The following is a 458520-nucleotide window of genomic DNA, read 5'->3' on the forward strand; positions in this document are numbered from 1 at the left end:
GATCCTCGCCGCCGCGCCCGACACCTTGGCGGCCCAGGACACCGACGCCTGGTGGCGCGAGCGTCGCCTGCTCGCGCGCAAGCTGCTCGACCAGGGGAAGTTCAAGACTGCTTATGATGTGGTGCGCACCGCCGCGGTGCCTGATAAGGAAGTCTACCGCATCGACTACCACTTCATGTGCGGCTGGATCGCGCTGCGCTATCTCGACGATCCCAAGACGGCGATGGTGCACTTCGCCGCGATCGACGAAGGTTCGGTCAATCCGATCGCGCTGTCGCGGGCCCATTACTGGCGCGGCCGCGCCGCCGAGGCCATGGGCGCGACGGCCGATGCGCGCATGAGCTATCGGGCGGCGGCGCGCTATCAGACGGCCTATTACGGCCAGCTCGCCCGCGCAAAGCTCGGCCTCGACCGGATCGAGCTGCGTCCGCCCTCGCCTGTGCTGGCCTCGGCCGATACGCAGCCAACGGACGAGCGCGTGCGCGCGGCCGACATGCTCTACGCCATCGGCGAGCGCGACGTGGCGTTCTACTACGCCGAGGATTTTGCCCAGGAGAGCACCGACGTCGTGGCGCTCGAAGCGCTCGCCGAGCTTGCCGGCCGGCGCAACGATGCGCGCGTGATGCTGGAGGTCGGCAAATCGGCGCTGGCGCGCGGGTTCGCGCTCGACCACTACGCCTTCCCGACCATCGGCATCCCCGAGCACAAGCAGGTCGCGCCCGCGATCGAGACCAGCGTGATCTATTCGGTGGCGCGCACCGAGAGCTCGTTCAATCAGCGCGACAAGTCGCCGGCCAATGCCGTCGGATTGATGCAGGTGACGCCGGAAGCCGGCCGCGACACCGCCAAACGGTTCGGCCTCACCTATGACTGGGACAGGATGGTCTCCGATCCCGTCTACAACACGCAGATGGGCGCGGCCGAGCTCAGCGCGCTTCTGTCGGAATATCGCGGCAACCAGATCATGGCCTTTGCCGGCTACAATGCCGGCCGCGGCCGGGTGCGCGAATGGGTGCAGGCGCGCGGCGATCCCAGGGATCCCAATGTCGATCCGGTCGACTGGGTCGAGCGCATTCCGCTGTCGGAGACCCGCAACTACGTCCAGCGCGTGATGGAGAACGTGCAGGTCTACCGCGCAAGGTTCGAGGGCAGCGGCTTGGTCGCCGGCAAGAGCGACCAGCGCGTGGTTACGCACGAGGCCGGTGTAACGGCACCCGCGGCTGCCGCAGCACCCGCTCCCTAGTCGGCGCCGCCGGGGCTGGACGCACCGCCTGCAAGGATAGGGTGCTGCGGCTTCCACGCGAGTGCAGCCGCGCAGCTAGGTGTCACCTCCTCCCATCGTGATCAGATCGCGACCGTCCAAATATGCGCCGGTCAAGGCTCTCGCGAAGGTCCAGGCGTTGATCGTGCAGCTCCAGCACCAGACGGCACTCAGGACCGCCAACGTCTCGATCATGTTGCCGGCTGTGAGCTCGACGTTGCCGGCAGACGGCTCGGTCCGCCGAGGCACCGACCATTGCATCAACAACGTGACGAGCTCGTCGCGCCGGTAGCAATCGTAGTCACAGTAACGGCGCTGCGTCCGCGCATGCCGGACATAGCTGGAGCGGAGCGACCGCGAGCATGTGCTGCACGTGGCCGCGTGCAACGGGGGCTCGTGATTGACCACCACGAACTTCATGACGCCGCTCTCACGCCATCTTTCGCGAGCGCTTCGCAGAACAGCGCATAGCACTGATGGTCGCAGTAAGGCAGCCGGGTCGCGATCTCGCGGAGATAGCCGCCGCTGATCGGCTCGCGGCACTGCATGCACCAGGTCTGCCGGAACGGGGTCCGGCCGTTCACGAGGACGAACGCAAATCTCATGTGGCACCTCCCAAAGCAAAGCAGTAAACGCTGTCGAGCGGAGACAGTGCGGGTGGTGGAGCGCAAAGATGGTTTCGGCCGTCCGGATTATCCCTGTTTCGCTCCACCTTTTGCGGTGGGACCAGAATGTATCTCCCGTCCTCCCGGCGCCGGGCATAGATCTGACCGTCGACGTATTTGATGTCGGTCGGATAACAGTCGGCGCTGTTGCAACAACTGAGGCTCGGATTGTCCGGCATGTGCCAGGTCGAGTAGAATTTTTCGTGCAGCGCCTGGTCCTGGGGCGGGTGCTGGCGATGAGCGGCGCCGTGTTCCGTCTCCTGTGCCTGGACCGCCGCAATGGAGCCGAGGAGAGCCATCGAGCACAAGAGCTTGCATGGGCGGTTCAACGCACGGGCTCCCGGATCAGACCTTCGGAACGACGTCAGCTCTCCAATTCAGCCTTAGGCGACCTGAGCCTGGAACAACCACCGGCGGTCACGTTCGCGGCGTGTGCGGAAGCGATCGACGCACTTCTTGGAGCAGAGCGCGGTACGCCACGAATAGTGGCGGATCAGGCCGAACTTGCCGCCGCACACCGCACAGCCGTTGACCGAAGAGCAGCGCTCGAACTCCGATGGGCGACGCGCAGGAATTACCGATGTATCGCACATTGTTCTCTCCCTCTGTTGCTCTCTCGCTTTTGTCAGTTCGACCTCGCATGGGTCGTAAATTGCCGCGATCGCAGCTGCCTCTCGAGAAATGAACGGCCTCGTGCCCGGTCGCTGCAGGTCGGTGAGAGGCTTCGGCCCCGTAGGTCTGAGCCCGCTACCCGTACGACCGCTGCGATTGGTGGTCGACATTCCCGATGGTCACGAGGCTAGTCCGCCCGGCACGAAGCGCTCAATTGTACGGAAGTAAATCGCCGACATGACTAGGATTGGAGAAGCTATACCTAGGTTTGTCCCGTACTTGCCCGGATGGACTCTCGCACCGCTTTCAACGAGACGGCGCACGGCCCGCGGGCTGCAGCGTCACCGCGAAAAATCTGCCCGGCGCGGCATGCTTGATGCGCCGCAATGGACAAGGTGGTGAGCAGTCCACTCCAACGACCGTCGCGACCGCCCGTCCGACTTTGGCTGGAATTGCTCCTTCGGCGGCAACGTGCTCTACTTGCGTTCACGCAGAGAGCGCCGGGAGCGTCTGCGATGAAGCCGGGCCGGGCAGTAGCGTTCGGGAAGTCAGCCGCGCAATACCTCGTCGGCTGTGTCAGGCACACTGTTACTGCCAAGCCGCGCGTTGAGCCCGGTGACGCCGGTCTGTTGGAAGCGGTCAAGCAGTGGCAGCAAGTCTTCGAGCACAACCCGGTCATGTACTTCATGGTCGACCCGGCCGGAACTGTCATGAACGTGAACACGTTTGGCGCCGCGCAGCTGGGCTATACGCCCGCGGAGTTGATCGGCCGATCGGTGCTGGATGTCTTCTTCGAGGAAGATCGCGCTACTGTCCGCGCGTGCATCGCGCTGTGCCTTGAGACTGTTGATCAGTCACACACCTGGGAAATCCGGAAGGTTCGCAAGGACGGTTCGGTGCTATGGGTGCGCGAGAACGCCAAGACCATGCTGCGGGCGAATGGCGGGCCAATCGTGCTGGTCGCCTGCGAGAACATCACCGAGCGCAAGGAAGCGGAGAATGCGCTGCGACAGAGCGAGGCTTATCTCGCCCAGGCGCAGGAATTGAGCCACACCGGCAGTTTCGGCTGGAAGGCCGCAACCCGCGAGATCACCTGGTCCAAGGAGACCTACCGCATCTTTCAATGCGACGAGGGAACCAAGCCAAAGATCTCGTTCATGCTCGCGCGGATCCATCCGGACGACCGGCTCGCAGTGCAACAGACTACGGCTCGGGCCGCCCGAGAGGGAAAGGATTACGATCACGAATACCGGCTCGTGATGCCCGACGGCTCCATCAAGTACGTCCGGGCGGTGGCTCGGGCCACGCGAGATGCGAGCGGTCAATTGGAATTCGTCGGATCGGTGACCGACATCACGGCGACCAAAGAGGCTGAGCGCCGCCTTCGTGACAGCGAGCAGCGCTTTCGCGATTACGCCGAAACCGCCTCCGACTGGTTCTGGGAAACGGGGCCGGACCATCGGGTTACTCGGATATCGGAACACTCCGATACAAACACCGCCCCCGCCGGCCTGATTGGATTGACGCGTTGGGACATCGCTCCGGACGCAGATCTCGAACCCGAAAAATGGCGACAACATCGGGCGGCGCTCGATGCCCATATCCCGTTCCGCGACTTGGTATATCGCAGCAAAGACCGCAACGGTCAGCCGATCTACGTCCGGACCAGCGGCAAGCCGTTCTTCGACGCCGACGGCACTTTCCTGGGCTATCGTGGCGTCTGCACCGACGTGACCGCGGCCATCCGGGCCGATCAGGCCGAAGACGCACTGCGCAAGGCCCAGGCCGAGCTCGCCCATGTCACACGCGTCACGACACTGGGTGAGCTGACCGCGTCCATTGCCCACGAAATCAATCAGCCGCTCGCCGCCGTGATTGCAAACGCCGACGCCTGCCTCGCCTGGCTGCAGCGCAGTCCACCCGACCTCAAGGCGGCCCGCCGCTCCGTGGAGTGGATCATCGAGGATGGCAAGCGTGCCAGCGACGTGATCCGTCACGTTCGGGCGCTCGCCAAGCGTTCCGATATCGAGATGGCGCCGCTCGACGCCGGCGCGGTCGTGCGCGAGGCTGTGGCGCTCGTTCAGCGCGAGATGGCCAGCCACGCCGTGTCGGTTCGCATGGAGCTGTCGTCGACACTGCCCAGGATCTTTGGCGATCGAATTCAATTGCAGCAGGTCCTGATCAACCTGATCAAGAACGGGATCGAGGCCATGGAAGGCATCGATGACCGCCCGCGCGAGCTGGCGATCCGTTCAGCGACCGACGACAATGGCGCGGTGCTGGTGAGCGTATCCGACTGCGGCGCCGGCATCGACGAACAGGCGATGGACCGCCTGTTCATGCCGTTCTTCACCACGAAGTCCAGCGGCATGGGCATGGGCCTGTCGATCTGCCGCTCGATCATCGAGGCCCATGGCGGGCGACTTTCCGCCATGCCGAACCAGGAGCACGGAGCGACTTTTCAGATCACCCTGCCGCTGCATCGCGAGGACGCATCGTGACCGAGCGCGCGCAATCTTCGCCGCCCGGGGAGGATGGCGATCAGCCGATCGTCTTCATCGTCGACGACGACGCGTCCATGCGCCGCGCGCTCACCAACCTGTTCGAATCGGTGGGCCTCAAGGTCGAAGCATTCGGCTCTGCGCCGCAACTCCTGCAGGCCAAGCCGCCAGACGTCCCCAGTTGCCTCGTGCTCGACATCCGCCTGCCGGGAGTTAGCGGTCTCGACCTGCAGGCCGATCTTGCCAAGGCAAATATCCACACGCCGATCATCTTCATCACCGGCCATGGTGATATTCCGATGACCGTTCGTGCCATGAAGAGCGGCGCGATCGACTTCCTCACCAAGCCGGTTCGCGACCAGGACATTCTGGACGCGGTCCAGGCCGCGATCGAGCGAGACCGCAAGCGACGCGACCTCAACAGGACGGTCTCGACCGTCAGATCGCGCTTCGAGTCATTGTCCTCGCGGGAAAGAGACGTATTGTCGCTGGTGACGTCCGGCCTGATGAACAAGCAAGTGGCCGCCCAGCTCGGTTTGGCGGAAATCACCGTCAAAATTTACCGCGGCCAGATCATGCGGAAAATGGGCGCGAAATCGCTGGCCGACCTGGTGAGAATGAGCGAGGCGCTCGGGATTCGGCCAAACAAATCCGACATACAAACCTAAGTATGAGTTTCCAATGGTGTCTGGCGGGCCCACCCTGAATGTGGCCGCAGCGACGGCAAGCGTATTCCCGGGAAAGGAGCAGACGTCTTGTCAGTCCCCTCGGTCATTTCAGTGCTTGATGATGACCCCTACGTGCGGGCCGCGATCAACAATCTGCTGAAGTCACGCGGTTACAACGTACACACATTCGCTTCCGCCCACGAATTTCTGGCTTCGGCCGACTCGCACGGCACCTCGTGCGTGATTGCGGACGTGCAGATGCCGGTGACGAGTGGAATCGATCTGCTGACGCAGATGCGCGCGCAGGGATCCGCGACGCCCTTCATCCTGATCACGGCGTTCCCGGACGAGAGCGTACGTGTGCGTGCACACAAAGCCGGGGCAACCTGCTTTCTCGACAAGCCGTTCAACGCGTCGGATCTGATGAAATGCCTGGAGGTGGCGCTGGCAGCAGGCGACGAATCCACGCAATGATCGCCTGGCCGTCAGCGCCGAGTTTGGATGACCTGACGACGCGCGCCTCAATCCACCTTGATATTCGCCGCCTTGATCATCGGCCACCATTTTGCGATCTCGGCCTGCTGGCGAGTGCCAAGTGCTTCGGGCGTGAGCTGATCCTTCGGTGTCATCTCCAGGCCCTGGTTTTCGAGCTGCTTCCTCACCGCGGGATCGTTCAGCGCCTCCACGGCCGCGGCGTTGAGCTTGACCACGATCTCTTTCGGCGTCCCCTTCGGCACCCACATGCCGGACCACAGCGTCATGGTGAAGCCTTTGAGGCCCGCCTCCGCCGCGGTCGGGATCTCCGGTGCCGAGGCCAGGCGCTTGTCGTCTGTGATGGCGTAGGCGCGGATGGTGCCGGCGCGGACCTGGTTGATGGAGTTGGAGGTCTGGTCGACGATGATATCGATCTGGCCGGCGATAAGGTCGTTCAGCGCGGGCGCAGTACCGCGATACGGCACGTATTGCAGCTTGATGCCGGAGACGCTCTCGAAATAAACCCCGGCGATGTGGCTGCCGGAGCCTGCACCGGCGGTGCCGGCAGTCGGCGGCGACGGTCGTGATTTCAGCCAGTCCAACAGCTCCTTCAGCGAGGTCGCGGGCACCGCGTTCTTGCTGACCACGATCATCGGATTGCTCGGCAGCAGCACCACCGGCTCGAGGTCGGCGACGAGGTCGTATTTGAGCTTGTAGACGGCACCGTTGGCCACATGGGTGCCGAGGTGGCCGAAGGAGATGGTGTAGCCGTCCGGCGGCGATTGCACGGCGCGGCCGACGCCGATCGAGCCGCCCGCGCCCGTGACGTTCTCGATCACCACCGGCTGCCCCAACGTCACCCGCATCCGCTCGGCAAGCACCCGCGCCATGGCATCCGAAGGCCCACCGGCCGCGAAGGGCACGATGATGGTGATGGGACGGGAGGGATAGTCATCGGCGCGCGCGGCACCGGTCACAGCGAGAACAGCAATCAGTGCAGCCCAGACGGCCTTCTTCATTGTCTTCTCCCCAGCGATGTCGTTTTGTTTTTCTTCCCCTCGCCCCGCTTGCGGGGCGAGGTCGAAGCGAAGCAATTCGGATGAGGGGGTTCAGATCTCACGAAGATCTCATTCGCGGAGACAGGCCCCTCACCCCAACCCTCCCAGCGCGAGCGAAACTCGTCGCGCCCCCGTGAGAACGGGGAGAGGAAGAGGCAAGTCAGAACTGCGAGTAATCGATCGGCTTGTGGCGATCGAGCGTGCGGGTGACCGGCGGCAGCGGATATTTCAGACCGGTGGCACAGTTGAACAGCATCACGCGGTCGGTCTTGCTGACGCGACCATCGGCAAGGCTCTCCTTGTAAGCGGCATAGGTGGCCGCGCCCTCGGGGCACAGCAAAAGCCCCTCCTCGCGAGCAACCTCGCTCAGCGCCGACGAGATCTTGTCGTCGTCGACTGCGATGGCAAAGCCTTTGCTCTCGCGGACTGCACGCAGGATCAGGAAATCGCCGATCGCCTGCGGCACGCGGATGCCCGACGCAATGGTGTGGGCGTCCTCCCAGCGCGTCGCATGCTCGGTGCCGGCCTCGAAAGCCCGCACCATCGGCGCGCAGCCGGAGGCCTGCACCGCGACCATGCGCGGGCGCTTTGAGCCGATGAAGCCGATCTTCTCGAGCTCGTCGAAGGCCTTCCACATGCCGATCAAGCCGGTGCCGCCGCCGGTTGGATAGAAGATCACGTCGGGCACGTCCCAGCCGAGCTGCTCGGCGAGCTCGAGGCCCATCGTCTTCTTGCCCTCGATGCGGTATGGCTCCTTCAGCGTCGAGGTGTCGAACCAGCCGACCTTGGCCTTGCCCTCGCCGACGATCTTGCCGCAATCGTCGATATAGCCATTGACGCGGTAGACGGTCGCGCCCTGCAGCTCGATCTCGCTGACATTCACTTCGGGCGTATCGGCCGGGCAGAAGATCGTCGTCTTGATGCCGCAGCTCGTCGCATAGGCCGCCAGCGCCGCACCGGCATTGCCGTTGGTCGGCATCGCCATGTGCTTGATGCCGAGCGCCTTGCCCATCGACACCGCCATCACCAGGCCACGCGCCTTGAACGAGCCGGTCGGCAGCCGTCCCTCGTCCTTCACGATGATCTCGCCGCCACCGAGTTTTGCGCCGAGCTTGGGCAACCGGATCAAGGGCGTCGTGACTTCGCCGAGCGAGACGATGTCCTTGCATTTGCGCACCGGCAGCAGCTCGCGGTAGCGCCACATGTCGCCGGGCCGCTGGGCAAGCGCGTCTTTCGTCAGCGCCTTCTTCACGCCGGCGAGGTCGTAGCGCACGAGCAGCGGCTTGCCGGCCTTGGAGAGGTTGTGGACCTGGTCGGCCGCGTAATGATCGCCTTCCATCGCGCATTCGAGATGGGTGACGAAGGTCGGGCGTTCGATGGTGAGGTTGTCGTTGTCGTGCATGGGTGGTTTCCTTCTTATTCTGCAAACAGCTCTCTTCGCTCGCAACGACGGCGGTGGCGCTCGGTCAAATATTCAACACCCGTCCGTACGCATCCAGCACGGCTTCCTTCATCATCTCCGACAGGGTCGGATGCGGGAACACCGTGTGCATCAGCTCTTCTTCCGTCGTCTCCAGGTTCATGGCGACCACGTAGCCCTGGATCAGCTCGGTGACCTCGGCGCCGACCATGTGGGCGCCGAGCAGCTGGCCGGTCTTCTTGTCGAAGATCACCTTGACGAGGCCCTGGTCCTCGCCGAGCGCGATCGCCTTGCCATTGCCGACGAAGGGGAAGCGGCCGACGCGGATCTCGCGGCCACTCTCCTTCGCCTTGGCTTCGGTGAGGCCCACGGAGGCCACCTGCGGATGACAATAGGTGCAGCCCGGGATCATGTTCTTGTCCATGGGGTGCGGATGCAGGCCCTTGATCGCCTCGACGCAGATCACGCCCTCATGCTCGGCCTTGTGGGCCAGCATCGGGGGACCTGCGACGTCGCCGATGGCGTAGATGCCTGGGACGTTGGTCTTGCCGTAGCCGTCGATCACGATGCAGCCGCGGTCGGTCTTCACACCGAGCTTTTCGAGGCCGAGATTCTCGATGTTGCCGACGACGCCGACGGCCGAAATCACCCGCTCGAACTCGGTGGTGACGGGCTTGCCCTTACCGTCGTCGATCGTGGCGACGACGCTGTCGGCCTTCTTCTCGAGTTTTGTGACTTTGGTCGAGGACATGATTTTCATGCCCATCTTCTCAAAGCGTTTCCGCGCGAGCCCTGCGATCTCCGCGTCCTCCACGGGCAGGATCTGCGGCAGTACCTCGACCACAGTGACGTCAGAGCCCAACGTGTGGAAGAAGGACGCGAACTCGATGCCGATGGCGCCGGAGCCGACGACCAGCAGCGACTTCGGAATCCGATCCGGTACCATCGCCTCGAAATAGGTCCAGACCAGCTTCTTGTCGGGCTCGAGCCCCGGCAGAACGCGCGGCCGCGCCCCGGTCGCGACGATGATGTGTTTTGCCTGATAGGTCCCCTCGCCCAGAGCGCCCTTCGGGCCCTCGACGTCGGACTTCTTCACGGTGACCTTGCCGGGTGCGTCGATCGAGGCGGCGCCCCAGATCACGCTGACCTTGTTCTTCTTCATCAGGAAGCCGACGCCGTCGTTCAGCCGCTTGGAGACGCCGCGCGAGCGCTGCACCACGGCCTTCGGATCGAACGAGACCTTCTCCGCCGAGAGGCCGTAATCCTTGGCGTGCTGCATGTTGTGATAGATCTCGGCCGAACGCAGCAGCGCCTTGGTCGGGATGCAGCCCCAATTCAGGCAGATGCCGCCGAGATAGGATTTTTCGACGATTGCCGTCTTGAGGCCGAGCTGCGCGGCGCGGATCGCGGTGACATAGCCGCCGGGACCGGAGCCGATGATGATGACGTCGAAGGATGTATCGGCCATGTCGGCTCCCGTTCAACTCAAGAGGTCGTTGCACCGCCGGAGCGGCGTTTTGAAATGATCGACCTGACCAGCCATTCGATGACGCAGATCGAGATCAGGATCGCAAGACCGATGAAGACGATCGGCTGGGCAATGCTGCGCGAGAGCAGCTCGCCGCTGAAGAAGGCGTCGCGCAGAACGCCGGTGCCGAGCGGGCTGACGAGGATGATGATCGACAGCAGCATCGATATCCAGGGCCAGCGCGTCGTCATGCGGCGGCTCTAGACCATCATCATCACGGGGTTTTCGATCAGCTGCTTGAACGCACCGATCAGCTCGGCGCCGAGCGCGCCGTCGATGGCGCGGTGATCGCAGGACAAGGTCACGCTCATCATGTTCGCGATCTCGATCTTGCCCCCGCGCACCACGGGGCGCTCCTCGCTGGTGCCGACCGCAAGGATCGTCGCATGCGGCGGATTGATCACGGCCGTGAAGTGGCTGATGCCGTACATGCCGAGGTTGGAGACGGCGGTGGTGCCGCCCTGGTATTCCTCGGGCTTCAATTTGCGGGAACGCGCGCGCGCGGCAAAGTCCTTCATCTCGTTGGAGATGGTCGACAGCGTCTTGGTCTCGGCCTTGCGGATGATCGGCGTGATCAGGCCGCCGGGCATCGCCACCGCGACGCCGACGTCGGAATGATGGTGCTTGACCATGCCGCTTTCGGTCCAGCTCACATTGCAGTTCGGGATCTTCTGCAGCGCGACCGCCATTGCCTTGATGACGAAATCGTTGACCGAGATCTTGTAGAGCGGCTTCTTCTCCTTGTCCTTGGGAGCAGCCGCATTGATCTCCTCGCGCGCGGTGAGCAGCTTGCCGATGTCGCAGTCGATTGTGAGATAGAAGTGCGGGACGTTCTGGATCGACGCGGTCAAACGTTGGGCAATCGTCCGGCGCATGCCGTCATGCGGCACGATGTCGTAAGAGCCTGGCTCGAACAGCGACAGGATCTGCTTGTCCGACATGGTCGGCGCGATCGCGGGCGCACCCGACGGCGCCGCGGCGGGTGCCTTGAGGCCCTTGCCGGACTTGGCCTGCTCGACGTCGCGCGCGACCACGCGGCCGTGCGGGCCGGTACCGGTGACCATCGCCACGTCGATGCCGGCTTCCTTGGCGAGACGCCGCGCCAGCGGCGATGAGAACACGCGGCCGCCATGGCCATTGCCCTGCACGGCGGCAGCTGCAGCCTGCGGGGTCGGTGCGGCGGCCGGTGCCGGCGCCGCCTTCGGTGCGGCCGGAGCAGGTGCCGGCGCCGGCGCCGCAGCAGGTGCTTCAGCGGCCTTGGGAGGTGCAGCCGAGGCGGTCGGCTTCGCAGCGCCCGCGGCCTTCACATCCTCGCCTTCGCCGGCAAGCACCGCGATCACGTCGTTGACCGGGACGTCCTGCGTGCCTTCGGGCACCAGGATCTTGGCGATCGTGCCCTCGTCGATCGCCTCGACCTCCATGGTCGCCTTGTCGGTCTCGATCTCGGCGATGACGTCACCGGATTTGACCTTGTCGCCCTCCTTCTTCAGCCACTTGGCGAGGTTGCCCTTCTCCATCGTCGGCGAGAGAGCGGGCATCAGGATGTTGATGGGCATGCTGACCTCAAGAAGAACTTTGCAAAACGTCGTTTCCGACAGCGGAGACGAACAGACCAGGTTTAGTTGCCGATGTCGCCCTGCCACAGGCGCTCATTGGCTGGGATGGAACGCCAATTCTTCATCATGGTGATGGAGCGGTCGTCGGCAAGATCGATCCAGGGGATGCCGAACTTGTCGAGGATGTCCTTGGAGCCGGGGAAGGTGACGGATTCGCCGATCACCACCAGCCTGACCTTGAACAGCGCCAGCGCGCCGGCGCACATCGAGCATGGCGACAGCGTGGTGTACATGACGGTATCGTGGAATTTGATCGCACCGGCCTCGCGCAGGCAGCTCATCTCGCCGTGCAGGATCACGTTGTTCTCCTGAACACGGTTGTTGTGGCCGCGGGCGATGATCTTGTTGTCGCGCGTCAGCACCGCGCCGATCGGCAGGCCGCCTTGCGCGATCGAGGCCTCCGCTTCGCGGATCGCCTCCAGCATGAAATCGTAATGATAGGATTCGATCGCCACGGTCAGTGCCCCTTGCCGCGCGGCGTCGTGGTGCCGGTGTCGGTGGGACGCTCGATCTCCGCCTGGAACATGTCGAGGATCCGATTCAGCGCGTCCTCCTCGGTGTATTCACTCTCGCGCGCATAGGCGCGCGCGGCGTGGCGGGCAAGATCGACCAGCAGGAGGCCCCACATGTCGGGCTCCTCGAAGGCGCGTTGGAACGCCATCGACAGCCCGCCGTCCAGCACGAACACGCGCAGGATCTCGACCGCGTCTTCGCGGGTCATGACGTCCGGCGGCAGTGGCTGCTCCCTGGGGCCCGCCATGGTCTACCTATAGCAGACGGCTTTGGCGGCCTCGACGACTTCCGCCGCCGAGGGCAGCGCGAGCTTCTCCAGGTTCGCGGCATAGGGCATCGGCACGTCCTTGCCGGCGACGCGCGCGACCGGCGCATCCAGATAATCGAAGGCGTTCTCCATGATGCGCGCGGCGATCTCGGCGCCGACGCCGCTTTGCGCCCAGCCTTCTTCCACGGTGACGGCGCGGCCGGTCTTCTTCACCGAGTTGATGATGGTCTCGGTGTCCATCGGACGGAGCGTGCGCAGGTCGATCACCTCGGCCTCGATGCCGTCCTTGGCAAGCTCGTCGGCGGCCTTCAGCGCATAGGTCATGCCGTTCGACCAGGAAATGATGGTGACGTGGCTGCCCGAACGCACGATGCGCGCCTTGCCGATCGGGATCACGTAATCGTCGAGCTTGGGCACTTCGCCGGTGTGACCGTAGAGCACCTCGTTCTCGAGGAAGATCACCGGGTTGGGATCGCGGATCGCAGCCTTGAGCAGACCCTTGGCATCGGCGGCCGAATATGGCGCGATCACCTTCAGGCCCGGAATATGCGAGTACCAGGCCGAGTAGTCCTGACTGTGCTGCGCGGCGACGCGCGCGGCGGCACCGTTGGGCCCGCGGAACACGATCGAGCAGCCCATCTGGCCGCCGGACATGTACAGCGTCTTGGCCGCGGAGTTGATGATCTGGTCGATCGCCTGCATGGCGAAGTTGAAGGTCATGAACTCGACGATCGGCTTGAGGCCCGTCATCGCGGCACCGACGCCGACACCGGCAAAACCGTGCTCGGTGATCGGCGTGTCGATCACGCGCCTGGCGCCGAACTCCTGGAGCAATCCCTGGGTGACTTTATAGGCGCCCTGATATTCGGCGACCTCTTCGCCCATCACGAACACATCGGGATCGCGGCGCATCTCCTCGGCCATGGCGTCGCGCAGCGCTTCGCGGATCGTCTGCGTCACCATCTCGGTGCCGGCAGGCACTTCCGGATCGGGCTCGGCGACGGCCTGCGGTGCAGACGGCGCAGCCTTGGGCTGCGGCACTTCGGCCTTGGCCGCCGCAGGCGGCGCCGACTCGGCAGCCTTCTCCTGCTTGGCGGGGGCCGGCGCCTTGGCAAGATCAGCTGCGCTCTCACCGTCGGCGAGGATGGTCGCGATCGGCGTGTTCACCGCGACGTCGGCGGTGCCCTCGGGGATCAGGATCTTGCCGAGCGTGCCCTCATCGGTCGCCTCGACCTCCATCGTCGCCTTGTCGGTCTCGATCTCGGCGATGACGTCGCCGGACTTGATCGTCTCGCCCTCTTTCTTCAGCCATTTGGCGAGGTTGCCCTTCTCCATCGTGGGCGACAACGCGGGCATCAGCACTTGAATTGGCATATCTTCTCCAAAAGAAAGCTTGCGCGCGTTCAGCGGTAAACGTCGGTCCAGAGCTCGGCGGCGTCCGGCTCGGGATCATGCTGGGCGAAATCGGCAGAGGCGTTGACGATGTCGCGCACCTCGGCGTCGATCGCCTTCAGGTCCTGCTCGCTGACCTTGGCCGCCAACAGGCGGTTGCGCACCTGCTCGATCGGATCCTGGTCGTGGCGGACCTTCTCGACCTCCTCGCGCGTGCGATATTTTGCAGGATCGGACATCGAGTGGCCGCGATAACGGTAGGTCTGCATCTCCAGGATGTAGGGCCCCTTGCCGGCGCGGCACCAGGCCGCCGCCTCCTCGCCCGCGGCCTTGACGGCGCGGACGTCCATGCCGTCGACCTGCTTGCCGGGGATGTTGAAGGAGACGCCGCGCTTGGAGAAATCCTGCTGCGCCGAGGCGCGCGAGACCGAGGTGCCCATGGCGTAGCGGTTGTTCTCGATGACGTAGATCACCGGCAGCTTCCAGAGCTCCGCCATATTGAAGCTCTCATAGACCTGGCCCTGGTTGGCCGCGCCGTCGCCGAAATAGGTGACGCTGACATTGCCGTTGCCGCGATAGTGATTGGCGAAGGCGAGACCGGTGCCGAGCGAGACCTGGGCGCCGACGATGCCATGGCCGCCGTAAAAGTGCTTCTCCTTGCTGAACATGTGCATGGAGCCGCCCTTGCCCTTGGAATAGCCGCCGCGGCGGCCCGTGAGCTCGGCCATGACGCCGTTGGCGTCCATGCCGGTGGCGAGCATGTGGCCGTGATCGCGATAGCCGGTGATGACCTGATCGCCCTCTTTCAGGGCCATCTGCATGCCGACCACCACGGCTTCCTGGCCGATATAGAGGTGGCAGAAGCCGCCGATCGCGCCCATACCGTAGAGCTGGCCGGCCTTTTCCTCAAACCGCCGGATCAGGAGCATGTCGCGGAGCGCCTTGAGCTCCTGCTCCCTGGTGAATTCCGGTGGCGAACCGCCGTCGGACTTGTCCTGTGAAGTGCTTGCGGCGGCTTTCTTGGGTGCGGCCATAGGAATTCCGGGTCAGAGAAAACTTTCGCCCTCTCTAACCCAAGTCAAACGCCCTTGGAAAGCACCGCGGCGGCATCGCACGACTTTCATTATGCCGCACTGCAACGTGATCGAAATAATGGAAAATCTTTGGCGCTGATCGGGCAACAAATCTATGCGCGCCAGGGTGCGCGTGCGGATTCGCCTCGATAGCGTCATGGCCGGGCTCGTCCCGGCCATCCACGCCTTGTCCCGCGGCACGAAGGACGTGGACGCCCGGGACAAGCCCGGGCACGACGGCCTCATGCGTGCGGCATTCCCGATCAGAAGAAGCCGAGCTTCTTCGGGCTGTAGCTGACCAGGAGGTTCTTGGTCTGCTGGTAGTGGTCGAGCATCATCTTGTGGGTCTCGCGCCCGACGCCCGACTGCTTGTAGCCGCCGAAGGCCGCATGCGCGGGATAGGCATGGTAGCAGTTGGTCCACACGCGACCCGCCTGGATCTCCCGGCCGAAGCGGTAGCAGCGATTGGCATCGCGGCTCCAGACGCCGGCTCCTAAGCCGTAGAGCGTGTCATTGGCGATCGCGAGTGCCTCCTCATCGGTCTTGAAGGTCGTGACCGAAACCACGGGACCAAAGATCTCCTCCTGGAAGATGCGCATCTTGTTGTGGCCCTCGAACACGGTCGGCTGAACGTAGAAGCCGCCGGCGAGATCGCCGCCGAGCTGGGTGCGTCCGCCACCGGCGAGCACCTTGGCGCCCTCCTGCTTGCCGATGTCGATATAGGAGAGGATCTTGGATAGCTGCTCGCTAGACGCCTGGGCGCCGATCATGGTGGTGGCATCGCGCGGATCGCCCTGCTTGATCGCGGCGACGCGCTTCAGCGCCCGCTCCATGAAGCGGTCATAGATGTCGGCGTGGACCAGCGCCCGGCTGGGACAGGTGCAGACCTCGCCCTGGTTCAGCGCGAACATGACGAAGCCTTCGATCGCCTTGTCGAAGAAGTCGTCGTCTTCCGCCGTGACGTCCTTGAAGAAGATGTTCGGCGATTTGCCGCCGAGCTCCAGCGTGACCGGAATGAGGTTCTGGCTGGCGTATTGCATGATCAGCCGGCCCGTCGTGGTCTCGCCGGTGAACGCGATCTTGGCGATGCGCGGGCTGGACGCCAGCGGCTTGCCGGCCTCGAGGCCAAAACCGTTGACGATGTTGAGCACGCCAGGCGGCAGCAGGTCGGCGATGATCTCGGCCCAGACCATGATCGAGGCCGGGGTCTGCTCGGCGGGCTTGAGCACGACGCAATTGCCGGCAGCGAGCGCCGGCGCGAGCTTCCAGCAGGCCATCAGCAGCGGGAAGTTCCAGGGAATGATCTGGCCGACCACGCCGAGCGGCTCGTGGAAATGATAGGCGATGGTGTCGTGGTCGATCTCGCCGATCGAGCCTTCCTGGGCGCGCACGACGCCCGCGAAATAGCGGAAATGATCGATCGCGAGCGGCAGGTCGGCGGCGCGGGTCTCGCGGATCGGCTTGCCGTTGTCCCAGGTCTCGGCGATGGCGAGACGCTCGAGATTGTCCTCCATCCGGTCGGCGATCTTGTTCAGGATCGCGGCGCGCTCGGCGACGCTGGTGCGGCCCCAGGCGGCCTTGGCGGCATGCGCCGCATCGAGCGCCGCCTCGACGTCCTGCGCGTCGGAGCGCGCGATCTTGCAAACGACCTGGCCGGTCAGCGGCGAGGCGTTGTCGAAATACTTGCCCGAGATCGGCGCGACGAATTTACCGCCGATGAAATTGTCGTAGCGTTCGGCAAAGGGAACTTTGGTGACGCCGAGGAATTCCACCTTGTTCATTGATCACTCCCGATGTTTGCTGTTTGCGCTTGTCGTCGCGTGACCCGCGACTTGCGCCGACGATGATGCGGGAGGCGTTTTCTGTCAGCCCGGGCGGACGCGATCGCGGAGCGGACCTGTCGCAGTTCTGCGACAGTGATGGGCTAGGCATCACCATCGTGTCCCGGACGCGCTGCGCTGCGTCCGGGACACGAGACCTGCGTTTCGAGCAACCGGCTCAACACCGCAATGGCGGCTGAGAAGCAGCGGCTCAGTGGTTCAGCTCGAACCGCTTCAGCTTCCGGTGCAATGTGGCGCGGCTGACGCCGAGAGCCTTGGCGGCTGCCGAGACATTGCCGCCGGCGCGGAGCAGTGCACGCTGCAACACCGCGCGCTGGCCGCCGGCAAGGTGATCGTGCGCGGTATCGCCGCCGAGCAGGTCGGCGGCAGGCATCGGCTGCAAGGCCCGGCCGGGGGCAATTCCGAGCGCCACCCGGGCGGAGCGGGTCGCGCCGATCACGAGATCGTCCGCATCGACCGCAACGAGACCGCCGCAACTTCCGTCCGCAGCTTGCGTCAGCACGATGCGGGCATGGGCAAAGGCCTTTCGAAACAGATCGGCCTCGATACGCTTGGCCGCCTCGCCTGCCGCGAGCGCGATCAGGCTGGCGAAGGCGTCGGTGCGGTCGGCGCGGCAGGAGGACACGTCGAGCACGCCTGCGAGTGCCGCCTCATGGTCGTAGATCGGAACGGCGGTGCAGCTCAGAAGCGTATTGCGGGCAAAGAAATGCTGGTCGCGATCGATCGTCAGCGGACGCTGCTCGACGAGGCAGGTGCCGATGCCATTGGTGCCCTCGTGCTCCTCGCTCCAGAGCGCACGGGTCCACAGCCCCCAAGATTGAAACGTCGCGTCGTCCGCCACCGTGCCGCGGCGATCGACCGGCACGCCATCGCGGTCGGCGAGCAGCACGCAGCAGCCCGCGGCGCCGACCGCCTGATAAAGCCGGTCCATCGCGCCTTGCGCGGCGGCCAGAAGCGGCGCGATGCGCTCGCGCGCCTGGCGCAGCTCGGCTTCGGTCAGCCGCATCGGCGCGGTGCGGCCGCCCGGATCAAGATGATGCAATCTGGAGGAACGGCACCACGAGGCCACGAGCGCGGACCGAGCCGCCTGGCCAGACGCGATGGCGGCCTCGACGCGGGCCGCGTGATGCCGGGGCATTGACCCATTCATCACTGTTTCCTCCGGATGGCAGTCTAGAACGTGCCGGTGCTGCCCGGTTGATCCGCGTCAACTTCGGCAGACGCCACAAAAGCCATGTGCCAGCGACCGTGCTGCCGTCAAGGCGTCCGCCCGGTTCCGGGCTTACGACCTTCGCAGGAGCAAAGAGCACGGGATCGGTTCAGCGGCTTTTCGGTGGCGGTTTCGAAAGCCGCGGATACGCTAAAGCATGATCCGGAAAAGTGCGAAGCGGTTTTCCGGAAAGATCATGCGTAAACAACAAGCTAAAGCGCGATGACGATTCATCCAAATCTCGTCGCGCTTTAGTTCGCCGGGATCATCCGAACGAGATCGCGCGGATTGACATAGTCGAGCTGGAAGCGTGCCCGCTCGTCCAGCATGTCCGGGTCGATCTTCTCGGACCGCAGCAGCGACACCCGCTGCTCGCTCCTGGCGCGCTCACGCTTGAGCTGGGCCAGCTCGCTGGTCAGTGCGATGATCTCCTGATCGAGCTCCTGGCGGGCGTTGAGGCCGTATTTGCCGGTATAGGCGTTGACGCCGAAATAGCCGACGATCGCCGCCGCCATCGCATAGAGGGCAAGACCGGTCAGGATCGATTTCAGGCGGGCGCGGGAGACCATCCCGGGAAGATGGGACAGGTTGGTTAAGGGAGTGCTAATTGCCCCAAGAACGTGGACGGCCGGGACAAGCCCGGCCGTGACGGAGAGAGTGAGTGCTCAGCCCTGATTCTTCGCCACATGCGCGGCGAAAGCATCGATGTACTGCTGCAGCACGGTCTTGAGGGAATCCTTGGTCAGGTTGCCGTCCGCATCGAAGGCGTCGCCGACGCCGTTGAGATAGATTTCCGGCTGCTGGAGAACCGGACCGGAGATGCCCGGCAGGATGTTCTGCAGATGCTTGGCCGCGCTGACGCCGCCGAGTGGCCCCGGCGAGTTGGAGATGATGCCGACCGGCTTGCCGAGCAAGGAGCTCTTGCCATAGGGCCGCGAGGCGACGTCGATGGCGTTCTTGAGAGCGCCCGGGATCGAGCGGTTGTACTCGGGTGTGACGAACAGGACGCCGTTCGACTTCTGGAGCTTCTCGCGGAATGCGAGCCAGTCCGCGGGCGGCGCGCCCTCGAGGTCCTGGTTGAAGAACGAGATGCCCGCCGGCGTGATCACCTCGAGCTTGAGCGAGCCAGGCGCGAGCTTGGCGAGCGCATTGGCGATCTTGAGCGAGAAACCGTCCTTGCGCAGGCTGCCGGCGATCGTGACGATGTTGTAGGCCATTGAGTGTCCTTGAGAGCTTGAGCGGGAATGCCGCGAAAGCACTTAAATCATCAGGGCCAATAGATGCAAGTGCATGAACTGGCTTGATTTGGAAACGCTGTGTTTCTGGAAATTGGTCCCCATTCCGGCGGAAGCGATCCGAAGCAATCGGGCCGCCAAGCGGCGGCCCGACCTTTCGCACCAGGGTTCAACCGCGGTCAGATCGTCGGATTCCACGCCGACGGGATCAGGCGATATTTGGCGCCGTCCTTCTCGACATGGCCGACCGATGGGAAGGTGAAGTGGAAGCCGATCACGGTGGCCTTCTCCGCCGCCGCCATGTCGTAGAACTTGTGGCGCGTCGCCTGCGCCAGCGCGGGATCGGTGTCGAACATCACGTGCCAGTCCGGATTGCGCAGGAAGAATTCCGGGATGTTGGTGACGTCGGACTGAATCAGCACCTTGGCATCGCCAGATGCGACCGCGAAGGAGGTGTGGCCGGGCGTGTGACCCGGCGTCGCGATCGAGGTGATGCCGGGCGCGACCTCCTTGCCCCACTCGTACTTGGTGACCTTGGATTCAAGGCCGGCAAAGGTCTTCTTCACGTTGGCGAAGTAGTTCTTCATCATCGGATTGGACTCGGCCTTGGCGGCGTTGTCCTCGCTGGTCCAGAACTCCCAGTCCTTGCCCGGCACCATGATCTCCGCATTCGGGAAGGCCAGCCCGCCGTCGGCCAAACGGATGCCGTTGGTGTGGTCAGGGTGCAGATGCGACAGCAGCACGATATCGACGTTCTTGGGGTCGACACCGGCGGCCTGCAGGTTTTGCAGCGTGCGGCCGACCGCACCCTTGCTCGGCTCGAGATTGGCGACGCCGTTGCCGGTATCGATCAGCACCAACTTGGAGCCGGTGTTGACGAGCTGCGGGTTGAACGGCACCGTGACCATGCCCTTCGGCATGTAGGCCGCCTCGCCGGCTGCTGCGGCTTCTTCCTTCGGCACGTTGACGACGAACTTGTCCGGCATCGGGAAGGTGCGCGCGCCATCGTTGATCGAAGTGCATTCGAAGCTGCCAACCTTGTAGCGGTAGAAGCCCGGGGCCTGCGTGCCGGCTTGCGGCACTGCGGCATTGGCAACGGTTGGGCGAAGCCCGGTCACGGCAGCCGCACCCATGGCGGCGGCGCCTGCGAGCAGGTGACGACGATTGAGATCGGTCATGGAAATGTCCCTTCTGAGCGCCTAGCGGTTTTCCGCTTCAAATGGCGGCGGAATAATCTCCCGCTTCGCTCAGAAGGCAAGACTTTCCTTCGGTGACGTGCCGTCGCACGTCACCATTATTTGTTTGGGTTGATGAGGAATTTTTCGCCGGTGGCGCGTTTGGCGTACACCGCGACGTTGGCGAGATCGAGCGCCTCGGCAAGCGAAACCACCTTGGTGTAGTGGCTGGCGAACGTGGTCTTCAGCTCGGACGCCACGCGCTGGCGCAGGCGGCCCACCTCGGCCGGACCGATCTTCTGAAGAAACGGCGTGAGCAGCCAGCCGCCCACGCCCCAGCTCAGCCCGAACGAGCGGCTCAGCTCCGTCGGGCGCGTGTCGAGGCTGCCATAGATGTAGACCTGCTTGTACACGTTGGAGCCGTATCGGCTGTATTCCTTCGCAGTCTTGTTGGCTGCAATTTCCATCGCGGTCAGGATCTGGCCCGCCAGCTTGCCGCCGCCGATGGCATCGAAGGCGATGGTGGCGCCGGTCTCGACAAGTGCATTGGTGAGATCGTCCATGAAACCAGGCGCGCTGGAATCCACGACATATTTGGCGCCGATCTTATGCAGGATGTCGGCCTGCTCCTTGCTCCTGACGATGTTGACGAGGCCGATGCCGTCCTTGATGCAGATCTTGTTGAGCATCTGGCCGAGATTGGAGGCGGCGGCCGTGTGCACGAGCGCCTTGTGGTTCTCCCGCCGCATCGTCTCGGTCATGCCGAGCGCAGTCAGCGGATTGACGAACCAGGACGCACCGTCCACGGCCGTGGTGCCCGCCGGCAGCTCCATGACATCGCGGACCTTGAGCACGCGATATTGCGTGTACATCGCACCGCCGATCATCGACACCGTCTTGCCCATCAGCGCTTTCGCGGCATCGGACGATCCGGTCTGGATCACCGTACCGGCGCCCTCGTTGCCGACCGGCAATGACTGATCGAACCTGGCCGCCATCATCCGCATCCCCGCCTCCGGCATCTTGGCGGTGATGACCGGCATCTCCTTCGTGCCGGAGGCCTGGGCGGCCGACATGTCGGCCGGCCCGATCAGAAGTCCGAGATCTGAGGGGTTGATCGGGGAGGCTTCGACGCGAACCACGACCTCATCGTCGGCCGGCTCCGGCGTCGGGACATTCACGAGAGACAATTCCAGCTCGCCACTCTTTTTGAGCAGCGAACGCAACTGCAGTCCGGTCTTGCCGTCGCTCATGTCGATCCTCTCCCTGTCCGTGTTGAAGCGCCGGCTTATGCCAGCGCCTTCAGTGCCGCCTTGCCGCCGTAGAGCGCCTGCTTGCCGAGCTGCTGCTCGATGCGCAGGAGCTGGTTGTATTTGGCGGTGCGGTCAGCGCGCGCAAGGGAGCCGGTCTTGATCTGACCGCAATTGGTGGCGACTGCGAGGTCGGCGATGGTGGAATCCTCGGTCTCGCCGGAGCGGTGCGACATCACCGAGGTGTAGCCGGCCTTGTGCGCCATTTCGACGGCGGCCAGCGTCTCGGTCAGCGTGCCGATCTGGTTGACCTTGATCAGGATCGAGTTGGCGCGCCCGGCCCTGATGCCTTCGGCGAGGCGCTTGACGTTGGTGACGAACAGGTCGTCGCCGACCAGCTGGCACTTCTTGCCGATGAGGTCGGTAAGCTCCTTCCAGCCGTCCATATCGTCTTCCGACATGCCGTCCTCGATGGTCACGATCGGATAGCGCGCGACCAAGTCTGCAAGATACTTCGCCTGCTCCGAGATCGAACGGGTCTTGCCCTCGCCTTCATAGGCATACTTGCCGTCCTTGAAGAACTCGGTCGAGGCGCAGTCGAGGCCGAGCACGATGTCGGAGCCCGCCTTGAAGCCGGCCTTGCCGATCGCGTTCATGACGAAGTCGAGCGCGGCGTCGGCCGACGGCAGGTTCGGGGCAAAGCCGCCCTCGTCGCCGACATTGGTGTTGTGGCCGGCCTTCTTCAATTCGGACTTCAGCGTGTGGAACACCTCCGCGCCGTAACGCAGGCCTTCGGCGAAAGAGGATGCGCCGACCGGAAGGATCATGAACTCCTGGAAGTCGATCGGATTGTCGGCATGCACGCCGCCATTGATGATGTTCATCATCGGCACCGGCAGGAGGCGCGCCGAGGTGCCGCCGACATAACGGTAGAGCGGCATGTCGAGCGAGTTCGCGGCCGCCTTGGCGCAGGCGAGCGAGACGCCGAGGATGGCGTTGGCGCCCAGCCGGCTCTTGTTCGGCGTGCCGTCGAGGTCGATCATGATCTGGTCGATCTGGGCCTGCTGCTCGACATCGAGGCCACTCAGGGCCTCGAAGATCTCCCCGTTGACGGCGCCGACCGCCTTGGTCACGCCCTTGCCGAGATAGCGGGCCTTGTCGCCGTCGCGCAGTTCCACCGCCTCGTGCGCGCCGGTGGTGGATTGCCCGGCTCAGAATTCGCGGCAATTGTCTCGACGGTGATGGTCATCCGCCAGTCCGTTCTGCGGTTAAGTCGCGGTTACCGCGGTCTTGCGAGGCTCTGCTTCGTAATCATCGACCGCCGGTGACCTCTGTTTGGCCGCGGTTTGTGACGGCTCCAGCCTATCGTTTTGTCTGATTCGCGTCGTATCGTCGAAGCGATCAGGAGTGCGCACCGGATCATGTCACCCGAAGTTCGCGGCAGTCACCGCCCTGGTTGGTTTTACAGGCCCGTTCCGGGCCGTCTGTCTGTTTAAAAACTCAGTGCGATCGCCCAACCCAACATTTGGTTTGTTCCCGGCCGGGTATCGGCGAAACCAGTCACGCGAGATGGCCAGTTTCGGGCGGTCAGCCCTCAGCGGACGCCGCGCATGTCGCCATCGAAGCTGGCGATACCTGGTTCTGGCGGCCAATGCTGATCGCGGTCAGCCAGCCGATCAAGGTGCGTATCTTTCGCCTCCCACGGAAGATTCGCGTCACCAATCTTCAGCGTCATTCGGCGGGATAGCCCTGGTTACCAGTTGATTGAGCTCTACCGGCGGCTTATGAAATCGAGGATGGCATTCAAAGCGCCAAAGGGATCGTTCTGGCGCCACTGGCGGCCGCCAAGGCGGTATCGTTTTGCCTCGTGCTGCAGCCGGCGCTCGCCTCTTCAGAGATCGATCTGCCCGGGCTGGCTGGCGCAGCGTCGTCCGTCTGCAGCGCCGATCAGGCGACTCCACGGCGTCAGTCGGATCAGGAGCTTGGATCGATTGGCAGTGGAACCGGCGGGCTCGCCGCCATTGCGATCCGCCAGCCAGCTCGTGCAGAGGCAGCAAGCTGGCGTGACGCTGCTAACACTCGCTGCGGCGCTAAAGAACGAGTTGCCTGGCGGGTTTCGCAACTGCAAAGCCGGCGCTGGTCCACTTTCCCCGAAAGTTGGCGATCTTGCCGGCGACATTCGCTGTCATTACGCCAATGGTTTGATCCGGCGGCACCTGAACTACCAGATTCGGCGCGTTGCGCATCATTGCTGATCAGGTTGATTACGCCAGTTGGCGCTGCTGATGCGTCCTCCGCTCATAAAGATGGCAGTGTGGCGTCTCAATCAGTGCGGTCAGGTGTTACCACAAGGGCCCAATCCATTGTATTTGTCCGCAAAGAATTTGATTTCGATGCCGGATATTTGCGGTTCTCATCTGCCGGTGACCGACAGTTCGCGCATCAGTGATCGACTTCTGCGCCGGAAGGCGCAGCGCCTCAGATGAAATCATCTCAGCTCTATCGCGGCTTTGCCGTCTGCGGCGCCTTTACACGGAACACCACGCTGATGATCGGCGGCACCATCGCCTCGGGGTCAAAGCAGAACAGCTGCGCGCTCAGCGTCTTCGATATCCGTGGCGGCATCAAATCGGCATCCAGCAAGATAATACGCGAACATGTCGATTTCCGGCGGCGTCTTTTCTATCTTGGGCGAGAATCGCACCGTCGGGTGGATCGATCGTCATCGCCGCCCGGCTTTACCAGCTACGCGATCTCCAGAAGGCGCTTCGCGCACCGTGCTTCAGCCTCACCGTCACGGTGCCTGGCTGGCCTGCTCGCTGGGCCGGGCCCAGAGCGTTGGACCGGATCGCCCGTGCTGCCGCATCCAGGGGCGGGCATCCATGCACCGGCGCGTCTGGCGGTTGCGGCGCCTTTGCTTCAGCAGCCGACCTGGGCGAAATTGGCACCACCGCCGATCACTGCATCGCGAGCGAGTTCATCTTCACCGGCGTGTCGCGGTGGAAACCACGGCGGTGTTTGACCGGCCGCAAGAAAGGCCGATGGCGATCGCGTTACGGCGCGAAACATCAATGGGCTCGCTGGCGAAATTCGGGCAGCCAGCGCGATGAAGCCTCCTCGGTGGTTAACACGCTTTACAACGTGATGCTGGCGGCAACCGACCCAGGCGTTCGCGATCGCCTGGCGATCATCTTGCTCTGCCGGTGCTGCAGCGGCGCGGCGGCGCCATCGGCGTTGAGATGCGGGCGCTGTTCCGACCAGCGGTGACGTTACCGGCGATCAGGCAGTCTGGCCGACTCTGAACGCCAGACAGGGCGATGAAACAGAACAAGCCTGGCGGCGTGTCCGGTGAACTGCCAATGTGATTATGACGTTGGATTCGTGAAAGTCGGTGCGATGGCAAAACGCCCCGAATAAGCGTCTGGCGGTTCATCGTTGGCGCCGTGATGACCACCGCTGTGCGATCGAAGCGCGACCTTCTGCCCAACACCAACTGCGGCGCTGGCACCAGCGAAATCGTGGTCGATGAGCCAAGGCGCCCAGCGTTCGATCACCTTCTGCGTGCCGCTGGCCTGATCGCGGCTGGCGTTTCGGCCCAGCCGGCGGTCGCTGCCGCTGCCTGGTGGAAGTGACCGCCACCGGAAAGCTGCCTCCAGGCCAGTGCCACGAGGGTGCGGGTGGCGGTATGCTCAGGCTGACCCGAGGCGCCAAGTCGTAGCCAGAGCAAGCCAGCAAAGGCGCTGAAATCATCAGCCGCGTCTTGCACCGGGCGCGGTCGGCGGCGGCGCGATGATCGACAGATCGTGGAAGAGGTGGCGAAAGCCGACCTGCAGCCAGTGGCGGCGTTCGGTAACCATGCGTCCTCCAACGACGTCCATTGCGCCGGATCGAGCGCGCCGGGCGCCCGCGCTTCAAGCCGCCCTGAGATGGCGCGGTGTCAGCGAAGCCGGGATCGGTGGCTGCCCTCGCCTTCTTCGTACTGCATCGCGCGGGATTCCCCCGGCGCGTCGGGCGCCTTCAGCCTGGCGTCAGGTCCTCAGTTGCGCGGCGCTTTGTTAAGGTCGTTAAGCGCGTGTGATCTGGTCAGGTCGATCGTTGAAAACCTGGCGGCGCCAGCCACTGACGCCGCTGCTCGCCGAGGCCCACGGTAAAACCGCTATGGTGCGGATCCACCACCAGCTGCTGCGCGATGAGTGCGAATGCTGCCGCAATGATCGGGCCGCTACAAAGGCGTCAGATGCGGTTCAGGTGCCCTTACATGCGGATTTTGCTGGTCGAGGATGAAGCGGAAATGGCCGGCGCGCTGGCTTCGGCGCTGAAGCGCTATGACATGGTGGTGGATCATGCTCCGACGCTCGCCGAGGCGGAGGAAGCCATTTCCGCCGACGTCCATGCCGCCGTCCTGCTCGACCGCCAGCTTCCTGACGGCGATGGCCTCGCCTTGATCCCCAAGCTCCGCGCGCGTGCCGACGGCGTGCCCATCATCGTCCTGACTGCGCGCGGGGAGCTCGCCGACCGCATCGCCGGCCTCGACGGCGGCGCCGATGACTATCTGGCAAAACCGTTTGCAGTCGAGGAGCTGCTGGCGCGGCTGCGTGCAGTGCTGCGGCGGCCTGCGGGCCTCTCCCCCGAAATCATCCGTGCCGGCCGCCTCGCGTTCGATGTCGGCCATCGCGAAGCCAGCATCGACGGCGAGCCGTTCGAGTTGCCCCGCCGCGAGCTCCTGGTGCTCGAAGCGTTACTTCGCCGCATGGGCCGGACCGTGCTGCGCTCGGCGCTGGAAGAGGCGGTCTACAATTTCGACGACGAGATCCAGTCCAACGCACTCGACACGCATGTCTCGCGGCTGCGGCGAAAGCTCGCGGAAGCCGACGCGGGTATCGAGATCCACGGCATTCGCGGCGTCGGCTATCTCCTCAAGAAGTTGCCATGAGCAAACACGACGATCCCTATTGCCTACGCTCGCGGCTGAGCTGGCGCCTGCTCTCGCTTCAGGCGGTCATCCTCGTCGCGCTGCTTGCAGTCGTTCTCACCGGTCTTTGCGCCTCCGGCTTCGTGCTGGCGCCGCGCGATGAGGACCGCGTCATCGATGTCGTCCAGCGTGCGCTCACGCGCGATGCGCAAGGTGGATTGGCCTTGCGGCCAACGGCCGAACTGCAGCAGTTGCGCAGCGAGACACCCGACCTCTGGTTCCTGGTACGCGACCGGGAGGGACGCTCCCTCACCGAAGGCGCCGTGCCGGCCGAATTCGCCGCGATCGGCGGAGGTCTCGACCGGATCAGCCAGGCGCGGCTCGGTTGGCAGTTGTTCGAGGACGATCCGCGCAAGCCGGCGGCGCGCATGAAGCGGGTCGACACTGATGCGGGCAACGTGCAGGTCATCACGGCGACACAAGGACGCCTGACCGGCGCCAAGGCGCTGTTCATGACGTCCCTTGCGTTCCTCGGCATCGCCCTGCCCGGCCTGCTCCTGATGGGAACGGCGACGTTCATCGCGACGCCGATGATCGTGCGGCGCGCCTTCGGAGGACTCGATATCGCGGCGGACGAGGCGCGGCGCATCGACATCCACCAACGCGGCGCGCGGCTCCCGGTGGAGCGGATTCCGCTCGAAGTCGTGCCCCTCGTGACCGCGATCAACGACGCGCTGGCCCGGCTCGACCAGGGCTATGCCCGCCACAAGCGCTTCGTCGCGGACGCCGCACATGAGCTGCGCACGCCGATCGCAATCCTGAACACGCGCCTGGAGTCACTTGCCCCTGGGCCGGACAAGAATCGCCTGCTGGAGGATGCGGCGCGGCTGGCGACTCTTGCCGAGCAATTGCTCGATATCCAGCGGCTCGACCGCTGCGGCCATCCCTTCACGCGCGTCAATCTGGTTGCCGTTGCGCAAAGCGTCGCCGCCGACCTAGCGCCGCTGGCGATTGCCGCCGGCTACGAGCTGGCGCTCGATGCGCCCTCGACACCGGTCGAGACGATCGGCGATGCGGCGGCCCTGGAGCGCGCACTGACCAATCTCGTGCAGAATGCGATCCAGCACGGTCCTCGCCGCGGCACGATCGGGATTCGCGTCGGCAGGCCCGCAAATATCGAGGTCACCGATGAAGGCGCCGGCATTCCCGCCGATCAGCGCGAGCAGATCTTCGAGCCGTTCTATCGGCTCGCGCCGCTCGATCGCGGTGCCGGCCTCGGCCTCAACATGGTGCGCGAGATCGTGCAGCTGCATGGCGGCCACGTTTCGGTGCCGGACGGAGCGGAGGGCGGCGCCTGTTTCCGGATGACGTTGCCGCCGGTCCGACAGAGTTGATTCAATCCGCATGCGCCTCTAGCGGCGCAATGCTGTCGCAATGCGCCTCCGCAACACTGCATCCGTCTCACCTGTGATCTCAGCAGGTGCAAACCAAGATGCCGGAGTGCGCATGCCCAACGATTTCCTTTCCTTCTTCCTGTCCTGGATGTCGTCCCCGCGTCGGGTCGGCGCTGTCGCACCATCGAGTGCGGCGCTCGCCGATCTCATCACGCGCGAGATCAGCGCATCGACGGGGCCGATTCTCGAGCTTGGGCCCGGCACCGGCGCCTTCACCTACAAGCTGCTCAAACGCGGCGTGCGGCCGCAGGATCTCACGCTGGTCGAATACGGCTCCGACTTCATGAAGCTCCTGCAACTGCGCTTTCCCGGCGCACGCGTGCTGTGGATGGACGCGGCGCGGCTGACGACCGACCGCCTCTATGACGGCGCCCCCGTCGGCGCGGTCGTGAGCGGCCTGCCGCTGCTCAACATGAGCAGGCGCAAGGTCATCTCGATCCTCAGCGGCGCGTTCAGCTATGTCCGCCCCGGCGGCGCCTTCTACCAGTTCACCTATGGCATGAGCTGCCCGGTACCGCGGCCCGTGCTCGACCGGCTGGGCCTGCGCGCAAGGCTGGTGGATCGCGCCTTGCTGAACGTGCCGCCCGCGGCCGTCTACAGGCTGACGCGGCGACCACAGATGAAGCTGATCACGGGATCGGTTGCGCCTGAACCGTCAGCGCGGGCCCCGTTGGGGCCGATGCATCACGCGCGCGACTATTCCGCCGCGCGCTGAGCCGTCAGACCAGCCGCGACTGCACCACCGCCGCCTGAATGAACGAGGCGAACAGCGGATGCGGCTCGAAGGGGCGCGACTTCAGCTCGGGATGGAACTGGACCCCGATGAACCAGGGATGATCCTCGTACTCGACGATTTCAGGCAGCACGCCGTCGGGCGACAGGCCCGAGAATTTCAGCCCGTGCTGCTCGAGGCGATCCTTGTAGGCGGTGTTGACTTCGTAGCGATGGCGGTGACGCTCGGAGATCTCGGTCGCGCCGCCATAGACCTGCGAGACGCGGCTGCCGCGGTTGAGCGTTGCCGGATAGGCGCCGAGGCGCATCGTGCCGCCGAGGTCGCCGGCCTGCGAGCGCTTCTCGAGCTCGTTGCCGCGCAGCCATTCCGTCATCAGACCGACCAAGGGTTCCTTGGTCGGGCCGAACTCGGTGGAGTTGGCGTCCTCGATGCCGACGAGGTTTCGCGCAGCCTCGATCACCGCCATCTGCATGCCGAAGCAGATGCCGAAATACGGCACGTCGCGCTCACGCGCGAACTGCGCCGCCTTGATCTTGCCTTCGGCGCCGCGCTGACCGAAACCGCCGGGCACCAGGATGCCGTTGACGTGCTCGAGGAACGGCGCCGGATCTTCCTTTTCGAAGATCTCGCTCTCGATCCAGTCGAGGTTGACCTTCACCTTGTTGGCGATGCCGCCATGCGAGAGCGCCTCGATCAGCGACTTATACGCATCCTTCATGCCGGTGTATTTGCCGACGATGGCGATGGTGACGTTGCCCTCGGGGTTGCGGATGCGCTCGTTGATCTCTTGCCAGCTGCGCAGCTCCGGCGGAATCCGCGAGGCGATGCCGAAGGCGGCGAGCACTTCATCGTCGAGGCCCGCATTGTGATAGGCCTCGGGCACCGCATAGATGTTGTCGACGTCGCGCGCCTCGATCACGGCGCTTTCGCGCACGTTGCAGAACAGCCCGAGCTTGCGCCGTTCTTCCTTCGGGATCGCGCGATCGGTGCGGCAGAGCAGGATGTCCGGCTGGATGCCGATCGAGCGCAGCTCCTTGACCGAGTGCTGTGTCGGCTTGGTCTTCAATTCGCCGGCGCTCGGAATGTAGGGCAGCAGCGTCAGATGGATGTAGACGGCGTGATCGCGCGGCAGCTCGTTCTTGAGCTGGCGGATCGCCTCGAAGAACGGCAGGCCCTCGATGTCACCGACGGTGCCGCCGATCTCCACCAGCACGAAGTCGTAGCCGTCATTGCCGTCGAGGACGAATTCCTTGATCGCGTTGGTGACGTGCGGAACCACCTGGATGGTCGCGCCGAGATAATCGCCGCGGCGCTCCTTGGTGATGATGTCCTGGTAGATGCGCCCGGTGGTGATGTTGTCGGCCTTGGTCGCCGGCCGGCCGGTGAAGCGCTCGTAGTGACCGAGATCGAGGTCGGTCTCCGCGCCGTCGTCGGTCACGAACACTTCGCCGTGCTGATACGGCGACATCGTTCCGGGATCGAGGTTGAGATAGGGGTCGAGCTTGCGGAGGCGAACCTTGTAGCCCCGGGCCTGCAACAGAGCACCCAGTGCCGCCGAAGCCAGACCCTTGCCGAGCGAGGAAACCACGCCGCCGGTGATGAATATGTACCGCGCCATGGGACTTAACCTCTAATCCCTCGAATTCGATTCGCCAAAGCGATTCGTATTCCGCCCCAAAGATTTTGCGGGCCTGTGGGTGAGCCAAAACTAAGAGTGGTGACAGTGCCTTGATGGGGATTTTTGATGCAGGACGGTAGCGGCCGCCCTGCATGGCCCCCCTGCTTTATTGCGAGCGCGGTACCTGCGGGCCGCTCGGGGCCGGGGCCTGCTGCTGCTCGTCGGCCTTCTTGAGCGAATCCAGGATGCCGCCCGAGGTTGGCGGCGCGACCGGCGAACCACCGGTTGGCTGGGTCTGCGCCGGCTGGCCGATGATCGACGACGGCTTGCGGTCGTAGCCCGCATACCAGGACAGGAACAGGCTGGTGAGGAAGAACCCGACGGCCAGGATCGCGGTGGTCCGCGTCAGAAGGTTCGCCGTGCCGCGGCTCGACATGAAGCCCGCGCCGCCGCCCATGCCGAGGCCGCCGCCTTCCGACTTCTGGAGCAGCACGGCACCGATCATGACAGCGACGATCATGAGGTGAATGACGATGACAACGGTCTGCATGATATCCTTCCGTCACAAGCGGGCGGCGCCTGACGGCGGCCGATCGCGCTTCGGGGGTTTTCCTGAAGTTGCGCGGTGTTACACGATCGGGAGGGGTATTGCCACCCCCGATCGGGTCGGGATCAACGCATTGGATTAGCTAGGGACAGCCTTTGGCGATCGCAAGGAAATCGGCCGCCTTCAGGCTGGCGCCACCGACCAGCGCGCCGTTGACGTTTTTCACCGCCATCAGCTCGGCCGCATTCGAGGGCTTGACCGAGCCGCCATAGAGGATTCGCATCTTCGCTCCCTCGGCTTTGAACCGGGAGATCAGGAGTTCCCGGATAAAGCCATGAATCTGCTCGACATCCTTGGCTGTGGGGGTCAGCCCGGTGCCGATCGCCCAGACCGGCTCATAGGCCACGACCAGATTGGCTGCGGTCGAGCTGTCAGGCAGAGAACCGTCAAGCTGGCCGCGCACGATGTCCAGGGTCTGGCCGGCGTCCCGCTGGCCTTGCGTCTCGCCGATGCAGACGATCGCCGTCGCCCCGGCGCGCCAGGCGGCCTCGGCCTTCTGCCGGATCAGCGCATCCCCCTCGCCGTGGTCGGCGCGGCGCTCGGAATGGCCGACGATGATGGCGGTTGCGCCCGCATCCACCAGCATTTCGGCGGCAACATCGCCGGTATGGGCACCTGAGGCCTTGGGGTGGCAATCCTGCGCTCCCACCGCGACCTTCCTGCCACGTGCCCTCTCGGCGAACGCCGCAACGAGGGTCCCCGGCGGGCAAACCAACAAGTCGGCCTTGCCGGCCACGTCTGCCGCACCGTCGAGCATGGCGTCGAATTCGGCAGCCTGGGCCTTCAGGCCGTTCATTTTCCAATTGCCGGCGATCAGCGGTCGGATGGCGTCGGTCATGTCAATGTCCAGCAAAATGAGGTTTGTGCATGCGCTAGCAGAGCTGTCGCGGCAGTTCCAGACCTAGAGGCCTTTAACCGCAGGTCTCAAGGGGGACCCGTGGCAAGGTTGCGGGGGGAAAGCCGCCACTTTATGATGATCTATCAATTTGGTGACGCGCTTTTGCGGAATCTGCATTAAGACGCGCTCCCGTTCCCTCCTGACCAGACAAGTTGGACCAAATGCTCCGAGGAATGCGCAAGGCCTCATCGAACTGGCTCGGCAAGACCATTATGGCCGTGGTGATGGGCGTGTTGATCATCAGTTTCGGCATTTGGGGCATCGCCGACATCTTCCGCGGCTTCGGGCAGTCCACGGTCGCCAAGATCGGCCACACCGAGATTTCGCTGAACGAGTTCCGGCAGATCTACACCGACCGCCTGCAGCAGATCAGCCGCCAGTTCGGCCGTCCGCTGACGCCGGACCAGGCGCGGGCCTTCGGCCTCGACCGCCAGGTCCTCCAGCAGACCATCGCGGAAGCCGCCCTCGACGAAGAGGCGCGCCGGCTCGGGCTCGGCCAGTCCGATGACCAGATCCGCCAAGTCATCATGAACGATCCCAACTTCAAGGGCGTCGGCGGCAACTTCGATGCGAACCGCTTCCAGGCCGTGATCCGCAATTTTGGCTACACCGAACCGCGTTATGTCGCCGAGCAGCGCAAGGTGTCGCTTCGCCGCCAGATCACCGGCACGATCGGCGCGGGCATCGAGCCGCCGAAGGCAATGATCGACGTCCTGACGCGGTACCAGAACGAGCAGCGTACCATTGAATTCGTCAAGCTCGACGCTGCACAGGCAGGCACCATCGAGGCGCCCTCGCCCGAAGCCCTGGCCACCTATTTCGAGGATCACAAGGTCCAGTTCCGCGCGCCCGAATACCGCAAGATCGCCTTCGTCGTGATCTCACCGGAAGAGATCGGCAAGTGGACCGAGGTTTCCGACGAGGACGCCAAGAAGGTATTCGAGCAGCGCAAGGACCGGCTTGGCACGCCGGAGAAGCGACAGATCCAGCAGATCGTGTTTCCGAACGTTGCCGAAGCGCAAGCCGCACGCGAGCGCCTCGTCGGCGGGACGTCGTTCGAGGATCTCGGCAAGGAACGCGGGCTGAGCGCCTCCGACGTCGACCTTGGCCTCGTCACCAAGTCTTCGCTCGACCCCGCGGTTGGCGATGCCGCCTTCACGCTTCCGGCCGGTGAGATCAGCCAACCGATCCAGGGCGCTCTCGGCACGTCCATCGTCAGGGTCGACAAGATCGAGCCGGGCAAGGAGGCGGACTACGCCAGCCTCGCCGGCGACATCAAGCGCGAGATCGCGACCGAGCGCGCGCGCGTCAAGGTCGCCGATCTCCGCGACAAGATGGAAGACGAGCGCGGCGGCGGCGCCAGCGTGATCGACGCGGCACAGAAGCTCGGCCTCACCGCCGTGACCATCGACGCCGTCGACCGCTCCGGCCGCGCCCCGAACGGCCAACCGGTCGCCAACATCCCGCAGGGTCTCGACGTGGTGTCGCAGGCCTTCAACACCGATGTCGGCGTCGACAACGACCCGATCTCCTTCAAGGGCGGCTATGTCTGGTACGACGTGCTCGCCATCATGCCCTCGCGCGACCGCAATCTCGACGAGGTCCGCGACCAGGTCGAGGCACGCTGGCGCCAGGACCAGATCGCGACCAAGCTGAAGGCCAAGGCGACCGAGATGGTGCAGAAGCTCGAAGCGGGCGGCAAGCTCGCGGATGAAGCGGCAGCGGCCGGCGCCAAGGTCGAGACCGCGACCGGCTTCAAGCGCGACGATACGCCCGCCGGCGTGCCCGCCACCATCGTGTCGGCCGCGTTCCGTGCCGCCAAGGACGGCGTCGGACAGACGCCCGTGAGCGGCGGCAGCGAGGTGATCGTCTTCCGCGTCACCGACATCGTCGACCCCGCGGTCGACTTTGCCTCCGATGCTGTCAAGAAGCTGAAGGAGAGCCTCGACCGGGCCCAGACCGAGGAGCAGGTCGCATCCTACGTCAACAAGCTTGAAACCGACATCGGGACCACCATTAATCAGGCCGCCTTCGCGCAGGTGACCGGCGCGAACCAGTGAGTTGAAAGCACGCGATGGACGACCTGAAATCTATCATTGGAAAAGTGGCGACCGGCGCCAGCCTGTCGCGTGACGAAGCCGCTTCCGCCTTCGATGCCATGATGAGTGGCGAGGCTACGCCCTCGCAGATGGGCGGCCTCTTGATGGCGCTGCGGGTGCGCGGCGAGACCGTGGACGAGATCACCGGCGCTGTTGCGGCGATGCGCTCCAAGATGCTGACCGTGACGGCGCCGTCCGACGCCGTCGACATCGTCGGCACCGGCGGCGACGGCTCCGGCTCGGTCAACGTCTCGACCTGCGCCGCCTTCATCGTCTCGGGCGCCGGCGTGCCGGTGGCCAAGCACGGCAACCGCGCGCTGTCCTCGCGCTCGGGCGCCGCCGACGTGCTGGCATCGCTTGGGGTGAAGATCGATCTCAAGCCGGAGCAGGTCGGACGCTGCGTGCGCGAATGCGGCATCGGCTTCATGTTCGCCCCCGCCCACCATCCCGCCATGAAGAACGTCGGCCCGACCCGGGTCGAGCTCGCGACCCGCACGATCTTCAACCTGCTTGGGCCCCTGTCCAACCCGGCCGGCGTGAAGCGACAGATGGTCGGCGTGTTTTCAAGGCAATGGGTGCAGCCGCTGGCGCAGGTGCTCAAGAACCTCGGCTCGGAATCCGCCTGGGTGGTGCACGGCTCCGACGGTCTGGACGAGATCACCCTCACCGGCCCGACCTTCGTCTCCGCGCTCCACAATGGCGAGATCCGGAATTTCGAGGTGACGCCGGAGGAAGCCGGGCTCTCGCGTTGCGAGGCCGGTGCGCTCAGGGGCGGCGACGCCGACGCCAATGCGATCGCATTGCAAAGCGTGCTCGACGGCAAGCCGAGCCCCTATCGCGACGTGGCGCTGATCAACGCCGCCGCCGCACTGGTCGTGGCCGGCCGCGCCAAGGACCTCAAGGAAGGCATCGCGATCGGCGCCGCCTCCATCGACAGCGGCGCGGCCAACGCGAAGCTGAAGCACCTGGTCACGGTCTCCAACGGCTGAATTGCGCATGTCCGACATCCTGACCAAGATCGAGACCTACAAGCGCGAGGAGATCGCGGCAGCGAAGCGGACGCGTCCGCTCTCCGCCGTGGAGGCGCAAGCCAAGGCCGCCTCCGCGCCGCGTGGTTTCCTGCGAGCGATCAAGAGCAAGCATGCCGATGGCGACTATGCGTTGATCGCCGAGATCAAGAAGGCCTCGCCCTCCAAGGGTCTCATTCGCGCCGATTTCGACCCGCCGGCACTCGCAAAAGCCTATGAGGCGGGTGGCGCAGCCTGCCTTTCGGTGCTGACCGACACGCCGTCGTTCCAGGGCCATCTCGACTTCATGGTGGCGGCGCGCGCGGCAACGTCACTGCCGGTGCTGCGCAAGGATTTCATGTTCGATACCTATCAGGTGGTCGAGGCGCGCGCGCACGGCGCCGACTGCATCCTGATCATCATGGCGGCGCTCGATGATGCCGCTGCCAGGGATATCGAAGATGCTGCCATCGCCTATGGCATGGACGTGCTGATCGAGATCCACGACCGCGCCGAGCTCGACCGGGCGCTGAAGCTGCGGTCGCCGATGATCGGCGTCAACAACCGCAATCTGCGCACCTTCGAGACCACGCTCGCGACCAGCGAGGCCCTGGCGCCGCTCATCCCCGGCGACCGGCTGATGGTCGGCGAGAGCGGCATCTTCACGCCCGAAGATCTCGCCCGGCTCGAGCGCGTCGGCATGTCGACCTTCCTGGTCGGCGAGAGCCTGATGCGGCAGGCCGACGTCACCGCGGCGACGCGCGCGCTGCTCGCGCGCGAGACGACGGCGCGCGCGACGGGCACGCGCTGACATGGCGCGCAAGCCAGCCAAGAAGCCAGGCACGACGAGGACGGCCAAATCCAACGCCGGTCCCGCGCTCACCCATATCGGCGCCTCCGGCGAGGCGCGGATGGTCGACGTCTCGGACAAGCCCGCGACCGAGCGGCTTGCGGTCGCGGAAGGCCGCGTCGTCATGACCAAGGCAACGCTCGACCTGATCGTTTCCGGCAATGCCAAGAAGGGTGACGTGCTCGGCACCGCGCGCATCGCCGGCATCATGGCCGCCAAGCGCACTTCCGAGCTGATCCCGCTCTGCCATCCCCTCGCGCTGTCGAAGGTGACGGTCGACATCGAGCCGGACGCAAAACTGCCGGGCTGCCTCGTTCGCGCCAGCGTGAAGGTCACGGGCCCGACCGGCGTCGAGATGGAGGCCCTGACCGCAGTCTCGGTTGCCTGCCTGACCATCTACGACATGATCAAGGCGGTCGAACGCGGCGTGCACATAGAAGGCATCCATCTCGTCGAGAAGCTCGGCGGCAAGTCGGGCCATTATCGCGTCTGATCGCAGGCGGCAAGCGCATCCTCGCGCGCTGCCGACAGCAGCGCGCCGCGCCCGGCGCGTGCCGCCACCCGCAATGGAAACGGCGCGAGCGCGTCATTGAGCGCGCACGTGAGATGGTTAAGCACCGGTTGCGTTGCGACGACCGGCAGGGATCGAGACCACGGCACACTCGGGGAATTGCTGCATCTCGCCGTGCCGCGCATCGTTTGCATGTGCGCGCGCCTTCATCCTGCGTTAACCACGCTTCCTAACTTTACCTCCACGCCGTTCCCGTAAACCAACGGATGTGCCCGGGCTCAAGAATTGATCCTGGCGTGTGTACGACAGCGATCGAGATCATGACCAAATTCCGCAACCGCCTCGTCGACCAGGCCGTGCTCACGCGCAGCGGGCCGATCCGCTGGCTGGTGGTGGGCGGGATCTTCCTGATCGCCGCGATCGCCGTTGGCGCAACGCTGATGGCACAGAACTTCCGCGAGCGCGCGCTGCGCAACTCCGGCCGCGAGCTGGAAAACACGGTGCTGCTGCTCGCTCACCATTTCGACCAGCAATTGCAGGATTTCGCGGTCATCCAGAAGGACTTCGTCGACCACGTCCGCACGACCGGAATCACGACCGCGGAAGACTTTCGCAAGCGCCTCTCGGGCGAGGACGTCCACCGGATGCTGCGGTCGAAGATCGAGGCGCTGCCCTATATCGGCGGTGTCAACATCATCGATGCCGAAGGCAATCTGATCAATTCGTCGACGGCATGGCCGGTTCCCGGGGTCAAGATGGCCGACCGCGCCTATTTTCGCTCCTTCAAGTATGATCCCAATGCGCCTGATGTCCTGATCGAGCCGTTGCATAGCCGCATCTCCGGCGCATGGACCATTCTGGTGGCCCGGAAGATCGTCGGGCCAAGCGGCGAGTTCCTCGGTATCGTCGGGCGCGGAATCGAGCCCGCCAACTTCGAAAAATTCTTCGCCTCCGTCGTGCTCGGCGAAGGCGCGACGATCTCGATGCTGCATCGGGACGGCACGCTGCTCGCCCGTTATCCCCATTCCAGCGAATTGATGGGGCGGAATTTCAAAAGCGGCGCGTTCGAGCTCCAGAGGGTGTTCGGGCTCGATCACTTCGCCGGCCGTTTCGTAAGCCCTGTCGACGGAGAGGACCGGCTGATCTCCTCGCGCGCCCTGCCCCATTTCCCGATCCTGATGATGGCCACCACGACGCGCGCGGCGGCCCTGACGGACTGGCGCGAGCAGATCGGCATCCTGATCTCGGTTGCCGCCTCGTCAGCGCTCGCCATCGCAGGCCTGCTGATCGCGATCGTTCGCAAGCTGCTGGAGCAGCACCGCCTTTCGCGCGAGCGGCTCACGCTGGAAAAGCAGCGGCTCGACCGCGCCGTCAACAACATGACCCAAGGCCTGTTGCTGTTCGACGCCGAGCAGCGGCTCGTGGTCTGTAACCAGCGCTACATCGAGATGTATGGATTGTCGGCCGAGATCGTAAAGCCCGGCTCCAGCTTCCACGACACCATCGCCCATTGCAAGGCAACCGGCTCGTTCGCGGGCGACGTCGACGCTTACGTCGCGCTCGTGCTGAAGGACATCCATGTCCGTAATTCAATGGTGATCGACACTTCCGACGGCCGCTCGATCCACATCCTCAACGAACCGCTCGCTGATGGCGGCTGGGTCGCGACCCATGAAGACATCACCGAGCGCCGCCGCATCGAGGAGCGCATCACCCACCTCGCTCATTATGACGCGCTGACGGACCTGCCCAACCGCGCCATGTTTCACGAGCATCTGCGCCATCAGCTGGCTGCGGTCGGCGACGGCGAACAGATCGCGGTGCACTACATCGATATCGACGAATTCAAGAGCGTCAACGACGCGCTCGGCCATCTCGTCGGCGACGAGCTATTGAAATCGGTCGCGGCGAACCTTCGCCGCTGTGCCGGCCCGGCGGACTTCGTGGCGCGACTCGGCGGCGACGAATTCGCCATAGTACAGAGCGCGGCGACGTCGCTGGACCAGGTCAACGAGCTCGTCGCGCGGGTCTTCGAAGCCATCCGCACGCCGTTCGACTGCATGGGCCATCATCTCACCACCGACGCCAGCATCGGCATTGCGCTCGCGCCGGAACACGGAACAATGCTGGACCAGATCCTCAAGAACGCAGACATGGCGATGTACGCGGCCAAGTCGACCGGGCGGCGTACCTTCCGCTTCTTCGAGCCGGACATGGACGCCAAGGTTCGCGAGCGGCGCCAGCTCGAGAGCGACCTGCGCCACGCCATTGCCCAAGGGGGGCGCGAAGGCGGACTCGAGGTGTATTACCAGCCCTGCCTCGGCCTCAAGGACGACCGCATCACCGGCTGCGAAGCGCTGGTGCGCTGGCGCCATCCCGAGCGCGGCATGATCTCGCCGGCCGAATTCATCCCGATCGCCGAGGACACCGGCCTGATCAACGAGATCGGCGAATGGGTGCTGGCGACCGCGTGCCGGGACGCGGCGGGTTGGCCCGACGACATCCGCCTCGCCGTCAACGTCTCGCCGGTGCAGTTCAAGAGCGGCACGCTGGCGCTGAAGATCATGGCCGCGCTCGCCGCGTCGAACCTGCCGGCGAGCCGGCTCGAGCTCGAGATCACCGAGGCGGTCCTGATCCGCGACGACGATGCCGCGCTCGCGATCCTGCACCAGCTTCGTGCCATCGGCGTGCGCATCGCGCTCGACGATTTCGGCACCGGCTACTCATCCCTGAGCTATCTGCACCGCTTCCCCTTCGACAAGATCAAGATCGACCGCTGCTTCGTCGACGACATCGCCCGCCCCGACGGCTCCGCCAGCATCGTCCAGGCCGTCGTCAATCTGGCGGCTGCCCGCCGCATGACCACCACGGCCGAGGGTGTCGAGACCGAGGAGCAGCGGCGCCTGCTTCGCACGCTCGGCTGCGCCGAGATGCAGGGCTATCTGTTCAGCGCCGCCAAGCCGGCCGACAAGATGCTGGAGCTATTCGCGCTGCATCGCAGCCGGCTCGCGCGACGCGAAGGCAGCGAGGGTCGCCGCCGCGAGGCCGGTTAGGTGTTCGAGACCGCGTCCCCAAACGAATTCGCCCGGAAGCGGTGATCCACTCCCGGGCGATCCATATCTGGAGGTCGTCGGATTTAATTCGGAACCGCAGCCTTCGTCGCGCGCTTGGCGGCGACCGCATTCGCGGTGACGCCGTGCAGGAAGTCATAGGCCGCGTGCAGCGCCTTGTCGTCCTTCTCTTCCGGCGGGACATAGGACTGCGATCCAGTCTGCTCGGTGCCGTCGGCGGCCTGCAAATGCCCGCGCATCTGGGATTCAGCCATGGTGTCCATCCGGCCCTTCAGCTCGGGCGGCACGTCCTGGAGGATCTCGATGTCGGGCGCGATGCCCTGGGCCTGGATCGAACGGCCCGACGGCGTGTAGTAGCGCGCCGTGGTCAGCGCCAGCGCGCCATTGCCGGCGCCGAGCGGAATGATGGTCTGCACCGAGCCCTTGCCGAACGAGCGCGTGCCGATCAGCGTCGCGCGCTTGTGGTCGTGAAGCGCGCCAGACACGATCTCCGAGGCCGAGGCCGAGCCGCCATTGATCAGCACCACGAGCGGCTTGCCCTTGGTGAGATCGCCGCCATGCGCGGTGAAGCGCTGGGTCTCTTCCGGATTGCGGCCGCGGGTCGACACGACCTCCCCACGCTGCAGGAAGGCGCTCGACACCGACACGGCCTGGTCGAGCAGCCCGCCCGGATTGTTGCGCAGATCAAGCACGTAGCCGACGAGCTTCTCCTGGGCGACCTGCTTGGAGATCGAGGCGATCGCCTTCTTCAGGCCGTCGGTGGTCTGTTCGTTGAACGAGGTGACGCGGATATAGCCGATGTCGCCGTTCTCGACGTGGAAGCGCACGGGGCGCACATGGATGATCTCGCGCGTGATTGCGACGTCGAGCGGGGCGTCCGCGCCCTTGCGCACGATGGTGAGCTTGGTCTTGGTGTCGACCGGTCCCTTCATCTTGTTGACCGCCTGCTCGAGCGTCATACCCAGCACGGCCTCGCCGTCGATCTTGCTGATGAGGTCGCCGGACATGATGCCGGCCTTCGAGGCCGGCGTATCGTCGATCGGCGAGACGACCTTGACGAGGCCGTCCTCCATCGTGACCTCGATGCCGAGGCCGCCGAACTCGCCGGAGGTGGTCTCCTGCATCTCGGTCCAGGCCTTGGCGTTCATGTAGCGTGAATGCGGATCGAGCGAGGTCACCATGCCGGTGATCGCACCCTCGATCAGCTTGGCATTGTCGGGCTTCTCGACATAGCTGGCCTTGACGCGCTCGAACACCGCGCCGAACAGATTGAGCTGGGAGTAGGCATCATCCGCGCTCGCCGCCGCCCGTGCCGCCCATACTCCGCTGTGCGGGCTGGCTACCAGAAGGGTCAGACACGCTCCAGTGAGCGCGCCCAGGGGGAACAGCAGGGTTTTCCGCATGGATGGGCTAGCCTTTTGCTTGGCGGTTCTCTTGGGGCTGGGGGGCGCCATGCAAATGGCGATCCAGCCCGCTTCTCACAATACCATTCCGGTTTCTTCAAGGCCGGATGCCGCGCTAGCGGCCGCGCCGAAGAAATCCCTTCGCCTTGGCCTAAACTTTTGGCAACGTTCCGAAACTGTTTCGCGCAAAGCGGAAACCGGTCGGCCGCCCGCGCCTCACAGCTATGCGATTTTAGGATGGTTTTGGAGGGCCGGACGCGATAGGCGATGGCGACAAGACTTCAAATTCTCGGGAGGACAACAATGAATGAAGCGCCCCGCATCCGGCCGGAACGGAACGTCGAACTCGGCGCCAGCAACGAGCCGTTCCAGAACCTGCACGAGTTCATCCGGAAGGCGCGCGCCAACCTCAACCAGAATGCCTGGGACTACATCGTCGGAGCGGCCGAGACCGAGACCACGATGCGGCGCAACCGCATGGCGCTTGACGAGATCGCCTTCCGGCCACGCGTGTTGCGCGACGTCCGCAAGGTCGATGGTTCCGTCGAGCAGCTCGGCCGCAGGATGCGCCTGCCGGTGGTGCTCGCCCCGGTCGGCGCGCTCGAGATCTTCGATCCGGATGGCGCGGCAAGCGTCGCGCGCGCCGCCGGCACCTTCGGCGCGGCGCACATGCTGAGCTCGGTGTCCGAGCCCGGCCTGGAGAAGACCGCCGAGGCTGCGCCCGACGCGCTGCGGCTCTATCAGCTCTATGTCCGCGGCGACGATGCCTTCGTCGCCGATGTCGTCAGCCGGGCCGAAAAGAACGCTTATGCCGCCTTCTGCCTGACCGTCGACACCGCGCATTACAGCCGTCGCGAACGTGACATCGCCAAGCGCTATGTGCGCGAGAGCCGCCTGCGCGCCACCGGAGGCGATTTCCAGAAGGGCTTGGAGTGGCGGACCGTCAAGATGATCAAGGACAAGTTCAAGATCCCTCTGATCCTGAAGGGCATCGCCACCGCCGAGGACGCGCAGATCGCGCTCGAGCACGGTGTCGAATGGATCTACGTCTCGAACCATGGCGGCCGCCAGCTCGACCACGGCCGTGGCGCCATGCATGTGCTGCCGGAGATCGTCGATGCCGTGAAGGGCCGCGCCAAGATCATGGTCGACGGCGGCTTTTGCCGCGGCACCGACATCGTCAAGGCAATCGCGGCGGGCGCGGACCTCGTCGGCATCGGCCGGCTGCAGTGCTGGGCGCTGGCGGCCGCCGGCGAAGGCGGCGTCGCGCGAATGCTGGAGCTGCTGGAGGACGAGGCGCTGCGCTGCCTTGGCCTCTTGGGCGCCACCTCATTCGCCGAGATCGATAAATCCTGCCTGCATCCGGCGACCGCCACCAACGCACCCGGCGTGTTCAGCGCGTTCCCGCTGTTCGACCATGAGCCCTATCGCTACTGAGTTGCCGATATTGAAGTGAAAAGGACGCAATGACATCACTCTCTCCCGGCAGCGCCGATGCGCTGCTGTTCGACCTCGGGCGCGTGGTGCTCGACATCGACTTCTCCAAGGCGATCGCCTGCTGGGCGGGACATGCGGGCTGCCGGCCCGAGGCCATCGTCGCGCGCTATGTGCGTGACGAGGCCTACCGGCTGCACGAGATGGGCAAGATCAGCGACGCGGACTATTTCGCCTCGCTGCGTGCCTCGCTCGGAATCGGCATCTCGGACGCGCAGTTCCTGGAAGGCTGGAACGCGATCTTCGCCGGTGAGATGCCAGATATCGCCGAGCTGCTGCCGCGCGCGGCGAAGCAGATGCCGCTCTACGCCTTCTCCAACACCAATCGGCCGCATGTGGACTATTTCTCGAAAGAATACGCCGGCCTGCTCGGCCATTTCCGCGAGCTGTATTTGTCGTCCAGCATCGGACTGCGCAAACCGGACGCGGAGGCTTTCGATCACGTCGTGGCGGCGATCGGGGTGCCGGCGGATCGCATTGTCTTTTTCGACGACCTCGCCGAGAACGTCGAGGGAGCGCGGGCGCGCGGCTTGAAGACCGTGCATGTCACCTCGCCGCGTGACGTCGGAAACGCATTGAAAGCGCTGGGTATCTGAGCCGCGGGAGGCCCGGTTCGTGCTCAGTTCCCGAAACTAAATTGCACGCGATGAGGAACCCAATCACTTTGTGCATTTTTATACAGAGTTCCGGGAACGGAATACCACCCATCGGACTCATGAGTCCGTTGGGACTTCTACATTGGACTGATCGACGTGCTGGGCAAGACCTATCTCACCAAGCAAGCCTCGCTCCTGCTCGAATTCGCCAGAACCACCTCGGATTCTGACCTCTCCGCCAAGCTGATCAGCAAGGCCGCCGACCTGAAATCCCAGGCCGATCCGCTGCCCGACAAGGATCAAGGTCCCAGGGCGCCCGACGTCGCGGACGTCAGTCCGGACGATCCGACGGAGCGTTGACCGATGCTGGCCGTGGCGCTCGTCCTTCTCGTGCTCGCCATGGCCGTCCTCGTGCCGGTCTGCCTCGCCTTCCGGATCATGCCGCGGCGGACTTGAGCCACCTTAGGCATCCGAGTGCTCGCGTTCCCGTGCGGGATGCTGAATCGTGAGAATGACGATTTCGCCAGCCTTTTCGTCCAGCCGGTTGAAGCGATTCAAGGATCGCAACGCGCCTTACGGGCTGTGCTCCCTAACATAATCGGCAATGCTAATCAGATCGTGGGTCGCGCGTTCCGTGAACCTGCGCCTCTTCGCTCGAAGCGGCGGAACGGGGCTTCGACGTCAGGATCAAAGCCAATATCGAACACGCAATCTCGTCCTGGCTATCCGCAGGAAGCCGCCGCACGGCTTGAAGTGCCTTTTCGAGCAGTTTTGTCATCGACAGCCAGTGCGGAAAGGAAGTGTGGCTTTTCGCCGGGTTGAGGAGGTCTTTTGCTTCAGCCCCTCCGCTCGGCTAGAACTTTGCCGACCGAGTCCTTCGATTTGTTCGATTTGTTGCGGGAGTTCGCCGTGGCCCTGATGCCGGTATCCGACGCGCTTGCCGCCGTGCTCGCAGGCACAGAGCCGCTGGCCGAGGAGACGGTCGCCCTCGACGCCGCCTACCATCGCGTGCTCGCGCGGGACGTCGCGGCGCGGCGCACGCAGCCGCCGGAAGCGATGTCGGCGATGGACGGCTATGCCGTGCGCGCGGCAGACGCGGCAACGATCGATTCCAGACTGGCGGTGATCGGCGAAGCCGCAGCGGGCCGTCCGTTCGCGGGAACGGTCGGCGTCGGCGAAGCGGTGCGGATCTTTACCGGCGGCGTTATTCCCGACGGCGCCGATGCGGTCGTGATCCAGGAGGACACGGTCGCCGACGGCAAGCACATCATGATCAAGGAAGCCGCGATTCCCGGACGGCACATTCGTCCCGCCGGCGTCGACTTCCGCGAGGGCGACGTGCTGCTGCGCAAAGGAACCCGTCTCACCGAGCGCGATCTCGCGCTCGCCGCTGCGATGAATCATCCGCAGCTCGCCGTCTGCCGCCGTCCGAGGGTCGCGATCCTTGCCACCGGCGATGAGCTGGTGATGCCGGGCACCGCGCCCGGTCGCGGCCAGATCGTCTATTCCAATGGCTATGCCCTGCACGCGCTCGCCCGCAGCGAGGGCGCCGAGACCATCGATCTCGGCGTTGCCGCCGACACGCTGGAGGCCACTTCCGCCGGCATCCGCCGCGCTCGCGAGAGCGGCGCCGACATCCTGATCACGACCGGTGGCGCATCGGTCGGTGATCACGATCTGGTTCAGCAGGCGCTGAAGGGCGAAGGCATCTCGATGGCGTTCTGGAAGATCGCGATTCGGCCCGGCAAGCCGATGATGCACGGACGGCTCGGCGCCATGCGCGTGATCGGCCTGCCCGGCAATCCCGTGTCATCATACGTGTGCGCCTTCCTGTTCATGGTGCCGCTGATTCGCGCCCTGTCAGGCCGTTCGGTGATTCATCATCGCCGCGAATGCGCCGTGCTGGGCCGCGATCTCGGGGCCAATGACCAGCGCGAGGATTATCTGCGTGCGCGACTGGAACTGCGCGGCGACGGCACGCTCGTCGCCCTTCCCGTCCGCCATCAGGACTCCTCTCTGCTTGCGAATCTCGCTGCGGCACAGGTACTTCTCGTACGCGCGCCGTTCGCGCCGAAGGCCGAGGCCGGCACGCCTTGCGAGGTGCTGCGGCTCCCCGTCTGAGCTGCACGGAACACGCATTCCGCGAGATTTGCCCCGTTCACCGTAAATTAAGCAGTTGCGGAACACATATCGAACATATAGTGTCCGTTCATGATTTGTTTCGAGGATGTAGCGGCTTATCGCTGAATTCATCGTCTCGGAATCGAACGACATCAACCGGGGGACTTTGGTCGAGATGTTGACGCGCAAACAATACGAGCTTCTGCGGTTCATCAGCGAACGTCTGAAGGAAAGCGGCGTGCCGCCGTCTTTCGACGAGATGAAGGATGCGCTCGACCTGCGCTCGAAGTCAGGCATTCATCGCCTGATCACTGCGCTCGAGGAGCGCGGCTTCATCCGCCGCCTGCCCAACCGCGCCCGCGCCATCGAGGTGATCAAGCTGCCCGAACTCCAGGCCGCTGCCGGCAATCGCCGCGGCTTCACGCCGAGCGTCATCGAGGGCAATCTCGGCAAGGTGCGCGCGAGCTCCAGCCCGCCTGTTGACGAGGGCGAGCGTCCCGTCGCGGTGCCCGTGATGGGCCGCATCGCGGCCGGCACGCCGATCGAGGCGTTGCAGACCCGCAGCCACACCATCAGCGTACCGCCCGACATGCTCGGCGCGGGCGAGCACTACGCTCTCGAAGTGCGCGGCGATTCGATGGTCGAGGCCGGCATCCTCGATGGCGACATGGCGCTGATCCAGCGCAACGAGAGCGCCGATACCGGCGACATCGTGGTGGCGCTGATCGATGACGAGGAGGCCACGCTCAAGCGCTTCCGCCGCCGCGGCGCCTCGATCGCACTCGAGCCAGCCAATGCCGCCTACGAGGTCCGCATTCTTCCGCCAAACCGCGTGAAGATTCAGGGCAAGCTGATCGGGCTCTACCGGAAGTACTGAGCGGTCTGCGGTCGTTGGACACCTCTTGGAGCGGATCATTTTCCGCTCTGGCTGGATGGTCTTTCCGGTTCTGCTCAGACTATCCGGTCCTTTTTCCGGTGCGAGATCCTCGGCACGCCGCACGAAGCAACATCGCTTCGCGGCCACAGCTTCGAGGAGACGCCACCCGCCAGATGTTTCATGGACAATCATTGCAGCGCTGATCGCAGCATCAGCGTCGCAGGCCATTGCCACACAGTCGCACCGCCATGTGCGCAAGCAATCGAGCCAGTACGAATTCGCGACGCGCGGAATGTGATGCGCAGCTCTCCGCAATCGAGCCGGCAATAAGCGAGCCGGTCAGCACCCGCGGGGCGCTGACATTGGCGCCGTTCGAATGCACAGGCGTCGGCTTTGTTCCTATCGAATCCGGGAAAGATAATGTGATCGCGGCTCGCGAAGCCCAGCCGCAGATTTGCCCACAACCGAGCAGAACGTTGTATGCTTCACCCTGATAGAGGCCTGCGCCTCCAAGAGAGGTGCGGCTTGCTATCTTCGCATGAGGAGCACCCGATGTGTGACTATAGCCTGCATGCCGTCGCGACGCGCCCTGCCGAAGTCGGCGAGACGATCGTCACGACAACCTTCCGCGGCACCTCGACACGCGGCTTCGCCTCTGAAGCCGATCTCTCCGTCGCGGTCTGCCTGCTGCCGGGAACGGAGCTCGCTTTCGCCGACAACGTTCGTTACGACAACCGCTGGATCTGGACGCGCACCGTCAACTCCCGCGTCGGCAAGTTCGGCAAGATCGATCCGCACATTCCCGATCGCCATCATGACGCGATCGAATTTCCCGACGGCAAGTACGTGCTGGTGACGCAGCTCGTCGAAGGCCAGCGCGCGACCGTGCTGCAACTGCCGGTGACCCAGCCGGTTGGCGAGCGCGAGCACAAGCCGCAGATCGTCGCCGAGACGAGGTCCACGATCACACGCCTGCCGATCGGCTGATCGTCGGCGCGCCCCCGGCCGATTTGTCGAGGGCCAGAACTTGAAATGCCATCGCCGGCTGAGGCCGGCGAGATGGTATGGTTTGCGTCCTGCAGAATCCCGCGCCTCCTCCGCATCGATCCTCAATCGTCAGCCTGCAAGTCGGCCTCCGATGGCGTTGCGTCCCGATTGCGGGGCACGGCCGTCTTCGGCGCAAGGCTGCCGTCGAAATCCCCCTCGCCGGCGCCGGCCGGCAGCCAAGGGCGGCTTGCGCCTCTCGCCCTCACCACCTGCACCGAGAAACCCTCTCCGTTTTGCGTCAGAGCCAGCGCGCCCTGACTGGCAAGGCGCGACCGATCGACCACCATCGCTGCGCAATCGGGCGGCGCGGGCCGCGCCGTCACCACCAACGCAGCGCGGCTGCAATCATCAGCCAGCGCGTCGATGCGCAGAGAAAGCGCGACCAGCCGCCCGTCCGCAAGCGGCGCCACGCAGCCGGACTCGTCACATGACACACCGCTCGCCAACGAGGCGTTGGCGGCATCGCGCGGATCGGCATCGGCGGCTAACCATTCCCTCAGCAGAAAGCCATCCTTGCTCGCGCGGATCACATGCAAACGCCCGTCGCCGCCCCGGACCGCGACGCTCGCGCCATCCCCGGCAATCAGGATATCGGGCTGCCGCACCGACAGTCCCCAGAGGATCGCTACCAGCAGCACCAGGGCGCCGGACAAGCGCAAGGGCGTGCGCAACAGGCCCATCACGATGATCCCGAGGCTGGCCGCGATCAACGGCGCGATTCCGAACGCCGGAATGCGGCCAACTGCGCCCGGTAGGGCCGCCACCCAGCGCGAGACCGCGACCATCCAGTCAATGCCGATCCCCATCAGCCACCAGAACACGCCGTCGAGGCCGAAGGGCGCCGCGAGCAACCCTAAAAGCCCCGCCGGCATCACCAGCGCCGAGACCACCGGCATCGCGCCGAGATTGGCGAGCACGCCGTATGGCGTCACGCGATGGAAGTGGAAAGCGGCATAGGGCGTGGTCGCAAGCCCCGCGATCAACGAAGCCAGCAACAGCATCGCGATCTCGCGGCCGCCCCACAGCGCGATGCGCGCTGTCGTCGAATGATCGGGCGATGCAAGCAGGTTCGGCATGCCGATCTGCACCAGCGCCACCAGCCCGAGCGTCGCGACGAAGGACATCTGGAAGCTGGGATGCACCAGCGCTTCGGGCGCGACCGCGAGCACGATCAGCGCGGCCACAGCGAGGGTTCGGAAGGTGATGGCGCGGCGATCGACCATCACGGCGATCAACACCACCGCGGTCATGAAGAACGATCTCTGTGTCGCGACCTCCGCGCCTGACAGCAGCAGGTAGAACGCTGCCGCCGCCAGCGCAGCGGCCGCCGACCATTTCTTGATGGCGAAGCCGGCCGCCAGTCCCGGGATCAGCGCCAGCAGCGCGCGCACTGCGAAGAAGACGACGCCGGCGACGACCGCCATGTGATAGCCGGAGATCGACAGCACATGGCCGAGCCCCGAGATGAACATGGCGTCGTTGACGGGCGTGCTGATCGCATCGCGCCGTCCCGTGAGCAGCGCGGTCGCAATCGCGCGGTTGTCGCCTTCGAGCGTTGAGCGGATGCGCGCGTCGATCGCATCGCGCAGGCCCTGCATGAAGGCGGCGTAGCGCAGCCGCAAGCCGCCGGCATCCGGCGGCACCGAAGCCGTGATCGCGCCCATCACGAAACCGGAGGCACCAATGCCCTGGAAGAACATATCGCGCGAGAAATCATAGCTGCCAGGTCGCACCGGCGAGATCGGCGGCAACAGCCGCGCCTTCAATTGCACGAAGCTGCCGACTTCAGGCGCCGTGCCCTTGCGCACCGAGAGGCGGACGCGCTCGAGCTTCACGTCGCTGCGTTGCGCCTCCATCGCGCTGACACGCAGTACGAAGCGATCGGTGCGCTCGCGGATGTCGCGTGCTTCCACAAAGCCCGACAGCGACACCGAATAGAGCGGCTTGGCCAAAACGATGTGGGCGATGCGCGCCGTCTTCCAGGTCGCCGTGGCAAAGCCGGCGGCGACCGCCGCGATCACGATCGCGGGCGCAAACAACCGGCTCCGCCGCAGCAGCACGGCGCCAAGCGCGAGAACGGCCGCGGTCGCGACGACCACCCACGGCACCGGCTCATGATCTGCGGCGAAATAAAGCGCGATGCCGCCGCCGAAGGCGACCGGCACCCACGGCAACAGCCGACCAGGCCCGGCCTCGGCGCGGGCCCATTCGCGCAACGTTGCGACGCTAGCCGGCCAGACGCCAAAGCCCGCCGGCGCAAAGCCGCCAGCCGGTGCGGCGCGGCCGACCGGCCACGTCCCCGCAACTCCCTGGGAGCGTACTGGCCGCCCCGGCTCCGCCGTTCCCCTGCACCTTACGATACGCGACGGGTGCGGAGGCTACCGGAACGTGCGGCTGCGCGAATAGCGGTACAGATCAGGAACGAAGTCGGGCGGGCCCTACTTTTCCTCTTCCATGGTCACGGCCACCGACGCCTTGGCGGACAGCCGGACCTTATTGCCTTCGACATCGGCAACGAGCCCCTTGTCGATGAAGTGATGGTGCCCCTTGTGGCTGCCTTCCCCACTGTCCTTCCTAGTCAGCTTGATGCGATTGCCCTCGACGCGGTCGACCGTGCCGACATGGACGCCGTCGGCGCCGATCACTTCCATATGCTCTGCGATGTTCTGCATGGCGGGATCCTCGTTGGACCCACACAACGCCTGAGAGGCCTTTCCGTTCGTTCGTGACAAAATCGCCGAGCGCGGTTGGCGACCCCGTTCCATCTCAGGACTTGCAGGACTTGGGCAGCCCCGGTTCGGTCGATTGAGCCGAAAGTCTCATAAGACGCCAGCCCCGGCGGGACTACACTGCGTCTCCGCCTCCCCGGCAATACGGGCAGGTTGTGATAGCTCGCGGTAACGAAGCGACCGCTGGAGCTCTTTCTCGGGTGGCTCAAGCCTCCCTGAGATTTGGCGCTGCCGACGCAACTCGCAATTCTCGCCTGTGGCGTCGCGCACCAAGCGTAGCGCGCGAGCGAAGGACGCTGAAAAGCGCCGAGAGTAGCGTTTGAATTTGACAGGAGCAGCACATGGCAATTCAAGTACCGAACGATTTTCGCCGCGTGATTGTTGCTGCGTCGGTGGGAAACGTCATCGAATGGTATGATTTCTATATCTTCGGCAGCCTGGCCGCAGTTCTGTCGGTCAAGTTCTTCGAGCAGTCCCACCCGGTTGCAGCCCTCCTCAGCACGATCGCGCTGTTCACTGCAGGATTCCTGATCCGTCCGTTGGGAGCTTTCCTCTTTGGATGGATGGGCGACCGCGTCGGGCGAAAATATACGTTCCTCATCACGCTGAGCGGAATGGGACTGGGTACGGGAGCAATCGGGTTGATCCCGACCTACCAGTCCATCGGTCTGACGGCGGCGTTCCTTTTGTTCGGTCTGCGCATGATTCAGGGTCTGTGCTTGGGCGGCGAATATGGCGGCGCCATCACCTATGTCGCAGAGCATGTTCCGGACGACAAGCGCGGCTACTACACCGGCTGGCTGCAGACCTCTCCGACTCTCGGCATCGTCGTGTCCCTGGCCGTGATCATCCTGACACGGACCTGGTTCGGCAATCAGGCGTTCGACGAATGGGCGTGGCGCGTTCCGTTCCTGGTGTCCTTCCTGCTTGTGGCCATCGCAATCTACATTCGGCTCCAGCTCCAGGAGACGCCGATCTTCCAGGAAATCAGGGCCCGCGGCCAGATGACGACGAATCCGTGGAGGGAGGCCTTCCTCAGTTCGAACATCAAATTCATCGGGATCGCAATCGTGGTCCTGATCGGGCAAGGGGTGGTCTGGTACAGCGGTCAGTTCTGGGCGCTGTACTTCCTTCAGCAGGTCTCGAAGCTGGATCCGCTGACCTCCGCCTATATCGTGGGAGCCGCGCTGCTGATTGCCACACCGAGCCTGATTTTCTTCGGCTGGCTGTCGGATCAGATCGGCCGCAAGCCGGTAATCCTGGGCGGCATGCTGCTGGCCGCAATCACGTACTATCCGCTGTATCTATGGCTGGGAGCAGTCACGCAGCCCGGCAACGTCAACTATCCGACCGCGATCTTCATCATCTTCATCCTCGTTTGCTACGTTGGGATGGTCTATGGGCCGGTCGGCGCGTTCCTGGCGGAATTCTTTCCGGGCAGGATCCGGTATACGTCGGTATCGGTGCCATACCACATCGGCAACGGCTGGGGTGGTGGATTGGTGCCGTTCATCACGTCGGCGGCATTCGCGGCGACCGGGAGCATCGGCTACGCGTTGATCTACCCGATCGCGGTCCCCGCGGTATGCTTCCTGCTCGCGCTGTTCCTGATGCCGGAGACGCGCAAGATCAGCATCTGGCAGCCGATCGAGCCCAGAACCGCATCGTGACGGAATGGTCTTGTGCAGGTCTAGGTGCAGGATCCGCACGGCCTGCACAATGGCCGCATCGGCCTTTCAGCGCGACGACGGCCATTGGAATCCCCGTCGCGCCAAGGCGTTGTCCCTGGCGTGCTCAAATCGAGCCTCGCCTCCGGCCGCCAGCCGATAGCGGTCGGCGGCGAGTTTGGCCGATTGCTCTTTGTCAGCCGGCCGGGTGATGCCAGCGATCGTGCCACCAGGCGCTGAAGTCACGATCGGTCATCAGCTCCCAGCCACTGAGCAAGATCACCAGCAGGCCCGACAATACGCTGCTCGCCGTGGCTGCTACCTGGTCATAGCCAATGGTCCAAGGCACCAGCACCAGCGCCAGTCCCAGCAGCATTTCGCCCCACTCTTCCAGGTAGGACGGGATGACAAAGGCCTCTACGGCAAACAGCATGACGCCGAGCCCAAGCGCGATGGTGATCCAGACAGCCGCCCCGGATAAACCAAGGATAGGGGACGACAGGACCAGCCATACGCCCACCAACAGGCTGGCAGCGTCTTGCCAATGTTGGATGCGCATAATGCTCACCTCCCCTCTCCTACTTATCTGGGGACGCACCGATGAAAAAATCATCCGTCCGGCCTGCATTGTGTGGCCGCGAGGGCGGTCCGGGAGCCGGCGCCAAGCCCGGCCGCGCATCCAGGAGAGGGCCCTTGCGAGTGCGGCGCACCCGGATGCAGACTGACGACGCTAGACAGGTGTCAATGTCGACCGTTCCCGGCGCAGCGGAAGGTCGCGCCCGGAGCAGAGGGAGATGACGCCATGCGAGAAATGGAAATTCACGACTATGCGCGGCAGTTGCTGGAAGCCCATGGCCCCAAGGCCATTGCGGAAGCCGCTCAAAACGCCATCGAACTCGAGCAGAAGGGCGAGCTCGAATTGGCAAGAACCTGGCGGCACATCGAAGATGCGATGAAGCTGATGCGCGGGCCACACCAAAGCTGACAGTCGGCGCAAAGCTTGCCTGACTGCGGCGACAACGCCGAACGTGGACCACAGTCCGTCGCGAGCCGCCAGGTTGCGGCCGAACGGCTACGCGATCTCGGGACGCTGACCTGGGAGCGAAGCCATGGTTGCAAAATGTACGACAGCCGAAGACCTCGTGAAGGCGATCACGGACGAGAACGTCCAGATGATCGATTTGCGGTTCACCGATCTGCCGGGGATGTGGCAACATTTTTCCGTACCGCCGAGCGCGGTGAATGCCGATGCACTCAACGAGGGCCTTGGATTCGATGGCTCATCGATCCGCGGCTTCCAGGAGATCCAGGAAAGCGACATGCTCGTCGTCCCGGATCCGACGACCGCCTTCGTCGACCCCTATAGTCCGGCCAAGACGCTGGTTCTCATCTGCAACATCCGCGACCCCGTGACCGGCCAATCCTATAGCCGGGACGCCCGCTACATCGCCCAGAAGGCCGAAACCTACCTCAAGGGTACCGGGCTTGCCGATACGAGCTATTTCGGCCCGGAGGCCGAGTTCTTCGTCTTCGACGAGGTCCGCTACGGACAGGGCATCAACTTCGCCATGCACGCAATCGACTCCAGCGAAGGCAGCTGGAACACCGCCACGGATGAAGGACCGAATCTCGGCCACAAGCCGCGCCCGAAAGAGGGATACTTTCCCGTTCCTCCGACCGACAGCATGCAGGCGCTACGCACCGAAATGGTGCTGACGATGGAATCTCTGGGGATCCAGATCGAAGCCCATCACCATGAGGTCGCGACCGGCGGCCAGAACGAGATCGACATGCGCTTCACCACGCTGACCCGCATGGCCGACAATTTGATGATCTACAAATACGTGGTCAAGAACACCGCGCATCAGCATGGCAAGACCGCGACATTCATGCCGAAGCCGCTGTTCGAGGACAACGCTTCGGGCATGCACGTTCACCAGTCGCTCTGGAAGGGCGAGACCAACTTGTTCTACGACAAGGGCGACTACGCCGAGCTGAGCCAGCTCGCGCGCTACTATATCGGCGGGCTTTTGAGCCACGCCTGGGCGTTGTGCGGGCTCTGCGCCCCCACCACGAACTCCTACCGGCGCCTGGTGCCGGGTTATGAAGCTCCGATCAATCTCGTCTACTCCCAGCGCAATCGCTCCGCCTGCTGCCGGATTCCGATGTATTCGCCGAATCCGCGCGCAAAGCGCGTCGAATTTCGTTCACCCGATCCGTCCTGCAATCCCTACCTGGCCTTCGCTGCAATGCTGATGGCCGGCCTCGACGGTATCGACAGGCGGATTGACCCTGGCAGCCCGATCGACAAGAATCTCTACGACCTCCCGACTGCCGAGGCGAAGGAGGTGAAGTCCACGCCGGGATCTCTGGACCAGGCGCTCGACGCGCTCGAGCGCGATCACGCATTCATGCTACGCGGGGATGTCTTCACCGCCGACGTGATCGAAACCTGGCTCGATTACAAGCGCAAGAAGGAGATCGACCCGATCCGGCTGCGACCGCATCCTTACGAGTTCCATCTGTATTACGATATCTAGTTTAGGGCATTCTTTCGCTTACCTCTCGTACCAACCGACGAGGGTCGCTTCCGCGATCACGTGCTTGCGCGCCTCTCGCTCGACGTCGCCGCAGGATGCATTGGCCTTTACCGGCAGGCCCTCCGTCGAGAGGGCAAGCAGTCGGAAATGATAGTGATGAGGCCCATGGCCGTGCGGTGGACACGGGCCGCCATAACCCGCCTTCCGAAAATCATTGACGGCTTGCTTCATTCTGGCGTTCTGTGCGGCGTTGATCGCAAATTGCGTGACCTCCGGCGGAATGTCGTACACTGCCCAATGATGCCATTTGCCGGCGGGCGCATCGGGATCATCGCAGAGCAGGACAAGACTCCGCGCCCCCTCCGGCGCGTCGCTCCATTGCAGAGGTGGCGAAAGATTTTCGCCATCACAGGTAAACCGTCGCGGAATTGCGGCACCATCGGCGAAGGCGCTTGAAACGAGTTTCATGGCTCTCTCCTCGATCCGATAGATGTATTCTAGCTCGATCCTGCCCGGTGCGAAATCCATCGCCGTCCCCTAAGATGAGGAGAGATGCATTTGGGACTGTTGCAGCAGAATTGTTGTCATGCGACCGCTTTTCCATCCTAGCCTGGTCAACGGTCGCTACGGCGATCCTACGGTCTATGTCGAAACGCTGTTCGAGAAGCGAAGTCTGCTGTTCGACATTGGAGAGATTGCTTCACTGGCGCCGCGGAAGATCCGACGCGTCGACCAGGTCTTTGTCTCGCATGCGCATATCGATCATTTCGTTGGCTTCGACCATCTGCTGCGTTTGCTCGTCGGGCACGAGAAATCGGTACAGCTGTTCGGTCCGGCCGGCTTAGCCGAGCACGTCTTTCACAAGCTTCAGGCCTATCGCTGGAACCTGGTCGAAAACTATTCCTGCGATCTTGTTTTCGACGTCAGCGAACTTGGAGCGGAAAATTCCACCTTCACCACCCGGTTCCGGCTGAGGAAAGGCTTCGCAGCAGAGCCATCCGTCTCTGGCAACACCATTGCGGGCGTACTCTGCGATGAACCGACCCATCGCGTGTCAGCCGCGATCCTTGAGCATGGCACGCCCTGCCTCGCCTTTGCGCTGCAGGAGGCGGCCCATGTCAACGTATGGAAGAACAGGCTGTCGGAGCGTGGACTACCCGTCGGTCCCTGGTTGCTGTCGCTAAAGAAGGCCGTCGTCGAGCGTCGCGCGGACGATCATTTGATCCGTATCGAAGAAGCGAACAAGTCGGATCGCCTCGTGCCACTCTCAAGCCTGCGCGATCTCGTGACGGTCACTGCCGGCCAGAAAATCGCCTATGTGACCGATGTTGCCGACACGCCGGCCAATCGCACCGCCATCGTGGCGCTGGTTCAGAATGCAGACATCCTCTTCATCGAGGCGGCGTTTGCGGACGCGGACGCCGCAATAGCGAAGGAGCGGGCTCATCTTACCACCACGGCTGCCGGAGAAGTCGCACGGGAAGCCAAGGTCCGCCGCGTCGAGCCTTTTCACTTCTCTCCGCGCTATGCGGGAGAGCAGGAACGGATGCTGGCCGAGGTGATGGCAGCGTTCGAGGCGTCTCCCTGAGACTCGGAGAGGTTGCGCCGATGTTGACCCAGATCTATGAAATCTCTACCCCCGAAGAGGCGTCCGCACTTTCAGTCATTGGCGTCGACCATGTCGGCGTGCTCGTCGGAGAAGGCCAATTTCCACGCGAACTGCCGATCTCAACGGCTTCCAAGATCGGCGCGGCAATTGTACCGCCATCGAAATTCTCGGCACTGTTTCTGACCTGCGATCTCGCCTTGATTGCGTCGTGGGCGCGCGAGCTCAACCCCGCGATCGTCCATTTGGGAGCCAGCGCCGAACTGCTTTCCCCGCAAGATGTTGCTTCCCTCAAGCGCATGTTGCCCGGGATCGTCGTGATGAGAAGCATACCGGTGTTCTCCGAGGAAAGCGTCGCAATTGCCGAGAGCTACGATGGCATCGCAGACTTTCTGCTGCTCGACAGCTATCGGTGCACGGACAGGCAGATCGGCGCGCTCGGCGTGACGCATGATTGGAACATCAGTCGCCGCATCGTGGATGTCGTCCGTGTACCGGTCGTCCTCGCAGGCGGCCTCGGACCGGACAATGTCGCAGGAGCGATCCGAACGGTCCGTCCTGCCGGCGTCGACTCCAAGACGAAAACGGACCAGGACGGTTCGCATGCGAAGGACCTGGAGCGAGTCCGCCGGTTCCACCAGGCGGCTCGGGCAGCGGCTGACAATCGCTTTCCGTCGGCCTAACATGAATTGTGTAGCTCTCTCCCGGAGCGCGGCCATGGAACTCACCGTCGTACCCATCGTCAAGCCGGAGGCGGCCAACTTCATCTTCGGTCAGTCGCATTTCATCAAGACCGTGGAAGATCTCCACGAGGCGCTCGTTGGCACGGTTCCGGGCATCCGATTCGGGCTGGCCTTCTGCGAGGCCTCCGGCAAGCGGCTGGTGCGCTGGTCGGGCAATGACGAAGCGGCCCTCACCCACGCCCGCAACAACGCATTGGCCATTGGCGCCGGCCACACTTTTCTGATCTTCCTGGGCGACGGCTTCTTTCCGGTCAACGTCCTAGCTGCCGTGCGCTCGGTGCCGGAGGTCTGCCGCATCTACTGCGCGACGGCCAACCCCACGCAGGTGATCGTCGCACAAACGGAGCTCGGCCGTGGCGTGCTCGGCGTAGTGGATGGCGCCTCACCGCTGGGTATCGAGACCGACGCCGACATTGCGTGGCGGAAGGACCTCCTGAGGAAGATCGGCTACAAGCTGTAGCGACCGGAGCCGTTGCATCGAGCTTTGCGAAGCCGGCGCACCATTTCGCGATGATGGCGGAAACGATGGCGTCGGCGTCGCTTGCTCAGGTCAGCCCTCAATCTTTCGCGACTTCCTTCGCGAACGTGTCGCGCAGGCCGATGGTGCGCGAGAACACCGGCTTGCCCGGCGTCGAGTCCTTGTCGCGCACGAAATAGCCCTGGCGCTCGAACTGCACCGGCTCGGTCGAATTGCTCTCCGCAACGCAAGCCTCGATCCGCGCATCGGACAGGATCTCCAGCGAATTCGGATTGAGATCGGCTGCGAAATTCGAGGCGTCCGGGCTCGGATTGGAGAACAGCTGGTTGTAGATGCGGATCTCCGCCGGCTTCGACGTCGCCGCCGCCAGCCAGTGCATGGTCGCCTTGACCTTGCGGCCGTCGGGCGCGTTGCCGCCCTTGGTCGCGGGATCATAGGTGCAGCGCAGCTCCACCACTTCGCCCTTGTCGTTCTTGATCACGCCGGTGCACTTGACGAAGTAGGCATAGCGCAGCCGCACCTCGTTGCCCGGCGACAAGCGGAAGAACTTCTTCGGCGGGTTCTCCATGAAGTCGTCCTGCTCGATATAGAGCTCGCGGCCGAACGTGATCTTGCGCGTGCCGACCGACGGATCGTCGGGATGGTTGATCGCCTCGAGCTCCTCGGTCTGCCCTTCCGGATAGTTCTCGATCACGACCTTCAGCGGCCTCAAGACCGCCATGCGGCGCTGCGCCGTGCGGTTCAGCTCCTCGCGGATGCAGAACTCCAGCATGCCGACGTCGACCACGCTGTTGGCTTTGGCGACGCCGATGCGCTTGACGAACTCGCGCAAGGCGGCCGGCGGCACGCCGCGGCGGCGCATTCCCGCGATGGTCGGCATGCGCGGATCGTCCCAGCCCGCGACATGGGCGTCGCGGACAAGCTGGGTCAGCACGCGCTTGGACAGCAGCGTGTAGGTCAGGTTCAGCCGCGCGAATTCGTACTGGTGCGGCTTGGACGGTACCGGCAGCTTCTCGATGAACCAGTCGTAGAGCGGCCGGTGGTCCTCGAACTCCAACGTGCAGATCGAATGCGTGATGCCTTCGATGGCGTCCGACTGGCCGTGGGCGTAGTCGTAGCTCGGATAGATGCACCAGGCGTTGCCGGTGCGCGGGTGGTGCGCATGCAGGATGCGATACAGCACGGGATCGCGCAGATTGATGTTGCCCGCTTCCATATCGATCTTGGCCCGCAGCACACGCGCCCCGTTGGGGAATTCGCCGGCCTTCATCCGCCGGAACAGGTCGAGGTTCTCCTCCACGCTGCGGTCCCGGAACGGCGAGTTCTTGCCCGGCTCGGTCAGCGTGCCGCGCGAGAGGCGGATCTCCTCCTGGGTCTGGTCGTCGACATAGGCGAGCCCGTCGCGGATCAGCTGCTCCGCCCATTCGTACAGACGGTCGAAATAGTCCGAGGCGAAGAACAGGTTCTTGCCCCAGTCATAACCGAGCCAGCGCACGTCGGCCTGGATGGAATCGATATATTCCTGCTCTTCCTTGACCGGGTTGGTATCATCGAAACGCAAATGGCAGCGGCCCGGAAACTCCTGGGCGATGCCGAAGTTGAGTGCGATCGACTTGGCGTGGCCGATATGCAAGTAGCCGTTCGGCTCCGGCGGGAACCGGGTCACGATCTCCTGGTACTTGCCCTGATCGAGATCGGCCTGGATGATGTCACGAATGAAATCGCGCCCAACCTCAGCTGCCACCGGTTCTGTCATTACGAAAATCCTGTAGGGAAATCAGCGGTCCTTCTGCCAAATTCGCGTGGCCGCGCCAAGAGCTTAAGCAAGGCCTGCCAGGTCCGCGTCGGGCTTTAGTTATGTCCCGTTCCTGCTATACACCACCGCCTCCAATGCATAGGCCTTGCCAAGAATGTCCGATTCCGTCGTCACGCGCTTTGCTCCCTCCCCGACCGGCTTTCTCCATATCGGGGGCGCCCGCACGGCGCTGTTCAACTGGCTCTATGCCAAGAAGCACGGCGGCAAGATGCTGCTCCGGATCGAGGATACCGACCGGGAGCGCTCCACGGAGGCTGCGATCGGCGCCATCCTCGACGGGTTGAGGTGGCTCGAGCTCGGCTGGGACGGCGAGGTGATCTACCAGTACAGCCGCGCCGCCCGCCACCGCGAGGTCGCCGAGCAGCTGCTGGCCGACGGTAAGGCCTATCGCTGCTACGCCACGGCCGAGGAGCTCGCCGCCATGCGCGAGAAGGCGCGCGCGGAAGGCCGCACCCGCCTCTATGATGGCATGTGGCGCGACCGGGATCCCGCGACGGCGCCAAGCGACGTGAAGCCCACCATCCGCCTGCGCGCGCCGCAGACCGGCGAGACCGTGATCGAGGACCAGGTCCAGGGCCGCGTGGTCTGGCAGAACGAGAACCTCGACGATCTCGTCCTGCTGCGCGGCGATGGCAACCCGACCTATATGCTCGCGGTGGTCGTCGACGACCACGACATGGGCGTTACCCACGTGATCCGCGGCGACGACCATCTGATCAACGCCGCGCGCCAGAAGCAGATCTACGATGCGATGGGCTGGGCACTGCCGAGCATGTCCCACATCCCCCTGATCCACGGCCCGGACGGCTCGAAACTGTCGAAGCGGCATGGCGCGCTCGGCGTCGATGCCTACCGCGCCATGGGATACCTGCCTGCGGCGCTGCGCAACTACCTGGTCCGGCTCGGCTGGAGCCATGGCGACCAGGAGATCTTCTCGACCGAGGAGATGATCGCGGCGTTCGACCTCGCCAGCGTCGGCCGGGCCGCCGCCCGCTTCGACTTCGCCAAGCTGGAAAGCCTCAACGGCCACTACATCCGCCACACCGACGATCAATCGCTCGTGAAGATGTTCGAGGACGTGCTCGACCATGTGCCCGGACGGAGCGAGCTCAAGGCCAAGTTAAACGACACCACGCGTTCGCAGCTCCTCAAGGCCATGCCGGCCCTGAAGGAGCGCGCCAAGACGCTGATCGAGCTGATCGACGGCGCCCATTTCATCTTTGCCGACCGGCCGCTGGCGCTCGATCCCAAGGCGGAAGCATTGCTGACGCCCGAAAATCGCAAGCTGATCGGCCAGCTTCATTCCGCGCTGGAGAAGGTCGAGACGTGGAGCGGTACGGCAACTGAAGCCGCGCTGCGCGCCTTTGCCGAGGAAAATAGTCTCAAACTCGGCGCGGTCGCCCAGCCGCTCAGGGCGGCGCTCACCGGACGGACGACGTCGCCTGGTATATTTGAGGTTTTGGACGTCCTGGGGCGCCAGGAGAGCCTCGGCCGGCTTAAGGATCAGTCTACGACGTAAGTCGACCATGCGTGCGGCGATCTTGCAGCGCACATAGCAATAATATACCCATCTCCCCCGTACATTCTGGAACATCCGGCCTGCCCCCATGCTCTCCCTGGGGGCCTCCGGCTCCGGCCCGTTTCACCACACATCGGGGACCTCTGATGGACGCAAAACCAAGCCCAAAGACCGCGACGCTGACGGTCGGAAACAAGAATTACGATCTCCCGATCCTCAGCGGTAGCGTCGGGCCTGACGTCATCGATATCGGCAAGCTCTACGGCCAATCCGGCCTGTTCACCTACGATCCGGGCTTCACCTCGACCGCGAGCTGCCAGTCCAAGATCACCTATATCGACGGTGATGCGGGCGTGCTGGAATACCGCGGCTACCCGATCGAGCAGCTCGCCGAGCACGGCGACTTCCTGGAGACCTGCTATCTCCTGCTCTACGGGGATCTGCCGACCGCCGCGCAGAAGAAGGATTTCGACTATCGCGTGATCCATCACACGATGGTGCACGAGCAGATGGCCCGCTTCTTCCAGGGCTTCCGCCGCGACGCCCATCCGATGGCGATCATGGTGGCGGCCGTCGGCGCGCTGGCCGCGTTCTATCACGACTCGACCGACATCAACGATCCCAAGCAGCGCATGGTCGCCTCCATGCGCATGATCGCCAAGATCCCGACGCTGGCCGCGATGGCCTACAAGTATACCGTCGGCCAGCCCTTCGTTTATCCGAAGAACTCGCTGCGCTTTGCCGAGAACTTCCTGAACATGTGCTTCGCGGTGCCCTGCGAGGATTACAAGGTCAGCCCGGTTCTCGCCGACGCGCTGGAGAAGATCTTCATCCTGCACGCCGACCACGAGCAGAACGCCTCGACCTCGACGGTGCGCATCGCCGGCTCCTCGGGCGCCAACCCGTTCGCCTGCATCGCAGCCGGCATCGCCTGCCTGTGGGGCCCGGCGCATGGCGGCGCCAACGAAGCCGCGCTCAACATGCTCTACGAGATCGGCACGGTCGATAAGATCCCCGAGTTCATCGCCAAGGTGAAGGACAAGAACTCGGAAGTCCGCCTCATGGGCTTCGGTCACCGCGTCTACAAGAACTACGATCCGCGCGCCAAGATCATGCAGAAGATGTGTCACGCCGTGCTCAAGGAGACCGGCCATGGCGACGATCCGATGCTGAAGGTGGCGATGGAGCTCGAGAAGATCGCGCTCAGCGACCAGTACTTCATCGATCGCAAGCTCTACCCGAACGTCGACTTCTATTCGGGCATCACGCTGAAGGCGATGGGCTTCCCGGTCTCGATGTTCACCGTGCTGTTCGCGGTCGCCCGCACCGTCGGCTGGATCAGCCAGTGGAGCGAGATGATCGAGGATCCGCATCAGAAGATCGGCCGTCCGCGCCAGCTCTACACCGGCGTCGCCAAGCGCGATTACGTTCCGATCGACAAGCGCTAACAATCGGCCATAACGGCTTCGAAGCGGCGTCATCGAAAGATGGCGCCGTTTTCGTTTGCGGGACCCGTCGATGGTAAAGCGCAGCTGCCCAACCTCACGATTTCCTCGGCAGCTGACGCGGCAACCATGCTGCCGCGCACAACAACAAGTCGGCGCACCGCGCCGGCCACCGCTTGACAGCCGAAGCGCTCCGCGCGCAAATTCTTACACTAAGTAAGAATGACGACAGGGATGGAAATGCCGGAGCAGCCGCGAAGTCGGCGGGAGACGCGCGCTGCCATTTTGACTCATCTGCTTCAGTCGGGCGGCTCGTTTCGTCCGCCTCTGGCCAAGGCCGTGCGCCTGTCGGAAGCGAGCCTGTCGCGCATCCTGTTCGACCTGAAGGCCGAAGGCCTGATCGAGGAAGTGCGGCGCCCTGCTCCTTACGTCGGCGGCCCGACGGGCCTCGTGTCACTCGACGGTGCGGTGGCGCTCGCAGCCGTCGAGCTGAGCGCTCAATGGCTCAGCGTCGGCGTCGGCGGTCTCGCCGGCGAATTGCACTACACGGAGCGTCTGCCACTGCCGAAGGTACCCACGGTCGAAACGGTCGGCCGCGTGTTCGGCGAGGCGATGACATTGCTGCGCGACTGGACACGCCGCCGCCACATCACGCTCTCACAAATCGGCGTCTCCATTCCGGGCCTTGGCCGGCTCACCGTATCCGGCAACCCGATCATCCCCTGCCATGTCGCGCGTCTCAGTGGCATGATCGGCGAGATGTTTGCCGGGGTGCCGCTGGAATTCACCAATTCGGTGGTGGCGCACGCCATCTTTCACCGCTGCCGCACGCAGAACTATCCGTTCAGCGACACGCATCTGTTCGTCCTCGTCAGCCACGGCGTTGCCGGCGCCTGGATGGATGATCCGGCCGAGGCCGATGCCCTGCAACCGATCGAACTCGGCCACATGGTGTTCGGGCCTGAGGGACCGCGCTGCCGCTGCGGCCATCACGGCTGCGTCGAGGCCTATACCTCGCTTCCCGCTCTGGCCGCGCTCCTCGGCATCTCCGAGGCTGAATTGCTCCAGCACGGCAGCGAATGGGTGCACACGATCCCGCTCTCGGCGCGCGTGCGCCAGGAGTTGCGGCGACGCTTGTTCCGGCTTGGCCTTGCGGTCGGCAACACGCTGAACGTCAAGCCATGCGGCGGCGTCGCGATCAGCGGCTGGCCGTCGCTTCTGTCCGAAGAGGATCGGAAGGCGGTGGTCGATGGGATCGACGCCTGCCTGCTGGGCGGACGCAAACTGGCGCGGCTATCCCTCGCCTTCGTGCCGCCCTCGACGGGCAACGATCCGCAAGCCGCACTGGCTTTCGCCGCCTTTTGTCTGGCCAGCCGCGGCGGCATGCCGGCGGCATCGACGGAGGCGGCCTGACATGCGCTGAACCTGCACGTCCCATATGTGCCGAGACTTCACACCGGGAGGAATTGCAATGCCGATCACAACAACAAGGCGCCGTCTGCTCGCTGGATCCGTCGCCACACTCGCCCTGCCGGCATTTGCCCGCGCGCAAGGCGCGGTCAAGCCGCGCCTGACCGCGATCTCGCAATGGTCCGCGGGCAGCGACGGAGCGGCGATCACGGCGCTGGGCAAGAAATTCGAGGAGAAAGGCGGCGTTTGGCAGCACTCGCCCGTCCCCGGCTTCACCACCGAGATGATGAACAAGCTGCGCGCGCAGATCATGGCCGGCGATCCGCCGGCCTGCTCGCAGCTCAAGGGTCCGGAGATTGCGGCCTGGTCGAAGATTGCTCCGACCGTCGATCTCGACGGCGTCGTCGCTGCCGCCGGTTACGAAAAGGTCGTCGCTCCCGATCTTGCGCGATTGCACAAGCCGGCGGGCAAATGGATTGCATTGCCGTTGCAGATCTACAGCACCAACATGCTGTTCCTGTCCAAACGCGCGATGGACAAGGCCAAGGCCGACAAGATCCCCGTCACCTGGGCCGACTTCAATGACCTCGCCGAAAAGATGAAAGCGGGCGGTGTCCCCTATCCCATTGCCAACGGTGGGACCCGCCCCGACGACGGGCAGAAATTCGAGGCCGCGCTCGCGGGCATCAGTCCCACCGCATACCGCGCAGCCATCATGAATCTCGACACGAAAGCTCTCGAGGGACCCGAGATCAAGGCTGCGTTCGCGCAGGTGCGCAAGATCTCCGACTGGATGGACCCCAACGTCGGCGCCCAACATTTTTCGACCAACCTGAAGCGCTTCGTCGACGGCGACATGGGCATGATGATCATGGGCGGCTGGGCGCAGGGCGTGTTGCGCAATGCCGGCTTCAAGTTCGAGGACTTCATGATTGCACCGGGCCCCAGCGACAACAGCAAGCCGGTCTTCCTGTTGAATGCCGATGCTTTCATCTTCTGGCAGCGCAAGGAGCCGGACCTGCAAGCCGGCCAGATGCTGATGGCCCAGCTCGTCATGGATCCGGCGATCCAGACGATGTATTCGCAGATCACCGGATCGATCCCCGTGCGCACCGATGTTGACCTTTCCGGCGAAGGCTGGTCAGAAGGTCAACGGCGGACCGCAGCAGCTCTAAAGGACGCGATCGCCAGCAATCAGGCGGTCCTGAGCCTTGCGCACAACATGGCGCAGGAAAACGGCATGACCGCGGCGATGATCGACGTGATCACGGAGTACGTGAAGAACAAGACGATCAAGCCGGAGCAAGCGGTCACCCGCCTCGCCGAGGCCGTCGAGGGCGCACGTTGACCGATGCCGTCCTGACAAGACCGGGGCGGTCGGCGGCTACCGAATTGGTGCGCCGGCTGCCCGAATATCTCTTGATCTGGGTGCCGCTGCTGCTGTCCGCGGCGCACCTCGTGTCGTTCGCGCTGTGGACGATCTGGATATCGTTCACGCCATCCACTCTGGTCCCGGTCGCGGGCTGGGTCGGCTTGCGCAACTACACGGCGGTCACGGCATCGCGGAACTGGCAGATCGCCTTCGACAATTTGCTGCTGTTTGGCAGCGCTTTCGTGCTGCTGAGCGCAGCGACCGGGCTCATCCTTGCGATCCTGCTCGATCAGCGCATTCGCGGCGAGAACCTGCTGCGCTCCATCTTCCTGTATCCCCTTGCCGTGTCTTTCGTGGTCACGGGCACGGTCTGGAGCTGGCTGCTCAATCCTGGCCTCGGGATCCAGAAGCTGGTCCACGACCTCGGCTGGACCTCCTTCAAGTTCGACTGGCTGATCGACCGCGACATGGCCATCTGGACCATTGTCATTGCTGCGATCTGGCAGTCGTCGGGCTTCGCCATGGCGCTCTTCCTTGCCGGCCTGCGGTCCGTCGACGCCGACATCATCAAGGCCGCTCAGATCGACGGTGCAGGCCCGGTCCGAATCTACCGGCGCATCATTCTGCCGTCGCTCTGGCCGATCACCGTCACCGTCGTCGTGATCCAGTTGCAGTTCGCGATTTCGACGTTCGATCTCGTACGCGCGCTCACCAACGGTGGACCGGGAATCGCGACGCAGCTGCCGGCCCTCGTCGTCTACGACCTCATGTTCCAGCGCAGCCTGCTCGGCCGCGGCGCGGCGGCGGCGGTGCTCATGCTGCTCATTCTTCTCACGGTGCTGTTGCCCTATGCGGCGTGGCGATATGTTCAGCGACGGCGGGCCGCCCATGCGTGATCGCAGCTTCGCACCGAGCCGGATCTTGATCTATCTCGCCGTTTCGCTGGTCGCCGCGGCCTGGCTCGCGCCGCTGGTCGTTGTGGTGCTGAACTCGCTCCGTAGCAACGAGGAGATCGCGCAGGCCTCGATGATCGGTTGGCCGCGGCAATGGGCCTGGAGCAATTACGCCGCAGCCTGGAGCGGCTTCTGCGTCGCCGAGACCTGCGCCGGCATCCGGCCGTACATGCTGAACTCCGCGCTCGTCACGATCCCTGCGACGATTTTCTCGACCATGCTCGGTGCGATCGCCGGCTACGCCGTGTCGCTCTGGCGCTTTCGCGGCGACAACTGGATCTACGGCATCGTGACCCTTGGCCTGTTCCTTCCCCAGCAGATGCGCCTCTTGCCCTGGACCATCGTGCTGCGGGACATCGGTCTCATCAACACGCTGACGGGTCTCGTGCTGATTCACACGATCCAGGGACTCTCCTTCACCACGCTGTTCTGCCGAAACTACTATGTCGCCATTCCCCATGAATTGATTAGGGCCGCGCGCATCGACGGGGCGGGCTTCTTTCGTATCTTCTGGCGCATCATCCTGCCGCTCTCGGGTCCCATCCTGATCGTCACGGTGATCTGGCAGTTCACGCATATCTGGAACGAGTTCCTCTATGGCGTGACATTCACGACGGGCCAGCAGCAGCCCGTCACGGCGGCTCTGATCGCACTATCGGCCGCAGTCGCGGACATCCCGCAGCATGGCGTGCAGAGCGCCGCGGTGATCATCGCGGCGCTGCCCACTTTGTTGATCTATCTCCTCGGCGGCAAGTACTTCGTCCGCGGCCTGACTGCCGGGGCCGTGAAATGATGAGGCCATCATGGCAGCACTGAGCATTCGCGCCCTATCCAAGCGTTACGCCAATCTGGAGGTGCTGAAGGGCATCGATCTCGACATCGAGAGCGGCGAGTTCACCGTACTGGTCGGGCCGTCCGGCTGCGGCAAGTCCACGCTGCTCAACATGGTCGCCGGGCTCGATCGTCCGAGCGCGGGGACGATCGAAATCGGTGGGCGCATCGTCAACGACGTCGCGCCGAAAGACCGCGACATCGCGATGGTGTTTCAGTCCTACGCGCTCTATCCCTCGATGACGGTGCGCCAGAACATCACCTTCGGCATGGAATGCCGGCACGTGCCCAAGGCGGAGCAAGAGAAAGCGGTCGCGAATGTCGCAAAGCTGCTCCAGATCGAGCCGCTGCTCGGCCGCAAGCCGGCGCAATTGTCCGGCGGCCAGCGCCAGCGCGTGGCGATGGGGCGCGCGCTGGTGCGCAATCCCCTGCTCTTCCTGTTCGACGAGCCGCTCTCCAATCTCGACGCCAAGCTGCGCGTCGAGATGCGGATGGAGATCAAGCGCCTGCATCAGCGCATCGGCGCCACCATCGTCTATGTCACCCACGACCAGATCGAGGCGATGACGATGGCGACGCGGATCGCCGTGATGCATCAGGGCAGCGTGCAACAGTTTGCCGACCCCGATACCGTGTACCGCTACCCCGCCAATCTGTTCGTGGCGCGCTTCATGGGCTCGCCGCCGATGAACACCATGCCGGCGCGGCTCGAGGCCGCCAGTGACGGGGCGGTGGTCGTGATCGGCGCGGGACGGCCCGACGAGGTTCGTCTGCGCCTCAGGGGATACGACGCCGCAGCCTCCTTTGTCGGGCGCGAGGTGGTGTTCGGGATCAGACCGGAATGCATTGCCGAGGCCAGCCGCACCTTTTCCAGCGATGCGCCTGTCCGCGTCGACGCGCCGGTGGAGTTGGTCGAGCCGACCGGTGCCGAGACGATGGTGTTGCTGCGGCTCGGGGGCGAGCCTGCGATGGCGCGGATCTCGCCGGATATCCGTCCCGCGCCCGGCACGACCGCCGCCTTCGCGCTCGACACCCGCCGCATTTGCCTGTTCGACCCCGAGACGGAGCGACTGATCGCATGACGAAGACGACCTATTCAGGCCTTGCGGGCCGCGTGGTGTTGATTACCGGAGGAGCCAGTGGCATCGGCGCCGCCTTCGTCCGGGCCTTTGCGGCCCAGGGGGCCCGGGTCGCCTTCTTCGACATCGATACGGACGCCGGCGGAACGCTGGTGCGGGAAGTAGCGGCCTCGTCCGGGACCGCCCCGCTGTTCGTGTCCTGCGATCTCCTCGACATCGATGCCTTGCGCTCCGCGATGGCAGAGGCCCACCGTTCGCTCGGCGATGCCGCCGTTCTCGTCAACAACGCCGCCAACGATCAACGCCAGATTCTCGCCGAGGTGACGCCGGCCGAGTTCGATTGGATGATCGGTGTCAATCTCAAGCACGTCTTCTTTGCCGCACAGGCAGTGGTGCCGCAGATGCGGGCGCGCGGCGGCGGCTCCATCATCAACATGTCGTCGATCGCCTGGATGCGCGGCGCGCCGGCGCTGCCGGTCTATGCCGCGGCGAAAGCGGCGATCGTCGGCTTCACCAACTCGCTGGCGCGGTCGGTCGGCCCCGACCGCATTCGCGTCAACGCGATAGCGCCGGGCATGGTGATCACCGAGCGCCAGCGCCGGCTGTGGTATCCGGACGAGCAGGTCATCGCCGGGATGCGTGCGCGCCAGGCCGTTCCCGACGCGGTGACGCCCGATGACATCGCCAACATGGCACTGTTCCTCGCCTCAGACGAAAGCCGGCGCATCACCAGCCAGTGTTTCCGGGTCGACGCGGGCCTCGGCTAAAGCATGATCCGGAAAAGTGCGAAGCGGTTTTCCGGAAAGTTCATGCGTAAACAACAAGTTAAAGCGCGATGACGATTCATCCAAATCTCATCGCGCTACAGGGCGCGTACCCAACATCGACTCGGGTCCGCTTTTTCGATGGAGCACTAAACAGTCGGCAGGGGGCGCGTCACCTTCGTAGTTGCGAAACGTGGCTCGGAATGGATGATCGTCCATCTGCACCGGTCTCCCTTGCCCACAACGTAGCGCTTAAGGTCTCAACAAGTTAGCGGCTGATGCATGCGATATGAGTACACGTGCTAGCTCGCCCGACGTCCTTTGCGCATCGTCGCGAGCACGATGTCGGCGGCGAGCATGCTCGGCGATTTGTTGCCGGTTGACATGATCTGATCGAGCTTGGCGAATGCCTCGACCTGCTCACGGCGGAGCGGCGAATCCGTCAGCAGCGCAGAGAGCGCCGGCGCCAGCTTCTCCGGCGTGCACTCCTCCTGCAGGAACTCCGGGATGACATCCCTGCCGATCACGAGATTGGCAAGGATCACCGAGGAGACGCGGATCGCGCGGCGCAGGATGAAGGCCTCGATGGCGCCGACGCGATAGGCCGTCACCATCGGAATGCCCGACAATGCGAGCTCGAGCGTCACCGTGCCGGATTTGGCCAGCGCAGCATGCGCGATGCGGAAGGCCGCACGCCTCTCGCTCTCGCCGATCACGATGTGAGGCTTGACCGGCCAATGCGCTATGCCTTCGCGGATGGTGGTTTCGAGATGCGGCATGGTCGGCAGCATCGGCTCGAACGCGCAGCCCTTAGCCTGCAACCGGCCCAGCGTTGCGCCGAACACGTCGAGATGATGCCGGATCTCGCTGCGGCGGCTGCCGGGCAGCACCAGCAGCACCGGGGGCTCACTGTTGCGGCGCTTCTGCTCCTCCGCGTTCGGCCGCAGCGAGCCCAATTGCTCGATCAGGGGATGGCCGACATAGCTGCATGGCGGTCCGCCGAGCTTGCGGTATTCCTCGGGCTCGAACGGCAGCAGGCCGAGCACGTGATCGACATAGCCGAGCATGGTCCGTGCCCGTCCCGGCCGCCATGCCCAGAGCTGCGGCGAGACGTAATCGACGATGGGAATCGCCGGACTGCGCGACCGCACGCGCCGGGCGACGCGGTGGGTGAAGTCCGGGCTGTCGATGATGACGAGCGCGTCGGGCGCAGCCTCGGTCACGGCGTCAGCCGTGTTACGGATCAGCCGCAGGATCTTCGGCAATTGCTGCACCACCGCGGCAAAGCCGACGATCGACAGCTCCTCGATCGGAAACAGCGATTCGAGGCCCTCGCGCGCCATGGTGCGGCCGCCGACGCCGACGAACTGCACGCCATCGCCGAGGCGCTGGCGCAGCACCTTCATCAAGGCGCTGCCGAGCCTGTCGCCGGATTCCTCCGTCGCGATCAGGAAGATCTTGCGCTTGGGATCGCGGTCCAGCATCACGCGGGCAGGCCGATGACGAAGAGATATTTCGCGTCGGCAAGCGCGATCATCGCCTGCGGCTCGGCGGCGATGGTGTTGCCGGCGATGACGGCGATGCCGGCAAGGCCGGCGGCCGCGACGCCCTCGATCGTGCGCGGGCCGATCGTCGGCAGGTCGAAGCGCAGATCCTGGCCGCTCTTCGGCGCCTTCACCAGCACGCCGCGTCCCGTGGCGGCGCGGATGCGCCCCTCCTCGCGCAGGCGCGCCACGCGCGCAAGCAGTGCGTCGGTGCCCTCGATGTCCTCGACCGCGACCACATGACCGTCGATCACGACCGCTGCCTGGCCGATGTCGAACGGACCGAGTGCGGTCAGCACTGCCCGGCCGCGTTCGATGTCACTCTTGCTGGTGCCGCTCGGCCAGGTGCGGCTGATGCAGCCCTCGGGCATCAGCAGATCCGGCGCGACATCCTTGATGCCGACCATGCGGAAGCCGTCCTGCTCGAGGATTCGGCCGACACCCGACAGCAGATGATCGTCGCCGCCGCGGAACGCGCGGATGACATTGCCGAGCAGGCGCAGCGTCTTGACGTCGAAACGGATCTCGGACAGCGAGGGCCGCACCAAGGTGCCGATGAAGATCAGGTCGCGGCAGCCTTCCTGGCGGAACAGCCGCATCGCGCGGCCGAGCTGGCCGACCGATATCCAGCGGTGGCGGAACTGCTCAACCCGCGCCGGATCGCAGGCCCCGCGTAGCGGAAACAGCACCGGCGTGATGCCGCGCGCCGCAAGCGACTCGGCGACCGCGAACGGCATGGCGCCACCGCCGGCGACGATACCGACCGGTGACGAAACTTGCGAAGCCGCCGATGTCGTGCCCGCGGCCATCACAGGATCACTTTGCGATGGCGGGAAGACAGAGCGGGCGCTTGCCCTTGCCGATGAAGTCGAGAATTTCGGCGATCGCGGAGTCTTCGCCCGCGAGCGGCCGCACTGCCTCCAGCCGCTCGGCGAAGGTGCCGGGCCCGTGGAAGAGCTTCTGATAGAACGCGCGCACGGTCGCGAGCCGCTGCTTGGTGAATTTGCGGCGCTTCATGCCGATCAAATTGAGGCTCTCCAGCACCGCATATTGGCCGTTGACCAGTCCATACGGGATGACGTCGTCGCGCACGCCGCACACGCCTCCGACCATGACATAGGGGCCGATGCGCGTGAACTGATGCACGGCGGACAGGCCGCCGATGTAAACGGCGTCGCCGATCTCGCAGTGGCCGCCGAGCGTCGCCGACGTCGCGAAGATCACGTTGTCGCCGACCATGCAGTCATGGCCGACATGGCTGTTGTTCATGAAATAGCCGCCGCTGCCGACGCGGGTCAGCCCTCCACCCTTGATCGTGCCGACATTCATCGTCGCACCTTCCCGGATGGTGCAGCCCGAACCGATCTCGAGCCGGGTCGGCTCGCCCTTGTAACTGAGATCCTGCGGGGCGCCGCCGAGCACTGCGAATGGCGAGATCACGCAGTCATTGCCGAGCGAGGTGTGGCCGATGACGGTGACATGTCCGATCAGCTTGCAGTTCGCGCCGATCACGACGTTCGGGCCGATGATGCAATAGGGTCCGATCTCGGTACCCTCGCCGATCACGGCGCCGTCCGCGACCCGTGCGGTGGGATCAATCTTGCTCATCAAGCCAATCTTACTCGTCAAGAAGGTCTGGTTATGTATTGAAGTCGCTTGGTTTTCGGGTGGTTAGCGCGACTATGCCCGATCTGTCCAGTGACGTATCATCTCGTCCTGTTTCAAGTGCTGGATGAGGCGGCCCTCCCGCCCCCCTCAACACGTTCAGGCGGAGCTTCAACGATCGTGGTCAGGGCCTTCGTCCTTCTGCTCGCGCAGCTCGCGGGCACACCGATCGTGTCCGAGACGGTCGAGACCGACGAACACCGCCTCGTCGATCTCCAGACATTCGAATGCCGGGACATCACCCGCAGCACGGTGCTTCAGCGGGTCTGTTACGATCGCGCGCAGCAGGACCTGATCGTCGCGAGCCACGGCGCCTATGACCGCTATTGCGGCGTGACGGCCGAGACGGTCGAGCGCCTCCTCGGCGCGCCGTCGATGGGCCAGTTCTTCAACCGGAATATCAAGCGCGAGACGACCGCCGGGCGCTACGCGTGCCGGACGCGCGAGCCGGCCCGGAAGGGTTGAGGCCGCTCAATCCGTCAGCATGGCGCCGACATCGGCCTCCGCGACGATCTGGCCGTTGACCTTGGCGTCGCCGTGAAACCACCACATGGCCTTGCGGCGCCCGAGCGAGCGCATGTGATACTCGATGGTGTCGCCGGGCAGCACCGGCTTGCGGAACTTGCACTTGTCGATGGTGAGGAAATAGACCGCGCGCGGCTTCTCCGTGCCTTCGACCGACTTGATGCCGATCACGCCGGCGGTCTGCGCCATCGCCTCGATCATCATGACGCCGGGATAGACCGGGCGCTCGGGGAAATGTCCCTGGAAGGCCGGCTCGTTGAAGGTGACGTTCTTGATGCCGATGCCGCTGTAATCGGCGCGGATGTTGATCACGCGGTCGATCAGCAGCATCGGAAAACGGTGCGGCAGGGTCTGGAGGATCGCGTTGATATCCACCAGCTCGAACTTAACAGGTGATTCCGCCGTCATTCCCGTCCCTCGTCCTTCGGATCGGCCTTGCTGTCGCGTACCAGGCGCTCCACCGCGATGATCTCCTTGAACCATTGTTTGGTCGGCTTGGCGAAATGTCCGCCCCAGCGACCGCCTGGCGGGATGTCGTCCTTGACGGCGCTCATGGCGGTCACCTGAGCCCCATCGCCGATCTTGAGGTGATTGTTGATGCCAACCTTCGCTCCGAGCGCCACGTTGTCGCCGATGGTCAGGCTGCCGGCGAGGCCGATCTGGGCCGCCAGCAGGCAGTGCCGACCGATCGTCACATTGTGGCCGATCTGGACCTGGTTGTCGATTTTGGTCCCCTCGCCGATCACGGTGTCGCGCAAGGACCCCCGGTCGATCGTGGTGTTGGCCCCGACCTCAACGTCGTTCTGGATCAGCACCCGCCCGGTCTGCGGTACCTTCAGATGGCCCTCGGGGCCGAAGAAGATGAAGCCGTAGCCGTCCTGGCCGATGGAGCAGCCGGGATGGATCAGCACGTTGTTGCCGATCAGGGCGCACTGGATCGCCGTGCGGGCGCCGACATTGCAGTCCCGGCCGATCTTCACGCCGGGGCCGATCACCGCTCCGACGCCGATCACGGTGCCGCTGCCGATCTCGACGTCCGGGCCGATCACGGCCAGCGGATCGACGATCACCCCGTCCTCGAGCCGGGCCGAGGGGTCGATGATTGCCGAGGGTGCGATGCCGTCATTGCCGACCCAGGACTGCGGCCGCAGCGCGTCGCCGTGCCACTCCCGAGCGATCCTGACGAAGGCGCGGAATGGCTGCGCCACCCGCAGCACGGCCACATGCGCGGGCACCTCGGCCTCGAAGCGCGGGCTGACCAGACAGGCGCCCGCCTTGGTCGCCCTGAGTTGATCGGCATATTTGAGGTTGTCGAAGAATGCCAGATGCATCGGGCCCGCCTCGTCAAGCGAAGCTAGGCCCGTGATGATGTGGCCGCCCCTCTCGGGGTCGACCAGCTGCGCCTTGGTCAGCGTGGCAATCTCGGCCAATACTGTGGCAGGCGGCTTTGTGAAGAAGGTCGGCTGCGCCATTCCACCCGTCGCGGTCCGGCTTCGGCATGAAGCGGTCAGGCCGCATCATGCCTCATGTCTTGGATTGGCACGATCCCTTTCGGAAACCGGCTCCGGTGATCCGGATCGTGCCGTGCTGATCGAACTAGAACGTGGTGCCGCCGCCGAACCGGAACTCTTGCACGCGGTCGTATTTCCCCTTGGTGATCGGCACGGCGTAGTCGAAGCGCAGCGGACCGAACGGGGACTGCCAGATCAGGCCGACACCCACCGACGAGCGAACCACCTTGCTGTCGTCATAGACGAGGCCGGTACAGGTCCCCGCGCTCGACGGATTGACGGTCGACGGGATACAGCCCGGCACATTGACCTCGTTGGTCGCCGTCCAGCTCGTCGGTCCCTTGTAGTCGTAGAGGCCGCCGGCGTCGGCATAGACCGCGCCCTTCAGACCCACTTCCTTCGGCAGGAACCAGAACGGCATCTGCAGTTCGAGCGAAGCGCCCCAGTATTTGGTGCCGCCAAGCGCGTCCTGCGTACCGAACGGGTTCAGGTCGCGCGGGCCGATGCCGTTCGGGGCAAAGCCGCGGACGAGGTTCGGGCCCATCTGGAAGTGGTCGAGCATGCGCAGATCGCTGCCGATCTTGTTCAGCATGCCGCTCTGCAGGCGGACGAGACCGACGATATCGGACACCAGCGGAGTGTAGTACTTCGCGTCGATGACCGACTTCAGGTAGGAGACGTCGCCGCCGACGCCGGCGAAATCCTGCCGGAAGTCGATGAGCAGACCGTCGGTCGGGTTCTTGTTGTTGTCCAGCGTGTTGTAGGTCAGCGTGTAGCCGAGCGCCGAGGTCAGCGCCTTGCCGGCGGCAAGCTCCTTGCGCACCGGCAGCGAGGCTTCGCCGTCGCTGTAGCAGCCGAGGCCATTGGTCGAGGCCAGGCTGATACCGTTGGCATTGGCAAACGCAGGGCTCGGGTTGAACGCAGCCGAACCGACTACGTTGTTACAGTTCGCCAGGTAGAACGGCAGCGTGATTTCCTGCTGGTAGATCGAATAGCGCACCTGGAGCGCCAGATCTTCACGCAAGGAGAAACCGAGGCGCGGCGAGAAGCCGAGCGTCTTGGTGCCGTAGGAGATGTAGCTGTTGGACAGCTGCTGGCGCTGATAGAGGTCGAGGCCGAGCGCGACGCGGTAGTCGAGCAGATACGGTTCGACGAAGGACAGCGAGTAGCCGCGGGCGTACTGGCCATAGGTCACCGACGCCTTGGCGAACAGGCCGCGGCCGAGCAGATTGCGCTCGGAGACCGAGACTTCGGCCAGCGCGCCGTCGGTGGTGGAGTAACCGCCCGAGATCGAGAAGTCGCCGGTCGATTTCTCTTCCATGTCGACGATCAGGATGACGCGGTCGCTCGACGAGCCCGGCTCGGTCGTGATCTTCACGCTCTTGAAATAGTCGAGGTTCTTCAGGCGCCGCTCGGCACGGTCGACCAGCGCGCGGTTGTAGGCGTCACCTTCCGAGATGTCGAACTCGCGGCGGATCACGTAGTCGCGTGTGCGGGTGTTGCCGCGCAGGTTGATGCGCTCAATATAGGTACGCGGGCCCTCGTCGATGTTGAAAACGACGGACACCGTGTGCGCTTCGAAGTTGCGGTCGCCGCCGGGCCGGACCACGGCGAAGGCGTAGCCGCGGCGCGACGCCTCGATCTGCATCTCCTCGACCGACTTCTCGACCGATTCGACGTTGTAGAGCGAGCCGACATTGACGCGCGAATAGGCGCGCATCGAGGAGGGATCGAAGTTCGGGATGCTGGAGCGGAAGTCGACTGCGCCGACGCGGTATTGCGCGCCTTCCTCGATCTTGAAGGTGACGTTGAAGCCCTTCTTCTCCGGATCGTATTCGGTAAGCGCGGCTACCACCTGGACGTCGGCGAAACCGTTCTTGAGGTAGAAGCGGCGGATCAGGTCGCGGTCGGCCTCGACACGATCGGGGTCATAGATGTCGCCACTGGCAAGGAAGCTCAAAAGATTCGATTCGCGCGTCTTGATGACGTCGCGCAGACGGTAAGACGAGAAGGCGTTGTTGCCGACGAACTCGATCGACTTGACGCCGGTCTTGGCGCCCTCCTCGATCGTGAAGATCAGGTCGACGCGGTTGTTCGGCTGCTCGATGATCTCGGGCGTGACGCGCACGTCATAGCGGCCGGAGCGGCGATAAATTTCGGCGATTCGCAGCGTGTCGGACTGCACCATGGCGCGGGAGAAGGTGCCGCGCGCCTTGGACTGGACCTCAGCGGTGAGCTGCTCGTCCTTGATCTTCTTATTGCCTTCGAAGGCGATGCGGCCGATCACCGGGTTTTCCACCACGGAGACGATGAGCTGGCCGCCGGAACCGCGGTTGATCCTGACGTCCTGGAACAGGCCGGTCTCGATCAACGCCTTGAGGCCGTCGTCGATGGCGGCTTGATCCAGCCGGCCGCCCGGACCGGGCTTGAAATAGGAGCGGATCGTCTCCACCTCGACCCGGCGATTTCCCTCGACGGTAATCGACTGAACGGTCTGAGCGAGCGCAGACGAAGACACCAAAACAGCCCCAACCGGGGCAACCACCGGCGCGCCGAACAAGATCAGGGTTGCGAGCAAGCCCCCCCGGAGTCGCAGTCCAAACTTCATTGCGCAACGCGCCCTTATCATTCCGAGCCAGACCCAACCCCAACGCCGGTCCGGAGATTCCCCAACTTCAGGCCGCTTGTAGCCAATTTCGCCGACGCCGCAAACGGCCGAAAGCGCCGCAATTTCAATTTCATTCCAAGACGTTGCTCAACAGCAACGCCACAAAAAAGCCTCTATCAGGATGCGGCCATCCGCAGGATGTCGTTGTAGGTCGCAAATACCATCAGCATCAGCACCAAGCCGAGCCCGATTCGGAACCCCATTTCCTGAGTCCGCTCGGACAAGGGCCGCCCCCGGACCACTTCGGCCGCGTAGAACATAAGGTGGCCGCCATCGAGCAGCGGGATCGGGAACAGGTTCAACAGGCCGATCGACACCGACAGCACCGCACAGAGATTGATCACGAACTGGAACCCGGCGCTGGCCGCCTGCCCCGACATTTTCGCGATGCCCAGGACGCCGCTGACCTCGTTCGGATTGCCTTGTCCGACGAACAGCGACCCCAGGAACTTGAAGGTGCTGGTAATGATGAACCAGACCTGCTCGCCGCCGATCTTGAGCGCTTCACCGACGCCGACCGGTGCGGTCGAGGCCTCCCCGGCCTGCGATTTGTGCTCGACGCCGAGCACGCCGAGACGGTGGCTGTTGCCGAACGGATCCTTGCGCTCGAGCAGCGCCGGGGTCGCGGTCAGCGAGACGATGGCGCCGTCCCGCTTCACCTGGAATCTAAGCGCCGAACCGGCGTTCATCGCAACGATTCGCTGCATGTCGGCAAAGCTCTCGATCGGCTTGCCGTCGATCTGGACGACGACGTCACCGACCTTGAAGCCGGCCGCTGCTGCCGCCCCCTCGGCAACGACGCCGTCGACACGCGCGATCGTGCTCGGCTTGCCGTAATAGAGCGCCATGCCGGCGAAGATCAGCGCACCCAGGATGAAATTGGCGATCGGTCCTGCCGCGACGATGGCCGCACGCGGGCCGACCTTCTTGTGGTGGAAGCTGCCGGCACGCTCCTCAGCCGTCATGGCCGCGAGCGTCTCGGCCGACGGGGTCGAGGCCTCGCTCTCGTCGCCGAAGAACTTGACGTAGCCGCCGAGCGGGATGGCCGAGATCTTCCAGCGGGTGCCATGGCGGTCGTTGAAACCAACCAGCTCAGGGCCGAACCCGAGCGAAAAGGTCAATACGCGCACGCCTGCCCAGCGCGCGACCAGGAAATGGCCGAGCTCGTGAAAGAACACGACGATGGTCAGGACGAACAGGAAGGGAACCGCGTAGCCGAGGAGCCCATGGCTCAACGTATTGAAACTATGGACGAAAAAGTCGATCATCGAATTCCCTCACCCAGCGCCTTAAGGCCCTGGTCGCGAACCAACTAGGATGCCTTTAAGGCAATTTGAGGCAATAGGGCGGCAGCCCTATTTCGAGCAACATGGTCAACGGAGATTGCATCGTCGGCGGACGTCAGGGGCGCCTGATTCCCGCCCTTGATCCAATCGTCAAGGGTCGCCTCGACCAGCCGGGCAATCGCACCGAACCGGATCTTGCCGGCGATGAAGGCGGCGACCGCGACCTCGTTGGCGGCGTTGTAAACCGTGGTCGCCCCCTTCCCGGTTCGGAGCGAATCGTAAGCCAGCCGTAGTCCGGGGAACCGCTCGAAGTCCGGCGCTTCGAAAGTCAGCTGACCGATCTTGGCAAGGTCGAGCTTGGCCGCCGGCCCCTTGATGCGATCAGGCCAGCCGAGGCAATGCGCGATCGGCGTGCGCATGTCGGGCGCGCCGAGCTGGGCGACCACCGAGCAGTCGGAAAACTCGACCATGCCGTGGATGATCGACTGCGGATGAACGAGAACGTCGATCTCGTCCGGCGAGAGCGCAAACAGATAGGATGCCTCGATCACCTCGAGGCCCTTGTTCATCATCGAGGCGGAATCGATCGTTATCTTCTGGCCCATGCTCCAGTTCGGATGCTTCAGGGCCTGATCGAGCGTCGCCTGCTCGATGTCGGCAGGCTTCCAGGTCCGGAACGGGCCGCCGGAGGCCGTGATGATGACACGGACGAGCTCGTCACGGTTACCTGAGCTCAGCGCCTGGAACAGCGCGTTGTGCTCGGAATCGGCGGGCAGGATGCAGGCACCCGCTTTCGCCGCGCGCTGCATGAAGAAATCGCCGGCGCAAACGAGGCATTCCTTGTTGGCGAGCGCGACATGGGCGCCGCGGTCGACCGCCGCCAGCGCCGGCTTCAGTCCGGCAGCGCCGCTCACGGCCGCCATCACCCAATCGGCCGGACGCGCGCCGGCCTCGATCACCGCGCTTTCGCCGGCGCCGCATTCGGTGCCGGTGCCGGCCAGTGCGGCCTTGAGCTCGGCGAGCTTGGAGGTGTCGGCGATCGCCACAAAGCGCGCGGAGAATTCCCTGGCGAGCTTGGCCAGCGCTGCGACATTGCCGTTCGCCGTCAGCGCTTCGACGCGGTAGCGCTCGGGCGAGGCGCGCAACAGATCCATCGTGCTGTCGCCAATCGAGCCGGTGGCGCCGAGGACCGTGACGCTGCGGACGTCGGACGCAGCAAGCCTGTTGTTACGCAATGGGACCGCGCTCATATCCTCACCAAACCATAAGACCGCTTCCGGCGCTATGCACACCATGGCGGACGAAGCCGATAATCCATGCCGCCAGGATGGCGGCGACAAAACCGTCCAGACGGTCCAGAAGCCCGCCATGACCGGGAATTAAGTGACTGGAATCCTTGACCCCGAAGCGCCGCTTCACGGCGGATTCGAAGAGATCGCCGAGCTGCGAAACCACCGACAGGACGGCGCTGACGAGCAGCAGTGGAACCGCCTTTCCGATCCCGCAGGCGGCAAATCCGGCCGCAACCACAAGGCTCGCCGCAAAGCCGCCGAGCGCTCCGGCCCAGGTCTTTTTCGGACTGACGCGCGGCCACAGCTTCGGCCCGCCGATGCTGCGGCCGGCGAAATAGCCGCCAATATCGGTCGCCCACACCACGAGCAGCACGAACATCAGTGCGGAGAAGCCGTTGACGAGATCCTTCCGCACCAGGATCGAGGCCAGCAGCGCCGCCGATGCATAGGCAAATCCAGTCGCCGCCCAGACGAACTTGCCTCGCGCAATCAGCATCACGATCGCACCGCCGATGCAGCCCGTGATGATGGCGGTCTTCAGCGCACCGAAGGTCACGCAGAATCCCATGGTGGCGATGACGATGGTCCCCGCCCCCGTCAGCGCAACCGAGCTCGCGCCCACCACCGTCAGCCATTCCGCGAACAGCCCGATCGACACCAGGGTGACGAGCAGCGCCCAAAGCCAGCCGCCGGCGTAGGCGAGCGCAACGGCAAGCGGCGCCAGCACCAGTGCTGCGAGGACTCGCAGCACGAGATTGCTCGGGGCGGGCTGAGAGCCCGCCGGTGCGGCGTCGGGTTCGCTCACGAGGCGGTCTTTGCGACCAAGCCGCCGAAACGGCGCTCGCGCCTGGCAAATTCGGCGATCGCGCTCTCGAGTGCCGCCTTGTCGAAGTCGGGCCAGTGGATCGGCACGAACACGAGCTCGCTATAGGCGGCCTGCCACATCAGGAAATTGGACAGGCGCTGCTCGCCGCTGGTGCGGATGATGAGATCGGGGTCGGGAATGTCGGGCGCGTCGAGATGCGCCCCCAGTGTCTCGGCGTCGATCGTGGCAGGATCCCGTCTGCCTTCCGCGACCTCGCGGGCGAGCTTCTGCGCCGCTTTCGCGATCTCCTGCCGCGAGCCGTAGTTGAAGGCGACGACGAGCGTCAGGCGCGTGTTGTCGCGCGTCAGCTCCTCGGCCTCGTTGAGCAGCGCGCAGATATCGCTTTCGAGCCCCTCGCGCTCGCCGATGATGCGAACCTTGACGCCGTCGCGATGCAGGCTCGCCAGATCGTTGCGGATGAAGCGCCGCAGCAGACCGAACAGATCGCCTATCTCGCTCGCCGGGCGCGACCAGTTCTCCGAAGAGAACGAGAAGATGGTGAGATAGCGAATGCCGAGTTCGTGCGAGGCGCGCACCACGCGGCGCAGCGCGTCCACACCGCGGCGATGCCCTTCCGCACGGGGCAAGCCGCGCGCGGCCGCCCAGCGCCCGTTGCCATCCATGATGATGGCGACATGCGCAGGCGCTTCGGACCTATCGGGTCCTTCCGTTGCGGGCGCGGCGGCGTTGGACATGAAGGCGATGCCTTAAACGGTGAGGATTTCTTTTTCCTTGGCGGCCAGCAACTGGTCGATCTCGGAAATGGTGCCGTCGGTCGCCTTCTGCACCTCGTCGGCGTGACGCTTCTGATCGTCCTCCGACATCTCGTGATTCTTCTCGAGCTTCTTGAGCACGTCGAGACCGTCGCGGCGGACATGGCGCGCGGCGACCTTGGCGGCTTCGGCATATTTGTGCGCGACCTTCACCAGCTCCTTGCGCCGCTCCTCGTTGAGCTCGGGAATGCGCAGGCGCAGCACCTGCCCCTCGGTCGCCGGCGACAGGCCGAGATTGGAATCGACGATCGCCTTCTCCACTGCCTTGACCATCGACTTGTCCCAGACCTGCACCGAGATCAGCCGGGGCTCCGGCACACTGACCGTGGCGAGCTGATTGAGTGGCATGTGACTGCCATAAGCCTCGACCTGCACCGGATCGAGCATCGAGGCGGAGGCGCGGCCGGTGCGCAGGCCGCCGAGCTCGTGCTTGAGGGACTGGACGGCGCCTTGCATGCGGCGCTTCACTTCGTTGAGGTCGAAATTACCCGTGGCCATCACGTTTCTCCTTCAAAATCCCGGCGACCGCTCCGCGCCCTTCCCTCGGGGGGCGCCAGACGAGCCGTCAGCCGGCGACGATGGTTCCGTGGCCGACGCCACGCAGAATCGCGCCGATCGAGCCCGGCTCCGCGATCGAGAATACGATGATAGGCAGCGATGTCTCGCGGGCAAGCGCGAAGGCGGTCGCATCCATCACCTTGTAACCACCCGCGATCGCCTGCGAATGCGTCAGGCGGTCGAACCGCGTCGCGGCCGGATCCTTCTTCGGGTCGGCCGAGTAGACCCCGTCGACATTGGTCGCCTTCAGAACCGCCTGTGCGCCGATCTCGGCGGCCCGCAGCACCGCGGTCGTGTCGGTGGTGAAGAACGGATTGCCCGTCCCGCCGCCAAGCAGCACGATCCGGCCTTCGGCGAGGTATTTGTGTGCCGCAGTGCGGGTGAACAGCTCGGAAATCTCGGGCATGACGAAGGCCGACAGCGTCCGTGCCGGCGTGCCCTTGCGCTCGATCGCCGCTTCCAGCGCGAGGCAGTTCATGATGGTGGCGAGCATGCCCATGGTGTCGCCGGTCGTGCGCGACACCCCGCGGGAGGAGACCTCGACGCCACGGACCATGTTGCCGCCGCCGATCACGACCGCAACCTCGGTCCCGAGATTACGGGCCGCGATCAGATCGTCCGCAACCCGGTCGACTGTCGGCTGATCGATGCCAAAGCCTTGCTGCCCCGCGAGATATTCGCCGGACAGCTTGATCACGACGCGACGATAGACCGGATCAGTCATGAGCACTTTCCTTCTCCGGGCGCCGCTTCCGGCGGCACGCCGGAAGGAGGTGTTCCGGCGCTTACTTCTTGCCGCTGGCAGCGGCGACCTCGGCCGCGAAGTCGCTTTCCTGCTTCTCGATTCCCTCGCCGAGAGCATAGCGCACAAAGCCGGCGATCTTCACAGGCCCGCCGACTTTGCCTTCAGCCTCCTTCACCGCCTGCGCCACCGACTTGCCGGTGTCGTGGATGAAGGCCTGCTCGAGCAGGCAGACTTCCTTGTAGTAGGTCTTGAGGCCGGACTCGACGATCTTCTCGATCACGTTCTCGGGCTTGCCCTGCTGACGGTATTTGTCGGCGAGCACGTCCTTCTCGCGCTTGACCACGGCCGGATCGAGGCCCGACGGATCGAGCGCCAGCGGGTTGGCCGCCGCGACATGCATCGCGATCTGACGGCCGAGCGCGGCGAGCTCCTCGGCCTTGCCCGGCGATTCCAGCGCCACGATCACGCCCATCTTGCCGGCGCCTTCGACGACGGCCCCGTGGACGTAGTGAGAAACCAGGCCCTGGCTCACCTCGAGCTGGGCGGCGCGGCGCAGCGTCATGTTCTCGCCGATGGTGGCGATCGCATCATTGATCGCGGTTTCGATCGTGACGTCGCCGACCTTGGCGGCCTTGATCTTCTCGACATCGGCACCGACGTCGAACGCGACCTGGGCGATCATCTTGACCAGGCCCTGGAACTGGCCGTTGCGCGCGACGAAGTCGGTCTCGGAGTTGACCTCGACCACGACGCCCTTGGTGCCCTTGGTGAGTGCGCCGATCAGGCCCTCGGCCGCGACGCGGCCGGACTTCTTGGCGGCCTTGGACAGACCTTTCTTGCGCAGCCAGTCCTGCGCCGCTTCCATGTCGCCGTTGGTCTCCGTGAGCGCGGCTTTGCAGTCCATCATGCCTGCGCCGGTCGACTCGCGCAGGTCCTTGACCATCGCAGCTGTGATCGTTGCCATCGTTGAAAATCCTTTGTGCCTGGCGGTTTGCCGCAGCGCGGCATCGAAGCGCCCCGCCGCGGTCCATCTCAGGGATTCGCGTCAACTGAAATGGTGGCCGGATCCTATCCGGCCAACCCATCGCTCTTTTTGACTATTCCGCTTCCGCGGTCAGCGCCTTGGCCTTGGCCACCCAGGCATCCGCACGGCTCGGCAGACCGACTTCTTCGCCGATCGTGAGCGCGGTGTCGTGGTCGAGCTCGGCGAGCTGCCAGTAGTGGAAGATGCCGAGATCGTTGAACTTCTTCTCGATCGCACCCGACACGCCCGGGAGCTTCTTGAGGTCGTCGGCGGTGCCACGCGGACCCGCAAGGCCCTGGAAGCCGCTCGACGAGGGCGCCGGAAGCTCTTCGGCGACCGGCTCAGCCGAAGCGCCGACGTCGATGCCCGAATCACCCTGGGCGCGCGAGATGCCGTCGATCGCCGCACGCGCAACGAGATCGCAGTACAGCGAAATGGCGCGGCCGGCGTCGTCATTGCCGGGGACCACATAGGTGATGCCCTTGGGGTCCGAATTGGTGTCGACGATCGCGGCGACCGGGATGTTGAGCCGCTGGGCTTCCTGGATCGCGATGTCTTCCTTGTTGGTGTCGATCACGAAGATCAGGTCGGGCAGACCGCCCATGTCCTTGATGCCGCCGAGCGAGCGGTCGAGCTTGTCGCGCTCGCGCTGCAGCGTCAGGCGCTCCTTCTTCGTGTAGGAATTGGCTTCTCCGCTCGAGAGCACGTCGTCGAGGTGACGCAGGCGCTTGATCGAGGCCGAGATCGTCTTCCAGTTGGTCAGCGTGCCGCCGAGCCAGCGCGAATTGACGAAATACTGCGCGCAGCGCTTGGCCGCGTCCGCAACACCGTCCTGCGCCTGGCGCTTGGTGCCGACGAACAGGATGCGGCCGCCCTTGGCCACCGTGTCGCTGACGGCCTGGAGAGCCTGGTGCAGCATCGGCACGGTCTGAGCGAGGTCGACGATGTGGATGTTGTTGCGGGTGCCGAAAATGAACGGAGCCATTTTCGGATTCCAGCGGTGGGCCTGGTGGCCGAAGTGCACGCCAGCTTCGAGCAGCTGACGCATGGTGAAGTCGGGTAGCGCCATCGTTCTAATTCTCCGGTTGGTTCCTCCGGAAACGTGTGAGCAAAACGGAGCGTTCTCGCCCCGGCTGCCACCGGACGGCCTTGTGAGCCATGTTTCCGTGTGAGATGGCGCGCTATATAGCGCCATTTCGGCCAGAAGCAAGGAAATAAGGGCCTTTCGGGGGCGGGTCTCGCCCGCCGAACGCCTGGTCCGTCAACCGCGCGCCGTATCCTAGCATTTCGGCTGGTTCGGCGGGCACTTCTTTGCCGCCGGCGGCGGGGCCGCTGGCCGCGGCGGTGGGGCTGCCGGACGCGGCGGCGGCGGTGCCACAGCCATCCGGGGCGGCGGCGGAGGCGCCGGCCGGGCTGCCGGTGGCGGAGGCGCGGGCCGCGCCATTGGTGGAGGCGCCGGGCGGGCCACCGGCGGGGGCGCAGGCCGTGCGACCGCCACCGGCGGAGCGTTCCGCGTCGGCGGAGGCGATGCGACACGCGGCGGAGGCGGCGGCGCCGCGCGCAGCGCTGCTGCCGGCGGCGGAGGCGTTGGTCGTGCCACGGCCTGCGGCCGCGGCGGTGCAGCAGGCCGGGCGGCCTGCGCCGGAGCAGGCGGTGGCTGATTCGGCGACCTGATCTGCTCGCGCGCGGCCGAAGGCGACGGCGCGCCCGGCCGACCGGCGGCGGCCGAGGACGGGTTGGTCGCCGGCGGCAAGCCGGCCGGCTCGCGCGTCGCGGACTTGGCGCGCTCGGCAGGACCGGTCCCGGGCGGGGTCTGTGCCACTGGCGGCTTCGGCGGCTGGCCGGGCGCAGCGGTCGCGGGAGCGGCCGCCGTTGGCGCACCAGGATGCCCCGGTAGCGTCGTGGCGGGCGCCGCGGCCGTTGGCGCCCCCGGATGCGTCGGCAGCGTCGTGCCGGGTGCGGTTGCCGTCGGCGGCATGGGCCTGCCGCCGGGCAGAGGTCCTGCCCCGGCCGGAGGTGCTGGCGGACCACCACGCGCGCCGGGAACCGGCAGCGTGTTGGCCTGAGGCAACTTGGTCTGTGGCGCGGGCGATGGCGCCGCAGTGGGCGCGACATTCGCCGGTGTCCCGGGAGGTGTCACGGGCCTCGCGGTCGGCTGGATCGTTGCGCTCGGCGGCAGTGGCGCCTTTCCCTGCTGGATCAAGGCGGCGCGCTGCACGACGGCCTGCGGGACAGCGGGACCTGCCGGCGTGGCACGGCCGGCGACGGCCGGTGCCAGGCTCGTCGGCCCGGCCGCGGCGCCCGCAGGCGGCGCGGGCGGCTGGTTGATCACGGTGTTGATGACCGTGGTGTTGTGGATGTTATTGAAGATGATGTTGTTCGGCGGCGGCGCGACATAGACCGGCGGACTATAGAACGCCGGGATCGGCACGAACACCGGCTGCGGCAGCACGAACAGGCCGACCACGGGCAGCGGCGGCGGCAGCACGACGAAATCGGGCGGCGGCGGCGGACAGAAATAGACCGGCGGCGGCGGCGGCGGCACGAAGTCGAACACGGGATCGCTGAAATACAGCACCGGACGATCGACATAGACCACCTCCTCCGGAGGCGGTGGCGGCACGTCGTAGTCGATCATCGCAAAGGTCGGCGGCGGCTCGGCCGGCGCGGTGAGGATCGCCAGGCGTCGGCGCGCATCGGCCGCATGCGGGCCGCGCGGATAGCGGCGCATATACGACCAATAGGCCTCCGGCGTGTCGGTCCGATAGGTCCGTCGCCATGTGATGGCTTCGCGGCGTGCGGCGACGATCGCCATCACGCGCTTGGCGAGCGGATCGCCGGGATAGGCCACGAGAAACTCCTCATAGGCCGCCAGGGTGTCGCGCTCGAGCGCGGCGGCATAGGCATCCTGCACGCCGAGATCGCGGATCGGCTTGCTCCGGATTGCGGCGACCTGGTCGGGCGCAGCCTCCGGCGGCGGCGCATCGGGTCCGCGCTCGAAGAAAGAGAATTGCGCCGATATTTTCTGCTCATTCCAGGGCACCTGCGCGCCCTTGGAGGCCTCGTTGACGCGCAGGCGAACGCGGTCGAACACCTCGGGCAGCGGCAGGCCGCCGGTGCGGATCATCTCGGCGAGCGACTGTGCATAGATTCCGTACGGCCCCTTCTCCTCCGGCGCCACCGTGCCGGGCGCGGCGTTGAAGGCGATCAGCATGTTCGCCTCGGGCTCGACCAGCGCCAGACCGCTCGCGATCGGCTGACCGCCTTCGATAAAGGGCTGCGCGCGGGCCGCGTCGAGCACCACGATATTGGCCTTGAGCGGAATGGACGCGAGCTGGCGCGCATAGTCACTGATGCGCATGGCCTCGGTCGGTATGTCGGTGTCGCGGGTGATGTTGGAATCGACCGGGATGAAATAGTTCTCGCCGGCCAGCTGCACGCCGTAGCCGGCGAGATAGATCATCGCGACGGTGCCCGGTCCCGAAGCCTGGGCCTTCTGAATGAAATCGCGCATGCTCTTGCGCAGCGTGTCGCCGTCGAGATCGCGCGCGCCGACCACATCGAAGCCGGCCGCCTGCAGCGTCTGCGCGATCAGGCCGGCATCATTGGCCGTCGTCGCCAGTGGCGACTTGGCATAGGCGCCGTTGCCGACCACGAGTGCAATGCGCTTTTCCGGCTGCTGCGCGCGCGCCTGATCCGGCGCGGCGGCGGCAAGAGCCACGATCGGCAGCAGAAGGCAGATGAAGGCTCTGAGTGTCCCACGCATGGCTTGCTTGCCCGCTTTTGTTGTTGAGGTGCCACCACGCATGAGGCGCGCAGCCGGCTGAACGGCGGTTGAACGAAAAGCTCGGATTGAGGCGCTGGCGTGGCCGCGCCGCCGCGGGCGTCAGCTCCAGGTCAGCCTCATGTCAGCTCGAAAGGGCGGCCCAGGCTCAGCCCTGGGCAAGCAACTCGACGGTCCCCGTGCTCAGCCGATAGATACCGCCGACCACCTTGAGCTTACCCTGCTCGGCCGCTGCGTTGAGGATCGGAGCAGCCGATCTCAGCTTGGCGACGTTGTCGATGACGTTCTGACGAATGGCGTTGTCGAGCGCGTTCCCGCTTTGCTGGGCCGCGGTCTTCACCGCCGGCGCAATCGCGGCGGCGAGCGTGGGGATGTGCCCCGGCAGCGGCTTGTCGTCCTTCAACGCCTTGATGGTCGCATCGACGGCACCGCAACTGTCATGGCCGAGCACCAGGATCAGGGGCGTGCCGAGCACGGCGACGGCGTACTCCATGCTGGCAACGGTCTCATCGCCGGCAAAATTTCCGGCGACGCGGCACACGAACAGGTCTCCGCGTCCACTATCGAAGGCATATTCGGGCGCGATGCGTGAATCGGCGCAGCTCAAAACCGCTGCGTAAGGATTCTGACCGCCGACCAACGCCTCGCGCTCGTGGCTGAAGTCGTGGCGGCGCGACACGCCCGACACGTAGCGCGCATTGCCTTCCATCAGCCGCTTCAGCGCCGCATCGGGCGACAGCACGTTCTGCGGCTTCGGCGGCGCCTTTGCCTCCTTGGCCAAAGCGGCCCCGCCGAACGCCGCCGCTCCGAGCGCCGAAGCAGCAAGGAGCATCATGGAGCGCCGCGAAGGAGCGAGCGATTGCTGTAGATTTTGGGAGCATTTATCGCACATGGCTGTTGTCCTCCCTGACGACCCGCCGAACGCGATTGTCCGGCACACAACTCATAGCTGCGCCGGACAGGCTTCGATACCACACGGGGGCTTGATAGTTAAGCGTTGGTTTGCGGCGGAGCTGACAACGTCAGAGCTGCTGCACGTCCACCACGCCCGCCACCGCCTTGATCGCGCCGGCGATCTGCGGCGAAACCTTGAAGCGGCCGGGCAGCTTCATCTCCACCTCGGTCTCGAGGTCGAGCATCATCACCAGCGAGACCTCGCCGTCGCCATTCGAGCGCGGTGCGATGCCGGGACTGCCGACCTTCGGCGCGGCGCCGTTCGAAGCGGCCATGTCGGGGCCGGCGAGACGCTTGGCGATGGAGTCCAGCGGCTTGGTGTCGCGCAGGAAGATGCGCAGACCCTTCTGCGTCTTGGCGGCGGCGGCGTCGAGCGGCTCGGCATGCAGCACGCGGGCGCGGACGTCCTCGCCCTGAAGCTCGGCACCGAGCTGCAGCAGCACGGCCGCGCCCGGCTCCAGCACGTCGCGATATTGCGCGAGCCCTTCCGAGAACAGCACGGCCTCGAAATGGCCGGTCGGATCGGACAGGCCCATGATGCCCATCTTGTTGCCGGTCTTGGTGCGCCGCTCCATGCGCGAGACCACGGTGGCGGCGACCTTGCCGGCGGTGGCCCCCGTCTTCACCGCTCGCGAGAACTCGGCCCAGCTCTGCACCCGCAGCCGCTTCAGCACGGTGGCATAATCGTCGAGCGGGTGTCCCGACAGGAAGAAGCCGACCGCGTCGTATTCGCGGCGGAGTTTTTCGGCCGGCAACCACGGCTCGACCTGCGGCAGCATGATGGTCGGCGCGTCCGCCGACATGCCGAACATGTCGTTCTGGCCGATGGTCGCAGCTTCATGCGCCCGCTGGCACGCGGCGAGGATCGCATCCGCACCGGCGAAGACGCGCGCCCGGTTCGGCTCCAGCGCGTCGAAGGCGCCGGCGGCGGCGAGACTTTCGATGATGCGCTTGTTGATCGCGCGCGGCGAGACCCGCGCGGCGAAATCGGCGAGCGAGGTGAACAGGCCGCCTCTGGTGCGCTCCGCGATGATCTGATCGATCGCCTGAATGCCGACGCCCTTGAGCGCGGCGAGCGCGTAGTAGATCGTGTTCTCGCCGACCTCGAAGGTCGCGCCCGAGCGGTTGATGTTCGGCGGCTCGACCTTGATGCCGAGGCGCTGCGCCTCGGAGCGGAATTCGGAGAGCTTGTCGGTGTTGTTGAGATCGAGCGTCATCGACGCTGCGATGAACTCCACCGGATAATGCGCCTTCATATAGGCGGTGTGATAGGACACCAGCGCGTAAGCCGCCGCGTGGCTCTTGTTGAAGCCGTAGTCGGCGAACTTCGCCAACAGCTCGAAGATGGTCTCGGCCTGCCCCTTCGGCACGCCGTTCTTCACCGCGCCCGCGACGAAGATGTCGCGCTGCTTGTCCATCTCGGCGCGGATCTTCTTGCCCATGGCACGGCGAAGCAGATCGGCGTCGCCGAGCGAATAGCCCGACATCACCTGCGCGATCTGCATCACCTGTTCCTGGTAGATGATGACGCCGAAGGTCTCCTTCAGGATGGGCTCCAGCAGGGGGTGCAGATATTCCGGCTCCTCGTCGCCGTGCTTGCGCGCGCAATAGGTCGGGATGTTCGCCATCGGACCCGGGCGATACAGCGCGACCAGCGCGATGATGTCCTCGAAACGGTCGGGGCGCATGTCGATCAGCGCCCGCCGCATGCCCTGACTTTCAACCTGGAACACGCCGACCACGTCGCCGCGCGCCAGCATCTGGTAGCTCTCGGCATCGTCGATCGGCAGCGTGGCGAGATCGACGTGGATGCCGCGCGGCTTGAGCAGCTTGCAGGCGACGTCGAGCACGGTCAGCGTCTTGAGGCCGAGGAAGTCGAACTTCACCAGGCCCGCCGGCTCGACCCATTTCATGTTGAACTGGGTCACCGGCATATCGGATTTGGGATCGCGGTAGAGCGGCACGAGCTCGCTCAAGGGGCGATCGCCAATCACGATGCCGGCGGCATGCGTCGAGGCGTGGCGCGTCAGGCCTTCCAGGCGCTGGGCGATGTCGAAGGCGCGCGCCACAATCGGGTCTTCGTCGCGGAACGCCTGGAGCTTCGGCTCGCTCTCGATCGCCGCAGCCAGCGTCACCGGCGCGGCCGGATTCTGCGGCACCAGCTTGGTCAGCTTGTCGACCTGGCCGTAGGGCATCTGCAGCACGCGGCCGACGTCGCGCAGCACGCCGCGCGCCTGCAGCGTACCGAAGGTGATGATCTGCGCGACCTGGTCGCGGCCGTAGCGCTCCTGGACGTATTTGATCACCTCGCCGCGGCGGTCCTGGCAGAAGTCGATGTCGAAGTCCGGCATCGAGACGCGCTCGGGATTGAGGAAGCGCTCGAACAGCAGGCCGAACTTGATCGGATCGAGGTCGGTGATGGTCAGCGCCCAGGCGACCAGCGAACCGGCGCCGGAGCCGCGGCCCGGCCCGACCGGAATGCCCTGCGACTTCGCCCATTTGATGAAGTCGGACACGATCAGGAAGTAGCCCGCGTATTTCATGCGGGTGATGACGTCGAGCTCGAAGGCGAGCCGCTTGGCATAGGTCTCTTCCGTCGTGCCCTGCGACAGGCCGTGGACCCGCAGGCGCTTGGCGAGCCCCTCCTCCGCCTGGCGCTTCAATTCGGCCGCCTCCAGCGCGGCCGCATCCGAGCTCGACGCGGCGCCGACCGTGAAGAACGGCAATATCGGCTTGCGCGTCAGGGGGCGGAACGAGCAGCGCTCGGCGATCTCCACCGTCGAGCTGAGTGCCTCCGGAATGTCGGCGAACAGCACCGCCATCTCGGCGCGCGTCTTGAAGCGGTGATCCGGCGTGAGCTGCTCGCGCTCGGTCTCGGCGATCAGCCGCCCGCCGGCGATGCACAGCAGCGCATCATGCGCTTCGTAATCGTCGGTCGCCGCGAAATACGGCTCGTTGGTCGCAACCAGCGGCAGCCCCTTGGCGTAGGCGATGTCGATCAAGCCGCCTTCGACGCGCCGCTCCTTTTCGGTGTTGTGGCGCTGCAACTCGATGTAGAGGCGGTCGCCGAACAGGCCGGCCAGACGCTCGCAGCGCGCCGCGGCGAGCTCGCCAAGACCACCGGCGAGCGCCAACGAGATCGGCCCGTCCGGTCCGCCCGTCAGTGCGATCAGCCCCTCGGTTTCGCCCTCGAGCCAGTCGAATTTGATGAACGGAGCATGGCTGTCCGGTGATTCCAGGAACGCGCGCGAGTTCAGCCGCATCAGGCTGCGATAGCCGCGCTCCTGCGCCGCCAGCAACACCACGCGCGACGGCCCGATCGCATTGCGCGCATTGGGATCCTGATCGCCGAAATCGATCGCCAGCTCGCAGCCGACGATCGGCTGAATGCCGGAGCCCGCCATCTTGTCGGAGAACTCCAGCGCACCGAACAGATTGTCGGTATCGGTCAGCGCCAGCGCGGGCTGATGGTCTTTCTTCGCAAGCTCGGCAAGTTTGGCGATCTTGATCGAGCCCTTGAGCAGCGAATAGGCCGAGTGAACGTGAAGGTGAACAAATCCGGCGCTCGGCATGGTCGCGTGACGGCCTCTTGCAGATGGGATAGAGCGGTCGCCGGCGCCCTAGGGCATCATCCACCCGTCCGGCCGACTCGCTTCACAATGGTGGGGTGTCGCGCCGCGAGAGTCCACGCAGGAGCGACCGCTTCGCCCCGTCATCCGGCTTTTCCCCAACATGCCGGAAGCTCAGCGAATCAGAGCTGCGGAATCACCTGCGCCCAGATCGCGATCATCCCGACGAACAGCGTGATGGACGCCAGTGCGGCGGCTTCTTCGACGAAAACCCTGAACATGGCCTGCTCCCTTGTTGGAACGTATGAAGAACATTGTTCTCAGTTTGTTCTAAGGAGTCAAGTGATCCGGGACGTCCCCAGGCTGGATGGTTAACTCGTTGAATGCAAATAACAAAAAGCCCCGGCCGAAGCCGGGGCTTTCGTCAGCCGCTCGCGTGGAGCGTTCTGTCTTAGTAGCGAGCCACCATCGGGCCGCCGAACTTGTAGTTCAGGCGGACGAGGCCCATGTCGACGTCCTGACGGATGCGCTCGGTGCCGGCGAAACCGGCGAAGGTGACGTCCTTGTCGGACAGGAAGATGTGGTTGTACTCGACGCCAACCGACCAGTTCGGCGCAAAGCCGTACTCGAGACCGGCACCGACCGTGCCGCCCCAGCGGGTGTTGCTGGTCGACGCGAGCAATCCGCCGCCGAGGTTAAAGATCTCGTACTTGTCGCTGACCACGGCCGCACCGCCCTTCACATAGATGAGGACGTTGTTCCAGGCATAACCGACCTGGCCGGTGATGAGGCCGAACGCATCCATCTTCGTGCGGTTGCGGGTGGCGAACAGCGCGCTGAGATTATCGCCGGAGAAGTCGGCCCAGTTGCCCTGGCCTTCCACGCCGAACACCCACTGGCCCGACTGCCAGCGATAGCCGATCTGGCCACCAACCGTGCCGCCGGTCGCATCGTGCGAACCTTCACGACCGACGCCCACGAAGTCCCAGGTCACGTGCGACGAACCGCCACCACCGTTGATGCCGATGTAGAAGCCGCTCCAGTCGTAAACAGCAGCGATCGCCGCCGGCGGAGCTTTGGTGTACGGCCGCGCCGCGAGGTCAGCAGCCAGTGCCGGCGCGGCCGCGCTGAGCGCGACGAGGCTGACAGCAGCAAGCAACAAACTCTTCTTCATTTGATTCCCGTTCCAGTTTCTTCAAAGGCCCCCGGGCCGTGACCGTCGTCATAACAGCGATCGACGGAATTGCTGTAACCGCTACGCAACAGTTCGATCGAAAGGACCTTGCTCATTAACGAATGTTTACCGTCACGTGCACGGAAACCCTTTGAAACCAGGGTTTTCACGAGTTCCAATGTCGACTACACGACATACACTGCATGCGTGCGTAACGACGTCGCGCGCACGTTCGCGTGATTGGAGAATCGAAATGCGCAGTCGAGTTCCTCACCCCATTGTCGCCACACTTTCGCTCGCATTGATCACATTTGCACTCGCATCAATTGCAAGCACGCCCGCACGCGCATTCGGCAAGAACCATCCGTTCTGCCTCACTGGTGATGAATGGCCGGGACTGAGCAATTGCAGGTTCGACACCTACCCGCAGTGTCAGGCGAGCGCGTCCGGTCGCGCGCTGACCTGCATCGCCAATCCGTATTTCGTCGGACAAAGCGACGACCCATACGCGTATCAAAATCGCCCGCGCGCGCGGACGCCGGGCTATTTCCTGCCGCGCTGAGATGCGACGCGCCGTACTGATGCTCGCCCTCACCGGCATGCTCCCGGCAAGCGGGTCTGCGCACGCGCAGACCTATGATCCGAGCTATCCGGTCTGCATGCAGATCTACGGCCCCGTCGGCTATTTCGACTGCCGCTACGGCTCACTTGCGCAGTGCCGATATCTCGCCGTTGGGCGCTCAGCGAGTTGCGTCGTGAACCCGTACTTCTCAAAGAAGAAACCAACGCCCTCTCGCCGCGAGCGCACGGCCGTTGACACCGGATGATCGGAACAGTTCGGCTGCAACCAGGCATCCTGTGGCGTAGCGGCTGCGTCTCCTCAGCTTTGCCAGGGCGTGTTGCGGATGCGCGTGCATGCGTTCGGTTTGCGGAAGCTCGGATCGTGATCCTCGATGTAATCGAAATTGACGGTGCCGAACGTCGTCTGCGGCTTCTTCAGCGCCGAGCAGGTCTGCACCTTCAAGAACTCGTTCTTGAAATCGCCGCGCGGAAACGCGGATATCACCTCGTCGCGCTGCTCCGGCGTGTACTCGTCAAATCCAACGCCCACGACATCCACCAGGACGCCTGCGTTTGTGAGCGCGATCTCCGGTTTCATATATTGCGGAATGCCGGGCGTGGTGTGCAGCGCGATTGCTTCCCACACCAGGTCGGCCTGCGGCTCGGCAATGCCGCGCGCCCGCAGAAAGTCGCGCGCGGCGTCGGCACCGTCGACCTCAAACCGCTTGGTCTCGGTGTGGTAGTGATCGACCAGGCCGAGATCGTGAAACAGCGCCGCGACATAGAGCAGCTCGGAATCGAACTTCAGCTTCTGACGCAGTCCCTTGATCGCGCCGAACACGTAGACGCGAACCGAATGGTTGAACAACATCTCGTCCTCGTAACTGCGCACCAGCTCGGCGGCCTCGCGCGCCAATTGGCTGTCGGGAATCTTGACGCCGGAAATCACGCTCGTCATCTTCAGGCTCCTGCTTTCTGTTTCGGCTGATGCCCTTCGCGGTCAGGCTGCATGCTCGAGCGCAGCCTGTGGCGACTTTCGGAAGCTGATCGACATGCGATTGTACGCATTCATCAGGCTGATCGCGATCGTGAGATCGACCAGCTCGCGCTCGCTGAAGACCTTGCGGGCGGCTTGATAGGCTACATCCGGAACGTTGGTCTCGGCGACACGGGTAACAGTCTCGGCCCACGCAAGGGCGGCGCGCTCGCGCGCGTCGAAGAGATTGCCGGCCTCGGCCCATGCCTGGACCAGCGCGAGCTTTTCGATCTTCACGCCGCTCTTCAGCAAGTCGCGCGTGTGCATGTCGAGGCAATAGGCGCAGTTGTTGATCTGCGACACGCGGAGATAGACCAGGGCGACCAGCGTCGCGGGAAGGCCACTCTGCATGACGTAGCCGTAGACGCCGCCCAGTGCCTTCGCGCCTGATGGTGCGATGTGGTTGTAGTTGAGACGTTCACTCATCTGCTTGCTCCTTGATGATCGGAAGGGATGAACGCTCCCCGTTGCCCCCTTTAGGTGCCCCTGCCATGGTCCATAAAGAAGCACCAAGAACGCACAAAAATCGTGTACCATGCAGGCATGACCAAGCCACTGCGTCTGAAGCTCGATCGATCTGCGAAGACGCCGCTGGCCGAGCAGATCCACAGGGGGATCAGGACCGCCATCGAGAGCGGCGTGCTCGCCGCGGGCGCGCGCCTGCCCTCCTGGCAGGATCTGGCCGCCCAGCTCGGCGTCGCGCGCGGCACCGTACGCGTCGCGTACGAAAAGCTCTCATCCGCCCAACTGATCGTCGCGGCCCGCGCCACTGGAACGCATGTCGCGGACCGGCCGTCCTTGCCGGTGCGGCGGGACAAGGCCCCGGCCCCCGGCTCGTTCATGGAGATGTATCAGGAGCTCACGGCCGGGCCGGCGATCTTCCAGATGGGCGTGCCTGCGCAGGAGGCCCTTCCTGCGACGCTGCTGGCGCGGATGCGCGCGCAGGCGGTGCGCGCCGAGGTGAGCGCGCCGGCGATCTACCCTGACCCACGCGGCGAACTGGCGTTGCGGCGCGAGATCGCGGCCAATCTTGCGTTGGCGCGCGGCATCGAATGCGCGCCCTCCCAGATCATCATTACCGGCGGTTTCAGCGGCGGGCTCGGCCTGGCGCTCCGCGTCCTCGGGCTCGAGCAGAAGAAGGCCTGGTTGGAGGAGCCGGGCTTTCCCTTCACCCGGCGCGGTCTCGGGCTTGCGCGATTATCGATCGCGCCGATCCCGGTTGACGCCGACGGTATCGACGTCGATTACGGCCTGAAGCATGCTCCCGATGCGGCGCTGGTCCTCGTGACACCAGGACAGCAGGCGCCGTTCGGATCGACATTGTCGCTCGCGCGGCGCTCCCGCCTGCTCGACTGGGCTGCGCAAAGCAAGGCGTGGGTGATCGAGGATGACTATCTGAGCGAGCTGCAGCTCAGGGGCCGGGCGACGCCGGCGCTGGCATCGCTCGACCGCGCCGGCCGCGTCATTCACATCGGCTCTTTCAGCAAGACCGTGACGCCTGCCCTCCGTCTGGGCTTTGTCGTTGCACCGGCCGCCCTGGCGTCGCGATTTGCCGAAGTTGCGGCGTGCCTCGCGCCGGCGCCTGGACCCGCGGTGCAGCTCGCGATGGCCGATTTCATCAGTGATGGCCATTATCTCCGGCATCTTCGGCGCACGAAGCGGGTCTACGCAGCGCAAGGCGATGCATTGCTGAAATACCTCCGCCCGCGCACTGCAAATGTTGCGATTGCCGGATTGGCGGCGGTCCTGCGGTTGCCGGAGGGAGCGCCCGATCTGGCCATCGCCAGGGAAGCCGCACCGCTTGGGCTGGCGCCCACGCCGCTATCTCTCTGGTATGCGTCGAAGGGATCAGCGCGCCCGGGACTGTTGCTCGGGGTCGCAACGTCTCCGCTCAAGAGGATCGAGGCGTCCTGCGATCGGCTCCTTGAGATCGTCGATCGTCTGGCATGAGCAGGCCGACCTCGGTGGCCTTACCGGCCGGCGTGACGATCAAAGGTCCGTTTCGCGTGGCGATCACGGTGTGCTCGTATTGGACGGTCGGCGTCGCCGGGCGGCTGTCGAGCGTCCACGGATCGTCATCATCCTGCGCCCACTCGGCGCCCATGGAGCGTGTTCAATGCACCTGGATTGAGCTACATGAAACCGGGATTGCGCGGGAGGTAGCTGCCCCAATCTCCGAACTGTCGATTGGACATCAGCAGCATCGGGAAGGTCAAACGCATCCCGTTGTCAATCGCCGCCTTGAGAGCCGGCTCGCTCGCGCCCGGCACGAAGGCCGAAATGGTTGACACATCGCTCCGCGCTGCGAACGACAGCGCAGCCGCAAATGCGGGGCCGACGAGATCTGGCCGGCGGACTGCAAGCGGGCCAATGTGTCCATCCGAGATATAGACATACCCCACGCATTCACGACCGGCGTGAATGGTGAACCCGCTCGTCGTGCTGTCGTTCAGGAGATATCGATGATGCTTCTCTCTGGAAATGCCGAGAGCACTGGCGTCAATGGACGCCAGCTCATCGAACCCGGTCGTCTTGGCGGCGAGAGATTCAAGACGGAGCCGCGGCTCGGCCAACCGCTGCGCCAGGCGGTCACGAGGCACACTGACCATGTAGATCGGAAAGCGCGGGAACAGTCCGTGCCGGATGTAGAGGCCTTGAGACACGTTATTGAACGTGAAGGTGATTAGCGCCTTGATGGATGCTCCGCGCATCTCTGCGTGCGCGAACGTCCGACCGATGAGTTGATCGCCAATGCCGGCGCCCTGGCGATCAGGGGCCACGAACAGCTGCGCCAGAAACCAAAGCCCGCCGCAAACCCAACTCCACGCGAAGCCGACAATTTGTCCGTCGTCATCGGCGACCCATAAACCTTCCGCATCATCGGCGAGCGAGAAGGCCTGAAAACTCGGCGGACGAGAGGATGCCATCTTTCCAAAGCCCCGCCGCTCAGTCAGTTCATTGATGCTGGCGACCACGATCTCGTCGGCTCTCACCAAGTCGTCCATGCGAGCGGGTCGGCACACGATGGCCATTTCTGGAGTCCTTCCCTGGATCAGCGCGGCCCGGCCAACGTCAAGACCGGGGCCGGAGCGTAGCGCCTTGTACGGACATCCTGAACGGGATGAGAACGACGAGATCCTCAGCCGCCAATCAGGCCAGCGGCCGGATGTTCTGGTTCATGCGGAAGAAGTTCGTCGGATCGTACTTCGCCTTGATCCGCTGCAGACGCCGGTAGTTCGGTCCATAGGCGGCAGCGACAGGATCGCCCGTCTCGTCATCATCGAGATAATTGACATAGCGGCCGGAGGCAAAGAAGGGCCGCATGCTTTCGTAGGTCTCGCGCGCCCAGGAGATGCAGCGGCTTGTCTCGCCGGGCTGCGTCCACTGCGCGAGGATCAGGAAGTTGTAGCCCTCCTGCCGATGCGGAAATGCGGTATCCCCCGCAGCGATGCGAACCGCCGCGCCGTGGATGTGTTCGAGCAGGAACTGCCCCATGGGAGTCGGGCAGCGCGCGAAACATTCGATCATGGTCGAAATCGCATCGTCGCTCAGCTCGCTGAGGAAGTTTGATTTCCAATAGTTGAAAGCGCCTTTCGGATAATTGGCGTCGAGCATGCGGTTGAGCTCGCAATAGGGCATCGGCCCGACTGCATCCAGGATTGGTGCCCCGAACTGCTTCAGCGGTCGCATCGCTGCTTCGGCATCCGCCACCGAACCGCAATGGCTGGTGACCAGGGCGGCAACCTCCGTGCCCGATCCGTCGGGCGCATGGGTCAGGGATGCGAACAGCATATGCTCGTCCGTGAGCGAGCGCGTACTGGCCCGGAAGAATTCCAGCACGTCACGGGAGCGCGCGATGGGGTGGATGATCGGACCGCCCGTGATGATCGGCCCGACCCTATGGAGATCATATTCGAGACTGGTGGCGATCCCGAAGTTTCCGCCGCCGCCGCGGACGGCCCAGAACAGATCGGGCTCCTCTTGCTTGCTGGCCCGCAAAACCTTGCCGTCGGCGGTGACGAGCTCGACGGCGCGCAGATTGTCCAGTGCCAGGCCGTACTTGCCCATCAACCAGCCCAGTCCTCCGCCGAGGGTCAAGCCGGCGATGCCGGTGGTCGAGACCACGCCGCCGGTGACCGCAAGGCCGCGGAGTTGCGTTTCGCGATTGAGCTCGCCCCAGGTGACCCCGCCCTGCGCCCATACGGTCTTGCCGACGGCGTCGACCCGGATGCCCTTCATGGGCGAGAGGTCGATCATGATCCCGCCGTCGATGGTTGCGCGCCCTGCCACATTATGACCGCCCCCGCGAACCGCGACTTGAAGACCAAGCTTGGTTGAAAGTGCCACGGCATCCACGACATCGGCGACGCTGCGGCACCTGGCAATCAATGCTGGGCGCTTGTCGACCAGCCCGTTGTGGACCTTTCGCGCCTCCTCGTAGCCCTCGTCCCCTGGCTCGAGGAGCTGTCCTCCGAAGGAGGCGTTGAGATCGGCGGCAGCGCTGGCGACGGATGCGATGGGTGACATGACACGGTCTCCTCAGCTTGACCGCCGTATCCTCAATCGTGGGCTGTCTCGGCGCAAATCCGAAGAATTCAGGTGACGATGAATTGATTTCACCTAGACTGGTGGCATGCACAAGCTGCCGCCGCTGATCGAGCTCCGCGCCTTTGAAGCTGCCGCACGGCATCTGAGCTTCAAGAAGGCGGCGGCAGAACTCGGTGTGACGCCGACGGCGATCAGCCACCAGATCGGGTTGCTCGAGCAGTATTGCGGTCGGGCTCTGTTCCGGCGCAGACCACGGCCTCTTTCGTTGACCGAGGCCGGGGCGCGGCTCTTCCCCGCCATTCGCGGCGGCCTCGAGGGGTTTGCCGCGGCCATTGCGGCCGTCAAGCAGGAACGAGACCAGCAGCCTCTCCGGGTGACGACGACCAACGCTTTCGCCAGCCGCTGGCTCGTGCCCCGCCTGCCCCTGTGGCGGAAGCTGCATCCCGACGTGCCGCTGGAAGTCATCGGCACGGATTCAGTGCTCGATCTGCAGGCCGGAGATGGCGATGTCGCCATTCGCTATGCGACCAGCCGGGCACGGCCGACAGACGGAATCGTCGATGATCTCTTCAGCGATACGTTCTGGCCGGTTTGCAGTCCCAGCTTGCTTGCAACGGAGCGCCTGAAGAGACCGATCGATCTTGCTAACCACGTTCTGATCCACTCCTATTGGTCGCCCGCCGATCGCGAGCCGCCCACGTGGCAGAGATGGCTCGCCGCGGCTCAGCGCAGGTGGCGAGAAGTGCCCCAATTCAAGGACATGCAGCATTTGAGCTTCCGGGAGGAACTGCACGCCATCGAGGCGGTGATCGCCGGACAGGGAGTCGGGATTTTCAGTGACGTGCTCGTGGCACACGACCTCGCAGCTGGGACGCTCGTGAAGGCCTTCAAGTTGAGCTTGCCTGGCTACAGCTTCCATGTGGTCAGTAAGCCAAGCCATCCGCGCGCACGGACCATCCGGGCTTTTTCGCAGTGGTTGCGGTCAGGTCCTTGATCGGCCTCTCAGTACTCCCGAGATGTCCACTCCTGATCAAGCGTTGCGATCCAAACCACCGCAACGTTTCCGCTTGCCGCTCGAAATCAGACGCGCCGGCCACTACGACTCTACGCGCTGCACCCGATGGTCGCAGGCGAGCTACAGATAACGGATGATGTGACTGACGAACCTACTCCGAAACTCCATCGTTTCGCAAAGCGCTCCGGCGAGCGAGGTCCGTCTCCCCTGCCCTGCTCACGAACGCGTGGCCGGTCGCAGCTGCGTCATGGCGACGCCTGATATCGCGAGCAGCCCCCCGACAAGCAACTTCGGCGTCATATGTTCGCCGAGAAACAACACGCTCGATGTCAAGGCGAACACCGGAAGCAGAAGTCCGAATGGCGCGACGCGGCCTATGGAGCAACGGGCAATCAGCCAGAACCAGAGGCCGAACCCGACAATCCCTCCGATGAAGATCGTGTAGGCCAGCGCCAGCCAACCACGGTCATCCGCGGCGACGAGGCTCGTGAGCTGTCCATGTTCAAGGAGCAACGACATCACCAGAACCTGAGGCACCGCAAGCAGCGACGACCACCCCATCAACATCAGCGGTTCAAAAGGGCCATAGCGTTTGATCAAGACATTGGACACCGCAAACGCGAACGCGGCTCCGACCACAAGCAGCAGCGGAAGGGTATTTGCGGACAAGCCGGGTCCCGCGGCCAGCACCGCCACACCGGCGAATGCGATCACGACGCCGGCGGATGTGGCGAGCGACGGCTTTTCCGACAGCAGCGGCCAGGCCAACAGGACGGTGAAAGGCGGGGCGAGTTGGTATGCGACGGCCGACAGGCTTCCCGAGCCGAGCCCAAGGCCAACATAGAAGAGACCGAAATTCAGTCCGCCCAGGAAAAGCGAAATGGCTGCGACGGGACCGAACTGTTGTCGCGCAGGCTGCCCAACGAATGGAACAAGCAGCAGCGCGATGGCCAGAAAGCGCAGCGCGAGGAAGAAGAGCGGCGGAAACTCCGTCACGCCGACCTTGATGACCACGAACTGATAGCCCCAGAGCAACGGAACGGCCACGGCGCAGACGATCTGGATGGCCGACATGGCGCCGTTCTTTTCAAGACTACTCGGTCCAGATATAGGCCTGCGAGCAGCGGAAACGTCCATGGTCTGCCTACCTGATAAAGCGATCGAGCAAAGCGTCGACGGTGGCTTGCGAAATCATCCGTGCCGGAGCCGTTTTACCGACCACCCGCATGCCCTCGACGAAACAGACGATAATGCGGGCGGCACTCGCAGGCTCGACGCCATCGGCCAATCTGCCCGCTGCCTTCGCACGGGACAGGGCATCGACCAAGCGAGCCTCCATGGCTCTGAAAAAGCTCCCGATGCGACGGTCGACCTCGGCATCACGGCCGGCCAGTTCCATGGCTGTGGCGACCAGCAGGCATCCGCGCCGGCCATTGGCCCCGCTGTTGCGCTCGACGTAACCGGCGAAATAGGCCCGCAAGCCGTCGACCGGCTCTCTCTCAGGGGCAAATTCGACGTCCATGCGATCGATGGCATCGGCAATGTAACGATCAAGTGCACGCAGAAAGAGCGAATGCTTGTCGCCGAAGGCGGCGTAAAGGCTGCCGCGCGAGAGCTTGGTCGCTCGAAGAAGGTCCGGGAGCGCCGTGGCGTGATAGCCGCGCGACCAGAACACATTCATCGCGCGTTCGACAGCAGCTTCGGTGTCGAACGTTCGGGGACGGCCACGGGGAATCTGCACGGGAGACTGGCTGCGCATATGTAGATATATAGACCGAATGGTCTTAAATTGGCAAGAGCCCCTTTCGCCGCGGGCGGTACGGCTCCGCGTTCAAATGCTGACGCGAGTTCCCGCGCGCGATCACACCGGCGTATAGATCACGAGCCTCAGCGCGGCGTCGTCGTTGGCCTGAAAACTCGTGTGCTCGAAATGCAGCACGCCCTTGGTCGGATGGGTGATGGTCTTGCGGCCCGACAAGGTGCCGTGCACCTCGTGGGCGCCCCACCATTTGACGAATTCGGGACTACCTTCGCGCAAGCGCGTCAGCAATTCCGCAAAGGCGGGATCGCCGGCCCAGACATCGTGGGTGGCGCGAAACATCGCGACCATGCGCCTTGCGACATCGGCCCAGCCCGCGCCGTAGGATTTTCGCGTCTGCTTGTTGGTCATCATCAACAGCAGCGTGTTGCGATCGTCCTCCGGCAGCCGGCCGAATGCAAAGATCTCTTCTGCGGCTTCATTCCAGGCCAGCACGTCCCAGCGCCGTCCGGTGATGTAGGCCGGATGCGGCAGGCTCTCGACCAGGCGCAGAATGGGCGGCGGCACCACCTCGCGGGTGAACGGACGCCTGTCGCCGTCGCGCGCGAGATCCTTGAGGTGCGCATGCTCGGTCTTGCTGAGCCGCAGCGCGCGGGCCAGCGCATCGATGGTGGTGACCGACGGGCTGACGGTACGGCCCTGTTCGAGGCGGATGTACCAGTCGACCCCAATGCCGGCGAGCTGCGCGACCTCCTCGCGCCGCAGGCCTGTAGTGCGCCGGCGGCGCCCCGCCGGAAGGCCCACGGTCTTCGGCGACAGCTTTTCGCGGCGGGACCTGAGGAAATCGCCGAATTCGACGCGGCGTGGGTCGGCCATCGATGTCGCTCCCGCAATGGAGGGCCCTGGGAATACTAGGATAATACCAGGCCTTCCTGGCCTCTCCAAGGCGGTGCATATCGGCTTCACCCGACTTTGAGGTGAACATCATGAAAGCTGCCGTGCTCAAATCCTTCGGCTCGCCATTGGTGATCGAAGATGTCCCCGAACCGGTGCTCGGCACCGGCGAGGTCATCGTCGATGTCGTCGCCACGCGCGTGCTCTCCTACATGAACGAGGTCTTCAGCGGGGAGCGCAATTACGCACTCGACTTGCCGGTCATCCCGGGCCCCGGCGGCATTGGCCGGGTGCGCGCGATCGGCCCGGACGCGACCAAGCTGGCGACCGGCGACTGGGTGTTCTGTGATCCGACGGTGCGCTCGCGCGATGACGCCGTTGCGCCCGATATCGCCCTGCAAGGGCTGACGGCCGCCGGGCCCGGCGGCATGTCTCTGCAAAAGCACTTTCGCCACGGCTCCTTCGCCGAGCAGATGCGCCTGCCGACCGAGAACGTCAAACGGCTCGGCGCGATCACGCCTGAGGAGGCGACGCGTTGGTGCCCACTGGGCACGCTGCTGGTGCCCTATGGCGGCTTCCTCGCTGCGAACCTTCGTCCTGGCGAGACCGTGCTGGTGAACGGCGCCACCGGCAATTTCGGCAGCGCGGCCGTCTCGGTCGCGCTCGCGATGGGCGCCGCCTGCGTGGTCACGCCTGGCCGCAACGAAAAGATCCTCGCCGACCTGGTCCGCCGCTTCGGCAGCCGCGTGAAGCCGGTCAGGCTCACCGGCAATGAGGACGACGACCGCGAGCGCATGAAGCGCGCTGCATCAGGCCCGATCGACTGCGTGTTCGACATCATGCCGCCCTCGGTGAGCCCGACCGTCGTGCGGGCCGCGGTCATGACGGTGCGCGCATATGGCCGCGTCGTGCTGATGGGCGGCGTCGGCATGGCGGGCGGCGCCGGCCTCGAGCTGCCCTACCCCTGGATCATGCGCAACTGCATCAGCATCCACGGCGTCTGGATGTATCCGCCGGATGCGGCGAGCCGCCTGATCGCGCTGGTGCGCGCCGGGCTGCTGCGGCTCGACGAGTACGAGACCACCGCCTTCGACCTCGAGCATGCCAACGAGGCGGTAGCGCATGCCGCGGCGAATGGCGGACCGTTCAAATTGACCGTGATCCGGCCTTGAGCCCTGAGGCGGCGGCAGAGCGCCGTCGCCGTTTTTTTCGTCAGTCCCGTCAAGCACTTGGCTACTGTGCATGGGGTTGTTTTCGCAGTTTTGAGTTCGACTCGAGCAGCGCGGCGTCGGGAACTCACCGCTCCCTTGGGAGAGGTCGGCGCGTTCGTCCCGCGCGCCGGGTGAGGGTTTACGGTCTTTCGTTGGGCAGTCCCCCTCATCCGATTGGCTGACGCAAATCGACCTCTCCCCGCTGGGGAGAGGTGAACCGAGCCTGCGGCTGACTTGCTTAATCGAGCTCGACCACTTTGCCGTGCGACAGCGAGACGCGCCGGTCCATGCGGCCGGCGAGCTCCATGTTGTGGGTCGCGATCAGCATCGACACCTGGGTCGCCTTGACCAGCTGCATCAGGGCCTGGAACACGTGCTCGGCCGTACCTGGGTCGAGATTGCCGGTCGGCTCGTCCGCAAACAACACGCGTGGCGCGTTGGCGACCGCACGTGCGATCGCGACACGCTGCTGCTCGCCGCCGGACAGCTCGGCCGGGCGATGGGTGATGCGATCGCCAAGGCCGAGATAGCCCAGGATCTCCTTGGCGCGCTTGACGCTCTCGGACTTCTTCAGGCCGCGGATCATCTGCGGCAGCATCACATTCTCGAGCGCCGAGAACTCCGGCAACAGCCGGTGCGACTGGTAGACGAAGCCGATATCGGTGCGGCGGAGCTGCGTGCGCTCGATGTCGGGCAGCTGCGAGGTCGGCGCGCCCGAGACATAGACCTCGCCGGAGTCGGGCGCTTCCAACAGCCCCGCGATGTGCAGCAGCGTCGACTTGCCGGAGCCCGAGGGCGCCACCAGCGCGACCGACTGGCCGGCCCACAGCGCCAGCTTGGCACCGTCGAGGATCGTTAGCGGCACCTCACCCTGCAAGTACTGCCGCTTGATCTCATGGAGATAAATGACCGGTACATCCTCGGCCCCCTGCTGCTGCTCCATCAGCCCCTCACTCATACCGGAGCGCTTCGACGGGATCGAGCCGCGCGGCGCGCCACGACGGATAGAGCGTCGCCAGGAACGACAGCGTCAGCGCCATGACGACAACCGCCGTAGTCTCGCCGATGTCGATCTCTGCGGGCAATTTCGACAGGAAGTAGAGTTCCGGCGAGAACAGCTCGGTGCTGGTCAGCCAGGACAGGAATTGCCTGATCGATTCGATGTTGAGACAGATCACGAGGCCAACGCAGAAGCCGACCAGCGTGCCGACCACGCCGATCGAAGCGCCCGTGATCAGGAAGATCCGCATGATCGATCCTTGCGAGGCGCCCATCGTGCGCAGGATCGCGATATCGCTGCCCTTGTCCTTCACCAGCATGATCAGGCCCGACACGATGTTCAGCGCCGCGACCAGCACGATCATGGTCAGGATCAGGAACATGACGTTGCGCTCGACCTGGAGCGCATTGAAGAAGGTCGAGTTGCGCTGCCGCCAATCGACCAGGAACACCGGCCGGCCCGCAGCCTCCGTCACCGCTTTGCGGAAGGCGTCGATCTTGTCGGGATTGGTGGTGAACACCTCGATGGAGGTCACGTCGTTGCTGCGGTTGAAATAGGCCTGCGCCTCGGCCAGCGGCATGAACACGAAGCCGAGATCGTATTCGGACATGCCGATCTCGAACACGGCGACGATCTTGTACGGCTTGATCCGCGGCGTCGTGCCCATCGGCGTCACCGCGCCCTTCGGCGCCACCAGCGTGATGCTGTCGCCGGCATGCAGCGATAGCTGGTCGGCGAGGCGGCGGCCGATCGCGACGCCCTGCCCGTCGTCGAAGCCTTCGAGCGAGCCCTGCTTGATGTTCTTGGCGATCGAGGTGAGGTTGTTGAGATCGTCGGACCGGATGCCTCGCACCAGAACGCCCGAGGCGTTCCATGGCGATGACGCCAGCGCCTGACCATCCACGACGGGGGCCGCGAGGCGGATGCCCTCGACCTGACTGATGCGCTCGGCGACGTCCTTCCAGTCGGTCAGCGGCGATTCCAGCGGCTGAACGAGGATGTGGCCGTTGAGCCCCAGGATCTTGTCCAGCAGCTCTTTGCGGAAGCCGTTCATCACGGCCATGACGATGATCAGCGTCGCGACGCCCAGCATGATGCCGAGAAAGGAGAACCCGGCGATGACCGAGATGAATCCCTCCTTGCGGCGCGCCCGCAGATAGCGCGCCGACAGCATCCACTCGAATGGCGCAAAAGGCGCGGTTTGCACGGTCTCGGTCATGGTCTCATCCATCGCTCGATAATCCCATGATTCGGGGTCAATTGTGGCCGGATTGGCGGCCGCGATATCGGGCGATGAACAATATTCAGCCGACCAGCCGGGCGACCGCGTCCGCCGGCGACATGGTCTCGCGGGCACCATCGCTGCGCCGCTTGATCTCGACCTTGCCGTCGGCGAGGCCCTTCGGCCCGATCATGATCTGCCAGGGGATTCCGATCAGGTCCGCGGCGGCGAACTTGGCGCCCGCGCGCTGGTCGGTGTCGTCGTAGAGCACGTCGACGCCCTTGGCCGTGAGCTCGGCATAAAGCTTCTCGCAGGCCGCATCGACGGCCGCATCGCCCTGCTTGAGGTTGAGGATCGACGCGCGGAACGGTGCCACCGCCTCCGGCCATTTGATGCCGGCATCGTCGTGGCAGGCCTCGATGATGGCACCGACCAGGCGCGAGACGCCGACACCATAGGAGCCGCCGTGGATCGGCACGTCGACGCCGTCCGGGCCCGCCACCAGCGCCTTCATCGGCTCGGAGTATTTCGTGCCGAAATAGAAGATCTGACCGACCTCGATGCCGCGGGTGTTGACCCGTTTATCCACCGGCACTTCCCGCTCGAAGCGCGCGGCGTCGTGGACGTCCTCAGTCGCCGCATAGAGCGAGGTCCACTGCTTGATGATCGGCGTCAGATCGCGGTCATAATCGACGTCTTCGCCCGGCACCGGCAGGTCCAGCACGTCGCGATTGATGAAGACGCCGGATTCACCTGTCTCTGCCAGCACAATGAACTCGTGGCTGAGATCCCCCCCGATCGGTCCGGTCTCGGCGCGCATCGGAATCGCCTTCAGTCCCATCCGCGCGAAGGTGCGCAAATAGGCGACGAACATCTTGTTGTAGGCGACGCGTGCCGCGGCCTCGTTGAGGTCGAAGGAATAGGCGTCCTTCATCAGGAACTCGCGGCCGCGCATCACGCCGAAGCGCGGGCGCTGCTCGTCGCGGAATTTCCATTGGATATGATAGAGATTCAGCGGCAGGTTCTTGTAGGACTTCACATAGGCGCGGAAGATCTCGGTGATCATTTCCTCATTGGTCGGCCCGTACAGCAGCTCGCGCTTGTGCCGGTCGGCAATGCGCAGCATCTCCGGTCCATAGGCATCATAGCGACCGCTCTCGCGCCAGAGGTCGGCGAGCTGGAGTGTCGGCATCAAAACCTCGATCGCGCCGGACCGGTCCTGCTCCTCGCGCACGATCTGCTCGATCTTCTTGAGCACGCGGAAGCCGAGCGGCAGCCAGGCATAGATGCCGGCGGCCTCCTGCCGGATCATGCCGGCGCGCAGCATCAGGCGATGCGAGACGATCTCCGCCTCTTTCGGATTTTCCTTCAGAATGGGCAGAAAGAAACGCGACAACCGCATGGTAATACTCTGGGAATCAGTGATCGGCTGCAGTGAAACCGGATTGGGAGCAAAAACACAAGACCGGGAATGAGGAAAAGCCGCTAACGCGGCGAAATTCCTTGTCATTTTTCCGTCGACTTCAGGTTCAGCTCGAAGTTCAGCATGCGCCGCAAACTCGGCAAGCTTAGGGCGGCGCCAGCTCGAGCTCGTCCTCCAGCGTGATCTTCTCGAAATCAGTCACAAGCGCATCGATCCGCACGCGCCAGCGTCCGGCGAAAGGAAGCTCTACCTTGCGGACATGCCAGTAGTGGTCCGGCCCGAGCGAGGCACCCTGCTCCATCGGCTCGATGCCGCGCTCGGGCAGGCTCAGAGTGAGTGTCACCTCCTTGGCCTCCAGCAGCGTGCCCCCGCCGGTCATGAGCTGGAGCACGAAATCGTCGATCCCCGCCTTGCCGGGCGAGACCAGCACCTGGAACATCGCCTTGTCGGTATGGATGTGGATCGCCAAGGGCGTCTCGGGAACAAGGGTCCGAGGCGGCGGCGTGAAGCGCCAGCCGGCGACGAGGGCGAAGATGGCAACAGCGATCGCGCCTTCGAACACGATCGAGCGCTTGAGGGCGGCTGCGCGCCCTCTCTCCAGCGCCGGGGTGAAACAGAAGCGGTTGAGCGCTGCGAGTGTGACCAGCAGGAGCACCAGTGCGAGCTTGGCGAGAAGAACGAGACCGTACCAGGTCTCGATCAGCGCCGCGGGCTTTTCGAGCTGGACGATCGCGAGCGCAAGGCCGCTCAATGCGAGGAGGCCGACCATCGGCACGGCGATCCGGGAGAAGCGGTTCACGATCGGCAAGGCCTTGTCCGGCGACATCGACACAAGCGCTGCGAGCGGCGCCAGCGCGCCGATCCAGAACGCGACGCCGACGCCGTGGAGGAAGATCGCCGGACGCATCAACATTTCCGGCGGCGCGGTTGCGGCGTGTCCGGTCATCGCGAGCGACAAGCCGACGCCGATGAATGCGAGGATCGCAAGTGAGCGCGCATAACCGGCGTTGCGCAGGGCCATCAATGCAAACAGCATCGCGGCGATCGCCACCAGCATGGCCGGACCCGCGCTGGTCGCGAACGCGACCTTCCAGGGAGCAGTCGTCGCAACCGCCGGGAGCGGCAATCCGAGCAGATCGAGGCCCAGCGCACCGAGTGAAATGAGGGCGCTCGGCACACCAATGGCGAGCGCGACGCCCGGCGCGACCATGCCCGTGAGCGACCGCGCCATCCATTGCACAAAGAGCGCGCCGCCGACGCCGACGAAAAGCCCGAGATAGAGGCCGATCCGCGTCAGCCAGATCAGAACCTTCAGGCCGGCATCCGCGCTCGCGGGCGGCTGCGTCGCCGTCGGCGTACCGATCGAGAAGATCACGGAGCCCGCGACCGGATGACCGTCCTGCGAAATGACGCGATAGCTGACCACCGCCGTGCCCTGCGGCAGGTCCGGCGGCATCGCGATCGAGATCGCCTCACCCGATGCGCTGACGCGCGCATCGTCCCGCGCCCTGCCCGCGCCGTCGATCAGCCGGATTGCACCTGGCGTAACCGTTTCGTTGAAACGCAGCTCCAGGGCCTTTGGTGCGCTCGCAAGAATGCTGCCGCTTGCGGGCGTCACCGAGATCAGCGCCGCATGGGCCGATGCGCCGGTCGCAAAACCGGCAACGAGGAGCAGCGTCGTGAGCGCGGCGAGCAGGCGCATCAGGGTTTTGGCATGAGCTTCACACCCGGGGCCGGCGACTTGCTCTCATGCGAATGCGGTGCGCCCTCCGCTGGGATTTCGATCCAGCGGCTAATGCCGGATTCGCATTCCTGCACGACGGGGAAATACAGGATCGTGTTCGGCTTGAGCACGTCGGTCAGCATCGTCTGCATGACGAACTCGTCATAGTACCTGTCCGGCAGCTTCCCGCCGGACCATGTCACCTCCTTGACGCCGGAGGAGAGCTTGCTGCCGTGAAAATCGTACTCGCTGGCATATTTGCCCTCGAGCACATCGACAGTCCAGCCAGCCTTCGGCATCGGCTTCACCGCGATCACCCCTTCCGGGATCTGCACGCGGAGCTTCACGGTGGGCGAGCCCGCGCAGCCATGCGGCACGGCGAATACGGCCTTGTAGTACGAGCCGACGGCCGCCTGCTTCGTCTCGAGCGTGACGTGCGCCGCCGCCGGCGATGCGGCGAGCGTGGCAGCGAGGATCAGACAGGATCTCTTCGACATGTTCGGCCTCTTCGAGAAGATCACTTGATCAGGATCGGCGATTCAACGTTGACATGATCGGCCTTCGAGATCGATATCCCGAGGCCCAGCATCCAGCGTCCGGGCGTCAATTGCGCGACCTTCGCGTGCCAGCCGTCCTCGCTATCGCGAGACGCCTGCACGGGTGCGAGCTTCCTGCCTGTCTGCGTATGCACCAGCGTCACCGACACGGCTTCGGCCGAGAGCGGCGTCTCGTCCGTGGTTTCGAGCTGGATGACGATCTCGACCGGGCCAGCTCGGCCCGGCGATACCGTGACATTGGCCATCGCCTTCTCGGTGTGGAGATGTGTGAAGAAGCTGTCGTCGTCGGTCGCCGCTGCAAGCGGCGTGGCGGCTACCGAGAGCAACGCAACCATCGCGAGCGCAAGGCCCGTAAAATTCCGGCGAGTGGTCATGGGAGACTTGATCCTCTGCATCACATCTTCATTCCGGAATGATCAGGCATCTTCTTCATTTCCATGTGACCGGAATGTCCGCCGTCGCCGGGGGCCTGAGCGCCGACGCCCTGCACGTCGAGGGACACCGCGACCTTGCCGGCCTTTTCGAACTGAAGCGTCACCGGCACCTTGTCGCCCTGCTTGAGCGGGCCTTTCAGCTCCTGGAGCATCAAGTGACTGCCGCCGGGAGCAAGCTTCACGGTCTTGCCGGCGTCGATGACAAGCCCTTTGTCGAGCGGACGCATCTTCATCACACCATTGTCCATCGCCATCTCGTGGACCTCGGCCTTGCCGGCGATATCCGCGGAAACGCTGACCAGCCTGTCGGGCGCCGTTCCCTTGTTCTCGATGATCAGATAGCCGCCGGCCACCTTGGCGCCGCCCGGCGTTGCCCGGCTCCAGGCCTGCGAAATGACGAGATCGCCGGCCTTGACGTCGTCGGCCGATGCAACGGCACAACCAGTGAGCAGCAGCGAAATTGTGAGAAGAGCAAGCTTCGTTTTCTTCATGGCGATTCCCTTGTTCATAGTCATTCGGACTCTCCTGATCGCCTCCCGCAGGGCGGATTCGGCGGCAAGTGATGTGCAAGCCTCACCATCGATACCTCATTCCGACGTACACTGCCCTCCCAGTACCCGGCTCGAACAAGGGCGACGTTGCCGTCGCTCGATCAATGATGCTCGCGCTGGCAATGTAGGTCTTGTTGGTGAGATTGCGCCCCTCGATGTAGCCGGACAGCGGGCCGCCATTATCGAACCCTGCCTTCACGCCGAGCAGCGCGTAGGGCTCCGTCGTCAGCGTGTTCATGCTGTCGACGAAATACGCCTGGGGTACCCATTCGACATTGGGACCGAAGTAGAGACCGGTCGGGTGCTTGTAGAGCAGCTCCGCGCGCAAATAGTGGGTCGGGGCTCCCGGCAATTTGTTGTTTCCAAAGGTCGGATCGTTGTCGAAACGGAAGTCATTGAACGTATAGGCGACGTTGAGCCAAATCTTGTCCGGCGCAGATCCGCTCACGAAGATCTCGCGGAAGATTGCGGCCCCCGCCCCCGCCTCGACGCCCTGATGAATGGAGCGGTCTGCGTTGGTCACATTGCAATTGCCGAAGGCGCTGTAGAGGCATAGGAGCTCGTCGCGAATGTTGGCGCGATAGGCGGCGAGCTCCCACGCATAGTCCGGCCGCCTCATGCGCGTTCCGATTTCGTAGGTGGTCGCGATCTGGGGACGGATGCTGGTGAACGGAATCGTCGGAATGCCGGGACCGTTCGCGCTCTCACCGAAGCTCGGCACCTCGGCGCTCCGCGACACATTGGCGAAGGCCTGCCAGCCTGGATCGATTTGCCACAGCAGCCCGCCCTTGGGTGACCATAGATTGAAGCGCGTTGCCCCTGATTGATCTCCATCGCTCAGGAAGCGATCCTGCCGATTGCGGGTTGCGTACAGAAACTGCGTGCCGCCGACGACCGCGACGTTCGGAAGGAAGTAGAAGCTGTCCTCGATATAGACGGAGGCATTTTCCGAGCGATCGATCGACGACGACAGCAGTGCGCCCTTTTGCCCGGCGATGTTGGCGAATTGCTGGTTGTCGATGCTGCCGTTCAATACGTTGACACCAGCGACCAGTCTGTTGCGGAAGCCTCCGATCGTGCGCTCGTCTGTGACCTTCACAAAGCCGCCGTAGTCCTTGTAACGGTAGTCCAGCCACTGGAAAATCGGATGCATCAGATGGCGGTCGACCCCGAAAGCGCCAAATTCAACTTTGGTGTCATCGAACCGCACCGCCGTCTTGTTCGCCAGCCTGACGGTCTCGATGTTGCGCTGCTGATCCATTGCAACGTTTGCCGGCGCGGCAGCCTCCGGATTGGTCAGGGCAGACGTCCTAGTCACAGTACCAGGAATCCGTTGCCGCACCTCATTGGCGTTGAGGTAAAACCGCGTCTCAACGTCCGGGGAGAACTGATAGCCGACATTGCCGCTCAAGCGGTTGCTCGACCCGAAGCTGTGATCGCGAAACCCGTCCGCGGACTGCGTCGAAGCGGTCACGAAACCATCCCAAGGCCCGTTCACGCCTCCTGTGTTCGCCTGAAGGCGCTTGAAGCCAAACCCTCCGACATCGAGCGACACGCCATTCGGCAACGCGTCGCGGCCCGTCGGCGTCACGAAATTGATGGCACCTCCGAGCGAGTTCGCGCCGAACTGGAGCGCGTTCCCGCCTTTGTAGACTTCGACGTATTTGTAGGCCGTCGGATCAATCTCCTGGAAATCGCCATAGCCGTCCGCAGTGTTGATCGGAATGCCGTCCATGTAGAGCTGCACGCCGCGCAGATGGAAATTGCGCGACAGGCCCGAGCCGCGAATCGAAAGACGCGTGTCGTCGCCCCATTTGGGCTGGGCGAACACGCCGGGCACGTAGTCCAGAATGTCCTTGATTGTGTTCGAGGGGGTCGAATTGCGGTAGGCGTCGGCCGATACGAGCGCCACACTGCCCGGCGTCTGGTTGATTTCCGCGAGCGCTTGTTGCGCGGTCAGCACGGTCAGGGCGCCTGGAATGCCCGTCCCCTGAGCGCTCGCGGTCGGCTGCGGAGTCGTGCGCAGGTCCCGCGCAACACGCTCAGGCCGCACTGCATCGCGCTTTGGACGCGGCACTGACACGCGCTTTTCAGAAGGCGCTTCAACCGTCACCGGGGGAAGTTCCGGCCGATTCAGCTGCGCCCGCACAGCCTGTGGAAACGCCAGAATGGATGCGGAGGCAAGTAGAATCGCGCGCGCACGCGCGCTCTGCAAAGAACGAAAACAAGGCATGAGCCAATTCCTGATACCGGCGCACCAGCCGGTCTGTTGCAAGATGCCCGTCGTGCGCCAACAAGCGCACCGGGGCAAAGTTCGTCAGTACGTCAGGAAATTCGAGGCGGTGCGCGGGCCTGGCCGCTCGAGCCCTCATGAAGGGCGACGGCGGGGACCTCAGCGGGACGCCACACCACCCGGCCAGCGTCGCGGGCGGGAATGGCGAGCGCAACCTGCGGCGGCGAATCCAGCGAGGCGCCGGCATGCGCCAGGCAGCACAGCGCACAAGCGCCGACATGCGCGGTCGGCGTGCCCGACTGATCATTCAGACCGCCCTGCTCGCCTACACTGTGGCAGATGACGGCTGCGGACAACGGATCGGACACGGCCTCGCCCGTCGCCCAGCAGGCGGCAATCGGCGCCAGCACCTGCATCACCAGGGCGAGCAGGACCAAGGGCAAGTATTTTTGTAGCCGTGCGCGCATCCGCCGAAACCGTTCGCTCGACCGGCAACTAAACACTGCGGCCGGGGCCGAGTCGAGGTCAGTTCCGCCGCCTTCTTGGCCCAGCGCAGCTTTCTCGAAAGCTGTGGTCGGCGTGTGCCACCGCCGTCGGTCCGGCATTTGAGGCAGGGAGACCCCCCCCGCCTGTCCACAAATTTCTTATATTTGTCATATGGTTATATGGCTAAAAGCTCGATCATTTCGTCAGCTGCTCGAATTTTGAACATTCGTTGCTGAAAATGATGACAAGTGAGAAAAGTTGATCTAGCATCCTCTTGCTCAGGCGCTGACCGTGAGGTCGAGGCCTGGTGGTCCAAGTCTCGGGAGGAGCCCCTGGCGCGCAAAACGCAGCGTCGCCCCGTCAATCAAGAGCAAATCTTAGAATCGGGGATAATAGGGTCGACACAATTTTTGAGCGGGGCCAGGGCCCCGCTCTTTTTTTGCGTGCACGGCCGATGAACGCTTCTTCCGACCACATCGAGCAGTCATCGTAGCCGAGCATTGCGCGCGCGGGGCATTGCGCTCGCGCAGGGATCGACGCGCGCGCGATGCTCGACCTCGCGGTGACGCGCAGCGGACACTCCCGGCTGATGCGACGCCTGTCTCGCGGTTGATTGCAGATTGAGTGCCAACAACTCTTGTGAGAGACTTTCGGACATCGGTCGCGCAAGCAATGACGCGCCGACGACAAAATATATATGGGAGCGAGCGATGTCCGGGACGAAAGATTTCTCGACGACGAGGCGCGATCTTCTACAGGCGGCCGCGACCGCCGGCGCCGGGGCTGCCCTCTTCGGCAGCATGGGCATAAACCCCGCACTTGCGGCCGAAGTCGGACGCAGCGAAAAACCGCTGAAGGCGGCCTTCTCCAACGCGGGCCTCCAGGCCACCTGGTGCGCGCAAGGAAAGCAGGCGGCGGAATTCTGGGGCAAGCTGTTCAACGTCGAAGTGACCTGGTTCGACGGCCAGCTCGATGCGGTCAAGCAGCGCGCCGCGATCGACAACATGGCCTCGCAGAAATGGGACTTCGTCGCGATCCAGGCCTTCGGCATCGGCACCCTGACCCAGCCGGTTCAGAAGATGATCGACGCCGGCACGCCCGTGATCGACATGGACACGCTGATCGCGCCTCTCGATCAGATCAACGTCCACTCCTTCCTCGCTCCCGACAACGAGTTCATGGGCGCCTCGGTAACCCAGGCGCTGTGCAACGCGATGGGCGGCAAGGGCAAGATCATCATGACCCAGGGCGCGCTCGGACATACCGGCGCGCAAGGAAGAGCCAAGGGCTTCAACTCCGTCGTGAAGCAATTTCCGAACATCGAGGTGCTCGACACGCAGCCGGCCGACTGGGACGTCTCCAAGACGGCGCGTCTGTGGGAAACGTACCTGACGAAATATCCGCAGATCGACGCGGCGTTCTTCCACAATGACGACATGGCGCTTGCGGCGGCCAACATCATGAAGGCGCGCGGTCGCACCAACATCCTGATCGGCGGCGTCGACGCCATGCCGCCGGCGATCCAGGCGGTGAGCGAAGGCCGCATGTTCGCGACCGTCCGCAATCCCTCCTGCCGCATCCATGGCGGCGCCATCATTGCAGGCGTATCGGCCGTGGTCGGCGGCGAGAAGAGCGGACAGGGAATCCCGAAGAACGTCGTCACCGACGGCCCGGTCGTGACCAAGGCCAACGCCGCCGGGATGCAGTGGATGCAGGATCACTTCCTGATCTGAGTCTCCAGATCTGAACTTTCATGACTGCGGGACAACAGCCTATCCTGGAACTCGAGGGCATCACGAAGAGCTTCGGCGGCGTCGAAGCGCTTCGTGGTGTCGACTTCGCGCTTTATCCCGGCGAGATCCACGGTCTCGTCGGCGAGAACGGCGCCGGAAAAAGCACGCTGATGAAGATCATCGCCGGCGTGCACACCGAGTTCTCCGGCCGCTTCCTGGTCGACGGCCAGGAGATGCATTTCCGCTCGGCGCGGGATGCGCACGCCGCCGGCATCGCCATGGTGCATCAGGAGCTCAGCGTTGCGCCCGACCTCACGGTCGCGGAGAACGTCTTCCTCGGCAACCAGCCGACCAACGCGCTCGGCCTCGTGCAGTGGCGGCGGATGGCGCGCGAGGCGGGCGAGCAGCTCGCCCGCTTCGGCATCGACGTCGACCCGATGGCGCGGCTCGGCGACCTCCCGATCGGACTGCAGCAACTGATCGAGATCGCCCGCGTGCTGTTCTCCGGCGCCCGCATCGTCATCCTGGACGAGCCGACCTCTGCCCTCTCCCCGCCCGAGGTCGAGCGGCTCTTCGCAACGCTCCGGCGGCTGCGCGAGGAAGGCACTGCAATCGTCTTCATCTCGCATTTCATCGAGGACATCCTGCGCGTGTCCGACACGGTGACCGTGTTCCGCAACGGGCGGAAGGTGGCGGAGACCGCGAGCGCTGCGACCAGCAAGGGCGCGCTGATCGAGGCCATGATCGGCCGCGGCGGCGAGGTGCTCGAGCATAGCTACACTGACGATCTGATGCTGCCGCAGCCGAGCGACAGCAAGGTCGTTCTTAGGGTCGACCAGCTATCGCTGTCCCGCAGCCTTCAGGACGTCTCGTTCGAGGCTCGCGCCGGCGAGGTGCTCGGCATCTACGGCTTCATGGGGTGCGGCCAGCAGGAGCTGTCGCGCATCCTGTTCGGCAAGCTGAGGCCGGACAGCGGCACCCTCGCCGTCGAGGGCGCGCCAACGACCTTCGCCAGCACGGCGGCGGCGCGGCGCGCCGGCGTGGCGCTGGTGCCGGAGAGCCGGCGCGACATGCTGTTTCACCAGGAGCCGGTCTACAAGAACATCTCGATCAGCATTCTCGACCGCATCTCGTCCCTGCTGCTCAAGCCGGCGCAGGAGCGCGACATCGCCAAGCGCCAGGTCGATCAGCTGCAGATCCGGCCGCCCGTGGTCGGCCTCGATCTCGGCATGCTCTCGGGCGGCAACCAGCAGAAGGTCGCGCTGGCGAAATGGCTCACCTACCCACCAAAGCTCCTGGTGCTGTGCGAGCCGACCCGCGGCATGGATGTCGGCGCCAAGAACGACGTCATCAACATCGTTCGCGACCTCCGCGCCAGGGGGCTCGCGATCATCGTGCTGTCGACCGAGCCGGAAACGGTGCTGTCGCTGGCCGACCGCATCCTCGTGCTCAAGCGCGGCGCCTTGGTGCGGGAATTCAGGAACGAGCCGGTCAGCAAGGACCGCCTGCTGGAGGCGGCGTGACGGAGACGCACAATGGCGAGCAGTGAGACGGCTTTTGCGGGAGCTCATCGGGCGCGGGGCCTTGCGCCCTTCCTTCGCTCGCAGATGCGCAACATCGCGCCGTTCCTGACGCTGATCTTCCTCTCCGCCTTCTTCGCCTTCGCCAGCCCCTCCTTCGCGACGCTCGACAATCTCGGCAATATCCTGACGCAGGTGTCGGTCACGGGCATCATCGCCGTCGGCCTCACCTTCGTGATCCTGTGCGCCGAGATCGACCTGTCGATCGCCAGCATCGCCAACGTCACCGGCATTGCGGTCGCCTACTTCACGCTGCAGGAATCCTACGTCAACATCGCCAACATCCCCCTGCCCGGCGCGGTCGCGATCATCCTGTCGATCCTGCTCTGCGCCCTGCTCGGCCTCGTCAATGCGCTGGGGCTGACCGTGATCGGCATCCCCTCCTTCATCATGACGCTGGCGATGATGCAGATCGCCGCCGGCATCTCCGCGCTCTTGGTGCGCGGCCAGATCGCCTACAAGGTGCCGAGCCTGATCACGACGCTCGGTTCGGGCTCGATCGGCGGCATCCCCTGGATCGTCATCGTCGCCGCCATCATGCTGCTCGGCGGCCATCTGGTGCTGACCTACACGCGCTTCGGCCGGTACGTTTACATGGTCGGGGGCAATCGCGAAGCGGCGGAATATTCGGGTCTCAACGTCAAGCTGATCCTCGGTGCGGTCATGGTGATCTCGGCGGTGTGCGCAGGGATCGGCGGCATGCTGGGCGTTGCCCATTTCGGCAGCGCGCAACAGAACGAGTTCGACACCTACCTGCTCGACTCCATCGCCGCCGTCGTCGTCGGCGGCACCAGCCTGTTCGGCGGCCGCGGCGGCATCGGCAACACCATCGTCGGGCTGTTCGTGCTCGGCGTCCTCAACAACGGCCTCGACCACGTCAACATCGACAGCTTCCTGAAAATCCTGATCCGCGGCCTGATCCTCTTGGCCGCGCTGGTCATCAATGTCTACGCGCAGCGCTTGAGGGAGAAAGCGGCGGAGTAGACGGCCGCAAAAACAAAAACTGCGAAAACAACCCCATGCACAGTAGCCGGGGCCAGCGAAATCAATGACTTGCCGGCGGCATCGTAAACTTACGATTTGGCGAAGTCGATTTGACTCGTCGGGCAAAACAGGGGCATGATGTCATCATCGGCAGCCGGCTTCGAAAGGCCGGTGCATCCCCCGTCATTGCGAGCAGAACGGCGATCAGGGATCTACCTAAGGCGCGATGAAATGAGGCTCGATCGCAACGACAGAGGTGCGCTCCCTCTCCCGCTTGCGGGAGAGGGTTGGGGAGAGGGCTGCTTCCGCAATGGGACAATCCCCAAGAGGAGAAAGCCCTCACCCGGCGCTTTGCGCCGACCTCTCCCGCAAGCGAGAGAGGTTGCACCGAGCCCGTGGCAAACGGCTCGACCTAAAGCCATTCCGCTCTATCGCGGGTCAGCGGGTGCGGTCTAACTCCCAGCCTCGCCCTCCGGCGACAACCGCGAAAACCGGAAATTGCAGTGGCTGGCGCCGCCCGCCAGCGTCTGGGTCCGTTCCAGGCGGATGCCTCGCGTGGCGTAGGCGACGAAGTCGAGGCCGCAGATGGTCGGCAGGATCTCTTTGTCGCCGCGGCGCGCCGCGAGCTTGCAGAAGCCGCAGGCCTTGTAGTCGATGCCGAACTCGAAGCTGTCTTTTGGACCCGGCTCGACGAAATCATAGACGAAGTCTTCCGGAAACTCCGCTTGGTGGGCTTTTGTTACGCTTCTTGCCGCCTGCTCGCGCATCAAGGCCTGGTTCTCCCGTGACATGAATTGACGCCCCGCGGCGAGACGCTCGGCTTCGGGTTTCATCAGCAGCTGCGCCTTGTAGGTTTCCCGCTCGATCTCGCCGATCACGGGCACCGGCACGCCGTGGCGACGGAGCACCCGACTGATGGCCATGAAGCCGGTCAGGCGCATGAAGAAGTCACTCATGCGGCTTGCCGCGCCGCCGACATAGGGCATCTGGGTGAGGACGATCTCGAATTCGTCCATCACCTCCTGCCTGAATGCGGCGATATCGGAGACATGCGTGCGCTCGCGGAGCATCGCTTCGGCAAGGTCTAGTCGCTCGCGCAGGCGGCTTCCATGGCTTGCCGGTGCGTCTGGTAGAACGGATGGATCTCAGCCATCGGACACCCGATATGATTGGCTCATTTGCAACTTCGACGGCGCCGCCTCATTCCGCGGCGATCGCCTCGATCTCCAGCAGCCACTTGCCGTCGACGGTCTCGACGACCACGACGGTCAGTGCCGGCTGGTGCTCCCCGAGCATGGCGCGGCGAATGGCGCGGTTGGTAACGACCTGACTGCGATCCGTCAGGAACGTCGTGACCTTGACCAGGTGCTCGACGCCGAGACCTGCCGCGGCGAGCACCTCCCTGACGTTGCGCCAGGCCTGCTCGCATTGCGCCTCGAAGCCGTCGGGCACGGTGCCGTCGGACTTTTCAGGCACCTGGCCGCTGATGAACAGCAGGCGGCGATGCTGCTTCAGCTCGAGGCCCATGCTGTAGCCGCCGGCGGGCGGGTGAACCGTTGCGGGATTGTAGCTGACGATGTGAGCTGGCGACATGGCGTTTCTCCGGATTTGCGGGTCAAGGCTATCCGGCGGCATCACCCTTGTGCAAAGCATCATTGCTGCGGTTCAGCGCAAGGAAATCTATTGCAAGCCCGCGGCCTATCGGTGTCAAAGTGCCGTTGCGATGACCTACGCCCTTCCCCCGCTCAACGCGCTCCGCGCCTTCGAGGCCGCCGCGCGCCATCTCAGCTTCAAGCTGGCCGCGCACGAACTGCACGTCACGCCTGCGGCCGTGGGGCAGCAGGTGAAAGCGCTGGAGGCGCGCCTCGGCGTGCAGCTGTTCGAGCGACTGCACAAGCAGCTCATCCTCACCGAGGCCGGCCAGGCCTATCTGCCCGGAATCTCCGAAGGCTTTCGCCACATCGCCGAGGCGACCTCGCAGTTGAAACCAGCAGGTGCGGTGCTGCTGCAAGTGGGGGTCCACGGCAGTTACGACCTGCGTCGCCTCGAGCTTGCGGCGTTTCGCAGCGCACATGCGGAGATCGGTTTGCGCGTGCTGCAGCCTGCTGGCCTGCACGAGCTCGTCGAGGGGAAGGTCGACGTGCTGATCACCCGCGGGGTGAGCCACCATCCGGGCTATCGCTGCGAACGGATCAATGAAGGATCGGGTCCGGGTGATTGGCTGGTTGCGCCAGAAGGGACCGCGGACTGTCCGGAGATCGTGAGTTTTCGGGCATGGCTGCGCGCCCTGCCCGCGGCGAAGCCGCTCGCAAATCGCCGCCCGCGTCTGGTCGGCGGCGTCGGGAGTTGACGGGGCCAAAGGTTACGGGCCGAGGCCCAGGGCTAGCGTTCAACTCAGCGCATCCGTACCCGTACAAAGAAAAATCGCGATCACCGTCTGGGGCGCGTCCTCATGAACCCGCGCCGCACCTGGAACGCGAATGAGGTCCGCTGTGCTCCCGATAGCCGCGCAGAAGCCGGCCTCACCCGACGTCAGAGTTGGGGCCAGTAGCGGACTCCTGTATTGCGGCAATAGCGTCCGATCCGATCACCTCACCGACGCTGACAAACAGTGCCGGTGCGGCGATTGGGCGTTCGCAGACGCTTATTTTACCTACTCCTTCTTTCGCGCGTGCTCGTCAAATACGCTCAACACGGCGAGAGTCATGGCCTCAATCCCGGTCTCGATTGTTGGTCTCGGTACTGGCGCGAACAAAGGCGAGTGATTGGGCGGGAGCTGCGGGCCTTCGCCCTCGCGGGCGGCGGCCACGCGCTCCGGCTCGTAGACGCCGATTCTGAAGAACATCGAGGGCACGCCAGAGCTGATGAACTCCGAATAATCCTCGCTAGGCGTGACGGGCGGCACGAGCTTGAGCTTATCGCCGAACGCCGCTCTCAGCACCTTCTCCGCGGTGCCAAGCACGCCCGGATCGTTGATCACGGCCTTGGGGCCCTCGGTGATCCTGATCACCGGTTCAGGCGCATTCGACATGGCGGCGATCGCCTTTGCGGTCCGCACGATACCCTCAAGCATCTTGGCGCGCACCTCCGGCTTGAAGCTCCTGATCGTGCCCAGCAGCACCACATCCTCCGGAATGATGTTTGCTCCAGTGCCGCCGTGGATCGAGCCCATGCTGACAACGCCAAATTCGGTCGGGTCCTTTTCGCGGCTGATCACACTCTGAACGTCGACGACGAAGCGTGCGGCCATCATCACCGGGTCGATCGTTGCCTGCGGCACCGCTCCGTGACCGCCGCGGCCGCGGAAGCTGATATAGAGTCCGTCCGAACTCGAGGAGCCTACCCCCACGTTATAGAGTACGCTGCCATAGGCGAACCCGCCATTCGCGTGCAAAGCAAAGCCGAAATCGGGCTTTGGAAATCGCGTGAACAGACCGTCTATCAACATCGCCCTGGCCCCCGCACCGATCTCTTCTGCCGGTTGGGCTACGAACATCAGCGTACCGCGCCAGCGATCTTTCAAGCCGATCAGCGTTTTGGCCGTCCCCACCCAGCTCGCCATGTGAATGTCATGGCCGCAACTGTGGGCCACGAAGGTTTCACGCCCTTGCCAGGTCGTCTTGTCGTGGCTGGCGTAAGCAAGCCCGGTCTTCTCCTCTATTGGCAGCGCATCGAGTTCGGTGCGCACCATGATTGTGGGACCTTCGCCATTCCCGTAGATCGCAACCAGCCCGGTTTTGCCGACGTGCTCCGTCACCTGGAAGTCCAGAGCCCGCATTTCGGCAGCTAACTTGGCTGCCGTCTTCTCCTCCTGAAACGCGATTTCGGGATGGGCGTGAATGTCTTTGTAGAGCGCCTCGAGTTTTGGATACTCTCTCTCGAGTGATCTCGCGATAGCACCCTTCAGCCCGACGACGTCAAGTTCGGCATGGGCCGGAAGCGGCAGCCAATTGCACAGCCCAGCGGACGCTAGTAGTGTTGTGAGAAGTCTAATCATAGCAAATCGCTCCAACTTTGAAGCCAAGTAGTCAGCCTAGAGGGCTTAGGATCGATGTCGCTGTCTCTCGCCACATGTCCGTGCCGGCGTAGGGACTGGTTCCTACAGTTTCGCCCCGACCGACGCATCAGGTCATACTGCCGGGCAGGAAGCAGCGGACGTGCGGATGGCCATCGATGTAGTGCTTCCACACCATCGTCCGTCCAGCGAGGTTGGGTTGCTTGATGAGAGCGCCGTCCGGCACCAAGACCCATTCGCCATCGATGCGAACGCGAAATTGCCCATGATCAGACTCCCAGTCCGGCTCCGAGACCACGTAGGCGTCGGAATCCTCGCAGCACTTCCCGAATTCGCTCTGCAGACTCTCGAACCAAGGCTTGAGCGGGGAATTCGCATAGCGCCCGTCATCTCGCGCAAGCGTCGCAGTCGTGAACAGCTGCAGTAGGGAGACCGTGATTGCCATCCGATTCATCGTTCTCATCGGCGCCTCGGTCATCCTGGAGCATCTCTATCGAACGAGGCCGCTGGCGTCGTCGGGAGGGACCGCACGAACACGAAGCGGGAGCCCACTGGTATTTCCGCATCGGCGCGACCATCCTGGCCGATGAGAATGAGGCCCGCTCCCCCATTCGCGACGGTCAGAATGGTTTCATGACCTGTCGATGTCCGGATTGGTTTCATGCCGACGATGAGGAACTCACCGACGGGCTGGTCCAGATATTGGAGCCTAAGCTGCGGAGCGATTTCAGGCGGAGCAAGCTCGAAGCCCAGTTGCTGCGCGCGTTCGTAGATTTGCCGCAACGAAGCGGTCTCACACTTGAAGCCCAGTTCCGCCGCTGACACCGTCAGAAGCGCTACCACATTTCTGACGGCACTAACTGAAAATGCCGGCAGGGCAACAACCGCCGCAGCCGATTCACCGACGCCGCAACCAATCCCAGCCAGCGCGGTGAGAAGAGCACTCACATCCGGGAAAGTCCCGATGGTTATCGTTTTCCATCGAGCAACGTCCGAAACGGAGGTAACTGTACTCCGTGGAACAGTGGGCATTGTCTTATGTGTCAACTGCAACAGCAACTCATCACGCGCCGAGCATTGGGCGTTGGCGTACTTCGCGGATGCGGGAATGCACACGGTACAGAGAACGAGCCTCGCCACGAACACCCAAGCTACCGAGCGATTTGAATTCGCGGCAATTCCTTCCCCGGCGACGTGGTCGGTTTCGCCGCTCGTCGCGTCCATTGACGCAACCGTTCCCATCATGATGACCTCCCTCGATGCGAGATCGGCATGCCGTGCGTACCGCTCTGCCGCACACCAGGATGCCCCGAGGTCAGACGAAGCGCTTTACAAGCGACTTACATTCTTCTTACGGTCTGCTTACATCGCAAGTCCGCTAGCGGGGCGGTGACCTACCTTGGGGGAGACGGTTTGCTTTACTCTTTTTCGGACTTCACGCTGGAAACGGACCGGCGGGAGCTGCGGCGGGGAGCCGAGCCGATTTCTGTTACGCCACAGGTGTTTGATCTTCTGAACTATCTGATCCGCAACAGGGAGCGTGTGGTCAGCAAGGACGACCTTGTCCGCGAGGTCTGGGGAGGCCGCATCGTCTCGGATGCTGCGCTGACCACCCGCCTGAATGGCGCCCGGAGCGCAATCGGCGACACCGGTGATAAACAGCATTTTATCAAAACATTCCCGCGCAAGGGTTTCCGCTTCGTGGGTGCAGTGCAGGAAGCCAGGAGGCCCCCAAATGAGACGGCGGGCCCAATCAGGCCAACCGGCGACACGCCGCCGCAACTATCTATCGTCGTGCTGCCATTCACGAACCTGAGCGGTGATCGCGAGCAGGACTATTTCGCGGATGGTGTTACCGAGAGTTTGAGCACGGACTTGTCGCGCATCAGTGGTTCATTTGTGATCGCACAGAACAGCGCCATCTCCTACAAGGGTAGAGCGGTCGATGTACGACAAGTCGGCCGCGAATTAAACATTCGCTACGTGCTCGAAGGCTCAGTGCAACGCAGCGGCAAGCGGCTTCGGGTAAGCGTGCAGTTGATTGATGCCGAAAATGGCAACCACCTGTGGGCAGAGCGCTTCGACAAGCCCGTCGCCGACCTCTTTGACATGCAGGACGAAATCGTATCGAGGCTCGCCAATACATTGGGTGCCCAGCTCATCCAGGCTGAGGCACGGCGATCGGAGCGTTCACTGCATCCCGATGCGAGGGATTTGTACTTCCAGGGTCGGGCCTGGCTCATGAAGGGGTTCAGCCCTGAATGCGTAGCGCAAGCGAGGAGCTTCTTCGAACGCTCTCTGGACGTTGATCCCGGCAACGTCGAAGCGATGATCGGCCTAGCAAATGTTGATACGGCGATTGGCTCCAGCTTTGCGACGGATGATGGGCCTGCGCGGTTTGCAGCGGCCGAGGCGATGGCGATTAAGGCATTGTCGATCAGCCCAAACTATACGCCGGCCCACTTGGCTTGGGGTTGGGTCCAGATCTTCACAAGCCGGGCCGCCCAAGGCATGCGTCAATTCGAGCATGCATTGGCGCTGGATTCGAATAAAGCCACCGCTCATGCTGCTCTTGGTTTTGCCAAATTCTATATGGGGCGCGCTGCCGAGACCGAAGGTCATATACTCGAGGCTCTACGTCTCTCCCCTCGCGACGTTGAAGTCTACCTGTGGAGGTGTTATGTGGGCGCGGCCAAGCTACAGCTTGCTTCGGACGTCGAAGCCGTCAGTTGGCTACGACGAAGTACTGAGGCGAACCGCAACTTTCCTCTCGCTCATTTGTTGCTCGCCGCTGCCTTGAGCCTAAGTGGTGCGCTCGATGAGGCGCGAACTGCTGCAAGAACGGGACTTGAGCTCAACTCAGGTTTCACCATCCGTCGCTTTTTGCTCGCTGCTCAACAAAGCGATAATCCAGCTTACCTTGCTGGGTTCGAGCGCGTCTGTGAAGGCTTGCGCCTCGCTGGCGTGCCCGAAGGGTGAGGAGCGCTTCGCAAGACGCGTCCCCCTGCATGAGAGCCCAGATAACCGGGTAGGTGCTGGGCTGGCTGGAAATCGCAAGAATAAGCTGCCGGTGAGGAAAATGTAAGCCGCCGGTCAAGCGCGCCTGCCGATATCGCGGCACCCTCGTGCCCGTGGTCAAACACCATGGGATGAGAGACCGCAATGAGCACGACTCACAGCACGACGTGGCTGGAACAGGCTTTCACATCGACCCGGGGTGTCTCCGGCTTCATCTGGAAATATTGGAATGTCTTTCGGGAGCGCCGCGAACGCAAGAAATTGCGCGCCGCGATGTCCGATTTAAGCGATAGTGAGCTGGCGGATATCGGCACTACGCGCGGCGAAATCGACTACTTCGCCTCGCGAGGCCTGCGATTCGGCGAATGGCTGCGATACCTTCCGACGGCGGACGGCCAGATTGGCCCCATCGATTTGCGCTAAGGATCAAAACGCGAAGACCTCAGGTTGAGCAATCTGGTCCGCACGGGCGCAATTAGCGGACCTTCGCCAGGCGCCGACTTCGTGCGGTAATGCTCCGACTGCACACAAGATGTTGTGCGTGCGCCGCAGAAGCTGACACCTTCGCCTTTTATGAATACACGCCCCTAGTGTAACAGACGCGCCTTCCTCCTTCGGCGCATCAGCCCTCGGCCGGGACGAACGCCGCCTGCCCCGCAATCTCCTCGCTGCGCCAGCACCTCACCGCGTGCCCATCCGCCCGCGTCTCCAGCGACGGCCCCGGCTCGCTCCGGCACGCCGCCTCCGCATATCGGCACCGCGGGCTGAAGGCACATCCGTTCGGCGGGTTGAGCGGGTTGGGCAGGTCGCCGCCCGTCGTCACCAGCGGCGCATGGCGCAAGGGATCGGGGATCGCGGCGATCAGGGCTTGCGTGTAGGGGTGCGCGGGACGTTCGAAGATCTCGCGCCAATGGCCGTTCTCGACGATGCGGCCGAGATACATCACGGCGACGCGGTCGCTCATGTGCTCGACGACGCCGAGATCATGGCTGATCATGATGTAGGACAGGCCGAGCGTGTCCTTCAATTCCAAGAGCAGATTGATGATCTGGGCTCGGATCGAGACATCGAGGGCCGAGACCGGCTCGTCGCAGATGACGATCTTGGGATTGAGGACCAGGGCGCGGGCAATGCCGATGCGCTGGCGCTGGCCGCCGGAGAATTCATGCGGGTAGCGGTCCGCCTGCTCGGGGCGCAAGCCGACGTGCCGCAGCATCGTTGCGACGCGGTCCTCGATCTCGCTTTTCGCGGTCACGCCGTGCACGCGCAGGGGATCTTCGAGCGTGCGACGAACGGTCTGGCGCGGATTGAGCGAGGCGTAGGGATCCTGGAAGACGATCTGGACGGTGCGGGCGAGCGCCTTGCGGTCGCCGGATTGCCTGTTGGTCACGACCTGCCCGTCCAACACGATGCGACCGCGCGTCGGCGTCAGCAGACCGAGGATCGAGAGCGCGACCGTCGACTTGCCGGATCCGGACTCGCCGACGAGGCCGAGGCATTCGCCGCGCTTCAATTCGAGATCGACACCGTCAACCGCACGCAGCAGCCGCCGGCCGCGGCCCAGCAGGCCACCTCCCAGCGGGAAATGAACCGCGAGATCCTCGATGGTGAGAATGAGATCGTCGTCCCGCCTGGCTTCGCCCAGCATGTTCTGCGGCTCATGCATGGTGATGACACCTGACCAAGCCGCCTGCCTCCAGCAAATCAGTCTTGGGCGCGGCTGTCCGACAAATATCGGTCGCCTGCGCACAACGGGGATTGAACCGGCAGCCATCCGGGAAATTCGTGATCGCCGGGACGACGCCCGCGATCTCCTTGAGCCTGCTGCGGCCGAGCGCGGCGCGGCTGCCCAGCCGCGGCAGGGAGTCGACGAGGCCCTGCGTGTAGGGATGGGAGGGCGCGCGGAAGATATCCGCCGAGCTGCGCTCCTCGACGATGCGGCCGGCATACATCACGGCGACGCGGCGGCAGACATTGGCGACGAGGCCGAGATCGTGGCTGATCATCAGGATCGCCGTTCCCCTCTCGGCGCATAGGTTTCGCATCAGCTCGATGATCTCGGCCTGCACGGTAACGTCGAGCGCGGTGGTCGGTTCGTCGGCGATCAGGAGGTCCGGACCGCAGGCGAGTGCGATGGCGATCATCACGCGCTGGCGCATGCCGCCCGAAAGCTGATGCGGGTAATCCTTCACGCGCCGCTCCGGCGCGGGGACGCGGACGCTCGCGAGCGACTCGACCGCCAGCTGGTTGGCTTCCCGCCAGCTCTTGCCCTTGTGCAGCACGAACATCTCGGCGATCTGCCGTCCGACCGGCGAGACCGGGTTCAGCGCCGTCATCGGTTCCTGAAAGATCATGGCGATGCGATTGCCGCGCAGCTGCCGCTGCCTGGCGGCTGAGAGGTTCTGGATCTCCCGCCCCTCGAACCGGATGGCGCCACCGCCGATCGACAGCGGCGACCGCAGCAGGCCGATCAAGGCGAGCGCCGTGATGCTCTTGCCGCAGCCGGATTCGCCGACAAGGCCGAATGTCTCGCCCCGATCGATCCGGAACGAAATGCCTTCGGCCGCCGCAACGCGCCTCGATCCATCATCGAGATCGATGCGGAGATCCTCGACCTCGATCAGCGGCGCCCCTGTCATGTTCGCCGGCTCCGCGATTGGGGATCGAGGATGTCGCGCAGGCCATCGCCGAGCAGGTTGAGGCCGAGCACGGTCAGGAAGATGGCAAGGCCGGGAAAAACCGAGAGCCACGGCGCCGTCGTGATCTGGTCGCGGGCCTCGGACAACATGCTGCCCCAGCTCGGAAAGGGCGGACGGACGCCGAGCCCCAGGAACGACAATGCGGCTTCGGAGAGAACGGCGCTGCCCATGCCGAGCGTGCCGATCACGACGATCGGCCCTAACATGTTCGGCAAGAGCTGCGTGATCATGATGCGCAGATCGCCATAACCGAGCACGGTTGCGGCCTGAACGTAGCCCTGGTTCCGCAGCGACAGCGCCGATGCGCGTGCGAGCCGGCAGGTGAAGGACCAGTTGGTCAGCCCGAGCGCGATCAAGAGGCTGGTCAGACCGGGACCGAGGACCGCCATGATGGCGAGCGCAAAGATCAACGAGGGGATCGCGAGCATGAAATTGGTCAGGGCGTTGACGACATCGTCCCACCAGCCGCCAAAATAGCCGGCGCTCAGACCAAGCCCCACGCCGATGACGCTGTTGATGAGCTGCGAGACGATGCCGACCGTCAGCGAGATGCGGGCGCCGTAGACGACGCGGGAATAGATGTCGCGGCCCTGTCCGTCGGTCCCGAACCACCAGGTCCAGCTCGGAGGCTCCTCCGCATTCAAGAGGTTGGCATCCATGACGGGGTCCGTATGCGCCAGCCAGGGCGCGAGCAAGCCCACCAGGATCGCAAGCGCGAATAACGCGCCGCCGATGACGAGATTGGCGCGGAGCTTCATGCGTATCTGATCCTGGGATCGATCACGCCGTAGAGCACGTCGATCAAGAGATTGATCGCGAGAAAGAACAGCACCACCACGAGAATGGAACCCTGGACGGCGGGAATGTCGCGCTGCAGGACGCTGTCCACGAGCAGCGAGCCGATCCCCGGCCAGGAGAACAGCTTCTCGACCACGACCGCCTGCCCCATCAGCGCGCCGAACTGCAGGCCCATGGTCGTGAGAATGAGGACGAGCGCATTGCGCATCACGTGCCATTTCACGACCCTGGTTTCGCTCATGCCCTTCGAGCGCGCCGTGCGGACGAAGTCCGCGGTCATGATCTCGAGGACCGCGGCGCGCGTTGTCCGCGCCAGCAGCGCCATCGGCGAGACGCCGAGCGTCACGGCCGGCAGGATCAGATATTTGAGGCCGCCATCGCCATAGCCGAAACTCGGCAGCCAGCCGAGCCTCAACGCGAACAGGTACATCAAGAGCAGTCCGAGCCAGAACTTGGCCAATGACAGGCCTGATACCGCCAGGACCATCGAGACGGTGTCGACGAGGCTGCCCGGCCGCAACGCCGCGACGAAGCCGAGCGGGACGCCGAGCAGAACCGCAAATGCCATGGAGGCGAAGATCAGCTGCAGCGTCGGCCATGCCCGCTTGGCGATCATGGTCGTCACCGGCTCGCGGGTCCGGAACGACGCCCCCAAATCACCGGTCGCGAGCCTCGCGACATAGGCGCCGAAGCGCATGTAGACGGGCTGGTCGAGGCCGAGCTGCTTCTTCATGCGCAGCTCGACCTGCGGGTCGCTGTCGTCGCTCATGGACGAGGCGATGCTGCCTGGAACGACGCTGAACAGCACGAACACCAGCAGCACGACGGCGAGCACGGTCGGAATGGTCTGCAGCAGGCGACGGATCAGGAACGAGAGCATCGGCACTTTTCCTCGCTCCCTCCATTGTCTGTCACGATGGGGGGAGCGCGCGTGTCACTTCGCGGGCGAGGTCTCGTCGACCCAGAGCTCCTCCACGTTCTGGTGGGTCAGCTCCGTCGGGTTCTGCTGAATTCCGTGGAGCCATGGCTGCACGGCCATGACCGCCTTGTTGTAGTTGAAGAACCAGACCGGCGCCTCGTCGTAGAGCAGTGCATTGGCCTTTTGCAGCAGCTGGGTGCGCTTCGCAGCGTCATCGGCCTGCCCGGCCTCGTCGAGGATCTTGTCGAATTCGGCATTCTTGAAGTTCATGTAGTTGCAGGCCGGTTGCGGCGTCGACGAGTGGAAGCATTTGAGTGCGGCCAGCGGATCCGGGCCGCTCTGCTGGGAATAGATGAAGGCCTGGTAGTCGCCGGTGCGAACCACCTCCGCCAGCACCGCGGTCTCGACCTGCTTGACCTTGGCCTTGATGCCGACCTTGTCCAGCATTGGAATGACGGCCGAGACGATCGGCAGGCCCCAGCTTTCGTTCTGGCTGGTGGTCCATTCGAACTCGAAGCCGGATGCGTAGCCGGCCTCGGTGAGCAGCTGCTTGGCCTTGGCGGGATCATAGGGATACGGCTTCATGGACTTGTCGTAGGCCGGCGAGGTCAGCGGCAGCCAGCTGGTGGCGCGGTAGGCCTTGCCTTTGACCAGCTTGTTGATGATCAAGTCGGTATCGATCGCGTAGTTGATCGCCTGCCGGACGCGTTTGTCGGCAAACGGTTTGAAGGCGGTGTTCATCCCCATGTAGCGCGTGAAGACCTCCGCGACATCGACGATGGTACCCTTGAGGTTGGCGTCGGACTGGTAGGCGACGTACTGCGCCGGTCCCAGCACCGAGGTGTCGATCTCCTTGTTGCGGAAGGCGACATCGCGCGCGGCGGCCTCGGCCATGATCGACACGATGACCTTGTCGGCATAGGGCTTGCCGGGCTTGTAGAAGCGGTCCCAGCGCTCCAGGACGATGCGCGATCCCGGCACGTGCTCGACGAATTTGAAAGGCCCGAGACCGATCGGCTTCTGGATGAAGCTCTCCTTGGCGCCTTCGTCGGCCGGATAGATCGAGGTCAGCGCGGTGAAGAAATAAAAGCCGGGATCGACCTTGTCGGTCAGCTTCATCTCGATGGTGAAGTCGTCGATCTTCTTCAGGCCGGAGATTTCCTTGGCCTGGCCCTTCTCCACCGCGGCCGCGCCCTCGATCACGCGGACAAAGCGAGCGCCGGGATAGGCCTTGCTGCCGTCCATGATGCGGTTATAGGACCAGATGACGTCGTCGGCGGTCATCTTTCGGCCATTGTGGAAGTAGGCATCGTCGCGCAGCTTGAAGGTGTGCACGAGACCTCCGCCCGAGACCACATCCTCCTTGGCGAGTTCCAGGACCGGCTTTCCTTGCGCGGAATCCCAGATGTAGAGCGACCGGTGCAGCGCCTTGGCGTAGATCTCGTCCTGGGCGCGTTGCGTGGTGTGAATGTCGAGACTTGTGAAGCTCGAGCCATAGGGCGCGGTCATCCGGATGGTTCCGCCCTTGCGCGGCGTCTCGGCCTCCGCCGTGGCAGCGAGCGCCAGCCCCATCCCCGCGACGACCGCAATCATCCTGAACATCATGTGTCCCCCAACAGCGCAGGCGTATTCCGACAAGAGATTTGATCATTCGTCGCCCGTCGAAAGCAAGCTTCGATTTGATGGCAACCGATGCCGGTTTCCGAGGCAGTCCTTCGACCGAGACCCTTCGGGAGACCGGTTGCATGCCCCAAGCCGATTTGACGCGGTGCGTCATTGAACGGCCGGGATCGGTGAACATTTTTCGTGATCAACGCGACCAAGCCCAGGATCGTCATCTGAGCCCCAAGGATCGCGAAAAAAATGAATCGCCGAGCACTAAAGCGCGATGAAATGAGGCTCGATCGCTGCAACGACGGAGGGACTGGGCGCCGGCTTTATTGACGTTCCCGCGACGATCTCTCACCTCGTCATTGCGAGCGCAGCGAAGCAAATCCAGTCTGGCTCCGCGGAAAGATTCTGGATGCTTCGCTGCGCTCGCAATGACGGAGCGTGGGGCGGCTCCGGCTCCTCACCATGCGGCTCTCTCAGCCGGACAGCTCCGGCATCCAGTTCCGCAGTTTCCGCGCGGCGCCCGTCACGTCGGTGACCGTCCGAAATGCCCCCGTCTCCACCATCATCGTGCGCGCCAGCCGCACGGCGCGTGCCTCGGTGGTCGCCCGCATGCGCAAGTCCTCGATCAGCTCGAAATCGATGTTGTGGGCGAGGCCGAAGATGCGGCGGATGATCTTGGCTGCGGCGAAGCCGACCGTATCGGCGAACAGGCGCTGCATGTAGGCCTGCCGCTCGGCCTCCAGGCGCGCGGTGCCCTTCTCGCCGCCGAAGAGTGACACCGGATAGGCGTCACCGGCCGCGCTGCCGCGCCAGAGATCGAGGAATTTGCCGGCGAACCCGGTCCACACGTTTTCGACCGTCTCCAACCCCCAGGCCTCGAATGCGGCCCGATCGCCCGGCGCGCCCTCGTGGCCGGCGGAGGCGAAATAGGCCATCAAGAGGTTGGCAAGCACGGCGCCCACGTCGAACCCCATCGGACCGTAGAATGCGAATTCAGGGTCGATCACCCGCGTCTGGCTGTCCGTGACCATGATCGAGCCCGTGTGGAGGTCGCCATGAATCAGCGCCTCGGGGCTCGCCATGAATTTCAACTTCAGCCGGGAGATCGCGATGTGCAGGTCCATGTCGTCGCGCAGATCGGCGGCGACGCCGTCGAGATATGGCACCGTCCAGCGGTTCTGTTCGGCGATGCGGTAGGGATCGGTGAAGATCAGATCCTCCGTGATCTTGCAGAGTGCGTGGTTGCCGGCGAAGGCGGCTATGCCCTGCTTCTTCTCCGCCGCGGAGAGCGCGAGGTCGGAGGTGAAGAACAAGGTGCGCGCCATGAAGGTGGTGATGTCGTCCGCGAAGCGCGGATATTTGGTTCCCGCGACCAGGCCCCTGCGCATGATGATGTGGGGCTCGAGCAGCTCCATCACCGTCAGCGCCAGCTTTTCGTTGTGATGCAGCAGGGCCGGCACCAGGCCGGGTGCGAGCTCGGCCTGCCGCGACAGAGCGAGATATTCGTAATGGGTCCGCGACAGCGGCAGCGGCCAACTCTCGCCGACGAGGCGAACGTAAGGCAGCGCCTGCTTCACGGCGATGCCGCCACGGGCACCCTTGACGATGAAGACGAGGTTGAGATTGCCGTCGCCGACCTCGGTGATCGCCCAGGATGCGGGATCGCCGCCAAGCCGCACCTTCAGGTCCGGAAGGCCCGCGAGATAATCCCGCAAGGCCGCCTCATGCAGAATCCGATAGTCCCCTGCCCGGTCCCCGGTCATGACGATCCTACCCCATTTGTGTAGGCCGGATCGTTACTCCCGCTCCAGGAAGCTCGAGCCGATCTCGGCCTTTCTTTTGATCGGATCGTAATCACAATAAACGAGGTCCGCCACCAGCGTGTAGCTGGCGCTGACGGTGTATTTGTCTGTTTTGACCGAGTTCAGGCCGATCACCGAGGTGCTCTTGCCCCCGTTCCATTTGAACGGGGTCGAGCTCTTGGCCTGCTCGCAGGCCAGCACGGCCTCGTTGAAGACATAGCCCTCGACGAACGCCTTCAGGGTGCGCACCTGCACCGCCATCTTCCATTCGACATAGCCAACGGCACCAAGACCGGCGACGATCAGCACCAGAAGCGCGACGACGATCCTCTGAAAAGTCATTCGTTACCCCCTCAATTGTGTTTCAATATGCAAACTATCTCCGGCATCGTTGCGAGCGAAGCCAAGCAATCCAGAGTCTTTCCGCGGAGGGATACTGGATTGCTTCGCTTCGCTCGCAACTCGACAGCAATGACGAGCTTGGTCGATATCCTTCGTCTCTTACGCTCTAAAACGGCATTCCCATCAATTTCGACAGGCGCTCGATCGAGAGATAGCCGGCATGATAGGCCGCTACGCCGAGGCCGTAGATCACCGCCGAGATGATCGTGGTCCAGATCAGCTTGCGCCCCATCCGCGTCAGGATCGGCGCGCCGGGATCGGTGCCGGGGGCGCCGACGCCGTCCTCGTGCTGGCTGCGCACGCCGAACGGCAGCGTCAGGAACAGCGCGATCCACCAGATGACGAAGTAGATCGCAAGCGCGGTCGAGATCTGGATGGCCATGGCGCGGCCTTATGCCTGCTCGATCTCGACCAGGGCGCCGGAGAAATCCTTCGGGTGCAGGAACAGCACCGGCTTGCCGTGGGCACCGATCTTCGGCACGCCGTCCCCGAGCACCCTTGCGCCCTCCCTCACCAGCGTGTCGCGCGAGGCGATGATGTCGACGACCTCGTAGCAGACATGATGGATGCCGCCGTCGGGATTGCGCTCGATGAATTTTGCGATCGGCGAGGATTCACCGAGCGGCTCGATGAACTCGATCTTGGTGTTGGGCAGGGTCGCGAACACGGTGGTGACGCCATGCTCGGGCAGCGGCACGGCCTCGGAGATCTGGGCGCCGAATGCCGCACCGTAGATCTTGGCGGCCTTGACTGCGTCCTTGGTCGCGATCGCGACGTGGTTGAGGCGACCCAGCATGGTTCTCTCCCGTTAGACTGTCAGTACATGGACCAGACAGGGGGGCTTTTTGCCCCAATGTTCGTTGATCACAGCCCGGACCGCGCGTCGCACCGGCTCGGCCAGCGCGTCCGGATCGCGGCGGCGCGCCTTCGGCAGCCCCTCGATCGTGGACATCACGGCTTCGAAGACAAGGTCGTCGAAGAGTTCGCCGGCCCGGTTCTTCTCGGGGATGCCGACGAGATCGACCTCGGGCTCGTCGGCGAGCTCGCCCTGCGCGGTCATGGCGATGGCGACGAAGGCGCAGCCGGAGAACGCCATGCGGCGGCGCTCGATCACGGCACGGGACTTGGAGTCCTCCAGGATCGTGCCGTCCTTGTAGAGGCGGCCCGAGGGCACCTCGCCGACGATGCCGGGATCGCCGGGGCCGAGCTTGACGAGATCGCCATTGCGGCAGACCAGCACGCGCGGCACGCCGGCGGCGCGGGCGAGCTTTGCGTGCTCGTGCAGATGCAGCGCCTCGCCGTGGACGGGGATGAGGAGCTGCGGTTTCACCCAGGAGATCAGGTCGCGCAGCTCGTCGCGGCGCGGGTGGCCGGAGACGTGGACCAGGGCGTCGCGGTCGGTGATGATTTCGATGCCCTGGAGCACCAGATTGTTGATGATCGAGCCGACGGCCTTCTCGTTGCCGGGAATGGTGCGCGATGAGAAGATGACGCTGTCGCCGCGGTTCAGGGTGATTTCAGGATGATCGTCGTTGGCGATGCGCGCCAGCGCCGCGCGCGGCTCGCCCTGGCTGCCGGTGCACAGCGCCAGCACCTTGTCCTGGGGCAGGTGACCGTAGACCTCGGGCGAGCGGAAGTTCTGCACGCCCTCGAGATAGCCGGTCTCTCGCGCGACCTGCACCACGCGCTCCATGGCGCGGCCGACCACCACGACCTCGCGGTCGGCGGCCCTCGCGGCGTCGGCGACGGCTTTGACGCGGGCGACGTTGGAGGCGAAGGTCGTGACCGCGACGCGGCCCTTGGCCGCCTTCACGAGGTCGATGATGGTTTTGGCGACCTCGGCTTCCGAGGGCGAGCGGCCGTCGCGCACCGCGTTGGTGGAATCGCCGATCAAGGCGAGCACGCCCTGCTCGCCCAATTCGCGCAGCCGCTTCTCGTCGGTCGGGGGCCCCAGCGTCGGAGTCGGGTCGATCTTCCAGTCGCCGGTGTGCAGCACGATGCCGGCTTCGGTGTGGATCGCAAGCGCGTGGGCTTCCGGAATCGAGTGCGCGACCGGGATGAACTCGACGTTGAACGGGCCGACATCGACGCGGCCGCCCGATGGCACCACCGTGACCGGGATCTCGGGCGCATTGCGCTCGGCGGCGCATTTGGCCTCGAACAGCGCGGCGCTGAATTTCGTCGCGTAGATCGGGCATTTCAGCTTGGGCCAGAGGTCGATGATGGCGCCGAAATGATCCTCATGGGCGTGGGTCAGCACCAGGCCCATCAGGTTCTTGCGCTCCTTCTCCAGGAAGCTGATGTCGGGCATGATCAGGTCGATGCCGGGCAGATGCTCCTCGTCGCCGAAGGAGACGCCGAGATCGACCGCGAGCCAGGCGCGCTGGTGACGGTTGCCGAGGCCGTAGATCGACAGGTTCATGCCGATCTCGCCGACGCCGCCGAGCGGCGCAAACACCAGTTCGTCGGGCCTTGCCATCACGCAGCTCCCACGGAGGCGACGGGGCCGAAGAACACCTCGCCCGCGGCCACCGGCACAAGGCGGCCCTCGGCGGTGCGGACGATCAGGCAGCCGGTGTCGTCGATCGTGTCAAATATGCCTTCCAGCGTCATCGCTCCCGTGTGGATCGCGACCTTCTCGCCGAGGCCGGCCGCGCGGTCCAGCCACAGTTTACGGATATCGGCGAAACCGCGGCCATTGTCCCAGATGCCACGGAACTCGACCCAGGCGTCCGACAAGGCCGTAAACAGCTCCTCCGCGCTGATTTGGACGCCGAGCGTAGCCAGCGACACTGCGGGCGTCGGCGTCCCTTCGGGCGCAGCGACGACGTTGGTGCCGATGCCGACGACGACGGCCAGGCGGTCGCCGATGGCCTCCGCCTCGAGGCCGATGCCGACGAGCTTCTTGCCATTGGCGAGCACGTCATTCGGCCATTTCAGGGCGTAGCGGGGACGGTCAGGACCAAGCCGCAGCGCGGCCTCGAGGCTGACCTTCTCGAGGGCGGCCTCCTCTGCCAGCCCTGCGGCAAACCCGATGGTGGCGGCAACCGCTGGCGCGATGTCCAGGACTTCGAGGACGCTGGCGGCGAGATTGCCCTTCGGGGCGATCCAGGCGCGCTGGCGGCGGCCGCGGCCGGCGGTCTGCTCCGAGGTGACGAACCACATCGGACCGCGTTCGCCGGCCCGCGCGTGCTCGATGGCCTCGGTGTTGGTCGAGCCGGTCCGTTCGAACGCCGCGAGCTTGTAGCCCGCGGCCTGTGCGCGAGGACCGAGCGCGAACGCCATCCTAGAACAGCGACTTTGCCGCGGCGGAGGCGACGCTCACCACGGGACCTGCGAACAGCGCAAACAGGATGTTGAACACGCCCGCGACCGCCAGCACCGTCTTCACCTCGATGCGCACCGGGTCGACCTGGCCGGCCGGCTCGTCGAAGTACATCGTCTTGACGATGGCGAGATAGTAGTAGGCGCCGACCACGCTGGTCAGCACGCCGATCACAGCGAGCGTGAACAGGTTCGCCTTGATGGCGGCGACGAAAACGTACCATTTGGCGAAGAAGCCGGCGAGCGGCGGAATGCCGGCGAGCGAGAACAGCAGCATCGCGAACATGAAGGCGAGCAGCGGGTTGGTGCGCGAGAGGCCAGCGAAATCGCTGATCTGCTCGACGGCCTGGCCGTTACGCTTCATGGCGAGGATAATCGAGAACGAGCCGAGCGTCATCGCGACATAGATCACGATGTACATCAGGACGCCCTGCGCGCCCTCGACCGTGCCCGAGGCCAGGCCGACCAGGGCGAAGCCCATATGGCCGATCGAGGAATAGGCCATCAGGCGCTTGATGTTGCTCTGGCCGATCGCAGCGAAGGAGCCGAGCGCCATCGACGCAATCGACACGAACACCAGGATCTGCTGCCACTGCGAGACGATGCCGGGGAATGCGGTCAGCGTGACGCGGGTGAAGACGGCGAGCGCGGCCACCTTCGGCGCCGAAGCGAAGAAGGCGGTGACCGGCGTCGGCGCGCCCTCGTAGACATCAGGCGTCCACATGTGGAACGGCACGGCCGAGACCTTGAAGCAGAGGCCGACGAGCAGGAAAACGAGGCCGAAGATCAGGCCGATATTCGAGACCGTCGCGGCCGCGGCGATGCCGGTGAAGCTGACGGTACCGGTGAAACCATAGACCAGCGAGGCGCCGTAGAGCAGCATGCCCGAGGACAGCGCGCCCAGCACGAAGTACTTCAGGCCGGCTTCGGTCGACTTGGCGTTGTCGCGGTTCGAGGCGGCCACGACGTAGAGCGCCAGCGACATCAATTCGAGGCCGAGATAGAGCGAGATCAGATCGCCGGCCGAGATCAGCACCATCATGCCGAGCGTCGAGAGCAGCACCAGGATCGAATACTCGAAGATGCGGCGCGACGGGTCGGACAGGAACTCGGTCGACAGGATCAGCGTCACGGCCGAGCCGATCACGGCCAGGATCTTCATGAAGCGGGCGAAGTCGTCGACGATGAAGCTGCCGCCGAAGGTCACCTGCTTGCCCGCAGGCTGCATGTAGACGAGCGCGCCGACCACGATCAGCAGCACCACTGCCAGCGAGGTGACCGTCCTGGTCGTCCCCTGCCCGCGATAGGCCCCGAGCATCAGAAGCGCCATGGCGCCGACCGCGAGCACGAGCTCGGGCAGCGCGGGCGCCAGTTGATAACCTGCAGTCGAAAAGCTCATGGCGATATCCTGACCTGCCCGATCACTGGAGCAGTGCGGCGGCCTTCACGGCCGTCACGGCGGTGTTGTAATTGTTGACGAGTTGCTGGACCGAGGCGGCCGACATGTCGAGCACCGGCTTCGGCCAGACGCCGAACAGGATCGTCAGCGCGATCATCGGAAACAGCGTCAGGCACTCCCGCAAGGTGAGATCCTTCATGCTCATCAGCGACGGCTTGACCAGCGCTCCGAACACGACCTTGCGGTAGAGCCACAGCGCGTACGCCGCCGAAAGGATCACGCCTGATGTGGCGAAGAACGCGGTCGGGATCGAGACCTTGAAGGTGCCGAGCAGCGTCATGAACTCGCCGACGAAGCCGCTCGTGCCAGGCAGACCGACATTGGCCATGGTGAAGACCATGAAGGTCATCGCGTAGAGCGGCATCCGGTTGACGAGGCCGCCATAGGCCGCGATCTGGCGGGTGTGCAGGCGGTCGTAGACGACGCCGACGCAGAGGAACAGCGCGCCGGAGACGATGCCGTGCGAGATCATCTGGAACACGCCGCCGGCGACGCCCTGCATGGTGCCGGCGAAGATGCCCATGGTGACGAAGCCCATATGCGCGACCGACGAGTACGCGATCAGCTTCTTCATGTCCTCCTGCATCAAGGCCACCAGCGAGGTGTAGATGATGGCGATGACCGAGAGCGTGAAGATCAGCGGCGCGAAGTCGTGCGAGGCCAGCGGGAACATCGGCAGCGAGAAGCGCAGGAAGCCGTAGCCGCCCATCTTCAACAGGATCGCGGCGAGGACCACCGAGCCCGCGGTCGGCGCCTCGACATGGGCGTCGGGCAGCCAGGTGTGCACCGGCCACATCGGCATCTTCACCGCAAACGAGGCGAAGAAGGCGAGCCAAGCCCAGGTCTGCAGGGACCGCGGTACGGCGGTGTGCATCAGGGTCGGGATGTCGGTGGTGCCGCCGTTCCAGTACAGCGCCATGATGGCGAGCAACATCAGCACCGAGCCGAGCAGCGTGTAGAGGAAGAACTTGAACGACGCATAGACCCGGCGCGGACCGCCCCAGACGCCGATGATCAGGAACATCGGGATCAGGCCGCCCTCGAAGAACAGGTAGAACAGCACGAGGTCGAGCGCCGAGAAGGTGCCGACCATCAGCGTCTCCAGGATCAGGAACGCCATCATGTATTCGCGGACGCGGCTCGTGATCGCCTTCCAGCTCGCGATGATGCAGAACGGCATCACCGCGGTGGTGAGGATCACGAGCGGCAGCGAGATGCCGTCGACGCCCATATGGTAGGTGATGCCGGTGGCGAGCCAGTTCGCCTTCTCGACGAACTGGAAGTCGGGGTTTGCGGGATCGAAGCGCATGACCAGGATCACCGACACTGCGAAGGTGATCAGCGTGGTCCAGAGCGCGATCCAGCGCGAATTGCGCCTGCTAGCCTCGTCATCGCCGCGGCTCAGATAGACGATCAGCGCGCCGACCAGCGGCAGGAACGTGGTGACCGAAAGAATGGGCCAGGTTGTCATTTACTGGCCTCCAAAGCCGAACATGAACCAGGTGATCAGGCCGGCCGCGCCGATCAGCATGGCGAATGCGTAGTGATAGAGATAGCCGGTCTGGATCTTCACGACGTTGCGGGTGACGTCGAGCACGCGAGCGGAGACGCCGTCGGGTCCGAAGCCGTCGATGATGAAGCCGTCGCCCTTCTTCCAGAGCTGATAGCCGATCCACTTCGCCGGACGGACGAAGATGAAGTCGTAGAGCTCGTCGAAGTACCATTTGTTGAGCAGGAACTGGTACAGCATCGGCTGCGTCTTCGCGAGCTCGACCGGCAGGTAGGGCCGGCGGATGTAGAACAGGTACGAGACGAGGAAGCCCAGCACCATCATCACCGTCGGCAGGAAGGCGATGGTCTCGGGGATGTGGTGCATCTCCTCGATGATGTGCGGGTTCATCTTCACGGACTCGCGGAAGAACTCCTCGATGCCGTGACCGGCGAACAGCTCCTTGAACGGAAGCCCTGCCACGAACGAGCCGACCGCGAGCGCGCCGATCGGGATCAGCATCCAGATCGGAGCCTCATGCGCGGCCTCGTAGTGATGCTCGTCGTGCGGCTCGCCGTGGAACGTCTTGAAGATCAGGCGCCAGGAGTAGAACGAGGTCAGGCCGGCGGCGATGACCGTCATCAGGAACCCATACACCGCGAACGGATTGTGCGAGGCGTAGGCGGACTCGATGATCGCGTCCTTGGAGAAATAACCGGCGGTGAGCGGGAAACCGGTCAGCGCCAAGGTGCCGACCACCATCACCACATAGGTGTAGGGGATCTTCTTCCAGAGGCCGCCCATGTTGCGGATGTCCTGCTCGTGGTGCATCGCGTAGATCACCGAGCCGGAGCCTAGGAACAGCAGCGCCTTGAAGAAGGCGTGCGTGAACAGGTGGAACATGCCGACCGAATAGGCCCCTGCCCCCATCGCGACGAACATGTAGCCGAGCTGCGAACAGGTCGAGTAGGCGACGATGCGCTTGATGTCGTTCTGGACCAGGCCGATCGTGGCCGCGAAGAACGCCGTGGTGGCGCCGAAGAACATCACGACGGCCTGCGCATTCGGGGCGAGCTCGAACAGCGGCGACAGCCGCGCAACCATGAACACGCCGGCGGTGACCATCGTCGCCGCGTGGATCAGCGCCGAGACCGGGGTCGGGCCTTCCATCGCGTCCGGCAGCCAGGTGTGCAGCAGGAACTGCGCCGACTTGCCCATCGCACCCATGAACAGGAGGAGACAGGTAAGGGTCAGCGCGTCGGCGTGCCAGCCGAGGAAGTTGATGGTCTTGCCGGTGAGGCTGGGCGCGGCATGGAAGATGGTCTCGAAATCGGTCGAGCCGGCCAGCATGAAAATCGCGAATATGCCGAGCGCGAAGCCGAAATCGCCGACGCGGTTGACCACGAAGGCCTTGATGGCGGCGGCGTTCGCCGAGGGCCTCTGGTACCAGAATCCGATCAGCAGATAGCTGGCGAGACCCACGCCTTCCCAGCCGAAGAACAGCTGCACGAGATTGTCAGCCGTCACCAGCATCAGCATGGCGAAGGTGAACAGCGAGAGATAGCCGAAGAAGCGCGGCCGGTTCGGGTCCTCATCCATGTAACCGATGGAATAGAGGTGCACGAGCGAAGACACGGTCGTCACCACCACCAGCATCACGGCGGTCAGCGTGTCGACCCGCAGGGCCCACCAGACCTGGAGGTCGCCCGAGAAGATCCAGGGCAGAATCTGGATGCGGGCGTCATGATGCATGAAGCCGACATCGACCAGGGTCATCCAGGACAGTGCGGCCGAGACGAACAGGAGCGCCGTGGTGATCAGCTCGGCACCGCGCGAGCCGGCCGCCGGCGGCTCGTGGTCGTGATGGCCCGGCTCGTCGTGGGTCTCGTGAACGACGCTCCCCTCCTCCTTGATGGAGGCAGCGGAGACGTGGCCGTTATTCGCACCATTACCGTGCGCCTCGTCGTGATGCTCGACGGTGTCGCCTGAGGGATTACGCCCATGCGCGCCCACAAGCGCGATCAGGCCGGCCAGAATGGCGCCCAGCAGAGGCAGGAAAACGATTGCCTGAACCATTTGAGAGCTCAGCCCTTCATCAGATTGACGTCCTCAACCGCGATCGAGCCGCGGTTGCGGAAATAGACCACCAGGATGGCGAGACCGATCGCGGCTTCGGCGGCCGCAACGGTCAACACCAGCAGCGCGAAGACCTGGCCGACGATGTCGCCGAGGAAGGTCGAGAACGCCACGAAATTGATGTTGACCGAGAGCAGGATCAGCTCGATCGACATCAGGATGACGATGATGTTCTTGCGGTTCAGGAAGATGCCGAGGATCCCGAGCGTGAACAGGATCGCGCCGACCGCCAGATAGTGTCCGAGCCCGATCGTCATTTCACCCACTCCGCAGCATCGGCGTCCGAGAGCCCCTGCCCCGACGCTACCTTGCGCATCGCCATCGCCATGTCGGGCGTGCGCGCGTTCTGAACGTTGATGTCCTGCCGCTTGACCTTCGCCTTATGCCGAAGCGTCAGCACGATCGCACCGATCATCGCAACGAGCAGCACCATGCCGGCGAGCTGGAAGTAGTGGATGTACTTCGTATAGAGCACGAGACCGAGCGCCTCGGTGTTCGAGACATTCGTGGGGATCGCCGCCGTGATCGTCTTGGAGACGCCGGGGTTGATGACCCAGAAGCCGACCGTGAGCAGCAGCTCGAACAGGAAGATGCCGCCGATCACGAGGCCGACCGGCAGATACTCGATGAAGCCCTCGCGCAGCTCGAGGAAGTCGACGTCGAGCATCATGATCACGAACAGGAACAGCACCGCGACCGCGCCGACATAGACGACGATCAGCATCATGCCGAGGAACTCGGCACCCATCAGCACGAACAGGCCGGAGGCGTTGACGAAGGCCAGGATCAGGTACAGCACGGAGTGCACGGGATTGCGCGAGACAATCACCATCACGGCCGAAGCGACGCAGACGCCGGCGAAGAGATAGAAGAACAGCGCGGGAAGGATCATGCCCTCACCTCACCGGTACGGCGCGTCGAGCTCGATCGCTTTCGCGATCTCGCGTTCCCAGCGGTCGCCGTTGGCGAGCAGCTTGGCCTTGTCATAATAGAGCTCCTCGCGGGTCTCGGTCGCGAACTCGAAGTTCGGGCCTTCGACGATGGCGTCGACCGGACAGGCCTCCTGGCAGAGGCCGCAATAGATGCACTTCACCATGTCGATGTCGTAGCGCACGGTACGGCGGGTACCGTCGTTGCGGCGCGGGCCGGCCTCGATGGTGATGGCCTGCGCCGGGCAGATCGCCTCGCACAGCTTGCAGGCGATGCAGCGCTCTTCGCCGTTCGGATAGCGGCGCAGCGCGTGCTCGCCGCGGAACCGCGGCGAGATCGGGTTCTTCTCGAACGGATAGTTGATGGTCGGCTTCGGCTGGAAGAAGTAGCGCATGGCGAGGAAGAACGCCGAGACGAATTCCGACAGCAGAAGCGAGCGTGCAGTGGCGTTGACGTTGATACCCATGACGGCCCTCACTTCGGCGCGATGCCGGCGAAATGCAGCACGCCGGCCACCACGACCACCATCACCAGCGACAGCGGCAGGAACACCTTCCAGCCGAGGCGCATCAGTTGGTCGTAGCGGTAGCGCGGCACGATCGCCTTCGCCATCGCGAACAGGAAGAACATGAAGAACAGCTTCAGCGAGAACCAGATGATCCCCGGCACCCAGTTGAAGGGCGGCAGATCGACCGGCGGCAGCCAGCCTCCGAGGAACAGGATCGTCGCCAACGCGCACATCGTGACGATCGCGACATACTCGCCGAGCATGAACAAGAGGTACGGCGTCGAGCCGTATTCGACCATGAAGCCGGCGACGAGCTCGGATTCGGCTTCCACGAGATCGAACGGCGGACGGTTGGTTTCCGCCAGTGCCGAGACGTAGAACACCACGAACATCGGGAACAGCGGCCAGACGTACCAGTTCAGGATGGTGAGCTGCGGCAGCCCGATCAGGCTGGCAAGACCGCGCGCATGCTGGGCCTCGACCACGGCCGTGAGGTTCAGCGTGCCGGCGCAGAGCAGCACCGTGATGATGACGAAGCCGATCGAGACTTCATACGACACCATCTGCGCCGCCGAGCGCAGCGCGGCCAGGAACGGGTATTTCGAATTCGACGACCAGCCGGCCATGATGATGCCGTAGATCGACAGCGACGAGATCGCGAAGATGAAGAGGATGCCGACATTGATGTCGGAGATCACCCAGCCGAGATTGGTCGGAATCACCGCCCAGGCCGCGAGCGCGAGCACGCACGACACCAGCGGCGCCAGCAGGAACACGCCCTTGTTGGCGCCCGCCGGAATGATCGGCTCCTTGAGCACGAACTTCAGGAGGTCGGCGAAGGACTGCAGCAGGCCCCAGGGGCCGACCACGTTCGGGCCGCGGCGGATCTGCACCGCCGCCCAGATCTTGCGGTCGGCGAGCAGGATGTAGGCGATCGCGACCAAGAGGACGACGAGCACCAATACGCTCTGCGCGACCATGATGATCAGCGGCCAGAGGAAGCCGGTCCAGAATGCGCTTTCGAAGAATTCCATCAGATCACGCTCACTCCGCTGCGGTCAGCATTTGCCCGGAGGCGAGGCGCGAGCATTCCGCCATCACGGCGGACGCACGCGCGATTGGGTTGGTCAGGTAGAAGTCCTCGACCAGGGGCTTGAACGGCGCCTTTTCCGGCGAGCCGCCCTTCCCTGCAACCTTCTTGATCTGGTCGGCGGAGCCGGCCTCGATCTGCCCGAGACGGATCAGATGCGGCACGGCCTTGAAGATCGCCTGGCGCAGCGCCGAAAGCGAGTCGTAGCCGAGCTTCTTGCCGAGCGCCTCCGACAGCGCGCGGATGATCGCCCAGTCCTCGCGGGCTTCGCCTGGCGGGAATGCGGCGCGGCCGGTCATCTGCACCCGGCCTTCGGTGTTGACGTAGATCGCTGACTTCTCGGTGTAGGCCGCTGCCGGCAGGATCACGTCGGCGCGATGCGCGCCGCGGTCGCCGTGAGTGCCGATATAGACGACGAAGGTGCCGTCAGGCGCCTTGATCTCGTCGGCCCCGAGCAGGAACAGCAAGTCCAGCGTGCCGAAAGTCGTCATCTGCGCGGCGTTCAGCCCACCCGCCGCGGCGGAGAAGCCGATATCGAGCGCACCGACGCGCGAGGCAGTTTCGTGCAGCACGCCAAAGCCGTTCCAGCCGTCCTTCACCGCCCCGACGTCGATCGCGAGCTTGGCGCTAGCGGCAAGAATGGCCGCGCCATCGTGACGGGCGGCCGCGCCTGCGCCGACCAGGATGATCGGATGCCTGGCGTTCTTCAGCACGTCCACGAAGGAGTGCTTGCCGGCCGCGAGCTCGCCGAGCGTCTCGGTGCCTGCACCGAGATGGTCATAATCATAGGTCAGGTCGGCCTTGGCGCCGATCACGCCGACCTTGAAGCCGCCGGCACGCCAGCGCTTGCGGATGCGGGCGTTGAACACGGCCGCCTCCTTGCGCGGATTGGCGCCGATGATGAGCAGCGCATCGGCCTGCTCGACGCCCGCAAGCGTCGGATTGAAGATGTAGGAGCCGCGGCCGAGCGCGGGATCGAAGGCGTCGCCGCCCTGCACCGCCAGATTGCTCGAGCCGTACTTGGCGAGCAGATCCTTCAGCGCGAACATCTCCTCGACGCCAGCGAGATCGCCGGCGATCGCGCCGATCCGCTTGCCGTCGGTGCGCGCCGCCTTGGCGGCGATGGCGGCGAAGGCCTCGGGCCAGCTCGTTGCACGCAGCTTGCCGGCTTCGCGGATATAGGGACGGTCGAGGCGCTGGGTGCGCAGGCCGTCGACGATGTGACGGGTCTTGTCGGAGATCCATTCCTCGTTCACGGCCTCGTTGATGCGCGGCAGGATGCGCATCACCTCACGGCCGCGGGTATCGACGCGGATCGCCGATCCGAGCCCGTCCATGACGTCGATCGACTGGGTCTTGCCGAGCTCCCAGGGACGCGCCGCGAACGCATAGGGCTTCGAGGTCAGCGCGCCGACCGGACAGATGTCGACGAGATTGCCCTGCAGTTCCGAGGTCAGCGCGTGCTCGAGATAGGTCGTGATCTCCATGTCCTCGCCGCGGCCGGTGGCGCCCATCTCGGGCGCGCCGGCGACTTCCGCCGAGAAGCGGACGCAGCGCGTGCACTGGATGCAGCGGTTCATCGAGGTCTTGACCAGCGCGCCGAGATATTTGTCCTCGACCGCGCGCTTGTTCTCGGCGAAGCGGCTGGTGTCGACACCATAGCCCATGGCCTGGTCCTGCAGGTCGCACTCGCCGCCCTGGTCGCAAATCGGGCAATCCAAGGGATGGTTGATGAGAAGGAATTCCATCACGCCTTCGCGCGCCTTCTTCACCATCGGCGAACGCGTGGAAATCTCCGGCGGCTCGCCCTTGGGGCCAGGACGACAGTCGCGCACGCCCCAGGCGCAGCTCGCAACCGGCTTCGGGCCGCCCTTCACCTCGACTAGGCACATCCGGCAATTGCCGGCGATCGAGAGCCGCTCGTGATAGCAGAAGCGCGGAATCTCGGCGCCGGCCGCCTCGCACGCCTGAAGCAGCGTGTACTCCGGCGGGACGTCGATCTCTTTGCCGTCGATGATGAGCTTGGTCATTCTTCTTACTCCGCCGCGACCATGTTCACGGGATCGCGGACGCCGATATCGTCGACATCGGCCTTATGCGAATACTGGTCGATGCGCGCCTCGATCTCGTGACGGAAGTGCGCGATCAGGCCCTGGATCGGCCAGGCCGCAGCATCGCCGAGCGCGCAGATGGTGTGGCCTTCGACCTGTTTCGTCACTTCAAGCAGCATGTCGATCTCGCGCTTATGGGCGCGGCCTTCGGCCATGCGGGTCAACACGCGCCACATCCAGCCGGTGCCTTCGCGGCACGGGGTGCACTGGCCGCAGCTCTCATGCTTGTAGAAGTACGAAATGCGGGCGATGGCGCGGATCAGATCAGTCGACTTGTCCATCACGATCACGGCCGCAGTGCCGAGACCCGAGCGCAGCTTGCTCAAGCTGTCAAAATCCATCGGCGTGTCGATGATCTGCTCGGCCGGCACCATGCGCACGGACGAGCCGCCGGGGATCACGGCCTTGAGGTTGTCCCAGCCGCCGCGGATGCCGCCGCAATGCTTATCAATCAGCTCACGGAACGGAATGCCCATGGCTTCTTCGACGTTGCAGGGCCGCTCGACATGGCCGGAGATGCAGAACAGTTTCGTGCCGACATTGTTCGGACGGCCGATGCCGGCGAACCAGGCCGCGCCGCGACGCAGGATGTCGGGCGCGACCGCGATCGACTCGACGTTGTTGACGGTGGTCGGGCAGCCGAACAGACCGACGTTTGCCGGGAACGGCGGCTTCAGCCGCGGCTGGCCCTTCTTGCCCTCGAGGCTTTCGAGCAGCGCGGTCTCTTCGCCGCAGATGTAGGCGCCGGCGCCGTGGGCGACATAGAGATCGAATGGCCAGCCGTTGACGTTGTCCTTGCCGATCAGCTTGGCCTCGTAGGCCTGGTCGATCGCGGCCTGGAGGCGCTCACGCTCGCGGATGAACTCGCCGCGGACGTAGATGTAGCAGGCATGCGCGTTCATCGCGAAGCTCGCGATCAGGCAGCCCTCGACCAGCAGATGCGGATCGTGCCGCATGATCTCGCGATCCTTGCAGGTGCCGGGCTCGGACTCGTCGGCGTTGACGACCAGATAGCTCGGTCTTCCGTCGGTCGATTCCTTCGGCATGAAGGACCATTTCAGACCGGTCGGGAAGCCGGCGCCGCCACGACCGCGCAGACCCGACGCCTTCATCTCGTTGATGATCCAGTCGCGGCCCTTGTCGATGATATTCTTGGTGCCATCCCAGGCGCCGCGGCGCCGCGCACCCTCGAGCCCCCAATCGTGGAGGCCGTAGAGGTTCTTGAAGATGCGGTCCTTGTCCTCGAGCATATCAGTGCTTTCCGATCAACGATTGGACTGCTTGTAGGCAAGTCCGGCGGCGCAGACGGCGAAGGTCAGCGCCCAGAGCAGACTGGATTCCAGCGACGCGTTCAGGCTGAGACGCTGCAGCAGGAAAATGAACGTGGCCGCCACCGCGGCATGCATCGCGATGAAGCCCCATCTTTTCATGGCCCCGCTCCCCTGCACTGAAGGCGACGAAAGATCACGCATCAGGTGACCTCCTTCAGCGTGGTCGGTCCGGTGATCGGCGCCGAGAACTGGCGGCCGTTCTGGGGACCGGGCTTGGGCGGATTGCCCGAAGCAAAGCCGTCGAGCACCTTGCCGAAGCTTTCCTTGGTCAGGTCCTCATAGGTGTCCTTGCCGATCAGCACCATCGGCGCGTTCACGCAAGCGCCCAGGCACTCCACCTCTTCCCAGCTGAAATTGCCGTCCTTGGAGAGATGGAAGGGCTCGTGATGGATGCGGTGCTCGCAGACGTGGATCAGGTCCTCGGCGCCGCGCAGGCGGCAGGGCGTGGTGCCGCAGACCTGGACATGGGCTTTCTTGCCCACGGGAGCGAGCTGGAACATCGTGTAGAAGGTCGCGACCTCCAGCACGCGAATATAGGGCATGTCGAGCATGTCGGCGATGACACGGATCGCGGCTTCCGAGACCCAGCCGTTATTCTGTTCCTGCGCGCGCCAGAGGATGGCGATGACGGCGGAAGCCTGGCGTCCGGGCGGATACTTCGCGATCTGCTGCCTGGCGAATGCGAGGTTCTCCTCCGTGAACGCAAAGCTCGCGGGCTGGACTTCCTTCGGTGCTAATCGGCGAACGGACATAGATTCAATCTCTCACTGCATGCGGCGCGCGGTCTTCGCATTCATGGCCTCGATCCTGTCCTGCCAGAATGCGCTTGCGGTGCCGAAAACGTTGTAGCCGACGTGGGTCGAGACCTTGATGCGGTCGAGGATCGACAGCTCGGTCACGGTCTCCATCCGGTTGCTGCGCGGATCGAACACGATCAGCTTCAGCGGGGTCTGTTCGAGGATGAAGCGCGACACGGCGTGAGAGCGGTCGCTGCCGTGCTCCTCGCACATGATGACGCTGTCGGCCTGCAGCAGCCGGACGCCGCCCTTGATCGCCTCGATCTCGACGCCTTCGACGTCCAGCTTGATCAGGTACTTGCCGGTGGCCGCGACCTTGCCGTCGCCGATCAGATCGTCGAGCGCAATGACCGGCACTTCCTCACCGCCCACCGACGGATCGCCGACGATGCTGAAGGCCTCGTGCTTGGTGCCGGAGAGCCGCGCGGTGCCGCGGGCCGCGCCGATCGCGCATTTCATGGTCTCGAAGCGGCCACCGTTGACGCGGGCGTTGTTGGCGAGCTTCGGATAGTTCTGGCCCGACGGCTCGATCGCGATCGCCTTGTGCGCACCGAACGGCTTGCTCGACACCAGCACCGACCAATAGCCGTAATTGGCGCCGCAATCGAGCAGCGTGTAGTCGACGTCGATGGAGTCGGCGAACAGCAGCTCGAGCTCGTCCTCATAATTGTACGAGCGGTTGAGCAGCTTGCTCCAGTAGCCGTCCCCATAGGGGAATTCGAACACCGCGTCGGGGTTGAGCCTGATCGCGATGTTGCGCTCCGGCAGCGTCTTGCGCAGCAGGTTCGCGCAGGCGATGTAGCCCATGTGCGAGAAGTGCGAGGAGATCTTCGATCCCGTCACCAGCGCCAAGGCAGCCGTCCGCTCCCACAGGTTGGCCCCTTCAAGGGCCCCCGAGGCACGGTCAAACTGGATTGGCGCCTGCGCCATCACCGATCGACCTCTCCGAACACGATGTCGAGCGAGCCGAGGATCGCCGAGACGTCGGCAAGCAGATGGCCGCGGCAGATGTGATCCATCGCCTGGAGATGGGCGAAGCCCGGCGCGCGGATCTTGCACTTGTAGGGCTTGTTGGTGCCGTCGGCGACGAGATAGACGCCGAACTCGCCCTTGGGCGCCTCGACCGCGGCATAGACCTCGCCGGCCGGCACGTGGACGCCTTCGGTGTAGAGCTTGAAGTGGTGGATCAAGGCTTCCATCGAGCGCTTCATCTCGCCACGGCGCGGCGGGGCGACCTTGTTATCGGCGACGACGACGGGGCCCTTGCCGTCCGGCGCGTTCAGTTTCTGGATGCACTGCTTCATGATGCGCACGGCCTGGCGCATCTCTTCCATGCGGATCAGATAGCGGTCGTAGCAGTCGCCGTTCTTGCCGATCGGGATGTCGAAATCCATCTCGGCGTAGCACTCATAGGGCTGCGACTTGCGCAGATCCCAGGCCGCGCCCGAGCCGCGCACCATGACGCCCGAGAATCCCCACTCCCAGGCCTCCTTGAGCGGCACCACGCCGATGTCGACGTTGCGCTGCTTGAAGATGCGGTTGGCGGTGAGCAGCCGGTCGAGGTCGTCCACGACCTTCAGGAACGGATCGCACCAGGCCTCGATGTCGTCGATCAGTTTCTGCGGCAGGTCCTGATGCACGCCGCCGATACGGAAATAAGCAGCGTGCATGCGGCTGCCCGAGGCGCGCTCGTAGAACACCATCAGCTTCTCGCGCTCTTCGAAGCCCCACAGCGGCGGGGTCAGCGCGCCGACGTCCATCGCCTGTGTAGTGACGTTGAGCAGATGCGACAGGATGCGGCCGATCTCGCAATAGAGCACGCGGATCAGCTGGCCGCGGCGCGGCACCTCGATGCCCAGCAGCTTTTCGGCGGCGAGGCAGAAGGCGTGCTCCTGGTTCATCGGCGCGACGTAGTCGAGCCGGTCGAAATAAGGGATCGCCTGCAAGTACGTCTTTTGCTCGATCAGCTTCTCGGTGCCGCGATGAAGCAGTCCGATATGCGGATCGACGCGCTCGACCACCTCACCGTCGAGTTCCAGCACCAGGCGCAGCACGCCGTGCGCCGCCGGATGCTGCGGCCCGAAGTTGATGGTGAAGTTGCGGAGATTCTGCGGTTGCTCGTTCATGATCAGCTCTTCGGCCCCGCTTTTTCATCCCCCGGCAGCGGATAGTCCGCCCCCTCCCACGGCGAGAGGAAATCGAACTTGCGGAATTCGTGGTTGAGCCGGACGGGCTCGTAGACCACCCGCTTCTCCTGGTCGTCGTAGCGGACCTCGACGAAGCCGGTGAGCGGGAAATCCTTGCGCAGCGGATGGCCCTCGAAGCCGTAGTCCGTGAGGATGCGGCGCATGTCGGGATGGCCGACGAAGAACACGCCGTAGAGATCGTAGGCCTCGCGCTCGAACCAGTCGGCGCCGGGGAAGACGTCGATCAGCGACGGCACCTGCGTGGTCTCGTCGGCCTGAGCCTTGAGCCGGATCCGCGCGTTCAACGTCGGCGACAGGAAGTGGTAGATCACGTCGAAGCGCTTCTCGCGATCCGGGTAGTCCACCGCCGTGATGTCGGTGATGTTGACGAAACGGCAGTTCGGATCATCGCGGAGGTACTTGACCACCTCGACGATCTTGCTGGCCTCGACATCCACGGTCAGCTGGTTGAAGGCCACCGAGTGACCGGTCGCGGCGCCCGGAAGCGCGCTAACGATCGTCTGCCCCAGGGCGTCGAGCTTGGCGTCGTCCATGACGTAAAACCTTAGCGTTCGATGGTGCCGGTGCGCCGGATCTTCTTCTGCAGCAGCAGCACGCCATAGAGCAGCGCTTCCGCCGTGGGCGGGCAGCCCGGCACGTAGATGTCGATCGGCACGATGCGGTCGCAGCCGCGCACGACCGAGTAGGAATAGTGGTAGTAGCCGCCGCCATTGGCGCAGGAGCCCATCGAGATGACGTAGCGCGGCTCCGGCATCTGGTCGTAGACCTTGCGCAGCGCAGGCGCCATCTTGTTGGTCAGGGTTCCCGCGACGATCATCACGTCGGACTGGCGCGGCGAGGCACGCGGGGCGAAGCCGAAGCGCTCGACATCGTAGCGCGGCATCGACACCTGCATCATCTCGACGGCGCAGCAGGCGAGACCGAAGGTCATCCACATCAGGGAGCCGGTGCGCGCCCAGGTGATGAGATCGTCGGTCGCGGCCACGAAGAAGCCCTTGTCGGACAGCTCGGAATTGACCTCGAGGAAGAATGGATCATTGGCCCCGACCGGCTTTCCGGTCGACGGATCCAGGATGCCCTTCGGGGCCGGCGCGATGACCGGACCGGTGGACGATGCGGGGTTCAATCCCATTCCAGTGCTCCCTTCTTCCATTCATAGGCGAACCCGACCGTCAGCACGGCGAGGAACACCACCATGGACCAGAAGCCGGTCGCGCCAAGCTTGCCGAACGCCACAGCCCAGGGAAACAGGAACGCCACCTCGAGGTCGAAGATGATGAAGAGGATGGCGACCAGATAGAAGCGGACGTCGAACTTCATGCGGGCGTCGTCGAAGGCGTTGAAACCGCACTCATAGGCCGAGAGCTTTTCCGGGTCCGGCTGCTGGAACGCCACGATGAAGGGCGCGATCAGCAGCACGAGACCGATGAGGCCCGCAACGCCTATAAAGACCACGAGTGGAAGATAGTTCTGAAGAATGCCGCTCATTGACGAGCCCTTTTTCCCGCAGCCTCGGGAGAGCCACGGATTCGTCCGATTTGGAATTATTCTGAGCCTTAGCGCAGTGCACCAATGGGCGCAAGACACGCTCGTTTCAGGCCCTTTGCCGCTCCCAGCGCGGCGAAAATCCCGGAATCACCCCGCGGCTGGTATGGAGCAGATCGCCGGCCCCAGCAAGAGCGGTGACGGTTTCGCTGGCCCGCAGTTCCGAGATTGCGGCGCAGGGGTCAAGGCAGCTATCGCCCGCGCTTTGACCGACCAAATGTACACTTTTTCTGACGACACGTGCAGCCCAGGCAACAGCCGGCCGCCGCCGCCTTGACATATTTTGCCGAGGGTCCTTTTTCCAGGGGGTCCCCCCGAGCGGTGCAGCCAAGGAGCCATTGAGGGCGCTGCCGCGATCGGGACAGATGCAACATAGGACACCTATCCACAGCTGCGGACGATCAGAGAGCCATGCGCCACGAAAGGGCCGGGGCTCGTCTGGCGAATGCGTCGGCGGTCAGCTCCGGACCTGACCACGAGCGCGGCAGCGGCGACTTGCTGGTCGCTCGCGCCGCGCTCGGATGAGCTCCGGGCCGGGGGCATGGCCCGTGAGCTCATCGTGACGCCAGATCAGCTGTCTCCAGGCGGAGCCGAAGGACGTTCACGACCCGTCGGTCCAAGTCCCACAGCCTGCCGCCAAGGCCCCGCCCTCGCCTGTCCTCACCATTTGTAGGAGACGCTCGCGGTGACGCGCCGACGGTCGCCATAGAAGCAGGACGTCGGGAACGAACAGCTCGCGACGTAGATCTTGTCGGTCACGTTGATCACGTTGATGGCCGTGCGCCAGTTCTGCCATTCGTAATGAAGGGCGAGATCGCCAAGCACCACCGCGGGAACCTCGAGCGTGTTGGCGGGGTCGGCCCAGGAGGAGCCGACGTAACGGACGCCGCCGCCAAAACCGAATCCTTCGAGCGGACCTACCTTGAAGGTGTAGTCGGCCCACGCCGAGACCAGAAGCTGAGGCGTGTTGGTCGGCGTCTTGCCGACCAGCGACGGATCGAGATCCCTGCTGTTGAAGAGGTGATAGGCGGTGAAGGCGCCGATCAGCTTGAGTTCCTTCGTGGCATTGGCCACCGCTTCGAGCTCGATGCCGCGAGAGGTCACCTCGCCGGTCTGGTTCAGCAAGATCGGCGTGCCCGCGGTCGTCGCCACGTTCTGACGCTTCAGGTCGAACACCGAAGCCGTGAAGTAACCGTCGAACCCCCTCGGCGCGACCTTCACGCCGATCTCGGCCTGTTGTCCGGTCTCCGGCAGGAACAGCTGGTTGCTGGCGTTGAGACCGATGACCGGGTTGTAGCTCGTCGCATAGGAGACGTAGGGCGCGATGCCGTTCTCGAAATTGTAGATCAGCCCGGCTCGCCCGCTGAACTTGCTGTCGTCGCGGCTTGCGACCGTGGCTCCGGTGTCGCGGGCCGCCTGCGTCGTCTCCACCCAGTCGTTGCGACCACTCACCACCAGTGTGAAGTTGCCGAGCTTCATCTGATCCTGGAGATAAGTGCCCGCCTGCTTCTGCGTGATGAGGAAGTTGCGGAACAGCGCGCCCGTGAGCGGAATGTCGAGACCGTAGACGGGATTGAAGACGTTGATCGAAGGGACGGTGCCGAAATTGAAGTTCTGGTAGTCGTCGATCTGATAGCCCCTGAGATCCACTCCGAACAGCATCGTGTGCCGCACCGGTCCCGTGTTGAAGCGATACTCCAGCTGGTTGTCGAGATTGGCCTGGTTCGCGGTGTCCTTTGCGTACCAATTGTAGCGGCCCATCACGGCCGTATTGATGTTCTCCCAACCGTTGCCGATGTAGCCGCGATAAGTCAGGTCGATATGCGCAAACCGCGCGTTCTGCCGAAAGGTGAGGTCGTCAGTGAGATTGCGCTCGAACCGATAGCCGAGCATCTCCTGCTCGCGCGTGAACTTGTCGACACTGGGATCGCCGACGAAGAAGCTGGTCGGAATCTTGCCGAACGGCGCATCGGTCACCGTGCCCTGGTACGGGAGGAAGTTGATGCCGCGGGTGTCCGTCTTCGACGCCGATGCGAGAACCGTGAAGGTTGTGTCGGCATCGGGCTTCCAGGTGAATGACGGTGCGATGAAGTAGTTGTTGTCCGGCGTGAAGGCGACCTGCGTGCCACCGTTCCTGACCTCGCCGACGACGCGGTAGAACAGCTTGCCATCTTGGGGCTGGGTTGCGATCGGCCCGCCGACGTCGAAGCCGACATAGGCGTTGCCGAAATTGTTGACGCCGGTCTCGATGTAGCGGATCGGTTCGGCCGGCGGCATCTTGCTGATGACGTTGACGATGCCGCTCGGGCTCGAACCACCATAGAGCACGGCGGAAGGACCGCGCAGCACCTCGACGCGCTCCATGTTGGATGGTGGCAGACGCCAGCTCGCATAGGAGGTGTAGAACAACTGCATACCGTCGAGGAACAGTCCGACGTCGTCGGACTTGAAGCCGCGGATCAACCACCAATCGTTGCGGGTGTCCGCACCGAAGGTCCCTGCCCGAACGCCGGCGGTGTAGCGCAGCACCTCGTCGAGCTTGTTCGGCTTCTGGCCACGGATCTGCTCGGCGCCGATCACCGAGACCGATTGCGGTGTCTCGATGATCGGCGTGTTGGTCTTGGTGCCGGACGAGCTGCGACCCGCGACATAACCGTTCACCGGGCCAAGCGGTGTCTCGACGAAGCCGAGATTGCGCTGCGGCTGGGGCTTGCTCCTGTCGGCGGTCTGCACCGACGATCGCGTCGCACGGCGCTGTGGGGTCGCAGCAGCACGTCTCCGGGTTTCCGGCGCGGTGACGGTCACCGACGGCAGATTCTGCGCGCCGCTCGGCGCCGAAGACTGTGCGAGCGATGCCTGCGGCATCAAGATCCAAGCGGATGCGGTCGCCAACACGGCCGACCGCAGCATTCCAAGACTGTTCAACGCGCCACCCCAAAGCTGCATGTTCGATGCATCATGCCGCCTGTCCCGGAACGGCATGCGCTTGCGGCGACTTATGTGAGGGCGCGCGATTTCCCTAATTGAAAGCTTCTTAGAAAGTCTCTTAGAAGTGCTTCAATAGTTCCGCGTGCCGCAGCGAGATCAGCGCAAATTCTTCTCGGCCTCGAGCATCTCGGCGGCGATCGCCGTGAGCTGATCGACCTGCCGCAGCAGTGCATGCAGTTCGGCTTCGCTCAGATGCTCCAGCAGACGGCGGTTGCGCTCCTGCGCGCCAACGACGATCGCATCATGCGCAGCGAGACCCGTCGCGGTGAGCGAGATCAGCACCTCGCGGCTGTCCTTCGGATTGGCCGCTTTTGCGATCAGCTTGCGCGACAGCAGATTTGCGAGTGCACGGCTGATCTGTCCCTTGTCCTGGCCGACGGCTTCGGCGAGCCGCGCCACACTCATCGGCGGCCGCCGTCCGAGCGAGGCGACGAGACCGAACTCGACCGAGTTCAATCCAGTCAGCCGCCTGTAGCGCAGGATGGCGCCGCGTTTGAGCAAATTGGCAAGCACCATCAGCCGCGACGACAGCATCGCGGTGATCGGCGCCGCCGGCTCGCTCTCGTCCGTTTTCGATGACGTCGACCCGCCCCTGCTCTCGGTCTGGCCCATGATTCCACCTCTGCCAAGAAAGCCGGGGCGTGCCAAGCCCGGGCCGCTGCGGGCGCAACTAAGCCGCGGCGAGGACCACTCGAAATTGTGGGCCGCGCGCCCACCTCGGCCTCGCCCGTGGTGGTGGGCAGGGTCAACGTCATTCTAAAGGTGTTGTGGCGCGCCGTGCGCTTCCCCGCTCCGGGCCGCGGTCACGACCACGCACTCGGCGCCCTGCTGTTCATCTCGGCCGCCCGCGCGATCCGGGATGGCATCGGCCGGGCGCCCGCCTGACGCCGCTTCCGGCCAACCCCGGCGAAACCAAGCGGGCGCATTAAAGCGCGATGAGATATGAATCGTCATCGCGCTTTAGGTTGTTGTTTACGCATGATCTTTCCGGAAAACCGCTTCGCACTTTTCCGGATCATGCTTTAATGAAACCATTTTGCGGAACCCGCGAAACCATCCGGAAACAGATGGTCCTTAGAAGAAGAGCCATAGACGGCGGTAAAGCCCGTCGGGAGGCTCAGATGAACCACTCTATTCACTCCGCTGATCGTGCGACCCACCTGAAGATCGTGGTGGTGGCGCTGGTGGCCGGCATCGTCGTGGCCGGCTTCGGGATCGCAGCCCGCACTCATGCCGATTACAGCCAGACCGCCCAGTCGACCCATGCGATCAAGGCCGGCAAGCCGGTGGTGGTAACGAGCGCCGGGACGTCGGAGATTCGCTGATACGGCCTCTTCCGAGCCGGCCAATGGCCGCCCCCGGGGGCGGCCTTTTTCGTTTTCCAGAGCAATGCTTAGCCGGGACGCTCTGGGGAAGCGCAACGTCCTTGACTTCACCATGTCCCCCCTTTAAGTCCCCCCTCATTCCGCGCGCGTCCAGCGAACCACGCGGGAGTAGCTCAGTTGGTTAGAGCGCCGGCCTGTCACGCCGGAGGTCGCGGGTTCGAGCCCCGTCTCTCGCGCCATTCAATGGCGGAAGATCAATCACTTAGATCTGGCCGATACGGACCTTTCGACACTCGAGTGTCAGGATGGCCGGCGCCCTGACACTTTTGGTCCGGCTTCGTTCGTACCGGTGCGAATCCGCCGCGGAGCGCTCGCGCGCCGAAAATCACACACGGCCCAAGCCGCTGATGCCCAACAGTCCGCGGCCCCTTTGTTCTCGCTGCGTACACGTGCGACAAGAGGGCCGTGACACCGGGCCCCAAGATCAGCCTCGACGAAAGCCGCAATTCACGTGCAGCAAATGCGGTCACCGCGGCGCCGAAGTCCGGCCGGATTTTCAGCCGCCACGCATGGGCACGGGCTGACGCCACCGGTCTAATCGTCCCAAGTGAGCTTCTGGCAATCGGCGCACTTGTAGATGCGCACAGGCTTGTCATTGCGGGTATTAAGGAGACGTTCCACCCGGCTCAAGCGGCCGTTGCAGTGCGGGCAGGTGCGGAATTGGTCTTCCCCTGTCCCCCGGGGATGAGGCGATGAAGAACCGATGCGAAGCATGGTGATGCTCGTCAGCGAACTCAGGAAGCAAGCTAAAGCAAATCTGCTTCGGATGTTCCGATACCGCGCCGAGCAGGACCGATCGCAGGGAACGAAGGTCACGGGATCAGATTAAGAGTCTCGCCGGCTCGCCGCTTGAGCTGGTGGAGCGGCCCCGGCCTACCCCCACACCACGCCCCGAAGCCGGGGCCGACTCTCCGCCGAAGCGACAGTTTCGGAGTATGCGTATGCGTTCCTCGCCGTCGATTGTGCCGGCCGATCGTCTCGACCGCGACATCTACCTGGTGCTCGAGGATTTCGGCGCATGCGCCGGCAGCGCCTGGCGCGAGACCGACGAGGGCGGCACGGATCTCGAGACCGTGCTGCAGGACCTCATCTCCGGCCAATACGCCTACCCGGTCAGGATCGTCTGCTTCAATGCCGTCGAGGGCTGGTCACGGGATGCGACCCCCGACGTCGCCGACGCGCTAGCCGAGCGCGTCGCCAACACGGACGCCGAGATCAGGCCAGCGCTGCAGGACTTCATCAAAGCCAACGCGAGACGGCGCCTTGACGTGCAGCTCGCGCTGCCCCTGCGCGGCGTCGGCTGATGGCAACCGAAGGCAAGCCTCTCGGCTGGACTGCCCCGGAGAAAGCCAGCTCGCGCGGACGCTGAACAGCCAAATCGGGCGCTCGTTCGCGACAGCGTCGGCACTCATGAACCGCACGAGATCGCGAAGGCAGCTGCGCGAGTTATTGGGACCTGCTTTGCAAGCACTGGGAACCGAGGAGCGGGAGCAAAGTTGGTCTTGCGGATCACGCCTCGAAAACGTGATGCCGACACAAGGCCTCAGCTCGGTGTCAGCCCCGGAGCTGAGGCATTTTGTTGCCTGTGTACATTTTTGTACAAAGCTGCGGAACGCAGTCCGGGTTTCTGACTCATCCCACGGGGCCTTCGATGGGATGAAAACGTGCCGCGTTACACCTCCTTCGCCCGAGAGGCCGCAGCAACGCTGCTGCGAATGGCAAAAACAACAAAGGACCCGCAGGTTGCGTCGGGATTGATCCAGCGGGCGGCCGATCTAAAGGACCGCACTGGGGAGCTTGCCCCTGGTGAAATCGATGCGATGGCGGAAGAACCGCGAAAGCCTCTTACAAGGAACTAAGGCCGCCTCCACGGGCGGCCTCGATCGTCTCTGATCGTCCTTGCCCGCCTAATCGCGGTCGTGATGGTGATGGTGATGGTGTTCGTGGTGCTCGTGCCGGACGCCTCCACCTCCGGAATGCGCAATAGCGTTTGACGTGAGGGAGGTCGAAAGCAGCATAGTTATGGTTGGCGGAGTGACCGCCGCGAACTTTCCGCAAGTCTTCAGAAACTCACGCCGGTCGTCGTCTTCAGCGGGCATAGCGGCCAATCCTCGGGCGATCCAATATTAAACTAGCACGAATTAAATAAATTTAAATACGTTAATAGGTTCCAATTTTTTTCGGTGAAGCTACGGTTCCATGGTATGGTCCCTCGTAGGCGTGCTGAAGGGCGAGACATGGGGATCTACCTACATTTGCAAACCCACGGTATGGCACCGAGAGAAATTGCTTGTATTACAAAGGCTTACGAGCAAACCTTGCGTGCTCTATGTGTTAAAGATCGCGACGATCCCCTCACGGAACTGGTGGCGAAAACAATCATAAAGATCGCCCAAACAGGGCTCAAAGACCCTGCACAGATTTCAGCGCAGGCGATCACGCAACTCGAATTGCGGTAGGCGATCCCGACCGCTTGAAACTGAAACATTCCCGAGATCAGGAGGTTGGTTATTGGGCTTCGGGGCTTCGCAACATGCGAGGCGCGCCATGACCCCTCTCCCGGTGGGCGATGTGTTCCTCACGGTCGCAATCATGGCCGTGACGTTCGTGGTCGAGATCGGCCTTTTCATCCTGATCGGAATGTTCTGAATGGACGCCCATCCCGCTCAGGATAGCGGGTGCCGGATGCCTTAGTTTCGGCTCAAATATTTCAAGATCCCCCGCAACCATCGCCCTCGTTCGGCGTCATGCTTGATTGCGGAGACTTCGCGATGGACGACGACGGCGAGGAACAGCAAGAGCTTGAAGATCAGATCATGCGCTACCGCATGATGGAGCGCGACGTCACCGATCCGCTCGCGCTCGGGCTCCTGCACGACATCGTCGCGGAATTAGAAGCTGCGCTGCAAGCTTCAAACGAGTAGCCGAATTATCAGAAAGACGGTATTGGCCTCAGTAAGAGGCGCGCTTAAGTACCGCCGCGCCGTATAGGAACCCCCGATTATCAAGTGGTGTTGCGTCTCTATGCCTAGAGAGATCGCAATAGCGCTCTGGTCACTTGCCGTTGCCTGCGTGGTGGCGTTCAGTGTGGCCGCAATCGTTTCTCCTCACTAGTCGCCCAAAAGGCCGTCGGTGTCGGCGGCCTCTTTCCGCGCTTGATCCGATCCTCGTCGCCCTCATCGGCATCGCGACCCGCTTCGGTTCAAAATGACAAACCGCTGAAATTCCTCAGACAACAATCCCTCCCCGCCGAAGATCCGTTCGGCGGGTATGGAACGGCACAACTTCTAGGCACTCAAGTGGCTATTGCACGTAGTCCACGTAATCTGCCCGGCCGGTGGGTTCGCCGGGAACTCTCGGCATAGTCAGCCCGCGCCCGAATCGTCTACGCCTGAAAGGACTTAGAGGGACCCCCGCATTCTCGGCTTTTCCAGGGGTTCCCCCGTCAGTGGATAACCCGAGGAGGCCATTCATGGCTAAGAAGGATTCCGCGAAGAAGGATTCGGCGAAGAAGGCAGCCGCTCCCGCCACGATCACGCTCAAGCACCTCGCCGCCGATATTGCGGAGCGCCAGGACCTGTCAAAAAAGCACGCCGAGGCCGTTCTGACCGACATGGTCGACCTGATCGCCAAGCACCTCAAGAAAGGCGACCGTGTCCGTATCGTGGGCCTTGGCATCCTCCAGGTCCGCAAGCGCGCCGCCCGCACCGGCCGCAATCCTGCCACCGGCGAGGCGATTCACATCAAGGCCAGCAGGAAGGTCGCGTTCCGCCCGGTAAAGGAACTGAAAGAGGCGATCTAGCACTTACGATTCATTAGGCCTGACCGGATCTCGTTCTCGCCGCATCATGATCCGCTTTTCTGATATACCGCCTGCTTCCCAAGACCTGCTCCCCAAGACCCGGCGGTTTGACCAGAAATGTCCTCCCTCTCCTTTTCGCATACCGTGACCGAGCGCTTCCTGCGGTACGTCACCATCGATACCCAGTCCGATCCGGAATCCCCCAGCTCGCCCTCGACCGAGAAGCAGAAGAATCTCGGCCGCGTGCTCGCCGCCGAACTGAAGGCGATGGGCGTGGAGGACGCGCATCTCGACGATTTTGGCTATGTCTACGGCACCATCCCGGCCAACACCGAAAAGAAGGTGCCGGTGATCTGCTTCTGCTCGCACATGGACACCTCGCCCGATGTCACCGGCAAGGACGTCAAGCCGCAGGTCGTGAAGAACTATCGCGGCGGCGATATCGTGCTGCCGGGCGACACCAGCCAGGTGATCCGCTTCGCCGAGCACCCCGCGCTGAAGAGCCAGATCGGCAACGACATCATCACCACCGACGGCACCACGCTACTGGGGGCCGACAACAAGGCCGGCGTCGCCGAGATCATGGATGCCGCGCATTTCTTCCTCACCAACCCCGACGTGAAGCACGGCACCATCAAGATCCTGTTCACGCCGGACGAGGAGATCGGCCGCGGCGTCGACAATGTCGACCTGAAGAAGCTGGGCGCCGATTTCGGTTACACCATGGACGGCGAGAGCGCCGGCTGCGTCGAGGACGAGACGTTCTCGGCCGACGGCGCCACCATCACCATCAATGGCGTCAGCGCCCATCCCGGCTATGCCAAGGGCAAGATGGAGCACGCAATCAAGATCGCCGCCGCCATCATCGAGCGCCTGCCGAAGGAAGGCTGCTCGCCGGAGACGACCTCGGGCAAGCAGGGCTTTCTACATCCGATCGGCATCGAGGGCGCGCTGGAGCAGGCGACCCTCTCCTTCATCGTCCGCGACTTCACCGAGGAAGGGCTGAAGGAGAAGGAGGTCCTGCTCGAGACCATCGTCAAGGACGTGATGAAGGACTATCCGCGCTCGACCTACAAGTTCGAGGTGCGCGAGCAGTATCGCAACATGAAGCAGGTGATCGATCGTCACCCGCACGTTCTCGAATACGCCATCGAAGCCATCCGCCGTGCCGGTCTGCGCCCGATGCGCACCGCGATCCGCGGCGGCACCGACGGCTCGCGCCTGTCCTTCATGGGCCTGCCCTGCCCCAACATCTTCGCCGGCGAGCACGCGTTTCATTCGCGGCTCGAATGGGTGAGCCGGCAGGACATGGAAAAGGCCGTGCAGACGATCGTGCATCTGGCCATGATCTGGGAGGAACGGGCCTAGGTCTCATACCGACCAGGCCCGGCCACCGCGCGCGGCCGAGCGAACGATGGCCTCCCACTGCGCCCATCCCGACAACGCGCCGGTGCGGCCGAGCCTAGGAACCGGCCGATGCGCCGGCGGTTACCGCCCGTCCGCCTCGGAATGCCCCGATAGAGCGCCGCTGTGACGCCATGGCCCGACCAGGCGGGGTCGCCGACCTCACCGGAGGAGCACGCGCGTGCAGCACTCGAGCAGACGATGGGCATCCGTGACCTCGCGCAGTTCACGCCGCAGTAAGCGGCGGCTCCCCAGCCCGGCAGGATCAGGGCTATGAAAAAAGTTTCCGCGCACGCCTCGCCCGCTTTCACTTTCGTGCTGACAATGGGCGTGGTCAATCTGTTCGGCGACGTCACTTACGAGGGCGGCGCGAGCATCAATGGTCCCTTCATGGCTTCGCTCGGCGCCAGCGCGGCGGCCGTCAGCATCACAGCCGGTGCGGGTGAGTTTCTCGGCTATTCGCTGCGGCTCGGTGCTGGTTATCTCGCAGACCGCACCGGTCGCTATTGGCTCATCACTTTCGCTGGTTACGTCATCAACCTGTTTGCCGTCCCAGCCATGGCGCTTGCCTGGAATTGGCAGACGGCAGCCGCATTCATTCTAGCTGAGAGAATTGGACGCGCGTTGCGCAAGCCGACGGTCGAGGCGATGCTCTCCTACACGACGGGCGAGCTCGGCAAGGGATGGGTCTACGCCGTCAACACCGCGCTGGACGAGATCGGGGCCACCCTTGGCCCGCTTCTGATCGCCCTGGTCCTGCTCCTGAAAGGAGATTATCGGACCGGTTATGCGCTTCTGCTGATATCCGCCGTATCCGCGCTCCTCGCGCTGGCCGTCGCACGCGTGAATTTCCCATTGCCGTCGCGGCTCGAGCAAGGCCAAACGGCGCCGGCGCGAAGCTTCGCTCGTCCGTACTGGCTGTACATGCTGGCGGGCGCCTTGTTTGCCGCCGGCCTCATGAGCTTCGAGCTGATCTCGTACCATCTGTCAAAATCGAAGATCGCATCCGAGCAGTGGATTCCGGTCTTGCTGGCGGCCTCGACGGCGTTCGGCGTGCTCGCAAGTCTCGCCCTGGGCAGGCTCTACGATCACCTCGGTCTCCCCGTGGTGATCGGCGCGGTGTGCCTCTCCGCCCCGTTCTCACCGCTCGTGTTCCTCGGCGACTTTCAACTGGTGCTCGTCGGCATGCTGTTGTGGGGCGTCGGCTACGCGACGCAAGACACCCTGCTCAAGGCGCTCGTCGCCGAGGTGCTTCCCGAGGGAAAGCGCAACCTGGCGTTCGGCCTGTACTATGCAGGTTATGGGGTTGGGTGGCTGGCCGGAAGCATCGTCACCGGCCTGCTGTACGACCGCTCGATGACGGCGCTGATCGTGTTTTCGATTGCGATGCAGCTATTGGCCTGGCGCGGCGAACGCAAGCGCCACCACCCACCCTGTGATAGCCGGGGAAGTCGGTCGCCTCCACGAACGAGAGCGGCCGACACGATCTTGTGCGAGCGATCCTACGGCACCGGCATCGCGCGCGGATTGCGATGGAAGCGGTTGGCGCTCGCCATCCAGTTCGGCAATGGCTCTCCATCCCGATGCCGTCCACCGGCGACGGCGGCAGCCCATGCCACCGCGGCGCCGACCAGGGTCGCGGCTGCGACCGAGAACGCAACGATGATCGAGTTGCGCCTGGCACGGTTGATGGCCGTCTTTGACTCTGCGATCAGGGTGTCGACCCGCCGTTCGGCGTCAGGTGCCGCAAGGCCCGTCACAGCCGCGACCTGTTGCACGAGGTAGGTCCGGTCGTCCGTGCTGACACCGCTGTGGCTGGACGACGTCATCAGGATCCGTCCCGCTTCCGCGCGCCCTTCCCTCAGATCGGTGTTCGGCGGGCGGCGCGGCGCGCGGAACAGCTTGTCGAGCTCATAGCTCAACAGCGGCTCGGCCGCGGACGTGTTGCTCGCCGAGCTGCGCATCGGCGAACGATCGATCGCAGCAGCGCCAAGAAGAGCCAGCAGAGCTGCGCCCAGGAGCACAGCGAGAGCCCAGGACGTCAGGCCATGCAAGCCGTCGCGCCGCTCGTCATCGTCCTCGATCTTGGCCGGCGCCGGCGCCGGTCGCGTTGTCCGGCCGGCGATATAACCGCCGAAGCCGAAGCTGATGATGGCCTGGATGATCAGATACAGCCCCGAGAGCAGCGCCAGCGCTGCCGAGGCATCGCGCCATGTCGGCGAAGCCGAACTGACGCCAAGGCCGATGGCAACACCAAAGCTCACCAGGATGAACGACATTGCGCCCGCCGCAAGCGCGCCTGCGAACACGGAACTCCACTGTATGGTTCGAGGAGCCTCGCCCGCCATGCCGCCTTCCATGACCTCTTCCCGCATGAGAGTTTCAACCGTCATTGCGGTGCTCTCAGCGCAAGCCGAAGAACGACAGGATCGCCATGATGACGACGATCAAGCCGATCAGATAAATCAGTCCGTCCATTGTCCGTCCTCCTCAGTCTCTCCTGCTCGCTAATCGCGAGGTATGAGGAACGTTCCAAATTGGACGGATCGCCTGGAACGAACGTGGAAGATGCGGGTTATCCGCTCAAGTCCCAAGGATAGAGAATGTGAGCACATGAGGCCTCAGCCGGTTCGTCCGGCTGGGGCCTTTCCGCGTTGCGGCCAGCTTTGCCTGTCCCTGTCCCATGTTAACGACGCAAGGGCCAGGATCATTGATGATGCGACGGGGCGGAACCTCCAGGTCGGGAGAGGCGCGTGGATCGCAGAACGGCATGCCTGCATCAGGCGAATGCATTTCGGGAGAAGGCCCTCGCCGATCCCGAGCACCACGACCAATGGATTGACGAAGCCATCAAATGGCTGGAACAGGCGATGGAAGCGAGCTGTCACGCCGTCATCACCATGGAGGCTGACGACGGCAGCGACGCTCCGGAGCCGGCCCCCACGGTCGGAGCCATGGCCCCGCATCGGCGCGTCATTATCCGCCAGTGATAGGCGCTGGCGACGTATCCACCGGTGCGGCAATTGTTCCAAGGACGTAACAATGTTGCGGGTCGACACTGTTCCCGCGCCCATGCTAGGCCGAGCACAGACCGCAACCAGAGTGACGTCGTGCTCGCAAACCGCCAGCCCTCGGGATCCTGCCGCTCGCGCAACTGGCGCGGGCTGCTGTCCGTGCTGATCGCGGTGGTCTACCTGCTCGCGAGCACGCTGCACGGCTCGCACGACATCGACGTGACCACGCCCGGCGGCGGCTCGGAGATCGCTACGGTCCTTGATGGCCCCCCGGGCCACGGCGACCCTAAGGTCATCGGCAGCCATCACTGCCATGGCTGCTTCTCACTGACGGTGACGCAGCCGGCGCCATTGACTGCATCGGTCACGCTCGCGTCCGCAGCGAGCCCGCAACGTGCACCCAGGCTCGCCGGAATTGTCCTGGATACCGACTCCCCGCCTCCCAAACATACTGCCTGAACGGATTGGTCGGGCGGCCCGCGCCCGTTAGGTTCATCCTTCACAGGTCGGTTTCATGTTTCGCAGGGGAATGGCTGCGCGCCTCGCGTGCGCGGCGGCGTGTCTGATTGCCGAAGTGGCGCTAGCTCCGTCTCACGCCCAGACTTTGACGATGCGCAGCGCGTTGTCGCGCGCGCTGGCGGCGAGCCCGCGGCTGACGGCGGCGGAGCGCGACGTCGGCATCGCCACGGGCCAGCGCATCCAGGCGGGCGCGCTGCTCAATCCGGAACTGTCCTACGAACAGGACGATTCATTCGGCTCCGGCAAATATCGCGGGACGCGATCGGCGGAGACCACGCTGCAGATCAGCCAGGCCTTCGAGCTGTTCGGCAAGCGCGACGCGCGGATTGCAGCCGGGGCGGCTGGGGTCGAGGTCGCGGCGATCCAGCGCAAGGCCGTCAGGCTGGAGGTGCTGTCGGAGACCGCGATCGCCTTCCTCAGCGTGCTCGGCGCACAGCGGCGCATCCAGATCCTCGACGAGCAGATCGCGGCGATCGACCGCCTGACGCCGCTGCTCCGCCGCCGCGTCGAGGCCGGCGCCTCCTCACCGGCCGAGACCGGCCGCGCCGAGGTCGCCTCGGCGCTGGTGAAGGCCGACCGCGAGCGCTTCAAGGCGACGCTGGCGAGTGCCCGGCGCGAGCTCGCGGTGCTGATGGGCGATCCCGCCGCGAAATTCGGCGAAGTCTCCGGCCGGCTCGACACCACGGGCAAGCCGCCGACCTTCCAGTCGGTGGTCGCCGCCATCGATGCCAATCCGCAACTGGTGCGCTGGACCGCCGTTTACGCGCAGCGCAATGCCGAGCTGCTGCTGGCGCGGCTCAAGCCCTATCCAGACGTGCGGATCGCCGCCGGCTGGCGCCATTTCAACGAGACCAATGACGATGCCGTGCGCCTCACTCTCTCGGTGCCGATCCCCGTCTTCGACCAGAACCAGGGCAATATCCTTTCGGCGCAGGAGAGCCTCGCCAAGACGCGCGCCGAGCGCGAGACCAACCGCAACGCGCTGGTCGTGATCGCCGGGCGCGCCTACGACTCGCTGCAGGGCTCACTGCGCGAGCTCGCGGTGCTGCGCGAGATCGCGATCCCGAAGGCCGTCGAAGCGTCCGAGGCGATCTCGCAGGGCTACGGACAGGGCCGCTTCACTCTGCTCGAGGTGCTCGATGCCCAGGCGAGCGTCACCCAGGCGCGGCTGCGCGAGCAGGAGGCGCTGCAGAATTTCCATGCCGGGGTCGCGACCATCGAAGGCCTCGTCGGCAACCCCTTCACGCTGGCGCGGGAGAGCGCACGATGAGGACCTCCTCCACCATTCTCATCGCCATCGTTGCCGCAGCGCTCGGCGCCTACGGCTATTCCCGGCTCGCCCCGGCCAAGCTCGCACACACCGAGCATACCGAGCATTCCGAACAGAAGAAGCCGAACGACCATGTCGAGCAGGACGAGCACGGCGCCGACCGCATCCGCATCTCCGACGTCAAGCTGGCAGCCGCCGGCGTGAGCCTGGCGGAGGCCGCAAGCGCCACACTGACCGACACGCTGTCCTTCAATGGCATCCTGCGCGCCAATCAGGAAACGGTGGTGCAGGTGACGCCGCGCTTTCCGGGCGTCGTCAAATCCATCCTGAAGCGCATCGGCGAGAAGGTCGGCAAGGACGATCTGCTCGCCGCGATCGAGAGCAACCAGAGCCTCACCGTCTACGAGCTCAAGGCGCCGATCGCCGGCACCATCATCGAGCGGCAGATCTCGCTCGGCGAATACGCCTCCGAGCAGAAACCGGCCTTCGTGGTCGCCGATCTCTCGACCATCTGGGTCGATCTGTCGATCTACCGGCAGGACCTCAGGCGCGTCCGCATCAACGACGAGGTGCTGATCGATCCCGACGACGGCCGCGGCGAGATCAAGGGCACCATCTCCTACATGGCGCCGATCGGTTCGAGCGAGACCCAGACCGCGCTAGCGCGGGTGGTGCTGGCCAACGCCGACGGCCGGCTTCGTCCCGGCCTGTTCGTCACGGCGCGGCTGATCCTCGCCGCGCGCAATGTCGCGGTTGCCGTGCGCCGAAGCGCGATCCAGACGCTGGAGAACAAGACCATCGTGTTCGTCCGCGAGGATGGCGACAAGATCGAGGCGCGCCCGGTGGAGCTTGGCGACTCCGATCCGAAATTCGTGGAGATCCGCGCGGGCCTTTCGGCCGGCGAGCGCTACGTCGCCGAGAACAGTTTTGTGGTCAAGGCGGAGATGGGCAAGGGAGACGCCGATCATGATTGACGCCCTCCTCGCCTTCTCGGTCCGCCAGCGCTGGCTCGTGGTCCTGCTCGCCCTCGCGGCCGGTGCCCTTGGCGCCTGGAATTTCACGCGCCTGCCGATCGATGCCGTGCCTGACGTGACCAACGTCCAGGTCCAGATCAACACGCACGCGCCGGGGCTGTCGCCGCTCGAGGCCGAGCAGCGCATCACCTTTCCGCTCGAGACTGCAATGGGCGGCTTGCCCAGGCTCGACTACACCCGCTCGATCTCGCGCTACGGCCTGAGCCAGGTCACCGTCGTGTTCCAGGACGGCACCGACATCTATTTCGCGCGCCAGCTCGTGAACGAGCGCATCCAGCAGGCGAAGGACCAATTGCCTGCAGGCACGGAGGTCGCGATGGGGCCGATCTCGACCGGGCTCGGTGAGATCTACGTCTACTCGGTCGAGGCAAAGGCCGGCGCAAAGTCGCCGGCGGGTGCCGAGTTCACGCCGACGGAGCTGCGCACCATCCAGGACTGGATCATCAAGCCGCAGCTGCGCACCATTCCCGGCGTGATCGAGGTCAACTCGATCGGCGGCTATGAGCGGCAGTTCCATGTGCTGCCGATTCCGGGTCAGCTGATGGGCTACAAGCTCGGCTTCCGCGACATCATGACCGCGCTGGCCGCCAACAATGCCAATGTCGGCGCCGGCTATATCGAGCGCAACGGCGAGCAGTATCTCGTCCGCGCTCCCGGCCAGGTCGCCAATATCGAGGACATCAGGGGCATCGTGATCGGCTCGCGCGGCGGCGTGCCGGTGCGCATCCGCGATGTCGCCGAGGTCAGCGAAGGCAAGGACCTGCGCACCGGTGCTGCGACGGCGAACGGCGGCGAGACGGTGCTCGGCACCGCCATGCTGCTGATCGGCGAGAACAGCCGCACCGTGGCCCAGCGCGTGAAGGCCAGGCTCGCGGAGATCGCCAAATCGCTCCCCGACGGCGTGATCGCGCGCGCCGTCTACGACCGCACGCATCTGGTGGAAGCCACCATCCAGACCGTCGAGAAGAACCTCGGCGAGGGTGCGGCGCTGGTGATCGCGGTGCTGTTCCTGATCCTCGGCAACATCCGCGCCGCGCTGATCACGGCCTGCGTCATCCCCCTCTCCATGCTGTTCACGATCACGGGCATGGTCGAGAGCAAGGTCAGCGCCAATCTGATGAGTCTGGGCGCGATCGATTTCGGCATCATCGTCGACGGCGCGGTCATCATCGTCGAGAACTGCCTGCGGCTGCTTGCCGCCGAGCAGCACCGCCGCGGCCGGCTGCTGACGCTGGACGAACGCCTCCAGACCATCCGCATGGGAAGCGGCGAGGTGATCAAGCCGAGCCTGTTCGGCACGCTCATCATCGCCGTGGTCTATCTTCCGGTCCTCACCCTGTCCGGGACCGAGGGCAAGATGTTCACGCCGATGGCGCTGACCGTGCTGATGGCGCTTGCGGGCGCGGCGCTGCTGTCGGTCACTTTCGTCCCCGCCGCGGTTGCGATTGTCGTCACCGGCAAGGTCGCGGAGACGGAGAACGTCTTCATGCGGGCCGCCAAGCGGCTCTATCTGCCCCTGCTCGACCGCGCGATCCGTTATCGCGGCAGTGTCGCGCTCGGCGCCCTGCTGATCGTCGCCGGCAGCATCATCGTCGCAACGCGCATGGGCGGCGAGTTCATTCCAAGCCTCGATGAAGGCGACATCACCATCGAGACCATCCGGATTCCCGGCACCAGCCTGACCCAGAGTGTCGACATGCAGCTCCGCCTGGAAAAGGCGATCAAGCAGGTGCCGGAGGTCGCGACCATCTTCTCCAAGATCGGCACCGCCGAGATCGCCAACGACCCGATGCCGCCGAATGTCGCCGACACCTATGTCACGCTGAAGCCGCGCGAGGAATGGCCCGACCCGGCCAAGCCGAAGGACGAGGTGGTGGCCGAGCTCGAACGCGCCGCCAACACCTTGCCCGGTAGCGCCTATGGCATGACCCAGCCGATCCAGATGCGCTTCAACGAGCTCATCGCCGGCATCCGCAGCGACGTCGGCGTCAAGATCTTCGGCGACGATCTCGACGTGCTCGCCGGCATCGCCCAGCAGGTCAACGGCGTGGTTCGCGGCATCGAGGGCGCCGCCGACATCAAGACCGAGCAGATCGCCGGCCTGCCGATCCTCACCGTCAAGCTCGACCGCCAGGCGCTGTCGCGCTACGGCCTCAGCCTCAGCGAGGTGCAAAACCTCGTCGAGATCGCGATCGGCGGCAAGCCGGTCGGCAAGCTGTTCGAGGGCGATCGGCGCTTCGACATCGTGGTGCGGCTGCCGGAAAGCCTGCGGGCCGATCCCGATACGATCAAGTCGCTGCCGATCCCGCTGCCGCCAGGCGAGGATATCGCGGCCGTCACGAAAACCGCCTGGCCGGGGGCATCCGGGACGACGCCACGCTACGTGCCGCTCTCCTCCGTTGCGGCAATCGAGATCGCGCCGGGCCCCAACCAGATCAGCCGCGAGAACGGCAAGCGCCGCGTCGTGGTGATGGCCAATGTCCGCGGGCGCGATCTGCGCTCTTTCGTTGCCGAGGCGCAAGCCGCCGTCGCCGAGAAGGTCAAGCTGCCGCCGGGTTACTTCATCGGCTGGGGCGGACAGTTCGAGCAGCTGGTGTCCGCCACCAAACGGCTGACGATCGTGGTGCCGGTGGCGCTGCTTCTGGTGTTCCTGCTGCTGTTCATGGGCATGGGATCGGCGGCGGATGCGGCGCTGGTGTTCTCCGGCGTGCCGCTGGCGCTGACCGGTGGTGTCGCGGCGCTGCTGCTGCGCGACATTCCCCTGTCCATCAGCGCCGGCGTCGGCTTCATCGCGCTATCGGGCGTTGCCGTGCTCAACGGGCTCGTCATCATCGCCTTCATCGAGCGGCTGCGCAGCGAGGGGCGATCCGTCGTGGATGCCGTACGCGAGGGCGCGCTGACGCGGCTGCGTCCGGTGCTGATGACGGCCCTCGTCGCCTCGCTCGGTTTCGTGCCGATGGCGCTCGCCACCGGCGCCGGCGCCGAGGTGCAGCGGCCGCTTGCGACCGTCGTGATCGGCGGCATCATCTCCTCCACGGTGCTCACGCTCTTGGTGCTGCCGGCGCTCTACGTCCTCTTCCGTCGTGACGTGACGCCCGAAGCGCCTACAATGGCGCCTGATTTGACGGCATCCGCGGAGCGCTAGAGGTGGCTGGCCACGATCATCACGGGCATCACCATCATGACCATGCCGGGCATGGCCATGATCGTGGTCACAGCCACGGCCATGTCCATGCCCCCGCCAATTTCGGCAAGGCGTTCGCGATCGGCATCTCGCTCAACACAGCACTGGTCGTGGCCGAAGCGACCTACGGCTATCTCGGCAACTCCACCGCCCTGCTGGCCGACGCCGGCCATAACCTTTCCGACGTGCTCGGCCTGGTGGTGGCCTGGGGCGCCTCGATTGCAGCACGCCGCGCTCCGAGCGGCCGCTTCACTTATGGCCTGCGCGCCTCCACCATCCTCGCGGCGCTTGCCAATGCGGTGTTCCTGCTGGTCGCAACCGGCGCGATCGGCTGGGAGGCGATCCTGCGCCTGCGCCAGCCGGAGCCGGTTGCCGGCGTGACGGTGATGGTGGTCGCCGGCATCGGCATCCTCATCAACGGTTTTAGCGCCATGCTGTTCGCGCGCGGGCGCAAGGACGACATCAACATCGAAGGCGCGTACCTGCACATGGCCGCAGACGCCGCGGTCTCGCTCGGCGTGGTCGTCTCGGCGGCACTGATCGTCTGGACGGGTTGGCTTTGGCTCGATCCCGTCACCAGCCTCGTGATCTGCGCCACCATCCTCTGGAGCACGACGAGCCTCTTGCGCGGCTCGATCGACATGTCCATGGCGGCGGCGCCAAGAGCCATCGACGTGGCGGCAATCAGGGCGTTCCTGCTGGCGCGGCCGGGCGTCTCAGGGATCCACGATCTCCACGTCTGGCCGATCTCGACCACCGAGACGGCGCTGACCTGCCACCTCGTCATGCCCGCCGGCACGGACGACGCATTCCTGATGCAGACGGCGCAACTCCTCAAGTCATCCTTCCGCATCGGCCACACCACGCTTCAGGTCGAGACGCATCCCGACAATGGCTGCGCGCTCGCGCCGGATGATATGGTGTGAGGAACCATCCACGTCGTCATTGCGAGCGCAGCGAAGCAAATCCAGGCTGCCGCCGCGGGAAGATCCAGGATTGCTTCGTCGCCAGCGCAAATTGCTTCGCAATCTTGTCGCGGGCTCCTCGCAATGACGGGTGTGGAGAAAACGGGCCTACGCAGCCCTCGCCGTCACGATCCAGATCGCGCCTTGCAGCACCACGCTTTGCCCCTTCAGGAATGGCGCGAGCGTTTCGCGGATCGAGGCTTTGGCCGCTTCATAGGTCTCGGCCGGATGGCCCTGCAGCGCGCGGCTGGCCGGACCGATCTGCAGCGAGCCGTCGACGGCGGCATCGAGACCGCCGCCGATCGCAATGTCCATCGCGAGATCATGCGGCTCCATTGCCACATCCGCGAAGCCTGCACCCTTCAGGATGCGCGTCACGCGCTCCTCTGACGCAAAGGCGAACGGGCCCGGCTCCTCCGGCCCGACCGGCGGCATCTTCGGCACATGCTTGTAGACCGCCATCAGCGGCGCCATCATCCAGGGATTTTCCTTCGGCTCGCGCCAGCAGACGAAAGCAAGCCGCCCTGTCGGCCTCAGCGCGCGACGCAAATTGATGAAGGACGCAATAGGGTCGGCAAAGAACATTACGCCGAAGCGCGATGCCAGCAGATCGAAGCTCGCCGGCTCGAACGGATGCACCGTCGCATCCGCCAGCACGAACTCGAGCGGCAGGCCCTTTGGCGCAAGAGCCCGCGCCTGCGACAGCATCGGCTCGGACACGTCGAGGCCGAGCGCGAAGCCGTCAGGCGCCACTACCTTCGCGAATGCCACCGTCGTCGCACCGGAGCCGCAGCCGACGTCGATGACACGCTCGCCCGGCTTCGGCTTGGCGCGGTCGATCAGTACATCGGCAATCGGCCCGAGCAGCTTCTCCTGCACCACGTGGCGATCGGCCCAGCGCTGCCCGCTCGGGCCGTTCCAATAGGCGATCTGGTCGGCGTTCTGCTCGTGTCCGCTCGGCTGTTCCATCAGGTCTTTGATCCCTAGCATTGTCGATCCGCCCGTCCCGCAATTACGGGGGATCACCTGGTCGGATCCCCGCCCGGATCGTAGCGCAATTTTCTGCAAGGACCACACAGCCGCTGCTGTCGAGAATTGGCCGCGCTTCCGGCAGGAAGTGCTCGCATTGTGGTCGCATAGCTTTCACCGAATGGCCCCATCAGAAGCAGACGACAACCAGATTTCGTGGATAGCATTTTCAGGTTGCTCACCTTGGAAAGGCATGACCATGCGCAGCATCATGGGCCCCCTCATCATCGCAACCCTCTCCTTCGGGACGCCGACCTTCGTGCAGGCGCAAGGAACATCGTCGCAACCGGGAACAGAATCATCGCCCGCTCAGAGCACCGTCATCCGTCAGATCCAGGTCATCGACATCAAGGACCTGCAACCAGCCGTGCGCTCGAAGGTCGATGAAATCGTCGCACAGACAAGCGATGACGATATTCAGTCGCTCCGGAAAACGATTGATGCAACACCCCAGGCGGCGTCCGCGCTGAAGGCGAAGGGGCTGACTTCGTCGCAGGTCGTTGCGATCAACATTGCCGAAGGTGTCCTGACACTATTTACCAAGACGGCCTGACATTTCCATCGGGAATGACGACGCGCCACTGTGGGGCACGTGACCGCTCCACGGAGCCGTTGGCATGTCCGACCGAGGTTTGCAGCCTTTCGAACGAACCAGCCAGCCGCGACCGAATGGACGCTTGCGCTGATGCCATGCTCCAATTGGTCGCCCGGCATGGCAGCCTGCTTGGCCCCGCAAAGCGAAGACTGGTGGGCGGTCACGGATTCGAACCGCGGACCCTCTCGGTGTAAACGAGGACCCGAGCACAGAAAGCGCTGAAAAAGCAGTAGTTTTGCCACTTCGGAGATCAGAACGATGACCGAACGTGCGCGGAACGAAGCGCGATTTACTATTGAAGCGCTATTGACCGCGAAGACGCGCCTTGCGGCGCCGCTCGCCGATTCAGATTCGCCTCAGGGCAACGGCGTCACCACATAAAGCATAGGCGTTCGCAGCGCCCTCATCGCAGCACCTTCCCACAAACCAAGGAGACCAAGCTCATGATCCGAAAACATCGAATGAAACATAGACTGAAAAGGAAAATAGCAAATGCCACCGCCCAATGTGAAAGGGCGCGGTCACGCCAATGACCACGCCCTTCTAAATTCGCTCTCGCCAGTAAATTCGCTCTCGCCAGAGCATTCACGTCCACAACACCCGACACTTAAGGCCAGCCCTCAGAAATCGCAAGAGGCAGCACAAGCACCAGCCGCAAAAAGTGCGGAGGTGGTGCTGCGATGACAGCGACGCAGAAGCTTCCGCGCCGCTCGCGCACCAAGAAGACCGCCGAGGTCGACGTCACCAAGATAACCAAGCTGATCCGCCTGCTCGCCAGCGACAGGGACGGCGAGGTGCTGGCCACTGTCAGCGCGCTCAAGCGCGCGCTGGCCGCCGTCGGCAAAGACCTCCACGATCTCGCCAATGCCACCGAAACCGGCTTCAAGCCGCCGGCACCACCACCGCACCGCCAAGTGACATGGGGGCCGCCACCACCGCGTCCTGATAATTGGCAGTCAATGGCTTGGTTCGCTTTCCATCGTCGTTTCGACCTGTGCACGGAGGATCGCGGCTTTATCGAAGACTGCTTGCTTGGCACCACCTTCCGGGAAACCGACGACCAGGTCATGACCTGGCATCTGGAGAGATTGCGGAGAATCGTCGCAATCATCCAGGCGAGGTGACCCGCCATGACTATCACCTCAACCCTGCCGGCGCGCATAAGGATGCGCGATGATCCGTGCCGACGCAATCGATCTCACGAGTATCGATCTGGCGCGGTTCGGCATCGTGGCCATCAGCGTCATGAGCAACAACCGTGTCATCCGACACTGGCACGCAAGCCCGTGAGCGCGGCGCCTGAAGCGCCCGCGCGTGCGCACCGGCTCTCAACAGCCTGATCTCTCGAGGAAATACGCGCTTCGGCGCGCGGCGCCGTGGGATTGATGGATCTCCCCCCCGCGGTTGCATCCCCGACCACGGAGACCGGAGTCGTGGAGACAAGGGCGGCGCCTGCGGCGGGCTCTGCCGGGTAGTAATCTCACGAGCGGTGACAAAACGGGACGAATGGGACAAAACCGGGACATGCCCCAGCATGTCCCGAATGTCCCAACCGATGGAGCCTCAACGTGGGTGACGTCGGTTGGGGGGACCGACCGGTGCGATAACATCCCACCACGCAATGGCAATAATTTCAGCTCGTATCGTCTCGAATGTTTTAGTTGAGAGCCGGCGGAAGGTCGCGCCATTTGACCGATCAGAGGGTACGCAGGTAACGGATGATGGCTTGGCGCTCCTTTGCGCTGACTTCACCCGCGAAGTCCATCTTCGTTCCGGGACAAAAGGTGTTTGGTCCTGCAAGGTATTGGTCGAGGCGCTGTTCGGTCCATACGCCTCCCAGCCGGCGCAAACTTAACGAATAATCAGGATAGCTCTCGACCGACGCGACTTGACGGCCGACGATGCCGATCAGATCTGGTCCGATCCGGTTCCCATTGATCAGGTTCGACTGATGGCAGCTGCCACACTTCTCGGCAAAAAGAGCCTCACCTGTAGCGCGCTCCTGCGGACGAAGCGAGATCAACCTCCGATCATCCGTCCATAGTATGAGGCTGCCATCATGGCCCTCGATGAGGTCGCGAATGCGACTTCCGATCGCGATCGGTTCGAGGTATTTGATTTGACCATCGCGTACGCGTGCGCGAAACAGTGTCGTCGCTTTAAGCGAGGCGATCAAAAGATCGCCCTGCCACTGCGAAAACAATCCGCGCTCCACCGCGACCAGGTTAGAAACTCCGATCGAGGGGACCCAAGAAAAGACGGGAGCCTCATAGCCCTCCTGCTCCCCTTCAGGCTCGTTGAGGGGCCATGAGAACGACCCATAATCCGTTCCATAGGTAACATATGGCCAGCCGTAATTTGCGCCCTTGACTAGCCGATTGAGTTCGTCGCCGCCTTGCGGACCATGCTCCGTCGCCCATATCGTCCCAGACCGATCGACGTAGAGGCCCTGCGGATTCCTGTGACCCGACGTGAAAAGTGTGGAGCGGCCATCAGCGATGTTGATGGCCACCGTTTTACCATACGAAGCTGTCGGGTCCTGCGCATAAGCATGAACCGAGGCAAGCCCGTCAAAACCGAAATCACCTATGGCCAACAGTAGCGCTTCCGCATTGAGGAGGGCCAGCCGGCCTCCACCAAAATAACCGACAAACGGAATGCCGCGCCGGCGGTGTTCGCCACGCACTGGCAGACAGGGTGTGGTTTCGTAGAGAGTTCTCCATACGAGACCAGCTTCGCCGCGGAAAATTGCGGCGCGGTTCGACTCAAGCACTGAGACCCGCTCGGTCCAACATTCTTGAGCGACGTTCCAATAAGCGTGCGAGACGAAGATGCGGGTGCTGGCTCCAACCTCCTGAACTAGTAAGCCATACGTTCGGAACCATTCGGTATTGAGAACCTCATTCCCGGTCTCCCGTCTTTGGGCCTCTTCTGCCACCCACTTGGAGCCATCGGTCCAGGGACGTCCGGCAGCAGCGGAGAACGCCGCGCCGTTGATGGGCACCCGGTACGGGAGCGTCTCAATGGTCGGCTGGCCACTTTCCCAGTTAAAGACGTGAAGATGACCGTCTCCAGTCAAGAGGAGATAACGATCGCCAATCCGGGCCAGCGCGCCCCCGTGCACCGCGGATTTCGGGAGAACTGTCGGATAAATATGAACATCCAGATTATAGAACTCGGTTTTGATCAACGTCGACGTGTCCGACACCTCGGTAAATCGCGTCGCGAACGAAGTGGTTGCTGCCACGGCCACGACCCCGCCAAGGAAGGGAGCCAACCAGAGACCCGACCTTCCGACCAAGTACGGCGCCGGAACAAGCAGTAAAGCTGACATGAAGACGCCAAGCGTAATGGCGCGGGAATAATCGGTTTTGGTGAGCAAAAATCCCAGGAATATTGCACCGAAAATAGCCATGGTTGAAACGATGGCCCATCCCAAACCCCATCCACGCAATGAATGGCGGAGCGGGATAGTACAAGCGGCGCTTAGGACAAAGGCCGCGACTAAAGCGCCAAAAGGGTGCGTTTGGGTCGCGGGCAGCCGCCACAATGCGACGCCGAAATTCAAGTGCGGAAACACCAAAAGCACAGCGGTCGAAAGGGCGTACCACAACAACAGATAGCGCCATGACGGTCGTTCGCGCTTACTGTACGTTACTTTGCGGACCCCAAATGCCAATTCCATAGTACTCCTGAGTAATCATTTTGGCGTCGCAAGCACCTCACCACCGCCACTGGAGGAGGTTTGAAGATGCCAAGACAAATTAAATCCGACACCCATTTAATTTTCAATAGATAATTACATTTAATATCGATGGTATTATAGTATGCTTGGGCGTGCCCCTTCAGCCTTCCGATCTCCCACCAAGACGAGCTATCGTCTCGCCGGCCTCGGAAAATCGTCGCGCGAGGCCACAGGCGGCATGTGCCAAGCAAAGCCTTGCGGTCTCCTGATCCTCCTGGTCGGCGAGGAATTCGGGCAGCGAGCCCGCATCGCCCTCCTGCTCCACTGGCGCCGCATCGGGATCGACGAGACGCAGCGGCTCCGGCAACCAGCCCGAGCCATCCAGAAGGCGCTCGGCCTCCTTGGCCATGTCGGCCTTCTTCAGATGGTCGATCAGTTGCGCCGACGACTCGCCCTTGGCTTCTCGCACCGCCTCCAGAATTCGGGGTTTGGTGATCCGGCCGAGATAGTTATCGACGGTTGGTCGCCAGCCAGCCTGAACCATGTCGAGTCCGATCGCGCGCGCCAGCACATCAGCCTGGTCGAGACGGCTGCGGACACCGTGAGCGGAGATGCGCCCCTGATTGTAGCGATTGGCCGGCTCATAGACCGCGTTGACGGCAAATGATGCACAGTGGGCGAACAATGATGCCTGTGCACTACCATCAAGATCCGTCAGCGCATCCCAGAGATCGTTCTCGCTTTTGGGCAACCGCGCCTTCCAGGACTCATGTCGCGCCTCGACAGCTTTGGCCGAGACGCTTTCCCTCAGCCCCGGAGCTTGAGCTGGAAAGTTCGGCGTGCGAAGGCTGATCTCAAGACAGCTTCCGGACGATGCGAACCGGTAAAAGGCTGTCAGCACGAAGTTATGCAGCACCGCCTGAAACGCGACCGCAGGATTTTCTGCCAGCGTATCCCGCAATGCCAGCGTACGATGCGCTGTCAGCTCGGTGATGAGACGGTCCGGCAGAGGCTTGGCCACGTCCTCATTATCCTCTTCGGCATCAGGAGCGCCACCTGCGACTGAGATGATCGTACGCTGGACCGACGTGCTAGGCTCCTGCCCTTCGGTCAACGATGCATCGGCGCCCTGCCCGACATCAGACACAGGAGTGGCCGCCGGCGCCAACGCATACAGCGCCTCCCGCGCCGGATACGGCAGCTACACCACGCCCAGCGGCCGCACCGGCACCTTCTACAGTCCGACGGCAGCGGCCATCGCTCAAAGCAATGCGGCGGCGCAGAATGAAGCAATGATTTCTGCCACTATCGAGACAGGCCACCGCAACATGGCCGTGCTCGAGCAGGCTGTGATCAAGGACAATACGCTTCTGCCCGGCGAATGGTACGGAGGCCAACTGCACCTTGCGCCGCCGACCGATCAGGGCGGAGCTCAAAAGAGCTCCACAATAGTGATCACCGTTGGGCCTGACCGCCATGTCATATTGACATCGTTCAGGGGCCGCCGGGAGTTTAGCTGATGCGACGTTACTCGCCGAAAGCTACGCCGATCTGACCGTCCTTTCGCCAAACAATATGGCAGCGCCAAGAAGTGCCATCCGAGGCTATCGCGAGCACGAAGCTGTCAGGAATCGCTCCGCTTCCGCGGCGCTCTCCAGCTGCGCCGCCGTCCGGAGATAAGTGCGAGCGATGATGGTCAGTGTTTGGCGACGGGCCGCCGTTACCGCGAGTTCAGCCAGTTGTTCTGCCTCGGCAGCCTTGTCGCGGTATCGCTTTGCTTCAGCAATGCATTGATCCGATCGTCCTGCCGAAGCAAGTTCGCCGGTTATTAGGCATACACGACCCCGGCCTTCGGAGGTGGTAATTGCGCTGCTAGTAAGTGAGGTCGAAAGCAAGGCTGTGATCTTCGGAGGTGTTACGCAGGCGAACCTGCCGCAGGATCTTAAAAACTCGCGCCGATCATCTTCTTCTGGAGAGGACATTGCGGCTCCTATGATTTTTTCGAAATGTTTTTTAGTTGATTAGAGAGTTAAGCAGTTCAAACAAGAAATGTAACTATATCCTGTGTCGTATCGGAGACCCGCCGCCGCGGGCAGTGAAATCTTGACGAGGTCCGGTGCTGGTCAATCGCGTTGGTTCTGCGCGATCAGGCCCGCGTCCGGCTTACCCCTCATTGCCGACATCAAGACGCCCGAGCGAATGGCAAGAAGAATCTTCACCCTGCAGGATTGGTCGGAGCAGCCATGTGTTCGGCCTTTTCGCGCGGTACACGTGACCGCTGGCCATAATGCCCTCCGCGGATCAGGTCCCGGTCGAACGCACGCATTCGAGATGCCATGGCCCATGTGGGTTGTCCTGATCGCCGGATCGACCGGCACTGCATTACGTGCTGTTCGTCCTTCCCAACCGTTACGTCACGCCGGATATGCTCGACGCGATCTCGTTTAGGCCGCCAGCGCGGCCGGCTCCTGGTAGCGTTCGTTCCTCGCCATCATCGCCCAAGCCATCCTGGCGAGCTTGTTGGCAAGCGCGATGGCCGCGATCTTGGTGGGCCGCCGGGCCAACAAGCGCGTGAGCCATGGCCGATGATCGGTGCCATGGATCTTGGCGTAGCGGATCACAGGGAGCGCGCCAGCCGTGAACAGGCTACGCAAATAGCGATCGCCCTGCTTGCTGATGCTGCCAAGCTTGTCTTTGCCCCCGCTCGAGCTCTGCTTTGGCACGAGACCAACCCAGGCCGAGAAATCCCGTCCGGATCGGAAGGCTTTAGCATCGGCAATGCTGGCGACCAGCGCTGTTGCCAGCGCCGGACCGACGCCAGGGATCGCGTCCAGCCGCTTGCTCGTCGTGTTTGATCGATGCCAGGCGATGATGCGGCGGTCGAACTCCAGGATCTGAGCCTTCAGCGCGCGCAATTGACCGCCAAGAGCAGCAAGGCACATCCGGGCGACCTCCGGGACTCGGTCTTCGGCTTTATCGGCGACGACTTCCAGCAGTTGCTCGACGCCTCGCCGCCCAACAGGTGCGACAATCCCGAACTCGGCAAGATAGGCGCGGATCGAGTTGATGATCGCGGTCTGCTGGCGGATGAAGAGGTGGCGCGCTCGGTGAAGCATCAGACAGCTCTGTCGCTCGACTGTCTTGGTTGGCACGAACCGCATGTTGGGCCTCGTCACCGCTTCACAGATCGCCTCCGCGTCCGTAGCGTCGTTCTTCTGCCGCTTGACGTAGGGCTTCACATAGGCCCGAGGCATCAATCGCACCGTATGCCCCAACGCCTGCAGTTCACGGGACCAATGGTGCGATGATGCGCAAGCTTCGATCCCCACCAGGCATGGCGGCAAATTCTGGAAAAACGCCAAGACGTGGCGGTGCCTCAACTGACGGCGTACGACCACCTGGCCGGCTGCATCAACGCCGTGCACTTGGAAGACCGACTTCGCAATATCAAGGCCAATCGTCGAAATTGACTGCATAGGCTGCTCCTCCGAATCGTGGGAGCCTCAAAACGGCACCCACTCCTTCTCTCGTGCCGGTGGAGGAGCCGTCCACAGCATCAAGAGCAGAAGTCGAGCCCAGCTCCTCAATTGGCCGATCTAGACCAAGAGCGAATTTCCCAAGCTACGCCGGCCCTTGCCTATTCCACCACGCAATCCGCCTCGACCTCGACGAGCCAATCGGGATCAATGAAGCCAGACACCTGAACAAACGTGCATGCTGGTCGAATGTCACGAAAGAACTCACCATGCGCGCGAGCAGCATCGCGCCAACGGCCGATATTCGTTAGCATGATCCGCGTCCGAATGATGTTCGCCATTGTCGCGCCCGCTTCAGTGACAGCCTTGTCAATGATTTCAAGACAGCGGAACGTTTGCGCATGAACATCGCCTAGTGCCGCAGTGCCACCCGTCGCTAAGATCGGCGCAGTCCCAGAAACGGCGACGAATTGACCGACTCGTACCGCGCGGCTGAAGCCGATCTCAGGCTCAAGATACGATCCCGACGAAATGTGTTTTCTTACCAAGCCGGCCTCCATTAGACTGAAGAGCATACAGTAGGCGTTCTCATCGATGTCGCAGTCTGGTCACGAACGATGGCCCATCCTAGCCGAAGCAGTCTCGGCGATGGGCCCAAGCAGACATACTACGGGCCAATCAGCGACGGCGGTCGCGGAAACTAGCGGGATTTGGGTCCACCCTGATAGCGCCAGGAGGATTCACCGGCCATCGGAGGGGTTGCGGACTGATACACCAACGTTCCGCGATCATAGGCGAACGCCGAATATGGACTGCGCTGCGGGACGGTGGTTCTGGCTTGCGCGGTTTGCTTGGCCTCGTCTGGCCAATAGCTTCTGTCGGAAATCGTCGAACCCGCCTGGGCGCTGGCGGAGAACGCCGCCAGAAGCGTGATTGCGAGAAGGCTTTTCGTCAACATAGTCCCGGCTCCATCATCTTTGCTGAAACGCATGCGTTGCGCTTCTAATGAGGAGTTCGGAGCCAATCGTCCGGCGGTTACAAGCTCACGCCGACGTGAGAGGCACCGATCCGTTAGTTACCAGCGCAGGAGCCGCGGCCCCAGGATTGCGCCCGCGAGCGTGCACAGCACGATCGTGCCGCCATACCAGAGCGCGACGAAGGGCAGCGAGTCGTCGGTGCAGTGAAGCGCATAGCCGATCGCACTCACACCACCTGCGACAAGCCCGCTGAACGCGCCTGTGCGCACCAGGTTGGTCGGAGCCGCCTGCCGCACCGCCCAGATAACGACCGCAAACGGAACGACGGCGATGAACTACACCGCAATAATTGAGGATCCTCCTCGCTCCGGCCTCTGGTCGACTGGCTGGACTACAACGGATACACGGTCGTGACCAAGGCCACGAAGGAGTTTGTCGACTCCTCCGGACGTCGCAAGGCGAAGGGCAACATGGATATCGAGCTCGCGGTCGACGCAATGAGCCTTGCCGAGCAAATCGACGAAATGGTGCTGTTTTCCGGGGACGGCAACTTCCGCTCTCTGGTCGAGGCGGTGCAGCGCCGCGCCGTGCGGGTGACCGTGGTCTCGACCATTTCCAGTCAGCCGCCGATGATGGCCGACGAACTTCGGCGACAAGCCGATCTCTTCATCGACCTTATGGAGTTGCGATCAAAAGTCGGCAGGGACCTCTCGGAGCGGCCACCCTCGCGTGAGCGCGCCGTCCCGCGAACCGCATGACCCCTGTCGGAACTCGTGACGCAGGACGCGAGCCCATGACGACAGCTTTTGGATGGGTCGCCGACTCACTGTTTGGGGGCCGGCTGGCTCGCTTTCGGGGGCAGGACGACAGCACCACGATGATCGTTGGTGGGCGCTCTTTGCCGATCGCCATCACCTTTCATTCGCCCATCGAACAAGAACGGCCGCGTTCCATTTGCGCCTGCAGGGGGGCGAGTTTGCGCTTGTCCGGACTCGGCGTCTTGCGCCTTGGCTGCAGTCGACGCCAGCACTAATACGTCATATGGCTCCTCTTGCAGTGCGAGACCAACGTGCGCCGATACGACTTTGCCTGCATCACCGTTGGGGAAAAACTGGTCTTAAGAGTGGCGGCTACCTGCTCCGACTTCCGGTTCTGGCTATATTGTTGCGGGTAAATCACGCAGCCATCGTGGCCTGGCCATGGAGCTCCATCTCCGGGTGCACGGTTCGTGGCTATCCCAGGACATACCCGGAGCACATTAGTGGATATCGCCATTCTTCAATTCCATGTCGGCTCGATTCGTCTGACGTGAGCTGATTGCAACCAGAGAGCGTCTTCGCGGACGCTGCACTGACCGGGTAATCGGCCATCGCTGGCGCAACGCACTGCTCGACGAAGATTTTTTCACCGTGGCTCGTGCCGACCCAGCCAGACGTGAACTGGAAGCATCAGCGACAGGGAAAATCCGGCGCCAAGGTGGATCCAGCTCGTCCAAGGCCGAACTGCGTCCGATCCGAGATAATAGAGCCCGAACGCGGTCACGATGAGCACGGCGTTAAATGCCGCCATCACCAATCCTGAAACACGGTTCTTGCGGGTCCGCCATGCCCGCAAAACGTGTACGGGAATCAGCGCTCCCAGAAGTAGCAGCGCCAGCATCGCGACACCGCCGTGCACCATCAGCATGGTGGCTGCGAACTGCTGCCAGATTTCGGCACCGGCGACATCCTTCTGCCAGTCGGCCACGAGCCAGCCAGCACCAGTTGCGAACAGGATCGCGACAACAGCGTAAATTGAATAGCGAAACGGTGGTCTAAGCTGCAAGATGCACCGCGTGATGCCACTCGGAGGTGATCTGAACGTCGCCGAGGGCGGAGATCAGTAAAGCGCTTGCCCTGTAATGCTCCAACAGCTCGCCGGCATCAGTGCCCGCGAGCATCACAATCTTTGTCAAGGCGTCCGCCACCATACAAGAGGGTGCACGAACCGTGACGCCATCGATCGAATCGACCAGCCGATCGGTCGAGGGGTCGATGACCGCCGGCCCGCGGGTCTCGGTTTCCCCGAACAAATCGACCCGCCGCGCGGTCGACGCCAGCGCTTCATCGGCGACATCGATACGGCAGATTGATCGGCTTGGATTGCGAGGATTCCGGATGTGGACCGTGCGCGGGTCCGGTCCGAATGCCCGGAGGTCGCCCCCGGCATTCACCAAGCCGCTCGCTATATCAAAGCAGCGCAGCGCGTCCGTCGCGCGGTCAACGGCAAAGCCCTTCGCAATTCCACCAAGATCGATGCTCACGTCGGCAGACCGAAAGCGGACCGCTTGCTCCGGAAGCAGCTCGATCGCATCGACGAATCGTGCCTTTCGCGAGATCGACGGACCGCTTCGCACCGAAGGCAGCAATCCCATCACCACCGGTGCAACGGTGACGTCAAAAGCGCCGCGAGACCGGCGATTCATCTCAAGTGCCGTTTCAAGCACCTCAAAAGTCCAGGTATGCACTCTCGTAGGCCGGATGCTGGCTTCCCGGTTGAGGCGGCTGACGTCACTCTCCGGCTCATGAAAGCTCATCAGCCGATGCACCATGGCGACGGCATCGAATGCGGCGCTGATGGCAGCATCCATCTCGGTTCGAGAGGTGGCCGCGACCTCGATCTCAACAAAAGTGCCGAGAAGCGGTCTGGCCCGGCGGATGTTATCTGACGCGACTGCCATAGGCCCCCAAAATCCTCTTCACGCCTTCCGTGACATGGGTCGATGAGAGCGTTGCGCCCGCGATATTCCTGATATCGCCATTGATCTTCAGTGCACTGGCGCTGGTCTTGCCGACAAATTGCGCCAGCCAGCTCGGGCTCCTGATTTCACCGCCATAGGATTCGCGATATTCGAGGATTTCCACCTTGTGGACAGCACCACTCGGTGTCAGAGCCACCGCATAATCAATGAAGAGATGTTTTCCGACGACCCGATCGAACACGAAGAAGCCGACAGCCTTGCCCCCCGCCTCGGCCTTCCAGACGCGTCCTGTCTGGACCTCGGAGAAGTGCGTTGCCGACGGGAATGCTTCCTTCTGAGCCTCCTCAATCGAGAGGTACCGAACGGCATAGGCGGGAGAAGCGCTCGACACGATCGCCGCGGCCGGCAGGGAATAGCGAACCCATGTCATGACTCGCGGGTCTCCTGTCTGTCGCTGTTCGCACAAGGCGTAACCTGAACATCAATCATTAGAAGAAGAATCCGACACCACCAAGGAACGAATCGGAAAGTGCGCCGGTAACGCTCTTGTCGATCACCCGCTGATACGTTGCCTTCAGCACGACCTTCGGGGACGGAAACACGGCAAAACCGGCTGTGTGATACTGCCGCTGCCCCTGACCGGTCGGCAGATTGTCATCGGTCCCGGCGAAGCCGCTGGTCTGGAGGTTCTGATACGTGTAGCGGTAGAACGGCACTGCCTCCCACTCGCTGTTGAGGACAGTCCCCAGCGGGACATGATAGGCAATCTCGCCGGAGTAACCGTACATCGACTTGCCGACATTGTTGGTCGGATCCGAGTCCTTGTTGGCGCGCAGATTTTCCGGCCGCCCGAACTGGGCGCGGACATATTCACCGCGAAGCTCGAGACCCGTGTTGGGCACCCTGTAGCGGAATTCTGCGTCGAACATCGTTAGGCTCGACCTCCCTAGGAAGTTGCCGAAATCGTCATGCGCGCCGCGCGGCGTTGTGTTCGGCGAGTAGTAGGCGCTGACACTGCCGGCGAAGCCAGGCCAAAATGTCGGCGTGAAATCAAGCCGGCCAGAGACGGCCGTAGCGTTGTTCAATTGCTGGAAGTCGCCCAGCGGCGGCCGGGAGAATCCAAGACCATTCACGCCGTCGATGCCTGCGGCGTCTGGCGTGCCGGGGAGAGGCACCGTCTTGGCTTCCGTCCGATTGTCGAAGGAGTCGCCAAAATCCTCATTGCTGGTGCTGACCATCACCTGATATTTGAGGTCCTCGGTGATAGTCCCGTAGACGCTGGTGGATGGGACCTTCCAGGTCGACGGAATGATGCCGTTGTAGAGCTCGGGCCGGTTAACGCTGTAGAACTGCGTGGGTTCGTGATGTTGATTGATGTAGCCGATCGGCACGAGGTCAACGCCTGGCGAACGCCAGTTGAATTGGTCGATGATTTTGAAGTCGACCCAGATTTGCTCGATCTCGGCAGTACCGTGCAGCTTGTCATCGTTGTCAAACCCTGCACCCGCGTGCTCGAATTCGATTTCCGCGTTGAAGATGATGTTCGGCGTGATCGCATAGGTGGGCAGGAGGACGAATCGGTGCGCGTCAAAACCCTTCTGCCACTGGCCGCCGGCAGCCGGGTTTTGCACGGCGCCAAATTTGATCTCGCCGTATGCTCCGACACTGAGACCCGGCACCGGAGAATCTGCCAGACCCAGAATGGGCTTGTCCGGCGAGGGCGGCAAAGGCGGCAGAGTAGCAAAGTCCTTCGATTTCGAAGTGCCGGGCTTCTCGGACGACTGTGGGTCAGGCATGGCTTGCGCATTCTTCTCGGCGGATGACGCGGCAGCGTTAGCTTTTCTGACCGAGGTAGATTTTGCGGCCGGCGTCTCGCCTGCATTGAGCACCGTGCGATCCTGCTTCTGCTTCAACTCGGCCTCGAGCTGCTGGATGCGCTGCTCCATCTTGTCCAGCTTCTTCAGCAAAGCGTCGTTCGCATCGCCGCCCGCTGCCAAGGCGCCACGGCAGCTCATGATCGATAGCGCAGTCGCCGCAAGCAGCACGGATCGCCGGGCGTAACGACGGTATTGGAATTTTGCTGAAGCCAACCCCGTGCAGCGTTTCATCGACATACAGGCCCCCAATCTGCGGAAGCAAAAATCCGCGTCATATGGGCGCACCTAACACCGTCTAAAAAGACTTTTGGGAGAATTTGGCAATCGATGTGCGGCTGCCGAGCTAGAATAGCTCTATTTTAGAATTAGAATAAGAATAAAGCTGAATGGTAAATCCTCCAGCATAGATTGTGCGTTGCTGCCTTCGGGCCGCCGCTTGAAGATGTTCCTCCATGATCCGCCGTATACGCTCAGTAGATGACGCTCTCGATGCGCCGCTGCAGTTGCAGATGTGCGTCCGAATAATGGTCCTTTAGGGCCGGATCGCGCGGGTGCGCGTCGATTAACGATACCTGCGGGTCGACCCCCGAGAAGTGACGCGGTGGCCGACGTAAAGCGCCTCTTCGATGCTGTGCGTGACCATGACCATGCCGGTCTTCTTCCATAGATCATGAAGAAGCTGCTGCATCCGGCGACGGAGACTCACGTTAAGGGGGACGTGAATATCACTTTCAATCCCATAAAGACCGCAAAGATTATCGTGGACACGGTTGTAGAAGCCAACGCACCGTGGTCGGCAATTATTCGCAGAGGGCAACACTTGCGGCTGATCGACAGCCATGGGCACAAGTGGTCAATACTCTTGACGAGCACCATGGCGCTGGCCGCGCAGAACGTTAGGGACGATCCTGGGCAGACCTGGTTTCACATCGACCCACGCACTTGCGAGATGCTCGGACGCCTCGATAGCAGCCGACGGTCCTATCGCTGGCTGTTCAATGCGCAGCACAGCCTCATTTTCCCCTGCTGCTGCGCTATCGCCCTGCGTGGGACGCAATCGTATGGCTGTTGTCACTGCTGGGAATGATCGTGTCACAATCTTCGCCAGCCAATGACTATGCCGCTGATTGAGGCGTTAGCCCGAAGTCCTCTTCGTGACACGGCTTTGGTGCGCGCGCGACGATGCGCCGAAGATCACCGTCAAACCCCGATCCTGCTGTCGCCTCGATGGTGCCGCTGTGCACGTTGCCGCCGCCAATAGCTTCAAAGCGGATCGATTTCGCGCCTTTGCAACGCGTCGATGAATTCGGGTAGGTGGGTCGGGAGCTTAACCGCGAGGCTGCGCACGCCTACCTCGCCAGGAAACGCAGATGACCGGTACAAGCAAGTCCCGCGACGCGAGGCGTCAGGCACCGCAGAAGGTGCGAGCCTCGGAGCCGCCGCTAGCGTTTCACTGTGCCACTTCATGCTTTGCGGGCTGTGCGATGCTTTGTGGCCGCGCGAATACGCTCACTTACCCTTACCCTTACCCTTATCGTTACCATGCTGGCCGCCCTTGCGCTCACCCTTGTGGGCGCCCTTGTGGCCGCCAGCACCGGGCCCGCTCCCAGACTTGTCGCCCTTGGCGAGGATCACATTTGGCTCCGAGAAGCCTTGGTCGCCACTTCCTGCGGTGCCGCCGGGAGCGATTTGACCTGGCATGATGGCAACGCCAGCAGCTCCCAATTTAGAGTCTCCAACTGGCGCCCGTCCGGCCGTAAACGCCATTACTGTCGTTGGCGCACAAAAAATGATCGTCAGTACCAAAATCGTTCTTCGCATGGCACCCTCCTCTGGAAAACTGATGGGAAACTCCGAATTCACCCCTAAGTTCCCGACACTCAAGGCTCGCACATGATCGCGCCGATCTCCACGCCGACCCCCTTATCTGCGGGCCTCCCGAGGCAGAGGTTGCCCGGTCCAGGCGAGACGGTCTCGCTAAGCCCGAGAGCAGACTTGATCATTGAGGATGCCAGCAATGGGTCCAAAGGCGGCAGTCGTCCCTGCCCTGCTCCAGTCCCTTATGGGCAATCGCGATTCGAGATTTTGGTCGGTTCTGCCGCCCGGTCCGCTGGGCGCGTCTGCACCGACGACTGTTCCCAAATGTGCTGGGAGCTCTTATACGCCGGTTGCGACAACGGTAGGTCGTTGACATGATTGGAAGTCTGTCGCGCGCCATGGAAACTACCCTCATACTGCCTCAGATGACAGTGTTACCGAAGCGTTCCTGAATTGGACGCCGGGAGTCCGAGCAAGCCGCTCGCGAACGCCCTCCAGAGCGCCGTAGCGAGCGGCTTGCGGTGATTCGGCGAAGCAACCTGTTGGGATTAGATACCGAGCACGAAGCTTGGACCGATAGTGTGGTTTCTGTGCAGCTGGCCTTTGATCGCCAATTCTTCACCAATTGCTGCACCGTACGCCGCTGATGGCCGCTGAACCGACCGGGCGCATGCGCTTGCACGGGAGAGAAGATCGACCGCGGACAAGTGCGGAGGCGCGGTGAGCCATTCCTCGATGATGGGAATGTAGGGGTCGAGCATCGATGGCCGACGTGGCACAGGCTTGCGCCGCACATAGCGACGCCGATGAATGCCCCGCTCCTCACTCTATTTCCAACGCTCGCCGAGCTCCGGGCAAAGGCCGCCAAGTCGCTTTGCACCGGCGCGACAGTCATCGCTGGCTTTCCAGCCCGCTGATCAACGCGCTTGCCCAGCTCATTTTGAGCGTCCCGCATCTATGCCAGCAATGCCACCGGATCAAGCATCCGGTAAATCTAACGCAGCCTACGTTTGAACGCCATTGAGATCCGGGTCGACCAATGCTGTTTCGTACGGCGTAGCGGGAGGAAGATAGCGCTTAATCACCTTGGCACCTTCGCGGTGCTTTTCGTTCAGCTTAAACGAGGGCTGGAAGAAATTGACGTGCAGCCGTGCCGCGTCAAACAGACGAGCTAATGAGCGAGCGCCATCAATGCCTTCAAAGCGCCGTAGCCCACCACGCGGCGAACGATAGCACCGTTCTTCTGGTTCAACGGACGCTTGATCGTTCTTCTTGTAGGCCCTGGAACGGGTGACTTCGACACGTGAGAGCGGAAACGACACGACCATGTCGTTCATGAAGGCGCTGTCGTTGTCAAAATCGAGGCCGCAAACGGGCCAGGGAAATTGTTCTGCGCGCGCTCGAGAGCCTCGACCACAAGAGCTGCTTCACTCACGACGAGCGGAAAGCATTCGGCTGCCGAAACAGCCTGTCGTCGGAGGGGCGCGGTTCTCTGCTTTTTGTGGCGACATTGACTCGGACGGGATCGGCGTGTCCCCGTGACGATAGCTATTTGGCTGACGAACGATTGCCCGATGGACTTCCGTCAAACCGCCATCCGGAACTGCCGCCGCATTGCCTCACTAAAAATACTACGGGACAACTTCCCTGTCGTGTCTGGGCGGAGCTGCCGAATCAGTTCGGCGGCGGCTATCGCAGGGAAGATCAGCATGCGCGCGAAGCGCGAGATCACATCAGCGCTGGCGAGCGTTATCGGGCGAGCGGGCGGCTCGACAAGGCACGGATTCTGGACGAGCTGTGCGCCCTTGCGGGATGGCGTCGCAAGCACGCGATCCGAGCACTGTCAGTGGACGGGGCATCGGGATCGGCTGTGCCGCGGCGGCGGGGCCGGACGTACGGAGCTTCCATTCGCATGGCACTGATTGTGCTATGGACGCCTCTGATCGGCTCTGCCGTAAGCGGCTCGTCGCGATGATCCCGTTCTTGCTTTCGGCTCTTGCACGCCACGGCCGATTGAAGCTTTCTGCCGCAGAGCGGTCGGAAGGTGAGCGCGGCGACGAACGATCGCCTGCTGAGCGACGCAAAGATCGCAGCAGCCGGAGGACGCCGACGGCGGCCTCCAGTGCCGTACGGCGGCAAGTCCCGGTGCGTACATTCAATGAGTGGGAATCACCTCGGCCGGGGTACTGCGAAGCGGATCTGGTTGCGCAACGGCGGCATGTCCGTATCCGGCGCCTTCATTCAGACGAAAACAATCGTGGATATCGCAACGGGGTGGGTGTCCAGACCACGCTATTTCGCGTGCGCGCATTTCTCCGACATTCCTGCTACCATCCATCAGATCTGCGCCGGCGCGCCGTGGAGGAAGAGAACTGTGCCGTGGAGGAAGAGAACTGTCATGGGACTTCCTCGAACGCTTCGGCCGTCGCCCGCCATGCCCGTTCTCCATCGGCTCTGGGTTCCATCAGTGCAGGCTATCGGCAATTGTGCGAGCTGCTATGGACGCCGAGGTGGTGGAACCAATTACGGTACCGGGCTTTGCTGCCCAGGCATCAGGGGGACGGACGAATGGACGCAAGTTCGACATTCCGTTCTATATGGAGCGCGGCGGCGTGGATCGCGGCTGGCTCGGTAGCGAGCCTTTTCGCATTAAGTTTGGCCGTGAACGGCGCGACAGAAGATTCCCGATTGCTGGCCGACGCACAGCAGGCATTTAAGCCGTTGCCTAGGGACATGGCGACGCCGGAGTTCCCGGCCGCGCCCGAGCGCGTCGAACTGGGTCGTATGCTCTTCTTCGACTCCCGTGTTTCGGTAGATGGCACGGCGAGCTGCGTTCGCTGTCACGAGCCGTATCTTTATGGGACCGATGGGCTGAAGAGACCTCACGGCGCGCGCGACGCGATCAACCCGCGCAATGCGCCAACCGTACTTAACGCTGCCCTGCAGTTTAACGCACATTGGCGCGGCGATCGGAAAAGCGTCGAGGACCAGGCAACACAAGCGTTGATTGGTCCGACAAGTTTCGGCAATCCCGACTATGACTCCGCGATGAGAAACATAAAGGCGATTCCCGGCTATTCGGAGATGTTCGCCAAGGCATTCCCGGGCGAGCAGGATCCCGTGACGCCGGAGAATTGGGGCAAGGCAATCGGCAGCTACGAGCGCACGCTGGCTACTCCCTCTCGCTTCGATCAGTATCTTTCTGGCGACGCTCAGGCTCTCTCAAGCGCCGAACAGCGCGGGTTGAGAACGTTCCTGGAGACTGGCTGCGCAGCCTGTCACAACGGCCCGGGCGTCGGGGGCAGCATGTTCCAGAAATTTGGGGTTGTGGAAGATTATTGGAAGGAAACCGGAAGCACCGAGATCGACAAGGGCCGCTTCGACGTCACCCATGATGACGCTGACATGTACGTGTTCAAAGTGCCCAGCCTGCGCAATGTTGCAATGACTCCGCCTTATTTCCACGACGGAGCGATCAACACCCTGCCAGAAGCCGTGGGTATTATGGCCAAGGTGCAGCTGGGAAAGGATCTTGCTCTGCAAGATGTTGCGGACATAGTAGCATTTCTGGGAAGCCTCACCGGCCAGTTACCGGATAGTTTTCGCGAAGTGCCTGTGCTGCCCGCTAGCGCTTTCGAAGCGCGGCATCAAACGACCGGACAGAGACGGTGAGCACTGAGCGCGCGAACGCTTGGCTCGATCCGCCAGGCCACCCCCGCGAGAGTAAGCCGTGATTCGAACGATTTTGAGCATGCTGATTTTGATCAGCTGCGTCGGGAGCGCAGCCTGTCAACCTCAGCATAGCAAAGGGTCGAGCGATGCAATTCGCGGCGAGGGTCCGGTTCGGAGCGCTTGTGAGGCTGAGATCGAGAAGTTCTGCCGTGGCGAAGAGCGAGCTGGCCGCTGTCTGCGGGACCAAGACCTGAGTTGTCAGAAGGGTGCAAGGCCGCATTGGCCAGGCGGGGGTCGCAGTCGCGTGACACCAATTAGTCGAAACCATTCCTCAGGTCTTCGGACCGTCCCTATCACCACGCTCAGGTTTCCGCCTGCGCCCAATGCCACGTCCGTGGCGAGGCGCTGTTTCCCTCCCGGCCGACGCAGCGTCCCCCTCGCCCGTCTGCTCGCTGGGCGATCGTTGCCCCATTTCGTTGCCCTGTGGCCGTTCGGCAGGTTCGCTGGAAGCTTTCGAGGTCGGGTCGGCAACAACACGCAGGACGATCACCGAAACAAAACCGCTGAGCACGCCCGCGATCAGATTCGGCACCAGCTTGACGGCGGGAAAGAGGTAAATCTCTGCCCGCGCACCGAGCAGCAGTACGACGACAAATTCGGTCGCGGTGCGGGCGATGGCCGCGAAGAAGCCAAGCACGCAATAGCCGAGCGCCCACGGTGGCCATCGCCGCACCATCGGCTCGCCGATGTCAATGACGAGCCCAGGTGCGACGTGCTTGAATATTTCCAGAACGCCGAACCGCCCGTCGCCCTGAAGGAAACCGATAACGCCCATAATCGAACCCGCCGCAGTCGCACCCCACCGGGACTGCGTCAGGCGCGCGGCAAGAACATACAGCGGAAACAAGAGAAACGTCTTGTGCCCCGACGCGAACGGTAGACCCGGCAGGATCTTGAGCATCTTGAGTGACGCCATGCACAGGGCGAGTCCCGCAATGACGGCGACATCATGAGCAAATTGACGCTCAACCCGCGGATGGACATCGGAAACGTCATGGGTTTCCGCAAGCGCAATGTTCTGTCGGATGATGTCGGCAAACGCGCCAATATCGCCTCGCAAGACCTGCCGCAAAAATGCAAAAACTCCGGGCCTGGATGTGCGGCCGCGTGCGCCGCCCCGCCCGCGCCCGGTGCCGTGCGTGCCTTCGAGCAGAGCGAGAGTCCGGTCGAGCGCCACTACGAACAGGGGCGGTAATCCGAATGCATGCAGGCCATCAATCAGGTCACGGCCGCTCCCTGTCAGGCGCACGACGGCCGATGCCAACAGGATAGTCACGATCTGCAGACACATGAGCACCGCCTTCTCAAGCCCGCTCATGTTGATCGTAAGTGGCCAGCCAATCCACGGAACGGGCCATTCCGTCAGCACCTCGTTTGCAGAAGGGCTCTCGGGCGGCAGCAGGGCATACATGCCAATCAGGAAGACGAACAGCCACTTAAGCCGCCAGGCCATGCGTGTGACATCTCGCAGGCCAACTCGGCAGGCCAGGAGAATGATGGCCTGGATTCCCGCAAGGCCGGGAATGACAAACCAGCGCGCCGGCGCGGTCAGCGAGAGCGCCGGCACAGCGAACGCAACAACTGTCACCGCGAGAAGGTACAAGACCTTCAACACGGCGGTTCTGACAGGGTTGTCGCGCTGTATCTCGGTCACGCCGGACCACCCCTCTGCCGATCCCGCGATGTCGATCGACGACCGGCTGGATCACGCTTGATCGGGATCGCTCTCATGTACGTCTCGTTACTCATCACTCGGCCGGGATGTCTTCCGCTGCACCCGCCTCGGTGTGGGGGCGGGACGTCCGGTGTTCAAAGCTACGCCTTTCGATATGGGGCCGCAGGCGGTCGAGTGCCAAGTACACAACGGGCGTCGTGAACAACGTCAGCACCTGGCTCACCAGTAGCCCACCAATAATTGAGATGCCGAGCGGCTGCCGAAGTCCGGAGCCGACTCCCAGCCCGACCGCCAGCGGCACCGCCCCAAGAATGGCCGCGATGGTCGTCATCAGGATGGGACGAAATCTCAGACTACACGCCTCGAAAATCGCCTGCTCCGGCGAACGGGCGTGTTCGCGCTCAGCCACGAGCGCATAATCGATCAACATGATCGCGTTCTTCTTGACGATGCCAATGAGCAGAATGATTCCGATCACGCCGATCAGATCGAGCGGACGCCCAACCGCCCAGAGCGCCAGGATGGCGCCGCTCCCGGCTGACGGGAGCGTCGACAGGATCGTCACGGGATGGATGGTGCTCTCGTAGAGAATACCGAGCATCACATACACGGCGAAAAGCGCCAAGGCGATCAGCACGGGCTGCGTGGCGAGCGAGTCTGTGAACGCTCGTGCATTGCCTTGAAAGCTGCCGTGGATATGGCTTGGCGGGGCGACTTCGCGCATCACGCGTTTGACGATCTCTGTACCTCGCTGGATCGGTAGGCCGGGCCGCATCGAGAACGTGAGCGTCACGGCCGGAGCTTGCCCTTGATGGGCGACGGCGCTCATTTGGACGCCGTGCTCGATTCGCACGACATTCCCCAGCGGGACCTGCTTACCGCCAGGCCCTGCGACATACAGCTTCGCTAACGAAGACGGGTCTTCCTGCAGCTCCGGTGTGGCCTCAAGGACGACGTGATAGGTATAATGGGGAGCATAGATTGAGGATACAAGACGCTGGCCGAAGGCATCATAGAGAGTCTGGTCGATGTCGTTCGGGGCCACCTGGAGCCGTGCAGCCGAGTCGCGGTCGATGACGAGCATCGTCTGCAACGCGCCTACCTCGAGATCGGTCGTTACGTCGCGAAGATCAGGGAAATCTTTCAGACGCTCCACAAGGCGCCCCGCCCATGTCTCCAATTCAGCCATATCCGGTCCCGTGATGGTGTACTGATATTGTGCCTTTGAGATCCGGCCGCCGACGCGCAACTCCTGCACGGGCACCATATAGAGTGCAACTCCCTGCACCTCGCGCGTCGCTCGGCGCAGGCGTGCGATCACCAGGTCCGTGTCGAGGCCGCGCTCGGCAAGTGGCTTCAAGGCGATAAAGATACGAGCCTGGTTCGAAGTGGTGCCTGATTGACCGGTGTAGCTCCCCACCCTCGCGACAGCCGGATCATTGAGAAGGACACTCATTAGGGCCTGTACCCTCCGCGTCATGGCCTGAAACGAAACGGTCATCGGTGCTTCAGCGATAGCGACAATGGCGCCCGTGTCTTGTTGGGGGAAAAATCCCTTTGGCACCTCGATCCAAAGAACAACGGTGGCGAGGATAGTTGCTCCCATGACGACGAGAGTGGCGTCGCGATGTCGTAGGACGACCCCGAGGGCTGTTTCGTATGCGGCGAGCAGCTTCTCAAAAACGAGCTCAAGCGGAGGTTTCCCCGCTCTATTGCGCGCCTGACCGAGGTAAGCGCCCATGACCGGAATCAATGTCAGGGAAACCACAGCGGAAACCGCAATGGCCAGCGCCAACGTGACGGCAAATTCGCGGAGCAGCCGCCCGATCATCCCCCCCATAAACAAGAGCGGGATCAAGGCGGCGATCAGGGACACACTGATCGAAATTACCGTGAAACTGATCTGGCGCGCAGCTTGGCGTGCCGCCTGCAGCGGCGACTCGCGGCCTCCCATCCGGCGGCTTATCGCCTCAATGACCACGATGGCATCGTCGACAATGAAGCCCGTCGCAACCGTGAGCGCCATCAGGGACAGATTGTCGATGCTGTAACCGAGCAGGTGCATCACGCTGAAGGTGCCGGCGATCGACAGCGGGATGGTAATTGCTGCGGCCAGGGTAGCCCAGAGCCGCCGCAAGAATAGGAATACCGTAGCCGCGATAAGCCCGAGGCTGATCAGGAGGCAGAGCTCTATTTCATGCACGCTGGCGCGGATTGTCTCCGTTCGATCGTTCATCACCGAGAGATCAACAGCCGGCGGGAGCCATGCGTGCAGCGTGGGAAGAAGAGCGCGGATGCGATCCACGGTCTCGATCACGTTGGCGTTGGCCTCCTTGAAGACGAAGACCAGCACGGCGGGCTGATTGTTGAACCACCCCGAGGTGCGGACGTTCTCGACACTGTCGACGACTGAAGCGACGGCATCGAGTCGGATCGGCGTGCCGTGGCGGGTGGCGACGATCACGGACCTGTATTCGTCGGCCCAGCGCATTTGGTCGTTGACGCGAATGACGTAAGAGCCGTCCGTTGCGTCGATACGTCCCTTGGGTCCCGTTGCGTTGATGGCATTCAAGGCGGCCCGTACATCCTCAAGACCGAGTCCCATCGAGGCAATCGCAGCCGGGTTGACCTGCACGCGCACCGCAGGCTTCTCGGAGCCGTTAACCGTGACTTGACCGACGCCCTCTACCTGCGAGAGCTGTTGCGCCAGAATCGTTTCTGCCGCCTCGTAGACCACGCCAGACGGAACCGAGCTGGATGTCAGTGCCAAGATCAGGACCGGCGCTGCCGATGGATTATTCTTGCGCCAGGTTGGTGGGTGCGACATGCCCGCGGGAAGATCGGGTGCTGCCGAGTTGATGGCGGCTTGCACGTCTCGAGCCGCCGCGTTGATCGGGCGACTAAGCTCGAACTGGGCGACGACAGTGGTGATGCCGAGAAGACTCGTGCTGGTGAGCTCAGTAATACCTGCGATCTGTCCGATCCGCCGCTCCAGCGGCGCGGCGACGGCGGTGGCTATCGTTTGCGGCTCGGCCCCCGGAAGCTCCGCCGTTACCATGATGGTCGGATAGTCCACCTGCGGCAGTGATGCCACAGGCAGAAATCGAGACGCCAGTGCACCGCTCAGCAGCAGTGCCAGCATCAGCAGGCTGACGCCGACAGGTCGCCGCAGGCACGTTTCCAGATAGCCCACCATCAACTCCGATCGGTTTGGCTCGTGCTACCTCATTCCGCAGCCCCCAGACTCATTCGCAAGCGATGGCGAAGCAGCGCCCGGACTTGATCGAGCGCAACGTAGATGACCGGAGTCGTGTAGAGGGTCAGGAATTGGCTGAGCAACAAACCACCGATGATCGCAATGCCGAGTGGGCGGCGCAGCTCTGATCCTGGACCGGTTCCGATCGCGAGAGGAATGGATCCAAGAAGGGCCGCCATCGTCGTCATCATGATCGGACGGAAGCGCTTGAGCGAGGCCTCGAAGATCGCCTGCTCCGGGCGCAGCCCACGCGTTCGCTCCGCATCCAAAGCGAAATCGATCATGATGATCGCGTTTTTCTTAACGATCCCGATGAGGAGGATGATAGCGATCACCGCGATCAGCGACAGGTCGTTTCCCGTGATCATGAGCGCAATCAAGGCGCCGATTCCCGCGGAAGGTAAGGTCGACAGGATCGTAATCGGGTGGATGGTGCTTTCGTAGAGCACGCCGAGGACAATGTAGACGGCGAATACAGAAGCGAGGATGAGCCAAACCTCGCTTACGAGCGACGCCCGGAACTCGGCGGCCTCACCGGTGAACGAGCCGATGACGGAATTGGGCATGCCAATCACCGCCTCGGCTTCACGCAAAGTCTGCACTGCCCGTCCGAGTGAGACACCCGGCGCCGGATCGAAGGAGAGCGTGACGGATGAAAAAAGGCCCTGATGTGTAATCGCAAGTGGGGCGTTACCAAGACTCACCGTGGCGAAGCTTTCGAGTGGAACTTGCGCGCCCTGGCTCGATGGCACGTAAAGGCGTCCCAGGTCGGCCGGGTCGAGCTGGAAGTCCGGCGCCACCTCTAATACGACATGATACTGGTTCTGCTGCGTATAGATCGTCGAGACCTGACGCTGGCCAAAGGCATCGTAAAGCGTATCGTCTATCGTCTGCGGAAGCACTCCAAGGCGTCCAGCCTTGTCGCGATCAATGACTACGTCGGCGGCGAGGCCGCCCGTCTGCTGGTCGCTCGCGACGTTGTGAAGCAAGGGAGTCGAGCGAAGTTTTTCAAGCAGCCGCCCTGCCCACTCGGTCAATTCCACGGGGTTCGCGTCGACCATGATGTATTGGTACTGCGTCCGACTGGTGCGCGTGCCAATCTGAATTTCGGGTGCGGGCTGGAGGTAGACCGAAAGGCCTTGCACCTCGACCATGGCGGTACGGAGCCGCGCTGCGATTTCAGCGGCCGTGTCGGTCCGCTGGTCGCGGCGCTTGAGCACGATGGTCATACGCCCGCTGTTCGACGTCGAGTTAACAAGTCCGACGCCCACGAATGAATCGACGCCGCCGACGTCTCGATCGCGACGGGCGATCTCAGCAGCCCTCGCTTGCAGCCGCACCATCTTCTGAAATGAAATTCCGGGCTCCGCATCGGTCGTGGCAACGATGACGCCTGTGTCCTGGACAGGCAAAAAGCCCTTAGGGACCAGCACGTACAGCACGACGGTTGCGACCAAGGTCGCCAATGCGACCGCGAGAGTGGTCGCTTTTTGCCGCATCACCCACGCGAGGCTCCGTTCGTAGAGGACCAGACTCGTCGCGAATGCCCGCTCCGAGGCGCGCAAAAATGCGTTGCTGCGCTGCTCCTGCTCTCGACGCAGGAGGTGACCGCACATCATTGGGGTCAGCGTCAGCGACACGACGGCCGACACAACGATGGTCACCGACAGCGTCAGCGAAAATTCCCGAAACAGCCGGCCGACGATTCCCTGCATAAAGAGGAGCGGGATGAACACCGCAATGATCGAGACCGTCAGGGACATGATGGTGAACCCAATCTGACGTGCGCCCTCATAGGCGGCTTCCAGCGGCGCCTCTCCAGCCTCGATATGGCGCACGATGTTCTCAATCATGACGATCGCGTCATCAACCAGGAAACCGGTCGCGACGGTGAGCGCCATGAGGGAGAGGTTGTCGAGGTTGAACCCCGCCAAGTACATGACGCCGAACGTGCCGATGATCGAAAGCGGGATGGCGACGCTCGGGATGACCGTCGCCCAGAAGCGGCGCAGAAACAAGAAAATCGCGAGCACGACCAACCCGACCGTGAGCATCAGCGTGAATCCGACATCAGCAATGCTGGCCCGGATGGTCTCCGTGCGATCGCTCAGGATCGTCAACCGAACCTCTTGCGGCAGGGCCGCTTGCAGCCGCGGTAGAAGTTCGTGAATCCGGTCAACCGTTTGGATGGTGTTGCTTCCAGGCTGGCGCTGAATGTCAAGGATGACGGCTGGTCGACCCTTGAACCAAGCACCGACTTTCGCGTTCTCGGCCCCGTAAACCGCGCTACCAACGTCGCCGACGCGCACAGGAGCTCCGTTTCGGTACGCAAGGATCACGTTTGTATAGGCCTCAGGTGCCAGGACTTGGTCATTAGCCCCTATCATGAATGATTGGTGGGGGCCGTCGAAGCTGCCCTTGGGCTGATCGACATTCGTGCGGCCCAAGACTGTGCGGACCTGTTCTAGGCTTAGACCATATCCCGCGAGCTGGGCCGGGTTGACTTGGATCCGTACCGCAGGTTTCTGCCCGCCCTGGATCATCACCGCCCCGACACCGGTCACCTCGCTCAGCTTCTGCGCCAGCACCGTATCGGCAAGATCCTGGACCTTCGTGATCGGTTGCGTGTCGGACGTAAGGGCCAGAATGAGGATCGGCTGGTCCGCCGGATTCACCTTTTTGTACACCGGCGGGTATGGAAGGCCGGTTGGCAGCGAAGCTGCTGCGGCGTTGATCGCCGCCTGTACATCCTGCCCGATCGAGTCAATGTCCCGGTCAAGGACGAATTGCATAGTGATCACGCTGATCCCAAACGAACTTGTCGACGTCATCAGCGACAGACCTGCGATCTGTCCCAACTGCTGCTCGAGCGGCGTCGTGACCAGCGATGCAGTTGTGTCCGGGCCCGCCCCGGGAAGCTGTGTCGAGACTTGGACCGTAGGAAAGTCGATCTCGGGCAACGAGGAGATCGGAAGCAATCGAAATCCAAGCGCCCCGGCAACAAGGATCGCGACACTTATCAGTGAGGTCGCGACCGGACGGGCGATGAAGGGCGCGGACACGCTCATGGCGGCCGCCGATGCTGCCCATTCGGCGCTACTTCTGACGGACGCGTTGGCGACGTGACCTGTGGGACAGAGGTGCCGCCTTGGGCGTCAGCCGTCGCCTCAGTCGGAAGCACACTCGCGCCTGGCCGCAGCTGTTCCTGGCTGGTGATAACGACCTTCTGGCCGGGATCGAGGCCGGATTCGACAAGTGCCGCATTGCCATCGATCTGGCCTACTCGGATCGGCCGCATCTCGACCCGGTTTTCGGGATCGACCACATAAACAAACGTGCCGCTTGAATTACGCTGGACGGCCGCTGTCGGCACGACGGTGCCCTCCTTGACAGTATCGAGCCTTACACGAACGTTGACGAACTGCCCCGGCCAAAGTTTGCGCTGGGTATTGGCAAATGTGGCCTTGAGCCTGATCGTGCCGGTCTGAGGATCGATGCGATTATCGAGAACCGCAAGGACCCCCTCTTCCCACAATTTCTTCCCGTCTGCGTCAAGCGCCGCCACCGCGATTTTCCCTTTGGCGAGCGCACGATTCACTGTCTCGAGATGCTGTTGGGGGAGAGAAAAGGCAACAGAGATCGGCTCCAATTGCGTGATAATGACGATTCCACTCGACTCCCGCGCGCGAACGAAATTCCCCGCATCAACGAGCCGCACTCCTGTGCGCCCGGAAATCGGCGCCCGGATGCTGGTGTATTCGAGCTCCAACGCGGCGGCGTCGATGTTCGCCTGATCCGTCTGCAGGGCCGCTTCCAGCTGTCGGACCAGCGTCCGCTGGGTGTCTACAGTCTGCTGCGTCGCAAACTGGCCTAACTTCACGGCGCGATCGAGATCGAGCTTCGCGTTGGCCAGTTGAGCCTCGTCCTTCGCCTTTATGCCTTGGACTTGGCTAAGCTTGGCCTCGTAGGGACGGGGGTCGATCTGGGCCAGCAAATCGCCGGCCTTTACCTCCTGACCTTCGGTGAATTCAACTTTCTGGAGGAGACCGTCGACCCTCGCTCTCACGGTAACAGTATTGAAAGCTTCAACGGTGCCAATGCCGTCAACATTTACCGGCACATCCTGACGGACCACTGGAGCCGTGACGACGTCGACCGGCCCACTAAGGCGACGCCTGCCGCGGCCGCCACCGCCTCCTCCGCCGCCACCTCCACCGCCGCCACGATAGGCACTTGCGACATCCGCATCGTCGCGAGCACGGGTAGCCCCGGCCTGGTCATATGCGTACCACGCGACCGCGGCGACCATGATCAAAAGAACGCCCCCGGCACGGATTGCGTTCAACATGGAGGATCATCCACTTCCGCATAATGTAGGCCTGCTTGGGGGAATTGGCAAAAAAATCGCGATAGGAGCCTGAAGAACCTCCCAAGCGTTATCCCTAGTGATTTTTGAAAGGTTCCGTTTCCATCGAGGAGGTCTCTTATGCGTCGAGCACCCATCATCCTCGCCTCAGGCGTCTTCTTTCTCTGGCTCTGCTTCGGCGGTACCGCGACCGCGTTCAGCCCAGCTCAGCTTGCGCAGCCAGAGGGCTTGCTCACCCAGGCGCAGTACGATCCCGGTTGGCGATGGCGCTACCCTGGCTGGCGTTGGCGGCACGCCTACGCTCGTTCTTACGTTCATCCCGGGTGGCAGCGTTATCCCGGATGGCGATGGCGTCATCCCGGTTGGCGTTGGGGCTATTGACCTAGGGAGGCAGCAGGAACTCATCTGCGGTCTTGCGGCTGAAGCGTTTTGTCCGCCTGCGTTTCTTGGCGAACGGACGGGGTGACGGCCATGTAGAAGGTGCCAGCCACCATTATTGACGCGACCATGCTGGCAAGCGCCTTTTTGGCGGCTGTCGCGTCCGGTGCAAGTGGCAGAAGGGCCGACCAGAGCAGGAGTGACACCGCATAGGCAACGCCAGCAAAAGCAGCGTGTCTCGCAAAAAACTGAAGGCTGGGTTCAAGACCTTCAGTTGAAAATAAAGCGAACGCCGCATAGAGCAGGACGCAGGTGGTCAGCAGCGATAGAGCCTGCAGCGCAAAGCGCCGAACGAAGCTGGTACCTGCTACCCCGAACATCGTCAGGGAGAACCAATGGAACTCTTCGGCCAGAATGACGAAGAGTACGGCCGCCCCACCAATGCGGACCGGGTCCGGTGTTTGGCGAATAGAGGTTTGAATGGCGGCCACCAGGGCTGATCCTGCGGCCCAAGCCATGAAAGCGATAAGCAACAGCGTCGCCGCGATTGCCCAGCCCAGCGAAGAGCCCTTCGCTGGCTTTGCCGCGTTTCCTGGTCCAAAGCCTGCCCCCTGAATTGAAGGACCACTCTCCGCTTTCGGACCGGTGCTTCGGAATCGAGCTTCACTCACTTCGTTGACCTGCTTCGCTTCGTCAAAAATGTCCAAGTCCGACACTGGCCGCCAGCACTGCTTTTCACGGTCCAGGAATAACGACCGCGGTTCGACGGCGCCGGATCGTATGGCCACGATCCAGTCTGACAAATCTGACATGTTCCGCTCGACACCGTCCGCGCCGATCACTCGATAGGCGGTGTTCGCCGGTAGCTCGGGATGGGCACCTGAGCTCATCGAAGCCTGGCCCATTTGTTGTTTCCCCGAATCAATTCGGGAACCTCTTGCGTCTGCAACGTTTGGCTTAGGCAAAAGTTACTCAGGAACGCTGTCGCAACACGAGAACACTCCGGCTGGAGGGTCCGTGCCTAACACCCATGTCAGAATGCCTGAACATGCACGGCAGCAAGCCGTCTCGCCGGCGTCCAAACGTTCGGGCAAGAGGATCCAAAGCGCCTTTTCACTTTTGCTTTGCGCGACCCTGCTCGCCCTTATCTATACGAGCAGTGCGCGACCGGCTCAGGCCCAGCATGCGGATGTGCTCGTCTTCGCCGCGGCCAGCCTGAAAACCGCCCTCGATGAGATCAACGCTCAATGGCACGAGCGTACGGGCAAACAAGCCGCAATCTCCTACGCTGCGAGCTCGTCGCTCGCCAAGCAGATCGAGCTGGGCGCGCCAGCCGATGTCTTCATCTCCGCAGACGAGGATTGGATGAACTACCTCGCCGAACGCAAGCTGCTCAAGCCGGAAACGCGTTCGGATCTCGTCGGCAACCGCCTCGTGCTTATCTCGTCAAAGGGCGCCGATCTCCATGTCAATATCGCGCCCGGGTTTCCCTTATTGTCGCTTCTCGGACAGGGACGCCTCGCAATGGCCAACACGGACGCGGTCCCAGCCGGAAGATACGGCCGGGCGGCGCTACAGGCGCTCGGCGTCTGGGAGTCGGTCAAGGGCCGCATCGCCCAAGCCGAAAACGTCCGCGCCGCGCTGCTGATGGTCTCTCGGGGCGAAGCCCCGCTCGGCATCGTCTATGAATCCGATGCAGCATCGGACCCAAACGTATCGCGCTTGGGAACCTTCCCGGAGAACACGCACCCGCGCATCGCCTATCCAATTGCGGTTACAGCGAGTTCAAAGAAACCGGCCGCCGGGGCCTTCGTCGATATGCTCAAGACGCCGGAGGCGCGCATTGTATTTGAGAAGCAAGGATTCACGTCTCCCAACTGAGGCCAGCCATGTTCACGCTAACGCCCGAGGAGCAAGCCGCCGTCGAACTAAGCATACGGGTTTCTATTTGGGCGACGGTGACGAGCCTGCCGCCAGGACTTGTCGTAGCAATGCTGCTGTCTCGGGGAAACTTCTGGGGCAAGTCGATCTTGAACGGAATTGTGTTTCTGCCCCTTGTCCTTCCTCCCGTGGTCACAGGCTACATCCTGCTTCTCTTGTTTGGGCGACGAGGACCGCTCGGTGCCTTCCTCGCGGACCACCTCGGAATAGTGTTTGCTTTCCGGTGGACCGGCGCAGCGCTTGCTTGCGCGGTCATGGGGTTCCCACTGCTGGTACGCGCGTTGCAGCTGTCCATCGACGCGATTGATCGCGGGCTTGAGGACGCGGCCGGAACGCTCGGCGCCAATCCCGTCTGGGTCTTCGTGACTGTGACCTTGCCGCTCATTTTGCCAGGTATCATCGCTGGCACAATTCTTTCATTCGCACGCGCCATGGGAGAATTCGGCGCGACGATCACCTTCGTTTCAAATATCCCGGGCGAAACCCAGACGCTACCTTCGGCCATCTACACGTTCACACAGGTCCCGGGTGGCGACATTGCCGCATTCCGCCTCACAGTGATTGCGATTGTGGTATCGATGTCCGCTTTGCTCATCTCAGATGCAATCGGCTACTTCGTCGGGCGGCGCATCGGAGTGGAGGGATGATCCAAGTCGACGTTCAGCACCGTCTCGGCTCGTTCGAGCTCAAGGCCCAATTCACGAGTGAGGGGCGGGTTACGGCACTCTTTGGTCAGTCCGGATCCGGCAAGACATCGCTGGTAAACATCATTGGTGGCCTCATCCGACCTGACCGCGCCTTCATCTCGTTGGACGGCGACGTCATCGTCGACACCAAGAACAAGGCGTTTGTGCCAAAGCATCGCCGCCGGATCGGCTATGTTTTCCAAGAGGGGCGGCTGTTCCCACACCTTACCGTGCGCCAGAACCTCCTATATGGCTGGTGGTTCACGCCCGCAGCCAAACGGGTGGACAAGCTTACGCCAATCGTGGAGCTGCTCGGGATCGGCCATTTACTCGATCGTCGTCCTGGCTCGCTTTCCGGCGGCGAGAAACAGCGGGTGGCGATAGGGCGGGCGTTGCTGGCCACACCGCGGCTCCTGCTGATGGACGAGCCGCTCGCTTCACTCGATGAAGCGCGCAAGGCCGAGATTCTTCCCTACCTGGAGCGACTCTACGACGAGACCAAAGTCCCCATTATCTATGTCAGCCATTCGGTGCCGGAAGTTGCGCGTCTGGCGAGTACCATGGTGGTGATGGCGGATGGTCTCGTCTTAGCGAGCGGACCGACCTCGGATATCATGGCGCGCCTGGATCTCGTCTCGTTCACCAACCTTGTGGAGGCGGGAGCTGTCCTCGAAGCAGAGATCCTCGAGCATGACGCGCAATTTGACCTCACCCAATTGGGCCTCGGCGGCGGCCGGCTCTGGGTTCCGCGACTCAACGAACGCACTCCCGGCACCAAGATCCGGGTTCATATCCGCGCTCGCGACGTAATGATCAGCACGCGCCGCCCTGAAGGACTGAGCGCGCTGAACGTATTGCGAGGGGTGGTTGCGGAGCTCGGTCCACAGCGCGGGCCCATCCGGGATCTGCGTCTTGATTGTGGTGGGCAGGCGATCCTCGCCCGCCTGACGCAGCGGTCGGTCGAAACGCTTGCTCTTGCACAGGGTACGCCGGTTTATGCGGTGATCAAGACTGTGGGGTTCGATAGGCAGACGCTGGGGGCCGCGTTTCCGCGGGCCAATGGTGCCGACACGACAGCCATTCCAATTTGAGGGCCGGAACCACTAACCTTCAGGGGGGTTGTTGCGTTCAGCGGAATTGGGATTGCCGGCTGAACGAGCCAACATGGGAGGATGGCCCAATGCCGTGGTGCTTTCAGAAGGCCGCGGCGCTCGTGCTGGTCTTCGTGACGATAGCCCTTGCAGCCGTACCAGCCATTGCACAGGTCCGCGCCACACTGAAAGGCCACGCTCTCGCGCTTGCGTCCATCGACTATTCGCCTGATGGGCGATATGTCGCGACGGGCAGCTACGACAAGACGGCGAAGATTTGGGATGCAAAGACGGGCGCCGAGGTCGCCACGCTCAGCGGGCACGAGGCGATAGTCGAGGCAGTCCGTTTTTCACCCGACGGCAAAATTCTGGCGACAGGCAGTTACGACAGCACGGTAAAGCTTTGGGACTGGGCTTCCGGGCGCGAACTGGCCACGTTCAGGGGCCACACAAACATGATCCGGTCCCTTGCGTTCGCACCCGATGGGAAAACCGTTGCTTCCGGGAGCCACGATAACCTGATCAAACTGTGGAACGTGGCCACCGGAGAGGCGCGGGCTACGCTTCGGCACAATGGCGCGGTCCGCTCATTAGCATTCAGCCATGACAGCAAGATTCTTGCTTCGGGCAGCAACGACTACACCGCCAAGCTGTGGGATGTCGCCACCGGGCAGGAGCTCGCAACGCTCGAAGGCCACGAGCATGGTGTCCGCGGCATTGCCTTCTCGCCTGATGACAAGACGCTTGTCACCGGCAGCATGGACACGACCGTGCGGCTTTGGGACGTCGCGCTGCGCAAACAGAAGGCGGTACTTGAGGGCTCGACAAGCGAGGTTCTGTGCGTCGCGTTTTCACCAGACGGGAAGCTGGTGGCTGCCGGAAGCGTAGACAACTCCCTGCGAATCTGGGACGCCGCAACTGGCGAGGACCTGGTTGTACGATGGAGCGGGGTCGGAGACCGTGTCCGCGGCGTGGCTTTCTCGCCGGATGGCAAGAGGCTCGCAACGGCGGCCATGGATCATCTCGCAAACATTTGGGATGTCGATCAATTGTTGAGATCAGGCATCGAACCCGCCCCCGAGGAGATCGGGCCAACGGGAGAGGAACGGGCATCGCTGAAAGGACACAAGTCGTTCGTGACCGCAGTGGCTTTCACGCCCGACCATCGGATCCTTGCGTCCGCAAGCCACGACAAGACCGTCAAACTGTGGGATGTCGCGACGGGAAGCGAGCTCCGGACCCTTAGAGGCCACAGCGGCGCAGTTGTCACGCTTGCGATCTCGCCTGACGGCAAGATTCTCATGTCCGGATCCTACGACCGGACAGCCAAGCTATGGGAGCTGCCGTCTGGAAAGGAGGTCGCCACGCTCACCGGTCACACGAATATCATCCGCGCTGTGGCTTACGCGCCGGACGGAAAGACCGCGGTCTCCGGAGGGTACGACGAAACCGTCAAGCTCTGGGATGTCAGCAGCCATCGAGAGATCGCCACCCTCACCGGCCACACCGGCGGCGTGAAGGCGTTGGCATACTCCCCGGACAGCCGGATGGTCGCGTCAGGCAGCATCGACGGTACCATAAAGCTTTGGGACGTCTCCTCGGCAAAGGAGCTGGCCACTATCGACGTGCATACTGGGCCGGTCCATTCAGTAACGTTCTCTCCGGATGGCAAGCTACTGGCCTCCGCGGGTGCTAGTCGGGACGTACAGGTTTTCGAAGTAGAGACCCGCAAAGAGTTGGAGCCATTCAAAGGCCACACGGCCTGGGTCCGCTTCTGCGCGTTCTCGCCGGACGGGAGAATGCTCGCATCCGCGGGCCTCGATAACACGGTGCGCCTCTGGGATGTCGCGACCCGCAGGCAAACGGCGGGGCTCAAGGGACATCTTAGGCGCATCCACTTTGTCACGTTCTCGCATGACGGATCGACCGTGGCCACCGCCGCCATGGACGGTACCGTCAAACTCTGGGACACGCCGAGAAAGGAGCCGCCACTCGACGGATCCCGCCTGGCAGCACCAGGACGGTGATCACGAAAAGGCGGCATCGCGACTGGAGACGCCAACATGGAAAACGAATCTTTGGATCGACTGACCTCTGCTCTTGTGGGTGGCAGCGCCACGGACGAAGCGGAGATGGCGCGGCTCGATCGGCAGCCGGTGATCCAGATTTTGCCGGACGCAAACGTCATTAAGATTGGCGGACAAAGCTTCATCGATCGTGGTCGTGAGGCCGTATTTCCGCTGATAGACGAAATCGTCGAAAATCTTCCCAAGCACAAGATGATCATCGGCACTGGAGCCGGCACCCGGGCCCGCCACGCCTACAGCGTTGGGCTCGACCTGGGCATGCCGACCGGAGTGCTGAGCGTGCTCGGGTTCTTCGTGAGTATCCAGAACGCAAAGATGATCCACTATCTCCTCGCGAAACATGGAATTCCATCCATCGAGCCGGCTCAGTTCGCCCAGATGCCACTCTACCTCGCCGAGCGCCAGGCTTGCGTTTGCGTCGGTATGCCCCCGTATGCCTATTGGCAGCCTAACCCGGAGATCGGTCGCATTCCACCGCACCGGACAGACACCGGGTGTTACCTCATCAGCGAGACCCTGGGCACCCGCTCCATGATCTACGTCAAGGACGAAGAAGGCCTCTATACAGCAGACCCAAAAAAAGATCCGAAGGCCAAGTTCATTCCGAGGATTACAGTCGACGAACTCATTGAGCTTGATCTGGCCGACGTGGTCCTGGAGCGGCCCGTGTTCCAACTCATGAAGAATGCCAAAAACCGCCGCTCGGTTCAGGTCATCAACGGGCTGAAGCCTGGCAATCTGACTCGCGCGCTGAACGGCGAGCCTGTTGGAACAGTAATCACCGCTTGAAGCGAGGCAGGACCATGTCTGAACAAATCCATGAAGCCCGAGAACTACCGCTCGACAAGCGCCGTCACGTCCAATCAATGCTCATGCGTGAGAGCCTGCTCGACAAACAGGTTATGTCGTCGACCGAAACCCCGGTCGTGCCGATGCTGCCATTCTGCCACGTCATCAAGATTGGCGGACGCTCCATCATCGACCAAGGGAAGAAAGCCGTCTACCCGCTAGTCGACGCTCTTGCCAAAATACTCGAAAACTTCAAACTGGTGATCGGCACCGGTGGCGGCGTGCGCAGCCGCCATGTGACGTCGATCGGCATGGATCTCGGCCTGCCGACTGGCGTGCTGGCTCAGCTTCGGATCATCGACGCGCTCGGAAATGCGCACCTGCTTGGCACATTGCTGGCGCCATACGGCGTCGTCGCCATTCCACCCGAAATTCTCGGGCATATGCTGCCCTTTTTCATCAGATCGGCGCCAGGCGTGATCTGCAATGGAGATCCCCCGTTCTCAATATGGGAGCAGACACCCCGCTTCGGGCGCATCCCGCCGCATCGGACCGACGCCGGCACTTTCCTGTTAGCCGAATGCTACGGCTGCGCAACCCACACCCTGGTCAAGGACGTGGACGGGCTTTACAACGCCGATCCAAAGCTCAACTCAGATGCCAAGTTGATCAGCGAGATCACGGTCTCTGAACTCAGAGCGCTCAACCTGCCGACGCTGCCCTTTGACCGCGTCCTGATCGATCTCCTCGCCAACGCTCGCCAACTCAAGAAATTCCAGATCATCAACGGGCTCAAGCCCGCGCTGCTAGAGCGAGCGCTGCTCGGTGAACATGTAGGGACACTCGTCCGCAAGGACTGATCAAGCCCAGTGTCCGCAAGCAGAAGCGGCCACCCTCGCGCAAAGCTCCGAATCGGGCTCGAGCAAAAATGAGCCTCACCAAGTTAGTTGCCGGGCATCTGGCAGTGAGACGATAGAAGGCGGGCGTTCCAGATGGCAGCTTCGAGACCAGCGCCGTAGGCAGGCTAATTTAAGGCCCAGAAAGCCAACGGAATGGGCTGTCGATCAATCGTGACCGATGCCCGAGCGCTTGCGAGCAAGCGTCGCACCTTCTCCATTGCGAACCCCTTCATTTTTGTTTTTCACAACCACTCCGTGATTCGCCCAAGTCAAAGCTTCGCAGATCGAAATGAAGAGTCCGGTGTTTGACCGGTTTGATGGTGAGCGTCATCCAGGGACCACGCACTGAGGGCTGATCTGGTCGGCTAAGAATATCTCGCGGAATGGTTTGTCGCGGGGTCGCAATGTCCAAGGATAGTCGTAAGGATAGCGATACGGATAGGCATACGTCTATCCTTGAAGACGGCGCCGACACGCTGCAGCGCATCGAGATCATCACGGGGACGGGCCGGCGTCGGCGCTGGTCGACCGACGCGAAGGCGGCGATTGTTGCGGAGAGTTTTGCGCCGGGGACGAGCGTGTCCGCGGTGGCGCGGCGGCACGATATCAGTCCAAGCCTGTTGTTTCTCTGGCGTCGCCAGGCAACGCAGGCGCAAGTCGCGGAGCGCGGGGACAGAGGCATGCTACCTGGCTTTGTGCCGGCCGCGATCATCGGCTGCGGGAGCAAATTGCCGAGTGGGGAGCAGGCGGCGATCGAGATCGAGGTCGGCGCGGTTCGGATCCGTGTCAGGGGGACAATCGACCGGCGGGCACTGTGCGAGGTGCTGGCGGCAGTCGGGGCGATTGGTCGATGATCGGGCTTCGATCTGGGTTGTCGATCTGGATTGCGACGCAGCCGGTCGATTTCCGCCGCGGCATGGACTCATTGGCGATGCTGGTGAGCGAGGCCTTTGGAGCCGATCCGTTCGACGGCGGACTTTATGTCTTCCGCTCCAAGCGCCGAGATCGCGTGAAGATCCTGACCTGGGATGGGAGCGGCCTTGTCCTTTACTACAAAAGAATCGAGGGACAGTTCACCTGGCCGCCGATCAAGGGAGGCGTCATGCCGCTATCTCATGCTCAGCTCTCGGTGCTGCTCGATGGCTCGGACTGGAAGCGTCTGCCGATGCGAGTTGTGGATCAGCCACTACGAGCTGGTTGATCCTTATTAAGAGTCGTTCGTCACTCATGCGGAGTTGTTGTAGAATCACTCTGCATGAGTGATTTGCCTTTCGATCCAGCATTGCTCCGTCAAACCGTGATAGTGCTATCGTCACGGCTTGCGGCGTTGTCGGCGGAATGCAGCTCGCTTTCGGCCGAGCGTGATGCGGCAATCGCCCAACGCGACGCTGCGATCCAGGAGAACGACAAGCTCCTGATGATCCTGTCCCAGTACAAGCGCACGATCTTCGGTCCCCGCTCCGAGACACTGGATCTCGGACAGCTGTCTCTCTTCACCATCACGGCACAGGGGTTCGTGCCGCCGCCAACGACGACGTGACCGGAGGCAGGCTGCCCGACGGAGCGGAGGACCGTGGAAAGCGACCGGCGCGACGCAACCGTGGGAAGCTTCCGGAGCATTTGCCGCGCATCGATGTCGTGATCGATATGGAGAGCCAGATCTGCCCCTGCTGCGGCGAGCAGCTGCACAAGATCGGGGAGACCGTCAAGGAAGCCTTCGACGTCATTCCGATGCAGTACCGGGTCAAGCGCATTGTGCGCCCGCGGTACGGCTGCCGGGGATGCCGCCAGGGTGTCCTGCAGGCACCCGCGCCGGCCCAGGCGATCGACGGTGGGATGGTGACGGAAGCGTTGCTGGCCCACATCGCGGTGATGAAATACGGGTACCAGCTGCCGCTGTATCGCCAGGAACAGATGTTTGCCGCCCAAGGCATCACGCTCGACCGGCAAACGCTGGCCTCGTGGATGGGCCGCGCCGCCTGGTGGCTGAAGCCGCTTCACACGTTGTTGCGCGACACAGTGATGTCCTACCCGCGGCTGTTTGCCGACGAGACGCCGCTGCCAGTTCTCGATCCCGGCCGTGGCCGGACCAAAGTCTGCCAGTTCTGGGCGATCGCCACCGATGACCGTCCGTGGGGTGGCCCGGCGCCGCCGGCGGTGGTCTACATGTTTGCCGAGGATCGCAAGGCGATCCGCGCCAAGCAGCTGTTCGGGGACTACCACGGCATCCTGCAGGTCGACGGCTATGCCGCCTACAAGGGCCTGATCAAGAACGGCGGCCATCTGGTGCAGCTCGCGTTCTGCTTTGCGCATGCGCGGCGGAAGTTCTGGGACGTTCACGTCGCGACGAAGTCGCCGATTGCCGCGGAAGCGCTGCAACGGATCGCGATGTTCTACGCCATTGAGGATCGCATCCGCGGTCTGCCAGCGGCGCATCGGGCTGCGGTGCGGCAAACCAACACCAAGCCGCTGATCGAGGACTTCAAACCCTGGCTCGAAGCGCGACTGCTGGAAGTCTCGAAGAGGTCCGGTCTGGGCAAAGCCATCCGCTACACCCTCAACCATTGGGACGGCCTGACGCGCTTCATCGATGACGGACGCATCGAAATAGACAGCAATACGGTCGAGCGCAGCATCAAGCCGATAGGCCTGGGAAAGAAGAACTACTTGTTCGCCGGCAATGAAGGCGGCGCCGAGACATGGGCCATTCTCGCCTCGCTCATCAACTCGGCAAAGCTGCAAGACATCGACCCGCGGCACTATCTGACCGATGTTCTCGAGCGCATCGTCTCTGGACGCACCAAGATCAATCAGCTGAACACGCTGCTGCCGTGGAATTGGAAGGCCGAACGCGACGGTTCGGAGGCAAAGCTCGCCGCTTGATCAGTTCGACGGCAAGCCGTCAGGAACTTCCTGCGCATCGCTGGCGTCGTCGTAGATCTCTTCGCGGATCACGCGCAGCGTCACCTCGTGCAGATACACTTGCAGCGCACCCTCCAGCTCGGTGAACTCCGGCAGCAGGACTCGATCGACGAAGCCTCGTGATGCACGGACCATCACCGTGTTGCGTCGCTGCCGGTGATAACGAAACGGCCGCAGCCCATATCGGCGGCAAAGCGCCAGAAAAAGATGCCGAGACCATTGGTCGGGAAGTGAGAATTGCTGTTCGATCGGTGGATCGTGGCGAGCGAGTTCCTCGACCCTAGCTCGCACCCGCTGCAGCGCGGCTTCCGCCGCAAGGCGCTCACCAGCAGTTCCGGCACCTGCGAACAAGGCCTCGATCTTCCGAAGCTTCTCGCGCAGCTGCGACTCGCTGGTCATTCTGATCTCGTTACCCGCTCCGAACCAGGGTCACCCCATCACCGCGCGCCGGCGGCGTCAATCATCCCGACCGCGCTATCCAAAGCATTCCGCGCAAGTCAAGCCCGGGCACCGGTGATACTATCGTGACGCTCACGTTTGATGACAGCGCAATCGACTTTCTTTTTGAGTGCATCGGCTCGAAACATAGTTGGATGATGGTTAGCTTGTGATTACTCCGGGCCGTACGTTTGATCCCGATTTATTTTGGCCCGGTGCGTTGCACTAGGAAGACCGCCCTATGGGCGGTGTTTTTCTGCCTGCCTGGCGACAAGCCAGCAAGCAGGTCCCGTCGGGACCTAAACCGAACGATCTATGAAGTGAAATACGACGGCTAAAGCGGCTGGCAATCCGTGCCGCTGCAGACACGGCACGGCATGGCAAGCGCATTCTCTATTTTATGAGCCGAGCCACGTCGCGCCTATAGATAGGCGGCAGAATTGGTTCCCACGAACCAGAAAGGGCTACTTACCTATTTCTACTGCACTCGTGGCCAAGGGTAGGCTTGTTCTGAGGAGGCTTTGCGGTGCTGGACGAGCCCCAATGGAAATAGCCAGCCATCTATCGAACTCGGATGGACCGGCGGACGTCCCAAGCACACGTCGAACTCTATTCACGCCGGGACAACTAAGGATTGGGAACCGGGTCGGATTTCACCTTGCGTTCATCGCGTTCAACCGCGCCGGGAAGATCAAGGCACTTAGCTGTGGATCTTCATACTGCGGAGGCTTCAATTCATCTTCTCGCGGAGGTCGTTCGCGTACTCCTCGATGATCCGGCGCGCCTCCTCCAAGCGCGTTGGCTTGGTCTCAGGCGAGTCCGGTTCGGAGGGCTTATCCATGCCGGAGGCTTGGAGCTAGAGCGCCGGTCGCCATTGAGCTAGATCAACGTACTTACCGTTCCAGCTCCCTCAATATGCGGTCGCGGTCATCGATGTGAAGGCTCTGCGTATCTCTCATGGTGGCCAGCACGGCCCTCGCGCCTCTAGTATCGTGGTTGTGCCGATCCAGGTCCGCGATCAGCGCTTCCTGCTTGGCAAGAAGGGTCACGCCTTGCGCAATATGGCGTTCCGCAAGCTAAGTGCTCAAGGATAATGGCGCGGTCCATGCCTCAGCCACGACCACCCACTGTTTCATCGAGATCCTTGGCAGACGCCTTTTTCGAAAACACCCGAACTGCGTTCGAGGCAGATCGTGTCGTGCGCGACATCCGCCCTCGAGGGCGCCGGGCACCCGTGCTCCGTATTCACATCATGCGAGGGCTGGTCGCGCAGTTGCACAGCAATTGCACGAGGAGCATGCGGACGGGAGCGGCCCGAATGGACTACCGTCAATGAATCTGCCGGCGCTCTGGATTCGTCCCCGAGCGGAAAGGGCCGCCCAAGACGGCCCCTTCGTTGTTCAGTTACAAGGGCGCACTGCCGAAGCTGAAGCCTATGCTCGGCCCGCCGCCGTAATAGCCGTACCCCAGGTCGTAGTAGCCGGAGCCAGCTTAGTATCCGTAGCTCCGGCTCACGGCAAAACCGTCGTCGCCCCCGTAGTAGCGTTGGACATAGCGCGGACCGCGGGTCCGGAAGCAGCGGCTGTACTCATTGCAGACTAGGCCGATCTCGTCATGTCCGAGCTTGACGAGTTCGTCGACCAGCCGGGTGACAAGCTACACTCACTGTTAAGCTAGAATTCTCCGGCAAGGGTCACGCGAACCGCAGGGCTCAGCCGCATGGATATGGCGGTCAGCGACACCGTCGATCGGCTCGCCAGGCAAGCGTGAGAGGTAAAAGTATTCGATCTGATTGGTCTGTGCGTTGAAGAGATTGAGAACGTCAACTTGAAGCCTTAAGCCGTTGTCGAAGCGGTAGCCGACTCGCGCGTTAAAGATCAAAGCGGCACGCGGTCGAGAGGCGTCACCGTCATTGGGATCGACCGTGATGGTAGCCCCGCGAATATCATTGCTGTGCAATCCATAGCCTGCGTTGCCGTAGAATTCCGTTTTGAACCAGGGACCAAGCACAATACCGGTCTTTGGGCTCGTCACGGCAGCCTGAGTATTACCTGAATTTTCTGGCGCATCGCTTAAAACGTGACCTGCGAAAAAGTCCTCGCGGAGGCCAACTGTGGTTCGCAGCCAATTGGTCCACCTGGTCGTCGAGTCAGTCCAGATGCCAAACATTGCCTTCTTGGACGCGGTCCTCGCGGAGTCGAAAGCAGTGCACGCTGCTCAGTCTTGAAAAGACCGACGTGAATGTCGTCATAGCGGTTTTGGATCCCGGTAAACTTTCCAGGCGCTCTCCCTGCCATTCTTCAAGACGACATCGTCGACCATCTTTACGCTCCCGGCGACCGATCCTATCGCTGGCAACTCAACACGGTCCGCAAAGTTTCCGGTTTTTCCCTTTCTGGCGAAGTCAGCGGAAGAGCACGCGCGTTCAGCACGCTTTGGCTCGGGCCCGTTCGCGTGCCGCGCGGCGGCGCTGCAGGCGCTGGCTTCGGCCGGAGCGCCTTGCGGCAAGAAGCGAAGATGCTTCGGCTGATGCCAGAGGCCCCGCTGCTGCGACAGCGCTCTCCGTGCGCATCTCGGCAGGCCTTGCTTCCATGAATTCGAGCACGGCACGCCCCTTCTCAGTGATGCGCCATCCGCCATTCATACGCTCGACCAAACCTTGCGAAAAGATGTCGAGCTCGGGCACGCCAGCGGCGAGACGCTTGGTCCGCTCGGCCCAGTCGCGCCCGCTCGTGGCCAGAAATGCCATATCGCGCTTGAGGTCCGCCATGACGGCGAATCCATCGGGATAGCTCACCAGGATCTTGAGCACAGTGACCTGGAAGTGCACCCCTCGCCTTGCTCCGCCTATCGCCACATCGTCGGAGTGCCGTGGAGGGCCTCGCGTTAAACCTGCTTCAGCCTCTCGGGCGAGGCGTCGCCGTCGGTAGCCGCTTCCAGAATCCTTGACGCCAAATGGGTGCGCGCCCCGGTTTCGAAGCGCGACAGCTCTTCGCACACCTCATCGAATACGGCGCGCAAGAGCGCGGTCGGGGTCTGTTGCGGTCCAAGCTCGATGCTCTCGAGTGAAACTGCCCCGCGCCGAGCACCCATTGCCCGCTCGCCCGCCGGGGCCAGCGGCGCCACCGGCACTGGTGGGAGCAGCCCACCCGAAGTCAACGAAGGCTGCCTCCAAGGCGCAGCCATTTCCTTTGCCGCCACGCTCCAGCATTCACCACCATCCGCCAGCAAATGGATCTGCCCGCTCGAAGGCGAGACGCCGGTCGGGTGTCCTTTTCTGCAGCTTGGCCGAGCGCTTCGGATGCGGGCGGGCCGCTGCGGAGGCTCGCAGAGACGCCTCTTTCTTCATCTGAGCGGCCGGCGCTACAGGCATTTGCGGCCATGGCTTCTCGCACTTGCTGCCGGGGTTCTTCAGGCGAATCGGCCTGCGTAATTGTCGGCAAATCGGCGCGCGGACGGGTGTCGAACACGATCTTCTCCGGAAGCGTTCGCGCCGCGGCGATCCGAATGATGGTCCTGTCGAGATCGGACGGGCCCGCGCGCTGGACGGGAGCCGGCAGGTACCGATCCGCAACGAAGAGCACCGCCAGCAGTAGCCCGCCGACGAAGACGAAATAACGGATGATCGGCATGACGGCCGCTCTCAAATGAGAAGTCAGTTATCGGCAGGGGCCGGGTTGGGGTGGCGGGCCGCTGCGATCAGCGACCCGCCAGGGAGGCTTAGTCGATCTCCTGGACGACCGTGCGGGTCGACGGATCGACCAGCATCACGCGCTCGCCCGAGTAGACATAGCGGTACTTGGTGAGCGAAGGACCCCAGTCGGCAGGCACCGCCTCTACTTCGACTTCGCGGGGCACGGGCTGACCGACCACGATCTTCTCGCGGGTCTGCACCGGCCGCACTTTGTGCTCGGTAATGTAGGTGCGGATCTTCGTGCGATATTCCGGCTCGATCTGGACGGCGGCCGCGTAACCAGTGCCGGTGGTGGTGACGACCGTCGACTGCGCCATCGCGCCCGTCGAGATCAGCGCAGCCATGCCGTCGTCAGTAGAAGCTTGTCCATGTTGTTCTCCTCGCCGCCAGATGCGGCATGCGAGAACCCGGGAATGATGGCAAGGTTCCGGAACGCGGCAGGATAATTGCCTGATTTCCCGAATCCTAAAGGCGAGAGCGCCGACACGCGCAGCGCGCGGGAAGTTGTCTCGGGTCAAGGACTGGTCGAGCCTAAGCGAAGTCTGCCAAGCACTCGGTGCGCGTTATGGCTTCTGCAACACGGTCGAGAGCGACGAGCCGTCGTTCAAGATCGAGAAGACCTCCCGCGAGGACAGATGCGCGGCGGCTTCCTCGAACGTCTCGCTCACATCCGCCCTGGCACGGCCGATCGCTAGGTTGACGTCGACCGTATCGGGCCGGGCGGCGCGAGGAGGCGGCAGCTGGGCGACGTGAAAGGCCAGCAGCTTGGGGTCTTCGCGAAGCTCCACCAGGGCGGGTTTGATGCCGACCTCCGCCGCCGCACTCAATTCGTTGGCCCGGCGCAGGACCGAAGGCGGCTCTCGGTCTTCTGGGGTGGCAAACAGTTTGCCGGGAGCGGGCCTAGCGGTCAGCGCACCGATAGGGACAGCGAACAGCAGGCCAACGATGACCGGCGACATCCAGAGCAGAAGGGGCAGAGAAACGGCGTAGGCGCTTGCGGCCATCGCAACGCCGCACAAGGTCGGAATGCCGTATTTCCGATATAGTTCCCCGCGCTCCACCGTGCCGTCGTCCCGCCTTTGCGTCTGCCAGCCGGCATCGCGGCCCGCCAGAATCTCGACGACCGCGATCGACTGAAAGATCATCATCACCGGCGCCATCAATGCCGAGACTACGATCTCCGCGAGAACGCCGGCCGAGGCACGCAATGCGCCGCCGAATTGGCGTCGCTCCGAGCGCCTCGTCCAAACAAGGAAGAGGCTGAGCAGCTTCGGCAACAGCAGCAGTCCCATCGTGGCGACGAACACCCAAATGGCCAGCACGGGATCCTGGGCAGGCCAGGTCGGAAACAACGAGAAACCCTTCGGAAAGTACTCCGGGCGCACGAAGCGGGCCTGCAGCGAGATCAGCATCCCCAGCAGCAGGAAGAGCAGCCAAAGCGGCGCCGTCAGATAGGCCCCTATGCCCACTATGAAATGCAAGCGCGACACCCAGTGGATCCCCCGCGCCGGCACCACGGCGAGGTGCTGAAGATTGCCTTGACACCAACGACGGTCGCGCGCCGCGAAGTCAAGCAGCGAGGGTGGCACCTCTTCGTAGCTTCCGCCGAGCGTCGGCAGCATGTAGATGCCCCACCCGGCCCGCCGCATCAGCGCGGCCTCGACGAAATCGTGGCTGAGGATGTGCCCCCCGAACGGCTTGCGCCCCCGAAGCTGCGGCAGCGCCGCCGCTTCCGCGAACGCCTTCACCCGGATGATTGCATTGTGGCCCCAGTAGTTGCCTTCGGACCCGTGCCACCAGGCCACGCCGGCGGCAATCAGCGGTCCGTACAGGCGGCCCGCGAATTGCTGGACGCGGCTGAACAGAGTTCGCGCATTGACGATCATGGGGAGCGTCTGGACGAGGCCGGCGGTCGGATTGGTTTCGAGGGCATGGACCAATTGGACGATGGTCTGTCCGCTCATGAGACTGTCGGCGTCGAGCACGATCATGAACTCGTAGACGGCGCCGAACCGCGTGATCCACTCCGAGATATTGCCGGCTTTCCGGGCCGTGTTGTCGGCTCGATGACGATAGTACAGCCGTGGCGTTCCAATAGCCTGTCGCAAGGCGAGGAGCGCCTTTTCTTCGGCGACCCAGATGTCCGGATCGGTGCTATCGCTCAAGACGTACCAGTCGAACAGCTCCCCGTGAGAGGTCGCGTCCAAGGACTCGATAATCGCGCGAAGCCGCGCCGTCAATCGATGCGGGTCTTCGTTGTAGGTGGGAAGCAGCATTGCGGTGCGGTTCGCGATCAGAGGCGACTCCGCCTCTGCCGCGAAGGCGACCTGACGATGGGCCAGCAGCACGAAGAAGCCGGCAAGCGAGGAGGCGAACGAAAATGCCACCCAAGCGAGCAGGACCAGGAAGAGCGCCAGCACCATGGCTTCGAGAACCGTGACGCCGCCGACCTCCAGCACGCGATACATCTCGTACCCGCCGGCGCCCGTGAGCACCGCTGTCGAGAGCAGGATGACGCCGCGCCGCCAAGCCATCGTGGGTGCGACCGGCGCAGGAACGCGATCGGGTACCCGGCTCTTTCCGAGGTCGCCGGGAGCCATCGGAAGGGGCGACTCGCCCGGCAGAAGGCGTTGCGTCGCGATATCGCCGGCGACCGGCCGCGGAGCTGCGCTCAGGGTGCCCATCGGTAGACCCAGACTTCCGACAAGGGCTTGTCGCCTTCGGTCAGAAACGCCCGCAGTTCGATCGGTTCGCCTTTCACCTGGCATTGGAAGCTGAGCCGCCAGCCACCGGTGTAGGGATTGGGCTGCGTGACGATATTCTTCACCTCGGACTTCTCGGCAGTCACCACGCCTTTAACACCGGCAGGATCGATGCCCTTGAGGTTATCGCCGACCACATCTAGGACGAAGAGGCGGGCGTCCTCGCCTCGCGCCCCTATCCCGCTTCGCGTGAAGCGGGCCAGCGAATGCGGTTTCGGGCTATCGGGTCCCCAGTGCAGCCGATAGGTGTAGTTGTGTTCGCCCTTGGCGTGCAGCGGGTTTTTGGGCCGCCAGAATGCGGCTATGTTGTCGTGGACCTCCTCCTTGGTCGGAATCTCGAACAGCACGACCCCGCCCTCTCCCCAATCCCCGATCGGCTCCATCCAGAGGCTTGGGCGTTTTTCGAAGCTGGATTCGATATCCTGGTAGGCGAAGAAGTTTCTCTCCCGCTGCATCAGGCCGAACCCGCGGGGATTGAGATCCTGAAACGTGCTGATCTGGAGGTCACGGGGGTTGCTCAGAGGCCGCCAGAGGCTTTCGCCCTTGCCGTTGAAGATCGCGAGGCCGTCGGAATCGTGGACGGAGGGGCGGAAATCGTCGATGTCGTTGCGGTCGTTCGGGCCGTAGAGGAACATGCTGGTCATGGGCGCGAGACCGGCCCGCTGCATTTCGACCCGCGGGTAGACCGACATCTCGACGTCGAAGACCGTGGTTTCGCCCGGCCGCACGGTGAAGCGGTAGCTCGCGGCGCAACTTTTGCTGTCGAGCAGAGCATGGATGACCATCGAGGTCGCAGCCGGCGCCGGCCGCTCGAGCCAGAACGCTTTGAACAGCGGAAATTCTTCGCCCTTGGCTTCGCCAGTATCGATCGAAAGTCCGCGCGCGGAGAGCCCGTACGTCTGCCCCTTGGCCACGGCTCGGAAATAACTCGCCCCGAGGAAGACGCAGACCTCATCGTAATAGTCCGGACGGTTCATTGGCGCGTGGATGCGGAAGCCTGCGAACCCAAGATCGACTTCCTCGAACGCCGGGACTTTCTCGCCGAAAGAAAAGTCCGCCTTGCGGTACTTGATTTCGATGGCCTTTCCGCCCGCAACCTCGAAGATGTTCACTCTGTTCTTGTAGAAGAAACCGCGATGGAAGAACTGCGCTTCGAACGGAAGATTCTTGCCACGCCAGAGCGCGCGTTCAGGCAAGAACCGGATCGAACGGTACTGATCGTAGTCGAGGTCCTTCAACCCGCCCGGCAGCTTTTCATCCGGCGCCTCGAACGGCTTGCTCGCGATCATACGGGCCAAGTCCCTCACCGTGGAAGGCCCGAACGAGGTATCGGACGCAGTGGCGAAACAGCTGCGCGAAGCGAGCAGCAGCGCCGGCAGCAACGCCGATCCCTGAACAAGCTGGCGTCGGTTCACGTGCTCTCCTACTCGCTACTGCTGCCGCCATGCAACGGCCACCGCGCCCGCGAGTTCCACTGGATGGCTATCGCTGGCGCAGAGCGCGCGCAAAGGCCCGATCAGCCGCAAAACGGACGGAATTCGGAGAGCCGCGAGCTTCGCTCGTCGCGGCCGCTCTGATGACCTAACGGGCGAGACGATTCTCGACGCGCTTGCGGGAATTGCCGACCTTCCTGACAGCCTTCTTCACCGCCGAGGAGCGCCCGGTCTTCTTTGGTACATAGCGGAGTTCGTACTCCTGCCCTTTCGCGACCAGGCGCGATCCTGCTTGCGTCCGCGCGCGGTCTCATTCTTCGTAGCGGCCATCGGCTCCTCTTTCCGCTTCAGTTGCACCTCGACCAATCTTCGACTCGCCGGACGGGTTCCGACGAGGAGATGATCCGCCGGATGTTGGAGGCCTGCGGGGCAGCAGGCCGGTTGTGCGGCGAGGAGTGCAACAAGCACGCGGAGATGCACGAACATCGCCGTATCTGCGCCGGAGCGTGCCAGTGATGCATGAGCGCCGGTGAAGACGCCGGAGGCGCTATGGCGCACTGAAGGGCTTGCTGACCGCAGCTTTTCCCTTCGGACGAATGGTCAAACGGCGAATCAAAGCGGGCAAAAGGCGTAGACCTCCCGCTTTGCTGGCACCACGGAGCTGGTGCACCGGGATGTAGCCCTTGGCAACCCATCTTCATCGGCAAAAACGATCCGTGGATCGCAATTTTCGGAAGAGTGTGTGGCCGGGATCAGTGTGTCCGGCGTGCCCCCGCGGACGACGAGAGCGGGAGTCGCCGAAGAGAGGCAGATCTCAGACGACAGCTAACGCGGATGCGCCCGCACTCGGACAAGCAAGCCGCGATCCAGCCGTTCGTACGAAGTTTCGCCTTCCGCTGTTGGGCGAGCAGCTGAACGATCCGCGATCCCAATCCGCTTGGGTCCGCTCCCTCGCGGAGGCCGACGCCGTTGTCGGAGACCGACAACTCGATGCCACTTCCGCTCCAGAACGCCACCACGATGTGGCCCGGTCTGTCACAAGGAAAGGCGTACTTCAGCGAGTTCGTGACCAACTCGTTCGTGATCATACCGATCGCGAGTGCATGGTTGTTCGGCAGGTAGACGTCTTCGCAGACCACCTGGAAAGCGATCGGTCCGGACGGAGCCAGGGATTGGAAGACCTTCTCGACGACGTCGTTCACGAAATAGCGCATGTTGACCGATCGAGAATCCTGCCTAGGCGAGAGGTGGTCGTAAACCTCTGCCATCACCTGCAACCGGCGCGCAGTGGCTTCCAGCGCGGCCGCGACTTCCGGCCCGCCGTGCCTTGCCTCCAGCCGGATCATTCCGCCAAGGATCGTGAGGTTGTTCTTAGTCCGGTGCGCCATCTCCTGCAGCAGCACGGCCTTGTCTTGTCCGCCAGCATGACACGCCGCAGTTCAGCGCGCTGGAATTCGGCGACGGTCGCCGTACCGGCTGCAGTAATCGCGAAGAGAGCGTTGGTCGCAAAACAGTCGATGCCGTTGCTGTTGCTGGCGGCATAGCTGAGATAGGCGCCAACGGCGACGGCGATGATCGCTGCGAAAATTCCGGAGCCTCGGTCGAAGATCAGGCCCGACAGAAACACGCCCGGGAGCAGTAGGAAATATCCGGGCGCGCCGGTCTGCATCTGCAACGCTATCTGCAGTACGGCGCAGGCCAGCATGATGCTCGCTGAGATGCCGTATCGAACGGGACTCGGAAGCCAATGCTCTAGAACGAGCGGGTAAAGCCTGTTCATGGATTGAAAAACCGCCTGCCGTGGATAGCCGTTCCTTGCCTGCTGCACCAATTCTACGCAGCGGGCAGCTTGTCCTGCGAGTCCATCGGAACCGTATCCCACGTCAAGGGGTTATTCCAGCGCTGCCCGCGACCGGCCTAGAGTGCCGGGCCAGTTTTGCCGGTAATAGCCAGTGCCAAGTCGTTTTGCCCGATGAGACATTGCACGACCAATTCGGGAGCTTGCGCGCAATGTCAGTGTTGGGCAGGCCGGCGAGAGGCGGGAGCACCAGGTTGTGAAATGGATGCTTGTCGTTCTGGTCGGCGGCGTCACGCCCGTGAATACGGAGCTGGTCTTCGACAAGTTCGTCGACTGCCTCGCTGCCGAGGAGCAGATGCGAAAGCATTATGCAGACGCCTTCGACGCGTGGGATCGATGGGCCGCGGCGAACTTCGAGCGACGGGCCGCTTGGCCCCCGAGACCTCCATCCCGCCAAACTTGGCGTTCCATTTGTAGATGCTGGCATCGCTGACGCCGTGCTTCCGGCACAGATCGGCAACCGACACGCCAGCCTCGTGCTCCTTAAAAATCCCGATGATCTGCTCTTCCGTAAAGCGGTTGCGCTTCATGCTCTGGTCCTCATATGGGCCAGAGCGAACTTCAATCTGGATTAAGTCCAGGGGGCAAGGTCAGCGGGCACTGGCTTTGCGCGCCTCCTCCAAGACCGATGATCCGCAGCGGCGACAGGGATACTGCGCGTACTCGACGTCAGCCCGCCGACGTTTGACCATCAAATCGTGGTGCAGCTAAAATCTAAAGCTTGCATCAGGTCGCACTGATAGTGTGATCCCGTGTGTTCGCTAACCCAACCCAGGCCAGCGGAAGTGCTACAGCACAGAGAGCTGCCATCGGAAAGAAGGCGGCTCCGGGATGCGAGGCATACAGAATGCCGGATAAAAAGGTCAGCGCCACAGTTACCAAACCTGAGCCAAATGCGTAGAAGGCCTGCGCGGTTGCGGCGGCGCTTCTCGGGATCAGATTACCCATTATGCGCATGCACGCGAGATGAAGCAAAGCGAAGGTCACCCCGTGTAGCGGCTGTATCAGCGCAAGCACCAGCGCGGAGGTCGTCAGGCCGGCAACACACCAACGCACGATTCCGGCTCCGGCCGCCAAAACAGCTGCACCGCGGGGGCCCCAACGATCGAGGAATGCCGGACCGATGAGCAAGAACACGAACACTTCCGCAATAACCGCTTCTGACCACAGAAAGCTGATCACCGCAGGGCTTATGCCAGCTTCGGTCCACCGTATCACAGCAAATGCATCGTGCATTGCGTGGCTGCCATAGACCAAAGCTGATACCAGGATTACGGTTCGAAACGGCGGGATCGCAAGTAGTGAACCGACCTCAGGGACGGAAGACCTAGCCGCACGGTGACGTGCGGCCCAATCGGCCACACCAGGTAGCAATGCTGTAGCGCCAGCGGCCGCGATCAGAAGCCCCGCGTTCATCCAGATGATGGCTGAGAAATCGGCGGAGCTAATGAACTGGCCGACTCCGAGGGTCCCCAATATGAAAGCTGCCGAGGCGGAGCCTCTTATCCAGCCGTACTCGAACTGCCTTCCCGCTACCCGAGGCTTAGCCACGTTCACCGATAGCGCATCGGCGATTGACGTCGTGGGAGCAAGAGCAGCGGCCTGAGCTAGCGCGATAAGAAGCAACACGAGGAACGTATGGGCCCAGATCAATGCGGCCGCGGCCGCGGCGGCCAAGGCAGCACAGCTTGCGAGCAGGAAACGCAACGTTCCTATGAAATCGGCAAGAAACGCAACCGAGGGTCCAGAGGCGAGCCGCATGAGCATGGCGGCAGCCAGCAGCATTCCGATCTGCTCGGGGGCCAGGCCTTTCGTTTCAAAAAACTTTGGCCAGAAAGGAGATGCGACGCCGAACGCTGCGTACAGGGCGACGTAGAGGAGAATATAGGCGACTGGTCCAGTAATGCGCACTGGCTTGTGGCCTTGAGATGAGTTTGGCAGGACCTTTTGTGGCACTGCCCTATGAGGTCTTGCCCCACCGGCCGCCAGCCAAATTGAACGGGTGTTGGACCGCCCGGATCGGGTCAGATCGTGGCCTCCTGACGTCGGCGGCCTTCTGTTCGCGAACTAACAATCGTCGTCGAAGTTTATACTGGCGCCGAGTTCCAGCGAAGTGTGAAATATCGCATGCCGACCAACTCCTGTTGCAGTCGCCGTTCAGCCGGTGAGGAGGAGCGGTGCTACCTCGAATCGCTGATCCGGGAGGATTTCGAGCGATGCCATCCCGGTGACACACTGGAAGATCTCAAAAGGCGGGCCGCTTTTTCAAGGGAAGACAAGGGACTGCTGCGGGATTGGATGGCAATAGCTGTTAGACGCGCAGCCGATGACTCGGGCCATAACCATTGATGTGGGTGCTACCCGGGAGCTATTCGATGGCGGCCACGAGGTTAGTCCGATCAGGAAAGACGCAGGCACAGAGGCCGCTGCCAGAAACGCTTTGGCAAGCCACGCTGGATATCGTTCGACAGCTGATCATGATCTCTGTCCTTAGCCTTTCTCGATAGTGATCTGCGACTCAGCCGCCAGACCGGCCAGCGAATCTGCGATTGTTCGGCGCAACGCATCATCTGGAGTATCGGTCGCCTTCCAGACAATAATCCGTGGCGCCTCGCTCCGTCGTGACCAGACCAAGCTGTATTTACGTATGAGGCCGCCCGCTTCTATCGTCTCAAGCGCCTCCGAAAGCGCGTCGTGGAGCTTCAGCTCATAACAAACCTCTTGCCGAGACAGCCGACAGTTGCGGGGGACGGCAATCGTGGTGGTGTCAATGAGCGACAAGGAGTTTTCGCGGCTCAATATTTTGATGGAGGTACAAGCCGGGCGATTGCGGGTGTCAGAGGCCGCCACGGTACTTCAGTTGCAACGGCGACAGGTGTTCCGGCTGCTCCGTTCGCTACGCGAGCATGGAGCGGCAAGCTTAGCCTCCAAGCGTCGTGGCAAGCCCAGCAACAACCGGCTGCCGGCGCCGGTGCGCGAGCTGACGATGTCGCTGGTGAAGGCGCGTTATGCGGATTTCGGTCCGACATTGGCCGTGGAGAAGCTGCGGGAGGTCCATGACTGCCGGGTGTCGCGCGAAACGCTGCGTCAGTGGGTGATTGAAGAAGGCCTGTGGATTGATCGCAAGCGCCGCCTGCCCTCCGTACATCAGCCACGACATCGGCGCGAGCGAACTGGCGAACTGATTCAGGTTGATGGCTCGCGACATTACTGGTTTGAGAACCGCGGCCCGGAATGTTCGCTGATTGCCTACATTGATGACGGTGCCAGTCGGATCATGCACGCTGCGTTCGTGCCGTCGGAATCAACGCTGGACTATCTGCGTGAGACCCGGACGTACGTGGAGCGCCATGGCCGTCCGATCGCCTTTTATTCGGACAAGCATGCCATCTTCCGCGTTAACAACCGCGAGGCCGAAGGCGGTGACGGCATGACGCAATTCGGCCGCGCGCTGCACGAGCTCAACATCGACATCATCTGCGCGAACAGCCCGCAGGCCAAGGGCCGCGTTGAGCGATCGTTTGGGACGCTGCAGGACCGACTGGTCAAAGAACTGCGCTTGGCGGGAATCGCGACGATTGAGCTCGGTAACGAGTTTCTACCGGGGTTTCTGGCGAGCTACAATGCCCGCTTCGGCAAGGTTGCGAAGTCGGACCAGGACGCACATCGCCCGGCTGCCGATCTGACGCCGCTCAGCGACGTGTTTGCCTGGAAGGAGGAACGCACGGTAACCGGCAATTTGACGGTGCAGTACGACAAGATCCTATTCATGTTGGAAGAGAACGAGATCACGCGGGCGCTCGCGCGTCAGCGCGTTACCATTGTCGATTACCCGGACGGCCGGCTGGCGATCCGGCATCGTGGGCGCGACTTGCCGTACCGCACGTTCGACAAGTTGCGGAAGGTCGATCAGGCGGCAATCGTTGAGAACAAGCGGCTGGGTGAAGTGCTGGCGTATATCGCCGAACAGCAGCAACTGCGCGATGAAAGTCGCACTCAGAAAGCGCCCCGGCGCCGTGGCCAGGCTGCTCGGCACATGTTCAAGGCAACATAGTCCCTGCCCTAAGCGTGACGCTGCGCCGAACCATCGGCTTGCCCTTGATGCGGCCACCCTGGAGCATGGTGAACGTGCAACTCCGCCCGTCCTTACCGAGCCGGAAGTGCCGGTTGCCGGTGTAGTTCTTGTCGCTGCGGATCGTCATTGGCCGCAGCCTGGCACGCTTCCAATCCTTGGGTTCGAGCAGGCCTTTCCCCCTGCGTTCCAGGTCCTTCCGACCGTCAAACACCATCCTCCCATCAGGGACCCGCTTGTGCAGGTCCATTCCCTCGAGCGTGGCACAGTGCAGCGCCCAGGCGTCGAGCACACCGCCAGCGAAACGCGACTTCACCAGATCGCGCAGCGGCTTTTGCTTGACGGGGGCGCCGGACGCATCGGCGGCGTTCGCATAGGCCGTCCGCACCGCCGCCGAATAGACGCGGCGGCAATCATCCAGAAAGGCTTGGTCTTCGGCGGAGCACCGATATGGCAGTGAAACGGTCTGCATGCTCTCAGACCGCCCGGCGCGACGGAAAGAGTCAACGCGGTCACGTCACGAGACCCGGGAAAACTCAAGGATTCGTTTGCCGGTCAGGACGTCCGCCGGTGCCTTTGAGCATATCAGGGGCGCACCGGCATTTACGATAATCAGAACCAATCTTGCCGATCCACACGATTTGCCGGTTACGCTGTTTTTTCTCAGCCCATCATGTCGAGGGTCATCTGGCCGCCTTCGTTAACGGGCTTGGGCTCGGAAACCGGCCAATTGTGCAACGGCGTTCCACAATTGGAACTTCAGCCCCGCTTGTAGTCATCCGTAAACCACCGACGTTGACGTCCTTCCATTCGACACCTCCTGGCTCTTCGAGCCTACTACAGGTGTCCATCAATTTGGAGGAAGTTCACGGTTCCACTTGTCGTGCGCGGGCACTTACCTCCGCGCTACCCCTTCAGAAGCCGCAACGCAGCTTCGGATGCCGCCGTAACATAACGGCGGTCGCGATGGACTAGCAGCATTACTATAGCCCCTTCAGACAGGAGTATCAGCTCGCGCGCACGGGCTTCGGGGGCAGGAACCTTTGCCCGCTTGAGAACCTCGCCGAGTTTATTCTCGAGCAGAGCCTTATGGCGGCGTGCAATGACGCGCGCCTGGTGACCAGGAAGATCTGCAAGCTCGATGACAAACCGCGTAAAGCCGGTTCCGGCAAAATCCGGTCGCGCTGACCACACAGCAATGTCGTCGAACATCCTTTGAATAATCTCTTCGGGAGTGCCCGAGAGATGATCGCCAAATGTCTTGAAAGCGGCCAGAGCAAGCTGGTGTTGGGCTTCGAGTACCGCGCCAAGGAGATCGTCCTTGCTTCTGAAGTGATAGTAGAGTGTGCGCTTCGTAACGCGAGCTGCAGCCACAATCTCATCAAGACTAACGCGGGTATAGCCCCGGCGACGAAACTGCACATATGCAGCATCGAGAATGGTTTGCCGTGTCTGTGTTGCTGAGCGCGGCATTCGTTTGCTCCCGCAATGTATACTGGTAAGTGAATTTACAGCATCTCCACAGTCGCGAACAATGCCGCCCCATAAGGATCGAGGAGGCGGTCATGCTTGATAGGCCAACAAAGCAGCAAAACCCCGGGGCGGTCAGCGCGGCACTAGCTGAACTTACTGCGTTGTTCGGCAATCGGCTCGTCACGTCGCTCGCGGTGCGTGAGCAGCATGCCAATATCACGACCTGGCACCCCGTAGCGCCGCCCGATGCTGTGGTGTTTCCCCAAAACACGCATGACGTTCAGCAGATCGTGCGCATATGCGCTGGGCATCGTGTACCGGTCATCCCGTTCGGCACAGGGACGTCGCTGGAAGGCCACACCAATGCGCCGTTCGGCGGAGTCTCAATCGACTTGAAGGACATGAACCGCATCCTTGAGGTACACCCCGCGGATTTCGACTGCGTCGTTGAGCCTGGAGTAACCCGCAAGCGCCTAAATGACGAGTTGCGCGATCGAGGATTGTTCTTTTCGGTGGACCCGGGCGCCGACGCTTCGCTAGGCGGCATGGCCTCGACAGGCGCATCGGGAACAACCACGGTGCGCTACGGTACGATGAAGGACAATGTTGTGTCCTTGAAGGTCGTCTTGCCAAACGGCGAGCTGATGAGCACCGCGCGCCGCGCACGGAAGACTTCTGCAGGTTATGATTTGACAAACTTGATGGTGGGCGCGGAAGGCACGCTCGGGATCATCACAGAACTCACACTCAAGCTGCATGGCATTCCTGAGGCAATATCTGCTGCCGTCTGCCGCTTTCCGTCCGTTGATGCAGCCTGCCGAGCCGCAATCACAGCGATACAGTCGGGCATTCCGATGGCTCGGGTCGAACTACTGGATGAGATGCAGGTGCGTGTATGTAATGCATACTCGAAACTAAACCTTCCAGAGCAGCCGATGCTCTTTCTTGAGTTCCACGGCTCCGAAGCAGGAGTTGCCGAACAGGCGACGCGGTTCGGCGAGTTGGCTAGCGAGTTCGGGAGTGCCGGCTTCGAATGGACGAGGGGGACGGAGGATCGCACTCGGCTCTGGCAGGCGCGCCACGACATGTTCTGGGCGATAGCGTCGTATCGCGCTGGTGCGAAGGTCGTCGTCACCGACGTATGCGTGCCGATCTCGCAACTTGCGGAATGCGTCGCTGCCGCGAGGAAGGAGATTGAGTGTGCCGGATTGATCGCGCCGATCGTCGGCCACGTGGGTGACGGGAATTTTCATGCCAGCCTAATGGTGATGATGGATGACTCAGGCGAAGTCGCCCGCGCCAAGGCTTTCATCGAGCGGCTGGCATCGCTTGCAATCGCCGCGGACGGGACCTGTACCGGCGAACACGGGATCGGCGAGGGCAAGAAGCATTTCCTCCTACCCGAGTATGGGGAAGCCGCGGTCGAGGTAATGCGAACGCTCAAGCACGCGCTCGATCCAGACGACATCATGAATCCCGGAAAGGTCGTTTAAGGCAGGTGTAAAGGGCTCAGTATGCAATTTTGCGAACCGAATTTGCAATCTTTCGACGGCCCGGCCCGCTTTTCACTACCCTAGCCTCGAATGCGGGATCCGAGAATACGGGGCATAAGCCAGGGAGGTGAGCAATGAATGCCGCATCCGATCAGGTTATGGATCTCATATTTGGCCGCTGGCGGAGCCAGACTCTCTCCGCCGGCACGGAACTCGGCATATTCGATCACCTTGATAAACGAGGGGCGAAGACGGCGCACGTGTTGGCCGCCGAGTTGGGCGTCGATCCCGACCTGCTCTACCGCCTGCTCAGGGCGCAGGCGACCATCGGCCTCCTTGAAGAGGATAGCTCACGGGGGTTTGTACTCACCGATAAGGGCGAGCTCCTGCGCTCGGATCACCCCCAATCCCTGAAGCCCATGGCGCGGCTTGAGGAGGGCCCGCAGCACTACGCGCTTTGGAAACACCTCCCCGCCATGGTGAGGGACGGCAAGCAGAATGCATTCATCCGCGAGTTTGGTTGCATGGCGTTTGATTATGCGCGAAAGAACCAGGACTACGCCGAGCGCTTCAAACAGGCGATGACCAGCTACTCGGCGGTGCAGTCCTCCCTGGTTCTGGAGGCTTTGCGTGGCTACGACTTCTCCGGCATCCGCACCTTCTGCGATGTGGCAGGAGGTTATGGACATCTCATGTGCGCGTTGCTCCTGGCCAATCCCGGCCTTCGCGGAACCGTTCTTGATCTGCCCGAAGTGGTGGAGGACGTCCACGAGCTATGGGCGACGAAGCTCGAGCTCCAGCAATGATGCCAGTATGTGGCCGGCGACATGTTCGAAGCCGTGCCCAAGGCCGACGCCTACAGCCTCAAGATGATACTTCACGACTGGAACGATGCGGAGTGCATCAATCTCCTGTCCAACATCCGGAAGGCGGCGACCGCTCCGGCGCGAGTGTTCGTGGTCGAGCACGTCGTGCCCGAACATGACGTGCCGCATTTTTCCAAGCTCTTTGACATTCACATGATGTGCTGGGGCTCCGGCCAGGAGAGGACAGAAGCACAATATTTGTCCCTGTTGGAGCGAGCCGGTTGGACGCCGGCCGGCTCGTATTACCCCGCCAATCGCCAGATGGGAGTCATCACCGGCCTTTGAGAATGAGCCTGCTGCGGAGGATGAGATGAAAATCGAGGGGCGTTGTCACTGCGGATACATTACCTACGAGGCCGACATCGATCCGGACAAGATCCTGGATCTGCCATTGCACCGACTGCCAAGCGTTATCTGTGTTCTCTTTGGCGCACGGCGCTTTCTGGATTGGCTCCGCCATCGCCATCCTGGCCAAGACCTCGAGGCGTTGACGGCAGAGCATGTCCTTGCCGCTGTCGAGTATCGGCTGTCGCTCTCGGCGACCTCAGGCACTCGCACGGCGGCGATCTCTCACATCCGAACGTTTCTCCGCTTTCTGCATTGGGGTGGCCACCACGAGCAGGATCTGGCTCCCGTGGTTCCAAGAACGCCATATTGGCGAATGGCCCATTTACCGCCCCGGCTTTCGTGGGATGATGTTCGCCGCGCCATCGATGCGATCGGCAAGGCGACGCCGATCGACCTTCGCGATCGAGCTGTCCTGTTGTTGCTCGCCACCACAGGCATTCGCAACGGCGAGCTACGCGCTCTTCAGATCAGGGATATCGACTGGCGAGCTGGCGAGGTTTTTGTCCGGCGCACCAAGGGCAAGCGTGACCGAGTGGCCCCGCTCATCGAGGAGACCGGCGCCGCGCTCGCCGACTACATCCTGCGGGCTCGATCGAAGGTCGATAGTCAGCATCTGTTCCTGTCCTTCACGCCGCCCGTGGGACCATTCAAGTACGTGTCGTCTGTTTCGAGGATCGTGCGGAAGCGGTTGCAGCATGGTGGGATCGAGCTCGGTCGCGTCGGAGGCGCACATCTCCTGCGCCACAGTCTAGCTACCCAGCTCGTGGGGCGACGAAGGCCGATCAACGAGGTCGCCAATCTTCTAGGGCACCGGAGCATCAACACAACGGCGCTGTACGTGAATGTCGCGGCCTCGCAGCTCGCTGAGGTCGCACTCCCCTTTCCGGGGCGGCGCCGCATGACCGCCTTCGCCGCATTCCTCGACGACAAGGTCGAGCGCTACATCGAGCTGCGCCGCTCCCTCGGCTACGCCTTCAACAAGCAAGCCGGCACGCTGCGGGCTTTCGTTCGCTACGTCGAGCGATCTCAGCTGGGTGCGCCCGCCACCCGGACGATGGCGCTGGACTTCGTCCTGTCGTTCGGTGGCGCCGCCGACAGCCGCGCGGTCCGTCACGGCGTGCTCCGCCGATTCTACGAGTACCTGGTCGTCTACGACCCCCAGACCGAGGACTTGGAGCGCAAAGCTTTCCCGCGGTCCAGGGCGATTCCGCCGCCGCGCATCCTAAGTGAGGCTGAGCTGACGTCGCTTATCGACGCATGCAGCTTCATTTCGCCGGGGAACCCTCTCAGGGCCGCACGATGGCGACGCTAATCGGATTGTTGGCCAGCACAGGATTACGATCGGGCGAAGTGGTCAGCCTTGTTCGCGGCGACGTCGATCTGACCAGCCGGGTCGTCCTCGTCCGTAAAACCAAGTTCCGTAAAGACCTCCTGATTCCTGTTCACCCAACGACCCAGGCAGCCCTTCGTCGATACGCCCGTGAGCGCGACACCGTGTTTCCCAGGCCCAAAGGGGAGGCCTTCTTCCTCAGCTCGCGAGACTGCCGTCTGTCGGCGACCGGCCTGCAAAGCAACTTCGCTAAGGCCTGCAAGCTCGCGGGTCTTGACAATGGCAAGCCGAACGCACTGCGTGAAAGCTACGCGGGCGTGGCCCATGAGCATCAATGGAATGCGATCAAGAATCTACCCTTCGAGAGTGTGTGAGGGGTGCGCGAGCCCGCGGCTGCGCCAAGGTAAGAGAATTGGAATGAGGCGTGACGTCTTTCTTGACTATATTCGCGCGATGGCCGCGCTATTTGTTTTCTTCGCCCACAAAGGAGACAAATTGCCGGGCGGATCGATTGGCGTAAGCATATTGTTTGTCTGAGTGGCTATCTCATAACAAGAATTTTGATCGACCTCCCAGATCTATCGATCGCCAACATCGCCAGGTTCATCTTCCGAAGATGGATGCGGATATGGCCGCTAATGTGACCATTCTCATTTCTTGGATGACAGAGAGATGGCTCGAGCGTCCGGGGATCAGACTGTCAAAGGCCATTGCTGCGTTCAAGGAACGCGCATGACGTTCTAGCCTGGACGCGGGCGCTCGCTCACACCTCGATCTCTCTAGGCTTTCGCCCCGCTACGGGTTCGGAGTTCGGCGCTGGCATCAAGTTCGCCACCGAAAAGGCTGGGTTGAACGGCACAAAAGCGGGACCTTCGTGCGAATGCTGGCGCCCAGGGAAAACTCGCTGGCTTCTCCTAGCTGACGCCACCGCCTCGCTTCCGAGCATGTTGCTCGAGCTGCTGCTTCAGCAACTGCTGAAGTGGGCTCCAACAAATTTCGCATAGGTCGCGGCTTCGTCCGGCATGACCTGCCGATCCCCATCGGCCCCAATTGATACTGATATGAGCCCAACCAACATGATTGTCCGCTTCCCGCAGGCAACAATCGCAGACGAACGTCGTCTCGGTGCTCATCATCCAACCTCCGGTTCGCTTAGCCGAATAACACAGGCCGGCAACCGACGTTCCCGCAGAGGCAAGTGGGTCAATGCTCGCATCAGCGGTGCCGGACGGCGGTTTCTGCCTCACCGATACCCTTCCCCGTAGTTGCCCCGGCATGATCTGAGCCCTCGGCGTGGTTACCGTGGCCGGCATCATGTCCTCGCCGGTCAACGCCGACCCGCCAATCCTGATCTGCTCACGTTGCCGGCGCCCGATGACGTTCTTGGCGACGCTCCCGGCCATCATCGACCTGCCCCGAGTGCACGCCTTCCAGTGCCGCCCTTGTCAGCGGGTGGAGACGATCCACCTGCCTGCGTGAGGCGTTCGGCGCACTCGCTTTCCACACCCACGACTTGCGGTAGCTCGGCGCCGTTCCACCATACCCGGAATCGATAATTTGACTCCCGCAGCACCGCCATCCTTGGCGGGATGCCTCGCCTGACCGGACGCATCACCCGTACCCATCCCGAAGGCCGCCCGCTGAAGATCACCTTTCGGCGAGATGCGTGAGATGGGCGTGCGCGGGGTCCTAGTCTATTGCGCAGATTACCGGTGCAGCCACAGCTTGGCACTCAATGCTGACTGTTGGCCGGATGGCATGCGGCTGTCAGATCTCGAGCCCCGGTTTGTGTGCGTGGCATGCGGAAGGCGCGGCGCCGATGTTCGGCCGGATTTCAAGAGCGGCACGCCGCCCCTCTCGTTGGCTCGGGCGGCTCCGAGCCGCACATGCCTGCCGCTACCAGGGCAGGTACAGCATGACGAATAGGCCAAGACCACCTAGGACGAATGCCCAGGCAACCGGGCTGATCACTGTCCGGATTTCCATGATGCCCCGAACGCCCTTGAGTCCCATCATTCGTCTTAAAGCGACAAAATTAGGCAGGCTTTGGGCCGAACTCCCGAAGACAGACCGCATGCGCTGCCTGGTGCCAGCGTGCACTGGCGGGCGGCCCGTTACTGCCTTAGCTGGAGCTGCTCCATTCCATCCTCGATTACTCGGAGGTCCTCAAGTAGCGCATCTCGAGACTCAGCCGGGTTGATGCTAGATGTGGAGATCGTGTCCCGTGGCGTGGTGTAGCTGAGTGCGGGTCACCACGTTCGCCGGCATGGGCCGGATCGGTCAGCTGGCGATTGCCGGGAAGCTGACGGCGGGATCATCGCCCAACGGGGCGATGGTTTCCAGTGTCATGTAGCGGCCGCGTTGAACCGTCCACTCGTCGTTCTGTTCGAGCAGGATGGCACCGATCAGGCGAGTGATGGCGTCCTCATTCGGGAAGATGCCAACCACTTCGGTTCGGCGCTTGATCTCGCCGTTGACCCGTTCGAGCGGATTGGTCGAGTGCAGCTTGGCGCGGTGCGCGGCCGGGAAGCTCATATAGGCCAGCACGTCGGTCTCGGCCTCGTCGAGGAAGGCGGCGAGCTTCGGCAGCTTGGGGCGGAGCTGGTCGGCGATGCGCCGCCATTGCGCCCGTGCTGCCTCGGCGTCGTCCTGGGCAAAGGCGGTGGCGATGAAGGCGGAGACGACGCGCCGGCCGCTCTTGCCGGCATGCGCCAGCGCGTTGCGCATGAAGTGCACGCGGCAGCGTTGCCAAGAGGCGTTGAGCACCTTGCTGACGGTCGCCTTGATGCCCTCATGGGCGTCGGAGACGACGAGCTTGACGCCGCGCAGGCCCCGCCGCGCCAGCTTGCGCAGGAACGCCGTCCAGAACGTCTCGGCCTCTGACGGACCGATATCCATGCCGAGCACCTCGCGGCGGCCATCGCTGTTGACTCCCACCGCGATGATCACCGCGACCGAGACGATGCGCCCGTTCTGGCGCACCTTCACGTAGGTCGCGTCGATCCACAGATAGGGCCAGTCGCCCTCGATCGGGCGGTTGAGGAAGGCCTTCACCTTGTCGTCGATCTCGCCGCACAGCCGCGACACCTGGCTCTTGGAGATCCCGCTCATGCCCATCGCCTGCACCAGATCGTCGACCGAGCGGGTGGAGACGCCCTGCACGTAGGCCTCCTGCACCACGGCGGTGAGCGCCTTCTCGGCCATCCGCCGCGGCTCGAGGAAGCCCGGGAAGTAGGAGCCTTTGCGCAGCTTGGGAATGCGCAGCTCGACGGTGCCGGCGCGGGTCTCCCAGCTCCGGTCGCGGTAGCCGTTGCGCTGGACCTGCCGTTCCTGGCTCTTCTCGCCGTACGCGGCCCCGGTCAGGCCCTCGACCTCCAGCTCCATCAGCCGGTGGGCGGCAAAGCCGATCATCTCGCGCAAGAGATCTGCATCGGGGGTCTTCTCTACGAGCGTGCGCAGGTTCATCATGTCGTCGGTCATCGGTGGTTCCTCGAATCAGGTTGGCTGTCGCAATCCAAACCTTACCGACGAATCATCGGTGACCACCCGCAAAGCCGCTCGCTCGCTACGGCGCTATTGAGGGCGCGCTTCGCGAGCGGCTTTGCTAATCAGCTACACCACTCCTCGGGACACGACCGATGTGGACTGTAGCTGTTCGAGCAACTGGCGCCGAAGATCTCGCATATTCTCCAGGGCTTGCCGGTTCTTCAGACGTACATAAGCCGAAACGATCGTTTGAATGCTTGTTGCCAATGAGTAGCTCCAAAAAGAAAATTCTAAAATAGGTTGCATCGTAACCCGTGCAGGAGATCACCCGCAAGCCGCTATCACAACGTGAAGCTCTCGGCCGACCAGGTCGACAAGTGGCCTGATGAGCTCCGGATATCTCAGCTCGAGCCGCGGTTCATCTGCCGCGCATGTGGCAACCGCGGAGCTGAGGTCAGGCCGGATTTCGCGAGCGACAGACCGCCGCAATTCGCGATGTCCAACGCCAGTTAGCGCTGCGTAGATTTCCCCGATGAAGGCCCGCAGGGGCGCCATGCGCAGGGGGGCAGCGAATAGATGATGGGCATCTTCGAAGCCAGAATCGCGCTAAGGCTAGTTCATGAAACTCACCGCCGAACGTCCTTTCGCCGACCCGGAAGCTGCTGCGCGCAAGCTGGTCGAGATCGCGAATAGCATCGAGCCCGTCCAGGACGGCCGCATCTATATCGAGAAGATCAATGCGCCGTTTCTCTACTCGTTGAAGGCCAGCGGTGCGGAGTTCGTCGCCGGGATCAAACGCGCGGTTGAGCGCGGCTGGCTCGAACTGCACGAGAGCGGCACCTATGTGGAGCTCATCAAGAGAAGGGGCCGCGGACTGAGGCGGCCTTATCGCAGGTTGGCTACTAGAAAGCCGAGGCTCGTAATGAGCGTCGCCATGCTCAGCGTAACAGTGACAAGGGCTTGTTCCGCCCGTTTTTCCAGCTCGCGGTCCATCCCTGCCAACGCCGCTCACCACATTCGGTTCACCCGGTGTTCATGAAAATGGCGGCGAGAGACAAGCACTTACGGACCAAGCTGTTCGACGGCTAGGGCGGCGATCTCTCGCGAGAGCTGGGGCCATATTCGGAGGCCTCGGCTTCATCCTATTGCCGGGAGCTGAGGCCTTTTGTGTGCATTTTTATACAAACCCGGGAACCGACTCCGAGCTGTTGCGTCATCCCGACTGGGTAAGTTGGGAATGCCAAGATCGTGTCGCGCTTCAACTATTTCGCTCGAGAGGCTGCAGCGACGCTGCTGCGGATGGCCAGGACGACAAAGGACCCGGCGGTTGCGTCTGGCTTAATTCAGCGCGCAGCCGATCTAAAGGACCGCACCGGAGAGCTTCCCCCTGTTGACATCGACGCACCAACAGCAGAACCGAATAAGCCTCTGAAAAAGAACAAGAACTAAGGCCGCCTGGAAGGGCGGCCTAATTGTCTCGGAAGCCATGCCGCCTAGTCGCGGTCGTGATGGTGATGGTGTTCGTGATGCTCGTGCCGGACGCCTCCACCTCCGGAGTGCGCAATCGCGTTTGAGGTGAGGGAGGTCGACAGCAGCATGGTCATTGCCGGGGGCGTGACTGCGGCAAATTTTCCGCAGGTCTTCAAGAACTCACGCCGGTCTTCATCTTCGGAGAGCATAGCGTCCATCCTCGCTGTTAGGTAGCACAGATTTAAATACTACGAATTAAATAAATTAAAAGAAGTAAATAGGTTCCAGTGAATGTCAAAAAGGCTGCCGTAGCTCAATTTGCGGGCCCAAAAAACGACGGCCCCAGCGTGGCGGCGGCTGGGGCCGTTCGAGCGCTCCGGCTCGCAGGGGGGCTTGCGGCCGGAGCACATCGATAAGCTGTTCGCTTGCCGCTTGTTCCTGATTGGGAAAAGCGCCCGCAGCACCTATTTCCCAAACATGCGTATGGCGTACGAGCTCTGGCTGGCGACCGCCGGCAAGCAGGTCCCGGACGGGCCGGACTGGATCCACGAGGTGAAGCATGACGGCTACCGGATGCTGGTCATTCGGGAGGACAAGCGCGTGCGCCTCCTCTCTCGTAACGGCACCGACTGGACGAAGCGCTATCCCTGGATTGCTGAGGCCGCGCTGAGGAACCGGCAGAAGGACTTTGTGATCGATGGCGAGGCCGTGATCCTCGGTGTGGACGGCATCAGCGACTTCAACGCGCTGCACAGCCGGCAACACGACCACGAGGTGCAGCTATATGCCTTCGATATCCTCGCGATGGGCGGCGATGATTTGCGGTCCCTCCCCCTCCACATGCGCAAAGCAAATCTGCAGCAGCTATTGGCGCGCCGGCCGGACGGAATCAGTGTGGCGCCGTTCGAGCGCGGCGAGATCGGCCCCGACCTGTTTCGGGCAGCCTGCCGAATGGGACTTGAAGGTCTGGTCTCCAAGCATCGCGATCGGCCGTACCGCGGGGGTCGGCAAAAGCACTGGATCAAGGTGAAGAACCGGACCCACCCAGCAATCGGACGGGAGTTATGAACTGAGGCGGCCTTAAGCAAAGCGGGCCCGGTGTGCCTAGGAGGCCGGGCCCATAGCCTCAGCAACGGCTGCACCGTCGTTCGGCTATCAGCCCCTTAAGTGCCAGAGAAGACATTCGTTCCTTCTGGAAATTTAGGACACTTCTGGACGGCACAGAATAAACGACCGCAGGAGCCGCTCTGGAACAGCCCCTGCGGCCGGTGCCGCGACGTTCCGCACGATCGGCAGGGCACGCCAATTTGCTAGCACAGAGGCCCGCCAGCGTGAACCGGCGGGCCTCGGTTTCACCGCCTCAGCCGACGGACGTGGAGCGCCAGCCGCTCGCGGTTGGGCTTCCTGTGCGATCGCCGCCGGCGCTTCATGCCGGACGCTCCTCGCCGTGCCAGAGGCTGTAGTAGCGCTTCTTAAATCGTTCGAGCATCACCGCCGTCTGACGAACGGCGAACATCAGGTGCTCGTCAGTCTCGTCCGGCATCATTTGCACAGCGATCTCGCTCATGCAGAGGCAATCGCAGATATCGCTCTCCAAATCGCGAAAGGCCTCGGCATTGCGCTCGTTTTCATCATCTGCCGAGGCGGGCGGGAATGCGATGATATTGCTCATGCGCCTCTCCGGACGATCGTCTCAATCGCCGCAGCCATAGTTGCCCGCAACTGATAGTGCCAGCCATCCGGCCCGATCGTGTTGGTGTCGGGCCATTCACAACCCTCATCCTCAATCAGGTTGGCAAGGCCGAGCACTGAGACCACACCGGCCAGCGTCGTGGGCTGTGTCGTCGCAAGCTTCCAGCCGATTTCGTTGGTGGCGTGGTAAGCTGCCTCGCACCGCTCGGCTGCCTCCCACGCCTCCTCTGACCTGATGCCGTATCTTTGCTCGGCGACGTCCTTTGCCTCGATCGCCCACGAGTAAAGAACGTCCGCTTGGCGCTTCGCTCTAATCAACCCAAAAGCCGGATCATCGGATTCGATCGGTTCAGCGTCGCTGATGCCGGCAGAAGTGGACAGCACCACCTCGTCAGCGAGATTGGTCATTGACCGGTCATTTCTCGGCATCTCAGCGGCGATGCCGGGGGCGGAAACCTGGGTCGCGCCGATGATCGGAAGTGAAACGATGGAATTCATGACGAAGCTCCTGCGGGTTGTTGAGATCGGCTCTTTGCTGGCCAATGGGGAACGATTTAGGAAGCGAACCACGACCAAATCGTCCTTCCCAGCCACGCCAATGCAGCCGTGATAAAGCCGCAATCAGACTGCCCCAACTGGATGTACGGCGGGCGGCGCCGATTGATCGCAGATAGAGGAATGCGCCCAGCAGCTTGCCGTAGTTTCTCCTGAAGTCTCCATTGAGCTTTGCAATCTTTGACAGCTCGGATGCCTCGATTCCGTCGGCCATTTGCGCTGATCCTCGTTATTAGAGCGTGGGCCGCCAATTGCCGGATGTCTCTGCCAAAGGTGCTTGGCAGGGCATTGGCAGCCGCTGGATCAGGCGGCGGTCTCACGCCGCGGGCTCTTGGCCTGGTTACAGGAGCTGAGACGGTTACCTTGGCTACGGCCAACCTGCCTCCGTACACGCCGTCCGTGTCCCTTTCTGGCGGCCAAATTCAGTTTGGTTGGGGGCTCAATAATGCCAACTGGGGCCCTGGTACCAGCCAAACCGTGACATCGATCGCGAATGTCGGCTCAGGCAACACCCTTACGATTACAACAAGCAATGGCTTCACGCTGCCAACTGTCAATGTCGGCGCACAGGGCGGCACGAGCACGCCTTTTGGGATCATGCAGCCGTCAGCGTTCGTCAACTTCATGATCAAACTGTAGCGGAGTACAGCAATGTCAAACTTCTGGGAGAATGACCCTGTTGCATTGCCCGCTTCCGCGAACTTCTGGCACAAAGATCCGGTGACGGATCCAGCTCTGCTTGCCCAGTTGAACGATAGCAAGCCTCTGTCATGCGGAAGACGGTCTGCAATTCAATTTCTTTAGCCGACCGAAGCTCTTGTCACGCACGTCCACTGCCTCTCCCCGGCCGCCTATCCACCGCAGCCTCTGGCCCCTGCGGCGTCTATCTCGGAGGCTTTAATCCCCGCGAGGCGAGCCATTTTGCGATATCCGTGCAAGTCTGGGCGTCATCGGCTTTGGCCTGCCGGATCCCACGCGCATTTCGCAAAAACAGCAGTCCTGCCGCTCGACCAGCCAGACGAGCGATCTGCAGCAGCCGTGCATTCATCCTCACCGTTGCCCCGCCCCGTCGCAATACATTCCCCCCTCAGACCCTGGAGGAAGAAAGTAGGCTCGGAATGAAACGGTATCATCATTGCTCTTGATGTAGAGTACGTGCGCCAGCTCTCAGTAGCATTCGAAAGCGATGTGAAGCATCAAGCGAATAGAATTTGCGGTTAAGCGAACGCACAGCAAATGAGACCCCCTGAAACTCGAAATGAGTGCGCTTGCCTGCACCCTTCGCGATGAGCAACAAAAAACGGCTCCAGTTGTGGGACTGGAGCCGTCACCTTCCTTAACAGTGCGTGTTTCGGCAATTCCCGGACAGCGATTTCGGTAATTCGCGGACAGCGATTTCAGTAACTCCGGGACAGGGATTCCGCTAAATCGCGGACAGATGCGGGAGGTTGGTTTTCGGGAGCGCCGTTCAGGCAATGTTCTCTCTCAAGCTGAGTTTGAGAGGGGCAATGCCGAGACGGAAGCAAGCGAAACGAACCACTGTGAAGGACCTACGATCGATCCTGAGGCTGACGTACGAGCAGGGCCTGTCGGTGCGGGCAATCTCGGAACGGCTGCAGATCAGCAAGACCTCGGTTGCCACCTACCTGCTGCGGGCGCGCGAAGCGGGCTTGAGCTGGCCGCTGCCGCCGATTTGCGAGAGCGAGGCGGCGTTACAGCGGGCCTTGTTCCGGCGGGTCGGGCGACCGCCGCAGGACTTGAGCGAGCCTGAGTGGCCACGGGTGGCGCAGGAACTCAAGCGCAAGGGCGTGACGCTGACGCTGCTTTGGCAGGAATACCGGACGGCTCATCCCGACGGCTACGGTTACACTTGGTTCTGCGAGAAGTTTGACGCCTATCGGCGGCGGGCGAACCCAACCTTCCGCCACCGCCACGCGGCGGGTGCGGTGATGCAGACCGACTATGCCGGCCCGACGGTGGAGGTGACCGATCCGCAAACCGGCGAGATCCGTCAGGCGCAGATATTTGTCGCGGTGCTCGGGGCCTCGTCGCTGACCTTCGCTATGGCGAGCTTCGGTCAGCGACTGCCAGATTGGATCGAAGGCCAGACCCGGGCGCTGTCGTACTTCGGCGGAGTCCCCAAGGCGATCGTCTGCGACAATCTGAAGGCCGGGGTCGTCAAGGCGTTGTGGTTCGAGCCGACGCTCAACCAAACCTTTGCCGCCATGGCCGAGCACTACGACACGACGATTTTGCCGACCCGCAGCCGCAAGCCGCGCGACAAGGGCAAGGTTGAAGGCGCGGTGCTAATTGTTGAGCGCTGGATTCTGGCACGGCTGCGCCATCGGCGGTTCTTCAACCTGACCGATCTCAATGCCGCGATCGGCGGTTTGCTGGAGGAGCTGAACGATCGGCCGATGCGCCATATCGGCAAATCCCGCCGGCAGCTGTTCGAGGAGATCGAGCGCGAGGCGCTGGCGCGGCTGCCGAGCGAACCGTTCGAATACGCCGAGTGGAAAACGGCGAAGGTCCATCCCGATTATCACGTCGAAGTCGAGAAGACCTTTTACTCGGTGCCGCACCGACTGATCGGCCGTCGGGTGGACGTCCGGCTCACGTATCGAGCCGTCGAGATCTTCCAGGATCACACGCGTGTCGCCAGCCATGTGCGCCGCTCTCAGCGCAGCGGCCATGTCACCGTGAACGAGCACATGCCCAAAGCCCATCAGCGTTACGCCAATATGACACCGGCGAGTTTGATCAAGATGGCAGCGCGGGTCGGCGTCAACGCCGCCACCCTGGTCGAGCGGATGATGCGTGAGCGCCCGCATCCCGAGCAGGGTTATCGCTCCGCCATGGGGATCATCGCCCTGGCGCGGCGCTACGAGCGCAATCGGCTGGAAGCGGCCTGTGAGAGGGCGCTCGCCATCAACGCGATCAATTACTCCTCCGTGAGCGCCATCCTCAAATCCGGGCTGGACCGCGCGAGCCCTGCCGCCGAGCCCATCAAAGCCACGCCCTCCCACGCCAACATCCGTGGCGGCGCCTATTATCAATGAAGGAAAGGAAGATCGTGATGCTGACCCACCCGACCCTCGACCAGATGCAGGCCCTCGGCCTTGCCGGAATGGCGGCCGCCTATCGGCAATTGGCCGAACAGGACAATGCCGCCGATCTCAGCCGCGACGAGTGGCTCGGCCTGATGCTTGATCGCGAAGCCGCCATGCGCGCCGACCGGCGCCTGACCAATCGCCTGGCCGCAGCCAAGCTGCGCTTCGTCGACGCCTGTATCGAAGACGTCGACTTCGCGTCCCGCCGCGGCCTTGACCGGCGCAACACCCTGCAGCTGGCGCAAGGCGCCTGGCTGAAAGCCCATGAGAACTTCATCATCACCGGCCTGACCGGGACTGGCAAGACTTGGCTGGCGTGTGCCTTCGGACGCCAGGCGGCCAGGCTCGATCATTCCGTCCTTTATTTGCGGATGCCGCGCCTGTTCGAAGACCTCGCCATGGCCCGTCTCGATGGTCGCTTCCCGCGCCTCATCGATAAGCTCGCACGTGTCCAGTTACTCATCCTCGACGACTGGGGCACCCACACCCTCAACGACCAGCAGCGCCTCGATCTCCTCGAAATCTTCGAAGAGCGCTACAGGCGCAAATCGACCTTGATTACCGCCCAGCTGCCCGTTGCCCAATGGCACGATATGATCGGCGAGCCGATGGCTTCATGATGCCTCCTTCTTCGAACGCTTGGTGCGTCGTACCCGATTGCGAAGCTGACTGATCTGTTCGTCGGAAAGCTCGATCTGCCATGGCTGACCTTTGGCTAACTGATGACCTGCCAGCAATCCGCGCGCGAGATAATCGAACACCGTCTGTGGGGTTACTCCAAGCTCGGCCGCCGCGCCCTGAATCGAGAAGCTCCCGTCGGGCCAGCGCATCGGGTTCTTGTCCATGCCGTTGATTTTGACGGTGGGAATGCCCCAGCGGGTGCGTAACACCCAGACGTTCTCGCCTTTGAAGGCGCAGCCTCGGGCCGCGACGAAGCCTTCCTGATTGAGTATCGCCGCGATCTCGCCATCCATTTTGTGTTCAGCATTCAACTCGAGGATCCGTCGCCGCAACCGATCAATGTCGATGTAATCGCGGTAGGTGTGAACGCGCCGTTGTACGTGATGCTCGCTGGTTGCGCCGGTCTGCCAGACGATCTTGAGCCACACTTGACCTCGGGTCCGCTTCTGATCAAGAACGACTTCGCGGATGACAAATCGCAGAATGCGCTTGCGATCGGCTGCCGACGTGGTGGCCGTATTCCAAATCCGCGGCAGGTTCTCGCCGAGCGCTTGTAGCCCAGCGCGTTCCGCCGGGCCAATCAGAAGCGGCTCTTGTGCGCACCAACGCGCATGCTGCTGCTCGACCGCCTCGACGACACGCAGCTTCTCTTCCCAAGCCCGCTCAAGTGAGCGCGCCACAAGACGGTTCTCGGGTTCTACGGCGTCATACTGACGCCGAGCGCGCTCGGCCTCGTAGCGGGCGCGCTCCACGCGAAGCGCCCACTGGCGCTCGAGCTGACGGCTCTCCTGCTCCAGTTGGCCCGCCGCCGCGAGTGCGATCTCAATCTGATCCGGCACCAGGGCATCGAGGACCACCCGCTCGACCAGCGCGTCAACCGCCAAGGCCCGGACTTCCTGACACAGTGCACTGCCTTGCTGGTCCCGATCCGAGCGGCAGCAATAGACCGGATAGTCGGCATTCGGGCCCGTGTAGCGCATGCTCATGCGCCGTCCGCAACGGCCGCAGATCGCAATTCCTTGTAACAGGGCTACCCCCTTGCGCGGTACGCCAGAATGTCCTGCCTCATAGCGGAAGACGTTATCTGCCAGTCGCCCCTGGTTGGCCATGAACTCCTCCCAGCTGATATAGCCTGGGTGAGCGGCGTGGAGGCAAACCGCCCAATCCCCGATCGCCACCTTGACCGTTCCCGTCAGCGATCCCGGCCGGCATCGGCTCGGATCCTTTTGCCGGCGGCCATAAACATACGCCCCAGCATAGGCCGGATTTTGAAGGACGCTAAGGACGCGTGCACTATCTGGCGCACGCCAGACGATCTCGTGTGGAGATGGTCCAAGCAGCGGTCGAACCGGCAAGGACAATCCGTTCCTGTCCAAGTAACGCATCACACGGCGAGCGCTCTGCAGTTCCCGGAATTTGGCGAACACGAGATGAAGACGGGCCCGCACCTCCTCATCGGGATTGAGAACAATTGTGCCCGCTCGATCATAGGCGAGCCCGGCTGGCAGCGGCAGCCGCAGCTCGCCCCGCGCCGCCTTCTGGCGTTCCCCTTGGTGAAGGCGCATCCGAAGCTGATGCAACTCCGCCTCGCTCATGATGCCGGACAAGCCCAACAGCAGGCGGTCGTGGTAGGCGCGCGGATCGTAAAGCCGCTCGCCATCCGCAATGAGCACGCCGAACACCGAGCACAGTTCGAGAAGCTGATGCCAGTCCCGGTTATTGCGGGCCAAGCGAGAAGCGTCGAGGCTTACCACAAGACCGGCGTTGCCAAGGCCGATCTCGGCAATGAGCTTCTGGAAACCATGACGATCCACGCCGCCAGCACCGGATTTGCCCAGATCCTCGTCAATGACCTGGACGCGCTCCGGGGCCAACCCAGACCGATGGCACGATCGACGAGGCGGTACTGCAGCTCCGTGCTCTCCTGGTGCTGGCGCACCTGGTTCACGGATGACTGCCGCACGTAGACATAGGCCAACTTGGCTCGGTGCGCAGTCGTGAGCCGCTCGTCAGCGACGTTCAAGCTGATCAGCACGACCCAGTCCCCTTCCGGGCGTGCCGGGAACCGCTTGCATTCGCCGCAGCAGCGTGGCGAGGATTTGAGCGATCTGGGTTTGCGTCGCGGTCGACAGATTCGGCCACAGGCGCGGAATGTCGGCCGTCGGATGGCCGGGTGGATTTGCCAACGTCGGCAGGGGTCGATACGCAACGCGACCTGGAAGCGGTCGGTGGGTCATCGCGAATCACCTTCTCGTCGAGAAGGCTCAGACTCGCGCTCAAATGTTGCATCAATGGGATCAGCGTACGTGCACTGATGCGCGGCAGATCGGCCGCATCCGGGCGGGAAGTGATCGGCGTCTCGGCAAGATCCGTCGACGCGATCCGAACCGCCCGCGGCCGGCCGTCCGGCAGCGCGACAACGACGTAGGCGGGACCGCGCCCCGACCGCTCCTTCAGCACCTCAAGCCGGTGCCCAAACAGAAAATGATGCGGGTCCGTGATCGTGACGTGAGACACGACCCGCTCAAGAATAGGGGTACTCTGACGTGTTCGGCGAGCCAACCATCGCAGATGCTATCCTCGACCGGATCATCCACAACTCCCACCGTATCGCCCTCGAAGGCGACAGCATGCGAAGGAAAAAAGCTGCACGCCCCTTGACCGACGTCGAAAACAGCGAAACGAATACCAACTGACTTCAACAACCAGGCAACCAAAAGCCAGCGCCGCTACGCTGTCCGCGATTTAGCGAAACTGCTGTCCGTCAGTTAGCGAAACTGCTGTCCCGTTTTTGCGAAATGCGCACTTAACAGCGCTTCCGACATTGGGGGGCTTGAGTTTCGGAAGAGCACCTTCATTCTGCGATGCGTTTTTGGATCTCATCAATGCTTTGCACTCATCCAGACAAAAAGTGACGATTGCGCTGTCATTCAAAGCTGTCAAACACCGGACTATCGCCCGTCATTTTATTCTGAGAGACTTTCAATCCGAGACAAACAAACGGCTTGCGAAGAACAAGCCGAAGGAGGTTCGCAGTGGAGAAGGTGCGACGCTTGCGCGCGATGGGTTCGCTGTGCCGTCAAAAGGCCGCGTACAATAGCATGAACAAAGGAACCTCCTCGCGGACGCGGAATGCTGGGAGCACTTGGCTGAGCTTGAGCTGTCGTCCCACTTCCGGGAATGCAACGTCGGTAGCTCGACCAGCTCGCTTGATCTGGGCCAGGTGAGAAAACCATTTCGAAGCAGCGGAATTGCTCGCAGGGGAGCTGCGGACGCAACGCCTCACCGTGGCACGGAGGTCGCACGCGAAACCCGCCCGCCCCGATTCCGTTCAACTCCCGACGGGAGCTATTTACTCAATCCGCGTCGTCATCATCGCCGGCACGTAGTCGGCCGTTCCGCGAGTTGACGGCAACATTCGCGGTTTGGCCATCTTTCGAGCCAATCGCCTCGAAGTACCATCCGTCGCGGACGATCTGCACATTCGACCAGCCGTCCGACTGCAGCTTTTGACGGATCTGATCCTCGGTCACCGGCTTATCTCCCGCGATAAAGATCGCACCCCTGCCCTCCGGTTCGGCGGTAACCATGGCGACACCCACGAGGCCCAGCAACAGCGCGCCGCTGCCTGCCAGAATCCATTTCCTGTTCATCGTCCATCTCCTCTTCTGACGAATCTCCCCGTTGTCATCCTTTCAGTTGCTGCCGGCGGTGACGGTGTAATCCGCGAAATACATGTGGCTGTCGGCCTTTGACCAGAGCCCGATCCGGCCAGAGACCGGTTGGGTCAGCATGTGCTCCAGATAGAGTTTGCCGTCGAGATAGCCTTCCACCTTCGTGCCTTTGACGCGGACCTTGAGGTCATGCCACTGCCGCGTCGCGGTCGGTATATTGCGTACCCATTTGACGGAAGAGCGCTTGCCGTGCTCGAACTTCCACAGCACGATGTTATTCTCCAGACAGTTCGCGCGGACTGTCAGGTAGTCCCCGTTTGGCTTGAGATTGAATAGGATGCCGGCGCCCTGGTCGATGCGACCGGACAACCCTTCAAAGCGCACCGAAATCTCGCCATCGCTGAAATTTTCGATTTTTGGCGCAACCGCGTAGGGATAGTAGGCGTAGGCCTGCACGCGATCGAGAAACTCAGCGTAGCGTTCACCGTAGAGAGCCCGTGCCTTGTCGGCGATACCTGCCGACGATTGCCCCTCCTTCCACTGCCGGCCATCGACAGTGAGCACCTTCTTGCCGCCGTCCTCCTCGATCCTCCAGAAGCCCACCACTGGCACCAGCGACTTTGGTTCCCCACCGACGGTTTCATTCGAGAGGTCAATCTTGATTGGCTCCGCGGCTAAACAGGGCAATGCCGGCACCGCAAAGCCGATTGCCGCGAGGATGATCATTCCGAGTTTCTTGCAGGATCTCATGGCTTAGCTCCTGGATGAACGAGAGGACCTTTGTCTGGAGGGGGCCGGCGAATCCATCGCCAAACGAGCACGATCAGGAGCGGCAATCCGCCGAAGAACCACAGCAGCACCGCGTCTGCACTAACGACCAGGGGATAACCGGGGTACTCTTCGCCGACGCTAGGCGCTGGCGGCTGCGTGCCCGCGAGCGCATATAGTAGCGGCAGTATCTCCCGAGGGCTGGTGGAGCGGCTCACGTCGGTTCGATCACCGTAGGCATATTCGATCTGGCCATAGGTGTCTGATGGATTGACAACGTTTGACCGCTCGCTCGCGAGTACGACGGTGACATCTGGCATGATGCGCTCGAACTTCGCGAGAACGCTCCGTCGAAGATCGATATAGCGGGGGTCCTCAGCCGCGAGATTGACCCTGATGACCAACGGAAGCCGAAGCGTCGCGAGCAAACGTTCGTCTGTACGCGAGAAGGAGTTGCGACGATCCTCGCTGAGATCCACGGACGCCCTGATCTGCGTCGCAACACCGAGTCCCGCCGCGATCACCAGCACGCAGGAGACAGAACGGACGATTTTCGCTCGCACGGGAGTACCAGGCGGAAGCCAGACGATTGTCAGCGCCGCGAGCCCACCAATGACGGCCGTTATGCCGACCACGAGGCCGGCCGAGAGAAGCCCCTGCTCGAACGGACGCAGCGTCTGGGTTAACGACATCTGCGCAAGCCAGGCCGACAGGCCTGAGCGGCCCGCGAGCGTGAAGTCCAGAACCCATGATCCGATCGTGACAGCAAGCGCGATGATAGCGGCAGTGGCCGAATTGTCGGAGACGACCGCGGCGAGCAACCCAATGGCGCCGACCAGAACACCGTAAAGCAAATGACCGAGCAAAAGGTTCAGCGTCTCCGGTGCAGCCAAATGGCCACCCAATATTGCCCACACGGCCAGTGCGGAAAGCGCAGGAATGCTCACCATGAGCCAGGCTGCCAGCACAGCGCAGAATTTTGCTGCAATCAGCGTCGAAGGCCGGTACGGCAATTGGACCAGCAGGCGCAAAGCGCCACTTTCCTTCTCCTGGCCCAGCACGCGGATCGCCACGAAAGGAAATAACAATGTCACCGCCACATAGAATGAGCCGAACGCCGGAACCAGAATGGCATCGAGCGGTGACAGGCTCCGCGCCAGGACTGGCGACTGCAGGGCGGCGGCACTTGATTCGCTGAAGAGCGAGACTGCCTGGACGAAGCTGTATCCGACGAGGGGGCAGACCAGCAGCAACATCGTCCAAAGCGCTCGCCCGGCCGCGATCTCGCGGAGCTCCTTTGCGAGCAGTGGACCGATCGGTGCGGTCGATCGTGCGTATGCCTTACGTGAGCGCAAGGAAGATATCCTCCAGTGAGCCGTTCGGCAGTCCCGTCTGCGCACGCAATTCGGCAAGTCCTCCTGATCCACGTACCCGCCCTGCCGACAGCAGAATAAAGCGATCACAAACCCGTTCGGCGTCCGGCAACTGATGAATTGAGAGGATCAGCGTGCGTCCGCACGCCGTCTGGTGACGCAAAAGACCCATGACGTCGCGCGTCTGCCGCAAATCAAATCCATCAAATGGCTCGTCCATCAGCAACAGGTCATGCGGCGCAAGCAGCCCGATGGTCAGGATGAGGCGTCGGGCATAACCTTTTGACAGGGCGTGCACGCGCTTTCGAAGCACCGGCTGCAACCCGAGCGCGTCGATGGTCGACCTGATCTCTGCGTCTGACCGTCGAAAGACGTTGCCGACAAACGACACGACCTGCAGGGCCGACTGGTCTTGGTACGGACGGACGCCATCAGGCAGGTAGAACAGAACGTCGCGCCGGCGGCCTGCGGGCAGTGGCTCTCCGTGCCAAAAGACGTCGCCTGAATTCACCGGGAGAAGTCCGGCAACGGCTTCCAGCAACGTCGTCTTGCCGGCGCCATTTGGACCGATGATGCCGAGGATTTCGCCCGCGACAGCAGAGAACGACAGCCCCTCGATGGCAGTGCCGTCGTTTCCGTATCGCTTAGTCAGGTTTCTTACGCGCAGCAAAGGCACCGGACGATCTGACGAAGACCTGTCGTTGACGGTTGACATGCTGCGTCCTTCACACAAATCCGGACGCGATGCTTGGGCATGTCGCCTCATGGGGAGATCGCCATCCCCAGGTCCGCGACTTTGCCAAAGCGGGATTGTCTGTCAATTAGGAACCGGCAGAAGCGAGACTCGCGATCTTGGCCGCGTATTCACTTCAGCTTGATCAAGTTCCGGCGTTCAGGCTTCAGTAGCGGCAATCTGACGGCCGATGGCACTCCGTCCTAAAGCTAGCCCGCTACGCATGGTCAGCGGTTCTCGTCACGTTCAGGATGTGCGCGCCAGTCACGACCTACGGTTTGATGGTCCTTGTCCGGCTTGCCAGCGGATTCCTCGTGCTGGGTCGGAGTTCGGTTGGCATCTTCTTCGGCCTTCCAATCGCGCTCGATCTGCACTCTCTCACCACGTGCCCGCTCCTGGCCGCGAGATTGGTCCGATTGTTGCGGCGTACGGTCCGGCTGCACCGGAACCGATTGTGCCTGCTTATCGGTCTTGGATGATCCAGACTCCTCGGCAGATGCGGGAGCCAATGCAAAGGACAACGATATTGCCATTGCTACTGCAAGAACACGCATGATCTCTCTTCCTCCGTTCGATGGAGGTCTAACGGCTTGCTTGGTTTTCGGTTCGGAGGGTTAGCGCGACCGACACGTCCCAGCAATGCTGTGCACCATAACCCGTGCAACCGTTGGCCTGTCGACCTCGGCCCCATTGCGACTTCGCGCTCCGCGCTCACAACGGGTTCATCGCGCCCGAGATCTCTGGTCCGCATGCTGAAACTGGGCTTGTCATCTCTCCAAGGGTCGGCACGTCCCGATCTGAAAAAAAGAGCCATCTGGCAAACTGACGAAACACCGCAAAGGTACCCCTATTGAGCGTTCGCAAAACGCCTTCCTGACGCGAAATGACGGCGTGGCTATTTACCTCCGGCGCAGAGCACTCCCGTTGATGCGATTCTCGCAACACGCAAAGTCCATCGAATTATCAGTGATGAGACACCCTGCTGATCGGCGCGACTGGAGTGGCTAATTCCGGATTGACACATTGCTCTATTCGCCGACGGATGTTTGCCTAGGCGAGCGGCGCCTCGGTCCATCTGGACGAGGGACGCGCGACGGCCTCCGATCACCGGAATCCGGCGCCAGCGTGTTGAGCTGTCGGAGGTCCGCTACGGCTTCAGCAAGAAGCCATTCGCGGAAGGTCGCGATCTTCGGAAGGGCCGCCGTCGCCTCCGGACACACCCAATAGGTCTTGGACAGAGGCAATGACTCAGGGACCGGCAGCACCAGCCGGCCATTGATCAGATCCCATGCTGACAGCGTCGTGCGTGCCAGCGCAATCCCCTGCCCGTTGATCGCCGCGTCGGTCACCATGCTCGCCGCGGTTCAGCACCGGACCGTGAATGACGCCTGCATCCCCACGGCGATATTCCCCTCAATAAAAAAGAGAGGTCCCCCTGCTTCAATCGGCTGACCGTGCTGGTGTTCACGCCCTGGGCTTGGCCGATGACCGACAACCTGAGCGGACCGGCCAGGGATGCTAGGAACAAATTGCGTATTCCGACGAAGTCGGCCGTGGATTCCGAGCGAAGCCGGCGGCCTGTTCCGATTTGAAGCCGGCCAGGGATTCCGATGATCCCGGCCGCCTGCCGAGCGGGCTGACGCCGGGAACGCCAGCGCGCTCCTCGACGCTGAGTGCCAGTCGTAACGACGTGTGTTACGATCACGACGCACCCTAATCTAGAGTTCCGATCGTAACATGCGATGTTACGCGACGTTACGATCCGTCCTAAGTGCTTGTTGTTAAGCCGTAACATCTGTTACGCGCCTATGTTACGAAACATGGTCACGGCATAGGTGCAACCTCGTAACGTAACACGCCCCCTTCTTAGAGGGGGCGTATGTTACGGCTGCAACGCCCCGGGCCTATTCGGTGATCTTTTCGAGGGCCTTCTGGCCCTTGGTGGTGAGGCTGTAGCCGTCGCGCTCCTTCTTCCTGAGGAGCCCGTCGCCCACCATCGCCTGCAGCTTGCGCGAGACCCTGACCTTGTTCGGCCGGCCGTCGTGCATCTTCCAGCCCATTGCAAGCGCCATGATCGCCAGCGACGAGTCCGGCTTGCTGGCAATGATCCGCAGAAGGTCTTCTTCATGCGATCGGCTGACTGCGGCCATCTCTTCCTTGGCCGTCTCGCTCAGCGGCTCGGCGATCACGGTCGGGATCATGCGCCCCTTGCTGTCGACGAGGTCTTGATGCGTCACGGTCCTCAGCATGAACGAGACCTCGTTGAACTCGGGACCGCGAAACTTGCCCTGCCAGTGCACAGAGGCCGCGCTGTCGTCCTTGCGCCCGATCAGGTTGCCGTCGACTTCGGCGAGGAAGGCGCCGCCCCCCCGGGGCTCAAGTTTGTCATCGGTGGCGTTCTTGGGGGGGTGGCAGGCGACCAAGCCGCACGGACCGCCTGGCATCTCACAAAGACTTCGGAGTCGTCGGGCATGGGCAGCCGCCTGCGCATTACTATTCTCATCCTCGCCCTCGAAATAAGCCGCGCTGGTGTCGACCACGATCAACGCAAAGTCGCCGAGTTGCTCCATCTCTTGCCGGATGCGCGCCTGCATCTTCGAGATCTTGAACGTGCCGGCGATGAAGTAGACCTCGATGTCCTGGGGTTCGAAACCCATCCCCACCGCCATGACGATCCGGCGCATTCGGATATCGTCGGGGTTCTCGCCGGCAAAGTACAGGACCTTGCCCTTCTCGACATTGTGCTGGCCGAGCGGCTTGCCGAGCGCGACATGCGCGGCGAGGCGCAGCATGATCGCGGTCTTGCCGGTCCCGGTCTTGGCGGTGAATGAGTAGCAGAAGCGCCGTTGCAAGATCCCATCGAGCAGATAGTCGGGCGGGATGAAGCCCTGCACGAATGCCGCGCTGGATGCGATCCGCGCCTTGGACTGTGGGAAGCCATACGTGAATTCAAGCGACGAGGTGTCGTGAAGGACATTTCGGTCGCGGCGGGCAAGCTTGTCTCCATGAGTTCCGTCCACCAGGAGATACCTTGGGCAGGACACGCCAACTATGCGGCCTCCAAAGGCGGCGTCATGCAGATGATGAGAAGCGTAGCCCAGGAGGTGGCTCCGCTCGCCATCCGCGTCAACGGGATCGCGCCGGGCGCCATTCGCACCCCGATCAATCGGCCGGCCTGGGAGACCAAAGAAGCCTACGAAAGCCTGATGACCCTCGTCCCGTATAAGCGCATAGGCGAGCCCGACGATATTGCCCAGGCGGTGACCTGGCTGGTGTCGGATGCCGCCGACTACGTCACAGGCGCGACCCTGTTCATTGACGGCGGCATGATGCTCTTCCCAGGCTTCGCAACCGGCGGCTAGCGCGCCGACAAATAACGTAGCTCCGGTCACGAGCAGCCATCAGCTCTCGCGTTCCCGCCGAAACGATCAACTACCAAGGAACGAATCAGCGTGAACACGTTGAGTCCGCATGTGTGCCGTGGCGTTGCGTCAGTCTCGTTCGGGAGTATCGCGGGTCGCCGGCGCCCGCAAAACCGCTATTCCAGGTTACATCGAGCCGTGCGATCCCACGCTGCGCGAGAATCCGCCCGGCGGTGAGGGCTGGGTCTACGAAATTAAGGCCGACAGATATCGCGCTCAACTCCATCTCCATGCTGGCGACGTCACAGACTATTCGCGCACGGGGCTCGACTGGACTGAGCAGTTTTCCTCGATTGCAGCTGCAGCCCATAGACTCAAGGCGAAGAGCGCGATCATCGACGGCGAGGCCATCGTCTACGGCAGCGGCGGGCTGCCCGATTTCCAGCAGCTTCGACGCCAGCTCGGGCCCAAGCGCAGCGCGCGTGTGCGCTACCACGCGTTCGACCTCCTCTACCTTGACGGTTACGATCTTCGTGACGCCGCGTATGAGGATCGCAAGCGCCTGCTGCAAGAGCTTCTGAAGGGAGCACCGGAGACATTCATCTACGTCGAGGCTCTTGAGGCCGATGGAGACGAGATCTTCGCTAAGGGCTGCAAGTTCGGCCTGGAAGGTCTCGTCGCCAAACGGCTTGGACGGCCCTACCGCTCAGGCCGGCAGGAGACCTGGATCAAGCTGAAGTGCAAGAAGAGCGAGACCTTCCCGATCGTCGCCTTCGTCGAAAAACTGGGAGCCCGTCCGCGCAAGATCGCCTCGCTCTACGTGGGCCGCCGGGAGAACGGCAGGCTCGTCTACGCCGGTAAGGTCCGGACCGGGTACACGGAGACGAGCGCGCGCGAACTGCGCGAGCGGCTGGATCCGCTAATCCGACGGACATCGCCGCTCGATGTCCGTATCAAGAAGCCGAAGGCGACCTGGGTTGAACCGACGGTGGATATCGAGGTGGAGTATGGCGCGCTGACAGACGACGGCCTGCTCCGCGAAGTAGTCTTCAAAGGGTTTCGGGACGATCTGGCATTGCGGAAGGTGAAAGCCCCCCGGCTGGTGCCATCCTCCGTCGGACGGCCAAAGCTCGACGTGCCCAGAGAAAACATCCTCCAGCTTCTGCCCGACGCGCCCGTCCCCCCCCCAAGGAAGAACTCGCAGATTACTGGAAACGTGTATGGAAGAAGGCGCTGCCGCATCTCGGCCACCGTCCGCTCAAGCTGGTGCGGCACGTGCACGGCACGACCTATTACCACAAGGGGCCGCTTCCGAAGGAGATTCCGGGGCCGTGCATCAGCTTCACATCCAGAAGCGCGAGGGTGGCGAAGGCACGCGCCTCTGGGTCGATAGCCTAGATGGCTTTCTTGGACTGGTTCACATCGGAGCCGCCGAGCTGCACCCGTGGAATTCAACCGTAGAGGACTTCGAGCACGCAGATCGCATCGTGATCGACCTCGATCCCGGCGAGGGCGTCGAATGGAATGCCGTGGCTGAAGCGGCGCTTGAGCTACGCACGCTAATGAGACGCGAAGGGCTCGACACCTGGCCCAAGCTGACCGGTGGCAAAGGAGTTCACCTGATGGCGCCGCTTGAGGCGCCGATGCTGCACGACCAGGCGCATCGGGTCGCGCGAGGGCTTTGCTCTGAGTTCGCGGCACGCGATCCCGGCCGCTACATCCTTTCGGCGCAGGCAAAGCGCAGCAACCGGATCTTCCTAGATTATCTCCGCAACGGACGTGGCACCACCGCGATCGGCACCTATTCGCCGCGGACGCGAAGGATTTCCGATTGCTGCACCCGTAACCCTGGACGCTTATCGAGAAAGTAATCAGGCCGGACGCGTTCACAATCGACAGTCCGTTCCGGGCGAAGAGGAGATCCACATGACGGACGCATTTGACCACTGGATTGAATGGGGCAAAAAGCCCGCCAGGTGAAAAACCCGGCCTTCCGTCCGACATCTACGCCAGCCTGATGTCTATGCCTAAGGAGGACCGCACCGACCGACGGAAGGTCAACGCCGCGGTTGCGCATCAGGCCGAGCTGCGTCGGAACGGCAGGACGGCGTGGCTCTACCTCAATGACTACGATCACGGAACACAGCGGAAGGCTGGCGACGTGGAATGGGCGAAGGTGTTCGCCTCTGAGGACGACGCCACTAAATGGCTCGACCAGCACGACCCTGAGGGCGTTGCGTGGGAGTACGAGATCGAAGGCGGGCAGCGGCAAACGTCAGTTTGGATCTATCTCGCTGATGAGAGCTCCAGGGCAATTGGCGACTCCTCCTGGGCCAAGCTGTTCGCGTCAAAGCAGGCTGCAGAGAAATGGCTTAATCAGACCGCTCGCAACGGCAAGATCTGGGAATACCCGATCGAGGAGTGACGCATGAGCAGTTCCTCGATAGCTCATCTCGTTTGCCGCAGCTCCTGCGCGCGACCGCACACGGGTGGCCGCCTGTATACTGCAGCAGGTTCAAATCGTGGAGGCGCAACCACCGATACCGACATTCGGTTCAAGTTGCGATCTGACTGAGGGATGCCCTGCGTCCCGAACGCAGTGAGCATCTTCTAAGCTATTGATCTTTCTTGCTGTAGCAAGCGTTACCGCCACGTTTTGTTCACGGCCGTTTCACCCAATTCGTTGCGGTGTTCTCGTGCCAGTGCGCTGACGCACGATGCTGCGGCCTTTTCCCATGGACCGACGACGGTCACAGGTCCTTTTCGGCGAGTTCGCGAAACTCGTCAGGAACCGACCGAAAGATGCCTAGCGCCACCGAGCCATAGCCAATGGCATCCGATCCAAAACGATCGCGGATCTTATCGACGGCACGGTCGGCTGCCCAACGCGCCATGCCTATTTTGCTGCCGGGGCGACGGGGTTCATCGTGAAGCCCAAGCGGAAAGTCTAGCTGTAGATCCCAGTCCTCCTCGAGATGCGACACGGAGATCGCGAGGAGCGAAATAGTCCTCTCGTCAGGGTGATCTGCGAGGACGGCGCGCACCAGGTCAATCGCGAGTTCGGCAAGGATCACAGTTGTCGAGATCGGAACGTCTAGCGTCACCGAGCGCGAGGCGGAGTTCAGATTGGCGAAGCGAACACGGACCGTCACGGTACGACCCGGCCTCGCCTTGGCCCGAAGCCGGGTGCCGATTCGATCGGCAAGGTGAAGCAGAGTCGGTCGAAAAAATTGCTCGTTGGCGGGCTTCCTGCCGATCGCCGATTGCGCCCCTACCGAGCGGGCTCGGCGGTGCGCCTTAACTTCCCGTGGATCACGATTCCACGCCAAGGCCGCAAGTTTCTCCCCCGCAGCGGGACCGAGCACCTGCTCGAGCGACCATCCAGGTGTTGTCGCCAACTGCCCGATCGTCAGCACGCGGATCTCGGCCAGCCACGCCTTCGTGGCCGGGCCCACTCCCCACATCAGTTCGACGGGTAAATGGTGAAGGAACTGCAGCTCGGTGTCCGGATCGACAACCACAAGACCATCGGGCTTGGCCACTTGCGACGCAATCTTTGCAAGATGTTTGGTGCGAGCCACGCCGACCGAAATCGGAAGGCCGAGCTCAGCCCGCACGCGTCGGCGGATTGTCCTCGCAATTTCGTCGGGTGGGCCGAAGAGATGGGTACAGCCAGCAACGTCGGCGAAGGCCTCGTCGATGGAAATCCGCTCCACGAGCGGTGTGAAATCGCCGATCACTTTGATGGCGGCATCGCCCAGCCGTTGGTATTCCTTGAAATGCCCGCTCACAAAAATGAGTTGCGGGCAGAGCTCGCGCGCTCGCCATCCCGGCATCCCTCCGCGGACGCCGAAGGCCTTGGCTTCGTAGGAAGCGGCAAGCACAACGCCACCACCGACGGCGACGGGTTTGCCGCGCAATGAGGGATCAAGCAGCTGCTCTACCGAAGCATAGAAGGCATCGAGATCCGCGTGAAGGATCGTGGCTGTCGTTGCCATTCGACCGTTCGCCTGCAATGTTCGAGGAAACTCTCGCCTAGAACATAATGAGAACACGAACGGCGAGTGTCAAGCCGATCAGTAGATTGATCGGTTTGACGGGAGGTATCGCGCCATCGCCCCCAGTAAACGCTTCGCCGACGGCAATTCTTGGACCCCGAAGGCAACAGAGACGGCGCGCATTTTGGATCGCAAAATCCTGGATGCAGGACCGCGCCGACCCGCTCGCGCGTGAACGTGCGTTCGATATCGCTCGTCGGGATCCTCCGCCGGGCGTCTCTCCAGCGAGAGCCACGGATGCGATCGCCGAGGTGCTCGATGGCAACGGCGAGACCTTCCGGGAGTGTTCACAACAGGTCAACTGGGTCCAGCGATGCTCGGCTCAAGCCAGGCGATGCCATCGCTGCGCTTGCCAGGCAAGCCGGGAACCGGCCGGCGAGGACCTACGTTAGAACCCACAATCAGAGGAGTCTTGACGATGGCAGCAGGCGACCTCTCCCCACCTAAAATCGTCTCGCGCGAAGAATGGCTTTCCGCACGCAAGGCATTGTTCGTCGAAGAGAAGGAAATTACGCACAAGCTTGACGAGCTTAGAAAAAAGCGCCGCGAGTTGCCATGGGTAAAGATTGAGAAGCCCTACGTCTTCGAGGGGCCGGATGGCAAGTGCACCCTTGCGGATCTGTTTCAAGGTCGCAGCCAACTTGCCGTCTATCACTTCATGCTGACCCCGGGCTCCGATCACGTCTGCAAAGGGTGCTCATTCGTCGCCGATCATTTCGACGCCGCGCGCAAGCACTTCGATGATGCCGACCTGTCATTTGTCGTGATTTCGCGCGCGCCAATCGAACGAATCGAGCAAGTGAAACGCGCGTTGGGCTGGACCTTTCCGTGGGTCTCATCCTATGGCAGCGACTTCAACTATGATTTCGGCGTGTCATTCAAGAGGGAGGACCTGGCCGCGGGCACAGCCAAGTTCAATTATGATACGATCCCGCTCAAGAGCAGCGAAGATATGATGGGCGCCAGCATCTTTGCCAAAAACGAGACTGGCGAGATCTTCCACACCTACTCAGCCTATTCCCGTGGCATTGAAAATCTGATGGGTGCCTTCATGTGGCTCGATCTCACGCCCAAGGGCCGCCATCAATTCGATGACGGCCACAGCCGGCTTAGTGACGACGGCCGGGACGTTCGTACAATCGGGCGACCTGGCGGCGCGGGGCTTGGCTGTCATTGACAGTTTTTGGCGACGTCACTGGATAGGAGAATTTACGGAGTTGTCCCGTCTGAGGCGTACAAATCCCGCAGAATTTCCGATCCATGTTTGATTTCCGGCTGCCGCCGTCGACTCCTGGAACGGACCAAAACCATCGACGTTACTTTTCGCGATCAGGCATCGGGAGATGGGCGATGCAACTTACGCGGAGGGGCGCATTGGGCTTGGCTCTGGCGGCGTCGTCCGCGGCGGCGCTGCGTGCGGGGGCAGCAGCTGAGGTCAGCGACGATCGGGCCTTGTGACGCTTGATGAGCGCCGTCAGCAGGTACGGTGCCAGGGTGTTTACCGAAAGCGTTGAGGCATGGCCGTCCGGCGTCGCGCCTCGGCTCCGTTCCGTGTAGACGCCGGCGTTGTGGATGACCGCATCCATGCGGCCGATCGCGTTGATTTGATCCGCGATGCCTCGGACCTCGGCGGTGCTGCGGAGGTCGCTCACGACGATCGCGTCGGCTCGCGCCGCGAGCTCGCCGATGCTCGCGGCGCGGTCCGCCGACCGGGCATGCAGCACCACTCGGTGGCCGCCACCGAGAAGCGACTCGGCCGCCGCGCGGCCCAGTCCGTCGGTGGTGCCGGTGATGAAGACATACGCTATTCGATGCTCCTCGCGACCGAGACGTCAACTCCGGCCGAAAGCGTCGCCGGAGCTACTCGCCCTCCGTGGCGGGTTCGTTTGACTCGAGCCACGTCAGCGCGGTCTCGATCTTGGCGAGCAGCGCTTCGATCTCCTTGCGCTCATTCGGTCCAGGATCGCTCGCCAGTTGCTCCAGGAGCTGCTCCTTCTGCGCAAGCAGCTTTGCGACGCTCGACATCGCGCCTCCCCACGTTCTGCGATGGATTTAAGGAACGGAATTGGTGCGCACGCCAGGCTCGCGCCAGCGCGGCTTGCCTCAGAAGATGCCGAGGAGAGCGAACACCCGCGACCTCGCCCAGGAAATCCAAAGTCATGACCGCGACCGCGAGAAACACATCACCTATCGGCATTAGGGGCATGGGCAAGGCCTCGCGTGTCCTGCGCCCCTGTCGTGAACACATGAAGCCATGAAAAAGTTTCGGTTCCGGCCGCCGAGTTCCGGATATAGGGTTAAGCAGGGCAGGCCCTTCAACCGGGGCAGAACATGCGAGTCCTTGAACTGTCATGCTGGTGCGTGACCGCGGCCGGTTTTGGTCGTGATGGTCGCGGTCCTGGCGCTGCTCTGAACTCTGCTCCAGTCGTCGGGCCGCCGTCAGACGGGCCCCGTCCCCGCATTCAGAAGCTGGAGACGGCGGTGACCAGTTGCGCCGCCACCCCTCCTCGACTCTATCGCTCGATGCTCGGCGATCGCGCGAGCGATTTGACTATCTGCAGCGTGTCGGTATTTGACAGGCTTCGAGTGTGCCGAAACTCAAAGGAGAGTTCGTCCTCCTCCCCTGTTGAATTGAGATGAACCCCTCGTATTTGGAAACCGGCGGTGACGAGCATTTTGCGAATTGTCATCCTCGCTCGGACCGTCGCTGGTCGTGACCATCATGTGTGTTGCGCCATGCGGGGGCGGGTGCACAGCGCCCTGCCCTTGTCGGACAGCAGCCGCTCGATCACCGGTTTGGGTTCGATTCCATTGAAAAGTACGGCAGTAATCCGGTGTATTGGCGCCAGCGCCGATGTTGCGGCCAGGCGAAGTGATAGGACATTACTGGGACCTGGTTGGCCGCTACATCCACACCGCCCTCGCTTCTCTCCTCGCAACGACGGTCTAGACATCGCTAATGTCCAAAGCCACCTCGCGCAACGCACGCGCTCGCGGTCGCCGGCGTTGCCTTCGCCGTTCTCACCGACGACTACGATCCCCACACCGAGAGCATCGGACTGCAGACTCGGCGAGGATCCTGCGCGTATTGAAGACGCTGAAGGCGGTGGTTGACAGGAAGCCGGTCCGAGTCATCGTCCCCCGACCAGGAATTCTCGATCAAGAAGCTCGCCGCTGCCGGCGGTGGCAAGTCGGCGCAGATGAAGCCGCCTGAGGCGGAATGCGTTGCCGGCTTCGAGATCGGCGGGATCAGCCCTTTCGGGCAGCGAAACCTCGTGCGCACCGTGGTCGAGCAGAGCGCGCTTGGGCAGGAGCAGGTCTATATCAATGGCGGTCAACGCGGCTTGCGGTTGCGGCTCAACCAGCCGATGCGCGACGTTCTGAAGGCAGTCGTGGCTGGCGTGGTCGCCTGAGCAGGTCGGGGTCGTCAGTGGGACGATTGCGCCGCACAAAAATGTCAGGCCTTGCGCAGCTTATTTTTATTCGCCCGCTCGCGTGTATTGAGACCTGCACAGCCGCATTAGACTATGGTAGGATGCTACATCCGCTGAAAAAAGCGCGTCGAAAACAGGGAGGACGACATGCGGGCGACTGCGTTAAAAGTCCTTGGCTCGCTGGCCGCAGGACTTTTTTTTATGTCGGCTGCCGCGCTGGCCGCTGAACCGCCAAAGGAGATGAAGCTCTACGTCTTCTCTTCGGGGGCGCTCAATCTCGACAAGTCGATCATTCAGAACGGCAGTAGCGGCAAGGTCCAGATCCCCGTCGGCTTCTTCCTGATCCGCCATCCCAAGGGCGACGTCCTGTTCGATTGCGGCAACAACGACCGCATCATCAAGGACCCCGATTATTGGGGCCCGTTCGTCAAGGCGCTTGATCCGGGCCGTTCGCCCGATATCGCCATCGACGCGCAGCTCGCCAAGATCAACGTGAAGCCGTCCGACATCAAATATGTCATCCTCGGCCATTTCCACGTCGATCACGCCGGCAACATCGGCAAGTTCCTGGATTCGACCTTCGTGTTCCAGCGCGACGAGATCAGGAATGCATTCTGGCCGGCGCCGGGCTATGCCACCTTTTTCATCTCCGACGACTTCAACATGCTGCGTAACAGCGTCGGCGGCGGCATGCCAGCCAAGTACAAGACCATCGAGCTCGAGGGTGATCTCGACCTGTTCGGCGACAACAGCGTCTTCATCCACCGGACCGTATCGCACACGCCGGGAAGCCAGATCCTGGTGGTGCGCCTGCCAAAGACGGGCACGGTCGTGCTGACCAGCGACGCCGTCTATCTCCAGGAGAATCTGGACAAGAACATCCTGCCGAGCATCGGCAGCGTCTATGATCCCGTCGGCATGCTCGATGCCTACGCCTGGGTGAAGCGGGTTCGCGACACCGAGGGCGCAGACATCATCTATGCCCACGACCCCGATGTGTTCAAGGCGCACAAGCACTCGCCTGAATTCTACGAGTGATTGGTCGCTGCCGCCGCACGCGCCGTCATCCCGGGCCTTCGCGCCCGGGATTTTGCGCGGTAGGCTTGGGCGGTGTTCGCTAGAGGGGTGTGTAGAGTCTCCATGCTTCGGGCTGTCTCTCCGGTCGTTCTCGCCGAGCGCGTGACAAAGTGGTACGGTCCGCGGCGTGCCGTCGCCGACGTCTCCTTTGCGATCGCGCCGGGCGAGATCGTCGGACTGCTCGGGCCGAATGGCTCCGGCAAGAGCACGATCTTCCGCATGCTTACGGGCTATCTGGTGCCGACCTCGGGACGCCTCGAGGTCGCCGGTCACGACGTGGTGGAAGATTCCCTCGGCGTACGTCGCGTCATCAGCTATGTGCCGGAAGACGCGCCGCTCTACGACCACATGCGGGTCGGCGAGTTCCTGCATTTCATGGCCGGTCTCAAGGGATTGCATGGACCGAAGGCGCGGGCGGCGGTCGACGAGGCCACCGAGCGGCTCGATCTTGCGCGCGTCATGAAGCTGACGACGGGCAAACTGTCGCGCGGCTTCCGCCAGCGCGTCTCGATCGCACAGGCGCTTTTGGGCGATCCAAGAGTTCTGGTGCTGGACGAGCCGACCAGCGGGCTCGATCCGCACCAGGTAATCGCCGTGCGCGACCTGATCCAGTCGCTGGCCGGACGCCACACCGTGCTGCTGGCCTCGCACGTCCTGCCCGAGATCGAGAAGATCGCCTCGCGCGTGATGATCCTGCTCGACGGCGTGCTGTTGACGTCTGACGCACTCAAGCATGTCGCGCAGGACCTGACGTTGCGCCTGTCGGTGGACGCGGCCGAGGATGTCGTGCGTGATGCGACGAAGACAGTTGCCGGCGTGCGCGAGGTCGTCGCAGACGGTGTGGGACGCTTCCTCGTCAGGGCGGAGCGACGTCGCTCGCTTGCGGCCGACCTGGTCTCTGCGCTGGTCGCAGCGCAAATCCAGGTGCGCGAGCTGACCGAAGCGCGTCCCGATCTCGAACGGGTGTTTCTCGATCTCACCCGGCGACCGGAGGTGGCCGCATGAGAAGCTTTGCGGTGCTGCTGGGTAAGGAAACGACGGCGCTGTTCTCCTCGCCGATCGCCTATGTGCTGATGACGGTGTTCCTGCTGATCATGGGCTACAGCTTCACGCTCACGCTGTTCCTCAGCCATCAGCCCAGCATGGTGCACATCTTCTTCCAGATGTTCGTGCTGTTCATGCTGACCGCGCCGCTGGTCACGATGCGGCTGTTCGCCGAGGAACGCAAGCTGAAGACACTGGAGGTTCTCCTGACCGCCCCGGTCTCCGAGTTTGCGATCGTGCTGGCGAAGTTCCTGGCCGCGATGAGCCTGATCATCGTCATGCTCATGCTGTCCGGGGCCTACGCGGCCGCGCTCGCCTGGTTCGGCGATCCTGATTTCGGGCCGATCTATAGTGGCTATTTCGGCCTCTTACTGTTCGGATCGGCGCTGGTCGGCACAGGGCTATTGACCTCGGCAGTGACGGCCAACCAGGTGATCGCGGCGCTGATCTCGCTCAGCATGTTTCTCCTGCTCTGGATCATCGACAATTTCGGTTGGCTTCTGCCGAGCCCCGCGGACACGCTCGTGGTGAACCTGTCGCTCTCGGTGCATTTCCGTCCCTTTGCCGTCGGCTCGATCTATCTGTCCGATGTGGGTTTCTTCCTCAGCGTCACCCTGCTGATGCTGCTGTTGACGGTCCGCGCCCTGGCACGGCGATGAGAGGCGCAAGGCGATGAGCGGATCGGCCAGATCGAACATCGCGCTCCTCATCCCGGCAGCCGGCGCCATCGTCTGCGGAGCGCTCGGCTTCGCCGGGCTCGGCGAGACGGCATCGAACAGCCTCCTGTTCGCCGCCTGCTTTCTCGCCCTGCTCGCGCTATTCATGCTGGCGATTCGGCTTCCCCTGCGCCGCGGGGGCTCGCGCGGGTCGGGCTGGCTCGCGAACGCATCGATCGTTGTCGCCGCGGTGGCGGCCGTGATCGGCGCCAATGTTGCACTCTACCGCCACGACGTGCATTTCGACGTTAGCCGGGAAGCGCGCAATACGCCGCCGCAACAGCTCACCGACGTGATCGCACAATTGCGAACGCCGCTCGCGCTGACCTATTTCTACAATACGAGCGATGCCAACGCGATCGCTCTCCGTGACCTCGTTCAGGCCGCCGCGCGCAACCATCCGCTGCTCGCGTTCCGCGCCATTGATCCCGACAAGGAGCCGGGCCTTGCCCGCGATCTCGGCGTGCGGGCCTACAATACGGCGGTGCTGCAAGCCGAGGACCGCAAGGTCCTGGTCGAAAACGTCATCGATCCCGCTCGCATCGGCTATGCGGCATTGCGCGTGCTGCGCAAGCGCGTGGAGACCGTCTGCTTCGTCACCGGCCACGGCGAGACGTTCCGGCCGCTGCCCTCGCATTTTCATTTCAGCCATGTCGAGACCCTGAAGGGCCACGAGACGCCCGGCGCTAGCGACGTGCTGGAAACGGCGCCCGAAGCGCTAGACCGGTTGCTGCTGGCCCTGAACCAGATCGGCTTTGAGATGCGCGAGCTGGTCACAGCGGCGGGGTCCAGCATTCCGCCCGACTGCTCGGTCGTTGCCGATATCGGCCCGCGTACGGCTTTCACCGCTGACGAGGCGACGCTGCTCGGCGACTATGTCAAAGGCGGGGGCAGGCTTCTGCTGCTGATCGATCCGCTATCGCAGGTCGAGGGTGATTTCGAGCGGCTGCTCCTCAAGCCAGTGGGATTATCGAGCGAGGCTGCGATCGTCATCGATCCCCTCAATCATTTCCGCACCGATGCGGACAAGATCGCCGTGCCCTATTATGCGCCGCATCCGATCACGAAGCGTCTTGCGCTCACCGTGTTTCCGCAGGCGCGGCCGATTGCGGTGGCGCAGCCGCCGTCCGGGATCAGCCTTATCGTGCTGGCCGCGAGCAGCCAGGACAGTTATTTGCGTCCGCCCAAAGCGGTCGTAGCAAGGGACGAGGAAGCGCCGAACGCACGGCGGAGCGCGCAGCCGCTCGCGGTTGCGCTCGAAGGAAGCTGGCCGGGCGCAGCGCCGGGCAAGCACTTCCGTCTTATCGTGGCCGGCACCAGCAAGGTCGCGAGCAACGAATATTTCCCCTACGTCTCCAATGGCGAGCTGTCGCTGGCCATGCTGCGTTGGCTCGCCGAGGATGACGCGATGCCGAGCGTCGCACCGCAGACGCTCAAGCTGCCGGAGATCGTGTTGACCAGCACTCAGATGCGCGACACTTTCATCGTGCTGGAGGTGCTGCTGCCGCTGAGCACCGCGCTGTTCGGCGTTGCGATGTGGTGGAGGCGACGTTGACGGACGAGGTGGCCACGCGCGGGATGACCCGATGGCTGACGCCACTGCTCGCTATGTGCCTGGCGGCGCTGTTGGGTATCCTGATCGCCAGCGGACAATGGCCGGAGCTGCGCAGCAAGGTCGCATTCGCACCGAAGGGTCTCGCGATCATCGCGCCCGGCGACGCGCGGCGGCTGGAGATCCGTTCGGACAGCGGCAGCAGTGTCGTCCTGCTTCGCAAGGGTGGTGCGTGGACGATCGAGGGGGTGGATGGCGCCGTGCCGTCCGAACTTCGATCGCATCTCGAAACGGCGCTGCGGCTTGTCACCGTCAGCGAGCCCGCGCGCGAACTCTCAGCCACGGAACTCACGGCGGCGAGCTTCGCCGCATTCGGCCTTGATCCACCCGCAACTGTTGCCGTGATCGAGACGGCCGATGGCTCGACGACGTCCGTGAACGTGGGCACGCTCAATCCGGCGAGCACCTCTCATTATGTCCGGATCGCCGGACGTCCCGCGGTCTATCTGATGCCGCGCCACGTCGGCGAGGAGTGGCGGGTCACGCTCGACATGGCGCGCCGCCTACGTGGCCCGACCGGGCCGGACGCGGCAAGCCGCGGCAAGAGCCTGTTGCTGCCGGTATCGATGGCGCAGGTCTGGGCGCTCGAGATCGTCTTTGCCGGCAAGCTCACTCGCTTCGAACGCGACGCCGCCGGAAACTGGTTCCGCCATCTCGGCCAGCACAATCATGCCGCCGGCAACGTCGTGCACGTCGCCGATCCCGAACAGGCGCGCATTATCGACGCGGCGCTGCGCGCGTTCGATGCTGCCGCGGTCGAGACCCGCGTCGGACCGGCCGGTCCGTCGCAGCTCGCCCGCTACGGGCTCAACCTGCCGAGCCTGATCCTGCTGGCCTTTGCGCGCGATGCGGCTGCGCCGCTGGCGAGGCTAGAGTTCGGCGCGTCCGCTGACAGTCTCGACCGCTACGCTCGTCTCGCGCCCGATGGCGCGGTGGTCACCGTGGCCGAGTTCGAGATGCGCCGCTTGACGGAGCTGCTCCGCGCGGTCGGAGCGGGATCGTGAGCTTGCTCCGCCTCCTGCTGCTCGGCGTGGTCCTGCTCAGCTTCGGCGAGCCGGCGTGCGCGCATCAGGTCAATCTCTCCACGGCGCGCGTGGCGCTGGCCGCCGACGGCAGCGTGACTGTCGAGGTTGCGCTCAAGGGCAGCGACGTCGACCGGCTCGTCGGCACGAAGATCTATGACGTAAAGGAAGACGCCGTCGATCAGGGCGCGGTCGATGCAGCCGCCGCATTGATCCTTTCCTATCTGCAGACGCATCTCGCCGTGACTGGCGCCGACGGCACGGCCTGCACCGCCGGAACAGCGGCGCTTCTGGCCGACGGCGACGGCGTCATCTATCGCAACAGCTTTGTCTGCGCAGGCGTCGCCGGCGACATCGTCTATCGCTCCACAGCGCTGACCGAGAAGGATCCGAACGCGCGCCAGGTGGTGCTGGTCGCGCAGGGCAAGTCCGAGGCGCAGGCGCTGCTCGATGCCGGCAATACCACCGTCACGCTCTCGGCCCCGGCGCCGCCGCTGGGGTCGACGATGCAGCGCTATCTTCTCACCGGCGTCGAGCACATCTTCCTCGGCTATGATCACATCGCATTCCTGATCGCTGTCGTGCTGTGGGCGCGCCGACTCATTCCGGTGATCAAGATCGTCACGGCCTTCACCATCGCCCATTCGATCACGCTGTCGCTGGCGGCGCTGGAGCTCGTTGTGATCCCGAGCCGCGTCGCGGAGCCAGCGATCGCGGCCTCGATTATGTTCGTCGCCGTTGAGAACTTCTTCTCGCGCGACATAGACAGGCGCTGGCGCGTGGCCTTCCTGTTCGGGCTGATCCATGGCCTCGGCTTTGCTGGCGCGCTTCATGAAGTCGGCCTGCCGAAGAATGCGATCGTGCCGGCGCTTGCCGCCTTCAATATCGGCGTCGAAATCGGCCAGGTCGCGATCGTCGCGATCGTACTCCCGGTGCTCGGCCTGTTCGACCGGCTGATCACGACTGACCGCGCCAAGCCAATGAGGGCGACTGGGCTGGTCTATGCAGTTTCCGCGGTAATCAGCCTGCTCGGCGGCTACTGGCTTTTCGTGCGCATGGTCGAGGCCTGAGGCCTCGCGGATTCATCGTCCCGAGTATTCTGGCGATTGGTGCCCGGCGGCAGCACGGCAGGGAGGCGGGCCCAGCGGATTTGAGCTCGCCCGCGAGGGCGCGGAGACAGCGGGACCAGAAGCCGAGCATCCTGGATCAAGCAGCGTAGTGTTCATGCCGTCCTCGTGTGATCCGCAACATATGCCCGCCCATCAGGTCGAGCACGTCAGAATTAGGTCTGTTTCATCCTGTCAATCGTAGACTCGGGCACCCCTGCGAAATTGTTCGCCAGCAAATAGTTTGGGCTCGACCGCACCCAGCGGTCGAGGTCGATCTCCTCGAACTTGCCATTATCCCACGTCTGTACGCATGCGGGAGAAGGCCGCCCAATTTCCCTGCATGGTCGGATCATCGACCACATATCGACCTTGGTGCTCGAGATATCGAACCGCGCCAACAGCGGTCGTGTCCCGAGGAGTGGTGTAGCTGATTAGCAAAGCCGCTCGCGAAGCGCGCCCTCAATAGCGCCGTAGCGAGCGAGCGGCTTTGCGGGTGGTCACCGATGATCGTCGGTAAGGTTTGGATTGCGACAGCCAACCTGATTCGAGGAACCACCGATGACCGACGACATGATGAACCTGCGCACGCTCGTAGAGAAGACCCCCGATGCAGATCTCTTGCGCGAGATGATCGGCTTTGCCGCCCACCGGCTGATGGAGCTGGAGGTCGAGGGCCTGACCGGGGCCGCGTACGGCGAGAAGAGCCAGGAACGGCAGGTCCAGCGCAACGGCTACCGCGACCGGAGCTGGGAGACCCGCGCCGGCACCGTCGAGCTGCGCATTCCCAAGCTGCGCAAAGGCTCCTACTTCCCGGGCTTCCTCGAGCCGCGGCGGATGGCCGAGAAGGCGCTCACCGCCGTGGTGCAGGAGGCCTACGTGCAGGGCGTCTCCACCCGCTCGGTCGACGATCTGGTGCAGGCGATGGGCATGAGCGGGATCTCCAAGAGCCAGGTGTCGCGGCTGTGCGGCGAGATCGACGACAAGGTGAAGGCCTTCCTCAACCGCCCGATCGAGGGCGACTGGCCCTATCTGTGGATCGACGCGACCTACGTGAAGGTGCGCCAGAACGGGCGCATCGTCTCGGTCGCGGTGATCATCGCGGTGGGAGTCAACAGCGATGGCCGCCGCGAGGTGCTCGGCATGGATATCGGTCCGTCAGAGGCCGAGACGTTCTGGACGGCGTTCCTGCGCAAGCTGGCGCGGCGGGGCCTGCGCGGCGTCAAGCTCGTCGTCTCCGACGCCCATGAGGGCATCAAGGCGACCGTCAGCAAGGTGCTCAACGCCTCTTGGCAACGCTGCCGCGTGCACTTCATGCGCAACGCGCTGGCGCATGCCGGCAAGAGCGGCCGGCGCGTCGTCTCCGCCTTCATCGCCACCGCCTTTGCCCAGGACGACGCCGAGGCAGCACGGGCGCAATGGCGGCGCATCGCCGACCAGCTCCGCCCCAAGCTGCCGAAGCTCGCCGCCTTCCTCGACGAGGCCGAGACCGACGTGCTGGCCTATATGAGCTTCCCGGCCGCGCACCGCGCCAAGCTGCACTCGACCAATCCGCTCGAACGGGTCAACGGCGAGATCAAGCGCCGAACCGAAGTGGTTGGCATCTTCCCGAATGAGGACGCCATCACTCGCCTGATCGGTGCCATCCTGCTCGAACAGAACGACGAGTGGACGGTTCAACGCGGCCGCTACATGACACTGGAAACCATCGCCCCGTTGGGCGATGATCCCGCCGTCAGCTTCCCGGCAATCGCCAGCTGACCGATCCGGCCCATGCCGGCGAACGTGGTGACCCGCACTCAGCTACACCACGCCACGGGACACGATCCCAACAGCGGCCGTACCGTCGCTGTTGGCCCATACCGCGAGGCATCCTGTGTGACGGAGCGTGAACGTCAGACAATCCCCAACCAAACAGCAAACGAGACGCCGACGTCAGCGGAGGCGATTCACTTCGTCAACAAGTCATCCCAAAGCGTTGGTGGCTCGGGAGCTCACCAAGGACCATACGGATATCCGTAATATGCAGGCGCATAGCCGCCATACCCGGGCACGGCATAGGCACCGCAATTGTAATATTCCCCGTAACCGGGCTCAGGGCAGCCACGATCATAATACCATGGCGCATACCCACCGTAGTATCCGTAGCCAGGTCCCCACGCGTATGCGGACGAAGCGAGACCACCGATCACGGCTCCCGCAATTAGTCCGCCGGCCAGAGCGGGGCCAAATCCGCCGCGCCAGCCGCCGCCGTGCCAACCCCTCGTGCGAATCCACCATGGAAACCGGGGCCATGAAAACCACTGCCGCCGAACCCGCCGCGTGCAGAAGCCCCCGTCGGCGCGAGGGCGATGGCGGCGAACAAGATAAGAGCTTTTCTGATCATCGAAACCTCCCTGAGTTCAGGGGACACTTCAACGTAAACGCCATGAAAGAACACCTCCGCGGGTTTTCCGGTAGGTTTGCCGGTTACTGCCGTGGACCAGGGAAGGGCACCACGTCGCCGTCCGCCGCCCGGATCACTTCCTTGGCCATCCGCATCGGGTCGAACCCAAGATTTGCGACCGCCTCGGCCACGCCCTGCCGCTCCAGCTCGGCGACGATCGCCTCAGCCACCTTCATCAGTCTGAGCCACTGCCGGCAATGCCAACGCTTGTTCGAAGCAAAACAGCTCACGACTTGCCCAATCTGCCGAAGCACCGACCTGGAAACGATCGACGATCTCGTGGAATCAGCGCTTCAGCAGGCGCTGGATCGGAAGGGAGGAGATCACATTCATTCGCGATCCCGCGCGTCGATCGGCATTTGCCGGGATGGGGCCATTGCGCGCCCTCCTGCGATACTGAACGAGGGCGGCAATTTGCGCGGCCGTTACGGCTGGCCGGGAACAATTTTCGACTGTTTGCGTTCTGTGGACGCCTCACCTGCCTGCGGACGCCTGCAAGGGTCCAGCAACGCAGGGGCGGCAAGCTCGTACCCATCTTGCTCTTGGAGGATATGGATATGGGACACATTGCAACGCTTTTCCGGCGATCCAACCTGGTCCTCATCCGCTTGGTCCGCACAGTCCGTGGTGCCGACACGGGCCGTTATTTCGCGCAAGCGAAAGCCGATTTGACGAAGTCGCTCTCGAAGTTGCACAGCAAGCTCAGATCCCTTGCGAGCAAGCTGGCCGCTAAAACGACCGCCAGCTCTTCATAAGCTTCGCGCGTGCAATTCGGAAAGAATGGAGCGATCGTCATGTCGGCTATCGCAACCCTGCCGTCTGTCTCCGCAGAGGGGGGCCTCTCTCGCTACCTTGTCGAAATACGGAAATTTCCGCTGCTGACAGCCGCCGAGGAGGCCGCCTGTGCCAAGCGGTGGCGGGATCACGGAGACCGAGAGGCCGCCTACCGTCTGGTCACCAGCCATCTCAGGCTGGCCGCGAAGATCGCCATGCAATATCGCCGCTACGGTCTTCCCATCGCTGACCTCGTTTCAGAAGCCAACTTTGGCTTGATGCAGGCGGTCAAGCGGTTCGACCCGGCCTTGGGCTTCCGGTTGACCACGTATGCGGTCTGGTGGATCAAGGCGTCGGTCCAGGAATATATCCTGCGGTCATGGTCATTGGTGAAAATGGGCACCACGGCTGCCCAGAAAAAACTCTTCTTCAAGCTCGGCCGCCTCAAGAACAGGATCGCAGCCGGTGATGAAGCCGATCTCCGCCCGGACCAGGTCAGCTATATCGCCGAAGAGCTCAAGGTGAGCCCACCGGAAGTGGTCGAGATGAACCAGCGCATCCGCGGGGATGCTTCGCTCAACCTGACGATCAGTGAAGACGAGACGACGGAAGAATGGCAGGACCGACTCCTCGACCCTTCGCCCGATCCGGAGAGTGCCCTGACGAATGCTGACGAGTCTCGGCGTCGGCAGGCTGCGCTGTCAGAGGCACTCAATGCGCTGTCTGCGCGGGAACGCACAATCCTCGAAGCACGATATCTCGCCGATGAGCCGAAGACGCTCGACGACCTCGCGCAACAATTTCGCGTCTCGCGGGAGCGCATCCGCCAGATCGAGCAGCGCGCTTTCGAGCGGGTCAAGCGCGCGGTCCGTGCTCGGATTGCCGATGGTGCTGCTCCGGATCTCGCCGATGCCCAATCCAGGGGTGCACAACTCGCGGCCGGAGGCCAGCCCTTGAAAATCACAGCTGTCAAACTCAGTTGATTTAGCGGCTGGGCCTCTCCAGCCACAGCAGCTAGCACCGGGAGGTGGGAAGAAGGCGTCAGGAGGTTGCGTCCGCTGCACGATCGCGTGCTAGTTAAGTGTTGAGGCCGACGAGAAGTCGCATGGCGGGATCATCACTCCCGACACCGCGAGAAAGAAACCGCAACAGGACGAAGTAGTCGCGGCCGGTCCGGGCGGCCGGGGGTCAATCCGGAAAGCTCACGCCGATCGATATCAAAGTCGGTGATCGCTTCTCTTTGGCAACTGGTCCGGATCGGACATGACGCTCGACGGGACAGAGTAGCTGATCATGATGTCTTGGGCGTGCTGACAGGTGGCGGAAGGGCAAGGAAGGCTGCCTGATCACGGTGAGGAATAGGATTCTTCGGGAGGAAGGAACGATGAGCGCAAAGGAGGTTCGATTTTCGAGTGACGCCCGCGAGAAAATGCTCCACGGCGTCGATGTTCTCGCCAATGCCGTCAAGGTGACACTAGGACCGAAGGGCCGCAACGTCGTGCTTGAAAAGAGCTTCGGCGCCCCCCGGATCACCAAGGACGGGGTGACGGTAGCCAAGGAGATTGAGCTCGAAGACAAGTTCGAGAACATGGGAGCTCAGATGGTTCGCGAGGTCGCATCAAGGACTTCGGACCAGGCGGGCGACGGCACGACGACCGCCACCGTGCTCGCGCACGCGATTGTGCGCGAAGGCGCGAAGGCCGTTGCCGCCGGCATGAACCCCATGGATCTCAAGCGGGGAATTGATCTTGCCGTCGACGCGGTCGTTGAGGAGCTGAAGAAGAACTCGAAGAAGCTCTCCTCCAACGAGGAGATCGCCCAGGTCGCCACCATCTCTGCCAATGGCGACAAGGAGATCGGCCGCTTTTTGGCCGATGCGATGAAAAAGGTCGGAAACGAAGGCGTCATCACCGCCGAAGAAGCCAAATCGCTCGAGACCGAACTCGAGGTCGTCGAGGGGATGCAGTTCGATCGTGGCTATATCTCTCCGTATTTCGTGACCAATACCGAGAAAATGCGGGTCGAGCTCGACGATCCTTACATTTTGATTCACGAAAAGAAGCTCTCGGGTCTCCAGCCCATGCTGCCTTTGCTAGAGGCAGTGGTTCAAAGCGGCAAGCCCCTGCTGATCATCGCCGAAGATGTGGAAGGCGAGGCCCTGGCGACGCTGGTCGTCAACAGGCTGCGCGCCGGATTGAAGATTGCTGCAGTCAAGGCGCCAGGTTTTGGTGACCGTCGCAAGGCTATGCTGCAGGACATCGCGGTCCTTACCGCCGGCAATTTCATCAGCGAAGACCTTGGCACCAAGCTTGAGAAGGTTACGCTTCAAATGCTCGGACGTGCCAAGAAGGTCATGATCGACAAGGACAATACGACGATCGTGAGTGGCGCCGGCAAAAAATCCGAGATTGAAGCACGGGTCAAGCAGATCAAGACCGAGATTGAAGATACCACCTCCGACTATGACCGCGAGAAGCTACAGGAGCGCCTGGCGAAGCTCGCCGGAGGCGTCGCTGTGATCCGGGTGGGCGGCGCGACCGAAGTCGAGGTCAAGGAGCGCAAGGATCGCGTCGACGACGCCATGCATGCAACGCGCGCGGCGGTCGAAGAAGGTATCCTCCCCGGCGGCGGGGTTGCGCTACTGCGCGCGACCTCTGCGCTGTCGAAGCTGAAGCCGGCCAACGAGGATCAGCGGCATGGCGTAGAAACGGTGAAACGGGCAATCACCTGGCCTGCGCGGCAGATTGCGGAGAATGCGGGCGAAGAGGCATCGCTCGTGCTCGGCAAAGTCCTCGAGAACAAGGAGTATGCCTTCGGCTTCGATGCGCAGACCGGAGAGTACGGCAACCTGTTCGCGAAAGGGATCATCGATCCGACCAAGGTCGTCAGGTCGGCGCTGCAGGACGCCGCATCCATCGCAGCTCTGTTGATCACGACCGAGGCGATGGTCGCTGATGCTCCCAAGAAAAAGGATGGGGCCGGCCACGGCGCATCCGCCAGCGCCGGCGAAATGGCCCTTTAGAGGAAACAGCATGCCGATAAGGGCGCTTGTCCAGGAGAGAACACCGCGCACCTTCTTTCTCCCAGGTGGTCTTACGCCCATTTGCTAGTGGATTCGTAAGTGCAGCTGGAAGTCGAATGCTTTATTTTCAACGCCAAGGTTCCTGCCTCGAACGCACGGCTTCTGGTGGCCGCGAGCTCATGACCGCTTGAATGCTGGATCATCCAGCGCTCTTCCGAACGCGGCAAGCATTGCCGCCGCGTCGTGGTCTCCGCGATCATCAAGAACGTGGTGAAGCAGCTCAGCACGCTCCCGGAATGCGGGCAGAAGCGCCGAATCGCGTTCGCACAGAACTCCTGCAATGCAGAGAGCGAGGGCTTCCGTCCCCATTTTGACCTGAGCCAATGAGTCTGCAGTCATATCTCATTCCTCCCGATGGATTTGCCTGGGCGAGAGGCCGCAAGCGGCCTTACGGCCGGTGCAAGTGCGAAAGTCCGCTATTGGTACCAAAATTTTCTCCTAGCAGTTCAGCGATAGCACTTGCCTCTTGAAAGTGCCAAAGACCAACCCAGATCAAAGTACAGAGGGGCGACCGTGATGCCTTCCTCGCCCCGCCAACAAATACTGTGGGGTTCAAACATGATCATGGGATTTGCTGATCCGTTCGACACGCTACTCAACCTTCAACGCTCCCTTGACGCGACCCTGGCCAACGACTGGCTCCAAGATTTGACTGCCAGCCGCGGCCCCTTCCCGCCAATCAACATTTTTCAGCAGGGCGACGACATCCTGGCCATCGTCGAACTGGCGGGTATTAAGAAGGATGACCTGCAAATTCAGGCCAAGGAAAACTCGATACGCATCTTCGGCAGAAAAACGGTCGAATACCCCGGGGAAGTGAGCCTGCACCGGCAGGAACGCGTCTCTGGCGAGTTCGATCGGACGATGTCATTCCCGGTGCAAATCGAGCCGGATGGAATCAAGGCCGAGTATCGGGATGGCATCTTGGCGCTATTCCTTCCGCGTGCGGAAAGTGACAAGCCGCGCACCATCAAGATCGCTTGAACCGCAATGACCAATGACCATCCCTCACTCGCCCAAATCTGCAGCAAGGCGTTCTAGGAGGCACAACATGGCTTCGAAACGGGAACTACAGCTGGCACAAAAGCGCGAGCTGGAGAAGAAGGAAGAGACCACTGTCCCGGCCCGCATATTCGTGCCGAATGCTGACATTTACGAGACGAAGGACGGGCTCAACGTAGTCCTCGAAATGCCCGGAGTCGAAAAGAACAGTGTCGACATCCGGGTCGAGGATGGTGTGCTCAAGGTCGATGGGAAGCTTGACTTCTCCAAGTACCAGGGCCTGCAGCCCCTCTATACCGAGTACAATGTCGGCCACTTTTCAAGGAGCTTCCGCCTTTCAAACAAGATCGACCAAGGCAAGATCGCTGCTGATCTCCAGGACGGCGTGCTCTCGCTCATGCTGCCGTTCGCCGAGAAAGCCAAGCCGCGCTCTATTCAGGTGAATTGAGAGCAAGCCATGGAGCGGCCGCGCGCCGGTGCCTTCCAGCGGCGCGCGGCAGGTGCTGACCATCATCCCTCGAGCCGCCGCGTCGGTCGACCTCGAACTCGTGATCGCCGTCGATGTCTCCTATTCCATGGATCTGGACGAACTTGCCGTGCAGCGCGAAGGTTACGCGCAGGCGATCGTCTCGAAAGAGTTTCTTCAGACGATGAAGAATGGTCCGACCAGCAAGGTGGCCGTGACCTATTTCGAGTGGTCGGCATCGAGCGACCAGAGGATCATCATTCCCTGGCGGGTGATCGACGGCCCGGAATCGGCCGATGCGGTTGCCGACGAAATCATGAAGGCGCCCGTTCGCCGCGGCTCGCGCACCTCGATCTCCGGGGCGATCGCATTCGCGATGCCGCTGTTCGATGAAAATCCCTATCACGGATTGCGGTGGGTCATCGACATTTCCGGCGATGGTCCGAACAATAATGGCGAGCCGGTCGCCGGCGTGCGTGAATCGGCGCTGGCGAAGGGTATTACCATCAACGGCCTGCCGATCATGGTGAAGGAGCCGTCTCAATCGAGCATGGATATCGAGAATCTCGATTGGTATTACGAGGACTGCGTGATCGGTGGACCGGGCTCCTTCGTCGTATCGATCAAGGACCGCGACAAGTTCAAGGAGGCGATCCGGGCCAAGCTCGTGCTTGAGGTGGCGGGCCGGACGCCGGAGCATCGGCTCGTACCGGTCGCGGAGAAAGAGCCGCGGGTGCCCTGCAATATCGGCGAGAAGATGTGGCAGGAGCGCTGGGGACGGTGAAGCCCGCTGAACATCGATCAGAGACTCGACTGCGGAGTTGTCGATGCGGCAGACCCTTGGTCGAGAGCACATGGTGTTGCTAAGGTCGGTAGCCCGTCTCATCCATCGACGGGTGCGTCGCCGAGCGCTCTCCTGCCAATCCGGGATTTTTTTCGACGGTTGACTTCCGCTGTTGTGCCCGCGGGCGAAGTCGCAGGATGTCCGCTGTCACGTTGGCTAACGGATGACGAGGGGACCTGTTCTGCTCAATTTGAGTTTTTCCGCTCGTGACCCTGGGTGCGTGAAAACGACGAGTCAGATGGAGTGGCCCTTCGCGACATATTGCACCGCCACCAGACCTCGGTCGCGAACGGGGCATACCGGAAGTCGACGGACAGCCGAGTGTTGCAGATGGCGACGCTCGTGACCCAGAGGCGACCTGCAAGGGCCAGAGCCATCGGGCCAACGGCACTGCGGCGAAATCGCCCGAGGGTGTGATGCCGAAGGCTGGCACTCCTTTGGGCGCGAGGGCTGTTTGAGACGAAGTTGAACGTCGAGACATCAGTGACCATCATCGAATGAGAATTCCGGCTGCCGCGGCGCATGCCACACGGCTAGACGCGCTCGTCCTTCATCGTTGCCCTCCAGTTGCTTTCGCAGCGATGCGATAGATTGTTTCTGTCAGGGTCGAGGGACAAGCTGTAAGTGATCAGCTGTCCTTTTGCCGAGTTGATCCGAGGTCGAAATAAGTCGTCAAAGATCCCATGTGCACCCGCGGACGCAGCGTTACGCCGTGCCGCCAAACCAACAATCGTGATCCGGCCAACACAATGCCCAGGCTCGATATGTCTGTGCTGGAATCGGCACGGCGCACGATGGCCAAAGCGCACGAAGTCGTGGTACCCCCGCGCGATGCCCGAGCATTTCGCGTGTCACGCGGCCAATTCTTCCGGATCCAGGTCGGTGACCTCAAATCTTTGGAATCCGGACGATCTCTCCGAGCGCTTCTTCAGCGGCAAGACGGGAGCCCTTCACGGAACCCACGTCGGCACTGGCGACCGATTATGGAGCACCAGCCTTTCTCTTAGACTGACCATTAGTCATGACACGCTGAGCTGGTACGGCCGGGATTCGGACGGCGCCCGCATCCACGACGTCATCGGCACGCGCTGTGATCGTATACGAATCTCTTACTGAGTGGCACTGGCTACGATTTTTGGTGGCAGCACCAAGGGCAGTCGCATCGGCGATGTCGCCTTGTCCGTTGCTCCGCCAGTTTTTGCGCCGGGAGCCCTGATCATTTCGGCGACTGCAATTCGACATTGTAGTGCGCGTAGATCCGCGCGAGGGTGCCGTCGGCGAGCAATGTTTCAAGGGCTCCATTGAGCCCCTGCGTGAGCTTCTCGTCTGGGCTGACCATTCCAACAGCGACATTCCAGTTCAAGTCGGGATCGTCTTCGAAAGCAGGAATGCGGCGCACGTGCGCATCGGGATGAACTTGGTTGAACCAACCAATTGCGGCGGGTGTAACCGCCGCGGCGTCGATCTCGTTCTTGGCAAGCGCGTCCATGATTTCATCCTCGAAGACAAACGGTGAGGTCTGCACGCCTCGCTTGCTGAGTGTCATGGAGGCGATCGAGCCGACCTGTACCCCGACACGCTGGCCTGGCCTCAAATCTGCGAGTGACGCTGCCCCGGAGGCGGCGCGCACGGCCAACGCGACCCCGCTGCGCTGATAGGGCCGCGACATGCGCAATCCCACCTCCGCCAGCGCCGCCGGGTGCGCGATCGCATCCATGACGATGTCGCAGTCCGCGCGGCGGTACTGCAAGCTGTTGACCACCCAGTTCTGCTCCAGCGCGACCTTCAACTGCTTCGCCAACTCCCGGGCGATCTCGACCTGGAATCCGGGGTCGACATCGCGCTTGCTGGCAAACGGCAACGCATTGGGGTGTGCGCAAAGCGTGAGCGCGCCGCGTGTACGAATCGCCTCCAGCGAGCGCGCGCCGGCATCGGTGGCTCCGAGCAGGATCAAAAGACTTGCGAAAACGGCCTGGCGCATCTCCGGCCTCATTCCTCCAGACCTCGGATGTAGGCCAGGATCGCCATGATCTGGCTCTCCGAAAAGGCGCCTCCGAAGGCGGGCATGGCACCGGGCTTGCCCTTCTTGATCCGCTCCACGATAAAATCGTCGCTGCGCGCCGTGCCCGCGAGCTTCGGCCCTTTGCCGGCGGCGCGGCCGCCGTTTTCGTGGCAGAAGCCGCACGAGGTCGCGAACATCGTCCCGCCCTCGATATCGGTTTCGCGGGCCGATTGATCCTGCTTGGGAGCCTGGCTCTCCTGCGCGTAGAGGCCGGTGGGCAATGACAACGCAATGCCGGCGATGAGAAGAATCGACTTCAACATTGGCATCTGGACCGCAGAGGCAGGGGCGACTGCGCCCCGCCTCTCCCCCACCATTCTTATTGCTTCAGCGTGAAGACAACGAGCGCACCGGCGTCCTTCGGCATGCTCGTAAAGGGTTCGCCGAAAAGGGCCGGGAACTCGTCCGCCACCATGCCGCCCCAACCGGCCGGCACTGCGATGTATTGCTTGCCGCCGGCGCTGTAGCTGATGATGCCGCCATTGTGACCGACGCCATTGAAATGAGACCACAGTTCCTGTCCGGTCTCCGCATTGTAGGCGCGCAGCACACCACGCGAGTCAGGTACGAACACCAGATTGCCCGCTGTCGCAAGCACGCTCGCCAGCGGAGGCTCGTCGAAATTGACCTCCCATTTCTTCGCACCAGTCACGGGATCACGTGCATCAAGATGACCGCGCGCCGCTCCGTCTGGCGGCGGAACGAGCTTGAAATTCGCGCCGATATTGAGCTGCGCCATCGGCTCGGTGATTGGCGTGGTCTTTATCACGTCCACATCCATGCACCATTCCTGCGCGAGCTTATACCACAGGCCTGTCTTCGGGCTGTAGGCGCCAGAGTTCCAGCTGACGCCGCCGGCGATCGCCGGACAGAGCGGCTCGCTCGCTTTCCCGAGAGACAGATCGCGCCGGCCGATCAGTTCGCCGGTTTTCGAATCGATATCCTTGACGAAGTTGATATTCTTCGCGATCCGCCACACGTTCTGCACCTTCCCATTGGCGCGGTCGTAGACGAACACAAAGCCACCCTTGTTGGGATGCACGACGAGCTTGCGACCGTCGCGGTCGATCATCACGAACTCACCGACCGCAGAGTCGAAGTCCCACGCATCGTGTGGCAGCTCCTGGTGGTAGAACTTCAGCTTGCCGGTATCAGGATCAAGCGCGATGACCGAGGTAGTATAGAGGTTGGTGCCTGGCCGCGGTCCGCTGTTCTTCCAGTCCGTGCCAGACCAGTCGTAAAGCGGTGCAGGATTGGCCGTTCCCCACCAGATGGTGTTGGTTTCAGGATCGTAGGTGCCGGGCATCCATGCGCCACCCCCGCCGGTGCGCCAAGATTCATTGCCCCAGGTGGCCTTGGCGTCTTCGGTGCCGGCGACGGTGAAGAATTCCCATTTCTTCTTGCCCGTCTTGATATCGACTCCGAACAGCGGACCGCGCGAGGTCCATTCGCCGCCCTGGCTGCCGATGATGACGGTGTCCTTCACCACCAGCGGCGCGCCCGTGAAGCCGACCGTGAGCTTCTTTGAGTCGACCAGGCGTGTGTTCCACACCTCCTTGCCAGTTTTCATGTCGAGCGCAATGAGATGCCCGTCGACGGTGCCGACGAAAACCTTGCCGTCGCCAAGCGCGACGCCGCGATTGTATGGTGAGTGCGTCTGCATCGCGACGAGTTCCTCGTCGAGCTGCGGGAAGTGCGACCAGATCATCTTCCCAGTTGCGCCGTCCAGCGCGTAGACGCGACTATAGGAACCCGAATAATACAGCACGCCATCGGCTGCGAGCGGCATCGACTGCAGACCGCGCGTGGAGCGCCCGGGCATATGGATCCAGGCGACTTCAAGGTTTTGAACGTTACCAGCATTGATCTGATCGAGTCCGCTGTAGTGATACGATTTGTAGCCGCCGTGATAGGTCAACCAATCGTTTGGATCCTGCTCGGCCGCCTCGATGCGAGCGGCATTGATCTCTGACGGCGCGATCGCCCAAGCTGGTGATGCAGCAGCCATCGCGGCAAGTGCGGCAACACAGGTAAGGCGCCTGGTACTGACTGTCATTGTTGTCCCTCCCTTATCGTATCGCGGGAACTACATCCAATATGCAGTCTGCTGCGGCCTTTGCCGAAGCGGCCTCATCCGTGCAGCTCGACTCCTGACCTCGGCGAGGGGTGCAGACACCAGTCGGTGATCGCCGCGACCGAATGCATTGCGTTCAGCAGCGCCGTAGCATCACAATGAATTCAACGCTTAAAGTAGTACAAGCGCAAGCGATGTCTTTTTGGCAGCCAGACTGTCCCAAAAGCCATCACCTTTGAGCCGAATGTGTGCGAGGCGCTGCTTCGGAGATGCGCCAACCGGGCGAAGATCGTCGCTCTGTGGCTGATGTTTTTGCCAACGTCTACGCCGAATGGATCGAACTCCTTGCCGGCCGGGGGGCGGAGCGCATGCTGCTCGACGGTGAGCCTGTCGTGCCTGCCGACGATCTGCGGCAGGCGCGCGAACTGGCCCTGCTGTTCTGCAAGAGCGAGGAAGCAATTGATAGTTTTCTCGCGCACTGCGATTTCGTCGCGCGTGACCTGTTGATGCCCTATGGCGATGTCGTGATCGTGCTTTCCACAGCGCTGTGCATCAAGCGCACGCTGGACGGCGCCGAGATCGAGAAAATCATCTCGCACTTCGAGGCGCACAAGTCGTTTGCGGCCGAACGCAGGCGGCGCGCGGACCGGCGCAAGTGCGAGTTGGCAGCCGAGCGCTTTCGAGCGGATCGCGATCACCGTCATGCCGCAACCTTGTCACAGTCTGCACCAGATCGGATGCAGTAATCGGCGACATCTAGATCGAAGGCCGGCGGATGTACCAGTGCCTGATGATCTTGAAGGGCCCCCACGAGCATAGCGTCGGGGCCCTTGCTACATTCATTCGCGCGCAAATGTCGGCCCTCCGACGTGTAGCCGAATTCCCCGAGCAGTCGTTCGCAAAAGGTCTGTGTGTGCTGGCGAGCGAATTCGGGCAACTGTCGGCAGGGCGCGCTCGAGCAGAGGCCATCTAATTTTGGAACTCGGTCCTTCTGGGGGTTGTTTGATCATCCCATCGATGGGAGGAAACCATGACAACTCTACTGTCCATTCCCCACAAGCAGATCCTCGATCGCCGCAACATCATCAAGGGTGCTGCAGCTCTCGCTACAACCGCCGTGAGCGTGAAGGCGGCCTCCGCGGCGACCGCGCCGCCGCTCGGCCAAACGGGTGCTCCAACAACGGCGAGCGAGCCGTTGCCCTTGGGGCCCCTGCCCGGCGGCCGCTATCCGGACTCCCATCTGGAGTCTGCCAAGAAGGGGCCACCATCGTTCGGGCCTCCCGATTTCCCGGCCTTCGCCGGCACTATGGCGGTTGAGCGCGTCGCAACCGGGTTCCGCTGGGCCGAGGGCCCGGTCTACTTCGCGGCCGGGCGTTACGTGCTCTTCAGCGACATTCCCAACAACCGCATCATGCGGTTTTGTGAAGATGACGGTCACGTCAGCGTGTACCGCCAGCCGTCGATGAATTCGAACGGCAATACCATCGATCGCGAAGGACGCCTGATCAGTTGCGAACACAGCGGGCGACGGGTCACACGGACCGAACTCGACGGCTCGATCACCATTATCGCCGACAAGTACAACGGCAAGAGATTGAACTCGCCGAACGATGCCGTTGTCACCTCCGACGGTGCGATCTGGTTCACTGATCCGATCTACGGCATCGGCGGCTATTACGAGGGCATCAAGGCCGAGCCGGAGCAGGAAAAGCACAACGTCTACCGCGTCGATCCGAAGTCGGGCGATATCAAAGTTGTGGTCGATGACTTCGTTGAGCCAAACGGCATTGCGCTCTCGCCCGACGAGAAGAAGCTCTATGTCATCGACACCGGCTTCACCGACGGGCCCAACAATCCGTCGCAGATCCGCTCGTTCGACTTGGATGTGAGCGCCGGGAAGGTGTCGAACAGCAAGGTATTTGCCGACATGCCGAAGCCCAGCATTACGGATGGCGTGCGCACTGACACCGATGGCCGAGTTTGGCTTTCCGTCGGCTGGGGCGACCCGAATGAGGACGGCGTGCGTTGCTATACTCCCGCCGGCGAACTGCTGGGCAAGATCCACATCCCGGAAACAGTCGCCAATCTGTGTTTCGGCGGTCAGCAACGAAACCGGCTATACATCTGCGGCTCGACGTCGCTCTATGCCGTCTACACCAGTGTGCAGGGCTCAATGAAGCCGTAAGGCCAGCGATAATCCAGCCAATCTTAGAAAGAGAGCCGCTCCCGCCGGGGCGGCTCTTAGGTTTTGCGGAGGTCTCGCGCCGGTCAGATTCCAGTCGTCACCATTCTGGCGGACGTGACGCCAATTAGTCGCTCGTTTTCTTTTTTTCTTAACGGCCGCTCCATTTTGCTTTGGCATTAGTTTTGCGAAGGGGAATTGTAAAGGACAAACGTCGACCTTGATGACGGCTCGTTCATGTAGTCCAGATAGCGGGCTTTCAGGCGAAGCCGCTGCGTTGGTGCTGCCGTCATCGTCTTCGGCATTGAACCGAATCGAGTTGGGCGGACGATGGTGTGGCCGGTCCACACAAGCCCGATGGGCGGTCCCGTCGGGCTGTGGGCAAGCCAACGGCGCGGCGTTTCATTGGCGAGCCTTAATGCCAATAGGGCGTATGGAGTCGTCGCGCGAGTTAAGGCGGCGTCCAGTCTCTGGTTCGAAAGACATTTTAGCAGGAGCAATTGCATGACGACCGAACGACCTAGCCTTCCGCCATACGCCGGGTCGATCCGATCTTTGACTTAATCGATCGTCACCGCGAGTTGTCGGCGCACTATGATGCAGCTGTGTCTATTTCGGCGAAGCTAGGGGACGGTACCGAATTTTATGCGCCGACGAAATCAGCAGCGAACAGAGTCAGGCTCTCGCGCTGCATGCGAACGTGCTCCTGCATTCAAAGCCGACCATGATCGCGGGCGTCATCGATTTGAGCCGCTATGTCGCCAGCTTGACCGCGTGGGAGGTGTCTGAGGATGAGGACTGGCATCAATGCTTTTTGGGGGCGCTGGCGGACTCGATCAACGAGATCAGGATGGCGCAGTTGCCCGCGAGATGAGCGGCGCGACCAACGACGGACGCGGGGCTTCGGTCCCGCGTCATAGCTCGCGCTCCATCGCCGGATGGCTGCGGTTCTTCACCTTAATGCTGATTGAACGAACCCGCTACGCGGGAGTGGGGGCAAGCCTGCTGAACTGAGGTGTCCTGTCTGAGAGGATGTTGGTCTTCGCACCACCCCTCTCAAGACAGGAGACCCAGATGGCTACGATGAGCCCTCTTCGGCAGCGCATGATCGAGGACATGACGGTCCGCAATCTGTCGCCGTCGACTCAACAATCCTATATCTATGCGATCGCAAAGTTTAGCCGCCATTTTAGCTACGCCCCGGACCGGTTGAGTTTCGAGCAGGTCCGCGCCTACCAACTGCATCTCATCGGTCAAAAGCGTTCGTGGTCCCACATCAATCAGGTGGCCTGCGCGCTGCGGTTCTTCTACGGCGTCACACTCGGGCAGACGGAGGCATTCGAGCGGATCATCGGTGGCCAGAAGCCCGACAAGCTCCCGCTCGTGCTTAGTGCCGAAGAGATCGAGCGCTTCCTGGACGCGGTTACAGGGGTGCGCAATCGCGTCGTGCTGGCGACGGCTTATGCGGCTGGCTTACGGGTTAGTGAAGTCGTCCGCCTGAAGGTGAGCTCGATCGACAGCAAGCGAATGTTGATCCACATCGAGAACGGCAAGGGCGGCAGGGATCGTTACGCGATGCTTTCTCCGCGACTGCTGGAGATTCTACGTACGTACTGGATGCGAGCCCGGCCGGGACTGTGGCTATTTCCAGGCCAAGACCCAAGTGAACATGTCAGCGTCCGCTGCGTCCAGGCGGCCTGCCGCGCCGCCCGCCGCCGCGCTCGGCTTGCCAAGCCGATTACTGTCCATACGCTCCGGCACTCGTTTGCGACCCATCTCCTGGAAAGCGGGATCGACATTCGCATCATTCAAGTTCTGCTCGGACATGCCGACCTGGGATCGACCGCGCGCTACGCTCAGGTTGCGACCAATCTGCTCGCCCGCACGACCAGCCCATTCGATGGACTCTCCGTTAGGGTGATCCCACCCAACTGAGCTGCGCATATGCGCCCCGTGCTCGAGGTGGCGGACATCCTCCGCCGCCACGGCGGCGCGTTCCGTGCCGCGCAGGGGCCTCGGCTGTCCTCCGATCAGCGCCGTGTGATGGCGGCCATCGAGGCGTGTCGCACAGCGACGCTCGGCGGCCACGTCGAGCGGTGCGACGACTGCGGCCTGGTCCGCGTCGCCTATAACAGCTGTCGCGATCGGCACTGTCCAAAGTGCCAAGCGCTCGCGCGCGCCCAATGGCTCGCCGAGCGCCAGGCCGACCTGCTGCCGGTCCCCTATTTCCATGTCGTCTTCACCGTGCCGGCGCCGGTGGCCGCCATCGCGCTGCAGAACAAGACGGTGGTCTACGACATCCTGCTCAAGGCAGCAGCCGAGACGATCCGTCTCATCAGCGCCGACCCGAAGCATCTCGGTGCCGAGACCGGGATGATCGCCATTCTCCATACCTGGGGCCAGACCCTAACGCATCATCCGCATGCCCATTGCCTCGTGCCAGGCGGCGGGATCGCCCCTGATGGAAGCTGGGTTCATTGTCGCCCCGGCTTCTTCCTTCCCGTTCGCGTCCTGTCACGATTGTATCGTCGGCTGTTCCTGGAGCGCCTGCAGGCGGCGTTCAATGGCACCAAGCTCCAGTTCTTCGGCCATCTCGCGCACCTCGTCGAGCCAGCGGCATTCGCCCGCCATCTAAACGCCCTCCGCAAAGTCGAGTGGGTCGTCTACGCCAAGCGTCCCTTCGGCGGACCAGAACAGGTTCTGGCCTATCTCGGGCGCTACACCCATCGCGTTGCGATCGCCAACGGCCGGCTCCTTACCTGTGACGAGGGCCACGTCCGCTTCCGGTGGAAGGATTATCGCGCTGGCAACAAATCCAAAGTGATGACGCTCGACACTGAGGAGTTCCTTCGTCGCTTTCTGCTCCACATATTGCCGAAGGGGTTTCGCCGCATCCGTCATTTTGGTTTCCTGGCGAACGCCTGCCGCGCCGCCAAACTCGCGCGCATCCGAGCGGCGCTTGAGGCGCCGCAGCCACCTCCGCCTGCCGAAGCTGTCAACTATCGTGAGCGCTGCGCCATCCTGCTTGGTCACCGCCTCGACTTATGCCCCATCTGCGGAGGCCGCATGGTCGAGATTGGGCCTGTGCCGCGTGCGCCAGCGCAGCGACGCGCAGCACCTCGCTGCGACACATCATGACCGACGACCTCGATTTGTTCGCTCCCACTGCACATGCTGCCCTGCCGACGTTCTCCGTCGGAACGATCAAGCACGCTCACAACGCCCGGCGAACGGGCGATAGTCAGCCGCCTGGGCTTGACGCGCCGTTCGACGCTATCGACGGCGGCATCCTTTGCTGCCAACATCAGCGACAATCTGCGGCCACAATCGCTCGCGGGCCCGACATCGGGTCAATCGCGCCTACCGGCGCCTAGATCGAGCCCCCATAGGTCCGCGCTCACAAGACGCGGCTTCGTTCAATCCAGCTTCAAATAGGTCCCGCGCTGGACTTGCGGCGAGATCTGCGACGCGGGACCTATTTGAACCCTCCAGTATTCCGGGCGAAATCGACCACCATTCCGAAATGAAATCGCCCACCATTCCGATTTGAAATCGCCCGCCGTTCCGAGATGAAATCGCCCACTATTCCGGGATGAAATCGCCCGGGGCGAAGCGGCCTCTTCTGGCTCTGATAGGTCCCCTCCTTTCGGCTTTTGGAAGGAGTGGATCGGATGCCGATGGGGAGGCTTGCGATGCGCCATGTGCGCGAGGTGATGAGACTGAAGGCGGCGGGGCTTTCGATCCGGGAGATCGGGCGGCGGGTCGGGGCCGTGCCCTCGACGGTGCGGCTGACGATCCGGCGGTTCGAAGCGGCAGGGCTGAGCTGGCCGCTTGCAGACGAGGTCGCGGATACGGTTCTGGAGGAGCGGCTGTTTGCAGGCGCCGGAGCCAAACCAGGCCAGAGGCGACGCGCGGAGCCGGACTGGGCGGCCATTCACCGCGAGCTCAAGCGCAAGCATGTGACGCTGTCGATCCTCTGGGAGGAATACATCGCCAGCGAGCCGCATGGCTACGCTATAGCCGCTTCTGTGAGCTCTTCAGGGCCTGGGAAAGCCGTCTGTCGGTGACGATGCGCCAATCCCATGCCGCCGGCGACAAGCTGTTCGTGGACTATGCGGGCGACGGCGTGCCGGTGGTCGACCGACTGACCGGCGAGATCCGCAACGCGCAGATCTTTGTCGCAGTGCTGGGCGCCTCGGGCTTCACCTACGCGCAGGCGACCTGGACGCAAGGACTGGCCGACTGGATCAGCGGTCATGTCGGCGCGTTCGAGGCGATCGGCGGCGTGCCGGCGCTGGTCGTACCCGACAATACCAAGACCGCCGTGATCAAGGCGTAGCTGCGGTTGATCTGCGGATCGTAGAAGCACTACGCCGAGATGGCGGCGCATTACGGCACGGCCATTCTGCCGGCGCGACCGCGTCGTCCGCGCGACAAGGCCAAGGTCGAGCAGGCGGTGCTGGTGATCGAACGCTGGCTGATCGGTGGCTTGCGCCACCGCATCTTCCACAGCCTTGCCGAGCTCAATGCAGCGATCGGCGCGATGTTGCACAGGCTCAATGACGAGCGCCCGATCCGCCGGCTCGGCGTGACGCGCCGGCAATTGTTCGACGAGATCGATCGACCGGCGCTGAAGGCCTTGCCGGCGGCCTCTTACCGAGCATGCGACCCTTATCGGCGCCGATGCTGCTAGCCAGATGGTCGATATCATGATTAGGACCGTCATCGGCGAGAAGCACCGTATCGAGCAGATGACCGCAGGCAGAGCATGAGGGAGCAGGTTCCATGAGCAATGCGCCGACGCCGCGCGCAGTGATCTCGGCGGCTGGCATAAAAATGTTCCCCCTTTGAAGTATGTTTGGTGCGCGATTGAAACGCGCACTGCCGCTCGTTGGTTGGAGGGTAATCGAAACTGCTCTCGGAGATCCCCCGTGACCGACGCGGATATGCTCGTCGTGGCCGGATTGGCCGGCTTAGCATGGTGGTCATATGTCTTCCTGCCCCTGGTCTTCTATTTCTAGACCTTGAGGACAGTTTGCTTGATGGATGTCGTGGATCGGCCGGCCACCGCCCCTAGATCAGCGACCAGGGGCCCGCCGGTTCACGCTGGCGGGCCTGCCTCGCAGTCTCAAAGCAAACCGCGTCCCAACGTCGACGCGCCTTGCTTTCTCGTGAAATGCGCGATGCCTCTCCGCGCAGCTGGTCTAGTTGGCTTCCGACGGCTCGTACAATCAGGCAATTCGTCTTCGCCATGGAAAACTCCCTCGGGAATAATGCCAAAAAAGAAACAGTGGACACGATCTCGGTTCCTAAGGATGGTGGCGCTCAAAGAGTGCGCCAATATAGCGAGGCGTCAGGTCCCTTGGCGGCCGGGGGCCAGGTTGAGGGCCAGGGACCGAAGGCGCGGGCCTTCAACTTCGCCCTGTTTTGTGCGTTACCCTTGCACCATGGCCGTAACAGACGCAGAACTCTTCCGTAATGAAGCCAAGGATTGCCTCAACTTGGCGGAGAAGGCGACTAGCACGCTAGACAAGGAAGACTGGCAGCGCCTGGCCGCCGAGTGGCTTAAGCTCGCACAGGAAGCCGAGAGCCGTGGGGGTCGATGGTTTCGCACCTGAAATGTACTGCATCATGAAGTGTCACCAGCCCCATCACGCGCGAGATGATCAGTTTTCGATGTGCTTCACCGTCGAGATCGGCCATCGACCTTCGTGTCCAGCGATCGAGATGCGGAGTCCATGCTCGTCGTCGAGGAAAACGCCGTCAATCGTGCCAGCCTTGCCGTCGGTCAAAACGGCGCCCCTGCCGACCAGTTCCTTCTCGGCAGCGTGCAGTTCTCGCAGGATGTTCATGGCTCGCTTGTCGCCAGTGCTTGATGCGCTCATGCACGCAAACCTGCAGGCGCCAAAGAAGTTTCCCTCGCGTAGAATGCACTAAAGTGGTGCATGTATCTGCATACCCTTTTTCGTTGACCGTGACGTGAGGCGGTGGAATGCTTTGATCGCCGCTCGTGCAGCGGCGCGGCTTTCGCAGGGCCGACCTTCCCAAGGAGACCAACGACTTGTTTACCCGCGTCCGGCCAGCGCGCGGGAAGCAAAACGCTGGCCGTCTTTTTGATGGAAGGAAATTGCGATGCGTTCCACTTCAAAATCAGATCGTCGCGCGAAGCGCACCACCCACATCGCTACGCCTGCCCACGAGGTCGACGAAGCGACGGTACCGAGCTTCGAATTTCGCGATGGCGCGGTTATCTGCACCATGAGACTCGCGACCGCGAAGTCGCGCAGTACTCGATGTCGCTTGCCATGCTGATGAAGACGATGGCCGCAGCGACCGAACTGACGAACGCAAACCTCACCAAGGCGCTGGACGCCATGATGATGGACGCCGAGCGCGTCGCCGCGGCGCGTTGACCGCCTGGCCCGCCGGTTTGCCCGGCGGGCTCAGTCGTTGGAGACGAACCGGTCTTCGAGAAGGCCCGCCGCTTGCAATTCGTCCTGCCACCGATCGGCCGCCTCGTTGAAGACTTCCAGCGCTGCCAATTTCTTGTCGCCGTCATGGATGATCAGATGCTGCTTATGCCAGCCGAGGGGTTGGCCGGCTCGCATGAGCCCCGCTTGAGACTGGTTGATCCAGACTTCCTCAACTGCGATCAAGTTTCTGAAGCATATGAGCAGGCGTTGAGAGCGCAAACACCTGTTTCGGCGGCTGAGCCGGTTCTCTGATTCGTTACTCCTCAGCCAAAACCTTCTCGATTGCCTTGATCACTGCCGGAGCCTGGCTCCTGGTGATGACGATCACCGTATCCTCGTCCTCATCCCAGCGATGCTGACGCCGGATCACCACGTCGCCCCTGGGATTTGAATAGACCGCGATCGCGTCTTGGTGTTGCACCACTACGGCCCCATCATCGTCGTTCCAGCTGAAGTTCACACCGTCATCTTCCATGCCTATTCTCCGTCGAATCGTTCGAGCGGCGATCGTGCCATGCGGACCACCGCACGGGCGCGCGAAAACCGTGTTTATCCGACGTATTCACAACCGCGCGTCGGCCAGCCGTGGGTCGCCACGCGCTGGTCGCGCCGAACACGAAGAGGCCGCCCTAGCGGGCGGCCTCTTTTTCATTACCCGTCGAGGCGCGATGCCTGGTCCGGCCGCGTCACGAGTTGGGAAATGGCCTCGACCAAATGATCCGGTTCGACTGGTTTCCGCAGCAGGGCGCTATAGGGCACCGCTCGATCCTGAAATTCGTTCGCGTGACTTCCGGTGAGATACACAACCGGCAAGTCCGGGTCGATCTGTCTCGCTCTGGTCGCAACTTCCCATCCGGTCATTCTTCCGCGCAGGCCGATGTCCGCGACGAGTGCGCGGTACGCGGCCGCGTTTCCCTTAAGGAGCGTGACCGCCTCCTCGCCTGAAGCGGTGATCGCAGTCTCAAAGCCGCTCTCGCCGAGGACGTCTTCCAGGACGCCCTGCAGCTGCTGATCGTCCTCGACAACCAGGATGACAATCTTGCCTTCTGAAGCCACCCAACGCACTCCTGCTCGACTACATGATGCCGAACCTGGGCAATTAGTTCCCCAGAAAATGCACACGCGCGCTGATCGCGCCAACATCACACAGTACAGGCCCGCCGCTCTGGCGGGCCTTGCGCATTTGTGGGGGGAAACAGGAAACAGCAATCCACCATAATCGAAATGTGAGGTCGCAAACCTTGTAACCAGGCCGAAAACTGCTAAGTCTCGCAGAGCTGCGGATCCGCCATCAGATTTGATGAAAGGTCGTCGAATGAGCCAAGGTACTTGGCGCGTCCGACCGAGCGAGATCGCGCGCACAATCCGGTCCGTTCGGTCTTCCGGTCTCCCGGTCCGCAATATCGAAATCACACCCGACGGCACCGTGCGCATCTTTGTCGGCGACCACGACAAGGTGGTGGTTGGCGATGAGCAGCGCGAGGCGGCGCGCTCATGACGGACGCGCTTGCATTCTCGGACTACTTGCCGGAGGCGGACGTGTTAGCCCGCTGGCCCATGCTAACAGCCAAGGAGCTGCGGCGGGCGCGCAAGAACTCGTTGATCGAGTTCTACGCGTTCCGCGATGGACCTTGCTATACGGCCAGCCAGGTGCAGAACTACGTCGACCGAACCTATTTGAGGAAAGCGCAATGCGCCGCCGATCAGATCCAGCCGTTGGAGCAGCCGGCATCACCGACACCGAGCGTTTCGAGCTTGACGGCTGGTACCTCGATCGTCCCCATCCAGAACGTGGCAACATCATCTATGCCTGCAGGTATGACCCCGGAGCTGGCATCGTCCGCCGCCGCTCTCTTAGGACAGCGGATTGGGAAGAGGCCAAAGTTGCGCTCGCCGCGCTCATCCTCGCAGCGCCGGCAACCAAAGGGGCCGCCGTCCCTGGCCCTGATCAAGTCCTCACCGTCGCAGCCTTAACCAACTATCTCGACGGTCACGCGCAGACCATCCGCTCCACGCCGGATGCCGAGCGCGCCTGCGAGCTCGCGAAGCAATATCTCGAGCACGTCAAGGAGCCGCTCGCCACGGTGTCATTCTGGACACCGGCTCGGCAACTCGGCTTCGCGAAGTGGATACGGGAGACCCTCAAACATACCCCGGCCTCGATCGAGCGCCGCCTCGACGTGCTCTCCGCCGCTTTTCATGAGATGACCGAAGTCAAACTGCGCAAGGACACGTTTGGGCAGGACGTGGAGACCGCGCTAATGACGCATGCGCCGAAGTTCGTCTACAAGCGCGCCCGCATCGCCGAGGAGCTGAAGATCCCACCCTCGAAGCCGCGGCACTCAACGCACAGTCTAGAGGAGGTTGCGGACGTTCTCGACGCTCTCAGGCATGAGCATCTGTTCCGCTACGCGATCATTGCGCTCAACACCTGGGCCCGCCCCGAGGCGATCTTTGACTTCAACCCGACATTCCAGCGCGATCATGGCCTGATCAATCTCAACCCGCCGAACCGGTTGCAGACCAACAAACGAAGAGCAACCATCGTCGAAACCCAGTGCCTCGGTGGTTGGCTCGATCACTGGGCCAGGGCGGACGCGCAGGCGCGTAACGCGGCCCTGCAAGCCGGCGTGAACCCGGCGCCGGACGCCTTGCTGGTGTTCCAGGGCGAGCGGGTCATGAGCCTCAAGAAGGGCTTCCGCACGGCCGTAGAGGCCGCCGGCGTCACGAAGTTCACTCCGGGTTCATTCCGCCACTTCATGGCGACCACGATCCGCCGCACTTGCCGTGGCGTGTCCCGGGAGCAGCGCTCGATCTGGATGGGGCATGCCGTCCGCGAGGGCTCGCGCACCACCGACAACTATGAGGCCTTTGACCCCGAGTACCTCGCCGATGTCGCGTTGGCGATCGACTTCGTCATGCAACAGCTGCAGACGCACTGCCAACGCAGGCTATTTTCTATTGAAGTTCGATTGAATCAGCGAGATCTCGCCAGGATCGGCGCCAAGAAGGAAAAGAAAACGCCGTATAATCAGGGATTTAGTGGTGGGCGGTCACGGATTCGAACCGCGGACCCTCTCGGTGTAAACGAGATGCTCTAACCAGCTGAGCTAACCGCCCCCGGCCGCCTCTTTAGCCTCACAGGCCCCGGACGGGCAAGCGCGGAACTTCATTTCCTGGACCTCAATCCTGCGGCCGCCCCGGCAACAGCGGCACGGCGTCGATCCACACCGCCGCCGACTGGCACCATATCTGCCTGGAGGGCCGTAATCGGTCGCGCTGGCGGATGCTGCCCCAGCGGATGCCCCAATCGTCGGCCTGGTCGCCCTCGCCGCTGGTGAACAGCGGGGAACCGCAGTCGGCACAGAAGTGCTGAAAGCGCATCCGGCCGTTGTCGCCGCGCTTGCCGTAGAGCTTTGGCGTGCCGGCGGTCAGGCGGACATCGGACTTGGCGCAGATCGCGGTCACCCGGAACGGCGAGCCGGTCAACGTCTGGCAGTCGGTGCAGTGGCAGACCGAAACCGCCTCTGGGTCGATCTCGGCCTCGTAGGTGATCTTGCCGCAATGGCATTGCCCGTCGACCTGCATTGCCTCCTCTCCTCGCCACAAACAAAAACGGCGCCCGGAGGCGCCGTTTTATCATCTATCAATGAGCCTTAGTGAGCGGTCAGACCGCCGGCGGCTTCGTCGCCGTCCGGCTTCACCGTCACCTTGGTGTCCTCTTCCCAGACGATCGGCACCGGCTTCTTCACCAGCGCTTTCGCGACGACGTCGTCGAGGCGGGAGACCGGGATGATCTCCATGCCGCCCTTGATCGCATCGGAAATCTCCGTGAGATCCTTGGCGTTGTCCTCGGGGATCAGCACCGTCTTGATGCCGCCGCGGGCCGCAGCCAGCAGCTTCTCCTTGAGGCCACCGATCGGCAGCACGCGACCGCGCAGCGTGATCTCGCCGGTCATCGCGACATCGTGGCGGACCGGGATGCCGGTCATGACCGAGATGATCGCGGTGGCCATCGCCACGCCCGCGGACGGACCGTCCTTCGGCGTCGCGCCTTCCGGCACGTGCACGTGGATGTCGCGCCGGTCGAACAGCGGCGGCTCGACGCCATAGTTGATCGCGCGCGAGCGGACATAGGACGCCGCCGCCGAGATCGATTCCTTCATGACGTCGCGCAAGTTTCCGGTGACCGTCATCTTGCCCTTGCCCGGCATCATGACGCCCTCGATCGTCAGCAACTCGCCGCCGACATCGGTCCAGGCAAGGCCAGTGACGATGCCGACCTGCGGCTCGCTCTCGATCTCGCCGAAGCGGTACTTCGGCACGCCGAGCAGCTCTTCCAGAGTCTTCTCGGTGACCTTGACCGCCTTCTTCTTGGAGATCATCAGCTCCTTCACCGCCTTGCGGGCGAGTGTCGAGAGCTCACGCTCCAGGTTGCGCACGCCCGCTTCGCGGGTGTAGCGGCGGATCAGAAGCAGCAGCGCGTCGTCGTCGATCGAGAACTCTTTGGAGTCCAGGCCGTGCTTGGACACCGCGTTGGGGATCAGATGCTTGCGCGCGATCTCGACCTTCTCGTTCTCGGTGTAGCCCGCGATCCGGATGATCTCCATGCGGTCCATCAGCGGGCCCGGAATATTGAGCGTATTCGCGGTCGTGATGAACATCACGTTGGACAGATCGTAGTCGACCTCGAGATAGTGGTCGTTGAACGTTCCGTTCTGCTCGGGATCGAGGACCTCGAGCAGAGCCGACGACGGATCGCCGCGGAAATCGGCGCCCATCTTGTCGATCTCGTCCAGCAGAAACAGCGGATTGGACGACTTCGCCTTGCGCATCGACTGGATGATCTTGCCGGGCATCGAGCCGATATAGGTGCGGCGGTGACCGCGGATCTCGGCTTCATCGCGCACGCCGCCGAGCGAGACGCGCACGAATTCGCGCCCCGTCGCCTTCGCGATCGACTTGCCGAGCGAGGTCTTGCCGACGCCGGGAGGTCCGACGAGGCACAGGATCGGCCCGGTCAGCTTGTTGGCGCGCGACTGCACCGCGAGATACTCGACGATGCGTTCCTTGACCTTCTCGAGCCCGTAGTGATCGGAGTCCAGGATGGCTTGCGCCTGCTCCAGATCCTTCTTCACCTTGGACTTCTTGTTCCACGGGATCGACAAGAGCCAATCCAGATAGTTGCGCACGACGGTCGCTTCCGCTGACATCGGCGACATCTGGCGCAGCTTCTTCAATTCATGCTGCGCCTTCTCGCGCGCTTCCTTGGAGAGCTTGGTCTTGGAGATCTTCTCTTCGAGATCGGCGAGCTCGTCGCGACCATCGTCGTCGCCGAGTTCCTTCTGGATCGCCTTCATCTGCTCGTTGAGATAGTACTCGCGCTGGGTCTTCTCCATCTGGCGCTTGACGCGCGAGCGGATGCGCTTCTCGACCTGCAGCACCGAGATCTCGCTCTCCATCAGGCCCAGCACCTTCTCCAGGCGCGTGGTGACGGACAGCGTCTCCAGGATGCCCTGGCGATCCGCGATCTTCACGGCGAGATGCGAGGCAACCGTGTCGGCGAGCTTGGCGAAATCGGTGATCGCCTGCACGACGCCGACGACCTCGGCCGAGATCTTCTTGTTGAGCTTCACATAGCTCTCGAAATCGGAGACGACCGAGCGCGCCAGCGCCTCCGCCTCGACCGACTTCGCATCGGTATCGGCGAGCGCAACGGCAGTCGCCTCGTAATAGTCGGCGCGATCGGTGTATTTGGACACGCGCGCACGCTCGAGCCCCTCGACCAGCACCTTCACGGTGCCGTCGGGAAGCTTCAAGAGCTGGAGCACGCTGGCGAGCGTCCCGGTCTCGTAAATGGCATCGGGCGCCGGATCATCGTCGGACGCGTTCTTCTGCGTCGCGAGCATGATCAGCGCGTCGTTCTTCATCACCTCTTCGAGCGCGCGGATCGACTTCTCGCGGCCGACGAAAAGCGGAACGATCATGTGCGGGAAGACGACGATGTCGCGCAGCGGCAGCACCGGATAGGCGTGCGCTTCGCCATGGACGATGGTTGGCCGGGGTTTGGGATTAGTCATGGCCTTTTCCTTTTGCTTTGCCCCCTTGCACGCAGCCCGCTGATCATGCGCAACCACCACAAGGTGCCGAGGTGATCCGCAAGACCGGTCGGTCCTTTTGCGAGTTGGACCGGCTTGTCGGATCGGAACTGAGGCGAATCTTGAAGAGAATTTTCGCTCGCCGCCAACATTAGGTGGCTATCGACCCGGGGGGTGTCAAGTCACTGAAAAACGCGCGCCATCAGGCGCTTACGCACGCACTAAGCGACGCACCACCGACTGCGGAAATACCAGTTCCGCAGCCCACCTCGGGGAGACAATTGGAGCGTTCCAGCGCCGCCAGATCAGGCGCTGGCGTTCTCGACGGCGCGATCGGATCGATCGGCGTAGATGTAGAGCGGACGCGCCGTTCCTTCCACCACTTCGCGGGAAATCACGACTTCTTCCACACCTTCCAGACCCGGCAGGTCGAACATGGTCTCGAGCAGGATCGCCTCGAGGATCGAACGCAGGCCCCGCGCGCCGGTCTTGCGCTCGATCGCCTTGCGGGCGACCGCGCCAAGCGCCTCGTCGGCGAAGGTCAGCTCGATGTTCTCCATCTCGAACAGCCGCTGGTACTGTTTCACCAGCGCGTTCTTCGGCTCCGTGAGGATCTTCTTCAGCGAGGTCTCATCGAGATCCTCGAGCGTCGCCACGACCGGCAGACGGCCGACGAACTCGGGGATGAGGCCGTACTTCAGGAGGTCCTCAGGCTCGACGTGACGGAAGATTTCACCGGTACGGCGATCCTCCGGCGCAAGCACCTGGGCGCCGAAGCCGATCGAGGTCGACCGTCCGCGTGCCGAGATGATCTTCTCGAGGCCGGCGAAAGCGCCGCCGCAGATGAACAGGATATTGGTGGTATCCACCTGCAGGAACTCCTGCTGCGGATGCTTGCGGCCGCCCTGCGGCGGAACCGAAGCCACGGTACCTTCCATGATCTTCAGCAGCGCCTGCTGCACGCCCTCACCCGACACGTCACGCGTGATCGAGGGGTTGTCGGACTTGCGGCTGATCTTGTCGATTTCGTCGATGTAGACGATGCCGCGCTGGGCGCGCTCGACATTGTAGTCGGCGGCCTGGAGCAGCTTCAGGATGATGTTCTCGACGTCCTCGCCGACATAGCCGGCTTCGGTCAGCGTCGTCGCATCTGCCATCGTGAACGGCACGTCCAGGATGCGGGCGAGCGTCTGCGCGAGCAGCGTCTTGCCCGAGCCGGTCGGACCGATCAGCAGAATGTTCGACTTCGCGAGCTCGACGTCGTTGTGCTTGGTCTGGTGGTTGAGGCGCTTGTAGTGGTTGTGCACCGCGACCGAGAGGACCTTCTTCGCATGGCTCTGGCCGATCACGTAATCGTCCAGCACCTTGCAGATTTCCTTCGGCGTCGGAATGCCGTCGCGCGACTTGACCAGCGAGGACTTGTTCTCCTCGCGGATGATGTCCATGCAGAGCTCGACGCACTCGTCGCAGATGAAGACCGTGGGACCCGCGATCAGTTTGCGGACTTCGTGCTGGCTCTTGCCGCAGAACGAGCAATATAGCGTGTTCTTGGAGTCGCTCGTGCCGACCTTACTCATTCATGTCTCCGTCCGCGGTTCGATCCCGTTCCGCTCGATCGCTCCATTCCGACACGACGGCCGGTATGAAGCTTAAGTAGAGCAAATTCCGTACCAAAAAAGACCCTACGCATTACATCCAGTGCGAATCACGGTCACTCGATTCCCCGCGATCATAGCCGATCAATCGTAGCCAACCATGCTGTCACCCGACTATCAAGAATTCGCTAATCGGGGGTCGCCGGCTACCCGTGACAATACCGTGATTTCCGGACTTGGCACGGGCCAAAGTGATCGAAAATCACCCCGGCGTTGCGGGATTGCCACGAAAAACAAGCACGAAAGCGGAACTTCCCGCTTGTCGCAGCGCGCAAAACCGCGTTTTGCGACGCGCACCCGCCGACCCCCGGGATCGCCGTGACGCCCCAGTAATGCTACGGGGCTTTCGCCGGCGCGGGCTCCTCGGCGCGCTTGTCGATGACCTTGTCGACGAGACCGAACTCCTTGGCGTCATTCGCGGTGAGGAATTTGTCGCGTTCCAGCGCATCCTCGATCGACTTGTAGGTCTGGCCAGTGTGCTTCACGTAGATCTCGTTGAGCCGCTTCTTCAGGTTCAGGATTTCCTGAGCATGCAGCATGATGTCGGTGGCCTGCCCCTGGAAGCCGCCGGAGGGCTGGTGCACCATGATGCGCGCGTTCGGCAGCGAGAAGCGCATGTCCTTCTCGCCGGCGGCGAGCAGCAGCGAGCCCATCGAGGCCGCCTGCCCCGTGCACAGCGTCGAGACCGGCGGGCGGATGAACTGCATGGTGTCGTAGATCGCAAGGCCCGATGTCACCACGCCGCCCGGCGAGTTGATGTACATCGAGATTTCCTTCTTCGGATTTTCCGCCTCGAGGAACAGGAGCTGCGCGACGATCAGCGTCGACATGCCGTCCTCGACCGGGCCGGTCACGAAGATGATGCGCTCCTTCAACAGGCGCGAGAAAATGTCGTAGGCGCGCTCGCCACGGTTGGTCTGCTCGACCACCATGGGCACGAGGTTCATGTAAGTTTCAACCGGATCGCGCATGAGTCACCTAGGGTTTTCGGAGACGGACATCGCCGGGCCTGGCTGCCAGTTTGGCTGGATGCGCCGGAGGGGCGGATGGACGTCCCGTGATGCAGGAACTTGATAGAGGTAGAACGCGTAGCGACAGATATAGCCCAATTCGCGCCTGACAAGTGCGGAGCGCATTAAGGCTTAATCCGTGAGGCAGTTGAAGCTGATTCGTAGAATGAGGCCCAGCCGGCCATCTGGCTAGCTGGGCCTCTTTCCTGATCATCCTTAACAGAGGACTGTCCCGGAGCTCCTTTCCGATGGAATCGGAAAGGGGTTCTAGCTTCTATTTTCGACGCGTTTTCTTCGCGCGAAGCGGTATCCACTTCGCTCGAAAACGCTGTGGAGCCTTCAGGCCGCGGTCTTTTCCGCATCGTCGTCCTTGTAGAGGTCCTCGCGCGAGACCTTCTTCTCGGTCACGTTGGCGAGCTCGAGGATGAAATCGACGACCTTGTCCTCGTAGATCGGCGCACGAAGCTGGGCCAGCGCCTGGGCGTTGTTGCGGTAATAGTCCCAGACCTCCTTCTCGCGGCCGGGCATCGAGCGCGCGCGCTCGATCACGGCGCGGCCGACTTCGTCGTCGGTCACGGTGATCTTGTTCTTCTCGCCGATCTCGGAGAGCACGAGGCCAAGCCGCACGCGGCGATCGGCGATCTTGCGGTACTCTTCCTTCGCCTTGTCCTCGGTGGTGTCCTCGTCGGCAAAGGTCTTGCCGGCGGAATCCATCTCGGCCTTGACCGAATTCCACATCAGATTGAACTCCTCGTCGACGAGCGAGGGCGGCGCCTCGAAGCGATGCGCCTCGTCGAGGCGGTCGAGCAGCGCGCGCTTGACGCGCTGGCGAGTCGCGGTGGCGAACTCGGCGGTCAGGCGCTCGCGCGCGGCTTCCTTGAGCTTGTCCAGCGATTCCAGGCCGAGCGACTTGGCGAACTCGTCGTCGATCGCAAGGTCCTGCGGCGCCTCGATCAGGGTCGCAGTGGTCTCGAACTCGGCGGGCTGGCCGACCAACTTGTCGTTCATGTAGTTCTTGGGGAACGACACCTTCAGCGTGCGGGTCTCATTGGCGCCGATGCCGATGAGCTGCTCCTCGAAGCCCGGGATGAAGGTGTTGGAGCCGATCACGACCTGGATGCCCTCGCCGGTGCCGCCCTCGAAGACTTCGCCGTTGATGCTGCCCTTGAAGTTGATGGTGACGCGATCTCCGGAGGCGGCCTTGGCGCCCTCACCCTTGTCGGCATAGGTGCGGTTGGAATCGGCAATGCGCTTGATCGCCTCGTCGACGTCGGCGTCGGAGACATCGGCAACGGGCTTCTCGACCTGGAAGGTCTTGAAGTCGGCGAGCGCGATCGCCGGCACCACCTCGATCGCAACCGTGTAGGTCAGATCGGTCTTGCCGCTCAGCAGCTCCTCGACGTCCTTCTGCTCCGTCGGCATGGTGATCTTCGGCTCGGTCGCGAGACGGAAGCCGCGCTCGGAGAACAGCTGTGTGTTGGTGTCGCGGATGGTCTGGTCGATGGTCTCGGCCATGACCGAGCGGCCGTAGACCTTCTTCAGGTGCGAGACCGGCACCTTGCCCGGACGAAAGCCGTTGATGCGGACCTTGTCCTTGAGGTCGACGAGCTTGGCACCGGCCTTGGCATCGAGATCAGACGCGGGAACGCTGATCTTGAACTCGTGCTTCAAACCTTCCGAGAGGGTTTCTGTGACCTGCATGGCGTCCAATCTTCTTTTCGTTCGGCCCCGGCACGTCGCGCGTCGGGACGCTGTCATTAATCGATCCGGCGCGAGGCAAACGCCTCCACGCCGGTGGTTCATCGGACCGGCTTCAAGGCGGACGATCATCCGCGCGGAAGCAGGTCTCGTAATCCGTGCAAACGCGATAAGCGCTTGGTGCGGGCGGAGGGACTCGAACCCCCACAACTTTCGTCACTGGAACCTAAATCCAGCGCGTCTACCAGTTCCGCCACGCCCGCGTGAATTTGCATCAAGACCGGCCGCGATGCCGCGGGCGGCCGGGCTTATAGCATGTGCCTGACTGTTCGCAGCAAAAAAATGGCCTGATGGAGGCAGGCTTCAAGTAGGCACGATGGCTGGACTTATCCAGCGCGGCGTGGTCGGGATCACGCCATGACAACGCGGATTTTTGCCCCACATCGGCGCCAGGTGTTGGCAGGTCTCGGAGCCTCGGCAGCCGGGCTGATCGGCGGCGGCGCGGGCCCATCCGTGACGACCCAGCTCGCGCTTCAGGCGAGGCCGGCAACGCTCGCTCTGAAACCCGATCAGCCGGCTACACCGATCTGGGAGCTGGCCGCGGTAAGTCATCTCAGGGACGTTCGTCTCAAGCGCGGCGACCGCTGCGAGGTGGTGTTTCGGAACGACCTGCCTGTACCACTTGCGCCGGTCTGGTACGGCCTCAATGGCGCGACCGCGACCGACCCGCTGCGGGGGCGTGCGCCCGCCGCGCCAGATACGGCCGAAACATCAATCATTTCAATACCAAGCGCGGGAACCCTGCTGGCTGACTTCCGTCTCTTCGAGGGCGGCCTGAAGCAGCCGGCGCGCCCGCTCCCGATCATCGCGACCGAGACCAACCGGGTCGCCGTGGACCGCGACGAAATCCTGCTGATCGAGGAATGGCGCCTGCGGCCGGATGGCACCGCGGTCCCGCCAGGCCAGGAGCCAAAGGACACGACACCGCTTTATACCGTCAATGGCCGAACTTCATTCGATCTCTCAGCTTCGGCCGGCGAGCGGCTTCGGCTGCGCTTCATCAACGGCTCCCAACGTACTGTTCTGGCAATCAAATTGGAGAGCCACGAGGTCCGCGTGATGGCCCTGGATGGACAACCAGCCGAGCCGTTCCCCGCGCGCAACGGCGCGGTGGTGCTGGCCCCGGGCGCGCGAGCCGACGCGTTCGTGGATACGGTCACATCGGCCCCATTCCTGCTCCATGACGGCAAGGAGGTGCGCCGGGTCGGAAGCCTCGCCATCACTGGGAGGCTGGAGCGCGCACCGCTGTTGCCGCCGCAACCGCTCCCTTCGAACGACCTCCCCGAAAAGCTCGATCTGAGAGGCGCCCTGCGGTTCGATGTCGCGCTCGGTGCGCCGGACGCCGGTTGGACACGGCCCGCGAACTTCTCCACCGCCTCTGCCCCCGCCTTCCGCGCCAAGACCGGTCGCACCGTCGTGCTGGCCCTCAAGAACCCTGCCCCGACCAGCACCGTGTTCCACCTGCACGGCCACCCCTTCCGCCTGCTCGACAAGCTCGACGACGGCTGGAAGCCCTACTGGCTCGACACGCTCGCGATCGAGGCCGGCCAGACCCAGCGCATCGCCTTCGCGGCGACCTCACCCGGGCGCTGGCTGCTCGAATCCGTGGCGACCGATTGGGCAGCGCCGCGCTTGGTGCGCTGGTATGGGGTGGAGTGAGCGGTCAGTATTCGATGCCCAGCGCATCATAGATCCGCCGGTGCACGGCCGGCAGCGTCTCGGTGAGGTCCTCCGCGATCAGGCCCGGCCCGGCTTCGCTTGCCGCTTCGCCATGCATCCAGACGCCGATGCTCGCGGCCTCGAACGCCGGCACGCCTTGGGCCAACAGGCCTGCGATAATGCCGGACAGCACGTCGCCGGCACCGGCCGTGGCGAGCCAGGGCGGCGCGTTGGCGGCGATGGCGGCGCGGCCATCGGGGGCCGCGACGGTTGTGTCCGGGCCCTTCAGGAGCACGACCGCGCCGGAGCGCTCGGCGGCGGTGCGGACGCGCTCGAGCTTGGAACGGCCGGGATGCTTGTTGCTGAGATCGGAGAACAGGCGCGGAAACTCGCCTTCGTGCGGGGTCAGCACCACTGCACTGTCCCCCGACGACTTGATCCACTCGAACAGGCGCTCGGGTTTCGCCGCAAAGCTCGTCAGCGCATCGGCGTCGAGCACCAGATGCCGCTGCGCCGACAATCCGGTGTGGACCATGTCGCAGGTGCGTTCGCCGACGCCGGCGCCGGGGCCGATCATGCAGGTGGTGTAGCGCTTGTCACCGAGCAGCTCGCCGAACTCGACCGCGGTGTCGACGGGGCGGACCATCACCGCCGTCAGCGCGCTGGCATTGATCGCGAGCGCATCGCGTGGGGTCGCCAGAGTCACAAGGCCGGCGCCAGCGCGCAGGGCGCCGCGCGCGGCGAGCCTTGCCGCCCCCGTCGCGGCGGCATCGCCGGAGACCGCCAGCACATGGCCGCGCGCGTATTTGTGGCCGTCGATACGCGGCACCGGAAAGGCGGCACCCCAGACTTGCGGATCGTTCTCGAAGATCTGTGGCCGGATCTCGTCCAGTACCTCGGCGCCGATGCCGATATCGGCGAGCCGCACGCGGCCGCAATGCATGCGGCCGGGCAGCAGCAGATGCGCCGGCTTCTTGCGGAAGAAGGTGACGGTCTCGGTGGCGTTCACCGCCACGCCCATCACTGCCGCGCTGGTGCCGTTGATGCCGCTCGGCAGGTCGACTGCGAGCACCGGGGCACCGTTGCCGTTGATCGCCTCGATCATTTCACGCGCCTCGCCGTCCACGCCGCGGCTGAGGCCGGCGCCGAACAGCGCATCGATGATCAGCGCCGGCCTTCCGATCGCCTGTGGATTGAATGGCAGTACCGGATGCTTCCAGCCCCGCGCGGCGGAGGCCGCATCGCCCTGGAGCTGGTCGCGCTCGCACATCAGGATCACCGAGACCTCGCGCCCCTGGGCGGCGAGTTCGGCGGCTGCGACGAAACCGTCGCCGCCATTGTTGCCGGGACCGGCGACGATCAGGATCGGCCCCTCCTCCACCAGCGCATGGGCGGCCTCGGCGACCGCCTGGCCCGCGCTCAGCATCAGCTTGAAACCGGGCGTGCCGGCCGCAATGGCGAGCTGGTCGGCCCGCTGCATCTCGGCGTTGGTCAAAACTTCCATGCCACTTCCTAGTACAAACGCCTCTTCAACAGGCATCCTCCTTGCCGATCCGACGGCAGGGACGTCGACTTGCACATATATTGAACCGTTTGCCTATTTCGTAGTCTTCGGTATTTTGTGCAGGTCGGCGCCTCATCCAGAGATGCTCGTTAAAAGACTGATAACGCTCCAATAACCAGGGCATTTGCAACTTGGCATAGACCCTGCTTTCGAGGAAGCCGCTTCGGTTTGTCGTGCTCACTGGCATCTTACAGGGGGTGACCGGCCGTTGTTGCCGGACTGGTCAGGGATCCCGGCATAGAGAAGACAAGATCGTGCGTTGAGAAATGCGCATCCTGACGAAGACGTTGCTATTTGATCGAAAGGCCGGGAGTCGCGCAGTGAAGAAAATTGAAGCCATCATCAAGCCATTCAAGCTCGACGAGGTGAAGGAAGCGCTTCAGGAAGTCGGCCTCCAGGGCATCACCGTCACCGAAGCCAAGGGCTTTGGCCGGCAGAAGGGTCACGCCGAACTTTACCGCGGCGCAGAATACATCGTCGACTTCCTGCCGAAGGTCAAAATCGAGATCGTGATCGGCGACGATCTGGTCGAGCGCGCCATCGATGCGATCCGCCGTGCCGCGCAGACCGGCCGCATCGGCGACGGCAAGATTTTCGTCTCCAACATCGAAGAGGCGATCCGCATCCGAACCGGCGAATCCGGGCTGGACGCTATCTGAGCCGGGTGCTATCCCGCATTTTGCGTCACTCCGACAAGAAATAAGGCTGCTTCGGCGGCCCGATTTCGTTTGTGCGGTCGCGCGCGAACTCGCCAAAAGCGAGAATAATCTCGCTCACCTGGAAACCGACCCGCAGAGCCATAAGGGGTATGCATGAAGACCGCCAAAGACGTCCTGAAATCGATCAAGGACAACGACGTCAAATACGTCGACCTGCGCTTCACCGATCCGCGCGGCAAGTGGCAGCACGTCACGTTCGACGTCAGCATGATCGATGAAGACATCTTCGCCGAAGGCACGATGTTCGACGGCTCCTCGATCGCCGGCTGGAAGGCGATCAACGAGTCCGACATGTGCCTGATGCCCGATCCGGTGACCGCGACGATCGATCCGTTCTTCGCCGAGACGACCATGGTCATCACCTGCGACGTGCTCGAGCCGACCACCGGCGAGCCTTACAACCGCGATCCCCGCGGCATCGCCAAGAAGGCGGAGGCGATGGTGAAGTCGATGGGCGTGGGCGACACCGTGTTCGTCGGCCCGGAAGCCGAGTTCTTCGTGTTTGATGACGTGCGCTTCTCCGCCACCCCCTACAACACCGGTTTCCGTCTCGACTCCTCGGAGCTGCCGACCAACTCCGACACCGAATATGAAGGCGGCAATCTCGGCCACCGCGTCCGCACCAAGGGCGGCTATTTCCCGGTTCCGCCGCAGGACTCCGTGCAGGACATGCGCTCGGAAATGCTCGGGGCCATGGCCAAGATGGGCGTCAAGGTCGAGAAGCATCACCACGAGGTCGCTTCCGCCCAGCACGAGCTCGGCATGAAGTTCGACACGCTGACGCTGATGGCCGACCACATCCAGATCTACAAGTATTGCATCCACCAGGTCGCGCACATCTACGGCAAGACCGCGACCTTCATGCCGAAGCCGGTCTACGGCGACAACGGCTCGGGCATGCACGTGCACCAGTCGATCTGGAAGGATGGCAAGCCGGTGTTCGCCGGCAACAAATACGCTGACCTGTCGGAGACCTGCCTCCACTATATCGGCGGCATCATCAAGCACGCCAAGGCGATCAACGCCTTCACCAACCCCTCGACCAACTCCTACAAGCGTCTGGTCCCGGGCTATGAGGCGCCCGTGCTGCTCGCCTACTCGGCGCGCAACCGCTCGGCCTCCTGCCGCATCCCCTACACCGCCTCGCCGAAGGCCAAGCGTGTCGAGGTGCGCTTCCCCGATCCGCTCGCCAACCCCTATCTCGGCTTCGCCGCGATGCTGATGGCCGGCCTCGACGGCATCAAGAACAAGATCGATCCGGGCCCGGCAATGGACAAGGATCTCTACGACTTGCCGAAGGAAGAGCTGAAGCAGATCCCGACGGTGTGCGGCTCGCTTCGCGAGGCGCTCGAGAACCTCGACAAGGACCGCGCCTTCCTGAAGGCCGGCGGCGTGTTCGACGACGACTTCATCGACGCCTATATCGAGCTGAAGATGACCGAAGTCGAGCGCTTCGAGATGACCCCGCATCCGGTCGAGTTCGACATGTACTATTCGGGGTAAATCGCCCGAACCGGACAAGAGATGCAAAAGGCGCTTCCGAAAGGGGCGCCTTTTCGTTTGCGCCGTTGGGCCTGCAGGCTGGGTTGGCCCCACTGGCGTAACCCACCATGCTTCAGCAAATGTGCGACGAAGTTGGTGGGTTACGCCCAGCAACCATTTGGACGAAGCTGGGTCGTCCGCGGCGCTACCCCCTACGGGTTGTTGGGCCGCGGCATGAGATGGTCGAGCAAGCCGGCCGGCAGCGGAAACACGACGGTCGACGACCGTTCACCGGCGATGTCGTGCAGAGCCGCGAAATAGCGCAGCTGCATGGCCTGAGGCTCCTGCGCGAGGATGCGGCCGGCTTCGACGAGCTTTTCGGCGGCTTGCTCCTCGCCCATCGCATTGATCACCTTGGCCCGCCGCAAGCGCTCCGCCTCTGCCTGTTTGGCAATCGCGCGAACCATGGTTTCGTTGATATCGACGTCCTTGATCTCGATGCCGGTGACCTTGATGCCCCAGACGTCAGTCTGTTTGTCGAGGATCTCCTGGATGTCGGCGTTCAGCCTGTCGCGTTCGGCAAGCATCTCGTCGAGCTCGTGCTTGCCGAGCACCGAACGCAACGTGGTCTGGGCGAGCTGGCTGGTCGCGGCCATGTAATCGCCGACCTTGATGATGGCGCGCTCGGGGTCGACGATTCGAAAGTACAATACGGCGTTGACCTTGACCGACACGTTGTCCCGCGAAATCACGTCCTGCGGCGGAACGACCTGCACCATCACCCTGAGATCGACCTTGACGAGTTGCTGCACGATCGGGACGAGGATGATGAGGCCGGGCCCCTTCACCCCGGTGAAGCGGCCGAGCGTGAAGACGACGCCGCGCTCGTATTCGCGCAGGATTCGAATGGCCTGGGATAGAAATATGACGACCAGCAGCGCGAGCGCCGCATAGGTCAAATATTCCAGCATCATGATGTACCTCCCTCGCCTCTTGGGGCGGACGTGCGCCGTATCAGCAGCGTCAGGTCGATGACGTTGGCGATTTCGACGATGTCTCCAGGCTTGAACGTTTCGGCGCCGCGCGCGCGCCAGCGCTCACCATGGGCGAACACATGACCTTCGTCCCCGTTCCAGTCGAGAATCTCGGCAGGCAAGCCTCGCATGGCCTGCGCACCGACCCGTGCAGGAGCTTTGCGGACACGCCGAAGCGAACCAAGCACGACCAGAGCAACGCCGGCGAACACAGCTGCAGTGATGCCGATCACCCACCACGACAAGCGATAGCCGGGCGCCTCGACCCTGAACAGCATCAGCGCGCCGAGCACGAAGGCGATGATCCCCCCGAGACCGATCACCACCGTCGGATTGAAGGCTTCGATGGTGAGAAGCACCAGTCCGACCAGCATCAGGGCGAGACCGGCATAGTTGATCGGCAGCAAATTGAGTGCATAGAGACCGATCAGCAGGCAGATCGCACCGATGACTCCGGGAGCGACGGCGCCGGGCGACATGAACTCGAAGATCAGACCGTAGATGCCGACCATCAGGAGAATGAAGGCGACGTTGGGATCGGTGATGACCGCCAGGAAGCGGGATATCCGTCCGGGCTCGATGGCTTCGACGACAGCATCTTTCGTCGCGAGGCGTTGTGTCTTGCCGCCTGCAAGCTCCGCCACGCGGCCATCGACCTGCCGCAGCAATTCGGCCTGATCGCGCGCGACGAGATCGATGGCATGTGCCTCGAGCGCGCCGTTGGCAGAGAGTGTCGCAGCCTCACGGACCGCCTTCTCCGCCCAGTCCGCATTGCGGTTGCGCAGCTCGGCGAGGCTGCGGATGAAGGCAACGGCGTCGTTCGTGGCCTTCGCCGTCATCGCGTCCTTCGGCTCATCCTTCTTGTCTTTGCCGTCCTTCTCCGGCGTACCGCTCGGCAGGCCCGGCAGCGGCCCGCCAATCTGGACCGGCGTCGCCGCGCCGATATTGGTGCCGGGCGCCATCGCCGCGATGTGGGTCGCATAGAGGATATAGGTCCCGGCACTCGCCGCGTGGGCGCCGGACGGGGCGACGTAGCCGATGACGGGGACGGGCGAGGCGAGCACATCCGCGATAATCTCGCGCATGCTGGAATTGAGACCGCCGGGCGTATTCATTCTCAGAAGCACGACCTCGGCACGCCGTTCGCCCGCCTTGGCCAAAGCCTCCCGCACATAGCTGGCCGACGCCGGGCCAATTGCCCCGTCGATCGAAACGACCAGGGCAACACGGCTGCTCTCCTCCGCTGAGCTGGGAAGGAGGCAACAAGTCAAAGCCACGGCGGTGATCGCCGCAACGAGGGCCGCCTTCATGGTCTGCACGGCAAGGGCTCCCTTGCAGACCATATGGTGGTCCTCTCGGGAACCTCAATGCTGCGCGTGGAGGCCAACGTCATGATTGTGCAACGCAATGCAAATCGCCACGCAGAATGTCGATGTGATCGGCTGAGTAGAGGCAGCCGCGGACCAGGTCACAGTTGGATTCGCCCAGCGTCAGGCGCGGCTACCGCGCTCAAACATAGAGCTTGCGCCCGCCCGTCAGCCTTCGTTCTGCATCTGACTCCAATTCGTTCTCAAAGAACAAATCAGAGCCGTGAAAATCGGGACGGAGCAATTCCTACTGATTGGTTTATTCCGCGCGAGATTTCGATTGCGCATTGGACAGATGGCGCAATCGTCGCCGGCCTTGCCGTCGCAAGCGCGGCGGAGCTGGTCTTCGGCAGCGACCGTGTTGCCCATCATCGGGATGCAATTCCAGTTTGGAAATCCTGGTGGAGCAAGCGGCCGATCCGTCCGTAGCTCATTTGCGGGCACGGATCTCCGACGGGGACGCGCCGTAGACACGACGAAAGGTCCGATTGAAATATGAGATGTCGTTGAAGCCGGACCGGTGCGCGATGTCGCTGATCGAGCGGCCTGCGAGGCCGACATCCGTCAGCAACTTGTAGGCCGAGGCGAGCCGCTGGTTGAGGACAAACTCGGTAAAGCTCGTACCTTCGGTCTCGAACAGCCGTCGGACATAGGATTTCGAAATGCCCTGCTTGGCAGCCACAGAGTCCAGACTCAGCCCGGGATTGCCGGACTGCGCGCGGATGTGAGCTTTGATGCTCCGCATTCTGGCGGCTGCAAGGCCGCGCGTGTGCGCCATCTCGGCGGCATCCGGCGTGGCTCCCAGCAACAGGGCGCCGAGATCGAGCATGTGGTTCACGACGGCCCGCCGCATTGCGGCGTTCGCGAGCGTCTGTCTCTCATTGACGATGCCGAGATAATCCAGAAAGAGCGACAGCGCTGGATTCTGTTTGTCGAGCGGTCTGCCGATGGCGTCATCGAAGTTGCTGACCAGGGGCGCAATCAGCGCGCGGCTGATCCGCCAAGTGACCACGCGCCTCGTCGTGTAGTTGGTCGCGGTTCCCGGCAATCCATTCGTGGTCAGGGCCGCCTCGCCCGGACCGAGATGCGTCTCGTGGCCATTTTGATTGTGGATGGCCGCACCATCGAGGTTGAACACAATCACGGGATCGTCGTTGTCGATCATCGCTTCGGTGTGGCGACAGAAAATCGGAGAAACGGTCGCGGCCGCGACGGACATCCCAGGCAACGCCCGCAGCTTCATGTCGATCTGAAGCGCCGCGTCGGGCAACGGCTCGATCTCCAGCTTGAGAATTTCACGGCCGTAGATCTGATGAAAGGCTTCGATCCTGTCGCGCTCGGCAAAGGCGGAGCTCGACAGCTCCAATGCGATCAATTCGTCGCCACTATCCAACGCACCGCTCCGTAACAGCAAGATCCCCCGGCGGTCCTTTTGTCGCAGGAAATGGCGCAGCGTTCAAAGGACTTTCATGCAGCCTCCAATTCGGATGCGCTGGCGCTGCATGATGCGACGCGGGCTCCGGACCGACGCGCCTGCCGATGTGGCAAGGCGATCACACTGGATGGCAATCGTCAGACTTGTGTCGATCAGTCCAAGTCGGTGTAGCGCGTGCCCCAAGCCGAACGCGCCGCACTCCCGCTATAGCTCCCTGATGTTGCTCGAAATTGCGCGCCGGTTGCAGAGGGCTCATGGCAATCACGGAAAAAATCATTTCGGCTGCTACACTTGGTCTGGCATTGACGCAGGCGGCATCCGCCGCAGACCTTCCTGTCAAAGCGGCTGCGCTTCCGCCTCCAATTGTCGATTGGAGCGGCGTCTATGTCGGCGTGCATGCCGGCTATGGCGGCGGCATGAACGATTGGTGGATTAACGACCCCCGCGAACCGACCGTCGATTATGCTGCGAACGGCGTGCTCGCCGGCGCTCAAATCGGCATCAACAAGCAGATTGCAAATTTCGTTTTTGGCCTTGAACTGGACGGCTCATGGGCGAACATCCGCGGATCGCAGAGGCTGCGGCTCGGCTTCCCGTTCTTCGGCGACGTGACCAGCACCACCACCTCGAGGATTGACGCGTTGACCACGGTCGCCGGTCGCGCGGGGCTCGCCGCCGATCGCTGGTTCGCCTTCACCAAGTTCGGACTTGCCGGTGCCTGGGAAACGCACACCAGCAACGCCGCGGGCGATTTCGGCTTCGGTGCATTTTCCACCAGCCTCAGCGGACGAGAGTATCGCTGGGCGCCGCTGATCGGATTTGGAGCGGAATACGCGTTGGGAGGAAACTGGTCGGTCAAGGCTGAATACGATTACCTGCATTTCGGCACCCGGCAGGTTGGCATGAGCGGCAGCACCACGTCTGCCGGCGTGACGACTCCGGTCGCGGGAGATGTCCCGATTGCGCAGGATTCCATCCACCTGATCAAGCTGGGGGCGAATTACCGACTTGGTGAGGTCGCGGCCGATCCCAAATATCCGCCGGTCAAGACGGCATCCGGCACGAACTGGACCGGCGGCTTTGTCGGCGTGCAGGCCGGTTATGGTCTTGGTCGCGAGTCGCGCCATCAGGACCCCTCGCCTCTGCCGGGCAGTGGCAGCTTCGATACAAGCGGGTGGCTCGCCGGTTTTGATGGCGGCGTCAACGTGCAGTCCGGCGCGCTGGTCTTCGGCGTCGAAGGTGAATGGATGTGGACCGGCATCCAGGGCAGCCGGTCCTCTGCGTTTCCGCTGTTCGGCGCCGCGGCCACGAATGATCTGAGCACCTCGATCGACTGGCTTGCCATCGCCAGCGGCCGTGCCGGCTTCGTCGTCGGCGATCGCCTGCTCGTCTATGGCAAGGCGGGTGTCGCCATCGCCAATGAGAGCCACGCGTTCAATGGTGCGGCATCCTTCGGGGCCGTCAGCCAGAGCATGGCGGTTCAGGGGAAGATAGTGCACTCAGGCGGCGTGATCGGCGCGGGACTCGAATACGCGCTTGCCGGCAACTGGTCGCTCAAGGGCGAGTACGACTTCATCCGCATGATCAACCAGCATACGAGCCAGAGCGGCAGTTTCAATCAAACCGGCTTCCCCGCGGCAGGGGCCGCCGCCAACAGCTGGATCACGCAGGATCTGCATCTGTTCAAGTTGGGCGTGAACTATCACTTCAATCCGCTGCCCGGGGCCGTGACCGCCCGCTATTGATCGGGAGCGTGAGCTACGCCGCCGCCTTCTGCCGCGTCACCAGCGCTTCGCCAAAGGCCTCGAATAGCTTGCGGTTGATCGGGTTGTGCTGCGGGTCGTACTCCGCATGCCATTGCACGCCGAGCGCAAAGGTCGGGGCCTCGGCAATGCGGATCGCCTCGATGGTGCCGTCCTCGGCGACGCCCTCGATCAGCACGCGCTTGCCGGGATCGAGGATGCCCTGGCCGTGCAACGAATTGACCCTGATCCTCTCGCAACCGAGAATTTTTGCGAAGGCGCCGCCGGGCGTCAGATCGACGTCGTGACGGTCGGCGAACACCACGGTGGGATCGGGATGGATCTCGCCGTTCTCGAGCCGGGGCATGCGGTGGTTCATCCGGCCGGGAAGCTCGCGGATCTCGGGGTGCAGCGACCCGCCGAAGGCGACGTTCATCTCCTGCAGGCCGCGACAGATGCCGAACAGCGGGATGCCGCGGGCGACACAGGCGACCGAAAGGGCTAGCGCGACCTCGTCGCGGTGGATGTCATAGGGCTCGTGCTTCTCGCACGGATCGACGTTGAATCGGGTCGGGTGCACGTTGGCGCGGGCGCCGGTGAGGATGATGCCGTCCACGGTATCGAGCAGCGCCGCGATATCGGTGATGTCAGGGGAGCCCGCGAACATCAGCGGCAAGCCACCGGAGACTTCGGCCACGGCGCGCAGGTTTCGCTCGCCGACCATCTGGACCTGAAATCGATTTTCGACGCGATAGGAATTCCCGATCACGCCGACGACCGGCTTTCTCATCTGTCGTTCCGCGCCTCCTGGTAAGAAGATTCTCCAAACATGCCCTCCGGATGGAACAAATTCAACAGAAGGGATCGCGGGACGGCAATGCTATTTTCGCGCAAATGGCCGGCCCGGCGAGCCCTGGGCAGGCCGGGCGACGGCTACTCCGATCGCTCGCGAAGAGGGCCAGAGGCCCGCAGCAACGACGAGGCGCGCCAAGCCGGCGCACGCCGCTTGATCCCCGGCAGGATTTCGCGAAAGAGTGCGCTGGCGCCGCCTCGCTCGAAAAGGATCTGATGTGACGATTCCCAGAGATGACCGCCCGCGTGCCCGCAGCGACCTGGCTCGGGATCAGGCCTGGGCGATTTCCGTCGGAGGCATCGGCGTCGTACTGTTCACCGCCCTGCTCGCCTTCACCTGGTATTTTGCGGCCACCCTGCTGCTGATCTTCACCGGCATGCTGCTCGGCCTCGGCCTCAACGCGCTGGTCAATGCGCTCGGCCGCCGGGTCAACCTCCCTCACACGTTCCGACTTGCCATCGTCTGTGTCGCGCTCGCTTTGCTCCTCGCAGGCATCGCCTATCTCGGCGGCGCCACGATTGCCGAACAGGCCTCGGTGCTGAGCAAGACCATCAAGTCGCAGATCACCAATGTCAGGTCGTTCCTCGAGAACCACGGCATCGACACCAGCTTCTTCGATCTCGGCAGCACCGCCTCGGACGCCTCGGCCACCCCATCGTCGGACGCGACACCCGCGCCGGCGGCGCCCTCGCGTGGGCCCTTGCCCGGCGCCGGCGCGCTCGCTTCCAGTGGCGGGGCGATCGTGAGCCAGACCCTCAAGCTGCTGCTCGGCACCATTCACGGCGTGGGCAACATCTTCATCGTGCTGTTCCTGGGCCTTGCCTTCGCCGCCCAGCCCAGCGTCTATCATGACGGCCTGCTGTTCCTGGCGCCGGCGAGGCACCGCACGCGCGTCGCTCTGATCATCGACCGCATAGCTGAGACGCTGGAGCGCTGGCTGATCGCCCAGATCGTCGTCATGATTGCGGTCGGTGTCGTGACCTGGATCGGCCTTGCCGTCATCGGCATCCCCGGCGCGTTCATCCTGGGAATCCAGGCGGGCCTGCTCGCCTTCATCCCCACCGTCGGCGCCATCATCGCCGGCGTCGTCGTGGTGCTGGCAAGCCTCGCCTCGGGCTGGATTCCGGCACTATCGGCCTTCCTCCTCTTCATGGGCGTGCATGCCATGGAAAGCTACGTGCTGACACCGATCCTGCAGCGGCAGGCGCTGGACATCCCGCCGGCTACGCTGTTCGCGTTCCAGATCCTGCTCGGCGTCGTGTTCGGCATCTGGGGCCTCGCGCTGGCGCTGCCGCTGGTCGCGATCGCCAAGGTCATGATCGACCATTTCAAGACGTATGAGGCGCCGCCCCTGGCGGAGGCAGCCTGACCCGCTTTACGTGGTGAGCACGGTCTCGGTGTGCTCGACCTCCGGGGCTGCGGCAAAATACTGCCCGACCAGGCCGCGCCATTCGGTGAAATTCTCCGAGCCGCGGAAATCGACGGTGTGGTTCTCCAGCGTCGCCCATTTTACCATCAGCCGGTAGCGCTGCGGCTTCTCCATCGACTTGTGCAGCTCGAAACCGTGAAAGCCCTTGGCGCGGCCGAAGGCGGCCTTGGCCTTGGCGACGGCCGCCTCAAAGTCCTTCTCGCTGCCCGGCTTGACGTCGATTTGCGCGATCTCGGTGATCATCGGTTTCCACCCTTTTGTTGATGGCCGTGTCTACCGCAGACAGCGACAAAGAAAAAGGCGCCGAAACGGCGCCCCGCCCGGCCTGGAAATGCAGGCCTATCGGGCGAACAGCAGGACCGTGCCCGCGACGATCAGTGCACAACCGACGAACAGCGCGAGCGGCCAGTAGCTGCGCCTGTGCGCGTAGCGGCCCTGCGCGCGGCGTTCGGTGATCAGCGCCTTCTCGTATTCATCCGCGGTCGAGAACAGACAGGCGAAACCGCCGCGTGCCGAGGCCGCAGCGGCTTCGAGCGACATCAGGGTGACTTGCGGATTCCGTCGGCGGATCGATTCCATACCGGAATGATATGGGATCGAACGGTAAACAGAGGATTACCGCAAGACGCCGCCGTTCAGGCGGTGGCCGGACGCGCCTGCGATGGACCGGTTCGCGCGGCGCTCTGGCGGCGCCAGTTCTCCAGCGACAGTGGCAGTTCCTCCGCCGCCTCGACACGGTTACGGCCGCCGCGCTTGGCCTGGTAGAGCGCGGTGTCGGCCGAGGCCAGCAGCACCTCCAGCTCGGTACCGGCCGGACCGCCCGCGACGCCGATGCTGACAGTGGTGTCCACCGGGCCTTCATCGACCACGACGCCGGAGGTCTCGAATGCCTCGCGCACGCGCTCGGCGACGAGCACGCCCTCCTCCAACGAGCACGGCAACAGAGCCGCAAACTCCTCGCCGCCGATGCGGCCCGAGAGGTCGGAGATGCGCAAGTTGCTGATCACGACAGTGGAGAACAGTTTCAGCATCTCGTCACCGGCGGGATGGCCGAAGCGGTCGTTGATCGACTTGAAGTGGTCGATGTCGAAGATCATCACGGTCACCGGCCGTCCGGCCTTGGCCTCGCGCTCGATCACGCGCGCACAGGCTTCCGAGAAGCCGCGCCGGTTGAGCATGCCGGTCAGCGGATCGGTCGACGCGGCGGTCCGATGCGCGGTGACGGTGCGTTCCGACACCAGCATGAAGATCACGAACACGGTTCCGACGGCATAGAGTATGAGCTCGACCGCGAATACGGTGACCCAGATGCTCGAGGAGAAGCCGGCATCGTGCGGACGCAGGAAACTGCCGATCAGGATCGGCAGCATCAACACGCAGCCATGCATCGCCGGCATCATGAAGGCCGGCCAGCGTCGTTGCAGGCTCTTGCGCCGTTCGGTCCAGAGCTCGCTCGCGGTCAGCGCCGCATAGACCGAGACGATGCCGGCACCGACGAGCATGCGCAGCATCGATGCTGTGGGATCGAGCAGCGTCGCGGCAGTGACCCAGGCGAGCGCGCCGAGCACGAGGCCGGGCCAGTTCGGCTTGCGGCCGTGGAAGACGCGCGCCGCGTTCCACACCATGCCGCAGGCGACGAAGCCGACGGCATTCAGCGCAAGGTAAAGATGGGCGCCCAGCCTGTCGCCTGCTGCGGTCCACAGCGCGACCGAGGCAGCACCGAGGAGATAGGCGGTGCCCCACCATTTCAGCGCCGGGCTGTTCTCCTGCCTGCCGAAAAACACCATCATGGCGCCGAGCAGTGCGGCGACCATGGTGGCGACCAAATAGAGCGTGATGCTATCGAGCGACATCATGTCGGCCCCCTCTAGAACATAGCAGTTACGCGATCGGCACATCCGATTTGCGCGCCCTTCCAAGTGCGACGCTATGTCCCGCGGGTTCCATTCAGGTTTTCGCGGATCCCTAAGTTTTCGGGAAACACGCCATCAATTTGCATACAAACGAACAACAAAAAGGGCGCTGAAATCGGCGCCCTTTTGCATCTCATTGAAGCCGCTTTCGCGGCAAATGCGACAGAAGCGATTAACGCTTCGAGAACTGGAAGGACCGGCGAGCCTTGGCCTTGCCGTACTTCTTGCGCTCGACCACGCGGGAGTCGCGGGTGAGGAAGCCGCCCTTCTTGAGCACAGAGCGCAGTTCCGGCTCGAAATAGGTGAGCGCCTTGGAGATGCCGTGACGGACCGCGCCGGCCTGGCCGGACAGGCCGCCGCCGGCGACGGTGCAGATCACGTCGTACTGGCCCGAACGCTGGGCCACGGAGAACGGCTGCTCGATCATCATGCGCAGCACGGGACGGGCGAAATAGACCTCGACCTCGCGCGAGTTGACGGTGACCTTGCCGGCGCCCGGCTTGATCCAGACGCGGGCGACCGCGTCCTTGCGCTTGCCGGTGGCATAGGCGCGATTGAACTTGTCGACCTTCTTCTCGTGCTTGGGCGCTTCGGGCGCGGCCGCCGTCTTGAGCTGCGAGAGCTGGTCGAGCGACTGGATGGATTCGGCCATGTTATGCGGCCCTCGTGTTCTTGCGGTTCAACTTGGCGATGTCGATCTTCTCGGGCTGCTGCGCCTCATGCGGATGATCCGGCCCGCCGTAGACGCGGAGGTTGCCCATCTGCACGCGACCGAGCGGACCACGCGGAATCATACGCTCGACGGCCTTTTCGAGCACGCGCTCGGGATGACGACCCTCGAGGATCTGGCGCGCGGTGCGCTCCTTGACGTGGCCGACGTAACCGGTGTGCTTGTAGTAGGTCTTCTGCTCGCGCTTGCGGCCGGTGAGGACCGCATGCTGCGCGTTGATGATGATGACGTTGTCGCCGCAATCAACGTGCGGGGTATAGGTCGGGAGGTGCTTGCCGCGGAGCCGCATGGCGACGATGGTGGCGAGACGGCCGACGACCAGACCCTTGGCGTCGATCAGCACCCACTTCTTCGTCACCTCGGCCGGCTTTGCCGAAAAGGTTTTCATGTCAGAATTTCCGTGAGGGAGACATCGGCGCGAACACCGCACCGGACTGCGCGGGTTTCTAGAGAAGACAGGCGCAACGGTCAATGCCCTGAGATGGAAATTATAACAACGAAATCAATATCTTGAAAATATGGTGCTATGTTACCTGCAAAAACCTCAAACATTTGGAATGGAATAGGTGGAGGTGACATGGGCGATCGGGTCGGCGGATGTGCCCGACAGGAGGTTCACCTCCCCAACTGCCAGGCGCTTGCCGAGCTTGAGCAGCCGAGCCTCGGCCAGCACGTCCTGGCCTGGCTGGCCCTTGCGCAGGAAGTTGATGTTGAGATTGGTCGTGACCGCGAGCCCGATCGGCCCGATCGCGGACAGCAGCACCACGTACATCGCGAAATCCGCGAGCGCCATCAGCGTCGGGCCGGACACGGTTCCACCCGGCCGCAGCATCCTTTCGCTGTAGCGCTGGCGCAAAAGGCTGGTCTGGCCGTCCGCGCTCTCGATCGTGATGTCGTCACCGCTGAAGGCCTGGGGAAACTCGTCACGGAGGAACTGCTCGAGCTCCACTACGCTCATTTTCGCTGACGCCATGTCGTTCCCCACCCTCGCTTCGCTTGCCCTGTTACATTAAGTTATTGGTGTCATCCAATTGCAATCATTTAGCGGAAATCGCGTCAATGTCCGTCCAGGCTGCCCGCGCCCCCTCCCCGCAACCGCCGATCCTGCTGCGCGAGATCGTCGGCAGTGTCGCCGTGCTCACGCTGAACCGACCAGCCGCGCGCAACAGCCTTTCGGAGGCGATGATCGGACAGCTGCATGCGAGCCTCAATGCGATCGCGGAAGACAGGCACATCCGTGCGGCCGTCATCGCAGCCAACGGGCCGGCTTTTTCCGCCGGCCACGACATGAAGGAGCTGACCGCGCGCCGCACCGATCCGGATCGCGGCCGGGCTTATTTTGCGCAGATCATGACGGCGTGCAGCGCCATGATGCAGGCGATTGTGCGCCTGCCCAAGCCCGTGGTCGCTGCCGTCCAAGGCATCGCCACCGCGGCGGGCTGCCAGCTCGTGGCAAGCTGCGATCTGGCGATCGCCTCGGAAGCGGCGAGCTTCGCCACTCCCGGCGTCGACATCGGCCTGTTCTGCTCGACGCCGATGGTGGCGCTGTCGCGCAACGTGCCGCGCAAGCAGGCGATGGAGATGCTGCTGACCGGTGAGCCGATTCCGGCCGCGCGCGCCCGCGAGATCGGCCTCGTCAATCGCGTGGTCGCCGCGGGTACCGAACGCGAGGCCGCGATCGCGTTGGCGCAACAGGTTGCGCTGAAATCCGCGTACACCGTCAAGCTCGGCAAGGAGGCGTTCTATCGCCAGGCCGAGATGAGCCTTGCAGATGCGTATCGCTATGCGGCGGAGGTCATGACCGAGAACATGATGGCGCGCGACGCCGAGGAAGGCATCGGCGCTTTCATCGAGAAGCGCGCGCCGACATGGCGGGATGAGTAACTGTATCTCTTGTGCCGTCGGGGCGATGCGAAGCATCGAACTATGGTGCGCAATTGCGCACGTGAGAATCTCGAGATTCCGGGTCGGCTCTTCGAGCCGCCCGGAATGACGAATGAAGGATGACATGAACCACGACGCCTATCCCGACAATTACATCCGCGGCATCCTCAACAGCGTGAAATCGATCGCGATGGTCGGCGCCTCGCCTGTCAACGTGCGGCCGAGCTATTTCGCGTTCAAATATCTGGCGCAGCGCGGCTACGACATGATTCCCGTCAATCCCGGCCATGTCGGCAAGGACCTGCTCGGCAAGCCTTTCGTCGCCTCGCTGTCGGATATCGGCCGCCCCATCGACATGATCGACATATTCCGCAACTCCAGCCACATCATGCCCGTGGTCGAGGAAGCTCTCACGCTGGACCCGCTGCCGAAGGTGATCTGGATGCAGCTCGGCGCGCGCGACGATGCGGCGGCGGCAAAGGCGGAGTCGGTCGGCATCAAGGTGGTCATGAACCGCTGCCCGAAGATCGAATATGGCCGCTTGTCGTCGGAGATCTCCTGGATGGGCGTGAACTCGCGCACGCTCAGCTCCAAGCGCGCGCCGGCACCGACACAGGGCATGCGGCTGTCCCTCAATCGGATGAGCGTCGGGGGCGGCAACACGGCAGCATCGGATCGCGCCGCGAAAAGCAAGACCGAGCAGAGCTGACGCGATCCGCGAAGGATTCATCTCGCGAACGCGACAATGCGTAGCAAGATCGTTCCGATGTGAAGCGGCGCCTTGACGGCGAGCGCCCCGCCCATCAGCATGCCGCGCGATTTCAGACCACGAGAACAGGACGCCTTATATGAGCGATCGCCTTCCGGGATTTTCGACCCTCGCCGTGCATGCCGGTGCACAGCCCGACCCCACCACCGGCGCGCGCGCGACTCCGATTTATCAAACGACTTCTTTCGTCTTCAACGATGCCGACCACGCCGCCTCGCTGTTCGGTTTGCAGGCGTTCGGCAACATCTATACGCGGATCGGCAATCCGACCAATGCCGTGTTGGAAGAGCGCGTCGCCGCACTCGAAGGCGGCACGGCTGCGCTCGCGGTCGCTTCCGGCCACGCCGCGCAGGTCGTGGTGCTACAGCAATTGCTGCAGCCCGGCGACGAGTTCATCGCCGCGCGAAAACTCTATGGCGGCTCTATCAACCAGTTCACGCATGCATTCAAGAGCTTTGGCTGGAACGTGGTGTGGGCCGATCCCGACGACATTGCGAGCTTCGAGCGCGCGGTAACGCCGCGCACGAAGGCGATCTTCATCGAATCGATCGCCAACCCCGCCGGCAGCATCACCGATATCGAAGCGATCTCGACGGTGGCGCGCAAGGCGGGAGTGCCGCTGATCGTCGATAATACCCTGGCCTCGCCCTATCTGATCCGTCCGATCGACCATGGCGCCGACATCGTCGTGCACTCGCTGACGAAATTTCTGGGCGGCCACGGCAATTCGCTCGGCGGCATCATCGTCGATGCCGGCACCTTCGATTGGTCGACCGGCGGCAAATATCCGATGCTGTCGGAGCCGCGGCCGGAATATCACGGCATCCGCCTACAGGAGACCTTTGGCAACTTCGCCTTCGCGATCGCCTGCCGCGTGCTCGGCCTGCGCGATCTCGGCCCGGCTCTGTCGCCGTTCAACGCCTTCATGATCCTCACCGGCATCGAGACGCTGCCGTTGCGCATGCAGAAGCACTGCGACAATGCCAAGGCCGTCGCCGAATTCCTCGTGGGACATCCGGCGGTGGCCTCGGTCAGCTATGCCGGCCTGCCGAACGACAAGTACAACCAGCTCGCGCGCAAATATGCGCCGAAGGGCGCGGGCGCAGTATTCACCTTCAGCCTGAAGGGCGGCTATGACGCCGGCGTCAGCCTGGTATCGAAACTGCAGTTGTTCTCGCACCTCGCCAATGTCGGCGACACCCGCTCGCTGGTGATCCACCCCGCCTCGACCACGCACAGCCAGCTCGACGACGCCGCCAAGACCAAGTCCGGTGCCGGTCCCGACGTGGTGCGGCTCTCGATCGGCATCGAGGATAAGGAAGACCTGATCGCCGATTTGGAACAGGCGCTGGGGGCTTAAGCTCGCTGTCGTTCCGGGGCGGTGGCGAAGCACCGAACCCGGAACCTCGATATTGTCAGGTCCGCTCGAGATTTCCGGGTTCGCTGCTTCGCACTGCCCCGGAATGACGGTCGCTTCGGCGACCGTCGGTTAACAGTCATTAACCGTATCTGCCGCATAAATCGTCCTTGGATCGCCCCTTTGATTCGGAGCCGACGATGCTGCGCTGGATGGTGCCTGCCCTTGCGGCGATGCTGACCGTTTCAAGCGCGCTCGCCGCCGATCTGCCGGCCAGCCCAAAGCGGCGCGCAGCCGTGCCGCCGCAGGATCCGCCACAGGTCTACGTCGAGACCGATCCGGATGCGCTGATCTCGCCGGCCTATGGCATCGGCAGCTACATCCGCAACCTGCCGGGCACGCCGCTCTTGCCGGGATCCAACACCTTGCCGGGCTATTACGGCCGGCCCTGGAGCTACGATTACCAGGGCCCGTATTACGGCGGGAAGCAGGTCGATTATTTCTGGCGCCTGCCCTATGCGTGCGGCGTCTACGGCTACTGCTGATCGGATCAGCTGGGCTGGCTGACCGGGACCGCACGCGGCTGCGTCTCCGCAGACCGTCCTGACGCGAGCCGTTCAACCTGCATCACCGCAAGTGTGAGCACCAGTATCGCCACTGCCTGGTGCGCGAGCGCCAGTCCGATCGGAACCTGGTTGAGCAGCGTGAGGATGCCGAGCACCGCCTGCAGGCTCACCGCCGCAAGCAGCCACAGCGCACCGCTCGCTGCCGCCCCTGCGCGCGATCGCAGCGCGTCGATCGCATGCAAGGCCGCCAGCACGAACAGCGCATAAGCCGTCATGCGGTGCTCGAACTGCACGGTCAGCACATTGTCGAACATGTTGCGCCACCACGGCGTCTCGAACCACAGCCGCTCGGCCGATGGAATGAACGCGCCGTCGATCTCGGGCCAGGTGTTATAGGCGCGCCCCGCGCGCAGGCCCGCGACCAGCGCACCGAAATAGATCTGCACGAAGGTCACGACGAGCAGCAGCGCGCTCGTGAACCTCAGCCGAGCCGATGCTGTGATTTGCGGCCGCTCCTTGAGCCGCCGCACCGTCCAGACGATCCCGGCGAAGATCAGCAGCGCCAGCAGCAGATGCGTCGCCAGCCGATATTGCGAGACCTCGACCCGCTCGCTCAGGCCCGAGGCAACCATCCACCAGCCGACCGCACCCTGCAGACCGCCGAGGGCGAACAGCAGCCATAGCCGCCGCTTCAATTCACCGGACAGGCCGCCGCGCCACAGGAAGAACAGGAACGGCAAGAGATAGGCGACGCCGATGAAGCGCCCGAGCAGCCGGTGGCTCCACTCCCACCAGAAGATCTCCTTGAACTCGGACAGGCTCATGCCCGCATTGAGCTCGCGATATTGCGGGATCTTCTTGTAGGCCTCGAACGCCTCGGTCCACTGCGCTTCCGACAGCGGCGGAACACTGCCCGTGACCGGCTTCCATTCGACGATCGACAGGCCGGATTCCGTCAGCCGCGTCGCGCCGCCGACCAGCACCATCAGCGCGATCAGCGCGGCCACGGAGATCAGCCACCAGCGCACGGCGCGATGCGGGTTGATTGGAGCGGAAATCGTCGTCATTTCAGGGACAAACCAACCCTTGCAACCAACAGACTTGAACCGGAACGCGTGCCCCTTATAGTCCCCCGCTCCCGCAGCGCAAGTTACGCGAAAGACCGCGACATTCCGCCATGACGATCCGCACCCGCAAGTTCCTCGGCGCCATCCTGCTCCTGATGCTGGCCACGGTCTGGGCCCTGCTCGGCATGGCGGCGGCGCAGATGCCGTGGATCGCGGAGTCCGGCTGGCGGCAGGCGATCTACTATGTCGTGGTGGGCATGGGCTGGGTGCTGCCGGCGATGCCGATCGTGAGCTGGATGCAGCGTCCCGACCGGGTCAAGTCCGCTCGTTAGGCCTTGCCCGTAGTGCTGCCGGTCGGCTTCACCGGCGCAAAGGCAACACCCGACACCAGCACGCGCATCACCCGCAGCGAGCGCACCCGTCCGTCCCAGGAAATGCGCGGCAGCGCGCGCAGATTGGTGCGCCCTTCCGCCTCCACGATGCCCGGGATCGTCGACACCGCGCTGGCAAAGCCGGCCTCCTCCGCCATCACAACGTGGCTGCGCCGAAACGAGGAGCGGTCGCCAAACGGAAAGGCGAAATGCCGGATGTCGCGGCGGAAAGCCGATTCCGCGACCGCTTTGCCCATCGCCATCTCGCGCAGCGCCGCGGCATCCTTCATGTTGGCGAGAACGGGATAGTTGACGGTGGCGCTGCCGATCGTCACCTGCGGATCGGCAGCAAGCTTCGCGAGGTCTTCCCAGTCCATCGACGCCTCGCGCGAGAGCGCAGCGAGGTCGATGCGGTAGCGCGTGCAGAGATCGGCGATCGCGACCGACAAATCCGCCGGCGGCAGCGAGCGAAGCCAGCTCTCCAGATACGAAAACAGCGCCCGCTTCCGGGCATTGTCGGTGACGGTGAAGCGCTGCTCCTTCTCACCCATCATCAGGCTGATGCGGCTCTCGCGCGCGATCACCCGCTCGAGCCCGAGCCACCAGGCCTCGCCGACGCCATCGGGAAAGGCGGTCGGCACATAGATCGTGAAGGGCACGTCGTGACGTGCCAGCACCGGATAGGCGAAGTTGATGACATCCTTGTTGGCGCCGTCGAAGGTCAGCGCCACGAAGCGCCGCTTCTCCGGCAGCATCACGGCACGCCGGCAGACCTCGTCCATGCCGAGGAAATCATACTTCCACCGCTTCAGCGCGCGGATGGCGCGGTCGAGGAACTGCGGCGTGATCTCGTTCGCGCGCAGCGGCTGAAATCCGCGCCGCCGCGGCCGCACATGCATAAAGCGCAGGATGGCGCCGGCACCACGACTGCGCAGCGCCGCCTGACCGCTGAACCAGGTCAGCTCGAGGCGCAGCCGTTCCAGCCATCTGTCGTCGAAAGCCAAAATCCCACCCTTCGTGCGTGCCGGCGGTCCGTCCCTCTCCCATTGTCATTACCCTTTGTTGACCTTTGTTTGCAAAGGTCGGCCACAGGCCGAATTGCGTATTTTCGATTGCTCGACAGGTTTCGCGAATGACCATGGCTGCGGCGATGCAAAGCCGGACGGCAGAAGCACCTGCGCGGTCGAAAGCGAGCCGTATCGCGCAGGTCGATATCGTCACCGATCTCGCCGAGGCCGAGGCGGTCTGGCGTGCCTTCGAGGCGAGCGGCCAGCTCTTCACGCCATATCAGCGCTTCGACCTGCTCAGCCCGTGGCAGCGACTGGTCGGCGCCCGTGAAGGCGCCCGGCCGCTCATCGTGATCGCCCGCGACGCCGATCGCCGGCCGCTCACCCTGCTGCCGCTCTCGCTGCGCCAGAGCCACGGCGTGCGCACGGCCTGCTTCATGGGCGGCAAGCACACGACCTTCAATATGGGCCTGTGGAACGCCGAGTTCGCAGCGCAGGCCGGCCTCGCCGATCTCGACGCGCTGTTTGCGCCGCTGCGTGAGCATGTCGACGTGCTCGCGCTGATGCAGCAGCCCGAGCGCTGGCATGACCAGCAGAACCCATTTGCAGCTCTGCCGCGACAAGGCGCGGTCAACGGCTGTCCGCGGCTGCTGATGGAGCCGGGCGGGCCGAAGGAATCGCGGATCAGCAATTCCCTCCGCCGCCGCCTCAAGAGCAAGGAAAAGAAGCTCCAGTCCCTCACCGGTTATCGCTATCACCTCGCCACGTCGGACGAAGACATCACCCGCCTGCTCGACTGGTTCTTCCGCGTCAAGCCGGTGCGGATGGCAGAGCAAAAGCTTCCGAACGTCTTCGCCGAGCCCGGCGTCGAACAGTTCGTCCGCAGCGCCTGCCTTGCGCCGCGCGGTGAAGGGCACGTCATCGACATCCACGCGCTGGAATGCGATGACGAGGTGATCGCTATCTTCGCCGGCGTCGCCGATGGGGCGCGCTTCTCGATGATGTTCAACACCTACACGATGTCCGAGCACGCCCGCTACAGCCCGGGCCTGATCCTGATGCGTTACATCATCGACCGCTACGGCGAACGTGGCTACCGCTCGCTCGACCTCGGCATCGGTTCGGACGACTACAAACGGATGTTCTGCAAGGACGACGAGGAGATCTTCGACAACTTTGTTCCATTGACGCCGCGCGGAAAACTCGCGGCGATGGCGATGTCCTCATTCAACCGCGGCAAGCGGCTGGTGAAGCAGAACCAGATGCTGTTCGACATGGCCCGCCGGCTGCGGCAGGCGTTCGGGTAGCTCTTTCCGCTTGCACGGCTGCCTTCCCTTCTCCCCTTGTGGCAAGGGAAGAGGAAAGAGAGGTTACGCCGCCACCACGCGTGGCGCTTCGACCGCATCGGAGGCCTGCACCGGCTTGCTCAGCATCGTCACCTCGCTGAAGCCGACTGCTCTCAGCTGCTCGCACATCTGCGTGCGCGCATCCGGTGCCATTGAGGCGTCGGGCACCACGACGGCACGGGCATGCGCCGTCAGCAGTTCGGCCGGAAGGTCGGAGGCGCTGCCGGCGTCGATCAGCACGTGATCGTAGGCGCGCAGCAACGCGTCGATCGCGAGCGCCACGCGCGGTGATTGCAGCAGGCTGCGGTCGAAGCCGGGACGGCCGGCCATGACCAGATGCAGCCGCGAGAGCTTGTCGCGGGTGATGATTTGCGCGAAGGAGGCCTCCCCCTGCATCAGTTCGGCAAGGCCCGGAGCCGACGCATCGACGGATACCGCGGCAACGGTCGGCGAGGACGCGGCGAGATCGACGACGGCGACGCGCGCATCGCGCGAGAGGTGCCGGGCCAGCGTCAACGTCGATAGCGTGATGGCTTCGCCGGGCGCGGTACCGAGCACCGTGACCTTCCTGGCCGCAGCGCCCGCGGCGAGCAACCTGTCCGCCAGACGTTCGATCTCGGCGAATTCGCTGACGTCGATGTCGGTCGCCATCGCCGGCTGCAGCGGCGCGGGATCTGCCAGAGCCGGATCGATCACCGGATCGTTGCCCCTGTCGACGACAGGCTCGACGGCCCGCTGAACGACCAGCGGCTCTTGACGCGCCTGCGCCTGCGCCGGTCCAACCGCCGCCGCGCGCGGCGCGGTCTGGCGCAGCAGCTCACCGGTGACGACGACGCCGGACGACAGCAATAGCGTTGCGATGGTCGCGATCAGCACGATCGGCAGCTTCTTCGGAGAGGCCGGCGTGTTGGAGACAATGGCGCGCGAGATGATGCGGCCATCCGTCGGCGCAGCGTCGATGGTTTCGCGGGTATTGGCCTCGCGGTACTTGGCGAGATAGGTCTCGAGCAGGTCGCGCTGCGCCTTGGCCTCGCGCTCCAGCGCGCGAAGCTGGACGTCCTGGCCGTTGGTCGAGGCCGCCTGCTTCTTGAGCTGCTCCAGGCTCACGGTCAGGCCATCGACTCTGCCGCTGGCGATCCGGGCGTCGTTCTCGAGCGAGCGCGAGATCTTCGCCGCTTCGTCACGAATCTGATTGTCGAGGTCGCCAAGCTGCGCCTTCAGCTCCTTGATCCGCGGGTGATTGCCGAGCAGTGTGGACGACTGTTCGGCGAGCTGCGCTCGCAATGTCACCCTCTGCTCCGAGAGGCGGCGCATCAATTCGGAGTTCACGACCTCGGATGCCTCGATCGGCTTGCCGCTCTGGAGCATCTCGCGGATCAACCGAGCCTTGGACTCCGCGTCGGCCTTCATCGAGCGCGCATTGTTGAGCTGGGTGTTGACCTCGCCCATCTGCTGGTTCGACAGCGTGGTGTTGTTGGTGCCGACGAACAGGCTGGACTTGGAGCGGAAGTCCTCGACCCTGGCCTCGGCCTCGGACACCTTCTTGCGCAAGTTCTCGATCTCGCCGGCCAGCCATTGGCTGGCGTTCTTGGCCTGCTCCTGGCGTACGCCCTGCTGCAGCACGAGATAGCCGTCGGCGATCGAATTGGCGACACGGGCAGCAAGCTCGGGATCGGCGGACTGGAATTCGACCACGATCACGCGCGACTTGTCGACCGCGTAGGCCTGGAGGCGTTCGTAATAGGCATCGAGCACGCGCTCTTCCGGCGTCATCGCGAACGGATCGCGGCCGATACCGATGAGCGCGGCCAGCGACTTCAGAGGTGAGATGCCTTGCAGCACAGGATCGAATTCGGGCCGCTCCGCAAGCTTGTTCTTCTTGATGATCTCGCGCGCGAGATCGCGCGACAGCACCAGCTGCACCTGACTGGTGACGGCCTCGGCGTCGAGCGCCTGCCGCTCCTCGGTGCGATCGCTGTTCGGGCGCAGGAACACGTTCTCGCGGCCGTCGATCAGGATGCGGGCTTCGGACTTGTAGCGCGGCGTGACGAGATTGACGACAGCGAGGGACGCAACGAGCGCCAGCACCGTTGGCACGATGATCCAGCCGCGCTTGCGCGCCAATGCCGCGCCGAGCGCGTGCAGGTCGATGTCGCCGGATTCGACTTGCGCCGGCTTCGCGACGACGGGTGCAGGCTCTGCTTCGACCCCGGCTTCGACCTTCGAGTTGATCTTGGGCGCGTCCGCGGGCTTGAACTTCGAGACAGCCCGCTCGATCACTGCCTTGTTCTTGCCGGCACGCCAGAACGCTAAACGCATCGAACACTCCCGCAGGGCAATGCTGCGACTCTACTTCAACCCGGGCGATTACACTCCATTAAGGTTGCCGCTGGGTTAATCGCGATATCGCGCGCCTCGCACGCGCGCACTGGTCACCATTTGTTAACCACGAGGGCCCTTAATCCCTCTCGTTTATTTCGTGAGAATTGTTCGGCTGTCGCCGTCGAGCTGGTTTTGGATCATGCCTCCCTCTCCCGACCGGCCGCTTCGCATCCTGCACGCCGTGCGTGCTCCGGTCGGCGGCATCTTCCGCCACATCCTCGACGTCGCCAACGGCCAGGTCGATTGCGGCCATCATGTCGGCATCCTCGCCGATAGCCTCACCGGCGGCGAGCGCGCCGACAAGGCGCTGGCCGAGCTCGCGCCGCGGCTGAAGCTCGGCGTGCACCGCATGGCGATCCGCCGCGAGCCGTCACCCGATGACGTCATGGTGTGGCTGCGGATGCGACGCCTGATCGCGAAGCTCAAGCCCGACGTGATGCATGGCCACGGCGCCAAGGCCGGCGCCTTCATCCGCATGCGGCGGCGCACCGACGACACCATCCGCATCTACACCCCGCATGGCGGCTCGCTGCATTATCCGCTCAACACCCTCAAGGGCGAATTCTACGCACGGCTCGAGCGCGCGCTGATGGATGCGACCGACCTGTTCCTGTTCGAGAGCGCGTTCGCCCGCGACACCTATCAGCGCATCGTCGGCACACCCAAGGGCGTGGTCCATTGCGTCTTCAACGGTGTCACGCCCGAGGAGTTCGAGCCCGTCATCGCTGCCGAGGATGCGACCGACCTCTGCTATGTCGGCGAGTTCCGGCACATCAAGGGCGCCGACCTGCTGGTCGATGCGGTGGCACGTCTGCATGAAGGCGGCAAGAAGGTCACGCTGACGCTCGGCGGCGACGGCGAGGAGACGGCGGCGCTGAAAGCGCAGGTCGAGAGGCTCGGCCTCACCGGATCCATCCGCTTCATCGGTCACGTCAAGGCGCGCTACGGCTTCTCCAAGGGGCGGCTGCTGGTCGTTCCCTCTCGCGGCGATTCCATGCCCTATGTCGTGATCGAGGCCGGCGCCGCCGGCATCCCGATGATCGCATCGAAAATCGGCGGCATTCCCGAGATCTTCGGCGCCGACAGCCCCGCTCTGTTCGAGCCGAGCAATCCCGAAGCCATGGCGGAGGCGATCGCCGCCGCACTGGACGATCCGCAAACGACAGCGCAGCGCGCGGCGTCCTTGCGCGAGCGCATCTCGGCGCATTTCTCGCAAGCCGCGATGGTCGAGGGCGTGCTTGCCGGCTATCGCGACGCATTTGTCAACCATTAACCATCCTTAATCCAGCTTTAGAAAATCTTCCGATTTGTTCGATAGTCGAAGCGCCAGGGGATACTTGCCCGGCCGCGCGAGGCCGCGCCGCTTGCTTTTGGAATGGACGTGGACGCCCGTGGAACCGCTCAACGCACGCTCGATGCTCGATGCCGCGACCAGCGCTGCGGCAAAGCCTGCCGACCAGCCCTTTGTGGAGCGCCGTCGCCGGCTCTCGCCTGCGGCGCTCGAAGTCGTCAACCAGAAGGTCGCCCGCGCCTATTCGCCGATCGTGATCGCCGGCTTCGTCCGCCTTGCCGATTTCGTGCTGCTGAGCCTCGTCGGCATCGCGCTCTATGTCGGCTATGTCATGCCGCTCTCCGGCGCCTTCAGCTGGATTTATCCGGCCGAGGTCGTCGCCGTCGCCATCGCCGCCGTGGTCTGCTTCCAGGCCGCCGACATCTATCAGGTGCAGCTGTTCCGCGGCCAACTGCGGCAGATGACGCGGATGATCTCGTCGTGGTCGTTCGTCTTCCTGCTCTTCATCGGCATTTCCTTCTTCGCCAAATACGGCAGCGAAATCTCGCGGCTGTGGCTGGCCGCCTTCTACTTCCTCGGACTCGCCGCGCTGATGGCCGAGCGTCTGGTGCTGCGCACGCTGGTGCGCGGCTGGGCGCGCCAGGGCCGGCTCGACCGCCGCACCATCATCGTCGGCTCCGACAGCAACGGCGAGCAGTTGGTCGAGGCGCTGAAGGCGCAGGAGGATTCCGACATCCACGTGCTCGGCGTGTTCGATGACCGCAACGACAGCCGCGCGCTCGACACCTGCGCCGGCGCGCGCAAGCTCGGCAAGGTCGACGACATCGTCGAGTTCGCCCGTCGCACCCGCGTCGATCTCGTGCTGTTCGCGCTGCCGATCTCGGCGGAGACGCGCATCCTGGAGATGCTCAAGAAGCTCTGGGTGCTGCCGGTCGACATCCGCCTCTCCGCCCACACCAACAAGCTGCGGTTCCGTCCCCGCTCCTATTCCTATCTCGGCGAGGTGCCGACGCTCGACGTGTTCGAAGCGCCGATCACCGACTGGGACCTGGTGATGAAGTGGCTGTTCGACCGCGTCGTCGGCAGTCTCGCGCTGCTCGCCGCCCTGCCGGTGATGGGACTGGTGGCGCTGGCGGTGAAGCTCGACAGCCAGGGCCCGGTGCTGTTCCGCCAGAAGCGCTTCGGCTTCAACAACGAGCGCATCGACGTCTACAAATTCCGTTCGATGTACCACCATCAGGCCGATCCGACCGCGTCGAAGGTCGTGACCAAGAACGATCCGCGCGTCACCCGCGTCGGCCGCTTCATCCGCAAGACCAGCCTGGACGAGCTGCCGCAGCTCTTCAACGTGGTCTTCTCGGGCAATCTCTCCCTGGTCGGCCCGCGGCCGCATGCGGTGCAGGGCAAGCTCCAGAACCGCCTGTTTGACGAGGCCGTCGACGGCTATTTCGCCCGCCACCGCGTCAAGCCCGGCATCACCGGCTGGGCTCAGATCAACGGTTGGCGCGGCGAGATCGATAACGAAGAGAAGATCCAGAAGCGCGTCGAGTTCGACCTCTATTACATCGAGAACTGGTCGGTGCTGCTCGATCTCTACATTCTCCTGAAGACGCCGATCTCGCTGCTGACAAAGAGCGAGAACGCGTATTGATTTTTCGTCATGCCCCGGCTTGACCGGGGCATCCAGTACTCCGCAGCGCCAGTCGTTTCCTACTATGCGCGTCACGGAGTACTGGATCGCCCGGTCAAGCCGGGCGATGACAGCAGTGCTTGTAGCGTAAGAGTTGCGTAAGCGTATGAGCGTGCGATGACGTATGCCGTGACGGCCGGTGGAATGAACGTAGCCGCACCAGCTGCTCCGGGCGTGCTGGCGCTGCAGCGCGCGCTGGTGTGGCTGGTCGGTGCCTGCGGCGCCATCGTCTTCATCGAGCCCAGCCCCTACGAGATCGCGACGCTGCTCGCGACCGTCACCTTCTTCGCCACCGGCCTGCGCCTGAGACTGGTGCTGATGCCGCTGGTGTTGATGCTGGTCCTCCTCAATGTCGGCTACACCATCAGCGCGATCCCGCTGTTCGCGCAGGCGGAGGTGGTGAGCTGGATCGCAACCTCCTGGTACATGGCGGTGACCGTGGTGTTCTTCGCCATGGTCTCCTCGGAGGACACGGCGGCCCGACTCGACATGCTCCGCCGCGGCCTCGTGGTCGGCGCGATGGTCGCCTCGCTGCTAGCCGTCGCCGGCTACTTCCACCTGGTTCCCGGCGGCAACGACCTGCTGACGCTCTACGGACGCGCGCGCGGCACGTTCAAGGACCCCAACGTGCTCGGCGCCTTCCTGATCCTGCCGGCGCTGTTCGCCCTGCAGAGCGTGGTCTCGGACAAGCTGGCCAAGGCGTTCCGCAACGTCATCGCCTTCGGCATCATGTCTCTGGCGATCCTGCTCGCGTTCTCCCGCGCCGCCTGGGGCGGGCTGGTGCTGACCTCCGCCTTCATGCTGGCGCTGATGGTGCTGACCAGCCGCACCAATGCGCAGCGCTCGCGGATCATCATCATGGCGATCGTCGCCGCGGTGCTGGGGCTGGCGCTGATCGCGGTGCTGCTGTCGTTCGATTCCACCGCCGAGATGTTCAAGCAGCGCGCGAGCTTCGACCAGAGCTATGACGAAGGCCGCTTCGGCCGGTTCGGCCGGCACATCCTCGGCGCGGAGATGGCGCTCGACCTGCCGTTCGGCATCGGTCCTTTGCAATTCCATCGCTACTTCCCCGAGGACACCCACAACTCCTACCTGAATGCCTTCATGTCCGGCGGCTGGCTTTCCGGCGTGTGCTATCCCGCGCTGGTCTTCACCACCGTCATCATGGGCTTTCGCCACATCTTCATCCCTGTGCCCTGGCAGCGCGCCTACCTCGCGGTGTTTTCCGCATTCCTCGGCACGGTCGGCGAAAGCTTCGTGATCGATACCGACCACTGGCGGCATTTCTGGATGATGCTGGGCGCGATGTGGGGCATGATCGCGGCTGCGCAGGTCTACAAGACTAGGACTGGCGGGGACGCTTCTTCAACTTGAGATCGGGACGCTTCTCCGGTGGCGTATCGATCAGGCGCTTGAGCGCCTCTGTTGCCGCGAGCACTGCCTTGTAGCCCTCGTTGCAAAAGCGCAACAGCAGGCGCAGCTCCTCATCGGAATAGCCGTTGCAGACCTTCTCCATCGCCTGCTGCATCGGCACGTAGAACTGGCCGAGCTTTGCGATCGTCTCCGGCACGACGGCGATGAAGACCTTGCGACGATCTTTCTCGTCGCGCTCGCGGCGCACCAGCCCTGCCTTTTCGAGCCGGTCGACAACGCCCGTGATTGCGCCCGTCGTGAGGCCCGTGACCTCGGCGAGCCGGCCCGCGGTGACGCGTCCCTCGAGATAGAGGATGTCCATGCATTCCAGGTCGGAATTGGCAATTCCGGCAACGTTGGCAACGGTCTGGCCGTAGAGCACGCCCTGCGCAGACGACCTGCGCATCGCCGCCTCGAGCTCCTGCAACAGCGCCGCGCGCGCCTTCGTCCTTGACAAGGCCGGCCCCTTCTCTTACTAGATATATATCTTAGTCGCTAAGAGATTTAGCGACCGTGATTTCTCCTAGCACCATGGAAACGTCGGGAGCAAGCCATGTCCAACCGTCCCCGCAAGGCCCTGATCATCGGCGCCGGTATCGCCGGGCCCGTTGCCGCCATCCTGCTGCGCCGCGCCGGTATCGAATCCGCGATCTACGAGGCTTGGCCCTATTCGAAAGGCATCGGCGGCGGCCTCCAGATCGCCCCGAACGGCATGCATGTGATGGACGAGATCGGCCTTTCGAACGAGCTGATCAGCCGTGGCTCGGTGGCGGAGTCCTTCGACTTCTATTCGCAGGGCGGCGAGAAGCTGGGCTCGATCAACCGCGACTTGGCGCGGCGCTTCGGCCAGCCGGCCGTCAACATCTCCCGTGCCACGCTGAACGAGATCCTGATCGACAAGGCCTGGTGCGCCTGCGTCTCACTCCATTTCGAGAAACGCCTGATCAAGATCGAGGATCGTGGCGATCAGCCGATCATCGCCTATTTCGCTGACGGCACCACCGCCGAAGGCGATTTCCTGATCGGCGCAGACGGCGTCCACTCGGTCGTGCGCCGCCAGGTCGTGCCTGACGGGCCGCAGCCGTTCGACACCGGCCTGATCGGCTTCGGCGGCTTCGTGCCGCACGCCGTGCTCGACGGCAGGCCGATCGGCCGGCGCGTCGAGACGACGTTCGGCCAGAGCGGATTCTTCGGCTACGGCTATTGCAGCCCGGATCCGACCGACGGCGTGATGTGGTGGAGTACTCAGCCCGCATGTGGCATGGACGCGGCGATGTTCCGCGCGCTCGATCACGCGACGCTGAAGCAGCATCTGCGCGGCTTCCATCGCGGCTGGCACGATCCGATCCCCGCTATCATCGAAGCGGCCGAGAACATCGTGGTCACCGACACGCTCGACGTCGCGACCCTGCCGGCCTGGTCGCGCAAGCGTTCGCTCTTGATCGGCGATGCCGCGCACGCAACCAGCCCACATGCCGGCCAGGGCGCCTCGCTGGCGCTCGAGGACGCGATGCGGCTCGCGCGCTTGATGCAGGAAGGCCAGGAGCTCGGCGCCATCTTCCAGGCCTTCGAGGCCGAGCGCCGCCCACGCACCGAGAAGATCGTCGCGATGGCCCGCCGCAACGGCAACAGCAAGCGCGAGTTCAGCGCCATCGGCGCGTGGATGCGCAATCAGATGCTGAAATGGCTGCTGCCGCTGGGCGCCAAAGGCATGGATTTCATGTACGCGTACGATGCACGGGCGGCGTAGCACCACGAACGGTGCAGTAGGGTGGGCAAAGCGAAGCGTGCCCACCATTGCTGATGCGATCCCAGAGAGATGGTGGGCACGGCGCGTTGCGCCTTTGCCCACCCTTGTTTTAGCGCACCGGACTAGAATGGCCTCGTTCCGTGAGGAATGGCCCAGCTCGGGTGGCCGCCCGAGCTGGGCTGCCGATCGATCGGATCGATGCCCACCGAAGCCTTGAGGGCTGCCTTTCGTAGCAGGATCGCGATCGGTACTTCATCGGGACCCGGATGGTTGAACGAACTTTAGGTTCGCACACACAAGGGAGGGTCGACGAAGATGGCCAAGCGTATCACGATCTGTGCCGGGATCGATACCGGTAAACGTAAGCTCGATGTGGCACTTGATGGCAGTTTGGAGCGGCTTCAGGCCGATAACACGCCGGATGGCTATAAAGTGCTGGTGGAATGGTTGCAGCGCCACAAGGTCAAACGGGTCGGGATCGAGGCGAGCGGCGGCTATGAGCAGGCTGTCGTCGCCGAGTTGCGGCGCCAGCGGTTTGTGGTCGTCGTATTTCAGCCGGCCCAGGTGCGCGCTTATGCCGTGTTCCAGCTGCAGCGCGCCAAGAACGACAAGATCGATGCCGCGCTGATTGCGGCCTGCACCGCCGCGGTCAAGAAGATCCACGCAGCTCCGGATCCCCGCTTGCTGCCATTTGCCGAGCACCTGACGATGATCGACCAGATCACCGAGGACATTGCTCGGCTGAAGAACCGGATCGAGAGCTGCCGCAATATGCGGCTCCAGAAGCTGTGGAAGGAGGATATCGCTCGCCCGGCCAAGCGCGAGAAGGTCGAACTGAAGGCACTGGCCGCCGCAATCCGTGAGCATCGCGATCTTGCCGAGCGGCTCGACTTGATCAACAGCATCGATGGTATCGGGCTAAAGACCGCCATGGTCATTCTGGTGCGGATGCCCGAGATCGGTCAGATCACGCGCGAGCAAGCGGCCGCGCTGGCTGGCATTGCCCCTTACGATGACGACAGCGGCGATCGCACCGGCGTTCGTCACATCGCCGGCGGGCGTGAACGGCTGCGACGTGCGCTCTTTACTGCGGCGCTGCCGGCGTCATTTCGCTGGAATCCGCAGCTCATCACGCTCTATGGAAGGCTGATGGGAGCAGGCAAGGAACACAAGCGCGCATTGATCGCTTGCGCCAGAAAGCTATTAATCTTCGCCAACACAGTGGTCGCCCGCGGCACGCCTTGGCAGACAAAACCGCCCGAGATCGCGAGGGCTCCGGCTACCTGATGGCGTTTCTTTGTTCGGCCGAAGCACCGTTTCTTCGTCCCGACCTGCCGTCACAAAGACGCCGCGCGCCGCGGCCGTCAAAGGCTGGCCGTCGCCCTGGCCTCAACTCCATCTCCGCTGCCGCCAGGCCACGCCTTGACGGCCGCAAGCACGGCGTCATGCTACCCTCAGCGATCGGGCGAATCTAATGGTTGCTACGAGAGCCAACCTACCCTTCCACCCCGAACGTCAGCCCGGCGTGATCGACCAGCCGCTTGATCAGCTTGTGCTGCATCGCTGCGCCCGGCGTCCAGAAACCGGCCGGAACGTCTGCTGCGTCGCGCAGCAGGCAGATCGCGCATTCGGAGATCATCTTCGAGGTCGAGCCGTAACCGGGATCGCGGTCTCCGGTGACGCCGGCGCGGACCATGCGACCGTCGGGAGCAATCGCGACGTAGAGCAGATTGAACAGACCGTTCTCGCGCTCCTCCTTCGACGGCCCCTCGCCTGGCTTCGGTGCGTTCGGACCGGTCTTCTCGGCATTGGCCGCCATCACGCGCTTCGCATTGGCCTCGCCCTTCTCGCCGGGACCGGTCAGGACCATCTCGTCGTAGACGAAGTCCTTCCCGTACGGAAAGCCCATCAGCATGTTGGAGCGATGGACGTTGCGGGTGTTGATCAGCGCCATCATGAACGGAGCGGCCCAGGATTGCAGGTCCTCCTCGTAAGTCGCCCTGTTGCCCTTCGGCTGTTTCGGGCCGGTGAAGCCCGGCGTCAGCGCGAAGTGATCGTTGAGGATGGCGACGAGGCTGAGATCCTTCGCGACGGCGTCGAAGGTCGCTTTCGCGCTCGCCGCGGTGCCACCGGACAGCGTGCCGCGCATGTCGCGCACGCGGCCCTTCACGCGCGGGGCCGGCGCGCCAAACACACGCCTCGCCTCTTCCTGCACGAAGAAAGTGCCGAGCTCGAACGGCACGGAATCATAGCCGCAGGAAAACACGATGCGCGCGCCGCTCGCCTCGGCCGCCGCACCGTACTTGTCGATCATCTGTCGCATCCAGACCGGCTCGCCGCAGAGATCGAAATAGTCCGCACCCGCAGCGACGCAGGCCGCGAGCAGGTCCTCGCCATAGAATTGATAGGGACCGACCGTCGTGATCACCGACTTGGTCTGCGCCACCATCGCCTTCAGCGACGCCGCGTCCGACGCATCCGCCACGATCAGCGGCGTGTCGGCTGGCGCGCCAATGGCGTCGCGCACCGATTTCAGCTTGTCGAGGCTGCGACCCGCCATCGCCCATTTCAGCGCCATGTCGTCCTTGTAATGGGCCGCCAGATATTCGGCGACGAGCTGGCCGGTGAAGCCGGTCGCGCCGTAGACGACGATGTCGAATTTCGCAGAGCTCATGATCGGCCTTTACTTCTTCGCGTAACTCACGCCCATGCCGGCACGGACGTCACTTTGAATGCCATAGGGCGGGATCGGATAGCGCAGGCCGTTCTTGGCCAGCGCCTTCATGCCTTCAATTGCCTTGGCGAGATGCGAAGGCTTCAATGCCATCAGCATCTCCTCGTCCGGCACGCCGCCATAGCGCCGTTCGGCATAGCATGGCAAGGACAGGCTGGGCTCCCCGGTCTTGAGCGCCCGCCCCCAGGAATCCGCGCACGCGGTCTCGCCGACCACGCCCCACTCGAATTTCTTGTAGCCGGTATATTGCAGCCCGTTGATCAGGATGATCATCTGCCCCGGCGTTGCATAGACGAGGCAGATGTCGGGCGGATCGAGCCGGCCGCTCGCCAGCGGACTGACGGCGAGCGCCTGATAGTGTCCGAACGGAACCACGTCCAGCGCCTCCTGGCGCTTGCGCGCATCTTCTGCGGTACCATGCCAGACTCCGACATAGTTCTCGCCGGCGAGCCATTTGTCGTCCTGGGGGCTGAGCCCGATCACGGCGCGGCATTGGCTACCTACGAGATCGTCGGCGGTGATGCCGACGGTCCAGCCGAGGCGCGCCGCCATGCTGACGATCTGATCGGTGGTGTGAATTGCATTCGGGCGGCGGATTTTCGGGATCGCCTCCATCTCTGCGGCCGTCGCGAACAACTTCATGCCGATCACGTTGGTCTTCAGCCGCAGCAAGCTGTTGAGATCGGCGACGAGGCCGGCAAGATCGATCCTGTCTGCACTCTGCTGTTGCATGGCTTCCTCCGCGCCGGCGATCGCGCGCCGTGTTCTTGTCTTGGTGCCCTCGTTCTAGTCCCTGCCCGGTCCTGGAAGCAACTCGCCGGTTCGGCCCATCAGACGGTAGGCCACGAGGCCGATCCACTCGCGGATGGCCACTTCCGTTCGGCCGAGTCCGTCCGCACCCATATTCGTGAAGGAAAACAAATCGTCTCGTCCGCCCATCCGCCAGTCCACCGGATACGCCTCGACGTCAAATCCAGCCTTGCGGAAGATCCCCATCGAGCGCGGCATGTGGAAGGCCGACGTCACCAGCAGCCAGCGCTCGCGCGGCTTTGGTGACACCAATTTCTTGGTGAACATCGCATTCTCCCAGGTGTTGCGGGAGTCACGTTCGAGGATCAGGCGCTCCTTCGGTATGCCGAGGTTCTCCAGGATCGGCGCGGAATAGTCGGCCTCCTTCGCCTCGGTCGAAACCAGGTTCGCGTTGCCTCCCGTGAACACGATGCGCGCGCTCGGATAGCGGCGGGCAAGCTCGGCCGGCGCGAACAGACGATCGGCCGCGTGCGCGACGACCGGCGTGCGATGCGCCGCCGACAGATCGGTGTCGACCGAGCCGCCGAGCACGATGATGCCGTCGGGCGCGCCGCGCGAGGCGTCCCACGCAGGAAAGCGAGACTCCAGCGGATAGATCAACAGATTGCCGAGCGGCGAGAACGCCGCGAGCGCCAGCAGCACCAGCGTGATCACGGCAAGCTTGCGGCCGAGCGCGGCAAAGCGCGTCACCATCAGCACGACAGACAGGATTCCGAGCTCGACCAGGAGATTGATCGGCAGCAGCGCGGTGCCGAGGGTCTTGGAAAGAACGAAAAACAGGGGAGCCTCGCTGAAATCATCTTGCCTGTCTGTGCGGGGCTTGACCGGCCCCGCCATCTTCAGAAATCTTCTTGAAAGAGGATCGATCGCCGGGTCAAGCCCGCGGCCGATGAAACCAACCGGACGCGGCATATGACCCATCATCACCTGCATTCCACCCCCGAAACCTGTCATTGGGGCTTCTTCGAAGCCGCGCTCAAGCCCGTCCTCACCATTGCAAGCGGCGATGAGGTGACGGTCGATACCATCAGCGGCGGTCCGGACGTGCTGCCCGATCGCGACAAATTTCACATTCCGCCGGAAATGCACCAGGTTCATGCCACAAACGAGCGCATGCTGCCGGGCCACATCCTCACCGGCCCGATCGCGGTCGAGGGAGCCGAGCCCGGCGACGTGCTCGCGGTCGAGATCCTCGACGTGCAGCTCCGGCAGGATTGGGGCTGGAACATGATCAAGCCGCTGGCCGGCACCCTGCCCGACGATTTCCACGAGACGCGCTTCCTCAACATCCCACTCGACCGGACGCGGATGGTCGGCCGCATGCCCTGGGGTTTAGACCTGCCGCTCAAACCGTTCTTCGGCGTGATGGGCGTATCGCCGCCACCTAGCTGGGGCCGTATCTCCTCGCTGATCCCGCGCGCAATGGGCGGCAATCTCGACAACAAGGAGCTCGGTGCGGGTGCGACGCTGTATCTGCCGGTGTTCGTGCCAGGTGCGATGTTCTCCTGCGGCGACGGCCATGGCGTGCAGGGCGACGGCGAGGTCTGCGTCACCGCGATCGAGACCGCGCTGCGGGGCCGCTTCCGCCTCACGCTGCGCAAGGACCTCAGGCTCGAGTACCCCCGCGCCGAGACGCCGACGCACTACATGACCATGGCGATGGACCCCGATCTCGACCAATGCGTGGTGCGTGCGCTGCGCGACATGATCGCGCTGCTCGGCGAGACGCGAAATCTATCGCGCGAGGATGCCTACACGCTGTGCAGCCTGGCCGCAGACCTGCGCGTGACCCAGACCGTCAACGGCGCCAAGGGCATCCATTGCATGATCGAAAAGACGATCGTGCACGGCTGAGCCGCCGCGCCCTTCCCCGACCTGCCGACATCGAGCCGCCGCCCGGTCTTCCCTGCGGCGCGCCGCGACGTGTCCGATTCCCAAGCGATTCCAACCAGGTGAGCTGCTGCCCCGGCGCTGATTTGACTTCCACCCCCGAAACTAAATAGAGTCTTAATCGTTACTTTTATGTACCCGAGTAAGAGGCTAGCGTTCGGGCCATGGCCACCGAAAAAGCCGAGACTGACCGCATTCCCGTAACCCTGGCGCTCTCGACCATCGCCTATCTGGAGAAACTGGTGAGACAGGGCACCCACGGCACCAGCGTTCCCGGCGTCGCGCGGACATTGATCGAGGAAGGCATCCGTCTCGCCATCAAGGACGGGCTTCTGTCGATCCGCGACAATGGCAGGACGTGAGCGCGCGCCGGACGTGAGGCGGACGGATCTCCGAGCGGGCGGATGGCCGACATCTGCAACCTGGGATCGCAACACATGCCTGTTCTCTCGCCTGCCTCTTCACGAACTTGGACCGACGAACGCATTGAGCTGTTGAAGCGGCACTTCGACGCCGGCCTCTCCTGCAGCGAGATCGCCGCCGACATCGGCGTCAGCCGCAACGCCGTGATCGGCAAGCTGTCGCGGCTGAATCTGACGCGCGGCCGGACATTCGACGACCGCAAGGTCCAGGACAGAGGCTTGGCGCCGGCGCGGGCGCGCAAGGCCGTGCCGCGGCTGCAATACGAGATGCTCGCCACCATCTATGGCGAGGCCGACGCGCCGGTGGTCGCAGGCCCGATCGACGACGCCAATCGCTGCTCGCTGCTGGAGCTGTCCGAGAACCGCTGCCGATGGCCGATCTCGACGCCGGGCGAAGACGATTTCTGCTTCTGCGGCAACACGACGCCCGACGGCCAGCCCTATTGCGCCGGTCACAGCCGCCTCGCCTACCGGCCGTATGCGCGCGCTCGCGCGATGCGCGGTTGATCTGCAGCATCTCCAAAAACAAAAAACCTCCGGCGGGGCATCACCGGAGGTTTCTGGAGGCTTAGCGTGAAGCTAAGAGCCGCAACTTTCGTATTTGGCCAAAAGCCATATAGCTTAGTAACTCAGGTAAGTAAATAAATTTGAGGCGATCGAACCGCATGGCTCGTCTTCGCGCTTCGCAACGGCTGCCGGATTTTCCGAACGCCCCTCATTGCGGAAAAAAGCCCCGGCGGTTTCCCGCCGGGGCTTCATCAAGGGCTCGATACCCCAAGCTTACCAGTTGCGCTGGGCGCGCAGCAGCAGGCTGTAGGTGTCCTGGTCCTTCAGCTCGTAGGTCGCCGCCGGCTTGGCGACGCCGGTCAGGGCTCCGGTCGTGATCGCGCCCGAATACTTCTGGTCGAGATGGCTGTAGGTGAAGTCGGCCGAGAAGGTCAGGTTCTTCACCGGCGTCCAGCGCGTGATGACGCCGACCTGGCCGATGTTGAAGTCCGGGTTGCAGGTGCCGGTCAGGGTGGCGAACGCGGCGCTGCCGCAGATCAGGCCTTTCGCCGTGCCGCTGTAATTGACCGCAGCCCACGCGCCGTACAGCGCCGTGTTCCAGTACGGATTCCAGTTGTGGGTGTAGGCACCACGGAAACCGTAGGTCTTGGTCAGTTCGAGGCTGCCGCCCGGTGCGAACACCGCATCAGACACGCCGGCGAAGCCGATGCTCTGATAGGCCGCGTTCGAGCTGCCGAACATCGAGTAGCTGGTCGCGGCCAGCTCCTGGAAGTTGTAGCGGCTCGCGCCTTCAGTGTAGACGCCCGAGATGTTGATCACGTCGCCGGCGCCAGTCGGGATGTTCTTGATGCCCAATGCGAGCTGGACGGCCCAGCCCCACTTGTCTTCCGGATGACCGGTGGTTTCAGTGGCGCCGTAGTAAGCGACATGGTTGTCGTGCGCCGCGACCGACGCCTGGAACAGGCCCCAGGCTTGATCGACGCGAACCATCGCGACGAGATCGGGCGAGCGGCTGCCGCCGAGGTCGTTCGAACCGTAGGCACCGCCGAGCACGCCCGTGGTCGACATGCCGGCCGTGTTCCAGATGTTGGTCTGGAAGACCTGCGTCTGGTCCTGCGCCGAGAACGAGGCCGTGATGCCCTGGCCGAAATCGGCCGTGTAGGTGAACTGCGCCACGCCGTTGGTGGTGCCGCTGCCGCCGACCAGCTGGTCGAAATTGTTGCCGGGATAGTTGATCCAGGGCGCGTCGAACTGCGACACCGCCTTACCCATGGTGAATCCGGCGAACTGGATGAAGGCGTAGTAGACGCCGAGCGCGCCACCGGAGATGCCGCCGTCCGTGCCGTTGACGGCGCCGCCGCTCGAGCCGGTGAGGCCGGTGCCGGCCGCGTTGAGGCCGATCGTGCCGCTGTACTGGGTCGCTCCCGTGGCCGAACCGGTGCCGCCATAGTTGCCGGTCGTCCAGGTGAAGACCGCGTCGAAATAGGTGCGGACGACGCCGTACTCGGTCGCGGTGCGGGTGTCGATGTTGAGATCTTCACGCGCGCGCATCGAGTAGTAGTTGGTCAGGCGGTTGTTGGCCGCGAACACGCCGTTGTACTGGGCGCTGTAATTGCCGCCGGCGTTGAGCGCCACTTCGGCACGCAAATAGCCGCCCAGCTTGATGCAGGTGTCGCTGCCCGGGATGTAGTAGAAGCCCGCGCCGTAGAGCGTGCAGATCTTGACGTACTCGACCGCCTTGGCCTTGACCGGAAGATCGGCGGCCTGGGCTCCACCGACGGCGATCAGACCCGCCGCAGTGCCGAGCAAAAGGCTCTTCACCACTTTCATTTAAAACCTCCAAGTTGCTCATTTTACGGAGACCGGACCGTGAGGCCCCCCAAGATCCCCGTCTCTCAAATCCGCTCGGCCGCTTTGCGCTTTCGGCCACACCCGCAATCGAGGCGAGGGACGTGAGCGAACCACCTGCAACGGGACGATCGAGTACCCCCCACCGTCACGCATCAATATGCCTGCGCCGTTTCGCTAATCAAAATAGTTTATTTGATCAGCTTTCTGGTTTCGCTAAACCTGTGCCCGCGGCGCAACACTTCCGCCGAAGCCTATAGCCTGACTTTCTCATCTTTGTAATTTTAGTGACAAAATTACCCTGCTCTGCACTTGCGTCGGGGCAGGCTTGCGTGGACTATGGCATCCCACGATCACCGGCCTGAAAGATCAGTTCACGGGAGTGACGCTGTGTCCGCGACGAGGAAAGAGGGAGCGCGCCTGCGCTCGATCGCCAACCTGGATATCATCAGGCGCTTCACCTGGGAGATATCGTCGATCAACATGTATCTGGAGGAAGTGCGGCAGATCTGGGCGCGGACGCTCGGCATCAGCGGCCCGCAATGGCTGATACTGATGGCGATCTCCGACCTCGACAAGGACGATGGCATCCCGGTCAACGTCGTCTCCAAGCTCCTCCACGTCGATCCGTCCTTCGTCACCACGCAATCCAAGCTGCTCGAGAAGAAAGGCCTGCTGCGCCGCCGCCCCTCGCCGACGGACGCAAGAGTGGTGCGGCTGTCCCTGACCGAGAAGACGCAGAAGCACCTCGCGAGCCTCAACGAACAGTACAAGACGATCAAGGAATTCGTCTTCCAGGAGTTCGACGAGCACGAGCTCACCGAATTCACCACCAAGCTCGCGATGTTGAAGTCGCGCCTCGAGAAGGCCTGCGTCCGCCTCAGCCTCGACTTCTAAGGGAGGTCGTAGCGCTTCAGATTCGCAGAGGCGAACTGAGCCGGGATTCAAGCCAGTCGAAGATGTATTCGTTGGCGAGGCTCGGATTGTCCGCGTGGGCCTGCGCGGCGCCGGTTTCACCGGCGGTGAACACCTTGAGCATGACCTCGGAGCTGCCAAGCCGCGACGTCTGCACGATCTGGCGGGCGCGGTCGGCCTTGAGCCAGCCGTCCTCGCCCAGCGTGATCAGCACCGGACATTCGGCGCTGGAGGCCATCAGCGGCGCATGGGGCACCGGAACGATGCTGACGTCGCTCATCGCAAAGCGGCTGGCGAAGAAGGCCCGCTCGTGCAAGTCCCACAGTCCGCCGTCGCAAACGGCCGCCGCCAGTCGCGGCTCCTGCAACACCGCGCGTGCCACGAAGGACGAGCCCCAGCCATCGGCCACGATGGCGATGCGGCCGACATCGACATCGCTGCGCGTCTCCAGATAGTCCATCACGGCCGGAATTGCGCTTTCGAGATCCCGGCGCCGCAGCAGCACATCGAGATAATCGTCGCGCTGATCGCCGAACAGATCCAGCGCCAGCATTGCAAAGCCACGCTCGCGCGCATGCGGCGCCAGCTTGAACAGAAACTCTTCCTTGCGGTGTCCGGGCTCGCCGATGCAGATCACGGTCGGGGCCGGCCCTCGACCCGAGGGCGCAGGCAGGAAATAGCCTTGCAGCGAATGGTCATCGAGCCAGGGGATCGTCACCACTTCGCCGGGGGGCGTGCGTGCCGACAGATAGCGGCGGGCGCATTCCTGCGTCGCGAGCACCGCGACCCAGCGGCGCTCGTCGGCCGCCTCGAGCGGCATCGCCGCCGCAGCGTAGTAGTTCATCGCGCGCAGCCAGTTGCGCTGCGCGCTCGCCATGTGCCCTTCCGCGAACGCGGCTTCGGCGCGGTGCCGGTTGGCCCGCGCGAGCTTTTTCCATTCACGGTGCCAGGACTGATCGTCGCCACGCTTCAGCTGGCGGGCGATCAGCAGGCATTCTGCGATGGTGGCGCCACCCTCCTGCGCCGCGGTGAGGAGCCGCGTGAATTCAGCGGAGATGTCCTCACGCTCCGGGCAAAAGATCAAATCGTCGGAGAGGCATGCGGGCATCATGGTGAGCTACGCTCTGGTCGTCGCGTTACCCTGATTGACTAAACTATTTCAGTTCAGCAACCAAGCTACCGTGCTTCAAATGAGACTCGCTTGAGATCACCATCGCTTGAACGATCGTCCCTGTCGCATGCCCGATATTCCAATTCATCATACGGCTACCAATTGGCGGGAGCTGGCACGCGAAATCAGCCGCGCACCTCTTGTCATGACGACCATCATACCTACATCTGGGCGCTTCTCTTGAGTGGGTCGGCAGTGCCGACTCACCCGAGCCGCCAGCCCACCTCTTGCGTTAAACTTTCGTAGAAGGCGCGGTCGTAAGCCTGCTCCGGCGTGGCGCGCACCCGCTCGTCGAGATGCTTGGCGTCCTCGCCGACGAGAATACGCCAGCGCTCCGCCTTGACGCCGTCGAGAATGATCTTCGCCGCCTGCGCCGCCGTCGTCGGCGCATCCTCCAGGAAGCTGCGGGCGCGCTCGGCGAACGCCGCCTGGATGTCGTCGTCCGACATCTTGTCGGCATCCGGCACGCCGGCCGCGGCCATGCGCTTGCGGGTCAGCGCCACCTCGTCGTCGCTGAGCCGCTCCGAGCCGTCGCCCGTCTGCACCTTGCGCGAATTGGAGACTATCGAGGTGCCGATGTGACCGGGCATCACCACCGAGCATTTGACGTGCGGGGCATGCAGGCGAAGATCGTTGATCAGCGCTTCGGTAAATCCTTTCACGGCGAACTTGGCCGAGCTGTAGGCTGTGTGCGCCTGGTTCATGCCGATCGAGGCCCAGAAGCCGTTGACGCTCGCGGTGTTGACGATGTGGGCCTCGTCCGCCGCCACCAGCATCGGCAGGAAGGTGCGCACGCCGAGATAGACGCCGCCCCAGCAGATGTTGAAGGTGCGCTCCCACTGCTCGCGCGTGTTGGTGAACAGGCTGCCGCCGCCGCCGATGCCGGCATTGTTGAACAGGAGATGGATCTTGTCCGTCTTCTGCTGCTCCGCGAGCTCGTCGCGAAAGCGCTTCAGATGATCCTCGATCGCGACGTCGGCGACATGCGTCGTGACGCGCAGGCCCTGCGGCAGCCTGTCGACCTCGCACAACCGCTTGGTCTCGGCCATCGCCGCTTCCGAGACGTCGCACATCGCGACGTTGCAGCCTTCGGCGACGAGCTGCCGCGCGAGCTCGCGCCCCATCCCCGTGCCGCCGCCGGTGATGACCGCGATCTTTCCAGCAAAATCCTTCATCGGACTTCGGTCCCTCCCCTTGTCGGTATGTTTCTTCGTCGCAGCGCCATTTAGCGAGGCGCGCGCAAAACTGTAGCAGCGCCGCATCCGCGGGTAAAAGCGGATCGGCGATGCCATTCGGCATCAGTTATTTCGGCACACGGATTATCGGCCACTCCAGTGCGGTCACCACGCGGAGCGCGCGGTCGGCGTCTCAAGGCGCACCGCCATAACCCGAAGCCGGACAAATGCGGGAACCACGGGGGAATGGACGCTGGGTTTGAGTCGGCCAAGCCAGCGTGTTGTTTGCGTGTAACAGGCTCTGGCACTCCGCTTGCATCCTCTTCGTGGTCAGAAACAACCAATGAGGTGACAGGAATGTTCGTGACCGTCGTAGCGGTGCTCTGCCGGCTAGGTGCGTCTGCCTCGGGCGCTTGCGTCGAGGAAATCGTGACCGACAGCAACATGACGCCCGAGATTTCGATGATGCAGTGTGCGGTCGGTGCACAGGCCCCCTTAGCGAAATGGATGGGCGAGCATCCGATCTATCACGCCAACTGGCGCCTCGAGCGCTACAAATGCGTGCCAGGTCACTACGAGATCAAGGGCCGCGCCTGAAGGCCCGCAAAAAACGGATAGCAAGACGACGAGGAAACGCCCCGGGGATCGCCTTATCCCTCCACGCGGGCGCCGCCAGCGCCGGACCGTTCGCGGCAACGCGCTCTGTGACGATGATCACGCCACATTCCTACCCAATCTCACGCAGGATGATTGCACGCGCCCGCCGTCCTTCCGGCGTCGGCATCAACGCATAATTATGCGGCTGGCCGCGCAAAAGATGCAGCTCGACCGACACGCCCACCGTCCGCGCCCGCTCCGCGAGATCGACGCTGTCAGGGTAGAGCAGATCGCGCGTCCCCGAGAAGATCGTCATCGGCGCCAGCGCGCGGAAGGCGCCGTTGAGCGGACTGACGAAGGGATGGCCGACATCGAGCTCGCCGGCATAGAGCCGTCCCGCCTCGACGATCCCCGGAATGTCCTGGATCGGATCGCGCGCAGCGATCGCAACCTGCTCCACGCGGCTGACCGACGCATCGGCCGCGGGCGAGATCAGCACCAGACGGCTCGGCTGCCGATGGCCGCGATCGCGCAGCCACTGGCAGGCCGCGAGCGCGAGCCCTGCGCCGGCGGAATTGCCGACCACCGTGACCTTTGCGGACCCTGCGTCTTCCAGCAGCATGCGCAGCAGCTCGGCCGTCGTCGGCACGACGTCCTTCGCAGTCGCGCGCGGCGCCAGCGGATAGATCGGCACGACGCAGCAAACGCGCGCCTGCCGAGTCATCTGTCCGACGAAGCATCAATGAGCCGGCACGATCTCATTGATGAAGCCGCCGCCATGCAGGAACATGACGTAGTTGCACCCCTCATGGCCCGACGACGGTGCCGTGTAATAGACCGGCCAGCCGCCCATCTTCGTCAGCGTCGCCTCGACGCCGCGGCCGAGCCCCGTCGGCTCGAACGTTACAGGCTCCAATGCGAGCTTCCGCACGTGGGCCTGCACGGCTTCGGCTGATGCCAGCTGCTTCTTGAACGGAAGAAGGCGCAGCAGCAGGTTGAAGGCGCGGCTTTGCAGGCTTGGCGCGGGATCGCGCCGGGCCGGTGGACTGAACACGCAACCACCCGGGCAAAACTGCAAGGCCGACACGATCCTGGCAACGCTCATGGCCATATCCCCATCTGGCGCGTTCGCGGCGGCGACAAACAGGCTTGCCGACCCGCCGCCGCTTGCCGCTATAATGCGAGCATTCACTCGCTTTTCCTACTCGCATTCAGATCACAAGGCCGTGGCCCGCAAACCGCCCACAAAACCCCGGAAAAATGCCTCGCAGGAGCGATCCCGCGCCACCGTCGACGCGCTGGTCGAGGCGACTGCTCGCATTCTGGTCAAGGAAGGTTTTGAGAAAGCCAGCACCAACCGCATCGCCGAGATCGCCGGCGTCAGCGTCGGCTCGCTCTATCAATACTTCCCGAGCAAGGAGGCGCTCGTCGCCGCCGTGATCGACCGCCACAACGAGGAGATCATGGGCCTCGTCCGCACCGCGCTCCTTGAAGTCGCCGACATGCCGATCGAGCAAGCCGTGCGAAAACTCGTCACCGTCGCAATCGAAGCCCACCGCATCAACCCGAAACTCCACCGCGTCCTCGCCGAGCAGATCCCCCGCACCGGCCAGCTGAAGGACGTCGAAGCCTTCAACCGCGAAGTCCACACCTTGGTGCGCACCTATCTCGGAAGCCGCCGCAAGGAGATGCGCAAGATCGATCCGGGCCTAGCGACGTTCATCTGCGTCAGCACGATCGAGGCCGTCGCGCACAACACGGTGCTGAACCACGCCGAGATGCTGTCGGAGAAGAGGGTGAAGGTCCTGGTGGACGAGACGACGCGGATGGTGGTGGGGTATTTGGCCGTAAGCTCAAACCCAGAGCTGCGCGCCGCCGCAAAACCAGCGCTTGGCTAGCCCCTACCTGGCAACTGCCGATTTTGGAGTTGATAGCGTAAGCTCGATGGCATCATAGGACGAATATTCAAGATGCTCTCCCAGACCTCCCCTTGGAGGATCGCGATCGCACGCTGACGGCAGATCATGACAAGAGGCACCAATACAGTGCTGATCCTGCCAACCCACTTGCCATTCGCTCGATCCGAAATTGGAGCATCAATGCATCGGCTCCCCAGGCAGCGGGGTCGGTTGGTTTTCTACGCATGCAGCCTTCGCAAGACTTTGATGCTTCGTTAGCTGATCGCATCGTTGGCTCGGCCTCAAGCTAGCGGGCTTCTGCTCGCGCTTGGTGTAGCGATGATCTCGATCCCTAGAAGAACCCCTCCGACGATGTCGACGGACCTCATAGCTCGCCCCGTCTCGAACTACGCGAAGTCAAAGTCCGCGGGCTATTTCGTCGTGTCACTTGGCGTCGCTGAACACCCTGGGGCTACCGAGGTGCCGATTGAATAGCAGCTGGGTGGGGTGCGAAACACGCTTTTGGTTGTCTCCGATTGTGGGTTCAGTAAGCCCGAGAGAACTGCCAACGCTGCCATAGCCCCGATGGCAGCAAGCGCGATCTTGTCAGGCCTAGTGAAAACTGTGCGGCACCGGAGCCCGCCTGGTGCAATGTGCTTCAATTAACGCAACTCTGAGTTTCAATAAGATTATCATATGTTTATTCCGGTTCCATCGCAAGTGGCGGTCGTTCGGAGCGGTAGTGCTCGCAGCCAGAAGGGCCCGCCAGATGCGTTAGTTGATCGAGCCGTACAGTGCCCTGTCGCGGCGGCTTACGGAGTCGATGCCGTCCGTTGTCATGTTTGGGATGTAGGCTGGGACTTGGTGCCCCGGCGCGGGTCTCGACGACGCGCGTGGTGTCGATCTCGTGGACTCTCCGCCTTTGGCCTCCTAGCCGAAGAGAACGCGGAGCGAACGGATTGCGTAAACCGCCTGTAAACGGGCGGCCCGCTGCAAACGGGCCGTCTCGAGACGAGATCGAAAGTATTTGGAAAAATGGTCGGAGCGAGAGGATTTGAACCTCCGACCCCTAGTCTCCCAGTTATAAACGACTAGTTTTATAGCCATTCCTGGCGTTGGACGGAATGCAAAAAACATCTGTAAATCAAATGCCATCCAACCAATGACCACTTGCCTTTTTCGCATCGATAGCCAGACTGCTGGCTATATACTGGCTATAAATCTGGTGGGGCATGGCAACGATCAGGATTACGACCGACAGCGTGGCGGCGCTGATGAAGGCGGCTGTTCCGAACAAGACGACCTACTATTTTGACGACGACCTAGCCGGTTTCGGGCTCTACCGGACGACTACCGGAACCGGCACCTACTTCGCCGAATTTCGGCCCGTGGCTGGTGGATCCAAAAAACGATTGAAGCTGGGGCGCGTTGGCACGCTGAAGCCCAATGAGGCCCGTGAGGCGGCTCGCAAGGCGATTGCTAACGCGGCGCTGGGCAAAGACCTCGCTCAAAATCGGAGCGACGAGCGGGCCAGCCTGACCGTTAAAGTGCTGGTCTCGAAATACATCGACGAATACGTGCAGGAGCACAAGAAGGCGTCAACGGCCAACCTCTATCGCATGTTGCTCAAAAAGCACGTTGAGCCACGGCTGGGCACGACAAAGGCAGCGGTGCTGACAAGGGTAGATGTACAGCGTGCACACGCCCTAATGACACGGGAGGCCCGCGTATCGGCTAATCGGGCCATCAAGCTGGTGTCTGCGGCCTACGGCTGGGGCTCGCGCCATGGGCATGTGCCTGAAGGCATGAACCCGGCCTCTGGCGCGAAACTGAACGAAGAGGAAGGCCGCGAACGCTATCTAACCACCGCCGAGCTGCTGGCAATCGGCAACGCCATGATAGAGGCCGAGACTGTTGGCCTGCCGGTGGATGCCGGCAACGCCAAGCACGCGCCTGTTGGGCAGCTTGTGAAGATGTCACCTTACGCAACCGCCGCGGTCAGACTGCTCATGCTCACGGGCGCTCGATTGCGGGAGATTCTGCACCTGCGCTGGGATGAAGTTGATCTGGAGCGCGGCGTTCTACGCCTTCCCGACTCTAAGACCGGCAAGAAGACGATTTACCTGCCGGCTGCCGCCGTCGACATCATCAAGTCCCTTACCAAGCTGGGCGCATTTGTGATTGCGGGTGAGTCGGCGGGAACCAAAAATGAGAAGCCGCGCGCAGACCTGAAGCGCCCATGGACAGCCATTTGTAAGCGAGCTGGCGTGACCGGCGTCAGGATCCACGACCTGCGGCACAGCTTTGCCAGCGTCGGAATTGGCGACCAGATGGGCCTGCCTGTTATTGGCACCCTGCTCGGTCACGCCGACCCTAGCACCACACAGCGATACGCCCACCTGGCAGACGAAGCCGCACGACGCGCGGTGGAGGCCATCGGCGGCAAGATCGCGGCTGCGCTGAGCGGGAAATAGAAAGCGCCCCTGGGGTGGAAAGCCGTAAAATTCAGGGTGAAATAGGCGGATTAATGCTCCACCAGCCCTACGGACTGAGACGACCTCAACCTAACCGTAAGCCAAGCAACGGGGACATGCTTCGATGGAAGAGTTTACGGCCTACTTGTTTGGACCTACCGGACATGTCGTGCAACGCGTAAGGCTCATTTGCGCAGACGAGGAAGCCGCCAAAGAACGAGCGCGGCAACTAGCCGAGATCGACTCCGTCGAGCTTTGGCAGAGCACGCGTAAGATCGCCAGCTACCCAGCACGCGGTCACTGAGGCTCTCAGACGTGGAATCCGACGATAAACCGGATGGCGAAGAAGGAGCCAGTGGCGACAATAGCCGTTGCACTAATCGCGAAAACGACTCTCCAAGTCTCGTCCAATCGTCGCCTCATACAATCGGCCACCTGGCCCCAGGATCCGGCCGGGGGACATGATGATGCTGGGCTTTGCGGACGGGCTCTTGCCTCATAGGACTGAGGCCGTCACCCTGAATATAAGCAGATTCTGGAGCTACCCTTCCATCGTTTGCCGATTATTCCAGGATGTGTGTCCAGATTCACACGGGGTTTGCTGACAAAAGAGAAGGCCGCAGGCGCCGCTTTGGTGCGACCCCTGCGGCCGGCGGCTCGACGTTCCGCACGATCGCCACGGCACGCCACTTAGCTAACACGGAAGGCCCGGCAGCGTGAACCGGCGGGCCGAAGACGAATGACTCGCTGGCGACGCGTTAGAGCGGCAAAGACTGGACCGGCCTCATGGCCGGGGGCCAGCCAGTTGGTCTACCTCATTTTGTCGGTCGCTAAAGGCGTGTTATACAGGCGGCGTAGTAACCGGTCTGCTGTACTGATCGGTGCTACCGCGCGTAGGAACGCGACTGCATTGGGAAACGGGTCGGCACCTTGTGTCGGCCCGTTTTTCGTTGGTAAACGATGTTAAACCAGCCGCACTGGCCTGCGGGCCGCCCCGATCTTGACGACGTATCCACCCTCGACAGCGTAGCACCCCGCGTCATCGCCAGCGGCATTGCGCCAATCGCAACTATCAGGCACCAGGCGAAATCCGATGTCGGACAGGAAGTCTTCTGCTTCCTTTAGCGTCTCGAATGTCTGGCCGACGGCAGTCTCAGCCAGCGACAGGCGTGCTGCATCTTCGCTCAGGCTGTTATAGATCTTGTCCAGCCATTCAGGCTCATACGGCAGCTCGTCGAGCAGCAATAAGGCCTTCTTGCTGAGTTCGCGCCAGTCCGCGGCGGGAGCTTCGAGAATTCTCTCGGCAATTCCGCATGCGGTCTGGGTCATCTCTTCGATGACTATATCTGGAAGCGGGCCACGGGTCAGATTGCGCAACTTCTCGTGGGTGTAGAGAAACTGAGAGAGCGTGGTGGGTCGTTCGGCGGTCTGCATTAGGCTGTCATCCAAGTGGTGATATTTACACCATTTACCATAATAACGTCACCGGTTTGATGTCAACCATTTTTGGTGATATTTTCACCATATGAACCCAGAACAATGCCGGATGGCCCGCGCGGCCTTAAAGTGGAGCACTCAGAAGTTGGCCGAGATGGCCAGTGTGGGCGCGAACACGATCAATCGTTTTGAGGACGGCCAGGACGCACGCCTAAGCAGCGTGGACAAGATGAAGCGCGCCCTCGAATCCGCAGGCGTCATCTTCTTGGGCGATGGTCAATCTATCGACGGCGGGCCGGGCGTCCGTCTCGCAAAAAATCTGTGACGATCTTGGCACGCTCCATTGTCGAGCCGCACTCAATCGCAAGCATTGAGCTGTGACGACGATTCGAAGGTGAAGGCATGGCCAGCGACCGGACTCGACGCAACCGCCCTCGCCGCCGACAAATACCTCAACGTCAAACAGGTGCGTGAACGTTATGGCAGCGTGTCGAACACAATGACTGTTCCGCCGCATGCGCGATGCGGACTTTCCACAACCAACATCGCGCCTTGGAGGGCGCACCAGATTTTGGTTATTGTCGGAATTGCTGACGTGGGGCGGAGCAAACTGACTGCTGATATCGCCCGTCATTATCGGCCAGCGACACGATGACCGACATTTCCGAACACGCTCCCCTCCGGCTACGCAAGGCTGCCGAGATCGCGTTTCCTGGTGGCGGCATGACCGCAAGCGGCCTGCGCCGTGAAGCTATCCGAGGGCGGCTTGTCGTCGAGCGAATAGCTGGCAAGGACTACACCACACTCGCGGCCATCGCGAAGATGCGCGAGTTGTGTCGCGTGCCGGCGAAAAACGACATGATCGTTGGTCGCCTGAACTCGCCGCCGGAATCCCCAGACGTTGAAGACCGCAGCAGTCTGCTTGTGAAGTTAGAGGTGCGGCGAAATGGTCCTCTCAGACTTCGTGAACGCCTGCGCTCGGATTGCGCAGAGGCAGACAAGGCGAATAAGGCGCGACCGATTTCCAAGAGAGAAAGGGATGCTCTGAAGCTGTGTTTCGAGGTGCGCGGGATGTCGATCACCCTAGACAAACATTGGCCGAGAACAGCGCTTTGGCTCGTGCTCCACGGCTTAATTCAGGCAACGGGCCACGATCTGCATGGAAATAGGATTTATCGGATCACCCCTGAAGGTGAAGCGGCTTGGCTCGCAATTGCTAACCGAGAGCGCGTGGATTTTTAGCGCATGACCTCAGAAGACGAAAAGGGCGACACCCCAATCACCGTCGGCACGCTGGAATGGTGCCTCGACAGGCTAGCGTATGCCATGCATCGCGCGCCGGGTGGCGAGGTCTATCTTCCGATCTTCGAGCGGCTAGAATCTGAGCTAGCCGTGGCGAAAGCAAAGGAAGCTATCCTGGAGCGAGTGCGTGTTCGGGCCGCGCGCTTTATGCAGGAGCACTCTATTAAGAAGTAGCGCACTACGTCTCGACTGACGCGCGGAATTTTTCCGCATTCTCCGCGGCAAGAGCCAGAGCACGCGAGAGCTTCAATGCCTGATCCGCAGTGAGCTCGAAATGAACTCCGACAACGCTCGCGATGACAACCGTGATCTCGTCGTCGATTTGCTCGACGCAGACTGCGGCCGACTCATTGAGTTCGATCTCGGCGATCCGGCCCGGGAAATCATACTGCTCTTCATCCGCCATCACTGCACTCCATGCTTCTGTGACAGGGTATCAGACATCCTTGGATCAATCAAAATCCTAGTTGCTATACCCAGCCCGTTCGCCCTATGGTCGCGCCGGGTCTGGGGAGTCATTTCATGAAGATATTTTTCGCGGCGCTAGCGCTGCTCGGCGCCGTTAACTGCCAGGCTCAGTCCGTACAGGCTCAGTCCGTAATGGACGGTTCGGACAAGGGCCTCTCATCAAACGACCGTGCTGGCCTGATGAAGATACTACGAGCTAACTTGGCTGACCCGTTCGGGAGCCAATTGATGGAGCTCACAAGCCCCGCAGCGGGGACGGTGTGCGGGTCATACAACGCTAAGAATACCGCGGGCGGTTTTGTGGGATTCCGCCCCTTCCTTGCTAAGATGGACGACAGTTCGTTCACTGTCGTGCTTCCGCAGATTCAAGTAAACGAGCGATCGAGCCCCGAGTTGCTGCAAGCCGCACTTGATAGAGCAAGGCAAAATCTCTCGGCTTTGAAATCGTTGGAATCTACTTGTGCTCAGAGGTGAGCCGAGAAGATGCAACGCGGTCTGGCCTCGAGGGGCGAAGTTGCATACGTCCACGGATGCGTTCTGCTGCCGCTCACGCGGTGTCAAAAGTAATACAACGACGTCCTCGCCCGCACCCTGCAGAAAGACGGCGCTTGACCGGCCTTTGACGCTGCCGATCATCGCGGTTGAAATGCTACTCCCTCAAACTATAAATTGTTTCAACTGGGGATTCTCATGCCAACCTATCTTGCTTCCTACGATTTGAGAGAAACAAATCCGGATCCGCACGCCGCTTTCCTGAAGCAGGCTGCTGCTTATAACTGGAAACCCTGGGTGCTCGGCTCGAACAACATTTGGTACCGACTTCCGAACACAACGCTCCAAGGAACATTCGCAAATATGGAGGCAGCCGAGACGGCGCTGCAGGGGACGCGTGCAGCCACTGAAAGGGAGATGGGACGGACCGTAACCATGAGCAAATGGATTATTGCCGAATACGGAAACGCTCGATTCAACTCTGATGATAGGCGGAATGCTTGATTAGGTTACCACAAAGAATATTGGTTCAGATATCCTGAGCGCGCCGCTACTGCCGACGTTTTTAAGGCCGAGAGCGCCTGTATGATGGTCGACCACTTGTTAGCCCAGGTCGCGCATCTGATTGGTTACAGACCATAGTCCACCCTCACCCTAAGGTGCCGAGCCTACCGGTCAAATGATTCACTTCAGTGACGGTGCCTTGCTAGGTATCTGCCCTGTCTTATCCATGGTTGTGGCTCCCGGACCATTCTGACTCGAAGGAAGCGGCACGAACGAAACCACGCTAACGGCGAGCAAGAGCAGGGCCGCCAATATGCCACCTATCCAGGCCGCAATTTTGAAGCCGGCTTCTGCTTCAGCAGCGGGCTTCGTAACCATCACTGAATACTCGGCTTCGGGCAGGAAACGATAAAGCCTCTCTCGCCACTGCACGCGCAACTCGCGCTGGATCCGGACAAACTGGTATCCGCTGGCAATCACCGAGCCCACGTATGCGAAAAGTACGATTCCGAGAATCAAAATAGCGGCTAGAATAACTGGGCTGTTAATCGAAATGGTCAACCGCGCCGCGATGACGCCGACCCCGGCGAAAAGAGCGCCTGCAACTGCGGTCGCTAGTTGCCGCGTGGCATCAGAGAGCTTTGTTGTTTCATCGGTGACGGCCTTTCTCAGGTCGGCCATAGCTTTAAGCGAGTCTAGGCTAAGCTTGTGAAGCCCCAATTGAAGGGCAATCTTGGCCCCCTCTAAGGATGGCGAGGAACCTCTTTCGAACAAGAGAGAAGCATCATTGTTCGGCACGTTGGTTCTAGCTAACTCAGCTGCAAGGAGACCATGGCGAGTTTCCGCATCCCGCTCCGACTCGTAGATCCACCGAGCAGCCGCTTGCACAGCTTCAAAGCCGTCTGGTGACATCGTTGCCACCGAGTCCGTGGATACCGTATACCGAGAGACCGGCGGACCTCGGAACATCAGGGTGCCATCGGGTTCGATCTCATTCGTCAGTGAGACGAACAACGCGGCAGCAGACAAGTTTATCCATACCCGAGCGGCACTGTCGTTCCAAGGCGCTTGCGCGCCTTCCTTTAACAGCCACTGCCCCAAGTTGTCAGGCACGCGAGATAACGTGCTACTATCGCGAACAAATTTTCGGGGGCTGCTGGGGATTGGATTTGAGATAAACTCAGTTGCGTCGCCCCAAGGGGCATACCGTACATGATGGCTTTCGAATGCGGTCTCTAGGCGGGCTACCCAAAGTACTGTTCGCTCTGGGGGCCGCGAAAGCCAATCGGCCAATGCAACGTTGGTTACGACCGAGCTAGCTTGGCTGGGAATGCCGTCCTTGGTGATCGTGACCTTGAATGGGCTGAAATCTTCTGAAACATCGTGAAGACCGATGGCTGCTTCAGTGGCGTCCTCGATCGCAAATTTCCACGAGACGTCGAGCGCGCTCTTCGCGAGAGACTTTGCGTCCTGCGCAGACAGGCCTACGACAGCCAGCAGCTCGTCCGTCTCGGTGATAAAAGCACGTTTTTGCGCTGCCCAATCATCAAGCGTCTGGGCGAGATTTTTCAGGGAGTGTTCCATCTTCCACCAGGTGCTCAGACGTTCGGATCGTAATGGTCCACCCTCCGGAACCATTTGGCTGGCGTGACACGGCGCGATTTTCCTGCTCGCCAGGATATATGAGCAAGACGCCTTCCTTCGTCTGCACTTTCCGACGTGGGGCCCTCCGAAGAGATTCTGGATCTGGCTTAAAAGTGACTCCAGCTAGCTTTTTGTCTTTCAGTTGCCTCGACAGAACCTTCTCAATTTCTGCCCTAACGTCCTCGTTGGGTCTTCCAGCGGCGACGAACAGCGCTTCGCGGATGCTTTCATCGTCTACGTTTTCCCTTCCTCGCAGGAAGTCCTTGGTGGCGGAGACCGCTGAAGGTACGTCCTGATCTGGAAGTTGCATTCTACATTTTTGTAGTGTGCCCCGGATGACCTCGTTCAGCCTCTCACTTAGTTCTTTGGTGTCGCGGTCGCGGACAACCTCTAAGAATTTCTGAAAGTAGTCGGTCAGGTCTGGCGCGTCACCCATACGATCAATGGCCGATACGCCGCTTTCGACGACACCATTCTTGACGCGCACCAAGCAAGACTTCTGGATCGCTCGCTTTTCTCGCACAAAAGCATGGACAATCTGTCGAAGTGCGTTTCGACCCTTGTGAGCGTACAGCTCAATTGCTTGGCGATAGTCGTATTTGATCAGACTGTAAAACAGCACCTGGGGGTCGTCTGTTTCGAGTTCAAACACGAAAAAGGCGCCGTCCCGGCTACTCCCAACATGGTCATTAGAAAATCGGCGAGAGAGTTCCTGCGCCCCCTCCTCAAAGCTTATTTCCTGACTTCCGATCTGCTGAAGTAGCGCCTTAGTGGTCGACTTGTTCTCGAACCGATGAACACCGCTCGACGCCGCATCTTGAATTCTAGCCAAAAAGAAATCTATGTGTTCAACGCCATCCATGACTGGCTGCGGCTCGAATTCCTCCTTACCGCCAACGACGTGCACAATCATCTGTCGTATGCGAAGAGAAGCGATCTCATCGTCTGTGAGAAAGCTCATTCAGTCCCCCCTTAATTGCCGCGGGAGAACCTGCTATCTTTCGGCGCAAACGTCAATTGCACGTTCATCAGAACCTTACCTATCGTTGTAGACGGAGCACACATGCGCAGCGAGGAACAGAACTGATTCGGCTTTTCTGCCCCCTCCTCGGGCATCGGCCTCACCGGCTTGCCCGTCATGGAGGGCAGCTGTGTACCAGCGCTGAGCAACCCCACCGGGCGTATGACGATTGTAAGTACCTTTGGCAGTCAGCGACACTAAACAGCGCGCCGAAGAATCAGGCCGGGACATGCCCGGCCTGATTTGAGCTATGAGCCCGGTTTTGGCAAAAAGTGGATGAATAAATTATCGAGGCGATCCCCGAGCCGGTTGATCGCCGCGGTAATCTCGGCCATGGCATCTCGTGAGACGTACTCGGCCGCAACGTGCTCTTTGTGAGAGGCAAGTTCTTTTTCCAGCCCACTGGCTTTAACGGACGCCGCAGAGGCTAATATTTCGGCCGCCTTGGTGCTGGCCTCGGCCTGAGCCAGCCGAGTCGCCAACCTCCAAATCCAGCCAACCACCGCAAGCACAACGGCGACGATAACGCCTGCCAGCGCTTCCCAACCCATCACTTCCATCCCTTCCGCAGATCGCCATACCAGGCCAGAAACCGCTTGCCGCAGCGCTGCTCGACAACCAGCCGCACGCGATCCTGCTTCCAGAGGGATTCAACCTCCGCGACGGTCAGGACCTTCCGCGGCACTTTGACGGGGCCATCCCGGAAGCACGCCTGAATATCTGCCGGGACAGATGGCAAGCTGCCGGACACCGTTGCGCTGGGCTGTGGGGCACACGCACCCAATGCCAGCGCCGTCAGTAGAACTACGTACTTCACTTGATATCCCCCACCCTCTTGGCTGCGTCTTCCGGCAGACATGCGGCATCATTTGCTGGCGTCTGCGCGGCCAGCGCCCTTAGCCTGTCTATCGTGGCTGCATCGGCCGTAGCGCGGGCAGCGTCCGCGTCGTTGGCCTTGGTCAGGGCCTCAATGCGCCCCTTCAGCAGGCCAACCTCGCGGGCGTTCTGCTCGGCCTGCGCCCTACTGTAGGCATTGTGGTCAATCTGCTGGTATGCGAGGCCGGCGATGAGGACGGCTCCGGCCGCGACAGCCACCTTCCAGTTTTTGGCGAACCACGCGATGGCGCCTAAGGCCAATACGGCCATGACAACAGCAATAATCAGCGCAAAGTTGGAGGCGATGTAGGATAAAGCCCAGATCATTTGAAAATCCACTTGTGCCAACGCGGTACGTCCGCAACAACGGGGCACTGTTTGCCTTCGCTCATGGCCTGGTAGCGGCCAGCGCCAAAGCAGAAATACGGATCCACGTCGAACTCGGCTTTGGTAATCGGCTTAGGCATTGGCAATGCTGGCGACTTGGCTGGCGGGGTTTCGCCCTTTAAATCTGCCTTGGACTTCGCCGGTAACGCATCGGCCGCAGCCTTAATGGTCTCCTCGCTGCTGGCCTTGGGCTTCTGGTCCACACCAGAGAAGCACATCCTCTGATCATCGCGGCGCCGGTTAATCAGACCCTTGACCACCTTACCCTGCGCGCGGATGTACCAGCCTGTGTAGACCAGCTTGCCGTCAATGATCTTGGAAGTGAGCAGAGCCGCACACGCGCCGCGAAAGTCGCCAGCGTTAATCTTGGCCACCATGGGCGAACGACAAACAGCCGCCGTTCCAGCGTTATACGACGTGGTAATCATCGCCGCGCGCACGCTATCTGGCACGTCGACCTTGATGCATTCTCCAATGCGAGCATCGTACTCGCGAAGCCGCATGGCGAGGCGGTCGGACCAAAACTTTTCGTCGTGAGTCTCGCCGCACTTGACGCCTTCGGTTTCACCATAGCCGCCAGTGCACGGCCTGCCTGTGCCAATGGTGTCAACCTTTACTGTCGGCCAGTAGCCCTCGGATTTCTTGACGGCAGGCAACACCATGGCGAGAGCGGCAGCGCTGGCGACCGTGATTGCTGTTTTTTTGACTGTCACGCGCCACCTCCGATGTCAGCGGGAGGCACTTGCTTAACCAGCCTCAGAAAGCCAATCAGGCCATAGCCAGCACAGCTCAAACCGAGGAAAAACCACGGGTTGAATACGTCAACGAAAGCGGCCAGTCCCAGCACGGCGCCGGTCAGGACGAACATGAAAAGGCTGGCGCGCACCGACCAAAGCCGATGCAGATCGGTGCGCCAATTATCAATGAGCGTGGGCGCGCGGCTGCGCACCCATGAAATGGGGGACATTTGCGATCCTTTGTGGTGGAGCTTCTGGGTGGCGGAGAGGCGATTCAGCCGCCGGATCAAATGGCGGCGTCTGTCAAGTCGCTATGGCGTACTTGCACGGGACGGGTAGACGCAAAAGGTTCCGGAATTAGCCCGGACCACGCCTATCAAGATTATTGACGGAATGATCGCGCGAGCACCGGTTGCGGCCGCTAGGCTGCAAACATGGCGAAACGCAACCGTCAAAAGAAGGCGCTTACGAAGGGCAAAAAGAAGATCAGGCGGATGCGCTGACCTGGAGGTCGTCCCTCTCAGCTTACACGCGTCGCCTGGATCGTCCCGCTGCAGGAATAGGACGCGCCGCTGTAGGTGGCCTGCGCGTTGAGATAGTAGGGCGTCGAACCGGCAGTCGTTACCCGGATTCTGCGTGACGAGTGAACAATCGACATATCTGCGCCGCTCGGCATCCGGGTGTGATAGCCCTCTCCAACGACACCGGAAACGGTGGAGGCATTTGCGGTGCTTATAACCGTGGTCCAGTCGCTGGATGTCGTAGCACCGGGACCATTGAATGCGTTGACCATCTCCAAGTCCCAGACTCCAGCGGTCGGCGTGATACTCGCAACATTGGCGGCCGTCGCGGATGTCAGCGAAGCGCTTCCGGTCGCGGAAATCCTCTCACCGATCTTGCCGGCAGCCGGTTGCGTCGTTCCGGTCGTGCCGGGCAATTGGCCGACTGTAGCCGTGACGATGCTTTCGGTCAGCCCGAGGTTCGCACGAGCTGTCGCCACATTCGCTAGATCGGAAAGATTGTTCGCACTCGACAAGTCCCCCGCGCCAGGCTGACCAACGATATTAAGATTCCAAGCCGTCCCCGTGCCGCTGCCGCTCGTCTTGTCGCTGGTAATTGTCAGCGTGGTGCCGCTATAAGTCGCAACGCCTTCCACCCACCCCGCCGTTCCGGCTGTCGCCGTGGCCCGCACGCGTGCGCCGTTCTGGTAGGCAAGCCCTGATTGCGTGGTGAACGCTTTTGAGCCGGTGCCGATCGTGAGCGACGTGGTCGATGTGCCGCCGTAACTGGCGCCGTTCGTGCCGTTGGTTCCGTCCGTTCCTTTCTGCGCAACGAGACCCCATTTTCCCGCTGCAAGATCGGTCGCGAACGTGCCTGATGTGTGCGACACAAGGCACATATAGGACGATCCGCCATTCGTCACGTAGCTTGCCGGCGGCCCAGCGACATAGGCGGTTGCAGTGAGCCAGGCCGCCACTGGCAATAGCGGCGTCGCGCCAGTATCGCCCTTGCTCGCCAGCAATTGCCAATAGGTCGTGTTCGGCGCCGTGTGACCAGCGCTCGGCGTGTCGTTGATGTAGATGTAGGACGAACCCGATGTCGTCTGCACGTCACCATAGGCATAGGTCCTGGCGTTGTCATAGGCGCCCGTGAGCTGGAACGCCTTGTAAACGCCGAGATAGGTCCAGACGCCCGCCGACTTGACCCACATTTTTCCCGTGGTCGGTTGGAACGCATATTGCCCGTCATCACCGAGCGAAGGATCTGGAACGGTTGCGGCGGCGTCGACGAAGACGAAAAAGCCAGACGTATTGAGCGCACCGACCAACTTGTCGACATCGCGCGCGTAGGTCTCACCAACGATGCGCTGTTGCGACACCTTCCAGACGACATATGAGGCGCCGCTGAGCGTCGAGCCCGGCCAAGGCGTGATCGTCAGATGCGTGTCGTCGACCACGTCGGTGATCTGCGCAAGGAAATGACCGCTTTGAAAAAGATCGCCCGGCTTGACGTTGCCGGTCGTATTCCAAAGGGGGCCGCTGCCAGTGACAGCAGTGCTGTCGGCCGCAACCGAGGCCGTCCCCGTCGAATAACTTGAAAGCGCCGTCACTTACAAAATCTCCTGCGCGTAATCCATGGAATGTGAATTGATGCCATTGCGATCGAGAATTGCATCCACTTCCGACGCAGTCTTGGCCGCCCTGAGTTGCACGATGACCGCTCGGCGGGCGTTCTCGCGCTGCATCATCACGTCTGGCTTGGCAACAATCAGCCGAGCTAGGTCAGCCGTCGATAGTCCCTCGATGGCCGCCGCTTGCACGAAGCCTTCGGAGGGTGCCGCGCCTTCGATCACAGCTTGCGCGAGAGTCCGCTTTCGATCGTGCGCTAGATCCTGTGGCGTCACCATGAACGCAATGTTGATGCGCCGCTCGGCCTTCTTGACGACTTGGTCCAGCGGATTAAGCCTGATCTTCATGCCACCACCTCGATCGTCAGAATTTCCGTTTGGTACGGAAACGCAGGCTCGATGACGACCGTATAGGTGCCGACGTGATCGGCAGAAAACTCAATCACACCGTCGTTGACCTGCTCCTGATGCACAAGCTTGCCTGCAAACAAGACCGACACGGTTGCCGCGGCCGGATTGAGGGTAAACGTCAGCGCGTCAGTACCATTCGCCCTAATCGGGAGATTAACGCCGTCGATCGCAATGCGCGGCCTCATCACGATATCGCCCGCCTTAACGTAGAACGTGTGCATACCGTCAGCGTCGTCACTATCGAACAGCACGTTAGGAATACCGGCATTGGTGTAGCGCTCGGCTAGCTCTTCAAGAGACACCTGCGCCTGAATGATGCATTGCGTGATCCTGCCATCTGCGTCATAGACCGCGAGCATATGTCTCCTATCCTGCCGGGCGTTTGAAAAGCGTGTAGTAGAGCCGCGAGGCTTGACTTCCGAACTTCGCGCGAAACTTCAGGTAGGACGTGCCTACCTCGGCGTACCACCATTGATCGGTGCCATTGCCGCGAAACATGGTGCAGGTGTTGGCATAAGTCGTCGTAGGCACGCCGCCACTGAGAGTCTTGAAGTGGCCGATGAAGAGCGGGATTTCTGCCAGCGTTTCACCAAAGCTTACGGTAGCGCCGCCGTCATTGATGTCATCGATCGTGCCCCGAAGATATGGTACGAGACCAGACCATCGCGAATCGAAACAGGTCTGAGTGATGTCGGCAGTTGTGACGTCGTAGCCGGGAAGACTGACGGTCATCGCAGCACTCGCGCCGCCCTTGATCAGCACTCGCGGCGTCGTCAATTGATGCCCCGCTGAAACACGAGATAGTCATAGTAAAAGGTGAAGCCCGACGCGTTGCTGTTGCTGAAGGTCAACCGGTCAGACCTGAACAGACAACCGCCGATGCATTCGATCTGCGCCGTCGTTCCGATCATGCTGAGGTCGTGCGGATATTGACCGACACCGCTCTGGGCAACTCCAAACTGCACATAAGGACGCTTGGTGGGCACAGTTATCGGCAGCATCACATCGACATTGAACCCGGCGGCAACCGCAACGCGGCCCGATATGATGATCTGTTCACACTTGAAATCCGGCCGAAGCAGAAAATTCGCCGCTGGACCCGATGCAGTCACATCAACGCCAGGAACAGACAACCAGATACCGTATTGATTGAACGCCGCGTGATAGCCGGCGAGAAAACGGTTCGCCATCTACCAGTTCTGCCATGCGATATAGTAGAGACCCGCATACGTGCTGCCGAACATCGACGATACGACATAGACGTGATCGTCGAGGATCTGGAATTTGTCTGGGAAAATACCGAGATAGAACGACGTGCGCTGGTAAGCTACCGATGCGGCGTCGCGCATACAGATCGATTTGTTGTAGATAGGGCCGAGACTGTTTGATCCATAAGCGATGATATCGACCGCTGGCACGCCAGCATACGTCGTCGTGAAGTTGATCGTCGCCCCATAGTTGAACGCGAAGCTCGGGATAAGACCGATCTCCAGTGGACGTCCCGTGGCCAATCGCGAGTCAAGCGCAAGATACTTGTAGTCGACCGCTGGCGGACTGGCGGCATCATAGCCAGGCTTAGACACCGTGACGCGGTCTGGGCTGATATAAATTCGCGTAGTCATTCCGAAATTGTCAATGTGCCTGCATTGAGATTGAACACGACCTTGCCGCTAAGGCCGCTCAAGGTTCCAGTGGTCACGGTACCAAGGCTGGTGATCGATCCGTCCTGGATAATGTCTCCGGTGATGCCGATCTTGCCGACGCCGCCCGCAGTCACGACGGCAAAGACTGGTGTAGGGGCGCCGCCGGCAATGGAAGGCGCAGAAATTTGAAACTTGTCGATCGCCACGTTAAACGCAGACGTCCCACTGCCACCATTGAGGAGCTCAAATCCGACTGCGTTACCGTTCACGTCAAGCGTGACGACGTAGGAAGCCGCAGCATATCCGTCGAACGTCGCAATTGCACTGGCGGTTTGACTGACAAATGCGGTCGTCGAACCGAATGTAGCTGTCGCCGCAGTGGAGAAAGTTGCGAACGCAGTCTGAGTATCGACAGCTACCGTTCTGACATCATCAATTTGAGCCAGAGCGTCATCAGATCTGGCAGCAAGCTGTGACCGGACCTCCTTCTTATCGAGCCAGGTTCGCGACGTGGCATTGGATGTGACGGCTGATATCTCCTGCCTGATCTTATCCAACTCAGTGCTGAATTGATCCTGTAGGGTTGTCAGCTGGTACTTGACGCCAGCCACCACGGACGCGAGCGCGACCGTCCCTGGAGCCACCTCGATCGTCGGTGCGGCAACGTCAGCGGTCGCATACGGCCCGCGCAGCTTGCCTGTGGTGATAGCCTGAACGCGCAATCGCAGCGCGGAAAGCGTGACAACCTCCTGGAGTTTGTTGTCGGCGCCTTCGTACACCTGCGCCCAAGTCTGCCCTCCATCATACGAGACATCAGCAACGTAATACTCCGCGCCCGCAGCCGGAAACCAACTCGCACTCAGCTTCGGCTCGGCGATTCCCTGCCCGAATGACGCAACCAGGCCGACAATCAACGGAACCCGTGCGTCTGATGGGAACTGCGACGACGGAAGAACAGGTGGATCACCTAGCTCGGTGGTGTGCACGCGCTCGTCGTCGACCACAAGCGAGAGCGTGCAGCGGTCACCGCTCGGAGCACCGTTGAGTACGACGCAAAGCTTGGACTCGCTCGTGCCGGTGCCCAACTCGAACGATGGATACTCAGCGCCGTCTTCACGCGAGAGTACTGCGGATAACGTAGTCGACTGCGCTGTCTCTGCTGCAGACAGGCTGCCGGAATCTAACACAGCATGCGCCGCATCTACGCCCTGCGTACAGGCTACTGGCCCGAAGAACTTGCCATTCGGCTGGCGCAAGCGGATGTAGAAAGGGGCAGCATCCCAAGTCGGCGCTGGGTTGAGCGTCAGCGTGCGACCTGATACATCAATAACTGCACCGCCATACCCATAGTTCTGAGGCAATTCAGATTGAATGCGCAGAACCGAACCGAAGGTAATCGCCCTGCCCTCGTATTCGACATCGATCTGAACGTTCTCGCGACGATAAAGCGCTTGCAGGTAATAGAAGGCGCACTCCCGGTACGCCTGGTCACGGTTGACGATGCCGTCAATCCGCTTCACTTCAGCATTTTCCGAGATGAATATCTCGCTGTCAGGCGGATATTGCACTTGCGCCGGCAACCAAGTGTTCTCGTCGACATATTCGACGACCACCGCGTCGGGGTCCTCATCACCGAGCATGGTGAATGAGACCTGCGTCGAGTCCCGCACAATCTCGCGATCGGTCAGGAGCATGGTCGGCACGTCCCGCCATTCGTCGCGCACGATCGAGACCGTGTCACCGAGCCAGAAGTGTCGTGAGCGCGATGGCGTCAGGATCTTGTCCAGCATCTCCGGGACCGCAACCGCGGTCGAAACGCGGTAATCGAACGTATCGCCGCGTGCAACACAACCCGCAGCGTGGGCGACCACGGCGCTGAAATCAACCTTGGCGATTGACAATCCCGCCCCGTATTGCCCATTAGTGACGGCGTCATAGAAGGCCCACGACGGGCTACGTGTTGCCCGCGTCTCGAATGCCGAACCGGTCCACACCGGCAGCTTGCGTGTGCCGAGCACGCCGAACTTATAGGAGCCCTGCGTGGACTGCGATGCCTTGAGTCGAATCGCGACCGTCGAGACGTCGGGGAATGAATTACTTCCCCTCAGAAAGGACCGTAGGCCCGCCCAGACGACTGTGTTCTGCCCCCATATAGCGCTATTGTCTCCGTTACCGTTCAGATCGAGCGCCTTGCCCCATCGGTAGAGCCGAACCGTGTACCGCCCTGGCGTTACATCGACCTTGATCGTGTCGCGAACCGGGGCTTTCGATGTGTACGTTCTTGCGACGTCGAAAAGCTGAGAGAATGGGCCTATTAGTGCGCCGGCATCATCAACCGGTGCATACTCCGCCGTAAGTCGAAGCGGCGGCCCTGTAATTACGTTGCCGCTGCCACCGCCATCAGAATCGTGCTGGATGGCGAAGCAGCCTGCCGGGAGCACAATATCGATAGCGAGTGATTGAGCCTGAGTGCCCGAAGGATTGGCGACAAAAGGCCCAAGAGCTGCGCCAGGCCCAGCATCAGCCTGACTGGACGGATTCCATCCTCCCGTTCCATCCGGCAATTGCTGCCCCGACACTTCTTCCGACTGGTCTACATTTGTCGGGAAAAGCGTGACAGCCGCGCCAGGTTCGTAGAACGCCACCTGCGCGCCGGGGAACGATGCCGAGATGCCACCAGCAGGGGTCCAGAATATGGTATCGTCGAGATAGAGTGCCTCGTATTCCATGCTGCCCATCGTCGTCGACAACAGCACGTTGAGGTATTGATCGTTGCCGACGAACTCGCCCCATGGCGTCGCCGCGAAATCAGGATAGGTCTTGAGTCGCCCATACCAAACCGGCAGGGGCTGACCGAGCTTTGCAGTATTCCCCTGCGCTTGGGCTGTATAGATCTGATCCTGCGTCGAAGTCGGACTATTGGTCGCCCCCTGCTTTGGCGCGACCAAGGCATTGATTAGCAGCGATCCACCGATGCCAATTGCGGCCGTGGTGGCATAGGCAGCCAGGCCAGTAAGGCCAATTGCACCAGGCACCCACAGCGCGAACGCCGAGACCGCAATCAAGGCTGTCAGACCGATGATTTGTTTGGCCGTGTTGTTGCCACCGCCAAGCGGATAGGACACGAACCGCACATTGTCATTCGCAGCGATGCGACGTCGCGACCAGCTCTTGCGCAGCACCGCCTCGCCGTTGATCTCAAGGACCGTGGGCAAGCCCTTTCTGAACTGCCAGCCATATTGCCGGTCTCGCTTAGCCCAGCCCGCCCTTCGCAGAAACGCTGCGACAGTCTCGCGTGGACGCGGCTCAGCGCGCGCGACCTCAAGGCCGGGCATGACGAGATGCAGCACCGGCCGGCGCGCAGCATCAGCGCGGCGCTCGCGACGCGAACGGGGGCGGTCGCCCAGAGGCGGTGACGATTTGATAGGATGTTGCATGATAGTTCTTAGGCCGGATTGAGCAGGAGCGAGGCCAAATGTCCGAGAAATTCCAATTCAGCGCCGACCTAACGATTGAACAGACACGCGCGGCGATGATGACATTTCTGACGTGCTACCAGCAGGCCGTCATTAACATCTCGAAGACGCAAGGCCCGTCAGCCGCGGCCGATTTCCATCGATCGATCATAGCTGCAGTCAAGAATGCTGACATCTCCATGCCGCTCGACGACGAAGCGAAGACGTTTCAATTCGTGGTTACGATGCTCGAGAACATCGTCAGCACCTAGCGGAACGACGAACACCGGCACTTTGATAGTGAATTTCGTTTGATTGCAGGTGCACATCGAACTACTCCATCGGCTCGTAGAACGTCAGCCGCTTCCAGCCCATCTGGCGCAGAGCCAGAGGCGTTTCGCAGGCGACACCGGTCTTGCTGTCGCAATGAATCACGCGGCCCTCAGGCTTAAGCCAGACGCCGATATGTGCCGGAAAACGCGCATGCGCCATCAGCACCATGGCCCCATCTGCGGCTGTCACCAGGCCTCCAGGGCCTTCCACAACAGGCTGCCAGCGCTCACGCTCGGGATGCCTGTCGAACTCGGCCAGCACCCAACGCCGCGAGAAGTCGGATGGAACGGATATCCCGGGCAGTTCGCGACCGAACAGCTCGCGCTGGACGTGGCGGGCAAAATCCCAACAGTTTCGCGCCTGCCAGGCCCAGGGCTCGCCGATCAGAGGCGTGAGGAATTCGGCGCGTGTCACGGCAGCAGGCTCGGGAACTGCACATAATCGTAATTCTTAGTGATGCGCGGAAACCGCTTGTTCTGCAGGTTCTTCACCACCACCGTGCCGCTCATCGACGCGCCCACCACTTTGACCCCGCGCAGTTCGAATTCCACCGGGCCGTAAGCCGGCTCGTTTAAGTCGCTGCCGAGATACTCGCGATAGAGGACGGTGATGTATTCCCGCACGCCCTGCGCGGCTCGTATCTTCGGGATCAACTCGCGATTGACGTTGTCGATCTTAATGGTGGTCGATGGCGGCTGGCCTTCGCGCTGCTCGGGGTAATCGGCCTCAAACGGACACGCAATGAAGGTGACGGTCTCGCCGCTGTTGCGCGGAGCGCCGATCTCAATGCCGAACTCCATATCATCGCCGACGTTGGCGACAATGCGAGCGGGTTCATCAAACGACGATTGCCAAATTTCCAACGTGTAATAGACACGTGCGCTCGGAGGGCAAGAGGCGTATGCCTCCTGCAACGCTTCGCTGTGGGTCGGCATCAGATGTCGTAAACTCGAAGGGTCATGGAGACGTCAATTACACCGCTGCTTACAAATTGCTCTTGCGGCATGCCATCCTTGGTGAATTGGCAAACTTTGTTGTAGCAGCCATCGCTAAGAAACACGTTTGCAGTAAATCGTGCGGTCGCGTTGTTTAGCGTCGTCTTCCACCAAGTGGTGAATGTCTGAAACTGCGCGAAGGTCATTCGCACGCGCAGCGGAAGCGTGCCGACATTGTCTCCGGGACGCGTGCGCAAGCGCACGTTGCCGCCTTCCATATCTGTAGCAACAGGAGGGAGAAGCCGCTGAACCGGCTGGAAGTCATCCAGCCTCGGGACACTCGGGACACCCGCGGGCCATGTTGGCATTGTCATGCTTTACGACCCCATGAACTGTTTGACGCCGTACTGATTTGACAGCACTCGACGTCCTGTGCCGCTCGACATGGAATCGCCAACCGCCTGATCGACCATTTTGCGGATAGAAATCATCGTGCCGCCGTTGGGCGTTTTCTGCGCCGTCACCTGATTATCGCCGTAGTTGTTAATGGTGATTTCTCCACCGCCATCGCCGTGCCCCATGGTCGTGGGAACTGATGGCATGCCGACGTATCCACCACTGCCGTACCCCCTTTGCAGCCGCGTGAGGTTTCCAACACCAATGCGATTTACGGCGTCTTGGTCGAAAACGAATTCGCCCTTGTGGACGATACCGGCTGGTTGGTACTTGCCTCCCGGGCCTGTATAGCCACCCCCGTCAAAGCCGGGGCCGAAGAAGGCGCCTCCAGTGTTGTTTGCTAGCGTGCTGGCGGATGCAGCCTGCGCAGACGCTCCAGCCGATTCGCCGATCCCCAGCGAACTAAACCCGCCGCCTATCGACTTGATTAGTGGTGCAACGATATAGAGCTTGATGATCATCTGCTCGATATCTTTGATGATCGCGGCTGCCATCGACGAAAATCCGTCCTTAGCAGTCTTCGTTCCCGAAACGATGTCTGTAAGTCCAGACGTTAGATCATTCGACAGGGCAGACGAAATCCCCTTTAGGGCGTCGGCAACACGCATGGTTGCGGCGAGTCCATCATTCATGAACTCAGGCCACGCGTTGCCATGTAACTGTCTTTGCACGGATGCAACCTGCTGGTCCACGTCGGATAAAAATGCAGTCTGGACACTGAAGTTCGCGTTGTCTTGCGCAGTCAACTGCGCGGCCACTTGCACCCTCTTCGCGGCCTCGGCATTGTTCTTTACAAGCTGCTGATACTCAGCCTCGTTGAACGCCGTGCGGGTCTGTGATGCAGTTTGCTCGAGCTGTTGGCGCGCGGCAAGGTTGGCGCGCAACAGGGATTGCTGCTCGACGGATTTGCCGACTAGCGTGATATCCAATTGAGCGGTATCGATAGCCTGCCTGGACGATAGGATTTGCGCGCGTGCCTGCTCGGACAGCGCCGTAGTTGCCTGCTTAATGGCGATGGCGCGCGCGCCCTCCGCAAGGGTAGCGGCCTTGGTGTTGTCTTGGTATTGCCTTAGCGAAGCGTTGTAAGTTTCCTGATACGCCACGTCGCCCTTAGCGCTTGGCGAGAACGCAGTGATGCTTTGAAGCTGGATCTTCTGTGCATCCAAGGCCTGCTGATAGTCGGTTTTGAACGATATAACAGCAGTTTGGGCCTTTTTAATTGCCACAGAAATCTGCTCAAACGTCAGCCCCAACTGCCTGAGTGTTTCCCCAGCACCTTCACTACTGGACAACTGATCAAACAGCCCAGTCATAACCTTAAGCTGGTTGTTCAGTGTTTCCTGTTGCGCGATCTCAGGAGTCAGATTCCGAATAGTGCTCTGCTGTACAAATGATTGCTGAGCAGCCTGAGCGCGCGCGGATGCGCTCGCCATATTTTCGTAAGCGCGCGATAGTTTGTCGACCACGGCCTGCTGGTCCGCAATCGCCCTAATGTTGTTTCCGAAGACGCCGAGGCCAGTTTCAAAATTCAGCGTGTTCCCGCCAGTGGACTTTAGTTCGTCAAGCTTGTTTTTTGCCTCGCTCAACTGTTCTTCAAGAGATCTGCCCAAGCCGAGAGTTTTGGCAAAAAACTGCCCCACTGAGTCAAACGCATTTGACGCGGCGTTGCCGATAGCGGTCCAACCCTTGGCCGCGGCAGACTCGACGTTGGCGAAGTCTTCAACGCTGCTTTTGACCGAATTGATTAGTACTTGGCTTGCTTGAAATTGCTTGTTCTGGGCAACAAGGTTTGTGATGTTTTGCTTGGTAGCGGCATCAAGGAACCCTAGGCGCTGATTTAGCTGGTCCGCCCCGGCTACAGGATCCGAAAACGCCTTAGCGAGCAGCTCTGTCGCGCCTTTAGCGTCTGTGCCAAACGCGATGGCAATGTCGTGCCCCATCTTGACGATGGGCAGAATATCCTCGCTGGCAACCTTCCCAGTCGCTGCCAGAGCAGACGCAAGGTCGCGGGCCTCGGCCACAGACAGGCCGAAGGCGGACGCGCCTGCTCCGGCAGCCGAATTGATACTTCCAGCAGTGGCCCCCGACGCGCGGCCGGCGCCAAGCAATGACGTCTGGACCTTCTCCTGTGCAGAAAGATACTTGTTAACGGCGAGAGCAGCGCCACCGACGCTGGCGGCAATGCCGGCGAACGTCAGAACGCTCGTCGAAAGAAGACCAGCTAGTGGCTTGGCTGCGTCTTTGAAGGCGCCGCCCAACCCGCCAGGCCCAGAGGCTGCAAACGAAAGATGGTTCAGTTGCCCCGTCAGCGCTTGCGACGGCGGAATGCCTAGCGCCAACTGCTCAACGAGGCTTCGAACCGAGTGCTGCGCAGCCATGGCTTGCGCAGACAGCCCGGTATGCGACGACGTCAACCCTTTAACGCCAGTCTGTGCCGATGTGTACCTATCGTTCAGGTCATCAATGGCCGCGGCTTGCTCAGCGCTGGTGATCGCACCAACCTTGGCTGCCTTGTTAATTCCATCAAGCTCGGTCTCGTACTGCTTGCTAAGAGCAAACAACGGATTGTACTTTGCGCGCAGGATGTCTAGTTGCGCGCCATATGCCTCCACGTCGGCGGCGCGGCTCTTCATGCTGGTATTTATACCAGTCAACGCATTGATCTGCTGTTGCAGCTTGGTGGCGCTGATGCCAACACCATCCATCGCCGCACCAGTGCGGGTGAATGCCGTCTCGATGCCGCGCGTCGAGCTATTAACCGTGCCAAGAAGCCGGTTAATAGCTCGATCAATCTGTGAGGTATCAGCAGAGATCGATATTACAAGCTGGTCGGTATCGTCAGCCATTCACCCATCCGGGCCAGTATACACTAGCCGTACTTGGCCTTGAGCTCCTCCAAGCGCTCTCTGCTTAGAGTCTCACCATCTGATTTCTTGACGCCGTTAGCGTCGCACCAAAACTCAACAGCAACCATGAATTCGGTGAGCGTCGAAGCCCAGAACTCAGATGGACTCCATCGCAACCTGACGGACGCGAATCCTAGGTATTCCCGCCAAGGGAATCGCTCGCCTCTGCCTTCTCCCTGGCGGCTTGATCGTTTCCCGGCACCTTCTCCGCGTGATGGGCGAAAACGGCCATAATGGCGTCAACACACTTCGGGAGATCGGCGAGGGTCATTCCTTTAATGGCCTTGGCAGCGTCGCCCCGAACCGCCAGGAGCTCTACGGCGGCCATAACCGCGTTGATCTCGGCTCCAGCCAGCTTGCTATACATCTCAACGAAACTGCTTGCCCCAAGGCGAGAAGAAAGCGCAGCCAGCCTCCCCATCTCGGCGGCAACAACAATCTCCGTGCCGCCGATTGAAAGGGGCTTCTCGCCCCTTTCCTCGTTATACGCGATCGACATTAAGCCTCCGCGGTGAACGTCAACAGCGAGGCGTCGAGAGGCGTCCACTTCGCAGAGAACTCAAGGGGGTTCTCCATGTCGCCACTCCATTCAAAGTCCGAAATAAAGAACGGGCCTTCGAAGGTGCCGTAGCCAGGTACGATAACCTGATAGTTGATGTTGATGGCCTGAGTGCGAGCGGCATCGGCGATGGCCTTGCCGGCCGCGTTGCTGTCGAAGAGACCGTTGCCAGAGAACTCAATTGTCTGGCGGCCGGGACGCGCCGTCGCCACGATCGGCTCAGATGGATCATCGCAGTTCGGAACGGTGGTATCAATGGACGCGTTCGACATCTTGAACGAGCGGGTCTTGATACCGCAAACAAACGAGAACACTTCCGGCGAAGCGCCGTCGCCACGCTTAATCACAAGCTCTCTGGCGTTCTGCTGACTCATAGATTAGGACTCCTCTGCCCCAAAGTGATTGACTGTCAATGAGACAACGCCATGAATTGACGTGCCATCTTCGTCGTTGAAAACGCGGGTACTGCTTACAACCACGGACGCATATGACTGACCCGAAACAGCCAAATTCTTCAGGTGAAGCGCGTCACGAATTCTAGAAATGATCTGCTTAGCGGGCACAAAGCTGCCTGGATTTGTCCAAACATGCACGTTGACCAATTCCTGTAAGCCATTGCGGCCTACAACGTCATTTGCTATGCCCGACCCGTCCTGTACCTCTACATACGGGAGCGGCGTGTTCTGCGGCGCGGGGGCGAATATCCCACCAGAAGCCAACGCTGGCGAAAGAGAGTTTAGGGTGGTGTAAATTGCCGTCTGAAGCTCTACCGATCCATCAGACACGATTCTTCAGACCCTTGTTGATTGCGTTGGCGATTCGGCGCCTGATGCGCTGCCGCATCTCTTGGTACGTATTGAAAATGTGTGGGTGCGGAGCCGTGCCGGGATGGTCTACCTGCTGAGTAACCACCTTATTGCCGTCTTTGGCGGTGAACACCAAGGCTGGCTTGTTCTTCGCCTTGATGGTGTGCTGGCGAGTGCCGAACTCAAGAAATCGCCAAATGAAGTCTGCGACGATGCCCCAAGCGTTCTTATCTTTGGTGGCTTTTATGCCGATGACTTTGGACGTCAGGTCATTTCGGCCCGCGAGCGGAACGGCTTGAATACTGTTTCTGTAGTCGCCGGACTTTGACGGTGCTCGAGCCTGGATTGCGGAGGCTAGTTCTTTTGCACCAAGCTCAATGGCTGCTGATGCGGCCGCGGCGGCGTTTGGGGCCAACCCGGCCAGCCGTCGCTCAATTATCGCGCGGCTTCGCGCCTGGTACTTCGCGCTTATCGGCATCACCCTCCCTCGCCTTCGGCAGCACCGTTCGGATTGCCGCAAAGGCCGCCTTACGCAGTTTGATGCAGGTGTCACAGCCCATTTTCGGTCCCATCCGTCTCAACGATGTATTCCAGCATATCGTTGCGCTGGTCGGGGTTCGCGTGGCTGCGCACGTTGTAAGTAACTTCGTCCAGCACCACCCTGTAGGTGTCATTTATCAGCCTGGTTGCCGTGCTGGACCTCACCCTCAGAACACCAGCCTGATTATCGGCAATGCGGCCCTCTTGGAGCCTCTCTCTCGCGCGCTCGGGCGAGAACTGCGCCCAGACCGTGATGTAATCCAGCCAGCTTTGCGTTTGGCCGCCCGCGCCATCTGGCGTGGTGACCAGAGAGCGGAACGTTGCCCGTTTGTTGAGAGTGCCGGCTTGCATTTTCTATCGAGATATCAATCGCTTGGCGTGCTGGTTACTAACCGCAAACACATGGCTTTAGGAACAAGGGCCACGTGCCGTTGACGGCGAGCGGGTTTGTTGGAAAACGGTCCGGAAAGACTAGCGGAGAATCAGATGCAGCATGAACGCATGAGCCAACTGGCCGACGTGATCGAGGACGGTCTGCAGGGATCAGCCAAGCAGCCGTTGACATGGGGATGATTTTCTGCCGACCGATTGGCTTCTGGTCGTCGAGGCACTGCGCAATGACGCCGATCGCCGCGAGAAACAGGCGCTAGGTCGTCTCACTCCCTGAGGGAGCGAACGACTACATCGCCATCAGCGCAGTAGCGATCCCCGCCGCAGCGCGGCGCCCAAGGAACTCATGACCGGCGTTGCTTGGATGAATCCCGTCCGTGTCAATGTAGACATCGGAATTGCCACTGCCGTTCGTGGCTCCGACAAAACCAGTGCCGAACACCCATGAGCCGACGGTATCGGCGGATACGGGAACGAAGGCGCAAAGCGGGTCATTGAACTGCGTCACCGCTGCCGAGACGGCACTCTCAACGGTCAGGATAGCCGCCGAGGGGCCGGTCGCCTTCGGCCACGGACCAAGCACCACAATGGGCACATTGGCGAGAGAAGCGCGGATCGTTTGCAGGTAGAGCAGCACTTCGGCCTGAATACCGCTCAGGCCCGTATCGTTGGTGCCGTAGGCGATAACAACCAGATCGGGGCTTGCGCCCGTGATGTCGCTGACATGGCTGCGTGCCGTCCAAGTCGTTCCTGGATTGAGGAAGCCGGTTCCGGTCAGAGCTGAGTGCCAGGGATCATCGATACCAAGAAGATAGGCCGCGATGCTCGCCCAATCGCTATCACCGTAGGTCGCGCCCGTTCCCGAGGTGTAGCTGTCGCCCGCAAAGACGGCCCGCACACGCTCCTTGCGTGGCCGAGAAACGCGGCTCAAGGCATCGACGCCGACGCGGCTAAACCACCCGCCAGAGACAGGATGGAAGCGATACGAGCGCAGCGATCGCACGCCGCTCCAGTCAAGAACAAGCTGTTGCTCGCCGCCGCCGGCCGCCGTCGCGTTGCCCGTCTTGGAAAGAAACTGCCCGTTGACCTCGACGCGCCAAGTCCCCTGCGCACCGCGCACCATAATCTTGGGCGCATCACTATCAAACTCCAGCACCAGTTGGTTGGAGACTGCACCCGTGTTCGACTGCGTCGCGGAGACCTGATAGCCATGCACGCCGGTTGCGACGAGGCCGAAATCCAGCGCGTTGCCGCCCAACAGATTGAAGGCGGGGACCGTCCCAGCTACCGAGTCTTGCGGCTGGAAGAACGTTGCCAGCGTGGCATCAAAGGCCGTGGTGATGGTCGGAAGTGTGCCGGCTACGGCAGCATCAACCGGATTGGAAATCCTTGCCTTCGCAATGGCTCTCTTGAGCTTTTCGAGCTTGATGCGTTTGGTGGAGACGAGTTCAACCATTTCAGTTCCTCACAAGTTCGACGACGGGAGTGCTGTTCTCAGTGACGCGGACGCCGTTTTCCGTGACAAATTCCCAGTGCCAGCCAGCGGGCGCGGCAGAGGATGCGTATGAGGAAGCTGAAGCACTCCCAAGGAGAGTGAGCAGGCGCCGAGACGTATTTGGGTTAGTCGACACGGTTAGACGATGAATCCATAGAGCCAGATCTGGCGCGCAACGGCGGCTGCAGTGAACGTCCCTGCATTGACCAGCTCAACGAACAGGCTGCTGCCGGACAGTTCGAAGTCCTGTGAATCCGTGAACTGCGTCTTCACATAGCAGGTGCCACCAGCCGCGACGGGCGCACCGAGAGCGAGCGAGCCGCGGTAAGCCGATAGGTCTCCGGAGGCGCGAGCCCAGGCGGTGTTGTTCGCACGAGCGCTCGGCGGGGTGACACTATAGGTGTGAGCCGTATACGCCCCCTCGCCTGAGATGACGGCGCTGGCATCGATCTTGACGATCGAACTCAGCATGCGAATGAGCGAGCCTGGAGGGACTAGCCTACCGAGCCGATCGGCAAAAACAAACTCCTTCGCCGTATCGATGATGTTGCCAGCTGTGTAGGACGCCGCAGACGGCGTAAAACTGGCGCTCGCCTTGACGAAAGTGCCGTTTATGAAGCTGAACTCAGCCATCAGAGCGTGATGCCCGGAGCCTGGATATTGAGCAGAAGCTGAGTGGTGCTGGTAGCAACACCTAGGACAACCACGTCACCTCCCGTGGTGATATCCGCCTGCGGACAAATGCCGCCAGGCGTGGTCGACTGGCAATACGTGGTGCCCTTTACGAGCGTGCCGCCCACCGTAACCGGGCCGCCCTTCTGGATGGTCAGCGGCTGGCCTGCAGCGGCGCTGTTCAGCGCGACGCCACGGCAGGTCTTGGCACCTGCCGCGTTGGAATCTGACAGCTTGTACGTATTGGTGGTGCTGTCCAGATAGACGTACTGGCCCGCAGTGATGGCCACGCCAGCGGTCATGGTCTCACGCGGCGAGCCACCATCACCGATGACGTTAGCTGCGGTAATTGCGATGTCAGCCATCTGAAAAAATCCTTAGGTTATGAAATGTAAGGGGGTCTGTCGGCTGGTGCTGAATCGGGGCCAGCCTGGTCCCCATCCGTAGGGGCGCCGTTATCGCCAGCGACCATTCCCTCAATCGTGCTACGCAGTTCAGAAGCATACTGCTCAAGGTGCCCGACGTTGGCCTTGGCCGCACCGTGCGCCTCGTCAATCTGGTCCAGGACCGCATCGTACCGTTTGCCGGTCTCCGCGATGTCGGACTCGGTCTTTTTGGCTCGCGCCAGCCTGCTCTTGAGGCCAGCCAATTCCATCGGGCGCCTGATTTCCATTTCCGTGCCTAATAGGTCAGGGTGTCGTTCTAGAATGGCGAGCCGCAGCTTAAGATGCGCGATCGCAACAAGAGCCGTTATGCGATCCACACGTCACGCGCCTCGGCGGTAATTCGCCAAAAGGCTATCAACTGTCGACCAGCCAGCGATCCAAAGAGCGCCAGGCACAGCGCGCGCCGCCGCGGCAATGTCAGCCGGCTCGCGGTTAGCGTACATGCCACCTATGAGCAGTAGAATTGCATTCTTTATCGCATCAGGCGCAGCGGCGTATCCGACAACGGCGGTAACCGTGATGCGCGAGCCAATCTGGGTGGCCGGCCACTGCTGAGCGAATTTCAGAACGATCGCAGCCTCTAGACCGTCTGCACGCAACTCGTAAACGTCGGTACTGAGCGTCTGAACTGCACCAGTGGCGTCAATGTATGTCACGCTAGACACCGACTGCACTGGCGCCTCGGGCAGAAACTCAAAATCAGAGAATCTGTCACACTTGAGGATGACGGTCTGCGTTGCGAGCCGCGTATTGCAGTATTTCTCAACGTAACCAGTGGCACCAGCAATCATAAGCTGGACGTCGGTCTCGTCATCGGCCGCGTCGATGCGCAGACGCAGCTTCACCTCATCAATCGTGACGGGCGCTTCAGTAGCGGCAACGGTAACGCTGGCCGGATACCACATGGATTAAACTGCCTTGCGGGGACGACCACGGCGGCGGATTTCAAGAGCTGGCTCGACGGCAATAGCGCGCTCAATTAGCTCGCCAGTAACAGGCACGGCGTACTCAGACGCGATAAGACGCATGGCCTCCTCACCAGAGAAGCGATCGGTTTCGTCGCCGGGTTGAAGGTCGAACCCAGGCCCGGCGACACTTGTGGTCATGCGCAGAAGCATTACGCGGTGATACCGGCCGCCTTAAGCGCCGCGTCAGCAGCCCGGATCCACGTAACGATCGCGTCGGCCTGAGCCTGCGAGTATCCGTAGGGGCTGGTGTTCGTTGCGGCAGTGGCAGCAGGAGGCGTCAAAGCTGCCGCCTGCGTGCCGCTGTTCGGCACGATCTGACCACCCGTCTCAATCTTGATCTTGCCGCCGTTGGCAATGACGAGAGTGTTGCCACCATCCGTCTCGTACACCTTGGTGGTGTAGGTATTATCAGCCATCAAACTCTCCTCAGAAGGATGGGGCGGCGATTAGGCCGCCCCATATTAGGCTACGGCTGAACGAGATACTTGACAGCAGCGGTGTCGAGCAGCTCACCGTCAAACCGGATCAGTCCGGCAATGCCGAGATCCGGCCAGAACCGCTCGCGAAGAACGCCAATGACAGGTGCGCCAACCTTGCGCACCCAATACTTGCCGAAGTCGCCGAACAGCACGGTCTTATTGCCGGTGGCAATGGTCGCCATAGCCTGGTTGATGCTGTAATTGTAACCAAGCAACGTACCGGGGACACCGGCCTTCACGTCGCCCATGGTCCAGATGTACTTGCCGTCGCCGTCCTTCAGCTTGCGGAGGGCCGCCAGCGTCAGGTCGTTAAACATGAAGCGGACCTTCGGCGACTGGCGATAGGCCGGATCGATCGCGTGGACCAAGTCAATAATTTCGTCGTAGACGATAGCGGTGGCCGATGCAGCGGTCTTGCCGGCGCTAGCGGCAGTCACGATGCCATTCGGCGCCGAGGAACCGGTGCCGGTCGTGAGCTGTGAGTTCGACAGGCGGCCGAGGCGCTCGCCAAGCAAATCGGCAAGCAGAGCTTCCATGTTGAAGATAGAATCCTGCGCCAGCTGCCAGGAGAACTTAACAAACTTCGTATTGAAGTCGTAAGCCTCAAGCTGCTTCTGGGCGAAGACCGCATCAGCCGAACCGTCGTCGGTAAGAGCGGTGCCTTCCGTGCCCTGCACACCGGTTTTCGACGTGTCGTCAACAGTCGGAATCGGCAGTGGATTGCCGGACGAAGTGTTCATCTCGCTGACGATGGAGCCGTCATACATCGGACCCCACATCTTCATCGACCGAACGAGCATGTCCTGCAGCTCGGTAGGAACGGTATAACCGCCGGCCGAGTTGGTGCCGCCAGTCTGGATACGCTTTTCCATGTCCTGAACAACGCCAGCACGCAGAACGGCGCGCTCTTCCGGCCCAAGCACAGTGATGTCAGCGCCGCCAGCAAGAAATTTAAAGAACACCTGGCGATACTCAGGTTTATCGCCCTCTTCCGCGCCGCGGCCTTCATCCTCGCCACCGGAAATCGGACGCTTGGCCTTGCGAGCAGCCGCTGCACGCTCCTCGGCAGCCTTCTCGGCCGCAGCAACGCGCTCTTCGCGCTCGATCTGCTTCTCGACCTTGTCGAACTCGGCCATAATGTCGTCATGACGTTTTTCGAGTTCGGCCGTGCGCGACTCGTCGGTGTTCTTGCCAACTTCATCAAGCGCTGCGCGAGCCTGCGTCAACAGCGTGCCGCGCTTTTCCTGGAGTTCAGTAAGGGTAGGCATGTAAATGTATCCTCAATTAAAATGCCGCTCTGCGGCTGTGACAAATGGCAGGACGTCGTGCGTCCGCCCTCCGGCTGCGCCGGGTGACTACGGTGCGTCCTGCCGGATGCCCCGAATTCGCTGTTCAAACCTCGCGCGCTTCTCCGCGATGCGCTTCTTGGCAGCAGCGTCATTGGCGGCACGCTTTTCCAATTCCTTGCGCGCCGCCTCTAGTGAGCGCGCTGCGAGGGTAGTGTCCGGATAGGCCGGGACCGCCGTAGCGGTCACTTCGTAGAGCTCGGCCTCAAGAACCGTGCGCTTGGGGATTTCCCCAGTGTCATCCCATTCCTGCTTTGTGGCCCGGAAACCAAAGCTCATTCCTGTAACATCGCCACGCTCGACCAACTCCCAAAGGTCGTTGCCATCCGTGGTGTTCGGTACGTCGATCTCAACCTTCAGGCCGCGATCATCTTCGCTGAGGCGCAGGGTTTTGGATTTCGTCCTGCCGATTACACGAGCGTAATCGTGCGCAACCAAAGCCAGCACGTCACCACCGATGGCCGTTGAGAACGCGCCAGGCGCAATTCGCTCAATAAAATAATCGCCGATCGTGGTGTCGCTGTTGAATACAGCGGCGTAGCCGACAAGCGTCCGCTTATCATCAGTGGCCCGCGCCTCTACGCCAAGCCGGCCGTAACGCCGCTCAATCTCAGTCATGCTGCTTTGGGTTCCTTGGGAGCATTGCCCGCGACCGAGCCTTGCTTGTTGTCATTCGTCGGCGTTGGCACGACAGGCTGTGTGCCTAGCGGCACAGTGGCGCCCTGAATTAGAAGCTTGTCAGCCTCGCTGCCCTTCGCAGGCAGGTTCTCCAGCGCGCGCACTTCGTCTGGCGTGCGAATAGCGTTCTGGATTGCGGTCGCATAACCGGTCATCCGGCTGGCGAAGTCGCCACGAAGTAGTCCATCAAGATTGTGCTCGACATAGCGGTTGTTGTTGCCGCGGCCAAACAGCTTCAGGTTAAGCTCGCCCTCAAACGCCTCCGACCACTGGCCGATTAGGTGTTTGACCAAATGGAGGTCCTGCTGCTCAGCGTTGCTGAACGTCGCCCGCGTCAGGTCCTGCAGGAACACCGGAGGCAATTGATACGCTCGCGCGATTTCCTCGATCTGGAACCGCCGCGCATCGGTCATCTGACCCTTCTCAGGATCAAACCCGACTGGCTTCAGTTCATAGCCGGAGGGAACAGGAAAAACAGCGTCGTTCTTTGACTTGGCCGCATCAATGGCGCGCTTGATGTCTGCCTGCGCGCGCTTGATGGCCTCGGCGCCAGCCGGCAATGGACCAACCAGGGCCAATGGAGGGACGCCACCGCCAGCAAAGAAGTTGCTGGCATAATCGTTCATAGCAAGGGCGAGTTGAATGGCCTTAGAAGCAAGAACGATCGGGCCGTAGTGCCGAACACCACATGGGCGCAGCATAAACGGCAGGTCGATAATGTCCTCTGACGGATAGTCCTTGCCGTCAAAACTATAGACTAGCTTCAGCCCCGAGCGACGAATGGTCGTCTTGTAGGGGTTCATCGGCCAAATAGCCTCGATCCCCTGAGGAGCACGCTCAATCCACGCTAGCCCGCGGCCACCCGTAAAGACTTGCTGCCAAAAATACTGCCGAAACTTGAAGCTATCCATTTCGTCGTTCGGCGCGTCATGGATAACAGACTCAAGTTTGCCGCTGACCTTCTTCGGCCCGTCCTTCGTGTCTCGATACGCATGAAGTGGCAGAGCAGCCATCGTGCGAGAGAGAAAAGCAACCGCAGCAGCAACAGCAGGCACAGTAAGTGCACTATCGACCGTGACATGCGGCAGATTCGCTTGGTTTAAGCCAAAAAACGCCAGAAAATCCGGAGAACTAACCGGAATCGTCGGGTTTTGGATGTTTCTGGCCTCGCTTTTATTCGCCCTGTCAAAAGGCCACATCAATTAAGCGCCAATCTGTGCGAGCGAGAAGCTCGGATCATCCCATGGAGAAGCTACGCGACCACCGTCTCCAGCCCCGTCAACTGCGGCACCGACCGCCATGCAGAGCGCTACAGCAGCGTCAATGCGCCTGTGGGACTTGTCTTTGACGAGGTACTTGTTGCCGAGCGGATCTGGCGTGCTGAATGTCGCCGCCATAAGTGCGGTCATGAGAACCGGGCTGCTGCGCAGCCTAATGCGCCCATCAATTATGAGCGATTCCAGTTCGCGAATTGAGCCCGGCATCCACAAACCACCAGGCTCTGGAAGTCCTTCGGCCCTCGCCTTCTCAACGAGCTCTTCGCTGGGCTTGTTACGCCGGTTTCCACCCTGAGGGTGGTCTCGGTAAGTCAGCTCCAAGCCAATCTTGCCGCACTCTTCCTGAAACTCGGCGAAAGCGTAGTTATCGTAAGCGACGGCCTTGATATCAAACTTCTTACTGGCCTGCTGCACATCGTACGCAACGTAATCGTATCGAATGCGCTCGCCGGGAATAGCGTGAAGGTACCCGTCCTTCACCCACTGCAGGTATGGCGCCTTATCCTCGGCCGCGCGCTGCCTCAACGTATCCGCCGGGGTGAATGGCTCAACCCAGGCATCAAACGTCGGAGCCAAGAAAACGCTGCCGTCAGGCCGCTTGACCTCTTTGTGGCCGGTTGGCGTCACATACGCCACCGCAGTCATATCCTTGTGCGAAGAAAGGTCGACCCCAAGAAAAACTGGCTTGCCCTTATGCTGCTCCAGATCAAAGTCAGTCATTACGGACTCGACCGTCTTGCGCGGCATCCAGGCCGTATGGGCATCTGTCCATACGCAAAAGTAAAGTCTGAGCACGCCAGGCGCGTCGCTCGGAAAGTTCTTTGCGAACGCAACCTGCGACGCGATGTATTCCTTGCTGACCGTGATACCCAACAACGGGTTGGTCTTAATCCAGCAGGACGGATCCTCTAGCGGGTCATCGTCCTTGTCGAGCGCGCAGACATAAGAGAAATATTCGTCCGAACCGTCCCATGTTTCGCCGACGTACTCGTAAACTTCGTCTGGCGTCTGGGTGCCTGCTGCCACATTGCAGGCCATCTCATGCTCTTTCCAACACACTGACAGCCGATCACTGCCAGAGTTGGTAATCATCACCAGAAGCGGCTGCCTGCGGAACTTAAAACCCGCCTCCAGCATACGCATAATCTCGGGCCCGGGATGCTCGTGCACCTCATCGCAGAGCGCGAAATGAGGCCGCAAACCCGAACCGGTCTTGCCGGCTTCGCGAGACATCGGCCGAAAGAACGACTGCGACCTGTGATGCGCGATATTGTATTCCCGCGCGAACCCGCCGCTGAACTTCACACGACGCGCCAAATCCGGAGACTGCCGGACCATCTTGCAAGCGTCGCGGAATAGAATGCCAGCCTGGTCTTTGGTGGCCGCCGCAGCATATATTTGCGCGCCGGCCTCGCTATCCGCGATCAGACCATACAGCCCAATGCCACCGACCAAAGGCGACTTACCGCACCCCTTGCCGGCCTCAATGTAGGCCCGCCGAAACCGCCTGGTACCGTCTGCTCGCTTCCATCCGAACAACGAACCGAGAATGAATACCTGCATCGGCTGCAGGACGAATGGCTGATTATCAAATTGGCCTTCGCTGAGCTTCAGCTTCTCTTCAAAGAAGCGGAATACCCGAGCAGCTGCATCATCATCCCAAAATATTCCACGCTTGGCAGCGTGGGCCAGATCGCTGAAATGACGACGGCAGGCATTTCGTACATGAGGGCCAGCGACAACAATTCCATCAAGTACCGCCTGTGCGTAAGCCGAAACCCGAGCTAGCGCCGGGTTAGTCGAGGAGATCGTCTTCTTCCTCGTCATTATCGGGCAACGTTACCTTGCTTGCATCGGACGGTGTGGCGCCCATCGATCCAAGGCATTGCCGCAACAGATTGAGGGTCTGGACGCCGCACTCCTCGCCGGCCATAAGCCTGGCTCTAATGATCGTTGCGATCTCGACAACGCCACGATGCGACGCGTTGAGCCACGGAATTTCTCGTTGGAATGTCCGCCAGGCCAACCGCTGTTCGCCGCCCATCCACTCGGGTGGATCGCCAAGCTCGGCGTCTGTGTGCGGCTCTTTTCGGTTCTTAAAGCGACCAGCGTTTATCTTGTCGCGCGCTTCAAGCTTCGCCTTGGCCTTCGGAATTCGCGGCCTAGCCACGATTTAGACCCAACATTTGAATTGCAGATGCGTGTGAAACGGGGGGCCGCCGGTAGTTATTTGCGAACGTAAGCAAGTTTCAATACACCCCCGCACAGGGCAATTTTATTGCTATACCATGGAGATATCGAAATAAAGTTGCCGATGTGTGACGCACATTGTTATATTATTGCTTTGGCATGTGGTATACATTAAACCGGCCACCCATTGTGGCCAAACGTCACCACCACCTGCCCCAAGTCCTCGCGCTGGCCTTCGCTATCGTGGTGCGGCTTACACAAGGACTCGAATGGGCCTGACCAGAACCGCTCTACATCGCCCTTATGGCCACCGTGAGCATGGTGCACAACGGTAGCCACCTCAACCACATCCATTGCCAGACATCGTTGACACAGTGGCTGCTCGGCCAGCTGCGCCTCTCTAAGCCTGCGCCACCGAGCCGTGCTGTAAAGCTTGCGGTACTCAGCGGCTTGGGCAGAGCGCTGGTCGGTCACACCACCAATGTTTGCTCATCACTGGGAACAAACACTAAACGCCAACCGGCTTGCTCAAGTGCATCAATGATATCCTCCGCTGCGCTGTCCGGGTCATCATGGTCCCATAGCTCCTCAGCGATAACGTCGACTGGCTTGCGAGCGTGGAGCATGGCGCCGGGAAGATAATGCTGCTGTGCTAACGCGCAGCAGCAGGGAATTGAGTGGCGAGCGAAGCGTGCTGAGCGGCCTCTCAAATGGCACAATGCCTCAAATTACTTCATGCCGACGTGACGTAGCTCGCCAAAGGGATTTTTGCCCCTCACTCAACCAAGGTCCCGAGACGCCATTTAGGCGGCATCAGGCCGCAACTTTTTTCAATTCCTCTATCTCTTTGTCCACAGCCCTGGCGGCCCATTCCTCACCACCCTTGTTGTCGTTGTGCCCATGAGCCACCGCGATCTCACGCAACGTCATGCCAGCAAGTGCCATTTCAAGCTTATCGCCGATCTTGACCGCATTGGCGTCCATGGTCGCAATCATTGTCATCTCGGCCGCGTCTGGCGCACCAACAAACGATCCTTCCGTAGCAGTGCCACCGGAATCTGGCTTACCAGCCAGGAAGTCGACCTTCCAGGCAATGCCTACCTTGCGGCGCGCAATCGTCGCAAAAGGGTTGGCGTCGGCGCATTGTTCCAACGTGCGCCCGCCATCTACGCCAAGCGCAACAATCTCCTCCCTGAGCTTTGATGGCACCGCAAATCCTGCCATGGCTGCGGCCGGCCGGTCGAACAACTCGCCAAGGCTTGGATATCGCGTGTCTGGTGCCATGGATGGCGGGATAGTACCAGCGCCCCGCAATGACATGAGCCACGAGCCGTGCGCACTGTTGTTCGCGGATAGCTCGCGCGATGTCTTGCGCCTGCCGCCCTTCGGCTGCCTATACCCCTCGCGCGGCCTTAGCCAAAGTTCTTTGCCCTCCTTGTTTATTGCTGGCGTACCGTCTTCGGCCGCTACGCGATATTCAATCAGCCTACCCTTGTCGTTGAACCGCAGCCCGATCTCGCCATTTGGATCAGGCTTGCCGTCCTTAACACGAATGCTGGCGCGGCGGATTTCCTCCTCGGTAGGCCGCATTATCAATTCGCTATCGACGCCCATGCCATCCGGTGGCGGCAGGTTGTCGTTAGCAACGGCGTTACGGGCGACGACTAGCCTAGCCAGGAACGCGGCGTCATCCTTGCGGCCGAGGCGGGCAAGGCGGGCGAATAGCCGCCCGGTATTTGTTTTGGTCGTAGCGTTCACCAGGTCTCCTCTGGTCTTCGTGTGGGGAAATTCCGGTTGCGCACCGGTGGGCGTACGCAGGTATGTCGCCCCCGTGCTGGCGGCGGGGCGCTGCTGTGGGCGCGCGCCGTAAATCCTGTCGCGAGGAAATCGGCCCCACGACTAAACGGATCAATAACTTGCTAGCGAAAACAGCTGGGAAGGAAATCACCTAGATTCTAGTGTAGATAGGTGCGCCGACTTGCTAAACGCCAGCCACAAACAAATCTGGTGGCACGCGCCGAAAAGCAGCGGTCGCTACACTATATCGGGTGCTGGTAAAGCCAACTGCATTCAGCGGGTGATCCATCTCGCCAGACATTCGCGACCGGAAGGATTAGAGTTCTGAGTTTCAGGAAAAATGTGCGCGAGTGCTCTAGCTCTAAACTACTAACAGTCGCGCACAGCACGAGGTGTGCGAGTCCCCCTAAGGGTGGTACTCGCGCACTCGCGCAAGTGCAAAAACGGAAAATACTCGCGCACTCGCGCAGGTACTCGCGCAGATACTCGCGCAGGTCATTCCGGCCTCGGGCGGACCACATTTGCCTTGTGGCGGCGGTGGTCCTCCTCCTGCTTGACCACCAAGGTTCCGTCTGCAATCAAACCCCCAATGATCTTCGCGGCCTGATCGCGGCCATCCTTGCTCTCTCGGTTGAGGCCAAGTGCGTCCATCACGTGAAACCCAGCCCAGCTGCTGGAGTTTCTCGCGAATGCGGAAGTTTGGTTCTTCAGCCTCACCAGGATCTTCTCCAGTTGTTCGGCCGTTACCTCGCTGGCGGCCTTCTCCGCCGTCGCCTCCTTTGAAGGAAACTTCCATGGTGTGACCACACCGACGTGGTCCTGTGGCTTGCTGATGCCGTCGCCGTTGCCAAGGCCCACGCCTTCAAGACGACGCCACTCCAAGCGAGAATCCTGCTTTGTCATGTTGGCCTTGGCGATGGCTATGTGAAAGTGCTCAGCAACGTCCCGCTCGGGCACTCCAGCGAGATTGGCCTGCTCCCTTGACATCCTGTTGAGAACCCGCACGCTACGAGCAGCGCCGATCAACGACCCGGCGCCGCGAACGTCATCGATCGTTGCCTCCTCGCCATTTAGCTTGCGCGTGTGTGCAACGAGATCGACTGAGCAGTTGGCTCTGTCCGCTATTTTGGCCCATAGCTTGGCGACCCTGTCGATCGCGCCGTTATCATTTTCGTTCACCTGGTGGGTGGACACGAACGGATCGACAATCATAACGTCGATTTCGTTGTCCTTGATCTGCTTAACCACAGCCTCAACAACAGGTTCGTTAATTTTGATTCCGGCCTTCCTGTCCTCAATCAAGACAACAAGCTCACGCTCCCGCCCAACGTCAAGGAACAGCCTATCGCCGATATCTTCCACGGTGAGCTTGTAGTGTAGGCGCGCGGCCTCGATGCGCCGGACCATTTCGTCGCGCGGGTCCTCACCATTAAACAGCCATGCCCGGAGCCGTCTCGGAAGCAGCCCGCCTTCCGGAGACAGAAGCGGCTTGCTCGAAACCATGGAAAGAGCCTCAACGATGCTGTTGGACGTCTTGCCCAAGCCGCCTGGGCTGACGGTCACCGAGACATATTTGCGAATGTAATGGTTTCCGAATAGCCACTCGCGACGCGGGATTGTCGATGGGTCGGCAGGGACGTATGGCGTAGCAATGAACACCACCTCTTTGGTGGTGACGTCGGCTCCGCCTTCCCCATCCGTATCAGCGCCAGCTTCGTTGTCGTTCGCGCCCTTCAGCCCACCAGCCAGCTTCGCCGCTGCCTCGCGCTTCTCTTCGCGCCTTGCAACCTCCTTCCCCCACACCCGCTCGAAGTCGGTACGCGCGCGTTGCTCGTTGGCATAGCGGTCGAGCCAGTTGCCCTTAGCCGCCAAGAACAACGCCGCGGCCTCTTCCGCCCCATGCCCGTCGAAGTTCAACTGCTCGATGACAGCCCTTGCATGCTTTGATCGGTCGTCAACGTCGTTGGCAGCCAGTAGAGCGGCTGCCTTCTCGGACACCGTGACACCATCAACTTCAGGCAACTCGCCGAGCTCAACAGGTTTCGCCTCGCGCTCGGGTGCAACCGCCCACGGCGCCAGAGCCGCGCGGAACTCGTCAACGCTGACCAAGTCGCCGTGCCATTCTTGCGCATAATGCACTGACGCGGGCTCAGGCGACCGTCCGCGCTTCAGCTTCGCAGCGTTAGGCCAATTCTTCGTTCCGGGAATGCGCCAGATATGTGCGATATCCTTCGTGCCACTGTCTGAACTTGTCGCGCGCTGCAGAGCAGCGGCCAGCGGGTTAGCCTCCTCTGGAGTCAGTGGCTTGTCGAACAGCCACGCAGGCTGTTGGTTACCCGGAGACGTTTCGAGGACGTAGCTGGGTGGGCACGGCAGTTCTCCCGTTTTGCCGGTGTCGTGGTCCATGTCGGCGACCAGACCAAGCACAGCAATAACGTCATCCTTCCCGCCGCGCTCGCCGCGACCGAGACCTCTACGCATGACTTGCAAGCCAACATAGACGTTGGTGCCAGTCGTATCTTGGTGGGCGGCGATGGCGGCAACCATGCCAACGACGTCGCCGATCCTGTGGTGCGTTACGGTTCCCTTGCCCTTGTCAGCCACGTTGTAGGCAGAAACCCCGAGCACGCCGTCAATGCCTTTGGCCAGACCGTGCAGCATTTCGCAGTGAGCGCGGACGGAATCGGTAAAAGTAGGCTCACGAAGTGAGGCGTTCATTCTGCGACAATCCTGCTACAGTCAGTTGAGCAATCTGGTTGGCTACATCGCGGTCGAACGCACATGTGCGCCCACGTTCATTTTCGGGACCGAATGCGCGGAACGAACCGTCGTCGGAGCGCGACACCCGGACGCCATAGATTCTGACGCCTGGCGATGGTTCTATATCGACGTGCGCAATAGCGCCCGCACCCGGTCGCGCCGGGCGCAGCCCGATAATTTTCATCTCGAAGACTCTTGGTGGTTGGATCAGTGGTTGCACCCGGCAAAGGGCCAGTCGTGCGGGAGAAAGCGCCGGCTACCTACGTGGCAGCCGAACGCTTTTCTCGTGACGCCTTCCGCACCGCGCGATCAACGATCGCGATGACGCTGTCGCTGTCGCTTGCGCTGTCTTGTTGACACTGCACAGCATTGCCCGCTCGCGCCCAGGCGCGACGAATGGCGTCATCGTATCCCTCGCTGCCGGCTCCGGAGTCTCCATCATGCTGACCAGTAATGCGGTTACGATACGAGAGGACACCGTGGCAAAACCCCAAGCCGCCGCCGTCGTGCACGATGGCCTCGCCCCAGCCGTGCCCACCATCGGGACCGCAGTACTCTCCGAGCCATCCGAATGCGGGGCAGCCCCAATTCTTGACCTCCCACAGCGGCTCCGCGCCGACGATCAGGATATCGGTTTCATTACCAGCGTGAATGGCCCCGCGCGAAACTCGACCAAACAGTGCTTCATCGGCCTGGCGAATATCGATTACCTCGACAAGGACGCGCTGCCTGACACCTCGCAGAACGAGGTCGGCCGTCCATCGCTCGAAGTCCGAGCGCACATATATCCACCTCCACCCCATCAAATCGAAGAATGCGGCCCACCTGGCCTCTAAGGGCGAACGGAAATTGATCTCGGCATCGGTGGGTGTGCGGTTGAACGAGCCCGAGGCGATCATGCCGCCTCCACGCTTTGTTTGTTGTCGTTGCCCGCGGTGCACGTCCGCGCCCAACGATCCAGTTCATCAGTACTGTAAACGACTGCCTTGCCGAAACGCATAAAGGCGGGACCGTTAGTCCCGTAGCAGCGTGCCTTATCCAAAAAAGATTTCGAGACTCCGAGGTAGTCGGCCGCTTCCTGTGCTCTAACGTTCGCCAATGATTGCCTCCGTGTGTTGGCGTTGGAGGCAAATGGATATCAAATCAATTTAGAACAAATAGGGTACAAACCGTCATTGCAATCGATTTGAAACAGAACGTTACTTGCAACCGAGCTTTGCCGCACCGGCACTTAGCAGAGGCACTTGGATCCATAAGTCTCCAGCCGCCCGCCCTTTGGCTACATAGTGGCTATAAATTTTATAGCCACCCCTTTTGACTTCCGGCTAAGTCTTTGATTTTGTTGGTCGGAGCGAGAGGATTTGAACCTCCGACCCCTAGTCTCCCAGACTAGTGCGCTAACCGGGCTGCGCCACGCTCCGAATGTCGTTCCATTAGCTAGGATCGCCGCTTTGCGCAAGGCGACGTCACACCATTTTGGTGTATCCGCCCAAACCGTCCCGGAACTGCCCGCAAAGCCGGCGGGAAGCAGCTCTTCACCCGTCCTTCAGCGCCTGATCCAGCATCTCCTTGGCTGCGACGAGATCGGCAAGTGCCCGACCCAAGCGCTCCCGGTCCACCGCGCTGGGGCCGGCGGGTGCGGCGGCGGCGCCGCCCTTGCGGAAGGTGGTGAGGATCTCCTCGTCGTCGATCTCGGTGAAGCGGAAGTCGATGCCTTCCTCCTCATCGCCCTGGAAGTCGTCATCGTCGGTGTCGGTGATGCCCTTGATGGGCGCCTCGTCCTCGGGCTCCATCAGGCTCTGCCCGATGGCGTCCTCGATGGCTCCGAACGAGACTGCTGCCGCGCTGTCGGCGAGGCCCTGCACCGATTTGACGCCGTGCTCTTTCAGGATCCGCTGCACCCCGCGGATGGTGTAGCCCTCGCCGTAGAGCAGCCGGCGGATGCCCTTCAGCAGGTCGACATCGTCGGGGCGGTAATAGCGGCGTCCGCCGCTGCGCTTCATCGGCTTGATCTGGGAGAAGCGGGTCTCCCAGAACCGCAGCACGTGCTGCGGAATGTCGAGTTCCTGCGCTACTTCGCTGATGGTTCGGAACGCATCCGGCGCCTTGTCCAAATGCCAGTCCTTTCCGAAAGGCGGTTACGCCTCTTCCTGTTGTGCCTTGGTGGCGTCGCCGTTGGTGCGGTGCTGGGCATTGATCCGCTGCTTCAGGATCGCCGAGGGCTTGAACACCATGACGCGGCGCGGCGAGATCGGCACCTCGGTGCCAGTCTTCGGGTTACGGCCGATACGCTGACCCTTCTTGCGCACCATGAAGGAACCGAACGATGACAATTTCACCGTCTCACCCTTCTCCAGGCAGTCGGTGATCTCCTTCAGCACGAGTTCCACGAAGGCGGACGACTCCGTGCGCGACAGACCTACCTTCTGGTAGACGGCTTCGCAAAGATCAACTCGCGTTACGGTTTTGCTGGTCTCGGTCATCGCCCTGCCCCACCTCACGGCGAACAATTGTTGTCTGAAATTATGAGGTTACGATACGACGGTCAACAGCGCTCATCAATGCCGACGCATTCATAATCGGCGCTGATTCCGGCAAAATTTTATCTGATGTGGCTTACCAGCGCACCAGCGCGGAACCCCAGGTGAAGCCGCCGCCCATGGCTTCCAGCAGGACCAGATCGCCCTTCTTGATGCGGCCGTCCTTGCGAGCCACCGACAGCGCCAGCGGGATCGAAGCCGCCGAGGTGTTGCCGTGGCGGTCCACCGTCAGCACCACCTTCTCCGGCGCGATATGCAGCTTGTGCGCGGAGGCATCGATGATCCGCTTGTTGGCCTGGTGCGGCACGAACCAGTCGATGCTGTCGGCATTGAGCCCGGTCGCGTTGAAGGCATCGACGATGACATCGGTGATCATGCCGACCGCATGCTTGAAGACCTCGCGGCCTTCCATGCGCAGATGGCCGACGGTCTGGGTCGAGGACGGCCCGCCGTCGACGAACAGCTTGGCCTTGTGGCGGCCGTCGGAGCGCAAGTGAGTGGTCAGGACGCCGCGATCGGTCGCGGCATTGCCCGGCTGCTCCTGCGCTTCCAGCACCACGGCGCCGGCGCCGTCGCCGAACAGCACGCAGGTGCCGCGATCGTTCCAGTCGAGGATGCGCGAGAAGGTCTCCGCACCGATCACCAGCGCGCGCTTGTAGGCGCCGGTACGCAGGAAGTTGTCGGCGGTAGCGAGCGCGAATACGAAGCCCGAGCACACCGCCTGGAGATCGAAGGCCGCGCCATGGTTGATGCCGAGCCCGTGCTGCACGGCGACCGCCGTCGCGGGGAAGGTGTTGTCCGGCGTCGAGGTCGCGAGCACGATGAGCTCGATCGATTGCGCGTCCACGCCGCCATCAGTGAGCGCGGCCTGGGCCGCCTTGATCGCGAGGTGCGAGGTGAACTCGCCCTCGGCCGCGATGTGCCGCTCGCGAATGCCGGTGCGCTGGACGATCCACTCGTCGGAGGTGTCGATACGCGCCGCCAACTGGGCGTTGGTCACCACCTGCTCCGGCAAGTAAGAGCCGCAGCCGAGCACGACCGAACGAATTTGAGTCACGAAACAGCCTCCTGCGCGGCCTGCACGGAACTGAGTGCACCACCCTCGCGGTTGAGCATCTGATTGATCTTGTTCAGGAGATCGTAGTGAGCCATCTCATAGCCAACATCGATCGCATAGGCAAAGCCTTCGGCGTTGGTTCCGCCATGGCTCTTGACCACCACCCCGTTCAGTCCCAGCAGCACGCCGCCATTGGACTTGTTGGGGTCCATCTTGTCGCGGAGGACCTGGAAGGCGCTGCGGGCGAACACATAGCCGAGCTTGGAGAGCCAGCTCCGCCGCATCTCGTTACGGAGCAATTCCGCCATCTGCCGCGCGGTTCCCTCGGCGGCCTTGAGCGCGATGTTGCCGCTGAAACCTTCAGTGACGATCACGTCGGCCAGCCCCTTGCCGATGCCGTCGCCCTCGACGAAGCCGATATAGTCGAGCTCCGGCAGGTTCCTCGCCCGCAGGATCTCGCTGGCCTCGCGGATCTCCTCGTGGCCCTTGATCTCCTCGGCGCCGATATTGAGCAGCCCGACCGTCGGCCGCGTCTTGTTGAACAGCACGCTCGCCTTGGCCGCGCCCATCACCGCCATCGAGACCAGGTGGTGGGCATCGCCGCCGAGGGTGGCGCCGAGGTCGAGCACGACGGATTCGCCGCGCATGGTCGGCCAGATCGCGGAGATGGCCGGCCGGTCGATGCCCGGCAGCGTCCGCAGATGGAAGCGCGCCATCGCCATCAGCGCGCCGGTATTGCCGGCGGAGATCGCGACATCCACCTCGCCCTTCTTGACCGCATCGATCGCGAGCCACATCGAGGAGGTCTTGCGGCCGCGCCGCAGCGCCTGGCTCGGCTTGTCCTCCATGCTGACGGCGACGTCGGTATGGACAATCTTGGAGGCGGCTTTCAGCTTCGGGTGCTTATCGAGCTCGGGCTCGATCCTGGCGCGGTCGCCGACCAGCAGAAACTCGGTATCGCGATGCCTGCCCAGCGAGATGGCGGCGCCCGGAATGACCACGGCGGGGCCGACATCGCCTCCCATGGCGTCCAGCGCGATGCGAACCTTGCTTGGCATAAAAGTCCTGGAAACCTGGTCTGGTGCGGTCTGTGCTAGCGGGGCCGCAAAATGGGTTCGCCACGGACATGGCGATCGGCCAAGCGCCACGCCGCACCCGGACCGGGGCGCGACAATAGCGTTTTGTGCCCCCGAAACAACCTCTTGCCCCCAGCCTTTTGCATTCGGGACGATCCGGCCGCGAACACCGTATTTCGCAGGAAACGCATTGAAATCAGAAAGATAAGAGGTTCTTTCAAACCATCAAGGCAAATGGCTCGGGTCCGATCGCAAGGCGGCCGCAAGCGCAAATGCCCTACTGGCCCTTCTTCTTGTCCTGCAGTGCCTTCAGCGCCGCGAAGGGATGGTCCTCGGGATCGGGCGCGGTGACCTCCGTCTCGAACACGGCCCCCTCCTTGCGCGGATAGGGATCGATCGCCAGGAACAGGGCATCGGTGGCGAGGCGGCCGAGGTCGATGATGCCGCCAGCGATCGGCTCGGGCGGGTCGGCGACCTCAGACGGCGCGCCATCCTGTCCCTCCTCGATCAGGTCGGCCAGGCGGCGCGCCTCGGCTTCGGGGGCGAACATCAGGTCCACCTCCTCCTCGATCTCGCTCTCGATCGGATCGAGCGTGACGACGCAGGTCTGGCCGATCCGGCCGCGAACGAGCCCCGTGACCTGGACCCGCCCGCCGCTTTTCGGCACGACATCGAAGCTGGCATGGGCGGACAGGATCTCGCGGAGGCCTGCGACCTCCGCCATGGCCCGTCGCTCGGCCGCCGAGGCCTCCAGCTCGCGATGCAGCCCGGCGTCGGGGATCTGCGCAACGATGACGGGCGCCCGCCAGGGATCGGGCTCGGATCCGGCATTCGGTCGGCTCATGGCGTGACATCCTCAGGGAGTGCTGGAGGAAACTTGAAGGCGGCGCGCAGCAGCGCAGCCTCCTCGGTCCGGCCAAGATCGGCCTCACTGGCCCGCGCATAGGCCGCAAGCCGCTGCGCCTGGTCGAAGCCGGTCCCATTCAAGATATTCTTGCAGATCGCCGATGCCAGCGCCTCGCCGCCGGCCTCCATGGCCTGGTCATAGGCCTGGACGCGGCCGTAGAAGGCCTCGCCGAAGGCCCGCATCCGCTTCGGCACGGTCTGATCGCCCACCCCCATCTCGCGCAGATTGTCATCCATATCCTCGCAGAAGCGGTCGAACAGCGCCTGGGACAGGTCGGTGGCGCCCTGGGCCGTGCGCAGGCGGCGCAGCAGCAGCCAGAGATGCAGCAGCAACAGGTCGAAACGCCCGTTAACCGTATCGGGCACGCCCAAGTCGCGGTAAAATATGGGTTCTCGCGCCTGCGTCACGATCATGCCATAGATGGCTTCAATGGTGTCCGATGGGGTTCGCCGGGGTTTCCTGAAGTGATTGAACGGCCAAAGCATTGTGGTTTCCGCAAGCGGGCGCGCGCGTGTTGCATTCAGACGCCCAGCCCGGTACTTCAGCGCCTCGCGCGACGCAAGGGGACGGAATCAGTTCCACTATGACGACAACGAACGAGACCAGCCTGCGCGCGGACAAGCGGCGCGGCCTTCACGCATGCTGGCACGGCTTGCGCATGCTCGCGGCTACGGCCGTGGTCGGCCTGGCCCTTGCGGGCTGCACCGGTGAACAGTTCCAGAAGGGCTACATCCTGCCGCCCGGCGCGCTCGAGCAGATTCCGATCGGTGCGAGCCAGGACCAGGTGCTGATCGTGATGGGCACGCCCTCCACCGTCGCGACCCTCGACGGTGAAGTGTTCTATTACATCTCGCAGCGCTCGGAGCGCCCGGTCGCCTTCATGAACCAGAGGGTGGTCGATCAGCGCGTGATCGCGATCTATTTCGACAAGAACCGGCGCGTGCGCCGGCTTGCGAATTACGGCCTCCAGGACGGCAAGATCTTCGACTTCATCAGCCGCACCACGCCGACCTCGGGTCAGGAGATGAGCTACCTCGCTCCGCTGTTCAAGCTGCTCAGCTTCAACTGAGGCTTCGCGATATTTTCGAGCGAGGTGGATATCGGTTCGCGTCATCGTGCGCGCACCAATTCCGCTGCAAGGTAAATGGCTCGATCTCTGCGGCTTCGTGCCACCCTCCGCGCGGCGCTTGCCGTCGCGCGCGACTTGCGGCCGCACGAGCGGTTCCGTACCGTCCCAGCAAAGCAAGAAGCAGGGAGCGGATTCGTGCCCAATAAAACTCAGAACACATTTCAGAACACTTTCTTGTCCCGCCGTCGCGTGCTCGCCGGCGCTGCCGGCCTTTCGGCCGCAGCGATCCTGCCGCGATCGAGCCTCGCCGACTGGAAGCCCACCGAAAACGTCCGCCTCATCGTGCCGGCTGCGGCCGGCGGCTCGACCGACGTGATGGGCCGGCTCCTTGCAGCACATCTGCAAACCGCCTGGGGCCAGTCGGCGGTCGTGGAAAACCGCTCCGGCGGCGGCGGCACGATCGGCACGGCTGAGGCCGTGCGCGCCAAGCCGGATGGACACACCATCCTGATCGGCAACCCGGGGCCGAACGCGATCGCCTACAGCATCTTCAAGAACCTCACCTACAAGCCGGACCAGCTGCAGCCGGTGTCGAACATGATCCGGATCCCGAACATCGTCTCGGCGCATCCGAAGACCGGCATCAAGTCGGTCCCCGAGCTGATCGCGTACCTGAAGGCCAATCCGGACAAGCTCAGCTACGCCTCCTCCGGCGTCGGCCAGAGCCCCCACCTCACCGGCGCCTGGTTCCTCCAGCTCACCGGCCTGAAGATGACACACATCCCATTCCGCGGCGCCGGACCCGCGCTGCAAGCGGCGCTCGCCGGCGACATCCAGATCCTGTTCGACAATCTCTATCCGAGCCTGCCTCAGGTGCAGAACGGCACGCTCAACGGCCTCTGCGTCACCACGACCGAGCGCAGCGACCTCGCGCCGAACCTGCCGACCATGCGCGAGAGCGCGCCGGAATTGGCGAACTTCGACGTCTCGTCCTGGTTCTCCGTGTTCCTGCCGAAGGGGGTCTCACCCGAGGTGCTCAACGCGCTCAATCTCCAGGTCAAGGCGATGCTGGAGCGCGACGACATCAAGAAGCAGATCGCCGCGATGGGCGCCCGCGCCGACTACGGCACCCCGCAGCAGTTCGCCGCCTTCGTGGAGGCCGAGACGAAGAAGTTCGCCGGCATCATCCAGAAGGAAGGCCTGCAGATGGATGTGCAATAGCGTTCACGCGAGCGCTGCTGCCTCCTTCGTCATTGCGCAATGACGAGGTGAGAGCATCCAACCCATCAAACAAAACCCCGCGGCTCGCGCCGCGGGGTTTCGTCTTTCCGGCTTCCGCCGCTCAGTGCGCCAAAATCGCCAGCAGCAGCAAGGCGACGATGTTGGTGATCTTGATCATCGGGTTCACCGCAGGTCCCGCCGTGTCCTTGTAGGGATCGCCGACGGTGTCGCCGGTCACCGCCGACTTGTGGGCATCAGAGCCCTTGCCGCCGAAATGACCGTCCTCGATGTACTTCTTGGCGTTGTCCCACGCGCCGCCGCCCGAGGTCATGGAGATCGCGACGAACAGGCCCGTCACGATCACGCCGAGCAGCATGGCGCCGACGGCGGAGAACGCGGCCGACTTGCCGGCCGCGCCGCCGCCCGCGATCGCATAGATCACGAAGTAGACGACGATCGGCGACAGCACCGGCAGCAGCGAGGGGATGATCATCTCCTTGATCGCAGCGCGGGTGAGGAGGTCAACCGCCTTGCCGTAGTCCGGCTTGTCGGTGCCCTGCATGATGCCCGGCTTCTCGCGGAACTGACGGCGCACCTCCTCGACGATCGCGCCGGCCGCACGGCCGACTGCGGTCATGCCCAGCGCGCCGAACAGATACGGCAACAGGCCGCCGAACAAGAGGCCCACGACCACATAGGGGTTGTTGAGCGAGAAGTCCGGATTGACGCCGGCGAAGTAGGCGTGCTGCGCGCTGTCCGCTACGAAGAACTTGAGGTCCTGGTTGTAGGCCGCGAACAGCACGAGGGCACCGAGACCGGCGGAGCCGATCGCGTAACCCTTGGTCACTGCCTTGGTGGTGTTGCCGACCGCATCGAGCGCGTCGGTCGACTTGCGCACCTCCTTCGGCAGGCCCGCCATTTCTGCGATGCCACCGGCATTGTCGGTGACGGGGCCGAAGGCGTCGAGCGCGACGATCATGCCGGCCAGTGCCAGCATGGTGGCAGTCGCGATCGCGATGCCGAACAGGCCGGCGAGGCTATAGGTGACGAGGATACCGGCGATGATCACGATCGCGGGCAGCGCGGTCGCTTCCATCGAGACGGCGAGACCCTGGATCACGTTGGTGCCATGGCCGGTGACCGAGGCCTGCGCAATCGACTTCACCGGACGGTAGTCGGTGCCGGTGTAGTATTCGGTGATCCAGATGATCAGCGCGGTAACGACGAGGCCGACCACGCCGCACTCGAACAGCGCCATGCCCGTGTAATCGACGCCCTCGAGCTTGCCGAAGCCGATCAGGTAGTAGATCACCAGCGCGATGCCGATCAGCGACAGGATGCCGGTCGCGATCAGGCCCTTGTAGAGCGCGCCCATGATCGACTGGCTCGGCCCGAGCTTGACGAAGAAGGTGCCGATGATCGAGGTGATGATGCAGATGCCGCCGATCGCGAGCGGCAGCGTCATCATGTTGGCGAGGATCGGCGTCTTGGCGAAGAAGATCGCCGCCAGGACCATGGTGGCGACCGCGGTCACCGCATAGGTCTCGAACAGGTCGGCGGCCATGCCGGCGCAGTCGCCGACATTGTCGCCGACGTTGTCGGCGATGGTCGCCGGGTTGCGCGGATCGTCCTCGGGAATGCCGGCCTCGACCTTACCGACGAGGTCGCCGCCGACGTCAGCACCCTTGGTGAAGATGCCGCCGCCGAGACGGGCGAAGATCGAGATCAGCGAGGCACCGAAGCCGAGCGCCACCATGGCGTCGACGACGGTGCGGCTATCGGGCGCGAGCTTCAGCGAGTGGACCAGGAAGCCGAAATAGAGGGTCACGCCCAACAGCGCGAGACCGGCAACCAGAAGTCCGGTGATGGCGCCCGCCTTGAAGGCGAGCTCGAGGCCGCCGGCAAGCGACGTCGTCGCAGCCTGGGCGGTGCGCACATTGGCGCGGACCGAGACGTTCATGCCGATGAAGCCGGCCGCTCCCGACAGGACCGCGCCGATGGCAAAACCGATCGCGACATAGACCCCGAGGAAATAGGCAAGGAGCACGAAGATGACGATGCCGACGAGACCGATCGTGGTGTACTGGCGCCGCAGATACGCCTGTGCGCCTTCGCGCACTGCGCCCGCGATCTCCTGCATGCGCGGCGACCCCGCATCCGCGCCCAACACCGAAGACGTCGCCCAAATCGCGTAGACGACGGAAAGCACTCCGCAGAGCACTATCAACCATAATGCTGTCATGTGATTTTTGCCTCAGATCCTTGATGTACCCCCGGCGCCTTTTGTTGTCCGTCGTGCGGTGCGGCGCCTTGATTTTGAACAAAGCCGCCCCCTTGCCCTGAGGGGCGGCTCCAGTCGGTTGCGAGCTTGCCAAAATCAAATTGAGGGTGCAACGCCGGATAAGGCCGAAATCGCCGATCTCGGCAGGTATTTAGGACCAAGTGCTGCGAACTAAGATGCCGGTTTGGCGCAATTCCTAGAAGTGGCTGTAGGACAGCCGCGTCAAGAGCAGTTCCTGGCCCTGCCCGTCCAGGAAGCGCGGCCGCTCGTGCCCCTCCACGATCGTACCGATCGCGGTCACGGCAACGCCCATGGCTTGCCCCGCCGCAATCAGCGCGTCGCTTTGCGCGGGCGGAACGGTGCACAGCACCTCGTAGTCATCGCCCCCCGCGAGCAGCGTCTCGACGCGAACGACGTTGCCGGCGAGCAGGCCGGCTGCCGCGGCCGAGAGTGGCACGCTTGTCACATCGACCGAAGCCGAAACCTCGGACGCTGCACAGAGTTTGGTCAGGTCACCAGCGAGGCCGTCGGAAACGTCCATCGCGGCGGTCGCATGATCGCGCACCGCTCGCGCCAGCACGTTGCGCGGCTGCGGCACCCGATAGCGTGAGATGAGAAAATCCCGTGCAGCGGGATCGGATGTCAGCGCGCCGGCAGCGGCGCCGCCTCTGAGCACGTCCAGGCCAAGCGCGGCATCGCCGATCGTCCCTGTCACCAGGATGCGGTCGCCCGGCCTTGCGCCGGTACGGCCGATCATCCGCCCCCGAGGCACACGGCCGAAGGCTGTGATCGAGATCATCTGCGGACCCGGCGTCGACACCGTGTCGCCGCCGAGCAGAGGACAAGCGAAATTCTTTGCGTCCTCGCCCAGCGCGTCCGCAAAAGGACGGAGCCAGGCATCCTCCTTGCTGCGCAATGCCAGCGTCAGCACGAAACCTGCCGGCAACGCGCCCTTGGCGGCGAGATCGGACAGGTTCACCCGCAGCGCCTTGCGCGCGATGGTGTCAGGCGGATCGCTGGCAAGATAATGCACGCCCTCGACGACGGCGTCGGTGGTGACGACGATGTCCTCGCCGGATGAGGGCAGCACCGCAGCGTCATCGACCAGCCCGAACGCGCCGGGGTCAGTCGCCAGCGGCTTGAAATAGCGCGCGATGAGGGAGTCTTCGCCGGAAGCTTTGTTCTTGTCCTGCGTCACGATAGCAGACCCGTCATTCTGAGGTGCGAGCCCTTGCGAGCCTCGAAGGATGGCCGGCCGAGGTGTTGCCTCAGCGGCACGCCGCCGCCCTTCGAGGCCTCCGCTTCGCTCCGGCACCTCAGGTGACGGCTACGGCGGAAGTCATCGCCTCAATTACCCCCGCCCGAACTCGTCACCACGAAACTGGCGGCCGATCTGGTCGAGCACGGCGTTGACCATGCCCGTCTCCTCGCGGTCGACGAAAGCATTGGCGACGTCGACATATTCGGAGACCACGACGCGGCCCGGCACGTCCTTGCGGTGCTGGAGCTCGTAGGCACCCGCGCGCAGCACCGCGCGCAGGATGGCTTCGATCCGCTTCAAGGGCCAGCCCTTCGACAACGCCTCGTCGATCAGCGGATCGAGCTTCTTCTGGTCGCGCACGACGCCGGAGACGACGTCGCGGAAGAACGCGGCTTCAGCCGGCAGGTACGTGTCGCCCTCGACCTCGTTGCCCAGCCAATGGCTCTCGAACTCGGCGAAGATATCGTTGATGCCGGCGCCGGCGATGTCCATCTGGTACAGCGCCTGCACGGCGGCGAGCCGCGCCGCGCCGCGCCGGTTTGCTTTCTTCTCTGGAGTGCCAGCCGGCTTCTTGCTGTTGTCGGCCATGGCTTCAGGCCCGTGCCAGGCGGCGTTTGATGCGCAGCATCGCCAGCGCCGCGCGCGCGGCGTCGCCACCCTTGTTGAACTCGCTGGCGCGCGCCCGCGCCCAGGCCTGGTCCTCATTGTTGACGGTGAGGATGCCGTTGCCGAGCGGCAGCTTTCGCGTCACGGCGAGGTCCATCAGCGCGCGCGAGGATTCCTGCGACACGATCTCGAAATGAATGGTGTCGCCGCGGATCACGCAGCCAAGCGCGATCACCGCGTCATAGGGCTTGCCGTTCGCCGCCGCGGCATCGACCGCGATCGCGACTGCCGCCGGGATCTCCAGCGCACCGGGAACCGTGATGACGTCATGCGTCAGGCCGGCTGCCTTCAGCTCGGCCACCGCGCCTTCGAGCAGCGCGTCCTGGAGATCGTCATAGAACCGCGCCTCGACTACGAGCGCGCGCGCGCCGGAAATGTCGGTCTGGTCCTTCAGGGGTGCGCGCCGCGCGTCTGCCATCGTTCAATCCGTTCTACTGGGTCGGCGCGTTATGTAGTCGCCGCAGGCGGGTAAGCCAAGTTCAAAAGGGCACCGTCATTCCGGGGCGGCTCGAAGAGCCGAACCCGAAATGACAGCAAGCGCCGGTCACTTCATTTCCGTCAGCCGCGCCGCGTAGCGGGCCATCAGGTCAACCTCGATGTTGACCTCGTCGCCCGCCTTCCAGCCGCCGATGGTCGTGACATCAAGCGTGTGCGGGATGATCAGCACCGAAAAGGTCACGTCTGCAACCGTATTGATCGTGAGCGACACGCCGTCGAGCGTGATCGAGCCCTTGGTGGCGATGTACCGCGCCAGCTCCCGCGTCGTCGAGAGCACGAAGCGCGCCATATCAGGCAGGTCCTCGCGGCTGACGATGGTGGCGATCCCGTCGGCATGGCCGGCGACGATGTGGCCGCCGAGTTCGTCACCGATCTTCAGCGCGCGCTCGAGATTGAGCTTCGTCCCCACCTTCCAGTGCTTGGCGGTCGTCAGCGCCAGCGTCTCGGCCGCGGTATCGACGTCGAACCAGGTCCTTTGCTTAGAGTCCCTGCCGTCGGCAACGCCCGAGGCAACCACGGTCAGGCAGACGCCGTTGCAGGCGATCGAGGCACCGTCGGCGATGGTGCTCTGATCGTAGCGGCAGGCGATGCGCAGGCGGTGCAGCTGCCCCTGCGCCGTTGGCGTGAAGCTGACGATCTCGCCGATATCGGTGACAATGCCGGTGAACATTACGCGCGCTCGTAGATGGTGAGAGTATCCTTGCCGAAGGTCTCGCTAGCATGAACCTTGTAGGCCTGCGACTGCGTGATTTTCGACAGGGGCAATGCATCGAGCGCATCGACGCCGCCTTCGCCCACCGCTTCCGTGCCGCGGAACAGCCAGATCTCGTCGACGAGATCGGCCGCCATGAACGAAGCCGCAACACGGCTACCCCCCTCGACCATCAGCCGCGTGATGCCCTTCTCGGCCAGCGCATGCAGCACGGCCGGAAGATCGAGCCCGGACGCACCGCCCCGAGGCACGCGCAACATTTGCGCACCGGCCGCGCCAAGCCGCATGGCAGCAGCAGCCTCGGCGAGCTCGGAACCAACCACCCAGAGCGGCGTCTCGCGCGCGGATCGCACGAGCCGGCTCGATGCGGGAATGCGCAGGCTCTGATCGAGCACGATACGCACCGGCGAGCGCGCCGCCATGCCAGGCAGCCGGCAGGTGAGAAGCGGATCGTCCGCCAGCACCGTGCCGATCCCGACCAGAATGGCATCGCTCTGCGCGCGCAAGAGGTGCACGCGATCGCGCACGGCCTCGCCCGTGATCGCGACCGGCTTGCCGCCTGCCGCACCGATCTTGCCGTCAGGCGAGATCGCGAGCTTCAAGATCACATGCGGGCGCCTGTCGCGGATGCGACGGAAATGGCCGGCATGATCGAACGCGGCCTCCGCCGCGCACAAACCGACATCCACATTGATGCCGGCCGCGCGCAGGCGCGCATGGCCCTGGCCTGCGACTTCAGGATTGGGATCCTCGATCGCCGCGACCACACGCTTGATTCCCGCTGCAATCACCGCGTCGGCGCAAGGGGGCGACTTGCCGAAATGCGAGCACGGCTCCAGCGTGACGTAGAGAGTGGCGCCCCGCGCGGCCTCGCCCGCGCGCCTTAGCGCTTCAGGCTCGCCATGCGGCCGTCCTCCGGGCTGCGTCCAGCCGCGGCCGATGATGATCCCGTCCTTGACGATGACGGCGCCCACGGCCGGATTGGGCCAGGTCCGCCCCTGCCCGCGCTTACCCAGCGCCAGCGCCAGCTGCATGAAGCGCCGATCGGCATCCCTGGCCTCGCGCGCCTTCTGCGCGAACTGATCCTCCAGGATGCGGAAGATCATTTGCGGATCGCGGCGAGCCGCGCTTCCTCCTCACCGGAGAGCTCGCCGAGCACGTCGGCGAAATCCTTGGCCTCGCGGAAATTGCGGTAGACGGAGGCAAAGCGCACATAGGCGACGTCGTCGAGCGTGCGCAGATGCTCCATCACGGTCTCGCCGATCACCTCCGAGGAGATCTCGGCCTCGCCCCCGGTCTCGAGCTCGCGCACGATGGTGGAGACCATCTTCTCCACCCTTTCAGGCTCGACCTGCCGCTTGCGCAACGAAATCTGCACCGAGCGCATCAGCTTGTCGCGGTCGAACGGCACGCGGCGGCCGTTGCGCTTGATCACCGTGAGTTCGCGCAGCTGCACGCGCTCGAAGGTGGTGAAGCGGAAATTGCAGGCGACGCACACGCGCCGCCTGCGGATCACGGACGAGTCCTCGGTCGGACGCGAGTCCTTTACCTGCGTATCGAGACTGTTGCAGTTCGGGCAGCGCATCCGCTTGGCCTTGCCTTACTGGTAGATCGGGAACCGATCGGTGAGCGCCTTGACTCGTTCCTTGATCGCAGCTTCCACCAGCGGCGCCTTGCCGTCGGAGGACTGCGCGATCGCGTTGAGGACCTCGGCGATCATGCCGGCGACCTGCTGGAATTCGGCGACACCGAAGCCGCGCGTGGTCGCAGCCGGCGTGCCGAGCCGCAGGCCCGAGGTGACGAACGGCTTTTCGGGATCGAACGGAATGCCGTTCTTGTTGCAGGTGATGGCGGCGCGGACCAGCGCCTTCTCCGAGACGTTGCCCTTCAGGCCCTTCGGCCTGAGGTCGACCAGCATCAGATGGTTGTCGGTGCCGCCGGAGACGATGTCGAACCCGTGGCTCTTCATCGCCTCGGCCAGCGCCTTGGCGTTCTCGACGACGTTCTTGGCATAGACCTTGAAGTCCGGACGCAGCGCCTCGCCGAAGGCGACCGCCTTCGCCGCGATCACATGCATGAGGGGACCGCCCTGGAGGCCCGGGAAAATCGCCCCGTTGAGCTTCTTGGTCAGCGTCTCGTCATTCCACAGCATCAGGCCGCCGCGCGGACCGCGCAGGGACTTGTGCGTCGTGGTGGTGGTGACGTGGGCATAGGGCACCGGCGAAGCATGTACGCCGCCGGCGACGAGGCCGGCGAAGTGCGCCATGTCGACCAGGAGATAGGCGCCGACGCTGTCGGCGATCTCGCGGAAACGCTTGAAGTCCCAGGCGCGCGAATAGGCCGACCCACCGGCGACGATCAGCTTCGGCTTGACCTCTTCGGCCTGCTTGGCCACCGCATCCATGTCGATGATCTGGTCCTCGCGGCGCACGGTGTAGTGCGCGGCCTTGAACCACTTGCCGCTCATGTTGACGGGCGAGCCGTGGGTGAGATGGCCGCCGGCGGCGAGATCGAGACCCATGAAGGTGTCGCCGGGCTGAAGCAGCGCCAGAAACACCGCCTGGTTCATCTGGCTGCCGGAGTTCGGCTGCACGTTGGCGAAGTTGGCACCGAACAGCTTCTTGGCGCGATCGATCGCGAGGTTCTCGGCGACGTCGACCCACTCACAACCGCCGTAGTACCGCGCGCCCGGATAACCCTCCGCGTACTTGTTGGTCATCACCGAACCCTGCGCTTCCAGCACGGCCCGGCTGACGATGTTCTCGGAAGCGATCAGCTCGACCTCATGGCGCTGCCGGCCGAGCTCGCCCTTGATGGCGGCGGCGATTTCCGGATCGGCCTTCTCGAGCGAGGCGGTGAAAAACGAATCGGGCGCGGAGGCGGTTTTGGGTGCGGTCATCTTGCGAATATCTCCACCGCCGCAGCCTTTTGGCGGGCTACGGGCGTGTCTGGTGTGGCGGTCGGAAGCACGCGCGATCTACCACATCGCCCGCAACAGGCCAAGCATTTGCGGGTGGGGCCTGATATTTATGCAAGATATGGGGGATTGGAGGTTCTCATCCCGAGATCGGTTCCGGGGAGCCGCTCCTCGGGGACCAGGGCCGCTTTGGCCTCATTCCTCGCAAACGGCAACCCGGCGGAGCCGGCGTCGTTTCACAGCCCGGTATACCCCGCCTTGACCGGGTCCACGCTGCCGTCGAGCTGGCGCAAATAGGTCAGACCGCAGACCGTCAATCTGTGCGGGTCCGTCTCGCCCGCTTCCATCAGGGTATTGAGGTAGTTCGTCACCTTTTCCCGCGCCTCCTCACTCGCCGCCGCGGTGCGGTTGGCGAGCAGGTCATAGGTCTGCATGATGCGGTCGACGGCGGCTTCCATGGCACCCTCTGGTTTGTCGCTAATTTGGGAGTCTTGATCAGGCAACCGCTCTGGCCTCGGTCTGCTGGAACTTGGCGATTGCCTTGTTCGCCAGCCTGATCTTGTTGAATTCGCCTTGCTGGAGCAGCTTCACGATGAGGCCGAGCAGGCGTTCGTCGGTGACCAGCGAGTCGGGGATGGCGCCCGAACGGCGAAGGAAGTTCGCGGCAATGGCGTAGGCCTTGCTCACGAGTTCTACGTTCGTGGCCTGAAGCCCGCGCTCGACCAGCATCGACGTTTCTCCGATCCGAAGGAGATAAGCGCCCGGCCCGGAACTGGTTCCTCGTGCCCGGGACATTTTTTCGCAGGTGCAAAATATGGAACGCGCCGGTCCGAAATCCGGGCCGGCGCGCTTGGGGGAAGTCAGGCACGTTCGGGAGGCTTGCCGGTCTTGTTGCGGGCCGGCTTGGCCTTGATCCCTTGGAGACTCAGAGGCGATAGAGGATCTGGTCGGTCCAGAACCGCTCGAGGCGGTGCAGCGACTTGTTGAGCGTCGCAAACTCGTCGCCGGAGATGCCGCCGACCTGCTCGACCGTCTTGACGTGCTTCTGGTAGAGCGCCTCGACGATACGGCGGACTTCCTGGCCCTGCGGGGTCAGGCGGATGCGCACCGAGCGGCGATCGACGCGCGAGCGCTGATGATCGAGGAAGCCGAGCTCGACGAGCTTCTTCAGATTGTAGGAGACGTTGGAGCCGAGATAGTAACCGCGCGTGCGCAGCTCGCCCGCGGTCAGCTCCTTGTCGCCGATGTTGTAGAGCAAGAGCGCCTGCACCGAGTTGATGTCCGCACGGCCGCGGCGATCGAATTCATCCTTGATGACGTCGAGGAGCCGGCGATGCAGCCGCTCCACCAGAGTCAAAGCTTCCAGATAGAGCGACTGCACCGAGCCCTGCTGGCCGGAGACGCGCTCTGCGGTATCTGCCGCAGTTGCGACGGCTTTCATCATGACACTTCCCCTGTTGTCGTTTTTATCGACACTTATTCGACGAAACTTGTGTCCCGTCTGATAGGTGCAACTTAAGGGGCGCGTTTGAAGATCGGCTTAAATAAGAGAATAAAGAGATCATGAATTTAAGACAGTGAATTGCGGATTAAGCCTGTGCCACAAGCACTTTTCGCAACCGTCTGTTGACCTTCGCAAGGTCCTGTTCACCCTCCGTCCGCCGTTGTTGTCGCATTCCAGAACAGCCCCGCCCCGTTTCGAAACGAGCGCGTAACAGCTGTGGCGGAACCGGCTGGTCAATGAAAACTTACCGCAAATTTTAGGCAACCAACGGTCAACCAAGCGCAACACTCTCATGTCCCGGACAGGATGCAGCGCGCAGCGATGCATCGCGGAGCCGGGACCCATATGTTGCAAGATGGGACCGCGGTGAGATGGGGCCCGGCTCTGCAGCGCATCACGTCGCAAGAGCGCCACGCTGCATTGCGTCCAGGGCACGAGACCGTTGTGCGAGCGGCGAGGCCGGCTACGGCGGCCGTTCGCGCGCGGCCATCCAGGCGAGCGCCAGATACGCGGCAAGCATGAAGACCTCGACGCCGACCACGGCGAGGCTGCCGCCGTAGATTCCCGGGAACATCAACTCGATCACCGCCATCGACACCACGGTCGTCAGCCACACCACCGCGCCCCAGGGCGTCGCGAGCCACAGGCCGACGGCGGCGACAAGCTCGATCACGGCGAAGTAGACGGTCGCGGCCTGCCAGGCCATCGACTGGTTCTCGAATGCCTCATCCTCGCCGCCGACAAAGCCAGTCACCTGCGCCCAGTGATAAAGGCCCTTGAGGATCGAGAGCAGCGCCATCACCCGCAGGAACAGCACGAGCCGGCGGGTCCAGACATTGTCGTCGGACTCTGAGCGCTCCGATGAGATCGCCGCCACCGACAATGCGCTCTCTCTGGCATTGTCTCGGGCGCCGTCCCTGGCGCTGTCGCGGGTCGCATCGCGGGTGGAGATCTCGGACATGGCCCCTTCTGGCTGCTTCGCCCCACAAAATCAATCGGCTGCCATCCCTTGCGGCAGGTCAAGCCGCGGTGACGGGAACCATGCGAGCTGGTATAAGAATAATTCCAGCCGGAGGAAGAGTAATGGCGATCAAATACGGACGTCCGATCGAATTGCGCGAGGTTTCGCGCAAGGATGGCGGAGCGGCCTCCCCTGCTCTCGATCTGACCGTCCGCCCGCGCCGCAACCGCAAGGCGGAATGGGCCCGGCGGATGGTGCGCGAGAACGTCCTCACCACCGACGATCTGATCTGGCCGCTGTTCCTGATCGACGGCCACAACAAGCGCGAGCAGGTTGCCTCGATGCCGGGCGTCGACCGCCTCAGCGTCGATCAGGCCGTGCGCGAGGCCGAGCGCGCGATGAAGCTGACGATCCCCTGCATCGCGCTGTTTCCCTACACCGATCCCTCCCTGCGCGACGAGGAAGGCTCGGAAGCCACCAATCCGAACAACCTGGTCTGCCAGGCCGTGCGCGCGATCAAGAAGGAGTTTCCGGAGATCGGAATCCTCTGCGACGTCGCGCTCGATCCCTTCACCAGTCACGGCCATGACGGCCTGATCTCTGACGGCAAAATTTTGAACGACGAGACGGTCGCCGTGCTGGTGCGTCAGGCGCTGGTGCAGTCCGAAGCCGGCTGCGACATCATCGCGCCTTCCGACATGATGGACGGCCGCGTCGCCGCGATCCGCGAGGGGCTGGACCGCGCCGGCCTGCTCGACGTCCAGATCATGGCCTATGCGGCCAAATACGCCTCCGCCTTCTATGGCCCGTTCCGCGACGCCATCGGCTCGGCCAAGACGCTCACCGGCGACAAGCGCACCTACCAGATGGACAGCGCCAACACCGATGAAGCCCTGCGCGAGGTCGAGCTCGATATCGCCGAGGGCGCCGACATGGTGATGGTGAAGCCCGGCATGCCCTATCTCGACGTGGTCCGCCGCGTGAAGGACACGTTTGCAATGCCGACCTTCGCCTACCAGGTCTCCGGCGAATACGCGATGATCGCGGCGGCCGCGAACAACGGCTGGCTCGACGGCGAGCGCGCGATGATGGAGAGCCTTTTGGCGTTCAAGCGCGCCGGCGCCGACGGCGTGCTGAGCTATTTTGCGCCCAAGGCGGCGGAGAAGCTGCGCGCGCAGGGGTAAGGTCGTGCCCCGGACGCAATGCAGCACGCCCTTGGCGATGCGAAGCATGGTCCAGTTGCGGCGTGATGCGTTGCAGAGCCCGGGCCCATTTCTTCTCCGCGATCTCACTTGTGACCTCTAAAGCGCGATGAGATTTGGATGAATCGTCATCGCGCTTTAGCTTGTTGTTTACGCATGATCTTTCCGGAAAACCGCTTCGCACTTTTCCGGATCATGCTTTAGGTCCTGGTTCTGCGCGCCGCTTTGCGGCGCTTGTCCGGGACATGAGGGCGGAGTTGCTCGCGCACCCTACCGCTGCAACACTCAACCCGCTTGCGCGTTCGGCTGAGGTCCGCATAACAGACGCAGCGCCTCGCGTTGCTCGCGCGACAGCACGGTAATTGGATAGATCGGCTCACGCGTCTCCCGCTTGAAGAACGGGTGCGGCCAGGTCTTCCCCCGCAGCTTCCATGCCAGCACCTTGCCGATGGCGCGCAAGATGAGAGAAAGATTAAGCCCGGTCGAGCCCGCCGGTGGCTCACCGACCGCGTACTTGCCGAGAATGGCGCCGGTCGGCGCTCCGGCGACATCGTCGACCGCCGGCGTGCCGCCCTCGAACGCCTGCGCGATGATGCCGACAAAGGGAACGCTGGGCGAAAGCGTGTTGCCGACCGGCGTGTTGCAGCAGCTTGCATACCACCGGTAGAGACCTTTCGCGGTCAGCCGCACCCCCGCGATCCGGCTCTGACCCTGCACAAACGAGAGCGTCGATGGCGCGACCTGGATAATGTCGCTGCCGCCCTTCGCGTTCAACAGATCGGCGCGGCCGAGCTGGTGTGCGAAAGCCTGGCAGTCGTCGCAGTAGCAGACCACGCGATTGACCGTCCGCGGCGACACGCCCGTGACCACGGCGCGGACCCCGCCACAGCTGCAACGTAATTCGACCTGACCACCCATGAAATCTTCCTGTGAGGGCTCAGCCCGCCCCAGCATGGTGCAAATCACGCGCCGCGCAAGCGCCTGCGGCCGCCGAATCGCCGGAATATTTTGCGGTATTGATAGACCAACAGCCTTGGCGCGTGGCCGGACTGTTCCCATCTGCTGCCGGTGAGAGATCCGAAAGCGAAAGAGAAGCTCATGTCTTATTCGGGTTCGCCAAATGACAGCGGCACTTGGCGCAATGATGGTGCCATGCAACCGCACGCCTACGATCCCGATCTGCATCCGGAACTGTTCCGCGGGGTCGCGACACGGCGGGTGTTTGCCTTCCTGATCGACATGATCGTGATCTCTGTGCCGGTCATCCTCGGCTACCTCTTCATTGCGTTGTTCGGCCTGGTGACGCTCGGCCTCGGCTGGGCACTGTTCTGGCTGGCTTGGCCCGCCTCGGTGATCTGGGCGATCGTGTATTACGGCGCCTGCATCGGCGGTCCGTCCTCGGCGACGATCGGCATGCGCGTGATGGATCTGGAACTGCGCACCTGGTACGGCGCACCAGGCTATTTCGTGCTCGGCGCCACGCACGCCGTGCTGTTCTGGGTGACCGTCTCGTTCCTGTCGCCCTTCGTGGTGCTGGTCGGCCTGTTCAACGGCCGCCGCCGCCTGCTGCACGATTTCGTGCTGGGAACCGTCGTGATCAACAATTCCATCCGCGCGCCGGTGTCGCAGGCCGCCAGGTCCTGGTGAGGAGCTGGCAACCTGTGCCTGCTAGGATGACGAGCGTGTCCTGCCGCGCAGGCCGATTGACCGGGAGCTTTGGTAGCGCGATGCTGAGATCTTGTTCGGAGGCCCACGACGTCCCTTGACCCAGCACTCTCGCGATACCCCGCAATTTTACCTCACGGCGCCATCCCCGTGCCCCTATCTGCCGGGCCGCCATGAGCGGAAGGTGTTCACGCACCTTGTCGGAGATCGTGCGGGCGACCTCAACGACCTCCTGACCCATGGCGGCTTCCGCCGCAGCCAGTCGATTGCCTATCGTCCTGCCTGCGACCAGTGCCGCGCCTGCGTCTCGGTCCGGGTCATCGCCAACGAGTTCCGGCCCTCTCGCAGCTTCCGCAAGGTGATGGCGCGCAATGCCGACATCATCGGCGAGCAGCGCAGCGCGGTGCCGACCTCCGAGCAATATTCGGTGTTCCGCGCCTATCTCGACGCCCGCCACCGCCATGGCGGCATGGCCGACATGACCGTGCTCGACTACGCCATGATGGTCGAGGACAGCCATGTCGAGACCCGCATCATCGAATACCGCAAGCGCGGTCCCGACAGCGGCCTCACCGGCCGTGGCGAGGAGCTGATCGCGGTGGCGCTCACGGACGTGCTCAGCGATGGCCTCTCGATGGTCTATTCGTTCTTCGATCCGGGCCAGGTCAGCCGCTCGATGGGCACCTTCATGATCCTCGACCACATCGCGCGCGCGCGACGTCAGGGCCTGCCCTACGTCTATCTCGGCTACTGGATCGAAGGCTCCAAGAAGATGGACTACAAGGCCCGCTTCCTGCCGCAGCAGCGGCTCGCGCCCTCAGGCTGGCTGCGCATCGATGCGCAGGGCGATACAGCATCCGAGCCGCAGGACTAGGCGCCTCACACTCTCCGTCATGCCCCGGCTTGACCTGGCTTGACCGGGGCATCCAGTACGGTACGGCGCGGCGTCCCGAGTCAATTACAGCCGTCTCTGGAATACTGGATCGCCCGGTTGAACCGGACGATGACAGCTACCCAATGGCTAGCATCACCCGAAAAACGTATCCGCCAGCAGCTTCACGTTCAGCACCACGATCACGCCCGCGACGATCCAGGCAATTGCGGCGACGGATACCGGTATCGCGAACTGGCCCATCTTGCGGCGGTCGGAGACGAAGCGGACCAGCGGGATGACGGCGAAGGGCAGCTGCATCGACAGCACGACCTGGCTGAACACCAGCAGATCGGCCGTGCCGCGCTCGCCGTAGATCGCCGTGACGATGATCACGGGAACAATGGCGATGCCGCGTGTGAGCAGGCGACGCGCCCAGCTCGGCAGGCGCAGATCGAGGAAGCCTTCCATCACGATCTGGCCGGCGAGGGTCGCGGTCACCGTCGAGTTGAGGCCCGAAGCGAGCAGCGCCACCGCGAACAGCGTCGAGGCGATGCCGAGGCCGAGCAGCGGCGACAAGAGCTCGAACGCCTGTCCGATCTCGGCGACATCGGAATGGCCACTTCTGTGGAAGGTCGCAGCCGCCACGACCAGGATCGCGGCGTTGATGAACAGCGCCAGCATCAGGGCGACGGTGGAGTCCGTCGTTGCCCATTTGATCGCTTCGCGCCGACCACTGTCATTGCGTTCATAAGCGCGCGTCTGCACGATCGAGGAATGCAGGTAGAGATTATGCGGCATCACCGTCGCGCCGATGATGCCGATCGCGATGTAGAGCATGTCGGAATTGGTGAAGATCTCGCTCTTCGGCACGAAGCCGCGCAGAACCTCCGCCACCGGCGGGGCCGCCGCCGCGATCTGGACCACGAAGCAGACCGCGATCACCGCGAGCAGCGCAATGACGAACGCCTCGAGGAATCGAAAGCCACGGTTCATCAGGAGCAGCAGCAGGAAGGCGTCGAGTGCGGCGAGAAGCGCGCCGCCGATCAGGGGAATGCCGAACAGGAGTTTGAGCGCGATCGCCGTACCGATCACCTCGGCGAGATCGCAGGCGATGATCGCCGCCTCGCAGGCGAGCCAGAGCAGGAAGTTCACCACCGGCGAATAGGTCGCGCGGCAGGCCTGCGCGAGGTCGCGGTCGGTGACGATGCCGAGCCGCGCCGCCAGCGACTGCAGCAGGATCGCCATCAAATTCGAGAGCAGGATGACCGAGAGCAGCGTGTAGCCGAACTTCGACCCGCCGGCGAGGTCGGTCGCCCAATTGCCGGGATCCATGTACCCGACCGAGACGAGATAGCCCGGACCGACGAAGGCGAGCAGCCGCCGCAACCAGTGCCCGGCGACCGGAATGGCGACGGTGGAATTGACCTCCGCGAGGCTCTTGGTGGTGGGCGCGTCAGCGCGCCAGCCGGCGACGTCTTGGGACGAGGTTTGGGTCAGGTCGGGCGATCGCGCATCCATAAGAGGAGAATACCGAAGTTCGATCTTATTGCAACTCATTTGCAACTGCATCTAGCCGCAGCGGTTCCGGTCCGGCCATTATCCGCTGCCCTGTCGGGAAGCGGGTGGGTTTGGCCGTCCCTGGGAGCGGATATTGGCAGCAACTCGACTTTGCAGGATATGCGCCATGTCAACGCCGTCTCGCCTCCCCGACACCTTCAACCGCCTCGCCTGGTCGAATCTCGCGGCGCAGTCGGCCGAGCAGATCGCGCTCGCCGCAGCGCCCATTGTGGCCGTGCTGACGCTGGGTGTTGCCGAAGGTCAGACCGGCCTGCTCCAGACCGCGCTCACCCTGCCCTTCGTCCTGTTCGCCATTCCCGCCGGCGTGCTCGCCGATCGCATCTCCCGCCGCTGGCTGATGGCGGGTGCCGAGGCGCTGCGGGCGGCTGCGCTCGCCGCCATCGTGCTGCTGCTGGTGCTGGGGGCCCTCAACTTGCCGCTGCTGGCCCTGCTCGGCTTTGCGGCCGTGTGCGGCACCGTCGTCTACAGCGTGGCGGCGCCGGCGCTGGTTCCCTCGCTGGTGAGCTCCGACTTGTTGCCGGCGGCGAATGCGCGGATCGAGCTCGCGCGCACCATCGCCTTCGCCAGCGGCCCTGCACTCGGCGGTGCGCTGGTGGGATGGTGGGGCGCAAGCCCAGCCTTCGGCTTTGCCGCGGCGCTCTCGGCCATCGCGGTGGTGCTGCTCTCCGGCATCTACGAGCCCGCGCGCGCGCCGGCGCCGCGCCGTCATCCGCTGCAGGAGATCCGCGAAGGCGCGGCCTTCGTATTTCACCATCCACTGCTGCGGCCGGTATTCATCACCCAGTTCATCTTCAACACCGGCTGGTTCCTGCAGATCGCGGTGTTCGTGCCCTACGCCGTGCGCCATCTCGGCCTGACGGCCGCCGGCGTCGGCACGGTGCTGACGATGTATGGCGTCGGCATGGTGATCGGCGCGCTGGTCGCCACGCGCGTGATGAAGCGCATCGCGTTCGGCCTCGTGGTCGGACTCGGCCCCGTCACCGGCTTCGTCGCCGCATTGGTGATGGCGCTGACGGTGCTGCTCCCCTCGCCCTGGCTCGCAGCCTTGAGCTTCTTCCTGCTCGGCGCCGGGCCGATCCTGTGGGTGATCTCGACCACGACCCTGCGCCAGTCGGTGACACCGCCGCGGCTGCTTGGCCGCGTCTCCGCCATCAACATCATGAGCTACGGCGCCCGCCCGCTCGGCTCGGCATTAGGGGCAATCGTCGGCGGCCTCTGGAGCGCGGAAGCGTGCCTTTATCTCGCCGCAGCCGTCTTCGGCATGCAGGCTTTGGTGATCCTGCTGTCACCGGCAGTGGCGCTGGATCGGCAGCCGGCCATGGTGGGGGATGAAGCGGCGCTGGAGCAGCCGGCCTAACCCGCCAGATAGCGCTCATAGCTCCCCGCCACCGGCTCGCTCGCCTCAACCTCTGGATCGAGCGTGTAGAGATCCTGCGCGCGGCCGATGCCGCGCAGCGCGTAGCGGCCGGTGGAGACGAGATAGCGGCGGCCGGCGGCATCGAGGCCCTTGTAGAACTCGGATGAGGCCAGCAGCTCGCGGTCGACCGAGCGGCTCATCGAGGCGATGCGGCTGACCTCGTTGACGGTCGGGCCGACCACCGTGAAATCGAGCCGGTCCTGGCTGCCGATATTGCCGTAGAAGACCTCGCCGACATGCAGGCCGATATAGGCTGACGTGGTCGGGCGGCCCTCCGCCGCCCGCCGCTTGTTCAGCGCGGCGACGTTCTTGCGGAAGAGATGCTCGGCCCGTAATGCGGCCCGTCGCGCATCCGCCATGTCCTCGCCCCAGAACATCGCGAGCACGCCATCGCCGATCAGCTTCAGCACGTCGCCGCCGGCCTCGTGGATCGGATCGATCACGGCCTGCGCATAGTCGTTGAGGAACGGAATGATCTCGTCGGGACCGATGCTCTCGCTGATGCCGGTGGAGCCGCGCAGGTCCGAATACCACAGCACGGCGTTGATCCGCTCGGTGACCCCGCGCGAGATGCGCCCGCGCAAGACCTGCTCGGAGGCGTCGCGGCCGAGATAGACGCGGCCGAGCGTGCGGGCGATGTCGACCTGCTGCGCCGATTTGATCGCGAGCCCCAGCACCGGCACGAGATCGCGCAGCGCTTCCAGCTCCGATGGCGTGAAGCCGTCCTCGCGCCGGGTGGTCCAGTAGGAGTAGAGACAGTCCATCTGCCCCAGCGCGCCGCTTTCGCCGAAGCGATGGACGAAGGCGAGGAAATGCCGATGGCCCTTCTCGGCGAGGTCGCCGATCTGCGAGAAATCGAGCGTGGCTGCGTCGGCGAGATCGATCACCATCTCGTCCTCGCCATGCTCGAGCAAATGATAGAACACCGACCGCCGCCAGTTCTTGTTCGGATCCCCCTCGGCCGTCGAACCGTATTCGAACATGTCGCTCTCGTTGCTCGACCGGTCGGTCCAGCGAAAGCCGCGGCCCTCGTAGATCGGGTGCAACGTGTCGATGAAGACCAGCCCGCGCGACAGGTCGAGCCCTTCGGCGCAGCAGCGCTCGCAGAAGCCGCGGAGCAGTTCGGGTTCAGGCAGGCCCGTAAGCCCCTGGCTGGTGACCCAGTTCATCAGTGAGAGACGCGAAGTGACTTGCATGCGCCATTATGGCGTGCATTCGTGACCGGCGAAAGGCGCGAGGGCCCGACATGCGCGGCAGGCTCGCGCCCCTTGCAGATCGAATATGTCGCGGGCGCGGTTGACGCACTCGCCACGCGGGCGGCAAATGCCGGCGATGAAGACTTTGTCGGCCAGAATCGGAGGCACGCGCCGATGACCCAGCGCCAGCTTCCGATCATCCTGGCGCTCGGCACCACCGAGACTCTGGCCTGGGCCTCGAGCTACTATTTGCCGGCGCTGCTCGCTGATCCCATGGCACGCGACCTCGGCGTCTCCTCCAACTGGATCTTCGGTGCGTTTTCGGCCGCACTGGTGATCTCGGCAATGCTCGGCCCGCGCATCGGGCGGCAGATCGATCTCGTCGGCGGCCGTCAGGTGCTGTCGGCCTCGAACCTGACCATTGCCGCCGGCCTCGTGCTCCTCGGGCTCTCGCAATCGATCGCGGTGATGGCGATCGCCTGGCTCGTGCTCGGCATCGGCATGGCAATGGGACTCTACGACGCCGCCTTCGCCGCCTTGGGGCGCATCTACGGCATCGAGGCGCGCAGGGCCATCACCGGCATCACGCTGATGGCGGGCTTCGCCTCCACCGTCGGCTGGCCGCTCACCGCCTGGGGCATCGCCCATATCGGCTGGCGCGACACCTGTTTCGCCTGGGCCGCGGCCAACATCCTGATCGGCCTGCCCCTCAACTTCTTCATGCTGCCGGCGATCAAGGGCGCCAAGCAGGCGGCGGCCACGGCCGAGAAGCCGCATTTGCCGCTCGACCGCACCATGCTGCTGCTCGCCTTCATCTTCGCCGCGGTCTGGACCGTCACCGGCGCCATGGCCGCGCATTTCCCGCGCATCCTGGAGACCACGGGCGCAACGCCGGCCGAGGCCATCGCGGCCGGCGCACTGATCGGCCCGGCACAGGTTGGTGCGCGCATGCTAGAGGCCGGCTTCCTCAGCCGCTTCCATCCGCTGTGGTCGACGCGGCTCGCCAGCCTCACCCACCCGATCGGAGCCGTGATCGTCGCGATCTTCGGCGGCGCCGCGGCGAGCGCCTTCGCGTTGTTCCACGGCTCCGGCAACGGCATCTTGACGATCGCGCGAGGCACGCTGCCGCTGTCGATCTTCGGCCCGAAAGATTTCGGCTACCGCCTCGGCATCATCGGCGCCCCGGCGCGGATGGCGCAGGCCGTGGCGCCGCTCGCCTTCGGCCTGCTCATCGACCTCATGGGCGCCAAGGTGCTGATCGTCTCGTCTGCGCTCAGCCTCTCGGCGCTTGTGGCGCTGTTCCTGATCCGCCCCGTGTCGCGGCCTGATTGACGGCACAGCCGCTTTCGCGCACAAGCGAGCCATGAGCAACGATGCCGGCCCGCCCCGCACATTCAAAGGCCTCCTGCGCTGGGCGACCACGCCGCCGCAGGCCTGGGGCGTCTATCTCCTCGCGGTCCTCCTGGTCTGGCTGCTCTCGTTCTATGCCGGCACGCTGAAGCCGAAGAAGACGCCGGACGCGAATCCGCCGACGTTGACCGCGCCGAAAGGCTGATCCGCCTCAGTCGTAAAACTCCGGCGCCATCTTCTGGCCGTCGCGCTGGGCCTTGTCGTGGTTGATCCAGAGCTGCGCCTTCTCCTTGGCGAGCGTGTCGGCGATCTTCTGCATCGAGGCCGCGCTCTGGTCCTTGTCGACGTTCATGCTGGGCACGCGGCGGTTGTCCCAATTGTCCTTGAAGTGCACGGCATCGCCAGACAGCAGAACCGCGCCGGTTTTCGGCAGTTTCACCAGCAGCGACTGGTGACCCGGCGTGTGACCCGGCGTCGATAGGATGGTCAGGCTGCCGTCGCCGAAGACATCCTTGTCGCCCGTGAGCAACTCGACCGGATGCGACGGCTTGAAGCGCGGCGCGTTGTCGGCGCCGGGCCAGTCGTATTCGGCCTTCTGCACATAGAGCATGGCCTGCGGGAACAGCTCGACATTGCCGATATGATCCGGATGCGTATGCGAGACGGCCATCGCCCGGACGTCATCGGGCTTGAGGCCAAGCTGCTCGAGCTGCGCTTGCAACGTCTTCGGCCGACGCCAGGTCACGGCTTTGGGATCGGCGGGCACGAGACCGTTCGGCATCGCGGCGACGGAATCGGCAATGCCGGTGTCCCACAGGAACCAGCCTTTGACATGCTTGATCAGATAGCAGGTGTCGACGAAATCCATCGTCTTGCCTTCGTTCAGGCCCGGCGTCCACCGCGAGATGTCACCGGCGGTACCCTCTCCGCAATTCAGCACATAGAGCTTTTCAACGCCGGCCTTTTCCGATTGCGCCAGCGCCCCGGGGCTGGAAAGAGCGAGTGCGGCGATGGCGACCGCGAACGCGATCCTGTGCATCATTGTTCCTCCCGTACAGGGCTGCGACCGAGGATCAACCCCGGCCGCTCAGCAGAATTCCGCGCTCCGTCAATGCAGGCAGGTCTCGACCTCGACCGTGATGTGGCTGAGGCCCTTCAGCCCCGCGAGCCGCCGCTTGTAGACGGCCGGCTGCTTCGGCTTGTCCGACACCACCGAGAGCAGCACGGCACAATGGCCGGGGCCGACCCGCCAGAGATGCAGGTCAGTCACGCGATCGTCGCCGACTTCCATGCGGGCCCGGATCACCCGCTCCAGCTTCTCGTCGGCGCGCACGTCGAGCAGCACCGCACCCGATGACTTGATGAGGCCGAACGCCCAGCTCGCGATCACGACGCTGCCGATCAGGCCCACGGCCGGATCGGCCCAGACCCAGCCCGAATACATAGCGACGGCGAGCGCTGCGATCGCCAGCACCGAGGTCGCGGCATCGGTCATGACGTGGACATAGGCCGCGCGAAGGTTGTTGTCGTGGTGATGGTGATGATGGCCATGATGATCATGGTCGTGGTCATGATCGTCGTGGTCATCATGCGCATGGCTGTGGCCATGCGCGTGATGATGATGATCATGGCTATCGCGCAGCAGCCACACACTCGCGAGATTGACGCACAAGCCGAGGGCGGCCACCGCCATGGCCTCGCCATAGACGATCGGCACCGGCGTGAACAGGCGCAGCACGCTTTCATAGGCGATCTCGACCGCGATCAGGCCGAGGATGATGGCGCTGGCGAAGGCGGCAAGATCCCCGAACTTGCCGGTGCCGAAGGTGAAATGCGCATTGCCCAGGTGCCGCCGCGCGAAGCGATAGGCGAAGGCGGCAATGCCGAGCGCCGCCGCATGCGTGCCCATGTGCCAGCCGTCGGCCAGCAGCGCCATCGAGCCGAACAGCGAGCCGGCAACGATCTCGCCGACCATCATGACCAGCGTCAGCACGACCACGAACCAGGTGCGCCGTTCGTTCTCGTCGTGCTTCTCGCCCAGGAAGGCGTGGTCATGGGTCCATTGTTCGATGGAATGGGAATGCATCGAATTCTCCCGAAGATTCACGATCTGTCGGCGTGCAATATAGACGGTGGGAACCAATTTTCTAAGCTCCAATCGTCCCGCGGATTGACAGTGCTTCTTAGTTTCGCTGTAATCTGTCTCATGGGGATTTGAGCGATCTCCCCACGAGGCGACAGGCCCAAGCATCGCGTCCCGTTCGTTTCTTGCGAGGACGCATCATGTCTACATTCACGACCATCTCATCTGACAAAATGGCACGGCTGATCGGCACGGCCAACGCGCCTGTCCTGATCGACGTGCGCACCGAGGAGGATTTCGCCGCCGACCGGCGGCTGATCCCCGGCTCCATCAGGCTCAGCCACGACAATGTGACGGACTGGGGCGGCACATTCGCCGGCCGCCGCGCCGTCGTCTCCTGCTTCCGCGGCGAAAAGCTCGCGCAGGGCACGGCGGCCTGGCTCCGTCAGCTCGGCGTGAGGGCCGAGACGCTGGAGGGCGGCTTCGAGGGCTGGAAGGCGGCCAAGCTGCCGCTGCTCGACACCCGCAAGCTGCCGCCGCGCGATGCCAGGGGGCGTACCGTCTGGGTCACGCGGGCGCGGCCGAAGGTCGATCGCATCGCCTGCCCCTGGCTGATCCGCCGCTTCGTCGATCCCAACGCGATGTTCCTGTATGTGGCGCCGTCCGAGGTGGTCGGGGTGGGGGAGCGGTTCAATGCGGCCCCCTTCGACATCGAGAATGTGTTCTGGAGTCACCGGGGCGAGCTCTGCACCTTCGACGTGATGATCGAGGAGTTCGGGATCGCCACGCCGCCGCTGCTCCGCCTCGCGACACTGGTGCGCGGTGCCGACACCGCGCGGCCCGAGCTCGCGCCGGAGGCGCCCGGCCTGCTCGCAGCCTCGCTCGGGCTGTCGCGCATGTTCGACGACGACCTCGAACAGCTCGAGGCCGGCATGTTGCTCTACGATGCCTTCTACCGCTGGTGCCGCGACGCGACCACCGAGACCCACAACTGGCCGACCAACAAGGTGAAGGCGTAATGGATACCCGCAACGTGCAAGCAGGAGCTGACGCCGGCCACGGCGTCAGCTTCAACGAGGCCTTTCGCGTCTGGCTCCGCGTCGCCTGCCTCAGTTTTGGCGGGCCCGCGGGCCAGATCGCTGTGATGCACCGTATCCTGGTCGAGGAGAAGAATTGGATCTCCGAGGGGCGTTTCCTGCATGCGCTGAATTACTGCATGCTGCTGCCGGGACCTGAGGCGCAGCAGCTCGCAACCTATGTCGGCTGGCTGATGCATCGCACGGCCGGCGGGCTGATGGCGGGCGGACTGTTCATCCTGCCCGGCATCATCGCCATCATGGGTCTGAGTTACATCTACGCCGCCTTCGGCAATGTCAGCTTCGTCGAGGCGCTGTTCTTCGGACTCAAGGCCGCGGTCCTGGCCATCGTCGTCGAAGCTGTCGTGCGCGTCGGCAAGCGTGCGCTGAAGAACCGCATCATGATCGCGCTCGCGGCTGCGGCCTTCATCGCGATCTTCTTCTTCGCGGTCCCCTTCCCGATCATCATCATCGCCGCCGGCCTCATCGGCTATGCCGGCGCGCGGAGCGGCCGTCCGGAGTTCGCGCCGGCCGGTCACGGCCATGGCGGCAGCGGCGCCGCGATCGACAGCATGCTCGGCGAGGCCGTGCCCGATCACGTCCGCCCCAACACCGCACGCACGATCCGCCTCAGTGCGCTGTGGCTCGCGCTCTGGCTGGTGCCCGTGATCGCGCTGCTGGTGGCCTTGGGCCAAGCCAATGTGTTCAGCCAGATCGCGCTGTTCTTCTCCAAAATGTCGCTCGTCACCTTCGGCGGCGCCTACGCGGTGCTGGCCTACGTCGCCCAGCAGGCGGTCGAGCACTATCACTGGCTCAAGCCGCAGGAGATGCTCGACGGCCTCGGCATGGCCGAGACCACGCCGGGGCCGCTGATCATGGTGCTGCAGTTCGTGGGCTTCATGGCGGCCTATCGCGATCCCGGCGGCCTCTCGCCGATGCTAGCGGCAACTTTCGGCGGCCTGCTCGCGACCTGGGTCACCTTCACGCCCTGCTTCCTCTGGATCTTCGTCGGCGCCCCCTACATCGAGCGCCTGCGCGGCAACACGGGATTGGCCGGTGCATTGAGTGCGATCACCGCCGCCGTCGTCGGCGTGATTCTGAACCTCTCGATCTGGTTTGCCCTGCACACGCTGTTCCGCGAGACCGTGCCGCTGCACGCGTTTCCGTTCGCGTTCGACCGTCCGGTGCTGACCAGCGTCGACATCCCCGCGCTGCTGCTGTCGATTGCGGCGGCAACCGCGATCTTCCGGTTCAAGCTGGGGATGCTCACCGTGCTGGCGGGAAGCTGCGCGGCGGGAGTGGCGCTGCGGATGGTGGGGGTGATCTAGCGGCGAAGGAGTCATAGGTTCGTCGCGTCCGGTTTGCTGTCGGAAGGCGACATCAAAGCCCACAGGGCTGCATGGCGGCTTGGAGCCGACAAGCGACCTCATACTTGTTTCAGCTCGATGACAAGTCTGGGAAGCATCCTACCGGGTATTGAGCCGGAAGGAGAAAAGCCACAATCTTTGGCACCCATTCGTCGATAGAAAGGTGCGGCCTCTGGGTCGGCTTCGATCACCAAACGACGAGCACCCATCGACTTTGCTTGACTGGAGGCCCAGCGGAGCAGCCTTGTTCCTACGCCGCCGCGAAGCATCATCGGCTCGACGAACAGCTTCAATAAATCGGCCTCGCTTCCATTTATCTTGACTTGGGCAACGCCGACAATTTTGCCGCTCTCTTCCGCCACCGCGATTGAGCTTGATTGCAGTTCACACGCTTTAATGGTGAGCTCGCTGCGACAGGCTCTCATGAAGTCGTCGCCATAGCCCCACACAGCTTTCGACCTCATGCACAAAGCCGAGAGCATTGGCAGCTCTTCGACTGTCGGCGATCGGAGAACAGACGACACGAGACTTGGCTCCGTGGACTGGCCTCGAATAACATATCAAGTCGCTCGTGTGTCATATAGGTCATCAGCGTTGCTTTAACTACGGACCGGTCACTTCCCATCTACCCCGTCCTCAAGGGCAATCGCATTTGACCGGTTTCCCCCTGCAGCCATCCTTCGAGACGCCTGCTTTGGGCGGGCTCCTCAGGATGAGGGCGGAGCGTGCGGCAGCAGTTTCAACGGGCACTCACGCCAATTAGCCTCATCCTGAGGAGGCGCGTAAACGCCGTTTCGAAGGACGAGGCGCGCGCTGAGGCCGCCCGCCCGTCGGGCAACGCAGCCGACCAATTCCGCCACATCGCTTGTCAAGCCTCACCTGGCAAAATATTCCACTTTACCGAAATTCGGATTTGTCGTACATGCAAAGACACCCTGGCCCGAGACAAGGGGCGGATCGCGATCGTCACGAACCGCGGGCCGGGCAGCGATGGACGCGACGGCGTCGGGCGTAGAAGACATTGCAGGGCGGGACACCGTGAGCAATTGCCTTTCCGCGCGAACGACACGGCGCCGACAGCGTCTTCGCATGGCTTCGGGGGCGAGCACACGCCACCCCTCGGATTCCCAGCGAGGACGTGCGCGGACGGAGAAGTCGTGTGGTCCTGACGCCCGGGGTCTGTGCGTCAAGTCCTGCGGTGATGCCTGCAGCCCAACCGGGTCCGCACATCAGTGATCCGCAAGGCGACGGGGGCAATAGTGCATCGCTCCCCGAGGAGCAACTGTGTTGAAGTAGCCCGGCGATCGGCCGGCCTCAAGGCTGGCGCTGGCGCGCCACCGCCTCCGGCGGCTTCCGGCCTTGACCCCGTCCGCTCGCCGGTCTTCAGGGCGTGCAAGCGCTCGGCGGAAGCCGAGCGGAGTTGCTCACTTCGTACCGGCCGGCGTCCCATTTCTCGCCGCGTGCGATCATGACGTTCAGGATCACGATCAGCTTGCGCATGCAGGCGGTGAGCGCAACCTTCGGCTCCTTGCCTTTGGCGATCAGGCGATCGTAAAAGGCCTTGAGCACGGGGTTATGCCGGGTCGCGGCTCCCATGGACGCCATGTAGAAGACGTTGCGGACCTTGCGGCGTCCGCCCTGGATATGACGGACGCCCCGACGTTTGCCGCTGTCGTCGTCATAAGGCGCAGCACCCAGCAGGGCCGCGGCCACTTTGTTGCCTATCTGGCCGAGTTCCGGCATCGCCCCGATCAGTCCGGCGGATGTGCCCCCGGCAAGACCTGGTACGCTCTCGATGATCTCGGCGAGTTCGGCAAAACGCGGTGTGGTCTTGATCAGGGCTGCGATCGCTGCTTCCAGCTTGGCAATTTCGGCGGCGAGCCGCTTCAGCAGGCGATTTTGCATCTTCTGCACGACGTCAGGAGTGGAATGCTCCGTCCTGTTTCGCAAGCTCGTCTGCACGTCAATCAGAGCCTGGCGCGCACTCACGATCTGCGCCAGCTTCTCGCGTGCCGCATCGTAGGCTTGCCCCCTTGCCTCAATGAAGGTCTCGGCGAACCAGGCAATCATCTCCGCATCGATCGGATCGTTCTTGGCGAGCTGTCCAGCCGATTTGGCGAAGTTGCGCACCCGCTTTGGATCCACCACCAAGCCTTCGATACCATCCTGGCGTAGCACCTTGGCCCACTCCCGCTCATAACCACCGGAAGCCTCCATGGCGGCTTTGCCGACCTTGTGCTTGCGAAGCCAGCGGATCAGCGCTCGCCGACCTTCTGGGCTGCTCGCGAACGTCTGCCGTTGTGACAATGAGCGAATGCACACATCCACCTTGTCCTTGGCCACGTCGATGCCAGCGACAAGGACGTCGTTTTGTGCCATCATCTACTCCCTTCCTTGCTCGGTTCGGGCTCGAAGCCCATGCAACTGTTCGGGTTGAGGAAGACCACCGGATCTGTCCCTCGCTCCCCGACAGGCTCAAGGCCTTTGAGCACGAACGGGCTCAGATCCAGCGACGGGCGGTTTTGCGAGAACCGCCCGTTCGCACATTCTGGCAGATTTTCTGGACACAAGAGCACGAAGGACACCGTTAAAACCAATCGCGCAGGGAAGGCCGCATAGGCGTTAAGTTTGTTCTTGAGTGTTGGAATCACACGTGATTCCAAGGCGGGATGGCAGACGAATCGCTTCTGAACGAGGACTGGACGAGAGTGGTTACGCAGCTCGGCGGGGCTGCGCAGCTTGAAATAAGTGCGCGCCAGACGAAGGCTTTCGTGCGGCGGCGCCAAATTCCAGATGCGGTGGCGTTACTTCGGCTGATGCTGGCCTATTGTCTGGGTGAAAGAGGGTTGAGATCGACAGCCGCGTGGGCCGCTTCTGTTGGCCTTGCCGACCTCAGCAGCGTGGCGTTGTTCTATCGCCTGCGTCAATGTGGCGATTGGTTTGCAGTGCTGGTGGAGGGCTTGCTCGCTGCGGCAGCCCCGAAAGCGAGCCGAGGCCGCCTGATCCGCATTATCGATGCGACGACAGTGCCTCAGGCAGGACCGGCTGCGCGCAGGAACAGTGAGCTTTGGCGCGTTCATAGTGCATTCGATCTGCCATATGAGCGCTTTGGTCACTTCGAGCTGACAGATCAGCAAGAAGGCGAAACGTTTGACCGGATACCGGTGGTCAAGAACGAGATCCGCATTGCTGACCGCGCTTATCTACAACCTGACCGCATCGCCGCTGTGCGCGACGCCGGGGCAGACGTTTTGATCCGAGCGGGCTGGAAGAACGCACGTTGGCTTGATGCCAAAGGCCTTGCGTTCGATCTGATGGCCCAATTGCGTGCGGCGAAGGCGCACGGACTGATCGATCGGAGGATTTGGATCAAACGCAAGGACGGTGCGCCTCTGGCTATGCGTCTGGTCGCAGTCAAGAAGCCCGCCGGTGCAGTCGCGGCTTCGCGCCGTAAAGCCCGGCGCGACGCACAAGACGAAAACCGCGTCATCTCCAAAGAAACTCTGGAAGCCGCGGATTGGGTCATTCTGGTCACGTCGCTCGCGCGGGACGAGTTCTCCACCAAGGATGTACTCGCGCTCTATCGACTGCGATGGCGCATCGAACTTGGCTTCAAGCGACTGAAGAGTCTGATTGGTCTCAAGACGCCACCTGGAACCGATCCGCGCTCCGCCAAGCCCTACTTGCTGGCACACCTCTTGATCATCCTGCTGCTCGAGCCGCTTGCCCGCGACTTCGAGGACTCTCCCCGCTGGACGCAGGCCGCCTGACGGCACCTGGCGCTTGGCGTGTTTTGCAACAACTCGTTGCATCCTTGCTACAAGCGATCATTCCACAACCAACCATCCGTTGCTTTCGCCGCAGAAAGCGAGCGCTTGGGCGGCACCTGCGCGAGCCTCCTCGAAAACGTCCGTATCAATCGATGCTCGCGCTACCTTAACGCCTATGGGGAAGGCCGGGCGATCCGGCAACACCTGTGGTCCACCCCGTGTGCATTTTTCGTAGCGCACGGACTTGCGGGTGCCAGCCGGCGCCCGGCCTTCCCTGCGCCCTTGTCTTTGCGAGGGCGGCACACGGAGCAAAACTCGGGCGAGCTGCGCCGCGAGAAGGCGAACGTTTGTCTGCTGTTTGAAGAGTGTAGCGAGCGATGGCCTCGCCCCTTGCTCCGTCATTGCGAGGAGCCCTTGCGACGAAGCAATCCAGAATCCCTCCGCGAAAAGATTCTGGATTGCTTCGCTGCGCTCGCAATGACGGTGTTGTGCTATAGCTTGCGCCTCACGCGATTCTGCTATCGCATCATCATTCGCGCGATCGCTTCCCCGATCACCACCGTCGTGAAATGGGTGTTGGCCCGGCAGTCGGACGGCATGATCGAGGCGTCGGCGACGCGCAGGCCGCTGATCCCTTTCACGGTGCCATCGGGATTGACCACGCCGTCGGCATCGCCAACGCCGCTCATGCGGCAGCTGCCGGCGGCGTGCTGGATGTCGCCGGTCTCTCGCCGCAGCACCGCGTCGAGTTCGTGGTCTGGCAGGCTGGCGGCCTTCGGCAGCGTCAGGTCCGTGTCGGCGAGCCGGATCCAATCGGCGATGTTGACGAGCGCCGGCTGCGAGGTGATCACGGCGAGGCGCTTCACCGCATCCATCATCCGCAACATGTCGCGGGGATCAGCCAACATGTTCTCCTCGACGACAGGATCGATCGCAGGATCAGTCGAGACGAGCTTCAGCGTCCCACGCGAATACGCGTTGAACAGCCCTGCGCCGATCGCCCCGGGGTTACCGATGCCACGGTGATTGAACGCGATCAGGATCATGTCGCGCTTGCCGCCATCGGCGAGGCCCGAGGAATAGGTCACGCAGCAATTGGTGTGGCGCGTATCGGGATCGGTGGGACGAAGCTCCTCCCGCAGCTGGATCGTGGCGCGAAACAGCGGGTGATCGAAGAAGTGGCGGCCGACCGGCAGGTCGCGCGCGACCGCAATCCCCATCGCCTTCAACTCTTGCGCTGGTCCGATGCCCGAGCGCAGCAGGATCGCAGGACTGTGAATGGCGCCGGCGCACAGCACGATCTGGCGCGCGCTGATGTCGTGGGTGCCCTGCCCCTCGATATGAACGCGGAGTCCGGTTGCCCTTCCGTCGCTGATCAGCACGCGATCGACCAGCGCGTGCCCGCGGATCTCCAGATTGGCGCGACCGCGCGCGGGCTCGAGATAGCCCTCATTGGTGGTGATGCGGCGACTGTCGCGGCTGTTGATGGGATAGCAGGCGACGCCCTCGCCATCAGGACCGTTGAGGTCCGCGCACCAGGGATAGCCGCTCGCCAGCGCCGCGTCGCGCAGGCCGCGATCGATCGGGCCCCATGTCTCCGGCGGCGCGCGGTAGACCGGCAACGGCCCGCCGCGTCCGTGGCCGTCGGCATCGCCGAACTCCAGATCGTCCTCGATCACCGAGAAGAGCGGCATCACCTCCCTGGCCGACCAGCCGGTGCAGCCATTGGCCGCCCATTCGTCGAAGGCATCCGCAACGCCGCGGATTGCAATCTGGCCGTTCATCATCGACGAGCCGCCCAACCCCTTGCCCCGCCAATAGAAGCGCGGCTCCTGCCCAGCCACACGGCGCGTCAGCAGATCGGGCCATTGCCATTTCTCCTGGTATTCGCGCCTGTGGATGATCGGGATCGGGTTCGGCGTCCTCACCTCCCAGGGCGCATCATCAGCGCGCCAGTCGCGCCCCGCTTCGAGCAGCAGGACGCGCCGTGCCGGATCCTCGGAGAGCCGTGCCGCAACAGCAGCACCGGCGGAGCCGCCGCCGACAACAATGACATCGTACATCGCGTTATTTCTCAATGTTCCAGAACACCGGGATGGCGGACGGTATCAGACCGCGCAAAGTCGCGCGATAGGCGGCCGGCTGAGCGAACTGGCCCCACGGAATTGCGGGCGCCTGATCGTACATGACGGCCTGGATCTCGCCCGCGATCTTCTTGCGGTCCGCCTCGGCCGGCGCCTTGGCGAAGGCTTCCATCAGAGGGGTGATGCGCGCATCGCACTGCCAGCCGGTGAAATCGGCGCAGTTGAAGGCGACCATGACGTTGGTCAGCGGCGAGCCCAGATCAAAGCCGCCGGCGTGAACGCCATAGACGCTCCAGCCCTCCTTCTTGGCACGGCGCGCCAGCACGCTCGCCCAGTCCATCACCTGCAGATCGACGTTGAACCCGGCAGCCTTCAACCTCTCGGCCAGCACCTGCGCCGAGACGCGCGGGGCTTCGAGATCGTTGGCCTCCATGACGATCACAGGCTCGCCGGCGTATTTGGTCGCCTTCAGCGCAGCCTTCGCCGCTTCGATCGAGGGCTTTGCCGCCGCTTCCGTGCCGGCCTTGTTTTCATAGGTGGTACCGCAGGTGAAGAACGTCGCGCACGGCGTGGCGTATTTGGCGTCCAAGCCGAGTGCATCCAGCACTTCGCGCTGGTCCACCAGCTTCCACAGCACGCGGCGGATCTCGGGATCGTCGAACGGTTTCGATGCGGCATTGAGGCGATAGGCGCCCGCGAACATGTTGCCGCCGGTGAAATTGACCACTTTGACCCGCGAGTTCTTCTCCAGCTGCGGCAACAGATCGAACGGCGCGTATTGCATGAAATCGACTTCGCCGGCCTGCAGCGCGGAGGCCGCCGTCGCGCCATCGGGAATGACGCGGATCTCCAGCGTATCGATGTTGACGCGCTTGCCGCCGGCGAGGAAGTCAGCGGGTTCGGGACGCGGCACATAGTCGGCGAATTTCTTCAGGATCATGCGGTCGCCGGTGCGGTGCTCGGCCTTGCTGTAGACGAACGGACCGGAGCCGATGATCTCGGTGATCCGCTGGTCGCCAGGCGTTTTCGCGATGCGCTCGGGCATCATGAAGGCGACCGGGCTGACCGGATTGCCGAGCGCGTCGATGACGAGCCCGGACGGCTCCTTCAGCGTCAGCACGAAGGTTTTCGCATCGGTCGGCTCGAGCGAGGCCGTGATCGCGAAAATGCGACGGCCGAGTGCGCTGCGGGTGCCCCAGCGACGTAGCGAGGCCACGCAATCGACAGATGTGACCGGCTGGCCGTCATGCCATTTCAAACCGTCGCGCAGCGTGAACGTGTAGGTCAAGCCATCGGGCGAGACTTTCCAGTCCTGCACCATCTGCGGTTTGATGTCGCCCTTGGAATCCTTCGCAAACAGCGTGTCGAACACCATGTAGCCGAACGTGCGCGAAATATAGGCCGTGGAGAAATGCGGATCGAGTGTGACGATTTCCGCCTCGAGCACCGCGACCAGATTGCCCACCGCATGCGCGGGCGCAGCCGCCAGCGCGAGACCGAACAGCGCCGCAATGAAAGCCTTCAGTTTGAACATTGGGATGTGTTTGCCTTTTCACCAGCCGTTTGCAGTCGCCAGGAAAAAGCAATGTTCGTGCCCGCACGTATGCACTCGGGACTATCTGCTACGCGTTTGCGGGGTACTCAATGTCAGTTGGAGAGCAGCGCCATCGCCTCTCGTCATTGCGAGCGCAGCGAAGCAATCCATACGCTCGCGATGACGATGTGGAGACAGGTGCGCGCCACACTCTCGCTGTCGTCGCCCGGCTCGACCGGGCGACCGAGTATTCCAGCGACAGCGACGCATACGGAGAAGCCGCGGCGTACTGGATGCCCGGTCGAGCCGGGGCATGACACCGTTGGTGAGAGCCGCCCTACCCGATTACCCGGCCGAACTTGTTCGACTTCGGGAAACCCTTCGGCGGCAGGCGGCCGGCATCACCGCGATTGCCCTGCCACTCGGCAAGCTCCTTCATGCTCGCGGAGAATTCGCGGCCCGCGGAGTCCTTCCAGGTTAGGCCTGCCTTGGCGTCGAAGACAGCGACGTCGGAGAGGCCGCCGTCCTTGTACTTCTGCAACCGCGTCCCGCGGCCGCGCGCCATCTCGGACACCTGCTCAAGCGGGAAGACCAGCATCTTGCGGTTCTCGCCGATGACGGCGACGGTGTCGCCGACCACTTCGGTGATCGCGCGCGCCTCGTTCGGCATGTCGACGTTGAGGACCTGCTTGCCCTTCTTGGTGGTGCCGACGCAATCGTCCTCGTTGACGACGAAGCCCTGGCCCTCGTGGCTCGCGACCAGGAACTTGCGCCCGCCCTTGTGAACGAACAGCGCGACGGGTGCCGCCTCCTGCTCGAGGTCGATGAACAGGCGGATCGGCTCGCCGTGACCGCGCCCGCCCGGCAGCTTGGCGACATCGAGCGAGTAGAACTTGCCGTTGGTGGCGAACAGCAAGAGCTTCGAGGTCGTCTCGGCGAAGAAGGCGAAGCCGAGCTTGTCGTCCTGCTTGAAGGCGAGGCCCGAGAGATCCTCGACATGTCCCTTCATGGTACGGATCCAGCCCTTGTCGGAGACGACGACGGTGACCGGCTCACGCTCGACGAAGGCCTCCTCGATCGCGGCGAGGTCGTGCTCGGGCGCGTCGGCAAAGGTGGTGCGGCGCTTGCCGAGCGGCGTCTTCGGTCCGAACATGTCGCGGACCTTGCCGACCTGCTCGCCGACCTTCTTCCACTGCTCGGCTTCGGAGGCGAGCACCGCGTTGATGCCCTTGAGCTCGGCGCGGAGGTTCTTGTCCTCGGTGCGGATCTCCATCTCCTCGAGCTTGCGCAAGGAGCGCAGGCGCATGTTGAGGATGGCTTCCGCCTGAACCTCGGTGAGCTTGAACGCCTTCATCAGCTCGGGCTTCGGCTCATCCTCGGTGCGGATGATCTTGATCACCTTGTCGATGTTCAGATAGGCGATCAGGAAGCCACCGAGCACTTCCAATCGGTGCTCGATCTGCGCCTTGCGGTAGTTGCTGCGCCGGATCAGCACGTCGCGCAGATGGTCGAGCCATTCGCGCAACGCTTCGGCAAGGCCGACCACCTTGGGGATGCGGCCCTTGACCAGCACGTTGAGGTTCAGCGGAATCTTGCTTTCGAGCTCGGTCAGGCGGAACAGCGATTCCATCATCAGCGCCGGGTCGACGTTCTTCGACTTCGGCTCGATGACGAGGCGAACGTCCTCGGCAGATTCGTCGCGGACCTCGCCTACCAACGGCAACTTCTTCTGGTCGAGCAGCTCGGCGATCTTCTCGACCATCCGCGACTTCTGCACCAGATACGGAATCTCGGTGACGACGACGACCCAGGTACCGCGTGCGCCCTCTTCCTGCTGCCACCTGGCGCGAACACGGAACGAGCCGCGGCCGGTCGTGTAGGCTTCGGCGATGGCCTGCTTGGAATCGACGCAGATGCCGCCGGTCGGGAAATCCGGGCCCTTGACCCACTTCAACAACGCCTTGGATTTCGCGTCGGGCTTCTCGATCAGATGCAGCGCCGCATCGCAAAGCTCGGCGGCGTTGTGCGGCGGAATCGAGGTCGCCATGCCGACCGCGATGCCCTGCGCGCCGTTGGCGAGCAGGTTCGGAAAACCGCCGGGCAGCACGACGGGCTCTTTCGACTGGCCGTCGTAATTGGCGCGGAATTCAACGCCGTCCTCGTCGATGCCTTCGAGCAGAAGCCGCGCGACGTCGGTCATGCGCGCTTCGGTGTAGCGGTAGGCGGCCGGATTATCGCCGTCGATATTGCCGAAGTTTCCCTGGCCGTCGACCAGCGGATAGCGCGAGGAGAAATCCTGCGCGAGACGGACCATGGCGTCGTAGATCGCCTGGTCGCCGTGCGGATGGAACGAGCCCATCACATCGCCGACGATCTTTGCCGACTTCTTGAAGCCCGTACCGGGGTCGAGGCGGAGCAGCCGCATGCCGTAGAGGATGCGCCGGTGCACCGGCTTCAGGCCATCGCGCGCGTCCGGCAGCGCACGGTGCATGATGGTCGACAGCGCATAGGCGAGATAGCGCTCTTCGAGCGCATCACGCAGCGGCACCTCATGGATTTCGGCCGGTTCTTCCGGCGGAACGATTCGTTTTCCCATGCCGCCCGGTTAAACCGTGGGAGCGAATCGGGCAAGGATCGAGTGGTCCCCTGTGGGTGGCCTACTGGCCCGCCCAGCCGGCCGTGAACGTCTGGGTCTTGGCTTGACCCGGCGCTTGGGCAGGCGCCGGCGCATTGGTCAAGCAGCGGCGGGCCGCCTCGATCTCGGCCTCAGTCGCACCATGGGACCGTGCCCATGTCTCTGCGGCGGCAGCGGAATATTTCGCCACATAATATCGGACGAGCGTGCAGGACGCCCGGCGAAATACGCCAGGTTGCTGCTCGCCGGCAACTGCATCGGGCGCAAACGCAAGCAGCGCCGCGGACAAGGCGAAGCCCCTGATCAACATTTAGGCTGTCCCCCCTGTGTGGAACCCGAAAGCGAACTCGACTGGTCCGATTTGGTTCCGCAGGACCGCCCGCAAAGCAGCAATGCAGAATCGCGATGACTCATGGCGCGAAAATCGCCGCTCTCGCCTGCTGTCGCATCAAGGCATTGATGAAGCCGGCCCGCGCATCGGAATGGCCCTGCCCGCGCGGCTCCAGCACGTGGCGCAGCAGGAACAGGCCGGTCAGCCGGAAGCCGTCCTGGAGATCCTGCTCGGTGAGATCGCTCGCGGTCTCGCCATGCCGCAGGAACGGCGGCAGACGCAACAGCCGATCGCGCCACGGCTCGCCAGCGCCGCGCGACACCGCGCCGCCGGATTTCGGCGAGACATAGATCAGGTCCGTGGTCTCCCCGGTCACCGCGCAGTTGTCCAGCGCCAGTCCGAAACCCAGCTCGGCGAGCATCGCCAGCTCGAAATGGATCAAATGCACGGCGGCGCTGCCGATATCGTCGAAATCATCCAGCGAATGTTCGAGCAGCGCAAAGATGTCTTCGTGCGGATCGCGCTCCGGCAAGAGCCGCGCGATCGAGGCGAGATGGGTGACGCCATAGACGCCGTGGGACGAGGCCAGCAGCGTCGCCGCGCGCAGCTTCAATCCCTCGATCGTATAGGTCCCGAGATGCTCGTCGAGCCGTGCCCGCCACACTGCACTGACGCTGTTTCCGGGTTGCAGCAGCGGCCGCATCCGCGAGCTGGCCCCGCCGCGCACGAGGCCCAGATGCCGGCCGTGCGCGCGCGTCAACAACTCGACGATGGCGCTAGACTCGCCATGCCGCCGCACCCCCAGCACGATGCCTTCGTCGGTCCATTCCATGAGGGAATATTACAGGATTCCGGTGCCTCTCGCACGCACTCGTGCCCCGGACAAAACGCGGCGCGCAAGCAACGTGTTGCCGAGCCGGGGCCCATCTCTCCGCGCGCTCCCCGTGTCCCGGCTCTGCGGCGCAGCGCTGACGCGCTGCACCTTGTCCGGGACACGGGGCTTCACGCGTTGAACCAGCCCTGAGCGTCGCCGGTGAAGGAGAAGTACAGGCCCATGGTCGTCAGCGCGCAGGAGACGATCTCGATGGCGCTGTCGAGCTCCATGCCCTTCTCGCCGATGATCTGTCCGAGCGAGATCACCGACAGCACGAGCGCTGCCGCCAGCACCCAGCGCGGCCAGTTCTTGCGCCAGCGCGCCGCGAGCCAGACGAAATGGACCAGCAGCAGAATCATGCCGCCGGCGAGCAGCGTCGCCGTCATGATCATCTGCTCGGTCACCTCGGCATTCGGCGTACGGTCCTGCACGGCAACCGAAAGGGCATCCAGCATCAACGACGCATAGAGCAGCGCTTCGAAGCGCCTGACATTGCTGGGCACGCTCATCGGAAACCGATCTTGTCTTGGTTATTCCTTGGGGAAGTCCAGGCCCATCTCGCGGTAGCGATCTGGATCGTCGCCCCAGTTCTCGCGCACCTTGACGAACAGGAACAGATGCACCGGCACGTCCAGGATCTGCATCAGCTCTTTCCGCGAATCCGCGCCGATCGACTTGATGGTGGCGCCGCCCTTGCCGAGCACGATCTTGCGCTGGCTTTCGCGCTCGACGAAGATCGTCTGCTCGATGCGCACCGACTTGTCCTTGCGCTCCTCCCACTTGTCGGTCTCGACCGTGGACTGGTAAGGCAACTCCTGATGCAGCTTTTGATAGATCTTCTCGCGCGTGATCTCGGCCGCCAGCTGCCGCATCGGTGCGTCCGACATCTGGTCCTCGGGATAGAGGAACGGGCCCGGCGGCACCATGTCCGCGAGCGTCTTGCGGATGTCGTCGACGCCGTCGCCTGAGATCGCCGAGATCATGAACGTCCGCGCGAACTTCATGCGCTCGTTGGCGGCCTGGGCCAGCGCCAGCAGCTTCTCGCGCTGGACGAGATCGACCTTGTTGATGACCAGGATCTTCTCGTGATTGACGCTGGCTGCCTTGGCGAGGATCGCCTCGGCCTCCTCGTCGATCCCGGTTTTGGCGTCCAGCAGTACGCAGACGAGGTCGGCGTCATGCGCTCCGCTCCATGCGGTCGAGACCATCGCGCGGTCGAGCCGGCGCTTCGGTGAGAAGATGCCGGGCGTGTCGACCAGGATGATTTGCGCGTTGTTCTCGATGACGATGCCGCGGATCAACGCGCGCGTGGTCTGCACCTTGCGCGAGACGATCGTGACCTTGGCCCCGACCAGCGCGTTGACCAGCGTGGACTTGCCGACGTTCGGTGCGCCGATCAGTGCGACGAAGCCGCAGCGCGTCGGAGTGGGCGCCTCGCCGCTTGCTTCAGCCGTCATTGCCGCCGCCAACGCCTTCGCGTTCGATCATCACTGAAGCTGCCACCTTCTCGGCCGCGCGCTTGCTGCCGCCGATGCCCTCGGCCGGCGCCAGCCCCGGCAGATCGACCGCGACACGGAACTGCGGATCGTGATGCGGGCCGGTGCGCTCGACCTCGCGGTAAACAGGGGTCGGCAGCCCCTTGCCCTGCGCCCATTCCTGCAGCACGGTCTTGGGATCGCGCAAGGGACGGCGCGGCTTGTGCATCCGCTCGGTCCAGTTGCGCTTGACGAATTCGGCTGCTGCCGCATGGCCGCCGTCGAGGTAGATGGCACCGATCACGGCCTCGCAAATGTCGCCCAGCACCGACTTGCGCAGGCGCGCGTCGGCGCTGGGACCGACCGAGCCCAGCTTGATGTCGTCGAGCAGACCGAGCGACTTGGCGACGTCGGCGCAGCTTTCCTTGCGCACGAGCTCGGCAAGACGCTTGGACAGCTCACCTTCATCGGCGTTCGGGAAGGCATGATAGAGCATGTCGGAGACGACGAGCCCGAGCACGTGATCGCCGAGGAATTCCAGCCGCTGATAGCTGTCGCCGCGCTTGCGCCTGGACTTCAATGCCGAGACATGCGTGATCGCCTGCATCAAGAGGTTCGAGTCCGTGAAGCTGTGGCCGATGCGCGCCTCGAGCGCCGCATTCGCATCCATGCCCTTGGCCTTGCTGCTCCGCGCCCGCTTCTTCTTCGCAGTTGTCTTGTTTGCAGGCGTTTTGGCCGCAGCTTCCCCTTCGGGGCCCGCTTGCGCCTCGATCGGCTGGGTCGCGATGTCCTTGGCTTCGTCTTTCATCGGACGATTTTGAAGAAGCGATTCCAGCGCACCGCCCACGGCCAGCGCCAGAACGTCCAGGCATGCTCGCCTTCAGCGATGGAGAAGAAGATCATCTGGGCGCGGCCGATCAAATTCTCCTTTGGCACGTAGCCGACCTGGCCGAGGAAGCGGCTGTCGGTGGAGTTGTCGCGGTTGTCGCCCATCATGAAGAAGTGACCGGGCGGCACCGTGTAGACGTTGGTGTTGTCCATGTAGCCGTTGTCGGCGCAGTCCAGCGTCTCGTAGGACACGCCGTTCGGCAGCGTCTCCTTCCAGCGCTTCACCCGGGAGATGCCGCCGCCTTCCGAGCCGCAGGGGTCCTCGCCGACATATTCGCTCATGCGCTGCCGTTCGACGGGCGTGTCGTTGATGTAGAGCAGCCCGTCCCGCATCTGGATGCGGTCGCCGGGAAGACCGATCACGCGCTTGATGTAGTCGGTGGAATCGTCCTTCGGAAGGCGAAACACGACGATGTCGCCGCGGTTCGGATCCGAGCCCCAGATCCGCCCCGAGAACAGCGGCGGCGAGAGCGGAATCGAATAGTGGCTGTAGCCGTAGGAATATTTCGAGACGAACAGGTAGTCGCCGACCAGCAACGTCGCCTTCATCGAGCCGGAGGGAATATTGAAGGGCTGAAACAGGAAGGTGCGGATCACCAGCGCGATCAGGAGAGCGTGAATGACGACCCGGATCGTTTCACCGACGCCGCTCTCAGATTTCGTTCCTGAAGTCACGCTCATTGCTCTCTCAATTCCGGCCGCCGGTCACAGAGCGCCCTCCTGGCGCGAACAGCCCATTGCTTCGCGGCCCATGGAGATTGTCCTGATTCTGATAGTGAGGGCCAATTCCGGCGTAAAGCCGAATCCGCCCAAGCTGATTTGCGTTGGCGGACTTTTAGACTGTTGTCGGAGGCCACGCAATCAAGGATCGCATCAAAACTGAATAAGACATTGATTTTACGTACGAATTATAAAATTGAACGGAGGGCGTCAGAGCTTCGCCAGGGGGACGGCGGAAATGATGACAAAGGCCTGCGCCAGCGGCCAGTCGTCGGTGATCGAAACGTCGATCCGCGCCTCGAACCCCTCCGGCGTCAGAGCCTGGAGCCGGGCCAAGGCGCCGCCGGTCAGTTGCATGGTCGGCCGCCCGCCCGGCAGGTTGACCACCCCCATGTCGCGCCACCACACCCCGCGCCTGATGCCAGTGCCGAGCGCCTTGGAGCAGGCCTCCTTGGCGGCGAAGCGTTTGGCGTAGGTCGCCACCACCATCTTGTCATTCTTGGCGCGGCGTTCCGCCTTGGCCCGCTCGGCCGCAGTGAAGATCCGGTCGAGGAAGCGCTCGCCATGGCGCTCGATCACCTTGGCAACGCGGGTGATGTCGATCAGGTCGGAGCCGATGCCGATGATCATGCCCGGCTCCGGCCGCGGTCCATCGCCGCGCGCATCCTGCGCACGGTCTCGGCCAGGCCCACGAACAGCGCTTCGCCGATCATGTAGTAGCCGATATTGAGCTCCATGATCTCAGGAAGGGCCGCGATCGTCTCTGCCGTCGCATAGTCCAGCCCGTGCCCGGCGTGGACCTCGAGCCCCGCATCCTTGGCGAGCCTTGCCCCGGCCACGATCCGCTGCCATTCGGCCTCGGCCTTGTCGGTGTGGCCGTCGACGACGGCGTCGCACCAGGCGCCGGTGTGGATCTCGATCACGGGCGCGCGCAGCCGTGCCGCCATCTCGATCTGGGCGGGATCCGCGGCGATGAACAGCGAGACCCGGATGCCGGCATCGTTCAGCCGTGCGATATAGGGCCTGAGCGCGTTGTGCTGACCGACCGCATCCAACCCACCTTCGGTCGTCACCTCCTGGCGCCGCTCCGGCACGAGGCACACCGCGTGCGGCTTGGTGGCGAGCGAGATCCGCATCATGTCGTCAGTCGCGGCCATCTCGAAATTGAGGGGCTTGGAGATCTCCGCCTTCAGCCGCGCCATGTCCTCGTCGCGGATATGCCGGCGATCTTCGCGCAGATGAGCGGTAATGCCGTCGGCGCCGGCCTCGATCGCGAGCAGCGCCGCACGCACCGGATCGGGATTGCGGCCGCCGCGCGCGTTACGCAGGGTTGCGACATGGTCGACATTGATGCCGAGGCGGAGCGGAGGTGCGGGCATTTCAGAACTCACGAAGCGACATTTCCCTCTCGTCATGCGCGGGCTCGACCCGCCTGCGGGGCCGAAGCCCCTTCGGCGCGGCGAAGGCCCGCGTATCCCTCTTCTTGAAGAGATGGGTTGCCGGGTCAAGCCCGGCAACGACCAGCATCATCCATTAACACGTTCGACACGGGCGACGACCGCCTTCGCGCGCAGCTGGGCCAGGATCGCGCTCAGGTGCTTCAGGTCGTAGACTTCGAGATCGATCGTCGTCTCCGTGAAGTCAGGCGAGCGGCGCTGCATGCTGATGTTGTCGATGTTGCCGTCGTGCTCGGCGATCACGGTCGCGATCTGCGCCAATGCGCCGGGTTCGTTGACGTTCTCCACCTTGATGCGGGCCGGGAAGCGCTGCGGCGCGGAATCCTCGATGTCCCAGCGGACGTCGAGCCAGCGCTCCGGCTCCTCCTCGAAATCCTTCAGGGCCGGCGCCTGGATCGGATAGATCGTGATGCCCTCGCCCGGCGTGACGATGCCGACGATGCGATCCCCGGGCACGGCGCCGCCGTTCGGAGCGAACTTCACCGGAAGGTCGGAATTGATGCCGCGGATCGGGATCGCAACCGGGCTGCGCGGTTCCAAGGATTTCTCCTTGAGCTTGGCGGCCAGCCCCTTCTTGCCGCCGTAGCGCGCGATCCGCTCCTCCTTGTAGTCCGGGTACATCGCACGCGCGACGTGGGACGCCTTGATCTCGCCGCGGCCCACCGCCGCCATGACGTCCTCGATCGAGGTGCGCGCGAGCCGCGGCAGCGCGCCCTTGAGCTTGTCGTCGGCGTATTCGATCTTGGCGCGCTCGAACAGGCGCTCGACGATGCGCCGGCCGAGGCCGACATATTGATCGCGCACCGCGGTGCGCGTGGCGCGGCGGATCGCGGCACGCGCCTTGCCGGTGACGGCGAGCGTTTCCCAGGCCGACGGCGGCGCGGATTGCGCTTCCGAAGTCAGCACCTCGACCTCATCGCCGTTCTGGAGCTCCGAGGACAGTGGCGCGAACTTGCCGTTGATCTTGCAGCCGACCGCGCTGTTGCCGACGTCGGTGTGCACCGCATAGGCGAAGTCGATCACGTTGGCGTGGCGCGGCAGCGCGATCAGCTTGCCCTTGGGGGTGAAGCAGAACACCTGGTCGTGGAACAGCTCGAGCTTGGTGTGCTCGAGGAATTCCTCGGGATTGGCGCTCTCGGAGAGAATTCCGATGGTGTGGCGCAGCCAGGCGAACGCGTTGGACTCGCGCTTGAGGAATTCGGTCGGCGAGCCCACGCCTTCCTTGTAGAAGACGTGCGCGGCAATGCCGCGCTCGGCGATCTGGTCCATCGCCTCGGTGCGGATCTGGAGCTCGACGCGCTGGTTACCGGGGCCGATCACCGTGGTGTGGATCGAGCGGTAGTCGTTCTGCTTCGGCGTCGAGATGTAGTCCTTGAAGCGTCCCGGCACGACCGGCCAGGTGGTGTGGACGATCCCGAGCGCGCGATAACAGGCCTCGATGTCGCTGACGACGAGGCGAAAGCCGAAGATGTCGGACAATTGCTCGAAACCGACCGATTTGCGCTCCATCTTGGTCCAGATCGAGAAGGGCTTCTTGCGGCGGCCATAGACCCGCGCCCCGAGGCCCCTGTGGCGCAGATTGTTGGAGAGCTGGTCCTCGATCTCGCCGATCAGATTGCGGTTGCGCTCGGCGAGTGCGTCGAGCCGCTGCATCACGACCGAATAGGCTTCGGGATCGAGGGTGCGGAAGGACAGATCCTCCAGCTCCTCGCGCATTTCCTGCATGCCCATGCGCCCCGCCAGCGGCGCGTAGATGTCGAGCGTCTCCTCGGCGATGCGCCGGCGCGATTCCGTCGGCACGAAGTCCAGCGTGCGCATGTTGTGCAGGCGATCGGCGAGCTTGACCAGAAGCACGCGGACATCATCGGCGATCGCCAGCAGCAATTTGCGCAGGTTCTCGGCCTGCTTGGCCTCCCGCGAGACCAGCTCGAGCCGCTTCAGCTTGGTCAGGCCCTCGACCAGCGCGCCGATTTCGGGTCCGAAGATCTGGTCGATCTCGGCCCGCGTCGCCTCGGTGTCCTCGATCGTATCGTGGAGCAGCGCGGCCACGATGGTGGCGTCGTCGAGCTTCAGGTCGGTGAGAATCGCCGCCACTTCGAGCGGATGCGAGAAATAGGGGTCGCCCGAGGCACGGGTCTGCGAACCATGCGCCTTCATGGCGTAGACATAGGCGCGATTCAGCAGGTCTTCGTTGGTGTTGGGATTGTAGGATCTGACCCGTTCGACGAGGTCATACTGACGCATCATGCGCGCGCGGGGGCGGGCCGGGCGCGCGACCGGCGCAGTCGGGGCTACGGCAACCGATTCGGTTGCAGCCTGCATCTGCGTGGATCTGCGACGCCGATATACCATTCCGTCCTGCCTTCAAACGGGCCCTGACCCGGCCCGTTGTATACATCCTCGCCCCGATCGCGCTTGTGTCCGATCTATTCGTTGACCGGGCGCAGCGCCAACCGGCAACGCTATGGTAACCACGAAAAGGTCAACAAAAGCAAAGGCCCGAACGACGGTTCGGGCCTTTGATAAGATCACAAGAAGTCGATGATCGCGACTGAGGAATTACTCGTCTTCCTCGGGCTGCTCCTCGGGCGGAGCGAGGCCTTCCAGGCCCTTCAGAAGCTCCTCCTCGGTCATGCGCTCCACGGCGACCTCGGTGTCGTCCGCATCGACGCTGGCACCTGCGGAACCGATCAGCGGCACGGTATCCGGCTCGGGCTCATCCACCTCGACGAACTTCTGGAGCGAGTGCACCAGCTCCTCGCGGAGGTCCTCCGGCGAAATCGTCGTCTCGGCAATTTCGCGCAAGGACACAACAGGGTTCTTGTCGTTATCGCGGTCAACCGTTAGTTGTGACCCGGACGAGATCATGCGGGCACGGTGGGCAGCCAGCAGGACCAAGTCAAACCGGTTGTCGACCTTGTCGATACAATCTTCTACGGTGACGCGAGCCATGGACTGTCGCTCCGTTGTGGGTGGGACGAAAAGATGTGGATGATTGGGGCTAGTTATAGGGGCCGGGACGGTTTCGCAAGGCCAATTTGTAATTTGGCCTCGCCAAACGGCTCTGCTAACCCCACATTGGGGCTGGGACGGGTGGTTTTCCCCGGGCTGCCAACAGGGGCGGCCCCGAGTGTATGCGAGTCCGCCATAACTATACCTTGATTGCCCCGACTTCTCCGGATTTGCGGTTTCGACGGGTCTCAGCGCCACTTTAGAACCGCGCGGCTTGCTGTCCCCGCGCCAACAAAAAACGATCAATCTCGAACACTACGCGAGCAACTGAATGTCACCTTCTCCTACCAACAAGATCGCGCTCTTCATCGATGGGGCCAATCTGTACGCGACGGCGAAAACTCTGGGCTTCGACATCGACTACAAGCGCCTGCTGAAGGAGTTTCAGAGCCGCGGGACATTGTTGCGGGCGTTCTACTACACGGCCATCATCGAAGACCAGGAATACTCCTCGATCCGCCCGTTGATCGACTGGCTGGACTACAACGGCTACACCGTCGTCACCAAGGCGACCAAGGAATTCATCGACGCCTCCGGCCGCCGCAAGGTGAAGGGCAACATGGACATCGAGCTCGCGGTGGACGCCATGGAGCTCGCCGAGCACATCGACCAGATGGTGCTGTTCTCGGGCGACGGCGACTTCCGCTCCCTGGTCGAGGCGGTGCAGCGCCGCGGCGTACGGGTCACGGTGATCTCCACCATCGCCAGCCAGCCGCCGATGATCGCCGACGAGCTGCGCCGCCAGGCCGACGTCTTCACCGACCTCGTCGAGCTGCAATCCAAACTCGGCCGCGATCCGTCCGAACGCCCCGCCCCGCGTGACCGCGGCGAGCGTGGCGAACGCCACCACGCCCCGCAATTCCTCCAGCGCGCAACGACGATGGCGCCGAGGGGCGATGACGACTTCGAGGAGTGAGGCGGCCCGGTCAAACCGCCAGCCTCTCACCGTCCCCGACCGTGACTGTCCGCTCTGTCCGCGCCTGGTCGCCTTTCGCGAGGCGAACCGCGCGCGTGAGCCATCCTGGCACAATGCGCCGGTTGCGTCCTTCGGCGACATCAAGGCGCGCCTTTTGATCGTGGGCCTCGCGCCGGGAATGCAGGGCGCCAACCGCACGGGACGGCCGTTCACCGGCGATTATGCCGGCGACCTGCTCTACGCCACGCTGGTCGAATACGGCTTTGCCAGGGGCACCTATCAGGCGCGGCCCGACGATGGCCTGACGCTGGTGGACTGCCGGATCGCGAACGCGGTGCATTGCGTGCCGCCGCAGAACAAGCCGCTGCCGTCCGAGATCAACACCTGCCGCCAGTTTCTTGCGGCGAATCTGGCAACGATGCCGAACCTGCGCGCGATCGTCGCGCTCGGGCGGATTGCGCACGACAGCGTGCTCAAGCCGCTGAATCTGAAGGGTTCGCAAGCCCCCTTCGGCCATGGCGCGGTGCATCAGGCCGGCGCGTTCAAGCTGTACGACAGCTATCATTGCTCGCGCTACAACACCAACACTGGCGTGCTGACGCCGGACATGTTCCGGAGCGTGTTCGCGAGGATCAAGGCCGACCTCGACTAGGCCTCATGCTGGCCTGCCGGTCGTGGTTCACCTCTCCCCAACGGAGAGATGCGCCCTCGGCATGCGCCGGCTCAACCAAAACTCATCCGACCTTTGCGGACGATCCGTTGGCCGGATTGGCCTTCAGCCAATCGAGCACATCGCCGGCGTTCCGGTCGGGCGGGAACACCGGATAGAACACATGCGTGATCCTGGCGTCGTCGATGATCAGCGCCAGGCGCTTGATCAACGTCAGGCCTGCGACCTCCATGGTCGGCAAATTCAAGGCGCGCGTCAGCGCCAGCTTCTCGTCCGAGAGCACCGGGAACGGCAGATGCAGGCGCGAGGCCATCTCGGTCTGGTAGTCGTTGCTCTGGGTCGAGAGGCCAAACACATGGGCGGCGCCCGCGGCCTTCAGCTCGGCGAATAGATCGCGGAACGCGCAAGTCTGCGGCGTGCAGCCGCGCGCTCCCGGAATCATATCCCAATCGTCCACCAGCGCGATCTTGCCGGGCTCGCCGGTACGCGGATAGGCGAACACCACGGTCCGGCCACGCAGCGCCGACAGCGTCACCGACCGGTCGTCGGTCGCGAGCAGGCCGATCGGGGGCAGCGTCATGCCAGTCAGATGCGCGGCACCGCCGTCATCGGTGGGCGCCGGAATCTGGCTCCAGTCGACCTCGAGTAGGTTCCGCTGGTTCATCGCATTATCCCCTCGCCCGCATCAGCCGGCCCTTCTCGCGACTCCAGTCGCGCTTCTTCTCGCTCTCGCGCTTGTCGTGCAGCTTCTTGCCCTTGGCAACCGCGAGCTGCAATTTGGCGCGACCGCGCTCGTTGAAGTAAAGCTTGAGCGGGATCAGCGTCATGCCCTCGCGGTCGACCGCCCCCATCAGCTTGTTGATTTGCCGGCGATGCAGCAGCAGCTTTCGCGGCCGCTTGGGCTCGTGATTGAAGCGATTGCCCTGGAGATATTCGGGAATGGTGGCGTTGATCAGCCAGATCTCGCCGTCCTTTGAATCGGCGTAGGATTCCGCGATCGTGCTTTTGCCGCTGCGGATCGACTTGACCTCGGTGCCGGTCAGCGCAATGCCCGCCTCGACCGTGTCTTCGATCGCATAGTTGAAGCGGGCCTTGCGATTCTCCGCCATGACCTTGATCGGACGTTCGTTCTTATCGGCCATGATGCGTTAACCTGATCGAGATGGGCGCGGATTCTAACAGTTCGGATGAAGCGCGCGCGTCACTTCTTGAGGAGATCGCGGATCTCGGTCAGGAGTTCGACTTCGGCCGAGGGCTTTGGCGGCGCGGCCGGAGCGGCCTCGTCCTTGCGCTTCAGGGTGTTCATGGCGCGGATCACCAGGAACAGCACGAACGCGATGATGATGAAGTTGATCGTCAGCGTGAGGAAGCTGCCCCAAGCCAGCACGGCGCCTTGCTTTTTCGCATCGGCTAAGTTGGTGGCTGTGACCTTCGCCGACAAGGGGGTGAAGTAGTTCGAGAAGTCGAGCCCGCCGGTGACGGCACCGATGATCGGCATGATCACGTCGCCGACCAGCGAGTTGACGATGGCGCCGAACGCCGCGCCGATGATGACGCCGACCGCGAGGTCGACGACATTGCCCTTCATCGCGAACTCGCGGAACTCCTTCAGCATCCGTGCGCCCTTCTCCTCGACGCTCATGAAAGACCCCCCGGCGTGCTAAGGCGTCAGTTGATCAGTCCGGCGTGAACCATCGCGCTGCGCACGGCAACGCGGGTCGGCTCGGAAACCGGAACCATCGGCAGCCGCAACGTCTCGTCCAGCTTGCCGAGCAGCGACATCGCGTACTTGATCGGCGCCGGGTTGCTCTCGATGAAGAGGTTGTTGTGCAGCGGCATCAGCTTGTCGTGGATGGCGAGCGCCGACTTGGTGTCACCCTTCTGCCAGGCGGCGTGGAACTCCGAGCACAGGCGCGGCGCCACGTTCGAGGTCACCGAGATGCAGCCATGGCCGCCATGGGCCATGTAGCCGATGATGGTGGCGTCCTCGCCCGAAAGCTGGTTGAAATCCTCGCCCATCGCCGCGCGCTGCTGCGACACGCGAACCATGCTGGCTGTGGCATCCTTCACGCCGGCGATGTTCTTCAGCTCCCACAGCCGCTTCATGGTGTCGACCGACATGTCGATCACCGAGCGCGGCGGAATGTTGTAGATGATGATCGGAATCCCGATCGCATCGTTGATCGCCTTGAAGTGCTGGTACATCCCCTCCTGGGTCGGCTTGTTGTAATAGGGCGTGACGATCAACACGGCGTCTGCGCCCGCCTTCTCGGCGTGCTGGGAGAGTTCGATCGCCTCCTTGGTCGAGTTGGAGCCGGCTCCCGCGATGACGGGCACGCGGCCTTTGGCCTCAGCGATGCACCATTCGACGACCTTCTTGTGCTCGTCATGGCTGAGCGTCGGGCTCTCGCCGGTGGTGCCGACCGGAACGAGGCCGTTCGTCCCCTCGGAAATCTGCCAGTTGACCAGGGAGCGGAAAGCCGCCTCGTCCAGCGAGCCGTTCTTGAACGGGGTGACCAAGGCGGTGAACGATCCCCGGAATTTCGTCTTGGCTGCCATGGACTTCCTCCGTACGCGGCAATCTTGAGAGCAAGCCCCATACATATCGGGTCTATCCCGGCGGTAAAAGGGCCGCCTCGGTGCGAGGCTGCGTTTAGGCCGCGATTTTGCCGCGGTGATGGTGCAAATCGGACCGAGGTAAGCGGGCGTTGGTATTTTCTCCGCATATTCAATCAAATTCAGCTAGGTCTTGAGCCACTTCACTGATTCGGGGCGACCAAACGCCGTGACCTCCTTTGCTCGTGCCACATGGCGATCCCTAGGTCTGGCCGTGTGCCTGATGGCCGGGCTGTCGGTGGGCTGCGCCGCGCTCGCCAAGTCCAATGAGTCCAATGAGATGGCCGCGGAGGCCAAGGATACCGCGAAGCCAGCCGCCAAGGACGCGGCGAAGGAGCCCGTCAAGGGATCAGCCAAGGCCTCAGCCAAGGGAACCGGCAAGGACGCAGCGAAGAGCGCGGGCAAGAGTGCGGCTGGCGCCCCGGCCAAGGACGCAGCAAAGAATCCTGCCAAGGATGCTGCTGGTAAGGAACCTGCGAAAGACAAGTCGAAACCCGCCGCAGCAGTCTCCTCGCCAAAGTCACAGCCGACCGCGAACGGGTCGCCGGCCAAAACCGCATCACCCAAAACCGCACCGCCTAAGACCGCACCGCCCAAGACCGCACCGCCCAAGACCGAGCCGGCGGTGACGGCCACCGTCAGACCCACCGCCCCTGTCACCGCCAAGCCGGTTACAGCTCCCGTCCTGGCTCCTGCGACGCGCCAGCATGCGGCGCCGCGCAAGCCGGTCATCCCGGCCGCCGTCGCTGCGACGTCGTCGACGTCGCAAGCGGACAAGGACACGCTGGAGAGCGTCATCGAGCTCGTGCGCAAGCGCAAGGCCGGTGACGCCACCAATGCGGCCACCGGCATATCGGATCCGGTCGCGCGAAAGCTCGCCGAATGGATCATCCTGCGCAGCGAGGATAACGGCGCGAGCGTGGAACGCTATCGCGCCTTCCTCTCCGCCAATCCGAGCTGGCCGTCGCAGACTTTCCTGCGCCGGCGCCTCGAGGCCGCGATGTGGGACGACAGGCGCGACGATTCGGTCGCGTGGTCATGGTTCGAGAACGAGTCTCCGATCTCCGCCAAGGGCCGCTTCATGCTCGCCAAGGCGATGCTGGGGCGCGGTGACCGCGCCAATGCCGAGCGGCTGGTGCGCGAGGCCTGGCGCAGCGATCCGATGTCGGAGGAGACCGAGAACAACGCGCTCGACCAGTTCGGCGCTCTGCTTACGCCGGGCGATCAGAAGGCGCGGATGGACACCCTGCTCTACGGCAGCGAGACCGAGGCGGCGCTGCGCGCCGCAAAGCGGCTCGGCGCCGGCTATGTCGCGCTCGCCAAGGCCCGCATCGCCGCGGTCAAGAAGGCGCCGAACGCGCGGGCACTGCTCGACGCGGTGCCGCGCGAGCTGCACAGCGATCCCGGCTTCATCTTCAGCAAGATCCAGCTCTTGCGCCGGGAGGAGAAGTTCGCCGAGGCCGCCCAGCTGATGCTGTCCGCGCCCAAGGATCCGGGTCGCCTCCACAATCTCGACGAATGGTGGATCGAGCGGCGCCTGTTGGCGCGCAAGATGATCGACACCGAGGAATTCCGCAGTGCCTATCTGATCGCGCGCGACGCCGCCCTGCCCTCGCGCGACATCTACAAGACCGAGCAGGAGTTCACCGCCGGGTGGATCGCGCTGCGCTTCCTCAACGACCCCGCGACCGCCGCCCAGCATTTTGCCCGCATCGGCGTCGGCAGCGTCAACCCGACCACGCTGGCGCGCGCCGGCTATTGGCAGGGCCGTGCCGCGGAGGCGATGGGCCGCCAGCAGGAGGCGCGCAACGCCTATGCCCGCGCGGCCGAGCAGTCGACCAGCTATTACGGCCAGCTCGCGCGGGCAAAACTCGGCCTGCCGCAGATCGAGCTCAACAGCCAGCCGCGCGGGCGCGGCGCCGAGCGGCTGGAGATCGTGCGCGCCGCGCAACTGCTCTACGAGCTCGACGAACGCGAGCTCGCGGTGCCCATGCTCGCCGACATGGGTGAGAACGGCGATCCCGAGGCGCTTGCCGGCCTTGGCGAGCTCACCCAGCGCTACAGCGATGCGCGCGGCATGTTGCTGGTCGGCAAGGCCGCGCTCAATCGCGGCCTGCCGTTCGACTTCTACGCCTACCCCGTCAATGGCATTCCGCATTTCACGCCGATCGGCCCCGAGGTCGAGCGCAGCATCGTCTACGCCATTGCCCGGCAGGAGAGCGCGTTCAATCCGTCGGTGGTCTCGCCGGCCCAGGCCTACGGGCTGATGCAGGTGACGCCGGATGCCGCGCGCTATGTCTGCAAGCGGCACGGCGCGACCTACGACCTGGGACGGCTGAAGAACGATTCGGTCTACAACGCCACGCTCGGCTCGGCCGAGCTCGGCGGACTGCTAGAGGATTATCGCGGCTCCTACATCATGACCTTCGCCGCCTACAATGCCGGCCGCGGCAGTGTGAAGAAGTGGATCGAACGCTACGGCGATCCGCGCGACCCCAAGGTCGACGCTGTCGATTGGGTCGAGCTGATTCCATTCTCCGAGACGCGCAACTACGTGCAGCGGATCATGGAGAACCTGCAAGTCTACCGCGCCCGCTTCGGCGGCGGCACGCGCCTGCAGATCGAAGCCGATCTGCGCCGCGGCGTCGGAAGCGTGGAATAGCCGATCTCCGCTCTCGCTTCGCAGGCCGGCGCATCGGGGAACGAGCGCCGTCCCGGTCAGGACCCGAGCAGGCGAAGCATCTCGATTGATCGACCACTACCCTCGGGCGTCCTCCCGACTCGCGGCTCAAGCGCGGCGGCGACTGCGGTCAGATCGGGAAGTTCGGCGGTGGCCCGTCTCTCGACAATGAGACGGCGGTCCACTCCTGCTGCAAGGCCCGACCCGCAGTACGGTCGCACGGCCGAGCCGGCCGACGCGGCAGCCCTCCCCGGCGTATTCTCGCTCGGGACTTATGGCGCGGATCCCCCTCCCACACAACCCGCATCGGGTCGCACCGAACCATCGATGGAGGGGAGCAGCGCGAGCTCGGCACTTGGCGCAAGACCGTGGGCATCCGACGCCAGAAAGAAAAGCCCCGGCGGTTTCCCGCCGGGGCTCTCTGTCAGGTCATTAGACCGAACTTACCAGTTGCGCTGAGCGCGGAGCAGCAGGGTGATGCTGTCCTGATCCTTCAGCTCGTACACAGCGGCCGGCTTGGCCGACGTGCCGGACGGGCCGATCGGGCCAACCGTGCCGGAATACTTCTGGTCAAGATGGGTCCAGTTCAGGTCGGCCGAGAACGTCAGGTTCTTGACCGGAGTCCAGCGGGTGATGATACCGACCTGGCCGATCGCGAAGTCGGGGTTGCAGCTCGTCACACCAGCGAGAGCCGCTCCCGTGACGAACACGCCACCGACGCCGCAGAGCGTGGTCTTGGCGAGCGTGCCGAACTGGGCCTGAGCGTAAGCACCGTAGAGCGCGGTGTTCCAGTACGGATCCCAGTTATGGGTATACGCACCACGGAAGCCCCAGGTCTTGACCGTCTCCTGCGAGCTGCCGGTGACGTACACCGTGTCAGGAGCATTGGCGAAGCCGACGCTCTGGTAGGCAATGCCCGAGCTGCCGAACATCTGATAGGAGCTGCCCGCCAGGTTCTGGAAGTTGTAGCGGGTCGCACCGTCGGTGTAGACGCCCTGGATGTTGATCGTGTCACCCGCGCCGGTCGGGATGTTCTTGATCGAGAGGGCGAGCTGAACCGCCCAACCCCACTTGTCGTCGGGGTGGCCAGTCAGCTCGGTCGCGCCGTAATAGCCAACGTGGTTGTCATGCGCAGCGACCGACGCCTGGAACAGGCCCCAGGCCTGGTCGACGCGGACCATACCGACAAGGTTCGGCGAACGCGAGCCGCCGATGGCATTGGTGCCGTAGGAGCCAGCGAGGATGCCGGCCGCAGTCGCGCCGGTCATGTTGAGGTTGCCGGCCTGATAATAGGCCGTCGCGTCTTCCGCCGAGAACGCCGCCGTCACGCCCTGACCGAAGTCAGCGGTGTAGGTGAACTGGTTGACACCAGTGACCGTGCCGCTGCCGCCGACGAGGCTGTCGATGTTGTTGCCGGGATAGTTGGTCCAGGGCGCGTCGAACTGCGACACGGCCTTACCCATGGTGAAGCCGGCGAACTGGATGAAGGCGTAGTACACGCCGAGCGAACCGCCCGAGGTACCGCCGTCAGTCGGGTTGATCGTCGTTCCGCCGACGAGACCCGTACCGGCAGCGTTGAGCGCAACGCCGCTCGTATACTGGGTGCCGCCAGTTCCCGAGCCGGTGGCGACAAAGCCGCCCGTGGTCCAGGAGAACGTCGCATCGAAGAAGGTGCGGACGACGCCGTATTCGGTGGCCGTGCGCGTGTCGATGTTGAGATCTTCACGAGCGCGCATGGTGTAGTAGTTGCTCAGGCGATTGTGCGCACCGGCGGGAGAGCCGTTGGCAATGCCGTAGATGCTGTTGGTGCCCAGCCCGACTTCAGCGCGCAGATAACCACCCAGCTTGATGCAAGTGTCAGTGCCCGGGATATAGTAGAAGCCCGCACCGTACAGCGAGCAGATCTTCACGTATTCGACCGCCTTGGCCTTCACGGGGAGATCGGCTGCCTGCGCTCCGCCCACGGCGATCAGACCCGCCGCTGAGCCGAGCAAAAGGCTCTTAACCAACTTCATGTTAAACCTCCAAGTTGCTCTTCAGGGAAGGTCACTGACCGGACGGCCAATTCCCCAACCCCCTCTAAATCACCGCTTTTGGCCCCTTCGCGCCTTCGGACACACCCGCATGAACGCGAGGGACTTAAGCGAACGACCTAAACGGGACGACCTCGGGATGCCCCCCTCCGTCGCTCAGTCACAATTACCGAAGGTCCTTGCACACACAACAAGAGAACGCTCCGAAACGGGCCGATGAGGCGTGTTTTCCGACGGGTGTTGCACAAATAACACGCAGATGTGATCAAGTCGCCCTCGTAACACATTGTTTATATTTATATTTTTTGAGCGGTTCCATTTGCCATCAAAGTTCCGCACATGAGGCACCGCAGCCGAGACCTCGGCCTGGAGCGGCTTTGATGCGCTGGAATCGTAGAATCAGAAGGAGACTCAATGGGCAGGCATCGCCCGCCTCCGCGCCTCCAGTTTGACACAAGCGCGGTCACAACAACGCCCGAGCCGCGCGGCAAACACTCTTAATCGAGTTATCGAGGCGGAGATGATTGGGAACGGACCGGCAGCTCGGCGGTCAAGACGCAGGGATGCCGACGTTCCATGGGACCCCGCTCACGTATCATTGAATTTCCTAGCAAATTCAGCTTCTGACACGAGCAAGCAGGCTTCTCCATGCGGAACATCCTTGCGCCTTGTGTCAGATGTTCCAGCTTTGGGGCCTGTTCTTTACGGCGTCACCCGCGCGAACAGACCCGTTTGTTTCGAAAGTCACTGGGAATATTCGAGCGAAAACACACGCTTCCAAATTGACCGCCCCAAGTAATTAGAGGCATAAGGCTCGCACCGGAGAGGTGGCCGAGTGGCTGAAGGCAACGCTTTGCTAAAGCGTCATACGGTCTCAAGCTGTATCGAGGGTTCGAATCCCTCCCTCTCCGCCACCCAGCAGCTGTGTCCGGCCCGGAGACATGGGTAACGAAACGTACCTAAGAGATGGGTGACAACCTCGTGCCGATCGGGTTGTCGCGGGGTTTCAAAGTCATCTGCTCCAAGTTCGCTTAGTTGAGGCCGATGGCCTGCAATCTGCTGCATTTCAGCGTGACGCATTCATGGCACGGCTATTTTTGCTCGGCTCGCGCTGTCGCCGTCAACCACGCGCGTGCCGCGCCCTTCGGGCTTCGGGGGTTGACCGCGACAGCGGAGCCAAGCAAGTGGCCCTCCATGCCAAGAATGCACAAGAGCGCGTCTCCGTCAGGGCGCCGTGGTCGTGGCGGAGACATCAGTGATGGGCCTCGGACCGAACGGGTTGTCGCTTTCCACGGCATCCACACCTCCCGCAGAACAAAAGCGGAAAGTGTAACCCATGTGCCCGGTACGTTCTGTCACCTATGTCTCGGGCCGCTCAAGCAGAATCATCCGAGGTCTTCTGCGTTCTCTCAGCTGAAGCGGGCGTGACGCCGGCGCGAAAGCCCGGCGCAAGGATGAGCACGGCGAGCCCAGCTCGATTCGCGTGCTCCTTAATATATGTGTGCACGCACCTAGACGACGGATCGCCCTATCCGCCAATGCGAGGGCGAGATCAGCATAGGCTCGTCAGCCCAAACATTGAACCAGACGCCGCCCTTACGCCGGCATGGAAAGGGCCAGGGCACAATTCCCGTCTTGTGCAGACGCCCGAGTTCCAGATCGCACTCGCCGGGAGCGATCTGAATCGGCAGCCATTGTTCATTCGTAGCCGGGTTGCTCATGCCGTCGGACTTTAGGCGGCGGCACCGGGGAGAAACTTGCTTCAGCGCAACCGGGCCCACCCGTGCGAACACGGGTCAGAGGCGATTCTCGTCTCAGTGCGCGCAGACCCAGGCCCTCGCCTCGCGCTGCGCAACCGAGATCTCGGCGTCCGACATCTGCCCGGCGACTTCCTGGCGCAGCGCTACGGCGTCCTTGCGGCCTTTCAACGCGGCGAGGTTGAACCATTTGTGCGCGGCGACGAGATCGACGATCCCGGAGCGGCCGCTCGCCCAATAGATCCCGCGCTCGAACAGCACGTCCGACAGCGCGCTCGCGTCGACCGGCGTTGCCGTCTCCAGATCGAAAGTACCCTGAAACATCACGCATCCCCTTTGTTCTTATGCCGGTCCCGTTCCCCGAGCGCGGCTTCCGTCCACAAAGCTGTTCAACTCATCCCCATGCCGTTTGCCGGCTTGTTGGAGGCGATGATGGCGGGCAAATTTGAATGGCAGTTTAAGTATCGCGATGAAGCAGACGTAAACGCGAGCGGGCGAGGCCGGCGAGAGGAATTCGAGAAGCCCCTGATTTGCCGGCACTTCTGCAATTCGTCAGCTTCGGTTTACCGCGGGATTTTGGGAGAACGATAACCATTGCGCGCGGACGGATGTGCGGCGTGGCGTACTGCGTGCAGCTCATCGTCGTCAGCCGCGCAGGCGGGTGACCCAGTATTCCAGAGACAGAAGTCATCCCCCGAGAAGCCGCGGCGTACTGGATCGCCCGGTCGAAGCCGGACACAGCGAATGGGGATCCCTGCGTGCGAACAATGGAATCAGGGCCCCAGCCCTCGCCTGCTCCAAGGCAGAACACCGACGTCGGCGCGGACGCGTCGCGGTCAGATCAACAATGTCGGGGGGAATGGAATGCCGGCAATGCCCCGGCTTCGAGAGAACGAGGGCGTCGGCGAACACGTCAGGACCAGATTCCACTTTGGCCCGAAGGCCTCTCGTGAAATTGCGGAGCCCCCAAGAAGGAGAACCGCACCGAACGAAGAAAACTCGTTTCTTCTGCCGGACCGCGAAAGAGAACAGCCCGACCGTTGACCTGATGTCTCGCCGACACCCTCTATCGTCGACCAGAACCTCCAGGAGGCGCTGATGACGTGCCGGCTATCTGGAGCCGGCAACTTCAGAAGCGAAGTTACTTCTTCTTCGCGACCTTGCGGGTCTTCTTCGCAGTCTTCTTCACTGCGCTCTTCGCCTTCTTCGCCTTCTTCGCCTTCTTCGCTTTCTTGGCCATGTTGCCCTCCGATGTGTGAGATGGCTTTAATCGCTGCGTGCACTCGGGGATCGAATGCACTTCATCCCGAATACACCAACACGAAGAAAAAAACAGCTTCTCGCTTAAAGAAGTGTTGACGCAGCAAGGCGCGTGCGCTTGGCGGGCGCGACGCAGGCGCTTCGCATCATGTGCGATTGCGATCGAGCAGAGTGATCGCATCGTCGCCGTTCGCGAACGACGCGATTGCACAAAAACACTATGCCGCAAGTATTTTTTCGCACGCGCGCATCGCGTGCGATCGACGCGACGGCGCGCATCGACAATCGCGCGATCGTGTCGCGAAAGCGTTTCGCGGACTCTGAGTCGCGAATTTTGGCAACGAAAATATTTTCATGCTTAACGGCGCGAGCGCTCGCCGAAGCGTCCGCAAGGCGCCGTTTTGGGCGAATCGCGTGACGGCGATTCGGTCGCGCCACCGCTGTCGATCGGGATGAAGTTTGCCGTTCGAGGATGCGCGCGAGCGGCGCACCGAGAGCCGAAAGCGAGGTGACGAAACGGTCCGTCACCTCGTTCGAACGTGTGAGGATCAGACGCCGAGCTTGGCCTTGAGCAGCTCGTTGACGCTCTGCGGGTTGGCCTTGCCGCCGGACGCCTTCATCACCTGGCCGACGAACCAGCCGAGCGACTGCGGCTTGTCCTTGACCTGCGCCGCCTTGTCGGGATTGGCCGCGATGATGTCGTCGACCACCTTCTCGATCGCCGAGAGGTCGGTGACCTGCTTCATGCCGCGGCTTTCCACCAGCGCGCGGGGATCGCCGCCTTCCTGCCAGACGATCTCGAACAGATCCTTGGCGATCTTGCCCGAGATCGTGCCCTCGCCGATCAGATCGATGATCGCAGCGAGCTGCTCGGCGTTGACTGGAGAGTCCGCGATATCCCGGCCTTCCTTGTTGAGACGGCCGAACAGCTCGTTGATCACCCAGTTGGCCGCCATCTTGCCGTCGCGCGCGCGGTTGGCAAGCCTGTCGAGCACGGTCTCGTAGAACACCGCACTCTCGCGCTCGGCGACGAGCACGCTCGCATCATAGGCCGAGAGGCCGAAATCGGCGACGAAGCGCGTCTTCTTCTGGTCCGGCAGCTCCGGGAGTTCAGCCTTCAGCTCGTCGACGAACGCCTGGCTGAACTCCAGCGGCAACAGGTCGGGATCGGGGAAGTAGCGATAGTCGTGCGCCTCTTCCTTGGACCGCATCGAGCGTGTCTCGCCCTTGTTGGGATCGTAGAGCCGCGTCTCCTGCTCGATCTCGCCACCATCCTCGATGATCTCGATCTGGCGTCGCGCCTCGTACTCGATCGCCTGGCCGATGAAGTTGATCGAGTTCATGTTCTTGATCTCGCAGCGGGTGCCGAGCGGCCCGCCCGGCTTGCGCACCGACACGTTGACGTCTGCGCGCAAGGATCCCTTCTCCATGTCGCCGTCGCAGGTGCCGAGATAGCGCAGGATCGAGCGCAGCTTGGTCACATAGGCCTTGGCCTGCTCGGCATCCCGGATGTCGGGCTTGGAGACGATCTCCATCAGCGCGACGCCGCAGCGGTTGAGGTCGACATTGGACATGGTCGGTGACCGATCGTGCAGCAACTTGCCGGCGTCCTGCTCCAGATGCAGCCGCTCGATGCCGATCGTGACGCTGCGGCCGCCGTCGAGCTCGACCAGCACCTCGCCCTCGCCGACGACCGGCGATTTGTACTGGCTGATCTGGTAGCCCTGCGGCGAGTCCGGATAGAAATAGTTCTTGCGGTCGAACACCGAGCGCAGATTGATCTTGGCGTTGAGGCCGAGACCGGTCCGGACAGCCTGCCTGACGCATTCCTCGTTGATGACAGGCAGCATCCCCGGCATCGCGGCGTCGACCAGCGATACGTGGCTGTTCGGCTCGCCGCCGAATGCGGTGGACGCGCCCGAGAACAATTTTGCGTTCGACGTCACCTGGGCATGGATCTCCATGCCGATGACCATCTCCCAATCGCCGGTGGCGCCTTTGAGAAGCTTGTGCGTGGCCGTGCTCATGTCTTGCTCCCGAGCAGCGTGGCAGCGATCCGCTCCCACTCCGCTTTCAATGAATCCTTCGCTACGGGCTGGCCGGCCTGGCGGTACCAGTAGCCGGCATTGCCGAGATCGCCTTCGACGCGGTGCAGATAGGCGTGCACCCAGGCGGCCTCACGGCTGCTTTCATCCTGAACGATCTTGTGGGCGCGGTCCCAGTCGCCCTTGGCGGCCCACCAGAGACCTCTAAGCGGCGCGTTCAGGCTAGGCGCGGGCACCGCGCCGTCGAGGCTCGCGATGAAGGCCGCGACATTCACCACCACCTCTCGGGCACGAAGCGGCCGGCGGCCTGCTCGATCACCTCGCCGAGCGAGAACAGCGTCTCCTCGTCGAACGGCCGACCGATCAGTTGCAGGCCGAGCGGCAGGCCCTGCGCGTCCTTGCCGGCGGGCACGGCGATGCCGGGCAGGCCCGCCATGTTCACGGTCACCGTGAAGATGTCGTTGAGGTACATCTCGACCGGATCGGCGCCGCCCTTCTCGCCGATGCCGAAAGCCGCCGACGGCGTCGCCGGGGTGAGGATCGCATCGACGCCCCTCGCGAAGCAGTCCTCAAAATCCTTCTTGATCAGCGTGCGCACTTTTTGCGCGCGCAGATAATAGGCATCGTAATAGCCGGCCGAGAGCACATAGGTGCCGATCATGACACGGCGCTTCACCTCCGCGCCAAAACCCTCGGCACGGGTGTTCTCGTAGAGCTCGATGATGTTTCTGCCCTGCTCGCGCAGGCCGTAGCGCACGCCGTCATAGCGCGCGAGGTTGGAGGAGGCCTCCGCCGGCGCCACGATATAATAGGCCGGCAGCGCATATTTCGTGTGCGGCAGCGACACCTCGACGAGCTCGGCGCCGGCGCTCCTCAGCCAGTCCGCACCCGATTGCCAAAGCTTCTCGATCTCCGCCGGCATGCCGTCGAGACGGTACTCCCGGGGAATACCGATCTTCATGCCCTTCACGGACTTGCCGATCGCCGCCTCGTAGTCCGGCACGGGAATGTCGACCGAGGTCGTGTCCTTCGGATCGTGGCCGGCCATCGAACGCAGCAGCATCGCGGCATCGCGCACGCTGCGCGCGATCGGACCGGCCTGGTCGAGCGAGGAAGCAAAGGCGACGATGCCCCAGCGCGAGCAGCGGCCATAGGTCGGCTTGATGCCGACCGTCGCGGTGAACGCCGCCGGCTGGCGGATCGAGCCGCCGGTATCGGTCGCAGTCGCGCCCATGCAGAGCAGTGCCGCCACGGCCGAGGCCGAGCCGCCGGACGAGCCGCCGGGCACCAGCGTGGCGTTGCTGCCGTCGCGCCGCCAGGGATTGCCGACGGGCCCGAAGCAGGAGGTCTCGTTCGACGAGCCCATCGCGAACTCGTCATTGTTGAGCTTGCCGAGCATCACGGCACCATCGCGCCAGAGCTGCGAGGTGACGGTCGACTCATACGTCGGCACGAAATTGCCGAGGATTTTCGAGCACGCCGTGGTGCGCACGCCCTTGGTCGCGAACAGATCCTTGATGCCGAGCGGGATGCCGGCGAGCGGGCCGGCGTCACCCTTGGCGATCTTGCCATCGGCCTCCCGTGCCATCGCGCGGGCCTGGTCGGGCGTCTCCATCACGAAGGCGTTGAGCACGCGCGCGGCTTCGATCGCGGAAAGATGCGCGTCGGTCAGCTCGAGCGACGTGAAAGTCTTGTCGGCGAGGCCCTTGCGGGCCTCGGCGAGCGTCAGCGATGTCAAATCGGTCATTTATTGATCGGGCTGCAGAAGAACGGAGACAGGGTCTTGTCGTTGGCCGGGTCGTCTTTTTTGGCAGCGGCTTTCGCGGCAGCCTCGATCTCGTCGAGCACGGCATTGACGGCGACATTGGGATCGGCAGCCTTGCCCTGCCGCTCCATGTTGTCGAGGTAATTCATGTAGGCCTGATAGGCCTTTTCATCGTCGCAAAGCAGGCACATCGGACCACGTCCTAAGAGTTACTCTACGACCTTGGGCACCAGGAAGAAGTGACCTTCGGTCGCGGGCGCGTTGGCAACGATATCGTCGGCGATCTCGCCGTCATTGACCACGTCCTGCCGCTTCTTCATCTGCATCGGGGTGACCGAAGTCATCGGCTCCACGCCCTCGACATTGACTTCCGAGAGCTGCTCGACAAAGGCGAGCATGGCGTTGAGCTCGCCCTGCAGATGCGGAACCTCCTCCTCGGACACCGCAATGCGCGCCAGATGCGCGATGCGGCGGACGGTAGCGGCGTCAACGGACATTATATAAGGCCTCTCACGGCAAAACCTATGTGCCGTATAGCAGAGGCCGCTTTTGCGCCGCAACCGGCGCTTCCCCCTATCCGGCGAGGGCCTTCATGCGCCCGAGCGCCGATTTGGCGAGATCCCGGGTCAATTCGGCGGCGGGCACCTCGCGGCCCAGCGCAATCGCCTGTCCCGCCCAGAGATTGGTGAAATCCACCCTGCCCTGCTTTTCGGCAGCGGCCTTCAGCGGCCCCAGCGCGGTCGCGGCATGGGGAAAAGGCGGCGCATCCGGCGAGACCGGGCCGGCCTCACGCATCAGGCGGTTCTGCACGCCGCGCGCCGGACGGCCCGTCATGACATTGGTGATGACGGTGGAATCGTCCCGCGCTTCAGCGAGCGCCTTGCGGCCGCCCGCGCTGACCTTGGATTCCGGACAGCGCAGGTAAGCGCTGCCGATCTGCACGCCGGAGGCACCGAGCGCAAAGGCTGCGGCAATGCCGCGTCCATCGGCAATGCCACCGCAGGCGATCACCGGCACCTTCACGGCATCGACGACCTGCGGCACCAGCGCGAAGGTGCCGGGCTGCTCGGCGATGTTGTCGGTCAGGAACATGCCGCGATGCCCCCCCGCCTCGGCGCCTTGCGCGATCACGGCGTCGACGCCGTGCTGCTCGAGCCAGACCGCTTCCTTCACGGTCGTGGCGGACGAGATGACGAGACAGCCGGCCGCCTTGACGCGCCTCAGCAGCGCTTGCTCCGGCAGGCCGAAATGGAAGCTGACGACCTCCGGCTTCAGCTCCTCGACCACTTCACAGAACGCCGCATCGAAAGGCGCGCGGTTTGCAGCATTGATCGGTGCCGAGGGATCGAGACCATGCTCGGTGTAATAGCCCGCCAACCGTTGCTTCCAGCGCGCTTCGGCCTCCGCCGTGAGCTCGACCGGTGTATGGCAGAAGAAGTTCATGTTGACCGGTGCCTTCACGCGCTGGCGGATGAGACCGACCTGCTCGCGCGCCTTCTCTGCCGAGATCATTGCGCAGGGCAGCGACCCCAGCGCCCCGCCTTGCGCAGCCGCAACCACCAGCTCCGCATCCATCACGCCAGCCATCGGCGCCAGCACGATCGGGAATTCGGTCTTGAAGAGGTCGATCAGTCGACGGTCAGGCCACATGGTTCTTGCCTCGTATTCGCTTTCCCATCTCCCCTTGAGAGGGTGGATCGCCGCGCAGCGGCGAGACGGGTGAAGGGTGTGTCTCCGCGGACGCAGACCTCTTCGGATTTGAATTTATTCTCCGCGGACAAAGCCCCTCATCCGGCGCTGCGCGCCACCTTCTCCCACAAGGGAGGAAGAGAAGGCATCGGTCACCGAATTTCGTTTTCCTTCGAGCAGCTGCTCGGCCTCGACCGCGATCCGCTCGACGATCTCGGCTGCGGGCGGAATATCATGGATCAGGCCAACGGCTTCGCCGGCAAACACGGCTGCAACCTCGAAATTGCCCGCGGCCTTCGCCGCAGCATATTCAACGGCGACCTCACTGGCGCGTTGCATGAGCTCGACCTCGCGACCCGTCCAGCGTTTGATGTGATCATTGACCAACGTTCGCGCGGTGAACGGCGCCGGCCAGAACAGCTCCCGCGACCAGTCGGCGATGACGCCGCGCACCGTCTCATTGCCGTCGGCATCGCGAATGCGCTGCTTCGCCTTCTCGGCGCCATTCGCCTCCACGCTCGCATAGAAGCGCGTACCAATCAGCACGCCGGATGCCCCCAGCATCATCATTGCTGCGAGGCCCCGGCCATCGGCGATCCCACCGGCCGCGACAACCGGCACGCGCCTGGCCGCGAGATCGACGATGGCAGGCACGATATCGACCGTGGTGCGCGAGGCGCCGTGGCCACCCGCCTCCGTCCCTTGCGCGATCAGGATCTCGGCGCCGGCATCGAGCGCTTGCTTCGCCATGTCCTCGCTCTGCACCTGGCAGATCAGCCGCACGCCGCTCGCCTTGATGCGCAACGCGAACGGCGCGGGATCGCCGAACGAGAGCATGATCGCTTGCGGGCGAGCGTCGAGCGCGATGTCGAGCAGCTCGGGCTGTTTGGCGAGGCTCCAGGTGATGAAGCCGATCCCGAACGGCGCAAAACCCTTCAGCTCGGCAGCCTCAGCCTGAAGCCGGGCCCGGTCGCCGTAACCGCCACCCAGGATGCCGAATCCACCCGCCTCGCTGACGGCGCGGGTCAGCCGGGTGCCGGCGATCGTGTCCATGGGCGCCGACAGGATCGGATGCTTGATCCGAAGCAGCTCCGTGAGCGGCGTTGTGATTGGCATGAATCCTCCCACTCTGGACAGCGAGACTAGGCGCAGCTAGCATTCGCGAAAAATGAATTGTTGCGAATGCTGCCATCTCCAAAGCGGAACGACGCCATGGAACTCAGCGACATCAAGACCTTCGCCGCCGTCGCCCGCACCGGCGGCATCACCCGCGCCGCCGAAGAGCTCAACACCGTGCAATCGAACGTGACCCAGCGCGTGAAGGCGCTGGAGGCGGAGATCGGCACGCCGCTGTTCGAGCGCCACAGCCGCGGCATGACGCTGACAGGCGCCGGCAAGCGCCTCCTCCCCTACGCGCAAAAGATGGCGGCGCTGTCGCGCGAAGCCTTGCTCGCCGCGCGTGACGACGGCGAGCCAAAGGGACCGCTCGCCATCGGCTCGATGGAGACAACGGCAGCGGTGCGGCTGCCGCCGCTGCTGGCCGATTTCCACCGCCGCTTTCCCGCGGTGCGACTTTCCTTGCGCACCGCGCCGACCGCCGACCTCGTCACTGGCGTGCTCGACGGCACGCTCGACGGCGCCTTCGTCGCGGGGCCCATCACGCATGACGACCTCACCGCGACGAGCGCCTTCCGCGAGGAGCTGGTGCTGGTCAGCGCGCGGCGCTGGGCTTCGCTCGCCGAGCTGCGCGCCGGCACGCCGGAGTCCGGCCCGACCGCACTGGTATTCCGCACCGGCTGTACCTACCGCCAACGGCTCGAACAGGTGTTCGTCGAGTTCGGCTGGCCGTCGGCCGCACGCTTCGAGCTCGGCACGCTCGACGGCATGATCGGCTGCGTCGCCGCGGACATGGGTGTGACGCTGCTGCCGCGCGCGGTTGTCGAGCGCAGTGCGATGCACGGCAGCGTGTCGATCCACACGCTGAGCCCTTCGTACGCACGCGCGGAGACGCTCTTCATCCAGCGCAGCGCCGGACATCAATATAGCGCGCTTCAAGGCTTCGCCGCCTGCCTGAAGAAAGACGACGACGTCATCGCGGCCTGACGCGAGCGCAGACGTTCCACGACACGAAATTCGCCGTCACAAATTTGTCGTACTCACAGTGCGCGCAGCCGATGCTGCGTTCAGCCGTCGCATCACAGCGCTCGAAAAGTTTTGAAGCGCGTGAGTATTCTACGTTAGGATGAGAGACTGGCCAGCGCGAAACCGTAACGAAGCCAAAACATCGGGAGGACTATCGATGCGCAATACACTCGTGTTGTGCTGTGTCGCCGCGTTGTCGGCGATGTCAGGAACTGCAAGCGCTCAGGACTGGACCAAATCGAAATGGGGGCCGAACGACGAGATCGGCGCCGCCAATTACATGACGCCCGAGCTCGTGGTGAAGGCGGCATCGCTGGTGAAGACCGGCAAGACCTATGCCCTCGGCATTCCCGTCACACCGCAAACGCCGGCCTATCCTCCGCGCAGCTTCAAGATCACCGTGGTCCAGCCGGGACAGGCCGGCAGCCCGGGCCTCGGTCCCAACAAGGCCACCTACAATGACGATATCCTCGACACCTGGGTCGGCATCGGCAGCCAGCTAGACGGCCTCGGCCATCTCGGCGTCGAGCACGTCTACTACAACGGCAACAAGCTCGCCGATTTCGCCGATCCGACCGGGCTGAAGAAGCTCGGCATCGAAAAGGTGCCGCCGATGGTCACGCGCGGCGTGCTGCTCGACATGGCGGCCTATTTCAAGACCGACGTGGTGAAGGAAGGTACCGCCTTCAACATCAAGGAGATCGAGGAAGCCGCCAAACAGCAGAACGTCGAGATCCGCCAGGGCGACGTCGTCATCTTCCACACCGGCTGGCTCAGCCTGATCGGCAAGGACGACAAGCGCTACTCGGCCGGCGAGCCCGGTCTCGGCGTCGAGGGCGCGAAGTACCTCACCAGCAAGGGCGTCGTCGCGATCGGTGCCGACACCTGGGCGCTCGAGGTGCTGCCGTTCGAATCCAAGAACGTGTTCGAGGTGCACCAGATCCTGCTCGCGATGAACGGCACCTACATCCTCGAAAACATGGACACCGCCGCGCTCGCCCGAGACAAGGGCTACGAATTCCTGTTCGTGCTGGGACAGCCGCGCTGGACCGGCGGCGTGCAGGCGATGATCAACCCGATCGCGATCCGCTGACATCCCACACGGCTCCGTCGCAACAGCCCCGGGTGAGGGTCTTGCAGTGTCTCGAGAGAGTACACCGCTCCCTCACCCGAATGCTGCGCCGGTCCCGCCGCTCGAACCTAGCACTACTTTGGCAGATTGTTGATTTTGGCGCGTTTTATAGGATTCCCGAATCAATTTTTCAATGATTCATGGGTGGTCGGCTCTTGGAGGGCTGACCATGCTGGGATGGGAAGACGAACTCGAACGCTGGCTGATGCCGTTCTTGGACCGACTGGGTCATAAGACCCGGCAGCGGATGTGTCCTCTGTATGTTGCGGGATTGATCGGTCCCGGCGATCGTAAGAGCGTTCAGCCGATGGCGGAACGCCTTGCCACCAGCACCTACGACCAGTTGCACCATTTCATTGCGGACGGTGTCTGGGACGCGACGCCGCTGGAGACAGAGTTGCTCAACCAGGCGGACCGACTTGTCGGCGGCAGGGATGCGGTGCTGGTTATTGATGACACCTCACTTCCCAAGAAGGGTGAGCGCTCGGTCGGTGTTGCGGCTCAATACGCCTCGGCTCTCGGTAAAACGGCAAATTGCCAAACACTGGTGTCTTTGACGCTTGCGCGCGGCGAAGTACCCGTGATGGTCGCGTTACGTCTCTTTCTGCCTGACAGTTGGACAAGCGACGAATCTCGTTTGAAGCGCGCTCGCGTGCCAGTCGAACATCGAACGCCACGGTCCAAGCCGGAGATTGCTTTGGCCGAGATTGACCGCGCGATAGCAGCCAACGTGCGCTTTGGATATGTGCTGGCGGATGCAGGATACGGCCTCAGCGCACCGTTTCGACAAGGGCTAACAGAGCGCGGGCTGGTCTGGGCTGTCGGAATCCCGCGGCACCTGAAAGTGTATCCGGTCGATGTGAAGCTCATTTGGCCGATTACCAAAGCCCGCGGGAAACCACGAAAGCACCACGTGCCCGATATCTTATCAATTGCGGCCGAGCAAATGCTGGCCGGCGCCAAATGGAAAACCGTGAGTTGGCGTAGCGGGACGAAAGGTCGGCTTAAAGCCCAATTTGCTGCGGTCCGTGTCCGGACCGCCGACGGCCCTCCGCAGCGGATATGGGATAAAGGTCAGCAGCATCTCCCAGGCGACGAAGCCTGGCTCATTGGCGAGCAACGTGCGTCCGGGGAGAAGAAATACTATCTGGCCAATCTTCCGGCGGCGACGGATCTGCGCACGCTGGCCGCCACCATCAAGGCACGGTGGATTTGTGAGCAGGCGCATCAGCAGTTGAAGGAGGAACTTGGACTTGATCACTTCGAAGGGCGATCATGGCAAGGTCTTCATCGCCACGCCCTGATGACAATGATTGCCTACGCCTTCCTGCAACATCGTCGCCTCGCACACGCGGGGCGGAAAAAGAATCTACGGGCCTCCGCCTCAGCCAACCATGCCAGCCGTACGTCACGCCATCGTCGATCTCATCCTTCGGCCGCAGTCTCAGCATTGCCCATATTGCCGAAGGCAAATCCGTGAAAAACAGCGGCGAAAACACAATCTGCCAAAGTAGTGCTAGGCTCTAGATCCGAATGTCCTCATAGGATTCGATCCGCCGCGGGCCGACCGAGGTTGCCTCGTGCGAGTCCGCGTCGGCGAGATTGCCGAAGTCGAGCTTGGTCAATTTCGTCAGATCCGCGATCGAGACCTGGAACACGCTGACGTCTGCTTCGGACATCCGCTCGAGCAGATCCGCCTCCTGGATGCGGTCTATCTCCATAACCTGCTTTCGCTGGCTCATCAGGAACGCCGCCGCTTTGAGCGCGTCGCCATCCTCGTTGCGCCGGATCAGGATCTTCCAGAAATATTTCGGGATTTGAACCCCGCCAAAGCTCGGATCCTTGTGCGGCCGGCCGGCCGGATCGGGCAGATCGGATCCGTCGGCATCCGGTCCGTCGAACACCGGGCCGTTCATGACGATGCCCTTCTCCTCGCCTTCGAGCAGGACATCACGCGTGTAGTCCTCCAGTCCTGCCCAGAGCTGCTTGCCCTGATTGAACGAGAAGAACTGCGGCGAGCAGTTGGTGAAATGGAAGGAATCGTCGCCATGCTGCTTGGCTGCGGCGACGGTGTCGCCCCAGGTTGCATCCAGACGGCGTACGAGATGACCGCGGTCGAACGGATTCTTGCTGCGGTCCGCCTCGAAGGTGGCCTGCTTGCGGTAGAACTCATCGCCGATCTGGACGTCGTCGTCGATGCGCGGATCGCGCAACCAGGAATCACCTTCCCGCTTGCCGACGTCCTGCTGCTTGCCGCCATCGATATTGACGCAACTGAAGAAGGCGAGCCTGCGCTCTTTGTTCATGACGACGCTGTAGTTGAAATATTTCAGCTCGGACTGCTTGGAGCTTCCCTTCAGCATCGCGATCCGGGACTTGAGAGCGGACGGAATCTTCGGCAACGGCACCGAGAACTT

At 62.9% G+C, this 458520-nt stretch carries 427 protein-coding genes, 5 tRNA genes and 18 pseudogenes (2 of these 450 running past the window's edge); 164 read left to right on the forward strand and 286 right to left on the reverse strand.

Annotation, left to right across the window (positions count from 1 at the left end):
* A protein-coding gene (locus tag P6U28_RS14365; RefSeq protein WP_122403116.1) for a lytic transglycosylase domain-containing protein crosses the window boundary here: on the forward strand, nt 1-1243 show its 3' portion. 947 nt of this gene lie to the left of the window's left edge; the window shows 1243 of its 2190 coding nt (coding positions 948-2190); its start codon lies off the left edge, out of view; its stop codon occupies nt 1241-1243.
* 75 nt (nt 1244-1318) lie between these two features.
* Here P6U28_RS14365 and P6U28_RS14370 read toward each other — a convergent pair whose 3' ends face one another.
* From P6U28_RS14370 to P6U28_RS14380, 3 genes are all read right to left on the reverse strand, one after another.
* Nucleotides 1319-1681 (reverse strand): hypothetical protein, encoded by a 363-nt coding sequence (locus P6U28_RS14370; protein WP_122403115.1) that lies wholly within the window; start codon nt 1679-1681, stop codon nt 1319-1321.
* Nucleotides 1678-1866, reverse strand: coding sequence for a hypothetical protein (locus P6U28_RS14375; RefSeq protein ID WP_122403114.1), 189 nt, complete (start codon nt 1864-1866; stop codon nt 1678-1680). Before P6U28_RS14375 ends, P6U28_RS14370 begins: the two co-directional genes overlap by 4 nt.
* 443 nt (nt 1867-2309) lie before the next feature.
* Nucleotides 2310-2519, reverse strand: a complete 210-nt coding sequence (locus P6U28_RS14380; protein WP_244607991.1) for a hypothetical protein — start codon at nt 2517-2519, stop codon at nt 2310-2312.
* A gap of 534 nt (nt 2520-3053) precedes the next feature.
* On the opposite strand from P6U28_RS14380, the gene P6U28_RS14385 reads away from it, so the two are divergent.
* From P6U28_RS14385 to P6U28_RS14395, 3 genes are all read left to right on the forward strand, one after another.
* The gene (locus tag P6U28_RS14385; protein ID WP_122403112.1) at nt 3054-5039 is read left to right on the forward strand and encodes a PAS domain S-box protein; all 1986 of its coding nucleotides are present in this window, start codon (nt 3054-3056) and stop codon (nt 5037-5039) included.
* Nucleotides 5036-5707 (forward strand): response regulator transcription factor, encoded by a 672-nt coding sequence (locus P6U28_RS14390; RefSeq protein ID WP_244607990.1) that lies wholly within the window; start codon nt 5036-5038, stop codon nt 5705-5707. The genes P6U28_RS14385 and P6U28_RS14390 overlap by 4 nt, the downstream gene beginning before the upstream one ends.
* An 87-nt stretch (nt 5708-5794) precedes the next feature.
* Entirely contained in the window at nt 5795-6181 is a 387-nt protein-coding gene (locus P6U28_RS14395; protein WP_122403111.1) for a response regulator transcription factor, read from the forward strand.
* A gap of 47 nt (nt 6182-6228) precedes the next feature.
* Here P6U28_RS14395 and P6U28_RS14400 read toward each other — a convergent pair whose 3' ends face one another.
* The 17 genes and pseudogenes from P6U28_RS14400 to P6U28_RS14480 all read right to left on the reverse strand — a co-directional run bounded on the left by P6U28_RS14400 (nt 6229) and on the right by P6U28_RS14480 (nt 23495).
* Nucleotides 6229-7200, reverse strand: a complete 972-nt coding sequence (locus P6U28_RS14400; protein ID WP_122403110.1) for a tripartite tricarboxylate transporter substrate binding protein BugD — start codon at nt 7198-7200, stop codon at nt 6229-6231.
* Nucleotides 7201-7399: 199 nt separating this feature from the next.
* Nucleotides 7400-8641 carry a threonine synthase gene (locus P6U28_RS14405; RefSeq protein ID WP_122403109.1) on the reverse strand — a complete coding sequence of 414 codons (1242 nt, stop codon included), beginning with the start codon at nt 8639-8641 and terminating at the stop codon, nt 7400-7402.
* A gap of 64 nt (nt 8642-8705) precedes the next feature.
* A complete protein-coding gene (lpdA, locus tag P6U28_RS14410) occupies nt 8706-10127 on the reverse strand; it encodes a dihydrolipoyl dehydrogenase (protein ID WP_407122513.1) in 1422 nt (473 codons plus the stop codon).
* A 17-nt stretch (nt 10128-10144) separates the two neighbouring features.
* Nucleotides 10145-10378 carry a hypothetical protein gene (locus P6U28_RS14415; protein ID WP_027574345.1) on the reverse strand — a complete coding sequence of 78 codons (234 nt, stop codon included), beginning with the start codon at nt 10376-10378 and terminating at the stop codon, nt 10145-10147.
* Between the two features lie 9 nt (nt 10379-10387).
* Nucleotides 10388-11743 carry a pyruvate dehydrogenase complex dihydrolipoamide acetyltransferase gene (locus P6U28_RS14420; RefSeq protein ID WP_407122515.1) on the reverse strand — a complete coding sequence of 452 codons (1356 nt, stop codon included), beginning with the start codon at nt 11741-11743 and terminating at the stop codon, nt 10388-10390.
* A gap of 62 nt (nt 11744-11805) precedes the next feature.
* On the reverse strand, nt 11806-12258 hold the full coding sequence (locus P6U28_RS14425) for a nucleoside deaminase (RefSeq protein WP_122403106.1): 453 nt from the start codon (nt 12256-12258) through the stop codon (nt 11806-11808).
* Between the two features lie 2 nt (nt 12259-12260).
* Nucleotides 12261-12563 carry a DUF5076 domain-containing protein gene (locus P6U28_RS14430; RefSeq protein WP_122403105.1) on the reverse strand — a complete coding sequence of 101 codons (303 nt, stop codon included), beginning with the start codon at nt 12561-12563 and terminating at the stop codon, nt 12261-12263.
* A 3-nt stretch (nt 12564-12566) separates the two neighbouring features.
* Nucleotides 12567-13958, reverse strand: a complete 1392-nt coding sequence (locus tag P6U28_RS14435; protein ID WP_122403104.1) for a pyruvate dehydrogenase complex E1 component subunit beta — start codon at nt 13956-13958, stop codon at nt 12567-12569.
* A gap of 29 nt (nt 13959-13987) precedes the next feature.
* Nucleotides 13988-15010: a pyruvate dehydrogenase (acetyl-transferring) E1 component subunit alpha gene (pdhA, locus tag P6U28_RS14440; RefSeq protein ID WP_122403103.1), complete on the reverse strand. Its 1023-nt coding sequence runs from the start codon at nt 15008-15010 to the stop codon at nt 13988-13990.
* 302 nt (nt 15011-15312) lie between these two features.
* Entirely contained in the window at nt 15313-16830 is a 1518-nt protein-coding gene (gene adh / locus P6U28_RS14445) for an aldehyde dehydrogenase (protein ID WP_122403101.1), read from the reverse strand.
* 250 nt (nt 16831-17080) lie between these two features.
* Nucleotides 17081-18040 carry a GAF domain-containing protein gene (locus P6U28_RS14450; RefSeq protein ID WP_407122518.1) on the reverse strand — a complete coding sequence of 320 codons (960 nt, stop codon included), beginning with the start codon at nt 18038-18040 and terminating at the stop codon, nt 17081-17083.
* A gap of 311 nt (nt 18041-18351) precedes the next feature.
* Entirely contained in the window at nt 18352-18669 is a 318-nt protein-coding gene (locus tag P6U28_RS14455; RefSeq protein WP_122403099.1) for a septum formation initiator family protein, read from the reverse strand.
* A gap of 96 nt (nt 18670-18765) precedes the next feature.
* On the reverse strand, nt 18766-19317 hold the full coding sequence (locus P6U28_RS14460) for an NADPH-dependent FMN reductase (protein WP_122403098.1): 552 nt from the start codon (nt 19315-19317) through the stop codon (nt 18766-18768).
* Between the two features lie 197 nt (nt 19318-19514).
* The gene (locus tag P6U28_RS14465) at nt 19515-20513 is read right to left on the reverse strand and encodes an MBL fold metallo-hydrolase (protein WP_122403097.1); all 999 of its coding nucleotides are present in this window, start codon (nt 20511-20513) and stop codon (nt 19515-19517) included.
* Between the two features lie 116 nt (nt 20514-20629).
* The gene (locus P6U28_RS14470; RefSeq protein ID WP_407122520.1) at nt 20630-21763 is read right to left on the reverse strand and encodes a zinc-binding dehydrogenase; all 1134 of its coding nucleotides are present in this window, start codon (nt 21761-21763) and stop codon (nt 20630-20632) included.
* A 35-nt stretch (nt 21764-21798) separates the two neighbouring features.
* Nucleotides 21799-22962, reverse strand: a pseudogene (eno, locus tag P6U28_RS14475) (phosphopyruvate hydratase); the annotation flags it as partial.
* 392 nt (nt 22963-23354) lie between these two features.
* Complete coding sequence (locus P6U28_RS14480; RefSeq protein ID WP_407122522.1) at nt 23355-23495, reverse strand: hypothetical protein; 141 nt, start codon at nt 23493-23495, stop codon at nt 23355-23357.
* Between the two features lie 256 nt (nt 23496-23751).
* On the opposite strand from P6U28_RS14480, the gene P6U28_RS14485 reads away from it, so the two are divergent.
* A complete protein-coding gene (locus P6U28_RS14485) occupies nt 23752-24015 on the forward strand; it encodes a hypothetical protein (protein ID WP_407122524.1) in 264 nt (87 codons plus the stop codon).
* A 244-nt stretch (nt 24016-24259) separates the two neighbouring features.
* On the opposite strand, the gene P6U28_RS14490 is transcribed toward P6U28_RS14485, so the two are convergent.
* Complete coding sequence (locus P6U28_RS14490; protein ID WP_407122525.1) at nt 24260-24385, reverse strand: hypothetical protein; 126 nt, start codon at nt 24383-24385, stop codon at nt 24260-24262.
* A 213-nt stretch (nt 24386-24598) separates the two neighbouring features.
* Between P6U28_RS14490 and P6U28_RS14495 the strand changes: the two genes are divergently transcribed.
* The 5 genes from P6U28_RS14495 to P6U28_RS14515 all read left to right on the forward strand — a co-directional run bounded on the left by P6U28_RS14495 (nt 24599) and on the right by P6U28_RS14515 (nt 28841).
* Nucleotides 24599-25027: a hypothetical protein gene (locus P6U28_RS14495; protein ID WP_407122527.1), complete on the forward strand. Its 429-nt coding sequence runs from the start codon at nt 24599-24601 to the stop codon at nt 25025-25027.
* A 179-nt stretch (nt 25028-25206) separates the two neighbouring features.
* Nucleotides 25207-25392 (forward strand): hypothetical protein, encoded by a 186-nt coding sequence (locus P6U28_RS14500; RefSeq protein WP_407122528.1) that lies wholly within the window; start codon nt 25207-25209, stop codon nt 25390-25392.
* A 626-nt stretch (nt 25393-26018) separates the two neighbouring features.
* A complete protein-coding gene (locus P6U28_RS14505) occupies nt 26019-26693 on the forward strand; it encodes a response regulator transcription factor (protein ID WP_122403090.1) in 675 nt (224 codons plus the stop codon).
* A complete protein-coding gene (locus P6U28_RS14510) occupies nt 26690-28066 on the forward strand; it encodes a HAMP domain-containing sensor histidine kinase (RefSeq protein ID WP_122403089.1) in 1377 nt (458 codons plus the stop codon). The genes P6U28_RS14505 and P6U28_RS14510 overlap by 4 nt, the downstream gene beginning before the upstream one ends.
* A 112-nt stretch (nt 28067-28178) precedes the next feature.
* Nucleotides 28179-28841 (forward strand): class I SAM-dependent methyltransferase, encoded by a 663-nt coding sequence (locus P6U28_RS14515; protein ID WP_162500263.1) that lies wholly within the window; start codon nt 28179-28181, stop codon nt 28839-28841.
* 4 nt (nt 28842-28845) lie between these two features.
* Here the strand turns inward: P6U28_RS14515 and P6U28_RS14520 are convergent, their stop codons facing one another.
* The 3 genes from P6U28_RS14520 to tpiA all read right to left on the reverse strand — a co-directional run bounded on the left by P6U28_RS14520 (nt 28846) and on the right by tpiA (nt 31922).
* Complete coding sequence (locus tag P6U28_RS14520) at nt 28846-30477, reverse strand: CTP synthase (protein WP_122403087.1); 1632 nt, start codon at nt 30475-30477, stop codon at nt 28846-28848.
* 166 nt (nt 30478-30643) lie between these two features.
* Nucleotides 30644-31027: a preprotein translocase subunit SecG gene (gene secG, locus P6U28_RS14525; protein WP_122403086.1), complete on the reverse strand. Its 384-nt coding sequence runs from the start codon at nt 31025-31027 to the stop codon at nt 30644-30646.
* A 139-nt stretch (nt 31028-31166) separates the two neighbouring features.
* Entirely contained in the window at nt 31167-31922 is a 756-nt protein-coding gene (gene tpiA / locus P6U28_RS14530) for a triose-phosphate isomerase (protein ID WP_122403085.1), read from the reverse strand.
* A gap of 221 nt (nt 31923-32143) precedes the next feature.
* Here tpiA and P6U28_RS14535 point away from each other — a divergent pair, with 221 nt between their 5' ends.
* Genes P6U28_RS14535 through moaC form a run of 4 tightly spaced genes read left to right on the forward strand, consistent with a single transcriptional unit; the run spans nt 32144 to nt 36431 of the window.
* Nucleotides 32144-34042, forward strand: a complete 1899-nt coding sequence (locus P6U28_RS14535; protein WP_407122529.1) for a SurA N-terminal domain-containing protein — start codon at nt 32144-32146, stop codon at nt 34040-34042.
* A gap of 14 nt (nt 34043-34056) precedes the next feature.
* The gene (gene trpD / locus P6U28_RS14540) at nt 34057-35070 is read left to right on the forward strand and encodes an anthranilate phosphoribosyltransferase (protein WP_122403083.1); all 1014 of its coding nucleotides are present in this window, start codon (nt 34057-34059) and stop codon (nt 35068-35070) included.
* A gap of 7 nt (nt 35071-35077) precedes the next feature.
* Nucleotides 35078-35899 (forward strand): indole-3-glycerol phosphate synthase TrpC, encoded by an 822-nt coding sequence (gene trpC, locus P6U28_RS14545; protein WP_407122530.1) that lies wholly within the window; start codon nt 35078-35080, stop codon nt 35897-35899.
* A gap of 1 nt (nt 35900) precedes the next feature.
* Nucleotides 35901-36431 carry a cyclic pyranopterin monophosphate synthase MoaC gene (moaC, locus tag P6U28_RS14550; RefSeq protein WP_122403081.1) on the forward strand — a complete coding sequence of 177 codons (531 nt, stop codon included), beginning with the start codon at nt 35901-35903 and terminating at the stop codon, nt 36429-36431.
* Here the strand turns inward: moaC and P6U28_RS14555 are convergent.
* Nucleotides 36419-36643 carry a hypothetical protein gene (locus P6U28_RS14555; protein ID WP_129145027.1) on the reverse strand — a complete coding sequence of 75 codons (225 nt, stop codon included), beginning with the start codon at nt 36641-36643 and terminating at the stop codon, nt 36419-36421. The two genes, moaC and P6U28_RS14555, sit on opposite strands and share 13 nt — an antisense overlap.
* 123 nt (nt 36644-36766) lie before the next feature.
* Here P6U28_RS14555 and P6U28_RS14560 point away from each other — a divergent pair, with 123 nt between their 5' ends.
* Nucleotides 36767-39502 carry an EAL domain-containing protein gene (locus P6U28_RS14560; RefSeq protein WP_162500594.1) on the forward strand — a complete coding sequence of 912 codons (2736 nt, stop codon included), beginning with the start codon at nt 36767-36769 and terminating at the stop codon, nt 39500-39502.
* A gap of 83 nt (nt 39503-39585) precedes the next feature.
* Here the strand turns inward: P6U28_RS14560 and P6U28_RS14565 are convergent, their stop codons facing one another.
* Nucleotides 39586-40923, reverse strand: coding sequence for a S41 family peptidase (locus tag P6U28_RS14565; RefSeq protein ID WP_122403079.1), 1338 nt, complete (start codon nt 40921-40923; stop codon nt 39586-39588).
* A 303-nt stretch (nt 40924-41226) separates the two neighbouring features.
* On the opposite strand from P6U28_RS14565, the gene P6U28_RS14570 reads away from it, so the two are divergent.
* From P6U28_RS14570 to P6U28_RS14595, 6 genes are all read left to right on the forward strand, one after another.
* Complete coding sequence (locus P6U28_RS14570) at nt 41227-42360, forward strand: alpha-hydroxy acid oxidase (protein WP_122403078.1); 1134 nt, start codon at nt 41227-41229, stop codon at nt 42358-42360.
* Nucleotides 42361-42389: 29 nt separating this feature from the next.
* Nucleotides 42390-43013, forward strand: a complete 624-nt coding sequence (locus tag P6U28_RS14575; protein WP_122403077.1) for an HAD family phosphatase — start codon at nt 42390-42392, stop codon at nt 43011-43013.
* 156 nt (nt 43014-43169) lie between these two features.
* Complete coding sequence (locus P6U28_RS14580) at nt 43170-43373, forward strand: hypothetical protein (protein WP_122403076.1); 204 nt, start codon at nt 43170-43172, stop codon at nt 43371-43373.
* A gap of 549 nt (nt 43374-43922) precedes the next feature.
* Complete coding sequence (gene glp, locus P6U28_RS14585; RefSeq protein WP_122406647.1) at nt 43923-45134, forward strand: gephyrin-like molybdotransferase Glp; 1212 nt, start codon at nt 43923-43925, stop codon at nt 45132-45134.
* Between the two features lie 175 nt (nt 45135-45309).
* Nucleotides 45310-46011 (forward strand): transcriptional repressor LexA, encoded by a 702-nt coding sequence (gene lexA, locus P6U28_RS14590; protein WP_122406646.1) that lies wholly within the window; start codon nt 45310-45312, stop codon nt 46009-46011.
* Between the two features lie 552 nt (nt 46012-46563).
* Nucleotides 46564-46998 carry a hypothetical protein gene (locus P6U28_RS14595; RefSeq protein WP_162500262.1) on the forward strand — a complete coding sequence of 145 codons (435 nt, stop codon included), beginning with the start codon at nt 46564-46566 and terminating at the stop codon, nt 46996-46998.
* 122 nt (nt 46999-47120) lie between these two features.
* Here the strand turns inward: P6U28_RS14595 and P6U28_RS14600 are convergent, their stop codons facing one another.
* Nucleotides 47121-49418, reverse strand: coding sequence for a ComEC/Rec2 family competence protein (locus P6U28_RS14600; protein WP_407123068.1), 2298 nt, complete (start codon nt 49416-49418; stop codon nt 47121-47123).
* A gap of 78 nt (nt 49419-49496) precedes the next feature.
* The gene (locus P6U28_RS14605; protein WP_122403074.1) at nt 49497-49730 is read right to left on the reverse strand and encodes a DUF2171 domain-containing protein; all 234 of its coding nucleotides are present in this window, start codon (nt 49728-49730) and stop codon (nt 49497-49499) included.
* A 398-nt stretch (nt 49731-50128) separates the two neighbouring features.
* On the opposite strand from P6U28_RS14605, the gene P6U28_RS14610 reads away from it, so the two are divergent.
* On the forward strand, nt 50129-51457 hold the full coding sequence (locus P6U28_RS14610; protein WP_407122531.1) for an MFS transporter: 1329 nt from the start codon (nt 50129-50131) through the stop codon (nt 51455-51457).
* A gap of 193 nt (nt 51458-51650) precedes the next feature.
* Here P6U28_RS14610 and P6U28_RS14615 read toward each other — a convergent pair whose 3' ends face one another.
* Nucleotides 51651-52013: an SPW repeat protein gene (locus tag P6U28_RS14615; protein ID WP_162500593.1), complete on the reverse strand. Its 363-nt coding sequence runs from the start codon at nt 52011-52013 to the stop codon at nt 51651-51653.
* A gap of 243 nt (nt 52014-52256) precedes the next feature.
* Here P6U28_RS14615 and P6U28_RS14620 point away from each other — a divergent pair, with 243 nt between their 5' ends.
* Together P6U28_RS14620 and glnA (P6U28_RS14625) are read left to right on the forward strand one after the other, a co-directional pair.
* Nucleotides 52257-52439, forward strand: a complete 183-nt coding sequence (locus P6U28_RS14620) for a hypothetical protein (RefSeq protein ID WP_122403072.1) — start codon at nt 52257-52259, stop codon at nt 52437-52439.
* A gap of 124 nt (nt 52440-52563) precedes the next feature.
* Entirely contained in the window at nt 52564-53994 is a 1431-nt protein-coding gene (gene glnA / locus P6U28_RS14625) for a type I glutamate--ammonia ligase (RefSeq protein ID WP_122403071.1), read from the forward strand.
* 18 nt (nt 53995-54012) lie between these two features.
* Here the strand turns inward: glnA (P6U28_RS14625) and P6U28_RS14630 are convergent, their stop codons facing one another.
* Nucleotides 54013-54462 (reverse strand): YbhB/YbcL family Raf kinase inhibitor-like protein, encoded by a 450-nt coding sequence (locus P6U28_RS14630; RefSeq protein WP_122406644.1) that lies wholly within the window; start codon nt 54460-54462, stop codon nt 54013-54015.
* Between the two features lie 118 nt (nt 54463-54580).
* Between P6U28_RS14630 and P6U28_RS14635 the strand changes: the two genes are divergently transcribed.
* Genes P6U28_RS14635 through P6U28_RS14645 form a run of 3 tightly spaced genes read left to right on the forward strand, consistent with a single transcriptional unit; the run spans nt 54581 to nt 56803 of the window.
* Nucleotides 54581-55582 (forward strand): MBL fold metallo-hydrolase, encoded by a 1002-nt coding sequence (locus tag P6U28_RS14635; RefSeq protein ID WP_122403070.1) that lies wholly within the window; start codon nt 54581-54583, stop codon nt 55580-55582.
* 20 nt (nt 55583-55602) lie between these two features.
* Nucleotides 55603-56283 (forward strand): phosphoribosylanthranilate isomerase, encoded by a 681-nt coding sequence (locus P6U28_RS14640; RefSeq protein ID WP_122403069.1) that lies wholly within the window; start codon nt 55603-55605, stop codon nt 56281-56283.
* Between the two features lie 34 nt (nt 56284-56317).
* Nucleotides 56318-56803 carry an adenosine-specific kinase gene (locus P6U28_RS14645; protein WP_122403068.1) on the forward strand — a complete coding sequence of 162 codons (486 nt, stop codon included), beginning with the start codon at nt 56318-56320 and terminating at the stop codon, nt 56801-56803.
* A gap of 97 nt (nt 56804-56900) precedes the next feature.
* On the opposite strand, the gene P6U28_RS14650 is transcribed toward P6U28_RS14645, so the two are convergent.
* Nucleotides 56901-58577, reverse strand: a complete 1677-nt coding sequence (locus P6U28_RS14650; RefSeq protein ID WP_407122532.1) for a glutamine--tRNA ligase/YqeY domain fusion protein — start codon at nt 58575-58577, stop codon at nt 56901-56903.
* Nucleotides 58578-58731: 154 nt separating this feature from the next.
* On the opposite strand from P6U28_RS14650, the gene gltX reads away from it, so the two are divergent.
* From gltX to P6U28_RS14695, 9 genes and pseudogenes are all read left to right on the forward strand, one after another.
* Nucleotides 58732-60156, forward strand: a complete 1425-nt coding sequence (gene gltX / locus P6U28_RS14655) for a glutamate--tRNA ligase (protein ID WP_129145025.1) — start codon at nt 58732-58734, stop codon at nt 60154-60156.
* Nucleotides 60157-60302: 146 nt separating this feature from the next.
* Nucleotides 60303-61604 (forward strand): citrate synthase, encoded by a 1302-nt coding sequence (gene gltA, locus P6U28_RS14660; RefSeq protein WP_407122534.1) that lies wholly within the window; start codon nt 60303-60305, stop codon nt 61602-61604.
* A 231-nt stretch (nt 61605-61835) separates the two neighbouring features.
* Complete coding sequence (locus P6U28_RS14665) at nt 61836-63014, forward strand: ROK family transcriptional regulator (RefSeq protein WP_407123069.1); 1179 nt, start codon at nt 61836-61838, stop codon at nt 63012-63014.
* Nucleotides 63015-63072: 58 nt separating this feature from the next.
* Nucleotides 63073-64359: an ABC transporter substrate-binding protein gene (locus tag P6U28_RS14670; protein ID WP_122403063.1), complete on the forward strand. Its 1287-nt coding sequence runs from the start codon at nt 63073-63075 to the stop codon at nt 64357-64359.
* Nucleotides 64356-65279: a carbohydrate ABC transporter permease gene (locus P6U28_RS14675; RefSeq protein ID WP_162500261.1), complete on the forward strand. Its 924-nt coding sequence runs from the start codon at nt 64356-64358 to the stop codon at nt 65277-65279. The genes P6U28_RS14670 and P6U28_RS14675 overlap by 4 nt, the downstream gene beginning before the upstream one ends.
* The gene (locus tag P6U28_RS14680) at nt 65272-66129 is read left to right on the forward strand and encodes a carbohydrate ABC transporter permease (protein ID WP_162500260.1); all 858 of its coding nucleotides are present in this window, start codon (nt 65272-65274) and stop codon (nt 66127-66129) included. The genes P6U28_RS14675 and P6U28_RS14680 overlap by 8 nt, the downstream gene beginning before the upstream one ends.
* Before the next feature lie 10 nt (nt 66130-66139).
* Nucleotides 66140-67249, forward strand: a complete 1110-nt coding sequence (locus tag P6U28_RS14685) for an ABC transporter ATP-binding protein (protein ID WP_122403060.1) — start codon at nt 66140-66142, stop codon at nt 67247-67249.
* The gene (locus P6U28_RS14690; protein WP_122403059.1) at nt 67246-68013 is read left to right on the forward strand and encodes an SDR family NAD(P)-dependent oxidoreductase; all 768 of its coding nucleotides are present in this window, start codon (nt 67246-67248) and stop codon (nt 68011-68013) included. Before P6U28_RS14685 ends, P6U28_RS14690 begins: the two co-directional genes overlap by 4 nt.
* 174 nt (nt 68014-68187) lie before the next feature.
* Nucleotides 68188-68259, forward strand: a pseudogene (locus P6U28_RS14695) (hypothetical protein); the annotation flags it as partial.
* A gap of 53 nt (nt 68260-68312) precedes the next feature.
* Here the strand turns inward: P6U28_RS14695 and lpxB are convergent.
* The 3 genes from lpxB to lpxA are packed head-to-tail and all read right to left on the reverse strand — an operon-like array spanning nt 68313 to nt 71162.
* On the reverse strand, nt 68313-69497 hold the full coding sequence (gene lpxB, locus P6U28_RS14700) for a lipid-A-disaccharide synthase (RefSeq protein WP_407122535.1): 1185 nt from the start codon (nt 69495-69497) through the stop codon (nt 68313-68315).
* A complete protein-coding gene (locus tag P6U28_RS14705) occupies nt 69494-70363 on the reverse strand; it encodes an LpxI family protein (protein WP_122403057.1) in 870 nt (289 codons plus the stop codon). The genes lpxB and P6U28_RS14705 overlap by 4 nt, the downstream gene beginning before the upstream one ends.
* A gap of 7 nt (nt 70364-70370) precedes the next feature.
* Nucleotides 70371-71162, reverse strand: a complete 792-nt coding sequence (lpxA, locus tag P6U28_RS14710; protein ID WP_122403056.1) for an acyl-ACP--UDP-N-acetylglucosamine O-acyltransferase — start codon at nt 71160-71162, stop codon at nt 70371-70373.
* 177 nt (nt 71163-71339) lie between these two features.
* On the opposite strand from lpxA, the gene P6U28_RS14715 reads away from it, so the two are divergent.
* Nucleotides 71340-71684 carry a KTSC domain-containing protein gene (locus P6U28_RS14715; RefSeq protein WP_122403055.1) on the forward strand — a complete coding sequence of 115 codons (345 nt, stop codon included), beginning with the start codon at nt 71340-71342 and terminating at the stop codon, nt 71682-71684.
* 6 nt (nt 71685-71690) lie between these two features.
* Here the strand turns inward: P6U28_RS14715 and fabZ are convergent, their stop codons facing one another.
* The 15 genes from fabZ to P6U28_RS14790 form a co-directional block, all read right to left on the reverse strand.
* Nucleotides 71691-72152: a 3-hydroxyacyl-ACP dehydratase FabZ gene (gene fabZ / locus P6U28_RS14720; protein WP_122403054.1), complete on the reverse strand. Its 462-nt coding sequence runs from the start codon at nt 72150-72152 to the stop codon at nt 71691-71693.
* A complete protein-coding gene (gene lpxD / locus P6U28_RS14725) occupies nt 72149-73216 on the reverse strand; it encodes a UDP-3-O-(3-hydroxymyristoyl)glucosamine N-acyltransferase (protein WP_122403053.1) in 1068 nt (355 codons plus the stop codon). The genes fabZ and lpxD overlap by 4 nt, the downstream gene beginning before the upstream one ends.
* A 124-nt stretch (nt 73217-73340) precedes the next feature.
* The gene (gene bamA, locus P6U28_RS14730; protein WP_122403052.1) at nt 73341-75863 is read right to left on the reverse strand and encodes an outer membrane protein assembly factor BamA; all 2523 of its coding nucleotides are present in this window, start codon (nt 75861-75863) and stop codon (nt 73341-73343) included.
* A 176-nt stretch (nt 75864-76039) separates the two neighbouring features.
* Nucleotides 76040-77191, reverse strand: coding sequence for an RIP metalloprotease RseP (rseP, locus tag P6U28_RS14735; protein WP_122403051.1), 1152 nt, complete (start codon nt 77189-77191; stop codon nt 76040-76042).
* Between the two features lie 44 nt (nt 77192-77235).
* Nucleotides 77236-78459 (reverse strand): 1-deoxy-D-xylulose-5-phosphate reductoisomerase, encoded by a 1224-nt coding sequence (dxr, locus tag P6U28_RS14740; RefSeq protein ID WP_122403050.1) that lies wholly within the window; start codon nt 78457-78459, stop codon nt 77236-77238.
* 4 nt (nt 78460-78463) lie between these two features.
* Nucleotides 78464-79306: a phosphatidate cytidylyltransferase gene (locus P6U28_RS14745; RefSeq protein WP_122403049.1), complete on the reverse strand. Its 843-nt coding sequence runs from the start codon at nt 79304-79306 to the stop codon at nt 78464-78466.
* Complete coding sequence (locus P6U28_RS14750; RefSeq protein ID WP_036010029.1) at nt 79303-80061, reverse strand: isoprenyl transferase; 759 nt, start codon at nt 80059-80061, stop codon at nt 79303-79305. Before P6U28_RS14750 ends, P6U28_RS14745 begins: the two co-directional genes overlap by 4 nt.
* A gap of 12 nt (nt 80062-80073) precedes the next feature.
* The gene (gene frr, locus P6U28_RS14755; RefSeq protein ID WP_122403048.1) at nt 80074-80637 is read right to left on the reverse strand and encodes a ribosome recycling factor; all 564 of its coding nucleotides are present in this window, start codon (nt 80635-80637) and stop codon (nt 80074-80076) included.
* Between the two features lie 67 nt (nt 80638-80704).
* The gene (gene pyrH / locus P6U28_RS14760) at nt 80705-81421 is read right to left on the reverse strand and encodes a UMP kinase (protein WP_122403047.1); all 717 of its coding nucleotides are present in this window, start codon (nt 81419-81421) and stop codon (nt 80705-80707) included.
* Between the two features lie 61 nt (nt 81422-81482).
* Nucleotides 81483-82406: a translation elongation factor Ts gene (gene tsf, locus P6U28_RS14765; protein ID WP_407122537.1), complete on the reverse strand. Its 924-nt coding sequence runs from the start codon at nt 82404-82406 to the stop codon at nt 81483-81485.
* A 133-nt stretch (nt 82407-82539) separates the two neighbouring features.
* On the reverse strand, nt 82540-83535 hold the full coding sequence (locus P6U28_RS14770; RefSeq protein ID WP_122403045.1) for a 30S ribosomal protein S2: 996 nt from the start codon (nt 83533-83535) through the stop codon (nt 82540-82542).
* 210 nt (nt 83536-83745) lie between these two features.
* Nucleotides 83746-86232, reverse strand: a complete 2487-nt coding sequence (locus P6U28_RS14775; protein WP_122403044.1) for a caspase domain-containing protein — start codon at nt 86230-86232, stop codon at nt 83746-83748.
* 166 nt (nt 86233-86398) lie between these two features.
* The gene (locus P6U28_RS14780; protein WP_122403043.1) at nt 86399-87142 is read right to left on the reverse strand and encodes a carbonic anhydrase; all 744 of its coding nucleotides are present in this window, start codon (nt 87140-87142) and stop codon (nt 86399-86401) included.
* A gap of 130 nt (nt 87143-87272) precedes the next feature.
* Nucleotides 87273-90776, reverse strand: coding sequence for a DNA polymerase III subunit alpha (dnaE, locus tag P6U28_RS14785; protein WP_407122539.1), 3504 nt, complete (start codon nt 90774-90776; stop codon nt 87273-87275).
* A 448-nt stretch (nt 90777-91224) separates the two neighbouring features.
* Nucleotides 91225-91947, reverse strand: a complete 723-nt coding sequence (locus tag P6U28_RS14790) for an outer membrane protein (protein ID WP_122403041.1) — start codon at nt 91945-91947, stop codon at nt 91225-91227.
* Between the two features lie 253 nt (nt 91948-92200).
* Here P6U28_RS14790 and P6U28_RS14795 point away from each other — a divergent pair, with 253 nt between their 5' ends.
* On the forward strand, nt 92201-92509 hold the full coding sequence (locus P6U28_RS14795) for a DUF3551 domain-containing protein (protein ID WP_407123070.1): 309 nt from the start codon (nt 92201-92203) through the stop codon (nt 92507-92509).
* Nucleotide 92510: 1 nt separating this feature from the next.
* On the forward strand, nt 92511-92774 hold the full coding sequence (locus P6U28_RS14800) for a DUF3551 domain-containing protein (protein WP_129145478.1): 264 nt from the start codon (nt 92511-92513) through the stop codon (nt 92772-92774).
* A gap of 53 nt (nt 92775-92827) precedes the next feature.
* Here the strand turns inward: P6U28_RS14800 and P6U28_RS14805 are convergent, their stop codons facing one another.
* Nucleotides 92828-93466: an HD domain-containing protein gene (locus P6U28_RS14805; RefSeq protein ID WP_407122541.1), complete on the reverse strand. Its 639-nt coding sequence runs from the start codon at nt 93464-93466 to the stop codon at nt 92828-92830.
* A 42-nt stretch (nt 93467-93508) separates the two neighbouring features.
* A complete protein-coding gene (locus P6U28_RS14810; protein WP_122403037.1) occupies nt 93509-93970 on the reverse strand; it encodes a carboxymuconolactone decarboxylase family protein in 462 nt (153 codons plus the stop codon).
* Between the two features lie 117 nt (nt 93971-94087).
* Here P6U28_RS14810 and P6U28_RS14815 point away from each other — a divergent pair, with 117 nt between their 5' ends.
* On the forward strand, nt 94088-95494 hold the full coding sequence (locus tag P6U28_RS14815) for a PLP-dependent aminotransferase family protein (RefSeq protein ID WP_164937154.1): 1407 nt from the start codon (nt 94088-94090) through the stop codon (nt 95492-95494).
* Nucleotides 95495-95516: 22 nt separating this feature from the next.
* On the opposite strand, the pseudogene P6U28_RS14820 reads toward P6U28_RS14815, so the two are convergent.
* From P6U28_RS14820 to P6U28_RS14830, 3 genes and pseudogenes are all read right to left on the reverse strand, one after another.
* A pseudogene (locus P6U28_RS14820) lies at nt 95517-95651 on the reverse strand (type I methionyl aminopeptidase); the annotation flags it as partial.
* A gap of 25 nt (nt 95652-95676) precedes the next feature.
* Nucleotides 95677-96576: a GNAT family N-acetyltransferase gene (locus tag P6U28_RS14825; protein WP_164937153.1), complete on the reverse strand. Its 900-nt coding sequence runs from the start codon at nt 96574-96576 to the stop codon at nt 95677-95679.
* A gap of 118 nt (nt 96577-96694) precedes the next feature.
* Nucleotides 96695-98071, reverse strand: coding sequence for an FAD-binding oxidoreductase (locus P6U28_RS14830; RefSeq protein WP_122403036.1), 1377 nt, complete (start codon nt 98069-98071; stop codon nt 96695-96697).
* Between the two features lie 106 nt (nt 98072-98177).
* Between P6U28_RS14830 and P6U28_RS14835 the strand changes: the two genes are divergently transcribed.
* Nucleotides 98178-99086, forward strand: a complete 909-nt coding sequence (locus P6U28_RS14835; RefSeq protein ID WP_122403035.1) for a LysR substrate-binding domain-containing protein — start codon at nt 98178-98180, stop codon at nt 99084-99086.
* Between the two features lie 237 nt (nt 99087-99323).
* Here P6U28_RS14835 and P6U28_RS14840 read toward each other — a convergent pair whose 3' ends face one another.
* The 3 genes from P6U28_RS14840 to P6U28_RS14850 all read right to left on the reverse strand — a co-directional run bounded on the left by P6U28_RS14840 (nt 99324) and on the right by P6U28_RS14850 (nt 101742).
* Complete coding sequence (locus tag P6U28_RS14840) at nt 99324-100181, reverse strand: DMT family transporter (RefSeq protein ID WP_122403034.1); 858 nt, start codon at nt 100179-100181, stop codon at nt 99324-99326.
* A 70-nt stretch (nt 100182-100251) separates the two neighbouring features.
* Entirely contained in the window at nt 100252-100788 is a 537-nt protein-coding gene (locus P6U28_RS14845; RefSeq protein ID WP_244607989.1) for a TetR/AcrR family transcriptional regulator, read from the reverse strand.
* Between the two features lie 180 nt (nt 100789-100968).
* Nucleotides 100969-101742, reverse strand: a complete 774-nt coding sequence (locus P6U28_RS14850; RefSeq protein ID WP_122403033.1) for a helix-turn-helix transcriptional regulator — start codon at nt 101740-101742, stop codon at nt 100969-100971.
* A gap of 110 nt (nt 101743-101852) precedes the next feature.
* On the opposite strand from P6U28_RS14850, the gene P6U28_RS14855 reads away from it, so the two are divergent.
* Nucleotides 101853-102932 carry a zinc-binding dehydrogenase gene (locus tag P6U28_RS14855; protein WP_407122544.1) on the forward strand — a complete coding sequence of 360 codons (1080 nt, stop codon included), beginning with the start codon at nt 101853-101855 and terminating at the stop codon, nt 102930-102932.
* Between the two features lie 277 nt (nt 102933-103209).
* On the opposite strand, the gene P6U28_RS14860 is transcribed toward P6U28_RS14855, so the two are convergent.
* The 9 genes from P6U28_RS14860 to P6U28_RS14900 all read right to left on the reverse strand — a co-directional run bounded on the left by P6U28_RS14860 (nt 103210) and on the right by P6U28_RS14900 (nt 112581).
* Nucleotides 103210-103914, reverse strand: a complete 705-nt coding sequence (locus P6U28_RS14860; RefSeq protein ID WP_122403031.1) for an ABC transporter ATP-binding protein — start codon at nt 103912-103914, stop codon at nt 103210-103212.
* 7 nt (nt 103915-103921) lie between these two features.
* Nucleotides 103922-105202 (reverse strand): lipoprotein-releasing ABC transporter permease subunit, encoded by a 1281-nt coding sequence (locus P6U28_RS14865; RefSeq protein WP_122403030.1) that lies wholly within the window; start codon nt 105200-105202, stop codon nt 103922-103924.
* 73 nt (nt 105203-105275) lie between these two features.
* The gene (proS, locus tag P6U28_RS14870; RefSeq protein ID WP_122403029.1) at nt 105276-106595 is read right to left on the reverse strand and encodes a proline--tRNA ligase; all 1320 of its coding nucleotides are present in this window, start codon (nt 106593-106595) and stop codon (nt 105276-105278) included.
* 166 nt (nt 106596-106761) lie between these two features.
* On the reverse strand, nt 106762-108318 hold the full coding sequence (locus P6U28_RS14875; RefSeq protein WP_407122546.1) for a copper resistance CopC/CopD family protein: 1557 nt from the start codon (nt 108316-108318) through the stop codon (nt 106762-106764).
* The gene (locus tag P6U28_RS14880; protein WP_407122547.1) at nt 108318-108836 is read right to left on the reverse strand and encodes a YcnI family protein; all 519 of its coding nucleotides are present in this window, start codon (nt 108834-108836) and stop codon (nt 108318-108320) included. Before P6U28_RS14880 ends, P6U28_RS14875 begins: the two co-directional genes overlap by 1 nt.
* A gap of 20 nt (nt 108837-108856) precedes the next feature.
* The gene (locus tag P6U28_RS14885; RefSeq protein WP_244607988.1) at nt 108857-109270 is read right to left on the reverse strand and encodes a hypothetical protein; all 414 of its coding nucleotides are present in this window, start codon (nt 109268-109270) and stop codon (nt 108857-108859) included.
* A 20-nt stretch (nt 109271-109290) separates the two neighbouring features.
* Nucleotides 109291-109821 (reverse strand): copper chaperone PCu(A)C, encoded by a 531-nt coding sequence (locus tag P6U28_RS14890; RefSeq protein WP_407123071.1) that lies wholly within the window; start codon nt 109819-109821, stop codon nt 109291-109293.
* An 82-nt stretch (nt 109822-109903) separates the two neighbouring features.
* Nucleotides 109904-112114, reverse strand: a complete 2211-nt coding sequence (locus P6U28_RS14895) for a TonB-dependent receptor family protein (protein WP_407122548.1) — start codon at nt 112112-112114, stop codon at nt 109904-109906.
* Nucleotides 112115-112206: 92 nt separating this feature from the next.
* Nucleotides 112207-112581 carry a DUF2946 domain-containing protein gene (locus P6U28_RS14900; RefSeq protein WP_407122549.1) on the reverse strand — a complete coding sequence of 125 codons (375 nt, stop codon included), beginning with the start codon at nt 112579-112581 and terminating at the stop codon, nt 112207-112209.
* Between the two features lie 729 nt (nt 112582-113310).
* Between P6U28_RS14900 and P6U28_RS14905 the strand changes: the two genes are divergently transcribed.
* Genes P6U28_RS14905 through P6U28_RS14915 form a run of 3 tightly spaced genes read left to right on the forward strand, consistent with a single transcriptional unit; the run spans nt 113311 to nt 116897 of the window.
* Nucleotides 113311-114333: a sugar ABC transporter substrate-binding protein gene (locus P6U28_RS14905; RefSeq protein WP_260423853.1), complete on the forward strand. Its 1023-nt coding sequence runs from the start codon at nt 113311-113313 to the stop codon at nt 114331-114333.
* Nucleotides 114334-114353: 20 nt separating this feature from the next.
* Nucleotides 114354-115856 (forward strand): sugar ABC transporter ATP-binding protein, encoded by a 1503-nt coding sequence (locus P6U28_RS14910; RefSeq protein ID WP_407122550.1) that lies wholly within the window; start codon nt 114354-114356, stop codon nt 115854-115856.
* A gap of 12 nt (nt 115857-115868) precedes the next feature.
* Nucleotides 115869-116897 carry an ABC transporter permease gene (locus tag P6U28_RS14915; protein ID WP_407122552.1) on the forward strand — a complete coding sequence of 343 codons (1029 nt, stop codon included), beginning with the start codon at nt 115869-115871 and terminating at the stop codon, nt 116895-116897.
* A gap of 452 nt (nt 116898-117349) precedes the next feature.
* On the opposite strand, the pseudogene P6U28_RS14920 reads toward P6U28_RS14915, so the two are convergent.
* Together P6U28_RS14920 and P6U28_RS14925 are read right to left on the reverse strand one after the other, a co-directional pair.
* Nucleotides 117350-118050: pseudogene (locus P6U28_RS14920) on the reverse strand (L-2-amino-thiazoline-4-carboxylic acid hydrolase).
* Nucleotides 118051-118097: 47 nt separating this feature from the next.
* Complete coding sequence (locus P6U28_RS14925; protein ID WP_407122553.1) at nt 118098-118490, reverse strand: RidA family protein; 393 nt, start codon at nt 118488-118490, stop codon at nt 118098-118100.
* Between the two features lie 130 nt (nt 118491-118620).
* Between P6U28_RS14925 and P6U28_RS14930 the strand changes: the two genes are divergently transcribed.
* A complete protein-coding gene (locus tag P6U28_RS14930; protein ID WP_407123072.1) occupies nt 118621-119247 on the forward strand; it encodes a LysR family transcriptional regulator in 627 nt (208 codons plus the stop codon).
* Between the two features lie 303 nt (nt 119248-119550).
* Here P6U28_RS14930 and P6U28_RS14935 read toward each other — a convergent pair whose 3' ends face one another.
* From P6U28_RS14935 to P6U28_RS14945, 3 genes are all read right to left on the reverse strand, one after another.
* Entirely contained in the window at nt 119551-120921 is a 1371-nt protein-coding gene (locus tag P6U28_RS14935; RefSeq protein ID WP_407122554.1) for an amidohydrolase, read from the reverse strand.
* A gap of 100 nt (nt 120922-121021) precedes the next feature.
* A complete protein-coding gene (locus P6U28_RS14940; protein WP_407123073.1) occupies nt 121022-121375 on the reverse strand; it encodes a hypothetical protein in 354 nt (117 codons plus the stop codon).
* An 11-nt stretch (nt 121376-121386) separates the two neighbouring features.
* Nucleotides 121387-122157 (reverse strand): hypothetical protein, encoded by a 771-nt coding sequence (locus P6U28_RS14945; RefSeq protein WP_407122556.1) that lies wholly within the window; start codon nt 122155-122157, stop codon nt 121387-121389.
* 168 nt (nt 122158-122325) lie between these two features.
* Here P6U28_RS14945 and P6U28_RS14950 point away from each other — a divergent pair, with 168 nt between their 5' ends.
* Together P6U28_RS14950 and P6U28_RS14955 are read left to right on the forward strand one after the other, a co-directional pair.
* The gene (locus tag P6U28_RS14950; RefSeq protein ID WP_407122559.1) at nt 122326-123891 is read left to right on the forward strand and encodes a winged helix-turn-helix domain-containing protein; all 1566 of its coding nucleotides are present in this window, start codon (nt 122326-122328) and stop codon (nt 123889-123891) included.
* A 183-nt stretch (nt 123892-124074) separates the two neighbouring features.
* Nucleotides 124075-124353 carry a DUF1127 domain-containing protein gene (locus P6U28_RS14955; RefSeq protein ID WP_407122560.1) on the forward strand — a complete coding sequence of 93 codons (279 nt, stop codon included), beginning with the start codon at nt 124075-124077 and terminating at the stop codon, nt 124351-124353.
* A 199-nt stretch (nt 124354-124552) separates the two neighbouring features.
* Here P6U28_RS14955 and P6U28_RS14960 read toward each other — a convergent pair whose 3' ends face one another.
* The 29 genes from P6U28_RS14960 to P6U28_RS15100 form a co-directional block, all read right to left on the reverse strand.
* The gene (locus P6U28_RS14960; RefSeq protein ID WP_407122561.1) at nt 124553-125596 is read right to left on the reverse strand and encodes an ABC transporter ATP-binding protein; all 1044 of its coding nucleotides are present in this window, start codon (nt 125594-125596) and stop codon (nt 124553-124555) included.
* A complete protein-coding gene (locus tag P6U28_RS14965; protein WP_122403018.1) occupies nt 125589-126569 on the reverse strand; it encodes an ABC transporter ATP-binding protein in 981 nt (326 codons plus the stop codon). Before P6U28_RS14965 ends, P6U28_RS14960 begins: the two co-directional genes overlap by 8 nt.
* Nucleotides 126566-127387 carry an ABC transporter permease gene (locus P6U28_RS14970; RefSeq protein WP_407122562.1) on the reverse strand — a complete coding sequence of 274 codons (822 nt, stop codon included), beginning with the start codon at nt 127385-127387 and terminating at the stop codon, nt 126566-126568. Before P6U28_RS14970 ends, P6U28_RS14965 begins: the two co-directional genes overlap by 4 nt.
* A complete protein-coding gene (locus P6U28_RS14975; RefSeq protein WP_407122563.1) occupies nt 127384-128307 on the reverse strand; it encodes an ABC transporter permease in 924 nt (307 codons plus the stop codon). The genes P6U28_RS14970 and P6U28_RS14975 overlap by 4 nt, the downstream gene beginning before the upstream one ends.
* Nucleotides 128308-128361: 54 nt before the next feature.
* Nucleotides 128362-129951: an ABC transporter substrate-binding protein gene (locus P6U28_RS14980; protein ID WP_122403015.1), complete on the reverse strand. Its 1590-nt coding sequence runs from the start codon at nt 129949-129951 to the stop codon at nt 128362-128364.
* 482 nt (nt 129952-130433) lie between these two features.
* Nucleotides 130434-131723, reverse strand: a complete 1290-nt coding sequence (gene mtnK, locus P6U28_RS14985) for an S-methyl-5-thioribose kinase (protein WP_407122564.1) — start codon at nt 131721-131723, stop codon at nt 130434-130436.
* 33 nt (nt 131724-131756) lie between these two features.
* Complete coding sequence (locus P6U28_RS14990; protein WP_407122565.1) at nt 131757-132104, reverse strand: hypothetical protein; 348 nt, start codon at nt 132102-132104, stop codon at nt 131757-131759.
* A 166-nt stretch (nt 132105-132270) separates the two neighbouring features.
* Nucleotides 132271-132546: a DUF1467 family protein gene (locus P6U28_RS14995; protein ID WP_100232724.1), complete on the reverse strand. Its 276-nt coding sequence runs from the start codon at nt 132544-132546 to the stop codon at nt 132271-132273.
* Nucleotides 132547-132555: 9 nt separating this feature from the next.
* Nucleotides 132556-132960: a methylmalonyl-CoA epimerase gene (gene mce / locus P6U28_RS15000; protein WP_122403012.1), complete on the reverse strand. Its 405-nt coding sequence runs from the start codon at nt 132958-132960 to the stop codon at nt 132556-132558.
* A gap of 12 nt (nt 132961-132972) precedes the next feature.
* Nucleotides 132973-134643 (reverse strand): ribonuclease J, encoded by a 1671-nt coding sequence (locus tag P6U28_RS15005; protein ID WP_122403011.1) that lies wholly within the window; start codon nt 134641-134643, stop codon nt 132973-132975.
* Nucleotides 134643-135449, reverse strand: a complete 807-nt coding sequence (locus P6U28_RS15010) for a biotin--[acetyl-CoA-carboxylase] ligase (protein WP_407122566.1) — start codon at nt 135447-135449, stop codon at nt 134643-134645. Before P6U28_RS15010 ends, P6U28_RS15005 begins: the two co-directional genes overlap by 1 nt.
* 1 nt (nt 135450) lies before the next feature.
* Complete coding sequence (nuoN, locus tag P6U28_RS15015; protein ID WP_122403009.1) at nt 135451-136887, reverse strand: NADH-quinone oxidoreductase subunit NuoN; 1437 nt, start codon at nt 136885-136887, stop codon at nt 135451-135453.
* Nucleotides 136888-136909: 22 nt separating this feature from the next.
* Entirely contained in the window at nt 136910-138418 is a 1509-nt protein-coding gene (locus P6U28_RS15020) for an NADH-quinone oxidoreductase subunit M (RefSeq protein WP_407122568.1), read from the reverse strand.
* Nucleotides 138419-140512, reverse strand: a complete 2094-nt coding sequence (gene nuoL / locus P6U28_RS15025) for an NADH-quinone oxidoreductase subunit L (RefSeq protein ID WP_407122569.1) — start codon at nt 140510-140512, stop codon at nt 138419-138421.
* Between the two features lie 8 nt (nt 140513-140520).
* Nucleotides 140521-140829: an NADH-quinone oxidoreductase subunit NuoK gene (nuoK, locus tag P6U28_RS15030; RefSeq protein WP_027523804.1), complete on the reverse strand. Its 309-nt coding sequence runs from the start codon at nt 140827-140829 to the stop codon at nt 140521-140523.
* Nucleotides 140826-141464 carry an NADH-quinone oxidoreductase subunit J gene (locus P6U28_RS15035; RefSeq protein WP_027575307.1) on the reverse strand — a complete coding sequence of 213 codons (639 nt, stop codon included), beginning with the start codon at nt 141462-141464 and terminating at the stop codon, nt 140826-140828. The genes nuoK and P6U28_RS15035 overlap by 4 nt, the downstream gene beginning before the upstream one ends.
* 9 nt (nt 141465-141473) lie before the next feature.
* Nucleotides 141474-141968 carry an NADH-quinone oxidoreductase subunit NuoI gene (gene nuoI / locus P6U28_RS15040; RefSeq protein WP_210342510.1) on the reverse strand — a complete coding sequence of 165 codons (495 nt, stop codon included), beginning with the start codon at nt 141966-141968 and terminating at the stop codon, nt 141474-141476.
* A gap of 8 nt (nt 141969-141976) precedes the next feature.
* Complete coding sequence (gene nuoH / locus P6U28_RS15045) at nt 141977-143044, reverse strand: NADH-quinone oxidoreductase subunit NuoH (protein ID WP_122403006.1); 1068 nt, start codon at nt 143042-143044, stop codon at nt 141977-141979.
* Nucleotides 143045-143054: 10 nt separating this feature from the next.
* Nucleotides 143055-145130 (reverse strand): NADH-quinone oxidoreductase subunit NuoG, encoded by a 2076-nt coding sequence (nuoG, locus tag P6U28_RS15050; protein ID WP_407122571.1) that lies wholly within the window; start codon nt 145128-145130, stop codon nt 143055-143057.
* A 5-nt stretch (nt 145131-145135) separates the two neighbouring features.
* Nucleotides 145136-146461, reverse strand: coding sequence for an NADH-quinone oxidoreductase subunit NuoF (gene nuoF, locus P6U28_RS15055; protein WP_122403004.1), 1326 nt, complete (start codon nt 146459-146461; stop codon nt 145136-145138).
* A 15-nt stretch (nt 146462-146476) separates the two neighbouring features.
* Nucleotides 146477-146683, reverse strand: coding sequence for a hypothetical protein (locus tag P6U28_RS15060; RefSeq protein ID WP_407122572.1), 207 nt, complete (start codon nt 146681-146683; stop codon nt 146477-146479).
* Nucleotides 146683-147294: an NADH-quinone oxidoreductase subunit NuoE gene (gene nuoE, locus P6U28_RS15065; RefSeq protein WP_122403002.1), complete on the reverse strand. Its 612-nt coding sequence runs from the start codon at nt 147292-147294 to the stop codon at nt 146683-146685. Before nuoE ends, P6U28_RS15060 begins: the two co-directional genes overlap by 1 nt.
* Nucleotides 147295-147306: 12 nt before the next feature.
* Entirely contained in the window at nt 147307-148269 is a 963-nt protein-coding gene (locus P6U28_RS15070; protein ID WP_407122573.1) for an FkbM family methyltransferase, read from the reverse strand.
* Nucleotides 148269-149465: an NADH-quinone oxidoreductase subunit D gene (locus P6U28_RS15075; RefSeq protein WP_407122574.1), complete on the reverse strand. Its 1197-nt coding sequence runs from the start codon at nt 149463-149465 to the stop codon at nt 148269-148271. Before P6U28_RS15075 ends, P6U28_RS15070 begins: the two co-directional genes overlap by 1 nt.
* Before the next feature lie 2 nt (nt 149466-149467).
* Nucleotides 149468-150079 carry an NADH-quinone oxidoreductase subunit C gene (locus P6U28_RS15080; RefSeq protein ID WP_407122576.1) on the reverse strand — a complete coding sequence of 204 codons (612 nt, stop codon included), beginning with the start codon at nt 150077-150079 and terminating at the stop codon, nt 149468-149470.
* Between the two features lie 11 nt (nt 150080-150090).
* Nucleotides 150091-150678, reverse strand: a complete 588-nt coding sequence (locus tag P6U28_RS15085) for a NuoB/complex I 20 kDa subunit family protein (RefSeq protein ID WP_407119092.1) — start codon at nt 150676-150678, stop codon at nt 150091-150093.
* Nucleotides 150669-151034 (reverse strand): NADH-quinone oxidoreductase subunit A, encoded by a 366-nt coding sequence (locus P6U28_RS15090; RefSeq protein WP_008136158.1) that lies wholly within the window; start codon nt 151032-151034, stop codon nt 150669-150671. Before P6U28_RS15090 ends, P6U28_RS15085 begins: the two co-directional genes overlap by 10 nt.
* A 717-nt stretch (nt 151035-151751) precedes the next feature.
* A complete protein-coding gene (locus P6U28_RS15095; protein WP_407122577.1) occupies nt 151752-154001 on the reverse strand; it encodes a TonB-dependent siderophore receptor in 2250 nt (749 codons plus the stop codon).
* Between the two features lie 174 nt (nt 154002-154175).
* On the reverse strand, nt 154176-154691 hold the full coding sequence (locus tag P6U28_RS15100) for a MarR family winged helix-turn-helix transcriptional regulator (RefSeq protein WP_407122578.1): 516 nt from the start codon (nt 154689-154691) through the stop codon (nt 154176-154178).
* Between the two features lie 509 nt (nt 154692-155200).
* Between P6U28_RS15100 and P6U28_RS15105 the strand changes: the two genes are divergently transcribed.
* The 8 genes and pseudogenes from P6U28_RS15105 to P6U28_RS15140 form a co-directional block, all read left to right on the forward strand.
* Complete coding sequence (locus tag P6U28_RS15105) at nt 155201-155404, forward strand: hypothetical protein (protein WP_407122579.1); 204 nt, start codon at nt 155201-155203, stop codon at nt 155402-155404.
* Between the two features lie 162 nt (nt 155405-155566).
* Nucleotides 155567-155643, forward strand: a tRNA-Asp gene (locus tag P6U28_RS15110).
* Between the two features lie 762 nt (nt 155644-156405).
* Nucleotides 156406-156768, forward strand: coding sequence for a hypothetical protein (locus tag P6U28_RS15115; RefSeq protein ID WP_407122580.1), 363 nt, complete (start codon nt 156406-156408; stop codon nt 156766-156768).
* 933 nt (nt 156769-157701) lie between these two features.
* Nucleotides 157702-157923 carry a hypothetical protein gene (locus P6U28_RS15120; protein WP_122402993.1) on the forward strand — a complete coding sequence of 74 codons (222 nt, stop codon included), beginning with the start codon at nt 157702-157704 and terminating at the stop codon, nt 157921-157923.
* A gap of 312 nt (nt 157924-158235) precedes the next feature.
* Entirely contained in the window at nt 158236-158388 is a 153-nt protein-coding gene (locus P6U28_RS15125; protein ID WP_164937087.1) for a hypothetical protein, read from the forward strand.
* Nucleotides 158389-158936: 548 nt separating this feature from the next.
* The gene (locus P6U28_RS15130) at nt 158937-159266 is read left to right on the forward strand and encodes an HU family DNA-binding protein (RefSeq protein ID WP_407122581.1); all 330 of its coding nucleotides are present in this window, start codon (nt 158937-158939) and stop codon (nt 159264-159266) included.
* 117 nt (nt 159267-159383) lie between these two features.
* Nucleotides 159384-160634 carry a peptidase T gene (pepT, locus tag P6U28_RS15135; RefSeq protein ID WP_407122582.1) on the forward strand — a complete coding sequence of 417 codons (1251 nt, stop codon included), beginning with the start codon at nt 159384-159386 and terminating at the stop codon, nt 160632-160634.
* A 426-nt stretch (nt 160635-161060) separates the two neighbouring features.
* A pseudogene (locus P6U28_RS15140) lies at nt 161061-162086 on the forward strand (MFS transporter); the annotation flags it as partial.
* An 86-nt stretch (nt 162087-162172) separates the two neighbouring features.
* Here P6U28_RS15140 and P6U28_RS15145 read toward each other — a convergent pair.
* Nucleotides 162173-163063, reverse strand: coding sequence for a hypothetical protein (locus P6U28_RS15145; protein ID WP_122402990.1), 891 nt, complete (start codon nt 163061-163063; stop codon nt 162173-162175).
* A 360-nt stretch (nt 163064-163423) separates the two neighbouring features.
* On the opposite strand from P6U28_RS15145, the gene P6U28_RS15150 reads away from it, so the two are divergent.
* From P6U28_RS15150 to P6U28_RS15175, 6 genes are all read left to right on the forward strand, one after another.
* Nucleotides 163424-163660, forward strand: coding sequence for a hypothetical protein (locus P6U28_RS15150; protein ID WP_407122584.1), 237 nt, complete (start codon nt 163424-163426; stop codon nt 163658-163660).
* Nucleotides 163661-163780: 120 nt separating this feature from the next.
* Nucleotides 163781-164143 (forward strand): hypothetical protein, encoded by a 363-nt coding sequence (locus P6U28_RS15155; protein ID WP_407122585.1) that lies wholly within the window; start codon nt 163781-163783, stop codon nt 164141-164143.
* A gap of 55 nt (nt 164144-164198) precedes the next feature.
* Nucleotides 164199-165473 (forward strand): divalent metal ion exporter subunit IhpA, encoded by a 1275-nt coding sequence (gene ihpA, locus P6U28_RS15160; RefSeq protein ID WP_407122586.1) that lies wholly within the window; start codon nt 164199-164201, stop codon nt 165471-165473.
* Nucleotides 165470-166447, forward strand: coding sequence for a divalent metal ion exporter adaptor subunit IhpB (gene ihpB / locus P6U28_RS15165; RefSeq protein ID WP_407122587.1), 978 nt, complete (start codon nt 165470-165472; stop codon nt 166445-166447). Before ihpA ends, ihpB begins: the two co-directional genes overlap by 4 nt.
* A complete protein-coding gene (locus tag P6U28_RS15170; RefSeq protein WP_407122589.1) occupies nt 166440-169652 on the forward strand; it encodes an efflux RND transporter permease subunit in 3213 nt (1070 codons plus the stop codon). Before ihpB ends, P6U28_RS15170 begins: the two co-directional genes overlap by 8 nt.
* A gap of 2 nt (nt 169653-169654) precedes the next feature.
* Nucleotides 169655-170617 (forward strand): cation diffusion facilitator family transporter, encoded by a 963-nt coding sequence (locus tag P6U28_RS15175; RefSeq protein ID WP_407122590.1) that lies wholly within the window; start codon nt 169655-169657, stop codon nt 170615-170617.
* A 147-nt stretch (nt 170618-170764) separates the two neighbouring features.
* On the opposite strand, the gene P6U28_RS15180 is transcribed toward P6U28_RS15175, so the two are convergent.
* Nucleotides 170765-171625 (reverse strand): class I SAM-dependent methyltransferase, encoded by an 861-nt coding sequence (locus P6U28_RS15180; protein WP_407123074.1) that lies wholly within the window; start codon nt 171623-171625, stop codon nt 170765-170767.
* Nucleotides 171626-171878: 253 nt separating this feature from the next.
* Between P6U28_RS15180 and P6U28_RS15185 the strand changes: the two genes are divergently transcribed.
* The 3 genes from P6U28_RS15185 to P6U28_RS15195 all read left to right on the forward strand — a co-directional run bounded on the left by P6U28_RS15185 (nt 171879) and on the right by P6U28_RS15195 (nt 173404).
* Nucleotides 171879-172238 carry a hypothetical protein gene (locus P6U28_RS15185; protein ID WP_122402984.1) on the forward strand — a complete coding sequence of 120 codons (360 nt, stop codon included), beginning with the start codon at nt 171879-171881 and terminating at the stop codon, nt 172236-172238.
* Between the two features lie 300 nt (nt 172239-172538).
* Nucleotides 172539-172661 (forward strand): hypothetical protein, encoded by a 123-nt coding sequence (locus P6U28_RS15190; protein ID WP_407122591.1) that lies wholly within the window; start codon nt 172539-172541, stop codon nt 172659-172661.
* A gap of 299 nt (nt 172662-172960) precedes the next feature.
* Nucleotides 172961-173404, forward strand: a complete 444-nt coding sequence (locus tag P6U28_RS15195) for a hypothetical protein (protein WP_407122593.1) — start codon at nt 172961-172963, stop codon at nt 173402-173404.
* 572 nt (nt 173405-173976) lie between these two features.
* Here the strand turns inward: P6U28_RS15195 and P6U28_RS15200 are convergent.
* The gene (locus P6U28_RS15200) at nt 173977-175965 is read right to left on the reverse strand and encodes a PQQ-dependent sugar dehydrogenase (protein ID WP_407122594.1); all 1989 of its coding nucleotides are present in this window, start codon (nt 175963-175965) and stop codon (nt 173977-173979) included.
* A 160-nt stretch (nt 175966-176125) separates the two neighbouring features.
* Nucleotides 176126-177106, reverse strand: a pseudogene (locus tag P6U28_RS15205) (DNA-binding protein); the annotation flags it as partial.
* A 10-nt stretch (nt 177107-177116) separates the two neighbouring features.
* On the opposite strand from P6U28_RS15205, the gene P6U28_RS15210 reads away from it, so the two are divergent.
* Complete coding sequence (locus tag P6U28_RS15210; protein WP_407122595.1) at nt 177117-177485, forward strand: hypothetical protein; 369 nt, start codon at nt 177117-177119, stop codon at nt 177483-177485.
* A gap of 924 nt (nt 177486-178409) precedes the next feature.
* On the opposite strand, the gene P6U28_RS15215 is transcribed toward P6U28_RS15210, so the two are convergent.
* From P6U28_RS15215 to P6U28_RS15230, 4 genes and pseudogenes are all read right to left on the reverse strand, one after another.
* On the reverse strand, nt 178410-179441 hold the full coding sequence (locus P6U28_RS15215) for an IS110 family transposase (protein ID WP_407122596.1): 1032 nt from the start codon (nt 179439-179441) through the stop codon (nt 178410-178412).
* Nucleotides 179442-179602: 161 nt separating this feature from the next.
* Nucleotides 179603-179989: a RidA family protein gene (locus P6U28_RS15220; RefSeq protein ID WP_208738534.1), complete on the reverse strand. Its 387-nt coding sequence runs from the start codon at nt 179987-179989 to the stop codon at nt 179603-179605.
* 152 nt (nt 179990-180141) lie between these two features.
* On the reverse strand, nt 180142-180432 hold the full coding sequence (locus P6U28_RS15225; RefSeq protein WP_407122598.1) for a hypothetical protein: 291 nt from the start codon (nt 180430-180432) through the stop codon (nt 180142-180144).
* A gap of 84 nt (nt 180433-180516) precedes the next feature.
* Nucleotides 180517-180750, reverse strand: a pseudogene (locus P6U28_RS15230) (DUF1109 domain-containing protein); the annotation flags it as partial.
* On the opposite strand from P6U28_RS15230, the pseudogene P6U28_RS15235 reads away from it, so the two are divergent.
* Nucleotides 180746-181176: pseudogene (locus P6U28_RS15235) on the forward strand (NYN domain-containing protein); the annotation flags it as partial. The pseudogenes P6U28_RS15230 and P6U28_RS15235 sit on opposite strands and share 5 nt — an antisense overlap.
* 646 nt (nt 181177-181822) lie before the next feature.
* Here the strand turns inward: P6U28_RS15235 and P6U28_RS15240 are convergent.
* The 4 genes from P6U28_RS15240 to P6U28_RS15255 all read right to left on the reverse strand — a co-directional run bounded on the left by P6U28_RS15240 (nt 181823) and on the right by P6U28_RS15255 (nt 185272).
* Nucleotides 181823-182164: a hypothetical protein gene (locus P6U28_RS15240; protein ID WP_407122599.1), complete on the reverse strand. Its 342-nt coding sequence runs from the start codon at nt 182162-182164 to the stop codon at nt 181823-181825.
* A 67-nt stretch (nt 182165-182231) separates the two neighbouring features.
* Nucleotides 182232-183137: an FAD:protein FMN transferase gene (locus tag P6U28_RS15245; protein WP_407122601.1), complete on the reverse strand. Its 906-nt coding sequence runs from the start codon at nt 183135-183137 to the stop codon at nt 182232-182234.
* Entirely contained in the window at nt 183118-183588 is a 471-nt protein-coding gene (locus tag P6U28_RS15250; RefSeq protein ID WP_407122602.1) for an FMN-binding protein, read from the reverse strand. The genes P6U28_RS15245 and P6U28_RS15250 overlap by 20 nt, the downstream gene beginning before the upstream one ends.
* A gap of 58 nt (nt 183589-183646) precedes the next feature.
* A complete protein-coding gene (locus P6U28_RS15255) occupies nt 183647-185272 on the reverse strand; it encodes a hypothetical protein (RefSeq protein ID WP_407122604.1) in 1626 nt (541 codons plus the stop codon).
* A gap of 433 nt (nt 185273-185705) precedes the next feature.
* On the opposite strand from P6U28_RS15255, the gene P6U28_RS15260 reads away from it, so the two are divergent.
* Nucleotides 185706-186122, forward strand: coding sequence for a hypothetical protein (locus P6U28_RS15260; RefSeq protein ID WP_407122606.1), 417 nt, complete (start codon nt 185706-185708; stop codon nt 186120-186122).
* Between the two features lie 422 nt (nt 186123-186544).
* Here P6U28_RS15260 and P6U28_RS15265 read toward each other — a convergent pair whose 3' ends face one another.
* Complete coding sequence (locus P6U28_RS15265) at nt 186545-186736, reverse strand: hypothetical protein (RefSeq protein WP_407122607.1); 192 nt, start codon at nt 186734-186736, stop codon at nt 186545-186547.
* 1121 nt (nt 186737-187857) lie between these two features.
* Nucleotides 187858-188190 (reverse strand): hypothetical protein, encoded by a 333-nt coding sequence (locus tag P6U28_RS15270; RefSeq protein WP_407122609.1) that lies wholly within the window; start codon nt 188188-188190, stop codon nt 187858-187860.
* Nucleotides 188191-189421: 1231 nt separating this feature from the next.
* Between P6U28_RS15270 and P6U28_RS15275 the strand changes: the two genes are divergently transcribed.
* Nucleotides 189422-190525, forward strand: coding sequence for a cytochrome-c peroxidase (locus P6U28_RS15275; RefSeq protein ID WP_407122611.1), 1104 nt, complete (start codon nt 189422-189424; stop codon nt 190523-190525).
* Between the two features lie 331 nt (nt 190526-190856).
* On the opposite strand, the gene P6U28_RS15280 is transcribed toward P6U28_RS15275, so the two are convergent.
* From P6U28_RS15280 to P6U28_RS15300, 5 genes are all read right to left on the reverse strand, one after another.
* On the reverse strand, nt 190857-192239 hold the full coding sequence (locus tag P6U28_RS15280) for a hypothetical protein (RefSeq protein WP_407122612.1): 1383 nt from the start codon (nt 192237-192239) through the stop codon (nt 190857-190859).
* A gap of 94 nt (nt 192240-192333) precedes the next feature.
* Nucleotides 192334-195456: an efflux RND transporter permease subunit gene (locus tag P6U28_RS15285; protein ID WP_407122613.1), complete on the reverse strand. Its 3123-nt coding sequence runs from the start codon at nt 195454-195456 to the stop codon at nt 192334-192336.
* Nucleotides 195457-195485: 29 nt separating this feature from the next.
* Nucleotides 195486-198584: an efflux RND transporter permease subunit gene (locus P6U28_RS15290; protein ID WP_407122614.1), complete on the reverse strand. Its 3099-nt coding sequence runs from the start codon at nt 198582-198584 to the stop codon at nt 195486-195488.
* Nucleotides 198581-199864, reverse strand: coding sequence for an efflux RND transporter periplasmic adaptor subunit (locus P6U28_RS15295; RefSeq protein ID WP_407122616.1), 1284 nt, complete (start codon nt 199862-199864; stop codon nt 198581-198583). Before P6U28_RS15295 ends, P6U28_RS15290 begins: the two co-directional genes overlap by 4 nt.
* A gap of 419 nt (nt 199865-200283) precedes the next feature.
* Nucleotides 200284-201165, reverse strand: a complete 882-nt coding sequence (locus tag P6U28_RS15300; protein WP_407122617.1) for a hypothetical protein — start codon at nt 201163-201165, stop codon at nt 200284-200286.
* 112 nt (nt 201166-201277) lie between these two features.
* Between P6U28_RS15300 and modA the strand changes: the two genes are divergently transcribed.
* The 9 genes and pseudogenes from modA (at nt 201278) to tnpC (ending at nt 210636) form a co-directional block, all read left to right on the forward strand.
* Nucleotides 201278-202141: a molybdate ABC transporter substrate-binding protein gene (gene modA, locus P6U28_RS15305; protein WP_407122619.1), complete on the forward strand. Its 864-nt coding sequence runs from the start codon at nt 201278-201280 to the stop codon at nt 202139-202141.
* 8 nt (nt 202142-202149) lie between these two features.
* Nucleotides 202150-202848, forward strand: coding sequence for a molybdate ABC transporter permease subunit (gene modB, locus P6U28_RS15310; RefSeq protein ID WP_407122620.1), 699 nt, complete (start codon nt 202150-202152; stop codon nt 202846-202848).
* On the forward strand, nt 202845-203978 hold the full coding sequence (gene modC, locus P6U28_RS15315) for a molybdenum ABC transporter ATP-binding protein (protein WP_407122621.1): 1134 nt from the start codon (nt 202845-202847) through the stop codon (nt 203976-203978). Before modB ends, modC begins: the two co-directional genes overlap by 4 nt.
* Nucleotides 203979-204067: 89 nt before the next feature.
* Nucleotides 204068-206005 (forward strand): WD40 repeat domain-containing protein, encoded by a 1938-nt coding sequence (locus tag P6U28_RS15320; protein ID WP_407122622.1) that lies wholly within the window; start codon nt 204068-204070, stop codon nt 206003-206005.
* 36 nt (nt 206006-206041) lie between these two features.
* Nucleotides 206042-206854, forward strand: a complete 813-nt coding sequence (locus P6U28_RS15325) for a uridine kinase (RefSeq protein ID WP_407122623.1) — start codon at nt 206042-206044, stop codon at nt 206852-206854.
* 14 nt (nt 206855-206868) lie between these two features.
* Nucleotides 206869-207714, forward strand: coding sequence for a hypothetical protein (locus tag P6U28_RS15330; protein ID WP_407122624.1), 846 nt, complete (start codon nt 206869-206871; stop codon nt 207712-207714).
* Between the two features lie 491 nt (nt 207715-208205).
* Nucleotides 208206-208607, forward strand: coding sequence for an IS66-like element accessory protein TnpA (tnpA, locus tag P6U28_RS15335; RefSeq protein WP_407123075.1), 402 nt, complete (start codon nt 208206-208208; stop codon nt 208605-208607).
* On the forward strand, nt 208604-208954 hold the full coding sequence (tnpB, locus tag P6U28_RS15340; protein ID WP_122401294.1) for an IS66 family insertion sequence element accessory protein TnpB: 351 nt from the start codon (nt 208604-208606) through the stop codon (nt 208952-208954). The genes tnpA and tnpB overlap by 4 nt, the downstream gene beginning before the upstream one ends.
* A gap of 54 nt (nt 208955-209008) precedes the next feature.
* Nucleotides 209009-210636 (forward strand): annotated as a pseudogene (tnpC, locus tag P6U28_RS15345) (IS66 family transposase).
* Here tnpC and P6U28_RS15350 read toward each other — a convergent pair.
* The 13 genes and pseudogenes from P6U28_RS15350 to P6U28_RS15410 all read right to left on the reverse strand — a co-directional run bounded on the left by P6U28_RS15350 (nt 210637) and on the right by P6U28_RS15410 (nt 223641).
* Complete coding sequence (locus P6U28_RS15350; protein ID WP_407122625.1) at nt 210637-211026, reverse strand: hypothetical protein; 390 nt, start codon at nt 211024-211026, stop codon at nt 210637-210639.
* A 1755-nt stretch (nt 211027-212781) separates the two neighbouring features.
* Nucleotides 212782-213282: a hypothetical protein gene (locus P6U28_RS15355; protein WP_407122626.1), complete on the reverse strand. Its 501-nt coding sequence runs from the start codon at nt 213280-213282 to the stop codon at nt 212782-212784.
* A gap of 256 nt (nt 213283-213538) precedes the next feature.
* The gene (locus P6U28_RS15360) at nt 213539-213943 is read right to left on the reverse strand and encodes a hypothetical protein (protein WP_407122628.1); all 405 of its coding nucleotides are present in this window, start codon (nt 213941-213943) and stop codon (nt 213539-213541) included.
* A 325-nt stretch (nt 213944-214268) separates the two neighbouring features.
* Nucleotides 214269-214745 (reverse strand): hypothetical protein, encoded by a 477-nt coding sequence (locus P6U28_RS15365; RefSeq protein ID WP_407122629.1) that lies wholly within the window; start codon nt 214743-214745, stop codon nt 214269-214271.
* 88 nt (nt 214746-214833) lie between these two features.
* Nucleotides 214834-215151 carry a DUF1236 domain-containing protein gene (locus tag P6U28_RS15370; protein ID WP_407122631.1) on the reverse strand — a complete coding sequence of 106 codons (318 nt, stop codon included), beginning with the start codon at nt 215149-215151 and terminating at the stop codon, nt 214834-214836.
* 219 nt (nt 215152-215370) lie between these two features.
* Nucleotides 215371-217491, reverse strand: coding sequence for a glucans biosynthesis glucosyltransferase MdoH (gene mdoH / locus P6U28_RS15375; RefSeq protein ID WP_407122633.1), 2121 nt, complete (start codon nt 217489-217491; stop codon nt 215371-215373).
* A complete protein-coding gene (locus P6U28_RS15380; protein ID WP_407123076.1) occupies nt 217479-218858 on the reverse strand; it encodes a glucan biosynthesis protein G in 1380 nt (459 codons plus the stop codon). The genes mdoH and P6U28_RS15380 overlap by 13 nt, the downstream gene beginning before the upstream one ends.
* A gap of 292 nt (nt 218859-219150) precedes the next feature.
* Nucleotides 219151-219332 (reverse strand): annotated as a pseudogene (locus P6U28_RS15385) (DUF3606 domain-containing protein).
* 422 nt (nt 219333-219754) lie between these two features.
* Entirely contained in the window at nt 219755-220405 is a 651-nt protein-coding gene (locus P6U28_RS15390) for a sensor histidine kinase (RefSeq protein ID WP_407122635.1), read from the reverse strand.
* Nucleotides 220345-220884 (reverse strand): hypothetical protein, encoded by a 540-nt coding sequence (locus tag P6U28_RS15395; protein ID WP_407122636.1) that lies wholly within the window; start codon nt 220882-220884, stop codon nt 220345-220347. The genes P6U28_RS15390 and P6U28_RS15395 overlap by 61 nt, the downstream gene beginning before the upstream one ends.
* A 341-nt stretch (nt 220885-221225) precedes the next feature.
* Nucleotides 221226-221390, reverse strand: a pseudogene (locus P6U28_RS15400) (transposase); the annotation flags it as partial.
* A gap of 196 nt (nt 221391-221586) precedes the next feature.
* Nucleotides 221587-222771: an MFS transporter gene (locus tag P6U28_RS15405; RefSeq protein ID WP_407122637.1), complete on the reverse strand. Its 1185-nt coding sequence runs from the start codon at nt 222769-222771 to the stop codon at nt 221587-221589.
* 579 nt (nt 222772-223350) lie between these two features.
* The gene (locus tag P6U28_RS15410; protein WP_407122639.1) at nt 223351-223641 is read right to left on the reverse strand and encodes a hypothetical protein; all 291 of its coding nucleotides are present in this window, start codon (nt 223639-223641) and stop codon (nt 223351-223353) included.
* Between P6U28_RS15410 and P6U28_RS15415 the strand changes: the two genes are divergently transcribed.
* Nucleotides 223631-224914 (forward strand): ISNCY family transposase, encoded by a 1284-nt coding sequence (locus P6U28_RS15415; RefSeq protein ID WP_407122640.1) that lies wholly within the window; start codon nt 223631-223633, stop codon nt 224912-224914. The genes P6U28_RS15410 and P6U28_RS15415 overlap by 11 nt on opposite strands.
* Here the strand turns inward: P6U28_RS15415 and P6U28_RS15420 are convergent.
* Nucleotides 224901-225404, reverse strand: a complete 504-nt coding sequence (locus tag P6U28_RS15420; protein WP_407122641.1) for a hypothetical protein — start codon at nt 225402-225404, stop codon at nt 224901-224903. The two genes, P6U28_RS15415 and P6U28_RS15420, sit on opposite strands and share 14 nt — an antisense overlap.
* Before the next feature lie 434 nt (nt 225405-225838).
* Complete coding sequence (locus tag P6U28_RS15425; protein WP_407122643.1) at nt 225839-226405, reverse strand: TetR/AcrR family transcriptional regulator; 567 nt, start codon at nt 226403-226405, stop codon at nt 225839-225841.
* A 92-nt stretch (nt 226406-226497) separates the two neighbouring features.
* Here P6U28_RS15425 and P6U28_RS15430 point away from each other — a divergent pair, with 92 nt between their 5' ends.
* The 4 genes and pseudogenes from P6U28_RS15430 (at nt 226498) to P6U28_RS15445 (ending at nt 230816) form a co-directional block, all read left to right on the forward strand.
* The gene (locus P6U28_RS15430) at nt 226498-227898 is read left to right on the forward strand and encodes an FAD-binding oxidoreductase (protein ID WP_407122645.1); all 1401 of its coding nucleotides are present in this window, start codon (nt 226498-226500) and stop codon (nt 227896-227898) included.
* A gap of 158 nt (nt 227899-228056) precedes the next feature.
* Nucleotides 228057-229049, forward strand: a pseudogene (locus P6U28_RS15435) (methyltransferase).
* 25 nt (nt 229050-229074) lie between these two features.
* Nucleotides 229075-230424 carry a tyrosine-type recombinase/integrase gene (locus P6U28_RS15440; RefSeq protein ID WP_407122647.1) on the forward strand — a complete coding sequence of 450 codons (1350 nt, stop codon included), beginning with the start codon at nt 229075-229077 and terminating at the stop codon, nt 230422-230424.
* A complete protein-coding gene (locus P6U28_RS15445) occupies nt 230412-230816 on the forward strand; it encodes a tyrosine-type recombinase/integrase (RefSeq protein ID WP_407122649.1) in 405 nt (134 codons plus the stop codon). Before P6U28_RS15440 ends, P6U28_RS15445 begins: the two co-directional genes overlap by 13 nt.
* 1906 nt (nt 230817-232722) lie before the next feature.
* On the opposite strand, the gene P6U28_RS15450 is transcribed toward P6U28_RS15445, so the two are convergent.
* Nucleotides 232723-233922, reverse strand: a complete 1200-nt coding sequence (locus P6U28_RS15450) for an IS256 family transposase (protein ID WP_407121051.1) — start codon at nt 233920-233922, stop codon at nt 232723-232725.
* A 625-nt stretch (nt 233923-234547) separates the two neighbouring features.
* Here P6U28_RS15450 and P6U28_RS15455 point away from each other — a divergent pair.
* Entirely contained in the window at nt 234548-234967 is a 420-nt protein-coding gene (locus P6U28_RS15455; RefSeq protein ID WP_407122650.1) for a hypothetical protein, read from the forward strand.
* 454 nt (nt 234968-235421) lie between these two features.
* Here the strand turns inward: P6U28_RS15455 and P6U28_RS15460 are convergent, their stop codons facing one another.
* The gene (locus tag P6U28_RS15460) at nt 235422-235607 is read right to left on the reverse strand and encodes a hypothetical protein (protein ID WP_407123220.1); all 186 of its coding nucleotides are present in this window, start codon (nt 235605-235607) and stop codon (nt 235422-235424) included.
* A 274-nt stretch (nt 235608-235881) separates the two neighbouring features.
* On the opposite strand from P6U28_RS15460, the gene P6U28_RS15465 reads away from it, so the two are divergent.
* A complete protein-coding gene (locus P6U28_RS15465; RefSeq protein ID WP_407123077.1) occupies nt 235882-236466 on the forward strand; it encodes an RNA ligase family protein in 585 nt (194 codons plus the stop codon).
* Between the two features lie 358 nt (nt 236467-236824).
* Here P6U28_RS15465 and P6U28_RS15470 read toward each other — a convergent pair whose 3' ends face one another.
* The 3 genes from P6U28_RS15470 to P6U28_RS15480 are packed head-to-tail and all read right to left on the reverse strand — an operon-like array spanning nt 236825 to nt 237859.
* Nucleotides 236825-237070: a hypothetical protein gene (locus tag P6U28_RS15470; protein WP_407122651.1), complete on the reverse strand. Its 246-nt coding sequence runs from the start codon at nt 237068-237070 to the stop codon at nt 236825-236827.
* Nucleotides 237067-237588, reverse strand: coding sequence for a hypothetical protein (locus tag P6U28_RS15475; protein WP_407122652.1), 522 nt, complete (start codon nt 237586-237588; stop codon nt 237067-237069). The genes P6U28_RS15470 and P6U28_RS15475 overlap by 4 nt, the downstream gene beginning before the upstream one ends.
* The gene (locus tag P6U28_RS15480) at nt 237521-237859 is read right to left on the reverse strand and encodes a hypothetical protein (RefSeq protein ID WP_407122653.1); all 339 of its coding nucleotides are present in this window, start codon (nt 237857-237859) and stop codon (nt 237521-237523) included. Before P6U28_RS15480 ends, P6U28_RS15475 begins: the two co-directional genes overlap by 68 nt.
* A gap of 149 nt (nt 237860-238008) precedes the next feature.
* Between P6U28_RS15480 and P6U28_RS15485 the strand changes: the two genes are divergently transcribed.
* From P6U28_RS15485 to istB, 3 genes are all read left to right on the forward strand, one after another.
* Nucleotides 238009-238284, forward strand: coding sequence for a hypothetical protein (locus tag P6U28_RS15485; RefSeq protein WP_407122654.1), 276 nt, complete (start codon nt 238009-238011; stop codon nt 238282-238284).
* A gap of 869 nt (nt 238285-239153) precedes the next feature.
* Nucleotides 239154-240704, forward strand: coding sequence for an IS21 family transposase (gene istA, locus P6U28_RS15490; protein ID WP_407119841.1), 1551 nt, complete (start codon nt 239154-239156; stop codon nt 240702-240704).
* 44 nt (nt 240705-240748) lie between these two features.
* Nucleotides 240749-241375, forward strand: coding sequence for an IS21-like element helper ATPase IstB (gene istB / locus P6U28_RS15495; RefSeq protein ID WP_407122655.1), 627 nt, complete (start codon nt 240749-240751; stop codon nt 241373-241375).
* Here the strand turns inward: istB and P6U28_RS15500 are convergent.
* Nucleotides 241370-243310, reverse strand: coding sequence for a recombinase family protein (locus P6U28_RS15500; protein ID WP_407122656.1), 1941 nt, complete (start codon nt 243308-243310; stop codon nt 241370-241372). The two genes, istB and P6U28_RS15500, sit on opposite strands and share 6 nt — an antisense overlap.
* A 672-nt stretch (nt 243311-243982) precedes the next feature.
* Between P6U28_RS15500 and P6U28_RS15505 the strand changes: the two genes are divergently transcribed.
* The gene (locus P6U28_RS15505) at nt 243983-244132 is read left to right on the forward strand and encodes an ATP-binding protein (protein WP_309145054.1); all 150 of its coding nucleotides are present in this window, start codon (nt 243983-243985) and stop codon (nt 244130-244132) included.
* 660 nt (nt 244133-244792) lie between these two features.
* Here P6U28_RS15505 and P6U28_RS15510 read toward each other — a convergent pair.
* The 7 genes from P6U28_RS15510 to P6U28_RS15540 form a co-directional block, all read right to left on the reverse strand.
* The gene (locus tag P6U28_RS15510; RefSeq protein WP_407122657.1) at nt 244793-245089 is read right to left on the reverse strand and encodes a hypothetical protein; all 297 of its coding nucleotides are present in this window, start codon (nt 245087-245089) and stop codon (nt 244793-244795) included.
* A gap of 42 nt (nt 245090-245131) precedes the next feature.
* Entirely contained in the window at nt 245132-245836 is a 705-nt protein-coding gene (locus tag P6U28_RS15515; RefSeq protein ID WP_407122658.1) for a hypothetical protein, read from the reverse strand.
* Between the two features lie 20 nt (nt 245837-245856).
* A complete protein-coding gene (locus tag P6U28_RS15520) occupies nt 245857-247278 on the reverse strand; it encodes an ABC transporter permease subunit (protein ID WP_407123078.1) in 1422 nt (473 codons plus the stop codon).
* Nucleotides 247220-247966, reverse strand: a complete 747-nt coding sequence (locus tag P6U28_RS15525) for an ABC transporter ATP-binding protein (protein ID WP_407122660.1) — start codon at nt 247964-247966, stop codon at nt 247220-247222. Before P6U28_RS15525 ends, P6U28_RS15520 begins: the two co-directional genes overlap by 59 nt.
* Before the next feature lie 245 nt (nt 247967-248211).
* Nucleotides 248212-248538, reverse strand: a complete 327-nt coding sequence (locus tag P6U28_RS15530) for a hypothetical protein (protein ID WP_407122661.1) — start codon at nt 248536-248538, stop codon at nt 248212-248214.
* A gap of 474 nt (nt 248539-249012) precedes the next feature.
* A complete protein-coding gene (locus tag P6U28_RS15535; RefSeq protein WP_407122662.1) occupies nt 249013-249336 on the reverse strand; it encodes a LysR substrate-binding domain-containing protein in 324 nt (107 codons plus the stop codon).
* Between the two features lie 552 nt (nt 249337-249888).
* Nucleotides 249889-250878, reverse strand: coding sequence for an AAA family ATPase (locus P6U28_RS15540; RefSeq protein ID WP_407122664.1), 990 nt, complete (start codon nt 250876-250878; stop codon nt 249889-249891).
* Between the two features lie 72 nt (nt 250879-250950).
* On the opposite strand from P6U28_RS15540, the gene P6U28_RS15545 reads away from it, so the two are divergent.
* The 3 genes and pseudogenes from P6U28_RS15545 to P6U28_RS15555 all read left to right on the forward strand — a co-directional run bounded on the left by P6U28_RS15545 (nt 250951) and on the right by P6U28_RS15555 (nt 253771).
* On the forward strand, nt 250951-251346 hold the full coding sequence (locus P6U28_RS15545) for an SDR family oxidoreductase (RefSeq protein WP_407122665.1): 396 nt from the start codon (nt 250951-250953) through the stop codon (nt 251344-251346).
* A gap of 109 nt (nt 251347-251455) precedes the next feature.
* A pseudogene (gene ligD / locus P6U28_RS15550) lies at nt 251456-253276 on the forward strand (DNA ligase D).
* Between the two features lie 9 nt (nt 253277-253285).
* Nucleotides 253286-253771 carry a hypothetical protein gene (locus tag P6U28_RS15555; protein WP_407122666.1) on the forward strand — a complete coding sequence of 162 codons (486 nt, stop codon included), beginning with the start codon at nt 253286-253288 and terminating at the stop codon, nt 253769-253771.
* Nucleotides 253772-254096: 325 nt separating this feature from the next.
* Here the strand turns inward: P6U28_RS15555 and dinB are convergent, their stop codons facing one another.
* Nucleotides 254097-255344, reverse strand: coding sequence for a DNA polymerase IV (dinB, locus tag P6U28_RS15560; protein ID WP_407122667.1), 1248 nt, complete (start codon nt 255342-255344; stop codon nt 254097-254099).
* Nucleotides 255345-255822: 478 nt separating this feature from the next.
* On the opposite strand from dinB, the gene P6U28_RS15565 reads away from it, so the two are divergent.
* Entirely contained in the window at nt 255823-256581 is a 759-nt protein-coding gene (locus P6U28_RS15565) for a DUF899 domain-containing protein (protein ID WP_407122668.1), read from the forward strand.
* Between the two features lie 280 nt (nt 256582-256861).
* Here the strand turns inward: P6U28_RS15565 and P6U28_RS15570 are convergent.
* Both P6U28_RS15570 and P6U28_RS15575 read right to left on the reverse strand, forming a co-directional pair.
* Nucleotides 256862-257212: pseudogene (locus P6U28_RS15570) on the reverse strand (SDR family NAD(P)-dependent oxidoreductase); the annotation flags it as partial.
* Between the two features lie 52 nt (nt 257213-257264).
* On the reverse strand, nt 257265-257429 hold the full coding sequence (locus P6U28_RS15575; protein ID WP_407122669.1) for a hypothetical protein: 165 nt from the start codon (nt 257427-257429) through the stop codon (nt 257265-257267).
* 941 nt (nt 257430-258370) lie between these two features.
* Here P6U28_RS15575 and P6U28_RS15580 point away from each other — a divergent pair.
* From P6U28_RS15580 to P6U28_RS15615, 8 genes and pseudogenes are all read left to right on the forward strand, one after another.
* Nucleotides 258371-258817: pseudogene (locus P6U28_RS15580) on the forward strand (YbaK/EbsC family protein); the annotation flags it as partial.
* 222 nt (nt 258818-259039) lie between these two features.
* Entirely contained in the window at nt 259040-259876 is an 837-nt protein-coding gene (locus P6U28_RS15585; protein ID WP_407122670.1) for an N-acyl homoserine lactonase family protein, read from the forward strand.
* A gap of 102 nt (nt 259877-259978) precedes the next feature.
* Nucleotides 259979-260920 carry an ABC transporter ATP-binding protein gene (locus P6U28_RS15590; protein ID WP_129146337.1) on the forward strand — a complete coding sequence of 314 codons (942 nt, stop codon included), beginning with the start codon at nt 259979-259981 and terminating at the stop codon, nt 260918-260920.
* Nucleotides 260917-261618: an ABC transporter permease gene (locus P6U28_RS15595; RefSeq protein WP_407122671.1), complete on the forward strand. Its 702-nt coding sequence runs from the start codon at nt 260917-260919 to the stop codon at nt 261616-261618. The genes P6U28_RS15590 and P6U28_RS15595 overlap by 4 nt, the downstream gene beginning before the upstream one ends.
* A 13-nt stretch (nt 261619-261631) precedes the next feature.
* Nucleotides 261632-263230 carry a Gldg family protein gene (locus P6U28_RS15600; protein ID WP_407122672.1) on the forward strand — a complete coding sequence of 533 codons (1599 nt, stop codon included), beginning with the start codon at nt 261632-261634 and terminating at the stop codon, nt 263228-263230.
* Complete coding sequence (locus tag P6U28_RS15605; RefSeq protein ID WP_129146340.1) at nt 263227-264291, forward strand: DUF4340 domain-containing protein; 1065 nt, start codon at nt 263227-263229, stop codon at nt 264289-264291. The genes P6U28_RS15600 and P6U28_RS15605 overlap by 4 nt, the downstream gene beginning before the upstream one ends.
* Nucleotides 264288-265379, forward strand: a complete 1092-nt coding sequence (locus tag P6U28_RS15610; RefSeq protein WP_245509724.1) for a HupE/UreJ family protein — start codon at nt 264288-264290, stop codon at nt 265377-265379. The genes P6U28_RS15605 and P6U28_RS15610 overlap by 4 nt, the downstream gene beginning before the upstream one ends.
* Nucleotides 265380-265976: 597 nt before the next feature.
* Nucleotides 265977-267176, forward strand: a complete 1200-nt coding sequence (locus tag P6U28_RS15615) for an IS256 family transposase (RefSeq protein ID WP_407121051.1) — start codon at nt 265977-265979, stop codon at nt 267174-267176.
* Between the two features lie 708 nt (nt 267177-267884).
* On the opposite strand, the gene P6U28_RS15620 is transcribed toward P6U28_RS15615, so the two are convergent.
* Nucleotides 267885-268037: a hypothetical protein gene (locus P6U28_RS15620; protein ID WP_407122673.1), complete on the reverse strand. Its 153-nt coding sequence runs from the start codon at nt 268035-268037 to the stop codon at nt 267885-267887.
* Nucleotides 268038-268504: 467 nt separating this feature from the next.
* A complete protein-coding gene (locus P6U28_RS15625) occupies nt 268505-268657 on the reverse strand; it encodes a hypothetical protein (RefSeq protein ID WP_407122675.1) in 153 nt (50 codons plus the stop codon).
* Between P6U28_RS15625 and rpoH the strand changes: the two genes are divergently transcribed.
* From rpoH to groL, 3 genes and pseudogenes are all read left to right on the forward strand, one after another.
* Nucleotides 268656-269618 carry an RNA polymerase sigma factor RpoH gene (gene rpoH, locus P6U28_RS15630; RefSeq protein ID WP_407122676.1) on the forward strand — a complete coding sequence of 321 codons (963 nt, stop codon included), beginning with the start codon at nt 268656-268658 and terminating at the stop codon, nt 269616-269618. The genes P6U28_RS15625 and rpoH overlap by 2 nt on opposite strands.
* Nucleotides 269619-269684: 66 nt before the next feature.
* Nucleotides 269685-269922, forward strand: a pseudogene (locus tag P6U28_RS15635) (co-chaperone GroES).
* Nucleotides 269923-270019: 97 nt separating this feature from the next.
* Nucleotides 270020-271657 carry a chaperonin GroEL gene (gene groL / locus P6U28_RS15640; protein WP_407122678.1) on the forward strand — a complete coding sequence of 546 codons (1638 nt, stop codon included), beginning with the start codon at nt 270020-270022 and terminating at the stop codon, nt 271655-271657.
* A gap of 177 nt (nt 271658-271834) precedes the next feature.
* Here groL and P6U28_RS15645 read toward each other — a convergent pair whose 3' ends face one another.
* Nucleotides 271835-272056, reverse strand: coding sequence for a hypothetical protein (locus P6U28_RS15645; protein ID WP_407122679.1), 222 nt, complete (start codon nt 272054-272056; stop codon nt 271835-271837).
* Nucleotides 272057-272275: 219 nt separating this feature from the next.
* Here P6U28_RS15645 and P6U28_RS15650 point away from each other — a divergent pair, with 219 nt between their 5' ends.
* From P6U28_RS15650 to P6U28_RS15665, 4 genes and pseudogenes are all read left to right on the forward strand, one after another.
* Entirely contained in the window at nt 272276-272701 is a 426-nt protein-coding gene (locus P6U28_RS15650) for an Hsp20/alpha crystallin family protein (protein WP_407122681.1), read from the forward strand.
* A 67-nt stretch (nt 272702-272768) separates the two neighbouring features.
* Nucleotides 272769-273167 (forward strand): Hsp20/alpha crystallin family protein, encoded by a 399-nt coding sequence (locus tag P6U28_RS15655; RefSeq protein ID WP_407122683.1) that lies wholly within the window; start codon nt 272769-272771, stop codon nt 273165-273167.
* Between the two features lie 28 nt (nt 273168-273195).
* Complete coding sequence (locus tag P6U28_RS15660; protein WP_407122684.1) at nt 273196-273969, forward strand: DUF1194 domain-containing protein; 774 nt, start codon at nt 273196-273198, stop codon at nt 273967-273969.
* 738 nt (nt 273970-274707) lie between these two features.
* A pseudogene (locus P6U28_RS15665) lies at nt 274708-275159 on the forward strand (urea carboxylase-associated family protein); the annotation flags it as partial.
* 86 nt (nt 275160-275245) lie between these two features.
* Here P6U28_RS15665 and P6U28_RS15670 read toward each other — a convergent pair.
* Genes P6U28_RS15670 through P6U28_RS15680 form a run of 3 tightly spaced genes read right to left on the reverse strand, consistent with a single transcriptional unit; the run spans nt 275246 to nt 278147 of the window.
* A complete protein-coding gene (locus P6U28_RS15670; protein WP_407122685.1) occupies nt 275246-275983 on the reverse strand; it encodes a substrate-binding periplasmic protein in 738 nt (245 codons plus the stop codon).
* Between the two features lie 35 nt (nt 275984-276018).
* Nucleotides 276019-276354 carry a c-type cytochrome gene (locus P6U28_RS15675; RefSeq protein WP_407122686.1) on the reverse strand — a complete coding sequence of 112 codons (336 nt, stop codon included), beginning with the start codon at nt 276352-276354 and terminating at the stop codon, nt 276019-276021.
* 56 nt (nt 276355-276410) lie between these two features.
* Nucleotides 276411-278147 (reverse strand): pyrroloquinoline quinone-dependent dehydrogenase, encoded by a 1737-nt coding sequence (locus tag P6U28_RS15680; RefSeq protein WP_407122687.1) that lies wholly within the window; start codon nt 278145-278147, stop codon nt 276411-276413.
* A 287-nt stretch (nt 278148-278434) separates the two neighbouring features.
* On the opposite strand from P6U28_RS15680, the gene P6U28_RS15685 reads away from it, so the two are divergent.
* From P6U28_RS15685 to istA (P6U28_RS15710), 6 genes and pseudogenes are all read left to right on the forward strand, one after another.
* Nucleotides 278435-278911: a hypothetical protein gene (locus tag P6U28_RS15685; RefSeq protein WP_407122688.1), complete on the forward strand. Its 477-nt coding sequence runs from the start codon at nt 278435-278437 to the stop codon at nt 278909-278911.
* A 560-nt stretch (nt 278912-279471) separates the two neighbouring features.
* The gene (locus P6U28_RS15690) at nt 279472-280350 is read left to right on the forward strand and encodes an SMP-30/gluconolactonase/LRE family protein (protein ID WP_407123079.1); all 879 of its coding nucleotides are present in this window, start codon (nt 279472-279474) and stop codon (nt 280348-280350) included.
* Nucleotides 280351-281071: 721 nt separating this feature from the next.
* On the forward strand, nt 281072-281221 hold the full coding sequence (locus P6U28_RS15695; RefSeq protein ID WP_407123221.1) for a hypothetical protein: 150 nt from the start codon (nt 281072-281074) through the stop codon (nt 281219-281221).
* Between the two features lie 200 nt (nt 281222-281421).
* On the forward strand, nt 281422-282282 hold the full coding sequence (locus P6U28_RS15700) for a tyrosine-type recombinase/integrase (RefSeq protein ID WP_407122690.1): 861 nt from the start codon (nt 281422-281424) through the stop codon (nt 282280-282282).
* Nucleotides 282283-282291: 9 nt separating this feature from the next.
* A complete protein-coding gene (locus tag P6U28_RS15705) occupies nt 282292-283485 on the forward strand; it encodes an IS91 family transposase (RefSeq protein WP_183250562.1) in 1194 nt (397 codons plus the stop codon).
* Nucleotides 283486-284039: 554 nt separating this feature from the next.
* A pseudogene (gene istA / locus P6U28_RS15710) lies at nt 284040-285004 on the forward strand (IS21 family transposase); the annotation flags it as partial.
* A gap of 1009 nt (nt 285005-286013) precedes the next feature.
* On the opposite strand, the gene P6U28_RS15715 reads toward istA (P6U28_RS15710), so the two are convergent.
* From P6U28_RS15715 to P6U28_RS15735, 5 genes are all read right to left on the reverse strand, one after another.
* Nucleotides 286014-286232, reverse strand: a complete 219-nt coding sequence (locus tag P6U28_RS15715) for a PRC-barrel domain containing protein (protein ID WP_407122691.1) — start codon at nt 286230-286232, stop codon at nt 286014-286016.
* A gap of 180 nt (nt 286233-286412) precedes the next feature.
* Nucleotides 286413-286607 (reverse strand): hypothetical protein, encoded by a 195-nt coding sequence (locus P6U28_RS15720; protein WP_407122692.1) that lies wholly within the window; start codon nt 286605-286607, stop codon nt 286413-286415.
* A gap of 183 nt (nt 286608-286790) precedes the next feature.
* A complete protein-coding gene (locus P6U28_RS15725) occupies nt 286791-287003 on the reverse strand; it encodes a hypothetical protein (protein WP_407122693.1) in 213 nt (70 codons plus the stop codon).
* Nucleotides 287004-287076: 73 nt separating this feature from the next.
* Nucleotides 287077-287295, reverse strand: coding sequence for a hypothetical protein (locus P6U28_RS15730; RefSeq protein WP_407122694.1), 219 nt, complete (start codon nt 287293-287295; stop codon nt 287077-287079).
* Nucleotides 287296-287471: 176 nt separating this feature from the next.
* Nucleotides 287472-287876 carry a response regulator gene (locus tag P6U28_RS15735; protein ID WP_407122696.1) on the reverse strand — a complete coding sequence of 135 codons (405 nt, stop codon included), beginning with the start codon at nt 287874-287876 and terminating at the stop codon, nt 287472-287474.
* Between the two features lie 259 nt (nt 287877-288135).
* Between P6U28_RS15735 and P6U28_RS15740 the strand changes: the two genes are divergently transcribed.
* Together P6U28_RS15740 and P6U28_RS15745 are read left to right on the forward strand one after the other, a co-directional pair.
* Nucleotides 288136-288318, forward strand: a complete 183-nt coding sequence (locus P6U28_RS15740) for a hypothetical protein (protein WP_407122697.1) — start codon at nt 288136-288138, stop codon at nt 288316-288318.
* A complete protein-coding gene (locus tag P6U28_RS15745) occupies nt 288315-288794 on the forward strand; it encodes a hypothetical protein (RefSeq protein ID WP_407122698.1) in 480 nt (159 codons plus the stop codon). The genes P6U28_RS15740 and P6U28_RS15745 overlap by 4 nt, the downstream gene beginning before the upstream one ends.
* 1069 nt (nt 288795-289863) lie before the next feature.
* Here the strand turns inward: P6U28_RS15745 and P6U28_RS15750 are convergent.
* The 7 genes from P6U28_RS15750 to P6U28_RS15780 form a co-directional block, all read right to left on the reverse strand.
* Nucleotides 289864-289940: transfer RNA gene (locus tag P6U28_RS15750), tRNA-Val, on the reverse strand.
* A 63-nt stretch (nt 289941-290003) separates the two neighbouring features.
* On the reverse strand, nt 290004-290408 hold the full coding sequence (locus P6U28_RS15755; RefSeq protein ID WP_407122699.1) for a GFA family protein: 405 nt from the start codon (nt 290406-290408) through the stop codon (nt 290004-290006).
* Between the two features lie 68 nt (nt 290409-290476).
* Nucleotides 290477-292900 carry an endopeptidase La gene (lon, locus tag P6U28_RS15760; protein ID WP_122402982.1) on the reverse strand — a complete coding sequence of 808 codons (2424 nt, stop codon included), beginning with the start codon at nt 292898-292900 and terminating at the stop codon, nt 290477-290479.
* Between the two features lie 323 nt (nt 292901-293223).
* Complete coding sequence (gene clpX / locus P6U28_RS15765) at nt 293224-294495, reverse strand: ATP-dependent Clp protease ATP-binding subunit ClpX (protein WP_008547851.1); 1272 nt, start codon at nt 294493-294495, stop codon at nt 293224-293226.
* A 413-nt stretch (nt 294496-294908) separates the two neighbouring features.
* Entirely contained in the window at nt 294909-295544 is a 636-nt protein-coding gene (locus tag P6U28_RS15770) for an ATP-dependent Clp protease proteolytic subunit (protein ID WP_027559514.1), read from the reverse strand.
* Between the two features lie 378 nt (nt 295545-295922).
* Nucleotides 295923-297284: a trigger factor gene (gene tig / locus P6U28_RS15775; protein WP_407122701.1), complete on the reverse strand. Its 1362-nt coding sequence runs from the start codon at nt 297282-297284 to the stop codon at nt 295923-295925.
* 175 nt (nt 297285-297459) lie between these two features.
* Nucleotides 297460-297544 (reverse strand) — tRNA-Leu (locus P6U28_RS15780).
* A gap of 154 nt (nt 297545-297698) precedes the next feature.
* On the opposite strand from P6U28_RS15780, the gene P6U28_RS15785 reads away from it, so the two are divergent.
* The gene (locus P6U28_RS15785; protein WP_407122702.1) at nt 297699-299000 is read left to right on the forward strand and encodes a multicopper oxidase domain-containing protein; all 1302 of its coding nucleotides are present in this window, start codon (nt 297699-297701) and stop codon (nt 298998-299000) included.
* Nucleotides 299001-299004: 4 nt separating this feature from the next.
* Here P6U28_RS15785 and P6U28_RS15790 read toward each other — a convergent pair whose 3' ends face one another.
* Nucleotides 299005-300504 carry an NAD(P)H-hydrate dehydratase gene (locus P6U28_RS15790; protein WP_407122703.1) on the reverse strand — a complete coding sequence of 500 codons (1500 nt, stop codon included), beginning with the start codon at nt 300502-300504 and terminating at the stop codon, nt 299005-299007.
* Between the two features lie 380 nt (nt 300505-300884).
* Between P6U28_RS15790 and P6U28_RS15795 the strand changes: the two genes are divergently transcribed.
* On the forward strand, nt 300885-301223 hold the full coding sequence (locus P6U28_RS15795; protein WP_007603495.1) for a P-II family nitrogen regulator: 339 nt from the start codon (nt 300885-300887) through the stop codon (nt 301221-301223).
* Nucleotides 301224-301376: 153 nt separating this feature from the next.
* Nucleotides 301377-302786 carry a type I glutamate--ammonia ligase gene (glnA, locus tag P6U28_RS15800; RefSeq protein ID WP_122402979.1) on the forward strand — a complete coding sequence of 470 codons (1410 nt, stop codon included), beginning with the start codon at nt 301377-301379 and terminating at the stop codon, nt 302784-302786.
* A 191-nt stretch (nt 302787-302977) separates the two neighbouring features.
* On the opposite strand, the gene P6U28_RS15805 is transcribed toward glnA (P6U28_RS15800), so the two are convergent.
* The 3 genes from P6U28_RS15805 to P6U28_RS15815 all read right to left on the reverse strand — a co-directional run bounded on the left by P6U28_RS15805 (nt 302978) and on the right by P6U28_RS15815 (nt 306559).
* Nucleotides 302978-303739 carry a slipin family protein gene (locus tag P6U28_RS15805; protein WP_122402978.1) on the reverse strand — a complete coding sequence of 254 codons (762 nt, stop codon included), beginning with the start codon at nt 303737-303739 and terminating at the stop codon, nt 302978-302980.
* Nucleotides 303736-305118, reverse strand: coding sequence for an NfeD family protein (locus P6U28_RS15810; protein ID WP_407123080.1), 1383 nt, complete (start codon nt 305116-305118; stop codon nt 303736-303738). Before P6U28_RS15810 ends, P6U28_RS15805 begins: the two co-directional genes overlap by 4 nt.
* 478 nt (nt 305119-305596) lie before the next feature.
* Entirely contained in the window at nt 305597-306559 is a 963-nt protein-coding gene (locus P6U28_RS15815) for an AraC family transcriptional regulator (protein WP_407122704.1), read from the reverse strand.
* A gap of 296 nt (nt 306560-306855) precedes the next feature.
* Here P6U28_RS15815 and P6U28_RS15820 point away from each other — a divergent pair, with 296 nt between their 5' ends.
* Nucleotides 306856-308346 (forward strand): outer membrane protein, encoded by a 1491-nt coding sequence (locus P6U28_RS15820; RefSeq protein ID WP_407122705.1) that lies wholly within the window; start codon nt 306856-306858, stop codon nt 308344-308346.
* 13 nt (nt 308347-308359) lie between these two features.
* Here the strand turns inward: P6U28_RS15820 and P6U28_RS15825 are convergent, their stop codons facing one another.
* On the reverse strand, nt 308360-309133 hold the full coding sequence (locus tag P6U28_RS15825) for a gamma-glutamyl-gamma-aminobutyrate hydrolase family protein (protein WP_209295751.1): 774 nt from the start codon (nt 309131-309133) through the stop codon (nt 308360-308362).
* A gap of 280 nt (nt 309134-309413) precedes the next feature.
* Here P6U28_RS15825 and P6U28_RS15830 point away from each other — a divergent pair, with 280 nt between their 5' ends.
* A complete protein-coding gene (locus P6U28_RS15830) occupies nt 309414-310565 on the forward strand; it encodes an AI-2E family transporter (protein ID WP_122402973.1) in 1152 nt (383 codons plus the stop codon).
* Nucleotides 310566-310571: 6 nt separating this feature from the next.
* Here P6U28_RS15830 and P6U28_RS15835 read toward each other — a convergent pair whose 3' ends face one another.
* From P6U28_RS15835 to P6U28_RS15860, 6 genes are all read right to left on the reverse strand, one after another.
* Nucleotides 310572-310868: an antibiotic biosynthesis monooxygenase gene (locus P6U28_RS15835; protein WP_122402972.1), complete on the reverse strand. Its 297-nt coding sequence runs from the start codon at nt 310866-310868 to the stop codon at nt 310572-310574.
* 96 nt (nt 310869-310964) lie between these two features.
* A complete protein-coding gene (locus tag P6U28_RS15840; RefSeq protein WP_122402971.1) occupies nt 310965-311204 on the reverse strand; it encodes a hypothetical protein in 240 nt (79 codons plus the stop codon).
* Nucleotides 311205-311260: 56 nt separating this feature from the next.
* Complete coding sequence (locus P6U28_RS15845; RefSeq protein ID WP_122402970.1) at nt 311261-312481, reverse strand: diguanylate cyclase; 1221 nt, start codon at nt 312479-312481, stop codon at nt 311261-311263.
* A gap of 229 nt (nt 312482-312710) precedes the next feature.
* Nucleotides 312711-313190: a 30S ribosomal protein S9 gene (rpsI, locus tag P6U28_RS15850; protein ID WP_018642439.1), complete on the reverse strand. Its 480-nt coding sequence runs from the start codon at nt 313188-313190 to the stop codon at nt 312711-312713.
* 1 nt (nt 313191) lies between these two features.
* Nucleotides 313192-313656, reverse strand: a complete 465-nt coding sequence (gene rplM / locus P6U28_RS15855; RefSeq protein WP_027576505.1) for a 50S ribosomal protein L13 — start codon at nt 313654-313656, stop codon at nt 313192-313194.
* A gap of 156 nt (nt 313657-313812) precedes the next feature.
* Complete coding sequence (locus tag P6U28_RS15860; RefSeq protein ID WP_129144929.1) at nt 313813-314241, reverse strand: PaaI family thioesterase; 429 nt, start codon at nt 314239-314241, stop codon at nt 313813-313815.
* Nucleotides 314242-314327: 86 nt separating this feature from the next.
* Here P6U28_RS15860 and P6U28_RS15865 point away from each other — a divergent pair, with 86 nt between their 5' ends.
* The 4 genes from P6U28_RS15865 (at nt 314328) to P6U28_RS15880 (ending at nt 317823) form a co-directional block, all read left to right on the forward strand.
* Nucleotides 314328-315152 (forward strand): enoyl-CoA hydratase, encoded by an 825-nt coding sequence (locus tag P6U28_RS15865; RefSeq protein ID WP_162500250.1) that lies wholly within the window; start codon nt 314328-314330, stop codon nt 315150-315152.
* A 124-nt stretch (nt 315153-315276) separates the two neighbouring features.
* Complete coding sequence (locus P6U28_RS15870; RefSeq protein WP_122406632.1) at nt 315277-315861, forward strand: CoA-binding protein; 585 nt, start codon at nt 315277-315279, stop codon at nt 315859-315861.
* Nucleotides 315862-316000: 139 nt separating this feature from the next.
* Nucleotides 316001-317281: an O-acetylhomoserine aminocarboxypropyltransferase gene (locus P6U28_RS15875; protein ID WP_122402967.1), complete on the forward strand. Its 1281-nt coding sequence runs from the start codon at nt 316001-316003 to the stop codon at nt 317279-317281.
* Between the two features lie 197 nt (nt 317282-317478).
* Entirely contained in the window at nt 317479-317823 is a 345-nt protein-coding gene (locus tag P6U28_RS15880) for a hypothetical protein (protein ID WP_122406631.1), read from the forward strand.
* 5 nt (nt 317824-317828) lie between these two features.
* Here P6U28_RS15880 and P6U28_RS15885 read toward each other — a convergent pair whose 3' ends face one another.
* Complete coding sequence (locus tag P6U28_RS15885) at nt 317829-318911, reverse strand: COX15/CtaA family protein (RefSeq protein WP_122402966.1); 1083 nt, start codon at nt 318909-318911, stop codon at nt 317829-317831.
* 110 nt (nt 318912-319021) lie between these two features.
* On the opposite strand from P6U28_RS15885, the gene P6U28_RS15890 reads away from it, so the two are divergent.
* A complete protein-coding gene (locus P6U28_RS15890) occupies nt 319022-319243 on the forward strand; it encodes a DUF2842 domain-containing protein (RefSeq protein WP_122402965.1) in 222 nt (73 codons plus the stop codon).
* On the opposite strand, the gene P6U28_RS15895 is transcribed toward P6U28_RS15890, so the two are convergent.
* Nucleotides 319240-320286, reverse strand: a complete 1047-nt coding sequence (locus P6U28_RS15895) for a polysaccharide deacetylase family protein (protein ID WP_129144930.1) — start codon at nt 320284-320286, stop codon at nt 319240-319242. The two genes, P6U28_RS15890 and P6U28_RS15895, sit on opposite strands and share 4 nt — an antisense overlap.
* 128 nt (nt 320287-320414) lie before the next feature.
* Here P6U28_RS15895 and P6U28_RS15900 point away from each other — a divergent pair, with 128 nt between their 5' ends.
* Complete coding sequence (locus P6U28_RS15900; RefSeq protein ID WP_122402963.1) at nt 320415-321596, forward strand: GNAT family N-acetyltransferase; 1182 nt, start codon at nt 320415-320417, stop codon at nt 321594-321596.
* 63 nt (nt 321597-321659) lie between these two features.
* Here P6U28_RS15900 and P6U28_RS15905 read toward each other — a convergent pair whose 3' ends face one another.
* A complete protein-coding gene (locus P6U28_RS15905; RefSeq protein ID WP_122402962.1) occupies nt 321660-323954 on the reverse strand; it encodes an exopolysaccharide transport family protein in 2295 nt (764 codons plus the stop codon).
* A 202-nt stretch (nt 323955-324156) separates the two neighbouring features.
* On the opposite strand from P6U28_RS15905, the gene P6U28_RS15910 reads away from it, so the two are divergent.
* The 3 genes from P6U28_RS15910 to P6U28_RS15920 all read left to right on the forward strand — a co-directional run bounded on the left by P6U28_RS15910 (nt 324157) and on the right by P6U28_RS15920 (nt 328372).
* On the forward strand, nt 324157-325290 hold the full coding sequence (locus P6U28_RS15910) for a glycosyltransferase family 4 protein (protein ID WP_122402961.1): 1134 nt from the start codon (nt 324157-324159) through the stop codon (nt 325288-325290).
* 118 nt (nt 325291-325408) lie between these two features.
* Entirely contained in the window at nt 325409-326959 is a 1551-nt protein-coding gene (locus P6U28_RS15915) for an undecaprenyl-phosphate glucose phosphotransferase (RefSeq protein WP_129144932.1), read from the forward strand.
* Nucleotides 326960-327115: 156 nt separating this feature from the next.
* Nucleotides 327116-328372: an O-antigen ligase gene (locus P6U28_RS15920; RefSeq protein WP_122402959.1), complete on the forward strand. Its 1257-nt coding sequence runs from the start codon at nt 327116-327118 to the stop codon at nt 328370-328372.
* Here P6U28_RS15920 and P6U28_RS15925 read toward each other — a convergent pair.
* Nucleotides 328341-328817, reverse strand: a complete 477-nt coding sequence (locus P6U28_RS15925) for a MarR family transcriptional regulator (RefSeq protein WP_164937089.1) — start codon at nt 328815-328817, stop codon at nt 328341-328343. The two genes, P6U28_RS15920 and P6U28_RS15925, sit on opposite strands and share 32 nt — an antisense overlap.
* A 147-nt stretch (nt 328818-328964) precedes the next feature.
* Between P6U28_RS15925 and P6U28_RS15930 the strand changes: the two genes are divergently transcribed.
* Together P6U28_RS15930 and P6U28_RS15935 are read left to right on the forward strand one after the other, a co-directional pair.
* Nucleotides 328965-330161: an NAD(P)/FAD-dependent oxidoreductase gene (locus P6U28_RS15930; protein ID WP_129144934.1), complete on the forward strand. Its 1197-nt coding sequence runs from the start codon at nt 328965-328967 to the stop codon at nt 330159-330161.
* Nucleotides 330162-330476: 315 nt separating this feature from the next.
* The gene (locus P6U28_RS15935) at nt 330477-331448 is read left to right on the forward strand and encodes an IS110 family transposase (RefSeq protein ID WP_407122708.1); all 972 of its coding nucleotides are present in this window, start codon (nt 330477-330479) and stop codon (nt 331446-331448) included.
* Between the two features lie 208 nt (nt 331449-331656).
* On the opposite strand, the gene P6U28_RS15940 is transcribed toward P6U28_RS15935, so the two are convergent.
* The 3 genes from P6U28_RS15940 to P6U28_RS15950 are packed head-to-tail and all read right to left on the reverse strand — an operon-like array spanning nt 331657 to nt 334449.
* Complete coding sequence (locus P6U28_RS15940) at nt 331657-332835, reverse strand: trans-acting enoyl reductase family protein (RefSeq protein WP_122402957.1); 1179 nt, start codon at nt 332833-332835, stop codon at nt 331657-331659.
* 9 nt (nt 332836-332844) lie between these two features.
* Nucleotides 332845-333627: a DUF169 domain-containing protein gene (locus P6U28_RS15945; RefSeq protein ID WP_122402956.1), complete on the reverse strand. Its 783-nt coding sequence runs from the start codon at nt 333625-333627 to the stop codon at nt 332845-332847.
* Between the two features lie 54 nt (nt 333628-333681).
* Complete coding sequence (locus tag P6U28_RS15950; protein WP_162500586.1) at nt 333682-334449, reverse strand: YdcF family protein; 768 nt, start codon at nt 334447-334449, stop codon at nt 333682-333684.
* Nucleotides 334450-334617: 168 nt separating this feature from the next.
* Between P6U28_RS15950 and P6U28_RS15955 the strand changes: the two genes are divergently transcribed.
* The 3 genes from P6U28_RS15955 to P6U28_RS15965 all read left to right on the forward strand — a co-directional run bounded on the left by P6U28_RS15955 (nt 334618) and on the right by P6U28_RS15965 (nt 336524).
* On the forward strand, nt 334618-335559 hold the full coding sequence (locus tag P6U28_RS15955; RefSeq protein WP_122402954.1) for an acetamidase/formamidase family protein: 942 nt from the start codon (nt 334618-334620) through the stop codon (nt 335557-335559).
* 200 nt (nt 335560-335759) lie between these two features.
* Nucleotides 335760-335957, forward strand: a complete 198-nt coding sequence (locus P6U28_RS15960; protein ID WP_024341172.1) for a hypothetical protein — start codon at nt 335760-335762, stop codon at nt 335955-335957.
* Nucleotides 335958-336032: 75 nt separating this feature from the next.
* Complete coding sequence (locus tag P6U28_RS15965) at nt 336033-336524, forward strand: GcrA family cell cycle regulator (RefSeq protein ID WP_162500249.1); 492 nt, start codon at nt 336033-336035, stop codon at nt 336522-336524.
* Nucleotides 336525-336797: 273 nt separating this feature from the next.
* Here P6U28_RS15965 and P6U28_RS15970 read toward each other — a convergent pair whose 3' ends face one another.
* A complete protein-coding gene (locus tag P6U28_RS15970) occupies nt 336798-338354 on the reverse strand; it encodes a porin (protein ID WP_122402952.1) in 1557 nt (518 codons plus the stop codon).
* A gap of 408 nt (nt 338355-338762) precedes the next feature.
* Here P6U28_RS15970 and P6U28_RS15975 point away from each other — a divergent pair, with 408 nt between their 5' ends.
* Nucleotides 338763-339269: a MarR family winged helix-turn-helix transcriptional regulator gene (locus P6U28_RS15975; protein ID WP_162500248.1), complete on the forward strand. Its 507-nt coding sequence runs from the start codon at nt 338763-338765 to the stop codon at nt 339267-339269.
* 16 nt (nt 339270-339285) lie between these two features.
* Here P6U28_RS15975 and P6U28_RS15980 read toward each other — a convergent pair whose 3' ends face one another.
* Both P6U28_RS15980 and P6U28_RS15985 read right to left on the reverse strand, forming a co-directional pair.
* Complete coding sequence (locus P6U28_RS15980; protein ID WP_122402950.1) at nt 339286-340398, reverse strand: S9 family peptidase; 1113 nt, start codon at nt 340396-340398, stop codon at nt 339286-339288.
* Between the two features lie 263 nt (nt 340399-340661).
* Entirely contained in the window at nt 340662-341633 is a 972-nt protein-coding gene (locus P6U28_RS15985) for an SDR family oxidoreductase (protein WP_129145808.1), read from the reverse strand.
* A 357-nt stretch (nt 341634-341990) separates the two neighbouring features.
* On the opposite strand from P6U28_RS15985, the gene P6U28_RS15990 reads away from it, so the two are divergent.
* A complete protein-coding gene (locus P6U28_RS15990) occupies nt 341991-342230 on the forward strand; it encodes a hypothetical protein (RefSeq protein WP_122402948.1) in 240 nt (79 codons plus the stop codon).
* Nucleotides 342231-342360: 130 nt separating this feature from the next.
* On the opposite strand, the gene P6U28_RS15995 is transcribed toward P6U28_RS15990, so the two are convergent.
* Together P6U28_RS15995 and P6U28_RS16000 are read right to left on the reverse strand one after the other, a co-directional pair.
* Nucleotides 342361-342954: an alpha/beta hydrolase fold domain-containing protein gene (locus tag P6U28_RS15995; protein ID WP_407122711.1), complete on the reverse strand. Its 594-nt coding sequence runs from the start codon at nt 342952-342954 to the stop codon at nt 342361-342363.
* Nucleotides 342955-342969: 15 nt separating this feature from the next.
* Complete coding sequence (locus tag P6U28_RS16000; RefSeq protein ID WP_407122712.1) at nt 342970-343335, reverse strand: hypothetical protein; 366 nt, start codon at nt 343333-343335, stop codon at nt 342970-342972.
* A 121-nt stretch (nt 343336-343456) separates the two neighbouring features.
* Between P6U28_RS16000 and P6U28_RS16005 the strand changes: the two genes are divergently transcribed.
* Both P6U28_RS16005 and P6U28_RS16010 read left to right on the forward strand, forming a co-directional pair.
* Complete coding sequence (locus P6U28_RS16005) at nt 343457-344128, forward strand: TetR/AcrR family transcriptional regulator (RefSeq protein ID WP_162500247.1); 672 nt, start codon at nt 343457-343459, stop codon at nt 344126-344128.
* Nucleotides 344129-345360: 1232 nt separating this feature from the next.
* On the forward strand, nt 345361-346602 hold the full coding sequence (locus tag P6U28_RS16010; protein WP_407122713.1) for a tyrosine-type recombinase/integrase: 1242 nt from the start codon (nt 345361-345363) through the stop codon (nt 346600-346602).
* Between the two features lie 963 nt (nt 346603-347565).
* Here the strand turns inward: P6U28_RS16010 and P6U28_RS16015 are convergent.
* Nucleotides 347566-348036, reverse strand: a complete 471-nt coding sequence (locus P6U28_RS16015) for a hypothetical protein (protein ID WP_407122715.1) — start codon at nt 348034-348036, stop codon at nt 347566-347568.
* A 148-nt stretch (nt 348037-348184) separates the two neighbouring features.
* Between P6U28_RS16015 and P6U28_RS16020 the strand changes: the two genes are divergently transcribed.
* From P6U28_RS16020 to P6U28_RS16035, 4 genes are all read left to right on the forward strand, one after another.
* Nucleotides 348185-348364: a transcriptional regulator gene (locus P6U28_RS16020; RefSeq protein WP_407122716.1), complete on the forward strand. Its 180-nt coding sequence runs from the start codon at nt 348185-348187 to the stop codon at nt 348362-348364.
* Nucleotides 348365-348554: 190 nt separating this feature from the next.
* A complete protein-coding gene (locus tag P6U28_RS16025) occupies nt 348555-348653 on the forward strand; it encodes a hypothetical protein (protein WP_407122717.1) in 99 nt (32 codons plus the stop codon).
* A gap of 37 nt (nt 348654-348690) precedes the next feature.
* Nucleotides 348691-349281 carry a hypothetical protein gene (locus tag P6U28_RS16030; RefSeq protein ID WP_407122718.1) on the forward strand — a complete coding sequence of 197 codons (591 nt, stop codon included), beginning with the start codon at nt 348691-348693 and terminating at the stop codon, nt 349279-349281.
* A 3-nt stretch (nt 349282-349284) separates the two neighbouring features.
* Nucleotides 349285-349515: a hypothetical protein gene (locus P6U28_RS16035; RefSeq protein WP_407122719.1), complete on the forward strand. Its 231-nt coding sequence runs from the start codon at nt 349285-349287 to the stop codon at nt 349513-349515.
* Nucleotides 349516-349519: 4 nt separating this feature from the next.
* On the opposite strand, the gene P6U28_RS16040 is transcribed toward P6U28_RS16035, so the two are convergent.
* Entirely contained in the window at nt 349520-349747 is a 228-nt protein-coding gene (locus P6U28_RS16040; protein WP_407122720.1) for a hypothetical protein, read from the reverse strand.
* Nucleotides 349748-349863: 116 nt separating this feature from the next.
* On the opposite strand from P6U28_RS16040, the gene P6U28_RS16045 reads away from it, so the two are divergent.
* A complete protein-coding gene (locus tag P6U28_RS16045; protein ID WP_407122721.1) occupies nt 349864-350283 on the forward strand; it encodes a hypothetical protein in 420 nt (139 codons plus the stop codon).
* Nucleotides 350284-350499: 216 nt separating this feature from the next.
* Nucleotides 350500-350805, forward strand: a complete 306-nt coding sequence (locus P6U28_RS16050) for a hypothetical protein (RefSeq protein WP_407122722.1) — start codon at nt 350500-350502, stop codon at nt 350803-350805.
* A gap of 180 nt (nt 350806-350985) precedes the next feature.
* Here P6U28_RS16050 and P6U28_RS16055 read toward each other — a convergent pair whose 3' ends face one another.
* The 14 genes from P6U28_RS16055 to P6U28_RS16120 form a co-directional block, all read right to left on the reverse strand.
* Nucleotides 350986-352389, reverse strand: coding sequence for a hypothetical protein (locus P6U28_RS16055; protein ID WP_407122723.1), 1404 nt, complete (start codon nt 352387-352389; stop codon nt 350986-350988).
* Nucleotides 352352-353410 carry a nucleoid-associated protein gene (locus P6U28_RS16060; protein ID WP_407122724.1) on the reverse strand — a complete coding sequence of 353 codons (1059 nt, stop codon included), beginning with the start codon at nt 353408-353410 and terminating at the stop codon, nt 352352-352354. The genes P6U28_RS16055 and P6U28_RS16060 overlap by 38 nt, the downstream gene beginning before the upstream one ends.
* Nucleotides 353411-353718: 308 nt before the next feature.
* A complete protein-coding gene (locus tag P6U28_RS16065) occupies nt 353719-354021 on the reverse strand; it encodes a hypothetical protein (protein WP_407122725.1) in 303 nt (100 codons plus the stop codon).
* The gene (locus tag P6U28_RS16070; protein WP_407122726.1) at nt 354021-354155 is read right to left on the reverse strand and encodes a hypothetical protein; all 135 of its coding nucleotides are present in this window, start codon (nt 354153-354155) and stop codon (nt 354021-354023) included. Before P6U28_RS16070 ends, P6U28_RS16065 begins: the two co-directional genes overlap by 1 nt.
* A gap of 128 nt (nt 354156-354283) precedes the next feature.
* Nucleotides 354284-354673 carry a hypothetical protein gene (locus tag P6U28_RS16075; protein ID WP_407122727.1) on the reverse strand — a complete coding sequence of 130 codons (390 nt, stop codon included), beginning with the start codon at nt 354671-354673 and terminating at the stop codon, nt 354284-354286.
* Complete coding sequence (locus tag P6U28_RS16080) at nt 354670-355446, reverse strand: glycoside hydrolase family protein (RefSeq protein ID WP_407122729.1); 777 nt, start codon at nt 355444-355446, stop codon at nt 354670-354672. Before P6U28_RS16080 ends, P6U28_RS16075 begins: the two co-directional genes overlap by 4 nt.
* On the reverse strand, nt 355443-355700 hold the full coding sequence (locus tag P6U28_RS16085; RefSeq protein WP_407122730.1) for a hypothetical protein: 258 nt from the start codon (nt 355698-355700) through the stop codon (nt 355443-355445). Before P6U28_RS16085 ends, P6U28_RS16080 begins: the two co-directional genes overlap by 4 nt.
* A 290-nt stretch (nt 355701-355990) precedes the next feature.
* The gene (locus P6U28_RS16090; protein ID WP_407122732.1) at nt 355991-357580 is read right to left on the reverse strand and encodes a hypothetical protein; all 1590 of its coding nucleotides are present in this window, start codon (nt 357578-357580) and stop codon (nt 355991-355993) included.
* Nucleotides 357581-357946, reverse strand: coding sequence for a hypothetical protein (locus P6U28_RS16095; RefSeq protein WP_407122733.1), 366 nt, complete (start codon nt 357944-357946; stop codon nt 357581-357583).
* Nucleotides 357943-358368: a hypothetical protein gene (locus P6U28_RS16100; RefSeq protein WP_407122735.1), complete on the reverse strand. Its 426-nt coding sequence runs from the start codon at nt 358366-358368 to the stop codon at nt 357943-357945. Before P6U28_RS16100 ends, P6U28_RS16095 begins: the two co-directional genes overlap by 4 nt.
* A 7-nt stretch (nt 358369-358375) precedes the next feature.
* Nucleotides 358376-358771: a hypothetical protein gene (locus P6U28_RS16105; protein ID WP_407122736.1), complete on the reverse strand. Its 396-nt coding sequence runs from the start codon at nt 358769-358771 to the stop codon at nt 358376-358378.
* Nucleotides 358772-358782: 11 nt separating this feature from the next.
* On the reverse strand, nt 358783-359199 hold the full coding sequence (locus P6U28_RS16110) for a hypothetical protein (protein ID WP_407122737.1): 417 nt from the start codon (nt 359197-359199) through the stop codon (nt 358783-358785).
* Complete coding sequence (locus P6U28_RS16115) at nt 359200-359631, reverse strand: hypothetical protein (protein ID WP_407122738.1); 432 nt, start codon at nt 359629-359631, stop codon at nt 359200-359202.
* On the reverse strand, nt 359628-363089 hold the full coding sequence (locus P6U28_RS16120) for a host specificity factor TipJ family phage tail protein (RefSeq protein WP_407122739.1): 3462 nt from the start codon (nt 363087-363089) through the stop codon (nt 359628-359630). The genes P6U28_RS16115 and P6U28_RS16120 overlap by 4 nt, the downstream gene beginning before the upstream one ends.
* A 38-nt stretch (nt 363090-363127) precedes the next feature.
* Here P6U28_RS16120 and P6U28_RS16125 point away from each other — a divergent pair, with 38 nt between their 5' ends.
* Nucleotides 363128-363379 carry a hypothetical protein gene (locus tag P6U28_RS16125; RefSeq protein WP_407122741.1) on the forward strand — a complete coding sequence of 84 codons (252 nt, stop codon included), beginning with the start codon at nt 363128-363130 and terminating at the stop codon, nt 363377-363379.
* Between the two features lie 61 nt (nt 363380-363440).
* Here the strand turns inward: P6U28_RS16125 and P6U28_RS16130 are convergent, their stop codons facing one another.
* The 32 genes from P6U28_RS16130 to P6U28_RS16285 all read right to left on the reverse strand — a co-directional run bounded on the left by P6U28_RS16130 (nt 363441) and on the right by P6U28_RS16285 (nt 390205).
* Nucleotides 363441-363854, reverse strand: a complete 414-nt coding sequence (locus P6U28_RS16130) for a hypothetical protein (protein ID WP_407122742.1) — start codon at nt 363852-363854, stop codon at nt 363441-363443.
* On the reverse strand, nt 363851-364375 hold the full coding sequence (locus tag P6U28_RS16135; protein ID WP_407122743.1) for a DUF1833 family protein: 525 nt from the start codon (nt 364373-364375) through the stop codon (nt 363851-363853). Before P6U28_RS16135 ends, P6U28_RS16130 begins: the two co-directional genes overlap by 4 nt.
* Nucleotides 364375-364749 (reverse strand): hypothetical protein, encoded by a 375-nt coding sequence (locus P6U28_RS16140; protein WP_407122745.1) that lies wholly within the window; start codon nt 364747-364749, stop codon nt 364375-364377. Before P6U28_RS16140 ends, P6U28_RS16135 begins: the two co-directional genes overlap by 1 nt.
* Before the next feature lie 3 nt (nt 364750-364752).
* On the reverse strand, nt 364753-367677 hold the full coding sequence (locus P6U28_RS16145) for a phage tail length tape measure family protein (protein WP_407122747.1): 2925 nt from the start codon (nt 367675-367677) through the stop codon (nt 364753-364755).
* A 23-nt stretch (nt 367678-367700) separates the two neighbouring features.
* Complete coding sequence (locus tag P6U28_RS16150) at nt 367701-367853, reverse strand: phage tail assembly chaperone (RefSeq protein ID WP_407122748.1); 153 nt, start codon at nt 367851-367853, stop codon at nt 367701-367703.
* A 17-nt stretch (nt 367854-367870) separates the two neighbouring features.
* A complete protein-coding gene (locus tag P6U28_RS16155; protein WP_407122749.1) occupies nt 367871-368236 on the reverse strand; it encodes a hypothetical protein in 366 nt (121 codons plus the stop codon).
* Nucleotides 368236-368670 carry a phage tail tube protein gene (locus P6U28_RS16160; protein WP_407122750.1) on the reverse strand — a complete coding sequence of 145 codons (435 nt, stop codon included), beginning with the start codon at nt 368668-368670 and terminating at the stop codon, nt 368236-368238. Before P6U28_RS16160 ends, P6U28_RS16155 begins: the two co-directional genes overlap by 1 nt.
* Before the next feature lie 3 nt (nt 368671-368673).
* Complete coding sequence (locus P6U28_RS16165; RefSeq protein WP_407122751.1) at nt 368674-369081, reverse strand: DUF3168 domain-containing protein; 408 nt, start codon at nt 369079-369081, stop codon at nt 368674-368676.
* Entirely contained in the window at nt 369074-369580 is a 507-nt protein-coding gene (locus tag P6U28_RS16170) for an HK97 gp10 family phage protein (RefSeq protein ID WP_407122752.1), read from the reverse strand. Before P6U28_RS16170 ends, P6U28_RS16165 begins: the two co-directional genes overlap by 8 nt.
* 71 nt (nt 369581-369651) lie before the next feature.
* The gene (locus P6U28_RS16175) at nt 369652-369993 is read right to left on the reverse strand and encodes a phage head closure protein (protein WP_407122753.1); all 342 of its coding nucleotides are present in this window, start codon (nt 369991-369993) and stop codon (nt 369652-369654) included.
* Nucleotides 369994-370321: 328 nt separating this feature from the next.
* Nucleotides 370322-371488 carry an SGNH/GDSL hydrolase family protein gene (locus P6U28_RS16180; protein WP_407122754.1) on the reverse strand — a complete coding sequence of 389 codons (1167 nt, stop codon included), beginning with the start codon at nt 371486-371488 and terminating at the stop codon, nt 370322-370324.
* Nucleotides 371489-371665: 177 nt separating this feature from the next.
* Nucleotides 371666-372160, reverse strand: coding sequence for a hypothetical protein (locus P6U28_RS16185; protein WP_407122755.1), 495 nt, complete (start codon nt 372158-372160; stop codon nt 371666-371668).
* On the reverse strand, nt 372160-372564 hold the full coding sequence (locus P6U28_RS16190) for a hypothetical protein (RefSeq protein ID WP_407122756.1): 405 nt from the start codon (nt 372562-372564) through the stop codon (nt 372160-372162). Before P6U28_RS16190 ends, P6U28_RS16185 begins: the two co-directional genes overlap by 1 nt.
* 17 nt (nt 372565-372581) lie before the next feature.
* A complete protein-coding gene (locus tag P6U28_RS16195; RefSeq protein ID WP_407122758.1) occupies nt 372582-372962 on the reverse strand; it encodes a hypothetical protein in 381 nt (126 codons plus the stop codon).
* Nucleotides 372963-372965: 3 nt separating this feature from the next.
* Nucleotides 372966-373550 carry a phage head-tail connector protein gene (locus P6U28_RS16200; RefSeq protein ID WP_407122759.1) on the reverse strand — a complete coding sequence of 195 codons (585 nt, stop codon included), beginning with the start codon at nt 373548-373550 and terminating at the stop codon, nt 372966-372968.
* 212 nt (nt 373551-373762) lie between these two features.
* The gene (locus P6U28_RS16205; RefSeq protein WP_407122760.1) at nt 373763-374029 is read right to left on the reverse strand and encodes a hypothetical protein; all 267 of its coding nucleotides are present in this window, start codon (nt 374027-374029) and stop codon (nt 373763-373765) included.
* Between the two features lie 50 nt (nt 374030-374079).
* The gene (locus P6U28_RS16210) at nt 374080-375360 is read right to left on the reverse strand and encodes a phage major capsid protein (protein WP_407122761.1); all 1281 of its coding nucleotides are present in this window, start codon (nt 375358-375360) and stop codon (nt 374080-374082) included.
* An 87-nt stretch (nt 375361-375447) separates the two neighbouring features.
* Nucleotides 375448-376056: an HK97 family phage prohead protease gene (locus tag P6U28_RS16215; protein ID WP_407122762.1), complete on the reverse strand. Its 609-nt coding sequence runs from the start codon at nt 376054-376056 to the stop codon at nt 375448-375450.
* Nucleotides 376053-377315, reverse strand: coding sequence for a phage portal protein (locus tag P6U28_RS16220; RefSeq protein WP_407122763.1), 1263 nt, complete (start codon nt 377313-377315; stop codon nt 376053-376055). Before P6U28_RS16220 ends, P6U28_RS16215 begins: the two co-directional genes overlap by 4 nt.
* Before the next feature lie 3 nt (nt 377316-377318).
* Nucleotides 377319-379220, reverse strand: coding sequence for a terminase large subunit (locus P6U28_RS16225; protein WP_407122764.1), 1902 nt, complete (start codon nt 379218-379220; stop codon nt 377319-377321).
* Nucleotides 379189-379563, reverse strand: a complete 375-nt coding sequence (locus tag P6U28_RS16230; protein WP_407122766.1) for a hypothetical protein — start codon at nt 379561-379563, stop codon at nt 379189-379191. Before P6U28_RS16230 ends, P6U28_RS16225 begins: the two co-directional genes overlap by 32 nt.
* Nucleotides 379564-380396: 833 nt before the next feature.
* Nucleotides 380397-381341, reverse strand: coding sequence for a hypothetical protein (locus tag P6U28_RS16235; protein WP_407122768.1), 945 nt, complete (start codon nt 381339-381341; stop codon nt 380397-380399).
* Nucleotides 381342-381875: 534 nt separating this feature from the next.
* The gene (locus tag P6U28_RS16240) at nt 381876-384098 is read right to left on the reverse strand and encodes an AAA family ATPase (protein WP_407122769.1); all 2223 of its coding nucleotides are present in this window, start codon (nt 384096-384098) and stop codon (nt 381876-381878) included.
* Entirely contained in the window at nt 384079-384324 is a 246-nt protein-coding gene (locus P6U28_RS16245) for a hypothetical protein (RefSeq protein ID WP_407122770.1), read from the reverse strand. Before P6U28_RS16245 ends, P6U28_RS16240 begins: the two co-directional genes overlap by 20 nt.
* A 76-nt stretch (nt 384325-384400) precedes the next feature.
* Nucleotides 384401-385039, reverse strand: a complete 639-nt coding sequence (locus P6U28_RS16250; protein WP_407122771.1) for a hypothetical protein — start codon at nt 385037-385039, stop codon at nt 384401-384403.
* A 444-nt stretch (nt 385040-385483) separates the two neighbouring features.
* Nucleotides 385484-385561 (reverse strand) — tRNA-Pro (locus tag P6U28_RS16255).
* A 114-nt stretch (nt 385562-385675) separates the two neighbouring features.
* Nucleotides 385676-386254 carry a MerR family transcriptional regulator gene (locus tag P6U28_RS16260; protein ID WP_122402946.1) on the reverse strand — a complete coding sequence of 193 codons (579 nt, stop codon included), beginning with the start codon at nt 386252-386254 and terminating at the stop codon, nt 385676-385678.
* A gap of 24 nt (nt 386255-386278) precedes the next feature.
* Entirely contained in the window at nt 386279-386623 is a 345-nt protein-coding gene (locus P6U28_RS16265) for an integration host factor subunit alpha (protein WP_162500246.1), read from the reverse strand.
* A 133-nt stretch (nt 386624-386756) separates the two neighbouring features.
* The gene (locus P6U28_RS16270) at nt 386757-387737 is read right to left on the reverse strand and encodes a beta-ketoacyl-ACP synthase III (RefSeq protein WP_122402945.1); all 981 of its coding nucleotides are present in this window, start codon (nt 387735-387737) and stop codon (nt 386757-386759) included.
* Complete coding sequence (gene plsX, locus P6U28_RS16275) at nt 387734-388795, reverse strand: phosphate acyltransferase PlsX (RefSeq protein WP_122402944.1); 1062 nt, start codon at nt 388793-388795, stop codon at nt 387734-387736. The genes P6U28_RS16270 and plsX overlap by 4 nt, the downstream gene beginning before the upstream one ends.
* 295 nt (nt 388796-389090) lie before the next feature.
* The gene (locus tag P6U28_RS16280) at nt 389091-389657 is read right to left on the reverse strand and encodes a DUF177 domain-containing protein (RefSeq protein WP_122402943.1); all 567 of its coding nucleotides are present in this window, start codon (nt 389655-389657) and stop codon (nt 389091-389093) included.
* The gene (locus P6U28_RS16285; protein WP_209295874.1) at nt 389654-390205 is read right to left on the reverse strand and encodes a ubiquinol-cytochrome C chaperone family protein; all 552 of its coding nucleotides are present in this window, start codon (nt 390203-390205) and stop codon (nt 389654-389656) included. Before P6U28_RS16285 ends, P6U28_RS16280 begins: the two co-directional genes overlap by 4 nt.
* A 98-nt stretch (nt 390206-390303) precedes the next feature.
* Between P6U28_RS16285 and P6U28_RS16290 the strand changes: the two genes are divergently transcribed.
* Both P6U28_RS16290 and P6U28_RS16295 read left to right on the forward strand, forming a co-directional pair.
* Complete coding sequence (locus tag P6U28_RS16290; protein WP_162500245.1) at nt 390304-390789, forward strand: outer membrane protein assembly factor BamE; 486 nt, start codon at nt 390304-390306, stop codon at nt 390787-390789.
* Nucleotides 390790-391023: 234 nt separating this feature from the next.
* Nucleotides 391024-392010: a tripartite tricarboxylate transporter substrate binding protein gene (locus P6U28_RS16295; protein WP_122402941.1), complete on the forward strand. Its 987-nt coding sequence runs from the start codon at nt 391024-391026 to the stop codon at nt 392008-392010.
* Nucleotides 392011-392131: 121 nt separating this feature from the next.
* On the opposite strand, the gene P6U28_RS16300 is transcribed toward P6U28_RS16295, so the two are convergent.
* The 12 genes from P6U28_RS16300 to P6U28_RS16355 all read right to left on the reverse strand — a co-directional run bounded on the left by P6U28_RS16300 (nt 392132) and on the right by P6U28_RS16355 (nt 402810).
* Entirely contained in the window at nt 392132-394252 is a 2121-nt protein-coding gene (locus tag P6U28_RS16300) for a sodium-translocating pyrophosphatase (RefSeq protein ID WP_122402940.1), read from the reverse strand.
* Nucleotides 394253-394487: 235 nt separating this feature from the next.
* On the reverse strand, nt 394488-395489 hold the full coding sequence (gene thiL, locus P6U28_RS16305; RefSeq protein ID WP_122402939.1) for a thiamine-phosphate kinase: 1002 nt from the start codon (nt 395487-395489) through the stop codon (nt 394488-394490).
* 153 nt (nt 395490-395642) lie between these two features.
* Nucleotides 395643-396140 carry a transcription antitermination factor NusB gene (gene nusB / locus P6U28_RS16310; protein WP_100232645.1) on the reverse strand — a complete coding sequence of 166 codons (498 nt, stop codon included), beginning with the start codon at nt 396138-396140 and terminating at the stop codon, nt 395643-395645.
* 4 nt (nt 396141-396144) lie between these two features.
* On the reverse strand, nt 396145-396636 hold the full coding sequence (ribH, locus tag P6U28_RS16315) for a 6,7-dimethyl-8-ribityllumazine synthase (RefSeq protein WP_407122773.1): 492 nt from the start codon (nt 396634-396636) through the stop codon (nt 396145-396147).
* Nucleotides 396637-396762: 126 nt separating this feature from the next.
* The gene (locus P6U28_RS16320; protein ID WP_122402937.1) at nt 396763-397386 is read right to left on the reverse strand and encodes a riboflavin synthase; all 624 of its coding nucleotides are present in this window, start codon (nt 397384-397386) and stop codon (nt 396763-396765) included.
* Nucleotides 397386-398534: a bifunctional diaminohydroxyphosphoribosylaminopyrimidine deaminase/5-amino-6-(5-phosphoribosylamino)uracil reductase RibD gene (gene ribD / locus P6U28_RS16325; protein WP_122402936.1), complete on the reverse strand. Its 1149-nt coding sequence runs from the start codon at nt 398532-398534 to the stop codon at nt 397386-397388. The genes P6U28_RS16320 and ribD overlap by 1 nt, the downstream gene beginning before the upstream one ends.
* Entirely contained in the window at nt 398531-399013 is a 483-nt protein-coding gene (nrdR, locus tag P6U28_RS16330; protein ID WP_011087793.1) for a transcriptional regulator NrdR, read from the reverse strand. The genes ribD and nrdR overlap by 4 nt, the downstream gene beginning before the upstream one ends.
* Nucleotides 399014-399028: 15 nt before the next feature.
* Nucleotides 399029-400327 carry a serine hydroxymethyltransferase gene (gene glyA / locus P6U28_RS16335; RefSeq protein ID WP_122402935.1) on the reverse strand — a complete coding sequence of 433 codons (1299 nt, stop codon included), beginning with the start codon at nt 400325-400327 and terminating at the stop codon, nt 399029-399031.
* 254 nt (nt 400328-400581) lie between these two features.
* Complete coding sequence (locus P6U28_RS16340; protein ID WP_122402934.1) at nt 400582-400803, reverse strand: hypothetical protein; 222 nt, start codon at nt 400801-400803, stop codon at nt 400582-400584.
* 37 nt (nt 400804-400840) lie between these two features.
* Nucleotides 400841-401074, reverse strand: a complete 234-nt coding sequence (locus P6U28_RS16345; protein WP_122402933.1) for a hypothetical protein — start codon at nt 401072-401074, stop codon at nt 400841-400843.
* A gap of 196 nt (nt 401075-401270) precedes the next feature.
* Entirely contained in the window at nt 401271-401789 is a 519-nt protein-coding gene (gene ldtR, locus P6U28_RS16350; RefSeq protein ID WP_122402932.1) for a transcriptional regulator LdtR, read from the reverse strand.
* Between the two features lie 523 nt (nt 401790-402312).
* Nucleotides 402313-402810, reverse strand: a complete 498-nt coding sequence (locus P6U28_RS16355) for a DUF6163 family protein (RefSeq protein ID WP_122402931.1) — start codon at nt 402808-402810, stop codon at nt 402313-402315.
* Nucleotides 402811-402932: 122 nt separating this feature from the next.
* On the opposite strand from P6U28_RS16355, the gene hemB reads away from it, so the two are divergent.
* Nucleotides 402933-403994: a porphobilinogen synthase gene (hemB, locus tag P6U28_RS16360; RefSeq protein WP_122402930.1), complete on the forward strand. Its 1062-nt coding sequence runs from the start codon at nt 402933-402935 to the stop codon at nt 403992-403994.
* 303 nt (nt 403995-404297) lie between these two features.
* Here the strand turns inward: hemB and P6U28_RS16365 are convergent, their stop codons facing one another.
* Entirely contained in the window at nt 404298-405197 is a 900-nt protein-coding gene (locus P6U28_RS16365) for a DUF6151 family protein (protein ID WP_197711557.1), read from the reverse strand.
* On the opposite strand from P6U28_RS16365, the gene P6U28_RS16370 reads away from it, so the two are divergent.
* The gene (locus P6U28_RS16370; protein WP_122402928.1) at nt 405111-405659 is read left to right on the forward strand and encodes an RDD family protein; all 549 of its coding nucleotides are present in this window, start codon (nt 405111-405113) and stop codon (nt 405657-405659) included. The genes P6U28_RS16365 and P6U28_RS16370 overlap by 87 nt on opposite strands.
* A gap of 115 nt (nt 405660-405774) precedes the next feature.
* Nucleotides 405775-406551 (forward strand): arginyltransferase, encoded by a 777-nt coding sequence (locus P6U28_RS16375; RefSeq protein ID WP_122402927.1) that lies wholly within the window; start codon nt 405775-405777, stop codon nt 406549-406551.
* A 153-nt stretch (nt 406552-406704) separates the two neighbouring features.
* Here P6U28_RS16375 and P6U28_RS16380 read toward each other — a convergent pair whose 3' ends face one another.
* Nucleotides 406705-408069: an Nramp family divalent metal transporter gene (locus P6U28_RS16380; RefSeq protein WP_122402926.1), complete on the reverse strand. Its 1365-nt coding sequence runs from the start codon at nt 408067-408069 to the stop codon at nt 406705-406707.
* A 166-nt stretch (nt 408070-408235) separates the two neighbouring features.
* Here P6U28_RS16380 and P6U28_RS16385 point away from each other — a divergent pair, with 166 nt between their 5' ends.
* Nucleotides 408236-409486 carry an MFS transporter gene (locus tag P6U28_RS16385; RefSeq protein WP_122402925.1) on the forward strand — a complete coding sequence of 417 codons (1251 nt, stop codon included), beginning with the start codon at nt 408236-408238 and terminating at the stop codon, nt 409484-409486.
* On the opposite strand, the gene P6U28_RS16390 is transcribed toward P6U28_RS16385, so the two are convergent.
* Complete coding sequence (locus P6U28_RS16390; RefSeq protein ID WP_122402924.1) at nt 409483-410742, reverse strand: adenylate/guanylate cyclase domain-containing protein; 1260 nt, start codon at nt 410740-410742, stop codon at nt 409483-409485. The genes P6U28_RS16385 and P6U28_RS16390 overlap by 4 nt on opposite strands.
* 174 nt (nt 410743-410916) lie before the next feature.
* Between P6U28_RS16390 and P6U28_RS16395 the strand changes: the two genes are divergently transcribed.
* Together P6U28_RS16395 and P6U28_RS16400 are read left to right on the forward strand one after the other, a co-directional pair.
* Entirely contained in the window at nt 410917-412074 is a 1158-nt protein-coding gene (locus P6U28_RS16395) for an MFS transporter (protein ID WP_122406627.1), read from the forward strand.
* 31 nt (nt 412075-412105) lie between these two features.
* Complete coding sequence (locus P6U28_RS16400) at nt 412106-412297, forward strand: hypothetical protein (RefSeq protein WP_122402923.1); 192 nt, start codon at nt 412106-412108, stop codon at nt 412295-412297.
* Between the two features lie 6 nt (nt 412298-412303).
* Here the strand turns inward: P6U28_RS16400 and P6U28_RS16405 are convergent, their stop codons facing one another.
* Together P6U28_RS16405 and dmeF are read right to left on the reverse strand one after the other, a co-directional pair.
* Nucleotides 412304-413134 (reverse strand): N-acyl homoserine lactonase family protein, encoded by an 831-nt coding sequence (locus tag P6U28_RS16405; protein ID WP_129145811.1) that lies wholly within the window; start codon nt 413132-413134, stop codon nt 412304-412306.
* A gap of 66 nt (nt 413135-413200) precedes the next feature.
* Nucleotides 413201-414178 carry a CDF family Co(II)/Ni(II) efflux transporter DmeF gene (dmeF, locus tag P6U28_RS16410; protein WP_129145812.1) on the reverse strand — a complete coding sequence of 326 codons (978 nt, stop codon included), beginning with the start codon at nt 414176-414178 and terminating at the stop codon, nt 413201-413203.
* Nucleotides 414179-414375: 197 nt separating this feature from the next.
* Here dmeF and P6U28_RS16415 point away from each other — a divergent pair, with 197 nt between their 5' ends.
* Together P6U28_RS16415 and chrA are read left to right on the forward strand one after the other, a co-directional pair.
* Nucleotides 414376-415194, forward strand: a complete 819-nt coding sequence (locus P6U28_RS16415) for a chromate resistance protein ChrB domain-containing protein (protein WP_145987015.1) — start codon at nt 414376-414378, stop codon at nt 415192-415194.
* Nucleotides 415194-416579 carry a chromate efflux transporter gene (gene chrA, locus P6U28_RS16420; protein ID WP_122402921.1) on the forward strand — a complete coding sequence of 462 codons (1386 nt, stop codon included), beginning with the start codon at nt 415194-415196 and terminating at the stop codon, nt 416577-416579. The genes P6U28_RS16415 and chrA overlap by 1 nt, the downstream gene beginning before the upstream one ends.
* A gap of 98 nt (nt 416580-416677) precedes the next feature.
* On the opposite strand, the gene P6U28_RS16425 is transcribed toward chrA, so the two are convergent.
* The 3 genes from P6U28_RS16425 to P6U28_RS16435 form a co-directional block, all read right to left on the reverse strand.
* Entirely contained in the window at nt 416678-417100 is a 423-nt protein-coding gene (locus P6U28_RS16425; protein WP_122402920.1) for a GNAT family N-acetyltransferase, read from the reverse strand.
* A gap of 901 nt (nt 417101-418001) precedes the next feature.
* Nucleotides 418002-419000: an IS110 family transposase gene (locus P6U28_RS16430; protein ID WP_122402735.1), complete on the reverse strand. Its 999-nt coding sequence runs from the start codon at nt 418998-419000 to the stop codon at nt 418002-418004.
* Complete coding sequence (locus P6U28_RS16435; protein ID WP_407122778.1) at nt 418997-419269, reverse strand: hypothetical protein; 273 nt, start codon at nt 419267-419269, stop codon at nt 418997-418999. The genes P6U28_RS16430 and P6U28_RS16435 overlap by 4 nt, the downstream gene beginning before the upstream one ends.
* 18 nt (nt 419270-419287) lie before the next feature.
* Here P6U28_RS16435 and P6U28_RS16440 point away from each other — a divergent pair, with 18 nt between their 5' ends.
* A complete protein-coding gene (locus P6U28_RS16440; RefSeq protein ID WP_122404748.1) occupies nt 419288-420388 on the forward strand; it encodes an IS4 family transposase in 1101 nt (366 codons plus the stop codon).
* A 518-nt stretch (nt 420389-420906) separates the two neighbouring features.
* Here the strand turns inward: P6U28_RS16440 and P6U28_RS16445 are convergent.
* The 13 genes from P6U28_RS16445 to rpoZ form a co-directional block, all read right to left on the reverse strand.
* Nucleotides 420907-422451, reverse strand: a complete 1545-nt coding sequence (locus tag P6U28_RS16445) for a GMC family oxidoreductase (RefSeq protein ID WP_407122780.1) — start codon at nt 422449-422451, stop codon at nt 420907-420909.
* 4 nt (nt 422452-422455) lie between these two features.
* Nucleotides 422456-424006, reverse strand: a complete 1551-nt coding sequence (locus tag P6U28_RS16450) for an ABC transporter substrate-binding protein (RefSeq protein ID WP_122402918.1) — start codon at nt 424004-424006, stop codon at nt 422456-422458.
* Between the two features lie 337 nt (nt 424007-424343).
* On the reverse strand, nt 424344-426602 hold the full coding sequence (parC, locus tag P6U28_RS16455) for a DNA topoisomerase IV subunit A (protein ID WP_122402917.1): 2259 nt from the start codon (nt 426600-426602) through the stop codon (nt 424344-424346).
* 61 nt (nt 426603-426663) lie between these two features.
* Entirely contained in the window at nt 426664-426951 is a 288-nt protein-coding gene (locus P6U28_RS16460) for a hypothetical protein (protein ID WP_122402916.1), read from the reverse strand.
* A gap of 100 nt (nt 426952-427051) precedes the next feature.
* The gene (gene recO / locus P6U28_RS16465) at nt 427052-427804 is read right to left on the reverse strand and encodes a DNA repair protein RecO (protein WP_122402915.1); all 753 of its coding nucleotides are present in this window, start codon (nt 427802-427804) and stop codon (nt 427052-427054) included.
* A gap of 170 nt (nt 427805-427974) precedes the next feature.
* A complete protein-coding gene (locus P6U28_RS16470; protein ID WP_122402914.1) occupies nt 427975-428355 on the reverse strand; it encodes a hypothetical protein in 381 nt (126 codons plus the stop codon).
* Between the two features lie 21 nt (nt 428356-428376).
* On the reverse strand, nt 428377-429303 hold the full coding sequence (era, locus tag P6U28_RS16475) for a GTPase Era (protein WP_122402913.1): 927 nt from the start codon (nt 429301-429303) through the stop codon (nt 428377-428379).
* Complete coding sequence (rnc, locus tag P6U28_RS16480; protein ID WP_122402912.1) at nt 429293-430129, reverse strand: ribonuclease III; 837 nt, start codon at nt 430127-430129, stop codon at nt 429293-429295. The genes era and rnc overlap by 11 nt, the downstream gene beginning before the upstream one ends.
* On the reverse strand, nt 430126-430890 hold the full coding sequence (gene lepB, locus P6U28_RS16485; RefSeq protein WP_122402911.1) for a signal peptidase I: 765 nt from the start codon (nt 430888-430890) through the stop codon (nt 430126-430128). Before lepB ends, rnc begins: the two co-directional genes overlap by 4 nt.
* Nucleotides 430891-431139: 249 nt before the next feature.
* Nucleotides 431140-431559 (reverse strand): holo-ACP synthase, encoded by a 420-nt coding sequence (gene acpS, locus P6U28_RS16490; RefSeq protein ID WP_122402910.1) that lies wholly within the window; start codon nt 431557-431559, stop codon nt 431140-431142.
* Entirely contained in the window at nt 431556-432308 is a 753-nt protein-coding gene (locus tag P6U28_RS16495) for a pyridoxine 5'-phosphate synthase (RefSeq protein ID WP_122402909.1), read from the reverse strand. The genes acpS and P6U28_RS16495 overlap by 4 nt, the downstream gene beginning before the upstream one ends.
* 147 nt (nt 432309-432455) lie before the next feature.
* On the reverse strand, nt 432456-434738 hold the full coding sequence (locus tag P6U28_RS16500) for a bifunctional (p)ppGpp synthetase/guanosine-3',5'-bis(diphosphate) 3'-pyrophosphohydrolase (protein ID WP_122402908.1): 2283 nt from the start codon (nt 434736-434738) through the stop codon (nt 432456-432458).
* Between the two features lie 207 nt (nt 434739-434945).
* Nucleotides 434946-435338 (reverse strand): DNA-directed RNA polymerase subunit omega, encoded by a 393-nt coding sequence (gene rpoZ / locus P6U28_RS16505; RefSeq protein WP_007603391.1) that lies wholly within the window; start codon nt 435336-435338, stop codon nt 434946-434948.
* A gap of 331 nt (nt 435339-435669) precedes the next feature.
* On the opposite strand from rpoZ, the gene P6U28_RS16510 reads away from it, so the two are divergent.
* The gene (locus P6U28_RS16510) at nt 435670-436314 is read left to right on the forward strand and encodes an NYN domain-containing protein (RefSeq protein ID WP_027573659.1); all 645 of its coding nucleotides are present in this window, start codon (nt 435670-435672) and stop codon (nt 436312-436314) included.
* Nucleotides 436295-436966, forward strand: a complete 672-nt coding sequence (locus P6U28_RS16515; protein ID WP_407122781.1) for a uracil-DNA glycosylase — start codon at nt 436295-436297, stop codon at nt 436964-436966. Before P6U28_RS16510 ends, P6U28_RS16515 begins: the two co-directional genes overlap by 20 nt.
* Before the next feature lie 82 nt (nt 436967-437048).
* Here P6U28_RS16515 and P6U28_RS16520 read toward each other — a convergent pair whose 3' ends face one another.
* Genes P6U28_RS16520 through dapA form a run of 4 tightly spaced genes read right to left on the reverse strand, consistent with a single transcriptional unit; the run spans nt 437049 to nt 439543 of the window.
* The gene (locus P6U28_RS16520; protein ID WP_122402906.1) at nt 437049-437648 is read right to left on the reverse strand and encodes a peroxiredoxin; all 600 of its coding nucleotides are present in this window, start codon (nt 437646-437648) and stop codon (nt 437049-437051) included.
* A gap of 4 nt (nt 437649-437652) precedes the next feature.
* Nucleotides 437653-438126 (reverse strand): SsrA-binding protein SmpB, encoded by a 474-nt coding sequence (gene smpB / locus P6U28_RS16525; RefSeq protein ID WP_122402905.1) that lies wholly within the window; start codon nt 438124-438126, stop codon nt 437653-437655.
* Between the two features lie 59 nt (nt 438127-438185).
* Nucleotides 438186-438599: a large conductance mechanosensitive channel protein MscL gene (gene mscL / locus P6U28_RS16530; RefSeq protein WP_027573655.1), complete on the reverse strand. Its 414-nt coding sequence runs from the start codon at nt 438597-438599 to the stop codon at nt 438186-438188.
* Nucleotides 438600-438652: 53 nt separating this feature from the next.
* Entirely contained in the window at nt 438653-439543 is an 891-nt protein-coding gene (dapA, locus tag P6U28_RS16535; protein ID WP_122402904.1) for a 4-hydroxy-tetrahydrodipicolinate synthase, read from the reverse strand.
* A 226-nt stretch (nt 439544-439769) separates the two neighbouring features.
* On the opposite strand from dapA, the gene P6U28_RS16540 reads away from it, so the two are divergent.
* The gene (locus P6U28_RS16540; RefSeq protein ID WP_376707322.1) at nt 439770-442262 is read left to right on the forward strand and encodes a transglycosylase SLT domain-containing protein; all 2493 of its coding nucleotides are present in this window, start codon (nt 439770-439772) and stop codon (nt 442260-442262) included.
* Nucleotides 442263-442723: 461 nt separating this feature from the next.
* On the opposite strand, the gene P6U28_RS16545 is transcribed toward P6U28_RS16540, so the two are convergent.
* Nucleotides 442724-444295: a porin gene (locus tag P6U28_RS16545; RefSeq protein ID WP_122402902.1), complete on the reverse strand. Its 1572-nt coding sequence runs from the start codon at nt 444293-444295 to the stop codon at nt 442724-442726.
* A gap of 839 nt (nt 444296-445134) precedes the next feature.
* On the opposite strand from P6U28_RS16545, the gene P6U28_RS16550 reads away from it, so the two are divergent.
* Nucleotides 445135-445227, forward strand: a tRNA-Ser gene (locus tag P6U28_RS16550).
* Between the two features lie 900 nt (nt 445228-446127).
* Here P6U28_RS16550 and P6U28_RS16555 read toward each other — a convergent pair.
* From P6U28_RS16555 to P6U28_RS16590, 8 genes are all read right to left on the reverse strand, one after another.
* On the reverse strand, nt 446128-446394 hold the full coding sequence (locus P6U28_RS16555; RefSeq protein ID WP_122402900.1) for a hypothetical protein: 267 nt from the start codon (nt 446392-446394) through the stop codon (nt 446128-446130).
* A gap of 1484 nt (nt 446395-447878) precedes the next feature.
* A complete protein-coding gene (gene gatB / locus P6U28_RS16560; RefSeq protein WP_122402898.1) occupies nt 447879-449357 on the reverse strand; it encodes an Asp-tRNA(Asn)/Glu-tRNA(Gln) amidotransferase subunit GatB in 1479 nt (492 codons plus the stop codon).
* Nucleotides 449354-449656 (reverse strand): hypothetical protein, encoded by a 303-nt coding sequence (locus tag P6U28_RS16565; RefSeq protein WP_122402897.1) that lies wholly within the window; start codon nt 449654-449656, stop codon nt 449354-449356. Before P6U28_RS16565 ends, gatB begins: the two co-directional genes overlap by 4 nt.
* Entirely contained in the window at nt 449647-451122 is a 1476-nt protein-coding gene (gatA, locus tag P6U28_RS16570) for an Asp-tRNA(Asn)/Glu-tRNA(Gln) amidotransferase subunit GatA (RefSeq protein WP_122402896.1), read from the reverse strand. Before gatA ends, P6U28_RS16565 begins: the two co-directional genes overlap by 10 nt.
* Nucleotides 451119-451331 (reverse strand): hypothetical protein, encoded by a 213-nt coding sequence (locus tag P6U28_RS16575; RefSeq protein ID WP_122402895.1) that lies wholly within the window; start codon nt 451329-451331, stop codon nt 451119-451121. The genes gatA and P6U28_RS16575 overlap by 4 nt, the downstream gene beginning before the upstream one ends.
* A gap of 18 nt (nt 451332-451349) precedes the next feature.
* Nucleotides 451350-451637 carry an Asp-tRNA(Asn)/Glu-tRNA(Gln) amidotransferase subunit GatC gene (gene gatC / locus P6U28_RS16580; RefSeq protein WP_122402894.1) on the reverse strand — a complete coding sequence of 96 codons (288 nt, stop codon included), beginning with the start codon at nt 451635-451637 and terminating at the stop codon, nt 451350-451352.
* Between the two features lie 76 nt (nt 451638-451713).
* Complete coding sequence (locus tag P6U28_RS16585; RefSeq protein ID WP_122402893.1) at nt 451714-452790, reverse strand: nitronate monooxygenase family protein; 1077 nt, start codon at nt 452788-452790, stop codon at nt 451714-451716.
* A 114-nt stretch (nt 452791-452904) separates the two neighbouring features.
* A complete protein-coding gene (locus P6U28_RS16590; protein WP_122402892.1) occupies nt 452905-453945 on the reverse strand; it encodes a nitronate monooxygenase family protein in 1041 nt (346 codons plus the stop codon).
* Between the two features lie 96 nt (nt 453946-454041).
* On the opposite strand from P6U28_RS16590, the gene P6U28_RS16595 reads away from it, so the two are divergent.
* The 3 genes from P6U28_RS16595 to P6U28_RS16605 all read left to right on the forward strand — a co-directional run bounded on the left by P6U28_RS16595 (nt 454042) and on the right by P6U28_RS16605 (nt 457583).
* The gene (locus tag P6U28_RS16595) at nt 454042-454932 is read left to right on the forward strand and encodes a LysR family transcriptional regulator (protein WP_122402891.1); all 891 of its coding nucleotides are present in this window, start codon (nt 454042-454044) and stop codon (nt 454930-454932) included.
* Nucleotides 454933-455128: 196 nt separating this feature from the next.
* Nucleotides 455129-456064 carry a cyclase family protein gene (locus tag P6U28_RS16600; RefSeq protein ID WP_129143240.1) on the forward strand — a complete coding sequence of 312 codons (936 nt, stop codon included), beginning with the start codon at nt 455129-455131 and terminating at the stop codon, nt 456062-456064.
* Between the two features lie 172 nt (nt 456065-456236).
* Nucleotides 456237-457583 (forward strand): IS701 family transposase, encoded by a 1347-nt coding sequence (locus P6U28_RS16605; RefSeq protein WP_407122783.1) that lies wholly within the window; start codon nt 456237-456239, stop codon nt 457581-457583.
* 43 nt (nt 457584-457626) lie between these two features.
* Here the strand turns inward: P6U28_RS16605 and P6U28_RS16610 are convergent, their stop codons facing one another.
* Nucleotides 457627-458520, reverse strand: the 3' portion of a protein-coding gene (locus P6U28_RS16610; RefSeq protein ID WP_122402890.1) for a DNA/RNA non-specific endonuclease. It continues 1332 nt past the right edge of the window; 894 of the gene's 2226 nt are visible here — the last part of the coding sequence; its start codon lies off the right edge, out of view; it ends in the stop codon at nt 457627-457629.

The organism is Bradyrhizobium sp. STM 3561 (genome assembly GCF_045571455.1).
Lineage (GTDB): Bacteria > Pseudomonadota > Alphaproteobacteria > Rhizobiales > Xanthobacteraceae > Bradyrhizobium > Bradyrhizobium vignae.

Bases quoted from the DNA above. Each gene is read 5' to 3' on its own strand.
- P6U28_RS14370 (WP_122403115.1), bottom strand. From the start codon at position 1,681: ATGAAGTTCGTGGTGGTCAATCACGAGCCCCCGTTGCACGCGGCCACG.
- P6U28_RS14375 (WP_122403114.1), bottom strand. From the start codon at position 1,866: ATGAGATTTGCGTTCGTCCTCGTGAACGGCCGGACCCCGTTCCGGCAG.
- P6U28_RS14380 (WP_244607991.1), bottom strand. From the start codon at position 2,519: ATGTGCGATACATCGGTAATTCCTGCGCGTCGCCCATCGGAGTTCGAG.
- P6U28_RS14385 (WP_122403112.1), top strand. From the start codon at position 3,054: ATGAAGCCGGGCCGGGCAGTAGCGTTCGGGAAGTCAGCCGCGCAATAC.
- P6U28_RS14400 (WP_122403110.1), bottom strand. From the start codon at position 7,200: ATGAAGAAGGCCGTCTGGGCTGCACTGATTGCTGTTCTCGCTGTGACC.
- P6U28_RS14405 (WP_122403109.1), bottom strand. From the start codon at position 8,641: ATGCACGACAACGACAACCTCACCATCGAACGCCCGACCTTCGTCACC.
- lpdA (WP_407122513.1), bottom strand. From the start codon at position 10,127: ATGGCCGATACATCCTTCGACGTCATCATCATCGGCTCCGGTCCCGGC.
- P6U28_RS14415 (WP_027574345.1), bottom strand. From the start codon at position 10,378: ATGACGACGCGCTGGCCCTGGATATCGATGCTGCTGTCGATCATCATC.
- P6U28_RS14420 (WP_407122515.1), bottom strand. From the start codon at position 11,743: ATGCCCATCAACATCCTGATGCCCGCTCTCTCGCCGACGATGGAGAAG.
- P6U28_RS14430 (WP_122403105.1), bottom strand. From the start codon at position 12,563: ATGGCGGGCCCCAGGGAGCAGCCACTGCCGCCGGACGTCATGACCCGC.
- P6U28_RS14435 (WP_122403104.1), bottom strand. From the start codon at position 13,958: ATGCCAATTCAAGTGCTGATGCCCGCGTTGTCGCCCACGATGGAGAAG.
- pdhA (WP_122403103.1), bottom strand. From the start codon at position 15,010: ATGGCCGCACCCAAGAAAGCCGCCGCAAGCACTTCACAGGACAAGTCC.
- adh (WP_122403101.1), bottom strand. From the start codon at position 16,830: ATGAACAAGGTGGAATTCCTCGGCGTCACCAAAGTTCCCTTTGCCGAA.
- P6U28_RS14450 (WP_407122518.1), bottom strand. From the start codon at position 18,040: ATGAATGGGTCAATGCCCCGGCATCACGCGGCCCGCGTCGAGGCCGCC.
- P6U28_RS14455 (WP_122403099.1), bottom strand. From the start codon at position 18,669: ATGGTCTCCCGCGCCCGCCTGAAATCGATCCTGACCGGTCTTGCCCTC.
- P6U28_RS14460 (WP_122403098.1), bottom strand. From the start codon at position 19,317: ATGGCCTACAACATCGTCACGATCGCCGGCAGCCTGCGCAAGGACGGT.
- P6U28_RS14465 (WP_122403097.1), bottom strand. From the start codon at position 20,513: ATGACCGATCTCAATCGTCGTCACCTGCTCGCAGGCGCCGCCGCCATG.
- P6U28_RS14470 (WP_407122520.1), bottom strand. From the start codon at position 21,763: ATGAGCGACGGCAAGACCGGACTGCAGTTGCGTTCGCTGCTCAAAAAG.
- P6U28_RS14480 (WP_407122522.1), bottom strand. From the start codon at position 23,495: ATGACGCTGAAGATTGGTGACGCGAATCTTCCGTGGGAGGCGAAAGAT.
- P6U28_RS14490 (WP_407122525.1), bottom strand. From the start codon at position 24,385: ATGCCGCCACGGATATCGAAGACGCTGAGCGCGCAGCTGTTCTGCTTT.
- P6U28_RS14500 (WP_407122528.1), top strand. From the start codon at position 25,207: ATGACCACCGCTGTGCGATCGAAGCGCGACCTTCTGCCCAACACCAAC.
- P6U28_RS14505 (WP_122403090.1), top strand. From the start codon at position 26,019: ATGCGGATTTTGCTGGTCGAGGATGAAGCGGAAATGGCCGGCGCGCTG.
- P6U28_RS14510 (WP_122403089.1), top strand. From the start codon at position 26,690: ATGAGCAAACACGACGATCCCTATTGCCTACGCTCGCGGCTGAGCTGG.
- P6U28_RS14515 (WP_162500263.1), top strand. From the start codon at position 28,179: ATGCCCAACGATTTCCTTTCCTTCTTCCTGTCCTGGATGTCGTCCCCG.
- P6U28_RS14520 (WP_122403087.1), bottom strand. From the start codon at position 30,477: ATGGCGCGGTACATATTCATCACCGGCGGCGTGGTTTCCTCGCTCGGC.
- secG (WP_122403086.1), bottom strand. From the start codon at position 31,027: ATGCAGACCGTTGTCATCGTCATTCACCTCATGATCGTCGCTGTCATG.
- tpiA (WP_122403085.1), bottom strand. From the start codon at position 31,922: ATGACCGACGCCATCCGACCGCTGATCGCCGGCAATTGGAAAATGAAC.
- P6U28_RS14535 (WP_407122529.1), top strand. From the start codon at position 32,144: ATGCTCCGAGGAATGCGCAAGGCCTCATCGAACTGGCTCGGCAAGACC.
- trpD (WP_122403083.1), top strand. From the start codon at position 34,057: ATGGACGACCTGAAATCTATCATTGGAAAAGTGGCGACCGGCGCCAGC.
- trpC (WP_407122530.1), top strand. From the start codon at position 35,078: ATGTCCGACATCCTGACCAAGATCGAGACCTACAAGCGCGAGGAGATC.
- moaC (WP_122403081.1), top strand. From the start codon at position 35,901: ATGGCGCGCAAGCCAGCCAAGAAGCCAGGCACGACGAGGACGGCCAAA.
- P6U28_RS14555 (WP_129145027.1), bottom strand. From the start codon at position 36,643: ATGCAAACGATGCGCGGCACGGCGAGATGCAGCAATTCCCCGAGTGTG.
- P6U28_RS14565 (WP_122403079.1), bottom strand. From the start codon at position 40,923: ATGCGGAAAACCCTGCTGTTCCCCCTGGGCGCGCTCACTGGAGCGTGT.
- P6U28_RS14570 (WP_122403078.1), top strand. From the start codon at position 41,227: ATGAATGAAGCGCCCCGCATCCGGCCGGAACGGAACGTCGAACTCGGC.
- P6U28_RS14575 (WP_122403077.1), top strand. From the start codon at position 42,390: ATGACATCACTCTCTCCCGGCAGCGCCGATGCGCTGCTGTTCGACCTC.
- lexA (WP_122406646.1), top strand. From the start codon at position 45,310: ATGTTGACGCGCAAACAATACGAGCTTCTGCGGTTCATCAGCGAACGT.
- P6U28_RS14595 (WP_162500262.1), top strand. From the start codon at position 46,564: ATGTGTGACTATAGCCTGCATGCCGTCGCGACGCGCCCTGCCGAAGTC.
- P6U28_RS14605 (WP_122403074.1), bottom strand. From the start codon at position 49,730: ATGCAGAACATCGCAGAGCATATGGAAGTGATCGGCGCCGACGGCGTC.
- P6U28_RS14610 (WP_407122531.1), top strand. From the start codon at position 50,129: ATGGCAATTCAAGTACCGAACGATTTTCGCCGCGTGATTGTTGCTGCG.
- P6U28_RS14615 (WP_162500593.1), bottom strand. From the start codon at position 52,013: ATGCGCATCCAACATTGGCAAGACGCTGCCAGCCTGTTGGTGGGCGTA.
- P6U28_RS14620 (WP_122403072.1), top strand. From the start codon at position 52,257: ATGCGAGAAATGGAAATTCACGACTATGCGCGGCAGTTGCTGGAAGCC.
- glnA (WP_122403071.1), top strand. From the start codon at position 52,564: ATGGTTGCAAAATGTACGACAGCCGAAGACCTCGTGAAGGCGATCACG.
- P6U28_RS14630 (WP_122406644.1), bottom strand. From the start codon at position 54,462: ATGAAACTCGTTTCAAGCGCCTTCGCCGATGGTGCCGCAATTCCGCGA.
- P6U28_RS14635 (WP_122403070.1), top strand. From the start codon at position 54,581: ATGCGACCGCTTTTCCATCCTAGCCTGGTCAACGGTCGCTACGGCGAT.
- P6U28_RS14640 (WP_122403069.1), top strand. From the start codon at position 55,603: ATGTTGACCCAGATCTATGAAATCTCTACCCCCGAAGAGGCGTCCGCA.
- P6U28_RS14645 (WP_122403068.1), top strand. From the start codon at position 56,318: ATGGAACTCACCGTCGTACCCATCGTCAAGCCGGAGGCGGCCAACTTC.
- P6U28_RS14650 (WP_407122532.1), bottom strand. From the start codon at position 58,577: ATGACAGAACCGGTGGCAGCTGAGGTTGGGCGCGATTTCATTCGTGAC.
- gltX (WP_129145025.1), top strand. From the start codon at position 58,732: ATGTCCGATTCCGTCGTCACGCGCTTTGCTCCCTCCCCGACCGGCTTT.
- gltA (WP_407122534.1), top strand. From the start codon at position 60,303: ATGGACGCAAAACCAAGCCCAAAGACCGCGACGCTGACGGTCGGAAAC.
- P6U28_RS14665 (WP_407123069.1), top strand. From the start codon at position 61,836: ATGGAAATGCCGGAGCAGCCGCGAAGTCGGCGGGAGACGCGCGCTGCC.
- P6U28_RS14670 (WP_122403063.1), top strand. From the start codon at position 63,073: ATGCCGATCACAACAACAAGGCGCCGTCTGCTCGCTGGATCCGTCGCC.
- P6U28_RS14680 (WP_162500260.1), top strand. From the start codon at position 65,272: ATGCGTGATCGCAGCTTCGCACCGAGCCGGATCTTGATCTATCTCGCC.
- P6U28_RS14685 (WP_122403060.1), top strand. From the start codon at position 66,140: ATGGCAGCACTGAGCATTCGCGCCCTATCCAAGCGTTACGCCAATCTG.
- P6U28_RS14690 (WP_122403059.1), top strand. From the start codon at position 67,246: ATGACGAAGACGACCTATTCAGGCCTTGCGGGCCGCGTGGTGTTGATT.
- P6U28_RS14705 (WP_122403057.1), bottom strand. From the start codon at position 70,363: ATGGCCGCGGGCACGACATCGGCGGCTTCGCAAGTTTCGTCACCGGTC.
- lpxA (WP_122403056.1), bottom strand. From the start codon at position 71,162: ATGAGCAAGATTGATCCCACCGCACGGGTCGCGGACGGCGCCGTGATC.
- fabZ (WP_122403054.1), bottom strand. From the start codon at position 72,152: ATGACGGCGGAATCACCTGTTAAGTTCGAGCTGGTGGATATCAACGCG.
- lpxD (WP_122403053.1), bottom strand. From the start codon at position 73,216: ATGGCGCAGCCGACCTTCTTCACAAAGCCGCCTGCCACAGTATTGGCC.
- bamA (WP_122403052.1), bottom strand. From the start codon at position 75,863: ATGAAGTTTGGACTGCGACTCCGGGGGGGCTTGCTCGCAACCCTGATC.
- rseP (WP_122403051.1), bottom strand. From the start codon at position 77,191: ATGATCGACTTTTTCGTCCATAGTTTCAATACGTTGAGCCATGGGCTC.
- dxr (WP_122403050.1), bottom strand. From the start codon at position 78,459: ATGAGCGCGGTCCCATTGCGTAACAACAGGCTTGCTGCGTCCGACGTC.
- P6U28_RS14750 (WP_036010029.1), bottom strand. From the start codon at position 80,061: ATGTCCAACGCCGCCGCGCCCGCAACGGAAGGACCCGATAGGTCCGAA.
- frr (WP_122403048.1), bottom strand. From the start codon at position 80,637: ATGGCCACGGGTAATTTCGACCTCAACGAAGTGAAGCGCCGCATGCAA.
- pyrH (WP_122403047.1), bottom strand. From the start codon at position 81,421: ATGACTGATCCGGTCTATCGTCGCGTCGTGATCAAGCTGTCCGGCGAA.
- tsf (WP_407122537.1), bottom strand. From the start codon at position 82,406: ATGGCAACGATCACAGCTGCGATGGTCAAGGACCTGCGCGAGTCGACC.
- P6U28_RS14770 (WP_122403045.1), bottom strand. From the start codon at position 83,535: ATGGCGCTACCCGACTTCACCATGCGTCAGCTGCTCGAAGCTGGCGTG.
- P6U28_RS14775 (WP_122403044.1), bottom strand. From the start codon at position 86,232: ATGCGTGGGACACTCAGAGCCTTCATCTGCCTTCTGCTGCCGATCGTG.
- P6U28_RS14780 (WP_122403043.1), bottom strand. From the start codon at position 87,142: ATGTGCGATAAATGCTCCCAAAATCTACAGCAATCGCTCGCTCCTTCG.
- dnaE (WP_407122539.1), bottom strand. From the start codon at position 90,776: ATGCCGAGCGCCGGATTTGTTCACCTTCACGTTCACTCGGCCTATTCG.
- P6U28_RS14790 (WP_122403041.1), bottom strand. From the start codon at position 91,947: ATGAAGAAGAGTTTGTTGCTTGCTGCTGTCAGCCTCGTCGCGCTCAGC.
- P6U28_RS14795 (WP_407123070.1), top strand. From the start codon at position 92,201: ATGCGCAGTCGAGTTCCTCACCCCATTGTCGCCACACTTTCGCTCGCA.
- P6U28_RS14800 (WP_129145478.1), top strand. From the start codon at position 92,511: ATGCGACGCGCCGTACTGATGCTCGCCCTCACCGGCATGCTCCCGGCA.
- P6U28_RS14805 (WP_407122541.1), bottom strand. From the start codon at position 93,466: ATGACGAGCGTGATTTCCGGCGTCAAGATTCCCGACAGCCAATTGGCG.
- P6U28_RS14810 (WP_122403037.1), bottom strand. From the start codon at position 93,970: ATGAGTGAACGTCTCAACTACAACCACATCGCACCATCAGGCGCGAAG.
- P6U28_RS14815 (WP_164937154.1), top strand. From the start codon at position 94,088: ATGACCAAGCCACTGCGTCTGAAGCTCGATCGATCTGCGAAGACGCCG.
- P6U28_RS14825 (WP_164937153.1), bottom strand. From the start codon at position 96,576: ATGGCCATCGTGTGCCGACCCGCTCGCATGGACGACTTGGTGAGAGCC.
- P6U28_RS14830 (WP_122403036.1), bottom strand. From the start codon at position 98,071: ATGTCACCCATCGCATCCGTCGCCAGCGCTGCCGCCGATCTCAACGCC.
- P6U28_RS14835 (WP_122403035.1), top strand. From the start codon at position 98,178: ATGCACAAGCTGCCGCCGCTGATCGAGCTCCGCGCCTTTGAAGCTGCC.
- P6U28_RS14840 (WP_122403034.1), bottom strand. From the start codon at position 100,181: ATGTCGGCCATCCAGATCGTCTGCGCCGTGGCCGTTCCGTTGCTCTGG.
- P6U28_RS14845 (WP_244607989.1), bottom strand. From the start codon at position 100,788: ATGAATGTGTTCTGGTCGCGCGGCTATCACGCCACGGCGCTCCCGGAC.
- P6U28_RS14850 (WP_122403033.1), bottom strand. From the start codon at position 101,742: ATGGCCGACCCACGCCGCGTCGAATTCGGCGATTTCCTCAGGTCCCGC.
- P6U28_RS14855 (WP_407122544.1), top strand. From the start codon at position 101,853: ATGAAAGCTGCCGTGCTCAAATCCTTCGGCTCGCCATTGGTGATCGAA.
- P6U28_RS14860 (WP_122403031.1), bottom strand. From the start codon at position 103,914: ATGGAGCAGCAGCAGGGGGCCGAGGATGTACCGGTCATTTATCTCCAT.
- P6U28_RS14865 (WP_122403030.1), bottom strand. From the start codon at position 105,202: ATGGATGAGACCATGACCGAGACCGTGCAAACCGCGCCTTTTGCGCCA.
- proS (WP_122403029.1), bottom strand. From the start codon at position 106,595: ATGCGGTTGTCGCGTTTCTTTCTGCCCATTCTGAAGGAAAATCCGAAA.
- P6U28_RS14875 (WP_407122546.1), bottom strand. From the start codon at position 108,318: ATGCGCCTGCTCGCCGCGCTCACGACGCTGCTCCTCGTTGCCGGTTTT.
- P6U28_RS14880 (WP_407122547.1), bottom strand. From the start codon at position 108,836: ATGTCGAAGAGATCCTGTCTGATCCTCGCTGCCACGCTCGCCGCATCG.
- P6U28_RS14885 (WP_244607988.1), bottom strand. From the start codon at position 109,270: ATGACCACTCGCCGGAATTTTACGGGCCTTGCGCTCGCGATGGTTGCG.
- P6U28_RS14890 (WP_407123071.1), bottom strand. From the start codon at position 109,821: ATGAAGAAAACGAAGCTTGCTCTTCTCACAATTTCGCTGCTGCTCACT.
- P6U28_RS14895 (WP_407122548.1), bottom strand. From the start codon at position 112,114: ATGCCTTGTTTTCGTTCTTTGCAGAGCGCGCGTGCGCGCGCGATTCTA.
- P6U28_RS14900 (WP_407122549.1), bottom strand. From the start codon at position 112,581: ATGCGCGCACGGCTACAAAAATACTTGCCCTTGGTCCTGCTCGCCCTG.
- P6U28_RS14905 (WP_260423853.1), top strand. From the start codon at position 113,311: ATGTCCGGGACGAAAGATTTCTCGACGACGAGGCGCGATCTTCTACAG.
- P6U28_RS14910 (WP_407122550.1), top strand. From the start codon at position 114,354: ATGACTGCGGGACAACAGCCTATCCTGGAACTCGAGGGCATCACGAAG.
- P6U28_RS14915 (WP_407122552.1), top strand. From the start codon at position 115,869: ATGGCGAGCAGTGAGACGGCTTTTGCGGGAGCTCATCGGGCGCGGGGC.
- P6U28_RS14925 (WP_407122553.1), bottom strand. From the start codon at position 118,490: ATGTCGCCAGCTCACATCGTCAGCTACAATCCCGCAACGGTTCACCCG.
- P6U28_RS14930 (WP_407123072.1), top strand. From the start codon at position 118,621: ATGACCTACGCCCTTCCCCCGCTCAACGCGCTCCGCGCCTTCGAGGCC.
- P6U28_RS14940 (WP_407123073.1), bottom strand. From the start codon at position 121,375: ATGAGAACGATGAATCGGATGGCAATCACGGTCTCCCTACTGCAGCTG.
- P6U28_RS14945 (WP_407122556.1), bottom strand. From the start codon at position 122,157: ATGATGGGAACGGTTGCGTCAATGGACGCGACGAGCGGCGAAACCGAC.
- P6U28_RS14955 (WP_407122560.1), top strand. From the start codon at position 124,075: ATGAGCACGACTCACAGCACGACGTGGCTGGAACAGGCTTTCACATCG.
- P6U28_RS14960 (WP_407122561.1), bottom strand. From the start codon at position 125,596: ATGCATGAGCCGCAGAACATGCTGGGCGAAGCCAGGCGGGACGACGAT.
- P6U28_RS14965 (WP_122403018.1), bottom strand. From the start codon at position 126,569: ATGACAGGGGCGCCGCTGATCGAGGTCGAGGATCTCCGCATCGATCTC.
- P6U28_RS14970 (WP_407122562.1), bottom strand. From the start codon at position 127,387: ATGAAGCTCCGCGCCAATCTCGTCATCGGCGGCGCGTTATTCGCGCTT.
- P6U28_RS14975 (WP_407122563.1), bottom strand. From the start codon at position 128,307: ATGCTCTCGTTCCTGATCCGTCGCCTGCTGCAGACCATTCCGACCGTG.
- P6U28_RS14980 (WP_122403015.1), bottom strand. From the start codon at position 129,951: ATGATGTTCAGGATGATTGCGGTCGTCGCGGGGATGGGGCTGGCGCTC.
- mtnK (WP_407122564.1), bottom strand. From the start codon at position 131,723: ATGACCGGGGACCGGGCAGGGGACTATCGGATTCTGCATGAGGCGGCC.
- P6U28_RS14990 (WP_407122565.1), bottom strand. From the start codon at position 132,104: ATGACTTTTCAGAGGATCGTCGTCGCGCTTCTGGTGCTGATCGTCGCC.
- P6U28_RS14995 (WP_100232724.1), bottom strand. From the start codon at position 132,546: ATGGCCATCCAGATCTCGACCGCGCTTGCGATCTACTTCGTCATCTGG.
- mce (WP_122403012.1), bottom strand. From the start codon at position 132,960: ATGCTGGGTCGCCTCAACCACGTCGCGATCGCGACCAAGGACGCAGTC.
- P6U28_RS15005 (WP_122403011.1), bottom strand. From the start codon at position 134,643: ATGGCAAGGCCCGACGAACTGGTGTTTGCGCCGCTCGGCGGCGTCGGC.
- P6U28_RS15010 (WP_407122566.1), bottom strand. From the start codon at position 135,449: ATGGCGTTCGCGCTCGGTCCTCGCGCACAGGCCGCGGGCTACAAGCTC.
- nuoN (WP_122403009.1), bottom strand. From the start codon at position 136,887: ATGAGCTTTTCGACTGCAGGTTATCAACTGGCGCCCGCGCTGCCCGAG.
- P6U28_RS15020 (WP_407122568.1), bottom strand. From the start codon at position 138,418: ATGACAACCTGGCCCATTCTTTCGGTCACCACGTTCCTGCCGCTGGTC.
- nuoL (WP_407122569.1), bottom strand. From the start codon at position 140,512: ATGGTTCAGGCAATCGTTTTCCTGCCTCTGCTGGGCGCCATTCTGGCC.
- nuoK (WP_027523804.1), bottom strand. From the start codon at position 140,829: ATGACGATCGGGCTCGGACACTATCTGGCGGTCGGCGCGATCCTGTTC.
- P6U28_RS15035 (WP_027575307.1), bottom strand. From the start codon at position 141,464: ATGATCCTTCCCGCGCTGTTCTTCTATCTCTTCGCCGGCGTCTGCGTC.
- nuoI (WP_210342510.1), bottom strand. From the start codon at position 141,968: ATGGGTATCAACGTCAACGCCACTGCACGCTCGCTTCTGCTGTCGGAA.
- nuoH (WP_122403006.1), bottom strand. From the start codon at position 143,044: ATGGAATTCTTCGAAAGCGCATTCTGGACCGGCTTCCTCTGGCCGCTG.
- nuoG (WP_407122571.1), bottom strand. From the start codon at position 145,130: ATGACCAAGCTCATCATCGACGGCAAAGAGATCGACGTCCCGCCGGAG.
- nuoF (WP_122403004.1), bottom strand. From the start codon at position 146,461: ATGCTCGAGGACAAGGACCGCATCTTCAAGAACCTCTACGGCCTCCAC.
- P6U28_RS15060 (WP_407122572.1), bottom strand. From the start codon at position 146,683: ATGCGTGATCTTTCGTCGCCTTCAGTGCAGGGGAGCGGGGCCATGAAA.
- nuoE (WP_122403002.1), bottom strand. From the start codon at position 147,294: ATGTCCGTTCGCCGATTAGCACCGAAGGAAGTCCAGCCCGCGAGCTTT.
- P6U28_RS15070 (WP_407122573.1), bottom strand. From the start codon at position 148,269: ATGGCGCAGGCGCCAATCCAGTTTGACCGTGCCTCGGGGGCCCTTGAA.
- P6U28_RS15075 (WP_407122574.1), bottom strand. From the start codon at position 149,465: ATGAACGAGCAACCGCAGAATCTCCGCAACTTCACCATCAACTTCGGG.
- P6U28_RS15080 (WP_407122576.1), bottom strand. From the start codon at position 150,079: ATGGACGACGCCAAGCTCGACGCCCTGGGGCAGACGATCGTTAGCGCG.
- P6U28_RS15085 (WP_407119092.1), bottom strand. From the start codon at position 150,678: ATGGGATTGAACCCCGCATCGTCCACCGGTCCGGTCATCGCGCCGGCC.
- P6U28_RS15090 (WP_008136158.1), bottom strand. From the start codon at position 151,034: ATGAGCGGCATTCTTCAGAACTATCTTCCACTCGTGGTCTTTATAGGC.
- P6U28_RS15095 (WP_407122577.1), bottom strand. From the start codon at position 154,001: ATGCTGCGGTCGGCCGTGTTGGCGACCGCATCCGCTTGGATCTTGATG.
- P6U28_RS15100 (WP_407122578.1), bottom strand. From the start codon at position 154,691: ATGGGCCAGACCGAGAGCAGGGGCGGGTCGACGTCATCGAAAACGGAC.
- P6U28_RS15105 (WP_407122579.1), top strand. From the start codon at position 155,201: ATGAACCACTCTATTCACTCCGCTGATCGTGCGACCCACCTGAAGATC.
- P6U28_RS15115 (WP_407122580.1), top strand. From the start codon at position 156,406: ATGCGTTCCTCGCCGTCGATTGTGCCGGCCGATCGTCTCGACCGCGAC.
- P6U28_RS15120 (WP_122402993.1), top strand. From the start codon at position 157,702: ATGGGGATCTACCTACATTTGCAAACCCACGGTATGGCACCGAGAGAA.
- P6U28_RS15125 (WP_164937087.1), top strand. From the start codon at position 158,236: ATGGACGACGACGGCGAGGAACAGCAAGAGCTTGAAGATCAGATCATG.
- P6U28_RS15130 (WP_407122581.1), top strand. From the start codon at position 158,937: ATGGCTAAGAAGGATTCCGCGAAGAAGGATTCGGCGAAGAAGGCAGCC.
- pepT (WP_407122582.1), top strand. From the start codon at position 159,384: ATGTCCTCCCTCTCCTTTTCGCATACCGTGACCGAGCGCTTCCTGCGG.
- P6U28_RS15145 (WP_122402990.1), bottom strand. From the start codon at position 163,063: ATGACGGTTGAAACTCTCATGCGGGAAGAGGTCATGGAAGGCGGCATG.
- ihpA (WP_407122586.1), top strand. From the start codon at position 164,199: ATGTTTCGCAGGGGAATGGCTGCGCGCCTCGCGTGCGCGGCGGCGTGT.
- ihpB (WP_407122587.1), top strand. From the start codon at position 165,470: ATGAGGACCTCCTCCACCATTCTCATCGCCATCGTTGCCGCAGCGCTC.
- P6U28_RS15170 (WP_407122589.1), top strand. From the start codon at position 166,440: ATGATTGACGCCCTCCTCGCCTTCTCGGTCCGCCAGCGCTGGCTCGTG.
- P6U28_RS15180 (WP_407123074.1), bottom strand. From the start codon at position 171,625: ATGGAACAGCCGAGCGGACACGAGCAGAACGCCGACCAGATCGCCTAT.
- P6U28_RS15185 (WP_122402984.1), top strand. From the start codon at position 171,879: ATGACCATGCGCAGCATCATGGGCCCCCTCATCATCGCAACCCTCTCC.
- P6U28_RS15190 (WP_407122591.1), top strand. From the start codon at position 172,539: ATGACCGAACGTGCGCGGAACGAAGCGCGATTTACTATTGAAGCGCTA.
- P6U28_RS15195 (WP_407122593.1), top strand. From the start codon at position 172,961: ATGACAGCGACGCAGAAGCTTCCGCGCCGCTCGCGCACCAAGAAGACC.
- P6U28_RS15200 (WP_407122594.1), bottom strand. From the start codon at position 175,965: ATGGAATTGGCATTTGGGGTCCGCAAAGTAACGTACAGTAAGCGCGAA.
- P6U28_RS15215 (WP_407122596.1), bottom strand. From the start codon at position 179,441: ATGCAGTCAATTTCGACGATTGGCCTTGATATTGCGAAGTCGGTCTTC.
- P6U28_RS15225 (WP_407122598.1), bottom strand. From the start codon at position 180,432: ATGCGTTTCAGCAAAGATGATGGAGCCGGGACTATGTTGACGAAAAGC.
- P6U28_RS15245 (WP_407122601.1), bottom strand. From the start codon at position 183,137: ATGGCAGTCGCGTCAGATAACATCCGCCGGGCCAGACCGCTTCTCGGC.
- P6U28_RS15250 (WP_407122602.1), bottom strand. From the start codon at position 183,588: ATGACATGGGTTCGCTATTCCCTGCCGGCCGCGGCGATCGTGTCGAGC.
- P6U28_RS15255 (WP_407122604.1), bottom strand. From the start codon at position 185,272: ATGTCGATGAAACGCTGCACGGGGTTGGCTTCAGCAAAATTCCAATAC.
- P6U28_RS15260 (WP_407122606.1), top strand. From the start codon at position 185,706: ATGAAGAAGCTGCTGCATCCGGCGACGGAGACTCACGTTAAGGGGGAC.
- P6U28_RS15265 (WP_407122607.1), bottom strand. From the start codon at position 186,736: ATGCCAGGTCAAATCGCTCCCGGCGGCACCGCAGGAAGTGGCGACCAA.
- P6U28_RS15270 (WP_407122609.1), bottom strand. From the start codon at position 188,190: ATGAACGACATGGTCGTGTCGTTTCCGCTCTCACGTGTCGAAGTCACC.
- P6U28_RS15275 (WP_407122611.1), top strand. From the start codon at position 189,422: ATGGACGCAAGTTCGACATTCCGTTCTATATGGAGCGCGGCGGCGTGG.
- P6U28_RS15285 (WP_407122613.1), bottom strand. From the start codon at position 195,456: ATGGTGGGCTATCTGGAAACGTGCCTGCGGCGACCTGTCGGCGTCAGC.
- P6U28_RS15290 (WP_407122614.1), bottom strand. From the start codon at position 198,584: ATGAGCGTGTCCGCGCCCTTCATCGCCCGTCCGGTCGCGACCTCACTG.
- P6U28_RS15295 (WP_407122616.1), bottom strand. From the start codon at position 199,864: ATGTTGAACGCAATCCGTGCCGGGGGCGTTCTTTTGATCATGGTCGCC.
- P6U28_RS15300 (WP_407122617.1), bottom strand. From the start codon at position 201,165: ATGGGCCAGGCTTCGATGAGCTCAGGTGCCCATCCCGAGCTACCGGCG.
- modB (WP_407122620.1), top strand. From the start codon at position 202,150: ATGTTCACGCTAACGCCCGAGGAGCAAGCCGCCGTCGAACTAAGCATA.
- modC (WP_407122621.1), top strand. From the start codon at position 202,845: ATGATCCAAGTCGACGTTCAGCACCGTCTCGGCTCGTTCGAGCTCAAG.
- P6U28_RS15320 (WP_407122622.1), top strand. From the start codon at position 204,068: ATGCCGTGGTGCTTTCAGAAGGCCGCGGCGCTCGTGCTGGTCTTCGTG.
- P6U28_RS15325 (WP_407122623.1), top strand. From the start codon at position 206,042: ATGGAAAACGAATCTTTGGATCGACTGACCTCTGCTCTTGTGGGTGGC.
- P6U28_RS15330 (WP_407122624.1), top strand. From the start codon at position 206,869: ATGTCTGAACAAATCCATGAAGCCCGAGAACTACCGCTCGACAAGCGC.
- tnpB (WP_122401294.1), top strand. From the start codon at position 208,604: ATGATCGGGCTTCGATCTGGGTTGTCGATCTGGATTGCGACGCAGCCG.
- P6U28_RS15355 (WP_407122626.1), bottom strand. From the start codon at position 213,282: ATGTTTGGCATCTGGACTGACTCGACGACCAGGTGGACCAATTGGCTG.
- P6U28_RS15365 (WP_407122629.1), bottom strand. From the start codon at position 214,745: ATGCCGATCATCCGTTATTTCGTCTTCGTCGGCGGGCTACTGCTGGCG.
- P6U28_RS15370 (WP_407122631.1), bottom strand. From the start codon at position 215,151: ATGGCTGCGCTGATCTCGACGGGCGCGATGGCGCAGTCGACGGTCGTC.
- mdoH (WP_407122633.1), bottom strand. From the start codon at position 217,491: ATGGGCACCCTGAGCGCAGCTCCGCGGCCGGTCGCCGGCGATATCGCG.
- P6U28_RS15380 (WP_407123076.1), bottom strand. From the start codon at position 218,858: ATGATCGCGAGCAAGCCGTTCGAGGCGCCGGATGAAAAGCTGCCGGGC.
- P6U28_RS15415 (WP_407122640.1), top strand. From the start codon at position 223,631: ATGAGCGACAAGGAGTTTTCGCGGCTCAATATTTTGATGGAGGTACAA.
- P6U28_RS15420 (WP_407122641.1), bottom strand. From the start codon at position 225,404: ATGCAGACCGTTTCACTGCCATATCGGTGCTCCGCCGAAGACCAAGCC.
- P6U28_RS15425 (WP_407122643.1), bottom strand. From the start codon at position 226,405: ATGCCGCGCTCAGCAACACAGACACGGCAAACCATTCTCGATGCTGCA.
- P6U28_RS15430 (WP_407122645.1), top strand. From the start codon at position 226,498: ATGCTTGATAGGCCAACAAAGCAGCAAAACCCCGGGGCGGTCAGCGCG.
- P6U28_RS15440 (WP_407122647.1), top strand. From the start codon at position 229,075: ATGAAAATCGAGGGGCGTTGTCACTGCGGATACATTACCTACGAGGCC.
- P6U28_RS15445 (WP_407122649.1), top strand. From the start codon at position 230,412: ATGGCGACGCTAATCGGATTGTTGGCCAGCACAGGATTACGATCGGGC.
- P6U28_RS15450 (WP_407121051.1), bottom strand. From the start codon at position 233,922: ATGACCGACGACATGATGAACCTGCGCACGCTCGTAGAGAAGACCCCC.
- P6U28_RS15455 (WP_407122650.1), top strand. From the start codon at position 234,548: ATGAAACTCACCGCCGAACGTCCTTTCGCCGACCCGGAAGCTGCTGCG.
- P6U28_RS15460 (WP_407123220.1), bottom strand. From the start codon at position 235,607: ATGCTCTCCGAAGATGAAGACCGGCGTGAGTTCTTGAAGACCTGCGGA.
- P6U28_RS15465 (WP_407123077.1), top strand. From the start codon at position 235,882: ATGGCGTACGAGCTCTGGCTGGCGACCGCCGGCAAGCAGGTCCCGGAC.
- P6U28_RS15470 (WP_407122651.1), bottom strand. From the start codon at position 237,070: ATGAGCAATATCATCGCATTCCCGCCCGCCTCGGCAGATGATGAAAAC.
- P6U28_RS15475 (WP_407122652.1), bottom strand. From the start codon at position 237,588: ATGAATTCCATCGTTTCACTTCCGATCATCGGCGCGACCCAGGTTTCC.
- P6U28_RS15480 (WP_407122653.1), bottom strand. From the start codon at position 237,859: ATGGCCGACGGAATCGAGGCATCCGAGCTGTCAAAGATTGCAAAGCTC.
- istA (WP_407119841.1), top strand. From the start codon at position 239,154: ATGCCGAGACGGAAGCAAGCGAAACGAACCACTGTGAAGGACCTACGA.
- istB (WP_407122655.1), top strand. From the start codon at position 240,749: ATGCAGGCCCTCGGCCTTGCCGGAATGGCGGCCGCCTATCGGCAATTG.
- P6U28_RS15510 (WP_407122657.1), bottom strand. From the start codon at position 245,089: ATGAACAGGAAATGGATTCTGGCAGGCAGCGGCGCGCTGTTGCTGGGC.
- P6U28_RS15515 (WP_407122658.1), bottom strand. From the start codon at position 245,836: ATGATCATCCTCGCGGCAATCGGCTTTGCGGTGCCGGCATTGCCCTGT.
- P6U28_RS15525 (WP_407122660.1), bottom strand. From the start codon at position 247,966: ATGTCAACCGTCAACGACAGGTCTTCGTCAGATCGTCCGGTGCCTTTG.
- P6U28_RS15530 (WP_407122661.1), bottom strand. From the start codon at position 248,538: ATGCGTGTTCTTGCAGTAGCAATGGCAATATCGTTGTCCTTTGCATTG.
- P6U28_RS15535 (WP_407122662.1), bottom strand. From the start codon at position 249,336: ATGGTGACCGACGCGGCGATCAACGGGCAGGGGATTGCGCTGGCACGC.
- dinB (WP_407122667.1), bottom strand. From the start codon at position 255,344: ATGGCAACGACAGCCACGATCCTTCACGCGGATCTCGATGCCTTCTAT.
- P6U28_RS15565 (WP_407122668.1), top strand. From the start codon at position 255,823: ATGGCAGCAGGCGACCTCTCCCCACCTAAAATCGTCTCGCGCGAAGAA.
- P6U28_RS15575 (WP_407122669.1), bottom strand. From the start codon at position 257,429: ATGTCGAGCGTCGCAAAGCTGCTTGCGCAGAAGGAGCAGCTCCTGGAG.
- P6U28_RS15585 (WP_407122670.1), top strand. From the start codon at position 259,040: ATGTCGGCTGCCGCGCTGGCCGCTGAACCGCCAAAGGAGATGAAGCTC.
- P6U28_RS15590 (WP_129146337.1), top strand. From the start codon at position 259,979: ATGCTTCGGGCTGTCTCTCCGGTCGTTCTCGCCGAGCGCGTGACAAAG.
- P6U28_RS15595 (WP_407122671.1), top strand. From the start codon at position 260,917: ATGAGAAGCTTTGCGGTGCTGCTGGGTAAGGAAACGACGGCGCTGTTC.
- P6U28_RS15600 (WP_407122672.1), top strand. From the start codon at position 261,632: ATGAGCGGATCGGCCAGATCGAACATCGCGCTCCTCATCCCGGCAGCC.
- P6U28_RS15615 (WP_407121051.1), top strand. From the start codon at position 265,977: ATGACCGACGACATGATGAACCTGCGCACGCTCGTAGAGAAGACCCCC.
- P6U28_RS15620 (WP_407122673.1), bottom strand. From the start codon at position 268,037: ATGAAGGTGGCTGAGGCGATCGTCGCCGAGCTGGAGCGGCAGGGCGTG.
- rpoH (WP_407122676.1), top strand. From the start codon at position 268,656: ATGTCGGCTATCGCAACCCTGCCGTCTGTCTCCGCAGAGGGGGGCCTC.
- P6U28_RS15625 (WP_407122675.1), bottom strand. From the start codon at position 268,657: ATGACGATCGCTCCATTCTTTCCGAATTGCACGCGCGAAGCTTATGAA.
- groL (WP_407122678.1), top strand. From the start codon at position 270,020: ATGAGCGCAAAGGAGGTTCGATTTTCGAGTGACGCCCGCGAGAAAATG.
- P6U28_RS15645 (WP_407122679.1), bottom strand. From the start codon at position 272,056: ATGACTGCAGACTCATTGGCTCAGGTCAAAATGGGGACGGAAGCCCTC.
- P6U28_RS15650 (WP_407122681.1), top strand. From the start codon at position 272,276: ATGATCATGGGATTTGCTGATCCGTTCGACACGCTACTCAACCTTCAA.
- P6U28_RS15655 (WP_407122683.1), top strand. From the start codon at position 272,769: ATGGCTTCGAAACGGGAACTACAGCTGGCACAAAAGCGCGAGCTGGAG.
- P6U28_RS15675 (WP_407122686.1), bottom strand. From the start codon at position 276,354: ATGTTGAAGTCGATTCTTCTCATCGCCGGCATTGCGTTGTCATTGCCC.
- P6U28_RS15680 (WP_407122687.1), bottom strand. From the start codon at position 278,147: ATGACAGTCAGTACCAGGCGCCTTACCTGTGTTGCCGCACTTGCCGCG.
- P6U28_RS15685 (WP_407122688.1), top strand. From the start codon at position 278,435: ATGCGCCAACCGGGCGAAGATCGTCGCTCTGTGGCTGATGTTTTTGCC.
- P6U28_RS15690 (WP_407123079.1), top strand. From the start codon at position 279,472: ATGGCGGTTGAGCGCGTCGCAACCGGGTTCCGCTGGGCCGAGGGCCCG.
- P6U28_RS15695 (WP_407123221.1), top strand. From the start codon at position 281,072: ATGATCGCGGGCGTCATCGATTTGAGCCGCTATGTCGCCAGCTTGACC.
- P6U28_RS15700 (WP_407122690.1), top strand. From the start codon at position 281,422: ATGGCTACGATGAGCCCTCTTCGGCAGCGCATGATCGAGGACATGACG.
- P6U28_RS15705 (WP_183250562.1), top strand. From the start codon at position 282,292: ATGCGCCCCGTGCTCGAGGTGGCGGACATCCTCCGCCGCCACGGCGGC.
- P6U28_RS15715 (WP_407122691.1), bottom strand. From the start codon at position 286,232: ATGAGCGCATCAAGCACTGGCGACAAGCGAGCCATGAACATCCTGCGA.
- P6U28_RS15720 (WP_407122692.1), bottom strand. From the start codon at position 286,607: ATGGTGCAGATAACCGCGCCATCGCGAAATTCGAAGCTCGGTACCGTC.
- P6U28_RS15730 (WP_407122694.1), bottom strand. From the start codon at position 287,295: ATGGAAGATGACGGTGTGAACTTCAGCTGGAACGACGATGATGGGGCC.
- P6U28_RS15740 (WP_407122697.1), top strand. From the start codon at position 288,136: ATGAGCCAAGGTACTTGGCGCGTCCGACCGAGCGAGATCGCGCGCACA.
- P6U28_RS15745 (WP_407122698.1), top strand. From the start codon at position 288,315: ATGACGGACGCGCTTGCATTCTCGGACTACTTGCCGGAGGCGGACGTG.
- P6U28_RS15755 (WP_407122699.1), bottom strand. From the start codon at position 290,408: ATGCAGGTCGACGGGCAATGCCATTGCGGCAAGATCACCTACGAGGCC.
- lon (WP_122402982.1), bottom strand. From the start codon at position 292,900: ATGACTAATCCCAAACCCCGGCCAACCATCGTCCATGGCGAAGCGCAC.
- clpX (WP_008547851.1), bottom strand. From the start codon at position 294,495: ATGAGTAAGGTCGGCACGAGCGACTCCAAGAACACGCTATATTGCTCG.
- P6U28_RS15770 (WP_027559514.1), bottom strand. From the start codon at position 295,544: ATGCGCGATCCGGTTGAAACTTACATGAACCTCGTGCCCATGGTGGTC.
- tig (WP_407122701.1), bottom strand. From the start codon at position 297,284: ATGCAGGTCACAGAAACCCTCTCGGAAGGTTTGAAGCACGAGTTCAAG.
- P6U28_RS15785 (WP_407122702.1), top strand. From the start codon at position 297,699: ATGACAACGCGGATTTTTGCCCCACATCGGCGCCAGGTGTTGGCAGGT.
- P6U28_RS15790 (WP_407122703.1), bottom strand. From the start codon at position 300,504: ATGGAAGTTTTGACCAACGCCGAGATGCAGCGGGCCGACCAGCTCGCC.
- glnA (WP_122402979.1), top strand. From the start codon at position 301,377: ATGAAGACCGCCAAAGACGTCCTGAAATCGATCAAGGACAACGACGTC.
- P6U28_RS15805 (WP_122402978.1), bottom strand. From the start codon at position 303,739: ATGATGCTGGAATATTTGACCTATGCGGCGCTCGCGCTGCTGGTCGTC.
- P6U28_RS15820 (WP_407122705.1), top strand. From the start codon at position 306,856: ATGGCAATCACGGAAAAAATCATTTCGGCTGCTACACTTGGTCTGGCA.
- P6U28_RS15825 (WP_209295751.1), bottom strand. From the start codon at position 309,133: ATGAGAAAGCCGGTCGTCGGCGTGATCGGGAATTCCTATCGCGTCGAA.
- P6U28_RS15835 (WP_122402972.1), bottom strand. From the start codon at position 310,868: ATGATCACCGAGATCGCGCAAATCGACGTCAAGCCGGGCAGCGAGAAG.
- P6U28_RS15840 (WP_122402971.1), bottom strand. From the start codon at position 311,204: ATGGAATCGATCCGCCGACGGAATCCGCAAGTCACCCTGATGTCGCTC.
- P6U28_RS15845 (WP_122402970.1), bottom strand. From the start codon at position 312,481: ATGATGTCGCTCGATAGCATCACGCTCTATTTGGTCGCCACCATGGTC.
- rpsI (WP_018642439.1), bottom strand. From the start codon at position 313,190: ATGGCCGAATCCATCCAGTCGCTCGACCAGCTCTCGCAGCTCAAGACG.
- rplM (WP_027576505.1), bottom strand. From the start codon at position 313,656: ATGAAAACCTTTTCGGCAAAGCCGGCCGAGGTGACGAAGAAGTGGGTG.
- P6U28_RS15860 (WP_129144929.1), bottom strand. From the start codon at position 314,241: ATGGCGTCAGCGAAAATGAGCGTAGTGGAGCTCGAGCAGTTCCTCCGT.
- P6U28_RS15865 (WP_162500250.1), top strand. From the start codon at position 314,328: ATGTCCGTCCAGGCTGCCCGCGCCCCCTCCCCGCAACCGCCGATCCTG.
- P6U28_RS15870 (WP_122406632.1), top strand. From the start codon at position 315,277: ATGAACCACGACGCCTATCCCGACAATTACATCCGCGGCATCCTCAAC.
- P6U28_RS15875 (WP_122402967.1), top strand. From the start codon at position 316,001: ATGAGCGATCGCCTTCCGGGATTTTCGACCCTCGCCGTGCATGCCGGT.
- P6U28_RS15880 (WP_122406631.1), top strand. From the start codon at position 317,479: ATGCTGCGCTGGATGGTGCCTGCCCTTGCGGCGATGCTGACCGTTTCA.
- P6U28_RS15885 (WP_122402966.1), bottom strand. From the start codon at position 318,911: ATGACGACGATTTCCGCTCCAATCAACCCGCATCGCGCCGTGCGCTGG.
- P6U28_RS15890 (WP_122402965.1), top strand. From the start codon at position 319,022: ATGACGATCCGCACCCGCAAGTTCCTCGGCGCCATCCTGCTCCTGATG.
- P6U28_RS15900 (WP_122402963.1), top strand. From the start codon at position 320,415: ATGACCATGGCTGCGGCGATGCAAAGCCGGACGGCAGAAGCACCTGCG.
- P6U28_RS15905 (WP_122402962.1), bottom strand. From the start codon at position 323,954: ATGCGTTTAGCGTTCTGGCGTGCCGGCAAGAACAAGGCAGTGATCGAG.
- P6U28_RS15910 (WP_122402961.1), top strand. From the start codon at position 324,157: ATGCCTCCCTCTCCCGACCGGCCGCTTCGCATCCTGCACGCCGTGCGT.
- P6U28_RS15920 (WP_122402959.1), top strand. From the start codon at position 327,116: ATGACGTATGCCGTGACGGCCGGTGGAATGAACGTAGCCGCACCAGCT.
- P6U28_RS15925 (WP_164937089.1), bottom strand. From the start codon at position 328,817: ATGCGCAGGTCGTCTGCGCAGGGCGTGCTCTACGGCCAGACCGTTGCC.
- P6U28_RS15930 (WP_129144934.1), top strand. From the start codon at position 328,965: ATGTCCAACCGTCCCCGCAAGGCCCTGATCATCGGCGCCGGTATCGCC.
- P6U28_RS15935 (WP_407122708.1), top strand. From the start codon at position 330,477: ATGGCCAAGCGTATCACGATCTGTGCCGGGATCGATACCGGTAAACGT.
- P6U28_RS15940 (WP_122402957.1), bottom strand. From the start codon at position 332,835: ATGAGCTCTGCGAAATTCGACATCGTCGTCTACGGCGCGACCGGCTTC.
- P6U28_RS15945 (WP_122402956.1), bottom strand. From the start codon at position 333,627: ATGCAACAGCAGAGTGCAGACAGGATCGATCTTGCCGGCCTCGTCGCC.
- P6U28_RS15955 (WP_122402954.1), top strand. From the start codon at position 334,618: ATGACCCATCATCACCTGCATTCCACCCCCGAAACCTGTCATTGGGGC.
- P6U28_RS15960 (WP_024341172.1), top strand. From the start codon at position 335,760: ATGGCCACCGAAAAAGCCGAGACTGACCGCATTCCCGTAACCCTGGCG.
- P6U28_RS15965 (WP_162500249.1), top strand. From the start codon at position 336,033: ATGCCTGTTCTCTCGCCTGCCTCTTCACGAACTTGGACCGACGAACGC.
- P6U28_RS15970 (WP_122402952.1), bottom strand. From the start codon at position 338,354: ATGAAAGTGGTGAAGAGCCTTTTGCTCGGCACTGCGGCGGGTCTGATC.
- P6U28_RS15980 (WP_122402950.1), bottom strand. From the start codon at position 340,398: ATGATGCCCGCATGCCTCTCCGACGATTTGATCTTTTGCCCGGAGCGT.
- P6U28_RS15985 (WP_129145808.1), bottom strand. From the start codon at position 341,633: ATGAAGGATTTTGCTGGAAAGATCGCGGTCATCACCGGCGGCGGCACG.
- P6U28_RS15990 (WP_122402948.1), top strand. From the start codon at position 341,991: ATGTTCGTGACCGTCGTAGCGGTGCTCTGCCGGCTAGGTGCGTCTGCC.
- P6U28_RS15995 (WP_407122711.1), bottom strand. From the start codon at position 342,954: ATGACTCGGCAGGCGCGCGTTTGCTGCGTCGTGCCGATCTATCCGCTG.
- P6U28_RS16000 (WP_407122712.1), bottom strand. From the start codon at position 343,335: ATGAGCGTTGCCAGGATCGTGTCGGCCTTGCAGTTTTGCCCGGGTGGT.
- P6U28_RS16010 (WP_407122713.1), top strand. From the start codon at position 345,361: ATGGCAACGATCAGGATTACGACCGACAGCGTGGCGGCGCTGATGAAG.
- P6U28_RS16015 (WP_407122715.1), bottom strand. From the start codon at position 348,036: ATGCAGACCGCCGAACGACCCACCACGCTCTCTCAGTTTCTCTACACC.
- P6U28_RS16025 (WP_407122717.1), top strand. From the start codon at position 348,555: ATGCGCGATGCGGACTTTCCACAACCAACATCGCGCCTTGGAGGGCGC.
- P6U28_RS16030 (WP_407122718.1), top strand. From the start codon at position 348,691: ATGACCGACATTTCCGAACACGCTCCCCTCCGGCTACGCAAGGCTGCC.
- P6U28_RS16035 (WP_407122719.1), top strand. From the start codon at position 349,285: ATGACCTCAGAAGACGAAAAGGGCGACACCCCAATCACCGTCGGCACG.
- P6U28_RS16040 (WP_407122720.1), bottom strand. From the start codon at position 349,747: ATGGCGGATGAAGAGCAGTATGATTTCCCGGGCCGGATCGCCGAGATC.
- P6U28_RS16045 (WP_407122721.1), top strand. From the start codon at position 349,864: ATGAAGATATTTTTCGCGGCGCTAGCGCTGCTCGGCGCCGTTAACTGC.
- P6U28_RS16050 (WP_407122722.1), top strand. From the start codon at position 350,500: ATGCCAACCTATCTTGCTTCCTACGATTTGAGAGAAACAAATCCGGAT.
- P6U28_RS16055 (WP_407122723.1), bottom strand. From the start codon at position 352,389: ATGGAACACTCCCTGAAAAATCTCGCCCAGACGCTTGATGATTGGGCA.
- P6U28_RS16060 (WP_407122724.1), bottom strand. From the start codon at position 353,410: ATGAGCTTTCTCACAGACGATGAGATCGCTTCTCTTCGCATACGACAG.
- P6U28_RS16065 (WP_407122725.1), bottom strand. From the start codon at position 354,021: ATGGGTTGGGAAGCGCTGGCAGGCGTTATCGTCGCCGTTGTGCTTGCG.
- P6U28_RS16075 (WP_407122727.1), bottom strand. From the start codon at position 354,673: ATGATCTGGGCTTTATCCTACATCGCCTCCAACTTTGCGCTGATTATT.
- P6U28_RS16085 (WP_407122730.1), bottom strand. From the start codon at position 355,700: ATGTCCCCCATTTCATGGGTGCGCAGCCGCGCGCCCACGCTCATTGAT.
- P6U28_RS16095 (WP_407122733.1), bottom strand. From the start codon at position 357,946: ATGAAGATCAGGCTTAATCCGCTGGACCAAGTCGTCAAGAAGGCCGAG.
- P6U28_RS16100 (WP_407122735.1), bottom strand. From the start codon at position 358,368: ATGCTCGCGGTCTATGACGCAGATGGCAGGATCACGCAATGCATCATT.
- P6U28_RS16110 (WP_407122737.1), bottom strand. From the start codon at position 359,199: ATGGCGAACCGTTTTCTCGCCGGCTATCACGCGGCGTTCAATCAATAC.
- P6U28_RS16115 (WP_407122738.1), bottom strand. From the start codon at position 359,631: ATGACTACGCGAATTTATATCAGCCCAGACCGCGTCACGGTGTCTAAG.
- P6U28_RS16120 (WP_407122739.1), bottom strand. From the start codon at position 363,089: ATGCAACATCCTATCAAATCGTCACCGCCTCTGGGCGACCGCCCCCGT.
- P6U28_RS16125 (WP_407122741.1), top strand. From the start codon at position 363,128: ATGTCCGAGAAATTCCAATTCAGCGCCGACCTAACGATTGAACAGACA.
- P6U28_RS16135 (WP_407122743.1), bottom strand. From the start codon at position 364,375: ATGCCGACCCACAGCGAAGCGTTGCAGGAGGCATACGCCTCTTGCCCT.
- P6U28_RS16140 (WP_407122745.1), bottom strand. From the start codon at position 364,749: ATGACAATGCCAACATGGCCCGCGGGTGTCCCGAGTGTCCCGAGGCTG.
- P6U28_RS16145 (WP_407122747.1), bottom strand. From the start codon at position 367,677: ATGGCTGACGATACCGACCAGCTTGTAATATCGATCTCTGCTGATACC.
- P6U28_RS16155 (WP_407122749.1), bottom strand. From the start codon at position 368,236: ATGTCGATCGCGTATAACGAGGAAAGGGGCGAGAAGCCCCTTTCAATC.
- P6U28_RS16160 (WP_407122750.1), bottom strand. From the start codon at position 368,670: ATGAGTCAGCAGAACGCCAGAGAGCTTGTGATTAAGCGTGGCGACGGC.
- P6U28_RS16170 (WP_407122752.1), bottom strand. From the start codon at position 369,580: ATGCCGATAAGCGCGAAGTACCAGGCGCGAAGCCGCGCGATAATTGAG.
- P6U28_RS16175 (WP_407122753.1), bottom strand. From the start codon at position 369,993: ATGCAAGCCGGCACTCTCAACAAACGGGCAACGTTCCGCTCTCTGGTC.
- P6U28_RS16180 (WP_407122754.1), bottom strand. From the start codon at position 371,488: ATGGTTGAACTCGTCTCCACCAAACGCATCAAGCTCGAAAAGCTCAAG.
- P6U28_RS16185 (WP_407122755.1), bottom strand. From the start codon at position 372,160: ATGGCTGAGTTCAGCTTCATAAACGGCACTTTCGTCAAGGCGAGCGCC.
- P6U28_RS16190 (WP_407122756.1), bottom strand. From the start codon at position 372,564: ATGGCTGACATCGCAATTACCGCAGCTAACGTCATCGGTGATGGTGGC.
- P6U28_RS16200 (WP_407122759.1), bottom strand. From the start codon at position 373,550: ATGTGGTATCCGGCCAGCGTTACCGTTGCCGCTACTGAAGCGCCCGTC.
- P6U28_RS16205 (WP_407122760.1), bottom strand. From the start codon at position 374,029: ATGGCTGATAATACCTACACCACCAAGGTGTACGAGACGGATGGTGGC.
- P6U28_RS16210 (WP_407122761.1), bottom strand. From the start codon at position 375,360: ATGCCTACCCTTACTGAACTCCAGGAAAAGCGCGGCACGCTGTTGACG.
- P6U28_RS16215 (WP_407122762.1), bottom strand. From the start codon at position 376,056: ATGACTGAGATTGAGCGGCGTTACGGCCGGCTTGGCGTAGAGGCGCGG.
- P6U28_RS16220 (WP_407122763.1), bottom strand. From the start codon at position 377,315: ATGTGGCCTTTTGACAGGGCGAATAAAAGCGAGGCCAGAAACATCCAA.
- P6U28_RS16225 (WP_407122764.1), bottom strand. From the start codon at position 379,220: ATGACGAGGAAGAAGACGATCTCCTCGACTAACCCGGCGCTAGCTCGG.
- P6U28_RS16240 (WP_407122769.1), bottom strand. From the start codon at position 384,098: ATGAACGCCTCACTTCGTGAGCCTACTTTTACCGATTCCGTCCGCGCT.
- P6U28_RS16245 (WP_407122770.1), bottom strand. From the start codon at position 384,324: ATGAAAATTATCGGGCTGCGCCCGGCGCGACCGGGTGCGGGCGCTATT.
- P6U28_RS16250 (WP_407122771.1), bottom strand. From the start codon at position 385,039: ATGATCGCCTCGGGCTCGTTCAACCGCACACCCACCGATGCCGAGATC.
- P6U28_RS16265 (WP_162500246.1), bottom strand. From the start codon at position 386,623: ATGACCGAGACCAGCAAAACCGTAACGCGAGTTGATCTTTGCGAAGCC.
- plsX (WP_122402944.1), bottom strand. From the start codon at position 388,795: ATGCCAAGCAAGGTTCGCATCGCGCTGGACGCCATGGGAGGCGATGTC.
- P6U28_RS16280 (WP_122402943.1), bottom strand. From the start codon at position 389,657: ATGAGCCGACCGAATGCCGGATCCGAGCCCGATCCCTGGCGGGCGCCC.
- P6U28_RS16285 (WP_209295874.1), bottom strand. From the start codon at position 390,205: ATGCTTTGGCCGTTCAATCACTTCAGGAAACCCCGGCGAACCCCATCG.
- P6U28_RS16290 (WP_162500245.1), top strand. From the start codon at position 390,304: ATGACGACAACGAACGAGACCAGCCTGCGCGCGGACAAGCGGCGCGGC.
- P6U28_RS16300 (WP_122402940.1), bottom strand. From the start codon at position 394,252: ATGACAGCATTATGGTTGATAGTGCTCTGCGGAGTGCTTTCCGTCGTC.
- nusB (WP_100232645.1), bottom strand. From the start codon at position 396,140: ATGGCCGACAACAGCAAGAAGCCGGCTGGCACTCCAGAGAAGAAAGCA.
- ribH (WP_407122773.1), bottom strand. From the start codon at position 396,636: ATGGCAGACGCGCGGCGCGCACCCCTGAAGGACCAGACCGACATTTCC.
- P6U28_RS16320 (WP_122402937.1), bottom strand. From the start codon at position 397,386: ATGTTCACCGGCATTGTCACCGATATCGGCGAGATCGTCAGCTTCACG.
- ribD (WP_122402936.1), bottom strand. From the start codon at position 398,534: ATGATCTTCCGCATCCTGGAGGATCAGTTCGCGCAGAAGGCGCGCGAG.
- nrdR (WP_011087793.1), bottom strand. From the start codon at position 399,013: ATGCGCTGCCCGAACTGCAACAGTCTCGATACGCAGGTAAAGGACTCG.
- glyA (WP_122402935.1), bottom strand. From the start codon at position 400,327: ATGACCGCACCCAAAACCGCCTCCGCGCCCGATTCGTTTTTCACCGCC.
- P6U28_RS16340 (WP_122402934.1), bottom strand. From the start codon at position 400,803: ATGGAAGCCGCCGTCGACCGCATCATGCAGACCTATGACCTGCTCGCC.
- P6U28_RS16345 (WP_122402933.1), bottom strand. From the start codon at position 401,074: ATGCTGGTCGAGCGCGGGCTTCAGGCCACGAACGTAGAACTCGTGAGC.
- ldtR (WP_122402932.1), bottom strand. From the start codon at position 401,789: ATGATGAAAGCCGTCGCAACTGCGGCAGATACCGCAGAGCGCGTCTCC.
- P6U28_RS16355 (WP_122402931.1), bottom strand. From the start codon at position 402,810: ATGTCCGAGATCTCCACCCGCGATGCGACCCGCGACAGCGCCAGGGAC.
- hemB (WP_122402930.1), top strand. From the start codon at position 402,933: ATGGCGATCAAATACGGACGTCCGATCGAATTGCGCGAGGTTTCGCGC.
- P6U28_RS16370 (WP_122402928.1), top strand. From the start codon at position 405,111: ATGTCTTATTCGGGTTCGCCAAATGACAGCGGCACTTGGCGCAATGAT.
- P6U28_RS16365 (WP_197711557.1), bottom strand. From the start codon at position 405,197: ATGCAGATCGGGATCGTAGGCGTGCGGTTGCATGGCACCATCATTGCG.
- P6U28_RS16380 (WP_122402926.1), bottom strand. From the start codon at position 408,069: ATGGATGCGCGATCGCCCGACCTGACCCAAACCTCGTCCCAAGACGTC.
- P6U28_RS16385 (WP_122402925.1), top strand. From the start codon at position 408,236: ATGTCAACGCCGTCTCGCCTCCCCGACACCTTCAACCGCCTCGCCTGG.
- P6U28_RS16390 (WP_122402924.1), bottom strand. From the start codon at position 410,742: ATGCAAGTCACTTCGCGTCTCTCACTGATGAACTGGGTCACCAGCCAG.
- P6U28_RS16395 (WP_122406627.1), top strand. From the start codon at position 410,917: ATGACCCAGCGCCAGCTTCCGATCATCCTGGCGCTCGGCACCACCGAG.
- P6U28_RS16400 (WP_122402923.1), top strand. From the start codon at position 412,106: ATGAGCAACGATGCCGGCCCGCCCCGCACATTCAAAGGCCTCCTGCGC.
- P6U28_RS16405 (WP_129145811.1), bottom strand. From the start codon at position 413,134: ATGATGCACAGGATCGCGTTCGCGGTCGCCATCGCCGCACTCGCTCTT.
- dmeF (WP_129145812.1), bottom strand. From the start codon at position 414,178: ATGCATTCCCATTCCATCGAACAATGGACCCATGACCACGCCTTCCTG.
- P6U28_RS16415 (WP_145987015.1), top strand. From the start codon at position 414,376: ATGTCTACATTCACGACCATCTCATCTGACAAAATGGCACGGCTGATC.
- chrA (WP_122402921.1), top strand. From the start codon at position 415,194: ATGGATACCCGCAACGTGCAAGCAGGAGCTGACGCCGGCCACGGCGTC.
- P6U28_RS16425 (WP_122402920.1), bottom strand. From the start codon at position 417,100: ATGCTCTCGGCTTTGTGCATGAGGTCGAAAGCTGTGTGGGGCTATGGC.
- P6U28_RS16430 (WP_122402735.1), bottom strand. From the start codon at position 419,000: ATGATGGCACAAAACGACGTCCTTGTCGCTGGCATCGACGTGGCCAAG.
- P6U28_RS16440 (WP_122404748.1), top strand. From the start codon at position 419,288: ATGGCAGACGAATCGCTTCTGAACGAGGACTGGACGAGAGTGGTTACG.
- P6U28_RS16445 (WP_407122780.1), bottom strand. From the start codon at position 422,451: ATGTACGATGTCATTGTTGTCGGCGGCGGCTCCGCCGGTGCTGCTGTT.
- P6U28_RS16450 (WP_122402918.1), bottom strand. From the start codon at position 424,006: ATGTTCAAACTGAAGGCTTTCATTGCGGCGCTGTTCGGTCTCGCGCTG.
- parC (WP_122402917.1), bottom strand. From the start codon at position 426,602: ATGGGAAAACGAATCGTTCCGCCGGAAGAACCGGCCGAAATCCATGAG.
- P6U28_RS16460 (WP_122402916.1), bottom strand. From the start codon at position 426,951: ATGTTGATCAGGGGCTTCGCCTTGTCCGCGGCGCTGCTTGCGTTTGCG.
- recO (WP_122402915.1), bottom strand. From the start codon at position 427,804: ATGGAATGGACCGACGAAGGCATCGTGCTGGGGGTGCGGCGGCATGGC.
- P6U28_RS16470 (WP_122402914.1), bottom strand. From the start codon at position 428,355: ATGAGCGTGCCCAGCAATGTCAGGCGCTTCGAAGCGCTGCTCTATGCG.
- era (WP_122402913.1), bottom strand. From the start codon at position 429,303: ATGACGGCTGAAGCAAGCGGCGAGGCGCCCACTCCGACGCGCTGCGGC.
- rnc (WP_122402912.1), bottom strand. From the start codon at position 430,129: ATGAAAGACGAAGCCAAGGACATCGCGACCCAGCCGATCGAGGCGCAA.
- lepB (WP_122402911.1), bottom strand. From the start codon at position 430,890: ATGAGCGTGACTTCAGGAACGAAATCTGAGAGCGGCGTCGGTGAAACG.
- acpS (WP_122402910.1), bottom strand. From the start codon at position 431,559: ATGATCATCGGCATCGGCTCCGACCTGATCGACATCACCCGCGTTGCC.
- P6U28_RS16495 (WP_122402909.1), bottom strand. From the start codon at position 432,308: ATGCCCGCACCTCCGCTCCGCCTCGGCATCAATGTCGACCATGTCGCA.
- P6U28_RS16500 (WP_122402908.1), bottom strand. From the start codon at position 434,738: ATGGTATATCGGCGTCGCAGATCCACGCAGATGCAGGCTGCAACCGAA.
- rpoZ (WP_007603391.1), bottom strand. From the start codon at position 435,338: ATGGCTCGCGTCACCGTAGAAGATTGTATCGACAAGGTCGACAACCGG.
- P6U28_RS16510 (WP_027573659.1), top strand. From the start codon at position 435,670: ATGTCACCTTCTCCTACCAACAAGATCGCGCTCTTCATCGATGGGGCC.
- P6U28_RS16515 (WP_407122781.1), top strand. From the start codon at position 436,295: ATGACGACTTCGAGGAGTGAGGCGGCCCGGTCAAACCGCCAGCCTCTC.
- P6U28_RS16520 (WP_122402906.1), bottom strand. From the start codon at position 437,648: ATGAACCAGCGGAACCTACTCGAGGTCGACTGGAGCCAGATTCCGGCG.
- smpB (WP_122402905.1), bottom strand. From the start codon at position 438,126: ATGGCCGATAAGAACGAACGTCCGATCAAGGTCATGGCGGAGAATCGC.
- mscL (WP_027573655.1), bottom strand. From the start codon at position 438,599: ATGCTGAAGGAGTTCCGCGAGTTCGCGATGAAGGGCAATGTCGTCGAC.
- dapA (WP_122402904.1), bottom strand. From the start codon at position 439,543: ATGGCAGCCAAGACGAAATTCCGGGGATCGTTCACCGCCTTGGTCACC.
- P6U28_RS16545 (WP_122402902.1), bottom strand. From the start codon at position 444,295: ATGAAGTTGGTTAAGAGCCTTTTGCTCGGCTCAGCGGCGGGTCTGATC.
- P6U28_RS16555 (WP_122402900.1), bottom strand. From the start codon at position 446,394: ATGTTTCAGGGTACTTTCGATCTGGAGACGGCAACGCCGGTCGACGCG.
- gatB (WP_122402898.1), bottom strand. From the start codon at position 449,357: ATGAGCACGGCCACGCACAAGCTTCTCAAAGGCGCCACCGGCGATTGG.
- gatA (WP_122402896.1), bottom strand. From the start codon at position 451,122: ATGACCGATTTGACATCGCTGACGCTCGCCGAGGCCCGCAAGGGCCTC.
- P6U28_RS16575 (WP_122402895.1), bottom strand. From the start codon at position 451,331: ATGTGCCTGCTTTGCGACGATGAAAAGGCCTATCAGGCCTACATGAAT.
- gatC (WP_122402894.1), bottom strand. From the start codon at position 451,637: ATGTCCGTTGACGCCGCTACCGTCCGCCGCATCGCGCATCTGGCGCGC.
- P6U28_RS16585 (WP_122402893.1), bottom strand. From the start codon at position 452,790: ATGTGGCCTGACCGTCGACTGATCGACCTCTTCAAGACCGAATTCCCG.
- P6U28_RS16590 (WP_122402892.1), bottom strand. From the start codon at position 453,945: ATGCCAATCACAACGCCGCTCACGGAGCTGCTTCGGATCAAGCATCCG.
- P6U28_RS16595 (WP_122402891.1), top strand. From the start codon at position 454,042: ATGGAACTCAGCGACATCAAGACCTTCGCCGCCGTCGCCCGCACCGGC.
- P6U28_RS16600 (WP_129143240.1), top strand. From the start codon at position 455,129: ATGCGCAATACACTCGTGTTGTGCTGTGTCGCCGCGTTGTCGGCGATG.
- P6U28_RS16605 (WP_407122783.1), top strand. From the start codon at position 456,237: ATGATTCATGGGTGGTCGGCTCTTGGAGGGCTGACCATGCTGGGATGG.